The sequence below is a fragment of the Serinibacter salmoneus genome (genome assembly GCF_002563925.1).
Lineage (GTDB): Bacteria > Actinomycetota > Actinomycetes > Actinomycetales > Beutenbergiaceae > Serinibacter > Serinibacter salmoneus.
In genome coordinates this window covers 1-461,373 of sequence record NZ_PDJD01000001.1, presented here as the reverse complement: position 1 = coordinate 461,373, position 461,373 = coordinate 1, and the positions used below count along the sequence as shown (strand labels likewise).

Sequence of the window (461,373 nt, the reverse complement as noted above, 5' to 3'; positions counted from 1 at the left end):
GGCACACCGCGGCACGAGGCGATGGTGGAGCGGATGCTCACCGAGGTGGGCCTGGAGGTGGACGACCTGCAGTGCCCGCCCGCATGGCCCGGCGACGGCCGGTCCCGCTCGGCCTACGCCGCCGCCGGTGGCGTCCCGGCCCGGGTGCTCATGAACTGCTCGGGCAAGCACGCCGCGATGCTGCGCGCCTGCGTGGCGCAGGGCTGGCCGATCGGCACCTACCTCGATCCGCAGCACCCGCTGCAGGTCGCGATCGTCCAGGCCCTGCAGGCCGCTGCCCAGGAGCACGTGGCGGCCTCGGGTGTGGACGGCTGCGGCGCCCCCGTGCACGCGATCTCACTGCACGGCCTCGCGCGGGCCACGCGGTGGGCGGCGACGGCGTCGCTCACCTCCGACGACCCGCTGCTGGCGGGCGCGGCGCGCGGCATGGACGCGGTGCGCCGCTTCCCGTGGACCATCGACGGCTCCGGCCGGGAGAACACGATCGTGATCGAGTCGCTCGGCACCGTGGCCAAGAAGGGTGCCGAGGGAGTCACCGTGATGGCAGCCCCGAGCGGGCACGTGGTGGCCGTGAAGGTGCTGGACGGCTCGATGCGGCCGGCCTCCCTGGTGGCGCTGGAGCTGCTGGTGCAGGCCGGTGCCCTGGAGCGCGCCGCCGTGGACGAGGTGGAGGCCCACCTCGGGCTCGACCTCGCGGGCGGGGACGCCGTGGTGGGACGGGTCCGCGCCGTCGTCTAGCGCCGTCGCCTCACTCGCCGTCGGGTAGCGCCGTCGCGTCACTCGCCGCGGCGCGCGCTACCGGGTGAGGATCGAGACCAGGAAGTCCGACTCGGGCCCGAACGGCCGCAGGTCCCAGGTCCCCAGGCGCAGGTCCTCGCGCAGCCCTGCCTCGCGCACGTGCGCTGCGTAGTCATCCAGGGCGTAGCCGCGACCGGCGCCGAAGCCGACCACGAGGCGGCCGCTCGCGGCAAGGTGCTCACGCAACCGGGCGAGGGTCTGCGCCTCGCTGCCCTCGGCGAGGAAGGTCATGACATTCCCGGCCATGACGATCGCATCGAACGGTTCGGAGATGCCGCGGTCCGGCAGGTCCAGTTCGCTGATGTCGCCCACGAGCCAGGTCACCTCGGGGTGGTCGGCCTCGGCCGCCGCGATGAGGGTGGGATCCACGTCCACGCCCACCACCGTGTGACCGCGGCGGGCGAGGGAGCCGCCCACGCGGCCGGGTCCGCACCCGGCGTCCAGGATGCGCGAGCCGCGCGGCAGCATCGCATCGATCATCCGGGCCTCGCCGTCCAGGTCCTTGCCCTGCTGGGCCATCTGCCGGAACCGCTCGATGTACCAGGTGGAGTGGTCGGGGTTCGCCTGGACGATCTGCTCCCACCTGCTGGGGTTCGTGCTGCTCACGTCTCGACCCTACGCCGTCGCCCCCCGCGCCTCAGAGCCCCACCCCGACCCCCCGACACCCCCGACCGGGTTCCCTTCGCCCACGGCGGATCGGCTTCGCGCGCGGCGGTTCTGTGAGGCCCGGCCACCCGCGTCATCGCCGTGACCTGCACAGATGCCCACGCGGCAGCCCGGAGCGCGCACGCACCCGCCGCGCGCGAAGGCGGTCCGCCCTCCGCGAGCGCAGCGCGCACCGGGCCGATGCTCGCGACTCCCGTCGTCATCGCTGCGTCGCGGGGCCGCGCGCACAGCGCCGGTTCTCGGCGCGCAGTGCGCTGGCCCGGATCGCAGCAACCTGCACCCGCACGTCCGCTGGAACGCGCGGCGCGAACGGGAGGGGCTCGGGGTTGGCCGCCAGAACGCCCTGCACGGACCCGAGCACGCGCGGGACCGTGCTGTCCTCGTAGGCGAAGCGCAGGGTCGGGTGACCCAGGTGGATGGCGGAGCGATCGCGCCGCCGATCACGCACGTACTCCGCCCGCTCGGAGTGGTAGGCGAATCCGTCGATCTCGGCGACGACCACACCCTCGACGAGGAGATCCACCTCGCCCACGCCCGGGAGCACCAGGCCGGTGGCCGCTCGCAGGCCCGCACGGCGCAGGCCGAGGCGGACCTCGGTCTCGCGAAAGCTCCTGCTGGCGGTGTCGACATCGATGGCCAGCGCCCGCGCGCGTGCGGGTTCGCGAGCGGCGACCAGGGCAAGAACCCGCGCCAGCGCGATGCGCGGGCGTCCACGCCGTGGTCGGCACACGTGGTCGAGGAGCGCCACCGCGTCGTCGTAGTGCAGACAGGTCGCGGCACGGGCCGCGGCGTGGACGCCGCCGACCACGCGGGTCCCGGCGAGAGCGGTCACGTCCTCGTGATGGAGCCGGTGCACGTGGGCCCGGGCTCGCGAGCCCCGACCAGGTGGCACGGAGCAGTGCAGGCCCGTGTCCCTCCCGGGGACGTCAAAGCCCATCAGTCGCAGGGCCGAGACACACGAGACCACACCACCCGCCCGTATCGCCGCGACCACCTCAGGCCTGGCACCCGGGAGCGCGTAGCACCCCCGCGCGGGGCGATCCAGGCGGCCCTCCTCCACGAGGACCCGGAGGTGGTGGCGCGAGGCACCGATGTCGGAGAACCTCGCGGCACCGCCGAGTGCTCGAACCCGTTCGCATGGCTCCATCCGCCCAGGGTGGCCGAGATCGTCGCCGGTCGTTCGCCGTCGGGCAGCGCCTGTGGATGAATCGGCGTGGACCGCCGCTTCGCGGACGGCGGATCACCTTCGCGGACGGCGGATCTGCGACGGGTGTGAACTCACGGCGACGCGCTGACCTGCGACAACGCGCGGCCCCGCGCGCTTCGCACTCGCGTATCCGCCGCAGGCGAAGGCGATCCGCCGTCCGCGAGGTGGGGCGCCGTGGGACGGTGCCTGCGCGGCGGCCGCCAGGGCGCGCGCGCTACACCTGCGACCAGGCGCTGCGGCGGGCGTAGGCCGCCGCGTCGATGCCGCGCAGCTCGGCGAACTCCCGCACCGGGCCGCTGAGCAGCACGTCGGTGCGGCGCAGCGCGCGGATGTCGGGAGCCCCGAGCAGGGCCATGAGGTCGCGGATCTCCTCCAGCCACTCCTGCACCGTGTCCACGAGGGCGCTGGGGCCCTCGGTCACGAGGACCTGCAGGAACTGCCCGGCCACGCCCACCGCATCGGCCCCGAGTGCCAGCGCCCGCACCACGTCGAGCGGGTGCCGCACGCCGCCGGAGGCCAGCAGGGCCACCCGCTCGTCCACCGGGGCAGGCGCCGAGGAGCCGAGCACGCCGGCCGCACCCGCGCCGCGGGTCCCGATCCCGGCGGCGTCCCGACCCCACGGACCCACGCCCTCCAGGCCGGCGGCGTCCACCAGCGCGCTGACGGCCGACTGCCCCCACGAGGCGAGGTAGGACCGCGCCCCACCCGCCCGGCGTGCCGATTCGATGGCGCCGAAGTCCGTGCCCCCGCGCCCGGCAACGTCCACGCCGCCGACCCCGAGGTCCCGCAGCACGGCGATGCTCCCGCGGGAGAGCCCGGCACCGACCTCCTTGACGATCACCGGCACCTCCACGGCGTCGACGATCTCGGCGATGTTGTCCCGCCACGCGGTGAAGTCGCGGTCGCCCTCGGGCATCGCGATCTCCTGCGGGGCGTTGATGTGGACCTGGAGCGCATCGGCGCCCATGATCCCCACGATCCGCGCCGCCTGCGCCCCGGTCACGTTGGCGTTCGTGTTCGCCATCACGAACCCGTCCGGGTTCTCCTCCCGCAGCACCGTGAAGGAGGCCGCGGTCTCCGGCTCGCGCAGCACGATCCCCATCGAGCCGCACGCCACCGCGATTCCGGTCTCCCGACCCAGGATCCCGATGCCGCGGTTGATCTCGTGCGCGCGGGCCGTGCCGCCGGTCATGCCCGTCACGTACAGCGGTGCGCTCCAGGAGAAGGCCGGTGAGGCCAGGGAGACGGCGGCGCTGCTGCCGCCGGCGAGGGCGTGGTGAACGAACCGCACGTGGTCGTAGTCGCGGGGCCGCTCGGGTGCGTGCTGGGCGAGCGCCAGTCGGATGTGGTCGTCCTTGCGCTGCGAGGTGGGGCTCTCGGCCTGGGCCTCGTTCTCGCTCATCTCGCGTCCTCCTCGATCCTCGCGCCTGGCGCGACCCGGACGGGCAGCGGCCGGATCCCGGCGCGGCGCCACTCCTGCAGCATCTCAGTGTCTCGTGCGCCGCTCTCCCCCAGCGCGATCCCGCAGTCCCCGCCGCCCGCACCGGAGGACTTGCCAGCCCAGCCGTGAGCCGCGGCGATGTCCGTGAGCGCCGTCAGCGCCGGGGTCTCGATCGGCACGCCGACCTCGCGACTCATCCCGGTCAGCACCTCCCGGGATCGCCGCACCGCGGCGAGCGCGGCGGCGGTGTCCCTCGCGCTCAGCGCGCTGGCCAGATCACCGGTGGCCGCGGCCGAATCGACCAGGAACGACGGCGGGGTCCCCACCCGGCGCACCGCCGCCACCAGGGAGACGGTGGAGGCGGGCGCCCCCGTCCACCCCACCCGCAGCTCGGGCAGGGTGGGAGGACCGGCCGCCGATTCCCCGTCGTCCGCGCAGTGCAGGTGGTCCGGAGAATCGGGTGCGGGCGCCAGTCGCCGCGCCGAGAGCCCGGGCCAGGGACCGGTCACCAGGTCGATCACGGCATCCGGGTCGAGAGCCCCGGCCCCGAGGCGTCGCGCGACCCAGTCGCGGTCCGGCGAGGTGTACTCCACCCATCCGCCCAGCACCGCCGCCGCCACGTCACCGCCCGAGGCAGCGGGGTTGACCCGCAGCGTGGCGAGCAGGGCCGCGCGCATCCAGGCCTGCTCATCCAGACCCGCCGTGCTGGAGGCGCCGGCCCACCGCGCGAACGCGAGCGTGGCGGCGGCCGTCGCCGCGGCGGAGGACCCGAGTCCGTACTTGCGGGCGGGCCCCGAGTCCGTCGGCGGGTCGTCCAACCCGCTGACGGTGGAGACCTCGCACGGCGGGAGGGTGCGCCCGTGCGCCGCGGCGACGGCGCGGACCACATCGCGGGCGGCGGCGACGTAGGCCCACCGGGCGCCCACCAGATCGGCCTCGCGTGTGGCCTCGCGCACCGTGAGGGTCAGCCGGCGGTCCACGGCCACCAGCACGGCGGGCTGCCCGGCCTCGACCACCGCGTACTCGCCCGCGAGGAAGAGCTTCCCGGGTGCGCTCGCCACCACGCCCGGGTGCCCGGCGGGGGTGGTCACTCGCGCTCCACGCGCAGCCCCGGGCCGGGACGCGCGCGCAGCACGGTGCGCCGGCCACCGTCGGCGAGCGCGGCGACCACGGCCTCCAGGTCGCTCGCGGCGCACAGCACCTTGACGTTGGGGCCCGCGTCCATGGTGGCCCACGCCCCGGTGCCCGCCGCGCGCAGGGCGGCGACGGCGTCGAGCACCTCCAGGGAGGCGGGTGCGAGGTAGCGCACGGGCGGCGCGGCGGCGAGCATCGTGGCGTGCATGCGCATCGCGGAGGTCTCGGTGATCTCCCCGAGCCGCTCCAGGTCACCGGCCGCGATCGCCTCACAGGCCGCGGCGGCATCACGCTCGGTGTGCTCGGCCCACGCGGGGAAGTAGGGGGAGGTCGCCACGGTGTGCGCCATCGCCTCTCGGGAGCCGATCGCCTTGGGACCGGCGGCGAGCACCACCACGGCCATCGCGACGTCCAGATCGGGCGAGGAGGGCAGCGGCTCGGCCACCGAGGCGAGATCGGCCTCGGCGGGAGGCAGTTCGGCCGCGGCGCGCCACTGCACGAAGCCGCCGTAGACGGACCGGGAGGCGGACCCCGAGCCACGCCGGGCCAGGCGGGAGAGCCCCGCGCGGTCCAGCGCCACGCCGTAGGCACCCGCCGCGGCTCCCGCGAGGGCGGCGAACGCGGAGGCGGAACTGGCCAGCCCGGCGGCGGTGGGGACGTCGTTGCGGGAGGCCACGCGGGCGCGGCGCCCCGCCACCCCCGGGGCAGCCTGCGAGCGCACGAGGTCGAGGAACCGCTCCACCTTGACCAGGGCGCCACCCGTCAGGGGCGCGCCGTCCAGGCTCACCTCGTCGGCATCACCCTCGTGCAAGCCCACCGACGTCGTCGTATAGAACGCGTCCAGCGTGAGGGAGACCGAGGAGGCGGAGGGCAACATGAGGGCGGCGTCCCGCTTCCCCCAGTACTTCACCAGGGCGATGTTGGCGTGGGCGACGGCGCGGACCGCGCTCATGAGGTCTCCGCTCGATCGTTGTCCGGGGTCACGGGTCCGAGCCGGTGCCACCAGGTCGCGACGGCGCCCGCCTCCCGCACGGCCGCGTCGATCCGCACGGCGGCCAGCTCGTCCTCGGCGAGAGCGATGATGCAGCCGCCCTGTCCGCCGCCGGTGAGTTTCGCGCCGAGCGCCCCGGACGCCACAGCCGCATCCACTAGCGCGTCCAATTCCTGCGAGGAGACGCCCAACTCGCGCAGCATCCCCTGTGCGGTGGACATCTTCTCCCCCAGCGCACGCGGCCGGTTCGCCGTGAGATCCCGTGCGCCGCCGTGCGCCAGCGCCCCCAGGCCCGCCACGAGGGTGGCCCCCCGCACGGGGTGTCGCTCCAGGAACGAGGCGACGCTCGCGACCGCCTGCCGGGTGCGGCCGTGCACCCCGGAGTCGGCCACGACCAGCACACCGGTGAGGGTGCTGGCCAGCACGCGGGCGGCGCCGGCCTCGAACAGCAGCGGTCCGCTCGCCGCGGTGGCCCGGGCGTCCAGGCCGGAGGGTCGCCCGTGTGCCACGCGCTCCCCGACGGCCACGAGCTCGAGGTACTCCTCCTCCGAGAGTTCCCGCCCGGCGAGGTCCGCGAGCGCCGTCACCAGGGCCCCGGCCACCGCGGCCGAGGAACCCAGCCCGCGCTCGGCGGGGATCTCCCCGCTCACCTCGATCGCGATGCCCTCGCTGGGTAGGTCGAACGCGGTCAGGCAGGCGTGCACGACGGCGATCGGCGCCTCCAGCAGGGCGGGCGCCTGGGCCAGGGGCCCGGTGAACAGGGTGCTGGCCAGCGTGAGCGGGCCGTCCCGCCAGGTGGCGGTGGCGCGGATCGGCAGATCACCCAGCGGCAGTGCCACGGCGGCGGCGCCGTGCACCACGGCGTGTTCGCCGAACAGGATCACCTTGGCGTGGGCCTGACCCCGCCCCGTCGTCCGACCCGTCCGCAGCACGAGGTCACGCTACCCCTCGCGGGGGTTGAGGGCCGAACCGGCAGAACCCTCCCGGCTTCCGGTGGCCGCGGCCATCGCCGCGGTGAGTCGAGCGACGGCGGAGCCCACACCCCAACGCTCGGCCAGTGCGGCCAGGCGATCGGGGTCGGCGGGGACGGCGGGGAGTGCGTCCTCGTGCGCGGGCAGGTCGGCGTCCCGCAGCACCCCGACCACCCGGGGCGCCGCCGCGAGGTACTCCTGCGCTCCGAGGAGCTTGGCCCGCACCGACGGCGACATCGCCGCATCCTCGCCGCGGGCGGCCTCCATGACCGCCTCGAGCGTTCCGTACCTGGCAAGCAGACCGGCGGCGGTCTTCTCCCCCACCCCGGGCACACCGGGCAACCCGTCGGAGGGGTCGCCCCGCAGCGTGGCCATGGCGGCGTAGGCGGCGCCGTCGGCCACTCCGTACTTATCGGCGAGCCGCGCCGTGGTGACCGTCTCGAGGTTGCGCATCCCCCGGCCGGTGTACAGCACGCGCACGGGGGTCACCGGCGCGGGGTCCGCCACGAGCTGGAACAGGTCGCGATCCCCGGTCACGATCTCCACCTCGCGCGAGCCGGCCGCGACCGCGCGGGTGGCCAGGGTGCCGATCACGTCGTCCGCCTCACAGCCCGCAGCCCCGACCCGGGCGATCCCGACGGCGGCCAGCAGGTCCACGATCACCGGCACCTGCGCGGACAGGGCGTCCGGGACCTCCTCGGCCGCGCCGGGCTCGGTGCCCTCCCCCTCGGCCACGCGGTGCGCCTTGTAGGTGGAAATGGCCTCCACCCGGAAGGCCGGGCGCCAGTCCTCGTCCCAGCAGGCCACCACTCGATCAGGTCTGCGGGAGGAGATCAGGGTGGCGACGGCGTCCAGGAAGCCCCGGATCGCGCCGACCGGTTCGCCGCGCGGCGAGGTCACCTCGCCCTTCACGCCGTAGAACGCGCGGAAGTACATCGAGGCGGAATCCAGCAACAGGAGCGATCCGGGTGTGCTCACGCCGCGCAGTCTGCCATGAACCACCGACAGCGATGTGATCCGCGCCACCGAGAATCACCGCGTTAGTTGCCACATCCAGCCTCGCGCGGTTGGGTAGGAGTGGTGGCGCGTGCCGTCGCCGATGCACAACGCTGCACACTGCCGGTCCTGGAGGAGAAGATGACGAGCAACTCACCGCTGCAACCGACGCTCGGGGAGCTGTTTGCGACCCTCACGCAGCAGATCCAGTCCCTGCTGCGCGGCGAGGTCGCCCTCCTGAAGGCCCAGGTGAAGGAGAAGGGCCAGAAGATGGGCCTGGGCATCGGGCTGTTCGTGGGAGCCGCGGTACTGGCCGGCGTCGCGGGCCTGGTGCTGGTGGCCACCGCGATCCTCGCGCTCGCCCTGGTCCTGCCCGCATGGCTCGCTGCGCTGATCGTGGCCGTGGTCTTCCTTCTGATCGCCGCGGTGCTCGCGCTGGTCGGCAAGAAGCAACTGGACGCCGCGAACCAGGTCAAGCCCGCGATCAAGGACAACATCCAGCAGGACATCACCATCGTCAAGGAGGGCCTGAAGTGAGCGAGAACGACCGCGCGAACATGAGCGCCGACGAGATCGCCGCGGACCTCGAGCGCACCCGCGAGGAGATGGCGCGCACCATCGACGAACTCGCCGCTCGCGTGGACCCCCGCACCAAGGTCAAGGAGGTCACCGCGCAGGCCAAGGAGGGTGCGCAGCGCGCGCAACAGGCCGGTCTCGGCTTCGTGGAGGACCTCAAGGCGAAGGACACGCGGGCGATCGCGATCGCCTCCGGAGCGGTGCTCGCGATCGGCTTGCTCATCACCCTGGCGATCCGCCGCCGCTGACCACTCCGGAGCGCGTGGTGCGCGACGCCACAGCGCGCGCTTTGGTGACGGCAGGCCCGGCCATGTAATCTGGTGCGGACACAGATTCCAGCAACCGGTGCGACTACGTTTCGGCGGTGTCGCCCCGGCATCCAACGTGGAGGGGGTCGAGTCCATGGGACGCGGCCGTCAGAAGGCAAAGCAGACGAAAGTCGCCCGCCGGCTGAAGTACTACAGCCCCGAGACCGACTACGCCGCGCTCGAGCGCGAGTTGACGACGGGAACGGGAGGCGTCGACCTCGACGACGACGCCGATGAGGGTGAGGACGACTGGTCCTCACCCAGCCAGCGCTAACCCTCCGGGGAGCCTCGAAGGACCCGCGTACGCACCATGGGTGCGTGCGCGGGTTCTCGCGCGTTCGCGCACGAGCGCACGTCCACGCCGCCACCGACCACCCTGCTCGCCGAGCCCGTGCCACCCGCGACGAGGACGTTGCCCCCGGGCACGCTCTCGGCGCACGCGGCACGGTCTCGCGGGGTGGTGGGGCGAGCGCGCGCGGTGTTGAGGCGAGCGCGCGGGGTGGTGGGGCGAGCGCGCGGGTGCCCCTCAGGTCGTGCGGTAGCTCCCGCCCATCGCCACGGCGCCGCCGCGCACGCCCTTCGTGCCGGTCACGAGCGTGTGGTGGGTGACGTCGTCGGGCGTCTCCACGCCCACCCGGCCCAGCTCCCAGGTCGGGATGCCGGCCCGGGTGAGCTGCGCCGTCGCGCCCGCCACGCTCTCCGGCGGCACGATCGCGATCATCCCCACGCCGAGGTTGAGGGTGCCCTCCAGCGCCACCAGGTCGCTGTCCGCGCCGCGCGCGAGCAGCGAGTAGATCGGCGGGACCTGCCAGGAGGAGCGGTCCACGTGCGCCACGAGCCCGGCGGGCAGGACCCGCGCGAGGTTGGAGGCCAGGCCGCCGCCGGTGACGTGGGTGTAGGCGTGCACTTCGTGTGACGCGGCGAGGTCCAGGCACGCCGCGGTGTACAGGCGGGTGGGCTCCAGGAGCTCCTCCCCCAGGGTGCGACCGAGGTCGGCGACATGGGCTTCGAGCTCCCATCCGGTGCCGGCGAGCACATGGCGCACCAAGGAGTAGCCGTTGGAGTGCAGACCGGAGGAGGCCATGGCCAGCAGCACGTCCCCCTCGCGCACCCGGTCGGGGCCGAGCACGTCAGCGGCCTCCACCACGCCGGTGGCGGCACCCGCCACGTCGTACTCCTCGGGGCCGAGCAGCCCCGGGTGCTCGGCGGTCTCGCCGCCCACCAGGGCGGTGCGGGTGAGCTCGCAGCCGCGCGCGATCCCGGAGACGATCGCGGCGATCCGCTCCGGCACGAGCCGGCCGCAGGCGATGTAGTCGGTCATGAACAGGGGCTTGGCGCCGGAGACCACGATGTCGTCCACCACCATCCCCACGAGGTCGATGCCGATGGTGTCGTGGATGTCCAGGCGCTGCGCGAGCGCCACCTTGGTGCCAACGCCGTCGGTGGAGGTCGCCAGCAGCGGCCGGGTGTAGTCCCGCAGCGCGGAGGCGTCCCAGAGTCCGGCGAACCCGCCGACCCCGCCGAGCACCTCGGCGCCCTGGGTGCGGCCCACGGCCGCCTTCATCAGCTCGACGGCGCGGTCTCCCGCCTCGACGTCGACTCCGGCCTGGCTGTAGAGATCGCTCACGGCCACAACCTATCGCGCTGCGTGCCCACGCACCCGTTGCCGGTCAGGGTGCGGACCGCCCACTCGCCCGGCGCCACGACGTGACAGAATCACTCTCGGCATCCCTTTTCCTCCCCTTGGAGCGCCTCAACTCATGTGCGGCATCGTCGGTGCGGTCTCACCCGGACCGGTCTCCCAGCTCATCTACGACAGCCTCTCCCTGCTGCAGCACCGCGGTCAGGACTCCACCGGCATCGCCACGGCCGAGGGCAGCGTGTTCCACATGGTCAAGGCCAAGGGCCAGGTCCGTGAGGCCTACCGCACCCGCGACATGCGCAAGCTGCTGGGCACGATGGGCCTGGGGCACGTGCGCTACGCCACCCAGGGCAAGGCGAGCGCCGAGGAGGAGTCGCAGCCGTTCTACGTGAACGCGCCGTACGGGATCATGCTGGTCCACAACGGCAACCTCACCAACACCCGCCAGCTCCGGGAGGACCTGTTCGGGGTGGACCGGCGCCACATGAACACCCAGTCCGACACCGAACTGCTGCTGAACGTGCTCGCCACCGAGCTGCAGGGCGTCATCTCCGGCAACCAGCTCGACGCCGATCAGGTCTTCACCGCGGTCCAGCGGGTGCACGAGCGCGTGGAGGGCTCCTACGCGGTGATCGCGATGATCGCCGGGTACGGCCTGCTCGCCTTCCGCGACCCGTACGGCATCCGGCCCCTCAGCCTGGGACGCCGGGAGGCGGACAATGGCACCACCGAGTGGGTCGTGGCCTCGGAGTCCCTGGTTCCGGAGGCGAACGAGTACGAGCTGCTCGGGGACGTCGCCCCCGGCGAGGCCGTGTTCATCGCCATGGACGGGGAGATGCACCGGCGGCAGTGCCACCCCACACCGCGGCTGATCCCGTGCGCCTTCGAGTACGTCTACCTCGCCCGGCCGGACTCCACGATGAACGGCATCTCGGTGTACGAGGCGCGGCTGCGCCTGGGCGAGCGGCTGGCCACCACCGTGGCGCAGTACGCCCCGAGCGGCTCGATCGACGTGGTCATGCCGATCCCGGACTCCGCGCGCCCGGCGGCGATGCAGGTCGCCCGCCAGCTGGGCCTGGAGTATCGCGAGGGCTTCTACAAGAACCGGTACGTGGGTCGCACCTTCATCATGCCCGGGCAGAAGTCCCGCAAGAAGTCCGTGCGGCAGAAGCTCAACGCCATGGCCTCGGAGTTCGCGGGCAAGAGCGTGCTGATCGTGGACGACTCGATCGTGCGTGGCACCACCTCCCAGCAGATCGTGCAGATGGCGCGGCAGGCGGGTGCGGCGAAGGTGACCTTCGCCTCCGCGGCGCCCCCGATCCGCTACCCGCACGTGTACGGCATCAACATGCCCTCTCGCGCCGAACTGGTGGCGCACGGCCGCACCATCCCGCAGGCGAACGAGGTGCTCGGCTCGGACTACCTGGTCTACCAGGAGGTCGAGGACATGAAGGAGGCCATCCTGGACGGGCAGGACGCCGTGACGGACCTGGAGATGAGCTGCTTCGACGGCCGCTACATCGCCGGACGGGTGGACGAGGAGTACCTGCGGTTCGTCGAGGAGACGATCACGAGCTGAGCGCGAGCTCCACCTGCCGCTGCGGCACGTCGACGGCGCGGATCACCACGTCCACGTGGGTGCCCGGGCGCAGCGCGCCCTCGGGCCCGACCACGCGCGTGCGCACCACGGGGTCGCTCAGTAGGACGTCGGCGCGCACGCCGTCCTCCTTCGGCCTACCGGCGTTCAGCACGAGGGCCCGCAGCCGCTGACCGACCCGGTCGCGCAGCACGAGGGCCTCCAGGAGGTCCACCGCCTGGCGGTCGTAGGTGTTGGCGCGGGAGGCGCTGGCCGCCATGATCCCCGGCATCGTCTCCAGCGCGCCGCTCACCCATGCCGGGACGGGTGTGCCGGCGCAGTGCGCCAAGGCGATCTCGGTGCCGTAGCGGTCCACGAGGCGCCGCAGCGGCGCGGTGACGTGGGCGTACTCCGCGGCGATCGCGCTGTGGGTGGCGCCCTCGGGCACCTGGGGGGCCGACGGCGTGCCGAACGCCACGTACCCGGCGCCCCGGAAGAGCCGCACCGCCTCGGTGGCGAACGCGGCAGCGGCCGGGTCGCCGACCTGCAGGCCGGCGGCGAAGGCGCCGTAGCCCTGCTCGGCCGGCCAGTCCAGGCCGAGTGACCGCGCCACGCCGCGCAGCCGGTCCACGTCGCGCTCGTCGGCCGGGTCCAGGGTGCGCCACAGCCCCACGCCGGCCTCACGCTGCAGCCGCGCGGCCGCGATGCCGGTGGCCAGCGACAGGTGCGCATTGTGGTCCTCGATCGGGAGCGGCACCCGGCTGACCAGGTGGTAGCGGCGCTGCTCCCCCTCGCCGTCGGTGTGCACCTCCTGCTCGGGCACGTCGATACTGGCACCGCCGCGGGCGATCTGCGCGGCCGCGCGCAACGCCCCGAGGCGCGCCAGGAGCACGAAGGGCTCGGAGGCGGAGCCGTCGTCGAGTTCCGCCTGCACCTCGGCGTAGGCGAGCTGGGCACGTGAGCGCACGACGGCGCGGCGCACCGTGGCATCCGCGAGGGTCCCGGCAGCATCGAACCTCAGCCGCCACACCGCGGCACGGCGGTCCTGGCCCTCGAGCAGGCTCGCGGCGTCCTCCGACAGCACCGGCGGGTGCAGCCCGTTGCGCCCGTCCGGGCCGTAGACGGTGAGGCCGCGGCGGTGGGTCTCGGCGTCCAGCGGGCCGCCGGGGGTGACGTAGGAGGCGACGTCCGCGATGGCGTACTCGAGCAGAAAGCCATCACCGTCCGCGGCGAGGTGGAAGGCCTGGTCGAGATCCCTGGCCCCCGGCGGGTCGAGCGTGACGAACGGCACCTCGCGCAGGTCCACGCGGTCGTGGTCGTCCCAGACGTCCTGTGCTGCGGCCTCCTCGGCCTCGGCCAGGGCGGCCGGGTCGTAGTCCTCGGGGATGTCGAGGTCGGCTCGCAGCGCCGCGAGCAGCGGCGCCGCCTCCTCGGCGGCCGCCCCGGCCCGCACTGCCCGCAGTGCCATCGCGCTGCCCCCTACTGCCCGCCGCGCGTGGTGGTGGGGCGCGATGCCTGCCGGCTGCGCTCCATGCGCCGCACGCTGCGACGATCCAGCGCGACGGCGATCGCGTACGCGGCGAGGACGAAGAACGCGGACAACCCCAGCCACAACAGCAGGAACATGCCGCCCGCCCCCAGGGCTCGTCCCACGAGTTCCTCGGGGGGCAGGAACGCGTCGCGTACGAAGGTCGCCAGGCCCGCCAGCAGCGCCGCGAGGATGACCGCGGTGAAGACGAAGGAACCGAACCGCGGCGCGCGGCGCACCCGGGTGGGATCGGCCACGGCGGCAACGTTGACCGGATCGGTGCCGACCGGTTCGGGTTGCGGCACGGCCGGCGTGCTCGACTCAGCGGCGCTCTGCGGCGCCTGGGGGTCTGGTGACTCTTCCGTGCTCACTCCAGCAACCTACCCGCCGCGTGCCGCAGATAGCCCATCGCCTCGGAGAGGTCGGCGCGGGTGCCGGACGCGCTGACGCCGCCTGCGTCGATCGGGCGTCCGGCCACCTGGGACCAGGCGACCTCGCCCGTGGCGAGCGCCAGGAAGGTGTGCGGCCGGCACTCCACCACGTTCGGCGGGGTGCCACGGGTGTGTCGCGGACCCCCGAAGGCCTGCACCGCACCGGCCGGCGGCACCCTCACCTCGACGCTGTGCCCGGGGTGCAGCGCCTCGAGCTCCTCCAGGGCGTAGCGCACCGCGGTGAGCAGCTCGGGGCGGGGCGTGTCCTCGCGCTGCTCCCACCACGTCAGCAGGGCGCGCTGTCCGCGCTCGGGGTCGATGCGTCGTCGGGCCACCCCTCGATCCTATGAGCGGACGCGCGGTGCCTGGGCGGCGGCCGGGGCACTGTCCCGAACGGCCGCCACCCGCACGCACGACTCGCGCGCTCAGAGCGCGAGGACCTCCGCGACCTGCGGGTCGCACAGCGCGAGCACCGCGGCACGGCCCTTCGCGGCCGTCGGCGCTGCCAGTGCGGCGGCGGCCATCTTCTGGCAGCGCTCCAGGCTGTGGCGGGCGAGCGAGAACCGCACGGCCGGGACGGCGGCCGGTGACATGGACAGCGACGTCACCCCGAGCCCGGTCAGCACGAGCGCCATGAGCGGGTCCGAGGCGGACTCGCCGCAGACGCCGGCGCTCTTCTCGGCCTCGCGGCCCCCGCGGGCCACCGCCGCGACCAGATCGAGCACGGCCGGCTGCCACGGGTCCAGCAGGTCCACCAGCGACCCCAGGAGCCGGTCGGAGGCCATCGTGTACTGAGCCAGGTCGTTGGTCCCCATGGACACGAAGTCGACCTCGGCGAGGATGTCGCGGGCACGCAGCGCGGCGCTCGGCACCTCCACCATCACCCCGGCCTTGGCGATCCCCGCCTCGCGCGCCATGGCGGCGAACTCGGCGGCCTCGTCGACCGTGGCGATCATCGGCGCCATCACCCACGGCTGCACGCCGGTGGCCTCCTGCGCCGCCGCGAGCGCGGCGAGCTGGTCGGCCATGAGTTCCTTGGCGGTGCGCACCAGGCGGTAGCCGCGCACACCCAGCGCCGGGTTCTCCTCGTCGGTGCGGGTGACGAAGGCCAGTGGCTTGTCCGCCCCGGCGTCCAGAGTCCGCACCACGACCTTGCGGCCGCCGAGCGCAGTGAGCACGCGTGCGTAGACCTCGGCCTGCTCCTGCCGCGTGGGTGCCGTGGTGCGCCCGAGGAAGAGCACCTCGGTGCGGAACAGACCCACGCCCTCCACGGCGGCCTCGGTGAGACGCTCGGCGTCCTCCGCGGTGCCGATGTTGGCCAAGAGCTGTACCGGGTGACCGTCCGAGGTGGCGCCGTCGGAACGGTCCTTCTCCAGGTCGTGCAGGGCCTGCATGCGCTGCTCGGCCTTGGCGGTCAACTCCGGGGCTGGGTTGCGGGTGATGACGCCGGTGGCGGCGTCCACGGCCACGATCTCACCGTCCACGAGCTCGTCCGCGCCGTCCACCCGCACCACGCACGGGATCCCCAACTGGCCGGCAATGATTGCCGTGTGACCGGTGGGGCCACCCTGCGCAATGACGATGGCCTTGACCTTCGCGAGGTCCAGGGTGGCGGTGTCGGCCGGGGAGAGGTCGGTGGCGACCACGACACTCGGCTCCGCGAGTTCGGGGACACCTGGCTCGGGGCGTCCGGCGAGGCGGGCGAGCACGCGGTCGCGCACGCTGCGCAGGTCGGTGACCCGCTCGGCGAGGTAGCCGCCCGCGGCCGTGAACAGGTCCACGTACTCCTCCGTGGCGCGGTCCACCGCGAACAGCGGAGCCTGACCGGTGAGCACCCGCTCCTTGACCGAGCCGATCAGCTCGGGGTCGGAGGCCATTGCGGCGGTGGCGGTGAGCACGTCACCCATGGTGGTCCCGGCGGCGTTCTGTGCGCGGGTCATCAGCGTGGCGGCCACCGCCTTGTAGGCCTCGGCGACCTCCTGCACGGCCGCCTGACGGCCGGCGTCGTTGTCCGGGCCCTCGGCATCCAGCGGTGTCGGAGGCGGCGGGTAGGCCCGGGCGACCGGGCCCACCACGGCGCCCCGCCCGACACCGGAGCCGTGCAGTTCCTGGGAGGTGGGGCCGGGGACCTCGGTCACTGCTCGGCGTCCAGATCGGTCGCGAGCAACGCCACGAGGCGGTCCAGTGCGGCCTCGTCCTCGCCCTCGAGGGTGACGGTCTCGCCGTTCTTCACCCCGAGCGCCATCACGCGCAGGATGCTGGCGGCGTCCACCGGCGTGCCCCCGTCCTTGGCGATGGTCACGCCGGTGCCGGCGGCCGCCTGGGTGAACAGTGTGGCGGGGCGGGCGTGCAGGCCCTGGGCGGATGCAACCTCGACGGTGCGCTGTGCCATGGTGACTCCTTCGTCCGGGTTCCGCCGCCTTGTGGCGGAACATGTCCTGGTTATCACGTCCGAGCGCTGGAGGCCCGAACTTGTGACGCTGTTCTCAGTCTGTCGGTCCCGCGAGCGCGACGGGGAGATCGAGTGGGGAGTGCAGGTGGGCGGCGTCGAGGTCCACCTGCTGCGGTCCGGGGACCCCGGAGCCGGGCAGGGCGACCGCTGCGGCGCCGTAGGCGAGCGCACGGGTGAGCGCGGCGTCGCGACCCTCGGGAAGCCCCGCCAGATACCCGGCAAGGAAGCAGTCGCCCGCCCCCACGGAGGATCGCACGATGCGCGCGGTACTGGTGCCTGCCAGGACTCCTGCGCCGTCGACCATGACGGCGCCCGCGGCACCGAGGGAGATCACGACGCTGCCCACACCCCAGCCGCGCAACTCGCGTGCGGCCTCGACGGCGTCGGCCACGGTGGGCAGGGGCCGCCCGACCGCCTCGCTGAGTTCCTCGGCGTTCGGCTTGATCAGGTCCGGACCGGAGGCGAGCGCGGCAGTCAGTGCGGGCCCGGAGGTGTCCACCGCCACCCGCATCCCGGCGCGGCGTAGCCGGCGAGTGGCGGAGGCGTACACGCCGGAGTCCACCCCGGGTGGCAGCGAGCCGCACAGCACCACCCAGTCCCCGGGGGTGGCGTTCTGCTCGACCGCCTCCCAGACCGCGTCGAGCTCGGCAGCGCTCAGCGCCTCACCCGGGGCGTTGATCTTCGTGGTGGTGCCGTCCGCCTCGGCGATCGTGATGTTGGAGCGGGTGTGGCCCACCACGGGGACCTCCCGGTGCAGCACGCCGTCGCGCGCCAGCATGCCCGTCAGGCGCATCCCGTCGGCTCCACCCACCGGGACCACCGCCAGGGAGTCCACGCCGTTGGCGAGCAGGGCACGGGTCACGTTCACACCCTTGCCCCCGGGATGGACGTGGGTGCCGCTGGCGCGCATGACCTCCCCGCGTTGCAGCGTGGCGATCTCGACGGTGCGGTCGACGGAGGGGTTGAGGGTCACGGTGATGATCATCGTGACGCCTCCCCTGCTTCAGACCGATGGTTCCGCTTCGTTGCGTTCACACCTAACCCCTGTCCGTGAATCTGTGTATACGACTGTATATCGCCAGATACGGGCAGGCGTCAAGTCCGAACGTGTGGGGCCGTGTGGTTTTGTGTGGGATTCAGGCGTCGAGCTGCTCCGGGTGCTCGAGGGCGGCCCGCTGCACCGCGGCCGCGACCGTCTCGTGGACCTCGGGGTGGAACACACTCGGGATCACGTAGGTCGCGTTGAGTTCCTCCGGCGTGACGACGGCGGCCAACGCCCGTGCCGCGGCCAGCAGCATGTCGTCGGTCACCACGTGCGATCGCGCGTCCAACAGTCCGCGGAAGACACCGGGGAACGCCAGCACGTTGTTGATCTGGTTGGCGTAGTCGCTGCGTCCGGAGGCGACCACCGCGGCGTGTCTGGCCGCGATCACGGGATCGATCTCCGGCACCGGGTTGGCCAGGGCGAACACGATCGCGTCCCCGGCCATGGCCTGCACATCGGCCTCGGTGAGGATGTTCGGTGCCGAGACACCCACGAACACATCCGCACCCACGATCGCATCGGACAACGACCCCGTCAGCCCCCGGCGGTTGGTCCGCTCCGCGATCCACTCCTGGGAGGGGTGCAGCCCGGGCCGGCCCTCGTGGATGATCCCCTCCACATCGACCACGGTGACGTGCTCCACGCCCGCGGCGAGCATCATCCGCAGCACCGCGCTGCCGGCCGCGCCGGCGCCGGAGAGCACCACGCGCACCTCACCGATGTCCTTGCCGACCACCTTCAGCGCATTCATCAGCGCCGCGGTCGCCACGATGCCCGTGCCGTGTTGGTCGTCGTGGAACACCGGGATGTCCAGTTCGGCGCGCAGCCGCTTCTCCACCTCGAAGCAGCGGGGGGCGGAGATGTCCTCCAGGTTGATCCCGGCGAACACGGGCGCCACGTTCTTGACGGTCTCAATGATCGCCTCGACGTCCTGGGTGTCCAGCACCAGGGGGAAGGCATCGATGTCGGCGAAGCGCTTGAACAGCGCCGCCTTGCCCTCCATCACCGGAAGCGCGCCGAGCGGCCCGATGTTCCCCAGCCCCAACACGGCCGACCCGTCGGAGACCACGGCGATCGTGTTCCGCTTGATCGTCAGGCGGCGGGCATCCTCGGGGTGCTCGGCCACCTGCTTGCTGACCCGCGCGACCCCGGGGGTGTAGACCAGGGACAGGTCGTCACGGTGTCGGATGGGCACCTTGGAGTTGATGGTGAGCTTGCCTCCGAGGTGCGCCAGGAACACGCGGTCGGAGACACGGCCGATGCTCACGCCGTCGATCCGGCGCAGCGCCTTGACGATGCGGTCGGCGTCGTTCTCCCCGCCGGTGGCGATGGTGAGGTCCACCTGGAGCCGGTCGGCGCCCGATGCGGAGACGTCGACCGCGGTGACCACGCCACCCTCCTCCTCCACCACCGTGGTCAGGGTGGAGACCACACTGGGCCGCGAGGGCAGGTCGAGTCGGACGGTGATGGAGTAACTGACGCTGGGCGCACTCACTTCGGGCTCCTTGGTTCTCGCCGGGACGTGCAGCGAGGGTAGCGCCCTCTCACGCCTCCGAGGGCAACGCCTCGCGAAGCGCGATCCGAGTCCAGCCGCCGACGTACAACCTGGTACCCGGTTCGACCACACGCCGCTCCCCCGGACGCACCGGCGTGACCGGCAGCGGATCTCCCACGGGGCCCAGGAACGTGCCGTTGGCGGACTGCAGGTCCTCCACCGACCACCGCACGCCGTCGAAGGTCAACTGGCAATGCCGGCGGGACACGCCCGGGTCGCCGGAGCAGTCCACGTCCGGGGTGATACCCCGCGAGCGGGACGGCCGCCCGACCAGCACGCTGCGAGCGCGCAGCGGGATCACCTGCGGATGCCCGACCGACGGCAACGGGTCGGGCGGATCCTGCTCGGAGAACCAGTCCGGGTCCACCCAGACCTCCGCGACCCAGCCGGTGGGGCCGGTCGTGACCGCGGACGTGGGGCGCGTGAGCCCCTCGACATCCGCCCCGGCATGCGGCCGCCCGCCGGAGTCGGGCTGCACCTGTGGCGCCGCACCGCGGGGCCGCACGACGGCGGAGACGTCCTCGTCCTCCTCCCCGCCACCGGGTGTGCCCGCCGGGGCCGACCCGCCTGAGTCCAGGGATGCGCGGGAGCCCACGCCGCCGGGCCGCGGCAGCGAGCCGGGCGCGGTACCCGTGGTGAAGTCGTACCCGCAGTTCTCGCAGAACAGGGCGCGCGCGGCCGCAGGCGCGCCGCAGTGGGGGCACTCCCGTGGCTCGAGCGCGGTGGGAGCGACACCCGATTCGGCGGGCGTGGGCGCCGGTGCAGCGGAGGAACTCGCGCCGATGGGCAGTCCGCAGGTATCGCAGTAGTCCTGCGCCTGGGAGAGGTGGCCGTCGGGGCACCGCGCGCTCATCGCTTCACCCGCGTGGTCTTGGTGGAGCCGGCGTCCAGTGCCATCTCGTCGAGTCGGGAGGCATCGCGCCGCAGCCTCACCGTGCCCTGGTCGGCGTCCTCGATCTCCACCACGCGGCGCAGCCGCGTGGTCGCCTCGGTGTTGCCGGTCTCGGCCGCGAGCCTCACCGCCCGGCCGAGTTTCGTCGTCGCGGTGGCCTCGTCCCCGGCCGCCTTGGCGGCCAGCCCCTCCTGGATGGCGGAGGCGAGCTCCGCCTGGCCGGTGTAGTGGGCCACCTGCGGGCTGATGCGCGCAGTCAGGGCGGGGTCATCCGACCAGGTGGCGGTCACCAGCCCGTTGGCCTGGACCTCCCCGGCCACCGCCACCTGCACCCGGGCGACCAACTGTTCGGCGCCCAGTGGTCGCGGTGGTACCCGCACCGCCACGTGGTACTCGCGCTCCTCGTCGCTCCACGCCCCGGTGGGGAAGGCAGCGGTCAGCGGGTTCACGGCGGTGCGTCGGTGCGTGAGGTCCTCCAGGTTCGGTGCCACCTGACGCAGGAACAGCAACTGCGATCCCTGCGGCGTCCATACCCGCAGCTCCGCGTCCGCGACCCCGCGGGACATCGAGGTGCGGATCATGTCGCGGAAGTCCGCCTCGATGCCGGAGGGGTCCGCGATGAGACCGACCTGCCCGAGCAGCGCGGTCGTGATCTGGCGGACCTCATCCACGATCCAACGATCGCCCACGCCGCGGGCGTCGCACTGGAACTCCCCCTGGACGGCGCGGATCGCGCGCTCCAGGTTCCCGGCGGGCTCGGACTCGTTCTTCCCGTCCGTCAGCAGGATGGCGTGCTTGCGGGCATCCGGCGGGACCGAGCGGAAGATCTCCCGAGCGGTCATGAGCCAGGAACTCATCGCGGTGCCACCGGTCGCGGCCACCCGTTGGATCGCGCGCTTGGCCTCGGCCCGCGCCGCCGGCTCCATCGGGACCGCCTTGACCGGCGCGTTGGGGTAGGGGAAGACCCGGGTGGCGATGTGGCTCCCGGCCACGATCGCGAAGTAGGTGCCGTCGGTGATCTGGTCCAGCGCCACGCTCGCGGCGTGCTTGGCCGCTGCCAGGTTGGCGCCCGTCATCGAACCGGAGGAATCGAAGATGATGACCTCGGCGGCCGGCCCGCCGCCGGAGTGCGACTGCGCACCGGCGGCCGTGACGGACACGATGGCGTGCACGTCGGTGGCGCCCTGCGGGAGGTAGGCGTTGGAGAAGACCCGTGCCTCGAACGTTGCCATGTGTGTCCCTTCTGTTCCTCGGCCCAGGCTACCGAGCACTGATGCGGATCAGTGCCGCGGTGATGTTGTCCCGGCCGCCCTGGGCGTTCGCCCAGGCGACCATGCCGCTCGCGATCTCCTGCGCCGCCGCGGGCCCCGCGGACGCGGGCTGCGCGATCGACGACACCTCGAGGAGCACCCGAGCGATCGCCTGGGGTTCCGCCGCGTAGTTCCACAACCCGTCGGAGCACGCCAGCACCCATCCGGGGCCCGGCGGGTCGAAGCGGGCGGTGGAGGCCACGTCATCCGGTGCGTCGATCCCGATCCACCGGGTGATCGCGTGCGCCTGGGGTGCCCGGGCCGCCTCCTCGGGGCTCATACCGCTCGCCATCAGCTCGGCCGCCCAGGAGTGATCGCGCGTGATCAGTCGCGCCTCGCCCTCGTCGGGCAGCCAGTAGCAGCGGCAGTCCCCGAGCCACCCCACGGCGACGAGTGGGGCGGCCACCCGTTCCCCGCCATCGAGTTGCCCGCCACCTAGTTGCCCGTCGTCGGGGCAGCCCGCCGGCTGTTCGACGATCACCGCGAGGTAGGTCGCCGAGGGCGGTTGCGCGGGATCGCCGAGGTCGGCAGTGACCCGGGTGACCGCGCGGGACGCCGCTCGGGCGCCCGCTGCGGTGAGCGCACACAGGACCTCGCCGCGGTCCACCGCAGCCAGGCGCGGCAACTCGGCCGTGTCTGCGGGATCGAGGGCCTGCGAGGGTTCGACGGCGTGAGCCGGACCCCCTGCGCCGGCGAGGTCCCCGCCGCCGGCGCCCAACCCGTGGCCGATGCGGGCCGTGGCTGCCTGCACCGCCGCGAGGCTCGCGACCTCGGAGCGCGGAGCCGCCGCCACGCCGTCGCACACCACCACGGCGGCCAGACCGGGCGGGGCCTCAGACGCTGCCGGGAACGCCGCACTGGGCGGCGGCGTTCCCCAGGCGGGCGCCGGCGCGAGACCGGGCACCAGGACGTCCAGGGCGTCCTCGTTGCGCTCACGTTCCCGACCACGATCGCTCACCCCCGCCACCCCGGGCGATGGGCACAACTCCACGTGATCGCGCTCGCTGGGCGCCGGGGTGCCGCAGCGCAGGCAGTAACCGTCGGATGCGAACACGTCCCCGCACTCGGGGCAGCGGGCGGCCATCAGACCAGAGTCCTCGGACGCACCTGGTTCGCCCGGTCCACCAGCGCAATGCGCTCGGCGTCCGTGACGGCGAGCCGGGCTCGCGCTCGGTAGGCCTCCTCCAGCGCCAGCCGCATCGGTTTCTCCCGCGCCGGCACGCCGTGCACGTCCCGCGGCGCGCCCCCGAGGTCCGCGCCGGGATCCTTGGCCAGTACACGCCGAAGGCACGCGGTGCGCACCGCGATGGTGAGGTCCAGCCGCAGGGAGTCGGCGACCGAGACGCCGTCGATGCTGGTCAGTGCCTCGGCGAGGTCGTCGAAACTGCGTGCGGTGTCCACCAGGACACCGGCGCGACGCACCCGCGCGAGGGAGTAGGAGGACCGGGTGGGGGCCACGAGATCGAGCGCGCGCAGCGTGCCCGCCGCATCCTGGCGTCCGGCGCGGATGCGCGCCATGCCGAAGGCCGCCGCACCCGCATAGTTCGCGTCCGAGGCGGCACACACCCGGTAGAGCCCCTCGGCGATCTGCAGTTCCTCGCTGCGCTCACACACCGCGGCCAGAGCGAGTTTCGGGGCCAACTCCCCGGGCACCTGGCTGTAGACCGCGTTGAAGGAGCTGCGGGCCTCCACGTCATCGCCCGTGGCCAGTTGACGCAGGCCGGCGAGCCACAGCGCACGCCACTCCCACGGGTCGTCGCTGAGCACCTGGGCGATCTCGGCGTCCGCCATCGCGTACTGCTCGGCGCGGATCGCCGCGTGGATCCGCGCGAGTCGCACCTCCAGGGTCACGGTGGGCGCCTCCCGCAGTTGCATCACCCGGGTGCTGGTGTCGGGGATCCCCGCGAGCCAGGAGGCCATGGGATCCTCCTGGTCGACCCTCAGCCGCGGCAACTCCCGCCAGCTGATCGGGGCGTGCGGGGCGTCCGAGGCCGGTGCCTCGAAGTTCGCCGAGGCGTGGGAGTGCCGGGCGGCGTACTCCTCGGTGCGGTTCACGGCCACCACGTCACGCAGCACGCCCAGCACCTGGTGACGCAGCTCGGCGACGCTGGCGAATCGGTCGTTGGGATCCAGCGCACACGCCTTGGCCACCAGGCGGTAGAAGGAGTCGTAGCGCGCGAAGACGGGCGTCTCGGCCACCGGCGGCAGCGAAGCCACGTAGGTGGAGGTGTTGCCCCGGAAGTCCAGCACGAGGGTCACCAGTGTGCGCCCGATCGTGTAGATGTCGGAGGCCACGCTGGGGCCCTCGGTGGGCACCTCGGGAGCCTGGTAGCCGACGGTCCCGTAGATGGCGGAGACGTCGTCGTCGATCCGGCGCACCCCGCCCATGTCGATGAGCTTCACGCTCTCGCCCTGCTGGATGAGGTTGTCCGGCTTGAAGTCGCAGTACAGCAGGTTCTTCTCGTGCAGGTAGCTGAACGCCGGGAGGATCTCCAGGATGTAGGCCAGCGCCTGGTCCACCGGGAGCGGGTCGATCCGCCCTCCGGCGGCCGCCCGCCGCTGCATCAGGATCTCCTTGAGGGACCGCCCGCCCACGTACTCCATGACGGTGTACCCGGCGCCCTGATGCCGCGCGAAGTTGTAGATCTCCACGATGAGCGGGTGCTCGACCTCCGCGAGGAACTCCCGCTCGGCCACCGCGGCCTCGTAGGCGTCCCGATCGCCGGAGTTCAGCAGGCCCTTGAGGACCACGAAGCGGCCCGAGACGTTGATGTCGCGGGCGAGGTAGATCCACCCCAGTCCCCCGTGCGCCATGGGCCCGACCACCTCGTACTGCCCGCCGACGAGGTCACCGGCAGCGAGAGTGGGATCGAAGTCGAACGCCGACCCACAGCTCGGGCAGAATCCCGCGGTCCGGGCGGGCACGCCGTCACGCGAGCGCCCGACCTTGGCGCCGCAGACGGGACAGAACCTCTTGTGCTCGGCCACCTGCGGGTCGGCGAGTACCGCCTCGAGGGGATCGGTGATCGGCACCGGCGGGATGGTGGTGATCCCCGCCCCGAGTTGCTTTCCGCGGAAGCGTGTGGAGGCTGCGGCGGTGCGCCGGGTGGCTCGGCTCCCAGCGGTACGCGCGGACCCGAAGGCCGCACTGGCCAACCGGGAGGAGGTGCGCGCCGACATCGGCTGCGAGGCCGGGAACCGGGCGGATGCGCCCGGGTCGCTCCCTGCGCCTGCCCGGCGCCCAGCGGCCGTCGGCACGGACCCGGCCTCGAGCGCCATGGGCCCGCTCGCCGGCGCCATCCCGCACACGGTGCAGTAGCCGTCCTGGACCTGCCCGGTGCACCCGGGCTGGCTGCACGAGGTCATGACGTCCCCCTTCGTTCTCGCGCGTGCGGTAGAGGCTGTACGAGGTACTCGTACTGCTCCACCAGATCCGTGGCGAGGGTGACGTCGCACGGCGTGTGCTCGACGGCGTCACTCGCCTCTCCCCGAGCCGCGACCACGGTGGGGCTGCCCTCCCGCCCCGCCGCCCGGGCCCGCTGCTGCGCCGTACCGAGGCGGTAACGCAGGGCGGCGCGCTCCCGAAGCGGCCGCGCGTACTGCGTCTCCACCACGTCCATGGCGCGCTCCACACTGGCCAGTCGTTGCAGGTAGTCGACCACGGCCGTGCCCTGCGGCACGGGCCCCAGGCGTTGCGGATCGGGCACCGCGAGCAGTGGCGGGTCCAGGATCTCCCGGCGGCAGCGCTCCACCAGGTCCCGCAGCGGCGCCACACGCTCACCCAGCTCCGCCAGCAGTCGCTCCGCGCGGTCGGCGTCACGACGGTGCTCGCGCCGGGTGGCGGCGGAGACGATCGCGTCCCGTTCGAGCCGGGCGACCGCGTCCTCCAACTCCCGCAGTCGGCCGGCGATATCGGCGCCACGCATCGAGTCCTCGCGCAGCCGATGATGCGCGGCGCGCAGTTGCCCACACCGTTGCTGCAGGTCGGAGCCGACGTCCGCGTGATCCTCGCTGCGCACGATCGAGGCGAGCGCTCGGCGTAGCCGCGCGATGATGTCGGCGTGCTCGACGTCGAACGCGAGTCTCCCCCGCAGTTGCGTGAGCAGGGCGTCGGTCAGGCGCGTGCCCTCGGGGAGGGTGGTCTGCCCGCTCTGCCCTGCCTCGGAGCGCAGCCGTCCCCAGATCGTGCGGGACATGGCCTCACGAGCGGTGGCGTCGGCGCGGCCGGAGTCCCACAGCCTCAGGAGCTCGGTCACGCGGTCGTTGACCGACTGCCACATCGACATCGCCAGCACGAGGTCGCCGGTGAGTGTGGCCAGCGTCGTGGGCGCCCGGTTCCCACCGGCGTCGGGGTGGGCGTCGGCGCCCTGCGCCCCGAGTCGCCTCAGCTCCCCGTCAAGTCCGTCCAGCGTGGCCCGCCGGTCACGAAGCCAGGCGTCCAACCCCGCGAGGTAGTCCAGGAGGTCGACGGCGGGGATCGGCTCACCGAGGCGCCCGGGTGCGTGCGGCGCCGCCACCTGCGTGGCGGCCATCAGGTGCGTCCGTACACGGGTTGCGGCGGCTCGCCCTCGGTGCCCAGGGGGTCGGCGAGCCAGCGGTCGTAGCTCTCGTCCCACCGCCCGTCCGCCACGCGCTGGGCGAGTACCGCGTTGACCACGGCGACGAGTTCCCGCGCCCCGGCCTGGACGCCGACGCCGTAGGGCTCCACGGAGATCGCCTCGCCCACCACCTTGGCGTAGGGGTCCTGGGCCGAGAGCCCGGCCAGGATCGTGTCGTCACCGGCGATCGCGTCGACCAGGCCCTGCTGGAACAGCACCAGGCAGGCGGAATGGGTTGCTCCCCCCACCGCCGTGACGTCGAACTCCTCGACCCGGCTCATGGTGGTGGTACCGGCGGGGGCGCACACGCGGGCATCGCCCATGGCCGCCAGGTCCTCCAGGGAGGTCGCCTCGGAGTCGGTGGAGACGAGGAGCTTCTGGCCGGAACGGTAGTACTCGGTGGAGAAGGCGATCTCATCCCAACGGTCGCAGGTGATGCTGAAGGCACGCACCACCAGGTCCACGTCGCCCGACTGCAGCGCGGGGATCCTGTCGGCCGAGGTGATCACCTGGAGTTCCAGGGCGTCCGGATCCCCGAGGATCGCCTCGGCCAGATCCCGTGCGATGTCGATGTCGAAGCCCTCGATCTGCCCGGTGAAGGAGTTGCGCGCACCCATCAGGTAGGTGTCCGAGGAGACGCCCACCACGAGCCGACCGCGCTCGCGGATGGCGGAGAGCGCGGGTGAGGACGCAGCCGCGATGTCCTCGGCGGCGTCATAGCTGGCGGTGACGTTCTCGCACTCCGGCGCAGCCGCCGGCGTGCTCACCGCCTCCTCGTGCGTCTCATCCTGTGCATCGGCGGGTCTGACGATCCCGAGGTCCGCGGCGCCGTCGCCCGCGGTGCACGCGGTCAGGGCGAGCACACCGGACAACGCCAGCACGGGCAACGTGCGCAGCCACGGGGGGCGGGGGCGTCTCATCGGTACTCCTGGAGTCGGGGCACGAATCCTCGCCAGGCCAGTCCGGCCCCGAGAATGCCCGCGCCGAGCGTGATCCAGCCCAGGGTCGCGACCCCGCGGGCCGCACTCGCCAACTCCTGCGTGGTCTCGGCCCCCCGCTCCTCCAGGAGGGTGCCGAGGGTGGCGCTGAGGTCGACGTAGGAGGTGACGGCACCGCCCTCGGGGTCGGTGAGGATCGTGACCGCACCGTCCCAGTCGCCGGCCTCCAGCGCATCGAAGGCCCCCGTCTGCGCCTGAGCGAGGGCGTCCCGTTGGCCCTGTGCGAAGCCGGCACCCGCGATCCGCTCGATCTGCGACGCCGCCGCGGCGTGGTGCTCGTCCACCTGCGCCCGATAGAGGTCGCCGGACCCGCGCTCGATGAGCACGAACGCGGCAGCGGTGCGGGCCTGCCCCGTCTCCGTGAGCGCCTGCGATGCGGCGAGCGCATCGGTGTAGGAGGCCCGGCGGGTCTCGGCCGCCTGGGAGCCGGCGCCGGCCGCATACCCCATCGCCACGAGTAGTGCGAGGGAGGCCAGGAGGAACCCGGACATCAGGGGCAGGTTCACCGTGCGCCGCGTGGTGCGAGCGAGCCAGATCTGTACGGCGACCAGGATGCCGATGCCGAGCAGGCCGATCGCGATGATCCACACACCGCCCGAGATCCGGCCGAAGTCCCCGGCCGCACGGTCCGCGCTGTCCAGCACGGCGCCGTCCACGGCCGGGAGGATGTCCTCGACCATGAGACCGGCAGCCGTCGCGAGGTAACCGGAGCCCACCGGGTAGCCCTGACGGTTGTTGGCACGGGCCCGCTCCACGTCACCCGCGTACTCCGCCAGGTCGGCCAGCACCGCATCCTGCTCCTGGCCGCCCACGAGCAGGTCGCCGTGCGCCGAGAGGAGCCACCCGGCCTCGCGCAGCGCGGAGCTGTACTCCTCGCTGAGTTCCCGCGGTTCCTGCCCGCCGAGCAGGAACGTGGTCGCGACCGTCGAGTTCGCGTCGGACAGGGCGGTCTTGGCCTGCTGCAGGTCGAGGATCTCCTCCACCCGCTGGGAGGCACTGTCGAAGGCGGCCACCTGCATCCGGGCGCCGAGCAGTCCCACGGCGGCGATACCCAGACACGCGACCACCGCGACCAGGCGTGCCAGTCCGAGGCGTCCGGGCGTGGTGGTCAGACGCTGTCGCCAGGTGCCCCGCGCCGTCATGTCCCCCGCTCCTCGGGCACCCGCTCCACTGCGTCCGGCTGCGGCACTGCGTCCGGCTGCGGCACTGCGTCCGGCTGCCGCACTGCGTCCGGCACTGTGTCCGGCTCCGGCTCCGCCTGCGGGTCCACGTCCTGCGCGAGAAGCTCCTGCAACTGGGCGAGCGTGGGGGCCTGCGTCTCACGCAACCGCCAGGCGTGCCGGGCGATCGCCGCGTCCAGCGTGTTGCGCACGAAGCGTGCGTTGCCGAAGCCGGCGTGCCGCGGCTGCCGTGCGGTCAGGTCCTCCACGGCGCGCAGCGCCGCCGGTGTGGGCACGAAGTCCGCGCCTGCCGCCATGAGCGCGAAGATCTCCCGCAGCTCGGAGTCGGAATAGTCCTCGAAGGCGATGGTCGTGGCGAACCTGGACTCCAGGCCCGGGTTCGCGGCCAGGAACTGCCGCATCGGCTCGGGGTAGCCCGCCACGATGACCACGAGGTCCTCGCGCAGGTCCTCCATGTCCTTCACCAGTGTGGTGACGGCCTCGACCCCGTACGCGTCGGGGGTGTCGCCGCTGCCCTGGGTGAGCGCGTAGGCCTCGTCGATGAACAGCACCCCACCTCTCGCCGAGGCGACGACCTCGCTGGTGCGTGTCGCGGTCTGCCCGAGGTAGCCCGCCACGAGTTCGGAGCGGTCCACCTCCACGAGGTGCCCGGATGAGAGCAGCCCGAGCGATCGGTACAGGCCGGCGATCAGTCGCGCCACGGTGGTCTTCCCCGTGCCGGGGTTGCCGACGAACACGAGGTGGCGCGTGAGCGTGGGTGTGGTGAGTCCCGCCTCGGTGCGCAGCTTCTCCACCCGCAGGAGTTCGACCTGGCGCTTCACCTGGTCCTTCGCGAGATCGAGGCCCACGAGCTCATCCAGGCGCGCCATCAGGTCCTCGAAGGTGGGTGCAGCCTGCTCATGCGGCGCGGCGTCGGCTGCCACCTCGGCTCCCGTCTCGGCGGCCGCCTCGGGGACGGGCACAGTGACGGGCGCGCTGCCTGCCACCGGGTGGGGCGCCTCCGGCACGAGCGCGGGCGCTGACCACGGCGCTGGTGCCAGCGCAGCCTGCTGGGCCACGAGCACCTCCTGCGCAGCCAGCGCAGAGAGGCGCCCGGGTTCCCCGAGCGTGGCGGCAGCGCTGGCCAACGCCGTGAGCGCCGCGAGCGCATGCGGCATGTGCGGCGAGGAGGATCGTCGCAGGGCCTCGAGAGTCGGAGTCGGCGAGGTGCGCCAGCGGCGCCCGGCCGCGGCGGCGGCGAAGAAGTCCGTGGTGGTGGCGTCTCCACCTGCTGCCACCACCCAGTCGCTCGCCGCGCCTCGCGAGGCCTCGGCCACCGCCGCCGCCACGCGCAGCCCTTCCGTGCGCGCGGCGCACGCGTCGGTTCCCGCGGCGGCGCAGACCTCCACGTACTGGTCCAGAGCCCGCCGCAGCGCCCCGGCACCCTCGCTCACGTCAGCGCTCACCCGCGGCCTTCTTCGGCCGTGTCAGCACTCCCCGTGGCGCCCGTATCGCCGGCCTGGTGACCCTGCTCCTGACCCTGGGCGGGCGTGGGAAGGTCCGGTGCGATCGCCAACGAGGAACCGCCGAACTTCTCCTCCAGGAACATCCCGTGCGCGATGAGGGCGTTGGCATCCTGCCGGGCCACGGCGTCGGAGATCTTCCCGACGGTGGCGGCCAACAGGTCCAACTGATCCACCAACAGCATCAACGCGGTCTTCCCGTCGGTGACGGCCCGCCGGTCCGCGAATCCTCGCGGCAGCCGCAGGTAGGCGTTCACCGCCTCCGGCAGGTAGCTCGTCGCGGTCGCCACCACGGTGTGCGCCTCGAGGCTGGCGGTCCCCATCCGGTCCAGGTTCGGCGCCATGTGTTCCAGGGTCACCCCGATGTGCTGCACCCGTGCGGAGACGACACCGGGCGCCTCGCGGTCCACACGCTCCTGCACCGCGGCCACGGCCTGCAGGATCTCCGCGGAGGTCGGCACCTCCCGCGGTGCCCCCGGCGCCGGTGTGCGTGCGCTGTCCCGATCTCCTCGACGTCCCAGGACGTCATCCAGCCACCCCATCGCGATCTCACCGCTGCGGCAGGTTCAGCGAACCGCTGCGCGCCTCGAGAACCTCCGGGCTCTCGGTGCGGCGCGCGCGGTCCACGTACTCCGCCGCCTTGCTGGTCTCCGTCTGCAGCACCCCGATGGTCTTGGCCATCGAGTCCAGGGCCTGCACCTTGAATGTGGCGATGGAGTCCAGGGTCGAGTAGATGTTCTCGAATGCGTTCTGCAGTTCCGGCAGACCCACCGAGGCGCTCGCAGCCTGCTGCTGGATCTGCGCGGAGTTGTCCGCGAGCATCTTGGAGGTCGACTGGATCAGACCCGAGGTCGTGGTGTTGAGCGCGGTGATCTGATCGAGCACGAGTTTCTGGTTGGCCAGGGCCTGCGCCACGATCACCGCGGTCCGCAGGGCCGAGACCGTGGTGGTGGTGGCCCGGTCCACCCCCTTGATCAACTCGAGGTTGTTCTTCAGGATGATGTCCATCGCCAGGTAGCCCTGGATGGAGACGGCGAGCTGGGTCAGCAGGTCCTGGTGCTTCTGGCGCACGTAGAACAGCACGTCCTCACGCAGTGCGGTGGCGCGCTCGGGATCGGTGGCCTCGACCTCAGCGATCGTGGCCGCGATGCCGATGTCCAGTTGTTCGGCCACGTAGATGTACTGGTTCAGCCTCGCCATCGTCTCCCAGAGTTGACGCTTCTCCAGATTCAGCGCGGCATTGTCCTTGCGCAGTTCGTCCTGACCGGCGTACAGCGACCGGATGATCGCGTCGATCTGCTTCTGGGCGCTCTCGTACTGCCGGAAGTAGTCCTCGACCTTCTCACCGAAGGGAAGAATGCCGAGCAGTTTCCGACCGAAACTCTTCTCGCTCGGGTCGAGTTCCTCCACCACGCGCCGCAGGTCCAGCAGCGACTTGCTCACGCTCGAGCCCTCGGAGATCCCGCCCTGGCGGATCTCCTTCACCGGTTCGTCGAGCAGGCGATTGGAGATGGCCGCGGCATTGCGGATCTCCTCATCCCCCATCGTGCGCACGTCATCGGCCTTGGCCGCGAACTCGGGCGAGCGCGTGGTCGCCTCACGCAACTGCGCCAGATAGGCGCCGACCTTCTCATCCAGTTCGGGCACGAGGTCCGCCTCGATGCGCGGCGCCATGGCCGGCGCCTGCGTGGCGGCGACCGCCTGCAGCGGGCCCGGAGCATTGAGCGTCAACGCGTTCTCGGCGGGTGGCTGGAGCGGTGCTGGCTGCGACGTCATCTCTACCCCTCATAGGTGCATCACTGGACGGGAAACCAATCTACGCCCACCGGCCGACATCGCACCCGCCGCGATCGGGGTCAGGAGAAGAAACCCGGGTCGATCCGGGGGATCACCCTGAGATGTTCGTCATGGGCGCCGCGCCACGAGCACGTCGCGGTGGATGCCCGCGTCCACGTGGTGCGCCAGGCCCAGGTGAGCGGCGTCGTCGAGCACCTCCAACCCCACCTCGCCGCAGATCGCGGTGAGGTCCTCGCGGGACAGGGTGTGGGTGTTCCACGCGATCCCCAGGGCTCCCCCCGGCCGCAGGGCCGGCACCCAGGCGGGGACTGCCGCCGCCAGGAGCTGCGCCGGAGCCACGGGGCGCGAGGCGCCCCTGGCGGGCTTGGTCCCCGCGGCATGGTCGACGCCGTAGGGCGCGTCGGTCACGATGGCATCGACCTGGGTGCGACCCAGCAGGTCCGCGCTCTGCGTGGTGTCCGCCGCCCACAGGCGCAGGGACTGCCGCTCTCCCGCCTTCCACGCCTCACGCGTGGGACTGAGCTCGGCGGCCACCTCATGGGCCACCACGGTGCCGTGGCGACGCAGCGGATGCCGGTCGATCGTGTGCTTGAGCCGGGAGCGGCGCAGCCAGGTGGTCAGGAATGCGGCGTAGGCGTCCACCTCCTTGCGGCGCAGCTCCACGCCGTAGGCGTCGTGCCCCAGGGCGAGCGCCCAGCTCAGGGTGGTGCCGCGCCCCGCCAGGGGATCGAGCACCCTGAAACGACGCCGCCCCACCTCCCCGGCCCAGGCGGTCGCGGCCAGCGTGACGTTCAGGGCCACCCGGGTGAGTTGCTCGTTCGTCTTGCCCTGGTACTTCGGGATCGTCAAGAGGTCGTCACTGAGCACCTCGGTGCGCGGCAGCGCAACCGGGCGCAGCAACGGCGAGGCGGGCGGCGCCGTCGTCCCCGACCCGCTCTCCGCCACCTCCTCCAGGAGGGCGTAGCCGGCCGCGAGTTGACCCAGAGCGGTGAGGTCCTCGCCCTCCAGGTCCACCCGCAGGTACGGCACGCCGGCCACCGAGACCGGCTCCACCGCGCGCAGGGCCGACCCGATCCCGGCCTCGGCGAGCACCGTGAGCTCCGCGGTCGTGATCGCGGGAGAGTTCCCGGCGTAGACACGATTGCTGGAAGGGGACAGCAGCATCAGGTATCTCCTCACCGCAGCAACCTAGCGCGCAACCTCACCCGCAACGCCCCGGTGACCGCGGGCGTGGTGTAGACACGAAGGCGTGTCCGACTCCCCCACCCCGCGTACCGGCGCGCCCGAGAGCGACCGCGCGCAGACCGCCCGCTGGCAGGCCTTCGCGATCTGCCTCGGCGCCGGGTTCATGACCCTCCTCGACGTCACGATCGTCAACGTCGCCCTTCCCTCCATCGAGACCTCCCTGCACGCCACCCCGAGCCAACTCCAACTGGTGCTCGCGGGCTACACCCTGGCATTCGGCCTGGCGCTGGTGCCCGCGGGCCGCCTCGGCGACGTCTACGGCCGGCGCACCCTGTTCCTCGTGGGACTCACCTCGTTCGTGGTGGCCTCGGCGCTGTGCGGTCTGGTGACCTCCGCGGACTGGCTGGCGATCGCCCGGTTTGCCCAGGGCCTCGCGGCCGGGATCCTCAACCCCCAGGTCATCGGGTTCATCCAGGACCTCTTCCGGGGGCCCGAACGCGGCCGCGCGTTCGGCTACTTCGGGGCGACGATCGGGATCGCGACGGCGACCGGCCCCCTGGTCGGCGGCCTGCTGTTGGCGGCGTTCGGCACCGAGGAGGGCTGGCGCGCGGTGTTCCTCGTGAACGTGCCGATCGGGCTCGTGCTGCTCCCGCTCGCCTGGAAGCTGCTGCCGCGGCGGGAACGGACCGGTGCGCGGGTGCGGCTGGACGTGCTCGGTTCGGTGCTGCTCGCGCTGGCGGTGGTGGCGATCATGTGGCCGTTCGTCTCCTCCACGTCCGAAGGCGGCGCGAGCGACGGGGCCGGCGGTGAGGCTGCGGGCAGTGGTTCGGGTGCGGCGGTGCCGTGGTGGACGATCGCGGTGGGCCTCGCGCTGGTCGGCGTGCTGGTGTGGTGGGAGCGACGGGTCTCCGCACGCGGCGGGCTACCGCTCATCCCCGGCTCGCTGCTGCGGCTGCCGTCCTTCACCTTCGGCACGGCCGTCTCGACGATGTACTTCCTGTCCTTCACCGGGATCTGGCTCTCCTCCACCCTCTACCTGCAGCAGGGCCTCGGGCTCTCGCCGCTTCAGGCTGGGCTGGTGCTGACGCCGTTCTCCATCGCCGGGGCGTACTCCGCCTCCCTCGGTGGCCGCCTGATCTCGCGGTTCGGCCGACCGCTGGTGGTGGTGGGCATCGCGATCGGCGTGGTGGCCATGGTCGCGCTGGACATCCTCACCGGGCTGGTGGGCTTCCCCGCGATCGTCTTCGTCTCCTCGGGGGTGCTCGTGATCGCGGGATTCGGGAACGGGTTCGTCATCTCCCCCAACCAGACCCTCACGCTCGCGGAGGTGCCGCCTCGCGACGCCGGCTCCGCGGCCGGTGCGCTGCAGACCATGCAGCGCCTGGGTGCCGCGATCGGGGTCAGCGCGAACGCCGCGGTGTTCTTCGTCTCTCTGGAGGAGTCCGGCGGCGACTACACGCATGCCTTCGACATGTCGCTGCGCCTGGTGGCGGGGATCATGGCGCTCGCGCTCGTGGTGGCGCTGGCGGACTGGTGGCGGCTGCGCCACCGGGCTCACGAGGACGCCACCGAGTCAGCCTGACCGCCTCGCCTGACGAGAGAGTCTCGTTCCCGCGAGAGAGCCTCGAATAGCGACTCTTTCGCAGGAACGAGGCTCTCTCACGATGCGGGCTGCGCGGCGCGGGCGTGACTGCCGGCCCGGGAATGCGAGGGGGCCCCGCGACCGTGGTCGCGGGGCCCTCTCGATGCGCGGTAGCGGTGGGATTTGAACCCACGGTGGACTTGCACCCACACACGCTTTCGAGGCGTGCTCCTTAGGCCGCTCGGACACGCTACCTGGCCGAAGGAGCCTACCAACCCCGGCCCGGTTCCCCCAAACCGGTGCTCTCGCGCGCCGCGCGGGCTGGAATGCCGCGGGCGGCGGGAGCGTTGACCGGGCTGACATGACCACACCGCAGACTCCCACCACGCAGCCACCCACGGCACAGACCCGGCAGCCGACCCAGGCCCCGCAGCCCCGCCTGCTGTACTCCACCTGGTCCCCCGGGTACGTGCCACAGCGCCCGGAGGCCACCGAGGCGGACCTGGACGCCGCCGCCGAGTTGCTCCGCGGCCGCGCGGTGGTGGTCCTCACCGGCGCCGGGGTCTCCACCGAGTCCGGGCTGCCGGACTACCGCGGCCCGGACGCCGCGCCCCGCCGCCCGATGACCTATCAGCAGTTCGTGGCCGATCCGGGCTTCCGGCGCCACTACTGGGCGCGCAATCTCGTGGGGTGGCACCACCTCACGGCGGCGGACCCGAACGAGAGCCACCGCGCCCTGGCCGATATGGAGCGTGACGGCGTGGTGACCGGCCTGATCACCCAGAACGTGGACGAGCTGCACACCCGGGCCGGCTCCCGCAACGTCATCGACCTGCACGGCACTGGTTCGCGGGTGGTGTGCCTGCGTTGCGGCCGCCTGGAGGACCGCGCCCACCTGGGCGCTCGTCTGCGCGAGGTGAACGCCGCCTTCCTCGCCCGCGTGGAGGAGCTCGGCGACATCGAGGTGGCCCCGGATGCGGACGCCGTGATCGAGCAGACCGCGGACTTCCGGGTGCTCGGCTGCCAGCACTGCGGCGGCATCCTCAAGCCCCACATCGTCTACTTCGGGGAGAACGTGCCCAAGGAGCGAGTCGCGGCGAGCTACGAGATGGTCGACGGCGCTGGCGCCCTGATCGCGGCCGGCACCACCCTGGCGGTGCAGTCGGGCCTGCGTCTGGTCAAGCGGGCGCACCGCGCCGGCAAACCGGTGGTGATCCTCAACCGCGGTGTGACCCGCGGGGACGAGTTCGCGACCGCCCTGCTGCACGCCGGGACCTCCCGGGCCCTGCGCCACCTGCAGCGCGCCCTCGCGCCGGCGGCGTGACACGCTAGGGGCGTGGTTGTCGCCGAACGCCCCCATCCGCTGATCGCCCTCGCCCTGGTGGGCGCGGGCGGCGCCGCCGGGGCGAGCGCGCGTTACCTCATCACCGCGCTGGTGCCGGCCGGCGGCCTGCAGATCCTGCCGACCCTGGCGATCAACCTGGTCGGCTCCTACCTGTTGGGCTTCCTCAACGGCCACCTGAACCTGCGTCCCGGCCGCCGCGCCGCGCACCTTCGCCTGCTGCTCGGGACCGGGATGCTCGGCGGCTTCACCACCTACTCGGCGTTCGCGCTGCAGGTGGTTACCGCGGGGGCGGAGGGCTCCTGGCGACGGGCGATCATGTACGCGGGGGCCAGCGTGCTGCTCGGGGTCGGGGCCGCGGCCCTCGGCCTGGTGCAGGGTGGCAGGTTCGCGACCGCTCGCGACGCCCGCCGCGCCGGCTCCACCGGGCCCGGCGGACCGGAGCGCGGGACGGCCTCGTGATCGGCTGGATAGCCCTGGCCGGGGCGATCGGCGCCATGTCCCGTTACCTGCTGGACCTCGGACTCGGCCGGCTCCTGCCCCCGCGGCTGCGCCAGGGCTGGGCCCTGGTGGTCGTGAACGTGCTGGGTTCGTTCGCGATCGGTATCGCGGCCGGCGCCACCACGCTGGGCCTGATCGACCCCCGCACCGACACCGTCCTGGCCACGGGTTTCCTCGGCGGGTTCACCACGTTCTCGGCGGCGAGCCTGGACATCGTGCAGGCCGACCGCCGCATCGGACGCGACCACGCGATCGCGATGGCGGTGACCGTGGCGCTCGGCGCCATCGGGGCGTGTGCGCTCGGGGTCTGGCTCGGTTCGCGCCTCTAACGGGCGCGCCGCTGCCGGAAGAAGGCGCGCAGTTCGTCCCCGCACTCCTGTTCACGCACCCCGCCCCGCACCTGGACGCGGTGGTTCAACCTCGGATCGCGGACGACGTCCGTGACGGACCCTGCTGCGCCGGCCTTCGGATCGAACGCCCCGAACACCAGCACCGGCAACCGCGCAAGCACCATGGCCCCGGCGCACATCGTGCACGGTTCGAGTGTGACGGCCAGCGTGCACCCCTCCAGTCGCCACTGGCCCAGTGCCTGGGCCGCGCGGCGGATGGCGACGATCTCGGCGTGACCGGTGGGATCGCCGTCGGCCTCCCTGATGTTGCGGCCGGTGGCGATGACCCGGCCGGCGCCATCGAGCACGACGGCCCCGACCGGGACGTCCTGCGTCCTCAGGGCCGCGCGGGCCTCCTCCAGCGCCAGGGCCATGAGCTCGGAGTCGTCCACGGGCCCAGTGTGCCTCAGGCCCGCCGGGCGACCACCTCGGCCTGCGCTGCGGCGGGCACGCGCGGGGCGCTGCCCATCGGCACGGCCCGGGGCGTCACCGCCCAGTGCCGCTCGCCCGCGAGTTCCTTGAGCTGGGAGACCCGCATCATGAGGTTCTTCAACTCCTGGTAGAAGACGAGGGAGACGACGGCGTAGGCGAACCACCACCTGCCGCGCTCCCGGATCTCGGGGACCGCCCGGGAACGCGCCACGGCCACCTGCACCGGGAAGGCCCCGAGGGTCACGGCAGTGACGAGCAGGCCCCAGCCCCACCAGGTCAGCGCCCCGTCGCGCCACCACGCGAACGCCAGTGTGGGGAGCATCAGCGCCGAGAGCCACGGGAACATCTCGCGCCAGACGAGTAACTGGAACACGCCGAGCTTCTGCCGCAGCGTCAGCCAGTCCGAGCGTGCCGCGTCGATGCCGTGGGTGCGGGTGACCTGCACCCAGCCCTGAGCCCACCGCATCCGCTGCTTCCACAGGTGCTTCCACGTGGTGGGCGCGAGTTCGCGGCTGATGATCTCCGGGTCGTTGACGACCACGTGCCCGGAGCTGACGGCGCGCAACGAGGAGTCGATGTCCTCGGTCAGGTACGCGCCGCGCAGCCGCAGCGTGCGCAGGAGCGAGGTGCGCCAGTACCCGTTGGAACCCCCGAAGATCCCGAACCCGTGCACCACGGCACGCCCTGGGTGGGACAGCGCGTAGATCTGCTCGAACTCGCACGCCACGAGGCGAGCCACGAAGGACTCCTCCCCGTTGCGCACCACGCAGTGCCCCTGTACGACGTCGGCGCCGTCCGCCAGGTGCGCGGCTGCCCGCTCGAAGGCGTCAGGGTCCGGCAGGTGGTCGGCGTCGAAGATCCCGACGAACTCACCCTCGATGTGCGCGAGCGCGGTGTTGACGTTCTGCGCCTTGGAGGTGCTGCCCTCCACCCGCAACAGGGTGAGGTTCGCATCGTTGGCCGCCATCGCCTCCAGGGTGACCTCCACGGGGAGGTCCCGCGGGGTGTTGTAGGCCAGGATCACCTGGAGGCCACCGGAATAGGGGTTGGCGAGAACCGCGTCAAGGGTCTCCACGATCGTCTCGGCCTCGTTCGGCAGGTAGGCCACCACGATCGCAGTGGCGCGCGGCCGCGGCCCGGGTCGCACCGTGGTCTCCCGTGGCCGGCGCACCGCACCCACCACCTCCGCCCACTGCATGGCCGCCGTCCCGAGCATCGCGACCACCACCAGCGCGACGAACAGCCCCACACCGTCCAGCCCCATCCGGTGCAGCGCCAGCAGCACCAGGAAGGGGAACCCGAAGGAGAGGGTCAGCGCTGCGATCACCTGCAGGGGGGTGCCGAGGGGTCCCGGCGAGGTGCGGCGACCTGGACGCAGCACATCGGGCCGGATCATCTGGTCGGCCGCGCGCAGGGACTCCATGGCGTGGTCCCCGGCCTCCTGCACGGCCGCCACCCGGCGTCGGCGCAGCGAGAATCCCGAGCCGAGCACGATCGGCTGATCCCCGTCCCCCGCGGCGAGCGCCGCACGCTGGAGCGCGAGCATCCGATCACGGGCGTCACCGGCCGCCACCGCCTCGATGACCAACCGATCGGTGTGAACCGACAGGCGCTCTCCTGGTCCCAGCGCCCCGCGCAGCCGTGCGGCGCACGCCTCGAGGGCGTCCTTGCCGTGCAGTTGGGGCGGCGAGACCCGCGAGCGGGGACGGTCGTCTCCCACGAGGATCACGCCGGTGGCCCCGACCTCGCGTCGGCCTCTCCCGTGCCGTGCCACGGCGCTCACAAGGACTCCGGGAGCTCGTCGCCGAGCACCGTGGCCAGCGTCTTGGAGTAGGTGGCGGACATGTGACTGTTGTCGGAGTAGACGATCACGTTCCCGCTGATGGCCGGGCACAGGTCCTCGGTGCAGAACCAGGCGCTGGGGTCGATGATCTCGGCCCCCGCCGCGGAGGCCGCCTCGGCGGTCCGCTCCCGACGCTCCGGGTCGGAGTAGGCCTCCACCGGAGGCAGCGCGCACTCGGAGACGTCCTGGACGTGCTGCGCGAGGCAGGTGGGGATGTCCACGCGGGGGTAGGGGGTGTCCTCGATCACGTACACCGGTGCGCCGGTCTCCACCAGAGCCGTGGTGGTCGTGGTCACGCCCTGCGCCCAGCGGTCGGTGAAGGTGTCGTCGGCCTTCTCCGAGAACACGGCAGCCGTGGTGAGGATGAGGCTCGGGTCGAGCTCGTCGATCCGCTGCATCACGTCCTCGCGCCAGGCGTAGCACTCCCAGTAGTCGCGTTCGAGCTGGGTGTTGACGAGCTCGACGTCGTTGAGCGTGCAGCCGGACTTCGTCATGGACACCAGCTCCCAGTCGCGCTGGATGGCGATCTCGCGCAGCGCCGGAACCCAGTGGTAGGCGTGGGAGTCCCCCACCACCACGACCGTCTCGCTGCCGCCCTCGGTCCCCCCGGCCACGCAACTTCCGCCGTCCTCCTCGGAGATCGTCTCGGTCTCCAGTCCGACCATGCAGGAGATCCCGTCTGCGGCCTCCAGGTCGGGCTTGTCCTTGGACGCCTCGTCCAGTCCCGGGTCCACGTTGCCCGGAATGATGTCCATCGCCGCTCCGGCGGCCACGGCCTCGGTGATCGCGTTCGGCTCCACCTCGGCCACGAAGTCCCCGGTGCGGTAGGCCATCGGGCCGAGCGCGATCGCGCCGGCCGCGGTGGCAGCGACCGTGCCGATGGCGAGACCTCCCACGGCGAAGGAGCGCCGGGAGTGCCGCAGGCTCTCGGCCCGGCGTACCGGGTCCTCGTAGGTGATGTAGGTCCACATCGCGAACAGCAGCGCCGCGCCGATCACCATGAGGTTCTCGGTCAGGGTGAGCGTCTCGTCCAGCACGAGCGGGGTCAGGACGAGCATCGGCCAGTGCCACAGGTACCAGCCGTAGGAGACACGACCGATCGCCTGCATCGGCCGCACGTCGAGCACCGCGCGCTCCACCACACTGGCGCGGCTCGTGCCGCCGATGATCACCAGGGCGACCCCGAGGGTGGGGAAGAGTGCCGCGGTGCCGGGGAAGCTGGTGGCATCGGTCATCACGACGGCGCTGCCGATGATCAGCACCAGACCGGCGCTCACCCAGGCCGAGCCGTGCAGCCAGCGCTGCTGGGCCAGCCACGGGGTCGCGACCGCGATCAGGGCACCGAGCCCGAGTTCCCAGGCCCGGGAGGGTGCCAGGAAGTAGGCCATGGTCGGCAGCGTGGCCAGCAGGTGCTCGCTGTAGAGGAAGGAGGCCACCATGATCGCGGCGATCACCGCGGCGATCGGCCCGCGCACGCCCGGCGCACTCTGCTCCCGGCCGGTGCGCGCGGCCCGGCGCCGGGCGACCCGGCGAGCGCTGAGGGCCACCAGCACCATGAGCAGTGGCCACACCAGGTAGAACTGCTCCTCCACCGACAGGGACCAGTAGTGCTGCAACGGGGAGGGGTCCTGGTTGGCGCCGTAGTCCACACCGCTGACGGCGAGGTAGATGTTCATCGCGAACAGTGCCGACCACAGGGCGTCCCAGCCGACCTCTGCGGCGAGGAGTCCGGAGACCCCCGCCCAGGTGACCACCACCGTCACGACGGCCACGAGCGCCGCGGCGGGCAGGAGGCGCCGCGCCCGGCGAGCGTAGAAGCGCCCGAGCTTGACGGTGCCGGTTCGGTTGAGCTCACCGATGAGGTGGGTGGTGATGAGGAACCCGGAGATCACGAAGAAGACGTCCACGCCGACGTATCCGCCGGGCAGGTAGGGCACGCCCGCGTGGTAGAGCACCACGACGAGCACGGCGATCGCGCGCAATGCCTCGATGTCGGGCCGGAACGAGCGCACCGTGGCGGAGCGCTGCGAGGCGGGAGTGGCGCGCCGGGCGGTCCGGCTTCCCAGTGCGGTGCTCATGCGGCCTCCTGACCGGCGCCGACGAGGGCGGGGGTGTGCTGCGTGAGGGCGGGGGCGTGCAGGCCGACCTCGACCTGCTTGCGGGTGCCCCAGGTCTGCTGCGGGCGCGGGCGAGCCATGGCCACCCAGTAGAGCGGGAGGAACAACCCGACGTAGAGCAGGGTGCCGATCGGGCTGCACAGCCAGGTGAGCAGGCGCTGCCAGAAGGGGTCGCCCGTGTGCACCGTGACGAGATAGCGCAGGTGCACGACGGCGCCGATCGCCGTGGCCGTCAGGCCCAGGTTGACGAGCATCATCGGGGAGATCGCGCCGAGCAGGGATCCTGAGATCCCGAGGGCGAGCACCACGCCGAAGGCCAGGATCCCGAGCAGTTGGGTGAAGGTGAAGTAGAAGTCCGCGCTGTACACCGGGCGGCGCAGCAGCCAGAAGGAACCCCACACCCAGGAGCGGGCCCAGCGCATCCGTTGCCGCACAAGATGGCTGAACTTCTCGGGGAGCGCGGAGTAGGCGATCGCCTCGGGCTGGAACTCGGTGCGTCCGTGCTCCTTGGCGAAGAAGGTGAGAGCACGGTCGTCGCCGGCCTTCACCGGCAGCCCGAGGAAGCGCTGGTTGAGGTAGCGGTGCAGGTTGTCGCGCACGACGTGGCCACGGTAGGCGGCGATGATGCCGCAGTTCACCCGCACCTGACCGAAGTAGCCCTCCGCCATGCGGCCCTGGATGAAGGACATCGTGAAGGAGATGTCGATGGCGCGGGTGAGCAGGCTCTTGCGGTAGTTCTGACCGCAGGCCAGGCCCGCGACGCTCGCGACGGTCTCGCGGGAGAACGGCACCAGGAGCTTCTCCACCGCGCGGGGATCGAGATAGGTGTCCGAATCGATCGTGACGAAGATGTCGGCGTCGGACTTCGCGAATGCGGCACTCTGCGCCCACCGCTTGCCCCGGTTGACCTGGCGGTGTGCCTCGATGCGGATCCCGGCGGCCTCGGCCTCCGCGATCGCGTCACGGACGGCCGGCTCGGTCAGGATGGTGACCGGCTCGCCGTTGCGCTGGGAACCGTCGTCGACCAGCCAGACGGCGCGGGGCTTGCGGGTCTGTGCGGCCAGCCCGCGGATCCCCGCGGCGAGCAGGGCCGGGTCCTCGTTGTAGATCGGGACCACGACGTCGACCGAGAGCGAATCGAGGTCGGCACCCGCGGCGACCGTGTGGGGCTTGGCGGCGACGGAGGCCGTCACCTTCAGCGCGAGGTGGAGGAAGAGGAAGGCGTGCAACAGGGCGAAGGAGGTGAGCAGGGGTGCCCAACGCATGTGGCTGAGCAGCAGCACAGCGAGGAGCGCCACCGACAGCAGTGAGGTCAGGACAAAGGCAGGTGTCTTGCGCAACGTGTCTCCAGGTGAATGGCAGGCACGTCGTTGTGCGTTCCGATGGGATGCGGGGAGGACGGAGATCCCCAGGGTGCGCCGGAGCAACCGGCGCACGGGTTCGGCCGATCGCCGAGGTCAGAGCCGTCCGGGCCGGAATACCCGCGCCACGACAGTCGCGACGCCGGCGGCGGCCACGACCGCCACCGCGATCCAGCCGTTCCCGAACACGGTGTCGAGATACAGCTCTCGCAATGCATCAACCACTGGTGCCCCCTAGCTCTACCCGCGACGTCCCAGCGACGTCGACGCGAGCCAGGCTGCCACAGCGCTCATGACAAAGACGTGACAACAGCGTGACTTGACGTGCTTTGTGGAGCATTGCACGCCGACACGCCGCGGACACGCCGCCGAGCGCGAGATATACCACGATGCCGCGGCGATATGGCATGGCGCGATTGGTTCATACTTTTGACTACTTTGTGCACCGGTAGCCGCATGGCGCAGCCCGCGTCGGCACCCGCGAGCGACGCCCGCTAGCCTGGCTCCATGCGCGTCCACGTCGCCGACCACCCACTCGTCGCCCACAAGCTCACCGTGCTGCGGGAGGCGGATACCCCCTCCCCCACCTTCCGGCAGCTCACCGAGGAACTGGTGACGCTCCTGGCCTACGAGGCCACCCGCGAGATCGCGGTGGAGAGCGTCTCCATCACCACCCCGGTGGCACCGACCGTCGGGGTACACCTCCAGGAGCCACGGCCCCTGGTCGTGCCCATCCTGCGCGCCGGTCTCGGGATGCTGGAGGGGATGACGCGCCTTCTGCCCACAGCAGAGGTCGGATTCCTCGGCCTGCAGCGCAACGAGGAGACCTTCGAGGCCATCACCTACGCCAACCGACTCCCTGATGACCTCTCGGGCCGCCAGTGCTACGTACTCGACCCGATGCTCGCCACCGGCGGCACCCTGGTCGCCGCGATCGACTACCTCCTGGAACGCGGGGCGAGCCATGTCACGTGCGTGACGCTGCTGTGCGCCCCGGAGGGCCTGAAGGTCGTGGAGCAGGCGATCGGCGAACGCGCCGACGTCACGATCGTGACCGCCTCGATCGACGAGCGGCTGAACTCCAAGGGGTACATCGTGCCCGGCCTCGGCGACGCCGGCGACCGGCTCTACGGGGTGGTGTGAGCCGTGGGCTTCCTGCGGTTCGTCCTCAACATCATCTGGCTCGTGCTCGCGGGCATCCCGTTGGCCCTCGCCTACGCCGTGGCGGGGCTGATCTGCTTCGTGTTGATCATCACGATCCCGTGGGGCATCGCATCCTGGCGCATCGCCGGCTACGTGCTGTGGCCCTTCGGACGCACCGTGGTGCGGCGCGGCGACGCGGGAGTGGCCTCCACGCTGGGAAACATCATCTGGTTCCTCGTGGCCGGGATCTGGCTGGCCATCGGCCACGTGGTCAGCGCCGCGGCGCTGGCCGTGACCATCATCGGGATCCCCCTCGCGTACGCGGAACTGAAGATCATCCCGATCACGCTCGCGCCGCTCGGGCGTGAGGTGGTGCGCAGCGACCGCGCCTTCGCGGTCTACGGCTCCACGGTGCGGGTGTGAGCCCCGCACCACCCCGCTGCCGGTAAGCGATCTCCACCACGCACTACGCTGAGCACATGGCCCACCGCGTCACGCTCAGCGACGTCGCCCGCGAGGCGGGAGTCTCCCTCGCGACCGCCTCGCGCGCCATCAACGGGTCGGCCGATCGCTCGGTGCGTCCCGAACTTGCGCGGCGCGTGGAGGCCGCGGCGGCGCGCCTGCGCTACGTACCCGACGCCACGGCGCAGGCGATGGCGCGCGGCCGCACCACCAGCCTCGGCCTGATCGTGCACGACATCTCCGATCCGTACTTCTCGGCGATCGCCGACGCCGTGGTGCGCCGCGCCGAGGCGGAGGGATTGCAGGTGACCCTCGCCACGACGCAAAACGACGCCGCGCGCGAGGCCGACCTGGTGGACCTCATGCGACGCCAACGCGTGCGCGCCATCGTGGTGGCCGGCGGCCGGATGAGCGAGCAGCACGCCACCGCGCTGGAGGAGGCCGTGCGAGGCCTGGAGGCGGACGGCGGCCGCGTGGCCCTCATCGGCCAGCCGGTGCGCGGCACACATGCGGTCGCCCTGGACAACGTGGGGGGCGCGCGCGATCTGGGCGAGGCCCTGCTGGCGCGCGGCTACCGGCGATTCGCCCTGCTCGGCGGGCCCGAGGAACGCGTGACCGCCGCGGACCGACGGCGAGGCTTCACCGAGGCGATCCACGGCCATTCCGGCGCCACCCTCGCCGATGCGGACGTGCTCACCTGCGACTTCACCTGGGAGGGCGGGTACGACGCGATGACGCAGCTGCTCGCCCGCGGGACCGAGGCCCAGGTGGTCCTGGCGGCGAACGACGTGATGGCCCTGGGCGCACTGGCCGCGATCCGCGAGAGCGGGCGCACCGTGCCGCGCGACCTGGCGTTGACGGGCTTCGGCGGCGTCTCCACGTTGCGTGACGTCACGCCTCGGCTCACCACCGTGCAGATCCCGATGGCCGAGCTCGGCGAGCGTGCGACCGCCCTCGCCCTGGGCCCGGCCTCGGGCCCGCAGATCGTGACGATCCCCTGCACCGTGGCCATGGGCGAGTCCACCCCCGACCTCACGGACTGAGCGGTCCCGCGCCGGCAGCGCGCGGCAGGATTCCTGGAGATGCCCGGAGCGTCACCCCTTGACAGTCGGAAAGCGCATTCCATACTGTCTCCCCCATGACACGCACCCTCCGTATCGCCATGAACGGCATCACCGGCCGCATGGGCTACCGCCAGCACCTGCTCCGCTCGATCCTGCCCATCCGCGACCAGGGCGGACTCACCCTCCCGGACGGCTCCACCCTCCAGGTCGAGCCGGTCCTCATCGGCCGCAATGCCGAGAAGGTCCAGGCCCTCGCGAAGAAGCACGACGTCGAGCACTGGTCCACCGATCTCGACGCCGAGATCGCGAACCCGGCCACGGACATCGTCTTCGATGCCTCGATGACCTCGCTGCGCTACGCCACGCTCGCCAAGGCGATGCGCGCCGGCAAGCACATCTACACCGAGAAGCCCACCGCGGAGACCCTCGCGGAGGCCATCGACCTGGCCAGGATCCGCCAGGAGACCGGCGTGACCGCCGGCGTCGTCCACGACAAGCTCTACCTCCCAGGCCTGGTCAAGCTCCGCCGTCTGGTGGACGAGGGCTTCTTCGGCCGCATCATCTCGCTGCGCGGCGAGTTCGGGTACTGGGTCTGGGAGGGCGACGTGCAGAGCGCGCAGCGACCCTCCTGGAACTACCGCAAGGAGGACGGCGGCGGCATGACCACGGACATGTTCTGCCACTGGAACTACGTGCTCGAGGGCATCATCGGGCGCGTCGACACCGTCTCGAGTCAGACCATCACGCACATCCCCACCCGCTGGGACGAGCAGGGCAAGGCCTACGAGGCCACGGCCGACGACGCCGCCTACGGCATCTTCCAGATGACCACCCCGGGCGGGGACCCGGTGATCGCGCAGATCAACTCCTCCTGGGCGGTGCGCGTGCACCGTGACGAGCTCGTGGAGTTCCAGGTTGACGGCACCGAGGGCTCCGCCGTTGCGGGCCTGTTCGGCTGCGTGGCCCAGCCGCGCAGCGCCACCCCGAAGCCGGTGTGGAACCCGGACCTGCCCACCACCGAGCCCTTCCGCGACCAGTGGATCGACATCCCCGCGAACGCCGAGCTCGCCAACGGGTTCAAGGCGCAGTGGGAGGAGTTCCTGCTGGACGTGGTGGCGGGCAAGGAGCACCGCTTCGACCTGCTCTCCGCGGCTCGTGGTGTGCAGCTCGCCGAGCTCGGCCTGGCCTCCTCCGAGCAGGGCCGTCGCCTCGACGTCCCGGAGATCACGCTCTGATGTCCGCCGGCCTCGCCACCGACCCGGCGCCGATCGCGCAGGCCGCCGCCGGGAGGAACACGGACCTGGCCCGGTTGTCCCTGAACACGGCGACCACCAAGCACCTCACCCTGGCCGAGGCGGCGAAGGCCGCCGCCGAGGCGGGCCTGTCCGCCATCGGCCCATGGCGCGACCGGGTGCAGGAGGTGGGCGCCGAGCAGGCCGCCACGATCCTGAAGGACTACGGCCTGCGCGCCAGTTCGCTGTGCCGTGGCGGGTTCCTGACCGCAGCCACCCGGGAGGGCCGCGACGCCGCCCTGGAGGACAACAAGCGGGCCATCGAGGAGGCCGCCACGCTCGGCACGAAGGAACTGATCATGGTGGTCGGTGGCCTGTCCGCCGCCACCACCCCGGGCGGACCGGCCGCCCCCTACCAGGTGGTCGACGGCGTGGACCCGGGTCGCGACGTCGTCGCCGCCCGGCAGCGGGTCGCTGACCGGATCGGCGAGCTGGTGCCGTTCGCCTCCTCCCACGGGGTGCGGCTGGTGATCGAGCCGCTGCACCCGATGTTCGCCGCCGATCGCGCCGTGGTCTCCACCATCGGGCAGGCCCTCACGCTGTGCGAGCCGTTCGAGAGCTACGTGGTCGGCCTCGTGGTGGACACCTATCACGTGTGGTGGGACCCGCGGTTGAAGTCACAGATCGCCCGCGCGGGGCAGGAGCGCCGCATCGCCTCCTACCAGGTGTGCGACTTCTCGCTGCCGTTCGCGGCGGAACCCCTGAACTCCCGCGGTCACGTGGGCGATGGCTACGTGGACTTCGCCACCATCACCCGGTGGGTGACGCAGGCGGGGTACACCGGCGACATCGAGGTGGAGATCTTCAACGAGGAGATCTGGGCGGCGCCGGCGGCGCAGACGCTGGCCACGATGAGCGAGCGGTACCTGCGCCACGTGGCGCCGTTCCTGCGGGACTGAGCACTCCAGCCCGGCACGCTCAGGCGAGCACCCCCCGCAGGGCCTCGGCTGCTCTGCCCCCGATCATCTCGTGCGCGAGCGGGTCGGGGTGCAGGGCGTCCGCCATCGGCATCCGCGCCCAGTCCCGCGGCCCGTACCAGTCGAGACCATCCACGTAGTGCAGGGCCGCATCGCCCGCGTCCCGGCGACGGCGCACGACCTCGGCGGTGATCTCGCGCATCGCCTCCAGCGTGAGCGCACCGGCCGAGAGGTCCTCCACCCGGCCCGTGCTGCGGAACAGCCTGACGGGTGCCTGCGGGTCCAGGCTGGTGGGCCCGGGCCGTTGCTCCCCGATCGGGGCGAAGAGAGGGGAGGCCACGAGCAGGGGCGTGGTGGGATGCCCGTCCCGGATCGTGTCGAGGAACCCGTGCAGCAGCGGCCCGAACATGCGGCGCCCGTACGCGTTCCCGTTCAGCACATTGATGCCGACCTTGAGCGAGATCACGTCCGCCCGCTGGTCGCGGATCGCCCGGGCCACGAAGGGGTCCAGCACCGCCTGCCCGGACATGCCGAGGTTCACCAGGTCGAAATCCGCCAGCCGCGCGGCCACCACCGGCCAGGCGCCGGTGGGGGTGGCGGCGTTCGCGCCCTGGGAGATCGAGGAGCCGTAGTGCACCCACCGCGTGGGCGGCGGCGGCGCGGGGTCGTCGATCCCGGCGTCGGACTCCAGGCCCCGGATCCAGACGGTCTCGGCGTAGGGGAACCAGATCTCCACCTGCCGCGGCGCCCCGGAGGGGTTGGGCGGGAGGCCGACCTCCAGCGTGGTCCCCTCCCCCACCCGGGTCTCGACCGTCCCGGCGATCCGATCGATCTCGGCCACACCGCCCTCGCCGGCGGGCCCGGAGAAGACGAGCTCGCCATCCACCAGCACATCGAAATCCGCCCGGTCCGGTGGCGGGCCGGGCCGCACCCGGTTCCGGGCGACGGCGAGGTGCAGGACGAACCGCTCCCCCGCCCCGGAGAAACACAGTCGCACCCCCGCGCCCTGCGTATCGGTGTGCGCCACGAGGTCGTCGGGGAACTGGGCGCGGGCCCAGGCCGGGAGCCGGTGCGGGAGCAGCCCCTCGGGGGTCTCCTCCAGCCACGCGGCGCCGTGCAGCTGCACGGGCGAGCCCGGGAGGGTGATCACGCGTGGACCGCGGTCAACTCGCGCGCGTCGTCCGGGATCACGATGTCGAGTTCCTCGGGGTCGGGCGGGGGATCGGGGACCTCGGGATCGTCGTCGCCGCCTCCGCCGCCTCCGCCGCCGCCACCGGCCTGGGGCGGCGGGATCAACGAGGTGACCAAGGCGAGCGCGCCCATCACCAGGCCCGTCCGGGTGTGAGCGAGCGGCTCACCCGCCAGGCGCCGGGCCTCACCGGTGCGGAACGCCCACTTCTCGAAGCGCACCGATCCGAGCACGGCGAGCGCGGAGAAGCCGGCGCCCGTCGCCACCAGACCGAGGCGTGCAGGCAGCGGGAGCTCGCGCAGCGCCTCACGGGCCTGCCGCAACTCGCCGGACGCCTCGCGCAACTCCGCGGCGCCGTCGCGCAGGTCAGGGATCACGGCGATTGCTGCGGCAGCGGTGGCCGCGGCGCGCACGAGCGTGCGGCCACGGCGGGTGTGCACCACATCGGGGCAGCCGTAGTACACGACCATGCTCAGTCCGTTCACCACGGCCTGCGTGGACCGGACCACGAGGGGGGTAGCCATACCTCGATTCTCACCCACCGGCACCCGCCTTGCCACGCCGAGATCCACAGGGCGGCGCCGTCGGCCCGATCAGTAGACGTTCCCGTGCTCGCGGAAGTCCCGCCAGACGTTCTCGAAGAAGTCGTCGTCCTGCGGGATCTCCCGGCGTGGACGCCACCGGAAGGCCGGTTCCCCCGCGGGGTCGTCCTGGGCGCGCGCCACGATCGGCTCCCAGCCCTCTCCCAGGGCCGCCTCGCCGGGGGAACGCAGCGCGGACTCCTGGATGTCGGCGTCCAGGGCCCCGTCGTCCAGCGCGAACCGGAACAGTTCCGGGAGTCCGGGCACGGGCTCGCTCGCCCGCTCGCCGTACCCGTTGACGGGTAGGTCCCCGCTCGGGTCGGTGTACAGGACCGAGCCACGGGAGCGGCCGCCGTGGGCCACGTAGTCCTTCATCGCGGAGAGGTAGACGTAGGCGCTGGTGAGGATGTCGCGCACCAGATAGGTGCGGTTCACCGAGCGGCGGCTGCCGGCGTCCGCCGCGATCTCCTCGCGGTAGCGGGCCAGCAGGTCGTGCACCTCAGCGAGCGCCTCGTCGATCGACTCCCGGGAGCGCACCGGACCTGCCTTCTCGCTCATCAGCGCCTGCACCCGGGCGAGGAGTTCGCCGGTGTTGTCCGCCTCGCCGTCGGCCACCCGCTGCGCGGCCCCGAGCATGAGGTCGACGGCGTCGCTCACCACGGGCCCGGCGAGCGCGGCGAACTCCTCCGCCTCGGCCGGGTCTGCGGTGCGCTGGGCGGCGATGAACTGGGCGGCGCGGGTGGCACCCGTCTGCCCGGAGTTCAGGGCGGACCCACCAGGGCGGTAGACGCCGTGGGAGCCTCCGGCCTCGCCCACCGGGAAGAAGCCGGCCACGTTGGACTGCCACCAGGAGTCCACTACGAGGCCGCCGTTGTTGTGTTGAGCGCACACGTCCACCTCGAGCATGTCCGTCTCGAGGTCCACGTAGGGGTTCTTGTCGAGGTAGAACTGGTACGCGGGCTCATTCATCGTGCGCAGGCGCTGGATCGGGGTGCCGAACAGCACGCCGGCCTTCTCGAGGTAGTCGTGTGCCTCCGGGGAGAGTTGGGAGGGGTCGAGTTCGGGCTGCAGCGGGTTGCTGCGGAAGTCCAGGAACACTCGGCGCCCGCGCAGCACCGTCTCGCGGTAGACCAGCAGGTCGATGAGGCTGGAGCCGTCGTAGGCCTTGCGGATGTCGAACGGCCACTGGTAGCCCTTGAGGAACACCATGCTGAGCAGCCGCCCGTAGTCGGGAATGCCCTCGGTGAGGAACTCCCGCTCGTCGCCACCGTCGGCGTCGGTGGAGACGAACCGGGGCAGCACCTGCATGTACGTGCCCGAGACGTTCCATCGCGGCTTGATCGACGCGAGCCCGAACTGCCATTCCGTCAGCCCCTTGCCGTGCACCCCGGCGCGGTAGGCGGCGCCGCTGGCGCCCCACTGGCCGTTGGGGAAGACCCGGGTGGCGTACATCCCCGCGGGCCCGCCGGTGGCGTAGACGACGTTGGTGCAGCGGATCAGCAGGAACGGCGACTGCGCGCTCTCGTGAGCAGCGCCGTCGGCCCATTCGCGGCTCCAGGGGGTGTCCGTGCGGTAGACGAGCACACCCGCCACCTCCCGCCCCTGCTCGCCCTCGCGGGTGATGAGGTCCACCACGCGGCACTCCCCGAGGATCCGGGTGCCGTCGCGGGCGACCTTCTTCTCCAGTTGCGCCACCATGGAGCGGCTCGTGTAGGGCCCCACCGAGGTGGCCCGGCGGCGCGGGTCGTGGTCGGTCTTGTAGCCGATGTACTCCCCGAACCGGTTCTGCGGGAACGGCACGCCGAGGTCCACCAGGTGCAGGAAGGCGCGGGCGGAGAGGGCGGCTTCCGCCAGGGCGTTGTCGCCGTCCATCCCGCCGCCGGAGAAAAGGGTATCGGCCATCTCTCGCACGGAGTCGTCGTCGCCGCCGGAGAGGGTGAGCTTGTAGTAGGTCTGCTTGTCGCTGCCCGCGTTGCGGCTGGCCCCGGCGCCGATCTTGTCGGCGATGACCAGCACGTCCTCCTGCCCGAAGTCGTGCAGACGGTCGGCGGCGCAGTACCCGGCCGATCCGGTGCCGACCACCAGGGTGTTCACGGTGAGCACGGGCACGGCCCGACCGCCGATGGTCATGGTCTCGGGTGCCGCGGCGGCGAGGGTCTCGCCGGCGGGGGCGTGGTCGATGGGCTCGAGGTACTCGGCGCTGGTGGTGGCCACGGTGACTCCTGCGGTTCGGGGCCTGCGGCGGGCGGCACTGCCCGCCGCAGGCGTCTGGATGGGGGCCTAGAGGGTGGGGATGTGCATCCCGCCGTCGATGTTGATGATGTCCCCGGTGGAGTACGGCATCTGCCCCGAGGCGAGGACCGCGACGGCGCCGCCCACGTCCGAGGGCACCCCCCACCGGGCGATGGGCGCGTTCCCGTCGGCGAAGAACTTGTCGTACTTCTCCGTCACGCCCGCGGTCATGTCGGTGACGACGATTCCGGGGCGCACCTCGTAGACCACGATGCCCTCGGGTGCCAGGCGCACCGCGAAGAGCTTGGTGGCCATGGCCACGCCCGCCTTGGACAGGCAGTACTCGCCGCGGTTGATGCTCGCGGTCACGGCCGAGGTGGAGGAGACGTTGATGATCGTGGCGACGGGCCGGGTCGGGGGCTCCGGCAGCGCCTCGAGGTCACCGCGCAACGCGATCACCCGGTTGGCGAATGCCTGGGTGAGGAAGTACGGGCCGCGCAGGTTGATCCCGATCACGCGGTCGAAGCTCTCCGGTTCGGCGTCGAGGATGTCCGCGCGCACGCTGGGCGCGACACCCGCATTGTTCACCAGGAGGTCCAGCCGACCCCAGGCCGCCACCGCGTCCGCCACGTACCGCTGGTGGTCCTCCTGCTCGGCCACGCTCCCGCGCACGTAGCGCACCGCGGTGGGGTCACCGGCAAGATCACACAGCCCCTCGAGCACGTCGGTGGGCTCCTCGCGGGTGGCGAGGATCGAGACGTTGTAGCCCTCCGCCACCAGGCGGCGCGAGACGCCGAGACCGATGCCGCGGTTGCCGCCGGTGACCAGGGCAACCGGACGTTGGCTGGGTGCGGTGCCCCGCGAGGTGGCGGTGGTCTCGGCTGTCATCGGTGACTCCAGGTGCTCGAGGCGGTACGGTAAGCGCTATCCAAGCACGGGCGACGGGACAATGTCCATGCCCCACCGCCCGGGCGCCCGCCCACTCGCCGCTCACGACCCACCGCTCGCCATCCACGACCCACGGAGCCACCGCTCCGCTCACCCCGCCACCACGGCCCCTCGCCTCGCCCCACCGGGCAAGTCGCCGCCGTGGCCCCTCGCGAACCGGAGGCCCCTCGATGACCCAGCCCCACGCCGTGGTCCTGTCCGGAACCGGCCGCTACAGCGACCCCTGGCACCCATTCCCCGAGACCTCCGCGCGGATCGCCGCGATCCTGCGCGAGATGGGCCTGAGCGCCGAGGTGGTGCCGACCACGCCGACCGCCGTGGCGGGCCTGGGCGAGCTGCACCTCCTGGTGGTGGACGCGGGAGGGGGCAACGCCGTCGACGGCCCCGATCCCGCGTGGGCGGACGCCTACGCGAGGCTGGAGGCGCTCCTGGCCGGCGGCGTTCCGCTGCTCGGCGTGCACGCCGGCGCGAACACCTTCACCGACCTGCCCGCCTACCGCGCGGCACTGGGCGGCCGCTGGGTGCCCGGGCTCTCCTTCCACCCCGAGCGGGGGGAGGCCACCTGGCACGCGATCGGGCACCACCCGATCGTCGCGGGACTGGAGACGATCACGAGCCACGACGACGAGCGCTACAGCGCCCTGGAGGTCGCCCCGGGCGGGACCGCCCTGCTCACCCACGTCGAGGAGGGCATCACCCACCTGTCAGGTTGGGCGCGCGAGGACCGACGCGGCCGGGCGGTCTACGACAGCCTCGGCCACTACGGGCCGAGCTACGACGCCCCGGACCGCGCCGAGCTGCTGCGGCGCGAAGTGGCCTGGCTGCTGGCCCCGTAACGGCCACCCCTTGCGGCGCGCCGCTGGGCGCCTAGACTGGCCGCATCACCACCAATGATGACGTCACCATAACTCCCCCCGCCTGGCCCCTCGGGCTCGATGCCCTCGGCTACGGCGGCGACTACAACCCCGAACAGTGGGACGAGGCCACGCGCGCGCAGGACATCGCCCTCATGCAGGAGGCGGGGGTCACGATGGTCTCCATCGCGATCTTCTCCTGGGCGCAGATCGAGCCGCGTGAGGGCGAGTTCGACTGGGCGTGGCTGGACGCCACCATGGACCGCCTGCACCAGGCCGGGATCCGCGCCGACCTGGCCACCGCCACCGCCAGCCCGCCGCCGTGGCTGACCCGCAAGCACCCCGAGATCCTCCCGCAGAAGGCCGACGGCACCGTCCTGTGGCCTGGCGGTCGCCAGCACTACCGGATCTCCTCCCCCAGCTACCGGCGCTATGCCGTGGCCATGACCCGGCGGATCGCCGAACGCTACGCGAACCACCCGGCCCTGGCGATGTGGCACATCGACAACGAGATCGGCTGCCACGTGCCGCACGAGTACTCAGACGACGCCGCGGTGGCCTTCCGGCGCTGGCTGCAGGGGCGTTACGGCACGATCGAGGCGCTGAACGACGCCTGGGGCACGGCCTTCTGGTCCCAGCGCTATGACTCCTTCGAGGAGATCCTCCCGCCGCGCAGCGCGCCCACGTTCCCCAACCCGGGTCAGCAGCTGGACTTCGCGCGCTACTCCTCCGACGAACTCTTCGACTACTACACCGCGCTGCGCGCCGTGCTCGCGGAGGTGACCCCGCACGTGCCATGCACCACCAACTTCATGGTGATGATGGACGCCGGCCCGATGGACTACGCGCGCTGGATGGACCGGGCGGGCCGCGAGCACGGGGCGAGCATCGACCTGGTCTCCAACGACCACTACATCTTCGCCCAGGACCCGCACCCGGAGCGCGAGCTGGCCTTCTCCGCCTCCCACGTGCGCTCGCTCGCTGGCGGGGCGCCGTGGCTGCTCATGGAGCACTCCACCTCCGCGGTGAACTGGCAGGGGCACAACCGCACGCGCACCACGGCGCAGTCCCACCGCCACTCCCTGGCCCACCTCGCGCACGGCGCCGACGGGCTGCTGTTCTTCCAGTGGCGCCAGTCCCGCGCCGGCGCCGAGAAGTACCACCCCGCGATGGTGCCGCACGCCGGCACGGACTCCGACGTCTGGCGTGGCACCGTGCGGCTGGGCGCGCTGCTGCGGGACATCGACGAGGTGCGCGGCTCGCGCGTGGCCGCGCGCGCCGCGGTGGTCTACGACTTCGACTCCACCTGGGCCGCGCGCCTGGACTCCCACCCCAGCGACTCGGTGCACCCGCGCCGCCAGGCCGTGCGGTTCCACCATGCGCTCGCGCGACACGGGGTGACGGCGGATGTGGTGCGCGCGAGCGACGACCTGTCCGGCTACGACCTCATCGTGCTGCCGGAGGTGTACCTGACCAGCGACGAGGCGGCGGCGAACGTGGCGGCCGCGGCCGAGCGCGGGGCGACGGTGCTGATCACGTACTTCTCCGGGATCGCGGACGAGCACGACCACGTGTTCCTGGGCGGCTACCCCGGCGCGTTCCGGGACCTGCTGGGCGTGCGCACCCAGGAGTGGTGGGCCCTGCAGCCGCAGGAGACCGTCACCCTCTCGGACGGCAGCACCGGGTCGGTGTGGTCGGAGAAGGTGGCCGCGGCCGAGGGCACCGAGGTGCTGCGGACCTTCGCCGGTGGCGATCTGGACGGGGTGCCGGCGCTGACCCGGCGGGCGGCCGGAGCGGGCTCCGCCTGGTACCTGGCGACACGCCTGGACGACGACGCGCTGCTGGCCCTGGCCGGTGAGCTGGTCGCCGACTCGGGCGTGGCACCGGTGGTCGGCGAGCTCCCGCCCTCGGTCGAGGTGACCCGCCGGGTCGGGGAGGCCGGGTCGTGGCTGTTCGTGCTGAACCACGGCGCCGAGGAGGCGGTCGTGGCGGCGAGCGGGACGGACCTGGTCTCGGGCATCGAGGCGACCGGATCGCTCACGGTGGCCGGCGGCGAGATCGCGGTGGTGCGCGAGGCCTGACCGGCACCGCCTCGCGCACGGCGGACCGGCTTCGCGCACGGCGGATACGCGAGGCCGGGCCGCCGCGGCGCCGGCATCACCGCAGGTCACGGACCTGCGCACTGGGCCTGCCCGCCACGCAGCCGCCATGCGCGAAGCCGATCCGCCGTGCGCGAAGCCGGATCGGGGCTACTCCCATCCCAACGGCAGCGCCTGCGCGAGGTCGTCGATGAGGTCGCGGGGGTCCTCCAGCCCCACCGAGAGCCGGATCGTGGTCTCGGCGATCCCCATCCGCTGCCGACCCTCGAACCCGGACTTCCAGTGCGTGGTCGTGGCCGGGTGGGTCACCAGCGACTTCGCGTCCCCCAGGTTGTTGGAGATGTCGATCAGCCGCAGCGCGTCCAGGAAGGCGAACGAGCGCGCCTTGCCGCCGGCGGGATCGCCCGGCCCGGCCAGGGTGAAGGTGACCACGGTGCCGCCAGCCGACTGCTGCGCCGTCGCGAGCGCATGCTGCGGGTGCGAGGGCAGGTAGGGGTAGCGCACCTGCGTCACCTCGCCCTGCTCCTCCAGCCAACGCGCGACCTGCAGGGCGCTCTCGCACTGCCGGGCCACGCGCAGGTCCATCGTCTCCAGGCCCTTGAGCAGGGTCCAGGCGTTGAACGGGCTCATGGTCGGGCCGGTGTTGCGCAGGAAGGTCTGCAGCGGGCCGTTGATGTAGTCCTCCCGGCCGAGCACCGCACCGCCCATCACGCGCCCCTGGCCGTCGATGTGCTTGGTGGCGGAGTAGACGACCACGTCCGCCCCCAGCGCGAGCGGGCGCTGCAGCGCCGGGGTCGCGAACACGTTGTCCACGATCACCGTGGCCCCTGCCGCGTGGGCGAGGGCGCTGACCGCGGGCAGGTCCACGATGTCCATCATCGGGTTGGACGGCGTCTCCACGAACACCACATCGGCGGGGCGGGCGAGCGCCGCGCGCCACTGTTCCACGTCGTGCGCGTCCACGTACTGGGTCTCGATGCCCCAGCCGGTGAACAGTTCGTCCAGCACCAGGAGGGTGGAGCCGAACATCGCCCGGCCCGCCACGATCCGCGAACCGGCCCTGGCCAGGCACGCCATCGAGGCGAACACCGCCGCCATCCCGGTCGCGGTCGCGAAGCACGCCTCCGCCCCCTCGATCAGGCGCAGCCGCTCCTCGAAGGCCGACGTGGTGGGGTTGGCGTAGCGGGTGTAGGTGAACCGGTCGAGCTCCCCGAGGAAGGCCGCCTCCGCATCCGCCGCCCGGGGGTAGACGTACCCCTGGGTGAGGAACAGCGGCTCGGCGGTCTCCTCGAAACCCGTGCGCTGCTGCCCGCCCCGGACCGCGAGCGTGGCGGGACGCAGCCCCTCCGGCAGGTCGACTCGGGGCCGCGGATCGGTCACGCCTGCCCCTCCCACGCGGTGGTGGGCAGGCCACTGCCGTGCCAGCCGGCGGCCGCACTGCTGTGCCCCTCGTAGCCCTCGGTCACGTTGTACGACGGCGTGAGGCCGGCCTGGGTGGCGACCTGCGCCGCCGCGGCACTGCGCCCGCCGGACCGGCACACGAACAGCACGGGGCGGTCGCCCTCCGGCGAGATCCCGGCCTGCTGCAGCAGGCCGAGGAAGTCCGAGTTCCACCCCATCGCGGTCTGGATCGGGGCGAGCACCACGCGGCGCCCGAGTGCGCTCAGATCGGGGATGCCGACCTCGCTCCACTCCCCCGGGGTGCGCACATCCACCAGCACGGCGTCCTCGTGGTTCTCCAGCAGCTCCCACGCCTCCGCGGGTGTGAGGTCGGCCTCGTACGCGCTCATCGCTCCTCCATCGGTCCCGGCGTGAGCACCCACACCCGCATCGTGGGGGGTTGCTGCGGCGTCGTCGAGCCAGGTCTCTCGGCCGCTCTGGATGGTGTCACCGGATCGTATCGCGCGCCGGGGAGGCCGCCCGAGCGGGAACTTCCCGATCTCGCAGGGCGTTCCCCCTTCGACCCGCGGGCCCCGTGCCGGCGATCCGGGCGCGAACTCGGGGAGGAATCAGGGGCGTCCCTGATGGCCAACCACCAGGAATGGCGAGCATCCTGGAGACATCGCCGGCGACGCCGTCGCCCGCTCACGAGCCACCACAGCAGGAGGAGACCATGACCGAGAACCCCACCCCCGAGACCGACACCCAGAACGCCTCCGAGAAGACGACCACCGAGGAGTTCACGGTCTCCGGGAAGAATGCCCTGAACAAGATCAAGGAGATCGTCGCGGCGGGGAACGTGCGCCGGATCATCCTGCACACCTCCTCCGGCAAGACCCTGCTGGAGATCCCGCTGAACGCGGGCGTTGCGGTGGTCGGCGTGGGTGCGTTGCTCGCGCCGTGGGTCGTTGCGATCGGCGTCGTCACGGCGCTGGTCACCTCCGTGTCCATCACGGTGGTGCGCGGCGAACCCCGCGTGGAGAGCGAGACGGAGGAGCCCGCGCCCGTCGCTGACGCGCACGACGCCTCCATCTGAGACACGCCCTGCGGGCCCGCGTGAGACGAACCACTCTCACCGGGCCCGCACTGCTGCCCCGACGGGCCTAGGCTGGAGCCATGGCTTCCCACTTTGATGTCGTCGTCCTCGGTGCTGGCCCTGGTGGCTACGTCGCCGCCATCCGCGCCGCCCAGCTCGGCAAGTCCGTGGCAGTGGTCGAGAAGAAGTACTGGGGTGGTGTCTGCCTCAACGTGGGCTGCATCCCCTCCAAGGCCCTGCTGAAGAATGCCGAGCTCGCCCACACGCTCACTCACGACAAGGCCAAGTACGGCATCGAGGGTGATGCCACCATGTCCTACGGCCCCACGCACAAGCGCAGCCGTCAGGTCTCGGCCGGCATCGTCAAGGGCGTCCACTTCCTGATGAAGAAGAACAAGATCAAGGAAGTCGACGGTTGGGGCACCCTGACCTCGGCGACCTCGATGGACGTGGCCCTCAACGACGGGGCCACCGAGCAACTCACTTTCGACAACCTCATCATCGCGACCGGATCGGTCACGCGGATGCTGCCGGGCGTCGAGGTCAGCAAGAACGTGGTCACCTATGAGGAGCAGATCCTCGACGACGAACTGCCGAACTCGATCATCATCGCCGGCTCCGGCGCGATCGGCGTGGAGTTCGCCTACGTCATGAAGAACTTCGGCGTGGACGTCACGATCGTGGAGTTCCTGGACCGCATGGTCCCCACGGAGGACGCGGACGTCTCCAAGGAACTGCTGAAGCACTACAAGAAGCTGGGCGTGAACGTGCTGCTGTCCACCAAGGTGGAGTCGGTGGAGGACACCGGGTCGGGCGTGAAGGTCACCGTCTCCTCCAAGGGTGAGAGCCGCGTGCTGGAGGCCGACAAGCTGCTCTCCGCGATTGGGTTCGCCCCGCGCACGCAGGGCTACGGCCTGGAGAAGACCGGCGTGGCCCTCACCGAGCGCGGCGCCATCGAGATCGACGACTTCATGCGCACCAACGTCCCGAACGTGTACGCGATCGGTGACGTGACCGCCAAGATGATGCTCGCCCATGTCGCCGAGGCGCAGGGCATCGTCGCCGCAGAGACCCTCGCAGGCGCCGAGACCATGTCGATCGACTACCGCTTCATCCCGCGCGCCACCTACTGCCACCCGCAGATCGGCTCGATGGGCCTCTCGGAGCAGCAGGCCAAGGACGCCGGCCACGAGATCAAGACCGCCACGTTCCCGTTCTCCGCGAACGGCAAGGCGATGGGCCTGGGCGACAGCGTCGGGTTCGTGAAGATCGTCGCGGACGCCGAGCACCACGAGATCCTCGGCGCCCACATGATCGGCCCGGACGTCACCGAGCTGCTCCCGGCGATCAACACCGCGCAGACCTGGGACCTCACCGCCGACGAGGTCTCCCGCGTCGTCTTCGCCCACCCGACCCTGGGCGAGGCCGTCAAGGAGGCCATGCACGGCATCGCGGGGCACATGATCAACTTCTGAGGCCAGTGCTCCCTCGCTGAGGGCGGTACACCCGCGCCGAGGTCCGCAAAGACCCGGCGTGTCCCGTGGGACACGCCGGGTCTTCGTGCATCCGACGCCCGGTGGACCGCCCTCAGCGAGAGCCGTCCGGGCGGCATGACGGGACATCGTGTGGCGCACTACGATCAGCAAGATGGCGGCACAACCACGGGTCTGCGCACGGCGTCGCATGCCTCGCGGAGCGCCATGACTCTCTCGGAGTACCTCGAGATCACCACCGCATCCGCCGAACGTCAGTGGCGCGAGATCACCGCCCGGGCGCCACGAACCGATGGCAAGCGAGGGGCGCCCTTCGTGCCGGTCGAGACTCTCCTGTGTGCCGCTGCCATGCACGTGGTGGAGTATTCGCGCCTCGGGAGTTCCACCATGCATCGCGCGGGCTCGCCAGCTCCCGAACTGGCTGCGCTCTTCCGCCGGCCTGTGAGCAGCATCATCGCCAAGATGAACAATCTCGACGGGAGTCGACCGCGTGGAGCAAAGTTCGACCTCTCCGTCGGCCTCGTCCTGACCGGCGACGCTCAGTTGATGACGGTGCTGTATCGACGACTTCTCCTCGCCGCACGCCGCGTCGGCATCGGCTATGACGCCCTACCGGACTTCCTCGGCCTTGAAGGTGGCGGCGAACTCAGCCTCCTGGGCCAAGACGAGTTGGACGACGGCGCGCTCGGTGACGTGCTCACACGCGAGCTTCCCCTGTGGCTCGAGCGCAGCCCCGACCAGTCGGAGAGCGTGACGGAGCGATACCTCTTGCAGTACCTGCGAGTGGGCCAGCACAGATTCGCGACCGGCGTACTGCAGAACTGCGGGAATGAGTGCGTGTTCTGCGGATTCGGCCTCGGGGACAGCGCCAAGCCCACGCTCTTGCGCGCTGGACACATCAAGCCATGGCGCGACTCCGATGGCCACGAACGCCTCGACATCACGAACGGCCTGGCCGCCTGTCCGACCCATGACGCAGCGTTCGATTCCGGGCTCATGACGGTGCGCTCCGACCCGCCGCACCTAGCGGTCACGCTGTCGGCGCGGATGAGGCACGCCGTCGAGACGAACGCTGCAGTCGCAACGACCTTCGGCCCTGCCGGGCTGCGGACTGACCTGCAAACGTCGGCGATGGCCGTGGTTCCCGCCGTCGAGTACCTCGACTGGCACGCAGCGCACGTCTTCGCCTGACGACGGCGCAGCCCGCCTCAGCGGTTACGCCGCCACAACTCGCCGCTGAGCGCCGCCGCGAAGGTGCACCACGCCGCGTAGCCGGCGAAGGCGCCGGCCCGCAGCCGACCGAGGTGAGCCGAGCGCCGCGCGAGGTCGGCCGCGCTGACGCCCAGCGCCAGTGACCCGATCGCCGAGGCACCCAGGCGGTGCCCGCGGAAGAACAGTCCGCACCACGCCGCATTGCCCACCAGGTTCACCGCGAGCGCCCACCGGAACGCGCGCCGGCGCGTGCGGGCGCGCTCCCCCACCGCGCCGTCCCGCTCGGCCTCCTCCCCCAGTTCCGCGAGGGTCGCCGTCGCCGCCACGGTGGTGGCGGTGTAGATCCCGTTCCACACCACGGGGATCACCCATCCGGGCGGCTGCCACGGCGGGGTGCGCAGGGAGGTGTACCACCGCGATCTCGGGTCCGTCAGCAGCGACCCGGCCACCGCCGTCGCCGCCACGGCCGCCCCCACCGCGGCCAGGGTGCGCCGCCAGCGGCCGGCGTCCACGGTGCGCAGCGCCCGGCGCACGGCCGCCTCGTATCCCAGCCGACCGCCGTCGGGCGCACCGAGCAGCTCGTCGGCGTCGTCGCGCCGGACCACCGCCTCGTGCACGAGGCTGCCCACCAGGGGCCGTGCCACCCCGGAGGCCACCGGGGTCACGAAGCCCACCCAGCCGCTGGCCAGGCGCGGTGTGAGCACCGGCACGGTGCGGATCCACCGGGGAACCAGCCCCGCGATCCGGGCGTACTCGCGCAACATGTCGCGGTAGGTCAGCACGTCCGAGCCGCCCACGTCGATCTCCCGGTTCACCTCGCTCGGCAGCGAGGCGGCGGCCACGAGGTAGTGCAGCACGTCGTCCACCGCGATGGGTTGGATCCGGTTGCGCAGCCACCGGGGCGCGACCATGGCGGGCAGACGCTCGGCGAGGTGGCGCAGCATGTCGAAGGACGCGCTGCCGTCCCCGATGACCACGCCCGCCTGGATCACCGCGGTGGGCACGCCGGAGTCCAGCAGGATCTCCCCCACCTGCACGCGCGAGCCCAGGTGCGCCGAGAGTTCCCCCTCGGGGTGCAGCCCGGAGAGGTAGACCACCCGGGAGATCCCCACCTCGGCCGCGGCCGCGGCGAAGGTCTTCGCGAGGGCGGCGTCGCGCGCCACGAAGTCCCCCTGGCCGTCCATGGAGTGCAGCAGGTAGTAGGCCACGTCCACGCCCGCCAGTGCCGCGCGCAGGTCCTCGGCCCGGGTGGCGTCACCCTGGGCCACCTCCACCTGTTCCCGCCATTCCCGACGGCGCAGCTTGCCCGGGTCCCGGACCAGCACCCTGACCTGGGCGCTGGCCTCGAGCAGCCGGGGCACGAGCAGGCCGCCGATGTAGCCGGTGGCGCCGGTGACGAGCACACGCTGACCGGTAAGGGTCGGTGTCATGGGCAGACTCCTTCGGGTCTCGGGTCTCACGGGACGAGCAGTCTCACAGCACGAGCGGGAGCAGCAGCAGCATCCCGCCGCTCCAGATGACGTGGGTGATGATCGGGCCGAGCACGCCGCCGGTCACCCGGCGCTGCAAGGCCGTGACGGCCCCGAGCACGAGCGCGGCGAAGGTGAGCAGCGGCACCCCCGCACCCACCGTGCTCAGGGCGTACAGCACCGCGCTGCCCGGCACGGCGATCCGTGCGGGCAGGGCGGCGTAGGCCGCGCCGCGGAAGAAGATCTCCTCGGCGACCCCGTTCACCGCGGTGACCAGCAGCACGATCCACCACCGGCCCTCACCCGCGTGGTCCAGCAGGTCCAGCACGTTCTGCCGCAGCCAGGGCATCTGGGCCACAGCCACGGCCCCCACGAGGAAGATGCCGAGCAGGCCGGTCCCGAGCACGAGCGACTGCACCACCGCCCGGCCGGGCTCCCCTCCCGAGCGTGTGGTGGAGTGCCCCAGGTGCAGCGGCCCCGAGGCGAACGCCCCCAGCACCCACAGCGCGGCGAGCGCGAGTGTGGCGGCGTAGAACGCGGGATCACCGGGCTCGATGCGCAGTGCCCACCACAGCAGCACGGCGCCGAGCACCAGGGTGATCGTCACCACGAGGCGGCGCCGCACACCGCGGCCACCGCTCGGCACCGCGCCGGGTGCCCGGGTGATGAGGGCGGCATCGAGGAAGCGACCGATCTCGCTGATCGCTGCGCGCACGGCACCACCTCCAGGTCGGGCCACTCCACGCTCGGCCACCTCCACACTAGGCACGCGCGACTACCGTGGGGAGGGTGCGCGTCACATCCCTGCACCGGTATCCCCTCAAGAGCGGTGCCCCGGAGGACCTCGAGGTCGCCGAGATCGAACCGGCCGGCATCGTGGGGGACCGCCGGTGGATGGTGATCGACTCGGCCGGCGAGAAGGTCTCGGCGCGCACCGACCGTGCGCTGCTGCGGGTGCGCTGCGCCCTGGACGCGGGCGGTGCGGTCTTCGCCGCTCCCGGGTGCCCCACACTGCGCGTCAGCGAGCCCGTCGGCCCCACGCGCGGCGTGACGGTCTGGGGCGAGGCGGCCAGCGCCCGCGACGCCGGCGACCAGGCCGCACACTGGTTCGCCGATCTCCTGCGGCGCGAGGACGTGCGTCTGGTGCACTGCCACGAGCCCCGCGATCGCGTCCTGGACCCGGAGTACACGCGCCCCGGGGACCATACCGGCTACGCCGACGGCTTCCCGGTGCTCATCACCACGCAGGCCTCGCTCGCGCAGGTCAACGCGTGGATCGAGGCCGAGACGCCGGGTTGCGCCGTGCCGATGCGTCGCTTCCGCCCGAATATCGTGCTCGACGGCGATGCCCCCTTCGCCGAGGAGCGCTGGCGCACGCTACGCATCGGTGAGGTGGAGGTCGACTTGGTCAAGCCGTGCGGACGGTGCGTGCTGACCACCATCGACCCTGCCACCCTGGCCGTGGGCAAACAGCCGCTGCGGGCGCTGGCGCGGCATCACCGCACCGGATCGCGCACCAACTTCGGGATGAACGCGGTGCCGCGAGTGCCGGGCGACCTGGTGCGCCTCGCGCTCGGGGACGTCGCGGTACCGGGCGGGTGAACCCGATGCAGACTTTCGTCCTGTCATCGGAATGGATGACTGCCGCACCGTGAGGGAATGCGGTTGAGTAGTTGGTGGGCGGGGCGGTGGTGCTGCACCACCACTGCCCCGCCCGACGGCTCCGGTGCCACAGGGGCGTGGCATCGGAGCATATTTCGAGCCGCGGTGGCCACCTGCGCGCCGCTTCGATAACCTGGCTGAGGACCGACCCGTCGCCGACGCGTTCGTTTCTCCAGGCCGGAGACACATGACCTCGCCCAACCCGCCCACACCCCCACTGCGGGTAGTCGCCATCGACGACCACCCCGTGATGCTCCGGGGCATCGTGGCCACGCTCATGCCGATGGCCGACATCGAGGTCGTCCACGCGGCCACGACCGTCGCGAGCGCGCTCGCCGCGCGAGGAGCCCCCGACGCCTACGACGTCGCGCTCCTGGATGTCGAACTCGGAGACGGGTCGCAGGTGGGTGACAACGTCGCGTCGCTCGTGGCTGCCGGTATCGGCGTGGTCCTGTTCACCAATGAACACCGTCCCGCGATGATCGGTGAGGCACTGCGATCCGGTGCCCTGGCGCTCGCGCTCAAGGGCGACCCCGAGACGCAACTGGCGGAGGCGATCCGATCGGCCGCGCGCGGCGTGCACTTCGTCTCCTCGCGCCTCGCCCTGCAGATCACCCAGGACCCGGCGGCTCACGTGCACATGAGCGTCCGCGAGCGCGAGGTGCTGGAGCGCGTGGCCCTGGGCATGACCTGGGCCGCGGTGGCCGCTGATCTGGACATCTCCGTGGCGACCGCGCGCACGCACATGAACCGCGCGATGATCGCGTTCTCCGAGGCCGGGCTCGAGCCTCCTCAGGGCCCACGGGACGCGGTGGCGCGCAGCATCCAGGCCGGTCACATCGACCCGTTCCGGCGACCGTGACGCGGACACGTGCGGCCGATCACGATTCCCCGGGTTCGATCTGAGGGACCCTTCCCCTGATGCCGATCGAGGGTTTGCGCGTCGAGGTCGCAGCGCGAAAGACCGTCTCCGTGTTCCTCGGGGCGGTGAGTGGTGCGTGGCTGATCGTGGCGATCTCCTTGCCGGTCTCCGGTCTCGCGACGATCGCTGCTGTCACCTACACCGCGGTTGCCCAGGTGTTCGTGCCCGTCGCCTTCCGGCGGCGACCGCCGCTCTGGCTGACGATGACGACCATCGCCGTCGGCACGGCCAGCTTCCTGCTCGCCGTATCCGGGCCCGGGAACATGCCACGCGACGTGGCGGCACTCCTGATGGTCTCCCTCATGTTCCTCACCGTGGTCATGTTGCGACGTTCCCCCGGCTTGTCGGTGATGACACTGCTCGTCCTCGTGGCGGCGTCGGTCATCGCTGCGATACCGCACGGGCCCACCGCCGAGGCCGTCCAGCTCATCCTGCCGCCGATGGCCGCGACCGCCGGATTGGCGATCGCGTTGCCTGGTATGGAGGCAGCCGATCTGCGGGTGGAGCGCGCGCGCCGGGAGGTCGCCCAGGCCTCGCTCGAGACGGCAGCGCAACGCGCGAAGCTCACGGCCCATCGCGCGGTCCAGCGCACGCTGCACGATGCGGTGCTCCCGGCGCTGCGGCATGTTGCCTCGCTCGCCGTCTCACGCACCGATGCGCGCGACGAGGCCCGCCGCGCCCTGCTGCGACTGCAGGATGTCGAGCACCAGGCCGCCGAACTCGACCAGGAGGACCCCACCTGCAGCGGTGATGTCCCGACGTCCTCCCTCACCCGGGCCTTGGACGCCGTGCAGCGAGGGATCCCCGGGATCACCGTGCACGGACCTGAGGTGGCACTCGGCCCCGAGCTCCCCGCGGAGGTCACGCACGCTCTCGCCGGTGCCGTGGCCGAGGCCATCCGCAACGTCGAGCGGCATGCGGGCGTCACGCAGGCCACCGTGACGGTGACGAAGGAACCCGAGCGCGTCGTCGTGCGCGTCGTCGATCACGGGTGCGGTTTCGACCCGTCACGCACTCGAGAGTCCTTCGGCATGCGGCACTCGGTCCGTGAACGCCTGGCCGAGGTCGGTGGCGAGGTGTCGGTGACCTCGACCCCTGGTCAGGGCACCGCCGTGGTGCTCTCGTGGCAGTTCTCCGACTGGCGGAAGGCACGTGAGGGGAGCGCGGCCACGCGCGCGCACTGCCTCACCTCCTCGTTGACCGACCCGCGCTGGGGAGCAGCCGGTGTGCTCCTCCCCCTCGCGCTCCTCGCAATCGGTCACGGCATCGTCGCCGTCCTCTTGCTGGGACAGAGCTGGTACTGGCTGGTGTGGGCGGCGGGTCTCCTGGCATTCGGGGGGATCACCATCTGGCGCGGCGAGCAACGGGCCGACCTCGGTGTTCACGTGGCCCTGCAGGCCGTCGCCGCGCTGGGCCTGCTCGCATTCGTCACCACCTCGGGACCCGATGACATCATCGGCCCGCTGGCCTGGCCCATCTCGCTCGCAGCCTTGGCTCCCGGGATCTCCGCCGCCCTGCGGTCAGGGGTGCTCGCACCGGTTGCGGCGGGCGCGATGTGTCTGGGGGTCATGATCCCGATGATCATCGGTGCCGGGCACGAGGGAGATCCCGCGTTGCTCATCCGATCGCTTCCCTCGATCCTCAGCACGCTGTGGCCCGCCGCCCTCGGCACCATCCTTCGGCACATCCTGCTGTCGATGGGGGCGGAGCGAGACCGGGAACAGGCCCAACTCGCGGCCGAGCAGGCACGCGAGTCGGCTGCGGCGCGCCATACCGCCGATGTGCGCGCCCGCACGCGCCACATCCACCGACTTCTCGACCCCACGCTCGGCGCGATCGCGCGCGGCGACCTGGACCTCAGCGACCCCAGCGTGCTGGAGGAAGCCGATGTCCTGGAACGAACCATCCGGTACGAGTTGCACCTGCCGTTCGGCCTGACACCGAAACTCGCACAGGCGATCCGCGATGCCAGACTCGCGGGATCGGAGGTGGTGCTCGCCACGACCAGCGACCTCCTACGGGCCCCGCCGGCCGCCACTGAACTCCTGCAGGCGGCGCTCACCGGCGACACGCTCCCGCAGCGCGTGACCCTGTCGGTGAGCGCCGCAGGGGACACCGTCACGCTCGTGGCACAGGCAGGCCGGGAGCGCGACCTGGAACGGATGGTCGCGGCGCTCTCGGCGCACAGTGGGGACGTGCGGGCCGTGGCCGACACCGTGATTGCGCGCGCCTGACGCCGACGAGCGGCGGTCCACAGGCGGACGATCTGGCGGACGGGAGGGCGCACCTCCCGTCCGCCAGCCCGGCTCGGGCCTGTGGGGGAGGACCCGAGCCGCCGGGTCGGCACGCGTGTGAGGGCACGACTCGCGACCCGGGGACTCTCGGCCGGCTGCGACATCGCCGCAATCGACCGTGAAACCAGCCTGCCACCCTCACGCGTCGCGCTGGGGATCCGGTTTGCGACCCGGGCGGATTCCTTATCACGAATCAAGTTCTTCACACCTCAAGTACCGGGTGGGTGGTGGCCCTGGCCCGCACGTCACGCGCTGCGTAGGCTCCGCCCATGGCCACCTCAGCGATCGAGATCGACGCCGCCGGCCGCCCCGTGCGCCTGAGTTCACCCGACCGGGTGCTCTTCGCGGGACCCGGAGTCACCAAGGAGGACCTCGCCCGGTACACCGTGAGTGTGGGTGAGGGCCTCCTCGCGGCACTGCGGGACCGGCCCACGGCCCTGGAACGGTGGCCGAAGGGGTACGCCGAGGGCATGACGCTGACCACCCGCACCGGAGCCAAGGGCGATGGGTTCTACTCCAAGCGGGTCCCCTCGGGCGCACCGGACTGGCTCGAGAGCGTGGAGGTCACCTTCCCCTCGGGGCGCACCGCACGGGAGATCTGCCCCACCGAGCTCGCGGTCATCGTGTGGGCGGTGCAGATGGGCACGATCACGTTCCATCCCTGGCCGGTCCGGCGCGCCGCGCAGGACGGCGAGGAGGGCGGCGGGGAGGGCGGCGGGGAGGGCGGCGGGGTGGACCACCCCGACCAGTTGCGCATCGACCTCGATCCGCAGCCGGGCACGGACTTCGCCGACGCCGCCGCCGTCGCCGGACTGGTGCGGGAGGTGGCGCACGAGGCGGGACTCACCCTCGTGCCCAAGACCTCCGGCGGTCGCGGGCTGCACCTGTTCGCCCCGATCCGCCCGGAGTGGGACTTCGTGGCGGCGCGCCGCGCCCTGTTGGCCCTGGGCCGGGAGGTCGAGCGGCGAGACCCGAACCGCGTCACGACCGCGTGGTGGAAGGAGGAGCGCGGCGAGCGGATCTTTGTGGACTACAACCAGATGGCCCGCGACCGCACGATGGCCTCGGCGTACTCGGTGCGCGCCAACCCGCGGGCGACCGTCTCCGCGCCGCTGCGATGGGAGGAGGTCACCGACGTGGAGCCGGACGACTTCACCGTGCACACGATGCCCGCGCGATTCGCGGAGGTCGGCGACCTGTTCGCGGACGCGAACGGCACCGATGCCGTGCCGGCCGCCGGCCTGGAGACCCTCCTGGAGTGGGTGGAGCGCGACGAGCGCGATCACGGACTCGGCGAGGCGGTCTATCCGCCGGACTACCCCAAAATGCCCGGCGAACCGCCCCGGGTGCAGCCCTCCCGGGCCCGCCACACCGACTGAGGGCAACCGCGGGCGGGCTCGCGGGGCGAGGGACGAGCGCCGGGCAGAGCGCGACCGCGGGCGACTCACGGGGCGAGGCGGGGGCCCGCTCCGGAGCGGCTGGGCATGGGGCGCGAGGGACGAGCGCCCGGGCAGAGCGGGCCCCGCCTCGCCCTACGGGCACGCCGCTCAGCCGCGCTCGATGAGCCGGGAGAGCACCACGGTGGACTCGGTGCGCTCGATGGCGGCGGCCTCCCGGATGCGTTCCAGGGTCTCCTCCAGGTGCGGCACGCTGCGCGCGCGCACCCGCAGCACGGCGTCCGCGGATCCCGCCACGGTCGAGGCCTGCACCACCTCGGGGATCGGCAGCCACGCCGCACGCAACTCGGCCGGCGAGATCCGGCCCTGGCAGTACACGTCGATCATCGCCTCGATGTTCCACCCGAGGACCTCCGGGTCCACCACGGCGGTGAACCCGCGGATCACCCCGGAGTCCTGCAACTTGTCCACCCGCCGCTTCACCGCCGGCGCGGACAGACCCACGTCGGCGCCGATCTCCGCGTAGGTGGCGCGGGCGTCGGCGACGAGCGCGGCGAGGATCCGGTGGTCGATCTCATCCATGCCCGCCATGGTAACGGGGCCAGCGCAATGAATCGCCACAACAGCCAGAAACTGTGGCGATCCATTGTCCCGATGCGCAACCGAACGGCATTGCCGTGCGCCGTCGCGCCGTGTCACCGTGGTCGCAGCCTCGACTGGCGCCCCGAACGAGACTGGGAGAGAGATGACCGCCGAGCTCACCGCACGCTCCACCGTGCCCACCAGCGACCCCACTACCGCGACCACCGCAGAACCCACGCGGGTGGCCTCCTCGCGCCACTACCTCATGTGCCGCCCCACGCACTTCGACGTCACCTACGCCATCAACCCCTGGATGCACCCGGACGTGCCGGTGGATCACGACCTCGTGATGACGCAGTGGGAGAACCTGCGGCGCACCTACACGGCGTTGGGGCATCGGGTCGAGGTCATCGAGGGAGCCCCGGGCCTGCCGGACATGGTGTTCGCCGCCAACGGCGCCACCGTGGTGGACGACGTGGCGCTCGCCGTCCGCTTCCACTACCCGCAGCGGGCCGGTGAGGCCCGGCACTACGCCGACTGGCTGCGCCGTTCCGGCTACCGGGTGGTGGAGGCCATGGCGGTCAACGAGGGTGAGGGCGACTTCCTCGCGATCGGTGACCGCGTGCTGGCCGCGACGGGGTTCCGCTCCGACCCCGCCTCACACGCCGAGTTGGCGGCGGCCCTGGGCCGCGAGGTCGTGTCGCTGGAGCTGGTGGACCCGCGGTTCTACCACATCGACACCGCTCTGACGGTGCTCGACGACGCCACCATCGCCTACTTCCCCGCCGCCTTCTCCCCCGCCTCGCGGGCGCGCCTGGCCGCCCTGTACCCGGGCGCGATCGAGGTCGACGAGGCGGATGCCTGCGTGCTGGGACTGAACGCGGTCTCCGACGGCCGCCACGTCGTCGTCGCCGCGCAGGCCACGCGATTCGCCGCGCAGTTGCATGCCGCCGGCTTCACCCCCGTGCCGGTGGACCTGTCCGAGCTGCTCAAGGGCGGAGGCGGCATCAAGTGCTGCACGCTGGAGCTGCGTCACGCACCGACAGCCACGTCCCCCGGGGCGTGAGAGCCTGTGATGAGCCACCCGACCCCGATCGCCACGAGGAGCACCCGATGAGCGTGACCAGCACCCCGACCGTTACGGCCGCCGAGCAGATCGCCGCGATCGAGGCGCACGCCGCCCACAACTACCATCCGCTGGAGGTGGTCATCGAGCGGGGCGAGGGCGTGTGGGTGACGGATGTCGACGGCGAACGGTACCTGGACTGCCTGGCCGCGTATTCCGCGGTGAACCTCGGGCACGGCCACCCCGAGCTGCTGCGCGTGGCGCATGAGCAGCTGGACCGGCTCACCCTCACCAGCCGCGCGTTCCATCACGACAAGATGGCGGCCTTCGTCACCGAACTCGCCGCGCTGACGCGCAAGGACATGGTGGTGCCGATGAACACCGGCGCCGAGGCCGTGGAGACGGCCATCAAGGTGGCCCGCAAGCACGCCCACGACGTCCGCGGCATCGCTGTGCCCGAGATCATCGTGGCGGCGGGCAACTTCCACGGCCGCACCACCACGATCGTCAGCTTCTCCGACGACCCGGTGGCCCGGGACGGGTTCGGCCCCTTCACCCCCGGCTTCGTCACGGTGCCGTTCGGGGACGCCGAGGCGATCGCCGCCGCCATCACCGAGAACACCGCGGCCGTGATGATCGAGCCGATCCAGGGCGAGGCGGGCGTGAACGTGCCGCCCGAGGGCTACCTGACCCGCGTGCGGGAGATCACGGCGGACTCCGGCGTGCTGTTCATCGCGGACGAGGTGCAGTCCGGCTTCGCCCGCACCGGTGACACCTTCGCGGTGGACCACGAGGGGGTGCGGCCCGACCTCATCGTCATGGGCAAGGCCCTGGGCGGCGGGATCGTGCCGGTCTCCGCCGTCGCGGGAGACGTGGACGTGCTCGGCGTCCTCACCCCCGGCACCCACGGCTCCACGTTCGGCGGGAATCCGCTGGCGGCCGCGGTGGCCACCGCCGTCGTGCGCCTCATGGCGACCGGGGAGTTCCAGGAGCGTTCCCGCACCCTCGGCGAGCGCCTGCACGCGGGCCTGGCCGCTCTGCTGGGCGACGGCGTCACCGCCATCCGCGGCCGTGGCCTGTGGGCGGGGATCGACATCGACCCGGCGCTCGGCACGGCGCGGGACGTGGCAATGAAGCTCAAGGACCGCGGCATCCTCGCGAAGGACACCCACGTGCACACGCTGCGGCTGGCTCCCCCGCTGGTGATCACCGCGGAGCAGGTGGACTGGCTGGTGGAGCAGCTCACCCTCGCGCTGGCGGACCTGCGCGGCTGAGGACAACCGCGCGAGACGACGACGCCCCCGCACCACTCGGTGCGGGGGCGTCGGCGTCCTGCCCGATCAGCCCATCGTGATGGTGACCGGGTTGGGTCCGTAGGTATCGCCGTCGGCCCCCATGTAGCTGTCGCCCACATAGGCGAGGTGGTCGATGGGCGCCCCCTGCTCGGTCACCACGATCTGGCAGCCGGAGACCTCCCCGGTGCGCGTCAGTTCCCCGGGGTCGGGGGCCCGGCAGGCGTCGAAGGTCGACAGCGGGAGGAGCAGCGTGCCGCCCTCGAGGCCGGTGGTGTCATAGGCCTCGAACTGCGGCACCGTGTAGATGCCGACCCACTCGTCGGTCTCCTGCACCACGGGACCCTCGTCCAGCACGACGGTGAAGTCGAGGTAGTGGACGTCGTAGCCCCCGAGCGTCTCCAGGTCGCTCGCGGAGAGGTGGTCGGCGAGATCCTGGGCCGCACCCGGGCGCACCTCACCCAGCGTGTAGGTCGAGGCGTACTCGGTGAAGACCGGGTCGTATCCCTCGGAGTCCGGGTCCACGTAGTTGGTGTAGGTCGGGACCCGCAGGGGCTCCTCGGCGGAGATCGTCTCCCCCGGCTGGTGGTAGTCGCCGGAGAGCGCCCCGGATCCCTCCTGCGGGGCATCGGCGGACTCCGCCTCGGTGGCCGCCTCAGTCGCCTCCTCAGTCGCCCCCTCGGCCGCCTCCTCGGTGGCCGCCTCAGTCGCCTCCTCGGTGGCCGCCTCAGCCGTCTCCGCGGTGGTCGCCTCGGTGGCCGAATCGGCCTCCTGCGCTCCCGAACTGCACGCTCCCAGGACCAGGGCGAGCGAGGCCGCGGCGAGCGCGGGCATGCGAATGACAGTGTTCAAGAATTTCCCCCATGACGTGCGATGTCTGCTGCTTCAGCCTAGACGCGGCGGTGTGACCGGTGGGGATCGGGGTTTCCCGAGCCGCCGGTCGGGCCTGGCGTGTCCGCATCGGCGCCGTCCCACAGGTCACCGCACGGGATCTCCCGTGCTGCGTGCCGGCGCAGGTAGGCGCCGGCACCGGCGTCGCCCGTGAGCTCCGCGGCGATGGCGGCCCAGTGGTTGCGGCCGAGCAGCACGGGGTGCCCGGGGCGCCCGTCGTAGGTGGCGCGCGCGAGCGCAGCCGCATGGTCGGCGACCTCGCCTGCGGCGATGAGGCGGCGCACCGCTTCTGCGGGCAGCCCGGGGGTGTCCACGGGGATCACGACGGCGCCGCTCGCCCCGGTGTGTGCCGCCGCCTCGGCCAGGTGAGGGGAGGTGAGGGCGGTGCGCAGGCTCGAGGCGAGGCCCTCGGACCAGTCGGGCACCGTGACCTCACGGACTCCGGCCGGCAGGAGCGTGCGGGCCCGGTCCGCACCGGCGCCGAGCGCGACGAGCACCCGGGTGCAGCCACCCGCGCGCAGGGCGCGGACGGCGAGGTGCAGCCACGGGGTGCCGTCCGCGCTGCGGGCGAGGGCCTTCGGTCCGCCGAACCGGCGCCCGCCGCCCGCCGCCAGCACCAGCCCGACCGGTCCGCGCGCCGCGTCGGTCCGATCGGTGGGTGTCACTCGCCCGCGGGGACAAGGCCGGTGGCCGGCACCTCGGCACGCGTGCACGCCGCGTCGCCCGCCACGTCAGGGGTCGCCACACTGTCGCGGTGCAGGGCGCCGCTGGTCTCGCTCAGGCGTCGGCCGCTCCCGCGGTGCCGGTCCGCGGTGATCTCCGCGAGGATCGCCAGCGCCGTCGCCTCGGGGCCCCGGCCGCCCAGGTCCAACCCGATCGGGGAACGCAGCCGCGCGATCTGCTGATCGCTCGCGCCGGCCTCGCGCAGCCGGTCCAGCCGCTCGGCGTGGGTGCGGCGCGAGCCCATCGCGCCCACGTAGCCCGCGGCCGAGCCCAGCGCCACTGCGAGCGCCGGGGCGTCGATGCGCGCGTCGTGGCTGAGCACCGCGACCGCGGTCTGCGGCCCGAGCGCCGCTGCCCCGTCCGCACCGAGATAGCGATGCGGCCAGTCGCAGACCACCTCGGCGCCGCCGAACCGCTCCGGCACCGCGAACGCGGCGCGGGGATCGACCACCGTGACCCGGTAGCCGCTGGCCAGGGCGAGCCGGGTCAGGGCCGCGGCGACCTCCACCGCGCCGATCACGATCAGGTGCGGCGCGCAGGTGAGCGTCAGGGAGAGGGTGCGCTCGCCGTCGAGCACCAGCTCCAGGGCGGCCTCCACCCCGGCGGCCACCGCCGCCTGCAGCAGCAGGATCTCGCGGGCCGCCGCGCTGCCGGGCAGCACGGGGCGGATCAGCACCTGCACGCTGCCGCCGCAGGACAGGCCGACCGCGAAGGAGTCCGCATCCTCGATCCCGTAGGTCTCCAGCACGGACTCACCGGTGGCCACCACCTCCGCGGCGCGCTGCACCACGGCGCCCTCCACGCAGCCACCGGAGACCCCGCCGAAGGCGTGAGAATCCCGGATCGCCATGGACGCGCCGACCTCCCGGGGCGCACTGCCGGTGCGCGCCACCACGGTGGCCACCGCGAACGGCGCGCCCTCGCGCACCCACTGGGCCGCGACGTCGAGGATCTCCCGCATGACGGTGAGGCTACGCCCGCGGTATTGCCACGACATTGCGGGATCGCGCCGCTGTTGCCCGGACGGTAACGCCCGTGAAACGCCGCCCTGCTGTACTGCCAGCCACCACGGACAAGGACCTCAGCCATGGACATCACGAGCGTGACCTCCTACCGCACGGCGCGCAGCCGCGCGGACCTCGTGCTCGCGCCCGGGGAGCGACTGCTGGCGGGCGGCACCTGGCTGATGAGCGAGCCGCAGCCCGGCGTCACCGGCCTCGTGGACCTCACCGGCCTGGGCTGGGAGCCGATCGAGGTGAGCGGGGAGGGGGTGCGGATCGCCGCGACCTGCACGATCGCCGACCTCGTCGCCTGGGCGCCGACGGCCCCGGCGGACTGGCGGGCCGCCACCCTGATCCCGCAGGCCGCGAACGCGCTCCTGGCCTCCTTCAAGATCTGGAACACCGCCACCGTGGGCGGGAACATCGCCCGCGCCTACGCGGCCGCCGCCATGGTGGCAATGTGCGCCACCCTGGAGGGGGTGGCGGAGATCTGGCGGCCCGACGGCGCCGATCGCCACGCCCCGGTGGCCGACCTGGTCACGGGCAACGGGCGCAACGCCCTCGCGAGCGGCGAGGTGCTGCGCGCCGTCACGCTCCCGGCCGCGGCGCTGCGCGCTCGGGCGACGCTGCGCAAGATCGCCCTGGCCGAGCACGGCCGGTCCGGCGCCGTGGTCACCGGGCGCCTGGACTCGCCCGCGGACGGCGGCGGCGCCGTCGTGACGATCACCGCGGCCACCGCCGCGCCCACGGTGCTGCGCTTCCCCGCGCTGCCCGCGACCGACGAGCTCGCGGCCGCGGTGGCGGGCGCCCCGGGGTACTACACCGACCCGCTGGGGTCGGCCGACTGGCGACGCGGGGTCAGCGTGGTGCTCGCGCGGCGGGTCCGGGAGGAGCTGGCGCGGGAAGAACTGACCAGCGCAGCCGCGGCGGCGGAGGACGCATGAGGTTCGAGGTCAACGGGCAGGAGCGGGAGGCCGGCCCCCGCGCCGGGCAGTGCCTGCGCACCCTGCTGCGCGAGCAGGGCCACACCGAGGTGAAGAAGGGGTGCGACGCCGGGGACTGCGGCGCGTGCACCGTGCTCCTGGACGGCAAGCCGGTGCACTCCTGCCTCATCCCCGCACAGCGTCTCGCGGACCGTCGGGTGACCACGGCCGCGGGCCTCGCCCCCGGGGAGGACCTGAACGCGGTGCAGGAGGAGATCGCGACCGGCTTCGCCTTCCAGTGCGGGTTCTGCACCCCCGGGCTGGCGGTCACCGCCTCCACCCTGACCCCGCAGGACCTGCCCGACCTGGACCGCCGGCTCAAGGGGAACCTGTGCCGCTGCACCGGGTACCGGCCCATCCGCGAGGCCGTCACGCGGGGCGTCACCCGCGCAGAAGCCGAGGACGGGTGCGGGGCGGGCGGCGCGTGCGGCACCGGCGCCTGCGGCACGGCGAGTGCCGAGCCGGGTGAGGAGCCGGGCGAGACGCCGGTCGAGGATCCGGGCGAGACCGCGAACCCGGCGAGGGACGTGGCGGGCGCCGCCGTCGGGCGCAGCGTGGTCCCTCCCGCGGCGCGGCGGATCGTGCAGGGGACGGAGCCCTACACCTTCGATCTGCCGCCGGGGCACGAGGCGACCGGCGCGCTCATCCTGCGGGTGGTGCCCAGCCCGCACGCACACGCCCGGATCACCGCGATCCGCACCGACGCCGCGCTCGCGGTGCCGGGCGTGGTGGCGGTCTTCACCCACCACGACTCCCCCGACGTGCGCTACTCCACCGGCCGCCACCAGCACCGCACCGACGACCCGGACGACACCCGGCTGCTGGACGACGTGGTGCGGCATGTGGGGCAGCGGGTCGCGGCCGTGGTGGCCGAGACCGCCGAGGCCGCGGACGCGGCATGCGCCCTGGTCGAGGTGGACTACGAGGTGCTGCCCGCCGTCACCGACCCCGAGGCGGCCCGCTCCCCGGGCGCGCCGCTGCTGCACCCCGACCGTACCCCGGCCGAACGGGTGGACCAGGCGCACCGCAACGTGATCGCCGCCGTCCACACCGGGGACGCGACTGCGGCCCTGGCCGCGAGCCACACCGTGGTCAGCGGCACCTGGCGCACCAGCCGGGTCACCCACGCCCAGCTCGAGACCCACGGCAGCATCGGGTGGCTGGATGAGGACGGACGCCTGGTGATCCGCTCCTCCACCCAGGTGCCGTTCCTCACCCGCAACGAACTGTGCCACGTGTTCGGACTGGAGCCCGGCCGGGTGCGGGTGCTCACCGCGCGCCTGGGCGGCGGGTTCGGCGGGAAGCAGGAGATGTTCACCGAGGACCTCGTGGCCCTCGCGGTGCTGCGCACCGGGCGGCCCGTGGCGTTCGAGTTCACCCGCGCCGACGAGTTCGCGCGGGCCGCGGTGCGCCACCCGATGCGGGTCTCGGTCACCCTCGGCGCGGACGCCACCGGCCGGCTGACGGCGATGAAACTCGACGTGCTCTCCGACACCGGCGCCTACGGCAACCACTCCCGCGGGGTGCTCTTCCACTCCCTCGCGGAGTCCACCACCCTGTACCGCTGCCCCACCGTGCAGCTGGATGCCGAGGCGGTCTACACCAACACCGTGCCCTCCGGCGCCTTCCGCGGGTACGGGCTCGGGCAGGTGATCCTCGGGGTGGAGTCCGCGATGGACATGCTCGCCCAGGATCTCGGCATCGACCCGTTCGACCTGCGCCGGCTCAACGCCGTCGGACCGGCCGACCCGCCCGGTCACGACGACCTCGTGTGGGGCAGCTACGGGTTGGACCAGTGCCTCGACCTCGCGCAGGGCGCGCTGGAGCGGGGCCGGGCCGAGGCCGGCCTCGGCCCGGCGGCCGCCCCCGCGGGCTGGCTGGTGGGCGAGGGGATGGCGACGGCGATGATCGCCACGATGGCACCGTTCGGCCACATCTCCCACACCACCGCCACCCTGCGACCCGGTGGCACCTACCTGCTGCGGGCCGGCACCGCGGAGTTCGGCAACGGCACCACGACCGTGCTGCGGCAGATCGCCGTCACCGACCTCGCCGCCCGTGCCGACCAGGTGGACCTGTGGCACGGGGACACCGACGCCGTCTCCCACGACACCGGCGCGTTCGCCTCCGCGGGGATCACCGTGACCGGGAAGGCCCTGCACGCCGCGTGCCTCGCGCTGCGGCGCCGGATCGAGGAGATCGCCGCGGGGATCGCCCACTGTGCCGCCGACCAGGTGACGCTGACCGACCGGGGGGTGGCTGCGCCGTCGGGCCTGATCGACCTGGATCAGGTGCTCGCGGCCGCGGACCCGGACGAGGTGCGCGAGGGTGGCCTCGTGGCCGACGGCAGCGAGCTCGGCGAACAGCGCTCCCTGGCCTTCAACGTGCACGCGGTGCGGGTGGCCGTGGACCCCGAGACCGGCACGGTGCGGATCCTGCAGTCCGTGCAGGCCGCCGACGCCGGTGTGGTGCTCAACCCCGCGCAATGCCGCGGGCAGATCGAGGGCGGCGTGGCGCAGGGCATCGGCTCGGCCCTGTACGAAGAGGTGATGGTGGGCGACGACGGGCGGCTGCTCACCCCCGTGCTGCGCACCTACCGGGTGCCGCAGATCGCGGACGTGCCGGCCACCGAGGTGCTGTTCGCCAGCACGAGCGATGAGCTGGGCCCGTTCGGGGCGAAGTCGATGAGCGAGTCCCCCTACAACCCCGTGGCACCCGCGATCGGGAACGCGATCGCGCGGGCGATCGGGGTGCGGGGGTTCACCCAGCCGTTCAGCCGGGACCGGGTGTGGCGACTGCTGCAGCACGAGTCCGGTTCGTCACGCAACGTCACATAGCCGAAACCGTTCCGCGCCGGAACCGGAAACGTGCGCGGCCTAGCGTCGGCGGGCAACAGATCCCGCTCCCATCACCGCTCACGAGGAGACCCCATGACTGCCCTCCGACGCACCCGCGCGGGCGCCATCGCCCTGACCGCGGCTGCCGCCCTCACCCTGGCGGCCTGCTCCACCGACTCCGCCGGCCCGGGCGAGAGCGCCGAGTCGGACGACGCCGGTGAGTCCAGCGAGTCCAGCGAGGAGGCCGGCTCCGGGGAGTTCGGTGAGATCTCCGTGCAGTACTCCTGGATCAAGAACGAGGAGTTCGCCGGGGAGTTCTACGCCTACGAGAACGGCTACTACGACGAAGCCGGGTTCTCCGAGGTCATCGGCATCTCCGGCCCCGACACCGGGGTGGCCAAGCTGCTCTCGGGCACCGTGGAGGTCGCCCTGTCCGACGCCGCCTCCGTGGGCGCCGCGATCGCCGAACAGGACGCGCCGCTGACGATCATCGGCGCCACGTTCCAGAAGAACCCGTTCACGATCCTGTCCCTCGCGGATGGCGGCAACATCGCCACCCCGCAGGACCTCATCGGCAAGACCATCGGCGTGCAGGACTCCAACGCGAGCGTGTTCTCCGCGATGCTGAACGCGAACGGGATCTCCGAGGACGAGGTCACCGTGGTGCCGGTCGACTTCGACCCCACGCCCCTCATGGACGGCCAGGTCGACGGCTTCATGGCCTACCTCACCAACGAGGCGCTGACCGTGGAGCTCGCCGGGTACGAGGTCACCAACCTCGCCTACGCCGACAACGGCGTGCCCTACGTGGCCGAGACCTTCACCGTGACCGACGACTACCTCGCCGAGAACCCGGACCTCCTCAAGGAGTTCCTGATCGCCGAGATCAAGGGCTGGAGCGACGTGTTCACCGAGCCCGAGGAGGACACCGTCAGCCTCGTGGAGACCTACTACTCCGCGGCCGCCTCCTCCTCCGAGGACGCCATCGAGTCCGCCTTCGGCGCCCTGGACCCGGAGAAGACGCTGCTCGGCCTGCAGGCCGAGAAGGAACTCATCTCCACCCCCGACACCGAGGCGAACGGCCTGTTCACCATCACCGAGGACCTCAAGAACGAGACCGTCGCCTCGCTCGCCGCGGCCGGCTGGGAGGTCAGCGTGGAGGACCTGTTCGACACCACGCTGATCGAGGAGATCTACGCCGAGAACCCCGACCTCATCGACTACCAGGGCTGATGAGCGAGGCCACCCCCGGCACCCCGGACGGCGCATCCACGGGTGCGCCGTCCGGCGCCGCGCCGTCATCGGACGCGCCGTCGTCCCTCGAATCCGCGCCGCCCGCCTCGGCCGGTACCGGGATCCGCATCGAGGGCCTGACCAAGGTGTTCCCGGGGCGCCGGGGCCGCGAGGTCACCGCTCTGCAGGACGCCCACCTGCACACCGACCAGGGCTCCTTCCTCTCCCTGCTCGGCCCCTCGGGCTGCGGGAAGTCCACGATCCTGCGGATCCTCGCCGACCTGGAGGAGCCGACCTCCGGGTCGGCGCTCGTGGACGGGCAGACGCCCAGCGAACTGCGCCGCTTCCACGAGCTCGGGATCGCGTTCCAGGACCACGCGCTGCTGCCCTGGCGCAGCGTGCTGACCAACATCCGGCTGCCGTTCGAGGTGGCCGGGCGCAAGCCGGACGAGGACTACATCGCCGAACTCATCGAGCTCGTGGGCCTGACGGGGTTCGAGAAGTCCAAGCCGGCGCAGCTCTCCGGCGGGATGCGCCAGCGCGTCTCGATCGCCCGGGCCCTCACCCTGAAGCCCTCGGTGCTGCTGCTGGACGAGCCGTTCGGCGCCCTGGACGACATGACGCGGCAGAACCTCAACCTGGAACTGCTGCGGATCTGGACCGAGAAGCCCGCCACCACACTGCTGGTGACGCACGGCATCACCGAGGCGATCTTCCTGTCCGACCAGGTTGCGGTGATGTCCCCGCGGCCCGGGCGGATCAAGGAGATCATGGAGATCGACCTGCCGCGGCCGCGCACCCCGGAGATGCAGCGCACCCCGGAGTTCCACGCCCTGGTGGACCAGGCCTCGGCGCTGCTGTTCGGCACCGACGGGCAGAGCGAGGCGGAGAGCTGATGGCGGCCCGCGTGCGCCGCCCGATGCCGCGCTGGGCCGCCTCGATCATCGGCGCGGTGGCGATCATCGCCGTCTGGTGGCTGTTCTCCGCCACCGCGTTCACGCCCGCCGAGGGCACCGACTTCACCCCGGTGCCCTCCCCGTGGGTGGTCTTCTCCACCATCGCGCAAGACGGCCTCGCCCCGTACTGGAGCGTGTTCTCCGTGACGATCACCGAGGCCCTCATCGGGTACGCGTGGGGCAACGTCCTCGCGCTGCTGCTAGCCTCCACGGTGCTGCTGCTGCCGCAGCTGGAGACCGTCATCACCCAGATCGCCGTGGTCAGCTACTGCCTGCCGGTGGTGGCCGTGGGTGGCCTCTCGATCGTGATCCTGGGTGGCGCGCCCCGGCCGGGCGAACCGAGCGCCACGGCGATCTTCCTCGCGGCCCTCGCGGTGTTCTTCACCACCGTGGTCGGTGCCCTGCTGGGCTTCAAGGCCGCGGACAAGGCGAGCCTGGACGTGGTGCGGGTCTACGGCGGCACCCGGCTGACGCAGCTGCGCAAGGTGCGGCTCATCGCCGCGACGCCCGCCATCCTCAACGCCCTGCAGATCGCGGTGCCCAGCGCATTCCTCGGCGCGATCCTCGGGGAGTACATGGGCGGCATCGACCGCGGGGTCGGCATCACCCTCATCCGACTGCAGGGCGACCTCGACTCCGCGCGGGTGTGGGCCGTGTTCCTCATCAGCGCCGTGGTGGCCCTCGCGGGCTACGCGATCCTCGGATTCATCTCCCGGCTGGTCACGCCGTGGGTGTCAGGGAAGGCGACCGCGTGAGACACCCGATCTGGCGCGCCGTGGGCCGCGCCTCCTTCAACGCCCTGCTGACCCTCGTGATCGTGCTCGCCCTGTGGTGGGCCGTGGTCAACCTGACCGGTGTCTCCCCGTACGTGGCCAAGGGCCCCGCCGAGGTGTGGGCCTTCCTCGTCACCGACCCGGAGGCCGCGGAGAACCGCGCCGAGATCGGCTCCCTGCTCAGGCAGACGATGCAGGACTCCGCGATCGGGTTCGTGGCCGGGATGCTCATCGCGCTCGTGCTCGCGGTGGCGTTCTCGCTCTCGAGCACCATCGAGGCCGGCGTGATGCCGCTCGCGCTGCTGCTGCGCTCGATCCCGCTGGTGTCCATCGCCCCGGTGATCATCCTCATCACCGGGCGAGGCACCACGGCCTCGGTCGCGGTGATCGGGAGCATCGTGGTGCTCTTCCCCGCGCTCGCCTCGATCCTGTTCGGGCTCTCCCGCGCCTCGCAGCAGAGCCTGGACCTCGTGCACGTGTACGGGGGCGGGCGGATGACGCAGATGCGCAAGGTGAACATCCCCGGCGCGCTGCCCTCGCTGTTCGCGGCGGCGCGGGTGTCCGTGCCGGGCGCCGTGACCGGTGCGCTGCTCGCGGAGTGGCTCTCCACCGGTCAGGGCATCGGCGGGATGATCGTGCGGTTCTCCGCCTCCGCCCGGTTCGAGGACCTGTGGGCCTCGGTCGCGGTCATCACCCTGCTCACGCTGCTGCTGTACAACCTGGTGCAGGTGCTGGAGAACGCCGTCCTGGCCCGGATGGGGATGGTGACGACGGTCTCCTGACCGTTCTCCCGCCTCTCGCCGAGCGGGTGCTTACGCAGACCCGCGGCGCGCAAACCCTGCGTAGGCACCCGCTCGGCGTCCCGTTCTCGCGCCGAGCGGGTGTTTATGCAGCCGCACGCTCGGCGAAGGCGTGGCCCGAGGAACATGCGCCCGGGGCAGGACGTCGACCATCGCCGCCCGGGGCTCTGCGCAACGCAGGGGTACGTGTTGCCCGCCAGGAGCCCGTCCGGGCAGTCCTGGATTCCCTCCTGGACTACCTCAGGTCAGGCATCTTTGCACTCTCGGACTAAGCGCCATTTGCGAAGATGCACACCTCAACCATCATAAACCGCGACTCCATCTACGGACACAGTGAACTACAACGCGGACAACACCGATCAAAAACACCAGCAGCGAGACAAGCGCCATCACGTACAACACCAGTGCGGGCCACACCTCTTCCGTCGGGAGGCCGTACGCGGAGAACACCATGACGACGAAGGTCAACAACATGCCGCAACTACCAAACAAGAGGAATCGAAACGGCACTCCAGACCGTTGCGGTGACCCATGTGGGATACTCATGGCTACATCACTCCTCAGCTCTCAGCGCTACACGTTCTGGAGCTCTTGAGCTCGGGTCGCAAGCACAGGGATTCGAGTGCCTCAGCCGCCGACTCAGGGACTGCCAATGTGATGCTTTCGCTGTACCGAGGATATTGCTCCTCCCACTCTTCCCGCGAATCACACACCGTAATGGTCTCCCTTAGGAGAACTTCCTGAGCCCCCGCATCCTCGCCGCCGAAAGATGAGAACACGCCCTCGCAGAGAGTGATGTCAAGTGGCTCCATGTAGTCCGCCGGCTCAGCGCACGAGGCAGCCACCGTGATGAGGAACACGGAGGCCATCGCGCCGCCCACGCTCGTACGCAGCGGGACGCCCTGAGAGTAGTTCGCAGCTCGAAGGCGGGGAACTCTCTTCACCGCGGCTGATAGGTCTTGGTGAAGCATCGCGTTACCTCCAATGGTGTACCAGCTCCTCGAGGGGACTCGATCAGGGCCGTGTCAAGCACACCACATCACGGAGGAAGCGCCTTCCCACTGTAGAAGTGGAGCGGTGCCGGTGCGGCGCGAGGTACGACTCACATCCGCTTGGCGGGAAGCGGGATGATCACAAGCGGTCCTCCCACGCGAACTCTGCGCAAGCGCACGCTCGACGAACCGCCTCCACGCCGAACGGGTGCCTACGCAGACCACCCGCGCGATCACCCTGCGTAACAGCCCGCTCGGCGGCGGTGGCCCGGCGCAAGCACACGCTCGGCGATGGTGGGGCGGCGGCGCGCGCCGCTAGTGCGGCAGGCCCCGCGCGGCCAGCAGCGCCGGGTACGCCTCGTGCACCTTCGCGGACGCCTCGGCGGCGAGCGGGTTCGTGGAGACCCCGCGGTCGCTGACCAGCTCCCCGCCCACGTACACGCCCACGAGGTTGCGCAGGCTCATCGCGAGCACGTAGCTGCGCACCGGGTGCCACAGCGGCCCCACGTCGGGCGCGGTGGGGTCCACCACCACGAAGTCCGCGTACTTCCCGACCTCCAGGCTCCCCACCCGGTCCGCGACGCCCATGATCTCCGCGCCGCCCAGGGTGTGCAGCCGCAGCACCTGCTCGGGCATCATCACCAGCGGGTCCTTCAGCCGGGCACGCTGCATCGCCATACCCATGCGCATGTTCTGCCACGGGTCGGCCACGTCCGTGCACGCCTGGTCGTCCAGACCCATCCCGACGGCCATGCCCATCTCGAGCATCTCCGGCACCAGCGCCACGCCCGAGGCCAGCCGACCGTTGGAGGCGGGCTGCCAGGACATGGCGGCCCCGCCGTCGACCGCCTCCTCGATGATCTGCGGCGTGGTCTGGATGAAGTGTCCGAACATCATCCCCTCCCCCAGCGCGCCCGCGTCGCGGTACATCGCGAACTTGGACTGCTGGTGCTCCACCGCCTCGGGGGACTCCAGGAAGTGCGCCTGGTTGGTGACGCCGAGGCGGCGCATCGCCTCCACCTCCACCCACGCGGCGTCCTCGCGCGGGGACCACTGCACCTGCCCCATGATCGAGGCGCCGAGCGCGAGGCCCGGGTCCATCGCGCGGGTGTGCGCCACGGACGCGTCGAACCGCTCGTGGATCTCCGCATCCGAGCCGACCGTGGCGTCCATCCCGATCGAGTCGACGAACCGCAGCCCCGCATCGCGGCAGCCGTCCGCCTGCCGCGTGTGGTACTCCAGCGGTCGCATCCCGGCGGTCCCGCTGCGTTTGCCGTCCACCATCGACTCCCACGCCTGCAGCGGGTCGGTGAAGTTGTACGCGGTGGTCACGCCGCAGGCCAGGAAGTCCAGGGCACCGTGCAGGGTGGCCCAGTACATCTGCTCCGGGCTCATGTGCGCGGTGGTGCCGAGCATCGCATCGCACCAGCCGTACAGGGTCTCCCCCGCGCCCAGCCCCCGCAGCCCGGAGGTGAACAGGTGGGAGTGGGAGGAGACGAACCCGGGCGCCACGAAGGCGCCGGCCACGTCCAGGGTGCGATCCGCCGTCGTGCCCGACGGCGCAGCCCCCCTGCCGATCTCGGCGATCCTGCCGCTGTCGTCGACCAGGAGGTAGCCACCGTCGAGGTAGCCGGGGTCGTCGGTGCCGGCGGGCACGGTGATGAGGCGGGCATTGATCACGAGCAGGGACATGGCGAACTCCTCGGGGCCGGAAAGCTCGGGGCCGGAAGGCTCGCACGCTAGTCGCGAGACGTTTCCGGACTGTCACGGTCTGGAAACACACCGCCACTAGCGTCACCACATCGCCTCGAGAGGAGTCGCCATGACCGCCACCTCACCCCGCTTCACCGTGACCGTGTTCTGCGGGTCCGCGTCCGGGCACGACCCGGTCTACGTCGAGACCGCGGCGGCGCTCGGTCGCGCCATCGCGGTCCGCGGGATGGACCTCGTGTTCGGCGGCGGGCACGTGGGCCTCATGGGCACCGTGGCCGACGCCGCCATGACGGCCGGCGCACACGTCACCGGTGTCATCCCCCGCGCGCTGCAGGCACGCGAGGCCGTGCACGAGCACCTCAGCGAACTGGTGCTGGTGGACTCCATGCACGAGCGCAAGACGATCATGTCCGAGCGAGCCGATGCCTTCCTGGCGCTGCCGGGTGGCCCCGGCACGCTGGAGGAGCTCACCGAGCAGTGGACGTGGGCGCAGCTCGGGATTCACGAGAAGCCGTGCGGGATCCTCAACGTGGCCGGGTACTTCGACCCGTTCCTGGAGTTCGTGGCCGGGATGAGCGGCCGCGGCTTCACCCACCCGCGCTACACCGAGATGCTGCTCGTGGGCACCACCCCCGAGGAGTCGCTCACGCAGCTGCGCGACTACGTGCCGCCCGCGCGGGTGGCGGCCTCCCCGGGCGCGGAGATGGCGACCCTGCGGCCCTGAACCCATCCTGAGTCGGCCCCGCGGCGGCCCTTGCGAGAGGTGCCGGCTCAGGGCCGGGCGCGGTAGTCGTTGGCCAGCTGCAGCACCGACTCGGTGATCGCCCGTAGACCGAGGGCCACGTCCGGGGCGCTGACCGCCTCCTCGGGGTGGTGGGAGATGCCGTCGGGGTTGCGCAGGAAGAGCATGCCCACGTCCGTGATCGCCCCGATGGACATGCCGTCGTGCCCGGCGCGGCTGAAGATCTCCGGCGGCGCCTCACTGCGCTCGGGCAGGGTGGCGACGATCCCCTCGCGCACCACGTCCTGCAGCAGCGGCGCGCACATCACGGCGGGCGCGTTGTGGATCTCCCGGGAGCGCCAGCGCAGGCCTCGGCGCCCCATGATCCGGTCGAGTTCGTGGGTGATGGCGTCCCAGACGCGGTCGCGGTCGCCGTCGAACTCCCCGCGCAGGTCCAGGGAGAGTCGCGCCTCCCCGGGCACCACGTTCACCGACCCGGGGAAGGCCTCGAGCTGCCCGACCGTGCCGATGATGTGGTGCTCGGCGGAGCAGATCGACTCCACCGCCAGGGCCGCCTCGCTCGCCCCGAGCAGGGCGTCGCGGCGCACGTCGTAGGGGGTGCCGCCAGCGTGGCGGGCCTCGCCCTGCACGGTGAGTTGGAAGCGGCGAGCGCTGGCGATCGAGCTGACGACGGCGAGCGGCTCACCGATGCGGTGCAGTTGCGGTCCCTGCTCGATGTGGACCTCGAGGTAGCCGATCAGGTCCTCCCGGCGCCGGGCCGCCTCCCCGATCCGACCGGGGTCGAGGCCGAACTCCCGGAAGGCGTGGCGCAGGGTGTCGCCGTCGCCGTCGGTCAGGTCCCACCAGGACTCCTCCCACGTGCCGGCGACGGCGGAGGACCCCAGCAGCGCCTTGCCGAACCGGGTGCCCTCCTCGTCGCTGAACGCGGCCACCTCGATCGCGAACGGCAGGTCGACGGTGGCGGCGGGCGTACCGCGCCCGCGGGCATCTCCCCCGGGCACGGGCCGGCGCAGCAGCCGCACCACCTCCAGGGCGGTGAGCACCCCGACGATCCCGTCGAAGCGGCCGGCGTCCAGCACGGTGTCCAGGTGGGAGCCGAGCATGAGCGCGGGCGTCTCCCCCGGGGCGGGCGGTGCGGCGCCGGGCGTGGGTGTGGGTTCGATCCGGCCCATCTGGTTGCCCGCGGCGTCCTGCCAGGTGACCATGCCGAGCTCGCGCATCCATTCCGCCGCGAGCCGGTTCACGCGGGCGTGCTCGGGTGAGAGATAGACCCGTTCGATGGTGCCGGGGGTGGCGGTGACCCGGGCGAGTTCCTCGCACCGCGCCATCACGCGCCGCGCCGCGGCGGCGATCACGTCGGGGGTGACGGCGAGCAGCGGCACTCAGGCCTGCCCGAGGATCTCGGATGCGGCGGCGACTCCCGCGCCGGGCGCCACGGCGAAGCCGAACCGGCCCAGGGTGGACTCCAGGGCTGCCAGGGTGGTCAGGACGGCGTCGCGGCGGGCGTTGTAGCCCATGGTGCCGATCCGCCAGACCCGGCCGTGCAGCGGGCCGAAGGAGGTGCCGATCTCGATGCCGTAGTCGGTCAGCATCGCGGCGCGGGCGGCGTCCCCGGGCACGCCCTCGGGGATCTCGACGGCCACCACGTTGCTCATCTTGTGCGCCACGTCCCCGAACACCTCCAGGCCCATGGCCACGACGCCGGCGAGCATGGCGCGGCCTGCGAGCTGGTGCCGGGCGATGACGGCCTCGCGGCCCTCGGCGAGGATCAGGCGGGCGCACTCCCGGGCCGCGTAGAGCATGGAGGTGGCCTCGGTGTGGTGGTTCAGGCGGCGAGGCCCCCAGTAGTCCAGGATCATGCCGAGATCGAAGTAGTTGGAGCGCACGAAGTCCGCCGCGTCCGGGTCGTCCTCGTCCCGGATCCCGGCCTCGATGCGCTTGCGGGAGGTGATCACCTCCACGGCGCGCTCGCTCAGGGTGATCGGGGAGGACCCGCTGGGGCCGCCGAGGCACTTCTGCAGGCCCGCGGTCGCGGCGTCCAGTCCCCACGCGTCGGCCTCGAACGGGTTGCCGCCCAGGGACGCGGTGGCGTCGGTGTAGAACAGCACGCCGTGCTTGGCGCAGATCTCCCCCAGTTCGGCCAGCGGCTGGTTCATCGTGGTGGAGGTGTCGCCCTGCACGATCGCGAGCATGGCGGGCTTCACCCGGCGGATCGCCTCCTCGATCACCGAGGGCGCGAACACCTGACCCCACGCGGTCTCGATGGTGTGGACCTCGGCCATGGCCCGCTCGGCGACCTCCGCGAGCAGGTGCCCGAACCGGCCGAAGACCGGCACGAGCACCCGCTCACCGGGCCGGATCAGGGAGACCATGGCGGCCTCGATCCCGGCCCGGGAGGTGCCGTCCACGAGCAGGGTGGCCTCGTTCGCCGTCGACCACACCTGCCGGTAGAGCTCCTGGGTCTCGGCCATCGTGGCGGTCATGAACGGGTCGTACTGCCCCACCAGGGGCGCGCCCATGGCGCGCAGCACGCTCGGGTAGGCGGAGATCGGGCCGGGGCCCATGAGCAGCCGGGCGGGCGGCGCGATCTCGCCGGGGATCAGCGCGGTCATCTCTCTCCTCCTGCGGTGTGGGTGCGCCCATCCTGACGCATCACCGTTTCGGGGAGGTGACGGCCCCGGCCCGCCGCGCGGCGGGCCGGGGCCGGTCGGGGTGCCGGGCCGGTGGCCTCAGGCGACGGGTTGCTGCAGGTCGACGACCCACCCCGTGGCCTCGGGCCCATCGAACGGGGTCTCGACGTAGACCTCACGGCCGGGACCCGCGAGGGTGAGGCCACGTCGTTCCGCCTCCTGGACCAGCGACTGCCACGCGGACTGGATCCCGGTGAGGTCCGCGCCCTCCAGGCGAGTGATCAGTGCCCGCTCGACGCCCGGGACCTCGATGCGCTCGAGCCCGGGGACCTCGGCGCTGCCGACCTGCTCCCCGACCGTCACGACCATCCCGGCCTCGCTGGAGGCGTCGTAGGTCGCGACGCCCGGCCCGGTGAGAGTGACGCCGGCCTCACGGATGGCGCCGTTGACACGGTCGAACAGGGGCCCGATCTCCTGCTCGACGGCGCTCATCGCCGCGGTGGTCAGTTGCCGTCCCGTCAGCGTGAGCGCCGGCAGGGATGCCTCGGTGTACTCGGTCATGGTGGTGCCCTTCTCGATCAGTCGGAGCCTCGCCTCCACGTGGGAGAGCCGGCGGGTGTCCGCGTCGACCTGCGCACGCAACTCCTGCCGCCGGCGAATCAGCAGCGCCCGCACGGTGCCCGAGGGCGCGTCCAGGAGCGTGCCGACCTCCTCGAGCCCGAACCCGAGCTCGCGCAGCGCGACGAGTCGGTTGGCGCGAGTGACCTGACTGGCGGCGTAGTAGCGGTAGCCGGTCCACTCGTCCACCCGCGCGGGGGTGAGGATCCCGAGGCTGTCGTAGTGCCTCAGCATCCGCACCGATACCCCGACGAGGCGGGCGAAGTCTCCGATACTCAACATGGTGGGACCACTTCACGGCCTGACACAGTGTCAGAGTCAACCCCTGCAGGGTCTGCCGATCAAGACCCACTGACCAACGGCTACGCCCTGAGCGCGGCCTCCAGGCGGCGGGCCAGGCGCACCAGCGCGATGTCGGTGTCGGCGCGAGAGATCAGGCAGAGCCCCACCGGCGCGGGACCGAGACTCGAGGGCACCGTGAGCAGCGGCACCGAGAGCGCCGGGAGCCCGGCGACCGCGGCCGGCGTCGTCATCCGCAGCGTGGCGGTGCGCACGGCGTCCACACGCTCCCCGGTCGCGGTGCGCATGGGCGCGGGTCCGGGCACCGTCGGCAGCAGCAACACCGACTCGGCCACCAGGGACTCCACGTGGCGCCGCACAGGCTCCAGGGCGCCGCGCGCCGCGGACTCCTGCGCCGCCGTGACCTGGGAGGCCTCGCGGAACCGCTGCGCCACCGCCGGGCCGAGCGCGCCGGGGTGCTCGCGCAGCCAGTCGCCGTTGTTGCGCCACGCCTCCGCGCCCTGCACGGTGCGGAACTCGGCGTGGATCGCGGCGAGGTCCCCGAGGTCCACCTCGGTGATCTCCGGCGCACCGGCCGTGTCCGCTACCTGCGCCAACCGGCCCAGCGCCGCCTCGAAGGCCTCGCGCGTGGCGGGTTCGAGCATCGCGAGCACCTCACGCGGCACCGCGAAGCGCCACGGCAGGTCGCTGCCGGAGGCGCCGAGCACGCTCTCGGTGGACTCCGAGCCGTCGTAGCTGAGGCACCAGTCCACCACCCGCTGCATGGTGGCGCCGTCGCGGGTGAGCCAGCCGACGGTGTCGAAGCTCTGCGCCAGCGGCAGCAGGCCCTGCCGGGGCACGAGGTTGTGTGTGGTCCGCAGCCCCCACAGCCCCTGGTAGGAGGCGGGCACCCGTACGGAGCCGGCGGTGTCGGTCGCCAGGCCGATCTCCGCCTGGCCCGTCGCGACGGCGCTGGCGGCCCCATTGGAGGACCCACCCGGCAGGGCGCCGGGCAGGGCGGCGTTCGGTGGTGTGCCGTAGTGCGCGTTGTCCCCGGCCACGGAGTAGGCGAACTCGTCGGTGCGGGCGATCCCCCGCAGCGAGGCCCCGCCGGCCAGCAGGTCCGCGACGGCGGGTGCGCTCACCTTCTCCGGGCGCGCCGCCTCCAGGTAGGTGGGGTTGCCCGCCCCGATCCGGTACCCCTTGACCGCGAACAGGTCCTTCACCGCGACGGTCAGACCCGCGAGCGGCCCCTCCCACGCCCCCTGGAACAGCGGGTCGCCCACGGTGCGCCAGATCGTGCGGTTCAGGGCGGTGGCCCGCGGGGTGACGTGCGCGGCGGTGATGAGCCAGCGGCCCTCGATCTCCTGCCACACCTGGGTCTGCAACCCGGTGCCGCCCACGCAGTAGCGGGAGACCGACAGCAGCAGCACCACACCCGGAGCCAGCTCGCGGTACTCCACCCGCTCGATGGTGCGGGCCGGGACCCCGCCGCGGGTGCCGCGGAAGTCGTGGATCGCGGCGTGCCCCACGAGCAGGCCGCCGGCGTCGCCGCGCATGGTCCGTTCACCGGGCGCGAAGTAGTCGTCCAGGGCGTCGAGGTCGTTCTCCCCGATCGCGCGTTCGTAGTCCACGAACGCGTCGAGGAGCGCCTCGGGCGCCTCGGGTGGGAACAGCGAACGTGCGTCCGTGGCGGTCATGCCGGCTCCCCGTTGGTGTCTGTGCTCGCGGTGTCGCCTGTGCTGGCGGTGGCGCCTGTGCTCGCGGTGTCGCTTGTCCTCGTGACTCCCGCGAAGTCCGCCTCCCGGATCCGGGCGTGCACCCCGCAGGTGATGTCGACCACCTGGGAGATGTCGAAGTCCGTGGCTGCGGAGAGGTAGGCGTAGGCGAGGTGCTCCTCCATCCCCCACCGGGCAGTGATCAACTCCAGCGCGGCGCGCACGCACCGGCGCATCGCCACGTTCAGGTCCGGGTCCATCCCGGTGGGCACGAGGTACTCCTCCGTGCGCACCATGGGCCCGGCCACCTCCCCGAACTCCGCGAGCGCCCGCTCGCGCGGCACCACCTCGAACCGGACCGTGGCCCGCAGCGGCGCTTCCAGCGCGGTCAGCGCCACCTCGCCGTCGCCCTGCGCGAAGTGTGGGTCCCCCACGTAGGCCAGCGCCCCGGCCACCTGCACGGGGAGGTAGAGCCGGGCGCCCTCGGTGAGCAGGTTGATGTCGATGTTCCCGCCGTGCGCCCCGGGCGGCACCGAGTGTGGGTGCTCCTCACCCGCGACGGCCACGCCCATGGTTCCCAGGAACTCGGCGAGGCCGAACCGCACGAGGCGATCCTCGCCGTCGTGCACCGGCAGCGCCCCGGCCCCGTCCTTCACGGGGGTGAACACGCTCACGTTCCCCGCGCCGCGCGGGAGTTCGCCGACCAGGGCGCCCTTGCCGTGCCGGTTGGAGATGACGCCGTAGGGCACCCGGCGTTCCAGCCGCTCGACGGTCAGGCACAGCAGGTCGCCGGCCGCGGCTCCGGCCACGTGGATCGGGCCGGTGACCACGTGGGGGCCGTCGCGCTCGGGATCGCGGGCCATGGTGGCGGCGATCTCGACGGCGTCGCCCAGCACGGCCTCGGGCGCGACCCCCTGGGCGGTGAAGTACGCGAGCGGGTCCTTGCCCTGGTCCTCCAGGATGCCCTCGTGGCTGACCGTGTCGATGGTGACGCTCTCGCCGTCGGCGATGTGCAGCACGGGCCGGTCGACGGCGCAGGGCAGTCTCCCCCACCGCACCGTGGCGGGGGTGGCGGGCAGGTAGTGGTCACCGGGGACCTGGGCGAGTGCGGCCGGGTCGTCCGGGATGGGGCTCAGGCGCTGCAGGACGCTCATGCCGGCTCCTTCGCTGGGGCGGGTGCGGGCAGGATCTCACGGCCACCGCGGCGCAGGATCGCGTGACCCGCGGTGAAGGTCAGGTCGCCGTGCACGTAGGTGGCGGCCACGGCCCCGGTCAGGGTGCGGTGCAGCCACGGGCTGATCGTGTTGCGGTACTGCAGGGTCTCCGGGCGGATCTGGGTGTGGGAGTCCGGGGCGAAGACCACCAGGTGGGCGGGCTCCTGCGGCGCGATGGTGCCGCGGGAGCCGAGCCCGGCCACCCGTGCCGGGCCGGTGGTCATCAGCGGCAGGATCCTCTCGAGGCCGATGCCGCGGCGCCTTGCCTCGGTCCAGACCGCGATCAGGCCGGTCTGCACGCCCGCGATGCCGCCCCAGGCCAGGCCGAAGTCGCCGTCGCCGGTCTCCTTCAGCTCGGGTGTGGAGGGTGAGTGGTCCGAGACGATCGCGTCGATGGTGCCGTCCAGCACGCCGGCCCAGAGCAGCTCCTGGTTGGCGGCACCGCGGATGGGTGGGCAGCACTTGTGGGAGGCGGCGCCGTCGGGCACGGTCTCGGCGGTCAGAGTCAGGTAGTGCGGGCAGGTCTCCACGCTCAGGCGCACGCCGTCGGCCTTGGCCTGGCGGACCAGCGGGAGGCTCGCACCGTCGGAGACGTGCACGATGTGCGCGCGGGCGCCGGTGGCGCGCGCCGCCTCGATGACGCGAGCGATCGCGACGGCCTCGCTCGCGGGTGGCCGGGAGTCCAGGAACGCCGCGTAGTGGGTGCCGAGCGGGCCGGGGGGCGCGAGGTGCGCGGGGTCCTCGGCGTGGACGATCAGCAGCCCGTCCACCACCGCGAGTTCGGCGAGCGCGGCGTGGAGCTGGGCGTCATCCAGGTGGCCGAACTCCTCGATCCCGCTGGGCGCGAGGAAGCACTTCACGCCGACCGTTCCGGCCGCCAGGAGTTCGGCGAGGTGGCCGAGGTTCTCCGGTACGGCGCCGCCCCAGTAGGCGATGTCGACCGCCAGCTTGCCGGCGGTGACCTTCCGCTTGGCGGCGAGCGCCTGCGGGGTGGTGGTCACCGGGAGGGAGTTCAGCGGCATCTCCACCACGGTGGTCACGCCGCCTGCCGCGGCGGCGGCCGTCCCGGTGGCGAACCCCTCCCAGGCGGTGCGGCCGGGTTCGTTCAGGTGCACGTGGGAGTCCACGAGGCCCGGCAGCAGGGTGGCCTCGGCGGGGACGACCACGTCGGCGCGCTCATCGAACGGCTCGACGGCGGTGATCAGCCCATCCTGGATCCGCACCGTGGCGGGGCGGAAGGCACCGTCGAGGAACGTGCGTCGCGCGGCGACGCTGCTCGGGCGCGGGTCCAGGTGCATGGGGTGACGCTACCCAGCGGGGGTTTCGGCCGTGTTGCCGATCTACCCCGCCGAGCGTGCGGTTACGCACCCCACCCCCCGCCGAGCGTGCGGTTGCGCAGGGCTCGAGCGCGTTGGGCCTGCACAGGGACCCGCTCGGCGGGGACGGGGCGGAGGTGAACGGCGCAACCCATCGTTCGGCGCACCGGTTCGGCGCACCAGATCGGCGAACCGGATCGGCGCCCGCTAGCGTGGCGTCATGGACCTCGCCTCCTTCAATGCGCTGCCCGAGTCCGATGCAGACGTGCTGGTGGCCACCTGGGCCGCCATCCCCAGCTGGGTGGAACAGGTCGTGGCCGGCCGGCCCTACGTCAGCGAACGCGCGCTGGAGCACGCGGCCCTCACGGCCTCGCGGCAGTGGTCGGTGTGGGACCTGGACGCCGCCCTGGCGCACCACCCCCGGATCGGCGCACGGGTGAGCGGCAAGGGAGCGGAGGCTGCGGCGTCGCGCCGGGAGCAGTCCTCGATGGCCGGCGCGGACGCCGAGACCGCTGAGCTGATCGCGGCGGGGAACCGCGACTACGAGGAGCAGTTCGGCCGGGTGTTCCTCGTCCGGGCCGCGGGGCGGTCCCCGCAGGAGATGCTCGCGGAGTTGCAGCGCCGCCTCGGGAACGATCCGGAGACCGAGACCGAGGAATCCCTCGAGCAGTTGCGGCAGATCGCGCTGCTACGCCTGCGCGGCGCCCTGGGGGTGGAGTCGGCCGAGGGGTCACCCGCACCGCAGGTCACCTCCGAGCACCCCCACCTGACCACCCACATCCTCGACGCCACCACCGGGCGCCCGGCGAGCGACGTCGCCGTCACGCTGACCGGGCCGGTCGGGGAGATCGCCACCGGCACCACGGACGACGACGGCCGGCTGGGTCTGGGCCCCGACCTCCTCCCCCCGGGCGACTACACCCTGACCTTTGCCACCGCCGAGTACTTCGCCGCGCTGGGCACCGAGGCGTTCTACCCGAGTGTGTCGGTCACGTTCCGTGTGGTCGACCGGCCGCACTACCACGTGCCGCTGCTGCTCAGCCCATTCGCCTACTCCACCTACCGCGGGAGCTGAGCGCTACCGCCCGGCCGGGATACGCCGTCGGCCACGGCATGCCACACAACTCTTTCCCGCCCGAAACACCGGCGTGACGCGCCGCCCCTAGCGTGGTGGTGCATGAAGGTCATCATCATCGGGGCGGGAATCGGCGGCACGAGCGCGGGGATCGCGCTGGCCAGGCTCGGGCACGAGGTGGTCGTGTACGACCAGATGCGCGAGAACAAGCCGGTCGGGGCGGCGCTGTCGCTGTGGTCCAACGGCGTCAAGGTGCTGAACTGGCTGGGCCTCGGGGAGCAGGTGGCGGCGCTCGGCGGCGACATGGCCTCGATGGCCTACCGGGACGGGCACAGCGGCGAGACCCTGTGCGAGTTCCCCCTGGATCCGGTCACGACGGCGAGCGGTCAGAAGCCCTACCCTGTCGCCCGGGCGGACCTGCAGATGCTGCTCATGGAGACCCTGGGGATGGAGCGCATCCACCTCGGCATGAGGATGGTGGGCCTCACCGACGACGGCTCCCAGGTGACCGCGACATTCGCCGACGGTTCCACGGACACCGCCGACCTGCTGCTGGGTGCCGATGGGGCCCGCTCCCTGACCCGCGCGTACGTGACGGAAGGCATGCCGCCGATCGAGCGGACCTACTCCGGGTACACCAACGTGAACGGCCTGATCGAGGTGGACGAGGAGATCGGACCGGCCACGCAGTGGACCACCTACGTGGCCGAGGGCAAGCGTGCCGCGGTGATGCCGGTGGCCGGCGGACGGTTCTACTTCTGGTTCGACATCCCGCAGCCCGCGGGGCTGCCCTACGACCGCGCCGACGGCAAGGGCTTCCTCTCCGAGGCCTTCGCGGGCTGGGCGCCGGGGGTGGCGCGGCTGATCGACACGATCGACCCGGCCGTCTCGATGAACCGGGTGGAGATCTGGGACATCGACCCGTTCCACACCTGGGTGCGTGGGCGGGTGGCGATCCTCGGGGACGCCGCCCACAACACAGCGCCGGACATCGGGCAGGGGGCGTGCTCGGCGCTGGAGGACGCGTTCGTGCTCGGCATCGCGTTCGCGACGAACACCGTCTCGGTGGCCGACACGCTCGAGCGGTACCAGGCCGCGCGCACGGAGCGCGCCGGGGACCTCGTGCTGCGGGCCCGCAAGCGCGGTGAGGAGACGCATGCCTACGACCCCGAGGCCACGGCCGCCTGGTATGCGAGCCTGCGCGGCGCGGACGGCAGCGGCATCATCCGCGGCATCCTCGGGAACATCGAGGACTCCCCGGTGAACGTGGGGTCCGGGCTGCTCTGACCCACCGCGAGGCGATTCTGCAGGCACCGCGAGGCAGTTCGGCAGGCACCGCGAGGCAGTTCTGCAGGCACCGCGAGGCAGTTCTGCAGGCACCGCGAGGCAGTTCTGCAGGCACCGCGAGGCAGTTCGGCAGGCACCGCGAGGCAGTTCGGCAGGCACCGCGAGGCAGTTCGGCAGGCACCTGCACGATCGCACCTCTCCCGCGCCGAGCGGGTGCCTACGCAGGCCCACGCACACAGAACCCTGCGCAAGAACACGCTCGGCGAACCAGGTGTGCACAACCACACGCTCGACGACGACCGCACCGCACCGCACTGCACCACGCCGAGCGGGTGCCTACGCAGGCCCACGCACACAGAACCCTGCACAAGCACACGCTCGGCGAACCACCCCGTGCACAAGCACACGCTCGGCGGACGCAGGTGGCGGCACACGTGCGCCGAGCGATGGGTTCGGCAGGGCCCACGTGCTGAGGCCTGCCGAACCCATCGCTCGGCGTGGGGGGCGTGGGGGGCGTGGGGGGCGTGCGTGAGAGGCGTGCGTGAGTGCGGGTGGGGCACTCAGGCGTGGGAGGACTGGATGTCCTCCTCGGGGGTGGCCGCCGGACTGCGCACCGAGTCGTGCGCGGAGTAGCGGGCATCGCGTTCGGGATCGTCCGCGGTGGGGTTCTTGTTCAACAACAGGTTCAGCAGGATCGCGGCGATCGCACCGGAGGAGATGCCGGAGTCGAAGATCAGCTGGAACCAGCTCGGAAAGTTCGCGTAGATCTCCGGTTCCACCGTCGGCAACAGCGCGATCCCGATGGACAGCGCCACGATCAGCACGTTCTTGTTGTCCAGGTGCACCCGGGCCAGGGTGCGGATCCCGGAGGCCGCGACCATCCCGAACAGCGCGATCCCGGCGCCGCCGAGCACGGCGCGCGGCACGCCCTCGACCACCGCGGAGATCTTCGGGATCAGGCCGAGCACCAGGAGGATCACCCCGGCCATGGTCGCGACATACCGCGAGCGCACCCCGGTGAGGGAGACCAGTCCCACGTTCTGCGCGAACGCGGTGTAGGGGAAGGTGTTGAACGCGCCGCCCAGCACGGTGCCCAGCCCATCAGCGCGCAGTCCGTCGGCGAGCTGGCGGCGGGTGACGGGCTTGTCCACGATCTCCCCGACCGCGATCATGTCGCCGGTCGTCTCGGTCATGATCACGATCGCCACCACGATCATCGAGAGGATCGAGGCGATCTCGAAGGTCGGCAGGCCGAAGTGGAACGGGGTGACGACGGCGAACCAGCCCGCCTCCCCCACGGCCTCCCAGTTGGTCATCCCGGGCACGAACAACGCGGCGATGGTGCCGAGCACCAGACCGAGCAGCACCGAGACGCGAGCCAGTGCCGGAGGTGCGAAGCGCTCGATGAGCACGATCAGCAGCAGGGTGCCGGCGGCGAAGCCCACGTTGATCGGCAGCGCCCCCGGGGACTCCTCGGTGGCGCCATCGGCGATCCACCCGGCTGCCACACTCATGAGGGAGAGCCCGATGATGAGGATCACGGTGCCGGTGACGATCGGCGGGAAGAACCGCAGGAGTTGGGAGAAGAACGGCGCCACGAGGATCATGAACAGCCCGCAGGCGATCACCGACCCGAAGATCGCGGTGATGCCGTGTTGGTTGCCGATCGCGATCATCGGTCCGACGGCCGCGAAGGTGACGCCCTGCATCAGGGGGAGCCGCACCCCGAAGCGCCAGAACCCGACCGATTGCACGATCGTGGCCACCCCGGCGATGAAGAGATCGGCGCTGATGAGGAACGCCATGTCCTGCGCCGAGTAGCCGAGCGCGCCACCGACGATCAGCGGCACCGCCACGGCACCGGCGTACAGCGCGAGCACGTGCTGCAGACCCAGCGGGAACAGCCGCGCCATCGGGGGTATCGAGTCGACCCCGTTCTCCGCGGCGCGCGCCTTGCGCTTCGCCGCCTTCTCTTCCGCCGTCAGGGTCATGGGCGCTCCCTCGTCGTCGGCTGAACAGCCGAAATGAAACGGGACGCGCGAGGGGCTCTCGCACCGCCCCGTCGTGGTGCCGTTGACGCTAGAGGCCCGATCCGGTCGTCTGGAAGAGACGAAACAGGACTGTTCGCAGGTGTTTACACAGCGTGTGAGGGCGGTCACAAACCGCGCACAACACCCTCAGAGCGACCCACGGAAGTCATCGGCGGCAGCCGGCGCACCGGGGAGGATCTCCGCGAGGTCGTACCCGACGACCTCCTCCAACTGCGCATACGTGCACGAGCGCGGTTCGCGGTCCGGGCGCCACCGCTTGAACTGGGTGGTGTGGCGGAACCGGGTGCCCTCCATGTGGTCATACCCCACCTCCAGCACCCGCTCCGGGCGCAGCGGGGTGAAGGACAGGTCCTTGCCGCCGCTCCAGCGCGACACGGCGCCGGGTTTGCGCCCGCTCTCGTGCGCGGCGGGGTCCGCCCACGCTCCCCACGGGTGGGCGGCCATGGCGTCGGAGTCCTCGACGTCGACCGCCAGCGGGGCGAGCTCAGCGATGAGTTCCGCGCGGCGCGCCTTGGGGAACGAGGCGCTCACGCCCACGAACTGCAGCTCCTCGCCCTCCCACAGCCCGAGCAGCAGGGACCCGAGCAGTGGCGCCTCGGGGGTGGACTCCTTGTGCTCCCGGTACCCGGCGAGCACCACGTCCGCGGTGCGGGCGTGCTTGATCTTCAGCATCGTGCGTTTGCCCGGCGCGTAGGGGGCGTCCAGGGGTTTGGCGATCACGCCGTCCAGCCCCGCGCCCTCGAACTCCGCCAGCCAGCCCTCCGCCTCCCCCGCATCCAACGAGCGAGGCGTGACCTGGACCCGGGGACCGGTGATCGCGAGGTCGTCCAGCGCCGCGAGCCGCTCCCGCAGCGGCTCGCCCGCCAGGTCTCGACCGCCGGCGGCGAGCAGGTCGAACACCACGAGGGTGGCGGGAGCGTGCTCGGCGAGCATCGCCACCCGCGAGGCCGCGGGGTGGATCCGCTGCCCGAGCAGTTCGAAGTCCAGCCGCGAACCCCGCGCGAGCACGATCTCGCCGTCCAGCAGCAGCCCGTCAGCCAGATCCGAGCCCGAGAACTCCTGGGCGACCGCGACCACGACATCGGGGAAGTACCGCGTCATCGGCTTGCCGCTGCGGGAGAAGATCTCCACGCCATCGGCTCCCGCCTGCACGATGGCACGGAACCCGTCCCATTTCGGCTCGTAGGAGAAGGGTCCACCGGCGGCATCCGGCCCGGGCACGCGCGCCACGGGCTTGGCGAGCATGGGCAGCACCGGACTCGCCGGCGTGGGGCTAGAGGCCGGCATGCTCATCCTCCACGAGTGCCACGCCGAGTTGATCTGCCGCGGACTGCAACACGCCCATGACCGCGAGGGAGTCCCGCAGCGGCATGACCTCGGACTCGGTGCGCCCGGCGCGGAGGAGCCGGTTGACCTCATCGAACTCCAGGGCGTAGCCGGCGCCAGTGGGCGGGAGGGACTCCTCGATGCTCTCCTTGCCGGCGCGGTGCAGGATCACGCGGTGCGGGTGGTGGAACCGGGGCGGCAGTTCGATCCACCCGGTGGAGCCGTAGATGCGGGCGTTGCCCGGCATCGGGGAGCGGAAGGAGGTCTGCAGCGTGGCGGTGGCGCCGGATCCGAAGTCGACCAGCAGCCCGGCCTCCGCATCCACGCCGGTGGACAGCAGCGATCCCTTGGCCGTGACACCGACCGGCTCACCGAGCACCATCTGGGCGAAGGAGACCACGTACACCCCGAGGTCGAGCAGGGTGCCGCCGCCGAGTTCGAGGGAGAACAGTCGGTCGTTCGGGTCGAACTCGCGCGAGACACCCAGGTCCGCGGCGACGGCCCGCACCTCGCCGATCGCGCCGTCGGCGATCAGCTCCCGGGCGCGCACCACCGCGGGCTGGAACCTCGTCCACATCGCCTCCATCACCACCGCGTCACGCGAGCGCGCCTCCCCCACCACCCGGCGGGCGCCGGGCAGCGTGGCGGTGAACGCCTTCTCGACCAGCACCGCCTTGTGCTCACGAATCGCGGCGATGGCCTGCGCGGCGTGCTGGGAGTGCGGGGTGGCCACGTACACGGCGTCGATCGCGGGGTCGGCGAGCAGGTCGCGGTAGCTGCCGTGTGCCCGGGCGCCGGGGGCGTGCTCGGCCGCGAAGGCGGCGGCGCGCTGCGCGGAGCGGGAGCCGACTGCGGCGATCACCCCATCGGACACGTGGCCGAAGTCCTTCGCGACGTTGGCGGCAATGCGGCCGGGGCCGAGGATGCCCCATCGGATCGGTTCGCTCATGCCCCCATCCTGCCGCGGGGGCCCGACATCGCGACAGGCCACCGCGACAGGCACCGGGGCGACCGCCCTCAGGCGGCGCGGGTTCCCTCAGGCGGCGCGCTGCACCAGGTCGGCGCTCAGCGGCACGGGGACCTCGCGGCCGTGCGCGAACAGGTCGCCGCCGAAGTGCCCCACCCCCACCCGCGGGGCGCGGGCGAGGGCGGCCCGCACTCGGTGCTGCACCGCGGCGTCGCTCACCTCGAGCGAGACCCGGCCGGGGGCGATGAGCGCGAGGGCAGCGAGGTCCGCGGCCAATGCCTCGGCCTGCCGGGTCGGATCGGCAGGGGCGACGACGATCCGCACCCGGGAGGTCAGCCGCGCCAGACGGGCGGCGCTCGCCGCGGCCCGGGGGCCGGTCAGGCGAAGGGACGCCGCGCCGTCGGGCACTCCTCCGGAGAGCGCCTGCGCCTCCAGTACCTGGGCATGGGCGAGCAGGGCGTGGAGCGGGAGGTCGGCGTCGAGGGAGACGGTGCTGGGGGTGGCGAGCAGAACGGTCATGCGGGCGTCCTCAGTTAGGCGGGAGTTCGGCGGGGCGGGTGCTGGGCGCCCGGTCCGCCTCCGCCGCTAGCGCACGGGGTCGGAACCGGGCCGGGTCATCCGGCTCCGTCGACAACAGCGCATCCGGTGCGCGGCGCTCTCCATGTCCAGGAGACTAGGGCCGCCGCGGCCCGAGCGCCAGCAACCCTGCGCCGTCTCGCATCCCGGACAGACCCCACGGCAACCGCGGCAGACCGCGTGAGAGCGCCCGCCGAATAACGACATGCGCGCATTCCGAAATGCACACATAAGGCATTCCTTACCCGCGAAAAGGAAGGGCTTGCTTTCTATACGCCGCGCAATTCGTGGCGTACATTCCTGGACACGAGGCGCCGCACGGCGCCCCGCCCGACCGAGGAGAAGACCATGAGCACGCTTGCGGAGATGCCGACGGTCGAGTGCGCCGTCGCCGGCTGTTCCTACAACCACGACGGCTGCACGGCTTTCGCCGTCACCATCGACGACGACGCCGACTGCGCCACCTTCATCGAGATCGGCACGCGAGGCGGCCTGGACCGCGTCGTCGCGCAGGTCGGCGCCTGCCAGCGCAGCGAGTGCGCGTTCAACAAGGACCTGGAGTGCACCGCGAGCGCCGTACGCATCGGCCCCGGCGGTGGCACCGCGAACTGCCTGACGTACCAGGCCTGACCCACTAGGCCTGACCCACCAGGCCTGACCCCCCTGGCCACCGACGAACCAGGAACCGCCCGTCTGCCCGCGCGGCCGACTACGGCAACGCGGGCAGACGCGTCTGGAACAGCCACGCCTGGAACAGCGGCCGCAGCGACCGCCCCGCGATCCGCTCGGCGTGCGCGATGAACTCCTCGGTGTCCGCCACCCCGTGGCGCATCTCGTGCGTCCAGCTGCGCACCAGCGCGCGGAAGGTCTTCTCCCCCACGGTGCGGCGCAGCGCGTGCACGGTCAGGGCGCCGCGCTTGTAGATCCGGTCGTCGAACATGTCCACCGCGCCCGGGTCGCCCACGAGGATGTCCTGCGGCAGTCCGGCGAGACGCTTGTGATAATGCTCCGCGAGCGCGTCGGTGCTCTCCGCGCCGCTCGCCTGCGACCACATCCACTCCGAGTAGCAGGCGAATCCCTCGTTCAGCCAGATGTGCCGCCACTGCTTGGGCGTGACGGAGTTGCCGAACCACTGGTGCGCCAGTTCGTGCGCGATCAGCCGGTCCGAGCCGTGGTGCCCGTCGGCGTGGTTGGCGCCGAACGTGGCCATGCCCTGCGCCTCGATCGGGATCTCGAGGTCGTCGTCGGTGATGACCGCCACGTACTTCGCCAGCGGGTAGGGCCCGAAGGCATCCTCGAACAGCGCCATCATCTCCCCGAGCCGGCCGAAGTCGTGCTTGACCCGACGGCGCAGGTGCGGCGGGTAGATCAGCGCGCCCGGGATCCCGCCCAGGTCCACCTGCTCCTCCCGGTAGCGCCCGATCTGCACCGTGGCGAGGTAGGTCGCCGCCGGGATGTCCTGGTAGAAGCGCCAGGTGCGGCGGCCGCCGTGGTCGGTGTGCCCGGCCGGGATCCCGTTGGCCACGACGTGGTAGGCCTTCTCGGTGGTGATGGCCATCCGGTAGCGGGACTTGCGCGCCGGGTGGTCGTTGCAGGGGAACCAGGTGGGGGCGCCGGTGGGCTGGGAGGCCACGAGCGCGCCGTCGGTGAGCTCCTCGAACCCGATCCGACCCCAGCGGCTCTTGCGCGGCGCGGGCTTGCCGGCGTAGTCCACCTCGACCACCAGGTGCGTGCCCGCCACCATGGCCCGGGCGAGCTTCACCCGCAGCCGGGCGTGCTTGTGGCTGTAGGACGCCTTGTGCCCGTTCACCCGGACGGCGCTGACCGCCAGGCCCGCGAGGTCGAGCTCGATGTGGCTCTCCTCGCGCAGCATGATGATCGCGAGCATCGCCTCACCGGCGAGCCGGTTGGTCGCCACCTTGTAGTCCAGCGTGAGGTCGTACATCTCGACCTCGAACACGTCGCTTCCCGCGTCGGGGGTGTAGGGGTCACCGTTGCCGTGGGACTTGGCCATGCGTCGGGGTGCTTCTTTCGGTGTCGTGGATCGTGCTCGTGCGGTTCTGCGGGCGATCGGCCGGGCGGCGATCAGGCGCGCTGGTAGGTGCGCACCCGCACCGCCTGCCAGGGCCCGATCGGGTTCCCACTCCACCGGCTCCCGATCGGCACGTCCTCCCCGCGCATCACGAGGGAGGCCGGACCGACGGTGGCGTGTGCTCCGATGCTAGCCGCCGGGAGGATCACCGAGTGCGGTCCGAGGGTCGCGCCCTCGCCGAGCACCACCGTGTCCACGCTCATCACCCGGTCGTGGAACAGGTGGGTCTGCACCACACAGCCACGGTTCACGGTGGCGCCGTCGCCGAGCGTGACGGCATCCGGCTCCGGCAGCCAGTAGGAGTCGCACCAGGCACCGCGCCCGATGCTGGCCCCGAGGCTGCGCAGCCACACCGCGAGCGCGGGGGTGCCGGCGGCGGCCCGGGCGAACCACGGGGCGGCGAGCATCTCCACGAAGGTGTCGGAGACCTCGGTGCGCCACACGAAGGACGACCACAGCGGATGCTCCCCGGGGCGGATCGGACCCACGATCGCCCACTTCGCGGCCGTGGCGACACCGGCGGCCACGGCCCCGGCCAGCGCCGCGACCAGGCCGGAGAGCAGCACCGTCCACCCCAGCCCGATGTGCTGGGTCAGCCACGCGAGTAGCAGCAGCACGGCCACCCCGAGGGCGCAGGTGAGGATCACCGGGATGATCCGCAGCACCTCCCACGCGGCGCGCAGCACCCGCAGCCGCCCGTCGGGCCGGTAGGTCAGCCGCTCGTCGCCCTGGGTGGGCACGCGGCGCAGCCGCACCGGCGGGGAGCCGAGCCAGGAGGAGCCGGCCTTGGCCTTGGAGGGGGTGACGGACAGCACCGCCACCAGCCCGTCCTTGGGCACCTTGTGGCCGGCGGCCGCCATCCCGGAGTTGCCGAGGAAGGCCCGCTTGCCCACCCGGGCGCGCGCGATCCGCATCCAGCCGCGGCGCAGCTCGTAGGAGGCGACCATCGTGTCGTCGGCGAGGAAGGCGCCGTCGGCGATCCGGCTCATGGAGGGCAGCAGCAGCACGGTGGAGGCCTCCACGTCGCGCCCCACCCTCGCGCCGAGCATGCGCAGCCACACCGGGGTGAACAGGCTGGAGTAGATCGGGAACAGGATCGTGCGGGCGGAGTCCAGCAGCCGCTCGGTGGACCACGCCTGCCAGGCGATGCGGGAGTGCACGGGGTGGTCCCCCTCCGCCAGGCCCAGCGCCAGCAGGCGCACCAGCACGAGCACGAGGCCCCCGAAGGTGAGCCCGACGGCGAGGGTCGCCGGGATCAGCCACGGCGCCATCGCGCCGATCGCCTCGCCGTAGGTGGCGGCGCCGGCCGCCGGGGCCAGGAGGATCAGGGCGCCGACGGCGAAGGCGAGGATCGGCAGCAGCGCGATGCCGACGCTGGCGGCGGCGTAGGCGGCCCACCAGCCCCGGTGCCGCGGCGGCTGGCTGCGGGGCCAGTCGTCCTTCCCGGCACCGATGCGCACCGCGGGCGAACCGCCCCAGGTCTCCTGCGCCGGCACCTTGCCGAACACCGCGGAGGCGGGGGCGAGGGTGACGCCCTTGCCGATCCGCGCGCCCGGCGCGAGGGTGCTGCGCGCCCCGATGCTGGCGTTGGCACCGATCCGGATCCCGCCGACTCGTAGCGTGTCCCCGTCGATCCAGTACCCGGCGAGGTCCACCTCGGGTTCGATGGACGCGCCGTCGTCGATCCGCAGCATCCCGGTGACCGGGGGCAGGGAGTGCAGCACCACGTCCTTGCCGATCGTGGCACCCAGCGCCCGGGCGTAGGGCACCACCCAGGGCGCCCCGGCGAGGCCCACGGCGTCGACCTGCTCGGCGACCTGTTGCGCGATCCACAGCCGCATGTGCACGCTGCCGCCGCGCCGGTAGTCCCCCGGTTGCAGGCCCGCGAGCAGCACCCGCGCGGCGATGACCGCGATCGCCATGCGCCCCCACGGGGTGGCCAGCACCAGGGTGCCGATCAGCAGCGTGGGCCAGGGAAGGGCGGGCAGGAAGGTGAACGACTCCGGGGCCACCGCGCGCAGGATCGCGCTCGCGAGCAGCACCCACAGCAGCCAGCGCACCCCGGACAGGGCCAGCAGCGGCACGGAGGCGAGCGTCTGTCCCACCTGGGTGAGCCGGGGGGTGGGGACGGGCCGGGAGAAGGAGGCCTCGCCGTCGGGAGCGGAGCCCTTCTCGGCGATCATGGCGGCCATCGCGGAGAACCGCGGCCGGTCGTAGATGTCCCCCACCTTCGCCTCGGGCAGGCGGGTGCGGATCCGGGAGACGAGCTGGGCGGCCGTCAGCGAGCCGCCACCGAGGTCGAAGAAATCGGCGTCCAGGTCGGTGACCGGCATGCCGAGCACGTCCTGCCACTGCTGGGCGAGCCAGGCGTGTTCGGGCGGGAGGTTCGACGGCGCATCCTCCTGCGCCCCCGGCAGGGGCCAGGGCAGGGCGTCCTTGTCGACCTTGCCGCTGGTGCGGGTGGGTAGATCGGGCACGACGGCGAGCAGCGGCACCAGCGCGGCGGGCAGCTCCTCGGCGAGGATCGCCCGGGCGGCCTGGCGCTGGAAGTCCTGGTTCACGGTGAGGTAGCCGACCAGCACGGGCGTGCCGGCGGCGCTGCGGCGCACTGCGGCGGCGGCGCCGGAGACCCCGGGGAGGTTCTGCAGGGCGGCCTCCACCTCACCGAGTTCGATGCGCCGTCCGCCGACCTTGACCTGGTCATCGGCCCGGCCCAGGAACACCAGGCCCTCGGCCTCGTTGCGCACCAGGTCCCCGGACCGGTAGGCCCGCTCCCACCCCAGGGTCGGCATCGGCGCGTACTTCTCGGCGTCCTTGGCGGGGTCGAGGTAGCGGGCCAGGCCCACGCCGCCGATGACGAGTTCACCGCTGCCGCCCTCGGGCACCCGGTGACCCTCGGCGTCCACCACCGCGAGCGACCAGCCGGCCAGCGGCAACCCGATGCGTACGGGGGTGGAGCCGTCCAGCGGGGCGGCGCAGGCCACCACCGTGGCCTCGGTGGGGCCGTAGGTGTTCCACACCTCCCGGGTGGGTGAGGCCAGCCGGGCGCCGAGCTCGGGCGGGCACGCCTCGCCGCCGAAGATCAGCAGCCGCACATTCTCCACCGACTCCGCCGGCCACAGCGCGGCCAGGGTCGGGACGGTGGAGACGACGGTGATGGCGCGACGCTGCAGCCACGGCCCGAGGTCCTCACCGCTGCGCACCAGGGCGCGCGGGGCAGGGACCAGGCAGGCGCCGTGGCGCCAGGCGAGCCACATCTCCTCACAGCTCGCGTCGAAGGCGACCGAGAGACCGGCGAGCACCCGGTCGCCCGGGCCGAGCGGGGCGTCCTCCAGGAACAGGCCCGCCTCCGCATCCACGAACGCGGCGGCGTTGCGGTGCGTGACGGCCACGCCCTTGGGAACCCCCGTGGAGCCGGAGGTGAAGATGATCCAGGCGTCCTCCTGCGGTGTGGGCTCCTGCGGGAAGGGCGCCCCGAGGCCGGCGAGGTCCTCGTCGGGGTCCTCGTCCTCGCGCGCGGCCACCAGGGCCTCGGCGGAATCCACGAGGCTGCCCTCGCCGCGCAGCACGGTGCGCACCCCGGCCTCGGAGAAGACCAGGCGTGCCCGCTCGGGCGGGTCGTCGGCGTCCACCGGAACGTAGGCGGCGCCCGCCGCGATCACGGCCAGGATGGAGAGGTAGAGCTCACGGCCACCGGAGGCGATCTGGATGCCGACCCGGTCCCCGCGGCGCACGCCGTCACGGGCCAGCAGGTCGGCGCGGATCCGCAACTGCGCCAGGAGCTCGGCGTAGCTGATGAAGCCGTCCTCGTCCTCGATCGCGGGGGCGTCGGGGTGGCGGCGTGCGCTCTCGCGCAGCACGTCCACCAGGGTGCGCGGCGGCGGGGCGTCGGCGAGGCGGTCCATCGGGTCGCTGGGCACCGGGGTGCTGTCCATCGGGGTCGAACCCGGCACGGGCATCTCCTGGGATCGGCGGTGGGACACGGGGCCGCCGCGCGGGCCCGGCGGCGCGGGGGCGCCCCCGGCATTGTGCCCGAGCCAGGTGAACGGGAGGCGACCACCGGGTTGCCCGGGGGCGCGTGGACGCCGCTCCCGGGCGTAATCTCGAGGCATGACGCAATGGCACGAGGACGTGTTGGGCGCGCCGTACCAGGCACGCACCCTGGCGGTGACGCCGGATGACCCGGGCGCGGCCGAGTCGGACCCTCCCGTGGCCACGCTGGTGCGGCACGGGGCACCCCGTCATCGCGCGGCGGTGCTGTATGTGCACGGGTTCTCGGACTACTTCCTGCAGGCGCACCTCGGCCGGGCGTTCGACTCCGCGGGCCTGGACCTGTACGCCGTGGACCTGCGCCGCTATGGCCGCTCGCGCCGCGGCGACCAGATGTACGGGATGGTGCGTGATCTCGCGGTCTACGACGAGGAGATCAGCGCGGCCATCCAGGTGGCACGTGCCGAGGGGCACGAGCGGGTGGTGCTGCTCGGGCACTCCACGGGGGGCCTGATCAGCACGTTGTTCGCCGCGGACCACCCGGACCTGGTCGACCTGCTCGTGCTGAACAGCCCGTGGTACGACATCAACGATCGCGCGGCTCTGCGCCTGCTCAGCGGTCCCGTGGTCGCGGCGGTCAACAGCCGTGACGCCACGCGTGTGGTCTCCCGGCTCGGCTCGGACTACACCCGGTCGATCCACTCCGACTTCGGCGGGCCGTGGGACTTCTCCCTGGAGTGGAAGCCGCCGGCCGGCTACCCGGTGCGCGCCGGGTTCGTGCACGCCGTGCGCCGCGGGCAACGCCGGGTGCACCGGGGCCTGGACCTGCCGATGCCGGTGCTGATGTGCACCTCCAGCCGCAGCTCCGCCCCCGGACGCCGTCCCACGCCGGAGGACCTGCGCGGCAGCGACACGGTGCTGAACGTGCGCCACATGTGGCGGGAGGTGCCCGGACTGGGACGGGACGTCACGCTGCGCACCGTGCCGGGTGGGATCCACGACCTCGCGCTGTCCGCGGCCGGCCCGCGCACGGACTACCTCGACGCCGTGACGACCTGGACCTCGCAGCGACTGGCTGCGTTCGAGGCGGACGCAGCCTCCCGGTCAACGAGCGCGGACCCGGCGCTCGACTGACGCGCACGCCTTCAGGCAGGCGCCTGGTGACCAGTCGTCTCACACCATGGGACGACACCGCGCCGCACCGCGGGCAAATTCTGCGTAAAGAGATCACCTGGAACAGGATTGCGACGCAGGTGAGGGAGCGGTTCCACACCGGAGTGGTGTTTGGCTACGCCGCCCGCTCCGGCCGAGCCCTGCCACCACCCGAGCCCGGCGCCACAACCCGGCCCCGCGGGTGCTATCGTTCCTATCGCTGGCCCGTCGACCGCCCCCTGCCGACGGGCCAGCCTTATTTTTGCCCGGGCTCCGTTCCTGACCCGGAGCCCCGCCCCCCGGACCGGTCGCCGGCCGTGGCCGTCGGCGGTTGCGAGGCATCGACAGATCGGACATTGGGGTCCGGGTGTCGCGAATAGCCCCCCAACCGCTCATCGCGCACGAACAGCAACGGGACCACCACCGAGGTGCGGTTGCGTACCGCGGACCCGATGCCGTATGCCGCCACGCCCACCAGCACGCCGAGCGAGATGGACACCATCGTCACAGCGGCGCTGATGAGCGAACTGCTCCCTGCGCTCGGATCGGAATCGAGCGCCTGGGTGACCCCGATCAGGCCGAGGGCACCGGGCACCAGTACCCAGAAGGCCGGCAGGAACGAGACGAGAGTCGGGGGTCCGCCGCGCAATGTGGAGGCGTACATCGCCAACGGTGTCATCACCGCGGCCCCCACCAGCGCCGAGACGATGCCGCCGAAGAACACCCCGCCGAGCACCTGACCCGCGTAGGCACTCACGGTCACCACACTCACCCAGGGCATCATGCGCTTGGGCACGCACTGGTACATCTGGACCCCGAGGAGGAAGATCGCCAGGCCCAGCCAGGGGGCCAGGGCGCTCGCCGCGCTGGAGTCGGTGTCGGCGATGCCCTCCGACCGCACCCCCACCAGGTGGCCGGCCGCCGTGATCCCCAACGCGAGCAGGACCAGTTGCATCCCACCAGCGGCGAGTCGTGCCGACCCAGCGATCATCTGCCGGGTGGAGAGGTCGATGAATGCGGTCGTGAGCAGGGCCCCGGGCAGGAACATCACCAGTGGCGGCACGAGCGAGGGCAGGATCGAGATATCGGCGCCCAACCGGATCAGGCCGAACACCGCCGCGGAGACCACGAAGGTGCCCACGAGCACCACCAGCGCCTGCAGTGAGGAGGAGGTGCGCGCGGTGGCGAGCTGCAGGATACCCAGCAGGGCGCCGAGACCAGCGGTGATCACCACCTCCAGCAGGGAACCGCCGAGAATGAGCGAGAGGCCCACGGAATAGACGATGTAGCCCAGCGTCAGGAACCAGGTCGGGTGCGGCGGCGGCTGGTGCGCCACGGCGCGCAGACGCGCCACGGCTTCGGCCGGCGCCAGGGTGCCGCTGCGCGCGCGGTCGGCGACCGTCAACACCTCCCCCACCTGGTCCAACCGGTAGGAGCGCGCACCCGCAGAAGCTGCCACGGTGTAGGTGCGCCGGGCGCCTGGGATCGTCACGAGGATCACGGTGGGTAACGCGATCACCTCCGCCTTCCCGATCCCGTTCACGGCCGCGACCGCCTCGAGGGTTCGCCGCACCTCGGCGACCGGGCTGGCGCAGTCCAGTAGCGCCTCCCCGAGCACGACGAGCAGCGTGGAGACGTCCTGGGCGTGGCCCTCCTCCTCGTCCGTGCCACCCGCATCGCCCGCACCTCTCCCCGTCGCGGCACTCGGGGCAGGGTTGGTGATCGCGCCCGCTGCGAGGGCGGCAGCGCTCACCGTCTCGCTGACCGGTACGGCCTGGGTGTCCGCCACGCTCGGCTGTGGGGCGGTATCCCCGAGCGAGTCGAGAATCTCGGTCGCGTCCTCGGTCACCGCCGCCGCAGCGGCGCCGACCCAGGCGGCCTCCCCGGCCACCTGGGCACCGCCGCCCTCGGCGCGGACGGGCGCCGACCCCCCGTGCGACGCGGGGTCCTCGCCGTCGCGGCTGCGGCGGAAGACCGCGACCCCGATCGCGAGCGCCACGAGCACCGCGGCGGCCAGGACGATCGCCAGGACGGAGACCTCGCTGCGTGAGACCGCCGGCGGGGTGTTCCACACGAACGGCGTGGAGGTCCCCTGGGTCGTGATGCCCTCGCCGGGCGTCACGGTGGCCGTGGGCACCTCGACCTCCTCGCCGGTCTCCTCCTGCGTGGGGTCACCGGTGTCCTCCCCCGTGCCCTGCTCGCCGGGATCCGTGACGGCCGGATCGGTGGCCTCGGTCGGGGACGGCGACGGCGTCTGAGTCGTCTCCCCGGTGGAGGGTGAGGCGGTGGGGTCGGTGGTCTGCGTGGTGGGCGAGTCGGTCGTCGTCGGGGTCGCCGTCTCAGTCGGATCCGGCGTCCCCGAGGTCGGGGTCGGGGACGGGGTCGGGGTCGCCGGGCTCGCGGTGGCGGTTCCGCCCACCGAGGGGGAGGTGAACTCCGAGGCGGATTCGACGAGGTCCGGCGTAGCGGCGAGCAGCCCCACCTCACCGACCTCATCCGGCTTCGTGGCAGCGGCGAACACCGGTATCGGGTCGTTCTGCCCGATCTGTCCACTCTGCCCGGAGGCCAGGACCGGGCCGACGACCTCGGCGTGGAGCGTGACCATGAACGGGACGCTACCCCGTGCACCTTGTGACGGCGCAGAGCGCGTGACGCTCGCCACGCGCTTTGACCGCACCTTTCATCCCCCCCGTACGGCGTGTCTCACCCCTCACAGGTCACAGTTTGATAACATCGTGGGGAGTCGGGCAGCAAGGATGCCGCCGCAGAACGTGCGAACACCGCGAGGGGAGGAGTCATCGTGGTCTCACCACCGCATCCGCATCAGAACGTGCTCACCTGGCGCTGGCTCTGGGCGGCCTGTGCACTCGCCGTCGGCCTGTTCATCGCGCCCTCGGGCTGGGTCGCCTGGTTGGCGGGCCCGGCCGTGATCTTCCTCGGGCTCCTGGGCATCGGCTCGCGTCAGCGATGGGCGCAGCTCGCGATCTGGATCGGCCTCGGGCTCACGATCGGCGCCTTCGCCGGACTCGCCCTGCACGTGGCGCAGGCCGACAGCCTCGCGGTGGAGCGGGGCTGGTCCGTGCACGACTGATCCGGCCACGTTCGCCTGCCGTTCGCCTGCGCCACACCGGCCGTCCGCACGCCGTTGTCCCCCCGGATGCGCGGCGCGCCTAGGCTCGCCGCGTGGCCGAGCCCTCACAGCGTCGCCTGCAGCGCGCGATCGACGCGCTCAGCGCCGTCGAGGACCCCCTGGAGCGTCTGACCCGGGTGCGACTGGCCCGCCAGCGGATGGAGGAACTCGAGCTCGAGCAGATCCGGAGTCTGCGGGAGGCAGGCACACCCTGGCGCACGATCGGCGCGCAGTACGGGCTGACCAAACAAGGTGCGCAGCAGCGGTTCAAGTCCGCACTGAAGGACGACGCCTGACTCTCCGGCCGCCCGCGCTGCGCGGCACACTGGTGACATGACGGACTTCCGCAACTCCTACCGGCACGGGTTCGCCCGCGTGGCCACGGTGACCCATCCGGTGCGGATCGCCGACCCGGCCGCCAATGCCCAGGCGATCCTCGCCCAGGTGCACGACCTGTCGCAGGAGGGGGTCGCCGTCGCCCTGTTCGGGGAGCTCGGCCTGGTCGGGTACGCGATCGAGGACCTCGTTCTGGCCGATGCCGTGCTGGAGGCGACCGAGTCCGCGATCGCCGCCATCGCCGTCGAGAGCGCGGACCTGCTGCCGATGATCGTGGTCGGGGCCCCGCTGCGACACGGCGGCCGGCTGTACAACTGCGCGGTGGTGATCCACCGGGGCGAGGTGCTCGGGGTGGCGCCGAAGTCCCTGCTGCCGACGTATCGGGAGTTCTACGAGCGGCGCTGGTACGCACCCGGGGACGACCAGCGGGGCGGCACGATCACGGTTGCCGGCCGGGAGGTGCCGTTCGGTCCGGATCTGCTCTTCGACGTCGTGGACGTGCCGGGCCTGGTGGTGCACGCGGAGGTGTGCGAGGACTTCTGGGTGCCGATCCCGCCCTCCGCGGAGGCCGCGTTGGCGGGGGCGACCCTCCTGCTGAACCTCTCCGGGAGCCCGATCACGATCGCGCGCGCCGAGGACCGTCACCTCCTCGCCCGCTCCGCCTCGGCGCGGTACCTCGCCGCCTACGCCTACGCCGCCGCGGGCGCCGGGGAGTCCACGAACGAGGTCGCGTGGGACGGGCAGACGATGGTCTACGAGCGCGGCCGATTGCTCGGACAGACCGAGCGTTTCCCGGACGGGCCACGCGCCTGCGTGGTGGACATCGACGCCGCCGGTCTGCGGCGGGAGCGACTGCAGCAGGGCACGTTCGACGACAACCGCCGCACCCACGCCGACCGGGTCTCGGCCTTCCGCCGGATCGAGGTGCGCCTGGACCCGCCCACGGGTGACATCGGGTTGCGCCGCGCGGTGGACCGCTACCCCTTCGTGCCCGACGACGCCGCTCGCCTCGCGCAGGACTGCTACGAGGCGTACTCGATCCAGGTGGCCGGCCTGGAGCAGCGGATGCGCGCCATCGGCAACCCGCGCCTGGTGATCGGGGTCTCTGGCGGGCTCGACTCCACCCACGCGATGCTGGTGGCCGCGCGGGCCGTGGACCGGCTCGGGCTGCCGCGTGAGCACATCCTCGCGGTCACGATGCCGGGCTTCGCCACGAGCGACCACACGAAGTCCAATGCGTGGGCGCTGGGCCGGGCACTCGGGGCGGAGATGCTGGAGATCGACATCACCCCGGCCGCGCGGGAGATGCTCACCAGGATCGGGCACCCGTTCGCGGGCGGTGAGCCGGTGTACGACGTGACGTTCGAGAACGTGCAGGCCGGATTGCGCACCGACTACCTGTTCCGCCTGGCCAACCAGCGCGGTGGGATCGTGGTCGGGACCGGGGACCTCTCGGAGATGGCGCTCGGCTGGTGCACCTACGGGGTGGGCGATCAGATGTCGCACTACGCCGTGAACACCGGGGTGCCCAAGACCCTCATCCAGCACCTGATCCGGTGGGTGATCTCCACCGAGCAGTTCGATGCGAGCACCGATGCCGTGTTGCAGTCCGTGCTGGACACCGAGATCTCCCCCGAGCTGGTGCCGGCGGGGGCCGACGGCGCGGTGCAGTCCACGGAGGCGACAATCGGCCCCTACGCGCTGCACGACTTCGCGCTGCACCACACGGTGCGACTGGGGCGGGCGCCGTCCACGATCGCGTTCCTCGCCGAGCACGCCTGGCGCTCGGCGGAGCACGGCGCGTGGCCGCCGGGATACCCGGAATCGGCGCGGGTGGCCTACCAGTTGCCGGAGATCCGGTACTGGCTGGAGGTGTTCCTGAAGCGGTTCTTCGGGTTCTCCCAGTTCAAGCGCACCGCGATCCCGAACGGGCCGAAGGTCTCTCCCGCGGGCGCGCTCTCGCCGCGCGGGGACTGGCGGGCACCCTCGGACGGGAACGCCACTGTGTGGCTCGCTGAGCTCGCGGCGGCGCTGGACGGCGTGGCGCAGGCCGAGCGGCCCTCCGCCTCCCCCTGATCCGCGAGGCAGTTCTGCAGGCACCGCGAGGTGGTTCTGCAGGTGGGCGGCCTGCAGAACCACCTCGCGGTGCCTGCAGAACCGCCTCGCGAAGGAGGGTCAGTCGGTGCGCGCGGGCAGGGCGCCGTGCGCGAGGTGGGCGCGCTCACCGTCGCGGTCGAAGATCGTGAGGATCTCCGCCGTCCCGCCGTGCGCCTCGATGCGGTGCGGCTCCATGCAGGAGAACTCGGCGGCCTGCCCGACCTCGACGTCGATGAGCCGTTCCCCCAGGCTGAGCCGGATCGTGCCGCTGAGCACGGTGAACCACTCCCGCCCGGGGTGCACCCGCGGCATAGGGTCCCGCTCGAGCTGCTCAGGGGTGGGGGGCTCGATCCGCATCTTCGCCACGGTGACGCCGCGCGCATCGCTCTCCCGCGACAGCAGCCAGGCGGTGCGACCCTCCATCACCTCCGGCTCGGGGCGGATGACCACGTCCTCGTCGCCGGCGGGCTCCACCAAAGCGTCCAGGCTCGTGCCGAGCGCCCGGGCGATCGTCACGAGTTGGTCCAGCCCGACCCGCCGCTGCCCCGTCTCGATCCGGCTGAGGCTGGAGGCACTCATGAAGCACCGGGAGGCGAGGGCGTCCAGGGTCCAGCCGCGAGCAAGCCGCAGCCCACGGATGCGGTGGCGGACCAGGGAGTCGAGCGGATCGTCTTGCGCCATACGCAGGAGTCTATGCCCCAGGCGCAGGAGCCTGCGCCCCGGGTGCGGGCGGCAGGGCGAGGTGGACGACGGCGCCCGGCACCGGAACGCGCACCAGTCGCCACCCCTCGGCCTCGGCTCGGGCGACCATCGCGGCGGCCTCGCCCGGACCGGCGAGGTGGGCGACGCCATCGCCGGTCGCCTTCGCGATCGCCTCGGCCTTCGTCCACGCCACCAGGTCCGCGCCGTCCGGACCGGGCGGGAACTCGCCGTCCACGCCCAGGCGGCACACGACGGCGAGGGGTGCCACCGCGGCGATCGTCACCGGGCCGAGGTGGCTGAGGCCGGCGACCAGCGGGAGATCGGGGAAGGTCGGGCGCCCGTGCTCGCGGCCGCACCGGGGGCAGCCGGCGTCGATGCGCACGGGTGCATCGGGGGCTAGTGCGCCCACCCGACGTGCGAGCGTGCGCACCAGGTGCCGGCCGAGCAGCAGGCGGTCGGCGCGCGCATCGTTCAGTTCCTCCAGGCGCTCCCGCTCCTCCGCGCCCAGGTCGGCCACGGCGCTGGCACGCACCCCGTCCACCGCGGCGAGGGGCGCCCAGGCAAGGTGGACGCCGTCGACCACGGTCTCCCCGGCACGGATCACGCTGTGAGGGTACGTGCCTACAGGCGGGCGTAGCGGGCGCGCGCGAAGGCGTAGAGCCCGTAGGCCGCGAACCCCACGCCCACGGCGGCCACGATGATCGGGCCACCGGGCAGGTCGCGCAGTGAGGAGATGGCGCCGTCCAGGCCCTGCGCCTCGTCCGGGTCGGCCTGCCAGGCCGCGACGGCGAACAGCACCCCGATGACGGCGAGCGCCAGGCCCTTCGCGACGTAGCCGACCGTCCCCAGGATCCTCACGCCGCGCCCGAGTTCGCCGCCGGGGGCGGCGCGCAGGTCCTCGAGGAACGTCTGCCGCGCGCCCTTGATCACGTGCCAGACGCCCGCAGCGAGCACGCCGACGCCGATCCCGCCCACGAGCACGCGGCCCGCGGGTGCCTGCATGAGGGTGCCGGCGAAGCCCTGGGCGGAGCTGTCCCCGGAGCCGCCACCCGCGCCGAGCACGATCGAGGCGGCGAGGAAGGCGAGCGCGAGGTACACCACGCCGTTGCCGAGGGACTTCACGGTCTCCTTGGCGTCGGCGCCCGAGCCGAACGCGGCCGCGATCTTCCACGCCGCGAGCGCGAGGAAGGCGACGGCGATCACCCACAGCAGGATCGCCCCGAGTGGCGCCTGGGCGAGCTGGCGCAGCGCGCCCTGCTGGTCGGCGTCCTGACCGGAGGAGGAGCCGACGGCGATCCGCACGATGGCGAAGCCGATCAGCAGGTGCAGCACACCGAGGGCGACGAACCCGGCGCGAGCGAGGCGCTCCCAGACAGTTCCGGCGGCATCGGCGGCGTCGGAGGCGTCGGGCCGGGAGGTCGCGGAGTCGGACATGCCTCCAGCGTGACACCGCACCCCTCGTGGGCGGCAGGGGTGGGCGAGAACTGCCTCGCGGTGCCTGCAGAACTGCCTCGCGGTGCCTGCAGAACTGCCTCGCGTCAGTTCTTGCCTGATCCGCAAGAGGTGCTGACCCTGCCGCACGGCGGTCCTATCGTGGGCAGCATGACGCGGCCCTCGAGCCCCACCACCAACCATTCCGCCACCGCCCCGGCCACCGACCCCGCCACCTCTGTGGACGTCGCGATCGTCGGCGGCGGCCCTGCCGGGATCGCCGCCGCCGTCGCGCTCGGGCGCAGCCTGCGCACGGTGACCGTGATCGATGCCGGGCAGGCGCGCAACGCACCCTCCGCGCACGCGCACAACGTATTGGGCCACGAGGGCCGCAGCCCGATGGAGATCCGCGCCGCCGGCCGCGCGGAGGCCGAGGGCTACGGCGCCACCTTCCGCGCCACCTCCGTCACCGACGTGGAGGGCACCGGCAGCGACGCCGACCCCGCCTTCACCCTCACGCTCGCCGACGGCGCCACGCTGACCGCCCGCCGCCTGCTGCTGGCCAGCGGCCTGGTCGATGAGTTGCCCGCCATCCCCGGCGTCCGCGAGGGCTGGGGACGCACCGTGCTGCACTGCCCGTACTGCCACGGGTACGAGGTGCGCGGGCAGCGCGTCGGCGTGCTGGGCACCTCGCCCAACAGCCTCCACCAGGCCCTGCTCTTCCGGCGGCTCACGCCGCACGTCACGCTCTTCCGCCACGGCCTGGAGCTGACCGAGGAGCAGTGGGAGCAACTCGCCGCCCTCGGCGTGGAGGTGGTGGACGGCGAGATCGCGACCCTGCACCACCCCACCGAGGACACCTGCGCGGTGGAGCTCGCGACCGGGCAGCGCTTCACCCTGGACGCCGCGGTGGTGGGCGGGCGCATGCTGGCCCGCGGCGAGCTGTTCACCCGGCTCGGCGGCACCATGACCGAGCACCCCTTCGGGGAGTTCATCGCCACGCAGGACGCCCGGGGCGCCACCGCCGTGCCCGGGGTGTATGCGGCGGGGAACGCCACCGACCTGGCGGCGATGGTCATCGCCTCGGCCGCGGCCGGGATGATGGCCGGCGCCGGCATCAACGCCGAGCTCGTGATGACGGACGCCGCCGGGGCCGTGGCCGCGCGCCGCTGAGGCTCAGGGCTTCTCGCCGCGCGCGAGCTTGGCCACCATGCGCTGCGCCGCACGCTCCCGGCCACCCGGGGTGGTCTGCGTGCGCGTGCGGAAGAGCACCGCAAATCGCTCGCTCGCGGTGAGTGCCTCCAGGAAGGCGGCCGCGGCCGGGTCTGCGGCGAGCGCCGCGGCCATCTCCGCGGAGGGTTCGATGGTGGCGGAGCCGCCGTAGGCGGCGTCCCACCGGCCGTCGGCCCGGGCGCGCTCGACCTCCGCGCGGCCACGATCGCGCATCCGGCCCTGCTCCTCGAGCCGGGCGATGTGCCCCACGTTGCGCGCCGACCAGATGCTGCGCGCACGGCGCGGGGTGAAGCGCTGGTGGTAGGTGCCCTCGTCGCGCTTGAGGGTCTGCCCGTCGATCCACCCCGAGCACAGCGCCTCCTCCAGGGCCTCGGCGTAGCGCAGCGAGGTGGGGCTGGTGGTGCCCTTCTTGGCCAGAACGAGCCACACGCCGTCGTGCACCGACTCGTGGGTGTCCAACCAGGTGCGCCAGGCTGCGGCGTCGGGCAGGATCAGGATCTCCATCTCGCTCACGCGCCCACTATGGCAGCCGTCTCGGCAGCGGATGCGCGCGGGAGCGCTTCCGCCTATGCTTCGCCTGGTAGATCCCCCATGTTCGTTAGGACCCCCCTCATGACCGAGTTCTGGCACTTCCTGCTGCTCACTCTCCAGATCTTCATCCTCATCGCGTTCCTGATGGTGCTGTTCCAGATCATCGTCGACCTCTTCTCCGACAAGAAGATGGGCGGCTGGGGCAAGGCGCTGTGGATCGTCCTGCTGATCGTCTTCCCGATCCTCGGCGCGCTGATCTACCTGATCGCGCGTGGCCGTGGCATGAACGAGCGCCGCCTCGCCGCCGCGCAGGAGGCCCAGGCCGCGACCCAGGAGTACATCCGCAACAGCGCCCGCCAGGGCAGCGCCACCGAGCTCGCCGCCGCCAAGCAGCTGCTGGACTCCGGGACCATCACCCAGGAGGAGTTCGACCGCATCAAGGCGCAGGTGGTCGGCGCCTGACGCCACCCCGCTCCGCGCGACGCGCCCCCGCCACCTCGGCGGGGGCGCGTTCTGCTTTCTCGGCAGGGATCGGATCCGACCTGTAATCCTGGCCGCCCTGACGCAAGAGACGGGGTGAGGAGGTCGAGGATGACGACAGAGACAACGCGCGACCGGGAGTGGCTGCGGGACCTGTGGCGCACACACGCCGACGCCGTGCAGCGTTACGTCCAGCGGCGGACGCCGTGGTTGCCGGCCGAGGACCTCACCAGCGAGACCTTCCTCGTGGCCTGGAGACGGCGCGAGGACGTCCCTCAGGACGCCTTGCCGTGGCTGCTCGCCACCGTCCGCAACCACATCGGGACCGCGCTGCGTGCCGGGGACAGGCAACGCGAGATGCTCGCCACCCTGGGCCACGAGGCCCGGTCCGAGGCGGTGCACGACGGCGATCCCGCCCGGCGTCTGGCACTCTCCGACGCCTGGGGCACGCTCCCAGAGGACGCCCGGGAGGTGCTCACTCTCATCGCCTGGGACGGTCTGACCAACGACCAGGCCGGTGCGGTGCTCGGCATCTCCGGCGGAACCTTCGCGGTGCGGCTGCACCGGGCTCGCGCTCGACTCGAGAAGTCCATGCAGGAGGCACCCGATGAGGTGCCCGACTCACGGGAGGTGCACCATGACTGACGCGATGGAGTTGCTACGCGACCTGGATCCAGCGCCAGAAGGAGAGTCGACGGCGCGGGCGATCGGCGCCGATGACGCCGCGTTCGCCGCGCTCTGGTCCCGGATCGAGCACGAGCAGCAGTCCGCCGGCGATCGGGGCACATCGGGAGACCTTTGCCGGACCCGCCGCCGCAGGTGGTCCCTCGCCGGGCTCGGCCTGGCCGCCGCGGTGACCGGTGCCGTCGTCCTGTGGCCCTCCGGGCCGACCGCACCGGTGGCGCATGCCGGATGGGTTCCCGACCCTGCCCCTGTAGCGGCATCCGACCTCTCCGCGTGGGCCGAGTACGCCTGCGCGGCCGACCGTTCACAGGACGGGATCGACCGAGGCGGCGCCACACACCCCGACCCACCGCGAGTGGACGACCTGCAGCCTGTGGCCGCCGAGCAGCGCGGCGAGGCGGTGCTCGTGCTCTCCGCCGGGAGTGAGGCGTGGAGCACCTGCCTCACGGCGGAGTCCGGCTGGGGCGGCATGCGTGCGACCACTCGCCTCACCGACCTCGACACGGGCGAGACCATCGGGAACTGGCATCTCAGTCAGGCGACGCACCACGCCGCTGCGGGACAACCGGGATTCGCATGGGACGCCGTGGTCTTCGGGGCACAGGTCGCCGACGACGTCGAGCGGGTGGTTCTCACCCTCGGCTCCGGGTTCGAGGTCGATGCCACGGTGGCCGAGGGGTTCGCCCTGGCGTGGTGGCCCCAGGAGGGCTCCGGCGCCGAGTCTGTCGACGCGGTCGCCATCACCCTCATCGACGAGTCCGGGGCGGTTGTCGAGGAGATCAAGATCCCGGCAGTCCCGTCGCAGTAGGGTGCGCGTCAGCACCGACCGAGCGACCAGAGGACCGAGGAGACGACGATGACCCGGCACCGCATCTACGACACGAGCTTCGCCAGCATCTATCCGCACTACGTGACCAAGGTGGAGAAGAAGGACCACACGGTCGCCGAGTTGCATCAGGTGCTGACGTGGCTGACGGGGTACGACGACGAGGGGCTGGCCGAGGCCAATGCCGACGAGCGCACCATGGAGGAGTTCTTCGCGCAGGCCCCGGCGATGAACCCGCACGCCGACCTCATCACCGGCGTGATCTGCGGGGTGCGGGTGGAGGAGATCTCCGACCCGCTGATGCAGCAGATCCGTTGGATGGACAAGCTCGTGGACGAGGTGGCCCGCGGCAAGAAGATGACCTCGATCCTGCGCGAGCCGAAGGGCTGAGTCAGCCCCAGGCGTCGGGCTTGCGTCAGGAGGTCGGGCGACGGCGTCCACCCGCGCGCTCGGCGAGCGTGACCACGGCGAGGATCAGTGCGACCCCGCCGGCGAGTTGCACGGCCCACCACGGGAAACCGGGGCCACCGGTCCCGTCGGAGAGTTGCGTGGTGCTCGGCTCAGCGGACTCCTGCGGCACCGCCACGCGCTCGGCGTGAACCAGCAGGCGGTGGGAGTTGACGCCGATCGGGGTGCAGGTCACCAGTGTCAGCAGGTCCTCCCCTGGCTCCAGCCGCAGCGAGGAGACCTCGGTGGGCAGCACGGTCTCGGAGCCGGTCACCCGGTAGGTCAGCTGCTCCCCCATCACGTCGATGAGAATCTCGTCGCCCTCGGCGACGTCGACGAGGTGATCGAACATCGTCGCCTCCACGAGGCCCGCATGGGCGGTGATCACCGAGTGCGTGCCCTCGCCACCCACCGGCAGCGACGAGCCGAACAGGTGCCCGGCGCCGCGTTCCAGCACCATGTCCTCGGTGCCGTGGTAGACGGGCAGGTTCACGTCGATCGTGGGAATCCGGATGCGTGCCATGGGCGGGGACTCGCGGGTGTCGGACGCGAGCCGGAGTTGCTCCTCATAGGTCTCGTACGCTCCGCCGCGCCCGGACATCGCATCATCGAGGGTGTAGGGGTCGGTCAGCAGGATCTCGGGGATCGCGGCGTTGTACTCCTGGGCCTGCGCGAGCGTGTCCGTGAGCACCTCGCTCGGAGTCGAGGCGATCTCATTCGCGTACGCCGCCACGGTGCTGGACTGCGCGCGGGCGGAGAACCAGCTCGCGATCGCGGGGTACATCACCACCACCAGGCCGGCGATCGCCATAAGAGCGATCAGCACGGCACCCGGCGAGGGTCGCGGGCGCGCGCCGCGGGTGAACCGCAGCAGCGGGGTCGATGCGCTCACGTCGCCTCCAGGTCGGTGCGGGGGTGGTGGATGGTCTGGGCTGTGGGTGGGGGCCGCGGTGCGCCGGAGGTCGTGGGACCCCCGGCGCACCCGGCTACCTCACGTCACCGGCTGCTGCCGGCGACGAGTGCGTGGCGGCCGCTCAGTGCTGCACCTTGCGGCGGTTGCGCGCCACGAGCACCAGACCGGCACCGGCGAGCAGCAGAGCACCCGCGGCGGGGTACATCCACTGACCGGTGGCACCGGTGAAGGGCAGCTCGAAACCGCCGTTCGCCGGTGCGTTCTCGATCTCGAGTTCGCCGTCGACCGGGACACCGTCCACGGTGATCGGGCCGTACGGCTCGGCAAGCAGTTCGTGTTCGTCTGGGGCCGTGATCTCACGCAGCCAGTACGTCTGGGGCTCACCCGGCGCCACGATCGCCTCGCCGTCAGCGAACTCGCTGTACCGCAGACCCGAGATGGTGAGGAGTCCGTCTGTGCCGGTAGTGAAGGTGGTCACCGGCGGCGTCGCCGGGTCGCCGTCGTCATCCGCTGCCACCGCCTCGTTCGGGTCCCCCTCGATGGCCGCCTCCCGGGACGTGTAGACCTGGAATGAGGCTCCCGGCAATCCGTCATCGGTACCGGCCGAGACCTTCGTCAGGGAGATGTTCCCCCACCGGGTCTCCACGGGGGTGCCCGGGACGCCCGGGGACGCCGGATCGGGCGCCGGCGTGGTGATGTCCGGACCCCAGGACGGGCCGTTGGGGTAGAGCGCCGGCGCGTTGGCGATGATCCCCGTGGCGGAGACCTCGTTGACAAAGGTGGTGATCGTCGTCGCCACCTGGAGGTCCTGGTTCGCCGTGAGCTTCCCGAGGCCGGACGCTGTGAACTTCACGATCACGTCCGCCCCCGCGGCAGGCGGCGTCGGTGTCACCACGTAGTCCGCAGTGTCCAGCGGGGCACCGGTCTGCGTGCCGACGAAGGCCACCGTCACTCCCGTGAGCGTCAACTGTGGCGCCAGGGTGTCACGCACAGCGTACAAGTCGATGGACTGACCAGTGTTCAGGTCCGGGATCTCCGAGGTGATCGTGTAGACCACGGGGTCGCCCAGACCTGCGGCCGACGCGTCCGAGACGGTCTTCTCCGGCGCCTCGGTGACGGCATTCTTCGGGTAGACGTAGACGTCGTAGAGCCACTCGTCGGTGCTATCGGGGTTCGTGATCGGCACGGTGACGATGAACGGGGCCGCTGCGGTGACACCAGGAGGCGTGTCGGTCTCCTTCACGAGGTAGGCACCGACCGGGATGTTCTCGAACAGCGCCTCACCCGCGGTGCCGGCCGCTCCGGTCTCCACCGAACTGGTGTACCCACCGCCGAGGACAAGGGCGGCATCCACGTCGCCCTCGAGCGCCGCGAGATCGGTCCATCCGGCGTTCGTGTTCAGGTCGTAGTCGAGTTGGGTGATCGTGAACACGACACCGTCGATGGTCGGTGTGCCCGGGGCGGGTGTCAGCGCCGTCCCGTCGCCCGCGGCTCCGCCGGGGGTCTCGTGCTTCAGGACGTGCAGGGTGCCGGTCGTCTGATCGATGATCGGCGCGGCGGTGGCGGCCACGCCTGCTCCGAGGGTGAGGCCGGCCGCGGCGAGCAGGGCCACGGCCCCACCCCACAGCCTGCGGTGGATGGACGTTCTCATGGGCTTCTCCTTGGTACGGGGGGCGTCGTTGCCCGGGTCGAAGGGATCAGGTCAAAGGAATGAGACGGGTGCTCACGGTGGCCCTGTACACCTCGCAGGGTCGCGGTGGCACGTGGTGCCGCAGGTCATGGCGTGGGCCTCACCTCCCCGTGTCCCGGGCGCCGCAGGCGCACCAGGAGAGCGAGGGCGGCCCCGGCGAGCAATGCCAGGCCGGTCAGGGTGACGCGGTGGGTCCCCGGACCGCCGGCCAGCGGTAGATCGAAGGGGGTGGTGTCGGTGACCTGGATCGTCCACGTGCCCTCGGCGTCCACCGACGCCGTCACCTGGGGCGTGCCGGGAGCGATCGTCACCGTGGTCGTGACGGGGTCGGCGTCGTAGTCGATGGCCACGGTGAACTGCACGTCCTGCGCGAGCAGGTTGTGTCCCGCCGGGGCCTGGGTCTCGCGCAGCCAGTACGTGCCGGCCGACAGGCTCGCGATCGTGAATAGGCCGCTCGCCTCACCGGACTCCCCACCGGGCTCCACGCCCGGATCGGTGATCTCCTGACCCGGGGCTCCGCCGTCGTCCTCGAAGACCGCGAAGGCGGCGCCATCCATCGGGGTCTCCCCGTTGATCCCCTGCCCCAACTTCTGCAGCAGCAGGTAGGCGGGCGTGTGCAGGGTGACGAAGCATCCGGTGGGTGTGGGGCCGAACACGACCGGTCCGCCCGCCGCGCACTGCACCGGCGGTGTCTCGTTGGCGCTGCCCGTGGCCACATTGCCGACGACGGCGGTCCACGCGTCCGCGTCGATCGTCACCTGGTAGGTGAGCACCGCCGAGTCGGGGGCGGTCAGGGTGGCGACCTCGGCCAGGAGCTGCTGGTCCGGCGCGGTGCCGGTCACCTCGGGCGCTGTCTGCGAGACCCCGCCCACCGTCAGCGCGATGGATTCGGGTACCAGGGTGGCGTCGTCGAGCACGTCCCCGAGTTCGTCCACGAGGTCGATCTCGGTGACGGTGCCCCGCAGCGCGGTGGCCGTGACAGTGTAGGTGATCACATCGCCCGGACGCACGGTGTCGAGGTCGGTCAGCGGTGACCCGGCGAGGCTCGCCACCTTCGTCAGGGTCCACGCGGGCGACAGCGGGGTGGTCACGGTGCAGCCGTCCTCGGCGCAGACCTCCTGCCCGTCGTACGTCGCGGTCACCGTGTTCACGATCTCGTTGACGGCCGGGTCCAGCGGATCGTCCACGGTGACGCGGAACTCCACCGTCTCACCTGGTGCCACGGGCGGGGGGACGTCATAGGTGCACACGTTGCCTGCTGACCCGTCCGGCGTGCATGTCCAGCCGGTGCCCGAGTAGGTGGTACCCACCGGGACGGTCTCGGTCAGGGTGACGGGCGCCGTCGTCGGATTGCCCGCATTCGTCACGGAGATCTCGTAGATCAACTCGACGCCGGGATCCGCGGTGAAGCCTGGCTCGACGTCGAACTCCCCGACGGTCGTGCCGAAGCGGACGAGGTCCTTCGTCACGACCGGGGTGGCGACGGTGGGGGTGGTCACGGTGCAACCGTCCTCGGCGCAGACGTCCTGCCCGTCGTAGGTCGCGGTCACCGTGTTCACGATGCTCAACGTGCCGGAGGGCAGGGGGTCGACGAGGGTCACCTCGAAGTCCGCGGACGCCGATCCCAGCGCGGCCACCGTGACGGCGGTCGTGCAGGTACTCCCCGCCTGGGCATTGGGGAGGCAGGTCCAGCCGGCACCGGTGTAGGCGCTGTTCACGGGCACGGTCTCGGTCAGCGTGACGGTGCCCGGCGTGCTGCCCGCGTTGGTGACGCCGATCCGGTAGGTCAGCTCGTCGCCCGCGGCGACCTCCTGATCCACGGTGGCGGCCTCATCGTTGACCTCCAGGAGCGACTTCGTGGTGGTCAGCTCCGGCGGTGGCGGCTCGTTGGTGAACGTGCAGACCACGGCCAGGCCCGCCGTCTGCGCACGGGAGAAGGTGAAGGACGTGCCCGCGCCGGAGTCGAGCGGGTTGCCGGTGGTGGCGTCCACGCACGCGTAACTGCTCGCGTAGGTATCCAGAGTCGTGGTGCCGGCGGCCGCCTCGGCAAGCGTGTAGGTGCGTCCCGGCACGAGGATCGTGTTGACGGTGGCTGCCTGCACACCGTTCACGGAGTCGGTCGTCGTCGCACTCTGCGTGGTCGTCCAGGCGCTCGCGATGCTGAGCTGGAACTGATCGCTCGGGTCGATGCGCTGCGTGACGTCCTTGCGCAGGGTGAGTGTCGGCGGGAAGCCACAGCCCGACATGTCGTAGCTCCCTCCGCTGATGACGCGGGGGCCGGCCAGGACCTGCGCCGAGAGCGGGTCGATCCGGCGCAGCCCATCGCCCGAGGAGAGGGTGTACAGGTAGCCGTGCTCATCGAAGGCGATACCGACGCCGACATGCGTGAGACTCGTGGGGATCGTGGTCGAGGGGAGCACCTGGGTGCTCACGCCCTGCGCAAGATCGGCGGCCGTCACCATACGAAGCGCGCTGACGGTGCCGAGCCCCGCGACGACGAGGAGGTCACCGGTGGAGGTGAAGGCGATGTCGCCGTTGAGCCCGGGGGTACCACTTCCTGGCATCAGCCCGACCACGCTGACCGCGCCGGTGCTGTGATCGACCATGTACAGCGGCGCCCCCCGGTCCACCGTCCCGTAGTAGTAGTTGCCGTTCACCGGGTTCACTGCCCCGGCCAGCGCTGTCGAGGCGCCCGTCGCGGCCTGGTGGCCCCACTGGCCGGTGGTGGAGTCGAACCAGATCACGCTGCCGCCCTCGGTTCCGCTCCACGTGCCGGTCATGTAGAAACGGGTCCCGTTCGGTGCCACGCCCAGCGCGTTCGACGTCGCCTCGGCCTGGGTCGGGTAGGTGATGTATCGGGTCGGCGTGTAGGTACCCGAGCCCGTCACCTCCGCCGTCGGGATGATCTGGATGGCACCCAAGGTCTGCTTGTAGACGGTGTCGACGCACTGCATCGGCGCTGTGACGATCGTGACCGACAGCGTGGAGGTCGTGGTGTTACCGGCCTCGTCCGTGACACGGTACGTGAGTGGGGTTACGGGCCCGATCACGCCGTTGGCGGTCACCGTGACGCGGCCGTCGGCAGCGATCTGGTAGGTGGTGCCGGTGAGGTCGTGCACCGCCGTGGTGTACCCCTGGGTGGCGGTGCCATTGCTCAGCGTGAAGCCTCCGGTGCCCAGGAACCGCACACTCGAGGGCACGAACGGGATGCCGCTGAGCGGGGTGTCGTTCGCGACGAGATCCAGCGGCAGGGACTGCTGCCCCAGGCCCACGGTCACCTCGTCGGGATGCGCGACCGGCACCTGCGCGTCCTGCAGTGCGACGTAGTAGCGGATGGTGTCGTAGGCATTCGCACTGGAGGAGATCGTGCCGGCGCTGGCGGAGTTGAGTTTCACCGAGACGTCGAAGGTGATCTGCGTCATGGTGCCCGTCAGTGTCACCATCCCGCATCCCGCACGCCCGTTCAGGTCGTCGCCGCCGCTGTTGCTGTTGCACTCCGTGCCCGGGCGGGTCGCACTGGTCTGCAGTCGCGTAGGTGTGATCTGCAGGGTGGAGGACCCATTGCTGTTGTTGTTGCTGAACAGGCTCCCAAAGGAGACGGTCGTGGGGGTCCCGCCGTTCGTCGCCGAGGCGATGTCCAGCACACCTGAGGTCTGGACGCTGCCGTAGTCCCCGCCGAAGCCCGCGACGTACAGCACAGGGTCGGTCACCGCGCTGGAGAAGGTCAGGGTGATGGTGCCACGGCCGCCGCAGTAGCTGGTGCCGCTCGGGTAGGCGCAACCTCGTGAGTAGACCTCGAGTTCACGTGCCGTGGGGCTGGACGGCAGGGTGTTGTTGTACATGGCGTACGTGGAACCGGACCACGGCCAGGAGTCCGTTCCTTCATCCTGGAAGTAACCTCCGAGGCTCTGCTGGGTCCAGGTGGCGGTCACCGGGGCCGCGGTCGAGGAGCCCGAGACCACCTGCGGGAACGACTGCGTCGCGGTCGTGCCGCCCGAGACGTTCGCGAAGCGCAGCGCGAGTGCGGGCCCGCTCACCAGCATCAGGGCAGTGGTCAGCGCCGCGACGACCCAGCGCCGACCTACGCGACCGAGGCCTCGGCGGCGGCATCTCCCGCCGCGCTCGGCCCCACTCGACGTCCTTGCTCCCACGCGCAGTCTCCCCACGCATCGGCCCCGGCCCCATTACCGACGACCCCCGAGCGAACCCGGTCAAGAAAACTTACGACGCATCGTGGCACCCTGCCACCGGTCCGACGCAATACAGCGTCACAATTGCGTCACGACCGCGTCAGCGCTGAGGCGGCGTAGATCTCCCCTCGCCACCCGACGGCAGCCGCAGCTGCGCGCACAGCCCCGATTCGCCGTCGGGCCGCCCCCGCAGCACCACATCGCCGCCCATCTCCCGCGCGAGTTCCCGCGCGATCGCCAGCCCGAGACCCGAGCCGCCGGCGTCACGCTCGCGGGCCTCCTCCAGCCGCACGAACCGCTCGAACACCCGCTCCCGCTCGCCCGGGGGGATGCCGATGCCGTCGTCGATCACGTTCACCAGGCCGTCGGCCACCACCACCTCGACCCCGCTGGCCCCGCCGGCGCCGCCGGTTGCGTGCCGCAGCGCATTCGCCACGAGATTGCGCAGCACCCGGTCACTCGCGTCGCGATCCCCCCGCGCCGATCCCGCGCCGACGACCGGCACCGCCACCTCGCCGGCCACCCCGCGCACCGCCCCGCGGGCCACCTCCGCGAGATCCAACTCCCGCGAGGCCAGGGGTCGCACGCCCACCCGCGCCAGCAGCAGCAGGTCCTCCACAAGCACCCGCATCCGCGCCACGTCCGCCGCCAGATCCGCCACCAGTTCCTCGCGCGGGTAGGCCTGCGGGTGCTGCTGGGCGACCTCCAGCTCCGCGCTGAGCGAGGCGATCGGGGAGCGCAGCTCGTGCGCGGCATCGGCCACGAAGTCCCGCTGCCGCTGCGCCGCCCGCCGCGCCCCGTCGGCCGCCACCCGCTCGCGCTCGGCCGCCGCGCGGGAGGCCGCCGCCGCCTCGTCCAACCGCGTCAGCATCGCGTTCAGCGTGGTGGCCAGGGCGGCCAGCTCCCCCGACTCCGGCACCGGGAGCACACCCGCACCGCCGGAGGAGGCGACGGCGTCCGCCGCCACCCGCAGGTCCTCCACCGGGCGCAGGGCGCGCCCGAGCACGTGCCACACCCCGGCCGCGAGCCCCGCCACCAGCACCGGGACCACCAGCAGGAACGCAACCACGAGGGTGCGCACCGTCTCGGCCACGTCCCGCAGCGGGGTCGCGGCCACCACCAGCCGGGCGCCGTCGGGCGAGGGCACCGCGACCCCTGCCACGCGGGAGGCGCCGCCGTAGGGACTGTCCGCGCGCACCACCGTCACGGCGTCCTCGATGCCGGCTGCGCCGTCCACGCCAGCGCCCGACGGCCCACCCGCCTCGTCCACCGAGGCCGCGACCAGGTGCAACGCCACCTCGGGCGTCACCGCCGGCAACGTGAGGGAGGCGTTCGAGGTGGTCGCCACCACCGAGCCCTGCGCGTCCAGGACCTGCACCACCTCGCCGAACTGGGAGTCCAGGGTCTGCGGCATCCGGTCGGTCGCCACCAGGGTGGCCACCACCGCCGCACGCTGGGTCACCACCCCGTCCAGCGCAGAGATCCTCGCGGCCTGCAGCAGGGCGACCAGCACGGCCGCCCCGACCGCGAGCGCCACCGCGAGCGCCCCGGCCGTCACCAGGGTCAGTTTGCCGCGCAGGGTGGGGGTCCGGCCCACCTACCCCACCGCCCGGTAGCCGGCGCCGCGCACCGTGGCGATCCGCTCCCGCCCGATCTTGCGCCGCACGTACCCCACGTACTGCTCCACGAGGTTGACGTCCTCGGAGTCCCACACGTGCTCGAGGAGTTCCGTCTTGCTCACCACGCGCTCGCGGTGGCGCATCAGGTACTCCAGTAGCGCGAACTCCCGTGAGGTGAGCTCCACCTTCTCCCCCGCCACCCGCACCTCGTGCAGCGCCGGGTCCAGCGTCACCGCGCCCACCTCCAGGGTGGCGGGGCGCGCCGTCGCCGGCCTGCGGGCGATCGCCCGGATGCGCGCCACCAGCACCACGAAGGCGAACGGCTTGGTGAGGTAGTCGTCCGCGCCCACGTCCAGCCCGTCGGCCACGTCGTACTCCCCGTCCTTGGCCGAGAGCAGCAGCACGGGGGTCCAGTTGCCCTCCTCGCGCAGGGTGGTCACCACGTCGTAGCCGTTGCGGCCGGGCAGCATGATGTCCAGCACCACCGCGTCGTAGTCCCCGAGGCGGATCGCGGCCAGGCCCCGCACGCCGTCGTGCTCCAGGTCGACCGTGAACCCCTCCGCCTCCAGCCCGCGCTTGATGGCGCGCGCGAGGGAGCGTTCGTCGTCGACCACGAGGATGCGCATGGCGCCCAGCATCCCACCCGGCGCGCCCCGCCGTCCGTGCTGGGGCCCGCGGCTCTCAGCGTGGCCACAGTGACCCGGGAGCACACTGGGTGACATGAACGCCACTGCCAGGACTCGAGCCCGCTGGGCCGTGCCGGGCGCCGTCGCCCTCGCGGTCGCCGCCGCCGTCGCCGTCCCCACCCTCGCCAGCGCCGACGCCGGCGACCTCCCGGAGACCACCCCGACCGACCTGCTCGCCGACGTGGCCGCCGCCGAACCGTTCGCGCTGTCCGGCACCGCCGTGTACACCGCGCGCCTCGGCCTGCCCGAGCTCACCGCGGAGATGACCGGGGGCGCCGACCCCCTCAACCTGCTGTCCGGGTCCTCCACGATCCGGGTGTGGACCGATGGTGCCGAGCGCTCCCGCGTGGCGCTGCTCGGCTCCGCCTCGGAGTACTCCGTGGTGATGGACGGGCCGCAGATGTGGACCTACTCCTCCGCCGACAATGCGGTGACGCATCTGTCGCTGGACACGGAGTCCCTCGCCATGTCCGAGGAGTTCGCCGCCCAGGAGGCCATGCCGACCGGGGAGGTGCCCACCCCGACCGAGTTCGCCGAGCACCTTCTGGCCGTCGCCGAGGAGAACGCGCAGGTCACCCTCGGTGAGGACGTGCGCGTGGCCGGCCGCGACGCCTACCAGCTCCTGCTCACGCCCACCACACCGGGCACGCTGCTGCAGGAGGTGAGCATCGCCGTCGACGGCGAGACCTACCTCCCGCTGTCGGTGCAGGTGTGGAGCACGCAGGAGCCGGGGGCCCCGGCCCTCGAGCTCGCGTTCACCGACCTGACGTACGAGACCCCGAGCGATGCCGCGCTGGCGTTCTCGGCGCCGGCGGGCGCGGCGGTCACCGAGCACGCGCTCTCCGCCGATGACCTGCGCGAGCAGTCGATGCACCAGGGCGAGGCGCCCACGCTGCCCGGCGACCTCACAAATGAGGCTACCGAGGGCGCCACGCTGCCCGAGGGCGTGAGCGTGTCCGGTGAGGGCTGGGCCGAGATCGTGCGGGTGGAGGACGTGGACCTGACCGCGCTGCTGTCCGGTGACCCCGAGCAGGTGCAGGCCGAGCTCGCCGACTCCCCGTTCGCCGACGGACGCAACGGTGACCTCATGGAGGAGTTCAAGGGTGAGGGCGACGGCTTCGGCGTCGACGGGAACGCCCTGTTCGACCAGCTCACCACGCCCGTGGAGGGCGGCCGCCTGTTCAGCTCGACCCTCCTGAGCGCGCTGATCACGGACGACGGCGTGCTCTACGTCGGCTCCGTGCCCACCCAGGCGCTGCTCGCCGAGGCCGGGCTCGCCTGAGGTGACCGCCTCCTCAGCCACGGCCTCTTCGGCCACGGCATCAGGCGCGACGGCGTCACTCACCCCGGGCGACGCCGTCGTGCGTACCCGGGGGCTCACCAAGCGCTTCCGCAGCGGCCAGGTGGCCGTGGACGGGATCGACCTGGAGGTGCCCGCCGGGGCCGTGTACGGGTTCCTCGGGCCGAACGGGTCCGGCAAGACGACCACGATCCGGATGCTGCTCGGGCTGATCTCCGCGACCGCCGGATCCGTGGAGATGCTCGGGCGGGCCATGCCCGAGGACGCCGCCCGGGTGCTGCCCCGCGTGGGCGCCCTGGTGGAGGGCCCGGCGTTCCAGCCCTACCTCAGCGGTCTGGCGAACCTGCGGCGGCTGGACGCGATGGACGCCTCCGCGGCGCCCGCCACCTCCGCCCGTCGGATCGATGCGGCGCTGGAGCGGGTGGGGCTCGGCGCCGCCGCGGGTAAGAAGTACCGGCAGTACAGCCTCGGGATGAAGCAGCGCCTGGGCCTGGCGGCCGCGCTGCTGCGTCCGCGGGACCTGCTGGTGCTGGACGAGCCCACCAACGGGCTGGACCCGCAGGGCACCCGCGAGGTGCGCACCCTGGTGCGCGAGCTCGCGGCCGAGGGCACCACGGTGCTGGTCTCCTCCCACCTGCTGGCCGAGATGGAGCAGGTGTGCAGCCACATCGGGGTGATGAGCCGCGGTCGGTTGCTCGCACAGGGGCCGCGCGCCTCGATCGCCCCGGAGCGGGAGGTGGTGGTGGTGACCACCCGCGCCGAGGAGGCCGACGCGGCGCGGGAGGTGCTGGCCTCGCTCGGGATGGTGGTGTCCGACGGGGCCCACGGGTCCGGTGGCGGGGCTCGCGGGAAGGCCGACGGCGTCGCTGACCTGCGCCTGGAGCTCGGCGCACAACCCGTGGCCGCGATCGCGCCGGCGCTGGTGGCCGCGCGCCTCGCGGTGCTGGGGGTGCGCACCGAGCGGCCGAGCCTGGAGGAGACGTTCGTGGAACTGACCGGGGAGGGATTCGATGTCGCCCGATGAGTCGGGGGCCACTGGGCGAGCCGAGACCACCGGGACTGCGCCGACCAGTGGGAGTGCGCCGTCGAGCACCCGTCCCGTGATCGACCCGTTCGCCTCGCGTTCCGAACCCGGCGCCTTCGGGCGGATGCTCGCCAGCGAGTTGCTGCTCGTGCTCGGGCGGCGCCGCAACCAACTGCTGGTGGCCCTGGTGGCGGCGGTGCCGATCCTGCTCGGCGTGGTGCTGTGGGTCGTGAACGACTCCGCCTACGCCGGCCAGGGGCCGGGGTTCATCTCCCGGGTGAGCGAGAACGGACTCTTCCTCGTCATCACCTCGCTGTTCATGTGCCTGCCGTTCCTGCTGCCGCTGGTGGTCTCGGTCGCCTCCGGGGACGCGGTGGCGGGCGAGGCGGGCGCCGGGACGCTGCGCTACCTGCTGCTCGTGCCGGTGCGCCGCGGCCAGCTGCTGCTGGTCAAGGCCCTGGGCGCGCTGGTGCAGGTGATGCTGGCGGTGCTGATCCTCGCGGCGGTGGCCTTCCTCACCGGCGGGATCCTGTTCGGCTTCGGCGACCTCACGCTGCTGTCGGGGCAGAGCGTGGGCGTCGGCGCCGGGATCGGGCGGATGCTCGGGGTCACGGCCTACGTGGCGATGTCGCTCACGGGTTTGATCGCGCTCGGCCTGTTCTTCTCCACGCTCACCGAGGTGCCCATCGGCGCGATGGCCGCCACGCTGGTGGCGACCATCGTCTCCACCGTGCTGGACTCCATCCCGCAGCTCTCCACGATCCACCCCGGCCTGCTGACCCACCACTGGTTCGACTTCGCGGAGTTCCTGCGGTTCTCGGTCAGCTCGGACGTGATCTGGCAGGGCGTGTGGGTGCAGGCCGCCTGGGTGGCGATCTTCGGCTCCCTGGCCTGGGCCCGGTTCACCACCGCGGACATCACCTCCTAGCCGACCTGCAGAACTACCTCGCCGTACCTGCAGAACCACCTCGCGGTGGGGGCACAACCACCTCGCGGTGGGGGCACAACCACCTCGCGGGGTGCACCAAACTTCGCGAGGTGGTTCTGCAGGCACCTCGAGGTGGTTCTGCAGGCACCTCGAGGTGGTTCTGCAGGCACCTCGAGGTGGTTCTGCAGGTCCCGTGGCTACACCACGGGCGCCGGGGTCGGCTTGACCGACGCCCCCGCCCTGGCGTCCGCGCCGGTCAGCGCCTCGGCGTAGGACTCCGCGAGCACCCCGGCCAGCGTCGGCACGTCCACGCGGGCCGTCAGCGGCAGCCGGATCCGGTCCCGCGCCCCGCCCTCCGCGCTGAACTGCGGCCCGACGGCGACGGCGACCCCCCGCCTCCGGGCGGCGGCCGCCATCTCGGGCGCCACCCGCTCCCCCAGGCCGACCCACAGCGCCAGCCCACCCGGCGGTGACGCCACGCGCCACCCCGACAGCGTCTCGTGCGCCGCCATCGCGCCCAGCCACGCCTCCCGCATCCCCCGCAGCTCCGCCAGGCGCCCCGCGAGCACAACCCCCGGGTCGCGCAGGAACCGGGCGGCGACCAGTTGATCCAGCGCCGAGGCCCCCAGGTCCAGCGTGAGGCGCGCGGCGCGCACCGCCGAGACCCCCGAGCGCGGGGCGCGCACCCACCCCACCCGCACCCCGCCCCACAGCGGCTTGGACACGCTGCCCACACTGAAGGCCTCCGGGTGGTGCGCCGCGAACGGCAGCGGCATCGCCACGGGGTCCAGGCGCAGGTCCACCAGGGCCTCGTCCGCGAGCACGACCCCACCGTGTGCGGCGGAGAGCCGGCCGAGGCGGGCGCGATCGTCCTCGGGCATCAGGGCCCCGGTGGGATTGTGGAAGTCCGGGATCAGGTACGTCAGGCGCGGCTCGGCGCCGCGCATCACGGCGGCCGCCGCGGCCGGGTCCCACACCCGTTCCTCGCCGGCCGGCAGCGCCACCAGGCGCGCCCCGGCCCCCCGCAGCGCACCCAGGGAGGTGGGGTGCGTCGTCGCCTCCACCGCGGCCCGGTCGCCGCGGCGCAGCGTGGCGCGCAGCACGACGGCGATCGCCGCCATGGCCCCGGAGGTCACCACGATCTGGTCGGGCGAGGTGGGCAGTCCCCGCGCGGCGTAGTGCGCCGCGATCGCCTCCCGCAGCGGCGGGTACCCGATCGGCTCGTACCCGCGGCCCTGCAGGACGGCCGGCAGGTCGCCGAGCGCCTCGGTGATCAGGGCATTCGTGCCCGGCACGCAGGTGCCGGCGGCCGCGGTGAGGTCGATCTCCACGCCCTCCAGCGGCACGAGCGGGGCGCGGGCGTGCGTGGCGCCGCCTGGGATGTGCAGGAAGGTGCCGGAGCCCTGCGCGCTGGTAGCCCACCCCTCCGCCACGAGCGAGGCGTAGGCGCGGGTGGTCGTGGTGCGCGAGAGTCCCAGCGCGGCGGCGAGCTCCCGCTCACTGGGCAGCCGGGAGTCCTGCGCGAGTCGACCGTCCACCGCCAGGGCGCGGATCGCCGCGGCGAGGGAGCGGTAGGCGGGACGGGCGAGCCCCTCACCCCCGAGGTGGGTGGTGAGCAGGCGGGCCAGGCGCTGGGCCGAGGGATCGGGCATGAGTCCAGTACACCAGAATTGGCTATCGATTTGAATGCCACTGAGGCGCAGAGTGGACGCCATGACCACCGCAGCCACCCTCCGCAGCCTCGTGCGGCACCCGCTGGACCAGTTCCGCGAACCCGGGATGGGACGCCGCCTGCCCCAACTCGTCGGCGGCCTCGCCCTGTACGGCCTGTCCATGGCGGTGCTCGTGCAGGCCGGCCTCGGACTGGACCCGTGGGACGTGCTGCACGAGGGCCTCGCGATGCGCACCGGACTGACCTTCGGCACCGTGGTGATCCTCGTGGGCGCCCTGGTGCTGCTGGCGTGGATCCCGCTGCGGCAGCGGGTGGGGGTCGGCACCATCGCGAACGTGCTGCTCATCGGCCTGTTCGCGGACCTCGGCCTCTGGCTCTTCCCCGCGCCCGAGCATCTCGCATGGCAGATCACGTTCCTCCTCGCCGGGGTGGTGCTGAACGGGCTCGCGGGCGCGCTGTACGTGGGCGCGCGCCTCGGCGCCGGACCGCGCGACGGGCTGTGGGTCGCCCTCGCCGAGCGCACCCGGTTCTCCATCCGCACGATCCGCACCGTCATCGAGGTCACCGTCCTGGCGCTGGGCTGGCTGCTGGGCGGCAGCGTGGGCCTGGGCACCGCGCTGTACGCGCTCGCGATCGGGCCGGTGGTGCAGTTCTTCCTGCCGTGGGTGAGCGTGCCAGCGCTTGCGGCGGCCCCCAACGCGGCGGCGGCCCCCAGCAGTCCCAGCGCCCCTCAGGACAGCCGGCCGCCGCTCTCGCGCAGGTAGCACGTGGGGCACAGCGACTCGTACGTGACGTGACCCGCATCGATGGCGACCTGATCGCCGTCGAACACGAACGCCCCGTCCACGAGCCGGCCGTTGAACATCGCCTTGCGGCCGCACCGGCAGATCGTCTTGAGCTCCTCCAGGCTGTGCGCGACCTCCAGCAGACGCGCCGAACCGGGGAAGGCGCGGGTGCGGAAGTCGGTGCGGATCCCGTAGGCCAGGACCGGGGTGCCCTCCAGCACGGCGATCCGCAGCAGGCCCTCCACCTGGTCGGGGGAGAGGAACTGCGCCTCGTCCACGAGCAGGCATGCCACCCGCTCCCTCGTCCGTTCGGTCACGGCGGCGGCGTTGGCGTGGAAGGCGGCGACCACGTCCTGCTCCGGCGAGATGGTGAAGTCGACCTCCCGCTCCACCCCGAGGCGGGAGACGATCGAGCGATCACCCTTGGTATCCACCGAGGGCTTGGCGAGCAGCACGCGCTGACCCCGCTCCTCGTAGTTGAAGGCGGCCTGCAGCAGCGCCGTGCTCTTGCCGGAGTTCATGGCCCCGTAGCGGAAGTACAGCTTGGCCATGGCGCTCCTTACACGCGGGATTCACGACGACGCAGGTCACCACGCGCCGCTGGCGATCCTATGCGGCGGGCCGCCCGGGCACGACCCGGTCGGCACCTGCATGTCAACGCATGACGACATGCAGGCCATGTCGCCGTACATAGACACCACAATCATGTCGCCGTACAGTGACTCCATGGCGGACGCCGCTCCGATGCCCAGCAGGCTGCTGAACGCACGGTCCCTCACCCGGCTGGGCCGTGCGGTCGGAGGCCTGCGCCGCGAACGCGGCTGGACCCAGGCTGCGCTCGCCGAACGCGCCGGGGTCTCACGCCAGTGGCTCAACGGGCTGGAGAACGGCCGGATCGAGGGCCTCGAGGTCGGCCGACTGCTGCGGGTGTTGGACACCCTCGGAGCCAGCCTGATGATCCGCGACGACGCACGCACCAGCGAGGAACCCGAATGACCGCCCACCTCGCCATCCTGTTGCTCGGCGAGCACGTGGCCGACGTCGAGCGCACCCGCGCCGGGTCACTCCGGCTCACCTACACGCGTCGTGCACTGCGCGACGGCGGCACCCCCCTCTCCCTCTCCCTCCCCCGGGAAGGGGGATCCTTCGTGGGGGAACGGGTCGCCACCTACCTGTGGGGCCTCCTGCCCGAGAGCCCTGAGGCCCTCGCCGCGATCCGCCGCACCCACGGCGCCGATCCACGCGACCCCCTCAGCCTGCTCGATGCCATCGGCCTCGACTGCGCCGGCGCCGTCCAGTTCTGCGACCCCGAACGCCTGGAGAGTGACGACCTCCGACCGCCCTGGCAGCTGGACGTGGCGACGCCCGGGGAGGTCGAGGAGCGCCTCTCACAGATGCGCCTGGACGAGGAGGCATCCTGGACCATGCGTGAGCAGCATTGGTCGCTCGGCGGCACCCAGGCGAAGCTGACCCTCCATCGCCGGGAGGACGCCTGGTTCTGGCCGCTCGGCGGAGCACCGAGCACACACGTGGTGAAGCCGGGGGTGCGTACGGTGCGATCCCAGGCACTCATCGAGCACGTCACCACACGCGCCGCCGAGCTTCTCGGGCTCGCGGTGGCGCACGCGGAGTACCTGGACTTCGCCTCCGAACGCGCGGTGGTCTCCACGCGTTTCGACCGACCCCTCGTGGACGGCGCCGTCGCCCGGGCTCACCAGGAGGACCTGTGTCAGGCGCTCGGGGTCCGGGAGAAGTACGAGGAGGACGGGGGGCCCACCGCTGGCGACATCGCGCGACTCCTGCGCGAGTCCGCGGCCACCGCCCTCGCTGCCGACCGCAACGTCCGCGCGTTCGCCGACGGTCTGCTCTACAACGCGCTTGTCGCCGCGCCCGACGCCCACGCCCGCAACTACGCGGTTCTCCTGGATGGCGACGCAGTGACATTGGCACCGATGTACGACGTGGCAACGGGCCTCGCCTACGACCCGCCACCCGGGCGAGATCGCGAGCTCGCGATGAGCGTCGGCGGCAGCACGAGGGCCGATGCCCTGACACGCAGCCGGATCCGGGAGCTCGCCGAGGACCTCCGCCTCGAGGTCGACCATCTCGAGGACCGGGTCCGTAGCCTCGCGTCCGGTCTGCCCGAGGCATTCCGCACGGCACTGGCAGAGGTCGAGGACTGGGACGGCAGCGTCACCGAGCTGCGATCGCGACTCCTGCCCCGCGTGGACGAGGCAGCGGACGCCACCGCACGTCTGGCATGAGCCTGGTCACGTGAACGCGCGCCCGGGCACCCATCCGGGGTAGGGTTCCCGCGGCGCGCGCCCATCCGAGGCCTGCGCGCCTGCCCTCCAGCCCACGCCGACGTGCACACCCGTAGCGGCGTGCCCCGAGCCGGAACGGACCCGCGTGACCGCACCCGAGAACCCGAACACCACGTCCCCGATCAGCGACCCCGCCGCCACCCCCACGCCGGTGCACGGCGCCCCGGAGGCGGACCAGTCCTACTCCGTGATGGCCGCCCTGCGCAGCCCGCGGCTGCTGAAGACGGAGGTGCTGGCGGGCCTCGTCGTCGCCCTCGCGCTGATCCCCGAGGCGATCGCCTTCTCGATCATCGCCGGGGTGGACCCCCGCGTCGGGCTGTTCGCCTCCTTCACGATGGCCGTCTCGATCGCCTTCCTCGGCGGCCGGCCGGCGATGATCTCCGCGGCGACCGGCGCCGTCGCCCTCGTGGTGGCGCCCGTGGTGCGCGAGTACGGGCTGGACTACCTGATCGCCACCGTGATCCTCGGGGGGATCATCCAGGTGGCCCTCGGTCTGTTCGGTGTGGCCAAGATGATGCGGTTCATCCCGCGCTCGGTGATGGTCGGCTTCGTCAACGCGCTGGCGATCCTCATCTTCACCTCCCAACTGCCGCACCTGCAGGACGTGCCGTTCGCCGTCTACCCGCTGGTGCTGGTCGGCATCGCGATCATGGTGTTCTTCCCCAAGCTCACCTCCGTGGTGCCCGCGCCGCTGGTGGCGATCGTGCTGCTCACCCTCGTGGTGATCGTGGCCGGGATCGCGGTGCCCACGGTGGGCGATGAGGGGGCGCTGCCGGAGTCGCTGCCCACCCTCTTCTTCCCCGATGTGCCCCTGACGCTGGAGACGCTGCAGATCATCCTGCCGTTCGCCGTCGCGATGGCGCTGGTGGGGCTGCTGGAGTCGTTGATGACCGCCAAGCTGGTCGACGACGTGACCGACTCCCACTCCAACAAGACCCGCGAGGCCTGGGGTCAGGGCGCCGCGAACATCATCACCGGCTTCTTCGGCGGCATGGGCGGCTGCGCGATGATCGGCCAGACGATGATCAACGTGAAGGCCTCCGGGGCCCGCACCCGCATCTCCACGTTCCTGGCCGGAGTGTTCCTGCTGATCCTCGTGGTGGGCCTGGGTGACGTGGTCGCGATCATGCCGATGGCGGCGCTGGTGGCCGTGATGGTGATGGTCAGCGTGGGCACCTTCGACTGGCACTCCATCCGCCCCTCCACGCTGCGCGCCATGCCCGTGCCCGAGACCGCCGTGATGCTGCTGACCGTGGTGGTCACCGTGATCACCCACAACCTGGCCTACGGCGTGGTCGCCGGGGTGCTGCTGGCCTCCGTGCTGTTCGCCCGGCGGGTGGCACACATGGTCGAGGTGGTGCGCCTGGACGCCTCCGACGAGGACGGGCAGCGGGTCTACGCGGTGCGCGGGGAACTGTTCTTCGCCTCCTCCAACGACCTGGTGTACTCCTTCGACTACGCCAGCGACCCGGCCGAGGTGGTCATCGACTTCTCCGGCGCCCACATCTGGGACGCCTCCACCGTCGCGACCCTGGACGCGATCGAGACGAAGTACGCAGCGAAGGGCACCCGGGTGCGCTTCACAGGCCTCAACCCCGACAGCGCGGCGCGCATGGAGCGCCTGGGCGGGAAGCTCGGCGTCGGGCACTGAGTCCGCAACCCGGGTGCGTCGGTAGCGTCACGCGTCCACCCGCCCGCCACACCGATCGAGCGCCCACCGCGATGTCCGATCACCGCTAGTTCCAGCCGCCGACTCGGGGCACACTGGCTGGCATGCACCTCCCGCTGGATCCCGTGGCCGCCCACCGCGCCGTCTCCGGACGTGACGCGCGCTGGGACGGCCGCCTCTACCTCGGGGTGGTGACGACCGGCATCTACTGCCGCCCCTCCTGCCCGGCGCGCACCCCACGCCCGGAGAACTGCCAGTACTTCCCGGCCGCCGCGGCTGCCGTCGCCGCCGGGTTCCGGGCGTGCAAGCGCTGCCGCCCCGATGCCCTGCCGGGCTCGCGGCACTGGGACGCCCGCGGCGACCTGGTCTCCCGCGCGGTGCGGCTCATCGCGGACGGCGCGGTGGACGAGGCCGGGGTGGCGGGCCTGGCGCGCAGCCTCGCGGTGAGCGAGCGTCACCTGCACCGCATGCTCGTCGCGGAGGTCGGCGCCACCCCGCAGCAGCTCGCGCGCACCCGGCGTGCCCATGCGGCCCGACTGCTCATCGAGCAGACGGCGCTGCCGCTGACCGACGTCGCCTTCGCCGCCGGCTTCGGCTCGCTGCGGCAGTTCAACGACGTGATGCGCCAGGAGTTCGGGATGCCGCCGCGGTCCTTCCGGCGCGCGGCCGCCATCCGTGATGGCGCGGCCACCCGCACCGCCCCGCCCGAGGCGGAGGGCCGCAGCGGCCTGGGCCCCGCGACGATCGCCCTGCGCCTGACCTTCCGCGGACCGCTCGCCCTCGAGCCGCTGCGTCGCACCCTGCGGGCGCACGCTCTGGAGCGCGTGGAGCACCACAGCGACACCGGGGAGGCGATGCGGACGCTGGCTGCGCCGTCGGGGCCCGCCGTGGCGCGGATCCACCTGGGCGGGGTGGACGACGGCGCCGCGCACCCCGCGCTGCGGGCCTCCTTCACCTTGACCTCGCTGAGCGACCTGATGCCCGCCGTGGGCACGGTGCGCCGGTGGCTGGACCTGGACGCCGACCCGGCGCTCATCGGCGCCCACCTCGGTGAGGACGAGGTGCTCGCACCGCTCGTGGCCGCGCACCCCGGGCTGCGGGTGCCCGGCGCGGTGGACGGCGCCGAGCTCGCGATCTGCGCGGTGCTCGGCCAGCAGGTCTCCCTCGCCGTGGCCCGCACGTTCCAGTCGCGGATCGCCGCCGCCTTCGGCGCGCCGGTGCCGGCCTCGTTCACCGAGGCGACCACCGGGATGCCCGACGGCGAAGCGGTCACCTTCCCCACGCCGTCGCGCCTGGCGGAGGTGGGGGCGCAGGCGATCCGGGATGCCGCGAACCTCACCCAGGCGCGGGCGCGCGCCGTGCACACGCTGGCCTCGGTGCTGGCCGAGGGGGTGCGCTTGGACACCGGGCTTCGCCTGGCGCCCGGGGTCGACCCGGAGGCCACGCGCGCGTCCCTGCTGGCCCTGCCGGGAATCGGACCGTGGACCGCGGACTACATCGCGCTGCGGGCCCTGCGCGATCCGGACGCGTTCATGCCGAGCGACCTGGTGCTGCGCAAGGCCCTGGCGGCCGCGCAGGGCGTGAGCCTGAAGGAGATGACGCCCCGGCGCGCGGAGGCCGCTTCGCAGCCGTGGCGCCCATGGCGCTCCTACGCGCTGCAACACCTGTGGACGGCCACCGCCTATGCCTAGCGAGGCATTTCTGCAGCCACTGCGAGGCGATTCTGCAGCCACCGCGAGGCGATTCTGCAGCCGCTGCGAGAGAGTTCAGCACGACGAGGGAAGGGAACACCATGACCACGACCGCCTCACCCACAACCGACCCGGGTGCCGCGCCGCTCGTGCTGGCGCACTACGACACCCCGGCCGGCACCGCGCACGCCGTCCTCACCCCGGAGGACGGTGCGGTGCGGCTGTTCGGGTGGTTGGAGGAGGAACCCAACCTCGCCCGCCTGCCCGCCGCCCTGCGCGAGCGGGGCATCACCGAGGGTGACGGACCCGCCGGGGTGCGTGACGCCGTCGCCCGCTACGGCCAGGGTGACCTCGACGCCCTGGCGAGCATCGCCGTCGCGCAGGAGGGCGGGGAGTTCTTCCAGGCCACCTGGGCCGCGATGCGCCGGGTCAGCGCGGGGCACCCCGTGACCTACACAGAACTCGCGACGGCGGCCGGGCGACCGAGCGCGGTGCGCGCCGCAGCCAGCGCGTGCGCCCGCAACCACGTGGCGCTCATCGTGCCGTGCCACCGGATCGTGCGCCGCGACGGTGGCCTGGGCGGGTTCTTCTACGGCCTGGAGATCAAGCGGGCCCTGCAGGCACACGAGGCGCGGTTCGCGAGCTGAGTCGCTGAGTCGGGCCTGCATAACCACCTCGTGGTGGCTGCAGAACCACCTCGTGGAGGGTGAGGGCGGGCAGCCTGGACGACGACGCCCCCTGGGCCGCGAGAGCGGGCCAGGGGGCGTCGGGTCGTCAGGCGCGGGTCGTCAGGCGCGGGTTGTCAGGCGCGGGTGGCGCGACGCCTGATCAGTAGGGTGCCGAAGCCCACCAGGGCCAGTGCGGCCAGCACGAGACCGGCCACGCTCGCGCCGGTGCTCGGCAGCCCATCGGAGCCGTCCGAACCCGAGCCGCCCGAACCCGTCGTGCCCGACGGCGAGGGGCCGGGTGAGGTGGGCGCCCCGGTCGGCGTCTCGGTCGGGTCACCGGTCGGCGGCGGCTGCACCTCGGCCTCCTCCACCAGCACCACGTAGGAGCGGGCCGGCACCTCCACCGATCCCTCCGCGGTGAGGGACACGGAGGTCACGACGTCGTCGGACCCCTCGGCCTGCACCTGGTTGAGCACGAACTCGCGCCCCGCCAGCTCGGGGAAGGACCGGGTCACGGCATCCGGGGAGGCGTTGATCAGCACCAGCGCCCCGTCCAGCGACTCCGAGGCCGGGGAGCCGACCGTGTCGTCGATGAGCATCGCGATGGTGCCGGGCGCCTCGTCCGGGCCGGAGCCGGGGAAGGTGACCTTCTCCTGCACCGCCTGCGTGGAGCCGAGCCGCAGCAGGTCCACCGAGGAGCGCACCCGCAGCAGGTCCAGCGCCTGGGCGTAGGAGGACGCCATGGCGGCGGCATCCGGCTTGAGCGAGGCGTCGGCGAGCAGCGGGGCCATCAGGTCCCACTTCTCCTCGTTCGACCACGCCCCCGGCAGGCCGGAACCGAAGGTGTTCTCCTGCCCCGTCCAGTCGATCCGGTTGAACCAGTCACCGGAGTCGTAGGAGTCCCGGTCCAGCGACTTCGAGCGCAGCAGTTCGGTGCCGGCGTGCCAGAACGAGGGCGACTGGCCGAGCGCCACGGTCGCCAGCTGCACCGTGTTGGCCCGCACCCTCTCGTCCATCGGAGTGTCCGTCGGGAGCTTGAAGACCGCGAGATCGAACAGGGTCTCGTTGTCGTGGGCGTCCACGTAGTTGATGGTCTCCGAGGGCTGCCCGGCATACCCGGCCGGCGAGCCGTTGTAGTCCACCTCGGCGCCCGTGACGGTCTCGCCGGTCGAGGCGGTGAAGGAGTACTCCGCGAGGTTCCCGGCCATGCCGAGCTTGACCAGGTCGGTCAGGTGCCCGAGGTCCTCGGCACCGGTGCGGGAGCGCCCGTTCGGGTCGGTACCCAGGCCCGTGCCGAAGCCCTGGTCGAACGTGGAGGAGCCGTCCACCGGCGAACCGCCGTGCACGCCGTCGCGCAGCCTGTCGTTGAAGGACCCGATGCCTGTCCCGGCGAGGTTCGCCTGCCGGGCCTGCTCGAACAGGGCGTCCCCGGCGACCTCGCCGAAGTCCCATCCCTCCCCGTAGAGGTAGACGGCCGAGCCGTCCACGCCGTCCTCCTCCAGGGTCAGGGCATCCAGCGCCTCACGCACCGCCTGCATGTTCGCGAGGCTGTGGTGACCCATGAGGTCGAACCGGAATCCGTCCACCTTGTAGTCCCGCGCCCACAGCACCACCGAGTCGACCATGAGCCGCTCGGCCACCTCGTGCTCGGTGGCGATGTTCTGGCAGCAGGTGGAGGTCTCCACGCCACCAGCCGCGTTCAGCCGGTGGTAGTAGCCCGGCACCACCCGGTCCAGCACCGACGTGGGTGCCTGACCCGAGGCAGCGGTGTGGTTGTACACCTGGTCCAGCACCACCTGCAGGTCCGCGGCGTGCAGTGCGCCGACCATCTCGCGGAACTCGCTCACCCGCTCGGTACCCTCCGGGCTGGTGGCGTAGGAGCCCTCGGGCGCCATGAAGTGGTACGGGTCGTATCCCCAGTTGTAGCCGTCCTCGCCGCGGATGGCCCCCACGCACTCCTGCTGATCGGCGCTGTCGGGCGCCATGCCCGCCAGATCGCACTCCGGGGCGGCCTGCGCCTCGGGGTCCTCCTCGATGGAGGCGATGTCGAAGGTGGGCAGCAGGTGCACCGTGGTGATCCCCGCCTCGGCGAGCTCCCGCAGGTGGGTCATCCCCGCCGAATCGGTGTGCGTGAAGGCCCGGTAGGTGCCGCGGTCGGCCTCCGGCACCGTCTCGTCCCCGATGGAGAAGTCGCGCACGTGCAGTTCCCAGATCGTCTGGTCCACGTCCCGCGCCACCACCGGGGAGGCGGTCTCGGCCCACTCGCTCGGCGCGAGCGCCGGGTCGGAGAGGTCGACGGCGACGCTCGCCACCGAGTTCGTCGTCAGCGCCACGGAGTAGGGATCGGTGACCTCGTTGGTCTCGATCGCCCCGGTCGCCGGCGCGTAGACGGTGATCCGCCACCGGTAGGCGTCGCCCGCCGCGAGCGGTCCGGCGCTCCAGGAGCCCGCGGCGTCGTCCCGGTCCGCGGTGAGCACGGTCTCCGAGCCGGTCGCGCCGTCCCAGCGCACGAGCTCCACGCTCTGCGCGGTCGGGGCCCACACCGTCGCGGTGGCCTGAGCATCACCCGCAGCCGCCTCGGTCGCGTCGGCCGCCTCGGCCGCGTCGGCCGCCGCGGCCGGGCCCGCCATGGTGGCGAGCGCCGCCACCAGCGGGTTGGTCCCGCCCCAGTCCAGGCCGAGGGTCACCTCGGCCAGGTCCGCGGCGTACAGGTCGTCCAGCACCCCGGGGATCTGCACCCCGGTGAACGCCGTCAGCGTCTCGCCGTCGCTGCGGGAGACCATCACCTGCCCGCGCAGCGCCTGCGCTGCCTGGGCGGCATCGGCGTCCACGAGTCGCAGCGCGGTGAAGTCCGCGAGCGCCGGGAACCGGTCCGCGATGTCCTGCGGCAGGCCCTCCTCGACCACCTCCAGGGCGAGCGCCTCGCCCCCGGTGACCGCGCCGTCGACCACCTCCAGGGTGGCGTCCGGTGAGTGGTGCAGCGCGTAAGACCCTCCCGAGCCGAGGGCGGCCGGGTAGGCGAGCAGGTCGGCGCTCACCCAGTGCGCACGCTCCTCGCCGGTGCCCGCCAGCGGCGGATCGGCGACCTCGATGGTGAGCAGGTGGGTCGCGACGTCGTAGGTGAAGACCACCTGGGTTCCCTCCGAGACGCTGAACGGGATGTTGGCGCCGTCACTCACGCCGTCGGCCCCGTAGTTCTCGGCCCACGAGAGCCCATGGGTCACCTTGGTCTCATACGCTCCGGCCGGCAACTCGGTGGTGGCGAAGGTGAAGATGCCGTCCTCGCCGCTGGGCTGCATCCAGGCGCACAACTGGTCCGGGGACCAGTCGTCGCAGCCCAGTTCGGACTGGAAGCTGCCGGCGAGGGTGATGATCGGGCCCTGCGCGGTGTTCCACACGATCCCCGTGTCGGGGTCGAAGTAGAAGGTGATATCGCCGCCCTCGTGGGTGTAGACGATGTTGGCACCGTTCGGCTCACCGCCGGCGCCGTAGTTGATGTCCCAGGTGCCGCCCACGGCCGCCTTGTACTCGTACGTGCCGGCGGGGATGTCGAAGGTGCCGGTGTAGATGCCGCCGGTGGCCTCGCTCAGCGCGGCCGCCTCGCAGCCGGGCTGCCAGTCGCCGGTGCAGCCCATGGCCGCGTTGTGGCTGCCGGGCACGGTGACGAAGAGGTCACCCTCTCCCCCGCCGTCCTCGACCACGCCGTCCACCGCGTGGCCGATGCCGGCGAAGGTGGAGGTCCCGGTGGTGGTCCCGGCGGCGTCGGTGCGCACGGCGCGGTACTCGATCAGGGTGCCGGCGGCCAGGTCGGTCACGTCGTGGAACACCCGCGGGCTGGTGGTCTCCGCGACCCCGAGCGGGGTCCACTCGCTCGCGCCGACCACGCGGTAGGCGAAGGAGGTCTGTGCCCAGGTGTCGGCGTCGATGGCGGCGGCCACGGGCGCGACGCCCTCCATCGCGGCGCCCGGGGTGGGGGCCTCGACGGTGATGCTCGTATCGTCACCGGCGGCCACCTCGGTGTCCGCCACGAGCACCACGGCGCCGCGCGCCGGGATGGTCAGGGTGATCTCGCCGTCGGCCGTGGCGGTCACCGGGGCTCCCGCCGGGAGGGTCTCCTCACCGGAGAGGGTCAGCAGCGGGGTGTAGGTGGCGCCCGGCGTGAGGGTGGTGACGGTGACGGTCTGCTCGGCGCCGTTGGTCACGGCCACGAGGTGCTCGATCCGCTCGTCCGGGTGCACCCGGGAGGCGACGAAGGTGCCGCCGTCGGCCAGGCGGGTGATCTGCGCGCCCTCGGTCAGGGCCGGGGTGGACTGGCGCAGGTCGGCCAGGGTGGCGATGTGCTCGTACAGCGCGGCGTCGGTGTCGTAGCGGTCCACGCTCCCGGCCTGGGTGCCGTCCAGCAGGTTCTGCTCGGCGAACTCGGTGACCTGGGTGGCGAACAGCGACTGCCGGGCGTCCTTGTCGGTGCCGCCGAGGTCGCCGTCCCCCACGAATCCCTGCTCGTCGCCGTAGTAGACCACCGGCTGGCCACGGGTGAGGTACATGAGGGAGTGGGCGACGGCGGAGGCCGCCACGGGGTCATCGGCTCCCCGCACGTCGTACCCGATCCGGCCCATGTCGTGGTTGCCGAGGAAGGTCGGCTGCGCCTGGGCGTTGGTGGTGGCGGTGGTGTAGAGGTCGTCCGCGGCGAACAGGTTCGCCAGGCCCGCGCTGTTGCCGCCGGTGGCCCAGGAGGAGGCGACGGACTGGAACGCGAAGTCCAGGGTGGCGTCCATCGCGGTGTCCCGCACGTACGGGGAGAGCAGGGCGGCGTCGGCGTCGTACACCTCACCGAAGGCGAAGAAGTCCGGGTTGCCCACGGCGTCGGCGTGCTCGGCGATCGCGGCGGAGAACAGCTCCCAGAACTCGAAGTTCACGTGCTTGACCGTGTCGATGCGGAACCCGTCGATACCCAGGTCCACCCAGGCCTCGTAGATCTCGATGAAGCCGTCCACCACGTCTGGGTGCTCGGTCATGAGGTCGTCCAGGCCCACGAAGTCGCCGTAGGTGACCGACTCCCCGCTCCAGGTCGAGTCGCCACGGTTGTGGTAGAGCGTCGGGTCGTTCAGCCAGGCGGGGACCTTCAGGTCGGCGTCCTCGGCGGCGATCACCGGGGTGTAGGGGAAGGAGGTGGCGGGGTCCATCGCCGGGAAGGTGTCGCCGCCGGCGTAGTCGGCGGGGTCGAACGGGGTCCCCTCAGCGTCCAGGTAGGGGCTGGTCGCCTGGTCGATGTAGGAGTACTCGCCCTCGGCGTAGTCGATCACGTCCGCCGTGTGATTGGTGATGATGTCGAAGTACACCTTGATGTCACGGGCGTGGGCCTCCGCGATGAGGGCCTCGAGCTCGGCGTTGGTGCCCAGGTGCGGGTCGATCTGGGTGAAGTCGGTGATCCAGTAACCGTGGTAGCCGGCCGACGCGTCCGCGCCGGTGCCCTGCACGGGGGCGTTCTTGAAGGAAGGCGTGAGCCAGATCGCGGTGGTGCCCAGACCCTCGATGTAGTCGAGCTGGTCGCGCAGGCCCTGCACATCGCCGCCGTGGAAGAAGCCCTTGTCGGTGGGGTCGAAGCCGTGCTCGAGGCGGTCTCCGGCGATGCCGGCGGTGTCGTTTCCGGGGTCACCGTTGGCGAACCGGTCGGTCATGACGAAGTAGAAGGACTCCCCGGCGCCCTCGTTGCGCACCGGGTCGGCGAGCACCGCCGCGTCGGCGGCGGCGTCCTCGTCCGCAGCGAGGGTCAGCGGGGTGAGCGCGGTGCGGTGGGTGGTGTCGTCGTAGCTGAAGCGAAGGGTGGCGTCCCCGCCGATGGTCAGCGGGATGTTGTCCCCGCCGCCGTCCAGGCCGTAGGCCTCGTCCCACGCGCCGTCGATCGCGATCTTGTACTCATAGGACCCGGCAGGCAGCTCCCCCTCAAGGGTGTAGACCCCCTCGGTGCCGGTGGGCGTGAGCAGGGTGGCCTCACAGTCCGGCGCCCAGTCGCTCTCGCAGCCGAGTTCCGTCTGCAGGTCACCCACGAGGGTGGCGGTGCGCTCGGGCTCGAGCGGCTCGGCGAGGCTCGGGACAGCGGTTGCGGCGCCGGCCGTCACGAGGCCGAGGGTGGCGAGCAGCGCGGCTGCCCGACGGCGGGGGCCGGTTCGGCCCCTCGGGCGTCGGACGGCTCCGGGGGTGGCGGAGGCGGCGGGATCTCCCGGGGTGTGGGAGGCGCGAGGTGCATGAGGCACGGGCGGTCCTGTTCGTCGTCGTCAGGGTCACGTCGGGGCGCCTGCGCGGCGCGTCCTCGCGCCGCTTCTGGCCCCTCGATTGTGACGAGTGATCCTCGTTACAGCAAGCAAGTCGGTGGCTTTACAACTCGCTGCACGAGGTTCAGCACCGCATGAGTGTCTTTGCCCCCGTCGATGACGGTCGCGTCACGGCTCGCTTGCATGGCCCGCCGCCGCTCCTTGCAATGCGGCGCGATCCGCCGCCGAGCGGGTCCTTGCGCAGCCCGCAGCGCACGCAGCCCTGCCCAACCGCACGCTCGGCGAGGGGGTGCCAGTCGGTGGCGCGCGGGTCAGTCGGCGTCGGACTCGCTGCGCGTGTAGGGCCGCGAGGCGAGCATGTCCAACCCGAGGGTGCGCCCGATCATCGTGGCCACGCGTCCGCCGCGCACGGAGTTGCCGGCATGGTCCAGCAGCGGGGAGAAGGTGGAGAACGCCCCCTTCCCGGGCGCGACGGTCACCATGCCACCGCCGATCCCGGACTTCCCCGGCATCCCGACGTCCACCAGCCAGTCCCCGGAGGTCTCATACATCCCGGCGACCAGCATCACGGCGAGCGTGAGCCGCGCGACCTCCGCGCTGACCACGCGCTGCCCGGTCACGGGGTGCACACCGCCGTCGGCGAGCACCGCGCCCATCGCGGCGAGGTCCGCGGCTGTGACCTCCAGACTGCAGGCGCGGGTGTAGATCTCCACCGCGTCCAGCGGGCTACCGGTCAGTGCCCCGAAGGAACGCATGAGGTTGCCCAGCGCACGGTTGCGGTAGTTGGTGGCGCGTTCGCTCTCCAGCACGTCGTGGTTCAGCGTCAGGTCACGCCCCGCGAACCGGGACAGACCGTTGCGCAGCCAGGACCAGCGCTCCTCCACGCCCTCCCCGACGGCGTAGCTCGCCGTGGCGATCGCACCCGCGTTGACCAGGGGGTTGGTCGGGCCCGGGACCCCCTGCTCGACCGCCTGGGCGGAGTTGAAGGGCAGGCCCGTCGCGTTCACGCCGATCCTCTCGCGGATGAACTCGATCCCGTGGGCCTGCGCCACCAGCGCGTAGGTGAAGGGCTTGGAGACGCTCTGGATCGTGAACGGGACCCGGGAGTCGCCGCGCTCGTGCAGTCGCCCGTTGACCCCCATGACCGCGAGCCCGAAGTGGTCGGGGTTCGCGAGCTGGAGGGAAGGCACGGCGCTGGAGAGAGCCCCTTCCGTGACGTCACGGAAGGAGTCGTAGGCCTCCTCCAGCAGTGCGTGGACGGCATCGGCGCTGGGGATCGGGACGTCGGCAACGAATCTGGGGGCGTCGCTGACCTGGTCGGCGGGGATCTTCACATCGCTCATTCTGCCCGCCACATCCCCGCCCCGCCACGGCACCCCGCTGATACCCATAGGGGTATTCTGAGGTCATGCGACCTTCCCGACTCAGCCTCTCCTTCGCCGCGCTCGCGCTCGGCGCCGCAACCCTCGCCGGATGTGCGGGATCGACCGACGAGACCGACCCGAGCGCCGCGGCCGTGGTCGAGGACTCCACGGTCGTGCTCGACGTGCGCACCCCGGCGGAGTTCGCCGACGGCCACCTCGAGGGGGCGCTCAACATCGACGTCTCCGGGCTGGACTTCGACGCCCAACTGGCCGCGCTGGACCCCGCGGAGACCTACGCCGTCTACTGCCGCTCCGGGAACCGATCCGCGCAGGCCGCCCAGTTGATGGCCGAGGCGGGCTTCGGCGAGGTGATCGACCTCGGGAGCGTGAGCGAGGCGGCGGAGGCGACCGACCTGCCGATCGTGACGGACTGACGCCCGACCTCGGACCCGCCAGGCACGAGAGACCCGCCAGGCACGAGAGACGCCCCGGAGCCGCGATCGGCTCCGGGGCGTCAGGCCACCCGGCCCGGGTGAGTCTCAGCGGGTGAAGAGCTTGGAGAAGAAGCCCGGCTCGGCCGCGTGACCCTCGCACTGCTGCGACTTCGGAACGCCGCGCATGACCTGGTCCACGTGCTGACCGCAACCGGACCACGTCACCTTGCCGCACTTACGACACGTCACTGCCTGACACATGATGAATACCTCCTGGGGTATCGGGATTCGATGGTTCCGCCCGGGACCGGACGGAACCCCTGACAAAGGGAGTGGGTGGGGAGCGCTCGCCGGTCAGGCGAGCATCATGAAGATCTTCTCGAGTTCCTCGGGCGTGAGGTTCTCGCGCTTACCTCGCCGGGGAGACCCGGCAGCGGACCCGGCGCCCTCGCCTGGCTGCTCTGCGTCGTCCACCAGGCAGTCCCGCATCGCCGAGGAGACGATCGCGAAGCCCGCCCGGTCCAGCGCGCTGGAGACGGCGGAGAGCTGGGTGACCACGTCACGGCACGGGGCGCCGGACTCCACCGCCGCGATGACGCCGTTCAGTTGGCCGGCGGCTCGCCGCAGCCGGTTGAGGATCTTGCGCTGCGTGGCGAGTTGCTCGCTCGTCAGCTCGAAGCCTGCCTGGTCAGTCATGACGTGACTCCTTGTGCGAGCCGATGGTGATCGGCGTGGGTGCGGTGGGGAAGCCGAGGTCCCCGGCATCGGACGCCGCCCGCTCGGCCCGGCCGCCGCGACCGGAGCGGCCCTGCAGCAACTGGGTGGGGCACCATCCGGTGATGGCCCCGATCAGCAGGAAGGTGGCGCAGATCGCCGCGGGCACGGCGCACAGCAGGTTACTCGACCACATCGAGCCGGAGAACGCCGCGAGCACCACGGCCGCCAGCACCCGCATCGCGCGGACGCCGGGCGTGACGTGGCAGGTGATCATCGCACAGCCTCGGGAACCGCAGCCTCGGGAGTCACGAGTACCTCGGCGGCCTCCCGCCCCAGCCACGCCTCCAGCGTGAGGATCCCGCCGGAGAGGTTGGCCGAGTCGAAGCCCTCCGCCACCAGGAGCCGGTGCGCGAGGTAGGAGCGCATCCCGCTCGCGCAGTGCACGCGGACCGGGCGGCCGGCAGCGGCCGCGCGCACCTCGCTCATCCGCTCGCGCAACTGCGTGTGCGGCACGTTGAGCGCACCCGGGATATGGCCGGAGGCGAACTCGCCGGGGCTGCGCACGTCCAGGATCAGCGAGGCCCCCCGCACGGCGTCGAGATCGCGCGCCTGCCACACGGCGAGCGAGCCCTCCGCGAGGTTGTCGGCCATCATCCCAGCGAGGTTCACCGGGTCCTTCGCACTGCCGTAGGGCGGGGCGTAGGCGAGGTCGAGGTCCATCAGGTCGGCGGCCATCGCCTCGTGCCGGATGGCGGTGGCGAGCACGTCGATCCGCTTGTCCACGCCGTCGGCCCCCACGGCCTGGGCGCCCAGCAGGCGCCCCTCGTGCTCACCGCCGGTGCCCAGGTGCACGAGCAGGTGGATCTGCTCGGCGCCGGGGAAGTAGCCGGCGTGACTGCCGGGGTGCAGGTGGAGGGTCTCGAACGCGATCCCGGCGCTCTCGAGGGCGGCGCGATTGGCGCCGGTCATGGCCGCGGTCAGTTCGCCGACCCGCACGATCGCGGTGCCCACCGGGCGCGGCATCGGGCGGGCACGCTCCGGCGCGAGGATGTCGTCGGCCACGAGCCGACCACCGCGGTTGGCGGGACCGGCCAGCGCCACCGGGCGGCGCGCCCCGGTCACGGCATCCTCGCTGACCGTGGCGTCACCCACGGCCCAGATGCCCGGCACGTTGGTGCGCCCGCGGGAATCGACCACGATCGCCCCGCGTTCGCACTCCACGCCGGCCGCCTCGAACGGCGCCGTGTCGGGGCGCACGCCCACCGAGAGGACCACGAGGTCCGCGGGGAGTCGAGCGCCGTCGTCGAGCACCACCTCCACGGCCGCCTCACCCGCGGCGTCCTCGAGCGCCGTGGCGGCCACGCCGTCGTGCACGGAGATCCCCAGGCGGACCAGTTCGTCGGTGACCAGGGAGGCCATCTCGCGCTCCAGCGGCGGCAGCACGTGCTCGGCCAGCTCGACCACGTCGACCTCCAGGCCCTGCAGCCGCAGCGCCTCGGCGGCCTCCAGACCGATGAAGCCGGCACCGAGCACCACGGCGCGGCGAGCCTGGGGCAGTGCCGCCCGCATCGCGATGGCGTCGCCCACCGTGCGCAGCGTCTTGACCACACCGGAGGCCAGGGAGTCGGCCAGGCCCGGGATCGGCGGCACCACGGCGGCGGCGCCCGGCGCGAGCACGAGGGCGTCGTAGCCGAGGGTGATCTCGCCGTCGGGCGTAGTGGCGGTGAGGGTACGGGCGTGCGGGTCGACGGCGGTCACGTCGTGGCGGACGCGCACGTCGAGGTCCAGCGCGGCGCGCAGCGACTCGGGGGTCTGGACCAGGAGCTTGGACTCCTGACGGATCTCCCCGCCCACGTAGTAGGGCAGGCCACAGTTGGCGAAGGAGGGGTGCTCGCCCCGCTCCAGCACGATGATCTCGGCGTGCTCGTCCAACCGGCGGGCGCGCGCGGCCGCGCTCATCCCCCCGGCCACGCCGCCGACGACCACGAGCCTCATGCGCGAGCCTCCTGCTGCTGACCCTGCTGGGCCTGCTGGGCCGCGGCGATCTTCGCGCGGACCTCGTCCATGTCCAGCGCCGCGACCTGCTGGTAGAGGGCCTCGAGCTGGGGGCCGGCGAGCGCACCGGGCTGGTTGAAGACCATGATCCCGTCGCGGAAGACCGCGAGGGTGGGGATGGAGGTGATGCCGAAGGAGGCGGCGAGCTGCTGCTGCGCCTCGGTGTCGATCTTGCCGAAGACGGCCTCGGGGTGCGCCTGCGAGGACTTCTCGAAGACGGGACCGAAGGCGCGGCACGGGGGGCACCAGTCCGCCCAGAAGTCCAGCAGCACGATGCCGCCGGCGGTAATGGTGTCCTCGATGTTCTCGAGGGTGATCTCACGGGTTGCCATGCGCAGGACTATACCCCCAGGGGTATCACGGGGCAACTCGGGGGCGGCGAAGCACCGCCAGCACGGCCACGATCGCCAGGGCGGCCACCGCTCCCCCGGCGGCGTTCAGCCCGCCGTAGCCCACGACGGCGAGGCCCACCCCCGCGAGCGCCCCACCCGCCGCCCCGGCCAGGGACATCAGGGAGTCCGCCAGGCCCTGCACCGCGACCCGCTCCGGGCCGGTCACCGAGGCGGCGATCATCGCGGCACCCGCAACCGTGGCGGCCGACCAGCCCAGGCCGAGCAGGATCAGGCCGGCGGTGGTCAGCGCGGCGTTCGCCCCGGAGGCCCCGGAGAGGGCGACGGCGAGGATCAGCACGGCCAGGCCGCCCACCAGCACGGCGGGTGGCCCCAGGCGGTCCGCGAGCAGGCCCATCACCGGCGCGAGGGCGTACATCCCGGCGATGTGCAGGCTCACGGTGAGCCCGACGAGTTGGAGGGTGGCGCCGTGGTGCTCCATGTGCACCGGGGTCATCGACATCACGGCGACCATCACGGCGTGTGCGGCGAGGATCGCGATGAGCGCCGCCAACGCGCGCGGGTGGCCCCGCAGGGCGGCGAAGGAGCGGCTCAGGCCGGTGAACCGGCCTCGGGAGGAGGCTGCGCCGTCGGGCACGGGCTGGGGCGTTGACGCAGCTGACCAGGCGGGATCCAGGGCGCCCTCGTGCTCGCGCGAGAGCAGCAGCGGATCGGGGCGAAGGCCGATGCCGAGCACGGCGACGGCAGCCAGCAGCCCCGCGATCGGCGGCGCGAAGGCGGCGGCGAGCAGCGGCAGGCCGGTGACCTGCGAGATCGCCTCGGCGAAGGCGATGAGGTTGGGGCCGGTGACGGCCCCGACGGTGCTCATCCACACCACGATCGACAGGTCCCGCGAGCGTGTGCGCGGCGCGGCGAGGTCGGTCGCGGCGAACCTGGCCTGCAGGTTGACGGCGCTGCCGAAGCCCATGAGTGCCCCGCCGAGCAGGAGCAACAGCAACTGGCCGGTGACGGCTGCGGCGATCACGCTGGTGGCGCCCAGGGCCGCGATCGCGAGCCCGCCGGCCAGCGCGGGGCGGCGGCCGCGGGCGGCGGCGAGCTGGGCGAGGATCAGCGAGGCGAGCGCGGCGCCCAGGGTGTTGGCGGTGGTGACGGAGCCGGCCCAGGCGTCGCTGCCCGTGAGGTCGACGGCGATCAGGGACCCGACCGAGACGATGGAGCCGGCGGCGATGCCGCTGAGGATCTGCGCGACCGAGAGCAGGATCAGGGTGCGGCGCTGCAGGCGGGTGCGAGTGTCGGCGGGGGCGTGCGTCACGCCGCCATCCTAGGTTCCTGCCCGCCGATACCCCCACCCCTATCTCGGGCGGAGCGGACGGTGCCTGCAGAACCACCTCGCGGTACCTGCAGAACCACCTCGCGGTACCTGCAGAACCACCTCGCGGTGCCTGCAGAACCACCTCGCGGTGCCTGCAGAACCGCCTCGCGTCAGTAGCCGAGGAAGACGTCGGTGCGCACGCGGCGGGCGCCGGCGGCACGCAGCGCGCGGCGCAGGGGCTCGAGCCGCACCGGCGCGCCGGAGGCGAGCACCTGCCGCGCCGCGACGTCCGGCACCAGGGCCAGCAGGCCATCGGCCGAGTACACCGAGCCGACCACGGTCTCCCAGCCGGTCGCCGAGGCCGCGGCCAACTCCGGTGGGACCACGAGCAGGCACCGCACCCCCGCCGGCGGCGGTGCGGCCAGCGCGAGTGCGTCCTCGGCGCGGGTGACGGCGTGCAGCACCACCCAGTCCCGCGCGCCACCCGCCGCACCACCCCAGGGCGCCGACCCCGCCGCCGCATCGAGCATCGCCAGGAACGGGGTCACGCCGATCCCGGCGGCCACCAGCAGGGCAGGCCGCCCGGGCCTCGGCGCCAGGAACTCCCCCGCCACCCCGAGCACCGCGATCTCCCCCGCCGGCGGGAGGTTCACCAGGGCCTGCTTCACCGGGCTCGGCCGCGCGTCCGGCGCCGCGCGCAGCCGCGTCACGAGCCGCACCTCGGGACCGGCGGGGTCGCCGGCCAGGCTGAGCGGGCGCCGTCGCCCCCGCCGATCCGCCACCAGCCCGGCCTGCGGCACGTCCACGTCGAGGTACTGCCCCGCAAGCGCGCGCAGCGGCCGGGAGGGCGCGAAGTACAGGTCGACCAGGTCGCCGCGCACCTGCCGCCGCACGAGCCGCAACCGCACCCGGGCGCGCGTCCCGAAGGCGAACGCCACGAGGTTCCCGACGGCGAGCGCCAGCTCCGGGGTGATGGTCAGTGTGCCGAGGACCACCCCGCCGCCGGGCAGGTAGAGCGGCAGCACCTGCACGAGCGCCACCAGCGCGCCGACCACCGCACGTTGCCACGCCCGCGGCGGGCTGGTCACGGGCTCGCTGAGCATGAACGCGGCGAGGAAGAGGGTGGGCGCGGAGACCACCGCGAACCGCAGCGCAGCCCCGGGCTCCGCACCCCCGAGCACATACCCGAACCAGGTGAGCCCGATCGCAACCGACGCGTAGACGGCGGCGAACCCGAGCCGCCGCGCCCGCCACAGCACCAGCAGGCCGCCGAGCAGCACCGGGAGGATCATCGGCTCGGTCCCCACCCACCAGGTGCTCACTCCCGCCCCGGTCACGCCGATCACGAGCAGGCCCACGACGGCGGGATTCAGCAGGTGCCGCCCGTGCCAGGCGATGAGGTACTTGGAGGCGCCGGCCGCGGCCCCGGCGAGCAGGAACACCTGCCAGCCGAGCGTGGCGGGCATCACGAGGGTGAGGATCAGGCCCGTGACCGCACTGGAGGGCAGGTAGGGCCGGGACCGGGTGACCAGGGCACCCGCGATCGTGCCGAGCAGGCTGCCCACGACGGCGCTGCCTGCAGCGGGCAGCAGCACGGCCCAGTCATAGGGCAGGCTCCCGAGCCCCGCCTGGACCCCCGCAACCGCGAGGAGCAGCGCGAGGACGACCGCGGTGAACAGCACCATGGAGATCCGCCCGAGCAGGCGGTCCAGTGAGCTGAGGATGGTCACGCCAACAGGGTGCCACTGTGTGCGCGGCCCTCGGGCAGCGCATCGAAACCGGCGGCGCGCAGGGGCCCGCGGGTGGGCATCACGATCACGGCGTGCACGCCGTCCAGTGCCTGCATCACCGCGGCCGGGGGCAGGAAGAAGGCGGCCGTGGAGGCGGCGTCGGCGAGCATGGCCGTCCGGGCAATGGCCCAGGTGGCCAGCACCCCGCGGGCGGGGGCGCCGGTGCGTGCGTCCAGCACATGGTGCAGCCCGGCGGACCAGGAGCGTCGATTGGTGGCGGAGGCGGCGATGGCCGCGTCCTGCAGGGTCACCACACCCACGGCGCGCTCGGAGTCGAGCGGGTGCTCGAGGGCGACCCGCAACCCGTCGCCGCCGTGGAAGGCGCCCCGGTGGCGCATGTCGCCCCCGGCGTCCACGGTGAACTCCGAGATCCCGACGTACTGCAGGATGCCGACCACGATGTCCACCAGTCGACCCTTGCCGATCGCACCCACGTCCAGCACGGTTCCGCGCGGCAGGGTGAGCAGCGCCGTCGTGCCCTGGAAGCGGTTGCTCCACGAGGGCACCTCCGGCGGCGCCCCGGGCGCCGGCTCCAACCGGTAGGTCGCGTCGTAGCCGAGGTGGCTCAGGCGGGCCCCGACCAGGGGGTTGACGGCGCCCTCGGTCGCCTCCGCGAGGCGGGTGTACAGCCGGAGCATCGCCTCACCGTCGAGCCCGACCGGGGCCGTGCCGCCCTCGCGCCCGAGCGCCGCGACCAGGGAGTCCTCCCGGAACCGGGACCACTCGTGGTCGAACTCGCTGATCGCGGCCAGGATCCGCGCCTCCACCCCCATGGGGAGGGGCTCGGGCGTGAGGATCGTCCACTGGGTGCCGATGGCCTCGAAGCGCATGGCGTCGTCGGCGGCGCGGGCCGCGAGCGGTGAGCGATGCGGCGTGCGGAAATCCGCCTCGGCGTCAGGCACTCGCCTCGCCCTTGATGATCTCCACGGCCTCGTTGAAGCCGCCGGAGGTGAGGGAGGAGCCGGCCACGCGGTCCACCTCGAGCTCGTCGATCGGGACGCCGACCACGACGTCTGCGATCCCCCCGATGAACTCACCCTGGTAGAACTCGGAGTTCGGGTTGGTGGCCAGGGAGGCCACGTCCACCTCGGCGACCACACCGGAGGAGAGCGTGAGGGTGACCTCGACCTCCTCGGGGCCGTTCGGGGAGATGTACCCGCCGGTGGCGGTGTAGGTGCCATCGGCGTAGGTGGCCTCGTCGCCTGCGGCGCCGGGGTCCTGCGCGGCAGCATCGGCCGACTCGGTGGCCGACGGCGCAGACCCACCCTGGTCGGTCCCGCCGGCACCCGTCTCACCGGAGGAGCAGCCGGCGAGGGCGCCGACCATCACGATCGACGCCGCGGCCGCGGAGCGGTGCAGCGGGCTGGTGACCGTGGACTTGGCCATCGGGTGTACCTCCTGGTGGGGACCTGACGTTTCCTAGTGTTCCCCACAACTGCTGGGAGCACGCTGGGAGGCACCTCGATGCGGCACACAGGAAGGCCACGTGTGAGGAGCGCCACATGGCGACCAGGAGCGCCCCCGCGCACCCGCCGCCATGCCGAGGCGACCACGAAGCGCTCTCGGCGCGCTTGTGCGCGCATAATGATATCAAACGGATCACTTCTGCATCGAAGGGATACCAATCGCGACTCACTGGGTCTAGGGTCGCAGGTGACGGGGGCGCAGGGGGAACGAAGGATGTAGGGGCCGTCGGCATCGACGGCCGGGGGTGGGCCCGAGCAGGGGGCCGGCCCACCCCGCCCCCTACCGGCCGTCGATGTCAGGACTGGCGTGTCACCGCGCGATGGCCACCTTCAGCGCCCGCGTCTGCGCGGCGCGCGAGAAGGTCTCGTAGGCCTCCATCATCTGATCGAATCCGAACCTATGGGTGACCAGAGCAGCCGGCTGCAACTTCCCCTGCGCCACGAGCCGCAACAGCATCGGGGTGGTGGAGGTGCTCACCAATCCCATGGTGATCGCGATGTCCTTGATCCACAGCTCGTGCAGCGGGAGCTCCACCGACTCCCCGTGCACGCCGACGTTCGCGATGGTCCCGCCCGGCCGCACGATACGGGCACAGGAGGTGAACGTGGTGGGCACCCCGACCGCCTCGATCGCGACGTCGACGCCGAGTCCGTCGGTCATCGCCATGACCCGGTCCTCCCAGCCCTCGACCCCGCTGTTGACCCCGTCGCTGGCGCCGAACTCCTGCGCCGCCGCGATGCGGTTGTCGTCGAGGTCGATCGCGATGACCCGCGACGCCCCGTACAGCCCCGCCGTCATGATGGCGGCCAGCCCGACCGGCCCGGTCCCGATCACCGCGACGACGTCGCCCGGCTTGACGCGGCCGTACCGGACGCCGATCTCGAATCCCGTGGGCAGGATGTCGGAGAGCATCATCGCCGCCTCGTCACTCACGCCGTCCGGCACCTTGTGCAGGGAGTTGTCCGCGAACGGCACCCTCACGTACTCGGCCTGCGTGCCGTCGATGAGGTGGCCGAAGATCCAGCCCGTGCCACTGGCACCCTCCTCGGCCAGGCAGTGGGAGTACAGGCCCTGGTGGCAGTAGGAACACGATCCGCACGCGCTCACGCAGGAGAGGATCACCCGATCCCCCGCCTCGAGGGTGGCCACCGAGGACCCGACCTCCACCACCGTGCCGACTCCCTCGTGCCCGAGGATCCGCCCCTCGGTCACCGCCGGGACATCACCCTTGAGGATGTGCAGATCGGTCCCGCAGATCGTGGTCGTCTCCATCCTCACGATCACGTCGGTCGGTTCCTTGATCACCGGGTCCGAGACCTCGTCCCAGGACTTCGCCCCAGGACCGTGGTAGACAAGCGCCTTCATTGCCGCATCTCCTTCGTCTCGCAATCCACGAGGGCCGCGAGCGCGTCCCTCACTCCTCTCGGTCCACCGGTTCGCGGACCGAGTCCCTCGCCCGTGCCACCAGCACGGGAGCAGCCGAGCGCGCGATGACCGACCTGCTGACCGAACCCAGCAGGAGCCCCGGGAACCCGCCACGGCCCCGGCTTCCCACCACCACGAGGGCGGCGCGTGCGGACAGCGCCACGAGCGCGTCCTCCGGCCTCTCGTGTCGCACCTCGCTGGTCACCCGGACCCCGGAGGCCTCGGCCGGCGCCATGAGCCGGGCGAGGTTCTCCTCGTCGTATCGGTCGATCTCGGTGATCGCGGCCGCCGCCACGTCGCTGCTGAGCAGCGCCGCCGATATCGACCACGCGTGGATCGCGTGCACGGGCAGCGAGGCCGCGCGCGCCTCCTCGATGGCGGCGTGCGCAACGACGTCCGCGTCCGCGGAGTCATCGAGGCCCACCACGATGGAGTCTCCCCCGCTCTCCTGCGCAGACTCCGGGACGACCGCCACGGGGCCCCGGGCGTGGTGGATCACCGCGGCCACCGTTCCTCCCAGCAGCAGGCGGTTGACCGCTGAGGCCCCCGTGGCACCGAGGACCAGGAGCCGCGCACTCGCCGCGATCTGCGAGAGCACCTCGGGAGCATCTCCCACGTGCAGGTGGCCGGTGACCTGCACGGCAGGGAAGGCCTGCCTCACCCGTGCCACCTCTTGCTGGAGTGCGTCCTCGTCCCGCTCACGAACGCGCTCCACGAATCCGGCTCCGTGCGCCATCGCACGGAACACGCCGCTGCGAGTCGGCAACGGCATGCTCGGACTCACCCGCACCAGGTGGAGGGGGTCGCCATCGCGCAGGGCTCGTTGAGCGGCCCACTCGATCGCATGGCGGGAGTTCGCGGACCCGTCCGTACCGACGACCACGCGGTCGACCACTTCGACGCTCATCGCTCAGCCTCCTTCGGCCTCGACGCCTCGGATCACTCCCATCCTCCCCCGCCACGACCGTGCAAACTCGGGACCAAGTCCCCACCCGCGGCACCCCAAGCCGGCCCTAGCGTCGTGAACGTCCCCGATGTGGAGGAAGTCCCCCATGACCACCACGCCCACCGCTGTGAACCTGCTGGCCGACGTCGCGCTGCCCCCTGAGGTGCGCGACGCCCTCGAGCGCGCCCCGAGTCTCATCGTCCCGGCGTCCCGCGCCGAGCTGCTCGATCTCGCCCTCGGCGGGGACGGCAGCGGCCTGGCGACCCCGGAGACGTTCGAGGTGGCCTACGACGTCGCCTCCGCCGCCACCCGCACCCGGATCGTGGAGGCCACGAGCGCGCGCTGCAAGAACGGCATCGCGGTCAACTACCCCGAGGACTACATCCGCCGCCGCGACCCCGACTGCATGCGGATCGCGGACGAGCGCCCCACCGACAAGCCGCGCTACGCCGACCGGGAGGGCGGTCCCTTCGATCCGGTGCGCAACGAGACGCTGGCGTGGCTGGCCACCCAGCCCCTCGCCGTCGTGCCCTTCAAGGCCGGGGGCCTCACCTACGGCTACCCCTCGCTGGCCGTGGTCCCCGCGAACGCCGCGTTCTTCGCCCTCGCCCTGGTGGACCTGCAGGGCTGGGTGAGCCTGGAGGAGCTGGGCCCCTACACCCCGCGCAGCCTGATGTTCGTGGCCCCGCCGTTCCGGCACACCCACTTCGAGGGCCGGCAGGTGGTGGTGCACAACCGCAGCGAGGACCTGCACGAGGTCTGGGCCTACAACCTCTATCCCGGGCCGAGCGCGAAGAAGGGCGTGTTCTCGGTGCTGCTGGACATCGGCGAGCACGAGGCCACACCGTGGCTGACCGCGCACGCCTCCGCGGTACGCGTCACCACCCCGTACGACAACCAGACCGTGATCATGCACGAGGGCGCCTCCGGCGGCGGCAAGTCGGAGATGACCCAGGAGATGCGCCGACTGCCGGACGGGCGCATCCAGCTCGGTGAGAACGTGGTCACCCAGGAGCCGTACATCATCACGCTCTCGGAGTCCTCGCGGCTGCAGGCGGTCACCGACGACATGACGCTGTGCCACCCGGCGCTACCCGCCGGTGACGGGAAGATGGGCATCGCGGACGCGGAGGACGGCTGGTTCATCCGCATCGACGGCCTCAAGGCCTACGGCGACGACCCGCACCTGGAGCGGATCTGCATCCAGCCGCCCGAGCCCCTCGTCTACTTCAACGTGCAGGGCGTGCCGGGCGCCACCATCCTGCCCTGGGAGCACACCCTGGACTCCACGGGTAAGCCCTGCCCCAACCCGCGCGTGGTGGTGCCGCGTGCCTTCGTGCCGAACATCGTCGAGACCCCCGAGGAGGTGGACATCCGCACCTTCGGGGTGCGCATGCCGGCCTGCACCCGGGAGAAGCCGACCTACGGGATCATGGGGATCGCGCACATCGTGCCGCCCGCCCTGGCGTGGGTGTGGCGGCTGATCGCCCCGCGCGGTGACAAGAACCCCTCGATCGGGGAGTCCGCGGCGCAGCGCAAGACGCTCGAGCACGGCGGACTGGTCGCGGAGGGAGTCGGCTCCTACTGGCCGTTCTCCACCACCACCAAGGTGGGCTCGGCGAACCTGCTCCTGCACCAGATCCTCGCCGCGCCTCGCACCCGGTACGTGCTCACCCCCAACCAGCACATCGGCGCCTACCGGGTGGGGTTCGCCGCGGAGTGGCTCACCCGGGAGTACCTGGCCCGCCGCGGCGTGGCCCGGTTGCGCCGGGACCGCCTGCAGCCCGCCCGCTGCTCGCTGTTCGGGTACACCTTCACCGAGATCAACATCGACGGGCAGACGATCCGCCCCACCCTGCTGCGCCCGGAGTTCCAGTCGCAGGTGGGCGAGGAGTCCTACGACGCCGGGGCCTCGGTGCTGCAGAAATTCTTCGCCTCCGAGTTGGAGCAGTTCCTGACCGACGACCTGGATCCGCTGGGCCGGGCGATCATCGAGACCGTGATCGCCGGGGGCAACGTGAGCGACTACGAGGAGCTGACGCCGCTGTTCGTGTGAGGCCTGCCCCGGGTCGCGACCGACATGAGGAAGAATGGGGGCCAGTCCACCGAGGGAGGGACGCCCATGCCGACGTCGCGATCCGGGCTCGGCGCGCTCACGCTGCCCGCGATCCTGGCTGCGATCCTGGCTGCGGCGGCGGGCTGCACCGCCGCCCCGCCCGCGGAGACGGGCAGCACCGCTCCCGCTGCCGCCACGGCCTCCCCGCACGCCACGGACTCACGTGCGCAAGCAGCGACACCGAGCGCAGCGAGCACCGCTGACGCGCCCACGCCCACACCCGCACCCGCACCCACCACGGCAGAACCCCGCACCGCGACCGAGACCATCGTGCAGGCGCTGAACGACGCCCGGGCGCAGGCCGGGGCGCAGGCCCTGGTCACAGACCCCGACCTCGAGGCCATCGCCTCCGAGCAGGCCGAACTCATCGCCGACGGCGCAGCAGGCTTCTCCGATCAGCTCGCCACCGGCGTAGCCGACGCGGGCTACCCCAGCCACGCGGCGCAGGCGGTGGGTGCGCTGCGCGTCACGACCGCGACCCAGGAATGGCTCACCGACCCGGAGACCCGTGAGATCTTCATCGATGACGCCTTCAGCGCAGTCGGCGTCGCCGAGGCCGGCTACGAGGCGGGCGGTTCCGTCTACGTGGCCGTACTCGCGTACACGGCAGGCGACGGCTCACTCCCGCTGGGATCCGAGGGCGCCGAGCGCATCCTGGACCTCACCAACGGCGAACGTGCCGCGGTGGGCCTCGCGCCGCTGACGCTGAGCGAGGAGCTCAACGCCGCCGCGCAGCTGCAGGCCGATCACCAGGCCGAGATCCTCGAGATGACCCACGACGGACTCGGTGGCCTCGGCGCCCGGTTCGATGCCGCGGGGTACGACTACCGCCTCGCGCTGGAGAACGTGGCCGTGGGTCAACGCACGCTGGACCAGGTGGCGCAGGGTTGGGTGGACTCCCCGGATCACTACGAGAACATGGTCAACCCCGAGGTCACCGAGATGGGATTCGCGGTCACGGTCGGCGTGGACGGGCGCGCGTACTACGCGCAGGAATTCGGCGTGCAGCACGGCGACTCGGCGCCGGCGCCCGCCCCCGAGCCGAGCAGGTCCCCCTCGAGCTGAACACGTCCTCCCGGGGCTGAGCAGGCGAGCCGGAGCCGGGACGTGAACGGGCGCTGCTCCCGAGGCCCTGCCAGCGCCGCGGCGGCCCTCACGCGGAGGGTTCCTCCTCCAGCCGCGCCGGAAGGCCGAGCGCCGCGAAGACGTCCGCGCCGAGGAACACGGTCTCCTCAGCGACAACGCCGTCGCGCACCACCAGCACGTGCACGCCCCACGGGAAGTGGCCGCCAGCCGGGTCCCGGCGGTACTGGGCGAAGCCTGCACCACCGTTGACGTCCACCGGCAGCACACGCGAACCCTCGCATTCCGCTCCCGGGCCGGTCAGCCAGGCCAGCACGTCCTGGCGGCCCTGCAGATACAGGCGGTACGGCGGCATCGACATCACGGCATCCTGTGCGAGCATCGCGGCGAGCGCGTCCATGTCGTAGCGCTCGAACGCCGCGGTGTAGCGGGCGACCACCCGCGCCTGTTCCTCCTCGCTCCCGCGCGGCCGCGCGGCACGGGTGCCCTCGCGCACCGCGACCATCGTCTCCCTGGCCCGCTGCAACTGGCTGTTCGCCGCGGCCACCGACAGGTCGAGCAGGTCCGCCACCTCCGCGGCCCGCCAGGCCAGGACGTCTCGCAGGATCAGCACCGCACGCTGCGTGGCGGGCAGGTGCTGCAGCGCCGCGAGGAAGGCGAGTCGCACCGAGTCCCGGCTGACCGCCACCTCGGCGGGGTCGCTCACCGAGGCGGTCAGGGCCGGCTGAACGAAGGTGGCCGCCGGTAGCGGCTCCCCGAGGGAGGCCACCACCGGTGGCGAGGCCGCGGCCTCGAGGTCGACCGGCAGCGCGCGCCGGCCCCGTGCCGCGATCTCGTCCAGGCACACGTTCGTGAGGATCCGATACATCCAGGTGCGGGCGCTGGAGCGCCCGTCGAAGTTCTCCGCGGCTCGCCATGCACGCAGCATCGCGTTCTGCACGGCATCCTCCGCGTCACTGGAGGAGGCGAGCATGCGGTAGGCGTACCCGCGCAGTTCCCCGCGCATGGCAGCCAGGTCCTCCAGGAGCCCGTCACCCCGGGCGGGTTGCGTCGTCGTCATGCCCGTAGACAATCACTCCCCACCGACAAGGGGAAGACCGGGGCACTCCCGGGCGTCTCACACTGTGAGATTCCGGGGGTCGGCTACGCGAACCGGGCCGGCGGGCGCACAGTGGGCGTCGCCCTCACCCCCGATCCGGAAGGCCGCGCTGTGCCCTCGCCCTCGTCCACCACTGCTGCACCCACCCGCCGTCGGTGGCGGATGCCCTCGTTCGGGACCCAGATCGTGCTGGGTCTCGCCCTCGGACTCCTCCTCGGATTCCTCGCCCGCGCCATGGGTCCGACCGCCGACGGTGACCCGAACTGGCTCACCGAGACGCTCTCCACCATCGGCGGCTCCTTCGTCGACCTGCTGCGCGCGATCGTGCCGCCGCTGGTGCTGCTGGCGATCGTCTCCTCCATCGCGAACCTGCGGAACGTGACGAACGCGGCGCGACTGGCCGGGCAGACGCTGCTGTGGTTCGCGATCACCGCACTGATCTCCGTGGCCATCGGCATCACGCTCGGGCTCGTGCTGCGCCCGGGCGAGAACACCTCGGTGGACCCCGAGTTCGCCGCCGATCCCTCTCGCAGTGGCTCCTGGGTGGACTTCCTCCTCGGGCTCATCCCCACGAACTTCCTCGGCCTGGGCGGCAGCGCACCCGAGGGCGGTGGCGAGATCGGTGTCAGCTTCAACGTGCTGCAGCTCGTGGTGATCGCCATCGTGGTCGGACTGGCCGCGCTCAAGGTCGGCAAGCAGGCCGAACCGTTCCTCACCTTCGCCTCCTCCGCGCTCAGCGTGGTACAGAAGGTGCTGTGGTGGATCATCCGGCTCGCGCCGCTGGGCACCCTCGGCCTGATCGGCCGCGCCGTGGCGACCTACGGGTGGGACCTCATCCCCTCCCTGGGCATGTTCTCCCTCGCCGTCTACGTGGGCCTCGCCCTGGTGCTGTTCGTGGTCTACCCCGTGATCCTGCGCACCAACGGGCTACGCCCCATGCAGTACTTCCGCGGCGCATGGCCCGCGATCCAACTCGCCTTCGTCTCCCGCTCCTCGATCGGCACACTGCCCGTGACGCAGCGGGTGACCGAGCGCAACCTCGGCGTCCCCCGCAGTTACGCCTCCTTCGCCGTGCCGCTGGCCTCGACCACCAAGATGGACGGGTGCGCGGCGATCTACCCGGCGATCGCCGCGATCTTCGTGGCCCAGTTCTACGGGATCGACCTGACGATCACGGACTACCTCCTCATCGCATTCGTCTCGGTGGTCGGCAGCGCTGCCACCGCGGGCCTGACCGGGGCGGTGGTGATGCTCACCCTGACCCTGTCGACCCTCGGCCTGCCACTGGCGGGGGTCGGGCTGCTCATCGCCGTCGACTCCATCCTGGACATGGGCCGCACCGCCGTGAACGTGGCGGGGCAGGCCCTGGTGCCCACCGTCGTGGCCAAGCGGGAGGGAATCCTGGACCTGGAGACCTACAACGCAGCCTCCTCCAAGAACCTCTTCCTGGAGGACGACCGGGATCAGAATCACGACGCCGAGGTGGCGCAGGAGATCGCGGCGCACGACGCGCAGCGACACCGGGGCGAGGACGCCGAGCGTCCGCGTGAGGACGTCACCTCGCGCTGAGGCCAGCGGCGACGGCACCGCCCCGATCCTCGGGGCGGTGCCGTCCGCCGTTCGGGGGGCACCGTCTCAGCGTCGGCCGCGCAGCCGGTCGATCTCCCGGCGCTCCCGCTTGGTCGGCCGCCCCGCACCGCGCTCCCGGGTACCGGCCGGCGCCACGAACTCCCGCGGCGGGGGCGGTGGGGTGTGGTCGATGTAGCACTGCTGCGCGATCGGGGCGCCCGCGCGCTTGAGCAGGATGCCGGTGACCTCCAGATCCCGCTGGCGGTCCCCCACCAGGGCGGTGACCCGCGACCCGACACCGACGCTGGTCGCGGGCTTGGCGGGCACACCGTCCACCCGCACCTTCCCGCCGCGGCAGGCGGCCTGTGCAGCGGATCTGGTCTTGAACATCCGCACGGCCCACAGCCACACATCCACCCGCGCCGCATTCGCCATGTCCGGCAGCCTACGACGCCGCGGGAGGGCTTCCTCTTACACGGCACGGCGCCGCGCTGCACCGCCAGTGCCACGATCCCGGCGCTGATGCGCAGAGGGGATCACTGCGGATCATCGGGGCGAGATCGTGCGTCGGAGACGCACCGCAGTGGTGCACACCTACCCGGGACCGTGGCGAGCCCCATCCTCACCGCGCCCTGGCGCCAGACGCAGCAGTGGCAAGGTCCGACCGGGGAACTCACCACAGAGTTCACCTCGGCAGTCACCTGGGACGACCTCGCCCCGGCGCCCGCCGGAGTCACTGCGCCGGCGCGTCGCGCTCCAACGCCCGGGAGACCACCCGCACCTCGGAGAAGCCCCGCACGCCGAGCGCCCGATAGACCTGTCGCATCTGTGTCTTGATGGTGTTGGGGGAGACGAAGAGCAACTCCGCGAGTGCGTGCGCATCCGCGGCCTGCGCGGCCGCCGTGAGAACCGCCTGCTCGCGGGCGGAGAGCCTCCCCAACAGGTGGGTTCTTGCCTGACTGGCCACCGCACGCTCCAGCTCGCCGACGATCATGGCGCTGGCGGGATCGAGGTGGGTCTGCTGAGCCTGTCTGACCAGCCCCACCAGCACCGCCCAGCCGTGACGCGCGAACGGCATCAGATTGCCGTTACGGGCGGCGAGTGCGAGTGCCCGGCGCAGCGAGTCGTTCGACTCTTCCATCCGATCGCAGTCCCGGGCGGCCAGAGCGTGTAGCACATAGGCCCAGACCGTCTGCCGGGACTCCAGCACGTGATCATCGGTGATCACCGGCTCCAGGAGTTCCAGCGCCACCTCCGGGCGTCCGGCGCGCCATTGGACCCGGGCGTAGACCCGGTCGGTCGAGGTGAACTGCCCGAGTCCATCACGCAGCAGGTCCTCGGCCTCGGGAACCCGGTCGAGTTCGCTGAGCAGCTCCGCCCGGCTCGCCCGCAGGATCGAGGTCTCGAAGGCGGTGAGGCTCCGCCCCTCCAGCGCCCGCTCGAGCACGTCGAGGTTCCACAGCGCACTCTCCTGGGTGCCGGTCGCCAGCGCGGCCACGCTCTCCAGTTGCTGCGCCAGCACCTCCAGGACCAGCGGGTCACGCGCGGGCTCCGCGCCCGCGGGTCCGAACTCGCTGCGCAGCAGTCGTGCGCCCTCGTCCATCTGGAGCCGTGAGAAGGCCCGGAACGCGCGGCCGTAGGCCCCGAGTCGGCGCGCGGCCGCAGGCTGCGCCCCATCGTCCAGATCCCTCCAGCGGGGCGTCTCGATCGTGGCCGTCACCATCGGCGCGCCCGCGCGCGCGATCGCTGCCGGCACCCCGGAATCGTCGAGCGTCTCCGCACCCGCCAACGCTGTTGCCGCCTCGCGGTACTGCCCGAGCGAGAGGTGCGTAACCGCACTCTGCGCGAGCAGGCTCGCGTGGAGCGGGGCCTCGACCGCGCCTGACCCTGCCTCCACCTCGGCCAGGGCCGCGCGCAGCGTCTCACTCGAGGCAGCCGCATCCCCGTTGCCGCGCTCCACCGGACCCTGCACCAGTGCGCTCATCACGTTCAGCCGTGCCGGGATCGTCCCGGGGAGGGTGACCAGGAGCCCGGCCGCACGCTCGAGTCGTCCCGGCGTCAATCGGGCGTCGTGCCCTGGCATCGTGAGATCCACCAGGGCGCGCGCCACCAGGACCGCGAGTTCCGGTTCCACCGCGATCGACCAGCGTCGCTCGAGATCGAGGATCCGCGTGACACCCAGATCAGGCAGGCTCGAGCCGTTGGCGAGGAGCACCGTGATCAGGTCGGCACGCTCCCCGCGTTGTTCCAGGACGTGCAGTGCCCACGCCACCTCCCCCATTGCCCAGAGTTCCTGTGCGGCGCGCACGGCCGTGCGGGAGTCGCACCGCACCACCTCGGGAGCTGATGCGCTCACAGCGCGGCCGAGCACCTCCACGATCTGGAAGGAGTCCTGGGGGCCGATGCTCACCAGGCCACATGCGACCAGGTCCTGCAAGTCCTCGGCCCACCCCTGCCGAGCTGCCAGGGCGTTGGTCACCCGGGTGGGAACGCCGCCCAGCAGCGCGACGCGCCGCAGGTGCGCCCGCAGGTCCGTCGGCAGCAGAGTGTTCGGGCCCTGCGCGGTCAGATTCTCACGGACCACACCGACCGCTACCTCCAGCCACGACTGGTCGCGGGCGTCGCGCTCGTCATCGCGCCGAAGGCACGACACCACGAGTTCCGGATGACCGGACGTGGCGTCGAGGATCTCCCCGGCCTCGATCTCGTCGATCTCGCGAGCGTGCAGTCGACCCAACTCCATGATCTCGGACCGCGTGAACAGCAACAGGCGCGGATCCACGGAGGCCACCTCGACGCCGCTATGGCGCGTCAACGCCGCGGAATCCACGCCCAGAGCGACGCCACCGCGCACCACCACGTGCAGGTAGGCATCGAGCCCACCCAGCGAACGCGCGTGCTCGAGTGCCTCTCCCAGTCCGGGATCCCGCGCGCTCAGGACCAGGAGCGTGCGCTGCCCGGTCGCGACAGCCGCGACGACCTGAGCGGCGGCCTGCGCATCCCATGCTCCCGGCTGCACCAGCACTGCACCGTGCACCTGTGCCCACTGCGTCAGGGCGGTGACCCGACCCATCCCGTTGAGCCCGCCGAGCAACACCACAGGGTGCCGTAACCCTCGATCGAGGTGCTCCAGCACGCGGGGACGCTCCAGCAGCGCGCGGCCATCGCGCGACGTGCCAACCTGCAACATGCGACTCCTGCACCTTGTCCGATGCCCCGCGCTCAGCCATCCCCACGGCCGACTCTGCACCTCCCAGTATGCCGACGCGCGCCGTGGATACGCATCCGGTGCGCAACCGGTGAGATTCGCCCTCGGCCACGGTCATACCGACACCAGCGCACCTGCGCCACCCTCACCAAGGAGGACACCATGCCCACGCTCACCCCGTGCCTCTGGTTCGACGGCGTCGCCGAGGAGGCCGCGGAGTACTACGTCACGGTCTTCCCCCGATCGCACATCGACGCGATCTCTCACTATCCGCAGGGAGCGCCCTACCCCGCCGGCACCGTCCTCACAGTCGACTTCACGCTGGACGGTCAGCGTTTCGTGGCCCTGAACGCCGGGAAGGAGTTCACCTTCAGCGAGGCCATCTCGTTCCAGATCGCGTGCCAGGACCAGGCCGAGGTCGACTACTACTGGGACACCCTGACGGCGGAGGGTGGCCAGGAGGGAGTGTGCGGCTGGTTGAAGGACCGGTACGGCGTCTCCTGGCAGATCGAGCCGGCCGCACCCGTGTTCACCGGTGACGCCGAGGCCGATGCCCGGGTGAATGCCGCGCTGATGGGTATGCGCAAACTCGACCTCGCCGCCCTGGAGGCAGCACGCCAGGGGTAGTCGCTACCCTCGCCGCATGCGGATCCGGGCACAGTTGGGCGACATCACCACCTTCAGCGGCGACGCGCTCGTCAATGCGGCGAACTCGACCCTGCTCGGTGGCGGCGGGGTGGACGGCGCGATCCATGCCGCCGCCGGCCCCGAGTTGCTCGCGCAGTGCCGCGCGCTGCGAGAGCGGGAGTACCCCGACGGGCTCGGTGTCGGGCAGGCGGTGGCCACGCAGGCGGGCAATCTGCGCGCGCGGTGGGTGATCCACACGGTCGGGCCCAACCGGCACGCGGGTGAGACCGATCCCGCGCTGCTCGCCTCCTGCTTCACCAGTTCCCTGCGGGTGGCCGACGACCTCGGGGCACGCACCGTGGCGTTCCCCGCGGTGGGTGCCGGGGTGTACGGGTGGGACGCACACGAGGCGGGGCGGATCGCCGTCGCCGCCGTGCGGGCGGCACGGACCCAGGTCGCGGAGGTGACCTTCGTGCTCTTCAGCCCACGGGTGCTGGCGGCGTTCGAGGAGGCCCTGGCGGGTCGCTGAGGCACGAACGAGGGCGTGGGACCGGCCGGTCCCACGCCCTCGCTGCTCGGTATGGACTACGTGCGGACTACACGTGGACTACACGCGGTGCGACCACGCGGGGTCGCGCCCTACTCGGCCGACTCCCCCGCGTTCTTGCGGCGCACGGCCATCACCGTTCCGCCGACCACGATCAGCAGCGCCGCACCGGCCAGGCCGGCGACGCCGACGCCGGTGCTCGCCAGGCCACCGCCCGAACCACCCGAGCTCGACCCATCGGTCGGGTCGGTCGTCGCGTCACCCGTCGGGTCCGTGGTGGGGTCCGTGGTGGGGTCGGTCGTCGGGTCCGTGGTCGGGTCAGTGGTCGGGCTACCGGTGGGGTCGGGCGTCGGCTCGACCACGGGCACCGGGCCCACGGCCTCGGAGACCACCGTCACGTCGGTGTACAGCGGCTTGGACCCGGTGACCTGCACCGCGAGCATCGCCCCGCCGTCCTGCGGCGTCACCACGTAGGTCGCCCCGGTCGCACCCTCGATCGCCTCGCCGTCGCGCAGCCACTGGTAGGCCGTGATCTCCCAGTCCTGCGCCACCACGGCGGTGAGGGTCTCGCCCTCGGAGGCCTCGCCGTCGACCATCGCGGTCAGCGGGTTCTCATCCACGATGTCAGCGGGGTCGATGACACCCTCACCCTCGGCATCGGCCGCCCAGTACAGCGCGCGGCCGATCTGGCTGAGGGCACCCACCGGGTGGGCCCGGAAGGTCGGGGTCGTGCCGAACAGCACCGCGCGGCTACCCGCCTCGGTCTCGGTCGAGACGATCGAGGCCTGCCCGGCGGCATCCGCCGGCGAGGTGCCTTCCGCGGCCCGCCAGTGCCCGGCCACGAAGGTGTCCTCCACGGCGTAGGTCTGCTCCACCTCGACGCCCTCGGGCAGGTCGGAGAACCAGCTGAAGGAGTACCCGAAGGCGTGCTCCTGCGGGTAGGTGGCCAGCAGCCCGCCATCGGCGTCGCTCACCCGGGCGATCCCGTTGGAACTGCGGGTGCCGCTGGTCGCGGTGACCTCGGCGATGCCGTACTCGGCCACGAAGTCCGCGGCGGCGGTGCCGTCACCGACCACGTCGCCCCCGGCCGCGATCCACTCGGCCATCGCCGCGACGGCGGCCTCGTCGGAGATCCGCGGGTTCGAGCCGATCCAGAGGACATCGACCTCGTCGAGGTCGAGCTCACCGGAGACCAGGGCGTCGTTGCTCAGCGCCAGCGGCTCGGTGATCCCGAGCCGCGCCAGCGACGTCACATCCCCCGCGTCCCCGGTGTAGGCGACCACGGCCTCATCCAGCCCGACGGACTCCTCCGCGGTCAGACGCGAACCGTCGGAGGCCAGGAAGCTCACCCCGTACGCCTCGGCCACGGCCACCGCGGCGGCGTGCGACTCCGCGTCGGGGCCGAGGATCACATCACCGTCCTCGAAGAGCGAGACCGGGATCCCGGCCTGCAGCAGCGCGGTCAGTGCCTGGTACTCCGCGGTGCCGCGCATCTCCAGCTCCAGGTACCAGCCCTGCTCCGGCACCGACCCCGTGGGCGCGGTCTCGGTGATCTGCTCGAGACCCGCGGGCAGCGGACCGTCCGTGGTGTCACCCACACTGTCCACCGTGGCACCCCACAGCAGCGCGAGGCTCCAGGCCGAGATGTCGTACATCGAGGGCACGACATCGGAGATGTCGCTGCCCTCGTCGAGCAGCACATTCGCCATGCCGCGCAGCGGCTGGTGCATGTCCACCACGAAACTCCCGGCCGGGTAGGTGGTGCCACCGATGGTGATCTCGGTGGTGGCGCGGTCCACCTCCACGCCGTTGGCCAGGAGCTGATCGACCAGGGTCACCGCATCGGTCTCGGAGCGCTGCGTGCCGCCCATCGGGATCACGTACGCCCGGGGGAACTCGGCGCCCGAGACATCGGAGGCGTCCCAGATATCGGCCCACTCGTCCGGTCCGGGGATCGTGGTCGGGTCCACGTCCGCGGGCATCTCCACCAGCGGCTCGCCGGCGGCGCCGCGGCGGAAGATCTCGATCTGGTTCTCCAGCAGCAGGTCGCCGGTGGTGTTCACCTGCTCCACCGCGGTCTCGATCACGATCCGCGCCACCTGCTTGTTCACGTCCAGGCGGCGCTCGCTCTCCTCCTGGTCGCCGGTGCGGCCCAGCGGCAGTTCCACCGTGTTGGTGATCGCGCCCTGGTAGGCCACGTACTGCGGGGTGAAGATCGGCGGCCAGTCGTCCCACCCGGAGCGGATGTCGCGGTAGGGGATCTTGATGTACCCGGTGTTCTCGGTGGTGACGCGGCCGGTCTCGCGGTCGAGGTAGGTGTTGCCCTCGATGTCCGCGGCGACCACGTTCTGCTCGATCTCCAACGCCATGTCGTAGGCGGTGGGCAGGAACAGGTCGTACTCGTAGTTCTCCCCGTGCGGGGGGCCGCAGGGCTCGACCTGCAGCACGTTGGTGTAGCCGTGGATGTCCAGGTAGTTGGTCGGTTGGATCACCGCGGTCAGGTCGCGGATCAGCACGGCCTCCTTCGTGGCGCCGGTGATCATGTCGCGGTTCGCGTCGAAGTCCGTGGCGGTGGCGCGCTGTCCCAGGGCGCGGCCGTCCGGGTTGTTCGTGACCGTGAAGTACAGCCGATTATTGGCTCTTCGGACATCCGGTGGGGAGTAAGGGTGTCGGCGCGGTAGTCCGGGGGTAGGGGTCGAGGTCCCCGATGATCAGTAGCGACCAAGCAACTGTTCGTTCCGGAGACCTCGACGTTGACCAACGCTACGGGGTGCCCTGCGGCACCCGCGACCACGGATCCATGCTCGCGCTGTGACGTGCTGCTCGGCTTGCCGGGCGTGCAGGTCGAGGCGGTGGAGCGCGAGGCGGACCTGCTCGCGGTGACGGTCTCGACGCCGTGGCGTCTGATGGGCTGTCCCGACTGCGGTGTCGTGGCTGCGAGCCGCGGCCGTCGGATGCGGCGCCTCCACGATGTTCCCCACGCCGGGGCACGTGTGGAACTGCTCTGGCGGCAACGATTGTGGCGCTGCCCTGATCCGGGGTGCCCGCGCGGAATGTTCAGCGAGCAGGTCCCGGGCCTGGTCGCGGCGCGGGGATCGGTCACGACTCGCGCGATCGGGTGGGCGATCGATCAGCTACGGCGTGAGCACGCCACGATCAGCGGGCTGGGACGCCAGCTCGGGATCGCGTGGAAGACGGCCTGGCGCGCGATCAGACCCGAACTGGAGCGGCTGGACGCTGATGAGTCCCGGTTCGCCGGGGTCACCTCGCTCGGGGTCGATGAACACATCTGGCACCACGGCGACCCCCGTAGGAAGGGACCCAAGGAGCTGACCGGGATGGTCGACCTGACCCGCGACGAGAAGGGCCGCCTCCACGCCCGACTGCTGGACCTGGTGCCAGGACGGTCGAAGAAGGCCTACGCCGACTGGCTCACCGGGCGCGGAGAGGTCTTCCGGTCCGGGATCCAGATCGCGGCACTGGATCCGTTCGGGGGCTACAAGAGCGCGATCGATGACGAGCTCGCCGACGCCGTCGCGGTCCTGGACGCCTTCCACGTCGTGAAGCTCGGCACCCAGGCCGTGGACGAAGTCCGACGAAGGGTCCAGCAAGACACCACCGGGCATCGAGGCCGCAAGGGCGACCCGCTCTACGGCATCCAGCGCCTGCTGCGAGCCGGGGCAGAGAACCTCACCGACAAGCAGCTGAACCGCCTCGCGGCCGCGATCGAGGCCGACCCCGCCCACGAAGCCGTCTACATCGCCTGGCGCTGCGCCCAGGACCTCCGAGCCGCCTACCAGGCCAGGGACACCACCCACGGCCGGGCACTGGCCGAGAAGATCCTGGCCACGTTCCACACCTGCCCGATCCCGGAGATCGCGCGCCTGGGCCGCACGCTACGCAAATGGCGCGAGGCGTTCCTGGCCTACTTCACCACCGGCCGCGCGAACAACGGCGGCACCGAAGCCGTGAACGGGATCGTCGAGCTCGCACGCCGCCTCGCCCGCGGCTACCGCAACCGCGACAACTACCGCCTACGCATGCTCCTCGCCGCCGGCGGACTCACCCCCTGACCCCCACCGGATGTCCGAAGAGCCCGATTATTGGCAAGGACGTCCGCGACCTCGTCCTCGGGCGCGGTGGCGAGGTACTCCAGGTACTCCAGGACCGCGTCGGTGCCGTCCCACTCGTTGCCGTGGATGTTCGCGTTGAACCACAACGGCACCTTGTAGCCGGCCTTGAGCTCCTCATCCACGGCCGCGGCCGCGGCGTCGTGCTTGATCTTCTCGCGCCAGGCGGCCTGCTGCGCGGTCTCGGCCTCGGTCTCGGGTGCGGTGACGGTGACGAGGTAGATGTCCTTGCCCAGTTCGGACTGCCCCACCACCTGGGTGGAGATCCGGTCGGTCAGCGTCATCAGCTCGGTGAGCTTCGGGGCGATCGCGTCGTAGGGCACGGCGCCGCGGTCGAGCGAGGCGTCGGTGGGATCCTCCTCGAAGACCCGCAGTTCGGGCTGGTAGGGGTAGCTTGCGGGCGGCGTGACCTGGTCCGAGACCGGGGTGACGACGGCGTAGGCGTCGGTGGTCTCCAGGGCGACGGCGGCCGGGGCCACGAGCAGGGGGGAGACGACGAGTGCGCCGACTGCTGCACTCGCGGCAATGACACGTCGATGGGGGGTCATGGGACTCCATTTCCAAGGGGCGGCGCCTCCGGGGTCCGCGGAGCCGGAGGCACCCGCGGACCGGCCAGTCGGTCCGCGGGCCGTCCCAGGCTAGGGAGCGCCCATTACCCCCAGATTACGCATAGGTTTCTCCAAGGACACCTGAAGGAAAGCAAAGTCGTTGCCCGTTCCTCTCGGCCACGAGTCCCGCCGTCCACGCCTCATTCCCCCAGACTGATCGTCTCGTCGATGAACCGGTTGTCATACAGCGCCTCCGGGTCCACATCAACCTCCGGTGGCAACGACCCGGCGGCCTGCAGCGCCGGAACGAACCGCTCCACCACCTCGGCAACCCGCTCGCCGTCGATCGCCCCGAACACCCCCGTCGCGGGGTCATCGAACACCAGGCCGTCGGCCACCTGCGAGGTGGCGGAGTAGTCCGCAACCTCCGCGGTGTAGGTCCAGGAGGTCTGGTACGCCTCCACGAGTTCCACCAGCAGGGAGTTGGTACGTTCGGGGGCGGCGAGGTAGTCGATCTGGGACTGCTGCAGGATCGGCACGAGCCGCTCCAGGCACGCCGCCTGCGCCTCCACGTCCGCCTCACGCACCGTGATCGGCTCGGGGTAGATCGCGTACCCCAGCTCGTGCAGGTACTGGTAGGCGACGGGCTCGCCCCACTGCGCCACCTCGAACTCGTACTGGTAGGGCTCCATGGTCCCGAAGCCCTGCTGCATGATCGTGGGGTCGGTGACGAACCGCTGCGGGGTGCCCTCGTAGGAGGTGTCCACCTGATCCATGTCCACGATCCCCTGGGCGGCCAGCAGGCTCGGGATCAGCGGCCCGCCGGTGACCAGGGTGGCACCGGCGGCGGCGACGTCGGCGATGGTCTCCGCCTCGGGGTAGGTGGCCGGGTCCCACATGTAGATCTGCGGGGACAGCGTGAGTTGACTCGCCAGCGTCACCACCGGGCGCCCGGCCACCGCGGCGCTGATCGCCTGGTCGGTGTTCACCGCGCCGATGAGGATGTCGCTGTCGAGGTACATCAGGTCGGAGACGTTCTGGTAGCCGACGTTCGGCCCGCCGGCGCGGACCTCGATCTCCACGCCGGTGTCCGTGCCCTGCGCCACCAGGGGCCCGCGCACCGCCTTGATGTCGGTGTCGATCTCATACCCCTCGCCCACCAACTCATACATCCCGCCGTGCTCGGCCTCGGGCTGCCAGTCCTGCTGCATCACCACCGTGGCCGGGCACACCTCGGCGAGGTCGAGGGCACTGCCCGCCTCGGCCACGGGAGAGGTGCCCGACGACGCAGCCTCCCCTGCGCCGTCGCCCCCCTCGCTCGTGCCCGAGCAGGCGGCCAGGGTGAGGGTCAGCGCGAGCGCTGCGGTGATAGGCGCCTTGGTGATCGGGGCTGTGGTGCTGGGGGCCGTGGTGGGCAGGAAGGTGCGGTGGGGTGCGCGAGGCATCGTGGATCCGTTTCGGGCTCTGGGGGACCAGCCGGCGGTCCCTGGCAATTTCAGCGGCGAGCACAGCGTACGCCCTGCGACCCGGCCCCAGCGGCGCCGCTGCCGTGCCGCTGCCGTGTCGCTGCGGCCACGGCGGCGGCATAGGGTGATCCGAATGAAGGTGCTCTCGATCCAGTCGTCCGTCGCCTACGGCCACGTGGGCAACTCCGCCGCCGTCTTCCCGATGCAGCGCATCGGCGTGGAGGTGCTGCCGGTGTTCACCGTGCACTTCTCCAACCACACCGGGTACGGCGCGTGGCGCGGACCGCTGCTGGCGCCCGAGGACGTGCGCGAGGTCGTCACGGGGATCCAGGAGCGCGGGGCGCTCGCGGACATCGACGTGGTGCTCTCCGGCTACCAGGGCGGTGAGGGCATCGGCGAGGTGATCCTCGACGCGGTGGCGCGGGTGAAGGCCGCGAACCCGAGCGCGATCTACGCCTGCGACCCCGTGATGGGGAATGCGAAGTCCGGCTGCTTCGTGGCACCCGCGATCCCGGTGCTGCTGCGCGAGCGGGTGGTGCCGCACGCCGATCTGATCACCCCGAACCAGTTCGAGCTCGGCTTCCTCACCGGCACCGAGCCGGACACGCTGGAGTCCACCCTCGCCGCGGCGGACGCCGCGCGGGCGATGGGCCCCGCCACGGTGCTGGTCACCTCGGTGGAGCGGCCGGACCGGCCCGAGGGCACCATCGAGATGCTCGCCGTGACGCCCGAGGGCGCATGGATCGTGCAGACGCCGCTGCTGCCGATGAAGGCCAACGGCTCCGGGGACGTGACGGCGGCGCTGTTCACCTCCCACTACCGGGCCACCGGGGATGCGGCGCTGGCCCTTGCGCGCACCACGTCCTCGGTGTTCGACCTGCTGACCCTGACCCACGAGAGCGGGCAGCGCGAGCTCCAGCTCGTGGAGGCGCAGGAGTCCTACGCGCACCCGCGGATGCAGTTCGAGGTGCGCCGGGTCCGCTGACCCCGAGAGGGTTCTGCCGCTACCGCGAGGCGGTCCCGTACCAGCGGCCCACCACCCAGCGGTCCAGCGCGGCGAACAGGCTGAACACCAGCACGCCGAACAGTGCGGTGAGCGCCACGGCGACCATGAGGGCGTTCATGTTGAGTTGCTGGGTGTACTGCCGCAGCAGTCCGCCGATGCCGACGTCACCCTGCTGGAAGAAGAAGTCCCCGACGATCGCGCCGATCACGCTGAGCCCGGCCGCGGTGCGCAGGCCGGTGAAGAAACTCGGGACCGCCGCGGGCACCTGGAGCTTCGCCAGGCGCTGGGCGCGGCTGGCGCGCTGCAGGGTGAACAGGTCATGCGCCTGCGCGCTCGGCGCCGAGGTCAGCCCGAAGAAGGCGTTGGAGATCATCGGGAAGATCGCGATGATGACCGCCACGACGACGCGGGCCGGGAACCCGTAGCCGAACCAGATCCCGATCAGCGGGGTGAGCGCGAGGATCGGGATGGTCTGCAGGATCACCGCGTAGGGGTATAGGATCCGCTCCAGTACGCGGGACTGCGCCATGAGCACCGCCCATCCGGTGCCGAGGAGCACGGCGAGCAGCAGGCCGAGGGCAGCGACCGCCGTCGTGCGCCCCAGGGCCGCCAGCATCGGCGCCATGATCGTGGGCTGCCCGAGCACGCTCGCCACCTCCCAGGGGGGCGGCAGCAGGAAGCGGCGCGCGGGGTCGAGCAGCACCATGCTCACCACGGTCCAGATCAGCAGGATGCCGAGCACGGCGGCGAGGATCGGGAGAGCACCGGCGGCGGCGCGGTGGGCGCGGGAGGGCACCCGTGACTGTCCGTGTGGCGCGCTCATGCGACATCACGCATGCCCTGGCGCAGCAGCGCGGAGACGTGCCCAGAGAGTTCCGCGAACTCGGCCGTGTAGCGCAGTTCCGCGGGCCTGGGGTGCGCCCACGGGATCTCGACGGCGGCGACCACGTGGCCGGGGCGGGGCGCCATGACCAGCACCCGGTGGGAGAGGTAGACCGCCTCGGAGACGCTGTGGGTGATGAACAGCCCGGCGAGGCCGCGCTCGGTGACCAGGTGCTGCAACTGGGTCTGCAGGTCCAGGCGGGTGATCTCGTCCAGCGCACCGAAGGGCTCGTCGAACAGGGCGAGGGCGGGGTCGGCCACGAGGCTGCGGGCCAGGGAGACGCGCATCCGCATGCCCCCGGAGAGCTGGCGCGGGTGGCGGTCGTGGAAGCCCGCCAGCCCGACCGCGTCCAGCGCCTCCCGCGCCCGCTCGCGCCGCTGCGCCTTGGGTCGGCCGCGCAGCTCGCCCACGAGTTCCACGTTGCGTAGCGCGGTGCGCCATTCCAGCAGGGTGGGGTCCTGGAACACGTAGGAGACGACGGCGTCATTGCCCGGGCGGATCACTCGCCCCGCGCTGGGCTGCTCCAGGCCCGCGGCCAGGCGCAGCGCGGTGGTCTTGCCGCAGCCCGAGGGGCCCACCAGCGTGACCAGTTCCCCGGGCGTGAGGGTCAGGTCGAGCGCGTCCAGGGCCTGGGTGCCGTCGGGGAACGTCATGCTGACGGCGTCGAAGGTGAGGGCGGGCATCACGGTTTCAACCCTAGAGCCAGCTCATGGGCACCGCGCCGAGTGTGCCCCTGTGCCGGGTCCGCGCGCCGCCGCACTGCCGAACCCACCCGCTCGGTGCCGCCCACACTCGGCGGCGGCGCGCCACTCAGCGCTGGTGCGGCTCCCGCGCGGCGCCCTCCGCGAGCGCCGCGCTGTGGGCCTCCACGACGATGGCGCGGATCTCGCGTTCGGCGGCTGCGCCGTCGCCCTCGATGAGCGCGCGCGCCGCTTCCTCGTGCGCATCGAGCGCCTCGACCACAGGGTTGGAGGGCGAGAGGCCCAGCCGGGTGCGCCCGGCCAGCACCTCCCCGATCACGTCACCGAGCACACCCGCGAACATCTCGTTCCCGCTCGCCTGCAGGATCAGGTGATGGAAGGCGATGTCCGTGGTGAGGTACTCCTCGCTCTCCCCCAGACCCTGACTCCCCAGGTCCCGTAGCCGGGCCGCGAGCTCGGTGAAGCGTTGCCGCTGCTGCGGGCTCGCCCGAACTGCCGCCAGTCGCGCGGCGACGGGCTCGATCGCCACGCGCAACTCCATGAGCGCGCCCAATTCCGCGGTGCGCCCGGGGCCGGCGAGATTCCATCCGATGAGTCGGGTGTCGAGGGCGTTCCACTCCGTGCGGGGACGCACCGTGATCCCCACGTGCCGCCGGGCGCTGACCATCCGCATCGCCTCCAGCACGCGGATCGCCTCGCGGACCACGGACCGCGAGACCCCGTAGTGCTCCTCGAGCCCCGCGATCGTCAGCACCGTGCCCGGGGTGATGGCGCCGCCTGCGATGCGCTGACCGAGGTCGTCGAGCACTCCTGCCTGCAGCACTGCGGGACCTCCTGGCGGTTCGGGCGGGACCACCATCGTAGGTGTCGGCCCGCCCGGACGCCTGCCCGCGCCGGAGGACCCCGCAGCCGCCCGACCCATTAAGTCTCACTATTGATTAAGTCAGACTTATCTGTCACGATCGTCCGCACGACCACACCCACCGGCGACACCGACGTCACGGCGCACGCACCTCTCGCCCAGCGCCCGGCTCGGATGCTCGTCGGGCGACACCCGATCGATGGAGATCCACATGGACGACTGGACGCAGACCCTCACCGCGGGGCCGCTCCTCCTGATCGCCGCCGGCGCGATCGCCCTGATCCTCACCCTGGTGATCAAGTTCAAGGTCCACGCCTTCCTGACCCTGATCATCGCCTCCCTGCTCACCGCCATCGCCACCGGCCTGCCGCTGAGTGAACTGGTGGGCGTGCTCACCGGCGGATTCGGCGGCACGCTGGGCAGCGTCGCGCTCCTGGTCGGCCTCGGCGCCATGCTCGGCAAACTCGTGGAGCACTCCGGCGGCGCGAAGGTCCTGGCCGACGCCCTCATCGGCCTCTTCGGCGAGAAGCGCGCCGTCTTCGCCCTCGGCCTGGCAAGCCTCATCATGGGCTTCCCCATCTTCTTCGATGCGGGACTGGTGGTGATGCTCCCGGTGATCTTCGCCGTCGCCCGCCGGATGGGCGGCAACGTGCTGCTCTACGGCATCCCGGCCGCCGCGGCCTTCTCGGTGATGCACGTGTTCGTGCCGCCCCACCCCGGCCCCGTCTCCGCCTCGGAGTTCTACGGCGCCAACCTCGGCCTGGTGCTGCTGATCGGCCTCGTGGTGGCGATCCCCACCTGGTACGTGACCGGTTACCTGTGGGGTCGCTTCATCGGCCAGCGCATCCCACTCCCGGTCCCTGACCTGTTCGGCGCGGTGGACGAGGACCAGCCCGCCAACCCGCCGAGCGTCGGCGCCGTGATCGGTGTGATGCTCCTGCCCCTGCTGCTGATCTTCCTCAACACGGGCCTGACCACGCTGGCCAGCACCGGGGCGGTCGACGGCGATGCCACCTGGGTGCAGGCGCTCATCATGATCGGCAACTCGCCGGTGGCGCTGCTGATCTCGGTGCTGGTCGCCAGCGTCGTGCTCGGCACCCGGCGGGGCGAGCACGGCACCGCCCTGGAGAAGGTGCTGGACTCCTCCCTCGGGCCGGTCGCCTCGGTCATCCTCATCACCGGCGCCGGCGGCATGTTCGGTGGCGTGCTGCGGGCCTCCGGCATCGGCGACGCGCTGTCTGAGGCCCTGTCCGACCTCGGCCTGCCGATCATCGTGGCGGCCTACCTCATCGCCGTGGTGCTGCGCCTGGCGCAGGGCTCGGCGACCGTGGCCCTGGTGACCGCCGCCGGCCTGATGGCCCCGGCCGTGGCCGCCTCGGACTTCTCCGCGATGCAGATCGCCTGCATCACCCTGGCCACCGCCGCCGGGTCGGTGTTCGCCGGACACGTCAACGACTCCGGGTTCTGGCTCGTGGGCCGCCTCATGGGGATGGACGTCAAGACCACCCTGAAGACCTGGACCGTGCAGCAGGCGCTGGAGTCCGTGGTCGCGTTCGCGATCGTGGGCGTGCTGTTCGCGATCTTCTAGTCCCACCCCGATTCCCACCCGCAGCCGCCAGAGCACCCACCGCCCGAGAAGGAGCAGCATGACCTCCCTGTTCGACATCACCGACCGCCTCGCGCTGGTCACCGGCTCCTCCCGGGGCCTGGGCCGCGCGATGGCCACGGGCCTGGCGGAGGCCGGCGCCCGCGTGATCCTGCACGGCCGCAACGCCGAGGCACTGGCCGCCACCGCGGACGACATCGCCGCCCGCACCGGTCGCGCCCCGGCCACCGTCACCTTCGACGTCACCGACAACGCCGCGGTCTGCGACGGCGTGGCCGCCCTGCTCGCGCAGCACGGCGTGCCCGACATCCTGGTGAACAACGCCGGCATCCAGCGCCGCGCCCCGTTCACCGAGTTCGAGCCGGAGAACTGGGACGCCCTGATGCAGGCGAACCTGTCCTCGGCGTTCTACGTCTCCCGGCAGATCACCCCCGCGATGGCCGAGCGCGGCTCGGGGAAGGTCATCAACATCGGCTCGGTGCAGTCCAAGCTCGCCCGCCAGACCATCGCGCCCTACTCCGCCTCCAAGGGCGGGCTGGTGATGCTCACCCAGGGCATGGCGGCCGACCTGGCGCGGTTCAACATCCAGGTCAACGCCCTGTCCCCCGGCTACTTCGCCACCGACATGAACACGGCGCTCGTTCAGGACGAGGACTTCAGCGCGTGGCTGGCACAGCGCACCCCCGCGCAGCGGTGGGGACGGGTCGAGGAACTGGTCGGCACCCTGATCTACCTCGCGAGCGATGCCACCAGCTTCGTCTCCGGCCAGAACATCCTGGTCGACGGCGGCATGACGGCGGTGGTCTGAGTGACCAGCATGCGCACCGTCGTCATCCCCGGCGCCCAGCAGATCGAGGTCGTCGACCGCGAGATCCCCACCCCCGGCAGCGGCGAGGTCCTGCTGCGCGTGGCCCACGTGGGCGTCTGCGGCTCGGACCTGAACTACTACGCCCGCGGCGCCACCGGGGAGTACACGATCCGCGAGCCCCTCACCCCCGGCCACGAGTTGTCCGGCTGGGTGGAGAGCGACCCGTCCGGCGAGCTTGCGCCCGGCACCCCGGTCACCGTGCACCCCGCCCGATTCGGTCAGGAGCTCGCCGGTCTCGCCGATGCCCCGCACCTGTGGCCGGGCGGCTCCTACCTGGGCAGCGCCGCCACCTGGCCGCACACCCAGGGCGCCATGGCCGAGTACCTCGTGGTGGAGCGGCCCATGGTCCGCGTGCTCCCGGGCGACCTCCCGATCCGCCGTGCAGCGCTCGCCGAACCCCTCGCGGTGGCGCTGCACGGCCTGACCCTGGCCGCCCGGCACGGCGCCGGCACCGCCGGCTCCGACAACGGCTCCGACAACACCGACGGCGACCTGGCCGGCGTGCGGGTGCTGGTCTCCGGCGCCGGCCCGATCGGCCTGCTGGCCCTGGCGGCCGCCGTCGCCCGGGGTGCGGAGGTCTCCGCCTCGGACGTGCTCGCCGGTCCGCTGGCCCGCGCCGGCGAGCTGGGGGCCGGGGCCACCTACCGGGCGGGTGAGGAGGAGATCCCCGCCGGCGCGTTCGACCTGGTGCTGGAGTGTTCCGGGGCGGCGCCCGCCGTCACCACCGCGGTGGCCGCCGCGGCCCGCCGCGGCGTGGTGGTGCAGCTCGGGATGCTCGCGAACGAACCGCGCCCGGTCAACCTCGCCCCGATGCTCGCCAAGGAGCTGGTGATGCTCGGCACGTTCCGCTTCGCCGGGGAGATCGACGAGGCCGTGACCATGCTGGCCGCGCACCCCGAACTCGAGGCGGTCATCACGCACGAGTTCGGCGTGGACGAGGTCGCCGAGGCCTTCGCCGTGGCGCGCGACGGGGACCGGTCTGGCAAGGTGCTGGTGACCCTGGCGAGCGAGAGGGACTGACATGACGCAGGTGGTGCTGGGCGTGGACATCGGGACCACCGCCACCAAGGTGGTGGCCTTCACCCCGCAGGGTGACCTGGTGGCCTCCGCGGAGGCGGGCTACCCGCTGCACACCCCGCACCCCGGCTACGCCGAACAGGACCCCGAGCAGATCCTGGCGGCCGTGATCGAGGCGAGCAGCGCCGTCGTGCAGCAGGTGGGTGCCGAGCGGGTGGCCGCGCTGTCCTTCAGCTCGGCGATGCACACCCTGATCGGCCTGTCCCCCGCGATGGAGCCGCTCACGCCCTCCTCCTCCTGGGCCGACACCCGCGCGGACGCGCAGGCGGAGCGGATCCGCGCCTCCACGGGCGGCCTCGGGCTGCACCGCCGCACCGGCACCCCGGTGCACCCGATGTCCCCGATGGTGCGCCTGGCGTGGTTCCACGAGCAGGAACCGAAACTGTGCGAGCGGGTCGGCTTCTGGTGCGGCATCAAGGAGTACGTGCTGCTGCGGCTGACCGGGGCGCTGGTGATGGACCGCTCGATCGCCTCCTGCTCCGGCCTGCTGAACCTGGAGAGCCTCACCTGGGACTCCGAGGCCCTCGCGGTGGCCGGGGTGCTGCCCGAACAGCTCCCCGAGCTGGTCGCCACCACCCATGCGCTGCCCTTGGCGGACGACGGCGCAGCCCACCTCGGCCTGCCCGCCGGCACCCCGGTGGTGGTCGGGGCGGGCGACGGTCCGCTCGCCAACCTGGGGGTGGGGGCGGTGCGCCCCGGCATGGCCGCCTGTTCGCTCGGGACCTCCGGGGCGCTGCGCGTGATGGTGGACCGGCCCGTGGTCGACCCCCTGGGACGGGTGTTCTGCTACGCCCTGACCGATGACCTGTGGGTGGTCGGCGGGGCGATCAACAACGGCGGCATCGTGATGCGGTGGGCGCTGGAGGCCCTCGCGCCGGACCTGGCCGGCGAGGAGGACCTGCTGGAGCTGGCCGCCTCGGCGCCCGCGGGCTCGGGTGGGCTGCTGATGATGCCGTATCTCCTCTCCGAGCGCGCCCCGCGCTGGAGTTCGCTGCCGCAGGGCGCCTACGTGGGCCTGACCCGCGCGCACGGCCGCGAGCACCTGGTGCGGGCCGCGCTGGAGGGGGTGTGCCTGCAACTCTCCCTCGTGCTGGAGTCGATGCGGGCGGCCGGCCTGGAGGTCGGCGAGGTGCGGGCGACCGGCGGGGTGATGCGCTCGGACCTGTGGCGGCAGATGCTCGCCGACGCCCTGGGCACCCCGATCGACCTCACCGAGGGCGAGCAGGGCTCCGGGTACGGCGCAGCCGTGCTGGGCATGGTGGCGCTCGGGCTGATGGACTCCGTGGCGGATGCGGCGGCGAGCGCCACCGTCACCGAGACGGTGCGCCCGGATGCCGCGGCCGCGGGGGTCTACGGCGAGCTGCGGCCGGTGTACTCCGGCCTGTACGACGCGCTCGCGCCCGCCTTCGGGTCGCTCAAGCGGCTGGCGCCCGCGCTGCCGCTGCGCTGAGTCTCCACGACCTGCAGAACCACCTCGCGGTGCCTGCAGAACCACCTCGCGAATGGTTGCGACCACCGCGAGGTGGTTCTGCCACCACCGCGAGGTGGTTCTGCAGGTCCGCGCTCAGCGGGTGGCGCGGCGGATGCCGGAGACCCCCGCCCACAGGCCCACCACCAGGGTGGCCAGCGCCGCCACGAACCCCCACGCCACGTCGGCGTTCAGCTCACCCGCGAACAGCGCCCGCTCCCCGTTGACCAGGTAGGTGATCGGGTTGAAGCGGGAGGCGACCTGCATCCACTGCGGCCCGGATTCCAGCGGCAGCATCATCCCGGCCAGCAGCAGCAGCGGGAAGGTGACGCTCTGCTGCACGGTCCAGAACAGCCACTCCCGGTCCTTGGAGGCCAGGCCGAGCGCGTAGGACAGCGCCCCGAGCCCCACCCCGAAGATCCCGAGCATGAGCAGCCCCACCAGCACGCCCCCGATGTGCAGCGTGAACCCGAACGGGATCGCCACCACGGTGAGCAGGATCGCCTGCAGCACCAGCGGCACGAACTCCTTCAGCGAGCGCCCCACGATGATGGACGAACGCGTGAGCGGCGAGGCGAGGATCCGCTCGTAGGAGCCCATCTGCATCTCGAACAGCAGGTTGGAGCCGGTCATCCCGGTGCCGAACAGAGCGATCATCACCAGCAACCCGGGCAGGAACCACTGGATCACGCTCTCCGCCCCAGCGGCCTCGGCCCCGGCGGGTGCCATCGCCCCGCCCACCGCGCCGGACAGCAGCGGCGCGAACAGCAGCAGGAACACCAGCGGCTGCCCGAGCGCGAAGATCTGCGAGAACGGGTCGCGCAGCGTCACGCGCAGCTCCCGCCACGCGACCGCCACGATGTCGTGCACCTGACGCGCCACCGGATTCTCCGGCAGCCCGCTGCCGGCGCGGTACTCGATCACGCTGGTGGCGCTCATGCCCCACCCCCCATTCCCGCCGGACCGGCGGCGGCCGCGGCCATCGCGGCGGCCGCGGCGTCGTCGTCGGACTCGGACTCGGACTCCTCACGCAGGCTGCGCCCGGTGAGGTTGAGGAACACATCGTCCAGCGTCGCCTCGGCGGTGGAGGTCGCATCCGGGCGCAACCCGGCCGCCTCCAGTCCCGCCAGCAGGGCGGGGACGTGGGCGGCGCCGTCGTCCAGCTCGATCCGGATCCGGCCACCCTGCGGGGTGACGCTGTGCAGCCGGGCATCCCCCGCCAGGTGCCCGACGGCGGAGCTCGCCCTGGATTCCTCCCGGTAGGACAGGGTGATGGTGTCCCGGGCATGGTGGCGCCGCAGCGCGGCGGGGGTGTCGTCGGCGATGATGCTGCCGTGGTCGATGATGACCACGCGTTCGGCCATCCGGTCGGCCTCCTCCAGGTAGTGGGTGGTGAGCACGAGGGTCATCCCGAACTGCTCGCGCATGCGCTGCACGTGCTCCCACAGGTTGGCGCGGCTGGCGGGGTCCATCCCGGTGCTGGGTTCGTCCAGGAACAGCAGGGGCGGGCGGTTGAGCAGGCCCATCGCCACGTCGAGGCGGCGCCGCTGACCGCCGGAGAGGGTGTTGACCGTGCGCTTCTCCAGCCCGGTGAGGTCGAGGGCGGCGAGCAGGTCGCTCGCGCGACGGCGGCCCTCGGCTCCGGGGATGCCGTAGAACTGCGCCTGGCTGGCCAGCTCGTCCCCCACCCGGAAGTAGTGCCCGGCGCTGTTGCCCTGGCCCACGTAGCCGATGGTGGCGCGGACCTTGTCCGGCTGGGTGGCGACGTCGTACCCGGCGACGGTGGCGGAGCCCGCGGTGGGCGCGAGCAGCCCGGTGAGCATCCGCAGGGTGGTGGACTTCCCGGCGCCGTTGGGGCCGAGGATCGCGACGAGCTCGCCGTCGGTGACGGATAGGTCGATGCCCTTGACGGCCTCGACCCGCGTCTTCTTGCGGGTGAAGGTCTTGGTGAGACCCGAGGTGGTGATCATGCTTCTCCGTACGTCGTACCGGAAGGGTGGGTGCGAGGTTAGCATACGGTGTACGGATAAAGTGTGCACTCTTCTTCTCGCGAGAGGATGGGGCCATGACCACGCGGCCACCGGAGGGTTCCCTCGAGCAGCAGATCGCGCAGTACAGCGCCGAGAGCGGCTTCGAGGCGGTCGAGGCGACCCCCGAGGAACGCCGCCGGCTGGACCTGCTGTGGGGCACCACCCCGCCGGCGCAGCGCGGGCGGCCGCCGAAGTTCACCCTGCGGGACGTGGTCGCCGCGGGCCTCGCGGTCGCGGACGCTGAGGGGCTCGCGGGGGTCTCGATGCGGCGGGTGGCCAAGCAGCTCGGCGCCGGGGCGATGAGCCTGTACACCTACGTGCCCGGCCGCGAGGAGCTCGTGGACCTCATGATCGACGCCGCATTCGCGCAGCTGGACCTGCCGGAGGTCGGGGTCGGCTGGCGCGAGGGCCTGGTGCGGTACGCGGACACCGTGCTGGCGATGTACCGCGCGCACCCGTGGCTGCTGGACCTCAACCAGTGGCGGCTACCGCTGGCCCCGCACGTGCTGGACGCGGAGGAGGCTGCCCTGCGGATCCTCGCCTCCACCCCCCTGGAGCCGGCGCAGGTGGTGGGCATCCGGGACATCCTCGACACCTACGTGGCCGGACTCGCGCGGCAGCTCGCCACCGAACAGCGCGACGCCGCCGCCGGCACCTCCCAGGAGGCGTACTGGACCGGGCAGAGCCACTTCTGGACCTCCCACTTCGACCCCGAGCGCTACCCCACGATGACGCGGATGTGGACCGCGGGTGCGTTCGACGTGGACCGCGGCAGCACCGAGCTCGCGCTCGCGCCGCTGCTGGACTCCATCGAGCGGGCCATCCAGGACACGGAGTAGGCGCCCCGGGACGGCGGGAGGCACCCGGAGCGCACGTGCCCTTGCCGCGGCCCGCCTGCAGAACCACCTCGCGGTGCCTGCAGAACCACCTCGCGGTGCCTGCAGAACCACCTCGCGGTGCCTGCAGAACCACCTCGCGGTGCCTGCAGAACCACCTCGCGTAGCCGGGTCAAGCGGGCGGGACGCCCAGGAACGCGGCGACCTGCGGTGAGGCCGGGGCGGTGCGGATCTCCGCGGCCGGGGCGACCTGCACGATCCGGCCCTGCAGCATCACGGCGATGCGGCCGGCCACGGTGATCGCCTCGTCGTGGTCGTGCGTCACGTACAGCGCGGTGGTGCCCGCCTCCCGCAGCACCCGCCCGATCACGCCCACCAGCTCCTCGCGCAGGTTCCGGTCCAGGGCCGAGAGCGGCTCGTCCAGCAGCAGCAGCCGCGGTGAGGGCGCGAGCGATCGGGCCAGCGCCACCCGCTGCGCCTGCCCACCCGAGAGCGTGGTGACCGGCCGGTCCTCGTAGCCCGCGAGGCCCACCAGGTCGAGCATCTCCGCGACCCGCGCGCCGCGCGCGTCCCCCCTGCCCCACCACGTTCCCCGCAGCCCGTAGGCCACATTCCCCGCCACGGTGCGGTGCGGGAAGAGCTGCCCGTCCTGGAACATCAGCCCGAACCCGCGGCGGTGCACCGGCACGGGCGTGAGGTCCGCGCCGTCCCAGGTCAGGGCGCCCGCCTCCAGTGGTTCGAGCCCGGCGACGGCGCGCAGCAGGCTGGACTTCCCGCAGCCCGAGGGGCCGAGGAGCGCCAGCACCTCCCCCGGCCGCACGGCCAGGTCCACGTGGTCGACGGCGATCGTCGCCTCCCCGCCCCGGCGCACCGCCGGGTAGCGCACGACGGCGCCGCGCACCTGAAGCCCACTGCTCATTGCTGTCCCACTCACAGTTGTCCCGCTCCCACCGGCCGCAGCCGTTCCGCGATCATCATCACGCCGCCGACCATGACGGCCAGGACCACCGAGGCGGCAAGCGCCATCCCGTAGTTGCCCTCACCGGGGCGCCCCAGCAGCCGGTAGATGACCACCGGCAGGGTGGGCCGATCCGGGCGGGCGAGGAACGACGTCGCCCCGAACTCCCCCAGCGACACCGCGAACGCGAACCCGATCGCCAGGCCCAGCGACCGGGTGACCAGCGGCCCGTCCACGCTCCACAGCACCCGGCCCGGGCCGGCGCCGAGCACGGCGGCGGCCTGCCGCAGCCGCGGGTCGATGGCACGCAGCACCGGCAGCATGGTGCGGATCACCAGCGGGATCGCGACCATCGCCTGCGCGATCGGGATCAGCACGAGGGAGCTGCGCACGTCCAGCGGCGGCTTGTCCAGGGCGATGAGGAACCCGAAGCCGACCGTCACCGCGGAGACCCCGAGCGGCAGCATCACCAGGGCGTCCAGGCCGCGCAGCGCGTGCCTGGCGGAGCGGCGGCGCGGGGTGCGGGAGAGCACGAGGGACAGCATCACCCCGATGACCACGGCCATCACCATCGCGGCGAGGGCAATCGTGAGGGAGTTGCGCGTGGCCTGCCACACCGAGACCGTCAGGGCGTTGGTACCGGTGGTGGTGAGGTTGGCGTAGTGCTGCAGGGTCCAGGCGCCGTCCTGCCGCAGCGAGCGCACCAGCAGGGTCGTCAGCGGCAGGCCCACGAAGATCACCGCGAGCGCCGTGACCGCGGCGGCGGCGCGGTCCAGGCCGCTCGCACCTCGCCCCAGGCGCAGGCGCGGCGCGGGGGTGCTCGCGGGCAGCAGCCGCAGGGCGCGCTCGGCATGGTCCCGGGTGCGGGCGGAGACCCACAGCGCCAGGGCGACCACCACGAGCTGCACCACGCTCAGTACGGAGGCGGCGCGCAGGTCCAGGAACTGGGTGGTCTGCAGCCAGATCTCCACCTCGATGGTGGCGAACTGCTGGCCGCCGAGCACGAGGACCACGGCGAAGGCGGTGGAGCAGAACAGGAAGATGAGGGAGGCGGCGGAGGCGATCGCGGGCAGCAGCGCCGGCAGGGTGACGGTCGCGAAGGCGCGGGCGGGTGAGGCGCCCAGGGCGCGGGCGGCCTCCTCGGTGCGCGGGTCCAGCCGTTCCCAGACGCTGCCGATCATCCGCACGGCGAGGCCGATGTTGAAGAACGCCAGGGCGGCCACGATCGCGGGGAAGCTGCGGTCCAGGCCGAGGAAGCCGAGCGGGCCGCCCTCGGCGAGCAGCGCGCGGAAGGCGACGCCGACCACCACGCTGGGCAGCACGAACGGCACCGACAGCAGCCCCCGCACCGCCCCGCGCCCGGGGAAGCGCCGCCGGTACAGGGCGTGCGCGGCGGGCAGCGCGAGCAGCAGCGCCAGGGCGGTGCCGACCAGCGCCTGGGTGAGGGTGTGACGCAGCACGCGCCAGGTGCGGGCATCGCCCAGCACCTCGGAGAACCCGCCGAGGTCCAGGGCGCCGTCGGTGACGAACCCGCGGGCCACGAGGGTGAGCACGGGGTAGGCGAAGAAGGCGGTGAGGAACGCCAGCGGCACGAGCACGGCGAGGCTCCACGCCGCCCCCCGCACCACGCGCCACCCCCGTTCGCGAGGCAGTCCCGCCCCCACCGCGAGGTTCTCCCGTCCCGTCCGCGAGGCAGTCCCGCCCCCACCGCGAGGCGGTTGTGCCCCACCGGGTTCGTCACCCGCGCCTGCAGAAACCTCTCGCGGTGGCTGCACAAAGGCCTCGCGAATGTGGGGAGACCCCGACGGCGCGCGAGAGCCCGCAGCCACCGAGGACCCCGCGGGCGCGGGATCACGCGGGCCCGCCGGGGCCCCCGCCGAAGCGGGGGCCTGCGACGCGGTGCGCGTGCTCAGCCCAGGACGGTCGCGGTCCACTGCTCGATCCACTCCGAGCGGTTCGCGGCGATGTCCTGCGCCGGCACCGTGTGCGGCGAGTCGGCCAAGGGAGCCCACGCGGCCCAGTCCTCGGGAAGTTCGACCGTGTCGTCCACCGGGTAGACGTACATCTGCCCGGGCACGTCCGCCTGCACCTCGGAGCTGAGGAGGAAGTCGATGAACTCCCTCGCGCCCTCGGGGTTGGCGGCCCCGGTGATCACGCCGGCGTACTCCACCTGCCGGAAGCAGGTGTCCAGCAGCGCGGAGGTGGTGGGCTCGCCGTCCTCCCCCACGGTGTAGGGCGGGGAGGAGGCGTAGGACAGCACGATCGGCCGCGATCCCTCACCGTCGGCTCCGGAGAAGTCCACGAAGTAGGCGTCACTCCAGCCGTCCACCACGAGCAGGTCGTTGGCGGCGAGCGCCTCCCAGTACTCCAGCCAGCCGTCCTCCCCGAACGCCCCGACTGTCGCGGCCAGCATCGCCAGCCCCGGGGAGGAGGTGGCCGGGTTGGTCACCACGGTCAGCCCCGCGTACTCCGGCTCGGTGAGGTCCTCGAACGTGGTCGGCGGAGTCAGGCCCTCCGCTTCGAACCAGTCGTCGTCGATGTTGAGGCACACGTCGGAGACGTCGATCGGGGTGAGTTCCTCCCCGATCATGTAGTCCTCGGCGCTGACGGGGAGCATCGGGGAGGTGTAGGTCTCCAGGACCCCCTCCTCGATCGCGCGGGAGGCGAAGGTGTTGTCGACGCCGTACACCACGTCCCCGAGCGGGGAGTCCTTGGTGAGCACGAGCTGGTTCACCAGGGCGCCGCCGTCGCCGGGGGCCACGAGGGTGACCTCGATCCCGGTCTCCTCGGTGAAGGACTCCAGCAGCCCCTCGGAGAGGTTGAAGGAGTCGTGGCTGACCACCGTGATGCTCGACGGCGCTGCCTCCTGGCCCTCCCCCTCGCCCGAGCTCGCCGAGGCGGAGGCTGCGTCCTCCTCGGTGTCGGACTCGGAGTCGGCGCATGCGGCGAGCGTGAGGGTCAGCGCGGCGGCCAGGCCGAGCGCGGCGGCACGGGCGGGGGTGCGCCGCTGCGACGAGGCGGCGCGGTGGATCGTGCGGGTCATGCGTGGTCCTCCCGGAGGTGCTGGGAGGGCCCGGCACGCGGGTGCGCACCGGGGAGAGAATCCCGACTTCCTTCGCCGGTCCTAACCGGATCAGGTTCGAGGGTCTGCGGCGAACCGCACTCTCAGCGCCTGGTGCCCCGGTTGCCCGGGATCGGCGCTCCCCTGTCGTTCGGGTCCACCCTACCCGCGGCGAGCGTGCACCTCGCTCTCGACGGGAAATCCGGGGACCGCCCGCGCGCGTCCAGGCATCACGCCTGGTCAGTACGGTGCGTGCCGGATCCGCCGGAGCGGTGCCCGCGGATTCTCCGTCCTGAGCGAGGTCGCCACCGACAGCGCCCCGTCCGCACCAGTCGCTACTGCGCCGGCACCCCGAGCTGCGCCGCCACCGCGTCCACGATCGGCCGGTCGGCGGGCAGCCAGGGCACGGAGTGCCACTCCCCCGCGGGCAGCCAGCGCAATTCGTCGTGGTCCTCGAGCATCTGCGGCTGCGAGCCCGGCTCCATCACGGCGGTCCACACGATCATGGTGTGGTCGCGGTGCACGGGCCACACGGCACCATCCCCGGGCCCGGGCACGAGGGACCCGAGCGTGACCTCCACGCCGAGTTCCTCCCGGATCTCCCGCACGATCCCCTCCACGGGTGACTCCCCGGGCTCCACCTTCCCGCCGGGGAACTCCCACATCCCCGCGAGGGACGAGGGCGCGCTGCGACGCGCCGCGAGCAGGCGGGTGGGCGCGGCGAGATCGTCCAGGATCGCGGCGCCGACGACGAGCAGAGGCATGGCTGCATCGTAGGCGGCGGGCCCCGTGGCCCCGCGGGCCAGTCGGGGCCGTCTCAGCGCAGCCGGGCGAGCAGCCCGGCGCGCACCCGGGGCCACTCCTCCCGCAGCACCGAGTACACGGCCGTGTCCCGCCAGGAACCGTCAGCGCGCGGTTGGGTGCGGCGCAGCACCCCTTCGAACTCGGCGCCGAGGCGCACGATCGCGGCGCGTGAACGGTCGTTGCGGGCGTCCGCCTGGAGCTGGACCCGCCCGTACCCACACCCGAAGGCGTGCCCGAGCACGAGCAGCTTGCACGCCGCGTTCACCCCGGTGCCCCACACCCGCGGCGCGTACGCGGTCCACCCCACATGCAGGGATTCGGTGGCCGGGTCGAGGTGGCCGAGCGTGGTGGTGCCGACCACCTCATCCCCGTGCACGACGGCGTAACTCACCGCCCGCTCGGCCGGCAGGTAGCGCAGGAGCCACCTCCCGAACGCCTCGGGGTCACCGGCCAGATCGGGGGTGAGTGCCGCGGCGCCGCCGCCCCATCCGCCGGCGAAGACGGCGGGGTCGGCGAGGGCGGTGTGCAGCGCGGGCAGGTGGCGGGTTGCGAGCGGTTCGAGCCTGACGCCGTGGCCCTGCAGTACCACGGCCGGCAACGGTTCGGCGGTCACAAGAGGCAGCGTAGATGCGCGCACCCGCAGCGCTATCGAGAACCGTTCCCCGTGCTCGCGTACCCTGAGGGCGTGATCGAACTCAAGTCGCCCAACGAGATCCAGCAGATGCGCCCCGCCGGGAAGTTCGTCGGGGATGTGCTGACCGCCCTGAAGGAGAAGGCCGCGGTCGGCGTGAACCTGCTGGAGTTGGACGAGCTCGCCCACCAGATGATCCGCGAGGCGGGTGCGACCTCCTGCTACATCGACTACCACCCCAGTTTTGGCGCCTCCCCGTTCGGGAAGGTGCTGTGCACGAGCGTGAACGACGCCGTGCTGCACGGCCTTCCGCACGATTACACCCTGCAGGACGGCGACCTGGTCAGCGTGGACTTCGCAGTGGCCCTGAACGGCTGGGTGGCGGACTCCGCGCGCAGTTTCGTGGTCGGCACCCCGCGCCCACAGGACCTGCGCCTCATCGAGGCCACCGAGGTCGCGCTGACCGCCGGGATCGAGGCGGCGAAGGTGGGCGGCAAGCTCGGGGACATCTCCTGGGCGATCGGCGAGGTGGCGCACGAGTACGGCTACAGCGTGAACCTGGACTTCGGGGGCCACGGCGTGGGCCGCACGATGCACGGCGACCCGCACGTGCCGAACGATGGCCGCAAGGGCCGCGGGCTGAAGCTCAAGGCGGGCCTGGTGATCGCGATCGAGCCGTGGTTCCTGGAGACCACGGATGAGATCTACACCGACCCGGATGGTTGGACCCTGCGCTCGCAGGACGGTTCCCGCGGCGCACATTCCGAGCACACGGTGGCTATCACCCCGGACGGCCCTCTTATTCTCACCGCGCGTGACTGACACGCTCTGACGCGGCCTTGGCGCGCCGGACACCTCCTGCGCAGCACCAGCCCCGCGTTCTTGCCCCTCCGATCGCTCCCGTGAGCGCTATCCGTGGCGCGCCCGGGGACTGCTCGCTATATTGACGCCGAACTGCGCGGCTCGTGTCCCGCGCCGCCATCGGCGCGGACGCCCTTTCGGGGTCCTCTCAATTGCCTGCATCGTGTTCGGAGTGGAACATGTCTCGTTCGTCCCGAGGTGCTGCCGTTGCGGCGGTCGCCCTGCTTCTTGGTCTCCTGTCCCCACCGGCCCTCGCCGACGGCGTCGAGCCGACCGCCCCGGCGGCCAGCAGCGAGGCCTCCCCCGGCGCGACGGCGGAACCGGCCCCGCCAGGTCCCGAACCGTCGGAGGCGGAGCCCACCGAAACGGGCGAGCCTGCTGAGCCTGCTGAGCCTGCTGAGCCTGCTGAGCCTGCTGAGCCTGCTGAGCCTGCTGAGCCTGCTGAGCCCACCGAATCCGAGGCGCCGGAGGCCACCGAGCCGCCGGAGCCCGAGACGGTCGAACCCACCGCCGCGGAGCCCACCGGGGAAGCCACCTCCCCGGAGCCCACCGGGGAAGCCACCTCCCCGGAGCCCACCGAGGAAGCCACCTCCCCGGAGCCCACCGAGGAAGCCACAGAGGAACCCGCCACCGAGGAAGCCACCGAGGAGGAGGCCCCCGCGCCGGCCGGGATGATCACCGACATCACACGCGATGGCTGCGAGGTGACCATCACCATCGAGACCGACGGCGATGACACCTTCACCCTGCAGGTGTGGGACGACGGCGTGATCATCGACTCCTTCGAGGTCACCGCCTCCGGCCCCACCACCAGCGAGATCGTGTGGCTCATCACCGCCCCCGCCGGCACCAGCGCCCCGGGCGTCGGATTCGTCCTGGTCACCTCCGACGGCTCCAACCTGGACGCCGTGGACCCGTGGGAGTACCCCGCCGAAGTCGCCGACAACTGCTCCGCCGAGGTCCCCGTCACCGTCAGCCTCCCCGGCTACGACGGCACCTCGATGCCCGGGGACGTCGTCGACATCACCGGCACCGGATTCCTGCCCGGCGAGACCGTCACCTTCACCTGGGGCGATGGCACCGAGGTCGGCTCCGCCATCGCAGCCGAGGACGGCTCCTTCACCGGCACCCTGACCGTGCCCGCAGACGCCGAACCCGGCGAGGCCGCCGTCACCGCCACCGGAACCGACAGCTTCCGCAGCGGCACCGTCGCCCTCACGGTGGTGGGACCGGCGGTGCCGAGCCCCACCGCCTCCAGCCACGCGCCCACGGTGGACGCACTCGCCGCCACGGGTGTGGGCAGCACGCCGCTGCTGCTCGGGGCCGCCGGCTTGCTGATGCTCGGCACGCTCGCCCTGCTGGCGGCACGACGCCGCAGCGCGCCAGGCCGCTGACGTCGAACCCGGGGGTGGGCCGAGCGCCATCGGCCCACCCCCGGCCCGCCCCGACCCCGTTCTCGCGCCCACGCGCGCCCGTGAAAAACTGTGCGCATGTCCCGCACCCCCCGCGTCATGGTCGTCGCCGGAACCCGCCCCGAGGCCATCAAGGTGGCCCCCCTGATCACTGCCGCACGGGCACACGAGAACCTCGAGGTGGAACTGGTCACCACGGGTCAGCACCGCGAGATGCTCGCGCAGGTGCTGGAGGTCTTCGGAATCCGGGCGGGGCGTTCCCTGGAGGTGATGGAGGGCAAGCGGGGCCTCTCGCCCCTTGCCTCCCGGGTGCTTGCGGGGATGGACGATCTCCTGGATGCCGGCACCCCCGACGCGGTGGTGGTGCAGGGCGATACGAGCACCGCGTTCGCGGCGGGCCTTGCCGCCTTCCACCGCGGAATCCCTGTGGTGCACCTCGAGGCGGGGCTGCGCTCGGGCGACCTGTCCTCCCCCTTCCCGGAGGAGGGCAACCGACAGTTGCTCTCCCGCGTGGCCTCCCTGCACCTCGCGCCCACCGCCACCAGCCGCGCGAACCTGCTCGCCGAGGGCATCGAACCGGCCCGGATCGCCGTCACCGGCAACACGGTCATCGATGCGCTGCTGGCAGCCCGCGCCGAGGCCGCTGATCGGGAGCCCGGCGATCTGGCCTCCGCGCTGGCCGCACAGCGAGCGGGCCGTCCCGTGCTGCTGGTCACCACGCATCGTCGGGAGAACTGGGGCGAGCCGATGCACAGGATCGCCGCCGCGGTGCGCCGGCTGACCGACGAGGTCGGTGACCTGGAGGTTGTCCTCCCGATGCATGCGAACCCGGACGTGCGCGCCACCCTGCTCCCGATCCTCGCAGACCTGGATCGCGTGACCCTGACCGAGCCGTTGGACTACCTGAGCTTCGTGCGGGCGCAGGATGCCGCCACGGTGGTGCTCACCGACTCCGGCGGGGTGCAGGAGGAGGCGCCGAGCCTGGGCAAACCGGTGCTGGTGGCGCGGGAGAACACCGAACGGCCCGAGGCCGTCGCGGCCGGCACCGCCCGCCTGGTGGGCACGGATGAGGACCTCATCGTGCGCGAGGTCATGACCCTGCTGAGCGATGCGGGCGCCTATCAGGCGATGGCCCGCGCAGTGAACCCGTACGGGGACGGGCACGCGGCGCGGCGCGGCCTCGCGGCGATCGGTGAGCTGCTGGAGGTGGATGCGCGCGAGGCCGATTTCTCCCCCGTGGGCGGCACCGCCGCGGATTCGGATCAGCGCGCCGATCGCCCCGCAGGCCGCTCTGCGGAACTGCCCCTTACCACGCCGTAGCGCAAGACGTGAGGAACGCCACACCGCTCGACATGACTCGCTCACATGAATCGTCTAGCCTGGCGTGGTAGTGAACCGGGATTGAGTCGCTTGCGGCGCAGTCCATTCAGCAGTGCAGGCTGAGGTTCCCAGAACATCGGGAGATCTAGGGGCGGAAGGTCCAGTCCTTGCACATTGCACTGCTGACACATCATTATGCGCCGGAAGTGGGCGCACCGCAGCGCCGTTGGCGCGCCTTCTCCCGCCGTTTTCACGCGGCCGGGCACCGGGTCTCCGTCCTCACGCCGCCGCCGCACTATCCGCGCGGCCTGCTGGACCCCGACACTGCTCCCGCGCACCTTCCGGGCAACTCCCACGACGGCGAATGGGGCGAGCGGGTGCACCGGGTGCGCTTCCGCCCGCACGAGGCCGGCCTGAAGAGCCGCAGTATCGACCAGGCGATCGCCTCGGCGGACTCCGTCGCCACCGGGATCCGGGTCTTCGGGCCGCGCGCCAACCGCCCGGACGTCATCATCGGCACGGCCCCCGGCCTGCCCACGATCCCTGCTGCTCTCACCCTGGGCGCTGCGCTGCGGCGACCCGTGGTGGTCGAGATGCGCGATGCCTGGCCGGACCTGATCGGCCCCAGCGGCATGCTCGGCCCCGACGACAAGCGCAGCCCGGCATTCCGCCGCACGGTCGAGTTCGCGCACGAGGCGATCACCCGCTGGCAGCGCAACACCGCCGCGGTGGTCACCACCACGCAGGGCTTCGCCGAGGTGCTGCGGGACCGCGGGGTGAAGCGGGTACACGTGGTCCGCAACGGCTCCACGCTGGAGAACCTCCCGGTGCTGCCCCCACCCACCCCGCACCCGGGTCTCAAGGTGCTGTATCTCGGCACGATGGGGCGCAGTCAGGGCCTGGAGACCACGATCCGCGCCGCGGCGATGGTCAAGGAGCGCGGTGGCGACATCACCCTGCGGGTCGGCGGCTCCGGCGCCGACGAACCGGCCCTGCGGGTGTTGGCCCGCGAGTTGCACGCCCCGGTGGAGTTCCTCGGCAGGGTGCCGCACGAGAAGGTCGCCGACCAGTACGCCTGGTGCGACACCGCCGTGGTGAGCCTGCGCGGGTGGCAGCCCTTCGAGTGGACGATCCCGTCGAAGTTGTACGAGATCATGGGTCTGCGCCGCCACGTCTCCGGCTCGGTGGCCGGCGAGGCCGCGGAGATCATCAAGGAAGCGGAGGCGGGCTTCGCTGTCACCCCGGAGGCCCCGGAACTCCTCGCGCAGGGTTGGTTCTCCCTGCTGGCGGACCGCTCCCAGCTCGACGTGGGCGACACCGGCCGCCGCTGGGTGCAGGACAACGCGCACCACGACCGCCTGGCCAGCAACTACCTGGGCATGCTCGCGGAGATCGTCGCTCGATGACGCCACGCCCGCGAGAGCTGGCGCGCAACCTGGTTCTGGGAGTCAGCACGGCGGCCGGGATGGCCGCCGAGGATCCGAGCCTGCTCCTGGTGCAGGCGGCCCGCCGCCTGCCCACCCGGGTGCGCCACGGCGTCGTACGCCTGCTCCTGGCCGGTGCCCCCTCCCCGCAGCGGCGGGCGGTGGGCGCGTGGCTCGGGGGGCACGACGGCGAGGCCCGGGAACTCCTGAGCGCCGTCCTGACCGGGGCTCGCCCGGGCAGCCACCCGGTGCTGGCCGAGATCGGGGTGCTGCTGGACGTGCCCGGGGCGCATCTCGCCGGTTCCCGCGCCACGGCGGCGCGAGCGGCACTGCGACGCGGGGAGGTCAGCCGCGCGGTCGAGCTCGCGCGCGGCACCCCCCTGGCGGCGCGGTTCGCCTCGGAGCGCTGCGCGATGACGCCCGGCCACGACCTGCGCACCCTGCCCGCCGCTGCCTTGAGCGCAGCCAGCACCGCGGGCACTGCCGGCACTGCGGCATCCCCACCCCGGGCGCTGCACGTGCTGACGAACTCCTTCCCGCACACCCCCTCCGGGTACGCGGTGCGCAGCCACCAGGTGCTGCTCGCGCAGCGGGAGGCGGGAGTGGCGGTGGAGGCGGTCACCCGGGTGGGGTACCCGATCACCGTGGGGAAGGCGTTCGCACGTCACCGCGACGTGGTCGACGGCGTGGGTTACTCCCGCCTGGTGCCGTGGCGCTCGGCGCGCACCCCCGGGGCCCGGTTGCAGCAGCAGCTGGAGGAGTTGCGCCCGCTCGCCCGGCGGTACCGGCCCACCGTGCTGCACACCACCACGAACTACACCAACGCCCTGGTGACCCGCGCGCTGGCGCGAGAGCTGGGGGTGCCGTGGGTGTACGAGGCGCGAGGGGTGCTGGAGGACACCTGGGTGGCCTCCTTCCCGCCGCACCTGCGCGAGGCCGCGGCCGCGAGCGAGAAGCACGCACTGCTGCGCGCCCGCGAGCTGGAGGTGGCGTGCTCGGCGGATCGGGTGGTCACCCTCAGTGAGGTGTTGCGCGAGGACCTGGTGGCGCGGGGCGTGCCGCGCGATCGCACCCGGGTGGTGCCCAACGGCGTGGACGGGCGCCTGCTGGAGGTGCGCGAGGCCCCCGCTGCGGCCCGGTGGGCCCTAGGTCTTCCCGGGGAGGGGTTCTGGGTCGGTACCGTGAGCAGTCTGGTGGCGTACGAGGGTCTGGACACGCTGCTGCGCGCGGTGGCGCTGGCTCGCGCCGAGGGTGTGGATGTGCGGGCGGCGCTGGTGGGCGACGGCGTGAGCGCACCGGGGCTAGGGCGGTTGAGCGAGGATCTGGGTCTGGGGGAGTCGGTGATCATGCCGGGACGGGTGACGACAGCGCAGGCCGAACGGTGGTACCTGGCACTGGACGCGTTCGCGGTGCCGCGCGTGGACTCAGCGGTGACGCGGTCGGTGACGCCGCTGAAGCCGGTGACCGCGATGGCGCTGGGTCGCCCGGTGATCGCATCGGACCTGCCCGCACTGCGCGAGGTGACCGGCGGCGCCGCGCTGTTCAGCCAGGCGGAGTCTCCCGAGTCGGTGGCGCAGGCGATTCTGCGCCTCGCGCGCAACCAGGACGCCCGCGATGAGCTCGCTGCCGCGGGCCGAGCCGAGGCCGCGCAGCGCACCTGGAACTCCCTCGGTCGCCGCTATCGCGCGATGTATGAGGAGGTCGTGTCCGCGTGACCACTCAGGACGCCCCCGCGGTCCCCACACCCGCCACCCCCGACGCCGTCGGGTTCGGCACCGTCTACGCGCGCCGCGGCTCGCTCCGCCCGCAGCAGTACGTCCAGGTGGATGCGAGCCACCTGAGCCCCGTGCTCTCCCGGCCCCCGCTCGGGGAGTACCTGGGCCGGCTGTGGCAGCGCCGGCACTTCATCATGGCCGACTCCCGCGCGCGGGTGGAGGCCGGGAGCCGCGCGAACGTGCTGGGGAAGGTGTGGCTGGTGCTGCGTCCCCTGTTGGACGGCGCGGTGTACTTCATGGTGTTCGGCATGCTCCTGGGCGCGAGCCGCGGGATCGACAACTTCGTGGGCTACCTGCTCATCGGGGTGTTCCTGTTCCAGTTCACGGTGCGTGCGCTCAACACCGCAGCCAGGTCGATCAGCGCCAGCCGGACCCTGATCCGCTCGTTCGCCTTTCCTCGGGCGTCCCTGCCGATCGCGAGCATCGTGCGGGAGGTCCTCTCCTTCATTCCGGTCCTGGTCACCCTGATCGTGATCATCCTCGTGCTTCCGTACCTGATGCCGGTGATCAATCCTGACGGTGCCCCGATCACGCCACACCTCACCTGGCGTTGGCTCCTGGTCCCCGGGGTTCTTGCTCTCCAGCTGGCCATGGCCACGGGACTCGCGCTGATCGCCGCGCGGATCGTCGCACGAGTACCGGACTTCACCCAGCTGATCGGCATCGGCACCCGGTTCTGGCTGTACGGCTCGGCCGTGTTCTTCTCTCTCGACCGCTTCTCGAACCTGCCGACCGTGCAGGCGATCATGCAGGTCAACCCCATGTACATCGTGTTGGACATGACACGGGACTGCCTGCTGTACGGGATCACACCGCAGTGGACGTCCTGGGCGCTGCTCGGAGCGTGGTCGGGTGTGCTGCTCGTGGGCGGCATGGTGTTCTTCTGGCTCGGGGAGGAGTCCTATGGCTCGGCGTAGCGACCGCACTCCAGCGATCCCCGACCTCGGCATCGAGCAAGACGAGGCGCCCCAGGTGCAGGTCGCGGTCTCCGATGTGCACGTGCGGTACCAGACCCCCTCGAGCGACAGCGCCGATCGCGCCGCGCAGACCCGCGGTCAGCGGATCCGCAATCGACTGCTGGGCCAACAGCCGATGGCCACTGTACGGGCGCTGAAGGGCGTCTCCCTCGTGGCACGCGCGGGTGATGCGATCGGGATCGTGGGTCTCAACGGTTCCGGGAAGTCCACCCTGCTACGCATCGTCGCCGGCCTGGAACGCCCTGCCCGCGGCTTCGTGATGGCGAAGTCCATGCCGGTGCTGCTGGGCGTGAATGCGGCCATGGTGCCCGATCTCTCGGGCCGGGAGAACATCCGCCTGGGATGCCTCGCCATGGGAATGACCCCGGAGCAGGTGGCCGACGCGATCGAGGACGTGGTGGAGGTATCCGGCATCGGCAAGGCCGTGCACCACCCGATGAAGACGTACTCCTCCGGGATGGCGGCCCGCCTGAAGTTCGCCATCGCGGCGGCCTCCAAGCCCGAGGTCCTGCTCATCGACGAGGCGCTGGCAACGGGTGACGCCGCGTTCAAGGAACGCAGCGAGGAGCGCATGCAGCAACTCCGGGAGAATGCCGGCTGCGTCTTCCTGGTCTCCCACGCCGCCAAGACCGTGGAGGAGACCTGCAGCCGCGCGATCTGGCTGCACCAGGGCCGCGTCGTCATGGATGGCCCCGCCTACGACGTGGCGCAGAAGTACCGCTGGTGGGCATGGAACCTCGCGAAGGACGAGACGACGCGGGCGGCCTCGCTACTCGAGGACGCCATACGCGAGGGCGTGGACACAGTGGTCGATATTCAGCAGCCCGGCACCACGAACGCTCCAAGGCATGCAATCGGCACCCGTCGGATGAGAAGGAAGTAAGGCGAACAGTATTGTGAGCACAGTGAACGAGTGTCCAACTGTTGCCGTACTCGGGCTCGGCTACATCGGTCTACCGACCGCCGCCGTCCTCGCCACCAATGGAATCGACGTCGTCGGAGTCGACACGAACCACGACACAGTCGAGGCCGTCAGCAGCGGAACCGTTCCTTTCGTTGAACCCGACCTCGAGATCGCCGTCGCGGGCGCCGTGTCCCAAGGTCGGCTCACGGCACAACGAGAAGTACCCGACGTCACCATCTACGTTCTTGCCGTGCCGACCCCCTTCGGCGAGAACCACCAGCCGGACCTGAGCTTTGTGGACGCCGCGACGGACTCGATCACTCCACATCTCAAGGACGGGAACCTGGTCATCCTCGAGTCCACCTCCCCGCCAGGGACCACTGAGCGACTCGCCAATCGGATCCTCGCCGCCCGGCCCGACCTCTCCCTCACACCGAGTGCGGGGACTGGTCTCATTCATATCGCGCACTGCCCAGAACGGGTGCTCCCTGGGCGAGTGATGGTTGAGTTGGTGACCAATGACCGCGTCGTCGGCGGCCTGACACCCGAGGCCGCCGGCCACGCCAAGGACCTCTACCAGCGGTTCTGCAAGGGACGGGTCGTCGTCACCGACGCCTTGACCGCAGAACTCTCAAAACTCACCGAGAATGCCTACCGCGACGTCAACCTCGCGTTCGCCAACGAGATTGCCAACGTAGCCGAGCACCTCGGTGTCGATCCCTGGGAACTGATCTCCATCGCCAACCTCCACCCCAGGGTGAGCATCCTCAACCCCGGACCCGGAGTCGGCGGCCATTGCATCGCCGTTGATCCCTGGTTCATCGCCTCTGCCGCCCCGGCGCAATCCCCGCTCATTCAGACGGCTCGCCGGGTCAATGACAGCCGCCCAGAGGCCATCGTTCGCACCGTGCTCGACACACTGGGCGACCGGGCCGCTCCCCGGATCGCCGCGCTCGGACTGTCCTTCAAAGCCGACATCGACGACCTCCGAGAATCTCCCGCCCGCGAGATCGTCAAGAGGCTCTCACACCTCGTTCCAACCGCACACATCCGAGTCGTAGAACCACACATCAGCACCCTTCCGAGCGACCTGGCATCGACCGCCAACGTCGAGCTCAGCCAGCTGCTCGAGGCGACCGAGGACGCCGATCTCATCCTGCTCCTGGTCGACCACGCTCAGTTTCGGGACCTCGACGTCACGGACCTCAGGCTCAACGGCGCAGCGCTCATCGATACCCGAGGCATATGGCGATGACGCGCGCGCGTCGGCACATCGTGCCGCTCCTGCTTCTCGCTCTCTCCGGCCTCTTCCTCATCGCCGGCCTTGCCCTCGCGTCCACCACGAACGAGGGGGCTGAGGTGGCGACGATTCTCCTGGTCGCCACTGGTATCGCCGTCATACTCGCGGCCCTCGCGCTCGCCATCGTGAGCGCACAGCGATCGGTTGCGAGGATGCTGCAGCAGCACACTCGGCTCCTCAACGAGCAGATCCACACCATGCGTGCCAGGCAGTCCCGCCACGAGTACGCACACACCACGAGGCTCGCACACATCGAGTCCATGACAGAGACCATTCGCGGGGACGTCGAGATCCTCCACCCGCCGGCCGCGGCCCCTGCATCACCGGATCTCGACTCAGCACTCCACCACGAGGCAGCACCCCGAGCACTCTTCGTCACCTCGAACGGCCACGGAATGGGGCACCTCTCTCGTTGCATTGCGATCTCTCGCGCCGGGGCCGGCATCATCGACCCCGCTATCCTTACTCTCTCCACGGCATATTCCGCCGCTCGTGGACTCGGCGTACCGATCGAGCACTTTCCGAGTCATGGCAGCTCACCGTTGTCACGTGAGGCGTGGAACCGTGCTTTCGCGACCCACCTCGATCGAACGCTGACGAGTCAGTTCCCTGACGTCGTGGTATTCGACGGACCCGTGGTCTACAGGGGCGTCACACAGGCATGCCGCCGCAGGGGCATCCCGCTCGTCTGGCTTCGCCGGGGCACCTGGAAAGCAGACACGGACCGAACACAGTACGACTCGCCCCACCTTGCGGCAGACCACGTCCTCGTGCCACTCGAGTTCTTCGAGACGGACAAGGATCAGGCTCAGGCGCCCACGATCACCCATGTCTCACCGATCACCATCATGGAGTCGTTCGCGCAGGACGAGAGAGGCCGCGCTCTCGCAGAGCTCGGCTTGCCTCCCGCTGGCCAGTACGCCCTCGTCCAGTGCGGACGTTCGGAGGTGGACGGACGATCTGCGGCCGAGCTTGCCGTCGACATGATCCTGCGAGAGACCGAGTACACACCCGTCGTGCTCGAATCATCCGTCTCCCTGAGCGCACCGAATGCAGGCCCGAACGTCAGGGTCCTGCGGAATCGGTATCCCATCTCGCACCTGGCAGCCGCGTTCGACTTCGCCGTCTTGGCGGCCGGATACAATTCCGTCCATGAGGCGTTGGCCACGCGCCTGCCGTCGGCATTCGTCCCGAACACCGCGAGCCAGACAGACGACCAGGCAATGAGGGCCCGCAAGGCGCGTGAGACGAATCTAGGTTTCTGTGTGGAAAGCGTCACGGATCTTCACCGCGCGATCTTGACACTCTCCTCCCCCACGAACCGGCAGACCCTCGGGGAAAGGCTCGCGAGGCTGGAGGCCTGGGACGGAGCCCAGGCAGCCGCACACACCATTCTGCGCATCGCGAGTGCACAGCGTCGGGTCGGACCACCACGGGGCCCCACGGAGTCTCTTTGGGCCTCACACACCACCAGCGCGAGCAAGGATCGACCCGATGAGACGGCAGCACATGGACACCTCAGCACCTCGGGCTGATCTGTGCGTGAACGAACCCACCACTGGAGACGAAGAGTGAACATTCGCCTACTGTTCCAAAGCAAGGTCAGAGTACGTGCAATTATTGCACTGGTTGCGATAGCCTCGCTCACAGTCGCACTCCTCCTGGGCCTAGGGCACATCGTCCTGGCGGGCTACACTGGATTCATCTGTCTTCTGCTCCTCACCGGATTCCTCGCCATCACCTCGGTACGCGCAAATGAGCGTGCGACGCGCCGGCACCAACACGCAGTCGCGCGCCTGGCGCGGCTGCCGCAGAGCCAGCCAGTTCCTGCGAAGGTCTCCGCCCCACCCACGCGGGCACCGAAGCCCCCGCCCACACCGATCACGGCGAAGCGCAGTCTCGCCCAAGCGATCGTCCGCGACGCCCGAGCACGCAAGGACTTCGTCACCGAAGCCCGGCGAACCCACTCCCGGGACATGCGCGACGTCCTGGCTCTGGCAACGACGCGGGGAGGCATGGCATTCGACGAACTGAGCGACGTCCTCGAGTCCGTGGGCACCAGCACCACGGTCGAGGAGACGCTCGGCATGCTCCACCTGCACGCGGGCTCCGCGTGTGGGCTTGCCCAAACGCTGTACGCACAACGCCTCGACCCCGAGGACATCGACCGCGCCACCACGCTCTACTCCCTCGTCGAGGCTCAGTGGAGCACTCAGAAGTTGACCGGCCACGACCGATCCCTGTACGGGGACGGCCTGGTCCGACGCGGTGAGTACGAACGCGGAGTCGCCATGCTCAGAACCCGGTATCCCGATCGTCGCCGCGAAGTGAGCCAGCTCTTCCTACGTGAGAACGGACGCAATCCGTACTTGACTGACGGGCACCCCGTGACGGACCAGGCGTGGCTCAGCGAGGTGAATCGCCTCCTCGCCACCGAGGGCCTTGTGCCGATCGGCCTTCGCCCAGGCCCCGAGCACCCGTTCCTTCGCCTGACCGCGACGTCGACCCCGACTCCGGTCGTGGACGGCCCACTCGTCAGCATCCTCATGCCGGTCTACGAGCCGGATGACGCCACTGACCTCGCTATCGCCTCGATCCTCGCCCAGTCCTGGCGCAACATCGAGCTCATCATCGTCGACGACGGGTCGCCGGAGGTGGATGAGGACGGCGCGCCGACGAGCTACCGCGCGCAACTGCAGAGGTGGGCTGATCGCGATGCGCGCATTCGCCTGACTTTCAACACGCCGAACAGGGGCGCCTACACGGTGCGCAACATGGCCTACGCTCAGGCGGCTGGTGAGTTCGTCACCGTGGCCGACAAGGATGACTGGCACCACCCACAACACATTGAAACGCAAGCTCGCCATCTCATGAGTTCGGGAGATGTCGCCAATATCTCGATGTGGGTTCGGTGTGACAACGATATGCGCTTCCTCGTGAAGACCGCCCCGGACCAAGTCGTTCACGTCAGCTTCCCCTCGATGATGTTCCGCCGGGAGACGGTCATGTCCAGGCTCGGCTACTGGGACGCGGTCCGAAAGGGAGCAGACACGGAGTACAAGCGGCGACTGGAACTCCTGTTCAACGACGACGAGCGGCTCAAGCCCGTGACGCGCTCACCACTGCAGGTCTCCTTGATGGGCGACAACAATCTGACGAGCCAGGACAACTCGCTGGGCTACTTCAGCGAGGCTCGCCTCCAGTACCGCGCAACCTACCGGGCATGGCATCGCGCAGTGGCCGATGGGAGCGCCGATTCCTACATGCCGATGAACCCCGATCGGAGTCGAATCATTGCGCCGGCAGGATTCCTGCCCAGTCGGACGCAAGAGCCCTATCGATGTGACGTCGTCGTCATAGCCGACTTCAGCAGGGGGAGTCGCGATATCGACCGGTTCGCGCGCGCCCTGGTGGGAGAACTCGTTGACCGCGGCCTCCGGATCGGGATCATTCCGATGCGCAGCTTCCTGCGGCGCCCCGAGGAGGACTCAACACCCGATATCGATGCACTCGTCGAGTCCGGGAAGGTGCGTCGCCTCTCACTCTCCAGCGGGATCCCGGCCGACGTCGTCTTCGTGGCTGAGGCGAGCCTGATGCAACTTCGGCGAGACGACGGGGTCCCGTTCGAGGCCGATCACGTCGTCGTGCATGCCGATCGGTTTGCAGTTCGCCGCGACGAGGGCCGCGCGAACTACGAGGTCGCGACTGTTGCGCGCAACGTCAAGGCAATCTTCGGCCACCATCCCCAATGGCTTGCTCGAACGCCGCGCATTCAGTCCTGGCTCACGAGTTCGAAGGTAGGCGCCGCGACCCCGACCTGCGTCGAGGAGATGGGGGTCATCGCTCTCGTGGACTATCTCGACTCGTGTCGCGATCACTCGGGGACCCGGGAGAACGCCGAGATCCTTGCATGAGCGTGCCCGCAGAGCGGCCATGGAGCAAGCGCGCACACGCCCCGATCCGCGCCATGTCGGATGTCGAGGACCTCGGCCACACAGCTCGTGTCCACCTCAAGTTGGCGTCAGACGATCGGATGCCGTTGGACGCGCTGCTCGTGCGCGGACTGGTCGAGGACACTCTCATCGTGTCGCTTCACGGCTATACGGATCGCAAGAAGTACATACCGCCACGGTTCGAGAGGCTGGCGAGCCTCTCAACGCTCGAGCGCCACGGCCTGTACCTCGCCGACCCGACCATTCGCCTCTCCCCGAAGCTCAGCCTCGGCTGGTACGTAGGCGATGAGACCTACGACCCCACACCGGACCTTGCGGACCTGATCAACAGCATCGCCCGCCACCTCGAGGTGGAGCGCGTCCTGTTGACCGGTTCATCGGGTGGGGGATTCGCGTCGATGGCGTTGGCTCCGCGCGTGGAGAACGCGACCGCGCTCGTCTTCTCACCCCAGACGCGTATCAGGCGGTACCGTCCGTATCTCGTCAAGCGGTTTCACGCGACCGCCTTCCCCTCGTACTCCTCGTGGCAAGAGATCGAGGAACAGCATCGCGCCCGCGTCGATCTGTGCTGGGCCTATGCGCACGGTCCCGGCGCCGACGTCGTGTACGTTCAGAACACGGGCGACGAGTTCCACATGAGTGAGCATTGCGAGCCGTTCCTCGAAGTTGCGGGCGACCGCGTGCGCGTCCATTACGAGCACCACGTCGACGGTCATGGGCCACCCAGAGTGGCTCGTGTTCTGGAGTGGGTCGAATCAGTCGTGAAGGGAACTCCGGTCCCGCCACCCTAGTGCGCCAGGACGGGGCGCGCGGCAGATCTCGAGGCCTCGTCCGCCTACGCGGCCGACCGGTGGGCCGTTCGCCGGGAAACGGCAGTCCCGCACAACGACCTCACGGCCTCACGCATGTACGTGCTCCTCGCTCATTCCCGCCATCACCACGTCCGACTGCGCGAGCATCTCCATGTCGCTCGCATTCCAGGTGTGAGGCGATCCCCCGCGCACCTGCGCGAATCCGAACCGGTCCGCTGAGTAGATCCTGCCGCCGCCGTTCGTCACGCGTTCCAGGAAGCCGGTGTCCTCCCCCAGCGTGCGGTCCGGGAATCGCACCTCGGAGACCGTGCCCCGAGTGGCGACGATCGTGGGACCCATCACGAAGTGCGTGAACCGGTGCTCACGCTCCTTGAACCGCAGGGCCAGCACGTCCTCTCCCAGGAAGTGCACGTAGTGCGCCTGTTTGCCCACGACCTGGGCTCGGGAGTAGGTCAACGCGTGCACCGCATCGGCGAGATACCGCGGCCCGTACAGATCGTCGTCGTCCATCTTCGCCACGTAGTCACCATCGGCCGCGGTGACCAACCGGTTGAGGCACACGCCCAAGGGCGTGTCGACGTCACCGCGCAGCACCGAGACCGCGCCGATGCCCGCCTCCCGCGCCCGGGCGCGCAGGTCACCTTCATCGACGTCCCACCCGTGGGCGAGGAAGGCCAGCTGGACATCCACGTCCTGCTGGCGGCTGACCATCTCGACGACGTGGTCGAGTTGATGGGGGCGGATCGAGGAGACCAGGGCCGTGACACGGGGCCGGGCACGAGTGACGGCATGCGCATCGAGGCCGACCGATTCCAGCACGTCATCGACCCGGTGGGCGTAGGTGTGCGCGTCCCAGATCCGGCGCTGGGCGCGGTGCACCATCCGGTCGCGCAGTTCCGGATTGCGCACCAGCGCGCGCAGGGTGTTGCCGGCCTCGTCCCGGTCCTCGACCTGGGCCACCTCGTCCTGCGGGAACACCCGCCCGATCGCCGCGCTGGGCGTGGAGACCACGGGGGTCCCGCTCGCGGAGATCTCGAAGATCCGCCTGGCGCACATCGTGGGTGAGGAGGTCACGGTGTTCACGTTGAGGAACACCTTGTAGTCCCGGTAGACGGCCAGCATCTTGGCGTAGGGCAACGACCCGATGACTCGCGAGTCCAGCGGAGGCGGGAACTGGTAGCGCTCGTCTCCCCCGAGCTGCCGGGAATAGATCTCCAGCCCGTGCTCCATCTGTGGGGAGACGTCGAGCGCTGCACCCAGCAGCAGGTCCATCTGCTCGCGACGCTCGGCGTGGGTGTGACTGAAGTACATGCCCGCGAAGGCGATGTCCCGCTCCTGGTGCACCCGCGCTCGGCGGATCGGGTTGTGCACCGCCGGTTGCGCCGCGAACGGGAGCACCCCCACGCGATCGTGTCCCAGCGCCTGGCGGTACTCCGGCACCCGGTCGCCGTCCGTGGTGAAGACCTGGTCGAAGAGTCGCGCCGTCTCGAGGAAGTCCGCGAAGTGCGTCGGGTCCTCCTTGTTCCAGAAGACGGTTGGCACGCCGGCGTCGCGACAGTGCGCCACCAGCTCGCGCAGCGCGGCCGAGGGCGCCTTCGAGCCGGTGAGCTGGTACTGCCATGCGTCCTGGTTCCCGTGCCACGCGGACTCGACGAAGAGAAGGTCGATGCCGCTCGCCGTCACCTCTCGCCAGGTCTCCGGAGTGACGGGAACCTGAGTCCACTCGAATCCGAACGCCAGGCGAGAGAAGTCATCCAGGATCACGCCGACCCGCAGGTCGCTGCGACGCTGAGGGGACGGAGGGAGATCCCAGGGCTCGACTTCGACCGTGGCGACACCGCGTCGATTTCGCCGCACCCGTACCGCGGCACCCCTACGGCCCGCGGCATCCCGGCGCCGGAGGAACTCCTTTACCTGGGGGACGCCCCCGGCACGCAGGTGCCACAGGGCGCGACGCGCGTCGCGCACATTCGCCGCCCTCACCCCGCTCTTCACCTCTGACTCTCGTGGGAACAGATCCTGGAAACAAACCTAGCGGTAGGTCTCCTGTCGCCATCACCAACGACCGTCCTCAATTCCGACGACAATCAGTTCAGCCCCGTGCATCAATCGCTCCAGCCTGGCGCGAACGCGACGACCCGTCGTCCCAGGTGAGCCATCTCACTCGCGCCGGAGCCTGATTCGACAAGACCCACCCGAGCACACTCGCGGAGTTCGCCCTAGGCTGGGAGCGTGAAGATCGCAGTCGCCGGTACCGGCTACGTGGGCCTGTCCAACTCCGTCATCCTCGCGCAGCACCATGAGGTGCACGCGGTGGACATCGACCCGGAGAAGGTCGCCCTCATCAATCGCCGGGAGTCGCCGATCGAGGACGCGGAGCTCGAGCAGTACCTCCGCGAGGTGCCGCTGAACCTCACCGCGACCACGGATGGTGCGCTTGCCTACGCCGGCGCGGATGTGGTGGTGGTGGCCACCCCCACGGACTACGACCCGGACACGAACTACTTCAACACCTCCACCGTCGAGGCGGTCATCGCTCAGGTGCTCGAGGTGAACCCCGAGGCCACGATCGTGATCAAGTCCACCGTCCCGGTGGGGTTCACCGCGGCTCTGCGTGCCTCGAACCCGGGAGCACGGATCATCTTCTCCCCGGAGTTCCTCCGAGAGGGTCGTGCCTTGTACGACAACCTGCACCCCTCCCGGATCGTGGTGGGTGACCGCTCCGAGGCCGGTCAGGCGTTCGCGGACCTCCTGCTGGAGGGTGCCGAGGATGAGGACGTGCCGGTCCTGCTCACCGACCCCACGGAGGCCGAGGCGATCAAGCTGTTCGCCAACACCTACCTCGCGCTGCGGGTGGCCTACTTCAACGAACTGGACACCTACGCGGCCACGCACGGCCTGAACACCGCCCAGATCATCGAGGGCGTCGGCCTGGACCCGCGCATCGGGTCCCACTACAACAACCCCTCCTTCGGCTACGGCGGCTACTGCCTCCCGAAGGACACCCGCCAGTTGCTGGCGAACTACTCCGACGTGCCGCAGAACCTCATCTCCGCGATCGTGGACGCGAACACCACCCGGAAGGACTTCGTGGCGAACGACATCCTCGCGCGCCAGCCGCGCGTGGTGGGCATGTACCGCCTCATCATGAAGTCCGGATCGGACAACTTCCGCGCCTCCTCCATCCAGGGCGTGATGAAGCGCATCAAGGCCAAGGGTGTGGAGGTCATCGTCTACGAGCCGAACCTCGAGGAGACGGAGTTCTACCACTCCGAGGTGGTCAACGACTTCGAGGCGTTCAAGGCCCGTGCGGACGTGATCGTGGCGAACCGCAAGGCCGACGACCTCGAGGACGTGGCGCACAAGGTCTACACCCGCGACATCTACGGGCGGGACTGACCACGCGCACCATTCGCGATAGCGTCGCAATCCCGCCCCATGGCGGAATGCGGAGGTGACGGTGTCCACTCGGATCCTGGTGTACGGGAGTTGCGTCTCCCGGGACACCGTGAGTGCCATGCCGCAGGATCGCATCAGGATCGTGGACTACATTGCCCGGCAATCCTTGGTCTCGGCGTACTCACCCCCGGTGACCCTGATTCCCGCACCTGAACTCGAGTCGCGCTTCCAGGCACGCCAAGCGGCAGGAGACTTCGCGTCATCACTCCCTTCGGCGCTGCGCCGTACCGGCGGAAGGGTGGACCTGATCCTGTGGGATCTCACGGATGAGCGACTGGGCTTCTATGTGCTCCCGGACGACACCGCCGTGACTCGGAGTGTTGATCTCATCGCCGCCGGAATCGACGGCTCGATCGCCCAGATCGCCTCCCTCATCTCCTTCGGCACGGATCTCCACTTCAACCTGTGGAGCTCCCAGTTGCCTCGGCTGATCACCACAGTCGGCAAGGAACACCCCGCTGCCCGGTTCGTGCTGATCGCCCCGCCGTGGGCGGCGCACTCGGCCGATGGCTCCCCCACGCCGTCGAGCTTCGGCATGAGCGCTGAGGACGGGAACGCCAAGTACGAGCGCTACCTGGACGAGGCGGAGCGGCGCGGCATCGAGATCATCGGGCGCGACATCACCGACCCCCGCTCCAGCGCCGAACACGTCTGGGGGGAGGCGCCGTTCCACTACGCCCCCGAGGTGTACCAGGAACTGGTGCGCCACCTGCTCCCCTGAGTTCGTCTGGGTGAGGAGCGACGTCGGCGCCCGCCGAACGCGTCACCCTCACCCGGGTCACAGCGAGAGATCGCCCAACCACGCCCGGGGTCCACGCGTCGCCACCCGGATACCCGCCACGCGGATACCCTCCTCGATCGCCCCACGCGCGGATTGACCGCGGGCAATGGCGTGGGCGAACGCGCCGTGGAACGCATCGCCCGCGCCCAGGGTGTCCACCGCCTCCACGGGAGGGACGGAAATGAGGTGGGCGGCGGCGTCGGGCATGTCCTCGGCCAGCCACAGCCGGACGTTCCCGGCCCCAGCCGTCATCGAGACCGACCGCGCGCCGCCGGTGAGCAGCTCCCGTGCGGTGGCGTCGGCCCCGAATGCCTGGTCCTGCGTGCCCGGCACGCGCGCCCCGGCGGAACACACCAGGTGCGTGGCCAGCGGTGCGAGCTCGGCGAAGACCGGCTTCCAGCGGCCCACGTCCACCACCACCGGGATGCCCATCTCCCAGGCACGGCGCGCGAACGCGACCGCCGTTGCCCGATGGTGACCGTCCAGGAGAAGGACTGCTGCGCCGTCCAGCACCCGCGTGATCCACGCACTATCGGGCGGCGGCACGTCCTCGCCCCGGGCATCCGAGCCGACCACCGATCGGGTGCCGGCCACCGTGGCCACGGTGATCGCCGAGACCGGGGTGGTGCGGGTGTTGGCGACCTCCACCAGCGCCACGCCACCGCGGCGCAGATCGGCTCGCACCAGGTCGCCCGCACCGTCACGCGCCAGGGCGGTGACCAGGCGGGCATTGCCTCCGAGCGCACGATAGGTGACCGCCGCGTTCGTGGCGGGTCCGCCCGCGCTGAGCACACTGGCCTGCGCGGTCACCTTCTCATCCGGGCCGGGCGGATGCGGCACGTACTGCGCGACGTCGAGCGTCGCGAGGCCGACGAAGACCCCGAGCGGGCCGGCAGCGGATCCCATGGACCGAATCTACCGATGCCGGCCGCCCAGTGCGGTGGAAGCCGGGCCCGCAGCCAGGCGGATCGTTGCGGACACCTGCGCGCCCCGTGCACCCTCCGTGCCCCACCCGCACGCTCGCGCGCGGCCTACGGCGCGTAGTCGGTGCCGTAGGTCGCCACGTAGCCGGCCAGGTCGTCCTCGCGGATCGCCTCGCCCAGCGCCGCCGTCTGCGCCTGGTCCACCAGGTTCACCGAGGCGCCGTCGATCGTGCCGAAACCGGTGATGGGCACCATGAGGCCCACCACGTCCTCGCGGGTCAGTTCGCCGGCGAGCGGGACGAGCGCGGTGACGTCGGTGAGGTCCAGATCGCCGGTGATCTTCACGTTCCCCACCACGTAGGCCAGCACCTCCGCGAGCTTCGCCGGGTCGTCGGCGAAGGAGGCGATCTTGTCCAGCATGCCCACGATCACCGCGCGCTGGCGCTCCGTACGGTCCAGGTCCCCCAGCGGCAAACGCTTGCGTTCGCGCACGTAGATCAGTCCATCCGTGTTCTCCAGCACGATCTCCCCCTCGGGGAAGTCCACCACCCGGCCGGTGGAGAGAACGGTCACGGTGGAATGGTGCTTGTTCTGCACCGGAATACCCTCCAGGGCGCGGGTGAGCGCGATGAAGCCGTCGAAGTTCGATTGCGCCACATAGTCCACCTCCACCCCGCCGAGCATCTGCGAGACCGTGTCCACCAGCGTCTGGGTGCCGCCCCGCGCGAATGCCGCATTGATCTTCCCCTCGCCGAGGCCAGGGATCTCCACCCACATGTCCCGCGTGAAGGAGATGAGGTAGAGCGCCTCCCGATCCGCCGGCAGGTGCGCGAGCATGATCGTGTCGGCGTTGCCCGTCAGGTCACCCTTGGTGCGTGAATCCGTGCCGATCAGCAGGGCGTTGACTGCGCCCTCGCCGAGCGGGGAACTCGGGGTGGGCGACGGCGTGGGGCTGGGTGAGGAGCTCGGCGTGGTGGTGGTCTCGGTGGCGCTCGGCACGGCGCTCGGAATGGTGCTCGGCGCCCGCGTCACCTCCGCCTGCGGCGCCGCCGTGCAGGCGGCCAGGGCCAGGATCGAGGTCAGCACTGCGGCGGCGAGCGTGCGCACCCGCCCTGTGAATCGCCTTTCCCGTGTCATGGGTTAATCGTGACCCGAATCCGCTGGCCAGGCATATCGGGGGCACCCGGCTTCGGCAGGTGCCATGCCTCACGTCACACATTCCTCACACGTGACCCTCACACCTGAGGCGGGACGTCGGCCCGATTCCCCGTACAATTCCACCCGTGAGTTCACAGGGGCAGCCGGAGCGTCGAGATCATGCCGTGCCCGGGATGGGCGATGCGCAGTCCTCCGCTCCGAGCCCCGTCGCCTGGCATCCCGTGGACCCGGCCTCCGCCGAGGCCGCGACGGGCCCCTCCTTCGCTCCCGGGGAGCTCGCCGCCGCATTCGAATCCGAGGACTCCGAACGCGCCGCGGAGGCGGAGGCAGCCGAACGCGAGTTCGCCAAGCGCCGTCGGCGCCGCGACCGGCGACCGGTGGTGGTGGCATTCAGCCTGCTCGGCGTGCTCGTGGCGGGCGGCGCAGTCGCCGCCACCACCGCCGCGAACGACCGCTACGTCGAGAGCGCGATCGCCGAGTTCGGCACGCTCTCCTACGCCCGGGACTCCGCGATCCGGCAGACCGACGGCGTGCTCGAGGACGCCGTGGAGGTACTGGAGAGCCGCAGCGACTGGGACGATACCGAGGCGATCACCGCCCTGGAGAGCGCCGTGGAGGAGGCCGAGGACACCAGCATCCGGCTCGCCGGGATCGATGAGGGTTCATTCGGCAACCTGCTCTCCGCCCGCCAGTCGCTGGCCGCCACCCGCAACGCCCCCGACACCCTGGAGGGTGAGCGCACCGAGGTGCGGCAGGCCATCGCGCTGGTGCTGGCCCTGCGCACCGCGGGCGCCGAGGCGGACCTCGCGAAGGCGCAGGCCGAGCTCGCCCAGGCCGAGGAGGCTCTCACCGCCGCGCTCGAGGCAGCCGAGCCCGAGCTCGGTGAGGAGGCGGACCTGATCGAGGCCGCCGAACCCGTCACGCAGCAGGCGGAGTTCAACGAGGCCCTCACCGCCAGCCGGGACCTGCTCGACGAGCCCGCAGCGCAGGAGATGGCCGACGCGGTGACCGTGGGTCAGGTGCGCACGAGCGCGCAGGTGAACGTGCTCGCGGAGAAGATCGCCCACCTGCGCGAGCGCGCCAGCGCGCTCCTGGAGGAGACGGACAGGCTCACCGAGCGCACGACGGCGTTGATCACCTGGCGCGAGGAGGAGGCGGCCCGGATCGCGGCCGAGGAGGAGGCGCGACGCCTGGCTGCCGAGGAGGCCGCCCGGCTGCAGGAGGGGACATCGGCTCCCGCGCCCACCACACCGAACCCGGCTCCCGCGCCCACCACACCGAACCCGGCCCCCGCACCGACCACGCCCAGCCCCTCGCCAGCCAGCCCCAGCCCCTCGCCGACCACGCCCAGCCCCAGCCCCAGCCCCTCGCCGACCACGCCCAGCCCCGCGCCCACCACGCCCAGCCCCGCGCCCACCACACCCAGACCCTCCCCGACCACGCCCAGCCCCACACCCAGCCCCACCGTGACGACGTCACCGCCCCAACCCTGACGGCCGACCTTCCGCGGCTATCGCCGGGAGCGTTGCCCGGCGCGCTGCGCGCTCGCGCCCCGGTGGGACGCGCGGACCTCCTCGACCTCTTCCGCGGTGAGTTCCAGCAGGTCCACCCCCACCTTCAGGGAGGACCCGGCGCCCTCCGTGAACACGACGCCGCGGAGCGGTGAGACGTCCATGTAGTCACGGCCCCAGCCCAGCACCACGTACCGGTTGTCGATGAACTGGTCGTTCGTGGGATCGATGTGCACCCAGCCACCGCCCGGGATCCACACCGAGGCCCAGGCGTGGGAGGCGTCCACGCCGCGCAGCTTCGGCCGCCCCGGGGGCGGGTTGGTCTCGATGTAGCCCGAGACGTACCGGGCCGCCAGGCCCATCGACCGCATGCACGCGATGAGCAGGTGCGCGAAGTCCTGACACACTCCCTGGCGCCGTTCGAGCACCTCCGCGAGCCGGGTATCGATCGTGGTGGAACCGGACGCGTACTCCAACTCGGTGTGGATGCGTCGCGAGAGGTCGGCAACCACCTCCGCCAGCGGGGTCCCGGGACCGAACGAGGGTGCGGCGAAGTCCCGCACCTGCTCGCTCACCTCCACCATCGGGGAGCCGAGGGTGGCCTCGGCCACCGCGATCACGGCCCGCCCACCGATGCCGTGCGCGGCGGCCTCCCCGCGGTGCGGGGAGCCGAGCGTGTGCGTCACCTCGGAGGCCTGCGACCAGGAGATCATCGGCATCCGCTCCACGCTGGCGCGGCGCCGGGTCACGGTCACCACCGACTCGGCGAGCACCTCCAGTTCGGTGTGCTCGGTGTCCACCATGAAGTAGGAGGAGCGGTTGCCGTGGTAGTCCTTGAACTCCGAGGAGTGCCGCACGTGCGGGGAGATGTGCAGGGCGGAGGTGTGCACCTGCTGCCCCCCTCCCTCCCGGGGCAGCATGACGGCCCGACCGTAGGACGCCGTCACGGGCTCGGGGTAGGTGTAGGTGGTGCGGTGCGCCAATCGGTAGTGGCGCACGTCCTCCTCGCGGTACTTGCTCATGACTCCCCCTTCCCCAGACCCGGTTCGCTCCAGACGGCCTCGTCCCCCACCTGGTGCGTGGGCCCGAACGGTGCGGGCGCGGCCGGCCCGGCCGCGCCGGCATAGGTTCCGGAGGCGTCCAGGAACGCGGTGGGCACCGGGTGGGTGAAGTGGATCCGCGCGATCTCGTCACCCAGAGCACGCAGCCGCCACGCCATCGCGGTGAGCACGTCCGCGAGCTGATCGCGCGACCCGTCCGCGCCGCGCGCGCCGAGCACATGGGTGTCCGCCTCGGCGAGCAGCCCGACGACGTCGGCCAACAGCGCATCCCGATCCCCCACCCCGCGGGCCGGGGCGGGCACCTGGGCGAGCGCCACCTGCAACTTGCTGAGTTGGAAGCGCAGGGAGCGCGGGTTGCGCTCGTCCATCAGCATCAGGTCCAGGAGGGTCTCGATGCTGGCGCGCGACTGGTAGCGGCGCCGATAGGTGATGCCGCTCTCGTGGGCGTTCAGCACACTCTCCAGTACCAGGGCATCCACCCCGGGGTCGCGGTCCGCGGTCAGCGTGGCCGCGAAGGTCTCCACGATGTACTGCGCGCGCTCCAGGCGACGGCCCGCATCCAGCAGGCACCAGCCGACGTCCCGCACCATCGCCTCGCCCAGGATTCCGGCGATGGACAGCAGCGGCTCCAGCAGCCGGGTGGTGATCGGGCCGACGTCCACCGCGCCCCGCTGCCGCTCCTGCCGCCGCCGCTGCACCTCCAGGGAGCGCTCGAGGGAGCTCAGCGCCGCCCACATGTCGCCCGAGAGTTGGTCACGCACGCCGGTGGCGCACTGGCGCAGCCCACCGACCGACTGCGCCACGCTGCCGAGCAGGTCGGGGTCGGTGACCAGATCGGGCAGGGCACCCGGACCCACCACCTCGGCCAGGGCGGCCTCCAGCACGCCCAGGGCGGCTGCGCCGTCGTACTGGATCCTGCTGGTGCCCGACGGCGCAGACCCGCCCTGGTCCGCGGGCCCGCCCGAGGCGGGGATCCCGTTGCCGCGGGCCGCGTCGGAGAAGTCGTTCCAGCGGTCGCCGATGGCGCGCACCAGGCGCGCGTTGTTCTCCGCCCGCTCCGCGTACCGCCCGAACCAGAACAACCCCTCGGCGGCGCCGGGGGAGATCGAGGAGGGCACCCGGCCGCGCGCCGGGACGGCCTCCTCGGTGAGCCACGGGTCGGAGACGGTGAAGGGGCGGGAGGAGAGCACCCACACGTCCTTCGCCGTGCCCACGGTGCCGGGTTCGACCAGGTCGGAGGCGCCGTCGGCCACCCGGGCCACCCCGCCGGACATGATCTCGTAGCCGTCCCCGGAGGCCGCCGCGAAGGTGCGCAGTTGCGTGGCTCGCGCCTCCAGCCGGGTGCCGTTCACGGTGGGCGTGGTGGAGGCCTCCACCCGCTCCTGCGCCACCCACAGGTGCGGTTCGGCGGCGATGCGCGCCGAGAGGTCCGCGCGCTGGCCGATCGTGAGTTCCCAGCCGCGCAGGCTCGGCGACCCGGGTGCGGTGTGGCGCACCACGAGGCGGTCCAGGTTGGCGATCACGTGCGAGCCCATCGAGCGCTCCCCGCACCAGTAGGTGACGGTGGAGGGGATGAGGAGTTCCTCCCCGAGCACCTCCCGGCACAACCGCGGCAGGTAGGTGAGCAGGCCCGGGTTGTCCAACACCCCGGCGCCGAGCGGGTTCGCGATCGAGACCGAGCCCTCGCGGGCGGCCTGCGCGAGGCCCGGCACGCCCAGCCCGTTGGAGCCGCGCAGTTCCAGCGGGTCACAGAACGCGGCCTCCACGTGGCGCAGCACCACGTCCACCGGCTCCAACCGGCCCAGGGCGCGCATCCACAGCCGGCCGTCCTCCACCACGAGGTCGGAGCCCTCCACCAGGGGGTATCCGAGCATCGTGGCGACATAGGCCTGGTCGAAGGCGGCCGCGGAGAACGGCCCCGGGCTGAGCAGCACGGCGCGCGGGGAACCCTCGGCGTGCTGGGGGGCGGCGCCGTGGACGGCGGCGCGCATGGCCTGGAAGAACGGGCCGACGCGGCGGATCCGGGAGTGGCGGTACAGGCCGGAGAGGACCTCGGCCACGATCCGGCGGTCCTGCATCGCGTACCCCATCCCCATCGGGACCTGGGCGCGGTCGGCGAGCACCTGCCAGGAGCCGTCGGCGTTGCGGGCGATGTCCGTGCCGAGCATCACCAGTTGATGCGGGCCGGGGTTGCGGATGTCGGCGACCTCGCGCAGCAGCCCGGGGTGGGCCAGCACCAGGGAGGGCGGGATGAGTCCGCTAGTCAGCAGTCTCGAGTCGCCGGAGATGTCGGTGAGGATGTGGTCCAGCAGCAGCGCCCGCTGCTGCAGGCCGGCCTCCACGCGGGCCCACTCGAGTTCGTCGAACAGCACCGGCAGCGGGTCCAGCCGCCAGGGCGCGGCGGCACGGCCGGCGCCGAACCGCACGCCGTTGTCCTCCAGCAGGTCCACGACCTCGCGGGCGCGGGCGGCGAGTTGACTGCCGTCGGCGAGCCCGGCGAGGTCCGCCATCTGGGCCCAGGCCTCGCGGGCCGCGCCGGTGGACTGCAGCATCTCGTCGTGCCCCGGGCCAGCGGCGCTGTACCCGGCCAGCACATCAGTCATCAACGCCCCAAAGAATCGTCAAATCGGGTAGGACGCCGCGCGCCGACCCATTCAGTTCTTTGTCATCCTATGACCCCTCGGTGTCGAGGGCCACGATCGCCCCGCCGCGCAGCACCGGGACCAGCGTGGTGGCATCCACGCGGGCCGCATCAGTGGGCGGGAGCGGGGGCGCCGCATCCGGCGTGTGGTCGAAGGCGCGGGCGGTCCCGCTCGCGGTGACCAGGTGCCCGACGGCGCGGCGCAGCCCGTGGAACGCCTCGCACGCCGCCGCGGCCTCCGGTGAGGTGTGGTCGGTGCCGAGCGCGCTCAGCGCCCCGACGATCGCGCCGGCGGCGAGGAGGTTCTCCACCGCGAACCGCGTCGACGTCTGCGAGGCCTCTGCGCTCGCCCCGACACCGAGGGCGGGGATCACCGCGATGCTCGTGCGCCCGCCCCGGGCGTGCTGCTCGGCCAGGCAGGCCCGCGCCACGGCCGTGGCGTTGCGTAGGTTCCCCCACAGCACGGTGACCTCGCCGCCCGGGTGAGCTGCGCCGTCGGGCACGCCGCCCGGGAGCGCCGCGGCGGAGACGGTGGCGGTGGGCTCCGCCTCCAGTGCGGCCAGGGGCGCGGCGCCCGGGCCCAGCACGTCCACGAGGACGAGGATGTCTGCCGGGGCGAGCCGTGCCAGTCCGGCGGCGCCCCACTCGAGGCGGACCTGGTAGCCGCCCTGATCGAAGGGGTTGGTCATCGGTGTACTCCTGTCAGATCACTGCCGTGCGTGGGGGTTCGGGTCGAAGCGCCGCCAGCAGGCCGGCGACGGTCATGACCGCCACGAAGGCCCCCACGGCGAGGAAGAGGACGTCCCAGCCGGGCACCCGCTCGTGCACCCAGCCGATGAGGATCGGGGCGAGCGCCGCCGCGGTGTAGCCGAAGGACTGCACGATCGCCGCCATCCGGCGGTTCTCGTCGCTCGTGGCGGTGCGGCGCACCACCAGCAGGAAGATCGTCGTGAAGAACGCCCCCTGCGCCACCCCGGTCACCAGCACCCACACCACCCACGCCTGCGGGGCGAGGATCATGCCGAGCGGCAGGGCCGCCCACATCGCGCAGATCGTGGCCACGAGCGCGACCTCGCGGGCACGGCCCCGCAGCGGCACCAGCGCGAGGAAGGCGGGAACCAGCATCGGGCCCACGATCCCGGCGACCTGGAAGCCCGCGGCACCCACCCCGGCGGCCTGGATGCTCAGCCCCGCGACGTCGCCCAGTGCTTCCGGCAGCCACGCGGTGACGCCGTACCAGCTCATCGCCTGACCGGCGAAGGCGAAGGCGAGCAGCCAGGTGGTGGGGTTCCGGCTCGCCCGGACCGGCGCGGGCGGCCGGCCGGCCGTGGGGCCGTGGGAGGTGTCCGGTGCGGTCGCGGAGGGGGTCCGGTCGGGGGCCTGGTCGGGGGTCCGGTCGGGGGCCTGGTCGGGGGTCGGCTCCGCTTCCTCGGATCCGGCGCGCGTCGTGGGGCGGTGCCGGTCGTGATCGGCCGAGCGCGGCAGCAGCAACAGCCACAGCAGCAGGCCGACCCCGCCGAGCACCACGCCCCACACCCCGGTGGCGAGCGGCCAGCCCAGGGAGACGGCGAGCACCGCCGTGGCGGCGGTCGCGGCGGTGGAACCCACGTTCATCGTGGCGGTGTAGGCGCCCATCAGGACCCCGGCGCGCATCGGGTAGCAGCGCCCGATCAGCACCGGGACCACGAGGTTGCCCAGCGAGATCGCCACACCCACCAGCACGGTGCCGAGAATCGCCATCGCCAGCGTGCCACCGCTGCGCAGCGCGGCGCCGAGCACCACCCCGATCAGGCAGATCGCGCCGGAGACCCGCAACCCCAGGCGGCCCAGCACCCAGGAGGAGCCCGGCGTGATGAGGCCGAAGCACAGCACCGGGATCGAGGTCAGCAGCGCCATCTGGGACGGGCTCGCCCCGAGCGCCTCGCCCATCTCGGCCACCACCGGCGGCACGGAGACGTACGGCGCGCGCAGCGCGAGGGAGAGGGCGAGCATCGCGACGATGCCGCCGGCCCCGGCGCCGCGCAACACGGCGGGGGCGGAGGTGGGCACGTCACCAGTGTGCGGGAGTCCGGCGTCCCGCGGCGCGGGTGTCCGCGATGCGTCCACCGGGCGGGCGAGAATGCCTCGCGAACGGGGCGGGGGAAGCGCGCGACCGGGAGCACCTCGCGGGGCGGGTCTCAGCCCGTGCTGCCAGGATGTGGCGGGTGACGCGAATCCTGCTGGACTCCCTGCCCTGGAGCGATGCGCCGTGGTGGCAGGAGGTCGTGATCCGCACCGGCCGGACCCCGCACATCGAGGGCTGGGCGGTGGACGCCGCCGGTCGTTGGTCGGTGTGGGCACCGCTGCTGATCGGCGTGGCGCTGGTTCTGGTGCCGGCGACCTGGCGGGTGGTGCGCATCCTGGTGACCCTCGTGCACGAGCTCGGCCATGCCGCGGTCGGGATCCTCACCGGGCGCCGGTTCACGGGGTTCGTGGTGCGCGGGGACATGTCGGGGCACGCGGTCACGGTGGGCAAGCCGCACGGACTCGGCCTCGCGCTCACCACCTGGGCCGGGTACCCGGCTCCCGCGCTGGTGGGCACGGGCCTGATCTGGCTCACCCTGCGTGGGTGGGCGCCGGCGGTGATGCTGGCTACCGCCGTCGTGAGCGTGCTGTGCCTGGCGTTCGTGCGCTCCTGGGCCACCGCCGGGGTCACCCTGCTGGTGGCGGCGAGCGCCGGCGCGCTGTGGTGGTGGCGGTCGGACTACCGCTCCGGCGCGGTCCTGCTGGTGATCGCGGCGCTCCTCCTGCTCGGGGCATGGCGGCACTGGGCCGCGGTCGCCCCCTCGCCGCGCGGCAGCGACCCCGCCGACCTCGCGCGGCAGACCGGGTGGCCGGGCTGGTTCTGGGTCGGCACCCAGCTGCTCGCGATCGCTGCGGCCACCGCCGGCGCCGTCTGGTGGCTCTGGAACGCCACCCTCGCCTGAGTCACACCCCGCACCGCACCGCCCCACCCCACCCCACACACGTGCGCGAATCCGTGCCTCCCGCGCCGCCCCGCCCCACACACGTGCGCGAATCCGTGCCTCCCGCGCCGGGGACGTGCCCGCAGGCCACGTCCCCGCCGCACGCGCCACGGTTTCGCGGTGTGGGCGGCGCGGCGGCGCGGCGGCGCGGCGGTGTGGGGGTGCAGCGGCGCGGCGGTGTGGGCAGTGCGGCGGTGCGGCGGTGTGGGCGGCGCGGCGGTGCGGCGGTGTGGGCAGTGCGGCGGTGCGGCGTCACGGGATGTCGGTGCGGGCCGGCATGGTCTGCGCGTAGGCCATCGCGAGCGGCACGGCGCCGACGAACGCCCAGGTGATCGACATGACGGCGAGCACGGCGGTGTCGGTCTCGGTGTCGAACAGCACCACCGTGAGCGTGGCCACCAGGATCGCGATCATCGCGCCGGGCGCCCAGTGCAGCCACCGAGGGTTCGGCGCGCGGTGCCGGAAGGTTCCCCACGCCGTCATGAGCGTCAGCGGCAGCATGATGGCCTCCCCCGCGGTGAGGGCGACCAATGCGACCGTGGCGTGCACCCCGCCGAACTGCGCGAAGACCGCCAGCGCGGCGAACCACACGATCGCCACATGCGCCCCGGCGGCCAGCAGAGTCGTCAAGGCACGGCGGCGCCTGCTGTCACCCCAGGCGGCGCGGCCGGTGCGCACCAGGTCGTCCGCGGCGGCGTCCGCGGCGGGATCGGCATCGGCCTCGGTATCCGTGTCCGTATCCGTCTCAGTGTCGGTGTCGGTGTCGGTGTCGGCCTGGGTGTCGGTCTCAGTGGCGGCGTCCTCGGCGTCGGCCTCCGTGCCGATACCAGTGCCCATGCCGCCACCCGCGTCGCCGGCGGCCTCCACCCCGCTGACTCGGGATCCCTCGGCCGGCGACGGCGCGCTCGCCCCGGCGGCCTGGCCCGACGGTGCGGACTCGCCGGAGACCTTGGAGACCACGTAGGAGGCGAGCGTGCCCGTCACGGTCCCGAACAGCACCAGGCCCACCATCATCAGCGCCGCGGCGATCACGCGGCCCTGCGTCGTCACCGGGTACATGTCGCCGTACCCCACCGTGGTGAGCGTGGCGATGGAGAACCACATGCCGTCGCCGAAGTTCTCGATCGTCGCACCGGTCGCACCCCGCTCGGTGCTCGTGAGCGCCAAGGAGGCGATGAGGAAACTGAGCGCGCTCGCCGCCACCGCGTAGGTCAGCACCCGGCCGCGGAACGTGCGCACCCCCACCCGGTCCAGGATCGAGAACAGTGCCACCAGGCGCAGGAGTTGGAGCTGGCGCACCATCGGCAACGCGAGCACCACCAGGTCCAGCAGGTGATGGAACACGAACCGACGCTTGGCGCGAGCGAGCACGAAACGCACCACGTAGTCCACCAGCAGCGAGAGCCACACCACCTGGACCACCACTGTGCACACCCGCTGCAAGGTGTGGTCCACACCCGGCCAGACGATCGGGACCGCGTAGGCCACGAGGAACGCGATCGCGGCGAGCGCCAGCGGCACCGCGGCGAGGCGCTCCCAGTGTTCGCGCCGTACCTCGGCCGGACTGGCCAGCGCGAGGCGCAGCCTGCCACGGCCTCGGGCCGTCTCGGTGGTCTCGCTCGCCTCGCTCATGCCCGTCATCGTAGGAAACCAGGCGGTGCCTCACCTCACGGCGCCTTGAGGAACGTCTCCTCCCCGAGCACCTGCATCCACACCGTCCACACCCACGCGACCTGCGCCACCGCGAGTCCGAGCAGCAGCGTCCCCACCCAGACCCGCGTCACCCACGCCCGCGGCTCACCCGCCCGCGTCAGGGCCATCGGCGTCGCGAGCAGCAGCGGCACGGCGAGGGGGAACGCGAGCAGCAGGAACCGCAACTGGCTGGAGATCACGTCCGTGACGGCCGCCAGGTAGAGCAGGTACGCGGCGCACCAGACCCAGGGCTCCGGGCGCAGCAGCGCCGCAGAAGCCGCAGACCGCCACGGTCGCGCGAGCCACAGCAGGGCGAGCACGAGCGCCACCGCACCGAGCGCGAGCGCCACCCCAACGCCGGAGAACGTCGCGAGCCGCTCCCACCCCTGGAACGGGGAGACCCCGGACTCCGGCCGCCAGGCCGCCTGCGTGGCCAGGTACGCATCGCCGCGGCCGGTCACCCACCCGGCGACCAGCGGCCACAGCCCGCCCGAGATGCCGCACACCGCCAGCAACCCCAGCCCCGAGGCGACCTCCGCCCGCCCGGGGCGAGCGGCGCCGTCGGGCACCTCGCGCCAGCGCAGCACCAGGTGCACCGCCACCACCACGGCCATCGGCAGCGCCACTGCCCGCGTCAGCCCGAGCAGCGCGACGGCGAGCATCGCCCAGCCGTAGCGCCGCCGCATGATGAGCAGCAGGCTGGTGGCCACCAGCAGCAGCGCGAGCGCCTCGGTGTACCCGGTCTGCAGCACGACGGCGGAGGGCCACAACGCGAGGGTCGCCACCGTGGCCAGGGGGAGCCACGGGTGACGGGCGGTGGCCTCGGGGGCGCCCACCACCACCGTGCGATGGATCACGAGCATGGCCGCGGCGCCCGCCATCAGGGACACGATCGGAGCCGTGACCAGCCACGTCGCCTCGATGCCGAGCAGCGCGAGGGCGTCCGTCAGCAGCCGCACCAGCATCGGGTAGAGGGGGAAGAACGCCCAGGCGTTGAGGTCGACGGCGCCGGCCGGCAGGGCGCCGGAGCCATCGGCGAGGGGCAGTTCCCCCGGGTAGCCCTCGGTCCAGATCCGCTCGTACCACCAGCCGTCCCACCACCGGGCCGCGAAGACGCCGTAGGGCGGGCGCGGGTCACCGTGCCAGCCGGGGAAGGACTCGGCCTGGTGATGGCGCGCGATGAGCAGCGCGGTGGTCGCGAGCACGCGGCTCGCGGCGTAGACGGCGAGCACCTGCCACGCCCAGGCGGGCGGGCGGAATCGGTCGGGTCTGCGGCCGGACGAGCGGTGGGGGGTGGGGCGACCAGCCGTGGTCGCGGCGCGCGTCACCCGATCAGCGTAGTGCGGGTACGGGCGCGGCCGGCACTCGTGCGATCCCGATCGATGAATCCCCCGTTCCGCGCGCAGCCCTGCGATCATTGAACGGTGAACGATCAGGACTCCCGCACGCCGACGTACACCACCCAGGGCGCCGCCTACGAGCGCGATGCCCGCTACCTCACCACCCGGATCACCGCCGATGGCAGCTCGCCCTACGCCGTCGAACCGGGGCGGTACCGCCTGGTGGCGGCCCGTGCGTGCCCGTGGGCGAACCGCGCGCTCATCGTGCGGCGCCTGCTCGGCCTGGAGGACGCCCTCGGCGTGGGCCTGCCCGGCCCCACCCACGATGCCCGCTCCTGGACCTTCGACCTCGACCCCGACGGGCTGGATCCCGTGCTCGGGATCCACTTCCTGCGGGACGCCTACCTGGCCCGGGACCCCGAGTACCCGCTCGGGATCACGGTGCCGGCGGTCGTGGAGGTCGCCACGGGACAGGTCGTGACCAACGACTTCGACCAGATCACCCGGGATCTCTCCTCGCAGTGGCGCGCACACCACCGCGACGGCGCGCCGGACCTCTTCCCCGCCGAGCAGGCGCAGGAGATGGAGCAGGTGATGCGCCGCGTGTACACCGAGGTCAACAACGGGGTGTACCGGTGCGGGTTCGCCGGGTCCCAGGAGGCCTACGACGAGGCCTACGACCGGCTGTGGACGGCGCTGGACTGGCTCGAGGAGCGACTGAGCACCCGGCGCTTCCTCATGGGCCCGCGGATCACCGAGGCGGATGTGCGGCTGTTCACCACCCTGGTGCGCTTCGATGCGGTGTACCACGGGCACTTCAAGTGCAACCGGAACCGGCTCACCGAGATGCCCGCGCTGTGGGGCTACGCGCGTGACCTGTTCCAGACCCCCGGGTTCGGCGACACCGTGGACTTCGAGCAGATCAAGCGGCACTACTACGGGGTGCACACCGACGTGAACCCCACCGGCATCGTGCCGAAGGGACCATCCCTGGAGGGCTGGCTCACGGCGCACGGCCGGGAGTCGCTGGGGGCGGGGTCGCCGTTCGGCGATGGCACGCCGCCCGGGCCGGTGCGCGACGGCGAAGCGGTCTCTCCCGGGCACTCGCCGCTGCCCTGAGTCGAGCTGGCGCCGACTCGCCGAGCGTGCGTCTACGCAGCGTTTACGCGCCCCACCTCGGCGCAACAGGCCGCTCGGCGGGCGAGAGCGGAGGTGCCTCAGCCCACCGGCACGGAGGACTCAGACGGCACCGCGCCGGGGGGACCGGCCACCTCGCGGCGGATCCGCGAGCGCCGGTCGACGGCGCGGCTGGTGAGCGCCAGGGCGAAGCCCGCGAGCGCCAGCACCACGCCGACCCAGCTGGGCGCCGCGTACCCCAGCCCGGCGGCGATCACCGCACCGCCCAGCGCGGCCCCGAGGGAGTTGCCGATGTTCAGCGCCGAGTGGTTCAGCGCCGCGGCCAGCGTCTGGGAGTCCCCCGCCACGTCCATGAGTCGGGTCTGGATCGCGGGCGAGATCGCCGAGGAGAACGCCCCGACGGCGAACAGCAGCAGGTACAGCGCCACCGGCTGCGCGGCCAGCAGCGCCAGCGCGAGCAGTGAGGCGATCAGCGGCGGGAAGAGCAGCAGTACCGCGCGCATCGACCCGGTGTCCGCCATGCGTCCACCGAGGAAGTTGCCGACCGTCATCCCCAGGCCCACGCAGACCAGCGACCACGGCACCGCCCCCTCGGGCAGGCCCGCGAGGTCGGTGGTCATCGGCGCCACGTAGGTGTAGACGGCGAAGAACCCGCCGAAGCCGATCGCGCCGAATCCGAGGGCGAACCACACCTGGCCACGTCGCAGGGCGCTGAGCTCCCGGCGGATCGTGGCACCGGCGTCGCCCGGCTGCGCGGGGACGGCCAGGGCGATCGCGGCCGTGGCGAGCGCGAAGATCGTGGTGACGGCGAGGTAGGCGATGCGCCAGCCGGAGCTCTGCCCGAGGGCGGTGATCAGGGGCACCCCGATCACATTCGCCACCGTCAGACCGGACAGCACCAGGGCGATGCCCTGGCCGCGCTTGCCGGGGCCCATCAGGCTCGCCGCCACGAGGGCCGCGATGCCGAAGTAGGCGCCGTGCGGGAGCGCGGCGATGAAGCGGGCCGCCACCGCGAGCTCGAACGTGGGCGCCAGCGCGGACATCGCGGTTCCCAGCGTGAACGCCGCGGTCAGCGCCAGCAGCACCCGGCGGCGCGGATAACGCGCGACGAGGGCCGCGATCGTCGGGGCGCCGACCACCACCCCGGCGGCGTAGGCGGAGATGAGCAGGCCGGCGCGGGCGATGGCGTCGGCCTCGTTCGCGTCCCACATCGAGGGCAGCAGGTCGGCGGCGATCTGGGGCAGCACGCCCATCGCCACGAACTCCGTGGCGCCGATGCCGAAGCCGCCGAGGGCGAGGGCGAGCAGCGCCCAACGGACGCGGGCCGGGCTGAGATCGGTCAAGGTGAGGCCTCTCGTGGGGTGGTGTGCACTCGCCGTCGAGTCATGCCGTGCGCCCATCGTAACGATTCGACAGGCCTGCACATTCCCCACGCATCGGCAGATCACTCCTCGCGCAGCACGCCATCCCGGATGAGTCGGAGGATCTCGCGAGTGATTCCACGCAGGTCCGCGTCGGGGTCGCGCTGGACGTGGGTGATGCTCGCGTCCAACAAGTGCTCGATCACCGACGCAACATCGCGGGCGGACTCACCTCTGACCGCGCCAGAAGCCAATCCGGTGCGAACCAGCCGGAGAAGCAGCCCTTCGGACTCCTCAGGCACCAGGTACAGCGGTGTCCCGTCCGCGTCGCGATGTGCGACCGCGATCGTCACAGCCGCCACGACCCGGCGACGCTGCTCGTCCACCATCTGGAGATACGTGCTGGCGTAGGCCATCAACCGCGCCGCAGCGTCGGATTGAGCGGCCACGGCAGCCTCTACCCGCTTCTCGATCTCCGCGAAGACCTCCTCGAGCACCTGCCGCAACAATGCGTCCTTGCTGTCAAAGTAGTACAGGAGCGCGCTCTTCGCCACGCCCGCTCTCGCCGCGATCGATGCGAGCGAAGCAGCGTGGTAGCCGCGCTCGGCGATGACGTCGATCGCGCCGTCGATGATCTGGGCACGCCGAGCCGCCTCGATGAAGGTGCCATTCATCGCGCATCGCCGCGGTAGGCGTCCAGGAGACCCGCCGAGGCGTCCGAAGCGAACTCAACCGCGTCGCGCGCACTGAGATCCGGCGCGGGATAGGCCCACCACCCAGCAGCCGTCATGAGGGTGACCGTACTCAAACCGAGTCGGCGCTGCAGGATGGACTGCCTCACCGCCACCGTGCTCACGGCATCGCGACGCAACGCCGAGGTGGTACGACTCATCGTCCCGGACCTCACGATCGCGTACTCCCTGTCCACGCCGTGCCCGAGCGCCCGGAAGGAGGCCCACGCCAGGAGCAACGCGAGGATCAGGAGCGGCGGAGCGAACCACAGCACGGTGAGCGGCACCAGCCCCACCACGAGGGACGGCGCGAAGAAGAGCACAACCGCCGCCACACACCAGGTCGCCCACCATGCCCGACGGCGCAGCGCAGCCCCGGGATGCCGGACCAACGGCGCGGCGAAGGGGTCCGCCGGCGCGAGGACCTCGCGAGCCACCTCGCGAGCCACACCGAGCGGGCCCCGCGGGACGATCGCGCTGGGTTGCTGCACACTCCACACACTCAGACCCGTGGTGATCACGTTCGTATCGGCCATGCGCATCCACCTCCACAGCAGCGGTTGACCGATCGAGATCCCACGCACGCGGGCCTCGTCGCGGTTGACCTCCCGTCTCGAGAGGAGTCCGCGGCGGGTCCGCAGATACGTCCCGGCGCCGGATCGGGTGCGCGCGAGTTCGAAGCCCCAGTACCCGACGATGAAGTTGACGGCCATGCCGAGCCCACCGACGACGGCACCCAGTCCGACGACGATCAGGACTCGATGCCACGCCCTGAGGTCGTCCCAGCCAGAGACGCTGTGCCCCACCTGCACGAGGTCCACGCCAACGGTGCCGAGCGCCCAGTACGCGCCCCACAGGACTCCCGCCGCCGTGACGTACCCCCACACACCCACCACGTTGTAGGCCACCCAGCCTGCCCGAAACCGCGCAAGCACCTGCACCTGCTCCCGATCGCCGTCGGGCCTCCCCTCTGGAACGGCAGCGGACGCGGGGTCGACCGGCTCCGCAGACGAGACCGGGACTCCCGGCGGCTTCCCGCTGCCGATCAGGAGTCGCTCCTGCAGGTTGAGCGCGTCGGCAACGCTCAAGGCGTCCAGATGCAGAGCGGACTCGCCCGCACCGGCCTGCTGCCCGGCACCGACCGTGACCACCCGCAGGCCGGAGAGCCGGTGGCGAAGATGAGCGGTGAGGTCCACGCTGCGGATCCGGTCCCGATAGATCATCCTCTCGCGGCGAACCAACACGCCGGTGCGGCGCTCCACGGCGTCGGGCGTCACGCGGTAGCGAGTCGCCGCCCAACGCACCAGATCTGCCCCCGCGGAGATGATCCCCCACATCGCGATCGCGACGAACGGCCACAACGAGGAATCGGTCGGCTCCACGTCGAACAGCGCGATGGCGACCACGCCCGGAAGTACCGACATCACGCTCTTGGCGAGGTCGACCCAGACCACACGCCCGCTGAGCCTCAGCCAGGGTCCCTCGTGCTGGCTGGGGCGGTCCGCTCCGTCATTCACGTGGCGTCACCTTCGTCGACGTCGGCGATGCGCGCGAGCCGCGTGGCGGCCTCCTGCGCCACCGTATGCTCCAGGCCGACGATGCGGACGGCGCCGGAGGAGGAGGCCGTCGTCACACGGAGCGTCGCCAGGCCCATGAGCTGCTCCAATGGTCCCCGGACTGCATCCACGGTCTGAATGCGCGAGGTGGGAGAGACGCGCCACTCCACCACCAGCCATCCCGTGCGGGCGTACGTGGCCTCGCGCGAGACCTCCCATCGGTGCACGCGGTAGCGCCACCACGGCTGCAGCCCAACGGTGGCGATCACGACCACCCCGACGACACCGATCGGCACCCACAACCACACGCGCGCCGAGGGCCACACGACCGCGACAACGATCAGCGCTGTGAGGATCGATCCCCACGCCAGCAGTGAGCGCAGCGCCCACCACGCAATCGCCCGCCGAGAGACGGGGAACTCGGGTTCCCGCAGATCAACGTCGCCCTGCGAATCCCGTGAATCCAGCATGTTCCCTCCTAGTTGACCGAACGGACTAATTCTAGACCGATCGGTCAAGCCCTCCGATGTCCCACACCGGCTACCATCGAATCTCCGCTACCAGGAGGACACACCACACCGTGCCCAGCGCCAGACCCGAGGGGTCGACGCCCGACCCCCAGCGCCCCAGTTCCACCGTGCCGCGCGCGCACTCCGGCCAGTCGCCCGCGAGAGACGACGACACCCGTGAGCGTCGACGTCCGGCGCACCATCTCGCGCACATCGACGTCACTCGCGCGCGCCGCCGCGCACCCGCGGCGCCGCCTCGCACGAGAACGCACCGCCGAGCCGCCGTGCACCCGGTCAGCGAGGCCCCCCGATGATCGCCACCTGGCTCACGCTGCTCGGCGGGATCGTCGCGATCGCCGTCATCATCGCCGCCAACGGGTACTTCGTGGCGCAGGAGTTCGCCTACATGTCCGTGGACCGGCAGGCGCTGCGCGCCCGCGTCGCCGCTGGGGACAAGCAGGCCGAACGCGCCCTGAAGGTGACTGGCCGCACCTCCTTCATGCTCTCGGGCGCCCAGCTCGGCATCACCGTGACGGGCCTGCTCGTGGGCTACGTGGCCGAACCTCTCGTGGGTTCCTCGATCGGCGAGCTGCTGGGACTGGCCGGGAGCGCGGCCTGGATCACCGCCGTCGTGCTGGCCGCCTCCACCGTGGTGCAGATGGTCTTCGGTGAGCTCTTCCCCAAGAACCTCGCCATCGCCAACCCCACGCCGCTGTCGCGGACCCTGGCCGCCTCCACACTGGCGTACCTGAAGGTCTTCGGTTGGCTCATCACCTTCTTCGACAAGTCCGCGAACGCGTTCCTGCGGCTGCTGCGCGTGGAGCCGGTGCACGACATCGACTCCTCCGCCACCGCCGAGGACCTCGAGCAGATCATCGACGACTCCACCGAGTCCGGTGACCTGCCCAAGGAGCTCTCGCTGCTGCTGGACCGGATCCTGGACTTCCCGGATCAGGACGTGGAGCACGCGATGATCCCGCGCTCCCTGACCGACACCGTGGAGCCGGAGACCAGCCTGCGCGAGATGCGCGTGCTGATGTCCGCCGGCCACACCCGCTACCCGGTGATCGCGGAGCGGGAGGAGCCGATCGGCGTGGTCCACATGGCCGATGTGCTGCCCTGCGCGAGCGACGACGACCGGCCCGTGACCGAGGTGATGCGCGATCCGCTCGTGGTGCCCACCACCATGCCGCTGCAGAGTGTGCTCGAGCAGTTGTTCGCCACCAAGAACGAGCTGGCCTGCGTGATCGACGAGTGGGGCGGGTTCGTGGGGGTGCTGACCGTGGAGGACCTCGCCGAGGAACTCATCGGGGAGATCACCGACGAGCACGACCCGCCCGAGGAGGACGACCTCACGCCCGACGGCGAGGACGCCTGGGTCATCGAGGGCGACGTGCACCTGGACGAGGTCGAGCGCGAGCTCGGCCGCGACCTGCCGCGCGGCGACTACGAGACCGTCTCCGGGCTGCTCATCGACGTGCTGGAGCGGCTGCCCGAGGAGGGCGAGCAGGTCCGCATCGACCTGCCCGTGGAGGGCTCGGACCTCGTGGAGGACGACCCGGTGCGCTACTACCTCCAGGTCGACATCCTCGAGATCGACCGCCACGTGCCGGCCAAGGTGCGGGTGGAGATGTTCGAGGAGCCGCTGGAGGAGGAGCCGGAGGACGACGAGGTGCACGACGGCGCCGCGCACCCGGGTGAGGAGTCCTCGCCCGGGAGCGGCGGGGGTTCCCCCTCGCGGGCACACGCGGACGCGGATCCCGCCTCCGAGCAGGAGGAGGAGCGATGAGCATCTGGACGACCCTGGCGATCACCGCCGCGCTGATCCTGGCGAGCGCCTTCTTCGTGGTCATCGAGTTCGCCCTGCTCGGCGCGCGCCGCCACCGGTTGGAGGCGATGGCCCCCACGGACCGCGCGGCGCGTTCGGCGCTGCGGGCGATGAACGAACTGACGATCATGCTCGCCGTCGCCCAGCTCGGGATCACGGCCTGCACGTTCGCGCTCGGTGCGATCACCGAGCCCGCGGTGCACCACCTGCTCTCCCCCGTGCTGGACGAGTGGGGCCTGCCGTACTGGCTGGCCGATGGGATCGCGTTCGCGCTGGCCCTGGGTGTGGTGACGTTCCTGCACCTCGTGGTCGGCGAGATGACGCCGAAGTCCTGGGCGATCGCGCACCCCGAGCTGGCCGCGCGGCTGGTGGGTCCGCCCGCCCGGGCGCTGGCCTGGCTGTTCCGCCCCATCCTGGTGATGGTCAACGCGATGGCGAACTGGCTGGTGGCCAGGGCCGGGGTGGAGCCCGTGGAGCGCGCCGCCGTGGGCGGCCGTGACGCGGAGACCATCCGCCAACTCGTGGAGTACTCCGGTCAGGTCGGCTCCCTGGAGCCGCGGCTGCAGAGCCAGATCTCCCAGGTGATGGACCTGCAGAAGCAGACCGTGGGCGACCTCACCAGGCCGGGATACCCCACCTCGGTGGCGCACGGCGCCACGGTCGCGGACGTGCGCCGGGAGGCCACCCGTACCGGGCACCTGCGGATCCTGGTGCGCGACGACGCCGACCGCGCCACCGGCGTGGTCCACGTGCGCGACATCCTCGTGGCCAACGACGCCGACCTCGCACGGGACTTCGTGCGAGCGCCGCTCGTGCTGCCCGCCGACCTCACGGTCTACGAGGGGCTGTCGCAGATGCAGGCCGCGAGCGTGCAACTGGCCGTGGTGGACCACCCCGAGGGCACCCGCGTGGTCACCCTCGCGGACGTGATCCGCCGCGTGCTGCCGATCGGCGCCCAGGGGCGATCGGGGAACTGATCTCCCCGGATGTCGGTGGGCTGCGGCACGCTGGGGTCATGAGCACACCGGAGAGCTCCACCCCGTCCAGCTCGCAGTACACCGGGCGCACCATCGTGGTGCTCGACGGCGCACGCGAGGCCTGCGAGAGCACGGTGGGCAGGCTGGGGTTGCGCACGGTACGCCCCAGCGGGATGCGGGGCACCGGGATCGGGGGGCTCACCCCGGCCTCCCCCGGGGACGCGGTGCTGCTGGACTCCCTCGGCATCGCGATCCTGCCCGAGGCCCCCGCCTTCATGGCGGAGGCCGTGGAGGACCCGGAGATGGCGGTCCGTGCCGCGGAACCGGAGGTGTGGGTCCACACGCTCAGCACCCCGCCGGATCCGTCCGACCCGTCCGATCCCGCGGACCCGCCCGGGCCGGACGACCCGCCCGGCCCGCCGTTCTCCGACACGGCCGCACTCACCTGGGGCCTGCAGGCCTCAGGGATCCTCACGCGCGGCGGGGCCTATTCCGGGGCCGGTATCCGCGTGGCCGTGCTGGACACCGGGATCGACACCGGCCACCCGGACTTCACGGGGCGCGCGATGGTGACGGAGTCCTTCATCGACGGCGAGGGCGTGCAGGACGGCAACGGCCACGGCACGCACTGCGCCGGCACGGTCGCGGGCCCGGACGTGCCCGCCGGGGGCGGTCGGCGGTACGGCGTGGCCCCCGACGCCGCCCTCATCATCGGCAAGGTGCTGGGCGACAACGGCTCCGGCACCTCGGGCGGGGTGCTGGAGGGGATGAACTGGGCGATCGAGCAGGGCGCCCATGTGATCTCCATGTCGCTCGGCAGCGACGTCGCGATCGGGCAGAGTTACCTGCGGTACTACGAGGCGGCGGCGAGCGCCGCCCTGGCGGCCGGGTCGATGGTGGTGGCCGCCGCCGGGAACGCCGGGTGGGCGCCGGTGAACTCACCCGCGAACTGTCCCTCCGCACTGGCCGTGGCCGCGGTCGGCCACAGCCTGCTGCGGGCGGAGTTCTCCTGCGTGGGCCTGAACGGGGACGGCGGCGAGGTGAACCTCGCTGGTCCCGGCGTGGCGGTGTACTCCAGCGTGCCCGTCTCGCTCGGTTCCTACGCCGTACTCAGCGGCACGTCGATGGCAACTCCGCACGTCGCGGGCCTCGCTGCGCTCCTCGCTCAGGCCACAGGACTTCGGGGGCAGGAACTCTGGGATGCGCTACTGGCCGGTGTGCTTCCGCTGACCGAGGAGGCCCAACTCGTGGGCCGGGGTCTCGCGCAGGTGCCGACCTCCGCCTGAGGGGACCGCAGCCCGCCTGCTGGGCCGCGCTCCCCGTGGGGAACTGCCCTGGCGCGGTATCCGCCCGCGGCATACCCCCGCGGCACCGGAGCCGTCGCGCACCCTGCTGACGCCGTTCTGGCCAGTATCGCCCGGCCCCTCCCGGCGCGTTCGTGCCGGGAGTACCCTTCCGGCATGAGCGAGGGGTCGAAGGAGCAGAGCGGCTCCGGGCACGGGGCCACGGGGCGTGCCGTGGGAAGGAACGCCCGTCGCGTCATCGTCACCGTGACCGAGGACGTCGAGAAGGCACTGCCCACCCTGGAGGGTGCCGGCCTGCACGTGGAGCGGACCCTCACGGCGATCCACATGGTGGTGGGTGTGGTTGACGAGGACCACCGCGAGGCGCTGATGAGCCTGCCGGGGGTCGCGGTCGAGGACGACACCGAGGTGTCCATCCCGCCGGGAGAGGTGCCCGAGCCCCCGCGGTGAGCGCGATCCACGCACTGGCGCAATGGGTGATGCGGCCGGCTGGGCACTCGGGCCCGGACGATGCGATGGCCCGGGCGGCGAAACGGCGAACGCCGAGGCCACGGGCCTCGGCGTCCTGCGGAGCGGGTGACGGGAATCGAACCCGCGCTGTCAGCTTGGGAAGCTGAAGTTCTACCATTGAACTACACCCGCGACGTGCCGGGACGGGGACCACCCTTCACGGCAACGACGACCATCCTAGCGCGTGATGTGGGGTGCCCGCGCGCACGCCTCGCCGCGTGGAGCGGGCGCCTCCGCAGACCGCCCACCACCCACCCCCGCCGAGCGGGTTCCTGCGCAGCGTGCGGGCACGAGAACCCCGCCCAACCACACACTGGGCGAGTCCCACCCCCGCACAACCACACACTGGGCGAGTCCCACCCCCGCCCAACCACACACTGGGCGAGTCCCACCGCCCGCTCGGCATCTGCAGCCACGCGCATGTATCAGGCATGCCCCTGGCGCCTCCTGAGTCGTATGGCAACAATGTCGAAGGTGGAGACACCACGCTCGCAGGCGAGTGAGTCGGCCGATCCGTGGCAACGTGCGGCCGACGCGTTCGTGGCGTGGCGTGATGAGGAGACATCGGCCTCGGCGCTGGTCGAGGTGATGACCCCGGTGCTGTGGCAGGTGGCTCGCGCGTACGACCTCGACGAGGAGCAGGCGCGCGATGGCCTGCAGAACGTCTGGCTCGCGCTGGTCCGCTCCCGCGAGGCCATCGCCGACCCCCAGGCGATCGGCGCGTGGCTGATCACCGCCACCCGCCGCGAGGCCTGGCGCCTGCGCACCGCCGCCCGCAGGCTGGAGCAGCGGCGCGCGCCGGTGAACCCGGAGGTCGAGCTCGATCACTACCTTCCCCACCACCGCGCCGCGGAGGAGGAGGCGCTCGAGCGTTCGGAGTCCCGGCGGCTCTGGCGCGCACTCGCCGCCCTCCCCGAACGCTGCCGCAGGCTGCTGCGAGTGATCGCGTTCAGCGACCGCCCGAACTATGCCGAGCTCGCCGCCGACCTCAAGATGCCGGTCGGCTCGATCGGCCCCACGCGTGGACGCTGCCTCGGCAAGCTCCGCACCGCGATGACCTCGCGCCCCACGACCCTCCCGCCCACCACGCCGCCTTCGGCCCCGTCCCGCTAGGAGCCCCGATGACCGTCAACGACCCGCTGCTCCACGAGATCGCCGCGTTGTGGCAGCGACTGGACCCGCCGCCCGCCGGCCTGGCCCGGGATCTCACCGAGGCAGTGGACGCGGCGCGCGCGGCTGAGGCCGACGACGCAGCGGAGCCCGCCGACGGCGTGGCCGAGGTCGCCGACGTGGACGAGCTGGACATCGAACTCCTCGAGCTGGTCGCCCGCCACGACGCGCTCGCGCTGGGCGTGCGGGCCGGCACCCACGCCGGGGCGGTGGAGCCGCTCGTGCTGGAGTTCGCCGGACGCGAGCGCCAGATCCTCCTTCGCCTGTCCCCCGGGCGGATAGACGGCTGGGTCGCCCCGCCCACGCCCGGATCCGTCGAGTTGCACGGCACCGGCGCCGGCACGGCACAGGTGGACGACGGCGGACGCTTCGTTCTCGACAACGTCCCCGCGGGCATGGCCTCGCTCCTGTTCGACCTGGTCCTCGGGCCATCCCTGCACACCCGTCACCGCACCCCGGGCTTCCAAGTCACGCCCGATCCCGTACCCCCTGGGCGGTAGGCGCTCAGGTAGACACCGACCGCACGCCAGACCGACCGACCGCACGCCAGTCCACTCACCCGGCAGGAGTCGAGGATGTCCCACCCCGATCGCACACCCGCAGCCACCCGCCCCTGGCGCGCGGCCGACCCGAAGGGCACCGGCGCGGGCACGATCCATCTCGCCGATCACCTGCTGGTCACCGGCAAGGACACCGCGCGCTCGATCGCGCTGCTGCGTGAGGTCGCGGCGGAGCGCGGGTGGATCGTGGCCCCCGAGACCGACACCGCCGAGGACGCCGTGCGGGTGCTGCGCAGCGCGGGCGCCGACACCGTGACGCGACTGCGTATCACCCGGCAGCCGGGCGCGGCCGAGCCCGACGCCAGCGGACTGCTCGAGGCCGCCCGCGCCCGGGAACCGCACCTGGCCGCCGGGCTGGACCATGCGGTGTTCCTCGCCGCCTTCCACCCGCAGGGGCCCGGGATGTACGGCACCAACGGCATCGGGATGTACGGGACCAACGGGATCGGGATGTACGGAACCAACGGCAAGGGGATGTACGGCACCAACGGTGTCTCCCCGGCGAGCAGCTACCAGCTGCCGGGTGCAGGTGGACGCAGCCCCGTCGCCGTCGTGCTGCGAGCGCCGGACCGGGGCGAGGAACCCGCCGACCCCGAGACCCGACGCCCCGCGATCGGCTTCCTGGACTCCGGCTGCGGGCAGCACCCGTGGCTGGCCGATGTGGTGCGCCGTCGGGTTCCCGGGAGCGCGGCGCAGTCATCCGCGGAGGAGGACGGCGATCAGCTCGGACCGCTGGACGGCGTACTGGATGCGGTGGCGGGCCACGGCACGTTCATCGCGGGCATGCTGCGGCAGCGCGCCCCGCACGCCGACCTGTACTCCTGGCGGATCTGCGACGGCGCCGGCGTGGTCCCCGAGTCCGATCTGCTCAGCGCGCTGGAGAACGTGGCGGACCTTGTCGCCGCCAACCGCGAGGACCCCGGCACCGGCGTCGGCCTGGACGTGCTGTGCCTCTCGCTCGGGTTCTACCCCGAGGACCCCGACGAGGCGGACGACGACCACATCCTGCGGCCGAGCCTGGAGCGCCTGACCCGGCTCGGGGTCACGGTGGTGCTCTCGGCCGGCAACGAGGCGACCAACCGGCCGTTCTACCCCGCCGCCTACGCGGGTGCGGGCCTCAGCGGCGCCCCGGTGCTCTCGGTCGGCGCTCGCAACCCGAACGGCACCATCGCCCTGTTCTCCAACACCGGGGACTGGGTCACCACCTACGCCACCGGGGCCGCGCTGGTGAGCACGTCGCCGCCGCTGCGGGGCGGACTGCAGCCCCTGGCCGCGCGCGAGAGCCTCCCCGGCGGCCCCTCGCAGCGCCGGGAGAGCCTGGACCCGGACGACTACAGCGCACCCGACCCCGGCAACCCCGACGAGCCGCAGGGAGGATTCGCGATCTGGAGCGGAACCTCCTTCGCCGCCCCCGTGGTCGCCGCCGAGGTGGCCGTAGCACTCGGCCGCACCCTGCCGAGGAAGCAGAGCGGGGACGACGCCGTTGCCCGGGCGCGTGACGCCGTCGCCCGGGCGGGGCTGACGCTGCCCGAGACCACGTGACGCTCAGCCGGCGCCGTGGCAGGCTAGGGACCCAGGCGGGGGCCACGGGAGGCAGCCATGGGCGGGGCCACGACCCCGCCGGGTTCCGGTGAGCGGGGCGAGGCGGGACCGGCGGGAGCCACACGAGGTCGCGTCGCGCCCGAGGAGTGGTACGACCGGGCCGTCGCTCACGCCAACGCCGGTCGTCTCCTACGGGCCCTGACGCTCCTGGACCGCGCGGCCAGGGACGCGGGGGCCGACCTCGCCGCACTGATAGCGGGCACGCGCGCCTACATCCTGGCCGAACGGGGCGATCCAGCCTCCGCCGTCACGCTGTGCGAGGGCATCCTGGCAGGGGACCTCGCGCCACGCACTCGCGCCATCGTGGAGGGTCAACTCGGACTCGTCCTGATCCACTACGGCGACCCGGCCCGCGCCGCCGCCGTCCTGGACCGCGCGGCGGCAGGACTCGACGACGCACCTCGGGAACTGGGCAACGTGCTGCTGAACCGGGGCGCGATCGAGCTCGAGGGCGGTGACCTCGCCCTGGCGGGGAGTTGCTTCGCGGACGCCGAGGCGGCCTTCCGGCGCGGTGACCACGCCGTCGGCGCGGCCAAGGCGCAGCACAACGCGGGGATCGTCGCCTACCAGCAGGGCGACCTCGTGCGGGCCGGATCCCTGCTGGAGGCCTCGCGGGTGGTGCTCGCGCCGCTCGGCCCCGTGATGGCCGCCTGGTGCGACCTCGCACGCGCGGACCTCCTGCTGCTCTCCGGGATGCCGGGCGCCGCGCTCCCGCTGCTGGAGTCCGCCGCCGGCGCATTCGGCCACGTGCGGATGCGCCGCCAGCAGGCCGAGACGCTGCTCACCGCCTCCCAGGCCCGCAGCATCGTGCAGCCGTGGGTCGCCTCGACCGCGCCCCAGGCCCGGCGCCTGGCGGCCCGCGCCGCCCGGATCTACGACTCGGCCCACGATCAGCGCGGCGCGTTACGGGCCCGCGCCCGCGCCCTGGCCCTCGACCTGGAGCACCGTCCGGGCCCCGCGCGACTGCGGGAGGTGATCACCCTGGGGGAGCAACTGCGCGCCAGACACATGTGGGACGTCTCCCGCGAACTGCGTCGCCGCGCCGTCGCGGCGCTCGCCAGTCGCGGGGACCTGACCACCGCGCGCGCGGAACTACGCCGCCTGACCCCCCGTGCGGACGAGGGACTCCTGGCCCGCGTGCTGCACCAGGAGGCGGGCGCCGCCGTGGCCTCGGCGGGTGGGCAGAGCAGGATCGCGATCCGCCGCGCCCGGCTCGGCGTGGACCTCGTGCAACGGTGGCAGGAGGAGTACCGCGACCTGGAACTGCGCACGTCCCTGGCCGCCCACACCCGGCGGCTGGTCATCATCGGGCTGCGCGAGTCCCTGCGCATCGGCGACGCCCGGGAGGTGCTCTCCTGGGCGGAGATCACCCGTGGCGTCGCCGCTCGCACCGCCGCGCTGAGGCCCCCGTTGCGCCCCACCACCCCCACGCCTGCCGACCTGCTGGCGCGAGTGTGGCCCGCGCTGCAGACCACCCGCAGCGTGGCGATCTCCTACGTCCAGACCGGGTCGGAGGTGGCGTCCGTGGTCCTCGACCCCGCCGTGGGCCGCCCACGCCTGGTGCGGCTGGGTGACTGGCCCTCCATCATCCAGGACGTGCGCGCCCTCCTGGCCGACCTCGACATGGCCGCGGGCCTGCTGCCCGAGGCGATCGGCGCCGTCGTCCACGCCTCCCTGCGCACCCGGCTGCGCGTGTTGAGCGATCGACTCCTGCGGCCCCTCGCCCTGCCGCCCACCACCCGACTGGTCGTGGTGGGACCGCCCGCCCTCAGCGCACTCCCGTGGAACCGGATGCCCGGCCTGGCCGGGGTGGCGGTGAGCGTGGCCGAGACGCTCCGCGACTTCTGCCGACGCGCCGGGGAACGCCCCGGTGCCGGCCGCCGGATCGGGTTCGTGGCGGGCCCCGGGCTGCGCAACGGTGAGGCGGAGGTGACCACCGCGGCCGCCGCCTGGGGAAGCGCCCGGATCCTGCGCGGACCAGATGCGCGGATCGACGCCGTCGCCCACCTGGCGCGCAGCGTGGACGTGTTGCACGTGGCGGCCCACGGGCAGCACTCGGCGGAGAACCCGATGTTCTCCGGCTTCGAGTTGGTGGACGGCACCTGGTACGGATTCGACATCGACCAGCTCGACCGGGTCCCGCAGGTGGTGGTCCTCTCCGCGTGCGAACTGGGCCGATCCAGCGCCGCCTGGGGGCAGGAGATGCTCGGGATGGCCCGCACCTGGCTGCACGCGGGGGCCCGGTGCGTGATCGCGGCACCCGCGCGGGTCTCCGACCAGGCGGCATTGCTGACCGAACTGCACGCCGGGCTGGCGCAGGGGCACGACCCGGCGAGTCTGCTCGCGCACCGCCAGCCCCACCAGACGCCGGCGACGGTCTCCGCGTTCACCTGCTTCGGGAACGGGTGGTAGGCGCAGGTGACGGGGAGCGGATGTATCAGCACGCCGTCGGACCGCCTCTTGTGTGAGTGACCGGCCACCGGGGTCGGCCACGACCAGGAGGCAGATCATGAGCAGCACCACAGACGCCGCGCTCCCGGCGCAGACCGGTCGCACGATCGTCGTGATGGACCGGCGCGCGAGGCCTGAGCAGGCGGGCGAGGCCCTGGAGAGCCTCGGCATCCACACCACCACCGCCGAGAGCATGTCCGCCGAGGCGGCCGGCTCCGGCACCGAGGGGTCGGTGTACCTCGAGCATCTCGGGGTCGCCATCCTCCAGGAGGAGCCGGAGGCGGTCTCCGGCGCCCTCACCTCCGCGATCGAGGACCCGCGCTCCCCGATCCTGGCCACCGAGCCCGAGGTCGTGGTCACGGTGGCGGACGGCGAACTCGGCGAGGACGGCTTCCTCGTCGCGGAGGACGACGACGTCCCCGACGTCCTCGCCTTCACCGACACCGACCACTCCACCTGGGGTGTGCGCGCCGTGCACGCCGTCCCGCCGCTGCTGCACCGGGCACCGTGGAGCGGCACCGGCGTGTGCGTGGCGGTGCTGGACACCGGCATCGACCTGGGGCACCCGGACCTCGCCGGCCAGGTGGTCGGCTCCGCGAGCTTCATCTCCGGGCAGGCCGTCCAGGATGGGCACGGGCACGGCACACACGTCGCCGGGACCGTCGCGGCGCACCGCTCCCCCGCCGGGGGGCAGCGTCGCTACAGCGTGGCGCCGGGAGCCAGACTCCTGATCGGGAAGGTGCTCGGCGACAACGGCTCCGGCTCATCCGGTGGCGTGCTCGCCGGCATCAACTGGGCGATCGCCTCCAACGCGGACGTGATCTCCATGTCGCTGGGCTCCAACGTGGCACTCGGCGCGGGCTACTCACCCGCCTACGAGACCGCCGCGCGGGCAGCACTGGACTCCGGTTGCCTCGTGATCGCCGCGGCCGGGAACGCCGGGTACCAGCCGGTGGGGTCACCGGCCAACTGCCCCTCGATCCTCGCGGTGGCCGCACTGGACCACAACCTGCAGCGGGCGAGCTTCTCGTGCGTGGGCCTGAACGGCGACGGCGGCGAGGTCAACATCGCCGCACCCGGCGTGGGGACCTTCTCCGCATGGCCGGTCACGAAGGGCTCCTACGCGAACCTGAACGGCACCAGCATGGCCACGCCGCACGTCTCCGGCGTCGCCGCGATCCTGGCGCAGGCCACCGGGCTGCGGGGGCGCGCCCTGGCCAGTCGGCTGCTCGCCACGGTCACCCCGCTGCCGCAGCGGGAGCTGCTGGTGGGCAAGGGCCTGGCGAAGGCGCCGACCCGTCCGTGGCTGATCATCCGGCCGCCGTTCCCGATCCTGCGGCCGATCCCGCTGCCGTGACCCGTCGCCGAGGCCGTGCCGCCGGTGCCGAGACCGTGGCCGCCGCGCACGTGTTGGGCGCGGGAGCCACGGCCTCGGCGGCGAGTCAGAGGGTCGCGGTCACCTGCACGGTGGCCCCGGCCGGGGCGTAGGGCACGGTGTTGCCCTCGATCGCCACGCCGTCGACCACCAGGGACGCCCGGGCGCCGCGGCGGCCGGAGTTCGTCACCGTGATCTCGTAGGTCGCACCGCGGGCCACTCGGGTCACGGTGTAGGAGGGGACGTCCGGGCCGATCTGCGGGTCCACCACGAGCCCGTCGAACTCCGGACGCACCCCCAGCAGGTACTGCGAGACCGCCACGAAGTTCCACGCCGCGGTCCCGGTCAGCCAGGAGTTCTTCGCCTCACCCGCGCGCACCGCCTCCTTGCCGGCGATCATCTGCGCGTACACGTACGGCTCGAGCCGGTGGGTGTCGCTGATCGCCTCGCGGTAGGCCGGGGTGATGCGCTTGTAGTAGTCGAAGGCGATGTCCCCGCGGCCCGCGACGGTCTCCGCGATGATCACCCACGGGTTGTTGTGGCAGAAGATCCCGCCGTTCTCCTTGTACCCCGGCGGGTAGGTGGAGACCTCACCGAGCTCGATCTGGTAGGTGGTGTACGCCGGGTACTGCAGCACCAGGCCGTGCGGCGTGCCGAGCATCTCCCCCACCGAGTCCAGCGCCCGGATCGCCGGGGAGCCGGGGGTGGAGACGCCGTCCTCCCCACGCTCCACACCCACGCCCGCCATGACGGCGAAGCCCTGCGGCTCGATCCAGATCTTCCCCTCGGGCTTGGCGTCGGTGCCCACCGGGTTGCCGTCGTAGTCGTAGGCCCGCAGGAACCACTGCCCGTCCCAGCCCGCGGTCAGCAGCGCCTCGCGCACCTGGGCGACCTCGCTGCGGGCGGAGGCTGCGTCGTCGTGCCGCCCCACCAGTTCCAGCAGCCGGGCGTAGGACTCCCCGTACAGCACGAACTGCGCGGCGATGAAGGTGGACTCCGCCTGCCCGTCGGTGCGGTTCTCCGTGGTCTGGAAGGACTCCCCCGGCTGGGTGGAGAACGCGTTCAGGTTCAGGCAGTCGTTCCAGTCCGCCCGGCCGATCAGCGGCAGCCCGTGCGGGCCGCGATGCGTGGCGGTGAAGGTAAAGGAGCGCGTGAGGTGCTCCAGCAGCGGCACCTCGCTGCCCACCTCGTTGTCGAAGGGGACCATCTCCTCGAGGATCGAGACGTCACCGGTCTCCTTGATGTACCCCGCCACCCCGGCGATCAGCCACAGCGGGTCGTCGTTGAAGCCGGAGCCGACGTCGTTGTTCCCGCGCTTGGTCAGCGGCTGGTACTGGTGATAGGCGCTGCCGTCGGGGAACTGCGTGGAGGCGATGTCGATGATCCGCTCCCGCGCACGCTCCGGCACCAGGTGCACGAATCCGAGCAGGTCCTGGTTGGAGTCGCGGAAGCCCATCCCGCGCCCGATCCCGGTCTCGAAGTAGGACGCCGAGCGGGACATGTTGAACGTCACCATGCACTGGTACTGGTTCCAGATGTTGACCATCCGGTCCAGCTTCTCGTCGGTGGAGCGCACCGAGTAGGTGGAGAGCAGGTTCGTCCAGTAGTCCTTCAGTTCCGCCAGGGCGGCGTCGGCGGCGGCCGGGGTGGCGAACCGCTCCAGCAGCGCGTGCGCGCCCTGCTTGTTCACCACCTGGTGGGCCCCATCGGCCCACTTGGCGTCGTCGTCGTTCTCCTCATAGCCCAGCACGTACACCAGCTCGCGGGTCTCACCCGGCGCGAGCTGCAGCGCGTTGGCGTGGGATCCGATCGGGTACCAACCCGAGGCCAGGGAGTTGCTCGCCTCCCCGCGGCGCGGCACGGCGGCCTCCGCCAGCGAGGCGTACGGGCCGCCGAGGAAGGTCTCCCGGTCGGTGTCGAAGCCGGCGGCCTGCTCGTTCACGGCGAACACGGCGTAGTGGTCACGGCGCTCGCGGTACTCGGTGCGGTGGTAGATCGCACTGCCGCCCGACGGCGTGGCGACCTCCACCTCGACCTCACCGATGGAGAGGTTGCGCTGGTAGTTGGTCTGGTCGTCCTGCGCGTTCCACAGCGCGAACTCCAGGTAGGAGAACAGCGTGACGGACTTGGGGGCGTCGGTGGTGTTGGTGACCGTGACCTTCTGGACCTCGGCGTTCTCCCCGAGCGGCACCAGCACGGTCTGGGTGACCCGCAGTCCGCCGCGCTCGCCGGTGATGGTGGTGTAGCCCATGCCGTGGCGGGTCTCGAAGTGATCGAGGTCGGCCTTCATGGGCATCCAGGACGGGGTCCACACGTCGCCGCCGTCGTTGACGAAGAGGTAGCGGCCACCCTCGTCGGTGGGGATGTTGTTGTAGCGGTAGCGCGTGAGGCGGCGCATCTTCGCGTCGCGGTAGAAGCTGTAGCCGCCCGCCATGTGGGAGATCAGCGAGAAGAACTGCTCCGAGCCCAGGTAGTTGATCCAGGGGTAGGGGGTGTGAGGCGTGGTGATGACGTACTCGCGGGCCTCGTCATCGAAGTGGCCGTACTGCATGTCAGTCCCTCTCGCGTTGCTCCATCGTTGGGGCATGGGCGCGTTCGGTGCACCGCAACGGGTGGGAGCGCTTCCAAAGCCACGGTCAGTGTAGGGCGAAGCGGCGGAGATGGCCAGCGCGCGCCGCATCGCGCGGCGCGCGGTGGGGGTGGGGCGGGCTGTGCGCGGCGGGCTGTGCGCGGCGGGCTGTGCGCGGCGGGGGGTGCGCGGCGGGCTGTGCGGGGCGGGCTGTGCGGGGCGGGCTGTGCGGGGCACGCTGTGCGGGGCGGGCTGTGCGGGGCGGGCTGTGCGCGGCGCGGCGGGGCGCGGTCTATCCCTCGCTGAGGGAGGACGACCCCTCGCCCAGGGAGGTCCACATCGCCACCTGGTTCCGGTGCGCGGGCGTTACCGCAGGTCACGGACCTGCGACTCCAGTCGGGCAGCAAAGGGAGAGCAGTGCTTCCTCCCTGCACGAGGGGTCGTCCTCCCTCAGCGAGGTTGGCGCCCCTCACCGGGGGCGCCCAGGCCGTGCATCCCTCGCTGAGGGCGGTCCAATGGGGCCGACGGAGAGCGCTCCCATGCATCACCGCTGGTCAAGTACGTACACCCGCGGTCGGCAGTGAGCCCCGAAGCGCGGTCCACCGCCCTCAGCGAGGCGCGACCCGTCTACAGCGAGGCCGCCCGATGCCGCCTAGGCTGGGAGCGAAGGAGTTGCATGCCCCCCGAATCTCGACCGCGGCCCACCACGCCGCCGCCCAGCCCGTCGCCGCCCAGCCCGTCGCCGGCCACGCCCCGCGCCACGGCCACGACCACGCCCCCGGCCACCTCCTCCACGACCAGCACCTCGACCACACTCCGCACCTCGACCGCGGGCGCACAGCCGGCCTCCTGGGTGCGCGAGCTCGCCAAGCAGAACCGTGCCACCTGGCCGGTCTCGCGTTCACTCCGCGCCGCGCTCGCGGTGGGCGGCCCGCTCGTGGTGGGCGCGCTCGCCGGCCACGCCGCCCTCGGTGTGATGGCCGCGCTCGGTGGGCTGTTCCCGTCGGTCTCGGAGAAGCCGGTCCCCTACCCCCTGCGACTGCGGCAACTCGCGGTCGGCTCGGTCATGGCATGCCTGGGGTACCTCGCGATCGCGTTGCTGCCGCAGCACCCGGTGCCGATCGTGCTGGGCATCACCGCCCTCGCCCTGGTCGCCGGCGTCGTCTCGGGATACTCGGCCCGCTTGTCCGGCGGGGCGCTGCAGATGCTCATTCTCGCGACCCTCGCACCGCACATGCTCCCGCTCGCCGGGCTGTGGGGTGTACCCGCCGGGATCCTCACCGGCGGCGCCTGGGCCGCGACCCTCCTGGCGATCGAGTTCGCGGTGGTCCGCCGGGGACCGGAGCACCGACTGCTCGCCACCTACCTCGACGCGGTCGGCACCCTCGCTGAGACGCCGCCTCTCGCGCCGGCCGGCTCCGACGACGGGCTGCGCACCGCCGCGCAGATCAATCCCGCCACCGTGGGCGACGGCGAAGCCACCAGCCGGACCGGACCAGGCACCGCGGCCGATGCGCAACCCAGCGCCGCCGAGACGCTCCCCGCCGCACCCCCGCCGCTCGCCGAGTCCGAGGCCTACCTCTCCGCACGGCGCGCCGTCACCGACGCACGCGCCGCTGCCTACGCCCAGGTGCTCGGCGCCCGCGCCGTGACCCAGGGCCGCTCGGATCACCAGGAGCACCGAGCACTGCAACTCGCCGCCATCGGTGACCTCGCCGCTGCCCTCGCCACCCATCAGCTGGCACCGCTCACCGGCGCCGAATCCAGCCGGCAAGTCGTGCCGTCGGCCGCCAGCGAGGCGGCCGCCCCCACAGACCCCACAGACCCCACAGCCATCGACGCCGCTGCCCTCGCCGCGTGGCTGCACGAGAGCGCGAGCGCCGAACGTCGCGGCGACGTGCCATCGCCGGCCCCCGAGGGCCTCCCCGCGCCCATCGGCGCGGCAGCCGCACGCCTGCGCGCGGTCATGATCCCGCCGTCGCAGGCACGCACTCTGCACCCGCGATCCTCGCGGCACACACCGGCTCCCTCGCCCGACACCGCTCCCGCGGCCGCCACCATCACAACCACCACCGCCACCACCGCCACCACCCCCAGCACCAGCACCAGCACCGAACCCACACCGACCAGGCCCGGGCGCCCCACCCGACCCCTGCCCACCCGGCTGCGCAAGGCCGAGGCGCGCCTCGCCGTCGGGCACGAGACCAGGGTCTGGGCGCTGCGCCTGACCCTGTGCATGGCCGTGGCCGCCACTGTGATGGAGCTGCTCCCCGGCCGTTCCTACTGGGTGCCGCTGACGGTGGCGGTGGTGATGAAGCCCGACTTCGGCTCCGTGTTCGTGCGGGGCGTCCACCGCGGCGTGGGCACGATCCTCGGCGCGGGGCTCGGCACCCTGCTGATCCTCGTGGTCCCCAAGGGTCCGCTGCTGATCGCGGTGATCGTCGCGCTGGTGGCGTGCATGCCATGGGCCGCGCAGCGTTCCTACGCGATGATGGCGGTCTTCGTGACCCCGATGGTGGTGGTCCTGGTGGACTACGCCACCCCGGGCGGCACCGTGAACTACGCCGGCGAGCGGGTGCTGGACACCACGATCGGTTCCGCGATCGCGCTCCTCCTGGGCTACCTGCTGTGGCCGGGCGCCCGCGGCGCACACGTGCCGCAGGCCTTCGCGCGCGCCGTCGCCGGCCTGGCGGACTACCTGGACCGGCTCGCGGACCCCGGGCAGGATGCGGCCTCCACCCGGGCCTTGCGCCGCGGCGCCCTGCGCTCGCTCTCGGACCTGCGCACCCAGTTGCAGCGTTCCCTCGCGGAGCCGCCGCCCGCGAACCGCATCGCACTGGCGTGGTTCCCCATGATCACCGCGGCGGAGCGCCTGAGCGATGCGATCACCGCGGAACTGGGCGTGGACCGAGCCGGCCTGGCGGCCCCGATCGCCGCGCGTGCGGCGTGGCTACGGCATGCGCTGGACCCCGCGCGCCCCGCCCTGCCGCCCGCCGAGCCCCGGCTGGCGGCGATCGACGTCGAACTCGCCCGGCTCCAGCGCCTCACGACCGACCAGACCTCACCCGCCGAGCACCCAGCCCCCTGACGGCTCGAGCGCCCTCTGACACCCCCGGCGCGCTACCGTTGCCGCGTGCTGCTCTCCGACCGCGACATCCGCGCCGAACTCGACTCCGGCCGCGTGCGCCTGGACCCGTTCGACCCGGCGATGGTCCAGCCCAGTTCCGTGGACGTGCGCCTGGACCGGTTCTTCCGGCTCTTCGACAACCACAAGTACCCGGTGATCGACCCGGCGCAGGACCAACCCGAACTCACCCGCCTGGTCGAGGTGGAGCCGGAGGAGCCCCTCGTGCTGCACCCGGGGGAGTGAGCCATCTGAACTTCCATCGCACCCGCGTGGAGTTCCCTCGTGCTGGACGCGCAGTGGGATCCGGCGCCCGCACCCGGCGCCCCGGGCACCATGGACCTGCTGCCGCTGCCCGCCGTCGACCCCGCGCACGAGCTGCCCGCCCCGGGCGAGCGGGAGCAGGCCGCCGTCGTCGGACCCTGGTCCCTGAACGGCGAGGCCCGCCGGCGCCTGGCCCTTCCCGACTGGGCGAACACCGCCTACCTGGTCGAGGTGGCGCCCGATCGCTCCCCGCTGCCAGCGCCGCCCCTGCCACTGGGGTAAGGCGCCCTGCTGGATAGTGTCTCCCAGCAAGGATCCGCCAACGCGCACAGACCCGCTTTCAGAGGCAGCGAAGATCAGACCGACTCCATCACCCCGCCGCGAGCCACGCGCCCGAGCCACCAGAGGCTGGCCTTCGGCGTACGCTTGAAGGTCTCCGCATCGAATGCGATGAGACCGAACGTGGGGCCGTAGGAGCCCCACTCGTAGTTGTCCAAGAGTGACCAGTGCAGGTATCCGATCACCGGGAGCCCCCGAGCCATCTCAGCGTGCAGGGCACTTAACGCGGCTCGCGTGTAGTCGATCCGCCGCTCGTCGTCTGCGGTCGCGATGCCGTTCTCGGAGACCAGGACTGGCAGCCCGGTGAGGTCATATGCTTGACGCGCAGCCTCGGCGATAGCCGGTGGATAGTACTCCCATCCGGTGAGGGTCACCTCGGCATCACTCGGCGCCGGCTGAGGGCCCTCCAGGCTGATCCGTGTTCGGGTGTAGGCCTGCACTGCCACGAAGTCGTCGCCCCTGGAGGATTCGAGGAAGAGCCCTTCGCGGGGGTACGCATAGTCCGCCAGCACCTCCTCAGCGCCCGGGTCAGCGAAGAACTGCTGCGGAGCAACAGACCAACCGGCTCGGAGACCAGCGCTCCTCAACACACGGACTGCACGCTTGTGGGCTCCGATGAGGGCGTTGGAGACGACCTCATCCGGGCTTGGCAACGCGCCGGCCTGGAGCTCGGCGTCACCCTTCTCTCCGCCGGCCATCATCGCGAGGATGTTCGGCTCATTGATCGTGATGACGTACGGGCAGGGCGCTAGCAGATGCACCACGCGCGCGGCGAAGCGCTCGAAGAGCTCCGGCGCCTGCGCGTGACGCCAGCCTCCCTGGGCCGCAAACCATTGCGGGACCGTGAAGTGGTGCAGGGTGACGATCGGCACAACACCCGCGTCCAGGCAGGCCTCCACGACACGGCCGTAGTGGGCAATGGCGGCGCGCGAGAACATCCCTGGGGCCGGCTCGATACGCGACCATTCCAGGGAGAAGCGGTAGTGCGTCAGCCCACTCCGCGCCAGCAGGGATATGTCCTCGCGATAACGGTGGTAGGAATCAGCCGCATCGCCTGAGCGCTCGGCGACGGCACTCTCGGGCGCGGTCTCTCGCGCCCACCAATCGCTACCGACGTTGTTCCCCTCGATCTGGTGTGCCGCCGTCGCGGCGCCCCAGAGGAAGCTATGCGGGAAGGTGAGTGTGGACATGACGGACTCCGAGACGGGGTGAGAGTGAGGAAGCGGGGGAGGAACGAACGTGGCGTGAGCAACTACTTGATGCCGCTCATCGCGATGCCCTGCACGAAGAACCTCTGAAGGAAGAGGAACAGAACCAGGATCGGGGTGACGACGAGCACCGAGCCCGCCATCAGCAGGCCGTAGTAGGTGCCGTTCGATCCCACCGAGTACAGCGACAGCGCCACCGGTAGCGTGTACATGCTCTCGGTCTGGGCAACCACCAATGGCCACAGGAAGTTGTTCCAGGATCCCAGGAAAGTGAGGATCGCCAGTGTGGCCAGCGGCGGACCGCACTGCGGAAGCACGATACGGAAGAACACGCGGAACTCGCCGGCGCCGTCAATGCGAGCGGCCTCGATGAGCGCATCGGGGATACCGAGGATGAACTGCCGCATCAGGAACACCCCGATCGGCCCAGCGAGGAACGGCAGGATGAGCGCGGGATAGGTGTTGACGAGTCCGAGGTTGGAGACAAGCACGAACATCGGGATCAGGGTGACCACCCCCGGCACCATCAGGGTCATCAACACGAGTAGGAACAGCGCACGCTTACCGGGGAAGTCCATCTTCGCGAGCGCGTAGCCGACCATGGAGCAGAACACCAGGTTGCCCAGCACCACCACGACGGCCACGACCACGGAGTTGGTGAGGAACTGCCCGAAGTCGAGCTGCGTAAGCCAGCGGGTGTAGTTGTCCAGCGTGGGCTCCTGCGGCCACCAGGTGATGGGCCGCTGCATCAACTCCCCCTGAGTCTTGAAGCTGCCGAGCGCCATCCACGCGAACGGCAGCAGGGTCGCGGCGAGTCCGAGGACGAGAGCCGTGTAGGTCACGCCGCGCGAGAGTCGAGGGCGGCGCCGCGCCGATCGCCGTGCATCGGTCGCGCTGTCCCTCCCGGGACCGGAGACGGTGGGCGTGGGGATGTTGCTCATCTCAGACATCCTTCGAACGCAGGAGTCGGAACTGCACCGCAGAGAGGGCGGCGATCAGGGCGAACAGCACATAGGCGCCGGCAGAGGCGAACGAATAGGCGCCATAGCCGAACTGGTTGTACACGAAGTAGCTGATGGAGAGGGTCGAGTTCAGTGGACCACCGCTTGTCATCACGAACGGCTCCTCGAACACTTGGAGGAATCCGACCGAGAGCAGCACGGCGCCCAGCAACAGGGTCGGACGCATCAGCGGCACGGTCATCATGGTGAATCGCCGCCACGGCCCTGCACCGTCCATCTCTGCCGCCTCGTAGACCTCGGACGGAATGGCCTGGAGTCCAGCGAGGAAAATGATCATCAGGGTGCCCATGTTCCGCCAGGCCGCCATCGCGATGATCGAGGGCATCGCCCAGGTCGGATCGTTCAGCCAGTCGGGGCCCGATATCCCGAACCAGCCGAGCACCGTGTTCAGCAGCCCGGAATCCTGGAGGATGAACCGCCAGACCACCGCGACTGCCACGATCGAGGTCACGACGGGGGTGTAGTAGCCGACCCGGAAGACAGCACGGAAGCGTTCGATGCCCGAGTTGAGAGCGACCGCAAGCGCAAGCCCCAGCACCATCGTGAGTGGGATCCCGACGAGCACGAAGTAGAAGGTATTGAGCAAGGACTTCCGGAAGAGCTCATCGCTGAACACGCCGATGAAGTTGTCGAGTCCCACGATGTTGACCGCGAAGGGGTCGCGGATGTCACGGATCGTGAAGTCCGTGAACGACATTGCGAACGAGGCGAGCAGCGGGCCGAGCATGAAGACCGCAAACACCGCCACGAACGGCAGCGCGAACAACCAGGCGACTATCGCCTGCTTTCGCCGGTGGGCGGCGCCGACGCTTTGTCGGCGCCGCCCACGGGGAGAGAGAACAGCCATCTGGCTGACTACCAGCCGAGCCCGAGGGCCTCGCCCTTGGCCTGAATGGTGGCCGCGGCCTCTTGCGGTGTCACCACGCCGTTGGCGACCTTTTCTGCCTCCGTCTCGAGTGTGGCGGAGAGCTCGTCCCAACTCGGCACCGTCGGCGGCGCGATCGTGTTGGCCAACTGCTCCTCCAGCACCGCGATGCGCCGGTTTGACTGCAGCGGCTCGTAGTCCCACGCGGTGGTCAGCGCCGGAAGACCATTGGTGGTGTCGAACCAAGCCTGCTGGGTCTCCGGCTGCGAGAGCCAGCGGACCAACTTCCACGCCCCATCGGCGTTCGGCGCGTCCGCGAACACACCCAGGTGGGCACCACCGATGTAGGAGTCGTTGTTGGCGGAGCCGGCCGGGACCACTGCGGTCTCGACGTTCTCCTCCACCCACTCGGGATCGGCGAGATCGCCCAGCACGTTGATCATCCATGGCCCCGAGATGAAGGTCGGGATCGTGCCATCGATGAACGCGTTCGACTGGGTGTCGCCGTAGCCGGACAGGGGGGAGAGTCCGTCAGCGAAGAAGGAGCCGTAGAACTCCAGAGCCGAAACCATTGCGTCAGTGTCCAAGGTCCACTCCTCCCCCTCGACGGCGACACCTCCTGCCTGGGAGAAGAACGGGAGGATCACCTGCGATGAGTCCTCGGCGTCGCCCATGGGCAACTGCAGACCGTAGTCCGCACCGTTGCCCACGAGACCCTGGGCGAAGGCGGTGAGTTCGTCCCAGGTCTTCGGCGCCTCGAGCCCCGCCTGCTGCGCGAGGTCCGCGCGGTAGTACAGGACGCGCGTCTCGACGTACCAGGGCACGCCGTACGCGACGCCGTCGGCGACCGTCGAATCTGCCGCACCCTCGACGAAGTCGCCCATGTCGACCAAGCCCTCGGGCACCGGCGCGAGGCCACCGGTTGCCACCATCGTCGGCATGAACGAGCTGCCGATCATGATCACGTCGGGAACGGTCCCGGCCGCAACCGCTGTCTGGAACTTCGTCATCACATCGCCCCACGGAATCGTGGTCACGGTGACCTCGGCCTCCGGGTTCGCCTGAGTGAAGCCGTCCACGAAGTCGGGTAGGCGTTCACCTTCCTCACCCATGGCCCAGACGGTGATGTCCCCGGCGGCCGGATCATCGTTCACCGAGGCACCAGCGGCGGGACGTGCAGTGGATGCCTCGTTCCCTTCGCCACCCCCGTCACCACGACCACACGCGGTGAGCGCGAGGAGGCCGACCACACCGACAGCCACTGCCTTGCGTCCAAGAATCACGAGAATCTCCTCATCTTCGAGCGGCTCACCCCACCATCGGGGTGGCTCCACTGCAGACTACCTTAGCGTGCGCTCGGTTAGTTTGTTGCTAGGGTCGGCCTCAGGGAGCTTCGCCGCACCAGCGCGGCGCCGACGACGGCAGGAGAGGACGGGGCGGATGACCAGTGACAGCGAGGGCACGGGGGCGCCGCGCAAGACGAGCCGAGGATCCACTGGCGGCTCGATCGAGCGCGGGGACGGCCTTCCGGATGGTCGACGGGTGCGAGGAGAGGCGCGACGCCGCCTCATCCTGAACACCGCGGTCGACGTCTTCGGCGAACAAGGATTTCGCGGGAGCTCACTGCGGGAAATTGCTCGCAGAGTCGGGATCTCCGAGGCCGGGCTCTTGCATCACTTCGGCAGCAAGGCCGCCCTCCTCTCCGCGACCATCGAGGAACGCGACCGCCGGGACCGGGAGCGGCGCGCCGAGAACGAGGCCGCTGGCGCCACGTTCACCGAGACGATGCGCGCGCAGGTGGCGCGCAACGCCGCGGCACCGGGACTGGTCGGTCTGCATGTCGTGGTGTCGGCAGAGGCCACTGACCCCTCACACCCGGCCCATGAGGTCTTCCGCGAGCGCTACCGCTCATTGCGCCACCAGGACGACGAACTCTTCCGCGCCTGCATCGACTCCGGAGCACTCCGCGAGGATGTTGACCCGACGGCGATGGGGCAGATTGCTTCCGCGGTGATGGACGGCCTGCAGCTGCAGTGGCTGCTCGATCCCGACAACGTCGACATGGTCGCCCTCTTCGACCAGTTCCTCGCGCTGCTCACCGTTCCGCAGCCCGCCGACCCAACACCACTCGCACCACCGGAGACCTCGTGACCCAAGTTCTGCCCGCGGCAGGTGCCGCACCCACCACGCGCCGCACTCTCACGGCAGGCGCACTCACCGTCGAGCTGACCGCCGCCGGCGACCTTAGACGGATCGAGTTCGACGGGCTACTCGTCAATCAGTACCTTCCTTCCAGCGACGACACTGCCCCTCTCGGCCTCTGGCTGCGCCTCACCGACGAACGGGGTGTGCGCCTCGCGCGGATCGACGACTCGCGTTCGCGGGTCGAGATCTCGCGCGACCGGATCGCCTGGAGCGGGCACTCTTTGGGAATCGAGCATCGCGTGGAACTCGGCATCCACGAGGCCGAGGACGCCACGGGGATGCTCGTGCGACGAATCGAGCTGCGCGGAGGCACACAGGGGACGACGCTGGAGGTGGTGGCCGCGCAGGACCTCGCTCTCGCCCCACCGGCGGCAGCCCTCTCCAGTGAGGCCTACGTCTGCCAGTACCTCCTGCACAGGTCGCTCGCCATGCCACCCCAGCCCGGCCACGGGACACCAGGCTCCGCTCTCGTCAGCCGACAGACGATGTCGTCCCTTCCACGGCTACCGCTGCACCTCATGTTCATCGCCGAGGGAAGTGCGAGCCACCTCACCGACTCGCTCCAGGTAGCGACCCCGCGAACCCGTGCGGACGGCCAACTGCACGGCCTCCTCGAAGCCGCCGTCAGCGGGGTTCGCCAGGACGAGTACGGGTCCCCCACTCTCATCTCCCATCCCCTGGATCCCTCACAGGGAGCCGCGAGCCTGCACGTGGTGCAGGTCATCCGTGCGGACGATCGCTCGCCGCTGGACTCCCACGCCGCGCACATCGAGACATGGCGATGCCACGCGCTCTCGCTGGCAACGATGCCCGCCCACGGCACCTGGGAGCAGATCGAGCCATTCGACTCACCCCTACGACACGTCCCTCCCTTCGCCGGCGACGACGTGCCGGACGACGCGCTGCTCGCCGCTCTGGACCTAACGGCCAACGACGTCGTCCTACCGGAGAGAGACGAGAACGGGAGACTCCTGTCCTTCTTCACCTCAGACGGCGCCCACGTTCTGAGGGGCGTGAAGGACACCCTGACCGAGCGTTCGCACGGTCATGTCCTTCGCGCGGGCGGCGCCACGATGCCCACCGACGATGTGCTCTCCGCGACAGTGTTTGCGCCGGGAGTCTTCGCCTCGCACGTGGTGCTCGGAAACACGACTGAGAACCGACTCACCTCGGTACACCGCCACCACCTCAACCTCATCCGTGGCAGTGGTCTGCGTGTCGTGGTCGGGGATGACAACGGTCCGCAGCTGCTCGGGCTTCCGACCGCACTGGTGCTGGACATCGGCGAGGCGCACTGGATCTACCTCAGCCGCTGGGGACGTATCGATGTGCGCACCACGGTCGACGCTGCACGCAATCGCCTCGAGACCACGGTTGCTGCCCCCCACGACCTGCGTGTGACCGCCACACTGGAACTGGACGACATCGGCGGCGGCTGGTGCCTGAGCGCGTCGGACGACGACCCCACGACTCTGATGCTTGCACCCGCCTCGGAGGGCGAGGTCGCCTCGCACATCCCCACGCTGCGGTATGCCATGCGCACCTCTGGAGCGACGTCCCTCACGTCGACGTCCGGCCCGGATCAGGCGGTCGAACGGCTGACGATGCAGGCGCGCGGCGCGCTCTCACTGACGATCTCGGCGAGCCTACACAGCGAGGACGAGGCCATGCGACGCCTCGGCGAGCGCACGTCCATGGCATCAAACCTGCAGGCCCACAGAGACCAGATGCGCGGGGTCATGCGTGGCCTGCGCTTCGCGGACCACCCCGCACTGCCGACCAACGAACTCGACGTCCTGATTCCCTGGTATGTCCACAACGCTCTCGTCCATCTCCTCGTCCCCCATGGCCTGGAGCAGTACTCCGGTGCCGCCTGGGGCACCCGAGACGTCTGCCAAGGTCCGCTCGAGTTGGCGTTGACCGGAGGACGCTTCGATCTCGCCCGAGAGCTCCTGCTACGAGTATTCGCTCGGCAGTTCCCGGGCGGGAACTTCCCGCAATGGTTCATGTTCGACGCCTACCGGGAGCGATACAACGACGGCGCGCACGGTGACGTGGTGGTGTGGCCGCTCATGGCGCTCGGGCAGTACCTGCGGTACACCGGAGACCGTGCGGTGCTGGAGGTACCGGTGCCCTTCTGGGACGCCGAGCGACGTGCACCCGGCCTCGGGACAGCCGAGGTCCTGCGTGATCACGTCACTCGCGCGCTGGACTACGTGAGCACCCATCGCCTACCCGGGACCTCCCTTCCGGCGTACGAGGAAGGCGACTGGGACGACACGCTCCAGCCCGCCGACGACACGCTTCGCACCCGGATGGCCTCCACCTGGACCTCTGCCTTGCTGGTACAAGCCACGGAGCTCCTTGCCGAGGCACTCTCTGGCGATCCACGTTCCGCGACACTGCGAGACCGCACGGCTCAACTCGGAAAACGGGTGCGCGAGAGTCTGCGCGCGCGAGGACTCGCCAACGGGGTCATGGCGGGGTATGTGCTCCACGAGGGCGAAGCGGGCGACGAGCTGCTCATGCATCCACGGGATACCCGAACCGGGATGACGTACCGGCTCATCCCCATGACTCGGTCCATCCTGGCCGGCGTTCTCTCGCCACGGGAGGCCGCCGCGCACGAACGGCTCGTTGCCGATCACCTGACCTTCCCCGACGGGGTGCGCCTCATGGATCGACCGGCGGACTTCGACGAGGGCATCCCCCGGACGTTCCTGCGGGCCGAGCAGGCAGCCAGTGTCGGCCGCGAAGTCGGACTGATGTACACCCACGCGCACATCCGCTGGGTAGAGGCACTGTGCGCCCTCGGGCGGGCGAGCGCGCTCGATGAACTCATGCGGGTGAGCCCTGTCGCACTCCATGACCGGCTCCCTCACGCAGCGCCGCGACAACGCAACGCCTACTACTCCTCCAGTGACGCGGCCTTCCCGGATCGCTACGCGTTCTCCCAGGGGTTCGAGGCGCTACGCCGCGGCGAGGTGCCCGTCCGCGGTGGCTGGCGCATCTACTCCAGTGGGCCTGGGATCTTCCTGCGTCAGTTGGTGACCGGGGTGCTCGGGCTGACCGAACGAGCGCACGAGCTCCTCGTGGATCCCGTCCTCTCGCCGAGTGCCGACGGGTTGACCGTTCACTTGAACCTGGGCGGACACGAACGCGAGGTGCGATTCAGGGTCGGCGAACAAGGCACCGAACGTCGCGTTCTCGCGGGCCCCGATGCGGCCCATGCTGAGGCCCTGCCGACACACGCGACCCGATCGGCGCCCTACCGCACCGGCGGCGTCACTGTGGCACTCGACGACCTGGAGACGCACCCCTACCTGGAGGTACACGTCCCCGCCGGAACATGACCCGGTCACGCGCGCGCACCACCCGGGCGCTCCCACCGCAATCAGCCGGGACGCAAGAAGCGACAGACACCAGAACGCCCACCGTTCGCCTTGCGGAGGTGGCGGCGCTTGCTGCCACCTCCGTGCCCACCGTCTCCAAGGTGCTCAACGGCCGTCCTGGGGTCTCGGAGTCGACGCGGCGTCGAGTGCTAACGGCGCTAGCTGAGCTCGGCGCCCCGGCACGGCCCCGACGTCCACGCCGCTCGCACCTGCTCTCCCTGCGGGTGGACAACCTCGACGGTCCGTGGTTCCAGGAACTGGTCCGCGGTGTCGTCCACGCCGCCTCCGAGGAGGACTTAGAAGTGGTGGTCTCGACGGGCACCCCTCACGAGTTCGACACGTGGGTCGCCCACTCACTCCAACGCGGCGCCCTGGCACTCTTGTGCGCCGTCGGCCTTCCCTCGACACGAGCAATCGACCTGGCCAGCGGGGCCGGTGTCCCGGTGATCGCGATTGACCCATGGCGCCCCACACCGGAACTGGCGACCGTGACCTGCGACCATCGCGCGGGGGCGCAGGTGGCCACCGAGCACCTGCTTGCACTGGGACACCGGCGCATCGCCTTCCTCGGCGGCCCGCCCGCGTTGGCGAATGCCCAGCTGCGCCTCGAGGGGTTCCTCCGATCCATGCACGAGGCGGGTGTCGCAGTGGAACCAGACCTGCTGCGCGCGGGACGGTACACCGTGGCGTGCGGGTATCGGGCCGGACAGTACTTCCTCGCTCTGCCGGAGGCACCCACCGCTGTCTTCGCGGCGAGCGACGACAGCGCAGTCGGGCTCCTGCGGGCGCTCCGCGAGGCGCAGGTGGCCGTTCCGGGTGGGATGTCCGTCGTGGGGTTCGACAATCTTCCCACGGCACGGTGGTCGGAACCCGCCCTCACGACAGTGCATCAGCCCATCGAAGAACTAGGCGTACGCGCGGTCGCAGACGCCCTCGACCTTGCCCAACGCGCTCCTGCGAGTCAGGAACAGCTACCCAGAGTGGTGCTGCCCACCCGACTCATCACCCGCGAGACGACGGCGCCCCCGACCTGACGGGGCGCCGCCTTCTCAGTGACGGGTTGTGGCGCTACACACGTGCCTGATGACGACGGCGCAGCATGACCGCACCGGACACCATCGCTATGACGGCTGCACCGATCACCGCAGCGACGCTAGCGCCGGTGTTTGCCAGTGAACCGCCCGCGCCGCCTCCGGGCGCCGCCTCCGCACCAGAGGAGTCCGATTCCTCCTGGGTCGGGATGGAGGCGGAGCCGCCCGTGGATTCGGAGCTCGGATCTGCGGTCGGCTCGACGGTGGGACGGCTGGTCGGCTCGGTCGTCGCGTCAGTCGGGTCGGTGGTGGGCTCGGGTGCCGAGTCAAAGACGCTCACGGGGACGGACTCCCCGAGGGTGATGATCCCGGCGAGGTTGGTGGACTGAACCTCCACGTCGTAGTCCCCTTGAGCGAGGACGATCTCACATCTCCATGCCCCATCGGCATCGACCGCGGAGACGCACTCCTCGCGATTCGAATCGCCGACTCGGGCCGTGACCTGCGCGCCCGGCTCCGCTGTCCCCTGCAACGCCTGTGCCCCGGGCTTGAGATGCCCGCCCTTCTGCGGGCTGTCGAGAACGGGCACGACGTCCGCGGCCGACGAGGAGAAGACTTCGGCAGCCATCACGGGGCGCAGCGCCGTCTCCAGGCGATCATCGACGAAGTGCGTGCGCAGTACACCGTCGAAGAGAAAGTTCCCGATTGCGGCAACGATCATCGACTGGTCCAGCGAGAGATAGCGCTCCGCCACAGTGCCGGACTTCACGGCCACCGCATCGTAGAAGCCCCCGGGGCCGTACGCGCCGAGATCGCGCTCCATCGCCGCGGCGTTATCGAGCACTCCGATGGGGTCGTATGCCAGACCGAGGAAGGAGGCGTGCGGGGTGACCACGCCGTCGCCATACTCAGGATCCGGGTTCTCACCCTCGCGGCAGCCGAAGAAGCCGGCGTCGACCTGCGTGGTCCCGTCCGACGTATAGCCCTCTGAACCCAGCCCGAGCTGATCCACTCCGTACTCCAGGTAGCCCCCATGGGGATTGGACGCAGGTGAGAACCCCCAGTACCCGTACTGGGCCTCCAGCAGCCCGTGCTCCTTCTGCGCGCGAACGACCAACGGATGGTTCACCCCCCAGGACTGCTCGCCCCATTGCGCCTCCGGGACCAGCATGTCGGGCATCAACGCCTCGAACATCGACCCACCCCAGCCCGGAACGATGGACATCCCGCGATAGTGGTACACGCCCTCGAAAACCTCCACGTCTCCATACGAACGCGCGATACCGGAGGGCCGCTGCTCCTGCCAGGACCAGTCACAGGTGGAGGGGAAGGTACGCCACGTCGCGTAGTAGGTCTCGGGCGGGATCTGACCGTTGGCAATCCCCAGGTAGGTCGCGATGCGCGTCTCCGAGACCGCAGTGTCGTAGTGGTGGCCGGTGTAGTAAAGGTCGTCCCCCTCGCCCAGGTAGTTGTCCAACACCCAGCCGCCCTGGTTCTCGGGCTCGGCGTCCCAGAAGCCGCCGCGAATCAACCCGAGGTCGACATCCGGGCGTGCGTGGGCGTCGAAGAAGGCGCCGAAGTTCATGGAGTCGTACAAGGCTCTCGCTTGATCGGCTAACGACGGTTCAGCCGACGCGACGATCCGCAGCCCGGCGGCGAGCCACCCGTTGTCCACAGACGAGAGGAACTGGTTGACGTGCTCGCCGGATCCCGGCCACGCAAGCACCTGATCTCCGGTGGCGGGGTCGTACCAGTTGTAGAACATCCCGCTGGGTTCGTGACGGGCCAGTCCGTCCACGGTGTCCAGCGTGGTCGCCATCCTCTCGCGCGCTTCATCGACCGAGACGAGTCCCGCCTCTCGCGCGACCACGGTCGACCAGAGGTAGCCACCGATGTTAGTGGGCGAGGTGTATGGCGAGCGATCCCCCGCCTCGAGACCACCGGTAATGTTGTCTGCTGGCAGTCCAGTGGTCTCATCTGTCATCGCGGCAAGGGAGGCGTAGGTGTCGGCGAGGTAGCGGTGGAGTTCCTCGCGCTGTGCCCGCGATAGGTCTGCGGCCGCTGGGGCAGTCTCCGGCTGGATGTACGGTGGATGAGCAGCCATCACCGTGCTGCCGTTTGCCGGAAGCGTCAGAAGAGGGCTGACCACCACCGCTGCTGCGGCAGCCACGGCAGCAGCGGTGCGGCACGACCGCCGTGCAGTGCGATGCCGCGATGGGGGAGTCTCGGTTCTCGGTTGGGGAAACACGTCACGTCCTCGTGGTGAGAGAAATTTCGCCACGCCCTCGGCTGAGCGCGGCGAATGATAGGCCCGCCTGACCAGTTCATCAACAGGGACCGGTGTCCTCGAGCCTTCAGTGCCAGGGGTCGGGCGCGTAGGGCCGTTCAACTTCCGCCGGACTGCCACGCGCATGCCACACCACCTAGTTGTGATGTCCTGGTAGACGTCGGCGCCTGGGCCCCGACCCTCTTCGCCCTCGCGGAGCCGCCGCCCGCGAACCGCATCGCACTGGCGTGGTTCCCCATGATCACCGCGGCGGAGCGCCTGAGCGATGCGATCACCGCGGAACTGGGCGTGGACCGAGCCGGCCTGGCGGCCCCGATCGCCGCGCGTGCGGCGTGGCTACGGCGTGTGCTGGACCCCGCGCGCCCCGCCCTGCCGCCCGCCGAGCCCCGGCTGGCGGCGATCGACGTCGAACTCGCCCGGCTCCAGCGCCTCACGACCGACCAGACCTCACCCGCCGAGCACCCAGCCCCCTGACGGCTCGAGCGCCCTCTGACCCCCCGGGCGCGCTACCGTTGCCGCGTGCTGCTCTCCGACCGCGACATCCGCGCCGAACTCGACTCCGGCCGCGTGCGCCTGGCCCCGTTCGACCCGGCGATGGTCCAGCCCAGTTCCGTGGACGTGCGCCTGGACCGATTCTTCCGGCTCTTCGACAACCACAAGTACCCGGTGATCGACCCGGCGCAGGACCAACCCGAACTCACCCGCCTGGTCGAGGTGGAGCCGGAGGAGCCCTTCGTGCTGCACCCGGGGGAGTTCGTGCTCGGTGCCACCCACGAGCAGGTCACGCTCCCGGACGACGTCGCAGCCCGCCTGGAGGGCAAGTCCTCCCTGGGCCGCCTCGGCCTGCTGACGCACTCCACCGCCGGCTTCATCGACCCCGGCTTCACCGGGCACGTCACGCTGGAGCTCTCCAACGTCGCCACGCTGCCGATCACCCTGTGGCCGGGCATGAAGATCGGCCAGCTGTGCTTCTTCCGCCTCTCCTCCCCCGCGGAGAACCCCTACGGGGCCGGCGCTGCGGGATCGCGCTACCAGGGCCAGCGGGGGCCGACGGCGTCGCGCAGCCACCTGAACTTCCACCGCACCCGGGTGCAGTGAGGGTGAGCGCCCCCACCCCGCTGCCCGCGCCGCTCCCGATCGAGCGAGCGCTGGCACACCACGTGCTCGCGGTGGACCACGAGGTCGCGGACGACGAGCTGGAGACCCTGCTGCTCTCCCTCGTGCTGGACGCGCAGTGGGATCCGGCGCCCGCACCCGGCGCCCCGGGCACCATGGACCTGCTGCCGCTGCCCGCCGTCGACGCCACCCACGAGCTGCCCGCCCCGGGCGAGCGGGAGCGGGCCGCCGTCGTCGGACCCTGGTCCCTGAACGGCGAGGCCCGACGGCGCCTGGCCCTTCCCGACTGGGCGAACACCGCCTACCTGGTCGAGGTGGCGACCGATCGCTCCCCGCTGCCGGCCCCGCCCCTGCCACTGGGGTACGGCGCCCTGCTGGACGCCTTCGGCCCGCATCACCCGCGGGGCGTGGAGAAGCAGGTGCTGGATGTGGCGCACGCCTGCGCGAGGCGACTCGGGGGCGCCCTGCGGACCACCACCGGGGTCGTGATCGTGCCCGACCCGGGCTCCGCCGTCGACCATGCCGTGCATGCCCCCGTCTGGCTCGAGCCGGTCGCCCTTCGGCACGTGCTCGCCCCGGCGCTCCCGGGCCTGCAGGTGCACGTGGACGATCCGCAGGGCCCGGTGCGGAGCGAGGACGGCACCTACCAGGCGGGTGCCGACCTCGGCGGTGGCGACCGGGTGCTGGTCGAGGTGTTCGCGGCCGAGCGGTTGCGGCCCGCCCTGCGGTTCGCGCCGTGGGCGGCCGACGGCGTGATCACCTATGCGATGCACTACCTACCCGCGCAGCAGCACCGGGAGGCGCGCACCCGCGCCGAGACCCGCCGGCGGGATGCCGCGCGGCAGGCCATCGAGGGCGCGGTGCTCGTGCTGCACGAGGCCGTGGGCGGGGAAATCCTCGACGAGGACGGTTTCTTCGTGGAGCCGCAGCAACTGCGCGGCGATATCTTGTAGGGCAGTACTGGCCATTTCGGGCGGATTGGAATGAGATGCCGACGCCCCCGTTGGACACCGCTGAACGCGCCCTTTAGCATCGACGCGAAGCGCCACCCCGGACTCCACCCCCGACCTTGGGAGCACTCATGACGCACACGCCCGATAATGCGCCCAGCACCAGCCGCCGCACCGTTTTGAAGGGTGCCGCGTGGAGTGTCCCCGTGGTCGCTGCGAGCGCCGCGATCCCCGCCGCCGCGACCACCTCAGGTACCGCGACCGCCTTCACCGCCACCCTGGCCGTGGCGAACGACACTTCGGATCCCTCGACTTACGGAACCGGCACCCTGACCATCACCCCCGTAGCGGGAACGTTCGCAGTCGACCAGGTGTTCACGTTGGTCGCCAGCTGGGACCCCGCCAGTGCCAACCAGGGGCAGAAGCCCTGGCAGGTCAGGGAAGGACGTGAATATCCCGACGTGACCGGCGCGAGCATCGCCTGGGATAGCCCGATCACGACCCTCACGACAACGGGGACGACCGGGATCACCGTTCACTTCGCAACTGACGAAGAAGCAGATACAACGACAGCCTTGCTCTACGCCGTCTCCGGGTTCACCGTCACCGCCGTCGACGGTGACTTCGACCCAGACTCGAAGTACGCACCCCGTTTCGCTTGATCTGCTGCGGCGGGGGGCTGCGGCGGGGTGCCGCACCTCGCCGCAGCCCCCGCCGACCCGCCGTGGTGGCCTACCCCAGCGTGCGCGCGATGTGCCGGGCCACCACCGGGTCGGCAAGGTAGTACTCGATGGCGTGACGCCCGTCGTCCGGGTTGACCACCCCGGGTTCCTCGGTGACGGCCCCGGCGGCCAGCAGGCCCCCGATGATCGGCCCGAGCGCCACCGCGTCGGAGGTGTCGCGCGCGTTCACCCACTCGCGCACCTGCGCCGGCATCCGGGGCGTGGCGAGGCGGCCGAGGTGGGTAATCACGGGCCGCCAGGCCAGCGGTGCCCCCACCGTGAGGAACAGGCGCACGTCCAGGTCCCGCATCCGCTCGCTCGAGCGCAGCACCTGGTAGGCGATGACCGCGCCCAGGGAGTGGGCGAGCACCACCGTGGGCTCGCCGGGCCGGGCGACGTTGGCCACGCCGTCGTCGATCGTCTGGCGCAGCCGGGCGTCGGTGAGGTACCCGAAGCACTCCCGGGCCACGAACGCGACCGTCGCACCGCTCATACCCGGGACGTAGCGGTCCACGGCCGCCAGGACCGTGCGGACGTGACCCCACTGCCCCGGCGCCGCCTCGGCGTCCCCGGGGTCGGCGACCTCGGCGAGCTGGGCCGGGGTGAAGGCGAACGTCTCGGCGACCTGGGCCACCACGGCGCGCACGAACTCGCGTTCGTCCACCGGCATGTCACCGCGCAGGGAGACCCGCTCGGCCTCGCTGCGCGCATCGCCGCCCACCAGGTGGGTGAGGCTGTCGCCGTACCAGGGCAGGTGCACGTCGGAGTCGGCGAACGGGACCTGCAGGCCCGCGGCCTCGAATCCGCTGCGCAGCGCAACGATCCACTGCTCCTTCATCTGGGCCGGGCCGAACAGGGGGCGGCTGCGGCCGTGCACAAGCAGGATGCTGACCATCGGCAAGTCCCTTCACGTCGTCGTGCTGAGGACTCCCATCGTGCCACGCTTGAAGAGAAACTGCCTGAATCTTGGTGGCGTCTTGGGGCGCGTGGGTACCGGTCAGGTCTCGCGTCGTGAGCGTCGAAGCCTCGCGGATCGCAGGAACAGCACATTCGGCGAGCGTGCCGGTGCACTCGGTGACAGTGAAGCCTCTCGGATCAATACGCAGTCCGCTGACATACTCTCCGAAGAGGAGCATACTTGCGGCGTGACATGAGTCACGCCGCAGGCAGCGACGCCTGCGGATCACCGCGGGCCAAGGGCCCGGATCCCGAGAGGAGCAGGAGACGTGGGTCGCCACCAAGGCGCGAGAGGGCAGCACGAGGACCGAGGGCGCGGACGAGGGCGTGCGCGCAGGCGGGGACGTGGAGGATCAGGAGGCGAGGCAGCGCGGCCGCCCAGGAGGGCGAGGCGCGAGGTCCCGGCGATCCTGCAGGTGGGCCTCAGGACGGGAGCCTGGACTCCCCCCGAGGGCCGCGGCGAAGCACCGGTGAGTTACTCACCGCTGATGCGATAGATGTGCTGAAGCGACTCCAGGGCGCCATCGAGATCACGCTCCACGATGGCGCCGTGGAGGTCCTCGAAGTGGCCGTGGATCTCCGGCACCGAGCGCCCGTGCGGGTCCTCACGAAGCGTCCGGATCATGTGGGCGCTCATCTTGCGGACGGTCTCGGCGAGCACCGGGTTGCCGGTCGCCCGGTCGAAGGTCTCTAAGTAGGCGAACGCCGCGAGGGCGACGGCGGCGTGGTCACCGCTCTGGGCGGCGGTGCGTAGCGCGGCCATCGGTTCGGACAGGAGTTCCAGTTGCTCGCGCGGCACCGACTGCAGGGTGCTACGCAGCGCGTGCCGGCGCAGCGCTCCCGCAACCTCGATGGCGTCATCGAGACCGTCCGGCCGAACCTCGGCAACCTTCGTCGAGTTGTTCGGACTCGCGACGACGAGGCCCTCCTCCTGCAGGCGAAGGAGCGCCTCCCTGATCGGAGTCCGGGACACACCGAGCCACGCGATGAGCTCCTCGTCGCGAAGCGTCTCTCCGGGCGCGAGGGTGCCGTCCACGATCGCGGCGTGCATGCGGTCATAGACGTCATCGCGCAACAACCGTCGCGACACCGGCGCCTGCCGCTCACCCGAGGTCGGAATCGGCATCGCTACCCCCTTGAGTCTCCCTGCACGCACCGGCCGGGGCGTGCCTGCATTATCGCGTGGTCAGCCCGCGGCGTCACGGCAGGGCGTCCACGCCGTCGTCGATCCGGCGGAACGCCTCGGAGACGGCGGCCACCGCCGCTGCGGGATCGCCTGCGGCCGCGGCATCGGCGGCTGCCACCAGGCTGGCCGCACTCTCCGGCGTGGCCATCTCGGGGTGGTTGACCAGGTGCACCACGACGAGAAGGCTGAGATCCTCCACGACCTCCCGCAGGTGGGCGTTGCCGTAGCGGGCGATCCAGAGCGACAGGAGTTCGCGCACCGCCCCCACCCGCTCACGCCCCGGCTGCGCTCCGGCGATCCGCTCACTCAACCTCGCCGCCTGGGCGCGCTCCTGCGGCGTGAGGGCGGCCGTCGCCTTCTCCACCGCAAGGAGAATCAGCGGTTCGAGCACCTCCAGGTGGTGGCGCACCTGAGCCGCGTCGATCAGCGCGATGCGCGAGTAGCGCTGCGGAACGATCTCGACGAGCCCTTTGCGTTCCAACCGCGCGATGGCATCGCGCACAGGTGTTCGCGATGCGCCGAGCCAGGCCTCGATATCACTGTCCACGATGCGCTCGCCCGGCTGCAGGGTGCCATCGAGTATCACCTCGAGCAGACGGTCGTACACATCGTCACGCACCAGCCGGCGCGCCGTCCGGCCGGTGGACTTCGGTACTGGCATACCGCAATTATCACATGCCAGCATCTGAGGGCCCTCGGGCACCACCGAGCGGACGATCACCATATCTCACACTATGAGACCCGCCGGGACTCGCGGTTTGCTTTCTTTGTGCCCCGCAAGCGCACCGCAGGGCTGCTCCGCGGCGCTTGTGGTTCACCGGGTTTTGTTTGGTCCCGCTTGGCCCCGGATGGGCGTTGCTGACCACACGGGGTGGCCCTAGAATTCCAACTGCGGAGGCTCATTGAAGCAACCCCAGAAAAGGACACCCTCTTGACCAATCCCCCCGACCACACGCCACCCCCCACCGACCGAGAAGGCACCGCGCTCTCGCGCCGCCGACTCCTCTCCACCACGGCATGGGCAACACCCGTGATCGCAGTCGCGGCAGTCGCAGCGCCCTCGGCCGCGAGCTCGGAAGCGGTTGCTGATGACTGGGTCGGCAGTTGGGATGAGGCCACATCCGTCCTCACCCTCTCGGGCCTGTCTTCGACACCGCCGTACGGCGATGTACCATTCGCATCCACGCAGACTTTCCTCATAACGGCCGTCTTCGTCGATGGAACCGAGAACACCTCGATCGGGTGGCTCAACGTCATCCCGGCCCCTGGTTACGGCGGCTTCAACATCACCTTCACGCCCGGGTACGGGCAGGTTCAGATCAGCGTCGCCCTGACCACACCCCAGACTCATGTGGGGCTGCAGTTCGTCGGGCTCCAGCCTGGCGTCGGCGACTGGATCGTCGCGGCGGGACCGCCGATCAACCTCTCGAACACCGTCGAACGCGATCGCACCTGGTAGGACGCGAGACCCGCTCGACGACCTGCACCGGCGCCCCGAGGGCGGGAGCTCGTCGGCCCACGGCATCGTGCGGCCGACATGCTCCGCCCTCTGGTAGGAGGCGGTTTGGGGGAAAGGGTACCGCGAGAGTCCGCTGGAGCAGCCGGCCGTGCCTCACGGAGTCGGGCAACAGGGAGTCGACCCTGGTTTGCCTTGATGGAAGCCCCGGCCAGGTGACGTCGCCGAGGTAGCCGTGGGGCCGCCGGCGGTCGTGTCGGCGGACACAACTGGATCGCGATCTCGATGTCCTCGATCACCTTCCCTGTCGCGGAACTGACACGACGAACGTTGCCGGCTCCGCCGGCACTTGTAGGCGCTTGGGGCCACCTGCAGCCCCCCGGCTGATGCGCTCGATCCCCACGTCCTTCGATGACGTCCTCGCGGTTGGCGTCGATGAACGTGGCCCCTTGCATCGGTGTTCGGGACGCCTGCGGCAAGGAAGTGCGCCGCTCTCGCGCGCCCGGCGCAGTCCCCAAGCCTGCTGCTCCAGGGCCTTCACACGGGCCTCCTCATCAGTGCTCACACCCGGCACCACACCCTCATCGAGATCGGCCTGCGTCACTCACACCTGCACCGACTCTGGCCCCGAACTCCAACCACGTGGCATCCCGGTGCACCGCGCCGTGCTCAGTCCCCCAATTGCGCTCGCAGCGAACGAACCGTTCGGACCGCGGTCGCCCTCTGCTGATCGCAGTACCGCCTCGGGGTCGGCTTCCCTGCCCTCTGCCCCTTCGGCATGACTCCATCCTCGTTCCCAAGCTCAGCCGACTCATCCCACCCAGGGCGACGCATCAGCGCCAACGCTCAGATGCGTACAACCGCCGCACCGCAGCCGCCGCCGCGTCCGCGTCCCCATCGCAGCATGCGACATGGAGATCCCGGAAGTCCATCAACAGGTCGGCGCGAGGCGGCTTGCTCGCGACACCCACGGACTCCCGACGGATCTTCTCGTTCAAGTGAGCGGCTGTCCGATGAACCACGGGGTTCATCCCGCGGTCATCGAGCACGCGCACGTACTCCAGCCCAGCGAGCATGAACTCCTCGAAAGAACCGGTGGCACACGCCAGTTCCACCTGCGCCCATCGGTCGCGCAGGCAGGCAATGTCCTGGGGGAGCAACGTGGGCAGTGCGCGTCGCACCGCGTGGCTGCGCAACGCGCCAAGAGCCTCCAAGGCATCAGCGACGCTCCCCCCCTCGTAGTCCGCGGCACCGTGGCTCATCGCACACCGCCGAGGGACCCGCTACCCGCGAGCAATCGATCGGTCATCAAGTCCCCGGCCGGCTCCTCTCCTGCCGCCAGCGCCCGTGCCGCGTCGGCGATCAGCGACGCCGCACGACCGAACTCATCCGTAGACCTCGCCCCCTCGAGGGCAGGGAACGCCCGCCGCTTCAGGCATTCAGCGAGTTCCCCGACAAGATCAACCTCTCGTGTTGCCAAGCGGGCGAACCCCGCCGCGATGAACTCGGGGTGCTCGGAGGCCTCGGAGATCACGAGCACAGGCTTGCCCAGGACAGCGGCCTCCTCCTGGACCTCGCTGGAATCCGAGACCACCAGTGCGCAGCGGCGCGCCAACTCGAGGTAGTCCGAATGGCACACAGCCGCGCGTAGCCGGACCGCACCGGTGGGGGGATCGAGTCGTCCGATCGCTGTGAGGGTGCGTGGCCGCACCATCATCAACACCGGGATCGGCGACGTGCCCAGCGCATGGAGAATTCGCTGCAGGAAGACCGGGGAGTTCGTGGTCTCTGGACGGAGGATAGGCGCAAGGACGTACCCCCCTACCCGGACTCCCGCGCCCGCAATTTCCGACCACCGCCGGTACTGCAGTGCCGAGGCCGACGTCGTCACGTCCGCCAACGCGTTGCCCGTCAATCGAACACGGCGCGGAGCGACACCCTCGGCAAGCAGATTGGCTACAGCCCCGGGAGTGGCCGCGCAGTGCAGGTCCACGAGAGGAGCGACCCGCAACCGATCCAAACCTGTCGACTTCACGCTCGCCTGGCTGGACAGGCCGGCGTCGACATGGATCACAGGGACGCCGAGCCGGCTGCCCACCTGGGCGCCGATCCGAGTGGAGTCGGTATCCCCTTGGACCACGATCACTTGCGCAGGATGCGCTTCCAGGTGCTCGGTGAGTGCAATGATCCCCCGCCCGATCCGCTGCGCACGATCTGCGCCATGCACACCATCCAGTGTGACATCGGGTTCGCCGAGCCCGAGCTTTCGCAGGAACTGCCCCGCAGAGCCCTGGTCCCGGTGCTGGCAAGCCTGCACGACACGGGCCCGCTCCCCGAGCACTTTGATCACGCTGGCGAGCTTGATGAACTGCGGCCGTACATCCAGAACCACGGCGACGTCGCCGAATGCGCGGCGAGGTTCCTGCACGAGCGATTGCAGCGAGAGCCGCGCGCCCGAGCCGAGTGCCGGGACAACAGTGAGTCCACGTCGGGGTGGAGAGATGCGGTACATGACGTCGCCCCCTTGGCTATTGGCTCTCCCCGCTCAGGGGGCTCAAATATATCAGTTGCTCACATGTAGCACGTGTGACGATCCCCACATGGTGACGGGGCACGGCGCGCGGTCACAACTGATATTCTGCATTCCTAACTCCAGCAGTTCAAGCTGGCCCGGCTCCTCGCCCCAGGGGAGACCGGGTCCACCAACGCCAAGCCCGCACCACATGGACACCAACGAAGACATCAGGAGAGCCATGGCTACGTCACCGATCATCGACCCGCGCATTGCCGGTGGCGCTCTCGTCCTGGCCGCCGCCGGCGCCGTCGCGCTGCGCTCGCGCAGGACCCAGGCCACCCGCGCCTGACCCAGACTCCCGCGTCACCGACGCGGGTCACCCGTGGGGTCGGCATCTTGACAAGCCCCCGCCAGTCGGCCCCACACCTGGCCCCCGCAGCTCTCACGGCCCCTCGAGAGCTGCGGGGGCCTCCTGCATCTCCCACGGCGCCGACAGCGCCGCACCCCTCTCGTAGACTGAGGGTCAACCGCCACGACAACTGACGGGACCCCTGCCTTGCCCTTGCTGCTGACCGTGCACCTCGTCGCGGCCATCCTCGGGCCCTTCCTCGTGCGTGCCCTGGGCCGCAAGGCGTTCGGCCTGCTCGCGCTCGCCCCGGCGAGCGCCGCCGTGTGGGCCCTCGCGTTGACCTCCCGGGCGCACTCGCAGGACCCTCCGGTCCAGACCATCCGCTGGGTGCCGGCGATCGACCTGGAGATCACCTTCCGACTGGACTCCCTGAGTTGGTTCCTCGTGCTCATCGTGGGCGCCGTGGGCGCCCTGGTGCTGCTCTACTGCGCCTGGTACTTCGCACCCAAGGCCTCCGCGACGCCGCGGTTCGCCGGGGTGTTCGTGGCATTCGCCGGGGCGATGCTCGGCCTGGTCAGCACCGACAACACCCTGATGCTGTACCTGTTCTGGGAGCTGACCACGGTCTTCTCCTACCTGCTGATCGGCCACTACTACGAGCGCAAGGTCTCCCGCCGCGCGGCCATGCAGGCGATCATCGTCACCACCGCCGGTGGCCTGGTGATGCTCGGCGGCCTGATCCTGCTCGGTCAGGCACCCGGCGGCTCCTACTCGCTGCACGAACTCGCCACGAACCCGCCCGCGGCGACCACCCTGACGAACGTGGCGATCATCTGTGTGCTGATCGGCGCAATGAGCAAGTCCGCGCTGATCCCGCTGCACTTCTGGCTACCCGCCGCGATGGCCGCCCCCACCCCCGTCTCGGCCTACCTGCACGCCGCCGCGATGGTGAAGGCCGGCGTCTACCTGGTGGCACGCCTGGCCCCCGGGTACGCCGACCGCGCCGCCTGGGAGTGGCCGCTGCTGGTGCTCGCGAGCGCCACCATGCTGCTCGGCGGTTACCGGGCGCTGCGGCAGTGGGACCTCAAGCTCGTCCTCGCCTACGGCACGGTGAGCCAGCTGGGCCTGTTGATGATGCTGGTGGGCCAGGCCGACCGCGCGGTGGCCCTGGCGGGCCTGGCGATGATCGGCGGGCACGCCATGTTCAAGGCCGCGATGTTCCTCACCGTCGGGATCGTGGACGCCGCCGCCGGCACCCGCGACATCCACCAGCTCTCCGGGCTGCGCCGCTCGATGCCGTTCCTCGCGGTGGTCGCGGCCCTGGCAACGGCCTCGATGATCGGGTTGCCGCCCACCGCCGGGTACGTGGCCAAGGAGGCCGCCCTGGAGGGGCTGTGGCACTCCGTGGAGACCGGCGACGGCGCCGCCTCCTCCCTGCCGTTGCTCGCCGTCGTGGTGCTCGGCTCGGTGCTCACGGTGGCCTACGGGCTGCGGTTCTGGTGGGGCGCGTTCGGGGTGAAGAAGGACCTCGCGGACACCGAGGTGGACCGCGAGGCCCGGCCGATCTTCATCGCCCCCACCGCGCTCGCGCTCGCCGGCCTCGCCGCGGGCCTGGTGCCCACCCTGGGGGAGGAACTGCTCGCGCCCTACGCCGACACCTACCCCGAGGGCGAGGCCGGGCACCTGGTGCTGTGGGGCGGGTTCGGGGTGCCGCTCCTGCTGACCGTGGTGATCCTCGGCGCCGGGTGGCTGGTCTTCCAGTTCCTGGGCCGCGACTCCGCCCTGCAGGCCCACCGCCCGCTGGGCATCGACGCGGAGCAGACCTACCGCACCTCGATGCGCCGCCTGGACCTGCTTGCCGGCTGGGTGACCGCCCTGACCCAGCGTGGCTCGATCCCGGTCTACCTCACGATCATCTTCCTGGTCACGGTGCTGGCGGGGACGACGGCGATGGCCACCTCGGGCGCCTCCCTCGGCCCGGTCCGGGCCTGGGACATGCCCGCGCAGTTGGCGGTCGCGGTCGTCATCGCGGTCTCCGCCTTCCTCGCGGCCCGCTCCCGCCGCCGCCTCAAGGCGGTGCTGCTACTGGGCATCTCCGGGTACGGCATGGCGCTGCTGTACGAACTGCACGGCGCCCCCGACCTGGCCCTGACCCAGCTGCTCGTGGAGACCGTCACCCTCGTGGTCTTCGTGTTGGTCCTGCGCCGGTTGCCCGCCTACTTCTCCGACCGCCCGCTGGCGGGGTCGCGGTGGCTGCGCGCCGCCGTCGGGATCGCGGTGGGGGCCACGGTGAGCCTCCTGGCGCTGATGATGACCAACGCCCGGGTGGCCGAGCCGGTCTCGGTGAACTTCCCCAGCGAGGCGTACGAGTTCGGCTACGGCAAGAACATCGTCAACGTCACCCTGGTCGACATCCGCGCCTGGGACACCATGGGCGAGATCAGCGTGCTGCTGGTGGCCGCCACGGGCATCGCCTCGCTGGTCTTCCTGCGGGTGCGCACCGGGAGGGTGGAGCGGGCAGCGGACGTCTCCGACTCCCGCCTCGGCGGTGTGTGGGGCGGTCAGGAGCAGAGCCTGGCGCTGCTGCGGCTGCAGTCCAGCGGGGCGGCGCGCGCCACCGGCTCGGCCGGCCCCGGCCCGCAGGAGGGCACCGAGGAGCAGCGCTCCCGGGCGATGCGCAACCAGCGCTGGCTACCCGCCGGCGCCACCCTCGCGCCGCAGCGGCGCAGCGTGATCCTGGAGATCGCCACCCGGCTGCTGTTCCACACCATGGTGCTGTTCTCCCTCTTCCTGCTCTTCTCCGGGCACAACGCCCCCGGCGGCGGGTTCGCCGGCGGCCTGGTCGCGGGGATCGCCCTGGTGCTGCGCTACCTCGCCGGCGGGCGGTACGAACTCGGCGAGGCCGCGCCCGTGAACGCGGGTGTGCTGCTGGGCTCCGGCCTGTTCCTGTCCGTGGGCGCCGGGATGGTGCCGCTGCTGTTCGGCGGCACCATGCTGCAGTCCTTCGTGGTGGAGTTCGACGCCGGACCCTTCGGGGAGATCAAGTTCGTCTCCACCCTGTTCTTCGACATCGGCGTGTACGTGCTGGTGATCGGCCTGGTGCTGGACGTGCTGCGCACTCTGGGCGCGGAACTGGACCGGCAGGGCGAGGTCGAGGGCACCAGCCCGCCGGACGTGGCGCACGACGACCCCGATGCGCAGGGCGATGATCATCACCCGCTCGTCGCCTACACCCTGCCCGGCACCCCGACCGCCGGCACCCCGACCGCCGACGCCCACGCCGCCACCGACAGCCCGGGCGGCACCCGAGGGGAGGAGCACCGATGATCGTCTCGGAGATGACGCCCAACCTGGTGCTGGTGATCCTCATCGGCATCCTCGTGGCGACCGGGGTCTACCTGCTGCTGGAGCGCTCGTTGACCCGGATCCTCATCGGGGTCGCGCTCATCGGCAACGGCGTGAACCTGCTGCTGCTCGTGGCGGGCGGAGCCGCCGGTGCCCCACCGCTGGTCGGGGAGAGCGAGGAGCCGATGGCCGATCCTGTGCCCCAGGCCCTCATCCTCACCGCGATCGTCATCACGCTCGGGTTCACCGCCTTCATCCTCGCGATGGCCTACCGCTCCTGGCAGTTGCACGGGCACGACGAGGTGCAGGACGACGTGGAGGACCGTCGGGTGGCCAAGCGCACCGAGGAGGGTGCCCTGGACGCCCGCGCGGACGACGCCAGCGTGAACGCCGCCATGGAGGCGCTCACGGTGCGCGACGAGACCGAGGACGAGGACAACGAGCAGAGCGAGGGAGGGGCGCGATGAACTGGTTGGTACCGCTCGTCGTCGCCCTCCCGCTGTTCAGCGCGGGCCTCGCACTCACCCAGGCGAGCCGGCCGCGGGTGCAGGCGATCATCTCCATCACCACCATCTCCCTGGTGCTGATCGACGCGATCTGGATGCTCGCCCTCGTGGACGCCGGGCCGCTGGTGCTCAACGTCGGGGAGTGGAACGCGCCGGTCGGGATCGCCCTGGTGGTGGACCGGCTCTCCGCGCTCATGCTCGTGGTCTCCAGCGTGGTGCTGCTCGGGGTGCTGCTGTACTCCGTCTCGCAGGGCACCAGCATGGAGCGGCGGGACTCCCGCACCCCCGTCTCGGTGTTCCACCCCACCTACCTGGTGCTGGCCGCCGGGGTCGGCAACGCCTTCATCTCCGGGGACCTGTTCAACATCTACGTGGCCTTCGAGATCCTGCTCGGCGCCTCGTTCGTGCTCATCACCCTCGGCGCCACCGGGGAGCGGATCCGCGCCGGGACGATCTACGTCGTCGTCTCCCTGGCCTCCTCGATCCTGTTCCTCACCGCCCTCGCGCTGATCTACGCCGCCACCGGCACCCTGACCCTGGCCACCCTCGCCGAGCGCCTCCCGGAACTGCCGGTGGGCACCCAGACGGTGCTGCAGGTGATGCTGCTGCTCGGGTTCGGGATCAAGGCGGCGATCTTCCCGCTCTCGGCGTGGCTCCCGGACTCCTACCCCACCGCGCCGGCCCCCGTCACCGCCGTGTTCGCGGGGCTGCTGACCAAGGTGGGCATCTACGCGATCATCCGCACCCAGGTGCTGCTCTTCCCCGCCAACGACGCGCTCGACGACGTGCTGATCGTGCTCTCCATCCTCACGATGGTCATCGGGATCCTGGGCGCCGTGGCGCAGAACGACCTGAAACGTCTGCTGTCCTTCACCCTGGTCAGCCACATCGGGTACATGCTGTTCGGGATCGCGATCGCCAACCAGGTGGGGCTGGCCGCCACGATCTTCTACGTGGCCCACCACATCACCGTGCAGACCGCCCTGTTCCTCGTGGCGGGCTGGATCGAGCAGCGCGGCGGCACCACCTCCCTGGACGAACTCGGGGGCCTGGCGAAGCTCGCGCCGATGCTGGCGGTGGTGTTCTTCGTGCCCGCGATGAACCTCGCCGGGATCCCCCCGCTGTCCGGCTTCATGGGCAAGGTCGGGTTGCTGCAGGCCGCCGCGGACGCCGCCACACCGCTGGCCTACGCCGCGATCGCGGCGGGCCTGCTCACCTCCCTGCTCACGCTGTACGCCATCGTCAAGGCGTGGAACAAGGCGTTCTGGCAGTCCTCCCCCAAGCCGCTGCCCACGGTGAGGATCCGGCGCGGCATGATCGGCGCGGCCACCGCGATCGTGGGCGCGAGCACCGCGATCACGCTGGTGGCCGGGCCGCTGTACGCCTACGCCACCTCCGCGGCCCGCGACCTCACGCTGCGCACCCCGTACATCAACGCGGTCCTGGTGGACGGGGAGCGCGGCGAGGGCGAGTCCGCGGAGGTCGCCGGCACCGAGGGATCCGATGGGTCGGAGGGGTCTGGGTCGGAGGGGTCAGGGTCGGAGTCCGAGACAGGGTCCGGGTCTCAGGGGCAGGAGGACGACGATGAGTGACCTGCCACCCCCCGCGATGACCACCGGCGCCGACGTGCGTGCGTCCAAGCGCCTGAAGCAGCGGGTCTCCTGGACCGCGACGGCGTGGCTCGCCCTGGTCTGGGTGCTGCTGTGGGGGGACTTCTCCCTGGCGAACGTGGTGGTCGGGATCGTGCTCGGTCTCCTGGTGCAGTGGGCACTGCCCCTGCCGCTGGTGCCCTTCGGCGGACGACCCTCGCTGCTCGGCGTGCTGCGCCTGCTGGGCAGGCTCACCCGGGACATCGTCGTGGCCAGCGCCCAGGTGGTGGGCGTGGCCCTGCGGTTCGGCCGCGAGCCCACCTCCGCGGTGCTGCGGGTGCCGCTGCGCTCCCGCTCCGACCTGTACCTCACCCTCACCGCGGACCTGTGCTCGGTGGTGCCCGGGTCGCTGATCGTGGAGGCGCACCGCGCCACCAGCACCCTGTACGTGCACGCCCTGGACGTGCCCACCGCGGCCGATGTGGAGCGGGCGCGGCGCACCGTGCTGGAGCAGGAGGCGCGCGTGCTGTACGCATTGGCCTCCCCCCAGGAGATCCGCGAGGCCGGGCTGCCACCCCGGCACCTCGGCGGGCCCGGGCGAGGCGGGTTCCGGCGGGCCGACGTGACCGGGGCGGCCGCGCCGTCGGGCACCGGGACCGGGCCGGACGCGAACGAGGGAGGCACCCGATGAACCCGGTGATCGTGACGATCTGCGGTGTGATGCTCGCGATCGGCGCCGCCTGCGTGGTGGCCCGCACCGAACGCGGGCAGAGCATGCTGGACCGGGTGGTGGCGGTCGATGTGATCGTGGCGATCGTGCTCGCCTCCGTGGCCCTGCTCTCCGCCTACACGATGCGCATCGACGTGCTGCCGGTGCTGGTGGTGCTGGCCCTGCTGGGGTTCGTCGGCTCGGTGACGGTCTCACGGTTCGCCGCCGCGGAGAGCGATGAGGAGCGCCGCATCCTCACCCCGGAGGAGGCGGCCGCCCAGCGCGCGGAGCGTCAGCGCCTGGCGGAGTTGGACATCGCCGAGGAGCGCGAGGGCGCGCTGACCGGGGAGATGCCGCTGATCGTCTCGGAGGGGGAGTCCTCCGGTCCGCTCGAGGGGTCCCTCGAGGGTGCCGTGGACGAGGGCCGCAGCCACGGGGCGGGTGAGGACCGATGATCGAGCCCGGAAGTCTCCTGGACACCGCGATGGACGTCGCCTCCGCGGCCTTCTTCCTCGCGGGGTCGTTCCTCGCGATGGTCGCGGGCATCGGGATCCTGCGCTTCCCCGACCTGCTCTCCCGCATGCACGCCGCCACCAAGCCGCAGGTCCTCGGGCTGGCGTTCCTCATGATCGGGCTCGCGCTCGAACTGCGCACCGGCGTGGCGATCTGGACCCTCGTGCTCGTGCTCCTCCTGCAACTGATCACCGCCCCCGTCTCGGCGCACATGGTCGGGCGCTCCGGGTACCGCACCGGCCGGGTGCGTCGCGACCTGCTGATCGTCGACGAACTCACCGACGACCTCGAAGCGGCCCGCGAGAGCGTGCAACGCGAGGCCGAGTAGCCGCGCCGACACCCCACCCCCCGCCGACACCCCACCCCCGCCGACACCCCACCCCCGCCGAACCCGTGGCGTCCGCGGCGAGGCCGTGGCGCCAGACCACGGCCTCGCCGCACACGCCACGGGTTCGCGCAGCGTCGGGTGAGGTTCCAGGTGAAGGCGGCGTTCGCCGTCGGGCCTGATCGGGTGGGCGCCGGTAGCCTTTCCCCGTGACTCCCCCCGAACAGTCCCCGGCGCCCCAGCCGCAGACCACCCTTGCCCCCGTGTTCTCCCCGGGCGCGCGCATGCTGCTCACGCTCGCTGCCTCCGTCGTGGTCCTCGGCGGGGTGATGTTCGCCCAGGAACTCATCGGCCCGCTGCTGCTCGGCGCCGTCATCGTCATCATCTGCCTGCCCGTGCGGGCGCCGCTGGTGCGCCGCGGCTGGCCGAGCTGGGCCGCCACCACCATGGTCATCCTCCTCGGATACCTCATCCTCGCGGCGCTGGCGGCCATGCTCTGGTTCGCCGGGGCGCGGTTCATCGACATGGTGATGGACCTCGGCCCCGAACTGCAGGCCACCGCGCAAGGCCTCTTCGACCAACTGGACTCCTGGGGGTTGGAGCAGTCCGCCGCGGACACCGTGGCCGGCCTACTCAGCCCCTCCACCCTGCTCGGGTACGGCGCCTCGATCGGCAGCAGCGCCCTGAACGTTCTGATGGCGCTGTTCTTCGTGCTCGCCTACGTGATCTTCATGGCGGCTGACGCCGGCCGGTACACCACCGCAGAGTCCGCCTTCGGGGAGCGCATCCGGCCGACGGTCGCGCGTTTCCAGGTCTACAACACCGGCGTGCGCCGCTACTACGTGGTCAACGCCACCTTCGGCGCGATCGTGGCGGTGGTCGACGGCCTGGCGCTGTGGGTACTCAGCGTGCCCGCGCCGATGGTGTGGGCCATCCTCGCGTTCGTCACCAACTTCATCCCCAACATCGGGTTCGTGCTGGGGGTCATCCCCCCGGCGCTGCTGGCCCTCGTGGTCGGCGGTTGGCCGCTGATGCTTGCCGTCATCGCGGTGTACTGCGTGGTGAACGTGACCCTGCAGGTGCTCATCCAGCCGAAGTTCGTCTCCGACGCGGTGAACCTGAGCCTCACGCTCAGCTTCTTCTCGGTGATCTTCTGGACCTTCATCATCGGCCCGCTCGGCGCGATTCTCTCGATCCCGCTGACGCTGCTGGTGCGGGCCCTGATCCTGGACGGCGACCCCGGCGCGGCGTGGCTGCGGTGGCTGTCCGGGGACGACAACGGCGCCACGGAGGGCCGAACGACGGCGACGGAGGGCCGCTCGGAGACCACGACTGGCGGCGCGTCAGCGCCCGAGACGGAACTGACCGCCGAGGAACCCTCGCGCTGAACGAGGGAACGACCCGGCGGAACCTGCCACGCTCCGGCAGCCGTGAACGTGACAGGGCCGCCCGCAGTGTGCGGGCGGCCCTGTCGCGTTGCCGACTGCGCGCGGCGATCAGCCGAGCAGCTTGGCCTTCGCGGCGGCGAACTCGGCGTCACTGAGCACGCCCGCCTGCTGCAGGCTCGCCAGCTTCTGCAGTTCGGCGACCAAGTCCACGCCGCCGCCGGCGGGCTCGGCCGCGATCGCGGGCTGCGCCTGCTGCGCGGCCTGCTGCTGGGCGGCCTGCTGCTGGGCCACCGCCTGCTGCGCGGCGGCCTGCATCTGCGCCTGCTGCTGCGCGGCGGCGTACTGCTGCTGCTCGTACTGGTCCTGGGCGCGGCGATCGGCGCGGTTGTTCATCCCGCGGCCCACGGCATTGGCCGTGCCGGCGACGACGGCGGTGCGGGCGGCGAGGCCGATGAGGCCGGGGCGACCGACTCGACGGATGGGCATGGTGTTCTCCTCAGGTCAGATGGGTGCGGGCCACGCCCGTGGCCCGCGGGTGGGGTGGGACGTGGCCGTCAGGACCGGGCGGCCTCGTCGGCGGCCTCCTCCAGCGCCTCCTCGAGGACCTCCTCCACGGCGTCCTCGAGGTCCATCACGGCGTTCACCACCGGGGCGGGGATGCGCTCGGCGCTCAGCACGACCGCGCCGGAGGCGGCCACGCCCTCGGCGAGCTTGCGGGCGTAGACCATCTCCAGCGCCACGAGCACGGCGGAGCCGCCCTCGGGGACCTGCTCGGCGAGTTCGGCGATGTCCTCCTCGCCGGTGAATCCGACCTCGTGCAGGGTCAGTGCGAAGTCGTCGGTATCGATCTCGACGACGTCCACGTCGCCGGTCTCGGACCTGGAGACGATCACGAAGTCGAGCACGCGTACGAGGCCCGACTCGACCAACTCGACGAGGGGCGCAATGGTCGCCGGGTCGGGGCTCTCACCCTCGAACCCGACGAGATAGAGCTCAACGGGCCCGTAGCGGAACGTTGCCATCGGGGGATGTCCTTCCAGGAGGTGACACGTGGGGGCGTACGGCACCAGTCTGGACCCGCCTGCTGGGAGACGCAGCCGGAAGGCGCTCCGCTCTCCGATCGGGATGGCCGACGACGCAGCACGGCCTGGTCACGCCACAGCCACTCCGAAGAGCGCACCCACCCCGAACGTGATGCCGAGTGCCAGCGCGCCACCGATCACCACCCTGACCACCGGCCGGCGCACGGGGGCATGACCGAGCCGCGCGCCCAGCGCCCCGGTCAGGGCGAGAGCGAGGAGTGCCGCCAGGATCGTGAGTGGCACGTTCCACTGGATCGGTGAGGCGAGCATGACGACGAACGGCAGGATCGCACCGGCGAGGAACGCCGCCGCGGAGGCGATGCCCGCATGCCACGGGTTCGCGATGTCTTCCTCGGCGACCTCTCCTGCGGCCGCCAGCTGGGAGTCCTTGGCGGAGGAGACGGACACGTACTCGCCCAGGGCCATGGACAGCCCACCGCCGACAAGTCCGGCGATGCCCGCGGCAGCGATGTCGGCGCGGTCGGAAGAGGCGCCCGCGACGCCCACGAGGATGGAGGCCACCGACACCACGCCGTCGTTGGCACCGAGGACGGCGGCACGCAGCCAGTTCAGACGCTCGGCGCTCGGCGCGTTGCCCGCCGCGTCCCGGCCCGCCGCCGCCCGCAGGAACTGCCCGCCAGTCGGTTCACTCACGCGACCCAGTCAAGCCGGGCCGGCCGAGTTCAGCACGCCGGGACGGTGCCCCGGAATCGACGGGACGGTGAATGTTCGGGACCACGGCGAACTGCGCCGTCGTGGACCGCGAATCCGTGCGGTACGCCTCGACGACGTGCCCGGCCGGCACGGACTCGGCACCCCGGGCACGGCCTCGCCGAGGGTTACTCGGCGGTCTGCTCCTGGCCACTCGTCAGCGGCTTGGGGGCCACCTTGGCGGCGACGTTCGTCGCCCCGCGCCGGGCCAGCGCCGCGATCACGCCGGAGGCCGCCGCGAACAGGACCACCTCACGCAGCGAGGAATCCTGGTCGTCACTCATCGGCGGCTTGTGGCCGAAGGCCTTCCGCCAGACCAGGTCGAGAATCTTGGAGGCGACGAAGCCCGAGGCCATGATGGCCACGGTGGTGACGATCTTCTGCACGATGACATCCTCTCCGAAAGTGGTCTACCCCGAGCCTAGCCCGACCGGCGCACTCCCGGGACCTGTGAGCAATCTGACAGCCTCGCAGCACTCGTCAGAAACGTGATTAACTAGCGAACATGCCCAAGATCATCGGAGCCTCGCTCGCGGAGCATCGACAGCAGGTGCGCATCCGCCTGTTCACGGCACTGTCCACCCTGATGGAGCGCGAGGGCTTCGACGCGATCACGCTGGCGGACATTGCCGCCGAGGCCGGGGTCGGCCGCACGGCCGTCTACAACCACTTCCCCGACAAGGAGTCGCTCCTGCTCGGGTTCATCGAGAACGAGACGTCGTCCTACATCGCGGAACTCGAACTCTCGCTGGCCGGCGTGGAGGACCCCGTGGCGCAGTTGCAGACGTACGTGCAGCAGCAGATCCGCCTCAAGCGGGAGTACCACCTCGCGCCGGGGCCGGACCTGCGCACCGTGGTCTCACGGCAGACGATGATGAAACTGCGCGACCACATCGTGGAGATCGAGGCGCCGCTGCGGCGGATCCTCACCCTCGGGATCGCCACCGGGCGCTTCCCGCGGCAGGACCTGGACGCCGTCGTGCCGCTGGTGAACTCGTGCCTCGCGGGGCGACACGTGCCCGAGGAGGGACCGGCGCGCACCCGCGCGATCGAGGAGACGGTCGCCTTCGTCATGCGTGCCGTGGGCGTGGACCCGCTGATCGCGCAGCAGGCGGCGCGCACCGCCTGAGCCACCCCGCGGGCAGGAGCGGACCAGGCCGCGCGGGCCTCAGGCAGCCGGCGCCGCGGTGTGGCGCACCCCGAGGTCGTCGAACAGGGCGGCGTTGAGGTCGAACGCCACGCGCGCCTCCGCCACCACCGCGTCCGACTCCGTGGCCGAGAACGGCGCGGCGTCCATGAGTGCGCGGTAGCGGTCCTTGAACGGCTTCGGCTTGGGGATCTCGGTGAACGTGTAGAAAGTGAGCTGCTCCGGCGTCATGCCGTAGTGCCGCTGCAGCATCCGCGCGATCACCTGCCCGCCCGAGAGGTCCCCGAGGTAGCGGGTGTAGGCGTGCGCGAGGTACTCCCCGGCGGTCGCGATCGCGTCCAGTCGGGCCACGTAGTCCGCCGTCGCCGGCACGAGGGAAGCGCCCTCGCGCCAGTCCGTGCCGCGCAGCGTGACCAGGTCCGCCTCCAGGCTCGGCAGCCGCATCAGCTCCGGCAGCAGGAACGGGGCCGCCACGGCGTCCCCCCGCAGCCGCTCCCCCGCCGCCTCCAGCGCGGCATAGATGGCCCGGTGCTGCACCGCGAGGTCCACGTAGGCCTCCACCCCGAGGTCGCCACCCATGAGCTCGACGACGAAGCCCCGGTTCTCTGCCCGTTCGTGCTGCGGCCGGGTCGCCTCGCGCAGGCGCTCGGACAGGGGCGGGGCCTGCGGCGATACGGCCGTCGCGCTCGTGGAGTCGGCAGGGGCCTCACGGGGGGTGTCGGGCACTGGGCTCATCGGCATTTCCTCGGTCTCGGTGCGGCGCCGGCCTTTCTGACGCCTTGTCGTGACAGATTGCCATATTCCCGCGAATTTGGGAAGGGTAGCCTCACCAAATCCCTGCGGAACCACCCCGCGGTACCTGCAGAACCACCTCGCGGTACCTGCGGAACCACCTCGCGGAGGGTCAGCCGAGGGTGTCGGGGAGCTCCTGCGGCACACCCATGACGTGCTCGGACAGGAACGCCAGCACCACCTGGTACCAGAGCACCGCGTGCTGGGGGCTGAGGATCCAGTGGTTCTCATCCGGGTAGTACAGGAACCGGTGCACGGTGGAACCGTCGGCATCGGCGGGCAGGCCCGAGGCCGAGAGGAGCTCGTACCAGAGCCGCAGCCCCTCGCCGATCGGCACCCGGTAGTCCTTGTCCCCGTGGATCACGAGCATCGGCGTGGTGATCTCCTGCACGAAGCGGTGGGGGGAGTTCGCCTCGGCCTGCTCCGGGGTCATCTCCCGCGCCCAGTAGAAGGAGGCGTCGGTGGTGGGCCCGAACTGGTCCAGCGCCCACAGGCTCGCGTGCGTGACGATGGCACGGAACCGGTCGGTGTGGCCCGCGATCCAGTTCGCCATGTAGCCCCCGAAGGACCCGCCCATCGCCGCGGTGCGGCTCGCGTCGATGTCGGCGCGTACCTCGACGGCGTCGGTGATCGCCATCAGGTCGGTGTAGGGCGCCTCACCCCAGCGGCCCCACCCGCGGGCGAGGAACTCCTCGCCGTACCCGGTGGACAGCGCCGGGTCCGGCAGCAGCACCGCGTACCCCTGCGCCACCATCAGCCACGGATTCCACCGCCACGACCACGCGTTCCAGGAGCCGATCGGGCCACCGTGGACCCACAGCAGCAGGGGCGCGGGCACCTGGTCGCTCGCGTGCTCGGGCAGGGCGAGGAAGCCGCGCACGGTCACCTCGGTGCCGTCGGGATCGGTGACCTGCACGGCCACGTCCTCCAGCCGTCCGGGCAGCTGCGGCCGCTCGGCGGGGGCGCGCAGCACCGTGACGAGGGAGTCGTCGGCGGGGTCGGTGATCCCTGAGCCGCCCCGACCACCCGCCCCGATGAGCGCGATGCGCACCACCTCCCCCGGGGAGGTGTAGGAGCTGCGCACGGCGTAGGCGCTGAGCCCGTCCGGCGCCACCTGCAGGCTGCCATAGGCGCCGGTCCCGGTCAGTCGCACGGGTTCGGCATCCCCGAGCGAGGCGCGGAACACCGGCGCATGGCCGTGGTCGTCGGCCACCAGGAGCAGGTCGTCGCTGCCGGGGACCCAGGCCAGGGCGCTCGGCCACCGGTCCCACGCGGGGACGACGGCGCTGGGCAGCCCCCCGGCGAGGTCCACCACCCACGTGGTGATCACGGGCGGCGTGGTCTCATCCGTGACCTGGTGCCGCAGGTAGGCCACGCGCCGCCCATCGGGGCTGATGACGGGGTCGCTGAGTGCGGCGTCCTCCTCGCGCACCAGCACCGTGCGTCGGCCCGTGGCCACGTCGATCCGCACGAGATGCGCGGAGAGCCCGACCCCCTCGGCGTGCTTCCATGTGGCGACGACGGTGGTGCCGTCTGGGGACAGCGCCACGCCTGCCTCCTCCAGCGCGCGGCCCGCATCCGGTGTCAGGTCCCGCGTGCCGCGCCGACGGTCGGCCTCGGCCTCGAGGCCCTGCGCGATCGACCGGGGCGTACCCGTCTCGCCCGTGCTGTGATGCGCCGGGGTGCCGGCCCCCTCACCTGCCCCGTCCTCGCCGTCGGGCTCCCCCTCCAACACGAACAGCCGCGGGTGGGCGGGCCCCAGGTCGTGATCCCAGAGCCGCACCGGGTAGCCGCTGTGCAGGATCGCGGAGACGGCGTTGTCCTTCCGGGCGGCGCGCAGGGAACGCTCGGATGCCTCGTCGGTGGCGCCGGGCAGGGTGGCGGCGGTGACGAGGATCGACTCGCCCCCGCTCGCGGCGCACACGCCGGAGATGCCGGCCGGCCTGCTCGCGAGCACATGCGCCTCGCCGCCGCCGGCCGGCAGGCGGTGCAGCGCGGAGACGGCCTCCTCACCGGACTCCCCCGCGCGGCGCGCGAGGAACAGCAGGTCGCCGTCGCGGGTGAACGCGGCACCGCCCTCCCCCTCGCTGCCCCGGGTCAGGCGCCGCGCCGGATCGACCCCGGCGGGGTCGATCCCCCACCAGGCGGTCGTGTACCCGGTGCGTTTGCCGTCCAACACGCTCACCGCGGCCGCAAGTCGCGTCCCGTCCGGGCTCAGCACCACCGATCCGACACGTGGCATCGAGATGTAGTCCTGGAGGTCATGGAACGGCGTCGTCATGCCCCAGGTCTACCACCGTCGGCAGGGCCCGGGGAGCACGATCGCGCAGCGGCACCTGAGAACGTCCACAGCCGGGGGCACTGGCCGGGAACACGGCGCGACCCGAGTCCGTTATGTCATCAGAAGCAGTCGTCGGGTCTGGCGCACAGGCCCCGAACCCCCGAGACGAGGAGGAGTCCCATGGCACGCCGTCGAGGACGCGTGGAGTTCGAGAACGACCTGGGCGAGGTGGTGCAGTACCTGCCGCACACCAACGGCGGTGGCCTGGTCTCGCCCAAGGCCCGGGTGGCCGAGGAGACGATGCTGGAGAGCGGCGCCTACGTGGAAGCCGGGGCGCAGATCGGACCCGGCTCCAAGATCGGCCGGGGCTCCTGGATCGACTCCTCCGCCGTGGTCGGTCGCAACGTGCGCATCGGCAGCAACGTGCACATCGGGGCCGGTTCCCGGGTGGAGGACGGCGCCCGCATCGAGGCGAACGTGAAGCTCGGCGAGAACTCCACGGTGCACGCCCGGGCGCGGGTGCTGGAGGACGTTCGCCTGCCCGGCGGTTCGACCATCGCGCCGGCGAGCATCATCCGCAACACCCCCCGCGAGGCACGCACCGCCGGCACCGCGGCCTGAGCCCACCCGGCGGGCCCCTGCCAATGCAGCGAGGTCGACACAGCAAGGCCGACACAGCAAGGCCGACACAGCGAGAGCGGCACCCCCGGCCGGGGGTGCCGCTCTCGCGTGGTTCCTGCGCTCGTGGTTCCTGCGCTGGGGAGGAGGTCAGGCCTTGACTGCGCGCCCGATGGAGAACGCGCGCACGATCTGCACCACGCCGAGCACCATGAGGCCGATCGCCAGCAGCCACCACAGCGCCACGGCGGACATCAGGGGCGTGATGATCAGCACCAGGCCGGCGATGATCGAGACGACCGCGAAGAAGATCGTCCAGCCCTTGCTGGACTTGTCTCCGAGGGTCACCAGGGAGACCACACCCTCCACGAGCCAGGCCACACCGATCATGACCGCGACGACGACCGCCACCACGGCAGTGGCCGCCGCGAGGTTCGCCAGCGCGACCACACCGGCGACCGCGAACACGATGCCCAGCAGGAGGTGTCCGATCCGCGGCCAGGTGGTCATCCCCTTGGTGAAGATGCCGATGCCCAGGTAGATGACGGCAAGCACGAGCGCGTACACGGCGATCAGGGCCGTGGCGACCATCGCGGTGCGGCCCGGCCAGACGAGGATCAGCAGGCCGATGACGAACGCCACCAGGCCGGTGATGCCGAGAGCGGTGCGGAACGTCTTGGTCGCACCCTCGCTGAGCGAGATGGTGAACGAGGTGGGGGTAGTCATGCGGGGGTCCTTCGCACTGGGGGGAGGCACGGGGCACCGGGGCATCCGCCACGGGTACCGACTCCGCAGTGTAGTAATAGGACGGGCCTCGTGCGCGGCGGGCCCACGTCCGCCAAGCCGGCCGCGCCCGGTTCACCCTCACGTTCACCCGTCGCCTTGCTCGCCGTCGCCTTGCTCGCCGTCGCCGCCCCGCCAGGAGCCCCACTGTGTCGATCCCCACTGTGTCGATCCCCGAGGTGCCGATCCCCGAGCTGCCCGTCCTCGGCTGGGTGGTGCTCGCCCTCGCCGCCCTCCTGGTCGGGATCGCCAAGACCTCCATCGGCGGCATGGGCGCGCTCGCCGTCGCCGGCTTCGCGCTGTTCCTGCCCACCCGGGAGTCCACCGCCGCGGTGCTGCTGGTGCTGCTCATCGGCGACGTAGTCGCCGTGGCCACCTACCGCCGCAGCGTGGACTGGCGGCTGCTGCGCCGCCTGCTGCCCTCGGTGCTGCCGGGCATCGCGCTCGGCGCGCTGCTGATCGGGGTGGTCGACGACGACGCGATGGCCCTGGCGATCGCCCTCACCCTGGCCGTGGCGGTGGCCGTGCAGGTGGTGATGCGGCTACGGCCCCCCGCCGCGCCGCGGGGTGACCCGCACCTGAGCGCGACGATCGCCACCGGGGTGGCGGGTGGGTTCACCACGATGGTCGCCAACGCCGCCGGCCCGGTGATGACGCTGTACCTGCTGGCGGCGCGGGTGGACAAGCTCGCGTTCGTGGGGACCAACGCGTGGTTCTTCTTCCTGGTCAACCTCGCCAAGGTGCCGTTCGCCGCGGGACTGGGGCTGTTCCCCGCCACCACGCTGACCCTGACGCTGCTGCTGGCCCCCGCGGTGCTGCTCGGGACCTGGCTGGGGCGTCGCCTGGTGCGGCGCCTGAGCCAGGTGTGGTTCGAGCGGCTCGCCCTGCTGGCCACCGCGGTCGCGGTGGTGGTGCTGCTCGTGGAGGCGCTGCGCTGAGGACCACCGTCCCCGCGCAGCGCCCCACGCGCGCTCAGCGCGCTCAGCGCGCTCAGTACCAGAGGCTCAGCAGGGGCGGCACGAGCGGCGCGAACGTCGCGTCCAGCCATCGCACGCTCGCCGGGTCGGCCAGGATCCGCCCCGCCGCGTGCAGGGTGCCGGCGCGCACCCCGCCCAGGAACATCGAGGACAGCGTGGCCACGTCCAGGGAGACGGTCGCCACGCCGTCGGCCCCTTCACCGGCCTCGCCCGGATCTCCCCCGCCCTCGGGGGAGCCGACCGGTTCGAGGTGGGCTGCGCCGTCGGCCAGCACCCGGAAGACCCACTCCCCCGCCGCCAGGCCCAGCGGGTCGCTCACCCGCAGCCGGACAGCGCCGGGTACGCGATAGGTGCGGGCGGCGAGCACCGCGGGCACGTCGAGGATGCGCAGCCAGTGGTGGTCCATCTCCTCGCGCTGGATGCCGCGCTGGTCTCCCACCATCCACAGGAGCGGCTCGTCGGGCGCCGTGTTCCACGTCGTCACGGTCGTGGTGAGGTCGTGCTCCAGAGCGAAGCGCCACATCGCCGCGTGGCCCTCGGCGCCGTCGGTCAGCAGGTGCTGCACCCGCAGGGTGTGCTGGGCGTAGTCCCGCTCGTGCGACTTCAGGGTGTAGACGAGCAGGCCCCGCACCCCGCCGGCGGCGTCGGTGTAGCGCACCACGCGGACCTTCTCGGTGTCCTTCGACCCCGGGAGCAGCCCCAGGAGGCTCTCCCAGCTCATCGGCCAGGCGCCGACCTCGCCGGGGCGGGCGCGGCGCGCACGGTCGTGCAGGTGCTGGGCGTCGGCGAGCGCCTGCTCCCGGCTGATCGCGTCGTACCGGCCCGTGGGGCGTGGGCCGGTGAGCTGCACGCGGCGGGTGTCGATCGTCCAGTGCGCCAGCGTGGTCGCGGGCGAGAAGCCGTAGCGGCCATAGATCGTGGCCTCGGAGACGGTCAGCCCGGCGATCGGGGTGCCCGCGGCCTTCGCGGCGCGCAGCTCGCCGGTCAGCATCGCCCGGGCGATCCCCCGGCGGCGGTGGGTGCCCGCGACCGTGACCTCGCTGATCGCGTGCATCGGGAGGGTCCGATCGGGTTCGACGGTCAGATCCAGCACCTGGACCCCGATCGTGCCGACCGGGCTGAGCGGGTTGGCGCTCGCGGGGTCGAACACCCCGGCGGAACGCCAGGCAGTCATCGCGCGACGGAAGCCCTCCACGCGTTCCTCGCTGATGCTCTCCTCCAGGAACCCATGGCCGACGGCGCGGATGTACGCCTCACCCGCCTCACCCTCCAGGGAGGCGGGGCGGAACTCGAGGCCGCGCTCGGCGAGCGTGGCGACGGAGGCGGGGTCCAGGGGAAGGCCCTGCGGGTCGGTTCGGTCGGTCATAGCAGCGACCGTAGGGGGTGAGGGCCGGGGTGGTCCACGGGATTTTGCCGGGCATCGGCGGAAGGGTCGGCGTACCGTAGGGGGATGACCGAGGCCAGCGCTGACTCCTCCTACCCGACCTCCCCGATCGTGGCCGCCGGGCTGATCGGGGGCTACGCCGTGGCGCGCGCGACGGGCGTGCGTCCCCTGGGCGGTGCCGTGCTCGCGGCCTGCGGCATCCTCGCCGGCCGGGAGTGGGCCAAGCGCGGCATCCCGGAGACGGTGGGCCTCTCGGTGCTGTACGTGGCCTCGTTCGGCCTGTCCCACCCGCTGGCGAAGAAGATCGGGGCGTGGCCCGCCGTGCTCACGGTCACTGCGGCCGCCGCCGGCGCCGCCTACGCCATGCACGACCACCCCACCCCGGTGCCCTTCCCGGGCAGCCGCCCGGACTGACGCGCGTGGCCCGGGCCGGGTCGGCGCGGGCCCTACGGTGGAAGGCATGTTCGCCATGTCCGACGGGCGCCCCGCGCCCGCCCGCCCCGATGCCGTCGTCACCGTCGGTCAGGCCCGCTTCACGGTCCTGACCAGCCGCCTCATCCGCATGGAGTGGCACCCGCAGGCCACGTTCGTGGACGAACGCACCCAGCGGGTGGTGGCGCGCGACTTCGGCGCGACGCCCGAGTTCACCGTGACCCGCGAGGGCAACGGGAGCGACGCCGTCACGATCCGCACCGAGCACCTGCTGCTGCGCTACGCGGGCGGGGAGTTCTCCGCCTCCACCCTCCAGGTCACGCTGATCAAGGGCGCGAGCGACGACCACTACGCCTCCTGGAGCCACGGCACCACCTACCCCCAGGACCTCCCCTTCCGCGGGAACCTGCGCGGCACCGCCCGCACCCTGGATGAGGTGGACGGCGCCACCGAACTCGAGCCGGGGATCCTGGCGACCTTCGGCTTCGCGGTGCTGGAGGACTCCGGCACGGTGCTGCTCACCGCGGACGGGTGGGTGGGTGCGCGCCCCGCCGTGCCCGCCGGGTCCGCCCCCGCCGAGGACCTGTACCTGTTCGGGCACGGCCGAGACTTCCGCGGCGCCCTGAGGGACTACCACCTGCTCACCGGGGCGCAGCCGCTGGTGCCGCGGTACGTGCTCGGGAACTGGTGGAGCCGCTACAAGGCCTACCACCAGGAGGAGTACCTGGAGTTGATGGACACCTTCGAGGGCAAGGGCATCCCGCTCTCGGTCGCCGTGATCGACATGGACTGGCACCTGGTGGACATCGACCCGGAGATCGGCACCGGCTGGACCGGGTACACCTGGAACCGCGACCTCTTCCCCGACCACCGCGCCTTCCTGGCCGAACTGCACCGCCGGGGCCTCGCCGTCACCCTCAACGTGCACCCCGCCGACGGCATCCGCCGCCACGAGGAGCGCTACCCGCAGATGGCGCGCGCGGTGGGCGTGGACCCTGAATCGGGCGACCAGATCCCGTTCGACGTGACCTCGCGGGAGTTCGTGGACGCCTACCTGCGCGAGATCCACCACCCCCTGGAGGCCGAGGGCGTGGACTTCTGGTGGCTGGACTGGCAGTCCGGCGGCGTCACCTCGATCCCGGGCCTGGACCCGCTGTGGATGCTCAACCACATCCACTACCTCGACTCCGGCCGGGAGCGCCGCGCAGGATCCGGCAGCGGCGCCGCCCGTCGCCCCCTGACCTTCTCCCGCTACGCCGGGATCGGCAGCCACCGCTACCCCATCGGGTTCTCCGGGGACACGATCATCACGTGGGAGTCCCTGGACTTCCAGCCGGAGTTCACCGCGACCGCAGCGAACGTCGGCTACGGCTGGTGGAGCCACGACGTGGGCGGGCACATGTTCGGCGGCCGCGACGTGCAGATGGCGGTGCGCTGGTTCCAGCTCGGGGTGTTCTCCCCGATCAACCGGCTGCACTCCTCCGTCAGCCCCTTCACGGGGAAGGAGCCGTGGACGTTCGGCCCGCGCGCCGAGTCCGCCATGACGGACATCCTGCGGCTGCGCCACGCCCTCGTGCCCGCCCTGTACACCGCCGCGTGGGCCGCGCACCGCGAGGGGGTCTCGGTGATCCGCCCGATGTACCACGACCACCCGCGCACCCCCGGCGCGTTCTCCGTGCCGAACCAGGCCATGGTCGGTGAGCACCTGCTGCTCGCCCCCATCACCACGCCGGAGCACCCCACCGCGCACATCGCCTCGGTGACCGCCTGGCTGCCTCCGGGCGACTGGGTCGACGTGTTCACCGGGCACCGCCACCGGGGCGGTGCCCAGGGCCGGCACGTGGTGCTGCACCGCGGCCTGGAGGGCTACCCGGTGCTGGCCCGCGCGGGGTCGGTCCTGCCGCTGCAGCCGGACGTGATGGCCCCGGTGGCCGAGCGACCCGAGACCCTCGTGCTGCGCGCCGTGCCCGGCACCGCCACCTCCCGCCTCGTGGAGGACGACGGCGGCGCCGCCCCCTCCCGCCTCGTGGAGGACGACGGCGGCGCCGCCCCCTCCCCCGAGGTCACCGTGTTCTCGCAGACCTTCACCACCCGCGACGGCGTCGGCGACCTGGTCCTGTCCTGCGCCCCCGGTCAGGGCGAGGGTGAGCTGCCCTCGGCCGGCGGACGGCGCCGGATCCTGCTGGACGTGGTCGGCGCCGTCTCGCTCGATGGGGCCCGGGTGCACGCCGGCGGCCAGGTGCGGCAGATCGCCGTCGTGCCGAGCGCCGATCAGGAGGACGAGGTCGCGCGGCAGCTCGCGCCCGCGCTGCGCCTGGACCTCGGCGAGATCGACCTCGCCGCCGGGTTCGAGGTGCGCCTGAGCGGGCTGCGCGCCCGGGAGCGGGACGCGGTCGGCGAGGCGTTCGATGTGCTGCACCACGCGGAGATCGCCTTCACCGCCAAGGAGGAGGCGTGGGCCGCCGTGCGCGAGCGCACCGGCCTGGAGGTGGTGCAGGAACTCGCGCGGGTGGACGTCCCGGAGGTCCTGCGCGGGGCGCTGGTCGAACGGGTCGCGGCGCTCCCGGCCTGGTAGGCGCCCCGACCTCGCCACGGACGGAGAATCCGGAGGGCGCGGGCGGCGGCGCCGCACGCCCAAGGCCCTGACCTGCGCCGATGCGACACCTGGTGCGGGCGGCCCGCGGGTTCTCCGTCCGTAGCGAGGTCGGTTGTCCACAGGCGGCGGCAGTTCATGCTGGCGGCGCCTGGACCACGGCTAGTTTCACTTGCCATGGAGCCCATGGAGGAACTGCGCAGGTGTGGGGGTGCCGCACGATTCAGTGAGTTGCGGTCCTCTCGCTGGCGGCTGTCGCAACACATCGCGCGCGGCGACATCGTCCAGCCCTCGCGCGGCTGCTACGCGCTCCCGGGCGCGCACCCCGGGCTGACGGCCGCGACGCGGACCAACACCGTGCTCTCCTGCGTCTCCGCGCTCGCCGTGCTCGATCCGGACATCCCCGTACACGCATACCGGCCTCACCTCTCGGCGCCGCCCAACCGTGCGCGGTTGCGCCAGTCAGGGGTGAACGCTCGGTGGCACTACGAACACGTCACCCCGTCGCACCGCCCGCGAGTCGCCTGTCTGGAGGACGCCGCATCCCGCATGGCCCTCTGCCAGGAGTACGACAACGTGGTCGTGGTGCTCGACTACCTCGCGAGGCGCCACGGGCCGGACTTCCTCGAGCGGGTTCTGCGGGCCGTGGAGAGCATCAAGCCGAGCCGGGCGCGTGCCCTCCGTGTCGATGTCACCGGTCGCTCGCGCTCACCGATGGAGACGACCGTGCGCCTCGCTCTTCGCCGGGCCGGGTTCTGCGTGGCACAGAACGTCTTCGTGCCGGGAGTCGGCGAGGTCGACTTCGTCATCGAGGGCGTCCTCGTGGTCGAGTTGGACGGGTACACCTACCACTCCGGCCGGAAGCCATTCCGCGACGACCGCCGGCGGGACCGTCAGGCGTTGCGTCTGGGCATGCCGGTCGTCCGATTCGCGTTCGAGGATGCCGACCCCGCCCGCATCCAGCGCGAGATCACCCCGACCTGTCGCGGGCTGCGTTCCTCCGAGATGCCGACGGATCCCGACCTCCCGGTGGAGTGCCTGCGCGAGCTCAAGCGGTTGCGCCAGACCTGGACTGCGCCGGAGACCCGGGCGAGCGGGTGGCGTCATCTTCGAGACGCGGATGCCGCAGCGGTGCGTCGCGTGTTGCCGCCGACGGTGCCGTGGTGCCGGTGAGCGCAACCCTCGCTGCGGACGGAGATTCCGGAGGGCGCGGGCTGCGGCGCCGCACGCCCAACACCCTGACCTGCGGCGATGCCGCACCTGGCTCAGACGGCGCCCGGATTCTCCGTCCGCAGCGAGGTACCGGTGGTTAGCATGACGACATCGCAGATCAAGGGGACGTGATGGGTGCACAGCAGGAGGCGCAGCGACGGCTGCCCGCGACACTGATCGCCGCGACGCTGCTGTCGCAGTGGGGCAGCCTCCTGGCGGCCGTGGTGCTGGTGATCTCGATCGTGGGTTCCATCCAGTTGCCGACGATCAGTTACCTCATCGTGATGGTGCTGATCGCGGTCCTGATCGGCGCGCTGGCCTTCGCGACCTACCAGGTGCTGAGCCTGCGCTGGTCCGCCGATGCGTCGGGCCTCGCGGTGCGGCTGGGCCGCGCCCAGATGGACCGGCCCTGGAGTGCCACGCCCTCGCTGCGGATCACCCGCCCGTGGGCCTACCGGGTGCTGGGCCTCGCGCGGATCCACCTCGGCCGCCCCGACGGCAAGGTGGGGCGCGTGCTGATTCCCGGCATCCCGCAGTCCGAGGCCGAACAGGTCATGCGGCTGTGGGAGGCGGGCGTCAGCCGCCGGCGGTGATAGCGCTCGAACCGGGTGGTGCACCACTCGAGCCGGCCACGCCAGGCGCGTAACCCCACCCCCTATACGCGCGAGACGCGCCACTGCGCCCAGGCGCACGCTCGCTGGGCGGAGTCAGTCGTCGGCGGTGAGGTCGCTGCGCCGGGCGACCTTGATCACGCGGTTCAGCGCCATGCCACCGATACCGGTGCGCCCAGCGCGCAGCCGCACGAACTCCTTGGGCTCCGGGCCGATCGACATGCGCCGCTTCGCGAGCCCGTTGACCGCGACCAACCAGGTGGGCCAGTCCAACAGCCGCGCGAGTCTCACCAGGCGCTCGGACTCGCTCTCGCTCTCGCCGTACTCCTCGCTGAGGATCGCGGCGGCCTCACCGCCCGCCTCTGGGAGCCCCGAGAGCCGCGCGAGCGCCTCTCCGCCATGGGCACCCTCCGGGCCGTAGGCGAACTCGTCCCCGGGGCGGGCCAGCTGCGCATCGGAGACGTAGTCGACCAGGGCCGCCTCGCCGTCGTGCGCCGTCAGGTACATCAGTTCCTCGCGCCGGATCGCCACGGCGATCGCGGGCGCCCCGAGCGCCGCGCCGGTGGCGGCGCCGGTTGCCAGCAGGTCACGGCGCTTCGCGGCCACGTGGCCCAGCGGGTGCTCGGGGACCGCCACGCACCACCGCCCAACGCGAGGCGAGACCCAGCCGGTGAAGCCGAACGAACCCAGGGTCTCGACGACCGCCGAGGGTTCGGCCTCGCACAGCAGGACACCGAGCGAGGGTGCAGCGCCCGCGCTACCGGTCGGCATGATCGGGAGAGTCATGCTCCCATCATCCCAAGCGCCGGTGTGCGCGCCGCCGCAGTCCGGTGGTAGCCGGTGGTGGGGTGCCTCTACCGCACGGGCTGCGCCAGCGCCCCGGAACGGTAGGCGGTCGCGGCCTTGCGCCGCTGCGAGCGCCACTGCACCACCAGGCCGGCCACGCCCAGCACCGCCGCGCCGAGGGCCCACCAGAACGAGGTCGAGGCCACCACGACCTCACCCGCGATGCTCTGCCACTCGAACACCCGCGCTGCGCCGGTCAGCACCATCACGCCGGAGACGACAGCCTGAGCGCCTGAGAACGCGGTCGCGATCATCAGCAGGATCGCGGGGAGGTTCGCGGCGAGCGCCACGATGAGCAGCAGCACGGCGAGCACCACGCCCATCGTCACCCGCAGCCAGCCGTCCGCCTCCAGGGCGGTGCCGATACCGGCGCCGAGCGTGTACCCCATGACCACCAGTGCGAGGTAGACCGCCACCTGGTAGAAGGCGTAGGCGAGCCACGCCACCAGCAGCGCCCCGAGGATCGCGCCGATCCAGACCGCGACCGTGGCGCCGGCTCCCGATCCGGCCACCGATCCGACGAGTGCGGCGCCGAGGGAGAAGCCCGCGAAGCCGCCGACGATCGCGATGACCACCCGCAGCACCGTGTAGCCGGCGAAGGTGACGACCAGGCCGAGAGCGATCGTGATGAGTCCGAGCAGGGGGGCGTCCATAGCAGCACGGTACGAGGTCCGCCTGGGACTTTCCTGGGCACGGGCCGCGCACGCCACGCCCGTGGCCCGCGCTCGGTGGCGCCGGACAGCGCAACCTGATTGGCTCGGGGGGTGACCTCCCAGATAGGCGACTACGCGCTCCTGGCCGACCTGCGCACCGGTCCGCTCGTCTCCACCGACGGTTCGATCGACTGGCTGTGCCTGCCGCGCTTCGACTCCCCCGCGGTCTTCTCCGCGATCCTCGGCACCCCGGAGGACGGCCGCTGGCGGATGACCCCCGCGCAGGGCACCCTGGAGCACCGCGCCTACGAGCAGGACACGTTCGTGCTGCGCTCCACCTGGTCCACACCGACCGGGCGGGTGGTCATCACCGAGTTCATGCCGATCGACGGGCAGCGTGCGGACATCGTGCGGATCGCCGAGTGCGTCGAGGGCACGGTCACCATCGAGCACGACCTCGCGCTGCGCCCGGAGTATGCCGGTTCCCGCCCCTGGGTGCGGCGCATCGAGCCGCCGCCCAACGGCGAGCAGGGCGACGGCGAGCAGGGCGAGGGCTACCTGTTGGCGATCGCCGGCCCGGACGCCTACGTGCTGCGCGGCCCCGCCCTGGAGCCGGAGGGTCACCGCCACAGTGGCGCCCACCCGCTGGCCGCGGGCGAGCGGGCCGTCTGGAGCCTGACCTGGTCGCACTCCTACAAACCGGTGCCCGCCCCGATCCACGTGGAGCAGGCCCTCGCGCACACCCGCGCCTACTGGGAGTCCTGGAGCGCCCGGGTGGAGGTGCGCGGCCGGTGGGCGGACGCCGTGGGGCGTTCACTGCTGGTGCTGCGCGCCCTCACCCACGCCGAGACCGGCGGGATCGTGGCCGCACCGACCACCTCCCTGCCGGAGGACCCCGGTGGGGAGCGCAACTGGGACTACCGCTACTGCTGGCTGCGCGACTCCGCCCTGACCCTGGAGGCACTGCTCGCGCACGGTCGCACCGAGGTGGCCCACCACTGGCGGGACTGGCTGCTGCGCGCCGTGGCCGGGGACCCCGAGGACCTGCAGATCATGTACGGCATCGCCGGGGAGCGGCAACTGCCGGAGCGGGAACTGCCGCACCTGAGCGGGCACCTGGACTCCCGCCCGGTGCGGATCGGGAACGGCGCCGTCACCCAGTTCCAGGCCGATGTGGTGGGCGAGGTGATGATCGCCCTGGAGCTGCTGCGCGAGGCGGGTGTGGCGGAGGACGACTTCTCCTGGCCGCTGCAGCGCAACATGGTCGACTTCCTCGTCTCCGCGAAGGACGTCAAGGACCAGGGCCTGTGGGAGATGCGCGGCGAACCGCACTTCTTCACCCACTCCCGCGTGATGATGTGGGCCGCCCTGGACCGCGCGATCCACGCCTGCACCACCTACGACCTGCCCGGTCCGGTGGCGCACTGGACCGAGTTGCGCGAGGAGTTGCGCACGGAGATCCTGCGCCGCGGCGTGAACCCGCAGACCGGCGGCTTCACCCAGACCTACGACACCACCGAGGTGGACGCCTCCCTGCTGCAGATCCCCCAGACCGGGTTCGTGGCCTACGACGACCCGCTCATGCTGGCGACCGTGGCGCAGATCGAGCAGGACCTGATGTCCGACGGGCTCCTCCTGCGCTACCGCACCAGCGCCGGCAAGGACGGTCTGGCCGGGGACGAGCACCCGTTCCTGGCGTGCTCGTTCTGGCTGGTGGAGCAGTACGCGCACTCGGGCCGGCTGCCCGAAGCGGTGGCCCTCATGGACCGCCTGGTAGGCCTGCGCACCGACCTGGGGCTGTTGGCGGAGGAGTACGACGTGGCCGGGCAACGCCAGATGGGCAACTTCCCGCAGGCCTTCTCCCACCTCGCGCTGGTGCGCGCCGCCGATGCCGTGGCCACGGCGGAGGCGAATGCGCACGACGGCGCAGCCGACCCCACCTAGAACACCGACCTCACCTCCCGACGATCCCCGACCCGCCCCCGAAAGGACCCTCATGTCTCAGCCCAGCACCCTGGTGATCCTCGGCGCCTCCGGCGACCTGACCCGGCGCCTGCTGCTGCCCGGCGTGGGGTCGCTCCTGGAGCTGGAGCCGGAGCGGGAGCTGCGGATCCTGGCCGCCGACCGCGCCGACCTGGATGCCCAGGCGTGGCAGGACCGGCTGCAGCCCGCCCTCACCGAGGGCGGCGCCCCACCCGAGGTGGTGCAGGCGGTGGCCGCGACGTCGACCTACACCTCGATGGATGCCACCGACCCGGTGGCCCTGAACGCCCTGCTGACGCAGGCCGCCGGCGAGGGCGGCGCCCGGCGCGTGGTGCTGTACTTCGCGCTGCCGCCCGCCGTCACCGAGCGGGTGTGCCACGCGATGCTCGGGCTGACCCTGCCGCGTGACCTGCACCTGACGATGGAGAAGCCGTTCGGGCACGACGAGCACTCCGCGCGCGCCCTGAACACCCTCGTGGCGCACCTGGTGCCGGACGATCAGGTGCACCGCGTGGACCACTTCCTGGGCAAGTCCACGCTGCTGGACATCATGGCGGTGCGGTTCGCCAACCGGCTGTTCTCCGCGGTGTGGAGCGCCGAGCACATCGAGAGCATCGAGATCGCCTACGACGAGTCCCTCGCGCTGGAGAACCGCGCCGGGTACTACGACCACGCCGGCGCCCTGCGGGACATGATCCAGTCCCACCTGCTGCAGGCGATGGCCCTGGTGACCATGGAGCCGCCCGCGAGCATCACCGCGCGGGACCTGCGCGACGCCACCGCCGCGGCACTGCGCGCCACCACCCTGTGGGGTGGGGACGCGATCAGCGGCAGCCGCCGCGCCCGCTACACCGCCGGCACCTCGATCGGGCGCGCCGTCCCCTCCTACGTGGACGAGGACGGCGTGGACCCCGCGCGCATGACCGAGACCCTGGCGCAGATCACCGTGGAGGTCGCCAACGACCGCTGGGCTGGTGTGCCCATCACGATCCGCTCCGGGAAGGCGCTGGGCGCCACCCAGAAGCACATCGTCATCACCTTCCGGGACGTGCGGCACCTGCCCCGGGGGCTGAAGGGCGCCGACCCGAAGGACCGCCTCATCATCGGGCTCAGCCCGGACACCATGGAGTTGCGGATCACCACCAACGGCACCGACGACCCGCTGGAGCTGGAGCAGAGCGTGCTGGCCACCACCCTGCGGGAGTCGGAGCTGGAGGCCTACGGCGAGGTCATCGCCGGGGTGCTGGACGGGAACCCGATGCTCACGGTGCGCGGCGACGCCGCCGAGGAGTGCTGGCGGATCTGCGATGCGGTGCTGGGGGCGTGGGAGCGCAACGAGGTGCCGATGGAGGAGTACCCGGCGGGCTCCCCGGTCCCCGCGGCGTGGGGTGCGGCGCTCGCCGACTGACCCGCACCGCGCAACCGGCCCGCTCTCCCGCGCCTCGCGGGGGGCACGCGTTGATCCGCGGGGCGGGGATGTGGCGACCTCACCGATGAGAACCCGCGCGCGCTACGGTCACACCAGGTGACCGCCGACACCACCCGGTGACCGGCACCCGACGCCACACGCCATCAGCCAAAGGAGTCGCCATGACCATCGAGCGCGCCCTGCGCACCGAGACCCTCGACCACGAGGGCGCCGCCCTCACCGTGGACGTGCACGGCGGCCCCGCGGGCCCGCACCGCCCGCTGATGGTGATCGGCTCCCCCATGGGCGCCGACGGGTTCACCGACCTCGTCGGCCATATCACCGACCGCATGGTCATCACCTACGACCCGCGCGGCACCGGCCGCTCCCCGCGCGAGGAGACCGGGGAGATCACGCCCTCACGGCACGCCGCCGATCTCGCGGCGATCATCCGGGCCCTGGACCTCGGCCAGGTGGACATGTTCGCCTCCAGCGGCGGCGCCGTGAACGCCCTCGCCCTGGTGGTGGAGCACCCCGGGCTGGTGCACACCCTTGTGGCACACGAGCCGCCTGTGCTCTCGCTGCTGCCGGATGCCAAGGCCGCGCACGCCGCGGTGGAGGAGATCGGGCGCGCCTACCAGGAGCGCGGGTTCGGTGCCGGGATGGCCCAGTTCATCGCGTTCGTCAGCCACAAGGGCGAGATCGGCCGCGGCGGTATCGGCACGGCCGACCCCGCCGACTTCGGCCTTCCCGCGAGCGACGACGGCACCCGGGGCGACCCGCTGCTCGAGGTGAACCTGCGGCCGAACACCCGCTACGTGCCCGACGACGTGGCCCTCCTGGGTGGTTCGACCCGCCTGGTCATCGCCGTGGGCGCCGAATCCGACCACGAGCCCGCGCACCGCAGCGCGGAGGCGCTGGCCGAGATCCTGCACCTGCCCGCGATCCGCTTCCCCGGCGACCACGGCGGTTTCGCCGGGCCGAGCGCCGGCATGGCGGGCAAGCCGGAGGAGTTCGCCGGGCGGCTGCTGGAGGTGCTCGGGGACGGGTCGCTGCGCTGGTCGCTCGAGGTCGTGATCGTGCCGGTGACGAACCTGGATGTCTCGATCGCGTTCTACCGGGACCAGGCCGGCTTCACGCTGGACCACCGCACCACGGACGACCACATGGATGTCGCCCAGTTGACGCCCCGCGGCTCGGGGTGCTCGATCGTCATGGGCACGCTGCCCAGCCACAACGAGATGGCGCCCGGGTCCCTCAAGGGCCTGCACCTGGTCGTGCCCGATGCCCGGGCCGCCCATGCGGAGCTGCGCTCCCGGGGAGTCGAGGTCAGTGACGTCCAGGCCTTCGACGACCGGGACGGCGGCACCTTCTTCGGCTTTGCCGACCCGGACGGGAACACCTGGGCGGTGCAGCAGATCCAGGCGCGCCGCGAGGCCCCTCTCCTCAGCCCTGGGTGAAGGTGAGGTCCACGCCGTCGAGGGTGGTCAGGGTCAGTCCATCGGCATCGGTCTGCCCGGCGATCACCGCGTCCAGCGCGGCGAGGAACTCCGCCTCCGCGGCCATGACGTCGCTCTCGCAGCCGATCTCGGTGTAGGACAGGTCCCCGACCACGAGCTGCCCGTCGGGGGAGGTGGGGTCGCGGGTGATGACCGCCCCGAGGGTGTTGCACCCGGTGAACCCGGTGGTCGCACCGTCCGGTGCGATCTCGAGGGTGATGTCGGGGTTGTCGGTGAGCACCCAGGCGCCTGCGATGTCCAGGTCGTCCGGGCGGATCATCTGCGAGTCACCGTCGGTATCGTTCGCGTCGCCGGTGTCGTCGCTGGAGACCGAGGTGTCCTCGCCGTCGTCATCCGCGCCGGAGTCCGCCGTGTCACCGGAGGGACTGGTGCAGGCGGCCAGCAGCAGCGCCGCCGCACCGGCGGTGGCCAGGATCGTGCGCCGGGCAGCCGTGCCCGGAATCGTGCGTGAGTCGCTCATGGCGAATCCTTCGTCTCGACGGTGACGGGCGTCCGCTGGGTGTGCGGGCCCGCTGCCCGGTACATGTGGTCATCCGAGCCGATCTTGCACACCAGGTTCTCCCCGGCCTCTCCTCCACTGTGCGTCGCCGCCGCCCCTGGCGCGAGTCGACCGAGGGTGCCATGGTGGAAGGGCACTCAACGGGGAGGACATCATGCGGATCGCCGTGGCAGGAGCAACGGGTACGGCAGGGGCAGCCGTCGTGGCACAGGCCCGAGAACGCGGACACCAGGTCGTCGAACTCACCCGGGCCGCCGGCGTGGACCTGGTGAGTGGAGCGGGACTGGACGCCCTGCTCCCGGGGGCGGACGCCGTCGTCGACCTCGCCAACACGACCACCACCTCGGCGGCGAAGTCTCACGCCTTCTTCACCGCCGTCACCACCGGACTGCTGGCCGCGGAGGCCCGCCACGGCGTCGGACATCACGTGGCGCTCTCCATCGTCGGGATCGACGAGGTGGCCGCCGGGTACTACGCCGGTAAGCATGCGCAGGAGTCGGCGATCGCCTCCGGGCCGGTGCCGTGGTCCCTGCTGCGCGCTACCCAGTTCCACGAGTTCGCCGAGCAGTCCCTCGGTTTCGCGAAGGCGGGAAGGGTCTCCATGGTGCCGTTCGGGCACCTGCAGCCGGTGGCGGTGAGTGAAGTGGCGACGGCGCTGGTCGACCTGGTCGAGGCCGGCCCCTCCGGGCGGGTGCAGGACCTGCGCGGACCGCGCCGGGAGCTGCTGGTGGAGATGGCGAAGAAGGTCGCCGCCCGGCGCGGCACCGGTCAGCGGGTGATCGGGGTGCCGATGCCCGGCGGCTACGGCCACGCGATGCGCTCGGGCGTGCTGTGCGGGAACAACAAGGCGCGCACCGGCACCATCACCTTCGAGGAGTGGCTCGGGTAGGGCGCAGACCCTCGACGGCGCTCCCCGCGGTGCGCTTGACTGAGCCGCATGACGACGACGACCCCGCGGGTGCTGGTGCTCGGCGGGACCGGGTGGCTCGGCGGTGAGATCGCGCGCGCGGCGCTGGCGGCGGGCGCCGCGGTGACGTGCGCCTCCCGCGGGTCCGCGCCCGCGCCGTCCGGGGCCCGGCACGTGCGGGTGGACCGGGATGCGCCGGACGCCTTCCGCGAGCAGGCGGTCGCCGAGGCCCTGGCCGGGGAGTGGGACGAGGTGGTCGACGTCTCCTCCACGCCCGCCCATGTCTCGGCCGCGGTGACGGCCCTCGGGCCGCGGGCCCGGCACTGGACTTATGTCTCCACGGTCTCGGTGTACGCCGCGAACGCCCAGGCCGGCGCGGACGAGAGCGCGGACCTGGTGGAACCCAGCGACCACAGCGACTACTCCCACGCCAAGGTGGCCGCCGAGCGGGCGTGCCAGGAGGGCCTCGGCGACCGTCTCCTGATCGCGCGGCCGGGGCTGATCGTGGGCCCCGGGGACCGCGGCGACCGCTTCGGGTACTGGCCCGCGCGGATGGCCCGGGCCGCCGGGCGCGACGGCGCACGCCGGGTCCTGACCCCCACGATCGCGGGGCGCGCGGCCCAGGCGATCGACGTGGCCGACCTCGCCGCCTGGATCACCTCCGCGGGGGCGGGCGGGCTGACCGGGGCGATCAACGCCGTCGGGCCGGAGACGACCTACGGCCACGTGCTCGAGCTGGCGGCCGCCGCCGCCGGGGCGAACCCGGAGTACGTGGAGGTCGAGGACGCGTGGCTGCTGGCCCGCTCGGTGAACTACTGGGCGGGTCCGCGCTCGCTGCCGCTGTGGCTGCCGGAGGAGTTCAGCGCGATGATGCGCCGCAGCGATGCGGCCTTCCGCGCCGCGGGCGGGCGGACCCGGCCGCTGGCGGAGACCATCGAGCGCGTGCTGGCCGATGAGCGCGCCCGCGGGCTGGACCGGGAGCGCCGCTCGGGGCTGACGGCCGTCGAGGAGGCCTCGCTGCTCGCGCAGGTGTGAGGCCCCCGCCCGTGGGAGTCTCAGGTCAGGCGGGCGAGCATCCCCAGCACCACGGCGCGGGCGTAGGGGGCCGCGACGTCCCCCACGAACCGCGTGTACTCCACGGAGGCGGCGTCGTCGGCCCGGTCGGAGACGGTGCGCGCCACCGCGAACGGCACCGACGCACTGCGGCACACCTGCGCCAGCGCCGCGCCCTCCATCTCCACGGCGAGCGCGTGCGGCAGCGCGTCGCGCAGCTCCTGGGAGGCGAGCGCGGAGCCGACGAACACATCACCGCTCACGATGAGCCCGGTGTGTCGGCGCGGCTCGGCGATCCCCAGGTCGGCGAGGTCGGTGCGGTGGCGCGCCACGACGTCGTCCGCGGAGTCCGCCAGGGCCGCGGTCAGCCGTGCATCCGGCTCGATGTCCACCACGCCGTCCACCTGCCAGCGCGGCAGGAGCGGGCGGGCATCGACGTCGTGCTGCAGCAACCGGTCGGCCACCACCACGTCCCCAGGGTGCACGCTCTCCCCCAGCCCGCCGGCGGTGCCGACCATGACCATGGCGTCCGCGCGCTCGCACAGCAGCGTCGCGGTCATCGCGGCCGCCACCTTCCCGACCCCGGATCGCGCCAGCACCACGGGTGCGCCGCCGAGGGTCCCGGTCCAGAACGAGCGTCCGATCACCCGCTCCTCGTGCACCTCCCCCTCGGACTGGGCGGTCTCGACGAGGGCGGCGAGCTCCTCCGGCATGGCGGCGACAACAGCAATCACGCGGATGAGCCTACGTGGGAGACTCGGGGACCATGTCGCAGCGCAGCCTCACCTGGATCGGCACCCTCGCGGTGCTGCTCGGCGTCGGGCTCGGGTTCCTGATCGAGATGGTCGACGGCGCAGGGGCCCCCCCGATCGACGTCGCCGCCGCGCAACTCGCCTCGGGCGTGCGCGACGCGGCGGGGTGGGCAACTCCCCCGGCGCGCGCCCTGAACGTGGTGGGCGGCGGGATCGTCGGCGTCGCGGTGGTGCCGCTGGCGGTGACACTCGCGCTGGCGGCTCGGCGCCGATGGTGGGCAGCGGCCACCTTCCTTCTGGCCAGTGCCGCCAGCGCCCTGGTGGTGCAGGCGCTGAAGTGGCTGTTCGACCGGGACCGCCCGCTGGACATGCTCGTGACCAGCGACGCGGGCTCCTTCCCCTCGGGGCACACCGCGAACGCCGCCACGCTGGCGATGCTCGCGTGGCTGGCGTGGCGGCGGTGGTGGGTCGCGACGATCGGGGTGGCCTGGGTGCTCGCGATGGCCGCGAGCCGCCTCGTGCTCAGCGTGCACTGGTTCACCGACGTGGTGGCCGGGGCGCTGATCGGCGCGGGTGTCGCGGCGCTCGTGGTGGCCGCGATGACGGCGCTGCGGCGGCGTTCCCCAGCCAAGCGCGGGACCTAGTCGGGTTCCTGCGCGATCAGAGCGAACCGCCAGGCGTATCGGGCGTCGAGCTGCAGCAGGTACAGGCCCTGCGCGATCACGGCGACGCCGTCCCCGTGGGCATCGGACAGGCGCGGATGCGCGCTTCGGGTGAGCCAGATGCCGGTGGCGAGGTAGCCGACGTCGAGTCCCGCGTTGATCAGCAGGGTGCGGCGCATCGAACGCGCCCGTCCCTTCTCGTCGGCCCCATCGGCCCGGTCGGCCCCGTCGGCCCCGTCGGCCACAGCCGCGCGGCGGGCGCGCCATGCGCCCACCCCGGCGATTGTGGCGTTCACTGCCGCCCACGCGACGGTCTGCCTCCCGAACCCGACGGCACCCGGCCGGGAGCGACGAGCGCCGATCAGCCAGGTCACGGCGCCGATTCCACCGGAGACCGCGGCGCCGGTCGCCAGTTCGCGCAGCAGGCACTGCTCGGTGGCGTGCGCATCGCCCATGACGTCCCCATCGATGCTCATGGCACGGAGCGTACGCCCGCGACCTCGCTGGGGACGGAGAATCCGCCCATCTCGGCGTGAGAGCGCGAGTACCGACCGCCTCTGACCTGGGCGAATCCTGGTCGCGTGGGCCGACGACACGGAATCCTCCGTCCGTAGCGAGGTCGTGCCAGGATCGGGGCATGGGGATCCTCGATCACGACGTCCTCGTCGTCGACCAGGTGACGGGCTTCATGAGCAACAACTTCGCCGTCTCGGACATGTCCGGCCGGCAGGTGGGTCACATCCACACCGAGGGCTCTGCGCTCGGACGGATGTTCGCGGGCAGCCGCGACTTCACGGTGGTGGACGAGACCGGGTGGGTGCTGCACCTGCACGACACCATGAACTGGTGGCGCGACCGGATGGAGATCCGCGACGGCGAGGGCATCGCGCTGGCCGAGGTGGTCAAGCGCCTGGCGTTCTTCCGCACCTCGTGCACTGTCACCCTGGACGGTTCCGCGCTCGACCTCACGGGCAGCCTGCGTGGGATGGACTTCACCCTCACCGGGCCGCGGGGGACCCTCGCCACCATCTCCCGGCAGTGGGCCGGGATCAGCCGGGCCTTCCTGGGCCGCAGCCGCTACGTGGTCAGCATGAGCCCCGATCTGAGCCACCGGGAGCGGCGCGCCCTCCTGGGGTCGGTGATCGCCCTGGACCTGATCCGCGCGAAAGAGAACATCAACGTGGGCTGACTGACCCAGCACCCGCCATCCGATCGGGTCCTCGTTCGGCACCCTCCTGGTGACCGTCCAGGCACGATTCGATGAACATCAATACAGCGCTTGCGCACCCGATCGATGACTGTCAATATAGACGCGGATCGATACTCACCGGATCGCACAAGGAGCCAGATGTCCACCCCATTCAACCCGTTCGCCGGGGCCTCGGCCCTGGGTGCCGTCTCCACACCGACCGACGATGCCGCTCCGGTGGACTCGGCCACCGTGGCCGCCACCCAGCGCAACCAGGACCCTGATGTGGTTCATGATGTGGTGATTGTGGGGTCGGGTCCGGCGGGGTATACCGCGGCGGTGTACGCGGCGCGGGCGCGGTTGGCGCCGATCGTGTTCGCCGGGAGTGTGAGCGCGGGTGGCGCGTTGATGAACACCACCGAGGTGGAGAACTTCCCCGGGTTCCCCGAGGGCATCCAGGGCCCGGACCTGATGGAGAACATGGCCGCCCAGGCCGAGAAGTTCGGCGCCGACATCCGCTTCGAGGACGTGGAGTCCCTCGACCTCACCAGCGATATCAAGACCCTCACCACCAGTGAGTCCGGCACCATCAAAGCCCGCGCGGTCATCCTGACCACCGGCTCGGCCTACCGCGAACTGGGCCTACCCGAGGAGAAGACCCTCTCCGGGCGTGGGGTCTCCTGGTGCGCCACCTGCGACGGGTTCTTCTTCCGCGACCAGGAGATCGCCGTGGTCGGCGGAGGCGACTCCGCCGTGGAGGAGGCCACCTTCCTGACCCGCTTCGCCTCCAAGGTCACCCTCATCCACCGCCGCGACGAACTGCGCGCCTCCCAGATCATGACCGAACGCGCCCTGGCCGACCCCAAGATCGAGATGGCCTGGAACAGCGAGATCATCGCCATCCACGGCACCGAGAAACTCACCGGCCTCACCCTGCGCGACACCACCACCGGCGCCACCCGCCACCTCGCGGTCACCGGCCTGTTCGAAGCCATCGGGCACCTACCGCGCACCGAACTCCTGCACGGCCAGGTCGACCTGGACGAGGAGGGCTACATCACCGTGGCCCACCCCACCACCCAGACCAACCTGCCCGGCGTCTTCGCCGCCGGCGACGTCGTGGACCACACCTACCGCCAAGCCATCACCGCCGCCGGCACCGGCTGCTCCGCCGCCCTGGACGCCGAACGCTACCTCGCCACCCTGCAGGCCGCCCCCGCCTCACCCGCCAACACCCAAGCCGCCCTCAACGCCACCACGGGAGCCTCTGCATGAACACCCCCCAGCCCGTCGGCATCTCCACGCCCAGCACCGCGAGCGATCCCGGAACGGCTGCGACCACCGCGCGGCTGTCCACCCTGGACCGCTGGCTGCCGGCCTGGATCGGCCTGGCAATGATCGGCGGCCTGCTGCTCGGCCGGTTCATTCCCGGAGTGTCGGACCTCCTGGCCAGCATGGAGGTGGGCGGGATCTCCATCCCGATCGCGCTGGGCCTGCTGGTGATGATGTACCCCGTCCTGGCCAAGGTGCGCTACGACCGGGTGGCCTCCGTGACCGGCGACAAGCGCCTCCTGATCAGTTCGCTGATGCTGAACTGGCTCGTCGGCCCCGCCCTGATGTTCACCCTGGCGTGGATCTTCCTGGCGGACCTGCCGGAGTACCGCACCGGCCTGATCATCGTGGGCCTGGCCCGCTGCATCGCGATGGTGGTGATCTGGAACGATCTGGCGTGCGGCGACCGGGAGGCCGCGGCCGTGCTGGTCGCGATCAACTCCGTGTTCCAGGTGCTCGCGTTCTCCCTGCTCGGCTACTTCTACCTCACGGTGCTGCCCGGCTGGCTGGGCCTGGACTCCCAGGGCCTGGACGTGTCGATGGGCGAGATCGCCCTGAACGTGCTGGTCTTCCTCGGCATCCCGCTGGTGGCCGGGTTCCTCTCCCGCATCATCGGCGAGCGGACCAAGGGTCGCGACTGGTACGAGGAGAAGTTCATCCCGACCGTCGGGCCCTGGGCGCTGTACGGCCTGCTGTTCACCATCGTGCTGTTGTTCGCCCTGCAGGGCGAGGCCGTCACCTCCAACCCGCTGGACGTGGCCCGCATCGCGCTGCCCCTGCTGGTCTACTTCGCGGTCATGTGGGCCATCGGGATGGTCACCGGGAAGGCCCTGGGCATGGGGTATGCCCGCTCCACCACGCTCGCGTTCACCGCAGCGGGCAACAACTTCGAGCTCGCCATCGCGGTGGCGATCGGCACCTTCGGTGCGGCCTCCGGCCAGGCCCTGGCGGGCGTCGTCGGCCCCCTCATCGAGGTGCCGGTCCTGGTGGGTCTCGTGTACGTCGCCCTGTGGGCCGGTCGGCGCTGGTTCGCGGGCGACCCGACGGCGCCCCGCGCCGTGATCCCCGAGGCCCGCTGAGCCCTGCCTGAGGAGGTGAGCATGACCACCATCGACGTCCCGATCGCGTCCGACGGCGTAGCCTCCCCGGCCACCGGGTTCGCCTTGGGCGAGGAGACGGCGGCTGTGTTGGCGCCGGTGTTGAAGGCGATGGCCGATCCGCTGCGGCTGCGGATGCTGTCCCACATCAGCGCCTCGCCCAGCGCGGAGGCGTGCGTCTGCGACCTGGCCGAGCTCACGGAGTTGTCCCAGCCGACCGTCTCCCACCACCTGAAGGTGATGCGGGAGGCGGGACTCCTGGCCACGCAGCGGCGTGGCACCTGGGTCTGGTACTCCCTCGCCCCGACGTATCGCGACGCCGTCACCCACCTGCTCAGTTCCTTCGCGCCCACCGTGGTGACCTCGAGGTGCGGCCCGGAGCACCCGCACGAGGTGCCCGAGGCGGACGAGGAGCTCGCGACCCTGGCCAAGGACCTCGCACGCGAGTTCCCGGCGTTGCCGGACGAGCTCGTGCTCGCCACCTGCCGGGAGTCCTTCGCGGGACTGGCTCGCTCCGCCGGTATCGGGGATGGCCTGTTCGCGGCGACCGCGCAGTTTGCCCGGCAGCGGCTGGAGGACCTCACCCGCGACCGCACCGGCTCCAGGCCACAGGTGTTGTTCGTGTGCGTGCAGAACGCGGGCCGCTCCCAACTCGCCGCGGCGATCGCGCGCAGCTACGCCGGCGATGCCGTGGTGGTCCGCTCCGCGGGCTCCACGCCCGCGGCACAGGTCCACCCCGGGGTGCAGGCGGTGCTCGACGACCTCGGCACCGCGCCGGAGGCCTTCCCCAAGCCACTGACCGACGACGCCGTGCGCGCCGCCGACGTCGTCATCACGATGGGCTGCGGCGACGTGTGCCCCATCGTCCCGGGCGTGCGGTACGAGGACTGGCAGGTCGGCGACCCGGCCCTGGCCTCCGAGGCCGGCGTGGCCGCCATCGCCGAGGACCTCGACAACCGGGTCCGCGCCCTGCTCGAAGATCTCACCCCGGACCTCGCGCTCCCCACCACGCAGTAGCGGCCCGACCACCCGCACCCGATCGACGTTCCCGACACCGCCACACCCGAGACCGCCGCACCCGAGACCCTTGGAGAACACCTCATGACCGAGAGCATCACTCCCGCCGAGACCGCCGAGACCGGCAAGCCCAGCGCCCTGTTCGTCTGCGTCCACAACGCGGGCCGCTCCCAGATGGCCGCGGGGTTCCTGCGGGCGCTGTCCGGCGGCGCTGTGGAGGTCCGCTCGGCCGGGTCCATGCCCGCCGAGCAGATCAACCCGGTGGCCGTGGAGGCGATGCTGGAGGTCGGCATCGACATCCGTGAGGAGAAGCCGAAGGTGCTGACCACCGAGGCCGTGCAGGCCTCCGACGTGGTCATCACCATGGGCTGCGGGGACGCCTGCCCCTACTTCCCCGGCAAGCGCTACCTGGACTGGAAGCTCGACGACCCGGCCGGTCAGGGCATCGACTCCGTCCGCCCGATCCGCGACGAGATCCGCACCCGCATCGAGGGACTGCTCGGGGAGATGGGCGTGGCGCCCGTCGCTCTCTGAGCCCTCCCACTCTGAGCCCTCCCACTAGCGCCGAGACCGTGCACGCCGCGGCGAGTCCGTGGCGGAATAGCACGGTCTCGGCGCGGCGGGCACGGTTTCGGCGCGGGTGTGATCGGACGCCGCCGCCCGCACATCGGTCCCCCCACCGGGAGCGGCGCGCTGGTAGTTTCGCATCGGATCGGACCGTTCGACGCCGTAGGGGGACCTTGCCGTGGCACCGTCACCCCACGTGCGTGTGCGCCGCCCCACTCGGGTAGCCGCGGGGGTGGGCATCGTGACGATCTCCGCGACCGCTGCCCTCGTGCTCGCCTCCGCCCTCGACGGGGCAGTGAGCAGCGAGAGCCGAGCAGGCCTGAGCGCCGCGGCCGCGGAGCGCGCACTCCAGGACCACCTGACCGCGCAGGCCCCACGCCCCCTCTCGCCGTCCCACGAGCCTGCCGCACCGGACCCGGAGCCACGCTCCACCACCCCGGGGGCGATCGAGGCCAGCCTTCTCCCCTCGCCCACCGCACACGCGCAACCCACCGCGCATGCGCAACCCACGGCGAGCAGTGACGGCGCGGAGACCGGCGAGCCCGCCGATGATCCATCGCCCGTCTCCCGCGCCGGGGCACCGCGTGAGGATGCCGCGCCCAGCACCCCGACGCCCAGCACCCCGACGCTCTCACCCGCGCCGCCCTCACCCGCGCCGCTGCCCGCACGACCGACGCCGCCACCCGTCGTGACGCCGTCACCCACCCCCAGCCCGTCACAAGAACCGACCCCAGACCCAGACCCAGACCCAGACCCAGACCCAGACCCGGGCCCCGACCCAGACCCCGATGCGCTGAGCATCACCGCCATGCCGATAGGCGACGTCGGGGACTGGGAGCAGATCTACGCCCAGGACTTCACCGAGTCCGTGGCGCGCGGCTCCTTCCTCACCTCGCGGTACACCGACCAGCTCCTCGCCTACGACGGGCCCGACACCTCGGGGAAGGGCCGCTACGACGCCGAGTCAGTGCTGTCGGTGCAGGACGGCCGGCTGACGTGGGACATCGGGACGCGCGACGGCGTGCCGCGGGTCGCGGGTGTGGCCGTGCGCCATCCCGGCACCGGGTGGGGCGAGCAGTACGGGCGCTACAGCTTCCGACTGCGCGCGGACGTGGCACCGGGGTACAAGGTCGTCGGGATCCTGTGGCCGGACAGCGACGACTGGGGCGAAGGAGAGATCGACTTCCCCGAGGTCAACGAGCTGACCGGGGAGGAGACGATCTACGCCAACCGGTTCCGACCAGGCTCAGGCGCGGGCGCCCCGGGGGCCGCCGAGCGTTTCACCACCGACGTGCCGCTCGCCGGCACCGGCTGGCACACCGCCACGATCGAGTGGGCGCCCGATGCCCTCACCTTCCTGCTCGACGGCGAGGAGGTGGGCACCTTCACGGACGGCGTGCCGGACACCGCGTTCCACCTCGTGCTGCAGGTGGAGACGGAACTGTACGGCTCTGCGCCGGACCCGGGGACCAGCGGCCGCGTGGAGGTGGACTGGGTGACGATGTACGACTACGCGCCGTAGGACGAGACCCCACAAGAGCAGGCCCCACGCCGCGCGCGGCACATCCCGGCCGCAACGATCTGCGGCCGGGATGGCCCAGTGGCTTCTCAGGCGGGCAGTGCTTCGGTGCCCACGGTGAACCCCGCGCGCTGCAGGTCCTGGGTGCGCGAGGAGCGCCCGACCAGCAGTTCGAATGCGCCCGGTTCCACCACGCGCCGCCCCTGGGCATCCACGATCGTGCACTCGCGCACCGGCACCTCGATGCGCACCCGGGCGGCGGAGTGCGGCTCCACGACCACACGCCGGAACGCCTTGAGTTCCCGGTCCGTCCAACTCACGGAGGTCACGAGGTCGCAGACGTAGGCCTGCACCACCTCGTGGGCGGGACGATCGCCGTCGTTGTGGACCGTGATCTCCGCCACCAGGGTGTCCTCGAGGCCGACCTGCTCCCGCTCCAGCGTGAGATCGCTGTAGCGCACAGTCGTGTACCCGATGCCCTGCCCGAAGGCGTACGCCGGCGCCTGGGTGAGGTCCGCGTAGCGGTTACCGTGTTGGCCACGGATCTGGTTGTAGTAGGTGGGCTGCTGTCCGGCGTGCCGGGCGAAGGAGAGCGGGAGTCGCCCCGCGGGCTCGATGGCACCGAACACCAGTTCCGCCACGGCGCGGCCACCCTGCATCCCCGGGTTCGCCGCCCAGATCAGGGCCGCGGCCTGCTCCAGGCAGCGCGGCAACACGGGCGGCTTGGAGGCCACCAGCACCACGACCACCGGCGTCCCGGTCTCCACCAGGGCCTCGAGCATGGCAACCTGACCGCCCAGGAGTTCCAGCGTCGCGGTCGAGCGGCCCTCGCCGACCGTCTCGATGCGGTCCCCGACCACCGCGACGACCACATCGGCCTCGCGCGCGGAGGCGACCGCCTCGTCGATCAGTTGAGGGTCGGGCTCGGCCGGGACCACGATCGGGGGTCGAGGCTGACCATCCGGGAAGTGGGTGCCCTCCGGGTCCGCAGCGAGGGAGAGGATCTCCGCCCCCGGCGAGTAGGTCACGTCCGCATCGGCCGGCGCGATCGCCCGCAGCCCGTCCAGCACCGTGGTGATCATCTCGCGCGGCTGACCGTCCAGCCATCCGGCCTGCCCGCTGCCGCCGGCCCAGTCCCCGAGCTGGGTCTGTGCGTCATCGGCCAGCGGCCCCGCCACCGCGATCCGCAGGCCCGGCCGCGGGGTCAGGGGCAGGGTGCCGTCGTTCTCCAGCAGCACGAGGCTCTCGCGCGCCACCCGCAGGTTCAGTTCCGTGTGCTGCGCGGTCCCCACCACCGCGGCGACGTCCTCGCGGGGAAGCCGGGGGTTCTCGAAGAGCCCGAGCTCGAACTTCAGGGTGAGGATGCGCCGCACCGCCGGGTCCACCTCATCGGGCCGGAGCAAGCCGCGCTCCACCGCTTCCAGGGCGCCCTCGAAGAAGCCCGGGGTGGTCATCACGAGGTCGTTGCCCGCGCGGACCGCGGCCGCCGCGGCGTGGGCGTAGTCGGGCTGCACCTGCTGCTCCCAGACCATGCGGCCCACGTTGTCCCAGTCGGTGATGAGGGTGCCGGTGTAGTTCCACTCCCCGCGCAGCACCTCCGACAGGAGCCAGTCGTTGATCGTGATCGGCACCCCGTCCATGCTCTGGTAGCCGAGCATGAAGGTCCGGCAGCCCTCCCGGGCGACCCGCTCGAACGGCGGCAGGAACCACGACCTCAGCTTGCGCCGGGAGATGTCGGCCTCGGAGGCATCCCGTCCGCCCTGGGTCTCGGAGTACCCGGCGAAGTGCTTCGCGGTGGCCAGGATCGCCGTCGGGTCCTCCAGTCCCTCACCCTGGTAGCCGCGCACCATCGCCGAGGCCAACTCCCCGATCAGGTACGGGTCCTCCCCGAAGGTCTCGTTCACCCGGCCCCAGCGCAGGTCACGCGCGATGCACAGCACCGGGGAGAAGGTCCAGTGCACCCCGGTCGCGGCGACCTCCACGGCGGTGGCCCGGGCCACCTGCTCCACCAGGTCCGCGTTCCAGGTGCCGGCCATCCCCAGCTGCGTGGGGTAGATGGTGGCACCGGGCCAGAACGAGTGGCCGTGGATGCAGTCCTCACCCACCAGGAGCGGGATCTGCAGCCGGGTCTCCTGCGTGAGGCGGTGTGCCTGCAGCAGTCGCTCCTGCGAGGCGTGCAGGAGGGATCCGACGTGGCGTTCGTGCACGTGGTGGGTCAGGTCGTCGCGGGCGTCCAGTTGCAGCATCTGGCCGACCTTCTCGGGCAGTGTCATCCGCGCGAGCAGGTCCTCCACGCGCTCGGCGACGGACAGGTCGGTGTTGCGGTAGGCGGCGCTGCGGGTGTCGGGGCTGTGGACATCGGTCATGAGTCGCCCTCCGTTCGTGTGGTCGTGGGCTGGTCAGGGGGTGCGGCGATGCGCACGGTGGTGACGCTGCTGTTCGCGTCGATCCCGCGCTTGCGCAGGGCGCGGGATTGCTCACCGGCCGAGCGAAGTCGGGGGTTCACGTACTCGTCGATGCCGAAGTTGATCAGCGAGAGCGCGACCCCGAGGATCGCGATGCACAGACCCGCGGGGAGCCACCACCACCAGTAGGTGGGAAAGGCGCCGTTCTGCTGCGCCCAGAACAGGATGGTGCCCCAGTTCAGGTTCGAGATCGGGATGACGCCGATGAACGCCAGCGTGGTCAGGCCCAGCACCGCGGCCGTCACCGTGCCCACGAAGCTCGAGGCGATGATCGCCATGAGGTTCGGCAGCATCTCCACGAAGATGATGCGCCGCAGCGGTTCGCCGTTGGCGCGCGCCGCCTGGATGAAGTCACGGTTGCGCAGCGACATCGTCTGGGCTCGCAGCACACGGGCGCCCCACGCCCAGCCCGTGAAGGCGAGGACCGCGGCGATGACGATCAACGGGGGGTTCTGGTACTGGGAGGCGACGATGATGATGAGCGGCAGACCCGGGATCACGAGGAACACGTTCGTCACGGCCGAGAGCGACTCGCTGCGCCAGCCGCGGGTGTAGCCGGCGACCACACCGATGACCACGGCCACGAAGGTCGCGATGATGCCGGCGGTGAAGCCGACCACGAGCACCCCCCGGGTGCCGTACACGATCTGGCTGAAGACGTCCTCGCCCATGTGCGTGGTGCCGAGCCAGTGGGCCGAGGAGGGCCCCTGCCGCAGCGCCGTGTAGTCCTTCTCGAGCGGACCGTAGGGAGCGATGATGTTCCCGAAGACGGCGATGAGCACGAAGACGCCGAGGATCGCCAGGCCGGTGAGCGACTTGGGGTTGCGGAACATCGCGAAGGCCGAGCCGAGTTGCGACCAGAAGGTCCGCCGCGACGGGCCGGGGCGCGGCGCGAGCTGGGTGGCGGCCTCGGTGGCCGCGTCGGTGTCCTCGACAGGGGGCTGGGGTATCGACTGGGAAATGGACATCTCTCAGGCCTCCGCCTGCCGGGTACGGGGATCCAGGACGGCGTAGGCGACGTCGGCCAGGATGTTGGCAACGAGGACGGCCATGGTGATGATGAGGAACAGACCCTGCATGAGCGGGTAGTCCTTGGCCGTGGTGGCGTCCAGCAGGAGCTTGCCGACGCCGGGGTAGGAGAAGACCATCTCCATCACGATCGTCCCGCCCACGATGAAGCCGAGCGAGAGCGCGAAGCTCTGGATCTGGGGCAGCACCGCGTTGCGCGCGGCGTAGTGCCGCAGCACCCGCTTGTTCGGCATGCCCTTGGCCTGCGCCACGGTGATGTAGTCCTCGTCCAGGACGGTCAGCATCATGTTGCGCATGCCGAGGATCCAGCCGCCGAGGGAGGCGACGACGATCGTGATGGCCGGCAGCGCGCCGTGGTGGATGACCTGCCCGATGAAGTCGAGGCTGAACTCCGGCACGCTGCCCTTGTCGTAGGCGTGCGAGGCGGGGAACCAGTGCAGCGTGGAGGAGAACAGCGCGATCGCGATCAGACCGAGCCAGAAGTAGGGCACGGTCCCGAAGAAGGTGGTGACGGGGATCAGCGCGTCGAGCTTGCTGCCGCGGCGCCATCCGATGACGGCGCCCAGGGAGGTGCCCAGGACGAAGGAGATGATGGTGGCGATGCCGACCAGGCCCACCGTCCAGGGCAGCGCCGAGGAGATCACCTCGCCCACGGGTGCCAGGCCGTGGGAGAAGGACAGGCCGAGATCGCCGCTGAGCAGCAGGCGCCAGTACTCCACGTACTGCTGCCACAGGGACTTGTCCTCGTCGAGGCCGAAGAGGATCCGCAGGGCGTTCTCCGCCTCCGGGGTGATCTGTCCCGCCTGCTTCTGCATGTAGGCGGAGACGGGGTCGCCCTTCAACATCCGCGGCAGGAAGAAGTTGATGGTGATGGCCGCCCACGCCGTGAAGGCGTAGAAGAGGGCGCGACCAGCGATGAAGCGAACGGGGATTCTCATGCGGCACCTCCGCCGGTGGTGGCGGAACCGACGGCGAAGTGCGCCTCGGGGTCGGGCGAGGCAGCCCGCAGTTCCTGGGTGTAGGGGTCCTGCGGTCGCAGGATCACGTCGTCGGCGCTCCCGTGTTCCACGACCTTGCCGTGGTTGAGCACCATGATCTCGTCGCTGAAGTGCCGCGCGGTGGCGAGGTCGTGCGTGATGTAGAGGACTCCTAGACCCTCCTCGCGCTGCAGGTCGGCGAGCAGGTTCAGCACGCCGAGCCGGATCGAGACGTCCAGCATGGAGACCGGCTCGTCCGCCACGAGGAGCTTGGGCCGGGAGGCGAGCGCCCGCGCGATCGCGACACGCTGGCGCTGACCACCGGAGAGTTCGTGGGGGCGCCGGTCGATCGTCGCGTCCACATCGAGCCGGACCCGCTCCAGCAGTCGGCGCACCTCGGCATCGACCTGGTCCTTGGGCACGACCCGGTCCAGGCGCAGCGGGCGCTCGATGTGGTGGCGGATCGAGTGATACGGGTTGAGCGAGGCGAAGGGGTCCTGGAACACCATCCGCAGGGTCTGGCGATACCCGCGCAGGGCCCGCCCGCGGCGCGGGATCGGCGTGCCGTCCAGCAGGATCTCCCCGCTGGTGGGTCGCTCGAGCTGGGTGAGGATCTTCGCGATCGTGGACTTGCCGCTGCCGGACTGCCCCACCAGGGCGATGGTCTGGCGGTCCTGCAGCGTGAAGCTCACGTCGTCCAGGGCCCGCAGCGCCGAGGCGCCGCGCACGTGGTAGATCTTGCTGACATTGCGGAACTCGAGCGTGGTCATCGCTGGAGCACCCCCTTCTCGCCGGTCAGGCGGGGGAAGGACGCCAGGAGGGTCCTGGTGTAGTCGTGGCGCGGGTGCTCCCACAGCTCCCGCGCGCCGGAGAGCTCCACGATCTCGCCGGAACGCATCACCGCGATCCGGTCGCTGATCTCCAGGAGCAGGGGCAGATCGTGGGTGATGAACACGACGGAGAACCCGAACTCGTGGCGCAGTTCGGAGATCTGGCGCAGGATCTCGCGTTGCACGAGCACGTCGAGCGCGGTGGTGGGCTCGTCCATCACCATGAGTTGGGGCCGCAACGCGAGGGCCATCGCGATCATCACCCGCTGACGCATCCCGCCGGAGAGCTCGTGGGGGTAGGACCGCAACCGGTCCTTGCCCACCGCCACGATCTCCAGCAGATCCGCGCACTCCGCGCGGCGCTGCGCCTTGGTCATCCCGGGACGATGGATGCGGAACACGTCATCCAGCTGGGCGCCGATCGTGGCCACCGGGTTCAGGGCGTTCATCGCCCCCTGGAAGACCATCGAGATCTTGTCCCAGCGGAACACCCGCATCGCCTCGGCATCCAGGGCGTTGACGTCGATCACCTCGCCCCCGGCGTCGTGGAAGTGCACGGAGCCGCTCGTGATCACCGCCGGGGGCTTGAGCAGACGCTGGACCCCGTAGGCCAGGGTGGTCTTGCCGCAGCCGCTCTCGCCGGCGAGCCCGAGGATCTCCCCGCGCTTCAACTCCAGGCTCACGTGCTTGACGGCCTCCACGGGTGTCTCCACGTCGTAGAGGACCGAGAAGTCCTTGATGGACATCAATGTCTCAGGCATGCGCTGTCGCTCTCGTCTCGGCCCCGGGGGTGGGGGTCCGATGGCACTCGGACCCCCACCCCGCCGTGGCAGCGGATGGGGCCTAGTTGGCCGGCTCGAGTCGGGTCATGATCATCGCGGCCGTCACCTGCACGGGGTCGGCGGTCGCATACGGGTCCTCCTCGTTGGGCCACCCGACGTAGCTGCGGGTGTTGTACTCGCCCAGGAACGGGTGCGTGCCGACCGGGATCACCGGCACCTCCTCCACGAAGATCTGCTGGATCCGGTTCAGGGCCTCGGTGCGCTCCTCGTCACTGGACGTGGTCGCGTAGGTGTCCAGCAGCGCCGTCGCCTCCTCGTTCTCGAACCGCCCGAAGTTGTAGTCGACCAGGTCCCCGGCGAGCAGCCAGCGGCCGTCCATCGTGTCGGAGTAGAGGTCGTACGGCGTGGAGCCCGCGTCCGTCCAGTGCATGATCGCGTCGAAGTCGCCGCTGCGCTTGTTCTCCCACCACGTGTCGGCGTCGGGGGTGTCCACCAGCACCTCGGCGCCCAGGGTCTGCCCGACCTGGTCGGCGATCAGGCTGATCCCGGTGACGTAGTCGTTCCACCCCTGAGGCACGCTCAGTTCGAAGGAGACCGGCTCACCGTCCGGGTCGATCAGGCTCTCGCCCTCCCAGGTGTACCCGGCGTCTGCCAGGATCTCCCGCGCGCCGTCCACGTCGATGGCGAACTCCTCGCCCTGGAACTCCGGGGCGATGTACTGCTCACCGACCGGGGTGGGCAGTCCGGTGACCGAGGTGAGCTCCGGGCCCGCGTTCTCCCGGGCGATGGTGGTGTGCTGCTCGCGATCGATCACCATGTTCACGGCCTGCCGGAACGCGACGTCGTCGAACGGCTTCTCCTGCACGTTGAGGAACAGCACGTCGGGCGCCATCACGTTGGCCGCCCAGAACACGTTGTGCTCGGGGTCCTTGTCGACGAAGGCCTCCTGCACGTTCGGGATGAACGCCTGGGCCCAGTCCGCGTCGCCGTTGGCCAGAGCCGTGGTCAGCGCGGTGTTGTCGTTGTAGGAGACGTAATACAGGGTCGGGACCGCCAGGTCACCGCCCCAGTAGTCGGACCGCGCGGTGAGCTCGACGCTCTGGCTCGAGAAGTTCTCCAGCGTGTAGGGGCCGGTGCCGACCGGGTCCGGGTTGGTCTCCGTGGTCGGGTCGGCCACGTTCTCCCAGATGTGCTTGGGCACCATCGGCATGTGCAGCACCTGGGACTGCTTGACGAACTTGGACTCGGCGAAGGTGAGCACCACCTCCTCCCCCTCCTGCTCCACACTGGTCAACTGGAGGTTGCCGGTGTCCAGCGCGGGGGTGTTCTGGATGAGCTCGAAACTGAAGACGATGTCCTCGGCGGTGAAGTCGGTGCCGTCGTTCCACGTCACGCCGGCGCGGGGCGTGACCCGCAGTTCGGTGTAGTCGTCGTTCCAGGCGATGGACTCGGCGAGCCACGGCGTGGTCTCGTTCTCCCCCACCAGGTTCACCATGGCCAAGGGCTCGAAGATCACGTTCTTGTAGCCGAGCTTGACCGCCGAGGAGTCGCCGATCCAGGGGTTGTTCGACTCCGTGGCGATGGAACCGTCCGGCTTCGCAATCGTCAGGGCCGTCCCCGTCGCGGACGCACCCCCGGACTGGCCTGAGTTCTCCTGCGCGCTGTCATCGCTCGTCGAGCAACCCGCCAGCGCGAGCGAACTGACGAGCATGGCTGCACCGGTGACCAGTAGGGACCTTCTGAGCTTCATCGCTTCTCCTCGAGCACGTTTGCACCTCGTCGGTGAGGGGGCCACGACCCCGTGACCTCTCACTTACTTTCTGGCAAGTAAGTGCTCCGGAGGTTACTCGACAGTCAGTAAACTTGGCAAGTGGCAGGCTGAGGCATGAGACGCTCTCCGCCTTCGGAGCGGGCGCCACCCACACGGCACAGGAGGACCACATGGCTGATGAGGCCTCGACCACGGCGCGGGTGCGGCCGGCCACGGCGGCGAAGCGGGAGCAGATCCTGCGGGCTGCCGTGGAGACCTTCGGGAACAAGGGGTACGCCAACGGCACCCTGAACGACATCGCCGAACAGGTCGGCATCACCCACGCCGGGGTGCTGCATCACTTCGGCTCGAAGCAGAAGTTGCTCCTGGAGGTGATCAGTTACCGCGACCACACCGACGTGCAGGACTTCGAGGCGCAGCACATGCCCGGAGGCGCGGATCTCTTCCTGCACCTGGTGCGCACCGCCCTGCTGAACGAGTCCCGGCCGGGCATCGTCCAGGTCTATACGGTGCTCTCCAGTGAGGCCGTGACCGAGGACCACCCGGCCCGCGACTACTTCCAGCGCCGATACCAGAGCCTGCGCGCGGAGGTCGGCGAGGCCTTCGAGGTGATCTGCCGACAGGAGGGCGTGACGGACCGGTCAGTGATCGCGGCCGCATCCGCGAGCATCTTGGGGGTCATGGACGGACTGCAGTTGCAGTGGCTCCTGCACCCCGAGGAGGTGGGGCTGGCCGAGGCCACCGAGTTCGCGATCCGCTCCATCGTCAACGGCGTGCTCCACCCCGGTCCCCCGCTGAAGGACCTCAAGGCGGCGAACGACGCGGACGGCACGTAGTCGACCCGATCGTGCCACCCTGAGGACCCGCGCGGGCACACGACCCGCGAAGCCGTGGCTCCTGCGCCGAGGACGTGGCCCACGACCACGCCCTCGACGCACACGCAACGGACTCGCGGGGTAGAGGGAAGAGGGCTCCTCAGCCGGCGGCGGCCCAGGCGATGGCCTCGGCCTCGGCGGACTCCGCGAACACCTGCACCTCGCAACGGTAGAAGTGCAGGAAGAAGTGCACCGCCCCGGAGATCCAGTGGGTGTCCGTGACCACGGCGATGCGGCCGAACTCCTTGGCGGGGGTGGTGGCGCCGACCTTCGCGTCCTGCGCCATGGCCCCGAGGCTGAAGCGCTCCACGTCCTGTCCGATGACGTAGACGACGTTGACCTTCTCCTGTGAGGCGTGCGCGGCCTCCATCGCGGGTTCCAGCACGTCGCGGTAGTCCTCGGCGCTGATGACGCCGCTCGCGCGGAAACCGATGGTTCCGGCGGGGAGGTTCTCGATCGTGGTGAGCATGGCGCCGAGTGTGCCGCTGAGTGGCAGGGTCCGCCACCGGGACCAAGAGCGCCGCCTGCTCAGCGCCCGGGGCGTCGCAGCGGGATGCCGCCCACCGAGGGCGGCTCGGGGTCGATGGTCCCCGGCGGCACCTGCGCATCCACCGGGCGGGGCGAGGGACCCACCCAGACCTGCCAGGCGCCGTCGTGCACGAACGCCTCCCCGGGGTGGGTCAGCACGCCTCGCCGCGGCAGCTGCGCCCGGAGCTCGGCCTCGTGATCCACGGGCACGAACGCCACATTGCGGTTGCGCAGGAGGATGACCATGCGGGCGCCGGGGACGACGTCGATCCCCACCTCGATCGGCACGCTCGCGCCGACCCGGGGCCGGCCGAGCAGAGCCTCCAGCGCCGGCGCGTGCGCCGCCGCCTCCTGCGCCACGAATCCCGCGGTGAGGTGGGCGGGGTGGGGGCTGCGCCGTCGCCATCGCATGCCTCATTGTCGCCGTTCCCCACGGCAAAGTCAGACTTGTACAAAAGTACATTCCGGTTTAGCCGTTTCCGCGGTAACGTGACGCGAATATGTGCAGCGAGGGGTCGGGGGGCGGCATGGAACTGGTTTCGACCTGTTACACAGCGACGGCGCCGGCTGATTCGCGCCGAGGAACGGCGGCGACGCGCCGTGGTGCGGCAGGCGGGGCACCGGAGGCCGAGGCGCGACTCCTCCCTGAGGGCACTCACCTCCTCGCACTCACCCAGCCGCGCGCCAGGAGACTTCGCCTCACGCTCACGCTACCCACCGGGTGGCGCACGGTCAGCGCCGAGGACCGCGCGCTGCTGCGCCTGCTGCGCCTGTTGATCCGGCAGGACAGCCTCACCACGTGCCGCAGCGATCGAGACCGCGAGCTGACGCTGGGCGGGATGAGCCTGCACGTGCAGACCGAGGCCGATCGCACGCAGTTCCTCCTCACCGCGCCCGCCGCTCCCCTCCAGCCCGCGGCGGAACTGCTGCTGGACGTGGCGTTCCTGCCCGCGATGCGCCAGGAGCAGATCGATGCCCAGGTCCACGCCCTGCGTGCCGCGGCGCCGCACGCGGCGCTTCCGCCGTCGCTGGGTGCCGAGGACCTGCGCGCCGAGCACCGGCGCCTGTTCAGTGCGGAACACGGCCTCCTGGTGGCCTCGGGCCCGGGTTCGGCGAGCGCGATGATCCACGACCTCACCGCTGCGGTGCGTGCCGTCCTTGCGGCTCGGTGAGGTCGATCAGGCCGTGCCGCATCGCACTCACGAGGATCTGCACCCGGTCACGCACCTCGAGCTTGGTCATGATCCGCACCAGTCGGGCCTTCACTGTCGACTCCGCGATGAAGAGCACGTCGCTCATCTCGCGATTGCTCATCCCCTCGGCCAGCAGCTGGATGACCTGCAGTTCCTTGTCCGTCAGTGCCTCCAGGAGAGCGGGGTCCGGCTGGACGGCGCGCATCGACTCCTGCAGGCCGGCCACCACGTGGCGGGTGACGGCCGGGGAGAGGACCGACTCTCCGGCCACGGCAGCGGCGATCGCCGCCCGTAGGTCACGGGGCCGGGTGTCCTTGACCAGGTAGCCGCTCGCACCGGCGCGCAACAGATCCACCACGTAGCGGTCGGAGGTGAACGTGGACATCCCGAGGATGCAGACCTCGGGGTGCGCCCGGTGGATGGCCTCGGTGGCGGCCACGCCGTCCATACCGGGCATCTGCATGTCCATCAGGATGATGTCGGGGCCCAGCGCCTGGGCCTGCCGGACTGCAGTCTCACCGTCCGCGGCCTCACCGACCACCTCGATGGTCGGGTCGGCCTCCAGGTAGTCCCGCAGGATCTCTCGGGTCATGGCTTCGTCGTCCACCACCAGGACTGTGATCACGCGCGCTCGCTCTCCTCCCGCGCCTGCTCCGGGGGCGCCCCGGCGGCGCCGCTCGCTTCTACGGTGGCACGCCCGGGCAGTGGAATGGTCATCGAAGTTCGCCAGCGCACGCCGTGACCGGTGGAGCGCGGGGCGCGCGCCGAGGCGTTCTGGGCCCCCACGACTCCTGCGGACACCCGCCCCCCGAACACCTCGCACCGGGCACGCATCGCCGCGATCCCGGCGCGGGTGGACGGCGCCTGGCCGCCGCTGCCCGGATCGGCCACGGAGTTCTCGACGGCGAGCTCCAGGTGGGCCTCCCCGACCACCAGCCGCACGCCCACGATGGCAGCAGGGTCGGCGTACTTGAGCACATTGGTCCCCAGTTCCCGCATCGTGCGCGAGAGGACCTGCCACACACTGACCGGCACGAGGTCGAGGTCTCCCTCGATGTCGAGTTCCACCGGGAAGCCGGCACGTTCCAGATCCGCCGCGATGCTGCGCAGTTGCGCCGTGACGTGCTCCGCGGCCGTCGCTTCGCCGCCCGGTTCCCCGGCGCCCGGTTCACCGGCGCCCGGTTCACCGGCGCCCGGTTCCCCGATGTCCGATGCGCCGGCGCCCGGCGCCGATCTGCCGCCGGGGAGAGCGGACGGCTCCTGCGCGGCGTCACTGCTCAGCAGCGCCACGAGCCGGCGCAGGTCCTGCAGCGCGCTCGAGGCCGAGTCACCGATGCTCTCCAGGATCGCGGCGCTCTTGTCCGGATCACGCAGCATCTCGGCGCGGCGCGCCTGCATCGCGATCACGGTCACATCGTGCGCCACCACGTCGTGCAGCTCCAGAGCCAGTCGCGCCCGCTCCTCCACACGCACCTGCGCCTGCTCCTCGCGCAGTCGCGCCACCCGCGCGGTGGCCACCTCGGACCGGGTGCGGAAGAGGTCGGCCGCAAGGCCTGCCGACGCCGCGAGCGAACCGGTGACCGTCAGTCCGATGAACACGGGCAGCCGCCCGGGCGCCAGGAGCGCTGAGGCCAACAGGAGCGCGAAGAAGGCGCCGCCGAACGCGAGGGCCGCACGCCGCGGGAGCCCATAGGCGGCGAACCCGATGGCGATCAGCATCGGCGCCACCGCCGCCGACAGCATCAGGCTGTCCGGCGGGGCGCTCATTGTTACGACGAAGACCACCAGGGTCGTGACCGCGCCCACGATGATGCCGACGGGAAGCACCAGCAGCGGCAGGTAGGGGATGACCAGCGAGAACCACCCGGAGGGTGCGGAGAGGTCCACCGTGTCGGTCACCACGTCGCTGATCATGAAGGCCAGTCCCAGGCCGATCAGTGCCCCGCGAAGCGGCCATCCGCCCGGCACCGGGCGCACGAGGGTGCGGCGCTGTTCCTGGACGCCCCCCGTCATGTGAACGAGCGTAGTGCGATGCCGAGGGATGTGCCGTGCGATGCCACCCGTCGAGAATTGTCCTTTTGGCTATCCCCATCGCATCTCGGATCGCGCAACGATGGCAACACGCGCCGAAGAGACTCGGGCGATGGTTCCGGGGGGAAGCATGGTGGGGGTCCTGGCGAGCGCGCTCGCAACCACCGGCATGGTTCTCGGTTCCAGCGTGCTGACCGCCTCTGCGGGCGAAGTTGCTGTGCTGCCTGCCGCGGCCGTGTCCGTTGCGACGCCTTCAGAGGGCGGTGTCGCACCGAGACACGGCGCGGCGCGCGGTGCGGAGCGCCAGTGGCGCGGCCTCTTCTGCTTCGTCGCGCCCTGGACCTGCGACTGACGGTTCCCGTTCCGCGGGAACCGGCGCCGTACTCTCGAAGAATGCGCACCCTCTTCCGCTCCGAGCAGGTCGGCCGCGCGTCGCTGTCCGGGGCGAACGTGACGGCATCACTCCTGACCCTCGCCTGGCTCGCCGGCGCGATGCTCCTGCTGCAGGTGGTCAATTCCCTCACCGGCTCCTGGCTCACGCAGCACCTCGGCATCACACCACGCACCCTCGAGGGGCTGCTCGGGATCCTGTTCGCTCCACTCCTGCACGCCGGCTGGAGCCATCTGTGGTCCAACCTGGCCCTGGTGGTGGCCTTCGGGTTCCTCGTGCGGCTCGGTGGCCCCACGCAGTTCGTGGGGGTGACGGCGGTGATCTGGCTGGTCAGCGGCCTGGGGATCTGGTTGACGGCGCCGGCGGGGTCGGTGACGATCGGCGCCTCGGTGCTGGTGTTCGGGTGGCTGGCCTATCTCGTGGTGCGCGGGTTCCTGCGCCGCGCCGTGGGGCAGATCCTGCTCGGGATCGTGCTGCTGGCCATCTGGGGCAGCATCTTCTGGACCGGGATCGCCCTGGCCGCCTTCGGGCCGGGGTCGGTGTCCTGGCAGGGGCACCTGTTCGGAGCCGTCGGGGGTGTGCTGGCCGCGTGGCTGGTGGCGCGGGCGGACGGGACCGTGGGCGCGCGCCGCTAGTCCTACTGGGTGCCGCCCCGGTGGGCAAGGTCCCGCAGGACCTCCTCGAAGAACTCCTTCACCTTCGCCCAACTCACCGTGGCCTCCGCCAGGTGATGCTCCAGGCGCTCGATCTCCTCGTGCTGCGCCTGGTTGGCGCGCCGGTCCGCGAGTTCGGCCTGCAGCCTCGTGACGGCGGCCTCGGTCTCCGCGATCAGACGCACCAGAGCGGCGTCGATCTCCTCCTCGGAGCGCGGGAGATCCGCCTCGGAGAGCGGAGTGGGAATCTGCGTGCCCTCGCCGGTCATCGAGCCCCTCAGAAGAGCAGAGTGCCGGCGATGAGCAGGCCCGGGAGCGCCACGAACACGCCCAGCACCCACATCGCGGCGAAGGACTTGTTCTCCGCGGAACGGTTCGCGAGCCACTGCGCGGCACGCACCGGGACCGGCCGCAGGAACGGCAGGCCGAAGATGATGACAGTCGCGGACAGGTTGAACAGCAGGTGCACCAGGGCGACCTGGAGGCCGAAACTCGCGTTCGCGCCGGAGAGGCCGAGCGCGGCGAGGAATGCGGTCACGGTGGTGCCGATGTTCGCACCGATGGTGAAGGGGTAGACCTGGCGCAGCGTGAAGGTACCCGAGCCCGCGAGGGGGATCATCAGGGACGTGGCGGTGGAGGAGGACTGCACGAGTGCGGTCACCACGGTTCCCGAGGCGATGCCCGAGACCGGGCCTCGGCCGATCGCGGTGTGCAGCACGCGGCGGGCGCGGCCCACCATCAGCACCTTGAGGACCTTGCCCACGAAGCTGATGGAGAACAGGATCAGGGCGATCCCGACGGCGATCATCAGGATCCCGCCCCACGGTGCGGGGACGCCGGAGGTCGCAGCGGCCATGGCGTTCTCGATGGGTTCGGTGGCGGTGCCGATGAGGTCGGCGCGGCCGGTGTCCAACCCGGTCACGCTGGAGAAGGCATTCGCGAGCAGCCCGGAGAGCGTCTCCAGGTATCCCGTCATCAGTTCCAGCGGCAGCAGGATCGCCACGGCGATGAGGTTGAAGAAGTCGTGCACCGTGGCTGCGGCAAACGCCCGGCGGAAGTCCTCCTTGTTCCCGATCATGCCGATGCTGACCAGGGTGTTGGTCAGCGTGGTGCCGATGTTGGCACCCATGATGATCGGGATCGCGATCTCCAGCGGCAGGCCACCAGCCGCCAACCCCACCGTGATGGAACTGGTGGTGGAGGAGGACTGTGTGGCGGCAGTGGCGAGCACACCCACCATGAGCGCCACGATCGGGTTGCTCGCGAAGGCGAACAGTTGCTCGGCCTGATCTCCCGTGGCGGCCTTGAAGCCACCACCGATGAGGTTGACCGCGGAGATCAGCAGGTAGATCGAGACCGCCACCGAGAGCCAGTTCACCCAGGTGCGAGCGGGACCCTCCGGCACCCAGCGGTCCCAGGGGCCGCGCAGGGTGGCGTCCTGCGTGCCGGGATCGGCGGCATCGGCCGCGGCTGTCGCAGAGGCGGCGAACGCCTCGGTCTCGGACACGTGGTGCGTGGCGCCCCGCCGGGTCGCATCGTCGGCCACCACGGTCATCGTGTGCGCGGCGGAGGCAGCTGCCTCGGGATCGACCGCGGCACCCGCCTCCCGTGCGTTCAGCTGGTCGGTCATGCGCGAACCCCTGCCGTGGTCATGGCACTAGTCAACCGCCCTCGCGTGGCACTCCCGACCACCGCAGGTGAACACAAGGTGAACAGTCAGCGACGGCTTCCATGTCCGGCGTGTCGGCCCTCAGCGCGTCACCCGGGAAGGCGGCGGTATGGGCCGGACTGCGGCGTGGACCAGGTGACGGGCGTGATGCACGACCCGACGCGCCTACGATGGCGTCACCCGACTCGCCCGTCGCCTACTACGACCCCGGGAGTTCAGCATGGCGAGCCTTGAGTCCGCCGACACGCTCGATGACCTGGTGGCCGTGCTGCGCGAGGTCCGGGTGCAGGCGGGCCTGCCGAGCTACTCGCAGATCGCCACGGAGGTCGCCCGCGTGCGCGCGGCGCGGCGCGGCATCGAGACAGCCGCCAAGCCCGGGCGCGTGACCGTGTACGACGCCTTCCGCGACGGGCGCCGCCGCCTCGACCCGGATCTCGCCTCGGACATCCTCACGGTGCTCGGCCGCCCCGATCTCGCCCCCGCCCTGCACCAGGCGCACGCCCGGGTGCTGCGCCACCGGGCCGCGGCCACCGCGCGGCCCACGGTCACGGTCACGCCGCCCGGGCCCAGCGCCCTGACCGGTAGCCGCGCCGCCGAGGTGGCGGACCTGACCGCCCGCGTCGTGGCGGCACGCCCCGATGACCCACCCGGTGACCCGGTCGCCGAGGCGCGCACGCCCAGCGTGGTGGTGCTCACCGGGCTCCCCGGCGTGGGGAAGTCGACCATGGCGCGCGACCTGGCCCATCTCCTGGCGGCGCGCACGGGGGCGGATGCCGTGCTGGAGATCGGCCTTCGCACCGCTTCCGGCGAGGCCGGTCCCGACACGGTGAAGCCCCGCGAGGTGGCCGGCGAGATCAGGCGGGCACGGCGCGCTCGGGCGACCGGCGGATCGCAGGGCCGTGCGCGCGGGGTGAGCCACGCCGTCGTGCTCCTGGATGATGTGCCCTCAGGTGGCGACCTCGCCGAGATCGCCGGCCTGCTCGACCCGGCCGATGTGCTCGTGGCAACCTCCCGTATACGGCTGCAGTGGGACGGCGCCACCGCGCACCACGTGGTCGAGCCCATGAACGAGGCCGATTCGATCGCGCTGCTCAGCGTGCTGCTGGCGCAGCACACGAGGCGCCAGGACCCCGAGTCGGATTCCGAGGCACTGCGCGCGCTCGCGGCGCACTGCGGCGGGCTCCCGCTCGCGATGACCATTCTCGCCGGAAACGCGCACAGCACGCCCGGGTGGTACCTGAGTGACCACGTGCACCGACTCGACACCCTCGGGCTCGGCACCGTGCCCGCGCTCCAGGACGCGCTCCACCACCTCACCGCCGATCAACGCCGCGTGCTCGCGTTCCTCGCGCGGCACCGCGGCCGGCTCACAGCGCAGGAGATCGCCGTCGCGCTGGCACAGGGCCCGGCGCCGCTCTCGAGTGACGAGGCCGCCCGCGCCCTCACCGCGCTGCGCGGCGCGAACCTCGTGGTGCAGACTCATGGCCGATACGACCTGCATGACGTGGTGCGCTCCGGCGTGCGCGGGACACCCGAGTTCGAGGTGCGTTTCTCGCTGCTGCGTTCCCAGACCAATGCGCTGGTCTCGCACCTCCTCGCCGGGTACGCGGCGAGCCCCAGCCTGTCCTGGATCGAGGAGCACGCCGAGGCCGCGGTCACGACGGCGCAACTCGCCGCGGAACTCGACCTCGCCGACGCGGTCGGGTCACTGGCGCAAGCCCTGAGCCGTCAGCTGCTGGACGACGGCCGGGTCACCGACGCCTACCTGCTCACCTCGGCGCACCTCGCTGCCCTCGGGGACGGCGAGGTGGCCACCGAACACCTCATTCGCCACGCGACGGCCGCGAGATTGGCCGGGAACCTCGAGGACACGCGCGCCACGCTGGGACGCGCGGTGGCCGATGCGGAGCTGCTCGGTCCACTCAGGGTGGCACTCGCGGAGACGGAGGCCGTGACCGGCAGCCTCGAGCGTGCCTGCGACGAGCTCGAGGAACTCCTGACCGAGTCGATCCCGGCGGAGGTCCGGCTCTCTGCGCGCTACCGACTTCCTCAGTTCCTCCTGGTGGCCGGCCGTGCCGAGCGGGCCCGGCTGATCGCCGAGGAGGTCATTGCCGAGCGCGCGAACGAGCCACCCGACACGGCGCTGTCCATGGTGCGCAACAACTACGCGCGTGCCCTGTGCGAGCTCGACGAGGCTGCCGCGGCTGAGGTCGCCGCCCACGAGGCGATCGCCGAAAGTCGGCGCAGCCGCACGCAGCGATTCGAGGCGCAGGCGTTGAGCCTCGTGGCCGACGCGATCGCCTGGCAGGGCCGCCCGGACGAGGCGACGCCGTTCTCCGACGCCGCGTTCGAGCTGACGCAGTCGCTCGGCGATCCGGCCGGGGTCGTGATTCTCGGCGCGAACCTCGTGCACAGCGCGGTGGCCTTGGGGGACCTCCCCCGCGCGCGAGAGGTGCTTCGCGCCGTGAGGGACGCCCGACGGCGCCTGAACTACGCGGCCCTCGAACTGGATGAACTGTTGGCGCGCGCGGACGTCGCTCGGGCCGAGGGCGACGCCGCCCTGTCGATCGCGGTGCTCGAGCGCGCCGCTGCGATCGCCGACCACCAGGGACTGCGGCTGCACGAGGCGCGCACCCGGATCCTGCACGGGGACGCGCTCGCGACGCTCGGGGACCGCGAGGGAGCGGTGCGGCAGTGGCGCGCGGTGGTGCAGTCCCCGACGAGCGCGCCGCTGCGCGTGCGGCTGGCCCGGGAGCGGCTGGCGCAGGAGTAGTGGCCGGTGCCTGCGGGAGATTGTCCGCCGTGAGGTGGGCGAGCCGGAGGCCCATCGGGTCAGCGTAGGGGTGGTGGGTTCGGGGACGGTGTGCCGAGAACGGACACCGGTGGTAGTTTCACGTTCAGCAAATTCTGGTTCGCAAGGGGGCATTGCTGGCATGACAACGTCGACGAAGACCAGGGTGTCCGCCTGGATCGGGTGGATTCTGGTGGCCGGCCTTCTCGCGGTGCTCGCCCTCGTGGCCATCGGCCCCCTGAAGCCCCTGATGAACCTCGCCTCCATCGGCACCACCACCGAGACCCGGGACACCCAGGTGATCGAGTCCGTGACCACCGAGGAACAGGTGGTGCTGCTGAGCCTCGGAATCCAGGGACTGATGGAGGAGAACTCCAGCGGCGAGGTGTTCGGCGTGGCGATCCCGGGGAGTTCCCGCACGTCCTTCATCCAGTACGCGTTCACGGCCAAGCTTGGCATCGAGGGCGGCGAGGTCACGATCGAACCGACCGGCGAGGACTCCTACCTCATCACCATCCCTGCGTTCATCTTCGTGGGACATGACGACCAGACGTTCGAACTCGTGGCCGAGGACAACGGGGCACTCAGTTGGGTGACGCCGGAGATCGACTCCGTGGAGATGGTCAACAAGATCCTCGACGACACCGCACAAGCGGAGTACATCGCGTCGAACGCGGAGACACTCCAGGAGCAGGCTGCCTCCTTCTACCGGGGCATCGTCACCGGGATCGACCCCGAACTGACGGTCGAGTTCGCGTACGCGGGTTAGGGCGCGTCCGGACGTGATTCCGCCGGATGCTCGTCGCCGCAGCACAGCTGCCGGGCGTGCGCATTCACCGCGAGTCCTACCTCCGAAGCGCGTTCGCCAAGAGCTGCGCCCCGGACCAGGTCGAGGAGGCCGTGCGCACCTCACCGTCAGCGGCGGGGATAGATGCGTCCCTCATCGAGAAGGCGGCGAGCGACTCGATCCGTTTCGAGACGGCGAAGGTCTCGACGCTCTCCGCTGCGGCGGGCCTCCCCGGGGGCATTGGCATAGCCGCCGCCGTTCCGGCCGATCTGGCGCAGTACCTGGCTCACATGATGCGCATCGCGCAGAAACTCGCCTATCTCTATGGGTGGCCCGAACTCTTCGAGGGGAGTGGGGACGACCTGGACGACGGCACGCACAACATCCTGATGCTCTTCTTCGGCGTCATGTTCGGGACGCAGGTGGCCAATGCAGCCGTGGCGAGCGTCGCCAAGATGATCGCTGAGCAGGCCGTGCGTCAGCTCCCCAAGCAAGCGCTCACCAAGGGCGCCATCTATCCGCTGGTGAAGCAGGTGGCCAGCCTCCTGGGCACGCAGATGACCAAGCAGATCTTCGCGCGAGGGGTCGGCAAGGTGATCCCCGTCATCGGCGCAGCGGTCGAGGGCGGCATCACGTTGGCGACCTTCCCGCCCATGTGCAAACGACTCCGAGTGCACCTCCGTGGGCTGGATCTCGGAGCCGCACGGGTCGCCTAGTCGAGCGGCGGCGGTCGGGTCACGCCAGCAATCAGGCCAAACTCACCCGCGCTGAGCGTGCCTCGTAGCGCGACAGGCTGAAGAGCGTCACACTCCACACATGGAGAACGCCAAGGTTGACGTCGATGGCCCCCAGTACTACGTCTATGCATTGATCGATCCCTTGACTTATCGGGAGACCGGAAGTCAGGTGCAGAGCATCCTCTACGTGGGCAAGGGCAAGAAAGACCGCGTTCTCCAGCACGAGAAAGATGAGCGGAAGGCACTGGAGAAGGCAGCTGACTCGATCCCGATGGCCGGTTCAAAATCCGAACGGATCCGCACGATCTTGAGCTCCGGCGAGCGGTTGCTCTCGATCATGTTGGCCACCGGATTCGGTACGGAACACGATGCCTACAGCGCCGAGACGATGGCCATGGAGCTGGTGGAGCGCCTACTCAGGGCATACGGCCGAGAAACGCTCGGGAACCTCACGCCCGGACACATGCAGCGAGCCGGGATGGCGACCGGCCAAATACTCGACGACGGCACTTCCGGCCAGGTGTTCTCTGACCCCGCAACTCCCGCACCGTCTCCCGGTGAGGAGTCGGGAGACCCGTTCGGCTTCACCCCCGTCGCTCAGGCGCTGCTCGCCTCGACAGCTGTCCGGACGGAGTGGCGAGACGTCGTCCCCTCCAAGACGATCCTGGTGAAGGGCACCGCGGAGGAGATGGCCGGAGGCTCGCACGCGCAAATCGCCGACCGGGGCTCTCTGGGACCGTCTCGCAACATCGTCTGGAAGGACTCCGAGTTTCTTCCTGGGAGTGAGTTCACTCGGCCCGGCTTCGACCCGGACAACCCATGGGGCGACCCGGCCGCGCGAGAGCGCGGCGCACGCTACTGGCCGCTCGGAAGGAGCACCGTGACGGGGTGGCTCGATGACCCTGCCACGATGCCCGAGCACCTGCTCCTTGCCATTCCCGGTCGAGGTGGCACCACCGTGCGCTATGCCTGGCGCATCGACGCAGAGCAGCCTTTCGAGTACTACCCCGACATGGATAGGTGGGGGGTCCCCCTTGGAGCCCGGGAACTCACGCACCCCGCGTTGGGCAAGACACTCACCGAGATGAGACCGGGACGAGAGCGCGCGGTGCAGGTACTAGCGAATTACGTCTCCGGGTGCCGGGTCTTGGACCCCGCTGACTAGTTTCGGTCCGGGTTCGAGGTTGACCCGCGCCCAGTCCAGATCCGGCTGGCCCGAACCTTGCGCCCCCTCGCCCACGAGCCGCAGCAGGTCCTCCTGCCGCGGCTGGCCGAACGCGAGCCGGTAGGTGGCCACGGTCCGCACGAGCCGCCGGTAGCGCGCGGACTCCCGGGAGAGTGGGTGCTGCGGCACGATGCGCTGGATCGCACTGCCGCCGGGGAAGACCCAGGCCGGGTTGATCTCACTCATCTCCGGCGGCCTGGCCGAGGCCGCCTGATGGAACATCCCCGCCCACGCATCCATCGGCCCCTCCCGGAGCACCTGGGCGCCGTACGCGGCCGCGACGTTCTTGCGCACCGCGTGCCCCTGGTACCGGTGCACGCGCCCCTCACGCTGCTCCAGGTCCACGGGGTTTCCGGGCAGGTTCCAGTGCACCACCGCGTGGCAGTAGCTGTGGAAGTCCAGGCCCTCCTGCCCCACCGAGGTGGTGGCGAGCACGAACGGCCAGAACGGGGAGTTGAACGCGCGGCGCACCACGTCCTCACGGTCGAGGTTCTTCTCGTCGGCGGAGATCTGCCTGCCGAACCGCATCGCGAGGTGCGTGCGCAGGCGCAGGTCGTCCTCGCCGTCGTACAGGTTGGCGCGCGCCACGGAGGTGCGCAGCGCGAGCGCGGAGGCCATCGACTCCGCGAGTTCCGGCACGCTGACGCCGCCACCGCCGCGCATCACGTGAACCCACTCGTCGAGCACGGCCTGCAGCCCGCCGTCGACGGCGTAGCGCAGCGCCGCCCGCCAGTACGCCAACCCCGAGTCGGGGTGGGCCAGGCGGACCGCGCCCTGCGACTCCGGCCTCCCCAGCCGCGAGCGCAGCGCCTCCGCCACGGTGAACGCCGGCACCTGCAACTCCGCGGACTCCCTCGTCCCGTCAGGTTGGTCGACGGCGAGCGCCAGGGCCCGCATCGCGCTCACCCCGGGGCCGGCCACGGCAAGGCGCGCGAGCGTGCGGGCGAGGTCGGCGGGCCGGCGGCCGAGGTCTGCCGGGTGCAGGTGCCGCAACCGTTCCACGTGCGCGAGGAACCCGGACGCTGCCCCGCCCTCGCCGTCCTCCTCCTCACGGGTTCCGGCCGAGGCGACACCGCCGAGGAAGGACTCGAAGGCCTCGGGATCCGCGAGCCGGTCCAGCAGGAACGGCGCAGCCCAGAGCCATTCCTCGTCCTCACGCCCGCCCTCGGATTCCGGCAGCGAGGCGAGCAGGCCTTCGATGCGCCGCTCGACGGCGTCCAGCACCTCCTCGATCCCGGCCTGCGGTCCGAGGGTTCGGGCCAACTCGCGGGGGTCGCCGATGCGGGCGAGCACCCGGCACGGGTAGGTGAGTGCGAGGGCGGGCATCCCGGCCTCGCGTCCGGCGCTCACCCGGTACTGCAGCGGGCTGGCGGGCGTGCGGGCGCTGTAGGTCTCCCTCCGCCCCACCCAGTACTCCGGTCGCAGGCGCCGCTCCGCCTCATAACTGAGCACCGTGGAGATCGCGTGCGGCACCACGTTCCAGGCGGAGAACACCAGGCGCTTGGTGACGTTCTGGTCCGCAGCCTGAGCGAACGGTGCCCCGAGCGTGTAGTGCGGCGCCGCGGGCGGCAGCCACAGCAGGTGCTCCAGATCGGCGACCTCGTCGAGCAGGGCGCGGGTCTTGGCGTTGGTGACGTGCAGCGGCTAGTAGCCCTCGATCGCGCCGCGGTCGAGGTAGCCCAGGCCGCGCAACGGGAGGGGTGAGGCGGCCGCGGTGGTGGCTGCGCCGTCGACCCCTGCGCCGTCGACCGCTGCGCCGTCGACCCCTGCGCCGTCGACCGCTGCGCCGTCGACCTCAGCGACCTCGACCACCGCGTCCACGGCCCGCTTCAGCCGGTAGGAGCCGGTGTCCATGAGGTTGAGCGGGAAGGGAGCGGAGAGCCAGAACTCGATCGGGTCGTACTCCCCCAGCCGGTCGGCAAGGCGGGCCAGGTCGCGGTAGGTGCGGACATCGTCGGCCGTGGGCATCAGCGGTATCACCCGCTCGGTGAGCATGCCGTCGCGATCGGGGGTGGCGGCCAGTCGCTCGGTGCGGCACATCACCTGACGCAGGTGGTGCTCGACGGCGGTGCGCGCCTCGCGCGCCCCCTCCGCTCTCGCGCCGCCCGCGCGCTGAAGAGCCAGTTCATGCTGCTCGCGACCGGCACGCCTATCGAGAACTCCATGCGGGACTTCTGGACTCTCATGGACACCGCCCAGCCAGGACTGCTCGGCACCTGGGGTGAGTTCGCTGAGGACTGGGTGAAGCCCATTGCCGCGGCGGAGGGCGCCGAGAAGGAGAGTCTGGGGCGCGCCCTCCGGGAGACGGTTGGGCGATTCATGCTGCGACGCCTGAAGGAGGACCATCTTCCAGACCTGCCGAGCAAGACGATCTATGGGCCGACTGCGAGCGCGACCCGCCAGCATCGGCCTGACTTGGGCGTTGCCATGCCCCCTGTTCAGCAGTCCGCCTACGAGAAGGTGCTGGAGGCGTTTGCCCAGGCCAGCGAGCGAAGGGTCGCCCAGGCCAGCAAGGATGAGGGTCGTGATGCAGCCCTTCGTGCGGTGCATGGACTGCGTGCCGTGAGTCTGCACCCTGATGCGGTAGCAGACACCCGAATGGCCCCTGACGTTAGTGGTATGCGTGACTCCGGCCGTTTGGTCGCGACCGTCACGGTGCTGGATGAGGTCCGGGCGCGCGGCGAGAAGGCCATCGTGTTCGTGATCAACAAGAAGGTTCAGCGCGCGCTCGCCTCGTGGCTCGGGCAGCGCTACGAGCTACCGATCCGCATTGTGAACGGTGAGACTCCGGCGGCCTCGCGGGGCGCAGCGCAGACCAGGTCCTCGATCATCCGTAACTTCGAGACCACCCCGGGCTTCAACGTGATCATCATGTCGCCACTCGCCGTTGGAGTCGGTCTCACGGTCGTTGGCACTAATCACGCGATCCACCTGGAGCGGCACTGGAACCCCGCGAAGGAGGCCCAGGTCACCGACCGCATCTATCGCATCGGCCAGACCCGGGACGTCCACGTCTACCTCCCGATGTCTCTGCACCCGAACCGGACCTCGTTCGACGAGAATCTCGATCAACTGCTCCAGCAGAAGACCACACTGCGCGAGGCGATCGTGGTCCCGCAGCAGCTCGAGGACTCCGAGGTCGCCGCGACACTGGGGCTCCTCTGACAACAGCCGGACCCATCCCTCGGCCCAGTGCCGTTTGACGAGGGGCGGGAAGTGTCTTCCGCGAAGGCATGCTTTGCGTGGTGCTCTCAGAGGCGGGTGTGAACCCGTTGAACTCAAGCGACTCGAGGACGAACCCGACCGCGTCTCCGGCGCTCACCTCGCCTGGTTGTGGGGCATGGGGTTCGAGGCGCACCAGGGATGGGGAGACCACCAGGGCGGATTCGTGATGGCGCCCGCCCGCCGATTCCTCCGGAGAGGTCAACGACAAGGGCAACAGCCCGCACCGCTGATAGGCGAATCGCGCAGTCCGAGAGCGCACGCGGGCGATGGTTGGTACCGTGACGTGAGTACGGTTGAAGTCCCTGCCAGCCCAGGAAATGGAGTGGTCGACGGTGAGATCAGCGGCCCGGGCCGGGCACTCAGGCGCCCGCTGCGGGATACCTCGCCCTGGCACCGCACTGGGTTCACGGTCTCGAGTGCCCGAAGCAGAGCTACACGAGGCTGGCCACGACCTACTGGAAGACCATCGGGGCACAGTGGCTCCGCACACCACTGTCCAATAACACGAGAGGCAGAACATGGGCGATCGGGCAGCAGTACAGGCGAAGGTGCAAGAGTTTCTTGCGGCGTCATTTCGAGGCGTGACACTTGAGCGGAACGGGTACTCCATCGGCCACGGCTCCGCACGATGCTTCGTGAAGGTGCGCGAAAGCACCGAGGACGGGCCTATCATCATCAACATCACGGCACCCCTGTTGTTCGACGTACCTGCCACACCGGCACTGTACGAGTACATTGCATTGCACGCCGACGACTACGTGTTCGGCCACCTGAGTGCTCTCCGCGCAGAAGACGCCGACAAGGTCCACATCTACTTCACCCATCAACTCCTGGGCGACTACTTGGATCACGACGAGTTGGATTATGCGGTCGGAGCCGTCATGACCACAGCGGACGACCTTGACGACACGTTGCAAGTACAATTTGGTGGCGCACGATTCCACGAGTCGTGACTCGTGCTCACCAGAGACGAGATCGAAAGTCTCCTTGACGCGGCCCGGTCGGAAACAAAACGGTGGGGCGGCGCCGAGCCCGGACTCGCGCACCTAGCATTCGCCTTACGAAAGCGCTGGCCACAGGACTTCCAGGAGACATTTGGTCCGACAGGCCAAGCGGACGTCGAGGCGCTACTGCGTCGCGGCGCCTATCTTGGGGAGGAAAGCACGGTGCGCGGAGTGCTCGAGGCTCCCACCACGAGTCGCCGAGAACTCCTCGAGGAACTACGGGATGCGCTCAACGTCCAGGAGGCCATCGAGGCAGATCACAATACGGGGCCCCTCGCAGTTGCGACAGTCGATGAGCACCTCGACTCACTCGACCTCGACGACGCGGGTAAGTCCACTTCAGAACCAGGCTCGCCATCCGACATGCACAACGACTTTCCCGAGTGGGCACGGCCATTCGAGGACGTTCTTGAGCGCTGCCCTACGACGAGTTCGGCACAAGAACGCTCGAATGAACTCTCAGAGGCACTCGCCCAGGTGCACACCCGTACGCGACGCGCAATATTCATCGTCGGCGCGCACGGCACTGGCCGCTCTACATTCCTCCAGGCGCTGGCGCACCGACTGGCGGAAACCGAGCAGACTTGTGTTCTTGTACGCGCAGACCTCGAGCACAAGAATGCCGACCGCCTCGCCCGGGCGCTTGCTGTAGCGCCACCCTCAGCGTGCGTCGTGATCGACGATATGGACGATCTCACTTGGCTCGATACCGAGTCACCCGCGCGACTCGCCCTTTCTCTCGCACACTCGGTTCGGACGACGCGGGCCTCCATCGTGTGCACACTCCGCCCGCGCAGCATCGGAAGGCTCGCGATACTGGCTCCGCAGTTCGTGGACGACTCCGCTGTGATCACCCTTGAGTCGCTACCAATCGGGTCAGTCGAGCGCGTCGTGGCCGCTGAGCTACCCGCGCTCGCACGACACCACGGCGTGGAGGCTTCCCAGGAACTCATCGATGCGGCGATCAAACCCCGCCGGGGGCATGAGCCTACGCACCACCCGGGCCTTGCGCTTGAACGCCTGGACGCAGCACTCGCGCGGGCAAAGGTCGACGGGAGGGGTGAGGCCAGTGTCGCCGATCTGTCGCGTGCTGGCGACCACACCCCGGTGCACGTCGCACGGGCCGACCTCGAGACAGCCTTGGGTGAACGTATCAAGGGCCAGCCGCACGCGATCTCCGCCATTGCCAAGAGGTTGACATTGACCCGAACGGGGCTTGACCTACGCCCCGAGCGACCAAACGGCGTGTTCCTGTTCGTCGGACCAACCGGGGTCGGCAAGACTGAATTGGCACACCAACTAGCCCGCCACGAGTACGGCGACCTGGACCATCTCATACGCCTCGACATGTCCGAGTACTCCAAAGACTGGGCGGTGAGCCGCCTTGTCGGGCCGATGCCTGGGTACGTCGGATCGACGGAGCCCGAGTCATGGCTTACTACTCGCGTCGCCAAACTGCCGAGGTGCGTGATATTGCTCGACGAGATCGAAAAAGCCCACCCAGGCGTCTGGAACATCTTCCTGCAGGTCTTCGACGCGGGACGCCTGACCGACTCCCGCGGAACAACCGCTGATTTTCGCGACACGGTCATGATACTGACCAGCAACCTCGGAGCGCGGGAGGCATCAAGAAACGCGGTCGGGTTCGGTGAGGACACGGGCGATCCGCTGAGGAGAATGCGCAACGCCCTGGACACGCACATGCCACCAGAGTTCCTGAACCGCATCGATGAGATCGTTCTCTTCCAGCACCTCGGCATGGAAGAAATTGTCCGCATCGCACAGTCTGAACTGGATTCACTCCAAGAGAGACTGATCTCGAATGGGTGGTACATTCGCATTGCACCCGAGGTCAGCACATGGCTTGCCGAAACTGGGTACAACCCGGACTTCGGCGCGCGCCATCTGCAACGAAACATTGAACGCGAACTTCTTGCCCAGCTCGCCGAGGCGCAGAGTAAGACAGTTACGGTCACCGTCCGGGACGGTGGGCTGAGAATGGACCCGGCATGACGCTGCCCGATGATTATCATGGCCTGGATCACGGCCCGGGCCCCGTACTACCCGTCGCCACACCTTCGGCAGCCGCACCCGATGCCGCTCACACTCAAGGGGCTCCTACACCCTGGGATCGGTACCTTGCATGGAACCGCGACGTCGCCCTTGCGGTCTACCCAGCGGCCCCTGCCGAACGCCTCGTGTTCCTTGACCTCGAGGGCGATTCTCTCGACCGCATCGCCGAGCGCCGCGGATTACCCCGCGAGCAGGTGGTACCCGCCCTCGTAGAAACAGTCACGAGGCTCCTGGATCCAGCGACCATGAGTTCGGCCTTCCGTCGTTTCGCTCGAGCCACCGACGCGTGGCATAATGGCGAGCAGACAGATCCACCACCTGGAGTCGCGCTACTCGCGCTGTTCTCGCTCGCAGCGGAACGCATGAAGGCGGGCGACGGCATCAGAGCCACGAATTACTATGGCCAACTAGCGCGCCTGCTCGACCAGGACACCGAGCGCATGTCACTCTCCTACCGTGAGTCCTCGCCCATCCTTTGGGATTCTCTGACGCATTGGCTCACGGCGCTGCAGGGACGCCGCGGTCGCCCCGTAACCTTCTCCATTGGGCACTTTGAGTACATCGGCCGAGCCATGGCTCAAGCGCTCGTCCGCGACACAGACCGCCGGCGACTGGAGTCTTTTTTTGTCGACTTCGACCTCTCGCCACATTCGGACATGACGACGAGCCAATTGCTGCCGCTGCTCGACGCCTGGCTGACACCCGCCTATGCGCCCGCGCATCTCTCGTCGCTATGGGCGCAGGAAGAACTGCGGCATCCACTGACCCAATCCGTTGCGGAGATACTGCGTTCATGGGACGGCACCGTCTCCGCGTCGGATAGTCAAGGGGTGGGCGCAGCGCAGATACGACTCGCACTCGCGCGCCGCAGCGGCCTTCAGCGCGGATGGTCCATCTGGCTGACCATGCGTCTTCCACGCGCAAGCGAGCCTCGTACCGCCACAATTCAGGCCACAGACGGAGGCGTAGAGGTCTCACTTGTACCATCGCGGCCCGGCGAACTGCAGATTCAATCGCTTCGCGACATCCTCACGCCCGATCAATTGGTGACTGGACGCATCGACATCAATGATCCCATCGCTGGAAGAATTGTGTCACGCGTGCCGCGTTCGATTGTGGTATTGCGACGTGAGGAAGCCTCGGCCGATTGGATTGAGGTGTCCCAGGTTCGCCTTGGCGACGAGGTTGCAGTCCTTGCGCGAGAAGACCAATCATTCGAGCAGACCCTCCGGGAGGTGTCGGCTACGGCGTGGACCGAGGTCACTGGTGCTGACGCAGTCGGTATCCCTCAGGGGTGGAGGCTGGTCCACGGCGTGACGGTCGCCGGCAGGCCAACCGAGGAGTTCGGCCATTTCCACGATCTGTCGGCGCTCATCCCGATTACGCACAGCACGCTGTCTGCATCAGGCGGGCTGCGCCTTCCGGGCCACGGTAGGGAGTGGCGCTATCATGCAGATCGGCCACCCACAGTGACCGTCGCCCGCCCCGGCGGGCAGTTCGACGCCTATCTCTTCGATCTCGAGCACAAGAACCCGATCCCGATCGAGAGGTTCCGTTCAGTCTCGGGGGAACCACGGGCCATCGCACTTGACGAACTAGGCCTCGAGCCAGGCAGTTACGGCCTACGCGTTCCGGACTCCCAGGAGGCGATGGAACGTCGTCTCTGGCTTCACGACTCAGCCCACCCCACATCTAGTGAGGCGGCACCACAGGTTCCCCAGAATTGGGATGGTCCACTGTGGGCAATCAACGCGTATCCGCTTGATGCTTCCTCTGCAGACGCGAGTGCACCCCGAGTCGATACGACGTCAACCCAGGCGGCGTTCGAACTTCCACCGCCGGCGCCGTGGTGGCGGCGCAGCCGCGAAGCCCCTCGACGCAGACCGATACAGGTGGCCATTCCGGACAGCGGGTCGTGCGCCTACACCGGCCGCCACCATGAACAACTGGAGGATGCTCGCCCTGACTCTCGCGGCCGATACCCAGGAACGAGCCTCGGCGTGTGCATCACGTGTGGTCGCACGAAGCGCTATAGCAACTCCTACTGGAGCAACACCAGACGATGGAACCTGGCGCGTAATCCGTCCGAGGGATCATCCGCCTCGACTCAAACAGTGTCTGCACTGGGCACCGATCTCGACTGGAATCTCTTGCTCGACGCATTGCTCACGATGGGTTCGGGATCGGCCTCTCAACTCCGCGGCCTGACGCAACAGTTCGACCCGTCGGCGCGTTTCTACCATGAAGTTGCTGCGACTCTCTCCGACCTTGGTCAACTCGAGCTCGTTCGAGACCCGGCGACCTGCGAGGTGAGGTCCTGGGCTGCTGGACCGCCGAGCATCGCCGTGATCGACAGCGAAGTCCTCCTGCTGGGCGGTTGGCCGAGGTCACTCGTGCGCGAGTTCATCGCGTCTGGAGCGCAGATATGCCGCGAGCCGCAGGAGGGCGCACCCGACCGCCTCACGACCACGGCTGACGCTACCCGCATCACGGAGGCGCTGTCGGATCTCAGCGTGACTGCCGATCCAGCGCGCCACCTGGCACGACGCCTGCCTCCGCTCTCGGCGGTAGTCGCGGCGCTCCCAGCAATCACGATGCCGAGCATCGCCACTCTTGAACGCTACGAACCGTCAGTCGACCGATGGGAACACGTCACGTCGGGGGATGCACCGGGTGCATACCGCGCGGATGGCTACTCCCGTTTGTACCTCCTGCGCACGGAGGAAGACGTGCGGCTGGGTGCTGCACGGGTGGCGAACGTCGCTCTCGCAAAGCACGCGGCACCCGTTCTCCAGCAGTCGGCGCAGCCCTTGCTTGCCTACGACAGGCGTGCAAGAACGCTCTCTGTCCCCCTGGGCGCTTTGCTACCCGGAGAGTACTCACGCGCCGCCACGCTTGCCTCAGGGCGCACGCCACGTCGTCGAGACACGGCCGACCACAGCCTTGTCGACTACCTCGGCGTGCCTCCTGACATCGCGGCTCACATTTACCATCAGATCGGAGCATGACCGATGGGCATGGCAACACCCACAAGCATGACGGCGGCGATTCGTGAAGCGATGCTTCGGTATATCGACACTGCATTCTGGCTACGCGATCCGGGCCTACGCCACGAACGTGCAGCACTCCTTTCTGATCAACGGGCACTCGTTCCCGATCCCCTTGTCGAGCCGGTCATCAGGACTCCGCGTTCGGCACCAGGCATAGCGTCGGGCGAGGCGGTAGGTCTGACGACCCGGGAGTCGGAACTCCTCCTCGGGTCCGTCTTCGATACCGACCCCAGCGACGTGTACTTGGGAGAGCACCAGGCCGAATCCCTCCGCGTCGCGCTGAGCGAAGCAGAGGTGCACAACCCCGTCATCACCACCGGCACTGGGTCGGGAAAGACAGAGGCCTTCCTCCTTCCGCTTCTCGCGCGCCTTCTTCTTGAGTCACGCGGATGGGATGACGCAAGCCCCCGGACACTGTGGTGGGAGAGCAACCCGCCGCGATGGCAGCCTGTGAGGCAATCCTCGCGACCGGCTGCCATGCGAGCTCTCGTGCTGTACCCGACAAATGCGTTGGTGGAGGATCAGCTGGTACGACTCCGGCGAGCGATCAGGGGAATCGGCAAGGGCGGCGGACCAGATCTCTGGTTCGGGCGATACACGTCGGCCTCACCGGGCAGGACCACTATGCCTAACAGCCGCGGTGGCCACCCCGGCCTCCAAACGATCGCGGAAGATCTCACGCAATTGTCGCGCGAGTTCGACGATCACCGCAAGCAAGAGGAACTGCGCCATCAATTGCAGGACCCCCGCCGAGGCGAACTGATCACGCGTTGGGACATGATCGCCACCCCGCCAGACATTCTGATCACTAACTATTCGATGCTCAACGTGATGCTGATGCGGTCACTGGAGGACCCGATATTCGATCAGACGAAGGAATGGCTCGCCAGCGACCCAGGCAACGCCTTCACCCTTGTTGTCGACGAACTTCATCTCTACCGAGGCACCACCGGGACCGAGATCGCCATGATCCTGCGTAGCCTCTTCCTACGCCTGGGCCTCGAACCGACGTCGCCGCAGATCCGCATTATTGGCACCAGCGCCTCACTGGGAACGGAAGGCGGTAACTTCCTCCAGCAACTGTTCGGAGTGCCACGCGGAACCTTCAAACTGGTCACTGGTCCAAAGCCTCCGACGCTGCCAGGCGTTTCTCCCCGCCCCTTGGACGAAGTTCTCTCAAGCGCCACCCTGCTCGACGATATCACCGCCGCGTGCACCGATTCCAGTGGCATGGTTCGAGCGACGCCGAGCCGTGTCATTGCGGAGCGGTTGACGGGAAGCGCTGAAACGGATCTGGCACCACTGTGGGAGCGGCTTCTGGACAACTCAGCCGGCCCATCGGGTGCGCCCGGAACGAGCCTTCGAGCCCACACGTTCGTGCGGACAATGCGCGCCATGTACGCATGCAGCAATCCGCAATGCGACCAACTCCCGCTCGCGCGACAACGCGCAGGGAATACCACCGGAATCGGTCGCTTGTTTGTCTACCCGCGGCATTTCTGCGATTGCGGCGGCCGAGTTCTCGACCTCTTGTACTGCTTTGTCTGCGGTGATGCCTCCCTCGGAGGATGGGTGCAGGCGGGCGGGGTAGCCGACGGATACTTCCTCGGGCTCACACCCGCGAACGAGCGTGATCGGATACCGCCGATCTTTCGCCGTGACGCCGCGGAGTACCGCTGGTACTGGCCGCACACCACGCCGGCGTCGATGAGAGGCTCGGGCAAACACGCGGATTTCGTCCTTGCCAATCTGGCACCGGCGGTCGGCTTCCTGCAGCCGACCTCCCATGACGCCACTGGGCTCGTTCTCGAGGCTAAGAACGGCGGGCAAGGGACTCCAGCGTTGCCCATCCGGTGCCCTCGATGCAACCACCAGTACCGGCAACAGCGGTTGTCGCAAGGGGAGGTGCGTTCGCCGATTCGCGCCCATACACAAGCCCCCCCTCAGGCTGTGGAGCTTGTCACGGCGAATGCGCTCAATCAGTTGAGACATCAGCGAGCCGAGGATCCGACTCAACCAAGTGCACGCACGATCGTCTTCTCCGACAGCCGCGACCAGGCAGCCCGTACCGCGATCGCTTTGAACATTCATCACTACCGGGACACGTTGCGTCAGGTGGTCAGCAAGGTACTCGAGGAGCGTCCGCCGTCGGCTGCGGACCTGCTCCGCCGCAACGCCCGCAGGGATCTGCCCCTTGAATGGCGAGCGGCAGCGAGTGATCTGGAGTACGCCCACCCTGAGGTGGCGGATGCCTTTCGTGCCCTCGCCGCAGGTCGTGAGACGCCCGAGGATCTCGACCGCATCGCCGCCTTCGAGAGCGACTCCGGCGGCTCTGCCACCACCTGGCCGGATCTCGTGCAGCGCGTTTCGCTCGCGCTGGTTCGTCTGGGCATCCCTCCCGGGGGTCCGCGCTCGAGTTCACTCACCCTCGCTGACGACGTCACACCGTGGTATCGCGCGTTCGAGCCGCCAGTACCGGGTGCGTGGGAGCAGGTCGGGCACTCGATCCGCACCGAGGAGTTGAAACACTTCCGTGCCAGCCTCGCCGCTTCGATGGGCGACCTCTTCGGCGGCACGTCGAGCCACGATCTCGAGACCGCCGGCGTTGCGTGGCTCGAACCAGCGGGCGCGCCGGACGAGTATCGGGAGGCTACGGCCTCCGTTTTGCGTCTCCTCCTCATGGGCAGCCGCTGGTCCCCCCGCAATGGCTCTCTACCCAGCGATCCGCTCACGCAGGCCGCGAAGGACTACCTCGAAAGGTATGCGGCGCGGCACGGCCTCGTTCAGGACCAGGTGAGCCAGCGGGTTAGTGACGCGCTGCGACCCATCATTAGCGATGATCTCATCCCGCTCGACCGAACCGACTTGCCGCTCCAGGTGCATCCGCCTACGGAGCACTGGAGGTGCGACTTCTGCGGTCGCCGACACCTGCACCGGTCCGGAGGTGTGTGCACTCGCACCGCGTGCCCGGGAACGGTCGCCCCCGAAGATCGGGGCGACGTGGAGGCCGGTGCGTATTACGCATGGCTCTCCGCGCAGGAGCCGCAGCGCATGGCGGTGGCAGAGCTCACTGGCCAAACCAGTCCCCCGAGTGAAGCGCGCCGGCGCCAGAGGCTCTTCCGTGGCGTCCTGTATCCGCATCCTCGTGAGAACGACTCCACCTCCCCCATCGACGTGCTCAGCGCGACGACAACCCTGGAGTCTGGGGTTGACATCGGGAGCCTGCAGGCGATTGTGATGGGCAACATGCCGCCTCAACGCTTCAACTATCAGCAACGAGTTGGCCGAGCGGGCCGAGCTGGTCAGACTTTCTCGTTCGCCCTCACGGTCACTCGAGATCGTAGTCATGACGACTACTACTTCCAGCACGCAGAACGCATGACCGGAGACCTACCGCCCGCCCCGTTCCTTGATACCGACCGACTGGAGGTCGTCCGGCGCGGCCTTGCCGCCGAATTACTGCGGCGCGCATTCCGCACTCTTCGCCCCACCGGTGAAAGTTCTTCCGACAGCGTTCACGGCGAGTTCGGTCTCACGACGGCCTGGCCAGATCGCCGCGAGTCCATCGCAGCGTGGCTTGGCAAGCGCAGCAATGTCCATCCCGTGATCCAGGGGCTCACCGCGTACAACCTGACGAGCATCAGCAACGAGCAACGGTGGGCTCAGACGGAACTCGTTGAGGAGATCGATCAAGCAGTCAATGCCGGCACCCACGACCATCGGCACCTGTCTGCACTGCTCGCGGCCGCCGGGGTGCTCCCTATGTTCGGTTTCCCGACCACGTCACGAGACCTGGTGGAGGTTGACAGGCAAGGAGGCTACCGGTCCACGATCAGTTCCCGTCCGCTCGCGCAGGCCGTCTCGCTCTTCTCACCACAGTCACAAGTCGCCAAAGACGGTTGGATCCACACCGTAGACGGGTTCACCCGCCCGAGGCAGTCCACCGGTGACGCCATGGGACCCAAGGTCACCGTCTGGCGATGCGGCGACTGCTCCACGGCGATGGTCGCGCGCTCTGCCACACCCCAAGGCGAGGCCTGCCCGCTGTGTGGCACACCACTTTCCAGCATTACGATGTACCGGCCGCTGGGTTTTCGATCCGCAACGAAAGCGGATGGAGAGCTTGTCGATGTCGACGAGGGTGCTCGCGCGAACCCCCCATCACTGAACTGGGTCGACCTCCCCGCCGATCCGCGACGCGCCGGCCACTGCGACATCTGGCCTCTGCCAAGGCAGATCATCCTCACCCTGAATGACAACGCTGGAGATGGATTCAACCTGACGCGCTTGCCCCCTGGCTACGTCACGGCTAGTGACGACCAGCGGCCGGACCTCCACGGCGTCGCCATCGGAGACCTGAGGGTCACCGACGCTCTGCTGCTCCTGGCAAACCACCTCGAACTTCCTGGTGGGGTGATCGCCACGCACCGAGAGATCGGACCGCACGGGAAGGCGGCATTGGACTCTCTGGCAGAGGCTCTACGCCGCGGAGCGCAGACCGCGCTCGATATCGACCCAGCTGAACTGATCGCCGGCACACAGCCGCGGCAGGTCAACGGCCAACAGACACACCTGATCTATCTCGCCGACACCCTCGAAAACGGCGCTGGGTACGCCGTCGAGATTGGACACCGCCACGTTCCCGAACTGCTCAGCGAGATATCCTCAATTCTCGCAACCCGGTGGGCCGCGGCCTCACACGCCGAGTGTCAGTCGTCGTGCCCCGACTGCTTGCGCTCCTGGGACAACCAACGCCTGCACGGTCAACTCGATTGGCGACTGGCAATCGATGCGGCATCCCTCGCGCTTGGACAAGGCCTCCATCCTCACGGTTACGGATCGCAGGGCGTTGCGGCGGCCGAGGCCTTCCGCAAGAGTTTCGGCCCAGTCCTCTCGCACCTCACGCTCGGGACAATCGGCGACCTGCCATGCCTCACGGTCGATGGGACGATCGCCCTCATCGGGCACCCCCTTTGGCCGCGCAGCGGTCAGCTCCTTCCTCAACAGGCCCGCGCCGAGGAGGCTGCTCGGGAGAAGGCCGCACGGGTGGTGTGGACCGATCCGCGTGAGTTGCGAGCGCGTCCTGACCTCGTGTGGCGGGCACTCGCGCCATGATGGGACCGCACCGCGCCCGTGTGCGGTCACTACACCCAGCGTGGTCCACTCACCACACACCCAGGCTCGCCGCTCGCGCCACCAACTACTCGAGTGACAGTCAGAACACTCGGTGCTCGCGCATGGGACCGGGCACGTCGTGGCCGTTCTCGTCCGTCTGGTACGTCGGGGCGAATAGCCGCAGACGGCTGAGATCTTGCATGGCGAGACGGATCTCACGGTTTCCGTCCCGCCACTTTGGCCGTGCCATGAAGAGGGCGCCCGCTGCAAACGCCACGGCCCTTGGCACACGCGCCCGCACCTCCACGGCCGCAGTCGGCGAATCATGCAGTGCTTTGGTGATCGCGAATGCTACGGCCTTGGCTGCGCCAAGGGGGGACACCGCAGACTTGTCGTGATCCGCACCCGACCTCACCTGGATCGAAGATAGACGCCCGCCGCCGTCCAACGCGCCGAGAATGAACGTGACGGGCTCCTCACACAGCCATTGAGGAACATTGTCCTCGTTGGCGATTCCGATCCGCAGCGAGACCACCTCGCCCCCCGATTCCGAAGGAGACGGGGCAGCGCTGTAGGCGAGCGGCCCTTCGAGGCCTGCCGTGGCCTCGGTTCCGCAACTCAGTTCCGCCCCACCGATCGAGAACACCGCCTGGCGGACTCGATCCGATTTGCCGCCCGCGCCCGCACCGCCCAGCTTGTGCGCTTTCGCGTACTCGGTGATCTCGCTCTCCGGGAAAACGACCGCGCGGGCTCCGAGCGCAAACGCTGCCGGGAAATGCCCGCCCGGAACAATGGTGAGGGACGCCCCATGCGCACGCGCCTGCGCCTCCTCCAGCGCAGCAGAGGCGGACTCGAGTTGGCCGCGCAGGTCGACAATGGTCCCTTCCGACAACCTAGGCGAATATACTCGCCGAATCGACTCGAATCGCTTCATCTTCTGCCGAGGGAGATTGTCCAGGTACCACCCCGTCTCACCCAATTGCGCAATGGAGACATAGACCACCGAGTCAATGTTGGCAAGGACCGACCCTCGAAACGTCGCCCACCATGCAAGAAACAACGCAACCACAGTGACCACCGCTGCACCCACAAGGAACCAAACGCGCTGCGAGTCCGGTCGCCCTTCCAGCCAGATGTCCAAGACAATGGGGGCTGCGGTTGTCGCCACCACCAGCAAGACCGCAGCAATCACAGCGTACCTGCGTTGCCACCGCCAGGTCGTATCTTTCCACTCACCGGTGACCCACTCAGCACGCTGCCCTTTCGAACTCCGCTTGCTCATACCCACGCGGTGGCACCTTCTTCAAGATCGTGACCCGGCACTTGCGACCACTAGCCTAGACTAGGCGCGCAGCCGCGCTCTGGAGGACGTGATGACCGAGGACACGAACTGGACTGACGCTCAAGCCGCGCTCGACCACCAGGCCAAGCAGGACTTGATCGTGATGCTTGGCCTCCACCCCGACGACGTGAGTTTCGTCGAGCCAAGCGAGCAGCCCAGCGCGCGACAACCGCGCCGGGATCGCCACGCCCCGTCGTCCAAAGAGATCCCGTTGCCCCAGCTTGCCGCGACCCCTGCGCGAGCCCTGCGCCTCTGGCGATCAAGCGCCTTTGAACCTCGGGAGATGAGGTTCATCGCCGCGTACAGCAAGGCCCTCGGCGACCTGGCACAAACGCCCGAGACGTTCAGGGCCGTGGTGCTACGCTCCCTGACCTCCACTGCCATTGCGCGAGTCCTGTCGGACGAAGTGGGCGAAACGCCTCGGGATCGCGACGTTGATCGGCACGTGCCGGCCTTCACAACCATCCTCGACTTTCTTCGAGAGGTTGCGATCTCTACCTATGAGGGCCAGCCGATCCACACCAATGTCGTGATAGGCACGGATGGGAAGCCAGGCGACCACAGCATCCTCTTGGATCACTATCAGGATCGCGGTGCGTACCCGTGGTATCCCGCACTCGGGGCCTCCCGATCTACGGCGATCTGTGTCGACAAGTTTGCGCGCGTCACTGGCATTGAGGATCTCAATGAGCCGACCCTGCACCCGGACAACGCGGCTTGGTATCCGGCTGAGCTCGCTCGGCTAGCAGCATATTCACGCGTGCACCGAACACCGGCGTTCTCCATACAGCACAGCGGAGATATCGCGGTGCTCATCTCCGGCGAACTCACCTACGCGTTTCGACGAGGATCGTGGCGCGCATTTCCTCGCGCCTCACTAAGCACGCGACGACTCGCCTACCCCGGCGTGAACGATGCGATTCTCGAGGCGCTCGTTGATGCGAGTTTCAATCGGCACGGTGCAACCATTGCCATCGTTGAGCAAGCACGACTCCCCGACTTCGAGGAGGCATGCAGGCTTGAGCCGGCGCTTGTGCAACCTAAGAACCGGTGGGATCTCGAGCCAGCCGAGCACCGTGATGTCCGTGCGCGATTGATTGCCCGCGGATCGCGGTCCGTGAAGTTTCACGAGCTCTCTCGTGATCGCAGGCTTGAATTGCTCAATATGGACGGTGCCACAATTGTGCTGTCAGACGGAACCCTGATCGCAGCCGGAGCGATCGTGTCGGTTCCGGGCGGAGGCGGTGGCGGGAGACGCGCCGCGGCGCAGCGATTGTCACACTATGGTTCGGCGTTCAAGGTATCGCAGGACGGTGCGATCGAACTCTTTCGGGCGGGCGGCAACAACGCACCCTCGAAGCCCGTGGTGACACTCGGCTGAGGAGAGTTCTACACCGCCTGACATTCACCGAAGTCGGCGGGCTACCCTCGCTCAGTTCTGGCGGAACAGTCGCCCTCGTGAGTCACCCGCTCTGGCCACGGCGTGGTGTCGGCGCGCTTCACCTACCCGGCAGCGACGAGTTGACCGCGTGAGGAGGCCCCAGCGACACACCCATCTCGGCGGGGTGTTCCCAGTTTCGCACCGCGGGATCGTTTCACACGGAACTCTCGAGTTCTTCCGCGACCCCGGAAAGAACGTCAACAATGATCAAGAGTTCATCCCTGGCCTGAATACTCGTCACCGCGACCGCGATATCAGCACTCGGCGCGACCTTCACTCTCGCCGTAGACGCGCGCTTCGAGAACTCGGCCTCCAGGCGCAGTCGGGCCTTCTCGACAATCTCGGAACTGAGCGCGCGTCGGCGAGGGAAGAGGTCGAACCGGAGAAAGGACTTGTTGAATCGGAGTGTACCCAACTGCACGTCCCTCTCATGCTCGCCGTTCGGCGCGAAGATATTCCACTCCGTCGGGTAGCTCCGTGGGGCACGCAACGAGATCTTCCTCGGAGCCAGAGCCGCCTCGAACTCTTCGCCGAGCGCAATCAGGGCGTCACTGATGCCCTGGGCGCGCAGTGCGCCGATCCGCTCGCCGGGATCAGGGATCGAACGCCGCCCTGCAGCCTGCCCCTGGCCGATCGAGGTCCCCGTGATCGACGTGCTACTCATGAGTTCCGCAAACAGATTGCCGTCAAACTTGTCCCCACCAAAGATGTTGTATAGTTCGCCGAGAAACGCAATGAACCTCCCCTCGACTCCCTCAGGTATACCCCAGGAATCGGCAATATTGCTATCCTCATCACTCAGGATCGCTCGCCAGCGCGACACGCTCTCACCAGCACCCTCTTCCGCTATCGCGCGATAGGCGCCAGGGTACGCAGCCTGGAGCGCAAGGAGGGCGAACAAGTGGAGATCTGAAGCACCGGCGCCCACTTGATGGTGCACGCTCCGGAGCAACGTGTACGTATTCAGCAGGCGCTTGGTGGAGCGAGGGTTCGTCCCGACAGAGTTGCGCGCCACGTCGATATACTTGCCCACGTCACCTTCGCCCAGGCTGATGCCGACTTGCGGGAGCGCACCCGCAAAGAACTTCTCCACATCGAACGCGGCGACTGGCAACTGGAAGGGCACCTGGATGATCTTATCGAAGAATGCTTGCGCTTTTTCCTGCTTGAAGTCGGAGCCGTACTTCTCTTGCACGCCCGCGTAGACGACCTCAGTATCGATAGCCAGCACGAAGACACATTCTTCGACATCGAGGAAGAGCTTGATTGCCTCCATGACTTCGACGGCCCGCGCGGGCCGCAGCCTGTCCAGGTCATCAATGAAGATGAGGACCCGCCGCTCGGTCGCTTTGACATCGGCAGCGAATGCCTCCCGCATGCTCAAGAGCGAGGATGCGGTATCGAGCTCGGCCCCCACACCCTCGGCGCTCTCGAACGTCTCCCGGGCCGCCTGCACGGCACCCTTGACAGCACCGCTGACGGCCTCAGGAGCAACAGCGGCCGTGCCGGCAACGATTGCGCCCTCGACAACGCGGGGCGCCATCTGCCAGAACTTCCACTTGCGTATCTTCTGGAGAGCCGATTCGTCGCCACCCTGCGCCCTCGTCTGCCTGCGCTCCGCGTCCAGCGCTCGAGCAATGGCCTCCATGATGCTGAGCGACAAGTGCTCACCAGGATCGAACTGAGAGTACTGCCACGTGTTGAACCACAACACCAGCACGTCTTCATTGGCCGCGCCGTGTGATCCCGCAACCGATTCGCCGTTGATCTGCTCGCGGACCATCTGCATGATCGACGTCTTCCCGGATCCCCAGTCCCCCTGCACACCCACGGTCATCGGCGTGTGGCACCTGAGCAGAAACTCAGTCAGCCCCTTGACGTACTCCTCCATACCGAGCTCGTCCGTCGTCGCCGGCACATCCGACAACCCTTTGAACTGCATCCTGGCACCGCCCCCTTGCTCGCCTACTGCTACCAAACCGGCAACACACAACAAATATAGCGTTTGATCATCCGGACGCCGGCAGCAACTCGCTCGGCTGCCCCTTCCACATCACCACGAGCCGGTCGCGCGCCCGGGTCGCCGCCACGTACAGCAGCGAGCGCTCGCGGAGTTCCGCGTCGGCACGGTCTGCCTCGGGCACGTCCCGCAGGTGGGCGGCGCCGGCCCCGAATCCGGTGTCGATGCCGAAGAGCAGCACGTGGCTGAACTCCATGCCCTTGGCGCGGTGCATCGTCATGATGACGACCTTTCCGGGCGTCACCTCCTTGTCTGGCCCCACGAACTGCGCCTCGATTCCCCGCTCCGCGAGCGCGCGCTGCAGCGCCTCCGCCACGCCCTTGGCGTGCACGAGCACCCCGAGCGCCTCCGCGGCGCCGGCACCCACCTCCTCTACCCATCCCCCCAGCAGTTCGGCGGCGGCCTCGTACTCCTCGGCCAGCGAGGTGGCGGGCATCATCTCCGGCGTCGGGCCGCGGCGCGCCGCCCGGTACCCCGACGCCGACGCTCCCTCCGCCTCCAGATCCTCGTACGCCGCCTGGTCACCCAGCACTCGCAGTGCGTAGGCGAGGTTCTCGTGCGTGGTGCGGTAGTTCAGCGTGAGGCGGCGCGAGCGCCCCCGGATGTTGATCCCGTACTTCGACAGCACGATCCGCTGACCGTAGATCCGCTGGTGGGAGTCCTCCGCGAGGAACAGGTCGTTCTTCCCCTCCGCCACCAACGCCCGCAGCAGCATGAGGCGGGCCGGGGTGAGGTCCTGCGCCTCGTCCACCAGCACGTGATCGGCCAGCCGGGCACCAGCAGCATCCAGCTGCGTGGCCGCGATCATGGCCTTCTCCTCGAAGTCCGCGGTCCCGGCGGCGGCGGCGGCGGCGCGGTAGGCCTCGATCACGTCCCACACGCCACTGCGCTGCGCGCGCCCGAGCGGCACCTTGCGCCCGGGTCGCCGCGCCCGCAGGTACTCACCTCGCGCCGTCAGCCGCCCCGGCAGCACCACGGTGGCGTACTCGGCGATGAAGAACGACTCGCTGCGCAACTCCTCCGGCAGGGACGACCCGGCCACGGCGATCGCCTCTGCCCACGCCCCCGGCGCGGTGCCCTGCAGCACCTGCGCGGTGCGCGGCCCGAGCACCTGCGCCACCGCGCCGGTCGAGGACTGCGATCCGGCGAGCGCCGAGCCCGCCTCGCGCAGCACTTGGTAGGCCACCTGGTCCACTCCCCCCACGTACACCCCGGGCTGCCCGGGTGCCTTCGCGAGCGGTACCTCGGGGTCGAGGCTGAGCAGTTGCTCCCGCAGCGAGTCCGCGAGGGTGCGGTTGAAGGTGGTGAGCACGATCCGCGCCTGCGGGTTCGCGCGCGCCAGGAGCCGTGCACGGTGCACGAGCACCACGGTCTTTCCGGTGCCCGCGCCGCCGGAGAGGCGGAAGGCGCCGTTGCGGTCCCGTTCGGCGTAGGTGCGCTGCTCGGGGTGCAGGTAGATGCGCCACCGCGCGAAGTCGGCGTTCTCGATGACCTCCCGCAGTTCCTCCTGCCCCTCGATGAACGCGAACTCCGCGCGCGAGGCCGGGTGCTTCAGCGCCGCCAGCAGCGCCTCGTCGGTGTCATCGCGCGAGGTGTCGCGGGGCGCGCTCGGGATCGAGTACGCCTCCCGCACCGCCTCCACGCTCTTGCCATAGGCGAGGTCGATGAGTGCCACGCCCTGCCAGGTAGGCAGCCGCCCCGCGAACGATTCGAGACTGTCGTCGTCGCTGATCGTGACGGCCTGCTTCGCGGCCGCCTCGGTGAACCCGAGCCCGGTCAGGTCCGCCACGCTCACGCCCTGGGTCTCCAGGAACGGGTAGGCAGTGGTGTCCCGGTCCTCCGGAGCGGGCTTGGGGGGAACGGTGGTGCCCGACGGCGCAGCCCCACCCGGCCCCGCCGGCCCACCCTGGTCAGCAGCACCCTGGGCAACGGGGACGCTGCCACCCGCTGAAGCGGCGCCGTCGCCCACCTTGATGAACTCGGCGATCCCGTTGATGGGGTTGATCCGCACGCTGGCGGTCTTGGCGAGGGCGATCGCGTCGTCGTGCGCGTAGGTGCCGAGGTAGACGTAACTGGTGGCCCCGCCGTGGGTGAGTTTGACCAGCAGGGCGCGCCAGAAGTCGTTGACCCTCCCGGTGCGCACCCGCGGGTCGGCGCTGAGCGCGATGGGTTCGATGTGCAGCCCGGGCACCGTGTCGTCCTCCCGGAGCTTCTCCAGGAAGGAGTACGCGGCCTTCTTCACCGACCCGTCCAGGCCCGACTTCTCCGCGGGCCCCATGATGATCTGCGGCATTACTGCTCCCCGTCCTTGGTGCCGTCTGCCTGCGCCAACGCCTCGCGCACGCTCCCCACGTCAATACTCGCCGTGTCCGCTTCCACCACAATCCACCCGGCTCGCACCAGGTCCACCCGCAGGTCCTCGTCGGGCTCGCGCAGCACCGCAACCCGCTCCTCGGGCCAGCACAGGTCCACCGGCACCTGGTCCCCGGCGAGTTCCACGTCCTGCCCGAGTTCCGGTGCCGCGTAGCCCTCGGCGGCCAGGGGCGCCAGGGCGTGCAGCAGCGCGGAGTCCTCCGGCAGCGCCGTGGCGGCCAGGTCCGCCCACTCCTGGGGCACCGGCGCCGCCTCGGGTTCGGCCGTGGGCGCCGGGGCCGGGGCGCGGGCGCCATCCGCCTGCCCCGCCTCCACGGCGGAGCGGGTGGTGATCAGGGTCGGGGCCTCGCGGTGGTTGAGCAGGTTCGCCAGGTGCAGCCATTCGCGCCAGTCGTCGCGGGCGGCCTCGCTGAGCACCTCCTCGCGGTCATCCAGCACGACGGCGATCTCCGCGGAGCCCTCCTCGCCGTCCTTCACGCGAAGCGCCAGGGCGAGGGTGCCGCGGCTCCAGGCGAAGGTCGCCACGTCGCCGCCCTCCTCGGGTGGGGCCTCGCCGTCGAGCATCCCGAGGGCCACCCGGGCGAGCGGCTGCTCCGCGGCGGTGAACCCACCCACCGAGCGCCCCAGGGCCAGCATGGGCACCCACTGCGCCAGGGTGCGGCGCTGCTCCACCTCCGGCGCCTGCATCCAGGCCAGGAGGTGCTCCAGGCCGGAGCGGGAGACGAGGTCCACCATCGTGGTGGTCAGCGGCGCGCCCTCGGCCATGAGGTCGGAGACCACGGACGGCTCGAACCAGCCCGGCGAGACCGAGCCGGCCCCCGAGCCAGCAGAGCCACCAGAGCCGCCAGAGCCACCCGAGCCGCCCTCGGCGCCCTGCGCCCCCGCGACGTCCCGCCACGACAGTGAGAGCACCTGGTAGCCCGCGAGCCGCAGGTTCTCCCGCTTCGCCGCGTCGTCGGCCACCCGGTTGTGGGCCGGGGAGGCGTGGTAGAACCACCCGTCGGTGAAGATCGCGACGCGCGGGATTCCCGGGCGTCCGGCGGTGAGCACGAAGTCGGGCCGGGAGTCCTTGGCGAACTGCTGCGGCTCCAGGCGCCAGGTGACGCCGCCGAGGTGGATCGTCCAGGAACTGCCGAACTGGTTGGGGACCTCGCGCACGGTGGCGCCCATGGTCTGCAGCCGCTCGCGCAGCACCTGGCGGAAGCGCTGCTCGAGCTGGGATTCGCCGTCGGACCGCCCGGGTTCCTCCTGGGTGGTGTCCCAGGCGCAGGTCTCCGGCACCTCGGGCGCCTCGGGGCCCGCCGTCGCCACGGCGCCCTCCCCGGACAGCAGGATGGTGCGCAGGTGCCGCTCGGCGGCGGCGCGGGAGGTCACGCCGATCTCGTGGGTGAGGGCGAACGGCAGCAGGCACCGCTCGCACGCGAGTTTGTCCTCGCCCTGGCAGGGGCACTCGCGCAGCACGAGCCAGGCGCGGCGCAGCATCCCCCACACGGTCTCGGGGTCGGCGAGTTCGGCGAGGTAGCCGGTGCCGCCGGGCACGATGTCGTGCAGCAGCAGGGCCTCCCCCGCGGTGCCGTCGCCGTCGGTCTCGGTGACGGTGGCCACGTCCAGGTGGTCCGGTGCCCCGCCGAGGTGCTCACGCAGCGCGAGTTGCAGGGCGGCGCGCAGGCTGGGCAGGGCGAACTGGTCGCCCATCGTCACCGAGCTGGGCAGCCGCATGAGGATGCCCTCGGTGCGCAGGGTGCGGCGCAGCACCACCTCCCGGGTGTGCTCGGTGGGCTCCTTGCGGCGCGGGCACCAGGGCCGGTGCTCGCGGGCGGAGTTGCGCCCGGAGGAGGTGTCCCGCTTGCCGCAGGAGTCGCACAGCCGGAACCGGGGTGCGGTGACCTCCCGGCTGCCGATCGTCAGGGTGGCGCCGCGGGCGGCGCGCGGGCCGAGGTTCAGCCAGGTCAGCGGCATGTCACGCACGTACTTGGCGCCGAATCCGTACCCGTCCACGTACCAGCGGCTGCGCACCTGACCGGGGGTGTGCCCGGTGGTCAGGAGGATCTGGTAGCCGGTGCGGTCGCGTTCGTCGCGTGCATCGTTGATGGTGGCCTCATCGCGGCGGATCTCCGAGGAGACCTCCCGCAGGTCCACCACCTCCAGGTACTGGCGCACGTCCGCGATGCCGGTCTGGGCGCAGCGCGGGCAGGCGGAGACCTGGGTCTGCGCGTCGGGCAGGTCCACGCCGTAGCCGCAGTTGGGGCAGATGGCGCAGGTGCGCACCTCCTCCCCGTCCCGGCCGAGGTCCACGGCGTCGATCGCGATCGCATAGCCGCGGGCGTAGAAGGTGGAGCCGGGGGCGAAGTCGCGCAGCGCGTGCGCGGAGGCCCGTTCGATGGTGAGGGCGTCGCGGGAGAACTCCTGGGTGTCCGGGTTCACCCAGGAGACCGAGACGCCCAGGCGCACGGTGTCATCCAGCAGGGTGTAGTTGGGCAGCAGCCCGTACTCCTCCAGCGCGCTGACCCAGTACTCGCTGTGGAGGTCGGACAGTTGCTTGTCCGCCAGGCCCAGGGCGGCGCGCGCGGTGCGCAGTTCCCGCTTCGCCTCCTCGGTGGCGGCGGGTGACTCCGCGACCTGACGCAGCGCGGGCAGGGCCTCCTGGATGGCCTTCTTGCGCAACTCGAGGGTGTCCCTGCGGCGCAGCCACTGGGCGCTGGCCTCGTGGCAGCGGGCGGCGAGCGCGCTGCTGCCCGCCAGGTACCCATTGGCGCTGTCGGCGCCGGCAGTACTCACAGTGCCCTCAGCGATATCCGCGCTATCAGTGCTCTCAACCGGGGCGGCCGACGGCGTGGCCCACTCCCGCAGCAGGTCCGCCACCTCGGGGTCGAGGTGAGCACCGAAGCCGCCGAGGAACGCCGCCAGGTGGGCCTCGGCATGGGTCTCCGCCTCGGCGATGAGGGCGCCGAGGTAGCTGCCGGGCTCGCTGCTCCCCAGCGCGTCGGACACCTTGATCGGGTGGGGTGCACCCGGGGTGCGGGCGAGCACGTCGGCCACGCTGGCGAGGTACTGCCGGCGCAGGATCTCCTCGGCGCCCAGATAGGTGGCGGGCGGGCGCACCAGCCCGTTCACGGTGGCCAGCGGGTCGGTGAAGCGGGGCAGTTGGTCGCCGCGGGCGGTGACGAACGCGATCGCGAGGGAGTTCCCCGTCAGGCGCCCGGCGCGGCCGATGCGCTGGATGTAGTTCGCCACGCTGCGGGGCAGGGAGGCGAGCATCACGGTGGAGAGGTCGCCGATGTCGATCCCCATCTCCAGGGTGGGGGTGGCCACGAGCACGTTGGGCGCATCGGGTGCGGCGGCGGAGGCCTTGAACGCCTGCTCGTACGCGGTGCGCTCGGAATCGGGCAGCAGGCTGGTGTGCTCGCGGGCGATCACGCGGCGCATGTCCGCGGCGGCGTACATGCGGCGGTAGAAGTTGTCGCCGTCGCGGTGGGGTTCCAGGCGTCCGTCGCAGCGCTGCACGAGGCAGGGGGCGCCGTCGAGTTGCTCCACCACCTCCGGCAGCGCGGGGGTGACGTCGTGGCAGGTGGTGCAGGTCAGGGCGGCGCGGCCGGCGGCGAGGTCGTCGCGGCTGATGGCGCGCACGGTGATGCTCGCGGGGCTGAGGTGGTAGGTGGTGGCCTGGGAGTCGGAGACCTCGGCGCCGATCACGTCGCGCCGCTCCAGGGCGGTGAAGAGGGCCTTGGCCAGGGCGGCGCCCTCGGGGGCGGCCACGCCGAGCGCGGCCGCGGTCCAGGTGGCATACCAGCCGCGGGGGCTGCCGATCGGGTCCATGTCGGAGTCCTTGGCGGCGGCCTGCCCGCCGATGCGGGGGTAGCCGGGGGCGGAGGCGCCGCGCGGGAAGGCGGGCATGCCCTCGTGCCGGGGCCGCCCGCCCCAGATCCGGAAGCGGTTGCCGTCCTCCCGGCGGAACTTGGTGAACCACTCGTGCCCGATGGCGCCGCGGGTGCGCATCCGCTCCAGCACCCCACGCACCCAAACGCGCAGTTGCGGCACGGTGGGGCTGAAGGACTCCAGGGTGCCCGCCCCGCCGGCGGACTCCAGTGCCTGGATGGCCACACGGTCCAGCAGGGCGGCCTCGATGTCCACCCCCGCGGTGGCGGCGCCGGTGGTGGCCAGGGTGCGCCCGACCCCGGAGCGCAGCCCGAACTCCAACTGCACGTCCAGCGCGAGGCGCTTCTCCACCCGCTTGCGTGCGTTGTTGCGGGCGCGGGTGGTGGCCTCCGGCTGCCAGAACGGCGCGAAGACGTCCAGATCGGCGAGGTCGGGCGGGAGGATGCGGTAGCGGCGCTGCGGGTCGTCCCCGGCCACCTCCAGCACGGCCCGCACGAGCTCGTCCAGGCTCGCCTCCCCCGCCTCGGGTTCCTCGGCGCGACCGCGGGCGCTGAGCGCCTGGCGCAGCACGGCGCGCAGGGTGAGTGTGTGCGAGCGGGCCTGCACGAACCCGGCGCGGTGCGCGGCGTCCTGCACCGAGTCGGTGAAGACCAGGGCCTTCTTCTCCGCGTCGTCGAGGTTCTCGGTGCCGAACAGGGCCGAGAGGGTCACCGAGAGCATGGTGGCGATCGCGGAGCCGAGGAACCGGATCGCATCGGGTTGCAGGCAGGAGGGGCAGGTGTCGTTCACGGACAGTTCGCCGGCGTCCTGGCTGCGGTGGGTGAGCACGGGCAGGGCGTCGCCGGCGTCCATGGCGGCCGCATCGGGCCGGCTGGCCACCAGTTGCCGGTCGGCCACGCGGAACCACATGAGGTTGTCCACCGGGCGGTCGGACTCCCGGGAGCGGGCGTCCTCCTCGGGGGCGTGCAGCAGGGGGCGGAATCGGTCGTCGCGCGCGAGGTGGCGGCGGCGGATGTCCTCGTCCTCGCCGTCCAGGGTGGAGCCGGTGGGGGCGAGGGCCACCCCCCAGCCGGAGCGGTGGCAGTGGCGGCAGTACAGGGCGGGGAAGGCGGCGCCGCCGTGCTCGAGGGTGGCCACGCCGTCGTCCGACCAGGAGAAGGCGGGTGAGCCGGTGGCGGCGCGGTCCACCCGGGTAAGTTCCCGGATCCACAGGTGGGTGTCGACCGAGAGGGCGCCGCGCCCGCACACGGCGCGCACGTGGCTGAGGGCGGTGAGCAGCAGGGTGAGGGCGTCCGGGGCGGTGGCGCGGGCCTCCGCCCGGGTGGTGGCGGCGCCGCGGGGCACGACGGCGTGGGCCAACTCGGTCAGGTCCCTCGCCTCCTGCGCGGCCTCGATCAGGCGCGCGGTGGCCGGGTGGGCCTTCACGAGGTCCAGCAGGAGGGCCTCGGGCGCGCCGGTGAGGTCGGGGCGGTGGCCGTCGCCGTCCTGGTAGAGCGCCGCGAGGACCGCGCGGGCGGTGGCGGCGGGCTCCTCTCCCGCGGCGGGGTCCGCACCCGCGGGGTGGGACGCGTTGAGGTGGGTGAAGGTGAGGGTGTCCAGCGGCACCGGGGTGTAGCCGTGCTCGTGCGCGATGCGGTCGGCGGCGTCGGCGGCCCATTCGGCGGTGGTGAGGCGGTCCTCGGTGATCACGGAATCGGGGGCGAACTCCTCGCCGAACACGGTGGCGGCGAAGGTGCGCATCGCCGCTGCACTCGTATCCGCACCGGCGTCCGCGTGGATTCCTGCGCCGTCATGCGGGGTCTGCTCGCCGGGCCCACCGCCGAGGGTGGCGGAGGTGGCGACGGGGGTGACGTTCCCCAGCGGCCGCTCGGGGTGGGTGGGGGCGCCGTGCGCGGCGAGGGTGAGGCCGAGCCGGCGGATCAGCATGGCGACGTCGGTGCCCTGCGCGCCGTCGTAGGTGTGGAACTCATCCAGCACGAGGTACTGCAGGCTCCGCGCGCTCTGTTCCCACAGGGGGGCGTCGCCGTCGCGCAGCAGGAGCTGATCGAGCATCTTGTAGTTGGTGAGGATGATGTCCGGCGCGGTGTCGCGGATCACCGGCCGGGAGGTGACGAGGCTGTCCTCGCTGACGCGGCTGCGTTCGGGCCCGTCCAGCCCCACATACAGGGCGGCGGTGACCTCCCCGAGGGCGGGGTGGGTGGTGAGCAGGCGGGCGAGGCGATCGGCCTGGTCCTTGGCGAGGGCGTTCATCGGGTAGAGGATGATCGCCTTGGTGCCGGCGATACCGCGGCGCTTGGCGCGCAGCACGTGGTCGAGGATCGGGTAGAGGAACGCCTCGGTCTTTCCCGATCCGGTGCCGGTGGTCACGAGAGTGGGCTGGGGCCGCTGGCCCTCGGCGAGGCCGTGGCTGCTCAGTCGCGCGAAGGCGCGGGCCTGATGGCCGTAGGGGGTGAAGCCCTCGTACCACTCCAGGGTGTCGCGCCACCCGTCGGCAGCGGGGCGGAACGGGAGGCGCAGGCGCACGTAGGGGCCGCGGAACATGCCGCCGCCTGCGGTGGTGAGGAAGTCCTCCAGGGCGGCGCGGGTGGCGGGATCGGCCAGGGAGAACGTGGTGCCGAGGTACTCCGCGAGGGCCTCACGTAGCCGCGCCGCCTGCGCGACGGGGATCAGTTCAGCCACGCGCGCACCCACCTGCCGTCAGCACGAGTGGCGCGCATGCGGATTCAGCGGTGTTCGGCGACTTTGCCCCCATGAGGGGCAGTCTGCCCCACGCCGACCGATCCCGCATGCGCTACCGCCCCAAACGCTGCTCGAAGATCTCGTACGCCTGGCGCAGGTGCGCCTCGCGGTCGAGGGTCTCGAACGGCAACTCGTAGAGGTACTCCACGCCGCTGCCGGGGTGGACGGCGGAGAGGTCCTCCTCGCTGTAGCGGCCCTCGTTGCGGCCGCGCTTGCGCCACGTGGTGATGACGGAGTGCGGAACGATGCGGCCGTTGGCGTCGTAGTGGTCGCGGTTGCGGTCGTAGCCGTAGAGCACGGGGAACTGGGTGCGGTAGATCGTGCAGAGCTCGTCCGCGGTGAGGCCGAGGGAGAGCGCGACGAGCGCGTCGATCTCCAGCAGCGCCTGCCGCCGGTCCTCATCCCGGCGCAGCGGGGTGTCCGGGGTCCACTGCGGCCCGACGTCGCCCAGGTCCACCCAGCCGGTGCGTTCCGGCAGCCCGGTCCAGGAGTCCTCGCGGAAGGCGGGGTCGTAGCACTCGTCCCACAGGTCGGCGTAGGCCTCGGTGACGCCGTTGAGGCGCAGCACCCTTAGGTGCAGCGCATGACTGACCCTCGCAACCAGCGTGATCGGAAGACTCTCGATCGTCGCGGCACGGATGTTTGCTTTGGGCGCGGCGCGCAGGAAGGCATCGAGTACCAACGACGAGGTGAACCCGGCGACGTCCAAGAGAGACGAAGGCGCGCCAGCGATCGAGCCGAGAGTGAACACTCCATCGATATGAGTTGCTCCAGGCGGAAGGATCGCAGGGATGAGTGTCCTCTCGCCCGTGTTGGCGGCCATCTTGCGCCATGCGAGGCGGTAGAAGCCGCGCGCGGAGATGGACTCGGTGCGAACCGTGGTGCCGTCGCCGTGGGTGGCGGTCTCGACGGAGCGGATCCAGCGCGGATCGACGGCGGGCACCGGGTCGACCGGCTCGCCATCGGCACCCACCACCACCTCGCGGGTCCAGTGCGTGTACGCGGCGTCATAGCGGGCGCGGTCGCCGCGCGGCTTGTACGAGGTCGCCGGGATCGCGTCGGCCGCCAACTCCTCCAGGTCCACCGCCGACCAGTCGAGATTGCTCGACATGGTCGAGTTCGGCGTCTTGTACGCCGGGTTAGCGACGTGGAGGTGCGGCCCCTGAAGAATCGCTGTGTCCCACGAGCCTGGCTCACCCCATTCCGAGTCGAAGAACCCCTTCTTCCTGTCAATGGATTCATCCCAGCCGCGAGAGAACTCCAGGCCTAGAGCACCGACGCGCGGCGCCGAGGAGAGTTTGCCAAGCACCGTCTCGGTCGCCCGGTTCACCGCATACACCATGCGGGTTTCAGTCACAGGAACGGCTGGGGTCTCGAGCAGGTCACGCCACGTGTGGAGCACGGACTCGTCGACATAGAGCAGGCGGTGCTTGTGCGGGCGCAGATCCCACCTTCCCTCCGGGTCCTTGATGCCCGGCTCCTCGTAGCCCGGCTCATCGTGCGCAAGCGAACGCTCGGCGGTGTCCGGGTGATACAGCGTGGACGCCTGGATGAACCGTGGCGTCCGCTCGCCGCCGTATACATGTACGCCGTAGGACTGGTGATGATCGATCTCGAACAACTGGAGTTCGTTGATGAACTGCCAGTGACGCCGGAGGCGTCCGTAACTCGCAGCGCGAAGACTCCCGGCCTTCTCGTCCGTGAAGTGACTCTCAGGGTGGATGAGGCCCACTCGCCCGGTGAGCGACTGGTGCCGCCATGTCTGCCCCATGAAGCATCGGTAGAGATCCGGCTGTAGCCCCGCGAGGTGCGGATAGTTGACGACGTCGCCGATGTAGGCCGCGGTCACTGCGACGTCGGCCGTGCCGTTGACGACGAGCGGCCGCATGCCGGGCAGCGCGAGCGTGGCCTCGCGCTTGGCGCGCACCACCTCCTGGGTCGCCTTGGTCTTGAGTTGCCACCACGGGTCACCCTCGGCGAGCAGCGCCTCGACGTCGGATCGAGGCCGCACCCACGGGGGGTTCCCCACCTGGAGGTCGAATCCGCCGCGGCCGGCGAACACCGGCGCAAAATCCAGCTCCCAGTGGAAGAAGCCCTGCCCGCCCGCGATGCGCTGCACCTCCCCGAGCCAGGCGTGCTGGGCGACCGCGTCGTCGGTGGAGAGGGCCCCGGTGAAGGTGCGATCGTTGATCTCCTCGTGACCGAGCTCCTCCCACGTGGCGCTGGAGTACAGGAACTCCGTGCCGCCCTTGGCCTCCACGTGCACGCCGAGCAGCGCGGTGAGCCCCGCCAGCCACTCCTCCAGGGTGGGCGGCTGGACCGGGTGAGCGGCGTCGTCGCGCCCGTCATTGTCCGGTACGACCGGCCAGAACCAGAGCGCGCACCAGGCGTCCATCACCAGCCGCAGTCGCTGGAAGGCACCCGCGGGATCCGCGAGGGCCTCCTCGATCTGCTCGCGGGTCACCTCGCCGCCGACGGGCAGGTCCTGCGCGCCCCAGAGGCCGATGTCGCGCCGGACCTGCTGCTCGGCGATCTGCAGGCGCCGGTGCGCGATGTCCCACAGCGCCTCCACCCGATGCGCGAGCCCGACCAGCTTCGCCGTCTGCTGCTTGGTGGGCACCGCGGTGATCTGCCGGCGCCACGCCTTGAGCCGCTGGTGGGACTCGGGGGCGAGGGTCTTCGCTTCCTTGGCCTCCGTGGCGCTGCCCCAGCCAGCGGCGGGGAGCAGGAAGTGGTGGATGCGGCCGCCGGAACCGAAGCCGCCGGTGAGCGGTGCGTCGGTCGGCACGGCGCTCAGCCAGGCCTTCTTCGCCAACTGGTGCTTGCCGTAGAACGCGTGCCGGGCGCCGATGAGGCTGTTGCCGCGGCGCAGGTGCAGCCCGAACCAGGGCGCCGCCAGGCCCTCGCTCATGGTGTCCAACCACAGCGAGATCTCCGCGAACTCCACCGCGGTCTCGTTCAGGTCCACCCCGTAGGTCTGGTGCAGGGCGAGGTAGGCCTTCGCCTTCTGCAGTTCCCGGGGGTAGGCATCCGGGTCGATCTTCCGGCCGGTCTCGTGCTGGCGTCGGCGCAGGTACTCGGTGGCGAGCTGCCGCACCGCCTCGATGGCGAATGCCCCCGACCCCAGCGCCGGCTCGCAGACCGTGAGGTCGAGGATCTCCCGCGCCGTGGTGACGTGCTCGTTGCCGTGCTCGTCGGGCTGATCGAGCAGTTCGGCGAGCGCCTGCGACACCGTGAAGCGGGTCAGCACCTCGGGGGTGTAGTAGGAGGCGGACTGCTGCCGCTCCCGCCCCGAGAGCCGGAACACGAACGCGCCCCGCTCGTGCACCACCGGGGTCCGCTCCCCCGTGACCGGATCGGCGCGCCGCACGAAGTCGTTCGGGCTGATGCCCTCGGCACGGGTGACGGGCACCACCCAGGAGCCCTTCTCGCCGTCGCCCCCCTTGGCCACCTCGTACAACTCCTCGGTAGCGAAGAACCCCGTGTAACTCATCAACCCCTCGTACACCGCACCGAGTTGGTTGATGCCGAGTTCCGCGTAAGAGATGAACCCGCGTTCCTTACCGCGGGACTCCTTCGAGAGCAGCAGGCGGCCCAGCACCTGCTGCAGGGCGCCGTTGCCGAGGCCCACCGCATCGATGTGGGCGGTAGCGCGCGGGAGGAACAGGTCGGCCCGCAGGGAGCGGAAGATCAGCGCCGGGAGGTGGGGAGCGCCGTCGTCCTCAGCGGTGTCCGCTTCCGGAACGGCCTGGTCGGCTGTGCCTTGATGAGCAGTGCCCTGGTCGGCTGTGCCCTGATCAGCAGTGCCTTGATCAGCCGTGCCTTGATCCACGAGGCGGAAGAGCACGGCCAGCGAGTCGTACAGGTGCGTGCCGCTGAGGTCGGCCTGATCGGCGAGCTCCACCAGGGTGAGTTCCCGCAGCCGGTCCAGGCTGTAGCCGCGCTCGTAGGCATCCTCCCCCGTAGGCAGCACCCCCAGTTCCGGGGAGGCCTCCGCGTACAGCAGGAACAGGATCCGGTACAGGAACCGCAGCGACTGGCGGGCCAGGGGCTGCGCCTGATCGGCGGGCAGCGGCTCCAGGCCCTGGGCGCGGCGACGGGCGACCACCTCATTGGCGATGATCTCGATGGACTCCCGCACGCCGTCGCGCAGATCCTGCGAGACACCCACGGTGTGCTTGACGGACTCCTCCAGCACGCTCGACCACCAGATGCTGCCCTCGGCGTCCGGGGCGAGGGACTGCGCCGCCAGGCACGTCAGGGCGCGGTCGGTCTCACCGCCGCGGGCGTCCTCGGCGCGTTCGGTGACCACCTGCAGGTCGATCACCAGGTAGCGGCCCTCCGCCCATCGGGTGGCCTCCGTGATCAGCGCGAGCGGGCCCGCGAGCACGAGGGCGAAGGTGGGGCCGTCCTCCGCCACGAACAGGTGCGAGAGCAGCCGGGCGGCGGAGGTGATCTCCTCGCCGTCCTCGGTGACGTACGGCCTGCGCAGCGTGTAGCCCTTGCGGGAGAGCAGGTACTCGGGGTCCTTGGCGCCGGTGGGGTCCGTGGTCGCGGAGATGATCGCGAGCGGGGCGCCGGTGGTCAGGCCCGGGGAGTTGATGCGCAGCACGGGGCCCTCGCGGTGGGGCTCGTAGCCGAACGCCTCATACCCCAGGGCGCGCAGGAGGGTGGCGTCCAGGGCATCCAGGGCGATTCTGAGGGCCTCGCTGGGGGCCTCATGGGGTTGCGCGGTGGTGGTGGAGTGGGCGGTGGTGGCGGTGGCTGCGGTGGCGCCGTCGTCGGCGTCCGTCAACTCCGCGAGGCCCGCGAAGGTACGCAACAGGTCCTGCCGCACGCGCAGGAACCGGGTGCGCGGAGTCTCGCGGCCCTCCTTCGCGGTGGCGTCCCACTCCTTGCGGCGCTCCAGCACCTTCGCGCGGAAGGTGCCCTTGGCGTCCGAGGTCAGGTAGTGCTCGCTGATCCAGTCCTCACCAACGGTGATCGCATCGCTCGCGACCATCACAGGGCTCCGTTCTCACTCGCGGGGGTCTGATCGCCGGGGGTCAGATCGCCGGGGGGCAGGTCACCCGGGGTCAGGTCACTCAGGTCACCGGGCGGCACCACCACCAACAGCGGGCGGATGAGGGTGCGCTCCGGGTTCATCGACGCCGCGAGGTCCTCCTCCGCGGCCACCATCGCGGTGCGCTGCCTCACCGTGGAGCGCTGGGTCTCCCGGGCGGCCTGCTGCTGCCAGCGGGAGGAGCGGGCGCGCCACGCCTCGATGCGGTCCCGGGTGGCTGCCTCGATGGCCGCGACCTGGTTCCCGATCATGGCCTGTGCCTCGTCCACGGCCACGGGAATGAGCGCACCCCAGGCGGCGGCGCCCGGCACCCCGCCGGTGTTCACCTCCGCCAGACGCAGGGCCGCCACCGCCTCGGCGGCCGTGGCGAACGGCTGCGCGAACGCGGGGCGCACGCTCGGGGCGCCCGGGAACAGCACATGCGTGTAGGAGGTGGCGATGACCTGACCGCGGGCGTTCGTCAGGGTGCCCTGCAGCAGGACGGAGGGGTCGGCCACGTCGCCGCGCACCACGTACACGCGGCCGCGGCCCAGGGCCGCGAGGCTGCGGTCCGCCGCCCACTCCAGCAGCGGGTGCAACGGGGAGAGGTAGTGCGCCTCGGGCCACAGCGAGGTCGACTCGTTGCTGCGGGCCTGGGCGATCTCACGCTTGCCCGCCACCGCCGTGGTCGCGAGCTTGAAGGTGCGGGTGACCTTGCGGTCGGCGAGGTAGGACTGCGGCAGCACCTCCAGACGCTGGCGCAGATCCTTCGTCTGGGCGCCGGAGACGTCGAGCTGGGCGATGCCGTGGCCCGGGTGGGTCTGCCAGGCGACGCCGTTCGGCACGTCCTTCTCCGGGGTGACCAGCGCCTCGGCGAGAGCGTCACTCAGGAAGTCCAGTTCGCCGTCGTACAGCCCGCTTGCGGTGGCGGGACGGGACTGGTTGGGCTGCGCTGGTTCCTCGGAGGGCTTCGCGGGAGCGGCGCGCTTCGCCATGAGGCGCGCCAGCATGCCCGTGGGGCCACCCGCGGTCCGGACCTCCTCGACCGAGTGCACCACGTCGTCGAGTTGCTTGGTGCCCGACAACACCTGGCGGATCGAGTCCTCCTCCGCCTTCACGTCGTACTCGCCCATGAGGGAGGCGGAATCGCCGAGGGCGCGGTGGGCCTCGTCCTCGCGCTCCATCAGGCGGGTCAGCACGCGGATGTCGCCCGCGAACCGCTCCGTGCTCGGGTTCAGCAGGAGCGTGGTGATCACCGGGCGGTGCTTCTGCCCGTACCGGTCGATGCGGCCGTTGCGCTGCTCGATGCGGATCAGCGACCACGGGATGTCGAAGTGGATCAGGTGATGGCACTGGGTGTGCAGGTTCACGCCCTCGGAGGCGACGTCACCCGTGATGAGCACGCGGATCGGGGAGGACTCCAACTTGAAGCTCTCCACGATCTTCTGCTGATCCACATCGGTGAGCCCGCCGTGCATGACCGCGACCTGCTCGGTGGTCATTTTGAGGTCACGGGCCAGGCGCTCCCGCAGCCAGTGCAGGGTGGCGAGGCGTTCGGCGAACACGACGGCGCGGGTGGGGCTGGTCTTGGAGACGCCGATCGTCCGGAGGTGGGCCAGGAGGGCGTCGTACTTGGCGGAGGTGCCGGCCTCGGCGCGCTCGGCGAGGTGCTCGAGAGTGGTGAGCGCTTGTTGTTCTTTGGCCTGGTCGGTGACTTGCTCGTTCGTGGGCGGTTGGTTCGGTGCCGGTTGGTTCGGTGTCGGCTGGTTCGCGAGGCGCTTGCGGCGCTCCCTGACGGTCTCCGCCAGGGCCGCGGGACTGGAGAGGAACGCCTTCGCGAGGGTCCACGGGAACAGGCCCTTGGTGGAACCCGAGTAGGGGTTGGTGCCCGACGCGGGCCAGAGCCAGGTGTGCTCCAACTCCTCCGCGATTGCGTTCTCCTCCGGGGAGGCGTCGATGAGGAGGTTGTGCGGGGGCATCCGCTCCGCCCAGTCCGCGCCCACCACGCCCGCGACGTCCGGGTGGTGCCGGTGGCGGCGGATGATCAGGCGCTTCACCTGATCCTCGTCGAGCTCGCCGGTGGGGCTGACGGCGCTCGGTTCGAGCATGCGGACGAGTTCCGCAAAGGACTCGGCCTTGCCGTTGTGCGGGGTGGCGGAGGCTAGGATCAGCGCATCGGTGCGCTCCGCGAGGGTGGTGGCCAGCCGGTTGTTCTGGCTGGAGGCGTTCGTGACGTTGTGCGATTCGTCGATCACGACCGCGTCCCACTGCTGGCGGCGCAGGTGGTTCACGTACTTGTCCGACTTCAACGTGTCGATCGAGATGATCACGCGCTTGAAGTAGGTGAACGGGTTGCGGTTCGCCGGGAGCTTCTGCCGGATGCGCTGAATGCCCGTGGAATCCAGGCGCACGAACGGCAGCGCGAACCGGGTCCACAGTTCGAACTGCATCTGCTCCAGCACGTGCTTCGGGGTCACGATGAGGATCCGGTCACCCCGGCCCCGGCGGACGAGTTCCGCGAGGATCATGCCGATCTCGAGGGTCTTGCCCAGGCCCACGGCGTCTGCCAGGAGAATGCGCGGACGCAGATTGTCCGGGGCCAGCGCCTGACGGACCGCCTGATGCTGATACGGCAGCGGGTCGGCGAGGGCCTGGGTGGAGACGGTGAGTTCTTCGGCGCCCACCGGGACGGGGGTCTTGCGCAGCATGGACTCCAGCCACAAGCGGCTCTTGCGGTGACCCGGGCTGCCGTCCGCGACCACCCGGGTGTGGCGCGGATCGGACTGCGTGATCGTGTCGAGCTGAGTCCAGAACGTCGCCTCGGTGTCCTTCGTGATGCCCGTCAGGCCGATCGCGGAGACGAAGAAGGTGGGTTCTTGCGTCTGCGGATCCGGGGCGCCGGGCTCGACGGCGGTCACCAGCCACTCCTCATCGCGCACCTCGACCGTGGAGCCGGGGGCGGCGGTGAAGGTTGCCGTGACGTTGTGGGCGGGGTCCGCTTGCTGATGCGTGGGTGAGGCGTCGGCAGGCGTGCTGACCTGCGACGTTGCAGTGGTGCTCGGGTTCACGTGGCGCAGCCTTGGGTCGAGGGTGGTCCTGCGTTGAATCTACATCGGGTACGGCTCGCTGCCGAAACGAAACCCCGATAGGATCGCGGCGGTCGGCCGACCACACCCAGGAACCCGCCACTCAGGCGGGCCCAGCCAATCGGAGGTGGGTGAGTAACGCCCACTGGAATGACCGTGGCTGCGGTGCCGTTGTCGCGACGCTACATGCGAGAGGTGAGTGTGGTTGGCCGATCCACGCGACTTCCTACTCGGGCTGAAACTCGCCCGTCTTCTCGGGGACGCCGGCCTGGGCGCGGAACGCACGAGGGCAATCATCCGGCGCGAGGTGGATCCCTACCGTGTTCTGACGGTCCCCCGCATCAGAGCGGCAGCCCGAGAGATCCGCAAGCCCGACGCCGACCTCATGGCGTTCCAACGCGCCCTGCTCGCGGAGTGGACCCCCGGCCATGTGGCGCACCCTCGCGCATTCGCCTACGCCCGCGGCCGATCGATCGTTGACTGCGCCCGCCTCCACCTCGGAGCGGAGCTCGTCGTGCGGCTCGACATCAGCAACTTCTTCCACTCCATCACGGAGCGGCACGTATTCCGCGCGCTCCCCGGTCCGCACTCGCGCAACTCCTTCGATGCTGCGCAGATCACGCGCCTGGTGACAGCGCCGTCGACATCACCCTTATCCTGGAACCAGCGCAGGACCGGAGCAATCCAGCTCTGCAATCCTCGCCAGTGCCGCTGCTGGCCACTGCGCTGCGAGAAGGTGCGCGCCAACTACTTCGGCCATGCACCAGAAGGCTTCCTCCCCCAGGGCGCACCGACCAGTGGCTTGCTCTCCAACCTCGTGATGCGTGAGTTCGATCAACGTATGTACGAGTGGGCGGAGGCCAACCGGTGGGTCTACAGCCGGTACTCCGACGACATGCACTTCTCCAGCAGGCGGCCGCGAGCGCACACAGACACCGACCGCTTGGTCACCCATGTGCGCCGAGAACTCGGACGACTGGGGATGCACCTCAACGACAAGAAGACCACAGTCGCGCGCCGCGGGGCGCGCCGACAAGTGCTCGGCCTCTTGGTGGACGGACACCACCTCCGGCTGACGAGGGAGTACAAGCGAGAACTCGAACTCCACACGCGAGGGGTCAGTGAGTTCGGGCTGGAACCGCACGCCCATCACTGGGGCTTCGAGAACGCGGGCGCGCTCGTGACGCACGTGAACGGCCGACTCGCGCACGCGACGCACGCCGAACCCGACTGGGGAGTCCCTGCACGTGAGCGTTGGCTCGCGGCAACTACGCACTACTCGGTGTGAGACCCCCCGAAGCGAACCCGTGTCGGCGTCGAGCGGCTCACCGGAGGGACAACGATCGAGCACCCCGGCACAATCGGCACATGACTCACCAGTCCGAGCAGGACATCCGCTCCGACCACCGTGGCGACGACCGCGCCGGCGAAGGCCACCTGTTCATCGTGCACGGGAGGCTGGACGCGATAGCGAGTACGGCCGTCGTCATCCCGGCGGACGCGCCGTTCTCCGTAGGCGACCACTGGAAGTCAGCCGCGGGGGTTCCCGCGGACCAGGACTGGTCCACGCTGCGGCCTGTCGGTTGGGGCCGATTCTCCGTCGATCCACTGGACCTCGACATCGCGCCTGGTGATCCCCAGCCCTGGATCATCGACTCCATCGGGTGGACGCCGGACAAGGTGGGCGAAATAGCCGCGCGCACCGTGGCCGAGATCGTCTCCCGCACCGGCGACGACCTGTGGAAGGCCGCCGGGAGGGCGAAGCTCGGTGCGCCCGTGATTGCGATGCCACTGCTCGGCTCCGGTCGGGCCGGGCACGCACACGACCGCGGCCGACTCGCCGAATCGCTCGTTCAGTCCCTGTCTGCCGCAGTCAGAGAGACCGGCGTCGACGTGATGATCGTGGCGTCCTCGGCGTCTGATTACGCGGTGCTGCAACACGTGCGCCGCGCCCAGCTGGCGGAGCATCGTCTCTTCGCCGGACTCCGCCCGGGGCTGATCACGCAGGCCCAGTCCCTGGCCGCGAAGGTCGCCAATCACGAGGTCGCACTGTTCTTCGGCGCGGGCCTCAGCATGGGCGCCGGCCTGCCGAGCTGGAGTGGCCTCTTGCAGGAGCTCCTGAAGGGACTGGACTCGGATCTCACGTGGAAGGAAGTCGAGCGCCTGCCGACCCTCGACCAGGGCGAGGTCATCGAGGCCGAGGCTCGCCGCGCCGTCGACCGTGGCGGCCCCTCCCTCGGGGAGCGAGTCGCTGACATCATCTCCAGAGCGGAACGCCCCAGCCTCAGCCACCTCCTGCTCGCAGGGATGCAGATCCCCAGCGCCGTCACCACGAACTACGACGGGCTCTACGAGCGGGCGGTGGAGAACGCCGGGCGCACCGGCGATCGCCGAGAAATTGCGGTACTGCCCTGGCAGGACGTCTCCGCGACCGGACCCTGGCTCCTGAAGATGCACGGCGACGTGAATCACCCGAACTCCATCGTGCTGACGCGCAACTCCTTCGTCTCCTACGACAGCCGCTGGAAGCCCGTCGGCTCTGTGGTCCAATCGCTGATGATGACCAAGCACCTCCTGGTCGTCGGCGCCTCGCTCACCGATGACAACCTCATCCGGTTCGCCCACGAGGTGGCCACGCTCCGACGCCAGTTGACCGAGGAGGGCAGCACATTCGCCGAGGAGTCAGACATCGGCACCGTCATCACGCTGCGACCCGATCGGGCATTCGAGCGGCTGTGGCAACGACAGTTCGCCGTCGTCATGGCGGGGACCGACGACGAGGCCGGCGCTCCTGAGAGCGGAAGCGGGCCCTCGCCGGGACACGCTCGCCGCGCCGCGGCACGTTCCATGACCATCTTCCTCGACGCCGTCGCGATGTTCGCGGCGCGGGCACCGAGCCACCTGCTCGATGCCCGCTACCAGGTCGAGGACGACCACCTCGTGGAGTCCCTGCGCGATGCGTACCAGGAGGCGCTGGCACGGGGCGCCACGCACGACGGGTGGGCCGCCCTGGCCCGCGCGCTCAGGCAGTTCGGGGCGGGTGAGGAGTAGTCGCGCAGTTAGCGATCAGTCCTCCACGGCAGGACTCGCCGTCTCCTCGAGCGCACTTCTCGCGAAGGATCACCTACATACCCAAGTGCGGCACGAAGGTCGCGTTCAGCCTTGCCAAGATCGCGCTTCAACTGGCTCCTAATGCTGGCCCGAACGGCGTGGCGCATACCAAACCTGGGCGCCACCCATGAACCAAACCCCACCGCAGCGGCGACAACTAGTGCACCGATCCCCACGCACACCCCCAGACCAACGCTCATCTGCCATAAGGCAAACGCGAATGCCACCGCAGCGATAAAGTCAAAGACAATCCACTGGAGAGCATAAACGCCGCACTTTCTTGCATACATGACCCCAGCGCACACCAGCCAATACACCAGCGGACCTACGAGCAGTGACGCGAATACAAGCATCAGCGCGCCGTCGACCTCAGCTGCCTCAACACCAGTGGGCGAAACGATCGCAGCAAGGGCCGCACCGGCGGCGATTGCCACGAGAAACAAAGTGATTAGCCAGACGCCCCCCGCAATCAGCGACTGCGCGTAACCCATCCGCGCGAATACCAGCGCCGGCCGGGAGTGCGCAGGGAACGTGCGCCGAATACGCACCTTTATTTCCGTCCGCCAACGCCACGCCGCATTCGCAGGACTTACCTTCTGGCTCACGGTCCTTGCCATCGCCTCCGCGCACAGCGATCCTACAACAGTCGCAAGCAGCAGCACCACGAGAGATTCGGCGCCGCTCCAACCTTGCGCAATATTGACAAGCACCACGACCGAGACCGTCCCAGCACCCAGAACAAGGGCCACAATAAGCATCCGCTTACCCGCCAACACCTCGTCACTAGTGCGTGGGAGGGCCCCGATTACAGCCGCATAGAGACCAACCACGAGTGTCGCCACTACAGCAAGGAAGGAAAGCGAACCCAAGCCTTTCGCGCCGCCTCCAGACCATGCACGCACCCGCTCGGCGAGCCCGGCCATTGTCTGATCGCCGTCCACCCAAGCCACCCACAACACACCCAAGACGACGTAGGCGGCCGCGCCGAACACGAGTAGGTATGCCACGCGCGGCGTGATCGGAGTGTGCAGATCACGGAGGTCCAGCGCTTTCGAGTCGTGAGACTCAGGAGCAGATCGGCTCTGCAGCGACTTCTGGACTGGTTTAGGACGCATTTGACGATGCTACGGCATCGGGAGGCAGGGTTGGCGTCTCGGCATCGCTAGCGTCAACCTCTCATCGTCGCAGCGAGTGAGCGGCCCTGGCCCGCGCGCTCAGGCAGTTCGGGGCGGGTGAGGAGTAGCCGGGGCCGTGCCCGGCGCGGGTACCGCCTTCGCGATCACCGCGGGGTAGGCCCGCCGGAGGCGGGCCGCGGCGCTCGCCGAGCCCTCCGCGATCACGCTCATCCCGCCCGCGGTGTTGAGCCGCACGAGATCGCGGGCCAGAGTGTCGGCAACCCAGCCCACGGGCAGGTGATCCTGCAGGCGCCGGGGCAGCGCCGCGACGCCGTGGACTGCGCCGAGCAACGCGCCCGCCACGGCCGCGACCGAATCGCCGTCCGGTGCGGTGGCGGCGAATCTCAAGGCCCGAAGAACCTCGTCCGGCCCCGGGTAGGACAGCGCCGCGTACACACCGCCCTGCAACGCGGACCAGGAGCTCGCATCGGGCGCCATCTCAGCGAGACGCTCCGTGCTGCGCACCTGCCTGGCGGCCGCCTCCCGCACCTGCGCGAGGATCGCGAGGTTCCCGATCAGCTCGTGAGCTCGCGCCACGGCCCGCTCCACGGTGTCCGAGCGCAGCGCTACCCGCAACACCTCACATGCCACCTGCGCCGCGTACCCGGCTGCGGGGGCGTGGGAGAAAGCGCACGACGCCTTGAGCGCCTCGGGGCCCGGGCGGTTCCACGCCGCGAACGGCAGGGAACGCACCAGGGCCTGACATCCGGTCGACGTACTCGGCTTGCCTGCGCGGATCGCGTACACCGTGGACGGCGAAGAGCCTCGCCGCTCGCGCAGCGCCAGCACCTGGCCCGTCCACCCGGAGTTCGCCACCCCACGGCTGGGCGCCTCCTGGCGCCGCAGCGCCCACCGCCGGTAGGCGCGAATCACCTCTCGGGTCGCCACCTTCTGCACCTGATCGCGTGGGAGGGCTTGGTGCATGGAGGCCTCCGCGCGCACCAAGCCGTCGATGGTAGCCAACGCGAGTTGCCCGCCCGCGGCGATCCGCAGCGGGAACGCCGCGGCGCTCAGCCCGAGACCGGCGGTGCTGGCCGTGGCCTTGCGGCCCTGGGCACCTCCGCCCGCGGTGGACCCGCCCGCACCACCCCCTTCCGTGCTGCCGATCGCCTCCCCCACCAGGAGTCCGAGCACCAGTCCACGCACCCGATCCTCCGCCGGTCCCGCCCACCCGAAGGGCCGCCTGGGCGGGCGTGCCGGCCGGCCCCGCCCTGCGCCGTCGGGCACCGCGTATTCCCCAGTCTGCGCCGGGGAGGGCAGCATGCCGGTCTTCTCCAGGACGTCGTAGAACGCGACGAAGTCCTCGTGCACCACCTGCAGGGTGAGGCCGTAGAACATCGCGCTCGCGGCGGGCACCGGCTGCCAGAAGCCACCGAGCCGCCAGAACCGGCCCCGGTGAGTCCAGGCGACCAGGCCGACCGGCTCGTGATCGTCGTCGTGCATCATCATCAGTTCGCCCGGCTTCACGCGCAGGCCGGCCACGTCAGGCATTGGCGAGGCTCCCTTCCAAGCGGGTCAGTGCGGCCCGGAACCCCTCGTTGGGGTGGGCGTAGGGCAGGGCGCGGCAGACGTCGTCGAACGCCGTGGCCAGCGGCACGCCCCGGCGCATCGCGTAGGCGATCGCCACGGTGGGCGTGCGGGAGTAGGCCGCCACGCAGTGCACGAACACACGCTGACCGTGGGCCCGCAGGTCCGCGATCGTCTCGGCGGCATCGGTCAGCACCGCGTCCAGGTTCGGATTGCTCGCCGGGTCGCTCTCGTCCTGCAGCCGGAAGGTGATGTGCTCCACGCCTGGTGGCACCTGACGCCGACCCAGCCGGCACAGGGAGACGACAGCGTCGACCTGGGCCGGGAGCTCGTCCAGGATCGTGGCGGCGCCCAGGATCACCCCGTCGTCGTGCGGGTGGACGACGGCGCGGGCCGGCCGGTACTGCAGCGGCCGGTAGTCGAGGTGGTCCACGAGCGGCCAGCCGTACTTCTCCCCGCGACCACCGGTCACGATCCGCACCGCCAGGCGCTCCAACTCACGTTCGTCGATGCCGGGCCAGCCGTGCAGGATCCGTCGCCACCGGGCGGGCACGGCGCTCGCGCCCCAGCGCGCGCCGAGGAGGGCGCCGGCGATGGCGGCGACCGTGTCGGTGTCCCGCCCGATCCGGATCGCCGTGGTCAGCGCATCCTGCAGGTGGCGGGAGGGTTCGGCGGGGACGGGGGTGTGCGTGATCGCCGACCACGCCGCTTGCAGCGCGCCCACCGACCAGGTGTTCTGCGCGAACGCCGCGGGCGGGCGCTGCTGCGCCTCCTCGAGCCTCGCGCGCCACAGGTCGGCGCGCGGCAGCCAGGGCGCGACGTCCTCGAACACGGGGAAGGTGCCGTGCAGGACGGCGTGGCGCACCATGAGTGACCAGAGTGCGCACGCCTCGCGGGCGTCGTCCTCGTGGTGGGTCAGGCCGCTGACCGTCATGGCCGCCTGGGCGAGGGCCGCGGGGTCGTCGAGGTAGGCGAGGGCGACCGGGCCGGTGCGCATCAGGGAGCCGTTCCCGGCGCTACGGCCGCGGGCCTCGTGCACCTCCTGGGCCGCGCGGGTCATGGTGGCGGCGTCGGGGGTGGCGGGCCCAGCTGCGGCAGCGGCGCGGCCGAGCACGGCGGAGGTCTGGACCCCCACATCCGGGGGGCCCTGCGCGTACCAGCGTGCGAAACCGTGGGCGACGGCGTCCAGCACCGCGGTCTCGCGCAGGTCGCCCCCGGTGGCGGCCGCCTGGGCGATGGCGACGGCCTGCGCGGTGTCATCGGTCCACTCCCCCGGGGCGAACCCACCGAGGCCGCCGCCGATCATGGTGGGCTCGAGGTCCGGGGTCACGTGCGCGAACTCGTAACCCGCGCCGAGCGCGTCGCCCGCGGCCGAGGCGATGAGAACACCACAGGCTCGGTCCAATTGTGCCGGTGTCAGGGTCATCGGGTGCCTCCGTGAGTTTTTCTTGTAGTCTATGCGCTACGCATAGGGTGACTGATGCTGAACGTATACCGCTGCTGTGCGGAGCGCAACACCTTGCGACGCTGAGCGCATAGGGTGGTCCTCACATCGGACGTGACGGCGGCGGGAAGGAGGCGCGGATGGCGGGTTCACCCAAGACCGGAGACCTCGAGGTCGGTCGACGGATCGTGGCGCGCCGCGAGGAACTCGGACTCTCGCGTCGCGCCCTGGCGGAGGCGACCGACCTCTCCTACCCCTACGTGGCACAGATCGAGACGGGCTACCGCCTGCCCTCCTCCCGACACCAGGCCACCCTCGCCCGCGCTCTCGGGCTCACGCTGGACGAGCTATTCGGGTTCGACGAGCCAGGAGAGGCTGAGCCGCCTCGGAGGCAGGATGTGCGGCGGCGCCCGGAGCGGGAGCGTGACTACCGGCCGCTGGAGTCGGATCGCAACGGCGTGCGGCAGCGAGGGCCGACGACCGCTGAGGCCATCGACATCGCCGCCGAGGCCCTCGAGGCCCTACCAGCCTCCGTGCGCCTGGAGGCCCTCTCGCGCCTTCAGCTGCGCATCGTCACCGGGGTCGCGCAAGAGGAGGCGCGGCGGCGGGGTGGGCGGTAGGGAAGGACCTCGGGCACGATCGGACTTCCGCCATTTCACCCCGCTACCGCACAACAACTAACGGTCCCGGCTACCCCAGTCCTTCAGGACGGACTCGAAGATAAAGGAAATGATCGGCGAAAGGAAACGGTAGACGGATTCCACCTGGCTCGGGTCAATACGTTTGGTTGCAACCCCCACACATAGATAGATCCACGCCTCGCCGGCGGCATACGTCCACGCAGCCGCAACCGTAGCGTTTACAACAGACCCCACACCTGGCACAAGTTTGACGAGACTTTGCGCGGCGGCTCGTCCGGTGAGCTGCAGCGCCAACTGTGCCAGCGCTCCACTGCCACCTACGGCACCAACCAGACTCAGGCCCATCAGCCGCGCAATCTTGCCCATCATAGCCAATTGCACGGGCGCCAGAAACGCTGCAGTGGCCACGGGAACCGGAACCGCAGCTGCACTCGCCGCCGTCGCAGCCGCGGCTACGACGACAGTGCGCGCGGCCCGCTTCTTCGCATCCCAGTCCAAGACCTGCGCTGCGTCGATGGCATCTCGAAACGTCGCGCCACCCGCCAAGCGAGTCTCGTCGAGCAGTTTCTTTAGGCCAGCGGTGGGCTCTAGGGCACGCGTGAAGCAGACCGTCGGTTTACCATCAGAGTTCGACCACAGACCTTTGACCTCCTCTCGGATGTAGTGGCCAAACTCACGGATCTCGCGCTGCTCGTCATCCCGAACCTTGGTCACGACCCCAATGACCGTGATGCCACGTTTGCGCAATTCGTTGATCGCCTGGACGTGTGGCTCCTGGACGCGCCGAGCGCTTTGATCCCAACAGAACCAGGCGAGATGGATGCGACCCTCCTCCGGCCCCTTCTGGATCTTGCCCAGGTCAGACTTTATTACTTTCATCGGATCACGACCGGTGAATCCGAGCTCAAATCCTGGAAAGTCGTACACTCGGAGCGTGCCGGCCTTGTTGTCGTGCGCATTGACCGACTGGGTGACGGGGGCGCCGATGCCAGACTCTGCCCTGATCTCACCGAAGATGGCGTTCACGAGGCTGGACTTTCCCGAGCCCGTATCTCCCAAGACGGCGAGGTTGAAGCGAGGGATCTCCTCATCGAGACTCTCCCAGCCATCCGCGAAGTAGCGCTCTTCGCCATCCGTCGAGAATCCGTCGCCCGCCGCCCCTGCGGTGCGCCCTCCATGCGAACTCTTCGGACCGGATAGAGCCAATCTCCCGGAGCCATCGGCCTTCGCCTGGCGCCACTGCAGCAAGAAGTCTTCTGGAACGTCTTTGCTCGCCATGGGCAGCATGGTAGTGCGCGCCAGGGATCCGCGCAGTGCCACCTGGAAGCTGGCCGGAGTGTGGCACCATCCAAACGATCCATAATCGATCCAGTGAGCTCAAGCGCGATGTGATCTCCATGTACTTTGGCTACCCGGGGCTAGGCGCAGCCCGTTATAGCGCCGCACGAACGTCCGGGGGCCCATGTGCGGACGCAAGCGGCCATGAACGTCGTCAGCGCGATCCTGGCGGACGGGGTCGAGCCGGAGGAGGGCTTCAAGCTCGAGGCGTTGGGCGTGGAGCTAGGTGATGCGCTCTCGGTGATGCTCGCCGACGACGGGGTGCCGTGCCCGTGGCGCCTGGTCACCGACGAATGGGGCATCACAGCAGCCCTGCACCTCAGTGCACAAGCGGTGATGTACCCGATGTCGATGCTCGCCAAGCGCGTCGAGGACGGTGAGACAGTCGACGTGCGGGAACTCAAGATCGCGGCGCTACAGCACGCAGAGCAGGTGCGCGCCGAGACAGACCTCTGGCTACCGACCGCTGCCCCGCATATCGATCATCTCGATGAGTTCGTCTGTGCGAGCCCGACCCACACCGTAGAAGGTTCCTCGCGAGTCGAGGTTCTCCCTCACTGTCAGCCTCCGGTCCAGCAGCGACTGCTGGAACACCACGCCGATTGCGGCGCGTATGTCACGATCATTCACACCTACCTCCCGGCCTCCGACATGGATGCTCCCGGCATCAAAGTCCAGAAGGGTGGTCATACATGAGATCGTCGTCGACTTTCCGGCCCCATTGGTTCCTAGAAACGCAAAGAGGGCGCCCTCACCCACCGTGAAACTCAGGTCGTCGACCGCCACGGTCTGGCGGTATTTCTTCGTTAGTCGCTCAACTTGGATCACTCGCGGGCCTCCCCCGTTCATCCCGATACAGGTGGAGACTCTCGGCGCGTCGGTACTACGGAGCGCTTCGACTACAACAAGGCTCCCCACACCTGTTGCTTCAGTCGGACTTCTTCCCCCGAGAGATCGTCCCCACCTTCCGATCTCCGTGCCAGTCAGTTACTACACCATGACCTCCGGGGCTAGGTCAATATCCTCGTGCGCGTTGCCGGCGCACCACAATCAGCGGTGTAGTCGGGGCCTGAGGCGGCCTGCCTCGTCCACAGATCCAGCGAGGAGTTGGTGAGGTTGGGGAAGCCGGCGTGTCCTGTCTCAGTACATTGGTGGCCCCGGTTGTCTCGGGATTTCGGTGACCGTTTGTCGGCGTCTCAGGAGATGGGGCCCGGTTGGACATGAGGCCGGCCGTGGAGCGAGCGTGATCTCAGGCTCCCAGCGCCGCGCACCCGCCGTTCGCGCACGTACTCACGAAGTGCAAGAACGGTGACATCCCAGTGATGTGCACGCTCGTTCACCCGGGGCACGGCGCCGCGCCCTGCGCCCGCTCATGGCCGGGCGACGAGTACCTCCGAGATGTACAGATCGCCCGAGGCCTGTGATCGAGCAGTGCCTCCGCGCCCAGCTCGATTTCGCCGTCGCCCACCCGCATGCTCTGGACGCGCAGACGGTCCGCCACTCGGTCAACCACCCGCCCCTCGTCCTCCACGAGGGCCAGGTGCAGGTCCAGGGATGCCGGGGCGGGCACCTCAAGGCCGGCCAGCTCGCGCACCTCGTCCTGCCCGGCGGCCACAGTGAGCATCCGGCCCGCCGTCGTCAACCAGGTGTATTCGCTTGCCGCTTCGGAGGTGTCGACGGCGAGCAGCCCTGGTCCACTGCGGCTCCAACCGGTTAGCGCCGTCCGCTCGGGTGCTCCGTCCGCGCGCAGGCGCCACACACTGACGTCCGTCACGGGCGCCACCGCCGCCTCGGACGCAAGGTCGGACTCCACGTCCTCACCACGCCCGCGCCCTCCACGCACGGCACCACCGCGTCCTCGCTCCACCCGGTGCCAGCGGCACCGTGAAGGACTCGCCCGCGAGGAAGGTGCCGTCGAGCGTGATCTCCCCCACCACCACCGTCTGCTCCGCTGCGCCAGCCAAGTCCAGCGAGGTACCCGCGGCCGTGTACACGCCGTCGCACTTCCACACCGCCCGCGCGAACCCCTGGATCTCTCCGTGGCCCGCCACCTCGCCCTCCACGAACGTCGTGAGGTGGAACAGATAGCCCATGTTGTTCTCGGCGAAGCCCTCGTTCAGGAGCGCCACAACTGCAGCCGACGCGGTGAGGACACCACGGCCACGCCGGAGTGCAGGCGGAACCACTCGGCGCTCGGTGTGCTTCACTCCCACCTCAGCACCCTCGCAGGGTGAGCCGCAGGAGCATCTTGCCCCGCGCTGTCGGGCACCACACAGGCTCGTGTTCGCCCACCTCCAGGGCACCTATCCGGTAGAGCAGCGCGCGCAGGGGGGCCCAACCTCCCACCACACCTCGCGCTCGGAGACGGGCCGCGCACTCGTGCGCCACCCGAGATCGCTCGACCGGGCGGCGACCCGCGCGCACGCCACTCTTGGAAACATGGGGTCGTGGAGCGACGCAACCGGGACCGGCCGGCCGTCGAACTCCGACTGCGCGGCGAGGTCGAGCATCAGCATCAACCCGGCGAGCTGCGCGACCTCACCAGGCAGCGCGGAGAGGGAGCGGGCGCTCTGCCGCACCAGCGCGACCGGGTCGCAGGTTCCCTTCTCCCCTGGACGGCGATCGGGTACGTGGCGTCCTCGCGGTTGCAAGCCCCAGGCCACTCCCGCTCCAGATCGAACTGCACGGCAATCTCCCGCACCACGGCCGGGCGCAGGTACCAGTTCATCGCAGGTGAGGGTTTAGGAGTGGCTGGCTGATCTGGTTGGGGCCGCAGTCTCGGGGAAGGGTCGAGGTCCCCCAGGATGGACGTTCTCACAATGCCCACCCGGAAGACCTCGACGCGCCTGGCGCGACCATCGATCCTGCGAATCTGACGAGGTTCGCGCGGCTGGACGAGCTTGGTCTCTTCGTGGTCGGACAGCGTCTCGAACTGGGTCGGGCGGTGCTGAGTGCCGTGTGGTCGCCCACGATGAGGACGCGTCCTGCCGCCAGTGCGGCGCTGAAGGCGCGCCGCGAGGGACTGTGTTCCGGTGGCTGGCGCACGTACCGTTCGGCTGGCGGCCCACGACGCTGCTGGTGCGGGTGCGCCGCTATCGCTGCGAGGGCTGCGGGAGGCTGTGGCGGCAGGACACCACAGCGGCTGCGGAGCCTCGGGCGAAGCTGTCGCGGGCAGCGGTGCGCTGGACACTGGTCGGCCTCGTCGCTGGACATTTGACCGTGACGCGAGCGGCCGAGGCCCTCGCGGTGGCATGGCACACCGCGAACGACGCCGTCCTCACGGAAGGGCGACGGGCGTTGATCGATGATGCTCACCGATTCGACGGCGCCACGGTCATCGGAGTCGATGAACACGTGTGGCACAACACCCGCCGCGGCCAGAAGTACGTCACAGCGGTCATCGACCTCACCCCGATCCGCGACGACACATGCCCGGCACGACTGCTCGACATGGTCGAAGGCCGTTCGAAGCAGGCGTTCAAGGCCTGGCTCGCGGCACGGGCGAAACCGTGGCGTGAGTGCGTGGAGGTCGCGGCGATGGACGGCTACACCAAGACCGCCGCGGCTGTGGAGCTCCCTCCCGCGACTGTGTCATGGATCCCTTCCACGTCCTCCGGTTGGGTCGTGACGCCTTGGGCCGGTGCCGACTCCGGGTCCAGGAGGACCTCCATCGTTCACCGCGGCCGACGTGATGATCCGCTCTACCGCGCCCATCGGACCCTGCGCACCGGGGCCGACCTACTGAGCGAGAAGCAGCGCGCCCGTATCAGCGCCCTGTTCGCTGGGGACGAGCACGTTCAGGTAGAAGCAACCTGGGGCATCTACCAACGCATGATCGCCGCCTACCGCCACCCCGACCGCGCACAAGGAAGTGCCCTGATGACCGCCGTGAACGACTCTGTCAGCACCGGCGCCCCAGCCGTACTGAGCGAGGTCATCACAATCGGACGGACCTTGAAGAAGCGAGCCGCTGACGCCCTGGCCTACTTCGAACGGCCCGGCACCAGCAACAGCCCGACGGAGGCCATCAATGGACGGCTCGAACACCTGCCGCGGCTCCGCCCTTGGGTTCCGCAACCTCACCCACTACATCGCCCGCTCTCTCCTCGAGGCAGGCGGCTTCAGGCCACTCCCGCACCCTCAACTGCGATGAGCCCCGAATCGACTGCTGACGAGAGCAATCGAGCGCGACCCAATCCCAATAGCCTGGGGACTGGTCTCCCGACACCTCACGCCTCAGAACGCCAGCGCAAGACTACGGCAGCAATCCTGCCTGCCTGCGGCGCTCAATCTCCAACTGATCCGCCGCTTCCTTTTCCTCAATCGCACGGAGTTCTTCCGGCGTGGCGATCCAATCCTCGAAGGATCGGACTTTACGGCGCTTCGGCACACGCGAGCGCGTTGCCGCGACCAACTTCCGTTCGTGCTCATCGCACAGGATGAACGTGCCACCATGCGTTTCGACTAGAGCGGCCCCGAGGGCCCGGCCGCACCCGACGTGTACACAACTCTCGACTGGCAAAGTCGCCACCTCCTGGAGCCTCAGCCCGAGACCCGCCACAACTCGTTAGGATCGACCCTATGTTGATGGCGCGCCGAAGACAAGCGCCCAGCAAGACCTGGACACCTCAGGGATCGAGAGGACTGAAGAGTCATGGCACGAAGCAAGATCCAAGACCTCGATGAGGTGAAGGCGTGGTTCGACGCCGAGTTGCCTTACGCCGAGATGATTCGGCGATACAGGAACTCCTATGGCATCGAGACCACGGCAACCATGTGGAGTAACTGGCGTCGAAAGCTAGGTTATCCCACCCGACTGGATCGCCAGGCACTCCTGATCCCTTGGGCCGTCAGCGAGGAGCACCGTGCGCTCGCTCCGATCCAGGCGCTGCGGGGCATCGCGGCGCGCAGGGCAGGGCTAGATCGAGATAAGGCTCGCATTGCACTCGGCGCGCAGTGGGAGCATGCTCTCGACGAGGCTGGTCTAGTTATTCACTACGATCCCGACACTGAGCAGGGATTCTTCTTGGTCCCCGCCCGCGAAGACATAGATCTTGACGTCATACGCGAACCAAATGAACTGCGACGGACAAGTAGGCAATACGGAATCCCATGGGGTAGCAGGGCAAACGCGTCCGCACGATGATCGCGACCCGGCACAGAAACCACAAGAGACCTCGTGGCGAGCGCGCAGCGCTGCGGCGATTGCCGGGACTGACGGGAGAGAGCCAAAGCAAACCACCTGTCGATCGCGTCAGTGATAGGAACGCGGCTGGCCCTCGGTGGCACTGAATCGCGCTACGACGCGCTACTGCACGGTTTCGAGGTTGTGCACCGGCGCCCCGGCCGCCGCACAGAGCTGCACGGCCCCCGCGCAGTCGAGACCCATGCGCTGAAGGAGCGCGAACGGGTTGCGGGGCGAGACGCCGAAGGAACGGCCCATGGCCTCCCGGGTCGACTCCCGTTCGGGGAGAAGACCTTCGAGGTACGGGTCGACGACGCGGTGCCGGAACGGTCCGGCGCCCAGGGGCATCGACAGGGACAGCGGCGTCCGGGCGGCCCGGTTGTCATATGCGAGCTCGTGCTGACCACCACGCGTCTGCTCCAGAGTGGCCACCTGGTCGCCGTCGAGCAGCACGGCGAGTGTGTTCATGGTTCGCCCAACTCCGTGAGCAGCTCCGCCAGAGGGTCGCTCGGCACTGTGGACATCTCCAGCCTGGCGTCGAGTGCATCGAGTGTGTCGAGCACCTTGCCGAGTTCGGCCCTCTCACTCGCGCCGGACTCCACGGTGATGAGCCATCGCCGGCTGACGCCCGCCCGCTCAGCAAGCTCGCGCTGCGTCCAGCCCTGACGCATTCGAGCGCCCCTGATCGCCGCCCCGATCTGGGCAGGCGTGGAGAGCGGGATTCCCATGAAGTAATCGTACGTGCACTTTCTCACGAAGTGCAAGAGCGGTGACATGCCAGCGATGTGCACGCTCGCGCACTCGGGGCACGGCGCCGCTCCCTGCCCCCGCTCATGGCTGACCCCGCTGGCGCCTGGCCACTACCAGACCGACTCAGCCGCCTCCCAGGGCGAGCTGCAGGAGCACCCTGCCCTCAGTCGGCGGGCACCGAGGTGGCCCGTGCTCAACCATCTCGCGCGCACCGAGCCGCGTGGGCAAGCGAGGATGTCAGTCCCCCTCTCTACCGTCCATGGCATGAGCACCGTCGTGGAACGGCAGAGCCGACCGAGTAAGGGAGTGCCGAGCCGCATCCCCTACCAAGACAGCCTGGACCTGGGCGAGCTCGTGCGCCGGGAGCCCAGCCGGCGTCACGAGCACGGCGCCCGGCCGTCCACCTTTGCCCGGCACATCGACGCGTGCGCCGATGCGGCACGGATTCTCTCGTTCGACAGGATGTTCACGCAGGCCTTCCTCCTGGGGCCGAGGTACTCGTTCTGGAACGCCTTCCTCATCCTCGCCCAGGTGCCCGACGCCACCGATGTGCGCACGAGCCGGCGATGGGAGGAGGACCTCGGGTACGTCCCGAGGCCGAATGCGCAGCCCATCGTGATCAGCCACCGAAGTGGGGGCGTCTGCTTCGTGCTGGACGTCTCCCAGGTGGAGCCCGGGCCCAATGCCCGGCGGGGCCCGGTGATCTCCGACTACTTCACCCGCCCGCCATGGCCTCCCGCGAAGGAACTCCTCGCACGGCTCATCGAGGCCGGGAACGCGCGCGGGATCCGCGTCAATCAGCACGCGCTCGGGAACGCCCGGGCGGGCCACATTCACCGCACTGCGGCGAACGTCGCCCAACGGGCCGTGGTCGCGGGGAAGGGTCGGGCGACCACGGAGCTGGTAAAGGTGAGGTACGACTGCTCGCTCAACGCCAGCCACTCGCCGGAGAGCCAACTCGCGACCCTCACCCACGAACTCGGGCACCTGCTCTGCAACCATCTGGGGGAACGGCGCGAGAAGGAGAATCTGCCCCACGAGTTGCGGGAGGCGGAGGCGGACGCGGTCATGACGGCCGTGATGGCGGCGATCGCTCCGGAGGTCGGCTCGCACCCCTCACTGGGGACCGACGAGCTCGACTGGTGGAGTAGGGGCCACGTGGTGTGGGCGACGCAGGAGGTACTGGACATGCTCGAGGGTGTGCCCGCCGATGGCTCCGAGAGGGAGGAGGAGCCGGGCGAGGCGGAGCCGGGCGAGGACTCAAGCCAGGAGCCGACGGCGAAGCGTGAACCGGTCCCACCGCTGGAGCTGACGGGTCGGCAGCTCTACCGGATCGCCCGCGAGATCGAGGACGACCCCGCCGTCGACCTGGACCTCGCGTCCGCGCACATGCTCGTGCGCCTCGCCTCCGCCTTCGGCGATGGGCCCATCAACTTGCGCAGCCCGTCGGTCCGCGCGGTCACCAAGGGCAAGGACGGCAAGAAGGCCGTCGAGGCGCTCCTCGCGGGCGACTGGTTGGAGCGGTCGGGCGCGGGCGCTGACCAATTGGCCATCTCCTCCGTCGCCGACCACGTGAGCGGTGGGTGGACGGCGAGCAGCACCACTGACTCCAGTCGCCTGCACAACCACGTGGTCCGCATCAGCGACGAGGGCCTCAACTTGGTGCTGACGCGAACCTGACCCGACCGCCTGGCGGCGTGCGCGGGTGGTTGTCCACAGGGCGCAACTCGATTCCCCCACGCTCGCGGTGCTCGCCCTACGGTGGCCTCAACCGGAGGGGGAACCATGATCAGACGACGGCGCATGCACGGACAGCCGACGGCGGCACCGATCGTGGTGGCCGCCGCCGCGACGATGCTGACGCTCACGGGATGCTCCGGCGGCGACGCGGATACGAGAGCCACGGCTACCTCCGCCGAGGCCACCACGAGCATCGAACCGCGCGCGGACGAGACCACCGCAACACCCACTGCGAGCGAGACCTCGCAGTGGACGCCCGAGGAGGCCGCACTCATCGAAGAAGCGGAGGCCTTCTACCTCGAGGCCAACGACCTCTACATCGCCGTGGCCCAGGCCGGCTTCACAGGACCGGAAACCAACGAACTGTTCACACGATACTCAGGAGCCGCCAGGGAGGCGCTCCACGCGGAGATGTTGGAATCAGCGGGGAAATCAATCACGTTGGAGGGAGAACCAACAACAGTGAGCGTCACGGCACACTCCGTTTCTGCAGGTCAGGAACCTGAGGTTGTGCTCGACCACTGCCTCGACACCTCGGAGATCGAGTTCCTCATCGCAGGCGAGACCCAACCCGAAGCGCCTCCGGGCGGCCTACGCGTGCTGCGCGATCGCCTCGTCATGTCCGGTGGCGTGTGGACGATCAACGAGCGGATTGACTACCGGGTCGGCAGTTGTGAGTGGTAGGCGCACATTCGCACTCACAGCCGTGCTCGCCTGGGCATTCTCGATACCGGCTGCTGCGCCAGTTGCTGCCGCCGCTGGCTGCGGAGGCGGCTCCACGTTCCAGTACTGTGACGTGACCACACCGCCCGGCGTCGTTACCCCAGAACCCACGCCTCCTCCTGAGTCGGATAGCGGCGGGGAAGGAGGAGGTGTGCGCAAGGACCAGTGCGCTGGGACCCGCGGCACGCCGATCGACTGTGTTCTCGACGGGCTTCGATGGAGCGCGGAGCACATGTGTTACCTCGACCCTGAGCCACTGAGCACGGACCCGTCCGATGGGCTGGCCGCCTGGGACGGCCACACCGATGGAGCGATCCACGAGTGCCGCTCGGACGTGCCGGGCGTCCTCACCATCACCTGGCCGGTCTGGGTCGCGCCCGCGGCCGACGCGGGCCCGTCCCCTGCCGAGCTCGCGCAGCAGGCCGTGGACTCGATGGAGTTGCGCGCCGTCGAGATCGGCATGGCACCCGAGCCGAACAACGCCGACCCGAACATCCTCATCCGGATGCCGAACCAGGTCTACGCCACCAACGCCGGACCCAACGCCCTCGGCCCCAGGTCCGCCTCGGCGTCCGCCGGTGGGATCACCGTCACCGCGCACGGCAAGCTGGCCGGCATCGACATCGACCCCGGCGACGGATCAGCGCCCCTGACCTGCACGGCCACGGAGCTCGCCGCCACCCAGCGCGCACTCGAAGGCCCCGGCATCTGCTCCGTCACCTGGGAACGCACCAGCACCGACCAACCCCGCGGCACCTACCCCCTCACCGTCACCACCCACTGGGAGATCACCTGGAGCGGCGGCGGCGAAGCCGGGGTCATCACCTTCGACCTCACCAACACCCGGCCCGTGGCCGTCCGCGACCGCAAGGTCAACCTCGTCCCCTGATCACCCACCTGCCCAGCACGCGGTGCCCTCGGGTGTGGCCCACCCACGCGCGGCTCGCTTCGCGGAGGGCGGATCGCCTTCGCTGACGGCGGATACACGCACCCGCGCGCTTAGGGCCAGGGCGCTGACCTGCACAAACGCCGAGGATGCCCGACCGACGCGCCACGCAACCGCCGTCCGCGAAGACGATCCGCCGTGCGCGAAGCGCGCGCCGCGCTTGCGTGAGGGGTCTGTCGTGCGGTGATTCCGGCGTGGCCACGGCACGTCGGCGCCACAGCGTCACTCGGGCGCCGACGCCGAGCCCCGGCGCCACAGCGTCACTCCGGTGCCTGCGCCGCGCGTACCCCGGCGCCATGCCCACCCCGCGCGCGGCACTACGGCGTCATGTCGTCGTGCTTCACCACGCGGCTGAGCTCGATCACACCGTCCGGCCGCTCCCAGTAGTGCAGGCGTCGCGCCGAGGCAGTCTCGCGCTGCAACGCCGCCCGGTAGCAGACCGCGCCGTCCTCCCGCGTCACCGCCGCGGCCCCACCGGCCGCGGACTCGCGCAGCCGGTGCAGATCACGACCGGCCAGTTCCTTCGCCAGATCGGTCAGCACCTCCACCACCACGCCGAGCACCTTCGACCGCGAGACCCCTTGAAGGGCCTCGAGGGAGGTCAGGAAATCCGGGCCGATCTCATAGCGGCGAAGCGGGCGACGCGCCTTGTCCGACGCGGGGATCCGGCCGGCCCACGCCACGTGCACCTCGAACCGGAACTGCTCCACCGGGTCGAGGAACTCCCGCCCGGTCAGCACCGCCGAGCCGCCCCCGGCGCGACCCGCACGCAACCTCCGGCGAAGGTCAGCGCGCTCCGCCCGCAGCCGCGCCACTTCGCGGGATCGCTCCTCCACCGAGCGCCGAAGCTCCAGGATCTCGGCGCCCAGGGGAGAACTCGGGTCGATGCCGTCGTCCTCCCGGGAGGCATCGCCGTCCGCCTCCTCGCCCTCCGCCGCATCCGGATGAGTGTCCGCCTCGGTGAGCCACGGTGGCCCATCCGGCAGCAGCGCCGGGGCCGGCGCAATCGGGTCGTCCTCCTCCCACAGGTCGAGGCGCAGTTCGTGCCCCTCGCCCTCGGGCCACCAGGTCGCGGCCACCACGTCGCCCGCGGCGAACGCCTCGGCCGCATCCGGCCCCGCGAGCACCGCCGGCACCGCGACGGGCACCCCCGGGACCAGCGCCACGGTGACCTCCTGCGCCGTCACCGATTCGACGCGCACCAGCACATGCCGGTGCTCTCCCGGCGCGGGGCGCGAATCCGCGACCACCCGCTCGGGCACCACCTCACCGCGCATTGCCGAGATGTCCAGGCGGTTCGTCGTCTCGTCCAGCACGCCGCTGACCGCCTGCTGTGGCCGCAGGAGTCGCTCGATCGGCACACCCGTCACGGTCAGTTCGGCCCAGACACTCGCCATCCCGCCGTCCGACAGCGACACGAGGCCGCGCGTCGCCACCACGCCCTCGACCATTCCGCTCACTGTCCGGACGGGATGCGATGACCGATCGGCCACCGGAGCCACGGCGAAGACGTCCGAGACCAACAGGTCGCTCTTCCGCACGCCGTCCGGGTGCGAGAACGCCATCCGCAGCGGCGAGGCGTACGGGTCCTGGAGCCACCGACCATCTGGCGCATACACGCGGCTCGCCCCGCCGTACACCTGGGTGAACGGCGGCATCTCGTTGGAGAACGCCCACGACTGCGGGCCCGTCGGCATCACGTACACCTGCGCGAGGCCTTCGACCTGGTCCGCCACATCCTGCGCCGGGATGAAGGGCTCCTCCTGGCCGGAGGCCACGGTGATCAGCACCACGGGCCATGGGAAGGACCTGGCTCTCAGCCTCTGGGCGAGGTCCCGGGCCGCGGCGGCATCCTCCACCACGGTGATCGACGACGGCGGCACCTGGCCGGGCGGGGTCGCCGCCAGGCCGTCGAAGGCTGGGGTGGCCGGTGCCGATTCCGGGGGCAATGCGGGCGAGGTGGCACTTGACGCAGCCGCTGCGCCCCCAGCGTCAGCGTGGTTTCGGCGGGCTCGTGCGCGCTTCTGTGACCGCTTGCTCATGGCACTCCCATCGTCGTGACGGCATGGGAGGGAAAAGACGTCCGCGTCCCCACCCGGATCTGCCTCGAGGGTATGGCCGACCCCTGACAACCGCCCGCCAGGGCTTCGCGCGCGGCGGATCGCCTTCGCGCGCGGCGGATACACGAGACCTCAGGCTCGGTCGCACCTCGCTGACCAGCGCGGACGCCACACCGGCCGCGGGGCGGCGTCACACAGCCGCCGTGCGCGAAGCCGATCCGCCGTGCGCGAGGTGGCGGGGCGGGCGAGGCAGCGCGGCAGACCGGCAGCAGCGCGGGGCGGGGGCAGCCCGGCGGCAGCAGGTTGGGGCGCGGCAGCGCGGGGAGGCGCGGATTGGGGCGCGGCAGCGCGGCAGGCTACGCGCCGAGGAAGACCAGCTCGGTGCGGGCGCGCTCGCCGGTCGCGGCCTCCAGCGCCCGCACGTACGCCTCGAGCTGCGGGGCGTAGTACCGGGACCGCTCGGCGCGCTCGGCCTCGGTGCGCACCGTGTCGGTCTTGTAGTCCACGATCACCAGGCCGCCTCCGCGCTCCGGGGACTCGCGGAAGAGCAGGTCGATGAACCCCTCCAGCACCACGCCGTCGGCCTCCACCGCGCCCACGTACACCTCGCTCCAGTGCTCCCCCGCGAGCGCCCGGGAGACCACCGGGTGCGCCAGCGCGGAGCGCACGAAGCCGGCGACGACGTCCGCGAGGTCGCCGATGCCCTCCGCGAGCGCCTGCGCCTGCGCCACCTCCTCGATCCGGGAGGCATCGCCGTCGATGGCCTGCAGGGTGCCGTGCACGGCGCGACCGATGAGGTTGCCGTACCGGCCCTTCATCCACGGCGCGAGGTCCACGTCCCGCGCGCCCTTGGCGCGGCCCGCGATCACCTCGGCCGGCAGCCGCTCGTCGTCCACGCCGGGGTCGCCCACGGGTGCGTGCTCGTCGAAGGTGTCGTCCTCGGCCGTGTTCACCGCGCTGGTGGTCTGCCCCGCCTCGGCCTCGGCGATCGCCCAGACCACCTCCGGTTCCGTCCCCTCCAACCCGGACGCGGAGCGGGAGGCCGGCTGAGCGGCGCGGCGCAGCGCCGCCCGGGTCTCCGCGTGCCAGGTCTCCCACTCGGGCCCCGGCCCGGGTGACCCTGACAACCCGGCAGCGGCGCCCGGCCCTGCGCCGTCGGGCGCCTGCTCCGCCTCGAAGCACACCACGCCGGGCACCTCCAGCGCCCCGGCGTCGGTGAAGATCTGCGCGGCCGTGGCCGCGCGGGAGCCCTCGGCGCGGTGCAGGGAGACCACGAGGTGCTCGCGGGCGCGGGTGGCGGCCACGTACAGCAGGCGCTTGCGCTCCTCGGAGTCCATCTGCTCATCCAGCGGGGCGGCCTCGGCGAAGTCATTCGTCTCGATCGACTTGGTCAGCCGCACCGCGTAGTCCCGCTCGCGCCACAGCAGCCGCACACCGCTGGGGGTGCGGGGATGGCTCGTGGTGCCGGCGAGCACCACCATCCCGAACTCCAGACCCTTGGCGGCGTGCACGGTCATGATCCGCACCACATCCAGGTCGGTCTCCGGCAGCAGCGACTCGGCGACCCGGGCGGAGTCCTGCCCCTGGTGGGAGGCCCATGCGAGGTACTCCCGCAGCCCCCCGTGCTCCACGTCGGACCACGCCCGCGCCTGGTCGATGACGAACCGCACCCGCCCCCACGCATCGCGCGCCCGGGCGGAGGGTTGGGTGAGGGTCGCGGCCTCGAGCACGCGGCCGTCGGTGGCGAGTTCGGTGAGCAGGTCGGCGGGGGTGAGCCAGCGGCTGCGGCGGGCCAGGCGCCGCAGGTACTCCATCGCCACCCCGACTGGGTGCTGTTCCAGGCCCTCGGGCACGGGGGCTCCGACGGTGAAGGAGCCGCCGTCGCGCTTGTACGTGAACAGGTCGTCGTCCCCGCAGCCGAACAGGGCCGAGCGCAGCGCGGCCACGCAGCTGAGTTGGTCGGCGGGGTCGGCCACGGCGCGCGCCGCCCACAGCAGGCTGCGGATCTCCTCCGCCTGGTAGACCAGGGAGCTGGACTCGGTGCGGTAGGCGATCCCGGCGCGATCCAGCGCGGCCTCCAGGAACGGCAGCGAGGTCCGGGCGGGGATGAGCACGGCGATGTCCCGCGCGGTCAGCGCCCGCCAGGCGCCACTGTCGCGGTCCCGCACCCGCCAACCCTGCGCGAGGGCGTGGCGGATCACGGCGGCGACGTCGTCCGCCTCCGCCTCGCGCATGCCGGGCACCCGGGTGCCCTTGGGGTGCGGGGTGGCGCCGAGGAGGGTGACGGCGGGGCCGCCTGGATCGGGCTGCCCGGGCTGCCCGGGCTGCCCGACGGCGTCGCCTCCTGGGCGCGACCGGTCGCCCTGGGCGGGGGCGGGGAGGGCAGGCGTGCGATGTGCCACCAGCGGCTCGTAGGCGGGCTGCGCACCCGGGGAGGGCTGGATGATCTGCGCGAACACCGCGTTCACCCAGTCGATCACGCCCGGCAGGGAGCGGAAGTTCGTGGTGAGCGCGAGCCGCGCCCCGATGCGCTCCCCGGCCTCGAGGTAGGTGGCGATGGAGGCGCGGCGGAACCGGTAGATGGACTGCTTGGGGTCGCCCACCACGAACAGGGACCCCGGTGGGAGGGCGACGTCGCGCCAGTCGGGGGCGCCGCCGTCGGCCCCCGCGGCAATGCGCACCGCGATCTCGATCTGGATGGGATCGGTGTCCTGGAACTCATCCAGCAGCAGCCGCTGGTACTGCGCCTGGAGGGCGGCGCGGGCATCGGCGTCGCGGCGCAGCAGGTCGCGGGAGGCCACGAGCAGGTCGTGGAACTCCAGGGTGCCCGAGGCCACCCGCTCGGCGGCGGCCTCCCGCACCGCCGCGGCGATCCAGCGCGCGAGGGGGCGCAGGGCTGCGTCGGTGTAGGCGGTGGCGAGGGTGCGCGCCTGCTCGGCGAGGTCCTTGCACTGCTGCTTCAGGCCGTCCAGGTCGGGCCAGTTGGCCTTCTTCCCGCCGCGGCCGGTGGTCAAGCGGCCCAGGGTCACCGCCAGGCCCAGGCGCTCGGCATCGGAGCGGGCCGCGCGCCAGGAGGTCACCCAGTCCGCGGCCTTCGTGGTGACCTCGAGGAACTTGTCCGCCGGGTCCCGGCACTCGGCGGCCGCCTCGGCGAAGGCAACGGCAGCGCGCAACACCGGGTCGCCGTCGGGCAGGAGCATCTCGCGCGGCGGCGTGGCGAGCACGTGGGAGTCGATGAGGTCCCAGTCGTTGCCGAAGGCGCGCGCGAGGGAGCGCAACTGATCGGCGTTCACGCCGGCTGCGAGCGCCAGCTCGAGGGGTTCGGCGAGGGCGTCGTCGTCCAGCATCCCGCGCCAGAGCTGCTGCCAGCGGTTCTCGAACGCCACGGAGGAGCCGACCTCGTCCAGCACTTCCACGAGCGGCGGCATCCCGGCCTGGATCGGGAAGGAGGCGAGGATGCGCTGGGCGAAGGAGTGCAGGGTGCCGATCGCGGCCGAGTCGAGGTCTGCGAGCGCCGCCTCTGCCCGCTCACGATCGGCGCCGTCAGCGCCGTCAGTTTCCCGTGCCCGCTGCTCGAAGGCGGCGCGCAGCCGGTCGCGCAGTTCCGCGCCGGCCTTCTCGGTGAAGGTGACCACGGCGGTGCGGGCCAGCGGCACACCCTCGCCGAGGACCTGTTCCACCACGCGCGCCACCAGCGCGGAGGTCTTCCCGGTGCCGGCGCCCGCGTCCACGACGAGGTTCTCGCCCGTGCTGGTGCGGATGCGCCTGCGGGCGGGGTCGTCCGCGAGGTGGTCGGTCTCGCGTGCGGTGGCGTCCAGCAGGACGGTGCCCCCGACGACAGTGTCACCAGCGACCATGTCCCCAGCGAGCGCCACCTCTTCAGCCATGGCTCGACGCTACCCGGCACCGCCGACATCCACCGCCGACGCCGCTCGCGACGACTCGCCCACGCCCGCGGGGACGTGCCTCCGACGCCGAGACCGTGCCCCGCGCGCACGGTTTCGGCGGATACCCCACGGGTTCGCGGAATGGTTCGCGGGAGACGGAGGGTTCGCAGGAGACGGATGCCGCGCACCGCCACGCCCCTGCCCTACGGTGAACAGCATCCCGTCGAGTGGAGGACTCGTGCCCGCTGCAGCCCGCGCCCACCTGATCGCGCCGCCCTGGCCCGCGTGGGAGGCGGCGACGGCCGCGCAGGAGCCGCCGTTCGCCGTCCTGGACGCCGAGGCGCTGGAGGCCAACGCGGCAGACCTGGTGCGGCGCGCCGCCGGGAAGCCGATCCGGATCGCCAGCAAGTCGCTGCGGGTGCGCGGCGTGATCGAGGACCTGCTCACGCGCCCCGGGTTCACGGGGGTGCTGGCGTACACGCTGCCCGAGGCGCTGTGGCTCGCCGAGACCATCGAGGACGTGGTGGTCGGCTACCCCAGCGCCGACCGCGCCGCGATCGCCGCCCTGGCGCGGGAGGAGCGGGCCGCCGCCCGGGTGACCCTCATGGTCGACGACGTCGCCCAGCTCGACCTGATCGACGCCGTCGTGCCGCCAGCCTCCCGCCCCGTCTTGCGGATCTGCCTCGAGTTGGACGCCTCCTGGCACGCCCCCGCCCCTCTCGGACCACTGGGCCTGCACCACGTGGGAGTGCTGCGCTCCCCCGTCCACTCCCCGCAGGCGCTGCGCACCCTCGCCCGCCACGTCACAGCCCGCCAGGGATTCGCCCTCGTGGGCGTGATGGCGTATGAGGCGCAGATCGCCGGGGTGAGCGACGCCGTCCCCGGCCGCCACGCGATGAACGCCGTCATGCGCCGGATCAAGCGCCACTCCGAGGCCGAGCTCGCCGAGCGCCGCGGCGAGGCGATCGCCGCGGTGCGCGAGCTCGCGGACCTGGAGTTCGTCAACGGCGGCGGCACCGGATCGGTGGAGACCACCACCGCCGACCCGTCGGTGACGGAGATCGCCGCCGGGTCCGGCCTGTTCGCCGGGCACTACTTCGACGACTACGCCGCCTTCGCGCCCCGCCCCGCCACCGGATTCGCCCTCAGCGTGGTCCGCAAGCCGGCCCCGGGGACCGCGACCGTGCTCGGCGGCGGATGGATCGCCTCCGGCCCTCCCGGCCCTGACCGACTCCCCCGGGTGGTCCACCCGGAGGGGCTCGCGATGGCGCCCCGCGAGATGGCCGGGGAGGTCCAGACCCCGCTGACCGGCGCCGCCGCGAGACGCCTCGCCGTCGGGGACCGGGTGTGGCTGCGGCACGCGAAGTCCGGGGAACTCGCCGAGCACGTGAACGAGATGGTGGTGGTCGCCGGCGAGTCGATCACCGCCCGCGTCCCCACCTACCGCGGTGAGGGAAAGGCGTTCCTGTGAGTTCGCCGTCGGGCCTCTGGCGCAACTGGGGGCGGACCGTGTCCGCCAGCCCGCTCGGGGTCGCCGCACCGAGGAGCCTGGGCGAGGTGGTCGACGTCGTGACCCGGGCCCGCGCGACGCGTCGCCGCGTGAAGGCGGTCGGGGCGGGCCACAGCTTCACGGCGATCGCGCAGGCCGACGACGTGCAGGTCACCCTGGACGGGTTGCAGGGCCTGATCGCGGTGGACCGGCAGGCACGGACCGCGACCCTGGCGGCGGGCACGCGCCTGCACCAGATCCCCGCGCTGCTCGCGCCGCACGGCCTGGCGATGACGAACCTCGGCGACATCGACGCGCAGTCCATCGCGGGCGCGATCTCCACCGGCACCCACGGCACCGGCGCGCGCTTCGGCGGGATCGCCACGCAGGTGATCGGGGCGGTGCTGGTGACCGGGACCGGTGAGGTGCTGCGGGTGACCTCTGGGGAAGACGGCGAGAACGCGGAAGGCGGTGAGAACGCCGATCTGCTCCCCGCCGTCGCCCTCGGCCTCGGCGCCCTGGGGATCCTCACGGAGGTGACCCTGCAGTGCGTGGACGCGTTCGACCTGCACGCCACCGAACGCGTCGAGCCGCTGGAGGACGTGCTGGCGAGCGTGCACGAGCGGGCCGCGAGCGCCGACCACCTGGAGTTCTACTGGTTCCCGCACACCGACCTCGCGATGACCAAGACCAACCGACGGCTCCCGGCCGGGCAGCGGCGTGATCCGCTGCCCGCTCATCGGGCGTGGCTGGACGAGGTCGTCATGGCCAACGGCGTCTTCGGCGCCACCTGTGCGCTGGGGCGGGCCGCACCCGTCCTGGTGCCGCGGATCAACAGGATCGCCGCACGACTCTCCGGCGAGCGGACCTACACCGACGCCTCGCACCGCGTGTTCGCCACCCGCCGCACCGTGCGATTCAGCGAGATGGAGTACGCGATCCCCGCGGGCGAGGTGGTGGGGGCGCTGCGAGCGATCCGGTCCCTCATCGAGGAGCGCGGGTGGCGGATCTCCTTCCCGTTGGAGGTGCGGTTCGCCGCGGCGGACGACCTGTGGCTCTCCACGGCGCACGGCCGGGACTCGGCCTACATCGCGGTGCACCGTGCGCAGGGGGAAGACCCGCGTCCCTACTTCCACGCGGTGGAGGCGCTGCTGCGGGCCCGGGGCGGTCGCCCGCACTGGGGGAAGATGCACACCCGCCGCGCGGCGGACCTCGCGCCCGCCTATCCGCGCTTCGCGGACTTCCAGGCGCTGCGGGAGGAGCTGGACCCGGATCGAGTGTTCGCGAACGCGTACCTGCGGCGAGTGCTGGGGTCATGACGGGAGACGCACCCGCGGGCACGTCACGGATCGCACGGATCGCGCGGATTCGGCGCGAGATCGCCGCCGATCCCGAGAACGCCGCCTTCACCGAGGCCGGGTGGCAGCCGGTCTTCTCCGCCGACCCCGCCGCGCGGATCCTCATCATCGGGCAGGCACCCGGCCAGGTGGCGCAGGCCAGCGGGGTGGCCTTCAGCGATGCGAGCGGCCGCACCCTGCGGGAGTGGTTCGGGGTCGAGGAGGAGGTGTTCCGTGGGCCACGGATTGCCGTGCTGCCGATGGACTTCTACTACCCGGGGCGGGGACGCAGCGGCGACAAGCCTCCCCGCCGGGGTTTCGCCGCGCGCTGGCATCCCCCGCTGCTGGCCGAGATGCGTCAGGTGCGGCTGACCGTGCTGGTGGGCCGGTACGCGCAGCAGTACTACCTGGCGCCGACGGGCACGCTGACCGAGACGGTGCGCCGGTTCGCCGACTACCTGCCCGAGCGCTTCCCCCTCGTGCACCCCTCACCGCTCAACTTCCGCTGGCAGGCACGCAACCCCTGGTTCGCCACCGAGGCGGTCCCGGCGCTGCGCCGGGTGGTGGCGCGGGCCCTGGCCGAGTGAGCGGGTGCGGGTGCAGCGGTGGGAGGCACCGGCAAGAATGTCGGAGGGCCGTTGCAGGATCGGACCCGAGGAGAGGACACCGATGAGCGACGGGGCACACGACGGGGCGGACTGCGCGGCGGACGGCGCGGCGACGGCGGGCGAGCCACAGGCCGAGCAGGCGGGCGAGCACGGACGTGAACAGCGGCCCGCCCGGGTGACGGCGCGCGTGGCGCCGCGGTGGACCTGGCCGGCGAGCCTCGCGCGGATCCCGCAGGTCACCGACCTGGTCCTGGAGGTCCCCGAGGCGCTGCCGGGTGCCCGCCTCACGCTCCTGGTGCACGACGGCGATCTCCAGCTGGGGGAGCGGGAGGTCACCGACCTGCAGCTCGCCCCGGGCGCGAACAGGCTCGGGACCCTCCACGTGCCGCTGTCGGCCCGCGTGATGGCGCGGGTGACCGACCGGCTCGCGGCGGAGTGCACCGTGACCCTGCTGGACGGCGCGGGGAACCGGATCGCGGCCCTGCGCGCTCCGGTGGAGGTCCAGCCGAACAACCTGTGGGTGTGGACCAGCGACTCCGCCTCCGAACGGGTGGACGGCGGCTCCCTCGCGCGTGCGCTGCTCGCGAGCTACGTGCGCCCCAACCACCCGGAGATCGCCGCTCTGGCGCGGGAGGCCGCGCAGCAGCTGCGGGAGGCGACCGGCGAGTCGAGCTTCTCCGGGTTCCAGAACTCCGACGTCGCCGCCGCCGAGCGGCACGCGGACGAGACGGTGGATGCGATCCTTGCGGCCCTGCGCGGTCGGGACATCTCCTACTCCGAACCGCCGCCCGGGTGGGACTTCGCGCGTGAGGGGCAGCGGATCCGGGACCACGCCGAGGTCGCGCGCGCGGGCCTGGGCACCTGCATGGACACCGCGGTGCTGATGGCGGCGGTGATGGAGCACGTCGGCATGATGCCGGTGTTGCTGCTGACCAGGGGCCACATCACCACCGGCTACTGGCGCCGCGACCCTCAGCCGATCGGAGAGCGCGCCCAGTGGTACCCCGGCCAGGCCGTGATCACCGATCCCGCGCGGGTGCGCGCCCTCATCAGCGGCGGCTGGCTCGGCATCACCGAGACCACCGCCGCCACCTCGGGACACCACGACTCCCCCGCCCACGTGCGCTCGCGCGCCACCCGCCGCGCGCAGCACACCGACGACGGCGACCTCCTCGCCGCGATCGACGTGGTCGCCGCGCGCCTGGACGGCGTGGGGCCGCTGCCCGCCGTCGTCACCACGGACGGCATCGCGGAGATCCACGAGTACCGCGCCGGCGGTGGCAGCGTGGTCACGCCGATCGACGCCGCGGCGGTGGACGCCGTGGACGACGCCCTCGCCGACCGCCAGGGAGATCCGCACCCGCCCCGGTACCGCACCTGGAAGTCCTCGCTGTTCAGCCTCAACGCCACCAATGCGCTGCTGAACCTCGGCGCGAACCCGCGGGTGCAGCCGCTGCTGCTGCCACCCGACTCCCTGGGCCTCCTGGAGGACCGCCTCCACGAGGACGTCACCTTCACGCTGCGTTCGGGGGACGACATCCCGGAGGTGTGGCAGGCGCGCGGCACCCGCAACGCCCTGGAGATGCTGGAGCGCGGCGAGGAGGCGGATCTCGCGGACCTGCGCGAGCAGCTGGAACACCGCACCCTGTTCGTGCAGCGGGTGGGGAGGAAGGCCGGGCAACCCACCGCGCTCGCGGCCGGCACCTTCCTGCGGGAACTGCGCAGCATGGCCCACCGCGCAAAGACCTCCCGGGAGGAGAAGGGGATGAACCCCCTCTTCCTATGCCTGGGCACGCTGCACTGGCCGCACAAGCCGGGGGTCATGGCCACCGCGCCGCTCATCCTCGTGCCGGTGAACCTGACCCCGGTGCGCCGCGGCACCACCCTGACCCTCACGCTGGACGCCACCCAGCAGACCACCCCGAACGCCGCCCTGATCGAGTGGCTGCGCCGGGAGCACGACCTGGTGATCCCGGGCCTGGCGGAACCCTCCGCCGACCGTGCCGGGATCGACGTGGACGCGGTGCTCTCCGAGGTGCGCGAGGCCGTGGCACGCCGGGGTCTGCCCTTCGTGGTCCGCGCCGAGGCGACCCTGGCCACCCTGGACCTCTCCGCGTTCCGCAAGTGGCAGGACCTCACCGCTCACGCCGAGACGTTCCTGACCCGGCCGCTCGTGCACCACCTCGTGCACACCCCCACCGACCCGTTCCGGGATCCGGCACTGGATCCGGCACTGGATCCGGCACTGGAGTCGGGTGCCGCCGGCGCAGGTGCCGCCGCGCAGCGCCCCGATGAGGACGTCCTGGACGCCCTGGAGACCCCCGTGGCCGCGGATGCCACCCAGAAGCAGGCCGTGCTGTGGGCCACCCAGGGCCGCTCGTTCGTGCTGCAGGGGCCGCCCGGCACCGGGAAGTCCCAGACCATCACCAACATGATCGCCGCCTGCGTGATGGCTGGGATGAACGTGCTGTTCGTGGCGGAGAAGGGCACCGCGCTGGAGGTGGTGCAGCGTCGCCTGGACGAGATCGGCCTGGGGCCCTTCACGTTGAACCTGCACCACGAGGGCTCCAACGCCACTGTCGTGCGTGCCCAGCTCAAGCGGTCCCTCGCCGCTCGCGTCACCCCCGACCCGGCCGCGATGGACACCGCCCGGCGCCGGCTGCGCACCGCCAGGTTCGAACTCGGCGCCTACCCCCGCCACCTGCACGCCCGCAACGCCGCCGGGCACTCCGCCTACAGCGCCCGCGACGAACTGCTTGTGCTCGGCGAGGGCGAGTCGATCCCGATCGACGCCGAGGTGGTGCGCCGCGAGGAGGGCGTGGTGGCCACGCTGCGCGGCCTGATGGCGGACATCCAACCGTGGACGGCCGCCGCCCGGGTGGCCCCACCCCACCCCTGGCTGCTGGCCGGCCCCGGGGCCGGGGACCCGTTCGACCTGGCCGCCACCGGTGCGGCGATCCGCGGGGTGCTCGACGGCGCGGCCTGGGCCGGGCAGGTCGGGGGCGCCCTGAGCGAGGCCCTGGCGAGCGTGACGGAGGTCGCGCACCTGGAGACTCTCGTGGCCGGCGCCCACCCCGCGCTGCCCTCGGGCACCGACCTCGCGGCGGTCCTGGCGCCGCAGTGGCCCACCGCCACCGAGCAGACCCTGCGCACCTGCCAGGATGCGCTCACCGACGCCACCAGTCGGCTGCACGGCCTGCACCCCTCGATCCTGCAGGTGGACCTCACCCTCGTGGCGCAGGTGGTGCGGCAGGCGAACGAGTCGGGCTTCCTCGGGCGGCGGCGCCGGCAGCGCGAGGCGATCGCCCCGTTGCAGCAGTGCGCCCCGGCGGGTACGGAGATCGACCCAGACGACGCCCCGCGGATCGTGCAGGACCTGCAGCGCTCCCAGCAGCTGCTCGGCTGGGTCGCCGAGACCCTCGCGGCCACGCCCGGGCTGCGGGAGGTGAGCGACGCCGTCGTGCGCCGGCTGCTCGAACCGGACGCCCTGGCACCGGCCCGCGCGCGCCTGGCCGAGGTGATCGAGGCGACCGAGGCGCTGCGCGGCGAGGAGGCGTGGGCGGCCCGGGTGCGCGACCTGGCGATCGCGGGCGAGGTGCGCCGCGCCGGGCGGGAGTTGACCGCGTGGCGGGACGCATGGGTGGCACTCGATCGCGAACTCGCGATCGATCCCCGCGACCTGGCGGCGTGGCGCGACGGCGTCGGCCTGCTCGCCCGCGTGCAGCAGGTCACCGAGGCGTGGCGGCACGACCTGGACCACGAGCGGCTGCTCGGCCTGCAGCAGTGGTGCGCCCTGGTGCGGCGCCTGCAACCCCTGCGCGAGGCGGGGTTGGAGGAGGCTCGCAGCGGCATCCTGACCGGGCAGATCCGCGCCGATACCGCCGAGGAGTCGCTGCTGCGGGGCCTCGCGGAGGCCTCCCTGGCCGAGCGGATCGCCACCGAGGGCCTGGACCGCTTCAACCCGATCGCGCACAACGAGCGGGTGGAGTCCTACACCGCCGCGCAGCGCGAGACCCGGCGGGAGTGGGTCACGACCGGGCCCGCCGCCCTGCTGCAGCGGCGGGCGCAGCTGCGGGCGTCGGCGAACGTGGGGCGGCTCGCCCGAGAGTTGGAGAAGACCACCCGGCGCCTGGGGACCCGCGCGATCCTGCGCACCCACAGCGAGGCGGTCGCCGCCCTGACCCCGGTGGTGCTGGGCAGCCCCTCCTCGGTGGTGGATCTTCTCGAACCCGGCACGATGGAGTTCGACGTGGTGGTCTTCGACGAGGCCTCCCAGATCACGGTGCCGGAGGCCGTCGGGTCGCTGGGCCGGGCGCGGGCGGCGATCATCGTCGGCGACAGCAAGCAGATGCCCCCCACGGCGCGGGTCGGTGGACCCACCGGGCCGCGGGAAGCGGGCGATGACCTCGAGGAGGAGATCGTCGAGGACCAGGAGTCGATCCTGTCCGAGTGCGAACTGGCGAGCGTGCCGCCGCTGCGGCTGAGCTGGCACTACCGCAGCCAGGACGAGGCGCTCATCGACTTCTCCAACCGCACCTACTACACCGGGGCGCTGTCCTCCTTCCCCACCCCGACGCTGCTGTCCACCGACACCGGCCTGGAGTACCGGCTGGTGCCGGACGGGCGGTACCTGCGCTCCGGGGCCCGCGCGGGCAACGAGCCGGTCGAACTGCCCGGCGGGGTGGTGGCGGGGACCAACACCAACCCCATTGAGGCGCAGGCGGTGGTGGACTACGTGCACGAGCTCGTGCACGCGGGCCCCGCGTTGCCCTCGCTCGGGATCGTGACGTTCAACGAACCGCAGCGTCAGCTCATCGAGGACCTCCTGGTCGCCAGCCCCGATCACCGGGTGGCGGCCGTGATGGACGAGGCGCGGATGGGGCGCCGGGAGGCCCTGTTCGTCAAGGCCCTGGAACAGGTGCAGGGCGATGAACGCGACACGGTGATCTTCTCCGTGGCCTTCTCCAAGCAGGCCAATGGGCGCATCCCCACGAACTTCGGCCCGCTCTCCCGGGCCGGCGGTGAGCGCCGGCTGAATGTGGCGGTCACCCGGGCTCGCCGCAAGAACGTGGTGTTCGCGAGTTTCGACCCGGCCGAGTTGGACGTCTCGGGGTCCTCCTATCGCGGGCCGAAGGACCTCAAGGCCTACCTCACGTTCGTCAAGGCCTCCACCGCCGGGACCGCGGTGCCCCCGCCGGAGAGCCGCACGCCGATCCGTGACCGGCACCGCGATGAGGTCGCCGCCGTGCTGCGCGAGCTCGGCTTCCACGTGATGACGGATGTGGGAATGTCCACCTTCCGCCTCGACCTGGTCCTGGCACGGGCCGAGGAGCCCGACCGCCCGGTGCTGCCCGTGCTCCTGGACGGCGAGAGTTGGATGACCCGCCGCACCGTGTCCGACCGGGACGTGCTGCCCGTGGAGGTCCTCAGAAACCTCATGGGGTGGCCGGCGGTGGCGCGGGTGTGGTGGCCGATGTGGCTGCAGAACCGCGAGGATGTGCTGCAGCGCCTGGCCCGCGCGTTCGACGACGCGGTGGCGCTGCTCGACGCCCGCGACGCGGCGGCCCTCGCGGAGGCGGAGTCCGCGGCTGCCGCCGATGAGGTCGAGGCCGTGGCCCACGCCACCGACGGCGCAGCCGAGGACCCGGCCGAGGGCACGGTGGGGGCGCCGATGGAGTCCCAGGACCAGGCCGGCGAGGAGGCCGCGGACCGTGCGCCCGTGCCCGCGCTGATGCGCGCCGCGCCCGTGCTGGAGGCCCCCTCCGAGTCGAGCATCGCGACCCCCTCCCGCCGAGACTTGCGCGAGCCACCTGCGATCACCGACTTCGTCCCCGCCCACATCGAGGCGGTCGGCGGGGTGGACGTGCTGGACGCCCTCCCCGAGAAGGCCGCCGCCACGCGGGTGCGCGAGCAGGTGGTCGACATCATCGAGACCGAGGGGCCCGTGGAGTTGGCCCGCCTGCTGCGGCTGACCGCTCGACGCTTCGGCCTGTCCGCCGTGCGGTCCTCCCGCGCCGAGCAGTTGCGACGGCACGTGCCCCGGGACCTCATCCACCGCGGCAGCCTCGGCACATTCGTCTGGCCCCGCACACTGGATCCCGACACCTGGAGCGGCTTCCGCACCGACCACGCCGGGACCCGGACCCTGGAGGAGGTGGCCCCGCAGGAGATCGCGAACGCGATGCGGGCCTACCTCGCGGAGTACCCCGAGGCGAGCGCGGAGGAGGTGCTGCGCCGCGTGGGCCTGGTGTTCGGGATCACCCGAATGGGCGCCAAGGTGCGCACCCGCCTGGAAGCCGTGCACGCCACCCTCTGAACGCGCCGCACCCGGCACCGCGACACGTCCCGCGCCCGTGCACACCCGCACCCCGCCGAGACCGTGGCTTGTGCGCCGAGGACGTGCCCCCGGAGCTCGTCCTCGGCGCACGCGGCACGGGTTCGGCGCCGCTGGCGTGAGCCGTCAGCCGAGGTCGCTGCCCTCGGCGAGCGCGCCCGGGTCCAGCAGCGCGAACAGGTCCGCGAGCGCCGGGTCGGTGCGCTTGCGGTAGGCGCCGGTGCGCACGTGTCCGTACCCCACGCCGTCGGGGTTGCAGTACGGGCATTTCACCCAGGAGAAGTCGTCCTCCTGCGGCGGCCGGGGAATGAACTGCCCGTCCCGGATCCCCGCCACCAGGGCGCCCAGAGCCCGGGCGTACCGGGAGGCGAGGTCCTCATCGAGCCGCACCTCCACGCGCTCGTCGTGGTACTTGCGCCCCACGAACCAGTACGCGGCCTCGATCTCCTGCCCCTCGTGGCCGAACTCGCGCTGCGCGGCCATCGCGTAGGCCGGTAACTGGAGCTTCGTGCCGGCCACCACGGGGTCCTGGGCGATGTCCTTGAAGGTGCGGGAGCTCCCGGTCTTCAGGTCGGTGACGATCAGGCGGCCCTCGCTCGTCTCCTCCACCCGGTCGGCGGAGCCTCGCATCGCCAGGTGCGCTGCGCCGTCGGGCATCTCGATCGGCACCTGCACGGGAGCCAGACCCCGCTGCCCGAACGCGAGTTCGCTGGCAATCAGGCGGGAGCGCTGGGTGGCGTGGGCGGCGTCGTCCAGGTCGAGGACGGCGGTCAGGTCCCCGAGGATCAGTTCGCGTTCCCGTTCCCACAGCCGGGGATGCCCCGTCAGGCCACGGCGTTCGACGGCGTCCATCACCTCTCCCGCGATCTCCCCCATCCGCCGGCGGTGCGCCGCGCTCCACGGCTCACCGAAGCCAGGCAGGGTGCCGGCGGCCTTCGCCTCGCTGGTGAGGCGGTCCATCACCTCGTGGATGATCGTGCCGAGGTCGGCGGGGCTGAGGGTGAGGATCTCCTCGGGCTCCTCCAACGGCCGCACGTTCAGCAGCCGCTCCTGGAAGTAGGCGTGTGGGCAGCCCGCGTAGCGCTCCAGGGTGGTGGGGGCGATCGCGCGGTCGCCCGCCGTGAAGTCCGGCAGCCCGGCGACACCCGCCACGTTGCCATCGAACCGGGTGAAGGACTCCTCGGCGCGGGCGGCCAGCAGTTCCAGGGCCGCGGCCAGGCGGCCGTCGTGGAGGGGGTCACCGCCGGTGATGCGCCGCAGCCGCCACTCCTGCTCACTCCCGGGATCGGCGCCGCGAGCCACCCCCTCCCAGTGCGAGGCGACGGCGTGGAGGCGATCCGAGGACGCCTCGCTCCACCCGGTGGCCTGCAGGTCCGGGGTACGGGTCAGCGCGCGCAGCGTCGGCATCAGCCAGCGGCTCGGGAGCCGTTCCGCGCCGCGGCGCAGGTCACCGCGGGGGAAGGTGGCGGTCACCTCCGGTGCGCAGGCCAGGGCCGCGAGCAGCGCGCGGTGCCGCTCCCGCAGCCGGTCGGCGTCGGTGCGCAGGCCGGCGCTGCGACGCACCGCGTCGGGCAGCAGCGGGTCCACGCGGTGGCGGCCGGGGTAGAGGTCCTCCGCGAGGCCGAGCACGATCGTGTGGTCGGTCTCCAGGGAGGTGGCGGCGCCGATCGGGCCGACGAACACACCCTCCCCGAACCGGCCCACGCGGGGGCGGTGGCCGTCCAGGTCCACGGCGAGGATCTCCGCGAGGTCCGCCACGCTCGGGGGGCCGGCCGCAATGGCGTCCAACTCCCCCAGGCCACCCAGGGTGGTCTCGATGGCGGTGGCGGCGCGCTGCTCGTCCTGCGGCAGCCGGGTCATCCGGGCGCTGGCGGCGGCCCCGAGGTAGCGCGCGAAGGTCCGCGCGGCCCAGGCGCCGAGGTCGGCCCAGGTGGTCGCCTCGCGGCCGGCGCGGAGGGTCTCGGTGAGTTCGGTGATGAACGCCGCGAGGTCCTGCGCCGCCGCGAGGGCCCGCTCGTGGTGGGCGATGGTGGCCTCGCTCGCCTCGGGGTCCTCCCGGGTGGCGGCCAGGATGCCCGTCAGCCGTTCGGTGTGGTCGGCGAGGCGCGGCGCCCAGGTGCCGCGGGTGACCCCCGCCTCGCGCGCGATCCGGTCCCACGCGGTGCGCGGCACCACCCGCGCGGCCGCCCCGTGCAGGATCGGGGCGCGCCCGAACCAGTCGAACACCGCGATCCGGTCCAGGCGCTCGGGGTCGAGCGCGAGCAGGGCGAGGAACGCATCGGCGATGGCGCGGTCCCGCAGGGGCCGCACCCCGGGGCCGTTGGCGGCGATGCCCGCGGCGGCGAGGTGGTCGTGCAGGAGCCGGGCGTAGGGCGCGGCCACGGGGTAGAGCAGGGCGATGCGGTGCGCGGGGGTGCCGGCGGCGAGCAGGCGTCGGGTGCGGCGCAGCGCCTCGCGGACCTCCTCGTCGGAGTCGGAGGTGTGCACCACGGCGCCGGCGATCGGTTCGGTCGGGTGAGGGGTGGTTGCGCCGGGCGGGTCCGCCTCGACGCCGAGGATCGTGGTGAACGCGGCGGTCGCCGGCGCATCGACCGCGGGGTTGCCGGTGGTGCCGAGGATCGCGGTGAGGGGAGTCGCCGCGGCGAGCGCCCGCAGGAAGGTGGCCTCGGTCGCCTCGGGTTCGCCGGGCAGGTGGAGGATGACGGGTCCCAGGTGGGCGGCGCCGTCGGGCAGATGGGCCGCGGCGGCCTCGAGGATGGCGGCAGCATCCTGCCGACCGTCGCTCACCAGGGCGGCCAGCACCGCGCGGTGCAGCCGGACCAGGTCGGCGCCGAGGTGGCTGCCCTCCGCCACGGCCCGCAGGGCCACCGCGGGGGCATCGCGCAGCTCGTGATGGGCCCGCACCAGGGCGCGGACGGTGGCGGGCCGATCGATCACGGGCGCGAAGACCCCCGGGGCGCGCTCGAGTTCGCGGCGCCACAGCGCGGTGAGCAGGGCGGAGGTGACGGGTCGGGTGGTGGCACCGGTGGCCTGCACGAGGTGCTCCGCGAGGCGCCGGGTGGTCGTGACGTCGATCGCGGCCACGCCGGGGCGGCCGCCGATCCCGTGGGCGAGGGCACGGCGCGCAGCGACGGCCGCGATGTTATCGGGGCAGAGGATCGTCACGGGGGCGAGGGGGTCGCCGTGCTTGGCGTGCTCGACGGCGCGGCGCAGCGCCTGGAGTGCCGGCGCGCCGAATCCGGCGGTGATCAGGCGGTTCACCGCGCCTCACCTCCCGCGAACCCGAGCGTCGTGCGCCGAGCACGTGCGCACGGGCCACGGCCTCGGCGCGCGCGGCACGGTCTCGGCGTGCAGTGCTGGGGGCCCCGTCGCGTCACGCTCCCGAGGCTACCGCCGCCAGCGAGTCAGGCGAGATCCAGCAGATCGGCGCCGCTCGGCGCGGTCGACGCCGCGGCGCGCACGCCGTCGCCGTTGAGCAGTGACACCGACCCTCCCTGCGCGTCATCGAACGCACCGCCGAGCCAGGCGACCCAGATCAGGACGAGGAGGGACACCGCCACCACGGCGACGAAGACTCCGAGCATCCGGTGCGAGTTCTGATCGACCGGACTCGGACCCTGCTGGGACGGGCCACGCCGCTGCGCACCACCGCGGGCACCCGGCGCGGGACGGCCCGCCCGCGGTACCGGACGCGGCGGTGCATACGCCGGTTGTGGGGCGGGTCGAGCCGTCGCCTGCGGGGGTTGCTGCGGCGGGGCGTACGGCTGCGGCGCCGCGTACGGCTGCGGCGCCGCGTAGTGCTGGGGCTGGGCAACGTGCTGCGCCATGGCCATGGCGAACTGAACCGAACCCGCCGGAGCGAACTGCTGCTTCGGGGCGGGCCCGCCCGCCGAACCCGCAGGAGCGTGCTGCACCTGGGGCGTGGCGCCGGGGCGGCGCGCCGCCGCGGCCTCCCACGCGGCACGCGCGGAGTCATACCGCGCGGCGGGCACAAAGCGCGTGCCACCCACACCACGGGTCAGCCGCTCGTACGCAGTCTCCTTCGGCATTGCTCCCCCTCCACCGTGCTGCGAGATCCCGTGCCGAACCTACCCGCTTCGAAGCGCAAGGTGGTGCCCTGAGGCGCCATGCCCCGAGGCGCACCGTCGCCCGGGAGCCGCGCCCTCAGTCCATCTGCGAGAGCCGGTCGCCTTCCCCGACGTCCACGCGCAGCCCGGAGAAGTGGCGGGCTACCGCTTCGGCGTACTCCAGCACGGTCAGCGGGAAGTCCAATTCCACCCTGCGCGCCTCCCCGTCACACTCCGCTTCGAGGGCCAGGGCATCACCCAGGTCCTCCCCCGCCAGCATGCCGTGCGGGATCCGCACCAGGTCCTCCACCCACTCCCGCAGCGCCTGATCGGCCGGCTCCACCTCCACCACCTCGCACAGTTCCCGCGTACTCCACACCGGCTGTGACCAGGCGACCGGTGCGTTGCCGCAACGCGCGAGGCTGCCCTCGACTGCGAGCGACAGGGCCCGCTCCAGGGCACTCACCACACGTCCGGCGCCGCGGTGCACCCGACCGTCCAGCCGGTCCAGGTACAGGTCGGCACGGACCTCGATGCACAGGTCAGCGAGCGTGGCGCCGCACGCACACGTACACGACCCCGCGGCGCCTGCGCAGCAGTCCATGGCGGGCGGCACCCCCGCGTCCACCGCCTCGCCGTCCTGCACCACCTCGCCGTCCTCCACTGCCGAACGGTCCTCACCCGCGCCCGAGGCCCCTGGATCGACCCGCACGTCGAAGTAGCGCAACTCCCGGGACAACGCGTCCAGCACCGGGCGCATCGCGGGACGGCCGGAGGGCAGGCTGATCGTGATCTCGGGGACCAGGTCCTCCTGCGGGTCCGGAGTCCCCGAGCGCACCGCACGCACTTCCACGACAAGGGGGCGCGCGCCCTGCTGCGCCATCGCCTCCGTCTCCCGGCACGCTTCGTACGGGGTGGTGGCCAGCCGCCCGATCGCCTCCCTGGGCGGGTGGAAGTCCAGCGGGCCCCGACGCCGCGTGCGGCGCAGCGCCTCCCCCACCACGTACACCAGCGCGCCGACATCCAGCCGTTCACCGCGGCCAGCGTTCTCGCCCGCCTCCGCGACCCGCACCACCATCGGCAAGCTCGGAACCCGCCCGTTTGCCTGCAGGTCGACGCCGCAGCGGGGGCAATGGAACGGCATTACCGGCTCCATCACCACGCAGCCGCCGTATACCGGCGACCGGCCGGAAATCGCGTCGTCGAACACCCCAGGAACGGCTAATCCCATGATCAACGGCCGAACATCGCCGGACCGACACCACGCGCACCGAGGAAACTCGATCTCCATACCGTCACAGTGCCATGCCCCACCGACATCCTCCTAGCATTGCGAACCGCTCGAGCGGCGCAGCACACTCTCCTTCGCTAGCCTCGGGGCAGGGGGACCCACGGGCCGCACCCGGCGCCGTCGGGCCGGACGTGATGACACAGCACCTGGAGCCGCATGACACCCCCCGACCCCACGACCGACGCTCCAGCGCAGAGGTCCAGACAGGTACGAGTGCAGCGGCGCTCCCGCGGGGCGTTCGCGCTCTGGGTCACCCTCTACCTCACCCTCGTGATCCTCCCCCTGCCCTTGGCGCTCATCAGCCTCGATCCGGGCCGTGGCTTCTGGATCAATTTCTCGGTCGCGCTCGGATTCGTGGGACTCGCCATGTTCGGACTCCAATTCGTGATGGCAGCGCGCTCACGCATCGTGGTCCATCCAGTCGGAATGGACGTGGTCCTGCAGTTCCACAAGCAGGTCGCATACCTGGCCACCGTTCTCGTCTTCGCACACCCGATCATCCTGTTCCTGGTGAACAGCGAGTTCCTCGGCCTTCTCGACGTCCTCACCTCGCCGCTACGCGCGAAGTTCGCCGTCACCTCCTGCGTGGCGCTCCTCGTGCTGATCGTGCTCTCCGTCTACCGGCGCAGGCTGCGCCTGTCCTACCCCGCCTGGCAGTTCACCCACGCCGCGCTCGCGCTCGTGGTCGTGGTCACCGCGCTGGCGCACGCACTCCTGGTCGGCTACTACATCCGGGAACCGTGGGAGCAGGCACTGTGGATCGTGCTGACCATCGCGTTCGTGGCCCTGGGGATCTGGGTGCGCCTGATCAAGCCGCTCCTGCGCCACCGGCGCCGCTGGGTGGTGGAGTCCCTCGAACGGGCCACGGACGACACCACCACGATCACGCTGCGGCTGGCCGATCCCGCCGCGCACGGGGACGCCGGCTTCCGGTTCGAACCCGGGCAGTTCGCCTGGCTGATCGCCCGTCGCTCCCCCTTCGCCCTGACCTATCACCCCTTCTCCTTCGCCTCCAGCGCCGAGGACCACCAGCGGGTGCGCTTCACGATCCGAGAGTTCGACAACTTCAGCCACGACGTCGCCGACCTCCAGGTCGGCGAGACCGTGTACCTCGACGGCCCGTTCGGCGCGTTCGTCCTTCCCGATCGAGCCCCGCTCGTGCTCATCGGCGCGGGGGTCGGCGTCACTCCGCTGGTCAGCATGCTGGAGACCCTCGCCGACAGGGGCGATGACCGCCCGATCCAGCTCTGGCTCGGCAACCGCCGGGAGGACTCCATCCCCTGCCGCGAGGAGATCGACCGGGCCGCGCAGCGACTGGACCTCACGGTCACCCACGTGATCTCCCGCCCCTCACCCACCTGGGAGGGGGCCACGGGCCGCGTGGACGGCGCGTTCGTCTCCGCGCGCACCGAGGGCCTGCCCGCTGGGACGGTCTTCTGCCTGTGCGGACCCGACGCGATGATGGACGACGTCGAGGCCGCCTTGACCAGGGCCGGGATCCCGGCCGACGACGTGCGCTCCGAGCGCTTCGGGATGGTGTGAGATGTGGCGTGAGAAGGCGGCCTCCTGGGCCACGTGGATCAGCGCCGTGGTGATCGTGCTCGCCTGCGCCCTGTGGGCGTACGCGGCGCAGGAACTGGTCACCCCGGCGTGCGACCTGCCGACCCCACCGGCCAACGCCGGCCCTCTGGCGTGCCCCTGAGGCGCACGCCGTCGTCCTGACCTGCCAGCAGGTCACGCGTTTCCGCCCGGACGCGATCCACCAGGTCTAGACTGGACGGCACGCGGCCGCGCGCCGCGATGCACCTCGGGGGCGGTGCAGACGTCGGGGGGACGCGATGATCGTGCGTCGCACAGCAACTCGCGCCACGAGGCATCCCACGTACCCGCGCGGGGGTGCCGGCGATGGCTGACGACCTGCGCGCCGCACTGGTTCGGTCCCGGAGTCTGGACGACCTCGTCCACGTGCTCGTCATGGCACGCACCGCGGTGGGCAACCCCTCCTTCACCCGGTTGGCGCGCAGCGTCGCTGCGTTGCGCGCCACGCGAGAGGTGGCTCATCGCCTGCCGCCACCGGGCCGGGTCACCGTCTACGACGCCTTCCGACCTGGCCGGCGCCGCCTCGACGTGGACCTGGTCGCCGACCTCCTGAGTGCGCTCGGCCGGGAGGACCTCACCCAGGATGCTCGCGCGGCCCACCGCAGGATCCTGCGCGAGGGGTCCACCCCGAGCGATCGCGCGAGCATCGAGGTGGTCGACCTCCCCCCGATCGAATCGGACCTGCCCGACCGCTCCGCCGAACTCGAGCAGCTCACCACCCAGGTGCTCCACGCGGTGCGGGACGGCGAGGGCGCATCCCGACCCGGACACGCTGTTCTCGCCCTGTTCACGGGGATCCCGGGTGTGGGCAAGAGCCACCTGGCTGCCGCCCTCGCCGGCCGGGTCGCCGCTGAGATCAATGGCAGGGACCGGCCGCTGCGCATCCTGCACATCGGGCTGCGCACCGCCTCCGGTGACACCGGCTCCGCCTCGCTGCGGCCACGCGAGGTCGCCGCAGCCATCGCGCGCACCGCACCGGCCGGCGGCGCGCGCCTGATCGTGGTGCTCGACGACGTCCCGAGCGATGAGGACCTCGCCCAGCTTCTCGAGCACACCCCCGGCACCATCCTCATCGTCACCTCACGCCGTCGACTCTCCTGCCCCCACGCCGTGGTCAACCATCGGGTCGAGCCACTCACCACCCGGGATGCGCGCATCATGCTGGAACGCTCCCTCGTGGGACAGGTGCAGCCGGGATCCCCGACGGAGGACTCGACGGCGCTGGACCGCCTGGCCCAGATCTCCGGCGGGATCCCCCTCGCCATCACGATGCTGGCCGGCCAGGCACGCTCACGGCCGGGGTGGTTCCTCGGCGACCACGTGCGCCGCCTGACCGCACTCACCCACGCCCTGGCGCCCGCACTGCACGAGGCGTACGCGATCCTGCCCGCTGCGGAACAGCGGGTGCTGGGCCTCCTGGCGCTGCACCCTGGCCGGCTGGGCGAACACGACGTCGCGGTCGCGCTCGCGGGCGACGCCGGGATCACGAACCCGGTCGGCCACCTGCACAATCTCGTGCGAGAGAACGTGGTCACCCGCCTTGGCGACGGCCGGTTCGACCTGCACGATGTGGTGCGCTCGGCGGCCCGCAGCCGCGCCGCCGAGGACTTCCCCCGCTCCACGCAACGCATCTGGGTTCACGACCTCGCCGCGGACCTGGCAGCCCGCGCCGACCTCGTGTGGGCTCGTGCCGCAGCCCAGATGAGCCCCCCGTTCCCGCAGCGCCCCGAACGCGGGCCACTGGGGTTGCCCGACCTGAGCGACCTGGCACAGCAGCCGCACGCGATGGACGACGACGCCACCCTGCCCCGTGATCTCGGCGAGTGCCTGGCGTGGCTGCGCAGCGTGATCGAGGTGGCGGTGACGACGGTGCACCTGGCCGCCGAGCTGGCGCTCTCCCGAGAGGTGTCCGTGCTGGCGACCGTGCTGGGGCCGTTCACCGTGTACGACAACAGCCGTCAGGACGGACATGCGCTCGCCGCCGACGCCGCCACCCACGGCCTGGCCTCCCTGCGGATGTGGCACCACCTCGCACACGCGCGGGAGTCGATGGCCCTGTGCCGGTTCGAGGAGGCACGCGACGCCCTCACACGCTGCGTCGAGCTCGCGGACCGCGCCCGGGAGTCCGGCCATCTGCCGGTGCCGAGCCGGGCCGAGTTGGAGGCGGAACAGGCGGAGATCATCGGCCGGGGATTCCGCTACGACAGCGCGATCACACTCCTCGAGCACGCGCTGTCATCACCCGAGCACACGGACGGCGACCGCGTGATGCTCCACGCTCGCGGGATCCAGGCGTTCAATCTCGCGGGGCGCCCCGCTGATGCCCTCGCCTCCTGCGAGTACGTCCTGGCACGTGAGGAGGCCGCCGCCCACTGGGCCACCCTTGCGCGACTGGAGCTCCCACGAGCGTTGCGCGAACTGGACAGGTTGGCGCAGGCCGAGGCTGCGGGGCGGGAGTCGATGGCCTGGTTCGCGAGGCGCGGCGTGCTGCTGCATCGCATCATCGCGCCCTGGCAGCTGGCCGAGGTGCTCGTGGCGCAGGGACGCCGCGGCGAGGCGCACACGCTGTTTGAGTCAGCGTTCACCCTCGCCCTCGAGCAGAAGGACCCGCACGCCGTGGTGATCTCCGGTTCCAGCCACGTCCGCAACCTCATGGCGCTGGGGCGAGAGGACGAGGCCGAGGAGACCCTCACGGCCTGCACCCGCGCCTCCGCCGCGGCCTACGGACCGCCGCTGAGCGTCAACTACACGCTGGCCAAGGCGGTCGCCCTCGCCCCGCGCGAGGGCACACGAGCGCGTGCCCTGTTCGAGTCCTGCCTGCACGAGGCCGAGGCGGGCCACCTGCGGTTGCACCTGACCTCGGTGCGTCTCGCCCTGAGCGCCTTCGAGGCGCGGCGTGGGGCGATCGCGGCCGCCCGCGTGCCGTTGCTCGCACTCCTGCGGGATCCGACGGCCACACCGCTCGGGCGACGCCTCGCGACGCAGCGCCTGGCAACACTGGCGAGGTAGCGCCGCTGCCTGCAGCCGCGCCGTGGGGCGGCATGGCACGATGACCCTCCACCGGGGGAGGGATGGGGCATGGCAACACTGCTGATCTACGCACGGCGCATCACGCGCCGCATCTGGTTCCGCGCGGCCGCATTCGCTGCGGCCGGGGTCCTCCTGGCGCTCCTCGCACCGCTCGCCTCCGCCTGGGCTCCCCTGGGTGCGATCGATCTGGGCCAGGAGGCGCTCTCCCCGATCCTGCAGATCCTCGCGTCCTCGATGCTGGCCGTCACCACCTTCTCCGTTGCCACCATGGTCTCCTCGTTGGCCTCGGCGGCGGCCACGACCACCCCGCGTGCCACCGAACTGCTCGCTCAGGACCGCTCGAGCCAGACCGCTCTGTCCACGTTCATCGGCGCGTTCGCCTTTGCGATAGTGGGCATCGTGGCGCTGGCGACCCAGTACTACGACCCCGCGGCGAGGATCGTGCTGTTCCTGGGTGCACTGGCGGTCATCGTGGTCGTGATCGCCACCCTGCTGCGGTGGATCTCCCACCTGGTCACCTTCGGTCACCACGCCGATGTGCTGGACCGCGTGGAGCAGCGCACCACCGCGGTGCTGACCGCGTTCGCGAGGTCCCCCCGGTTCGGCGGGGCACCCGTGATCGGGGCCCCGCCCGGTGCACACACCATCACGGCCGGGCGTAGTGGCTTCGTCACGCACGTGGATGTGCCCTCGCTGCAACGATGGGCACAGCGCGGCGACTACCGGGTGCACCTGGAGGTCCTGCCCGGTGACCTGGTGGACGCCGGGTCACCGATCCTGCGTGTGGAGGCGCTCGGGGACGCGTCACAGGAGGTGTCCTGGCAGGAGATGGCGCGAGCGGCGGTGAGTGTGGAGCGGCACCGCACCCACGAACAGGATCCCCGCCTCGGCCTCGTCACGCTCAGCGAGATCTCCTCCCGCGCGCTCTCCCCCGGCGTCAACGACCCCGGCGGCGCGATCGAGACCCTCGCCACCCTGCACCGGGTGCTGCGGGCCTACCTCACCACCGAGGTCGATCCCACCATCACGGCCGATCGGGTGCACGTGCCGAGCCTCGACCTGGCCACCCTGCTGCGCGACGCCGTCGAGCCCACCGCCCGCGACGGCGCGGGAACCGTGGAGGTCGCCATCCGAGTGCAGCGCACCCTCGGCCTGCTGCTGCCGCACGCCGACCCCACCCAGGCGCGGGCGCTACGCGCGGCCTCCTCGGACGCCGAGGCGCGGGCACTGGACGCCCTCACGCACGAGAGCGACCGCGCTCGTGTGCGGGAGTCCGCCGCAGCACTCAGGTCAGCCACGACCCCTCGGTGACCAGCACCGCGAGCTGCACCCGATTCGCGGCGCCCGACTTGGTCAGCGCCGCGTTCAGGTGGGTCTTCACCGTGCTCTCACTGAGGAACAACTCCCGGGCGATCTCGGGGTTCGACAGTCCCCTGGTCACCCGCTCGGCCACATCACGCTCGCGTTCGCTGAGCGCGGCCAGGCGCGCGGAGGCACGGCGACGCGCCCCCTCGTCCTCGGACCGCGCCTGTTCCAGGACCACCCGCGCGGCGCGCGGCGAGAGCGCCCCCTCGCCGGCAGCCACCTGCCGCAGCGCGGACTCGAGCTCATCCGGTCCGACGTCCTTGGCGAGGAAGCCCTGCACCCCCGCCGCCACCGCGTCGCGGATCGTGGCAGGGGTGTCGAAGGAGGTCAGGGCCACCACGCCCGGCGCGCTCGGCAGGGCCCGCACCGCACGCGTGGCCTCGACCCCGCTCATCCGCGCCATCCTCAGGTCCATCAGCAGCACGTCCGGATGGTGACGCTGCACCAGGTCCACAGCGCCATCGCCGTCGTCAGCCTCGCCGACCACCTCCATCCCGCGGGCCGTGACGATGGTGCGCAGCAGGGAGCGCACCATCGTGTCGTCGTCCACGATGCCCACACGGACCACACGCGGCTCGTGGGCGCCGGGCTGCGCCGTCGCGGCATCCCCGCCCGAGCCGGTCACGCCCTCGCTCATCGTTCCTCCCGCCAGGGCAGCCACGCGCGCACCACCCAGATCTCGCCCTCGGCCCGTGAGGTGAGCACCCCACCGAGCGCCGTGGCACGTTCCGTCATCCCGATGATCCCGGCGCGCGAGCCCTCACCGCGCGCATCGGTCCGCGGCAACCAGTTGGAGACCACGAGCGTCACGCCCGCCCCGGGCACGCCGGTGACCCGCACCGCCACGCCGGACCCGGGGGCGTGCTTCATCGCGTTCGTCAGTGCCTCCTGCACGATCCGGTACGCCGCCCGCGTGAGGCCCTGGGGCGCCGGCGGGTCCGCGGGGACGTCCACGTGGGCATCGATGGTGACCCCGGCCCGGGACGCCTCCTCGACGAGGGCACCGAGCGTGGCCAGGGTCGGTGCGGACCCGACGTAGCCCCCATCGGCGGAATCCCGCAGCGAGGTGATCAGGGTGCGCATCTCCTCCAGCGCCTGGTGGGCCGAGGTCCGCAGCGCCCGGGCGTGCTCGGGCACGGTGGGATCGGAACTCGTGGCCTCCATCGACGCGGCGCGCAGGGACAGGACGGACAGGTGGTGAGCCACCGTGTCGTGCATCTCCCGCGCGATCAGTTCCCGTTCCTCCTGACGGGAGAGCTCGCCACGCAGGTGGTGGGAACGCTGTTCACTGGCCGCCGTGCGCGCCTGCGCGAGCCTGGTCTGGGCCTGCGAGCGCCGCACCAGACCGATGGCCACCGCCGGTAGCAGCACCACGAGCGCCCACAGCAGGTACCAGCCGGCACCCGGTGGCACGTTCTCGGCGGCGCCGGCGGCGCCCTCCGGGGCAACGGAGAGCACCGCATCGGCTCCGTACCCGGGATCGCGCCAGAACGGGACGACGATCCCGAGCAGGCCGAGCGGGACAGTCCAGATCAGGGTGTGGCGCGGCGCGCGCGCCACCACCCAGTTCAGCGCGATCGCGGGGCCGATCGGGTCCAGCGGCAACAGGATCGCGCCGAGTGACGTGAGCACGAGAACCAGGACGGGGCGAGCGATCCGCCAGATCATCGCGACGCCGAGCCCGAGCGCGCCGAGCAACCCGAGGGCGTGCCACACGATCCGGACGCCTTCCGTGGGGCTGGGCACCGCGGCGAACACCATCCCCATGAAGGCCACGATCACCGCGGCGGCCACCGTTCCCATGATCCGCAGCACCCGGCGGGTGGGTGTCGACGCAGGCGGTGCCGGCAGGAGACCGGGGCCACCGCTCCACCCCTGGCCCGCACCCGGGGTCCCGGCGCCTGCGGCCCGGTGCGGGTCGGGCCCTGACTCGGGTGTGCCCCAGGAGGGCGGACCGGATGTGGTGGACATGGCGTGAGCGTATGGCGCACCTGTGACATCCGCCATGAGCCGACCGGCCGGAGTGCCCTCGGCCTCCTCCACCGATCGGTCAGGCGAGTCGACCCGATCGGGCGAGGCGCCGCCGTCGGGCGCCCCGGCAGGCTCGAGGGAGCCCGCTATCCCCCGGGCATCTCGAGAGAAAGGTCGCCCATGTCCACTCCCACCACCCCGGCCCCGGTTCCCCCCGGGACCCCGCCCGCCCCGGATCCGAGCACCTCGCGCCCCAGGCGTACCCTCGGCATCATCGCCCTGGTCACGGCGATCCTCGGCTTCCTCTTCGCCGTCATCCCCGGGGCGATGCTGGTCGGCTGGATCCTGCTGCCGATCGCCTTCGTGCTCGCGATCGTCGCCATGTTCCAGCCCCCCAGCCGCATCCTCGGGATCTGGGCGCTGGTGGTCTCCGTGCTCGGCGGGGTGATCGGTGCGATCGTCTTCGTGGTGCTCGTGGCCGGCGCCGTGGACGAGGCCTTCAGTGAGGACGAGGTCACGGTCGAGACCGCCGCCGAGGCCGAGGACGCCGAGGAGGAGACCGAGGCCGAGGCGGCCGCACAGGACGAGTCGCAGAACGAGTCGGAGGGCGAGTCGGAGGGCGCCGCCGGCCAGGTCGGCACCCGGGACAACCCCGCCCCCCTCGGCTCGGTCATCACCGGTGAGGAGTGGGAGGTCGTCATCGACGCCGTCCAACTCGATGCCACCGACGCCGTCATGGCGGCCAACCAGTTCAACGACCCGCCGGCCGACGGCGAGGCCTACCTGATCGTGACCGTCACCACCACCTACCTCGGGCAGGACTCCTCCTACGACTCGATGGTCGACGTGGACTACGTGACCGCCGACGGCACGGTGATCACCTCCTCGGACAACTTCGCCGTGGCTCCCGAGCCGGAGTTCGGGATGACGGAACTGTTCACGGGGGCGAGCTCGACCGGGAACATCGTGCTCGCGGCTCCCCTCGGCGACACGGGCCTGCTGCGGGTCACTCCAGGGCTGTTCGCCGATGACGTGTTCGTGGCGTTGAACTGAGACCCGCCGCGCCAGGCGCACCCGGGTGAGTGCCATCGCCCGCGGGTCCGTGCCTCCCGCGGCGAGCCCGTGGCCAGCGGCCACGGGCTCGCTGCGGGAGGCACGGGTTCGCGGGCAGGAGGTGCGCTGGCAGGAGGCACGCGGATGCCGGCTGTCCCCAGGAGCCGTCCCGACCCCTCGGAGCACCACTGTCCACAGGTGAGCAACGCCGTGGCCCATCATCCTGGAGTCTCGGGCGATGACCTCGACACCGCGACTCACCGCGACATCCGGGCTCGGACAGTGCGACCTGTGGGACGGGCTGCGTGCTCCGACCCGTGGCTATCCCATCGCGCGCCCCGTCCTGCCCCGGATCATTCGTTCCACCGCGGACCTGCGCCACGACATCGAGGCGGGACTGCGCGCCGGAGCGCTGCATCGAGTCGGTCGCGGACTGGTCGCACGCGGTAGCACCGCCGAGGATCCCGAGCTCGAAGGCATTGCAGCCATGGCCCATCGACTGAGCGGACCGTTCGTGGTCTCCCATCGCAGCGCCGCGCGCCTCCTCGGGCTGTGGCTGCCACCGTGGGATGGATACCTCCACGTGACCCGCTCCATCCGGGCCGATCACCGCGCCTGTCTGGATCACCGGCTCGTGCGCCACAGTGGCCGCGTGCCACCGGAGGACATCCGCATCTCGGGCGACCTCCTGGTCACCTCGATCGAGCGGACCGTGGTGGACTGCGCACGCAGCATGCCTGTGTGGGCCTCGCTCCCACTCGTCGACAGCGCCCTGCTGCTCGGGGCCCGCCGCATCCTGCTCGACGCCGCGCTCGCGCGGGCGGCAGGTGCGCGCGGTGTCCGCCGCGCCCGCACGATGATCGCGGCGGGCACGGGACGCATCGGCTCGCCCTACGAGTCCCGGGTGCGAGGCGCCGTCCTCGCCGCCGGCATGCCTCCCCCGCAAACCCTGATCGAGGTCTCCACCGCACACGGGGACTTCGAGATCGACCTCGGGTGGGAACGGATCCGGCTGGGCATCGAGGCACACGGGCGAGGCAAGTACGGCAACGGCGCGGACCCGGTGGCCGAGGCGATCCGACGTGAGGCTCTCTTCGCCCACGGGTGGGCGATCATCGACGTGCGCACGGGGCGACCCGTGGAGGACTACCTGCCACGGATCGCCGGCGAGTTGCGCCGTCGTGGCCTGTGACCGCGCGGTAGTCCTGCGCCGAGACCGAGGCGCCCGCGCCGGGACCGTGCTCGCGGGCAACGGACTCGCCGCCCACGCCACGGGTTCGGCGATTGGGGGCGCGGGGGCGGCGGGCGGGGGCGCGGGGGCGGCGGGCGGGGGCGCGGGATGTCAGACTGTGCCGCGATGAGACTCCCCCGCACCCTCGCCGCGGCCCTGGGCCTGCTGGCCCTTGCCGCCTGCACCTCCCCGAACCCCGCCGGCCCCCTGAGCCCCACCGGTCCCGACCCGAGCGCCACCGGCTCGCCCACCGCGCAGCCGAGCGAGCAGCCGAGCGCGACGTCCTCGGCCGACCCGACGCCCTCGCCCACCCCCGACCCGCTGACGGGGATGAGCCTGGAGGAGATCGTGGGTCAGGTGATCATGACCGGCGCGCCGGTGGACGCGGGCGGGGTCGCCGAGGTCACCCGGACAGCGATCGTGGACCACCACGTGGGGAACCTCTTCCTGCACGGTCGCAGCGAGGCCGGGGTCCAGGCCACCGCGGAACTGGTGGAGCAGTACACCACCCTGCCCGACGGCGATGCTCCCGTCATGCTGGTGGCCACCGATCAGGAGGGGTACAACGTGCAGGTGCTGCGCGGCCCGGGGTTCTCCGACATCCCCTCCGCCATGGAGCAGGCCACCTGGCCCGCCACCGACCTCACGGCCGCGGCCACCACCTGGGGCACCGAGCTGGCGCAGGCGGGGATCACCCTCAACCTCGCCCCGGTGATGGACCTGGTGCCCGCCGAGAACCAGCAGGCCAACGCCCCGATCGGGTACTACTCCCGCAACTATGGCAACACGGCGCAGAGCGTGATCGACGGCGCCGGCGCGTTCGCGCGCGGGATGCAGCAGGCGGGGGTCCAGCCGGTGATCAAGCACTTCCCGGGCCTCGGACACGTCACGCAGAACACCGACACCGCACGAGATGTGGTGGACGAGGTCGTGACCGCGGACTCGCAGGACATCGCCGTCTTCGAGGCCGGGATCGAGGCGGGCGCGCGGTACGTGATGCTCGCGAACGCCACGTACGCCCTCATCGACCCGGACAACCCCGCAACCTTCTCCCCCGAGATGGTGCGGATCCTGCGGGAGGACCTCGCGTTCGACGGCGTGATCATGACCGATGACGTCTCGGCCGCGGCCGCCGTGACCGATGTGGCGCCGGGCGACCGCGCGGTGCGCGCGATCGAGGCGGGCGTGGACCTGGTGCTGGCCTCCGCGGACCCGAGCGTGGTGCCCGCGATGACCGAGGCCCTGGTGCAGCGCGCCGAGGAGGACCCGGCGTTCGAGGAGCGCGTGCGAGAGGCGGCACGCGCCGTCCTGACCGAGAAAGCCAACGATCCGCAAAGAAGGTAACCTCGACGCCAAGCCCCCGACCCCCCTAGGGACACGCGATGACATCCCCTCCCGAGCAGCCGGACCGACCGAACCCGCAGGGCACCGGCCCGGGCGGCTCCCCGGAGTGGCGGTCCACGACTGCGCCCACCCCGCTCACCCCCGCGAGTCCACCGGAACCCAAGCACACCCCGATCGGCGTGACGGGGTTCGTGGCGGCAATCGTGGGCACCGTGCTCGCCCTGATCCCCACCACCGTGGTGGTCGGCTGGGTGGTGCTCGGCGTGGCGCTCCTGCTCGGCGTCATCGCGCTCGGGCAGGCCCCCAGCCGCAAGACCCTGGTGGTGTGGGGCCTGGTGATCACCCTCGTGGGTGGGGCCGCCAGCGTCTACCTCTCCCTGTACCCTCCCGGCGGGACGGACGGGGACGCGGAGGCGACAGCCACCGAGTCGACCGGGGAGGCGAGTCAGGACGCCGACGCGACGGAGTCGGCGGAGGACGAGACCGCCTCGCCCACCGGCGACCCCACGGCCGATCCGACCACGAGCCCCACCCAGCAGCCGACTGTCGAACCCACCGCGCTGCCGACCGAGCCGGCGTTCGAGGCGAGAGACCTAGACGGGACGGGCGACGCCGTCCTGCCGCTGCCCGAGGGAGCCACCTACGGCATCATCACTGCCGAGTACACCGGCAACGAGGACTTCACCGTCGTCGTCCTCGACGGCGCCGGATCCCAGATCGGGGACGACCTCGTCGATGCCGACGGCGCCTATGAGGGCACCACAGCCTTCGGCCTGGACCTCATCGGCAGCGACGAGGCCGGCGACGACCCCGACGCGCCGAGCGACCTGCGCATCGAGGCCGAGGGCGAGTGGACGGTGAGGATCGCACCCGTGCAGGACGCGCCCGAACTCGCCCTGCCGGCGCGCTCGCAGGGCGATGTCGTCCTGCAGTGGCTCGGTGACGCGGCGACCCCCACGCTCACCTCCGTCCAGGACCTCACCCTGGCCCAGGTCACGGCCGAGGGTGAACGCGTGCTGATCGAGGACGAGATCGCCGAGATCGTGGCCATCGAGTTGCAGGCCGGACCCTCTCTCGTGGTGATCCGCACGGAGGGGGCGTGGACCCTGGAATGACACCCGTGCCCGGCGCGACGGGCACGGGGTCGCACGAGTCGCGCCCGGTGCGGGCGGCGGCGTCGTATCCTCGAACAATGGGGGATTTTGACGAGGCAACGTCCCTGGATGACCTGGCGCGAGGCTTGAGGGAGCTGCGCGCCGCGAACGGGTCGCCCAGTTTCGGACAGATCGCCACGCTCATCGGTCAGTTGCGAGAGGCGCGCGGCGACTCCAAGTGGATACCCCTGCCCGGTCGCGTCACCGTCTACGACGCGTTCCGGGACGGGCGGCGCCGCCTCGACCCGACCCTGGTCGCGGACATCGTGACCGTGCTCGGCCGACCCGACCTCGTGGAGCCGCTGCGCGCCGCGCACGCGCGCCTGGTGCGTGGCGACGCCGGTGTCGGCGCCAGCACGCGCCCCAGCCTGAACGTGGTCGCACTCGAGCCCACCACGACCCGCGTGATCGGCCGCGATGAGGAGCTGGCCGACCTCGCCGCCCGCACCCTGAACGAGATCGCCCCGCACTCCTCGCGCGCACGGGACGCCGTCGGGCCACCCGCCGTGGTGGTCCTCACCGGCATGCCGGGTGTGGGCAAGAGCGCACTCGCCCGCGCCCTGGCCCGGAAGGTAGCGCACCGGCTGGCGCGCCCCGTGGTCCTCGAGGTCGCGCTGCGTACCGCATCCGGGGACTCCGACCGCGAACCCCTCCCACCGCACGAGGTGGCCCAGGGCATCGGCGCCGCGCTGCGCCGACACGCCGGTGACGATGAGGTCCACGGGATCGTGGTGCTCGACGACGTGCCCTCCGACGAGTCACTGGCCGCCATAGCGGCCCGGCTCCCGGGCGACACCACCCTGATCGCGACCTCGCGACGACGCATCCGCTGGGAGGGAGCCATCGCCCACCACGTGGTCCCGCCGCTCTCCCTGCCCCGCGCGGTCTCCCTGATCGAGGACCTCGTCGGCCCCCACGTGGCCGAGGAGGGCGAGGAGGCCGACCGCGCCGCGCTCGATGCCCTCGCGCACCGCTGCGGCGGGCTCCCGCTGGCGATCACCGTGCTCGCGGGCCAGGCGGCACGGCGGCCCGGCTGGTTCCTCAGTGATCACGTGCGCCGCCTCGACACCATCGAGATCGGCCTGGTCCCCGCGATCGACGACTCCTACCTGACCCTGCCGGGCTCGCACCGCCAGGTGCTCTCCTTCCTCGCGCAGCACCCCGGTCGCCTCACCTCCTGCCAGGTGAAGGTCTCCTTCGCCGCCACGATGGAGCCCGACCAGACGGTGAGCGTGCTGGAGTCGCTGGAACGCGACAACCTGCTGAGCCAGGACGGCGACGGCCGCTACGACCTGCACGACGCGGTGCGGGTCGCGGCCGCCAACCGCGCCCTGGACGAGGTGCCGGTATCCGCCCACGCCGAGCGCGTGGCACGCCTGGCCCGATCCCTCATCACCCGCTACAGCCTCGCCTGGGAACGCGCCTCGCAGGGCCTGGCCTCACCGCCCGCGCGGGTACCGGAACGCGACGACGTCCCGCCGCCGGACACCACGCTCGACGTCTCCGACGTGCCCGAGGACGCGGCCGGCGCCCTGGAGTGGATGCGGTCGCACGTGGAGGTCGCCGTCACCACCAGTCAGATCGCGGCGGACATGGACCTGCCGGATGAGGTCTCGGGCAGCATGGTCGCGCTGATCCCGTTCCTGTACTCCGAGGAGCGCTTCTCCGACGCGTACCTGGTCGCGGCGACCGCGGCCACCCACGGACGCCCGGCCAACCGTCTCCAGCACCGCTACCAGCAGGCGAGGTTCGCGCGTCTGACCGGACGGTTCGACGAGGCACGTCGACTCCTCCAGGCGATCATGAACGAACCCGGGCCGACCCCGTCATGGCTCGCGATCGAGCGGGGCAACCTGGAGGCCCTGGCCGGATCCGTGGACGAGTCCATCCGAGTGTTCGAGGGCGTGCTCGCCGAGCACCCCGAACCGGGGGAGGCCCGCACCGCGGCGCTCGAGGGCGTGGTGCAGGTGTACGTCGCCGCAGCCCGGTGCGAGGACGCGGTCGCCGCGGCACAGGAGGTGGCCGAGCACCCGTTCCTGGACACGAGCCTCGCGGGCCGGCTGCTCTCGATCGACTTCCACGCCCTGGCGCTGAGCGAGTTGGAGCAACCCCGTGCGGCCGAGCGCAAGGCCCGCGACGCGATCGTGTTCGGGACCAAGCACGGCCTGGATCGACTCCGGGTGATGGCTACAGCGCACCTCGCCACCATCCTGAACGCCCAGTCCAAGCCCCGGCGTGCCCTCGAGATCGCCACGGGTGCCTTCCGCGAGGCCCTGGAGAAGGAGGACCCGGCGATCACCGTGTTCGCTGGATGCGCCCTGGCCGATTCGATCCTCGCCTCCCAGGGCGATCCGGCGCTCGCGGAGCGCGCCCTGGATGAGGTGCGCGAGGCCCTGGCGCTGGTGGGACACGACGCGTTCGAGCCCGACTACCGGTTCGCGCGGGCCGATCTGGCTCTCGCGCTGAAGGACACGGATGCGGCGCGCCGTCACCTGGACCGGGCCCGCGGCCTGCTCCACGGCCGCCAGGACCGGTTGAACGAGGTGCGACTGCGCCTGCACTCGGGACTGTTGGAACGCGCACTCGGCAACACCGACGCCGCGCAGCGGATCTGGCAGGGCCTGCTGGAGGACTCCGTGGGCACCCCCCTGCAGCGCACGGAGGCCCGGACCCTGCTGGACACCCTGGTCACCGCCCGGGGTGCCTGAACCGAGCCCGGCCCGGCCGGGCGCTCAGCGTTCGCGGGCCGCCCAGAGCATGCCGCGCTGGATCATCTCCCGCAGCCACGACTCCTGCAGTTCGCGAGCGGTGTGCCCGGGCGCGCACGCGAACACCTTGCCCTGGCCCCACCGGCGCGTCCACACCGCCGGGACGGTGACGTCCTCGTGCCACGGGAAGCCCGGACGGGCGCGGTGCGTGGTGCGCATCAGCACGTCGTTGAGCGGGTCGGTGTGCACCCAGTACTGCTCAGTGTGCACGGACACCCTCGCCGGCATCCCGGCCAGGATCGGGTGGTCGGCGCGTTCGGGGACGACCTCGAGTTCGTAGTCGATGAGGTCCCCCGGGTGGGCCACGAACTGTCCGCCGATGACCTGGTGGATCTCGGTGGCCTGCCGGAAGGAGTCCAGCAGCCCGCCGTGCCAGCCGGCCAGGCCGGTGCCGTTCTCCACGGCGGTCACCAGCCCGGCGGCCTCGTCGGGCAGGATCTCGCCCATGGTCCAGCACTGCACGATGAGATCGGTCGAGGCCATGACGGCCTCGTCGGCGTAGACCTCCAGGGCGTCTTCGATGGTGACGTCGAACCCCGCGTCACGCAGGAACGGGATGAACAGGTCGGAGGCGGCGACAGGCTGATGACCCTCCCACCCGCCTCGCACGACCATTGCGGAGCGCTGCTGCACTTAGTCCTCCTAGACGGTGATGAGCGCCTCGATCGCGGAAGGCGCGAGGAACTCGTCCGCGACCATTGTCGCAGCCCCCACGATGCCCGCGCTGCTGCCCGCCCGGGCGGTGGAGATGACCAGGTGCTCGGTGGCCAGCGGGAGCGATCGCTGGTAGACGACCTCCCTGATCCCGGCGATGAGTTGTTCGGAGGCGACCGCGAGCACGCCGCCGATGACGATCCTGGCCGGGTTGAGCAGGCTGACCGCATTGGCGAGGATGACGCCGATGTGCCGGCCGGACTGGCGCAGCTGCTGGCTCGTGGTCACGTCGCCTGATCTGACCAGCGCCAGGAGCGAGTCCACGGTGCCGTCCCCCACCCCGGCCTCCCGCAGCCGCTGGGCGATCACTCCCACTCCGGCCACGGCCTCCAGGCACCCCGTGTTCCCGCACCGGCAGGGCACACCCTCCTGCCCCGGGACCGTGAGGTGCCCGAGGTCGCCGGCCGCCCCCTGCGCGCCGTGACGCAGCCGCCCGTCCATGACGATGCCCGAGCCGATCCCGGTGGCCACCTTGACGAACAGCATCTCGCGCTCGCTCGGGTAGATCGCTCGGTGCTCCCCGAGCGCCATGACGTTGGCGTCGTTGTCCACCACCACGGGGGCGCGGAACTCCTCCCCCAGCCGGCCGGCGATGTCGAAACCGTCCCATCCGGGCATGATGGGCGGGCTGATGGGCCGCCCGGAGGCGTGGTCCACGGGTCCCGGTACGCCGACCCCGATCCCTGCCAGGTCCGCGGCCGGCCGCCCGAGGTCGTCGATCAGGCGATGACCCCGCTCCCGCACCCAGGCCATCACCGCATCCGGGCCATCGGCGATGTCCAGCGCCTGCTGGTGCTCGGTGAGCACGGTGCCGGCGAGGTCGGTGACCCCGATGCGGGCGTGGTGGGCACCGAGGTCGACCCCCAGCACGATCCGGGAGTGCGGCCTGAAGGCGAAGGTGGCGGGCGGTCGGCCCCCGGTGCTGTCGGCCTCCCCGCTCGGCCCCAGCAATCCGGTGCCCACCAGGGCATCGATGCGCGCCGCCACGGTGGAGCGCGACTGCCCAGTCGCCGCGACCAGTGAGGCGCGGGTACGCGGCTCACCGTCCCGGAACAACTGGAATGTCTCCCCCGCCCCTGTCGGCCGGGGGGCGAATTTGCTCAGCCCGTCCACGGGCACAGTCAACCACGGTGGCTTATCCTCGCGCTGGTCGAGATTCACCACCGGAGCGTCCTTGCTTGCGGCAGCGCTCACCATAGTTATGGGATCGTAACCCAGACTTGTGCTTGACGGTCAACAGAAGTCTGCCTATGGTCATCACATGGTCAGTGCAGACCCACCACAACCGCCCCTGCTGCAGATGCGCGGCATCGTCAAGACCTTCCCGGGAGCCCGTGCCCTGGACGGCGTGGACCTCGAGGTGCGCGCCGGCGAGGTGCATTGCCTCCTCGGGCAGAACGGTGCCGGCAAGTCCACCCTCATCAAGGTGCTCTCCGGCGCGTACCAGCCGAACGAGGGCGAGATCCTCGTCAACGGCGAACGCGTCGTCATCCACAACCCGGTGGCGGCCCTCGCCCACGGGGTCGCCACGATGTACCAGGAACTCGACGTGGTCGACGGCCTGAGCATCGCCGAGAACGTCTACCTCGGTCACGAGCTCGCCCGCGGCGGCTTCACCCAGCGCCGCGAACTCACCCGCCGCACCCGGGAGATCCTGCACCGACTCGGGCACGGTGAGCTCTCCCCGCACCGCGAGGTCGCCACTCTGCCCGCGGCCGGGAAGCAGATCGTCTCGATGGCCCGCGCCCTCTCCCACGAGGCCAAGGTCATCGTGATGGACGAGCCCTCGGCCGTGCTGGACTCCGGTGAGGTGGAGAACCTCTTCCGGGTGGTCCGCGAGCTCACCGCCCAGGGCGTGGCCGTGGTCTACATCTCCCACCGCATGGAGGAGATCCGGGAGATCGGCGATCGCATCACGGTCCTGAAGGACGGCGCCAGCGTCGGGGAGAACCTCGACGTCGCCTCCACACCCACCGCCGACCTCATCCGCCTGATGACCGGACGCAGCCTCACGGCCGGGTCCTTCCCCCAGCGCCCGGGCGTCCCCGAGAACGCCGAGACGGTCCTGCGGGTCACCGACGTCCAGGTGCCCGGGCTGCTGCACGACATCAACCTGAGCGTGCGCGCCGGGGAGGTCGTGGGCCTGGCAGGCCTGGTCGGATCCGGGCGCTCGGAGATCCTGGAGACCATCTACGGGGCGCGGCGAGCGTCGTCCGGCACCGTGGAGATCGCCGGGACCCGGCTGCGCCCCGGGTCCGTGCCGCAGGCCGTGGCCGCCGGCGTGGGCCTGTGCCCCGAGGAGCGCAAGTTCCAGGGCCTCCTGCTGGACGAGGCCGTGTTCCGCAACATCACGCTGGCCAGCTTCGCCCGCATGGGCAACAGCGGGTTCCTCAACGAACGCGCCGAGCGTGAGGTCTCCCAGGAGAAGGCGCAGGCCCTGGACCTGCGGCCGACCGGCATCGAGCGGGCCATCCGCACCCTCTCGGGCGGCAACCAGCAGAAGGCACTACTGGCCCGCTGGCTGGTACATGGCTGCCGGCTCCTGCTCCTGGACGAGCCCAGCCGCGGCGTCGATGTGGGCGCCCGCGCCGAGATCTACGCCCTGGTGAAGGAGCTCACCGATGCGGGCGTGGCCGTCCTGGTGGTCTCCAGCGAGATCGAGGAGGTCATCGGGCTGTCCGACCGGGTGCTCGTGGTCAACGAGGGCCGGATCGTGCACGAGGCCCCCGCCGATCAGATCACCGAGCACCGGGTCCTGGACCTGGTCATGGAGCAGTCCCACAACACGGAAGGAAGTGCCGCATGAGCGGGTCAACGAAGACCTCCGAGACCAAGGAGGTGACACACGGATCGGCCTCCGGCGGTGCCCGCCCGAGCTTCCTCTCGGGCGCGGCCGGGCGCAACGCGGGCCTGGTGCTCGCGCTGATCGCGCTGACCCTGGTCGGCTGGATCACCGCCGGGGACAGTTTCCTCAACGGCGACAACTTCATGACGATCCTTCGCCTGGCCGCCGTGATCGGCGTGCTGAGCATCGGCATGACGTTCGTCATCACCGGAGGCGGCATCGACCTGTCCGTGGGGTCGGTCATGGGCCTGGCCACCGTCTGGGCCTCCACCCTGGCCACCCAGACCATGGCCGAGAACACCCACTGGATCGTCATGGTCTTCACCGCGCTGGCGGTGGGCACGGTCTGCGGCCTGATCAACGGTCTGCTCATCGCCTACGGCAAGGTCGTCGCCTTCATCGCCACCCTGGCCATGATGGTCTCCGCCCGGGGCCTGGCCGAGATGATCTCCAACCGCCAGACCCAGATCGTGGACGTGGACTCCTTCCTGGACTTCTTCCGCGCCGAACCCCTGGGGGTGCCCGTCCTGGTCATCATGTTCGCCGTGGTCGCCGTGCTCGGGTGGATCCTGCTCAACCGCACCACCTTCGGCCGCCGCACCATCGCCGTCGGGGGGAACGCCGAGGCCGCCCGTCTCGCGGGCATCAAGGTGAACCGGCACACGATGATGCTCTACGGGCTGGCGGGTTTCACCGCCGGGATCGCCGCGATCATGATGCTCGCGCGCACCACGGCCGGCACCTCCACCCACGGCATGCTCTACGAGCTCGACGCAATCGCGGCCGTGGTCGTCGGCGGCACCCTGCTGGCGGGCGGGCGCGGCACGATCGTGGGCACCGTGTTCGGCGTCCTGATCTTCACGATGCTGAGCAACGTCTTCACCCAGAACAACATGTCGATCTCGGCGCAGGCCGTGGCCAAGGGCATCATCATCGTCGCCGCCGTCCTCCTACAGCAGCGCTTCGCCGAGCGCGGCCTAGCCAAGGGCGGTGGATGAATCCTCAACCACAGCGCCCACACTCGCCCTGCGCACGCTGACGTGCGCCGACCCTGACCACACAACCGACGCACCACCACCCACGGGTGGCCTCGCGCGCCCTGACGCGCCCGCGGCCGCTCCGACGCCCCGACACGAATCAAAGGAGATCTCATGTTCACCTCCCGCCTGAAGCCCGTCGCCTCCGTCGCCGCCATGGCCGCCGCCTCCGCGCTGGTGCTGGCGTCCTGCACCTCCAACGAGGCCGCACCCGCCGAGACCGAGTCGCAGGAGTCCTCCGAGTCCGGCGACGGCGGCTCCACCGAGGCCACCGGCTCCTCCAACGACGCCGAGGGTGACAAGGTCGTCATCGGCTTCTCCGCTCCCGCCGCCGACCACGGCTGGATGGGCGCCATCACGAAGAACGCCATCGCGATGGCCGACTCCTACCCGGACGTGGAGCTGCGGCAGGCCGAGGCCACCAACGACGTCAACCTGCAGATCAGCCAGATCGAGCAGTTCATCAACGAGGGCGTGGACGCCATCGTGCTGCTGCCCTTCGACGGGGCGGCGCTGACCGAGGTCGCGATCGACGCGATGGAGGCCGGCATCCCGGTGGTGAACGTGGACCGGGAGTTCTCCAGCCCGTTCGCCTCCCGCACCACGATCCTCGGCGACAACTACGGCATGGGGGTCTCGGCCGGGACCTACATCTGCGAGCAGCTCGGGGACAACCCGGATGCGGTGGTCGCCGAGATCGCCGGTATCGACTCCCTGCCCCTGACCCAGGACCGCAGCCAGGGCTTCGCCGACGCGCTGAGCGACTGCGGCCTGGACGTGGACGCCCGCGTGGCAGCCGACTTCACCGTCCAGGGCGGGGAGACCGCCACCTCCAACCTCCTGCAGTCCGAGTCGCAGATCGACGCCATCTGGAACCACGACGACGACCAGGGCATCGGCGTCATGGCCGCCATCGAGAACGCCGGCCGGGATGAGTTCTTCATGGTCGGCGGCGCCGGTTCGCGCAACGTGATGGAGGACATTCAGGCGGGCGACACGGTGCTGCAGGCCACGGTCGTCTACCCCTCCACTCAGGCCGCCGACGGCATCCAGCTGGCGCGCCTGATCGTGCAGGGCAAGTCCCTCAGCGACATCGAGACCTACGGCGTGCCGCGCGAGATCCAGCTGTTCGCCCCGGTCGTGACCGCGGAGAACGTCGAGGAGTACCTGCCCACCTCCTTCGACTCCTGATCACCCCGTGGGCCGCGGGTGCGAACCCCGCGGCCCACGAGGTCCCCACCCCGGGGCCGTGTCCGACGCTCCGGCCGCACCGTCGGACACGGCCCTCCTCTCACCAAAGGACTCCACGATGACTTACGCACGCCTCGGTGTCGGGATGGTCGGCTACTCCTTCATGGGCGCCGTCCACGCACACGCCTGGAACACCGCCCCCCGCTTCTTCACCCTCCCGCTGCACCCCGAGCTCACGCTCCTGGCCGGTCGCAACGCCGAGGCCGTCACCGCGGCGGCCGCGCGGTTCGGCTTCGCCGAGACCACCACCGACTGGCGCACCATGCTCACCCGCGACGACGTGGACCTGGTCGACGTCTGCACACCAGGGGACACCCACGCGGAGATCGCCATCGCGGCCCTGGAGGCCGGCAAGCACGTGCTGTGCGAGAAGCCGCTGGCCAACTCCGTGGCCGAGGCCGAGGCCATGGCCGCCGCCGCCGCGAGCGCCGCCGAGCACGGCGTGCGCGCGATGGTCGGCTTCACCTACCGCCGGGTGCCCGCCATCCAGCTCGCGCGCCAGCTCGTGGCCGAGGGCGCCCTCGGGCAGATCCGCCACGTGCGCGCCGACTACCTGCAGGACTGGCTGAGCGACCCGAGCGCCCCCCTGAGCTGGCGTCTGGACAAGTCCAAGGCCGGCTCCGGCGCGCTGGGGGACATCGGCGCGCACGTGATCGACCTGGCGCAGTTCATCACCGGGGAGCAGATCACCGCCGTCACCGGGATGCTGGACACCTTCGTGGCCGAGCGCCCCATCGCCGCCTCCGCCGCCGGCCTGTCCGCCACCGCCGGGGAGGGGATGGGGCCGGTCACCGTGGACGACTCCGCCGCCTTCCTCGCGCGATTGTCCGGCGGCGGGAACGGCGTGTTCACCGCCACCCGGTTCGCCCAGGGCCGCAAGAACGCGATCCGCATCGAGATCAACGGCTCGCGCGGCTCCCTCGCCTTCGACTTCGAGGACATGAACGTGCTGCACGTCTACGACGCCGAGGAGGTCGCCGAGCGCGCGGGCTTCCGGCGGATCGTCGTGACCGAACCGGGGCACCCGTTCGTGGCCGCCTGGTGGCCCCCCGGCCACGGGCTGGGCTACGAGCACGGCTTCACCCACCAGGCCGTCGACCTCGTCACGGCACTGGCCGAGGGGTCCCAGCCCACGCCGTCGTTCGCCGACGGCCTCGCTGTCCAGCGGGTGCTCGACGCCGTCGAGCGCAGCGCTGCGACCGGCACCTGGCTCGCCGTGTCCGGCACCGGCCAGGCCGCCACCGACCCGTCCACCCGGAAGGAGGTGCACAGCCCGGCCTGAGGGCCGCGGCCGTACGCCATCGCCGTCGGGTTCGGGCCAACGCGACGCGGTGCGGGAGCGACAGATCAGCACTCGCTATCAGATCAAAGGAGCCTCTGGTGCAGAACGTGCTCTTGAGCAGACCATCCGCCGTGCGGCGGACGGTCGCGGCTCTCGCCGCCACAACCATCGCGATACCGCTCGCGTTCGCCATGGCCGCGCCGGCCATGGCCGAACCCGAATCCGACGACAGCGCCCTCCCTGCCCCCGCCGCGGAGGCGGAGGAGGAGACCGCCGACTTCGACGTCCTCGTCTTCTCCAAGACCGCCGGCTTCCGGCACGGCTCGATCCCCGCCGGCATCGCCGCGATCGAGCAGCTCGGCGAGGAGAACAACTTCTCGGTCACCGCCACTGAGGACGCCACCCAGTTCACCGAGGAGAACCTCGCCCAGTACGAGGCAGTGGTGTTCCTGTCCACCACGGGTGACGTGCTGAACGGCGACCAGCAGGACGCGTTCGAGTCCTACATCCAGAACGGCGGCGGCTACGCGGGCATCCACGCCGCCTCCGACACCGAGTACGACTGGCCGTGGTACGGCGAGCTCGTGGGCGCCTACTTCGCCAACCACCCGGCGCAGCAGACCGCCACCGTGATCGTGGAGGACCACGCCCACGACTCCACCGACCACCTGGACGAGGAATGGGTCCGCTTCGACGAGTGGTACAACTTCCGCGAGTCGCCTCGCACGGACGTGCACGTCCTGGCGAGCCTGGATGAGACCACCTACAACGCCGGCGGCGGCGCCATGGGTCACGACCACCCGATCGCCTGGTGTCACCCGTTCGACGGGGGCCGTTCCTGGTACACCGGCGGCGGTCACACCGATGCCTCGTTCGAGGAGCCGGAGTTCCTGGAGCACCTGCTCGGCGGGATCCAGACCGCGGCGGGCGCCGTGGACAGTGACTGCTCCGCCACCCAGAGCGACAGCTTCGAGAAGGTCTCCCTGGACGACGCGACCTCCAACCCGATGGCGCTGGACGTGGCCGACGACGGCACCGTCTACTACATCGAGCGTGACGGTCGGGTGCGCGAGATCGACCCCGAGACCTCCATCACCTCCACGGTGCTGGACCTGGACGTCACCCAGGGCAACGAGGACGGGCTCCTGGGCATCGTCCTGGACCCGGCCTTCGAGTCCAACGGGTGGGTCTTCCTGTACTGGTCCCCGGAGGACGTCGGTGAGGTGGGACCGCACAACGTGCTGACCCGCTTCACCTACGACTTCGACCTCGGGTACATCCCCGAGGAGACCGGCGTGACGATCCTGGAGGTCCCCACGCAGCGTGAGACGTGCTGCCACGCCGGTGGCGACATGCTCTTCGACGAGGACGGGAACCTGATCCTGGCCACGGGTGACAACACCAACCCGTTCCAGTCCAACGGCTTCACCCCGATCGACGAGCAGGCCGGCCGGAAGAACTTCGACGCCCAGCGCACCTCCGGCAACACCAATGACCTGCGCGGCAAGGTGCTGCGCATCACCCCGCTGGAGGAGGGCGGCTACACGATCCCGGAGGGGAACCTGTTCGCTCCCGAGACCGCGTTGACCAAGCCCGAGATCTACGCGATGGGCTTCCGCAACCCGTTCCGCATCGACCTCGACCACGAGTCCGGCAACATCCTCGTGGCCGACTACGGACCCGACAACCGCAACGGCGCCGCCAACCGCGGGCCCGCTGGGACCGTGGAGTGGAACGTGGTGGCCGAACCCGGCAACTACGGGTGGCCGTACTGCACCGGACCGAACGATGCCTACAACGACTACGACTTCGCCACCGGCCAGTCCGGTGAGAAGTTCGACTGCGAGAACGGTCCGCTGAACGACTCCCCGAACAACACCGGCCTGGAGCAGCTCCCGCCGGCGATCGAGGCGGAGATCTACTACACCTCCAACAACTCCCCGGTGGCGCCCGCCATCGGTGGCGGCGGCGCACCGATGGCCGGCCCGACCTACTCCTACGACCCCGAGCTGGACTCGGACGTGAAGTGGCCGGAGTACTGGGACGGCAAGGCGCTCATGGCCGAGTGGAACCACGGCACCATGTTCTCGGTGCAGCTCGGCCAGGAGGACCGCGAGGAGGTCCTCCAGGTCAACCGGGTCCTCCCGGGGATCCTGGACCCGGAGCACGGCTTCAACCGGGCGATGGACTTCAGTTTCGGGCCCGACGGAGCGCTCTACGTGATCGACTGGGGCGCCGGATTCGGTGGGAACAACGCCACCTCCGAGGTCTTCAAGATCAACTACGTCAAGGGCAACCCCGCGCCGCTGGCACGGGCCGAGGCGGACGTCACCTCCGGGCCGGCGCCGCTGACCGTGCAGTTCTCCTCCGAGGGCACGCGGCACCCGGCGGGTGACCCGATCAGCCTGCAGTGGACCTTCGGCGACGGCTCCGAACCCACCGACGACCCGAACCCGACCCACACCTACACCGAGGAGGGCGTGTACACCGCGCAGCTCGTGGTGACCGACGACGACGGTGACACCGGCGTGGCCAACCTGACGATCGTCGTCGGGAACGAGGCACCGACGATCTCCATCACCTTCCCGGAGAACGGTGGATTCTTCGACTTCGGGGACCAGGTGGCCTACGAGATCGCCGTCGACGACCCCGACGGGGAGGTCGACTGCTCCGACGTGCAGCTGTTCACCTCGCTGGGTCACGACTCCCACGCCCACCCCTTCGAGGAGCTCTTCGGCTGCTCCGGCATGCTGCAGACCGCCCGCGACGAGGGTCACGGGATCTCCGAGAACATCTTCTGGGTGGTCGAGGCGACCTACACCGATGACGGCGGGAGCGTGGGATCGCCCCTGAGCGCCAACGACCTGCAGGTGCTGCAGCCCAAGACGCTGCAGGCGGAGTTCTTCACCTCCACCGGGCGCCTGGAGGGCTCGGAGTCGACCGGCACCCCCGGCGTGCAGACCGAACCCACCGAGGACGAGGCCGGTGGCGGTCTGAACATCGGGTGGACCGAAGCCGACGACTGGTGGGCCTTCGAGCCGATCAGCCTGACCAACGTCGACGGGATCGCGCTGCGCGTCTCGGCGCCGAAGGCCGGCACCGTCTCGGTGCGCTGGGACGACCCCGAGGGTCCGGAGCTCGCGAGCATCCCGGTTCCCAACACGGGCGGCTGGCAGAACTGGGTCACCACCGATGTGGTCCCGCTGAGTGAGAACCCCGGCGGCTCCGGCACGCTGTACTTCGTCAGCTCTGGCAGCACGAACGTCAACTGGGCGGAGTTCGACGGTCGAGGTGTCACCGAGAACGAGCGCCCGGAGGTCGACCTCACCGTCGCCCAGACCGAGCTCACCGCGCCGGGGACCGTGAATGCCTCGGTGTCCGCGACCGACCCGGACGGTGAGGTCTCCGACCTCACCTACGCGTGGGACGCGGGTCTCGGTGACGGCTTCCAGGAAGGTGGGGAGACGTTCTCCTTCACCTACGACGAGCCGGGCGAGTACCGGCTGCAGGTGCGGGTCACGGACGGCGGCGGTGCGTACACCGACGTCTACCAGACCATCACGGTGACCACCGAGACGGCCGTGCTGCCGATGTGCTTCGACGGGCGCAGCGACGACTTCCTCGGCGACGAGCTCGACGAGGATCGCTGGACCGACGTGGTGCGTCGCGACCAGAACCTGCGGGTGGAGGACAGCGCGCTGATCATCCCGACGAGCAAGGCCGACATCCACGCCGGGAACACGGGCGTGACCAACATCGTGCTGCAGGAGTTGCCGGAGGGTGACTTCACGGTCACCACGAAGGTGGACATCGACGCAGTCGAGCGCTGGCAGCAGGCAGGGATCGTGCTCTACGAGGACGATGACAACTACGCCAAGTTGATGGTCGCGGGTCGCACCGTGACCCCCGACTCCTCCCAGCGCGTGGTCCAGCTCCTCACCGAGAAGGACGGCTCGCCCTCCGAGACGAACACTCCGGCCCTCGGTCAGGGCGTGCCCACCACGCTGTACCTGCGCCTGACCAACGCCGGCGGCACCCTCACCGGCGCCTGGTCAACTGACGGCGCTGCGTTCACCACGCTGCCCGAGACGCGTTCGCTGGACGGCCTGGAGAACCTGCGGGTGGGCCTGGCGGCATGGGCGAACGACACCCTGCCGACCGAGCCCATCGATGCTCGCTTCGACTGGTTCCACATCACCCCGGACGACACAGCCGGAGCCGCTGGCCCCGACGACGAGTTCGATGGTGCGGAGATCAACACGTGCCAGTGGAGCATCGTGCGGCCCGACGCCGAGGGCCTTCGCCTGGCCGACGGCTGGCTGGAGATCGACACCTCGCCGTACGACATCGCTCAGGGGAACAACACCCCCGTGAGCAACATCGTGCTGCAGGACCAGCCGGGTGAGGACTGGACGATCGAGACCCTCGTGGACGGCTCGGAGTTCGACCAGGGCTACGAGCAGGGCGGCCTGATCGTCTACGTGGACGACGACACCTACCTCAAGCTCGACTACATCTCCGACAGCGCGACCTCGTCGCGCCTGGAGTTCCGAGGAGAGTCCGGTGGGTCGTTGCTCAACCCGCGTCCGCAGCTCGCGGGTGTCACCGAGGACGTGTGGCACCTGCGGATCGCCAAGGAGGGGACGGCCTACACGGCGTCCTACTCCACCGACGGTGAGACGTGGGAGTCTTTCGCGCCGATCACCCACACCGGGCTCGGTGAGGCCAAGGTGGGGCTCTTCGCCCTCGGTGCTCGCGACGGCGCCGACGCCACGGCACGCTTCGACTACTTCCGGGTGGTCGAGGACGGCGAGCCGCTGACGGTATCGGCCACCCTGAACCCGGCCGAGCCGAACGGCCCCGACGGCAGCTACATCGGTGCCGTGGAGGTCTCCGTGGAGACCGCGGGCGGCCCGGCAGGTGAGCTGGTGTACCGCGAGGTCAACGTGGACGGCGAAGGATGGCAGGAGTACACCTCGCCGATCAGCATCGACGAGGTGGGCGAGCACACGGTCGCCTTCCGTGCCTCGGCCGGGGCGGAGAACGTGGACGGCGAGACCGTCACGTTCACCATCGTGGAGGCCACGGTGGCCTCGGCACCCCAGGTGAGCGTCGTGCAGGCCCGGTGCACCTACCAGGGTCTGACCATCTCCCAGGTCCCCGGTTCCATCACCGGGGTCGAGGGCGAGGGCATCGCCGAGTACGTCGTCACCGCCGAGGGGATGAGCGACATCGACCCGATGGCGCTCGAGCCCGGCACCTACACGGTGACGGCGACCCCGGCGGCGGGCTACGTGCTCGAGGCCGCGGGTGCGTGGACCGCTGCGGCGGGCGGCGCCCTGGAACGGGAGGTCGTCATCGACGCCTACCCGTGTCAGATCGCGGCACCGGCGCTGACGGTCACCCACGCGTGCGGCGAGGTCGGCGGCAGCATCGTCGGCGACGACGTCGAGGGGGTGGACCGGTACGAGGTCCGCTCGGGCAGCAGGGTGGTGGACGGTGGCGACCTGGCCGTCGGCACCTACACCGTGCGCGCCTACCCCTCCGCGGGAACCGTGCTGACCATCCCCGAGGGCTGGTCGCCGATCTTCCGTGGCGGTATTCAGCGCAGCGTCACCATCGAGGAGGTGACCTGCGACTGACCTGAACCCCGTGGGGGCCGCAGCCGCGGCCCCCACGGGCCCCGCCGGCGCCCGACGCGTCGGCTCCGGCCCGGGAGCCCCGCGAGGACCCGGGCCCGGCGGGAAGTCCGGCCCACCCGGGCCGGCAACCCCGACGTGGAGCGCGACACGCTCCGGCTCCACGTCGGGGTCCACTCTCAACGATGAGGTGAGAACGTCCATGACGCACATCAAGGCGGCGACCAGTCGGATGCGGCTGGTCCTGGCCACGCTGCTCGCCGGGTTGCTGACCGCCGCGGTCCTGACGGGCCCGGCGGCATCCGCGCACGGCGGCGACCTGCGGGTCGACGTCGGCACGGACGGCGCCGGCGGGATCGACGCCCTGATCTTCTGGGCGAACGACGACCACCCAGTGGAGGAGAGCGTGGCCATCACGGTCACCGCCACCTCCGAGGCCGGTGAGGAGATCGGCCCGGTGACCCTACGGTCCTCCCCGCAGGGCGTCGGCTGGTACGTCTCCGAATCCGGTTTGCTCGGGGAGGGTCACTGGTCCCTCACCACCGTGATCACCGAGCCCGCCGAGTACGAGGGCACGGTGGAACTCGACATCGCGGCCCCCGTTGCGCCGCCCGCCGCTGAGGACACCGCCGGTGGCGAGGACGCCGAGGCCGCAGCCGAGGACGAGGCGGCCGGGAACGAGACGGCCGACGGTGAGGAGCCGGCAGCCGACGGGAACGGGGCAGCCGACGGTGAGCAGTCGGAGGCCTCCGCGGACGACGACGCGGTCTCCGCCACCGAGGCGGACGGCGGGATCTCCCCGGTCGTCTGGGTCCTCATCGTGGCCGCCCTGGTGGTGGCCGCCATCGCCGTCGTCATCGCCCGTCGGCGCGCCCGCCAGTCCTAGAGCCGCCACAGACCACAGACCACGTAAGGAAAGGAACACATCATGACCCGACCGATCTCCCTCTTCACCGGACAGTGGGCCGACCTGCCGCTGGAGGAGGTGGCATCGCTCGCCTCCGGGTGGGGGTACGACGGCCTGGAGCTGGCGTGCTGGGGTGACCACCTCGACGTCAGCCGCTGGGACGACGCCGAGTACGTGGCCGGACGCCAGGAGCTCATGGCCCGGCACGGGCTGAAGATCGTGGCGATCTCCAACCACCTCACCGGTCAGGCCGTCTGCGACGACCCGATCGACCGCCGTCACCAGGAGATCCTCTCCCCCGCGGTGTGGGGGGACGGCGACCCCGAGGGCGTGCGTCAGCGCGCCGCCGAGGCGATCAAGGACACCGCCCGGATGGCCGCGAAGCTCGGCGTCGAGACGGTGGTCGGTTTCACCGGCTCGAGCATCTGGAAGGTGCTGGCCATGTTCCCGCCCGTCCCGGCGGACATGATCGAGGACGGCTACGCCGACTTCGCGAACCGGTGGAACCCGATCATGGACGTCTTCGACGCCGAGGGTGTGCGGTTCGCGCTCGAGGTGCACCCCAGCGAGATCGCCTACGACTACTGGAGCGCCAAGCGGGTCATGGAGATCATGGCCGACCGGCCGAACTTCGGGCTCAACTGGGACCCGAGCCACATGGTCTGGCAGGACATCGACCCGGTCGGTTTCCTCTGGGACTTCGCCGACCGGATCTACCACGTGCACGCCAAGGACACCAAGCGTCGCCTCAACGGTCGCAACGGGCGGCTCGGCTCCCACCTGGCATGGGCCGACCCGCGCCGCGGCTGGGACTTCATCTCCACCGGTCACGGGGACGTGCCCTGGGAGGACGCCTTCCGGATGCTCAACGCGATCGGCTACTCCGGGCCGGTCTCGGTGGAGTGGGAGGACGCCGGCATGGACCGGCTCGTCGGGGCCCCCGAGGCACTGGCCTTCGTCCGCAAGAGCATGTTCGACGCCCCGGATGCCGCCTTCGATGCCGCGTTCTCCAGCAAGTAGCACCACGGCACCATCCATCCACCACGCAGTACCCATCACGTGAGGAATCAACCCATGGCAAAGACGCTACGTACCCTCGCCGCCGGGAGCGGCGCCGTCCTGCTCCTCGGAGTCGGCTCGATGGCCCTGGCCGATACCGAGCACGACACCTCCGGGGTCGATGTCACGGTCGGCATCACCCCGATCGAGGAGCCCGGCGTGCTCGCGATGAGCGTGGCCGCCGACTCGGTGGCCCTGACCGAGAACGGCTCCGACGCCACCGCGCGCGTGTTCACCGGCGAACTGCCGACCGTCACCGTGACCGACACCCGCAGCGCCGACGAGATCGACCCGACCGTCTCCTGGTTCGTGATGGGGTCCTCCTCGGACTTCACCACCGGCGGCGGCGACACCATCTCCGCGGACAACCTCGGCTGGACCCCGCGGATGGTGGACGCCGGTGACCTCGGCGCGGTGATCGAGGGTGACCCGGTGGACCCGGCCCTGGACGGCGGGCCGGGCCTGACCGACGAGGTGCTGCTCACCGGTGCCTGGCAGTCGGCCGCCGTCGCGGAGGAGGGTCAGTGGTCCGCCACCGCCGACCTGACGCTGAAGACCGAGACCACCGTCGCGCCCGGGGACTACTCCTCGGTCATGACGCTCTCGCTCTTCGAGTGACCGATCGCCGGGTGGGGGCACCGGTCGGCGCCCCCACCCGGCCTCCCCGCCCCTGACCACGGAGTACCCATGCCACGCGTCACCGCGATCACCGCGGGCCTCGCCCCCCTCACCCTGATCACTGCCCTGGCGGCCGCCCTGGTCGCGGCGCCGGCCGCAGCCTCCGGGCAGGAGGCCCCCACGATCACCTGGGCGGTGGATCCCGCCACCGCCGAGGGGCCCGACGACCGCAGTTGGATCGAGCAGGAAATGGACCCGGGCGAGAGCGTCCAGGAGTACCTCGCGGTGCGCAATCTCTCCGCGGTGGACGCCACGTTCGCCCTGGAGGGCGCGGACGCCTACTTCACCGACGCCGGCTATTTCACGATGCTGCCCGCGGACCACGACTCCACCGGCGCGGGCACCTGGATCGACATCCCCGAGTCGGTGGACGTGGCCAGCGGCGAGACCGCGATCGTCCCGTTCACCGTCACCGTGCCGGAGAACGCCACCCCGGGGGACCACGCCGCGGGGGTCGCGGCCTCCCTCGCCTACCTCGGCGCCGACGCCGAGGGGCAGTCCGTGCGCGTGGACTCCCGGGTCGGGTTCCGCGTCCTCACCCGCGTGACCGGCGAGATCGTCCCGGCCCTCACCGCGCCGGGCCTGAGTGCCACCTACGACACCGAGTGGAACCCGCTGCGACCCGGCGCGCTCGACGTGACCGTCACCCTGGCCAACGCGGGGAATGTGGCCCTCGACGTCGCCGGTGAGGCGAGCGCGGGTGGCGCGAGCGCCCCGCTGGGGTTCACCGACGGCGCCGAGCGGATCGAGCTGCTGCCGGGCGACAGTCAGGTCGTCACCGCCCGCCTCCAGGGGGTGTGGCCGCTCGGCCCGCTCACCACCGAGGTCACCCTGGAGGGCTCCGCCGACGAGGTGACTCCGGTCATCGTCTCCTCCGCCACGACCACCTGGGCGCTGCCCCTGCCGCAACTGTTCACGCTCGCCGGCATCGCCCTGATCGTGCTGGCCCTGGTCGACTCGGGCCGTCGGCGACGGCGGCGGCTACGCGCGATGCTGGCGGAGGCGCGTGCACAGGGACGCGCCGAGGGTGGGGCACCCGATCCGGCCGAGGCGGCTGCCCGATGAGGCGCCCCCGCCCGCTGATGGCGTCGCTCACGCTGCTTGCCCTGCTCACCGCCGGACCGGCGAGCATCGCCGCATCGCAGCCCGTCGAGGACGGGCAGGTGGCGGTCGATGTGGCGATCGTGCCGACTCCCACGCCGTTGCCGACCGATCCGCCGACCGATCCGCCGGCCGAGCATCCGCCGACACCGACCGGGAGCGCGTCCCCGACGCCCGCTCCCACCCCACCCGGGCAACTGCCCGGGACCGGGGTGAGCGACGCCGTCGTGGCCCTCGCCGTGGCCGGAGGGCTGCTCGGGACCGGAGCGGTCCTGATGCGGCGACGCCGGCTGGAGCGCGAGTAGGAGTGGCTCAGGTGGGGCTCAGGGGGTGCGGCGCCGCAGGGTGACCGCGCCGCCGATCATCGCGATCGCCAGCCAGAGCAGCATCACCACCACGGCCCCGGCGATGTCCGACCACGGCAGCCCCTGGGCGATGTCCTGCATCGCCTCGACCGCGTAGGTCAGGGGCAGCACCCGCGAGATCCACTCCAGCACCTGCGGCATCTGGTCTCGCGGCATCAGCAGTCCGCAGACGATGAGCTGGGGGAAGATGAAGACCGGCATGAGTTGCACGGCCTGGAACTCGGTGCGCGCCAGGGAGGATCCCGCCAGGCCCAGGCAGCAGCCGAGCAGGGCGTTGAGCACGGCCACGAGGATCAGCAGGCCGATCGATCCCTTGACGTCCATCCCGACCAGCAGCGTGAATCCGACCACCACGGCGGCCTGCAGGATCGCGAGCGCCCCGAACGCCAACGCGTAGCCGACCACGAAGTCGCCGCGCCCGAGCGGGGTGGTCATCAGCCGCTCGAGGGTGCCCGAGGAGCGCTCGCGCAGCGTGGCCACGCTGGTGACCAGGAACATGACGATGAGCGGGAAGATCCCCACGAGGACGGGACCGAACTGGTCCAGCACCGGGGTGCCGTCGAACATCCAGGCGATGAGGCCCAGGATCACGCACGGCAGCACCACCACGATGGCGATCGTGCGCTTGTCGGCGAGGAGTTGGCGCCCCACCCGCGCGGTGGTGGCCAGCAGCAGTCCGGCGTTCATGCGTCCGTCCCCTTCCCCGTGGTGGGCGATTCCGCCCGGTCGATGAGCGCGAGGAACGCCGACTCGGCGTCGGCGGCGCCGGTGCTCGCGAGGAGCTCGGCGGGGGTGGTGTGGGTGAGGACCGCGCCGCGGCGCAGCAACACGAGGCGGTCGCACTGGGTGGCCTCGTCCATCACGTGGGAGGAGACCAGCAGCGTGGTCCCGGCGTCGCGCAGATCGCGGAACATGCTCCACAGGTCCCGGCGCAGCACGGGATCCAGGCCCACGGTGGGCTCGTCGAGCACGAGGAGCGCGGGCCGGCTGATCAGGGCGGCGGCGAGGGAGACCCGGTTGGCCTGACCACCGGAGAGGGCACCGACGGCGTTGCTCGCGTGATCGGTGAGCCCGACGGCGTCGATCACCTCGGTCACGCGGCTCGCCGGGGCCCCGTACAGGGCGGCGAAGTACTGCAGGTTGGCGCGGACGGACAGGTCGGCGTAGGTGGAGGCGGACTGCGTGGCATAGCCGACCTCGCGGCGCAGCGCGGGGGTACCGGCGGGCCTGCCGAGCACCTCCAGGGTGCCGGTGACATGGTCCTGCACCCCCACGATCGCGCGCATCAGGGTGGACTTGCCGGAGCCGGAGGGGCCGAGCAGCCCGGTGATGCGGCCGGACTCCATGGTCAGGGTCAGGCCGGCGATCACCTGGCGCTTCCCGCGGCGCACCACGAGATCCGCGATGCGGACCGCGGGGGTCTCGGAGGTGGGCGGTGCGGCGTGCCGCCCGGCCTGGTTTTTCACCATGCGAGGAATTATGCGCCTCGCGCGGCGCCGACGGCAAGGGGGGCGCCTACAGCGGGTCCTCCAGGGCGCGCTGGATCGCGTCCCCCACGGTGGCCACCAGCACCTCCAGCGGGAGGGATGCGGTGGGCTCGATCCGGAACACGTGGCGCATCAGGAGGGTGCCGCCGAGGAGGTTCAGCACGAGGACGAAGCGCCGCGGATCGGGATCCGGAACGAGGTCGGAGACGGTGGGGATCACCGAGCGCTCCAGGATCGGGGCGAGCACGTCGTGCATGTCCGTGGAGCTCAGGCCGGCCACGAGGATCCGGAACCGGGCGGGGCCTCCCTCCTCGTCCCAGGCCCCGAGCACGGTCTCCGCGATGCGTCGACCCAGACCGGTGAGCCCGGGCGCGGACAGGATCCGGATCTGCTCGGCGGGGTTGAGTTCGCGGGGGATCACGCTGGCGGCCACGAGTTCCTCGCGATTGGCGAACCAGTGCCGCACCGTTCCGGGATCCACGCCCGCGCGGCGCGCGATCGAACGCATCGAGGCACCGTCCACGCCCTTCTCGGCGAACTCCTCCCGGGCGGCCCGCAGCACGGCGCCGCGGGTGTCCTGGCCCGCCGGGCGTCGTCCGGGCCCGCGGGGTTCGCTGGCGTCCCTACTCACCCCCCGAGCCTAGATCCCCCAGCGCGAGAGGACTCCGAAGGTGCCGCGGGGTCCTCTCGCGCGAAGAAAGGACCTGCAGAACCTGCTCGCGGTACCTGCAGAACCACCTCGCGGCGCCCGCAGAACCACCTCGTGGTACCTGCAGAACCACCTCGCGAAGGCTGGGGGCGCCGTCAGAGGGGACGCAGGGCGCGGGCCGCCGCAGCACGCAGCGCCTGCGCGGCCTCCTCCAGAGCCGCGGGCGCGGTGCGCCACTGCTGCCAGTGCAGCACCACGTCCACCCCGTCCAGCCCGCGCACGGGTTCCACCGCACCCGGCGGCCAATCGGCCAGCTGGACCTGCGGCACCATCCCCCACCCGAGGCCCATCCGCACGGCCTCGGCGTACTGGGTGGAGGCCGGCACGTAGTGCCGCGGTGGCGTCAGCGAGGCGACCCCCGCGGCCGCGAGGGCCTCGTCCTGGAGGCGATCATCGCCGTCGTACACCACCACGGGGAGCGACCCGAGATCGGCGAACCCACGCGCCAGCAACGAGGGCGCGGCGACCGGCAGGTACCGCATCGCCCCGAGCACCTCGGCGCGGCAGCCCTGCACCGCCCGCGCCTCACTGGTGATCGCGGCCATCACCGCCCCCTCGCGCAGCAGCGCCGCCGTGGTGTCCTGGTCACCCCGCACGAGTTCCAGCCGCATCCGCGGCGCGAGGGGCGCCAACGCCGGCAGCACCCAGGTGGCGAGCGAGTCCGCGTTGACGCCGATCCGCACCACCGGCAGTTCGGCGCCCGGGCCGGAGAGGTCCGCATCGGCCTCGCGCGCCAGCGCGGTCATCTGGCGCGCCAGCAGCAGCACCCGCTCCCCCGCGGGCGTGGCCCGCACCGGCCGCCTGCGCTGCAGCAGCACGGCGCCGACGGCGTGCTCCAGGGCACGGATGCGCTGGCTGACGGCGCTGGGGGTCAGATGCAGCGACGCCGCCGCGGCCTCGAGGCTCCCGCGCTCGACGACCTCGGCGAACGTGCGCAACTGGGCGAGGTCCCACTCCATGCCGCCACCCTAGATGAAGCGTTCCTTCAGATCCCGCAGAATCCTTCGCTGGACTGCACTGGGCGGTGCCCGTAGCGTCGAGGCCATGGTCACCACCGCCCTCGCCGGGCTCGGCTTCGGACTCGGCCTCATCGTCGCCATCGGCGCGCAGAACGCCTTCGTCCTGCGCCAGGGGCTGCGCCGGGAGCACGTGGGCGTGGTCATCGCGATCTGCGCGCTCAGCGACCTGGTGCTCATCGGCGTCGGGACCGCGGGGGTCGGCGGTTTCATCTCCTCCCACCCCGTGCTGCTGCGGCTCGTGACGCTCGCCGGGGCGGCCGTGCTGCTGGGGTACGCCGTGCTCGCGGCCCGCCGCGCGTGGCGGCCGGAGGCCCTGGAGGTGACCGAGTCGGGTGCCTGCGACGTCCCGGCGGACGGTGGACCCCGCGCGGGTGTCGCCGTGGCGACCAAGCCCGTGACCGCCGTGGCGCTGACCGCCCTCGCCCTGACCTGGCTCAACCCGCACGTCTACCTCGACACGGTGGTGCTGCTCGGCTCGGTCTCCGCGAGCTACGCCCAGCCGTGGGTGTTCGCCGGCGGCGCCATGGCCGGGAGCATCCTGTGGTTCAGCGCCCTCGGCCTGGGCGCCCGGGCGCTGGCACCGGTGTTCCAGCGCCCGACGGCGTGGCGCGTCTTCGACTCGATCATCGCCCTGGTCATGGCGACCCTGGCGATCCGGCTCCTGCTGGACCTGGCCGGCTGACGCAGGCCGACAGGCCCCGCGTGGTGTGCACGTCCGCGCGGGCACCTGCCGCGATGTCGGACCGCCGTGCCACAGTGAGCAGATGGCCATCAAGACGCAAGCCAACGACGGCGACATCGAGGAGTTCCTCGCGGGGGTGAAGAACCAGCGGCGCGTGGCCGATGCCCGCACCGTGATGGCGATCTTCGAGGAGATCACCGGCACCGCACCGCGAATGTGGGGTCCCAGCATCATCGGGTACGGCAGCCAGCCCTACACCAATACCACCGGCACCCACGAGTGGTTCGTCATGGGCCTGTCGCCGCGGGCCGCGGCACTGACGATCTACGGGCTGTGGGACGACTACCACCCCGACCCGCGGTTCGAGGACCTCGGCCCGCACACCGTGGGCAAGGGGTGCCTCTACATCAAACGGGTCGAGGAGATCGACCTGGAGCTGCTGCGGACTCTCGCGACGGAGGCGTGGCAACGCTCCGGCGCGGGGGATTGACGAGCCGCGGGTCCCGGCACGTCCCGCACGTGCGTGCGGCGCCAGGGCCGCGACCCTGCACGTCGGTGCAGATCGGTGCCAGAGGCCGTTGCGCGGGACCTTCGGCCCCCCGTCAGCAGCAGCGCGAGGGGCACGGTGGGAGGAAAGGAGCCCCCCGACGAAGGAGTCACGATGTCCTCCCACCTGATGTCCCTGATCGCTCCGGCCCGCTACGTGCAGGGGCGCGATGCGATCGCCAGCCTCGGCGACTACGTGAAGCAGATCGGCGAGCGCCCGCTCGTGCTGGTCGACGACGTGGTGTGGGGTTTCGTCGGTGACGCACTGACCTCCTCCTTCCAGGCCGCGGGGCTGCCCACCGAGAGGATGACGTTCGCGGGCTACTGCACCGCCGAGCAGATCGACCGGATCGCCGAGCGGGTCCGCGCCACCGGGAGCGACGTGCTCGTGGGAGTCGGCGGCGGCTCGGCGATCGACGCCGCGAAGGCCGCCGGGCACATCGCTGGGATCCGCTGGGCCTCGGTGCCCACGGTCGCCTCCACCGATGCCCCGTGCTCCGCGCTGTCCGTGGTCTACACGGCCGAGGGCGCCTTCGAGGAGTACCGCTTCTTCCCCCACAACCCCGACCTCGTGCTGGTGGACTCCCAGATCGTGGCCAACGCCCCGGTGCGGATGCTCGTGGGTGGCCTCGGTGACGCGCTCGCGACCTGGCAGGAGGCCCGCCTGGTGGCCGAGGCGCGGGCGGCCACGATGGCCGGCGCGCTGCCGACGACCTCGGGCACGGCGCTGGCGAAGCTCTCCTGGGACATGCTGCACGAGAACGCGCTCGCGGCGATCGACGCCGTGCGACACAACATCGTCACCCCCGCCCTGGAGCGGGTGATCGAGGCGAACACGCTGCTCTCGGGCGTCGGTTTCGAGTCCGGCGGTCTCGCGGCGGCGCATGCCATCCACAACGGGCTCACCGCCGCACCCTCCACCCACGGCCTGACCCACGGGGAGAAGGTCAACATCGGCACGCTGACCCAGTTCGTGCTCGAGGGCGCCCCGAGCAGCGAGATCGAGGACTTCATCGTGTTCACCACCAAGGTGGGCCTGCCGAACACGCTGACCGAGATCGGGATCGCCGGCGACGACGTCGCGGGCCTGCGTCAGGTGGCCGAGCTCGCCACCGCGGAGGGCGAGACCATCCACGCGATGCCCTTCGAGGTGCGGGTGCCGGACCTGGTGGACGCGCTGCGTTCCATCGAGCCCCTGGCCACCCGCGTGCGTGCCGAGGCGGGGCTGGCCGCGCCCGCCCCGTTCGGGCACTGACCGCCCGCGACCCCCATCGGCACCGCACCCGCCGGGAGGCTCCCCAGTCGGGGCCTCCCGGCGGTGTCACGTGGCCGTGCGAGCGGCGGGATCCTCGCGGCAGCGCTGCTCAGGTGAGCACAAGCCTCCCGTCGCGCCAGGCGACCGGCATCGGGTCGCTGACGCCACCGACGAACGTGCCGTCGGACCCGTCGTGGCGGAACGCCAGCAGACACCATTGCCCGTCCCGTTGCTGCACGAGCTTGCCGCTGTAGAACTCCATCCCCGTCAGGCGATAGGCCTCGGCGACGCGGAAGGGGCCGAGGGCCGACTCCGCGGGCGCCGCCCACACGCCCCCTTCCTCGCCCTCGCGCGCGCCGGCGAGTTCGGGTGAGGCACAGGAGAAGATCAGCACCGGGCGGCCCTCGATCTCCTCGACCTGGGTGACCTCGAGTTGCCCGAATCCGGAGCCGATCGAGGTCAGTGGCGAGCGCAGCGTCCACGAGCTCAGGTCCGGCGAGGTGGCGTGACCCACGACTCCCCGGTCGCGCGCATCAACTGCCGCTCCTGTCGATGCCGAGCCCGCGGGCACCCCACGCGCCGTGATGAGCATGTGCCAGCCGTCGCCGCCCGGATCGCGCATCACCCACGGGTCACGGAAGGCCTCGTCGTGCCACGCAGCGTCCGTGAGTGTCTCGTACCGTAGGCCACCCTTCTGCGCCACGGGGCTGTGGGCATCCAGCAGTGCGCCGTCGTCCTTGTGCCAGATGACCAGGTCCCGCGAGCGCGCCCGAGCCACACGTTGCACGTTGCGCAGCCTGCCCGCGGGATCCGGCTCGAGTCGCGCCCCGGTGTAGAACAGGTGCCACCCGCCGTCATCGGCCCGCACCACCGATCCCGTCCAGGTCGCGAGTTCGTCCACAGCCGGCGCGTCCGATCGCACGAGCGCGTCCTGCACGCGCTGCCAGGACCGCAAGTCGTCGGAGACGGCGTGCCCGATCGAGGCGCGGTGATGGCGTGCGTCGGGATCGTGCAACGCGCGAGATGCGTAGAGGAAGAACATGTGGTGCTGCTCGCCGTCATCGGCGAACCAGAAGTCCCACACCCAGGAGTCGGCGAGGTCGAAGCTCATCCCTTCACCCCGCTCGCCGCCACGCTCGAGACGAAGGCCCGTTGGAAGGACAGGAAGACGATGAGCACCGGCAGCGTGATCAGTGAGGTGTAGGCCATGACCTCTCCCCAGGCAGTGTTGAGTTGGAAGAAGTACTGCATCCCGACCATCACGGGGCGCAGTTCCTCCTGCTGGACCACCATCAGCGGCCACAGGTACTGGTTCCATGCCGGTAGGAAGGTGAGGATCGCGACCGTGGCGAAGGCGGGACCCGCGAGGGGCGCCACGATCCGTCGGTAGATCGTGAACCAGCCGGCGCCGTCGATCCGCGCCGCCTCGTCCAGCGACTTGGGAATGGTGGAGAAGTACTGGGCGAACAAGAAGATCGAGAACGCGTTGGCGATGAAGGGGATGATCTGCACGTGGTAGGAGTTCAGCCAGCCGAAGTCGTACTTCAAGACCCCGCCCTCCATGACCAAGGTGGGCAACTTCGAGACCCAGAACACCATCGGCACGGCGATGGTCTCGAAGGGCACGATCAGGGTCGCGATGACAACACTGAAGACGAGGTTCCGTCCGCGCCAGCGCATCCGGGAGAGCGCGAAGCCTGCCATGGAGTTCACGATGAGTCCCAGCCCGACGATGGCTACCGTCACGAACACCGAGTTCAGCAGGAACCTCACCACCGGTACCCGCTCGAAGACCCCCGAGTAGTTCTCGAGGCTGATGTCGCCCACCGGCAGGAACGCTGCGACGGAGGAGACGTCCCTGAGGATCTGGGAGTCGGGCTTGAAGCTGGAGACGAACATGAAGACCAGCGGGAAGAGGAAGAAGATCGCGATGCCGCCGAGCGCGACGTAGAGGAACACGGCACGCCGCCGCCGCACGGCCCGTTCACTCCTGGTGGGGCCTGCGGGTGCCCGCGTGGCGGGGGTGGATGCGCTGGTCATGACTAGTCCTTGTCTCGGGTCAGGTACCGCTGCAGGAGCGCGATCAGCAGCACAGCGACGAAGAAGATGAGGGAGAGGGCGGCGCCGTAGCCGGTCTCCTGCTCGCGATAGCCCTTGCGTACCGCGTGGTACACGAGTGAGGTGGTGGAGTTGACCGGACCGCCCTGTGTCATCACGTCGATCTGCACGAAGAGGCCGAGGGCTGCGATCGTGATCGTCACGAGGATGAACACCATGGTGGAACGCAGGCCCGGCCAGGTGACGTTGACGAACTGTTGCCAGGTGCCCGCACCGTCCATCCGGGCGGCCTCGTAGAGCTCCTCGGGGATGGTCTGCAACCCCGAGAGCCAGATCAGCATGTGGAAGCCGACGGCCTGCCAGATCGACAGCACGATGATCGCGCCGAGCGCGGTGGACGGATTCTGCAACCACGCCGTCCCGCTCCACGCGCCGAACGTCAGGGTGTCGATCGCGTTGTTGATGAGGCCGTCGTCCTGGTACATGAACTTCCACAGGATCGAGACCACCACGATGGAGGTCACGACCGGGATGAAGAAGATCACGCGGAAGGCCACGACTCCACGGATCTTCTGGTTGACCAGGATCGCCAGGAACAGCGCGAACCCTGCCTGCACGGGCACGACCACGGCCGCGAAGATCGCGGTGTTGAGTGCAGATCGGGTGAACACCGGGTCCTGGGTGAAGGCTCGGATGAAGTTGTCCAGTCCCACGAACCGCGGCGGGTTCGGGGAGACCAGCCGCGCGTTCGTGAACGAGAGCACGAACGCCAACACCACCGGAACGATCAGGAACAGCACCAGGAGCACCACCGCCGGGGTGGCCATCCCCGCGCCCCATCGCGCTTCGTACCTGCGCCCGCTGGCCCGACCCTTGATTCGTCTACCCCTGGCCCGGCCATCGACCACCGGTGTCTTCTGAGTTGTCATACATACCTCCCGGGCATGCCTCACGAGGTGGGCGGGCCGATCGGCCCGCCCACCTGCGCAAGGTCTTCTAGAAGCCGTACCCGTCGTTGGAGGAGATGTTGGCGTCAATCTCCGTGACGGCGCCGTCGAGCGCGTCGTTGACGTCGGCACCGTTCATGATGTCCTTCGCGGCCTTCTCGAAGGAGGAGGAGATCACGGGATAGGCCGGTGTCTCCGGACGAACGATCGCGAAGTTCTCGGACAGTTCCACGAACGGCCGCAGGTCACCGTCGGGGCCGAACAGCTGCGAGGCCTCGGCCGCCGTGGCCGTTGCGGGGATGACCACCTGGTTGTCGGCGAACTCGGTGATGTACTCGTCGGCGAAGGAGAACTCCAGGTAGGCCCGCGCGCCGTCTGCAGCGGGGCAGTCGGCGCTGATACCCCACTGCCAGGAGCCGCCACCGATCGCCGGCCCGTTCCCGAAGTCGGGCGGGGGAAGGATCAGCAGATCCTCACCCACGGCCTCGAGGGAGTCCATGGCGTTCCATACGCCGGTGTAGCTCAGCGCGACGGCGTCGTCGTTGAATTCCTGGTTTCCGATCGTGCCGTTGGCCGAGGTGAGTCCGTTCTCGAACGCCTCCTGGAACCAGGTCATGGCGGCTACCGAGCCCTCGGAGTTCAGTGCTCCGTCCGCCGTGAGCATGGAGTCCCGGTCGATGAGGTCGCCCCCGGCGCTCTGCAGGAAGGGTGAGTAGGCGTAGGGCCACCACTCGCCCGTGTCCTCGGCCCCGATGTCCAGCGGGGTCTCATAGCCAGCGGCCTTCAGCGTCTCCAGCGCCGAGGTGAACTCCTCGATCGTCCAAGGATCCTGCACGGTGGGGATCCGGATGTCGTTGGCCTCCAGCACGGACTGGCGGGCAAAGACGGACAGTGCGGCGTCCCAGTACCCGGCGCTGTAGATCTCGCCCTGGTACTCCCCGACCGCGGAGGGCAGCAGGGCGTCGGTGATCTCCGTCGGCAGGTCCAGGGGCTGGAGGTAGCCCGCCCACGCCCAGTTCGGGACGATCGGGCCGTCCATGTCGATGAGGCACGGCAGGTCCCCGGCTGCGGCAGCGGCCACCACCGCGTCGTTGTAGGCGCCCTGCGGGAACGCCTCCTGCACCACCTCGTACTGGTCCTGCGAGGCGTTGAACTCAGAGATGATGCGCTCGTAGACCTCGAGTTCGGCCGGGTTGCCCGCCGAGTGGGTCCACATGGTGACCGTGGTGGCTCCACCGTCACCTCCGGCCGCCTCGTCGCCCTCGGATCCGCCTTGACCGGCTTGACCGCATGCGGTCAGGCCCAGGGTCGTGGCGAGTGCGCCGGATACGATCAGGGTGAGGGAGTTTCTCCTCATGGTGTTCCTTCCTCGCTCCCGGGCTGCCACCCGGGAACTGCCTCGGTGGTCGCTCCTGTGCGACCGCTGGGTGTGGCGGTGGGTCCATCGCTGGCTGGCGTGATGGAGGTCAGCGGTGGACCCACAGATGAGCGAAGCACCACCGGACACTCCATCCGGTGGATCTCGCCGTCCTTCTCGATCTCCCTGATCCCCAGCGCCACCTCGGTGGCCCATCGCCCCATCGCCTCGTGAGGCAGGGCAACGGTGGTCAGGGGTGGATCGAGTTCGGCCGCGATGAGCTGTTGGTCGTCGTATCCGACGACGGACAGGTCTCGCGGAATCTCCAGTCCCGCACGGTGCGCCGCGGAGTAGACACCGCTCGCGATGCGGTCGTTGAAGCAGAAGATGCCGGTGGGGCGCTGCCGCGGCGGGAGCGCTATCAGACGTCCCAGAGCGGATCGGCCACCGGCCGCGTTCACCTCCGCCCGCACGTGCAGCGCCGGGTCGGGGGTGATGCCGGCCTCCAGCAGCGCCGCGCGGTAGCCCGCCAACCGCAGCCCCGACGCGATCGGAAGGTCCTCCTCGTCGGCGTCGATATAGGCGATGCGTCGGTGACCGGAGGCGAGCAGCACCTCGGTGGCGGCGCGACCCCCGCGCTCATCGTCCGGGACCACGGCGGGAAAGCCACCGCCCTCGGGTCGGCAGTCGAGGAACACCGTGCCCGGCGGCAAGCCTTCGGGAACAGGGACGAGCCGGTGCCACATCGCGGCATAGATCATGGCGTCGACCTGGTGGCTGGCCAGGGTGGCGACGGCGTCGACCTCGATCTCCCGATCGCCGTCCGTGTTGACCAGGACCACCAGGTGGTCGTTGCTCAGCGCGACATCCTGGGCGCCAGAGAGCAGCCGACCTGCGTACGGCGTGGTAGCGATCCGGTCGGAGAGGAGGCCGACGGTCCGGGTGCGCCGCGTGCGCAGGCTGCGGGCCAGGGCGTTCGGGGAGTATCCGACCTCGGCCGCGGCCCGGCGCACCTTCTCCCGGGTGGCCGCGGGAATTCGGCGAGCGCGGTCGTTCAGGACAAGGGAGACGGTCGAGGTGGAGACCCCCGCCGCCGCGGCGACGTCAGACAACTTGGCGCGCATGTCCACTCCCACCTCACTTCGTCGTGATGGTCCGAGGCGGTCAAGTCCGCCGGGTCAATCGATTGACCTGATGTTCGCGCAGTCCAGAGCGGTGTGTCAAGACCTGAGCCCGAATCGTGATCGCGCATGGCCGTGACGGCCGGGGCCTCCCGGCGGTTTCGCGCCGTCTCGCGCCCGTGACGCCGCTTTGCCACCCCTCCAGGTGCGGCCTCGGCCACCATCCCCCACCCTGTTGGCCATGGACACCGACGACCCCACCGGGCGTAGTTCCATCGCCCACCCGCATCGCGCCTCGCGCGCCCGCCTCGGCCTCGCCGGCGCGGGCCTCGCCGCAGCCCTCACGCTCAGCGCGTGCAGCGGCATCTCCCTGCCCACCGGTGACGGCGGCCAGGTCAACCTCGACCTCGACGGTGACGGCGGTTCACTCACCGTCACCGACGAGGACGGCAACGAGCAGAACATCGATATCGAGACCGACGACGACTCCTTCGCCATCACCGATGGGGACGGCAACAACATCATGTCCGGGGGTGGTGGCACCGAGGTGCCCGAGGACTTCCCCAGCGACATCCCGCTGCCCGACGGCGAGTTGCAGTTCTCCTCGAGCGTCACCGTGGACAGTGGCGACAACTGGTCGCTGACCTACCTGGTGCCGGGTGACCCGGTCACGGTCACCGAGGCGCTGCGCGGCGAGATGGACTCCGCCGGGTTCGAGGAGATCTCCAGTTGGCAGGCCGAGGACGCCTCCGCGACCGTCATGGAGGGCAACGGCTACACCGTGTCGCTCATGACGGCCGACGCGCCCGATTCCGAGGGAACCAGCGTCACCTACACCGTGACGCAGCAGAGCTGAGCATCCGGCCGCTCACCGCCAGGCGAGCGGCCGGATCGAGCGCGGGAACCACCGGTCGGCGGGCCGGATCGGGGCGTGCACGACCAGGCCCTCCCGCAGCCGCTCCACGAGCTCGGCGTTCTCGCTGCCTGCGGGGCCGTCATGGGCGTGCTGGTGCAGGACGGCGAACCGCTCGGGTGCCGCCGGAGCGCCTCCCTCCCGCTCCCGGGCTGCTCCCGGGCCCGCCGCTCGCACGTCCTGCCCGTGCGCCCCACCGGCGGGGGCCGGGGCGTACCAGGCGCGTTCCAGCCTCTCCACGAGGGCGTCCAGGCTCGCCCGGGTCCACCGGTCCGCCAGGGCCGCCGTCGCGACCTCGTGGGCGATCTGCGGCACGGAACCGTTCACCGGCAGGTCGAGCCCGTGGTCCAGGGCGAGCGCCTCGATCTCCGCCCACGCCTGCGCATCGGCGGCGGCCGGCCCAGCCTCCCGCATGCGCACCAGCCGGCGGCGACGCACCATCTCGCGCGCGGCATTGGGCGCGAGCGCCAGGATTGCCGCGCCCAGCATGGCGGCGACCAACGGCAGCAGGCTCGCCCGACCCTGCTGCTCATCCTGCGCTGCGGACCCCGCCTGCTCGTCCGGCGCCGCAGAACTCGCATCCGTGGTCGGTTCCGGTGCGCCGGTCTCCGGCGCCGAGGTCTCGACGTCGGGTACCTCCTGGCCCTCTTCCCCCGGGTTGCTCCCGGGGCCGAGGTCCGGCCCCTGGCCCAGCACGGTCTCCCGGGGCCCGAAGCCCTGTTGCCGCAGGTTCGAGCCGTCAGCGGGCGTCGGGTCGAAGCGGACCCACCCCGCGTCATCGAACTCGACCTCGACCCACGCGTGCGCGTTCGTGGAGTAGATCTCGGTGACGCCGTCGGCGTTCGTGGTCCCGGCGGAGTAGCCCACCACCACGCGGGCGGGGATCCCGAGGCTGCGGAGCATCACCGCCATCGCGCTGGCGTACTGCTCGCAGTACCCCACCTTGCGCTCCAGGAAGTCCAACAGGCGGTTGCCGGTGGAGCCATCGGCCACGGACAGGCTGTAGGTGAATCCGCCGGTATCGGTGAACCACTGCTGCAGGGCCAGGGCGCGAGCGAAGTCGGTCTCCGCGCCCGCGGTGACCTGTTCGGCGAGCGCCACCACCTGCGGGTGCACCGCATCCAGGCGGGTGTTCTCCTCGTCGGGGCTCGTGGTGTCCGCGGCGAGCGCCGCGGCCGAGGGGCGCTCGCCGGTGACCACCAGCCGGTAGGCCCCGGGATCGAGGGGGTCGCTCGCGTGCCACATCCGCAGGCTCTCGTCGTGGGCCCAGCCCTCGACCTCGGTCGCCAGGGCCTGCGTGCTGTCCGGGACCGGCAGGTGCGGGGTGAGGTGGTCGGTCGCGGTCAACCGCAGCAGGGTCACCTCTCCGTTGGAGTCGCCGGGCGTGACGGTACGGGGCACGTCCATGACCGGGGCCGGATCCTCGGCCAGGTCGCCCAGGCGCCAGCCGACATCGTCCACCCACTCCTCCAGCACGGCCACCCGCACGTAGTCGGGGGTCTCCTGCCCCTCGATCTGCAGGAGCAACTGGGAGTCGCCGCTGCGCAGGTTGCCCGCGAGTTGCGTGAAGGGTGAGACGCCGATGGTGTCGGCGCCGAAGGCGTCGTAGCGGCCCTGCGTGCCGACGGGGGTGAGCGGGACCGTGAGCACCGCCGCGCCGATGGCCAGCGCCCCCACCCCCGCCACGGCGGCCACCGCCCCGCGTCTGGCGGAGCCGTTCCGCGAGGCGCTGAGCCCGAGCAGTGCGATGTACGCGGCGGCAGCCACCGCGAACCGGCTGAGCACCACCGGCTCGACCAGGAGCACGGCGGCCACGATGAACAGGACCAGCAGCGGCAGTGCGATCAGGGCGGGCGCCCGGTCGGCGAGCCGGTCCGCGAGCACGGCGAGGCTCCCGATCGCGAGCACGAGCAGCCAGGTCAGCTCGCGGGAGGGCTCCACGGGGATACGGCCGGTGACGATCTGGTTCCACGCCACCACGAACGCCTCGCGCGCCCCGGCCAGGTCCCAGATACCCGAGGTGAGGCCGGCGACGACGAGGAGCGCTGCCACCTGCACCAGGCCGAGACCCAGCCACGCGCCCGGGGAGACCAGTGATCGACCGCCCGAGGGTCGTGACCCGCCGCGCAGCGACGCGGCGATCACGCCCGTCAGCCCCAGGGTGAGGATGATCGCGACGGCGGTGACCAGGGGCGGCAGCCAGGAGGTGTTCGCCAGGCCCGGTTCCAGGAGGGTCGCGGCGGCGAGCAACGCGAGGGCGGCGAGCAGGTGGATCGCCACGGCGATCGCGAGACGGGCGCCGCGCCGCTCCCCCCAGCCGCCGGGGCCGCCGGCGCTGCCGCGCGGCCCCCGATCAGCGCTCCGGGGTCCCCCGGGCGCACCGCCGCGCATGGCCTCGCGGGCCGCGGCGCTCAGCGCCGAGTCCGTGGCCTCGCTCATCTCGGTCCGGGACATGCCGACTGCCTACAGGGCCGGCACGCGGCGGCGCGCCGCGTTCCAATCGAGGGCGGGGTCGGCGCCGAGGTCGGTCACGTGCCAGCCGTGGGAGGCGAGCACGGCGCGTGCGCGCTCAGCACTCGCGGCGGCGGCCGCCTCCGCGCCCAGGAAGGCGAGGCAGGTGGCGCCCTGCCGGCGGGCGTTCGCCAGTCCCATGGCGTCGGCGTCCGTGTGGACGGCGGCCACGGCGATGATCAGGTCCGGCCGTCCCGGCACCTCGGGCGAGAGGGGCGCGGCGGCTGAACCGGTGAGGTCCACCAGCGCTGCCAGGGCCTCGGCGGGGGTCTCGGGGGTGGCCAGCACGGTGCCGGCCTGGTCCACCAGCGCGGTGAGCACTCCGCGATCCAGGAGTTGGACGAGCACCGAGGCGGCCATGGTGACGCACCGCTCCAGGCCCTCCTCGGCCACGCCGCTGCGGGCCGCCCTCTCACCCTCGCCACCGCTGCGGCAGTCCAGGATCACCGCGGCGGAGTCCGCCTGCACCGCCTCCGGTGTGCGCACCAACAGCCCCTCCTCCTGCCGGGCGGAGGCACGCCAGTTGATCAGCCGGGGGTCGTCGCCGCTGACGTAGGGCCGCAGGGTGGCCTGCGGCGCGCCGCTGGCGCCACCCGGCTGCGCACCGCGGGCCTCCGCGGAACCGGACAGGCTGCGGGGCAGGCCGGTGAGGGCCACGGGTCGGGGCGCGACGGCGAGGGTGGCGGTGACGCCGAGGGCCGCGTTCGCCTGGCACAGCCCGAGCGGGTCCAGCACCCGAAGCCGCGGTGAGGCGATCGGATACCGTCCGCGCCGCACGCCCTGAAGGGGGATGGTGATCACCTCGGCACGCCCGGGGACCAGGGATCCGCGCGCGTGGCGGCTCGCCCGCGTGATCCCGGGAACCGCGGGCAGCACCACGTCCAGGGTGCCGCTGCGCCGTCGGGCCGTGTTGCGCAGGTCGAGGTGCAGCAGCCCACGCTCCCCCGCCTGGAGCACCTCGGGTTCGAGGCGGTAGGCGGCGGCGAAGGAGGGGCGGGAGGTGAAGGTGGCGAGCCACGCCAGCGGTGGCAGCAGCAGGGCGACCACCGCGGGCAGCAGCAGGTCACGTTCGTCGAAGAGGAGGCCGAGGGCCGCCAGGCCGCACCCGACGGCGAGCATCACCCAGCCACGCGCCGTGAACGTGCGCCGCACCCGTCGCCGGGCCGCCTGACTCGAGGGCGCGGTGGCGGCTGCGCGCACCGGGTCGCGCACCGGGGCCGGCGCCGTGGTCACCGCGGCGCACCCCGCGGGATGGCAACGTGCGCGAGGATCTCCGAGATCACGTCCTGGCTGGTGGCGCCGGCACCGAGCGACCCGGTGTGACCGGCGGGGGTCAGCACCAGTCGGTGGGCCAGCACGGGAGCCGCCAGGGCGACCACGTCGCTCGGGGTGACGTGATCGCGGCCGTGCAGCGCCGCGCGGGCACGCGCGGCGCGGGAGAGGTGCAGGGCGGCGCGCGGTGAGGCCCCGAGCCGCACACCGGGGGCGGTCCGGGTGGAGCGCACCACCGCGACCAGGTAGTCGCGCACCAGGGGGGCGAGGTGGACGCGGCGGACGGCGGCGATGACCTCGCGCACCGTGGCGGCATCGGTCACGGGGCGCAGGTCGCGCAGCGGGTCGCTGGCCTCGCGGTCCAGCAGCATCGCCGACTCGGCGGCCGCATCGGGGTAGCCGATGGCGGTGCGCGCGAGGAAACGGTCACGCTGCGCCTCCGGAAGCGGGTAGGTGCCCTCCATCTCGACCGGGTTCTGGGTCGCCAGCACCAGGAAGGGCTCGGCCAGCGGGTGGGTGGCACCGTCCACGGAGACCTGCTGCTCCTCCATCGCCTCCAGGAGAGCCGACTGGGTCTTCGGTGAGGCCCGGTTGATCTCGTCCGCCACCACGATGGAGGCGAACACGGGCCCGGGGCGGAACTCGAACGCGCCGGTGGCGCGGTTGTAGATGCTCACCCCGGTCACATCGCTCGGCATGAGGTCCGGGGTGAACTGGATCCGGGAGGTCGCCACCCCGAGCGCACGCGCAAGGGCCTTCGCGAGGCTGGTCTTCCCGGTGCCGGGGAGGTCCTCGATGAGCAGGTGCCCCTCGCTGAGCAGGCAGACCAGCGCGAGGTCGATCACCTCGTCCTTGCCCACCAACACCGTGCCCACGGCCTGCGCGATCGCGTCACCGACCTCGCGCACGGCCTGCGGCGGGTATCCGGTGGCTCCCTCGACGCCGGAGGTGTTCCTCATGCCACGAGTCTGTCACAGCGCGGGCCCGCCACTCGGTGGAATCGAGAGGTGGCGGGCTCGCGTGCGCAGGGTGTGCGTGGGCGTTGCCGGCGTGGGCGTTGCCGGCGTGGCGCCGTTCAGACCGCGGTCGGGGCCGGGCAGACGCCGCTGGTGGTGGTCGGTAGCAGTCCCGGCCAGTAGTACCGCTCGAATCCGCCACTGGTCGGGGTGACGAGCCGGGTGGCCAGGGACTGCGTACCGTAGCCCGACGCGGTGGCCATGAGCGTCAGCCACTCCGGCTTCACCTCGTCCCCGATGCGCAGGTAGCCCCAGGTGCCGTGGTAGCCCATGAGCTGCCCACCACACGTGGTGTTCGCGCCGTTCGCGCCCCCGTCCAGGGCGATCGTCCCGTTGACGTCCGTCACCAGAGTGATCGAGTAGTCGCTCCCGGAGCCTTGCATCGCCGACCACGCCGCCGCGGCCGAGAGGCAGGGGTTACGCACGAAGCTCATGTTCTTCTTGCCACGGTCGCTCCCGGTGATCGAGAACGTCACGGCGACGCCCGCCTGCGGCACGCCCGAGGGATCAGCAACCGTGACGCGGAACCCGTCCGCGATCCATCCGAGGTACTGCTTCTGGTCGCCCTGCTGGGCCCCGGGGGTCGCACAGCTCCCCGAGAGGGTCGGCGCGGTGGAAGCCATGGCCGCGGGTGCCACCGCGCTCGTGACGGCGACCACAGGCACCGACCATACCGCACCTCGAAGCAGGCCACGGCGCACTATCGCACTGCTGTTCGACTTGTTGGCGGGCGTGCTTGAACCCTGGACGTTGCTCATGATGAGCCCCCACTCGCTCGATACGGAGCCGGACCGCGTGCCCGGCCGATGAAGCGTGAACCAACGCTTCACAGCCCGTCAAAGGGCGCGGCAAAATCAGTTCGCTCGGATGCGGGTGAATCGTGCCACACCACGCACACCCCGCCCCTCGGCGGTGCGGCGCTCGCCGTTCGCGAGGCGGAACAGACCACAGATCCCTAACCTGGTGAGAGACCTACTCATGCCCACCCGGGCCGGCGCCCCTGCGCAGGCCCGTCGAGACCAGCAAGGACGACCATGCCGCGACGCACCTGGAGCAAGGTCCTCCCGCCGGAGGCCGCCGAGCGGGAGGCCGCCGGGCTGCGCTGGCTGGCCGCCGCCCAGGGCAGCGGCGGAGCCGCGGTGGTCACCGTGGTTGCGCTGGAGGGTCCGCGTCTGGTGCTCGAGCGCCTCACCCGCGCCCACCCGCAGCCCCTTCATGCCCGCGAGTTCGGACGCGCTCTGGCCCGCACCCATGCGGCGGGTGCCCTCACCTGGGGGATGGCACCCCCGGGCACCCGTGGGGACGGCGTGATCGGTGCCGCGCGCCTGGCCACGCCGACCCATCCGGAGGCGCCTGACGCGCCCCGACACTGGGGCGAGTTCTACGCCACCTACCGTCTGCTGCCGCATCTGCGCAACGCCGTCGGCCGCGACAGCGTCAGCCCGCAGGGGGCGCGAGCGGTGGAGGAAGTCTGCGCCCTGCTCGTGGACGGGGCGATGAACCATCCGCAGCCACAACTCCTCGAGCCCGACACCCCGGCACGAGTGCACGGCGACCTGTGGTCGGGGAACGTGATGTGGACCGAGACCGGGTGCGTGCTCATCGACCCGGCCGCGCACGGTGGCCACGCCGAGACGGACCTGGCGATGCTCGCACTGTTCGGCCTGCCCTACCTGCAGGACGTGCTCGCCGGGTACCAGGAGGTCTCCCCCCTGGCCCCGGGGTGGCAGGACCGGGTGCACCTGCATCAACTGCATCCCCTGCTCGTGCACGCTGAGCTCTTCGGCGGTTGGTACGGGGACCAGGCAGTCGCTGCCGCACGAGCCTGCACCTGAGCACGCCCCCCGAGACGCGAGGATCGGATGGTGGCCGTATCGTGGCCAGCGTGGGAGAACCGAGCCGGTCCGCACCGTTCGACGCGATCGCGGCCGAACTGCGCGGGATGCGACTTGCGGCCGGGGACCCCTCGTTCGGAGAGATCACGGCGCGCATCGCTCGGCTGCGGGGCGAGCGCGGCTCCTCGGCCTGGGGTGCCCGGCCCGGCCGTGTCACGGTGTACGACGCCTTCCGCGACGGCAGGCGGCGCGTGGACCCCGAACTGGTGGCCGACATCACGCTCGCGCTGGGGTTTCCCGAGCGCGAGCAGGACCTGCGGTCGATGTGTGTGGCGGCAGCGGGCGGGCGTGCACGCAGCACCGCTCGGCCCGACATCACCCTCCTGGAGCCTGCCGAGGTCCCCGAACCGCTGATCGGACGCGCCGCCGACCTCGACCACGCCCGCGACCTGCTCACCCGCACGGCAGGGCCGCGCCGACTCCTGATCACCGGGATGCCCGGCGTGGGCAAGTCGGCCTTCGCGCTCCGCCTCGCCGAGGAGACGGCGCGCGAGGCAGGCGCCCAGGTGGTCCGGGTGTCGCTGCGCACCGCCTCCGGAGACGAGGGCACGGAGGCGACCGATCCCGCTGTCCTGCTGCGCCAACTGCGCGACCACGTGGCGGACATGCCACGTGACCGTGGCCTGGTGGTGGTGCTGGACGACGCGACCGACCGCGCGGGACTCGCCCGATTCGCGATGGGCCTGAAGCCGACCACCACCCTCATCGCCACTTCCCGGCGCCGTCTGGCCGATGCGATGACCACGATGGACCTCCCACCGCTGACCACGCAGGCCGCGTGCGAGCTCCTGGCACGACAGATCGACGCCGCCGGCTCCCCCGTGCAGCGCGACCCGGGGATCGTGGAGGCGATCGCGGCGCACTGCGGAGGGCTCCCGCTGGCTGTGGCTGTGGTGGCCGGGCAGATCGCCGCGCGGCCCGGGTGGCTCCTGTCGGATCACCTGCGGCGGCTGGAGGCGATCGACGGGGGCCTGGCACCCGCCCTGGAGGAGGTCCTCGACTCACTCGAGCATGCCCCCGAGCACGTCCTGAGCCTGCTCGCGATCCACCCGGGACCGCTGACAGCCGGGGAGGTGGCGGTCTCGCTGCGCCGAGACCTCACGCCGGAGCAGGTCGATGCCGCGCTCGGCGTCCTGCGCCTGGAGAACCTCGTGCACCAGGAGGACTCCGGCACGCTGGTGCTGCACGACGTCGTGCGCGCCGTGGCCGCCGACCGTGCGGTTGATCGCTTCCCCGCCTCCCAGCGCACCCGGGAGGCCCAGGCCCTCGCCAGCAGCCTCGCGCAGCGCCTGATCACAGCCATCGGGCGGGCGGAGTTGACCAGCCCGCCGGATCCGGTCCTGGAGGCGCTGTTCCCGCCCACGGCGCCGGAGGGCTCCTGGGAGGCGCAGGCCGTACCCCCCGACCCTCAGGGGTGCCGCACCTGGCTGGCGGAGCACATCGCCCTGGCGGTCACCACCGCACAGGTCGCCGCCGACGAGGGCCTGGAACAGGAGGTCACGGCGCTGGCGGCGAGCGGGATGCGGTACCTGCTGTGGCGGCGTGAACCCGTGGACGCCTACCGCATCGCGCGCACCGCCATGCACCATGGCGCGCCGCAGTCGCGGATGTACTTCACCCTCGAGACCAGCGGGATCGCCGCAGCCCTGAACCTGCTGGACGAGGCGGACGCGATGCTGGCCACCGTGGCCGCGGAGGGTGACCTCGCGATGCGGATCGAGGCCACGGCCCAGCGCGCCCTCAACGAGATGTGGAAGCGCCACCTGCCCACCGGCATCGAGTTCGCGCGGACCGCACTGGCCGAGGCGCAGACGGCGGGCCTGACGGTGATCAGGCAGTCGATCGCCAGCCACCTCATGCGCGCCCTGGTGCTGTCGGGGGATCCACGTGCGGCGCTCGCGGTGCACGAGGAGGTGTTCGGGTCCATCGACGCGCCCGGCGGCTACCACGGGGTGGTGTCCACCATCGCGCTCGCCGAGGCGCACGTCGAGTTGGCCGAGACCGAGCTCGCTCTGGCTGCGCTCGACGCCGCACAGGCCATGGGGGACGGCGGGGCCTTCCCGGCCGAGAGCGCCGCGACGCTGCGGCACCGCCTGCGTGCGTTGCAGGGTCAGGACAGCTCGCGTGAGCTGGAGGCATTCGGGCAGGGCGCGGCGAACGAGTCACTCGGGGTGATGGCGCAGGTCGCGCAGGCGACCACCGATCGGATCGCGGCACGCTCCGGCGCGGCGGTGGACCTCGCCCGCCGGGCGTTGGCCGCGGATCCACCCGAGAACATGAACCCGTTCCGGGTGAGTGCCAACGCGCTGGCGTTCGCCCTGGTGCTCGCCGAGGGCGGCGACCCGGCCGGCGCCCGCGCGGTGGCGCAGCAGGCCACCAGGGACGCCCGTGAGCACGGTGTGCACCTCGTGGCCGCCTACGGCGACGCCGTGCTCGGCCTGTGCGCGGCACTCGAGGGCGATCCTTGCGCACACGAGTTGCTGCGCGCCGTGCTGGACGAGGACGCCGCGAGCCCCCTGCTGCGCGGATGGGTCGCTCATCACCTCGATCCCACCTCCCCGCCCGCGGTGATGAGGGCCCTCGTCGTGCCGTGACGGGCTGACCCGCGAGCGGGTCACGTTCCCGCGCGGCGCGCGCGGCCTACGCTGGCACCATGGTCATGGCGACGCCGCCGCAGAGCCTGGACGACATCGCCCTCGCGCTGCGCACCATGCGCGCTGAGGCGGGGGACCCGTCGTTCGGGGAGATCGCCGCGCGCATCGCGCGGCTGCGCTCGGCGCGTCCCGGTGCGCGCTTCATCCGCCGACCGGGCAAGGTGACCGTCTACGACGCCTTCCGCGACGGCAGACGACGGATCGACCCCGACCTCGTCGCCGACATCGCCATCGTGCTGGGATTCCCGGAGCGTGAGCGAGACCTGCGGGAGTTGCACCGTGCGGTGCTCGGCGGCCTGGCCACCGCCACGGCGCGGCCGGAGTTCACGGCGCTGAACCCCGAGTCCCTCACGGTCATCGGACGCCGCCGGGAGCGTGACAGCGCGCGCGACCTGTTGATGCCCGAGGAAGGTGGGCCGCGGCATCTCCTCATCACCGGGATGCCCGGGGTCGGCAAGTCGGCCCTGGCCCGCGCGGTCGCAGCCGACGCGGCGCTGGCCCGCCCCCGCGCGCGGGTCCTCTCGATCGGGCTGCGCACGGCCTCCGGTGATGCCTGCATCACCGCGGCCTCCCCGAGTGCGGTGCTCACCGAGCTCACGCGCGTGATCGCCACGCGCCCGGGCCCCGGGCTGCGCGCCGAGGCCACCGACCTCGTCCTGATCGTGGAGGATGTGACCAGCCCCGAGAACATCACCGCATTCGTCTCCGGGCTCCCCCCGGGCGCCACAGTGATCACGACCTCCCGCCGGCGGATCGAGCCACCTCACGGATTCGCTCTGCTGGAGCTCGGCCCGATGATCCTCCAGGATGCCTGCGACATGCTCGCCACGCTCACGGACGGGAACTACGCCCCCACCGACCCCGCCCGTGCCCGCGCGGACCTGGCCCTGCTGGCCGAGGCCTGCGGTCGCCTCCCGCTCGCGATCACGGTGCTCGCCGGTCAGATCGCGGCACGCCCCACCTGGTACCTCAGCGACCACCTGCGCCGCCTCGAGGCCACCGAGGCCGGGCTCGTCCCTGCCCTCGAGGACGTCTACGACGCCTTGGGACCTCCAGCGCGCAGCGTCCTCAGCTTCCTCGCGCTCCATCCCGGTCCGCTCACCCCCGCGGAACTGCACATCGCCCTGACCGACACGATCGGAGCGCTGGAGGTCGACCGGTCGGTGGCCGTCCTGGTGCGTGAGAACCTCCTCACCCCGCGTCCCGACGACGTCCTCGAACTCCATGACATCGTGCGCGCCACCGTCGCCGACCGAGCCGCCGACGACATTCCCTCCTCCCGACGCCGACGTGAGATCGAGACCCTGGCGACCGTCCTCACCCAGCGGTTCGCCACCGCCACCGAACGCGCCCGCGTCCGGGTCACCGTGAACCCCACCATCGATTCCTGGGTCCCCGCACCCGACCCGGCCGAGGACGCGGTCCCACGCGGGCGGCGGGCGAGCCAGGACTGGCTCGATGCCCAGGTCCCCGTGGCCATCACGACGCTGCAGGCCGCGGCCGACGTGAACGCCCCGGATGCGGTCTCTCGGCTGGCGCTGTCGATGCTGCACTACCTGCGATGGAGTTCCCGGCGGCTGGATGCCTACCTCGCGTGTTCCACGGCGATGACCCACGGCCGCCGTGAGCTGTGGGGATACTTCGCGATGCAGACGGCGCAACTGCTCGAGGCGACCGACCGATCGGTGCAGGCCGAGGAGCTCTACGCCGAGGTGGCGGCTCGGGGCGGACCGCGGGAACGGATCGAGGCGCAGACCAATCTCGCCGTCACACACCTGTGGGAACGGGACATGAGCGAGGGACTCGACCTCACGCGCGCGGCCATCCGGGCCATCGAGTCGCTCGGCCCCGACCACGGCGACGCCAGTCGTACCGAGTACCAGAGCCTCACCATCTCCGTGATGCGGGCGCTGCTCGTGACCGGTCGTCTACCCGAAGCACTCCAGGCCCATCAGAGGATTCCCGTCTCCGAGGACCCCTGCGATCGCAGGATGACCGTGATCGCCAGGACCCGACTCGCGGAGATCCACCTCGAACTGGCCGACGCGGACCTCACGAACGCCACCCTCGACTCCGCCGCCACCCTCGGCGACGCGGGGTATGAGACCTCGGACGCGATCACGCAGAACCGGCACCGCCTGCGCGCGATCCAAGGCCTGGACGGCAGCGACCTGGTCGCCACCCTCGTGCAGGCCGATCGTGGTGATGCGCGATCGGTCCTCGGTGTCGTCACGCGTGCGACCGCGGCACGTATGGCCGGGGATCACGCCCGGGCGGTGGACCTCGCCGAGCGCGCGCTCGGAGCCCGGACGGCGACCCCGATCGGGATCTGGCGCTGGAGTGCGGCCCAGCTCAACTGCGCGCTGGTCTCGCGGAGGCGGGCGAGGTGAGCCGCGCAGACGACCTGGCCCGGAAGGCGACCGAGGAGGTGCGGCGTTTCGGCGCCGATCTCATCGTCGCCTACGGTCGGGCCGTGCTCGGCTACCTCGGTTCGCTCGCGGGGGATGCGGACGCACCCGCGGCGATG

General features: G+C 71.3%; 361 protein-coding genes, 2 tRNA genes, 4 pseudogenes and 2 riboswitches (1 of these 369 only partly in view). Of the genes and pseudogenes, 181 read left to right on the top strand and 186 right to left on the bottom strand.

What is annotated here, in order from left to right; genetic code table 11:
• Nucleotides 1-738, top strand: partial view of an asparaginase gene (locus tag ATL40_RS01835; protein ID WP_098468058.1) — the 3' portion only. 288 nt of this gene lie to the left of the window's left edge; the window shows 738 of its 1,026 coding nt (coding positions 289-1,026); its start codon lies beyond the left edge, outside the window; the stop codon is at nucleotides 736-738.
• Between the two features lie 57 nt (nucleotides 739-795).
• On the opposite strand, the gene ATL40_RS01830 is transcribed toward ATL40_RS01835, so the two are convergent.
• The 7 genes from ATL40_RS01830 to ATL40_RS01800 all read right to left on the bottom strand — a co-directional run bounded on the left by ATL40_RS01830 (nucleotide 796) and on the right by ATL40_RS01800 (nucleotide 8,186).
• Nucleotides 796-1,404 carry a class I SAM-dependent methyltransferase gene (locus tag ATL40_RS01830; protein WP_245866589.1) on the bottom strand — a complete coding sequence of 203 codons (609 nt, stop codon included), beginning with the start codon at nucleotides 1,402-1,404 and terminating at the stop codon, nucleotides 796-798.
• A 259-nt stretch (nucleotides 1,405-1,663) separates the two neighbouring features.
• Complete coding sequence (locus ATL40_RS01825) at nucleotides 1,664-2,296, bottom strand: hypothetical protein (protein ID WP_143556837.1); 633 nt, start codon at nucleotides 2,294-2,296, stop codon at nucleotides 1,664-1,666.
• A gap of 589 nt (nucleotides 2,297-2,885) precedes the next feature.
• On the bottom strand, nucleotides 2,886-4,073 hold the full coding sequence (locus ATL40_RS01820; RefSeq protein ID WP_098468056.1) for an alpha-hydroxy-acid oxidizing protein: 1,188 nt from the start codon (nucleotides 4,071-4,073) through the stop codon (nucleotides 2,886-2,888).
• Nucleotides 4,070-5,203 (bottom strand): phosphomevalonate kinase, encoded by a 1,134-nt coding sequence (locus tag ATL40_RS01815; RefSeq protein WP_169925853.1) that lies wholly within the window; start codon nucleotides 5,201-5,203, stop codon nucleotides 4,070-4,072. Before ATL40_RS01815 ends, ATL40_RS01820 begins: the two co-directional genes overlap by 4 nt.
• The gene (gene mvaD / locus ATL40_RS01810; protein ID WP_098468054.1) at nucleotides 5,200-6,198 is read right to left on the bottom strand and encodes a diphosphomevalonate decarboxylase; all 999 of its coding nucleotides are present in this window, start codon (nucleotides 6,196-6,198) and stop codon (nucleotides 5,200-5,202) included. Before mvaD ends, ATL40_RS01815 begins: the two co-directional genes overlap by 4 nt.
• Complete coding sequence (gene mvk, locus ATL40_RS01805) at nucleotides 6,195-7,169, bottom strand: mevalonate kinase (protein WP_098468053.1); 975 nt, start codon at nucleotides 7,167-7,169, stop codon at nucleotides 6,195-6,197. The genes mvaD and mvk overlap by 4 nt, the downstream gene beginning before the upstream one ends.
• A gap of 9 nt (nucleotides 7,170-7,178) precedes the next feature.
• The gene (locus tag ATL40_RS01800) at nucleotides 7,179-8,186 is read right to left on the bottom strand and encodes a 5'-3' exonuclease (RefSeq protein ID WP_098470205.1); all 1,008 of its coding nucleotides are present in this window, start codon (nucleotides 8,184-8,186) and stop codon (nucleotides 7,179-7,181) included.
• 159 nt (nucleotides 8,187-8,345) lie between these two features.
• Between ATL40_RS01800 and ATL40_RS01795 the strand changes: the two genes are divergently transcribed.
• The 3 genes from ATL40_RS01795 to ATL40_RS01785 all read left to right on the top strand — a co-directional run bounded on the left by ATL40_RS01795 (nucleotide 8,346) and on the right by ATL40_RS01785 (nucleotide 9,362).
• The gene (locus tag ATL40_RS01795) at nucleotides 8,346-8,741 is read left to right on the top strand and encodes a phage holin family protein (RefSeq protein WP_143556836.1); all 396 of its coding nucleotides are present in this window, start codon (nucleotides 8,346-8,348) and stop codon (nucleotides 8,739-8,741) included.
• Nucleotides 8,738-9,028 (top strand): DUF3618 domain-containing protein, encoded by a 291-nt coding sequence (locus tag ATL40_RS01790; RefSeq protein WP_098468051.1) that lies wholly within the window; start codon nucleotides 8,738-8,740, stop codon nucleotides 9,026-9,028. The genes ATL40_RS01795 and ATL40_RS01790 overlap by 4 nt, the downstream gene beginning before the upstream one ends.
• Before the next feature lie 154 nt (nucleotides 9,029-9,182).
• Complete coding sequence (locus ATL40_RS01785; protein WP_098470204.1) at nucleotides 9,183-9,362, top strand: DUF3073 domain-containing protein; 180 nt, start codon at nucleotides 9,183-9,185, stop codon at nucleotides 9,360-9,362.
• Nucleotides 9,363-9,614: 252 nt separating this feature from the next.
• On the opposite strand, the gene purM is transcribed toward ATL40_RS01785, so the two are convergent.
• Nucleotides 9,615-10,721 (bottom strand): phosphoribosylformylglycinamidine cyclo-ligase, encoded by a 1,107-nt coding sequence (gene purM, locus ATL40_RS01780; protein WP_098468050.1) that lies wholly within the window; start codon nucleotides 10,719-10,721, stop codon nucleotides 9,615-9,617.
• A gap of 127 nt (nucleotides 10,722-10,848) precedes the next feature.
• Here purM and purF point away from each other — a divergent pair, with 127 nt between their 5' ends.
• A complete protein-coding gene (purF, locus tag ATL40_RS01775) occupies nucleotides 10,849-12,309 on the top strand; it encodes an amidophosphoribosyltransferase (RefSeq protein WP_098468049.1) in 1,461 nt (486 codons plus the stop codon).
• Here purF and ATL40_RS01770 read toward each other — a convergent pair.
• From ATL40_RS01770 to ATL40_RS01685, 18 genes are all read right to left on the bottom strand, one after another.
• Nucleotides 12,299-13,774 carry an RNB domain-containing ribonuclease gene (locus ATL40_RS01770; RefSeq protein ID WP_098468048.1) on the bottom strand — a complete coding sequence of 492 codons (1,476 nt, stop codon included), beginning with the start codon at nucleotides 13,772-13,774 and terminating at the stop codon, nucleotides 12,299-12,301. The genes purF and ATL40_RS01770 overlap by 11 nt on opposite strands.
• 11 nt (nucleotides 13,775-13,785) lie before the next feature.
• Complete coding sequence (locus ATL40_RS01765) at nucleotides 13,786-14,205, bottom strand: hypothetical protein (protein ID WP_143556835.1); 420 nt, start codon at nucleotides 14,203-14,205, stop codon at nucleotides 13,786-13,788.
• Nucleotides 14,202-14,600, bottom strand: coding sequence for a sterol carrier family protein (locus tag ATL40_RS01760; RefSeq protein ID WP_098468046.1), 399 nt, complete (start codon nucleotides 14,598-14,600; stop codon nucleotides 14,202-14,204). The genes ATL40_RS01765 and ATL40_RS01760 overlap by 4 nt, the downstream gene beginning before the upstream one ends.
• Nucleotides 14,601-14,690: 90 nt before the next feature.
• Nucleotides 14,691-16,403 carry a phosphoenolpyruvate--protein phosphotransferase gene (gene ptsP / locus ATL40_RS01755; RefSeq protein WP_098468045.1) on the bottom strand — a complete coding sequence of 571 codons (1,713 nt, stop codon included), beginning with the start codon at nucleotides 16,401-16,403 and terminating at the stop codon, nucleotides 14,691-14,693.
• Nucleotides 16,400-16,657, bottom strand: a complete 258-nt coding sequence (locus ATL40_RS01750) for an HPr family phosphocarrier protein (protein ID WP_098468044.1) — start codon at nucleotides 16,655-16,657, stop codon at nucleotides 16,400-16,402. The genes ptsP and ATL40_RS01750 overlap by 4 nt, the downstream gene beginning before the upstream one ends.
• 94 nt (nucleotides 16,658-16,751) lie before the next feature.
• The gene (gene pfkB / locus ATL40_RS01745; protein ID WP_098468043.1) at nucleotides 16,752-17,702 is read right to left on the bottom strand and encodes a 1-phosphofructokinase; all 951 of its coding nucleotides are present in this window, start codon (nucleotides 17,700-17,702) and stop codon (nucleotides 16,752-16,754) included.
• Nucleotides 17,703-17,853: 151 nt separating this feature from the next.
• Nucleotides 17,854-19,257, bottom strand: coding sequence for an NAD-dependent malic enzyme (locus tag ATL40_RS01740; RefSeq protein ID WP_098468042.1), 1,404 nt, complete (start codon nucleotides 19,255-19,257; stop codon nucleotides 17,854-17,856).
• A gap of 49 nt (nucleotides 19,258-19,306) precedes the next feature.
• Nucleotides 19,307-20,170 (bottom strand): FHA domain-containing protein, encoded by an 864-nt coding sequence (locus ATL40_RS01735; protein WP_098468041.1) that lies wholly within the window; start codon nucleotides 20,168-20,170, stop codon nucleotides 19,307-19,309.
• A complete protein-coding gene (locus ATL40_RS01730) occupies nucleotides 20,167-21,441 on the bottom strand; it encodes a VWA domain-containing protein (protein ID WP_098468040.1) in 1,275 nt (424 codons plus the stop codon). The genes ATL40_RS01735 and ATL40_RS01730 overlap by 4 nt, the downstream gene beginning before the upstream one ends.
• 28 nt (nucleotides 21,442-21,469) lie before the next feature.
• Nucleotides 21,470-22,603: a PP2C family protein-serine/threonine phosphatase gene (locus ATL40_RS01725; RefSeq protein ID WP_098468039.1), complete on the bottom strand. Its 1,134-nt coding sequence runs from the start codon at nucleotides 22,601-22,603 to the stop codon at nucleotides 21,470-21,472.
• Nucleotides 22,603-24,885, bottom strand: a complete 2,283-nt coding sequence (locus ATL40_RS01720) for a serine/threonine-protein kinase (protein WP_098468038.1) — start codon at nucleotides 24,883-24,885, stop codon at nucleotides 22,603-22,605. Before ATL40_RS01720 ends, ATL40_RS01725 begins: the two co-directional genes overlap by 1 nt.
• Nucleotides 24,882-26,051 (bottom strand): hypothetical protein, encoded by a 1,170-nt coding sequence (locus tag ATL40_RS01715; RefSeq protein ID WP_098468037.1) that lies wholly within the window; start codon nucleotides 26,049-26,051, stop codon nucleotides 24,882-24,884. Before ATL40_RS01715 ends, ATL40_RS01720 begins: the two co-directional genes overlap by 4 nt.
• A complete protein-coding gene (locus ATL40_RS01710; RefSeq protein WP_098468036.1) occupies nucleotides 26,051-27,037 on the bottom strand; it encodes a glutamate ABC transporter substrate-binding protein in 987 nt (328 codons plus the stop codon). The genes ATL40_RS01715 and ATL40_RS01710 overlap by 1 nt, the downstream gene beginning before the upstream one ends.
• Nucleotides 27,034-28,257 carry a hypothetical protein gene (locus ATL40_RS01705; protein WP_098468035.1) on the bottom strand — a complete coding sequence of 408 codons (1,224 nt, stop codon included), beginning with the start codon at nucleotides 28,255-28,257 and terminating at the stop codon, nucleotides 27,034-27,036. Before ATL40_RS01705 ends, ATL40_RS01710 begins: the two co-directional genes overlap by 4 nt.
• Complete coding sequence (locus tag ATL40_RS01700) at nucleotides 28,254-29,741, bottom strand: AAA family ATPase (protein WP_245866583.1); 1,488 nt, start codon at nucleotides 29,739-29,741, stop codon at nucleotides 28,254-28,256. Before ATL40_RS01700 ends, ATL40_RS01705 begins: the two co-directional genes overlap by 4 nt.
• Nucleotides 29,738-30,340 (bottom strand): hypothetical protein, encoded by a 603-nt coding sequence (locus ATL40_RS01695; RefSeq protein ID WP_211283044.1) that lies wholly within the window; start codon nucleotides 30,338-30,340, stop codon nucleotides 29,738-29,740. The genes ATL40_RS01700 and ATL40_RS01695 overlap by 4 nt, the downstream gene beginning before the upstream one ends.
• 7 nt (nucleotides 30,341-30,347) lie before the next feature.
• Complete coding sequence (locus ATL40_RS01690) at nucleotides 30,348-31,574, bottom strand: toxic anion resistance protein (protein WP_098468034.1); 1,227 nt, start codon at nucleotides 31,572-31,574, stop codon at nucleotides 30,348-30,350.
• Nucleotides 31,575-31,703: 129 nt separating this feature from the next.
• A complete protein-coding gene (locus ATL40_RS01685; protein ID WP_211283043.1) occupies nucleotides 31,704-32,759 on the bottom strand; it encodes a TRM11 family methyltransferase in 1,056 nt (351 codons plus the stop codon).
• Between the two features lie 85 nt (nucleotides 32,760-32,844).
• Here ATL40_RS01685 and ATL40_RS01680 point away from each other — a divergent pair, with 85 nt between their 5' ends.
• Nucleotides 32,845-34,362, top strand: a complete 1,518-nt coding sequence (locus tag ATL40_RS01680; RefSeq protein ID WP_245866581.1) for an MFS transporter — start codon at nucleotides 32,845-32,847, stop codon at nucleotides 34,360-34,362.
• A gap of 168 nt (nucleotides 34,363-34,530) precedes the next feature.
• Here ATL40_RS01680 and ATL40_RS01675 read toward each other — a convergent pair.
• A tRNA-Ser gene (locus tag ATL40_RS01675) sits at nucleotides 34,531-34,617 on the bottom strand.
• Between the two features lie 106 nt (nucleotides 34,618-34,723).
• On the opposite strand from ATL40_RS01675, the gene ATL40_RS01670 reads away from it, so the two are divergent.
• Genes ATL40_RS01670 through ATL40_RS01660 form a run of 3 tightly spaced genes read left to right on the top strand, consistent with a single transcriptional unit; the run spans nucleotide 34,724 to nucleotide 36,534 of the window.
• On the top strand, nucleotides 34,724-35,686 hold the full coding sequence (locus ATL40_RS01670) for a Sir2 family NAD-dependent protein deacetylase (RefSeq protein WP_098468032.1): 963 nt from the start codon (nucleotides 34,724-34,726) through the stop codon (nucleotides 35,684-35,686).
• Between the two features lie 12 nt (nucleotides 35,687-35,698).
• Nucleotides 35,699-36,166: a fluoride efflux transporter FluC gene (locus ATL40_RS01665; protein WP_098468031.1), complete on the top strand. Its 468-nt coding sequence runs from the start codon at nucleotides 35,699-35,701 to the stop codon at nucleotides 36,164-36,166.
• Nucleotides 36,163-36,534, top strand: a complete 372-nt coding sequence (locus ATL40_RS01660; RefSeq protein ID WP_098468030.1) for a fluoride efflux transporter FluC — start codon at nucleotides 36,163-36,165, stop codon at nucleotides 36,532-36,534. The genes ATL40_RS01665 and ATL40_RS01660 overlap by 4 nt, the downstream gene beginning before the upstream one ends.
• On the opposite strand, the gene tadA is transcribed toward ATL40_RS01660, so the two are convergent.
• From tadA to ATL40_RS15550, 5 genes are all read right to left on the bottom strand, one after another.
• Nucleotides 36,531-36,986 (bottom strand): tRNA adenosine(34) deaminase TadA, encoded by a 456-nt coding sequence (gene tadA / locus ATL40_RS01655; protein WP_281254877.1) that lies wholly within the window; start codon nucleotides 36,984-36,986, stop codon nucleotides 36,531-36,533. The genes ATL40_RS01660 and tadA overlap by 4 nt on opposite strands.
• 14 nt (nucleotides 36,987-37,000) lie before the next feature.
• Nucleotides 37,001-38,809, bottom strand: a complete 1,809-nt coding sequence (locus tag ATL40_RS01650) for a glycosyltransferase family 2 protein (protein ID WP_098468029.1) — start codon at nucleotides 38,807-38,809, stop codon at nucleotides 37,001-37,003.
• Complete coding sequence (locus tag ATL40_RS01645; RefSeq protein ID WP_098468028.1) at nucleotides 38,806-40,947, bottom strand: acyltransferase family protein; 2,142 nt, start codon at nucleotides 40,945-40,947, stop codon at nucleotides 38,806-38,808. Before ATL40_RS01645 ends, ATL40_RS01650 begins: the two co-directional genes overlap by 4 nt.
• A complete protein-coding gene (locus ATL40_RS01640) occupies nucleotides 40,944-42,326 on the bottom strand; it encodes a glycosyltransferase (RefSeq protein WP_098468027.1) in 1,383 nt (460 codons plus the stop codon). The genes ATL40_RS01645 and ATL40_RS01640 overlap by 4 nt, the downstream gene beginning before the upstream one ends.
• A 117-nt stretch (nucleotides 42,327-42,443) precedes the next feature.
• Entirely contained in the window at nucleotides 42,444-42,572 is a 129-nt protein-coding gene (locus tag ATL40_RS15550) for a hypothetical protein (RefSeq protein WP_281254876.1), read from the bottom strand.
• A gap of 282 nt (nucleotides 42,573-42,854) precedes the next feature.
• On the opposite strand from ATL40_RS15550, the gene upp reads away from it, so the two are divergent.
• The 5 genes from upp to ATL40_RS01615 all read left to right on the top strand — a co-directional run bounded on the left by upp (nucleotide 42,855) and on the right by ATL40_RS01615 (nucleotide 47,207).
• Complete coding sequence (gene upp, locus ATL40_RS01635) at nucleotides 42,855-43,490, top strand: uracil phosphoribosyltransferase (protein ID WP_098468026.1); 636 nt, start codon at nucleotides 42,855-42,857, stop codon at nucleotides 43,488-43,490.
• A 12-nt stretch (nucleotides 43,491-43,502) separates the two neighbouring features.
• Entirely contained in the window at nucleotides 43,503-43,913 is a 411-nt protein-coding gene (locus tag ATL40_RS01630; RefSeq protein WP_211283139.1) for a YccF domain-containing protein, read from the top strand.
• A gap of 56 nt (nucleotides 43,914-43,969) precedes the next feature.
• Nucleotides 43,970-44,995: a LacI family DNA-binding transcriptional regulator gene (locus ATL40_RS01625; RefSeq protein ID WP_098468024.1), complete on the top strand. Its 1,026-nt coding sequence runs from the start codon at nucleotides 43,970-43,972 to the stop codon at nucleotides 44,993-44,995.
• A gap of 95 nt (nucleotides 44,996-45,090) precedes the next feature.
• Complete coding sequence (locus tag ATL40_RS01620) at nucleotides 45,091-46,251, top strand: Gfo/Idh/MocA family protein (RefSeq protein WP_098468023.1); 1,161 nt, start codon at nucleotides 45,091-45,093, stop codon at nucleotides 46,249-46,251.
• Complete coding sequence (locus ATL40_RS01615) at nucleotides 46,251-47,207, top strand: sugar phosphate isomerase/epimerase family protein (RefSeq protein WP_098468022.1); 957 nt, start codon at nucleotides 46,251-46,253, stop codon at nucleotides 47,205-47,207. Before ATL40_RS01620 ends, ATL40_RS01615 begins: the two co-directional genes overlap by 1 nt.
• Before the next feature lie 19 nt (nucleotides 47,208-47,226).
• Here ATL40_RS01615 and ATL40_RS01610 read toward each other — a convergent pair whose 3' ends face one another.
• From ATL40_RS01610 to ATL40_RS01595, 4 genes are all read right to left on the bottom strand, one after another.
• Complete coding sequence (locus ATL40_RS01610) at nucleotides 47,227-48,375, bottom strand: SGNH/GDSL hydrolase family protein (RefSeq protein ID WP_098468021.1); 1,149 nt, start codon at nucleotides 48,373-48,375, stop codon at nucleotides 47,227-47,229.
• Nucleotides 48,372-48,938 (bottom strand): hypothetical protein, encoded by a 567-nt coding sequence (locus ATL40_RS01605; RefSeq protein ID WP_098468020.1) that lies wholly within the window; start codon nucleotides 48,936-48,938, stop codon nucleotides 48,372-48,374. Before ATL40_RS01605 ends, ATL40_RS01610 begins: the two co-directional genes overlap by 4 nt.
• A 69-nt stretch (nucleotides 48,939-49,007) precedes the next feature.
• Nucleotides 49,008-51,209, bottom strand: coding sequence for an FAD-binding protein (locus ATL40_RS01600; protein ID WP_245866579.1), 2,202 nt, complete (start codon nucleotides 51,207-51,209; stop codon nucleotides 49,008-49,010).
• A gap of 66 nt (nucleotides 51,210-51,275) precedes the next feature.
• Nucleotides 51,276-52,115: a 3-ketoacyl-ACP reductase gene (locus ATL40_RS01595; protein WP_098468019.1), complete on the bottom strand. Its 840-nt coding sequence runs from the start codon at nucleotides 52,113-52,115 to the stop codon at nucleotides 51,276-51,278.
• Nucleotides 52,116-52,345: 230 nt separating this feature from the next.
• Here ATL40_RS01595 and ATL40_RS01590 point away from each other — a divergent pair, with 230 nt between their 5' ends.
• The gene (locus ATL40_RS01590) at nucleotides 52,346-53,011 is read left to right on the top strand and encodes a ThuA domain-containing protein (RefSeq protein WP_098468018.1); all 666 of its coding nucleotides are present in this window, start codon (nucleotides 52,346-52,348) and stop codon (nucleotides 53,009-53,011) included.
• 44 nt (nucleotides 53,012-53,055) lie between these two features.
• Complete coding sequence (locus tag ATL40_RS01585) at nucleotides 53,056-55,110, top strand: beta-galactosidase (protein WP_342747629.1); 2,055 nt, start codon at nucleotides 53,056-53,058, stop codon at nucleotides 55,108-55,110.
• A 168-nt stretch (nucleotides 55,111-55,278) separates the two neighbouring features.
• On the opposite strand, the gene ATL40_RS01580 is transcribed toward ATL40_RS01585, so the two are convergent.
• Nucleotides 55,279-56,508: an O-succinylhomoserine sulfhydrylase gene (locus ATL40_RS01580; RefSeq protein ID WP_098468016.1), complete on the bottom strand. Its 1,230-nt coding sequence runs from the start codon at nucleotides 56,506-56,508 to the stop codon at nucleotides 55,279-55,281.
• Nucleotides 56,505-56,918: a rhodanese-like domain-containing protein gene (locus ATL40_RS01575; protein ID WP_098468015.1), complete on the bottom strand. Its 414-nt coding sequence runs from the start codon at nucleotides 56,916-56,918 to the stop codon at nucleotides 56,505-56,507. Before ATL40_RS01575 ends, ATL40_RS01580 begins: the two co-directional genes overlap by 4 nt.
• 4 nt (nucleotides 56,919-56,922) lie before the next feature.
• Nucleotides 56,923-57,016, bottom strand: a riboswitch (SAM riboswitch).
• Nucleotides 57,017-57,241: 225 nt separating this feature from the next.
• Between ATL40_RS01575 and ATL40_RS01570 the strand changes: the two genes are divergently transcribed.
• The 3 genes from ATL40_RS01570 to ATL40_RS01560 all read left to right on the top strand — a co-directional run bounded on the left by ATL40_RS01570 (nucleotide 57,242) and on the right by ATL40_RS01560 (nucleotide 60,288).
• Nucleotides 57,242-57,604 carry a DUF4342 domain-containing protein gene (locus tag ATL40_RS01570; RefSeq protein WP_169925852.1) on the top strand — a complete coding sequence of 121 codons (363 nt, stop codon included), beginning with the start codon at nucleotides 57,242-57,244 and terminating at the stop codon, nucleotides 57,602-57,604.
• Nucleotides 57,605-57,684: 80 nt separating this feature from the next.
• A complete protein-coding gene (gene lpdA / locus ATL40_RS01565; RefSeq protein ID WP_098468013.1) occupies nucleotides 57,685-59,079 on the top strand; it encodes a dihydrolipoyl dehydrogenase in 1,395 nt (464 codons plus the stop codon).
• A 150-nt stretch (nucleotides 59,080-59,229) separates the two neighbouring features.
• Nucleotides 59,230-60,288 (top strand): HNH endonuclease, encoded by a 1,059-nt coding sequence (locus ATL40_RS01560; RefSeq protein ID WP_169925851.1) that lies wholly within the window; start codon nucleotides 59,230-59,232, stop codon nucleotides 60,286-60,288.
• Nucleotides 60,289-60,305: 17 nt separating this feature from the next.
• On the opposite strand, the gene ATL40_RS01555 is transcribed toward ATL40_RS01560, so the two are convergent.
• Together ATL40_RS01555 and ATL40_RS01550 are read right to left on the bottom strand one after the other, a co-directional pair.
• Nucleotides 60,306-61,739 (bottom strand): tryptophan-rich sensory protein, encoded by a 1,434-nt coding sequence (locus tag ATL40_RS01555; protein ID WP_098468011.1) that lies wholly within the window; start codon nucleotides 61,737-61,739, stop codon nucleotides 60,306-60,308.
• 43 nt (nucleotides 61,740-61,782) lie between these two features.
• Nucleotides 61,783-62,493 (bottom strand): CPBP family intramembrane glutamic endopeptidase, encoded by a 711-nt coding sequence (locus ATL40_RS01550; RefSeq protein WP_098468010.1) that lies wholly within the window; start codon nucleotides 62,491-62,493, stop codon nucleotides 61,783-61,785.
• A 74-nt stretch (nucleotides 62,494-62,567) separates the two neighbouring features.
• Between ATL40_RS01550 and ATL40_RS01545 the strand changes: the two genes are divergently transcribed.
• From ATL40_RS01545 to ATL40_RS01530, 4 genes are all read left to right on the top strand, one after another.
• Nucleotides 62,568-63,380, top strand: coding sequence for an MOSC domain-containing protein (locus ATL40_RS01545; RefSeq protein WP_169925850.1), 813 nt, complete (start codon nucleotides 62,568-62,570; stop codon nucleotides 63,378-63,380).
• Between the two features lie 247 nt (nucleotides 63,381-63,627).
• On the top strand, nucleotides 63,628-64,302 hold the full coding sequence (locus tag ATL40_RS01540; RefSeq protein ID WP_098468008.1) for a response regulator transcription factor: 675 nt from the start codon (nucleotides 63,628-63,630) through the stop codon (nucleotides 64,300-64,302).
• Nucleotides 64,303-64,361: 59 nt separating this feature from the next.
• A complete protein-coding gene (locus ATL40_RS01535) occupies nucleotides 64,362-66,596 on the top strand; it encodes a sensor histidine kinase (RefSeq protein ID WP_098468007.1) in 2,235 nt (744 codons plus the stop codon).
• A gap of 329 nt (nucleotides 66,597-66,925) precedes the next feature.
• Nucleotides 66,926-68,035 carry a DNA polymerase domain-containing protein gene (locus tag ATL40_RS01530; protein ID WP_098468006.1) on the top strand — a complete coding sequence of 370 codons (1,110 nt, stop codon included), beginning with the start codon at nucleotides 66,926-66,928 and terminating at the stop codon, nucleotides 68,033-68,035.
• Between the two features lie 168 nt (nucleotides 68,036-68,203).
• Here ATL40_RS01530 and ATL40_RS01525 read toward each other — a convergent pair whose 3' ends face one another.
• Complete coding sequence (locus tag ATL40_RS01525; protein ID WP_211283042.1) at nucleotides 68,204-68,635, bottom strand: Lrp/AsnC family transcriptional regulator; 432 nt, start codon at nucleotides 68,633-68,635, stop codon at nucleotides 68,204-68,206.
• A gap of 163 nt (nucleotides 68,636-68,798) precedes the next feature.
• On the opposite strand from ATL40_RS01525, the gene ddaH reads away from it, so the two are divergent.
• Together ddaH and rocD are read left to right on the top strand one after the other, a co-directional pair.
• Nucleotides 68,799-69,701 carry a dimethylargininase gene (ddaH, locus tag ATL40_RS01520; protein ID WP_098468004.1) on the top strand — a complete coding sequence of 301 codons (903 nt, stop codon included), beginning with the start codon at nucleotides 68,799-68,801 and terminating at the stop codon, nucleotides 69,699-69,701.
• 47 nt (nucleotides 69,702-69,748) lie between these two features.
• Complete coding sequence (rocD, locus tag ATL40_RS01515) at nucleotides 69,749-70,975, top strand: ornithine--oxo-acid transaminase (RefSeq protein ID WP_098468003.1); 1,227 nt, start codon at nucleotides 69,749-69,751, stop codon at nucleotides 70,973-70,975.
• 66 nt (nucleotides 70,976-71,041) lie between these two features.
• Here the strand turns inward: rocD and ATL40_RS01510 are convergent, their stop codons facing one another.
• From ATL40_RS01510 to ATL40_RS01500, 3 genes are read right to left on the bottom strand one after another with little or no spacing between them, the layout of a single operon-like run.
• Nucleotides 71,042-71,827, bottom strand: coding sequence for a hypothetical protein (locus tag ATL40_RS01510; RefSeq protein ID WP_098468002.1), 786 nt, complete (start codon nucleotides 71,825-71,827; stop codon nucleotides 71,042-71,044).
• Nucleotides 71,828-71,883: 56 nt separating this feature from the next.
• Complete coding sequence (locus ATL40_RS01505; RefSeq protein ID WP_098468001.1) at nucleotides 71,884-72,549, bottom strand: nucleotidyltransferase family protein; 666 nt, start codon at nucleotides 72,547-72,549, stop codon at nucleotides 71,884-71,886.
• The gene (locus ATL40_RS01500; RefSeq protein WP_098468000.1) at nucleotides 72,546-73,568 is read right to left on the bottom strand and encodes an XdhC family protein; all 1,023 of its coding nucleotides are present in this window, start codon (nucleotides 73,566-73,568) and stop codon (nucleotides 72,546-72,548) included. The genes ATL40_RS01505 and ATL40_RS01500 overlap by 4 nt, the downstream gene beginning before the upstream one ends.
• A 126-nt stretch (nucleotides 73,569-73,694) precedes the next feature.
• Between ATL40_RS01500 and ATL40_RS01495 the strand changes: the two genes are divergently transcribed.
• From ATL40_RS01495 to ATL40_RS01470, 6 genes are all read left to right on the top strand, one after another.
• Nucleotides 73,695-74,552 carry an FAD binding domain-containing protein gene (locus ATL40_RS01495; RefSeq protein WP_098467999.1) on the top strand — a complete coding sequence of 286 codons (858 nt, stop codon included), beginning with the start codon at nucleotides 73,695-73,697 and terminating at the stop codon, nucleotides 74,550-74,552.
• Complete coding sequence (locus ATL40_RS01490; RefSeq protein WP_098467998.1) at nucleotides 74,549-77,428, top strand: molybdopterin-dependent oxidoreductase; 2,880 nt, start codon at nucleotides 74,549-74,551, stop codon at nucleotides 77,426-77,428. Before ATL40_RS01495 ends, ATL40_RS01490 begins: the two co-directional genes overlap by 4 nt.
• A 93-nt stretch (nucleotides 77,429-77,521) precedes the next feature.
• The gene (locus tag ATL40_RS01485) at nucleotides 77,522-78,661 is read left to right on the top strand and encodes an ABC transporter substrate-binding protein (RefSeq protein WP_098467997.1); all 1,140 of its coding nucleotides are present in this window, start codon (nucleotides 77,522-77,524) and stop codon (nucleotides 78,659-78,661) included.
• Nucleotides 78,661-79,557, top strand: coding sequence for an ABC transporter ATP-binding protein (locus ATL40_RS01480; protein ID WP_098467996.1), 897 nt, complete (start codon nucleotides 78,661-78,663; stop codon nucleotides 79,555-79,557). The genes ATL40_RS01485 and ATL40_RS01480 overlap by 1 nt, the downstream gene beginning before the upstream one ends.
• Entirely contained in the window at nucleotides 79,557-80,372 is an 816-nt protein-coding gene (locus ATL40_RS01475) for an ABC transporter permease (protein ID WP_098467995.1), read from the top strand. Before ATL40_RS01480 ends, ATL40_RS01475 begins: the two co-directional genes overlap by 1 nt.
• Nucleotides 80,369-81,172, top strand: coding sequence for an ABC transporter permease (locus ATL40_RS01470; RefSeq protein WP_245866573.1), 804 nt, complete (start codon nucleotides 80,369-80,371; stop codon nucleotides 81,170-81,172). Before ATL40_RS01475 ends, ATL40_RS01470 begins: the two co-directional genes overlap by 4 nt.
• Nucleotides 81,173-82,497: 1,325 nt before the next feature.
• Here the strand turns inward: ATL40_RS01470 and ATL40_RS01460 are convergent.
• Nucleotides 82,498-83,874, bottom strand: a complete 1,377-nt coding sequence (locus tag ATL40_RS01460; RefSeq protein WP_098467993.1) for an amidohydrolase family protein — start codon at nucleotides 83,872-83,874, stop codon at nucleotides 82,498-82,500.
• Nucleotides 83,875-84,004: 130 nt separating this feature from the next.
• Between ATL40_RS01460 and ATL40_RS01455 the strand changes: the two genes are divergently transcribed.
• Entirely contained in the window at nucleotides 84,005-84,619 is a 615-nt protein-coding gene (locus tag ATL40_RS01455; RefSeq protein WP_098467992.1) for an LOG family protein, read from the top strand.
• A 47-nt stretch (nucleotides 84,620-84,666) separates the two neighbouring features.
• On the opposite strand, the gene ATL40_RS01450 is transcribed toward ATL40_RS01455, so the two are convergent.
• From ATL40_RS01450 to allB, 6 genes are all read right to left on the bottom strand, one after another.
• The gene (locus ATL40_RS01450) at nucleotides 84,667-86,019 is read right to left on the bottom strand and encodes a Zn-dependent hydrolase (protein ID WP_245866571.1); all 1,353 of its coding nucleotides are present in this window, start codon (nucleotides 86,017-86,019) and stop codon (nucleotides 84,667-84,669) included.
• Complete coding sequence (locus tag ATL40_RS01445; protein ID WP_098467991.1) at nucleotides 86,020-87,249, bottom strand: pyridoxal-phosphate-dependent aminotransferase family protein; 1,230 nt, start codon at nucleotides 87,247-87,249, stop codon at nucleotides 86,020-86,022. It abuts the gene before it with no gap.
• Between the two features lie 117 nt (nucleotides 87,250-87,366).
• Nucleotides 87,367-88,167 (bottom strand): MerR family transcriptional regulator, encoded by an 801-nt coding sequence (locus ATL40_RS01440; protein WP_098467990.1) that lies wholly within the window; start codon nucleotides 88,165-88,167, stop codon nucleotides 87,367-87,369.
• Nucleotides 88,168-88,247: 80 nt separating this feature from the next.
• Entirely contained in the window at nucleotides 88,248-89,864 is a 1,617-nt protein-coding gene (locus tag ATL40_RS01435) for an AtzH-like domain-containing protein (RefSeq protein WP_098467989.1), read from the bottom strand.
• A complete protein-coding gene (locus ATL40_RS01430) occupies nucleotides 89,861-91,036 on the bottom strand; it encodes an acetamidase/formamidase family protein (RefSeq protein WP_098467988.1) in 1,176 nt (391 codons plus the stop codon). The genes ATL40_RS01435 and ATL40_RS01430 overlap by 4 nt, the downstream gene beginning before the upstream one ends.
• Nucleotides 91,033-92,394, bottom strand: coding sequence for an allantoinase AllB (gene allB / locus ATL40_RS01425; protein WP_098467987.1), 1,362 nt, complete (start codon nucleotides 92,392-92,394; stop codon nucleotides 91,033-91,035). The genes ATL40_RS01430 and allB overlap by 4 nt, the downstream gene beginning before the upstream one ends.
• A 238-nt stretch (nucleotides 92,395-92,632) precedes the next feature.
• Between allB and uraD the strand changes: the two are divergent.
• From uraD to hpxO, 3 genes and pseudogenes are all read left to right on the top strand, one after another.
• Nucleotides 92,633-93,118 (top strand): annotated as a pseudogene (uraD, locus tag ATL40_RS14925) (2-oxo-4-hydroxy-4-carboxy-5-ureidoimidazoline decarboxylase); the annotation flags it as partial.
• Between the two features lie 6 nt (nucleotides 93,119-93,124).
• Nucleotides 93,125-93,487, top strand: coding sequence for a hydroxyisourate hydrolase (gene uraH, locus ATL40_RS15310; protein ID WP_425443388.1), 363 nt, complete (start codon nucleotides 93,125-93,127; stop codon nucleotides 93,485-93,487).
• Between the two features lie 102 nt (nucleotides 93,488-93,589).
• Nucleotides 93,590-94,774 (top strand): FAD-dependent urate hydroxylase HpxO, encoded by a 1,185-nt coding sequence (gene hpxO, locus ATL40_RS01415; protein WP_098467985.1) that lies wholly within the window; start codon nucleotides 93,590-93,592, stop codon nucleotides 94,772-94,774.
• A 560-nt stretch (nucleotides 94,775-95,334) separates the two neighbouring features.
• Here hpxO and ATL40_RS01410 read toward each other — a convergent pair.
• The 4 genes from ATL40_RS01410 to ATL40_RS01395 all read right to left on the bottom strand — a co-directional run bounded on the left by ATL40_RS01410 (nucleotide 95,335) and on the right by ATL40_RS01395 (nucleotide 99,637).
• A complete protein-coding gene (locus tag ATL40_RS01410) occupies nucleotides 95,335-96,765 on the bottom strand; it encodes a nucleobase:cation symporter-2 family protein (protein ID WP_098467984.1) in 1,431 nt (476 codons plus the stop codon).
• A 186-nt stretch (nucleotides 96,766-96,951) separates the two neighbouring features.
• Nucleotides 96,952-98,118, bottom strand: a complete 1,167-nt coding sequence (locus ATL40_RS01405; protein WP_098467983.1) for an ATP-dependent DNA ligase — start codon at nucleotides 98,116-98,118, stop codon at nucleotides 96,952-96,954.
• Entirely contained in the window at nucleotides 98,099-99,100 is a 1,002-nt protein-coding gene (locus ATL40_RS01400) for a Gfo/Idh/MocA family protein (RefSeq protein ID WP_098467982.1), read from the bottom strand. Before ATL40_RS01400 ends, ATL40_RS01405 begins: the two co-directional genes overlap by 20 nt.
• Before the next feature lie 87 nt (nucleotides 99,101-99,187).
• Nucleotides 99,188-99,637 (bottom strand): hypothetical protein, encoded by a 450-nt coding sequence (locus tag ATL40_RS01395; protein ID WP_098467981.1) that lies wholly within the window; start codon nucleotides 99,635-99,637, stop codon nucleotides 99,188-99,190.
• 405 nt (nucleotides 99,638-100,042) lie between these two features.
• On the opposite strand from ATL40_RS01395, the gene ATL40_RS01390 reads away from it, so the two are divergent.
• A complete protein-coding gene (locus ATL40_RS01390; RefSeq protein ID WP_098467980.1) occupies nucleotides 100,043-100,324 on the top strand; it encodes a DUF1540 domain-containing protein in 282 nt (93 codons plus the stop codon).
• Between the two features lie 79 nt (nucleotides 100,325-100,403).
• On the opposite strand, the gene ATL40_RS01385 is transcribed toward ATL40_RS01390, so the two are convergent.
• The gene (locus ATL40_RS01385) at nucleotides 100,404-101,708 is read right to left on the bottom strand and encodes a M1 family metallopeptidase (RefSeq protein ID WP_098467979.1); all 1,305 of its coding nucleotides are present in this window, start codon (nucleotides 101,706-101,708) and stop codon (nucleotides 100,404-100,406) included.
• Nucleotides 101,709-101,779: 71 nt separating this feature from the next.
• Nucleotides 101,780-105,721 carry a Pls/PosA family non-ribosomal peptide synthetase gene (locus ATL40_RS01380; RefSeq protein ID WP_245867184.1) on the bottom strand — a complete coding sequence of 1,314 codons (3,942 nt, stop codon included), beginning with the start codon at nucleotides 105,719-105,721 and terminating at the stop codon, nucleotides 101,780-101,782.
• Nucleotides 105,722-105,896: 175 nt separating this feature from the next.
• On the opposite strand from ATL40_RS01380, the gene ATL40_RS01375 reads away from it, so the two are divergent.
• Entirely contained in the window at nucleotides 105,897-106,910 is a 1,014-nt protein-coding gene (locus tag ATL40_RS01375; protein ID WP_098467977.1) for an alpha/beta hydrolase, read from the top strand.
• A 274-nt stretch (nucleotides 106,911-107,184) separates the two neighbouring features.
• Here the strand turns inward: ATL40_RS01375 and ATL40_RS01370 are convergent, their stop codons facing one another.
• Nucleotides 107,185-109,533, bottom strand: a complete 2,349-nt coding sequence (locus ATL40_RS01370; RefSeq protein WP_098467976.1) for a threonine/serine exporter family protein — start codon at nucleotides 109,531-109,533, stop codon at nucleotides 107,185-107,187.
• Nucleotides 109,534-109,728: 195 nt separating this feature from the next.
• Between ATL40_RS01370 and ATL40_RS01365 the strand changes: the two genes are divergently transcribed.
• From ATL40_RS01365 to ATL40_RS01355, 3 genes are all read left to right on the top strand, one after another.
• Nucleotides 109,729-110,019 (top strand): hypothetical protein, encoded by a 291-nt coding sequence (locus ATL40_RS01365; RefSeq protein ID WP_098467975.1) that lies wholly within the window; start codon nucleotides 109,729-109,731, stop codon nucleotides 110,017-110,019.
• A 92-nt stretch (nucleotides 110,020-110,111) separates the two neighbouring features.
• Entirely contained in the window at nucleotides 110,112-110,354 is a 243-nt protein-coding gene (locus ATL40_RS01360) for a hypothetical protein (protein ID WP_098467974.1), read from the top strand.
• Between the two features lie 37 nt (nucleotides 110,355-110,391).
• Nucleotides 110,392-112,470, top strand: coding sequence for an NAD(+) synthase (locus ATL40_RS01355; protein ID WP_098467973.1), 2,079 nt, complete (start codon nucleotides 110,392-110,394; stop codon nucleotides 112,468-112,470).
• A 99-nt stretch (nucleotides 112,471-112,569) separates the two neighbouring features.
• Here the strand turns inward: ATL40_RS01355 and ATL40_RS01350 are convergent, their stop codons facing one another.
• The 3 genes from ATL40_RS01350 to ATL40_RS01340 are packed head-to-tail and all read right to left on the bottom strand — an operon-like array spanning nucleotide 112,570 to nucleotide 114,627.
• Nucleotides 112,570-113,172, bottom strand: a complete 603-nt coding sequence (locus ATL40_RS01350) for a helix-turn-helix domain-containing protein (RefSeq protein ID WP_098467972.1) — start codon at nucleotides 113,170-113,172, stop codon at nucleotides 112,570-112,572.
• Nucleotides 113,173-113,182: 10 nt separating this feature from the next.
• Nucleotides 113,183-113,797, bottom strand: coding sequence for a 4'-phosphopantetheinyl transferase family protein (locus tag ATL40_RS01345; protein ID WP_098467971.1), 615 nt, complete (start codon nucleotides 113,795-113,797; stop codon nucleotides 113,183-113,185).
• Between the two features lie 17 nt (nucleotides 113,798-113,814).
• The gene (locus ATL40_RS01340) at nucleotides 113,815-114,627 is read right to left on the bottom strand and encodes a DUF1206 domain-containing protein (protein ID WP_098467970.1); all 813 of its coding nucleotides are present in this window, start codon (nucleotides 114,625-114,627) and stop codon (nucleotides 113,815-113,817) included.
• Nucleotides 114,628-114,795: 168 nt separating this feature from the next.
• On the opposite strand from ATL40_RS01340, the gene ATL40_RS01335 reads away from it, so the two are divergent.
• Nucleotides 114,796-115,797: an NAD(P)/FAD-dependent oxidoreductase gene (locus ATL40_RS01335; RefSeq protein ID WP_098467969.1), complete on the top strand. Its 1,002-nt coding sequence runs from the start codon at nucleotides 114,796-114,798 to the stop codon at nucleotides 115,795-115,797.
• A 3-nt stretch (nucleotides 115,798-115,800) separates the two neighbouring features.
• Here ATL40_RS01335 and ATL40_RS01330 read toward each other — a convergent pair whose 3' ends face one another.
• Nucleotides 115,801-116,361, bottom strand: a complete 561-nt coding sequence (locus ATL40_RS01330; RefSeq protein WP_098467968.1) for a YdeI/OmpD-associated family protein — start codon at nucleotides 116,359-116,361, stop codon at nucleotides 115,801-115,803.
• 108 nt (nucleotides 116,362-116,469) lie between these two features.
• On the opposite strand from ATL40_RS01330, the gene ATL40_RS01325 reads away from it, so the two are divergent.
• From ATL40_RS01325 to ATL40_RS01310, 4 genes are all read left to right on the top strand, one after another.
• Nucleotides 116,470-116,850: an SHOCT domain-containing protein gene (locus tag ATL40_RS01325; protein WP_098467967.1), complete on the top strand. Its 381-nt coding sequence runs from the start codon at nucleotides 116,470-116,472 to the stop codon at nucleotides 116,848-116,850.
• 129 nt (nucleotides 116,851-116,979) lie between these two features.
• On the top strand, nucleotides 116,980-117,513 hold the full coding sequence (locus tag ATL40_RS01320) for an RNA polymerase sigma factor (RefSeq protein WP_098467966.1): 534 nt from the start codon (nucleotides 116,980-116,982) through the stop codon (nucleotides 117,511-117,513).
• On the top strand, nucleotides 117,506-118,360 hold the full coding sequence (locus ATL40_RS01315; protein WP_098467965.1) for a serine/threonine-protein kinase: 855 nt from the start codon (nucleotides 117,506-117,508) through the stop codon (nucleotides 118,358-118,360). Before ATL40_RS01320 ends, ATL40_RS01315 begins: the two co-directional genes overlap by 8 nt.
• Nucleotides 118,361-118,408: 48 nt before the next feature.
• Entirely contained in the window at nucleotides 118,409-118,768 is a 360-nt protein-coding gene (locus tag ATL40_RS01310; RefSeq protein WP_098467964.1) for a DUF2200 domain-containing protein, read from the top strand.
• A gap of 25 nt (nucleotides 118,769-118,793) precedes the next feature.
• Here ATL40_RS01310 and ATL40_RS01305 read toward each other — a convergent pair whose 3' ends face one another.
• From ATL40_RS01305 to ATL40_RS01285, 5 genes are all read right to left on the bottom strand, one after another.
• The gene (locus tag ATL40_RS01305) at nucleotides 118,794-119,717 is read right to left on the bottom strand and encodes a class C sortase (RefSeq protein ID WP_098467963.1); all 924 of its coding nucleotides are present in this window, start codon (nucleotides 119,715-119,717) and stop codon (nucleotides 118,794-118,796) included.
• A 142-nt stretch (nucleotides 119,718-119,859) separates the two neighbouring features.
• Entirely contained in the window at nucleotides 119,860-121,389 is a 1,530-nt protein-coding gene (locus ATL40_RS01300) for a SpaH/EbpB family LPXTG-anchored major pilin (protein ID WP_098467962.1), read from the bottom strand.
• A 125-nt stretch (nucleotides 121,390-121,514) separates the two neighbouring features.
• Complete coding sequence (locus ATL40_RS01295) at nucleotides 121,515-125,465, bottom strand: DUF7927 domain-containing protein (RefSeq protein WP_169925849.1); 3,951 nt, start codon at nucleotides 125,463-125,465, stop codon at nucleotides 121,515-121,517.
• Between the two features lie 253 nt (nucleotides 125,466-125,718).
• Nucleotides 125,719-127,215, bottom strand: coding sequence for a sensor histidine kinase (locus tag ATL40_RS01290; RefSeq protein ID WP_098467960.1), 1,497 nt, complete (start codon nucleotides 127,213-127,215; stop codon nucleotides 125,719-125,721).
• Entirely contained in the window at nucleotides 127,216-127,863 is a 648-nt protein-coding gene (locus ATL40_RS01285; protein ID WP_098470197.1) for a response regulator transcription factor, read from the bottom strand.
• A 94-nt stretch (nucleotides 127,864-127,957) separates the two neighbouring features.
• Here ATL40_RS01285 and ATL40_RS01280 point away from each other — a divergent pair, with 94 nt between their 5' ends.
• From ATL40_RS01280 to ATL40_RS01270, 3 genes are all read left to right on the top strand, one after another.
• Complete coding sequence (locus ATL40_RS01280) at nucleotides 127,958-129,205, top strand: LolA family protein (protein WP_098467959.1); 1,248 nt, start codon at nucleotides 127,958-127,960, stop codon at nucleotides 129,203-129,205.
• Nucleotide 129,206: 1 nt separating this feature from the next.
• A complete protein-coding gene (locus ATL40_RS01275) occupies nucleotides 129,207-130,247 on the top strand; it encodes an ABC transporter ATP-binding protein (RefSeq protein WP_098467958.1) in 1,041 nt (346 codons plus the stop codon).
• 76 nt (nucleotides 130,248-130,323) lie between these two features.
• A complete protein-coding gene (locus ATL40_RS01270) occupies nucleotides 130,324-131,175 on the top strand; it encodes an ABC transporter permease (RefSeq protein ID WP_245866569.1) in 852 nt (283 codons plus the stop codon).
• A gap of 197 nt (nucleotides 131,176-131,372) precedes the next feature.
• Here the strand turns inward: ATL40_RS01270 and ATL40_RS01265 are convergent, their stop codons facing one another.
• Nucleotides 131,373-132,827 carry an aminotransferase-like domain-containing protein gene (locus ATL40_RS01265; protein WP_169925848.1) on the bottom strand — a complete coding sequence of 485 codons (1,455 nt, stop codon included), beginning with the start codon at nucleotides 132,825-132,827 and terminating at the stop codon, nucleotides 131,373-131,375.
• Between the two features lie 61 nt (nucleotides 132,828-132,888).
• Here ATL40_RS01265 and yczE point away from each other — a divergent pair, with 61 nt between their 5' ends.
• Nucleotides 132,889-133,611, top strand: coding sequence for a membrane protein YczE (gene yczE / locus ATL40_RS01260; RefSeq protein WP_342747588.1), 723 nt, complete (start codon nucleotides 132,889-132,891; stop codon nucleotides 133,609-133,611).
• On the opposite strand, the gene ATL40_RS01255 is transcribed toward yczE, so the two are convergent.
• Nucleotides 133,578-134,183, bottom strand: coding sequence for a thymidine kinase (locus ATL40_RS01255; protein ID WP_098467955.1), 606 nt, complete (start codon nucleotides 134,181-134,183; stop codon nucleotides 133,578-133,580). The genes yczE and ATL40_RS01255 overlap by 34 nt on opposite strands.
• 175 nt (nucleotides 134,184-134,358) lie before the next feature.
• Here ATL40_RS01255 and ATL40_RS01250 point away from each other — a divergent pair, with 175 nt between their 5' ends.
• The 5 genes from ATL40_RS01250 (at nucleotide 134,359) to ATL40_RS01230 (ending at nucleotide 139,963) form a co-directional block, all read left to right on the top strand.
• Nucleotides 134,359-134,628 (top strand): helix-turn-helix domain-containing protein, encoded by a 270-nt coding sequence (locus ATL40_RS01250; RefSeq protein WP_245866568.1) that lies wholly within the window; start codon nucleotides 134,359-134,361, stop codon nucleotides 134,626-134,628.
• Nucleotides 134,625-135,896 carry a HipA domain-containing protein gene (locus ATL40_RS01245; protein ID WP_098467954.1) on the top strand — a complete coding sequence of 424 codons (1,272 nt, stop codon included), beginning with the start codon at nucleotides 134,625-134,627 and terminating at the stop codon, nucleotides 135,894-135,896. Before ATL40_RS01250 ends, ATL40_RS01245 begins: the two co-directional genes overlap by 4 nt.
• Before the next feature lie 250 nt (nucleotides 135,897-136,146).
• A complete protein-coding gene (locus ATL40_RS01240; protein ID WP_098470194.1) occupies nucleotides 136,147-137,607 on the top strand; it encodes a SulP family inorganic anion transporter in 1,461 nt (486 codons plus the stop codon).
• Between the two features lie 122 nt (nucleotides 137,608-137,729).
• Nucleotides 137,730-139,316 (top strand): DNA-3-methyladenine glycosylase 2 family protein, encoded by a 1,587-nt coding sequence (locus tag ATL40_RS01235; RefSeq protein WP_098467953.1) that lies wholly within the window; start codon nucleotides 137,730-137,732, stop codon nucleotides 139,314-139,316.
• Nucleotides 139,317-139,417: 101 nt separating this feature from the next.
• Complete coding sequence (locus ATL40_RS01230; protein ID WP_098467952.1) at nucleotides 139,418-139,963, top strand: methylated-DNA--[protein]-cysteine S-methyltransferase; 546 nt, start codon at nucleotides 139,418-139,420, stop codon at nucleotides 139,961-139,963.
• Between the two features lie 155 nt (nucleotides 139,964-140,118).
• On the opposite strand, the gene pulA is transcribed toward ATL40_RS01230, so the two are convergent.
• Together pulA and glsA are read right to left on the bottom strand one after the other, a co-directional pair.
• Nucleotides 140,119-146,103, bottom strand: a complete 5,985-nt coding sequence (pulA, locus tag ATL40_RS01225; RefSeq protein WP_245866566.1) for a pullulanase-type alpha-1,6-glucosidase — start codon at nucleotides 146,101-146,103, stop codon at nucleotides 140,119-140,121.
• Between the two features lie 464 nt (nucleotides 146,104-146,567).
• Complete coding sequence (glsA, locus tag ATL40_RS01220; protein ID WP_211283041.1) at nucleotides 146,568-147,647, bottom strand: glutaminase A; 1,080 nt, start codon at nucleotides 147,645-147,647, stop codon at nucleotides 146,568-146,570.
• Nucleotides 147,648-147,664: 17 nt separating this feature from the next.
• On the opposite strand from glsA, the gene ATL40_RS01215 reads away from it, so the two are divergent.
• Nucleotides 147,665-148,054, top strand: a complete 390-nt coding sequence (locus ATL40_RS01215) for a rhodanese-like domain-containing protein (protein WP_098467950.1) — start codon at nucleotides 147,665-147,667, stop codon at nucleotides 148,052-148,054.
• Nucleotides 148,055-148,408: 354 nt separating this feature from the next.
• Here ATL40_RS01215 and ATL40_RS01205 read toward each other — a convergent pair whose 3' ends face one another.
• The 10 genes from ATL40_RS01205 to ATL40_RS01160 all read right to left on the bottom strand — a co-directional run bounded on the left by ATL40_RS01205 (nucleotide 148,409) and on the right by ATL40_RS01160 (nucleotide 158,077).
• Nucleotides 148,409-148,750: a metal-sensitive transcriptional regulator gene (locus ATL40_RS01205; RefSeq protein WP_098467948.1), complete on the bottom strand. Its 342-nt coding sequence runs from the start codon at nucleotides 148,748-148,750 to the stop codon at nucleotides 148,409-148,411.
• Complete coding sequence (locus ATL40_RS01200; RefSeq protein ID WP_098467947.1) at nucleotides 148,743-149,045, bottom strand: hypothetical protein; 303 nt, start codon at nucleotides 149,043-149,045, stop codon at nucleotides 148,743-148,745. Before ATL40_RS01200 ends, ATL40_RS01205 begins: the two co-directional genes overlap by 8 nt.
• Nucleotides 149,042-150,766 (bottom strand): FAD-dependent oxidoreductase, encoded by a 1,725-nt coding sequence (locus ATL40_RS01195; protein WP_098467946.1) that lies wholly within the window; start codon nucleotides 150,764-150,766, stop codon nucleotides 149,042-149,044. The genes ATL40_RS01200 and ATL40_RS01195 overlap by 4 nt, the downstream gene beginning before the upstream one ends.
• On the bottom strand, nucleotides 150,763-151,158 hold the full coding sequence (locus tag ATL40_RS01190; protein WP_098467945.1) for a thioredoxin family protein: 396 nt from the start codon (nucleotides 151,156-151,158) through the stop codon (nucleotides 150,763-150,765). The genes ATL40_RS01195 and ATL40_RS01190 overlap by 4 nt, the downstream gene beginning before the upstream one ends.
• Nucleotides 151,159-151,183: 25 nt before the next feature.
• The gene (locus tag ATL40_RS01185; protein WP_098467944.1) at nucleotides 151,184-152,488 is read right to left on the bottom strand and encodes an MFS transporter; all 1,305 of its coding nucleotides are present in this window, start codon (nucleotides 152,486-152,488) and stop codon (nucleotides 151,184-151,186) included.
• Nucleotides 152,489-152,658: 170 nt separating this feature from the next.
• The gene (locus tag ATL40_RS01180; RefSeq protein WP_098467943.1) at nucleotides 152,659-154,218 is read right to left on the bottom strand and encodes an FAD-dependent oxidoreductase; all 1,560 of its coding nucleotides are present in this window, start codon (nucleotides 154,216-154,218) and stop codon (nucleotides 152,659-152,661) included.
• Nucleotides 154,215-155,180: an FAD:protein FMN transferase gene (locus tag ATL40_RS01175; protein WP_098467942.1), complete on the bottom strand. Its 966-nt coding sequence runs from the start codon at nucleotides 155,178-155,180 to the stop codon at nucleotides 154,215-154,217. The genes ATL40_RS01180 and ATL40_RS01175 overlap by 4 nt, the downstream gene beginning before the upstream one ends.
• Nucleotides 155,173-155,664 carry an FMN-binding protein gene (locus ATL40_RS01170; RefSeq protein ID WP_098467941.1) on the bottom strand — a complete coding sequence of 164 codons (492 nt, stop codon included), beginning with the start codon at nucleotides 155,662-155,664 and terminating at the stop codon, nucleotides 155,173-155,175. The genes ATL40_RS01175 and ATL40_RS01170 overlap by 8 nt, the downstream gene beginning before the upstream one ends.
• Nucleotides 155,665-156,054: 390 nt before the next feature.
• Complete coding sequence (locus tag ATL40_RS01165; protein ID WP_098467940.1) at nucleotides 156,055-157,110, bottom strand: zinc-dependent alcohol dehydrogenase family protein; 1,056 nt, start codon at nucleotides 157,108-157,110, stop codon at nucleotides 156,055-156,057.
• 49 nt (nucleotides 157,111-157,159) lie between these two features.
• Nucleotides 157,160-158,077: a universal stress protein gene (locus ATL40_RS01160; RefSeq protein ID WP_098467939.1), complete on the bottom strand. Its 918-nt coding sequence runs from the start codon at nucleotides 158,075-158,077 to the stop codon at nucleotides 157,160-157,162.
• Between the two features lie 145 nt (nucleotides 158,078-158,222).
• Between ATL40_RS01160 and ATL40_RS01155 the strand changes: the two genes are divergently transcribed.
• Together ATL40_RS01155 and ATL40_RS01150 are read left to right on the top strand one after the other, a co-directional pair.
• Nucleotides 158,223-160,172 carry a DUF4914 family protein gene (locus ATL40_RS01155; protein ID WP_098467938.1) on the top strand — a complete coding sequence of 650 codons (1,950 nt, stop codon included), beginning with the start codon at nucleotides 158,223-158,225 and terminating at the stop codon, nucleotides 160,170-160,172.
• A gap of 66 nt (nucleotides 160,173-160,238) precedes the next feature.
• Nucleotides 160,239-161,297 (top strand): CAP domain-containing protein, encoded by a 1,059-nt coding sequence (locus ATL40_RS01150; protein WP_169925847.1) that lies wholly within the window; start codon nucleotides 160,239-160,241, stop codon nucleotides 161,295-161,297.
• 88 nt (nucleotides 161,298-161,385) lie between these two features.
• Here ATL40_RS01150 and ATL40_RS01145 read toward each other — a convergent pair whose 3' ends face one another.
• On the bottom strand, nucleotides 161,386-162,375 hold the full coding sequence (locus tag ATL40_RS01145; RefSeq protein WP_098467936.1) for an RNA polymerase subunit sigma-70: 990 nt from the start codon (nucleotides 162,373-162,375) through the stop codon (nucleotides 161,386-161,388).
• A 201-nt stretch (nucleotides 162,376-162,576) separates the two neighbouring features.
• On the opposite strand from ATL40_RS01145, the gene ATL40_RS01140 reads away from it, so the two are divergent.
• Nucleotides 162,577-163,983 (top strand): dicarboxylate/amino acid:cation symporter, encoded by a 1,407-nt coding sequence (locus ATL40_RS01140; protein WP_098467935.1) that lies wholly within the window; start codon nucleotides 162,577-162,579, stop codon nucleotides 163,981-163,983.
• Nucleotides 163,984-164,049: 66 nt separating this feature from the next.
• Here the strand turns inward: ATL40_RS01140 and ATL40_RS01135 are convergent, their stop codons facing one another.
• Nucleotides 164,050-164,418: an RNA-binding S4 domain-containing protein gene (locus ATL40_RS01135; RefSeq protein WP_098467934.1), complete on the bottom strand. Its 369-nt coding sequence runs from the start codon at nucleotides 164,416-164,418 to the stop codon at nucleotides 164,050-164,052.
• A 298-nt stretch (nucleotides 164,419-164,716) separates the two neighbouring features.
• A complete protein-coding gene (locus ATL40_RS01130; RefSeq protein ID WP_098467933.1) occupies nucleotides 164,717-167,173 on the bottom strand; it encodes a LuxR C-terminal-related transcriptional regulator in 2,457 nt (818 codons plus the stop codon).
• Nucleotides 167,174-167,353: 180 nt separating this feature from the next.
• On the opposite strand from ATL40_RS01130, the gene ATL40_RS01125 reads away from it, so the two are divergent.
• On the top strand, nucleotides 167,354-167,818 hold the full coding sequence (locus ATL40_RS01125; RefSeq protein WP_098467932.1) for a VOC family protein: 465 nt from the start codon (nucleotides 167,354-167,356) through the stop codon (nucleotides 167,816-167,818).
• A 16-nt stretch (nucleotides 167,819-167,834) separates the two neighbouring features.
• Nucleotides 167,835-168,347 (top strand): O-acetyl-ADP-ribose deacetylase, encoded by a 513-nt coding sequence (locus ATL40_RS01120; RefSeq protein WP_098467931.1) that lies wholly within the window; start codon nucleotides 167,835-167,837, stop codon nucleotides 168,345-168,347.
• A gap of 110 nt (nucleotides 168,348-168,457) precedes the next feature.
• Here ATL40_RS01120 and ATL40_RS14920 read toward each other — a convergent pair whose 3' ends face one another.
• Nucleotides 168,458-170,908 (bottom strand): peptidase M14, encoded by a 2,451-nt coding sequence (locus tag ATL40_RS14920; protein WP_098467930.1) that lies wholly within the window; start codon nucleotides 170,906-170,908, stop codon nucleotides 168,458-168,460.
• Between the two features lie 210 nt (nucleotides 170,909-171,118).
• Between ATL40_RS14920 and ATL40_RS01110 the strand changes: the two genes are divergently transcribed.
• Nucleotides 171,119-172,438 (top strand): ISL3 family transposase, encoded by a 1,320-nt coding sequence (locus ATL40_RS01110; protein WP_425443336.1) that lies wholly within the window; start codon nucleotides 171,119-171,121, stop codon nucleotides 172,436-172,438.
• Here ATL40_RS01110 and ATL40_RS01105 read toward each other — a convergent pair.
• Both ATL40_RS01105 and ATL40_RS01100 read right to left on the bottom strand, forming a co-directional pair.
• Nucleotides 172,393-173,043 carry a M14 family zinc carboxypeptidase gene (locus ATL40_RS01105; protein ID WP_098467928.1) on the bottom strand — a complete coding sequence of 217 codons (651 nt, stop codon included), beginning with the start codon at nucleotides 173,041-173,043 and terminating at the stop codon, nucleotides 172,393-172,395. The two genes, ATL40_RS01110 and ATL40_RS01105, sit on opposite strands and share 46 nt — an antisense overlap.
• A 200-nt stretch (nucleotides 173,044-173,243) precedes the next feature.
• A complete protein-coding gene (locus tag ATL40_RS01100) occupies nucleotides 173,244-174,488 on the bottom strand; it encodes a substrate-binding domain-containing protein (protein WP_245866564.1) in 1,245 nt (414 codons plus the stop codon).
• Nucleotides 174,489-174,642: 154 nt separating this feature from the next.
• On the opposite strand from ATL40_RS01100, the gene pdxY reads away from it, so the two are divergent.
• Complete coding sequence (gene pdxY / locus ATL40_RS01095) at nucleotides 174,643-175,494, top strand: pyridoxal kinase PdxY (protein ID WP_098467927.1); 852 nt, start codon at nucleotides 174,643-174,645, stop codon at nucleotides 175,492-175,494.
• A 19-nt stretch (nucleotides 175,495-175,513) separates the two neighbouring features.
• On the opposite strand, the gene ATL40_RS01090 is transcribed toward pdxY, so the two are convergent.
• The 3 genes from ATL40_RS01090 to ATL40_RS01080 all read right to left on the bottom strand — a co-directional run bounded on the left by ATL40_RS01090 (nucleotide 175,514) and on the right by ATL40_RS01080 (nucleotide 177,922).
• A complete protein-coding gene (locus ATL40_RS01090; protein WP_098467926.1) occupies nucleotides 175,514-176,338 on the bottom strand; it encodes an ABC transporter permease in 825 nt (274 codons plus the stop codon).
• Complete coding sequence (locus ATL40_RS01085; protein ID WP_098467925.1) at nucleotides 176,335-177,081, bottom strand: ABC transporter ATP-binding protein; 747 nt, start codon at nucleotides 177,079-177,081, stop codon at nucleotides 176,335-176,337. Before ATL40_RS01085 ends, ATL40_RS01090 begins: the two co-directional genes overlap by 4 nt.
• A 127-nt stretch (nucleotides 177,082-177,208) precedes the next feature.
• A complete protein-coding gene (locus ATL40_RS01080) occupies nucleotides 177,209-177,922 on the bottom strand; it encodes a FadR/GntR family transcriptional regulator (protein WP_245866561.1) in 714 nt (237 codons plus the stop codon).
• A 250-nt stretch (nucleotides 177,923-178,172) separates the two neighbouring features.
• Here ATL40_RS01080 and ATL40_RS01075 point away from each other — a divergent pair, with 250 nt between their 5' ends.
• Genes ATL40_RS01075 through ATL40_RS01060 form a run of 4 tightly spaced genes read left to right on the top strand, consistent with a single transcriptional unit; the run spans nucleotide 178,173 to nucleotide 182,962 of the window.
• On the top strand, nucleotides 178,173-179,549 hold the full coding sequence (locus ATL40_RS01075) for a GntP family permease (RefSeq protein WP_098467923.1): 1,377 nt from the start codon (nucleotides 178,173-178,175) through the stop codon (nucleotides 179,547-179,549).
• A 58-nt stretch (nucleotides 179,550-179,607) separates the two neighbouring features.
• Nucleotides 179,608-180,375, top strand: coding sequence for an SDR family oxidoreductase (locus ATL40_RS01070; RefSeq protein WP_098467922.1), 768 nt, complete (start codon nucleotides 179,608-179,610; stop codon nucleotides 180,373-180,375).
• A 9-nt stretch (nucleotides 180,376-180,384) separates the two neighbouring features.
• Nucleotides 180,385-181,455, top strand: coding sequence for a zinc-binding dehydrogenase (locus ATL40_RS01065; protein ID WP_098470191.1), 1,071 nt, complete (start codon nucleotides 180,385-180,387; stop codon nucleotides 181,453-181,455).
• A gap of 1 nt (nucleotide 181,456) precedes the next feature.
• Nucleotides 181,457-182,962, top strand: coding sequence for a gluconokinase (locus ATL40_RS01060; protein WP_098467921.1), 1,506 nt, complete (start codon nucleotides 181,457-181,459; stop codon nucleotides 182,960-182,962).
• A gap of 114 nt (nucleotides 182,963-183,076) precedes the next feature.
• Here the strand turns inward: ATL40_RS01060 and ATL40_RS01055 are convergent, their stop codons facing one another.
• Together ATL40_RS01055 and ATL40_RS01050 are read right to left on the bottom strand one after the other, a co-directional pair.
• Nucleotides 183,077-183,919 carry an ABC transporter permease gene (locus ATL40_RS01055; protein WP_098467920.1) on the bottom strand — a complete coding sequence of 281 codons (843 nt, stop codon included), beginning with the start codon at nucleotides 183,917-183,919 and terminating at the stop codon, nucleotides 183,077-183,079.
• Nucleotides 183,916-184,950 carry an ABC transporter ATP-binding protein gene (locus ATL40_RS01050; protein ID WP_098467919.1) on the bottom strand — a complete coding sequence of 345 codons (1,035 nt, stop codon included), beginning with the start codon at nucleotides 184,948-184,950 and terminating at the stop codon, nucleotides 183,916-183,918. The genes ATL40_RS01055 and ATL40_RS01050 overlap by 4 nt, the downstream gene beginning before the upstream one ends.
• Before the next feature lie 95 nt (nucleotides 184,951-185,045).
• Between ATL40_RS01050 and ATL40_RS01045 the strand changes: the two genes are divergently transcribed.
• Nucleotides 185,046-185,849 carry a TetR/AcrR family transcriptional regulator gene (locus tag ATL40_RS01045; protein WP_098467918.1) on the top strand — a complete coding sequence of 268 codons (804 nt, stop codon included), beginning with the start codon at nucleotides 185,046-185,048 and terminating at the stop codon, nucleotides 185,847-185,849.
• A 169-nt stretch (nucleotides 185,850-186,018) separates the two neighbouring features.
• Here ATL40_RS01045 and ATL40_RS01040 read toward each other — a convergent pair whose 3' ends face one another.
• From ATL40_RS01040 to ATL40_RS01020, 5 genes are all read right to left on the bottom strand, one after another.
• Nucleotides 186,019-186,765, bottom strand: a complete 747-nt coding sequence (locus tag ATL40_RS01040; RefSeq protein WP_098467917.1) for an ABC transporter ATP-binding protein — start codon at nucleotides 186,763-186,765, stop codon at nucleotides 186,019-186,021.
• An 11-nt stretch (nucleotides 186,766-186,776) separates the two neighbouring features.
• Complete coding sequence (locus ATL40_RS01035; protein WP_245866558.1) at nucleotides 186,777-188,432, bottom strand: ABC transporter permease; 1,656 nt, start codon at nucleotides 188,430-188,432, stop codon at nucleotides 186,777-186,779.
• A gap of 281 nt (nucleotides 188,433-188,713) precedes the next feature.
• Nucleotides 188,714-189,847 (bottom strand): thiamine ABC transporter substrate-binding protein, encoded by a 1,134-nt coding sequence (locus ATL40_RS01030; RefSeq protein WP_098467916.1) that lies wholly within the window; start codon nucleotides 189,845-189,847, stop codon nucleotides 188,714-188,716.
• Between the two features lie 50 nt (nucleotides 189,848-189,897).
• A riboswitch (TPP riboswitch) is annotated at nucleotides 189,898-190,021 on the bottom strand.
• 179 nt (nucleotides 190,022-190,200) lie between these two features.
• Nucleotides 190,201-190,629 (bottom strand): (deoxy)nucleoside triphosphate pyrophosphohydrolase, encoded by a 429-nt coding sequence (locus ATL40_RS01025; RefSeq protein ID WP_098467915.1) that lies wholly within the window; start codon nucleotides 190,627-190,629, stop codon nucleotides 190,201-190,203.
• A gap of 53 nt (nucleotides 190,630-190,682) precedes the next feature.
• Nucleotides 190,683-191,282, bottom strand: a complete 600-nt coding sequence (locus tag ATL40_RS01020; RefSeq protein WP_098467914.1) for a GNAT family N-acetyltransferase — start codon at nucleotides 191,280-191,282, stop codon at nucleotides 190,683-190,685.
• A 72-nt stretch (nucleotides 191,283-191,354) separates the two neighbouring features.
• Here ATL40_RS01020 and map point away from each other — a divergent pair, with 72 nt between their 5' ends.
• From map to ATL40_RS00965, 11 genes are all read left to right on the top strand, one after another.
• Entirely contained in the window at nucleotides 191,355-192,122 is a 768-nt protein-coding gene (gene map / locus ATL40_RS01015) for a type I methionyl aminopeptidase (protein ID WP_098470189.1), read from the top strand.
• Between the two features lie 218 nt (nucleotides 192,123-192,340).
• On the top strand, nucleotides 192,341-193,555 hold the full coding sequence (locus tag ATL40_RS01010; protein ID WP_098467913.1) for a hypothetical protein: 1,215 nt from the start codon (nucleotides 192,341-192,343) through the stop codon (nucleotides 193,553-193,555).
• A gap of 96 nt (nucleotides 193,556-193,651) precedes the next feature.
• Nucleotides 193,652-194,893: a non-hydrolyzing UDP-N-acetylglucosamine 2-epimerase gene (gene wecB / locus ATL40_RS01005; RefSeq protein ID WP_098467912.1), complete on the top strand. Its 1,242-nt coding sequence runs from the start codon at nucleotides 193,652-193,654 to the stop codon at nucleotides 194,891-194,893.
• A gap of 206 nt (nucleotides 194,894-195,099) precedes the next feature.
• A complete protein-coding gene (locus ATL40_RS01000; protein ID WP_211283040.1) occupies nucleotides 195,100-196,299 on the top strand; it encodes a glycosyltransferase family 4 protein in 1,200 nt (399 codons plus the stop codon).
• Nucleotides 196,296-198,032 carry a glycosyltransferase family 4 protein gene (locus ATL40_RS00995; RefSeq protein ID WP_098467910.1) on the top strand — a complete coding sequence of 579 codons (1,737 nt, stop codon included), beginning with the start codon at nucleotides 196,296-196,298 and terminating at the stop codon, nucleotides 198,030-198,032. Before ATL40_RS01000 ends, ATL40_RS00995 begins: the two co-directional genes overlap by 4 nt.
• The gene (locus ATL40_RS00990; RefSeq protein WP_098467909.1) at nucleotides 198,029-199,009 is read left to right on the top strand and encodes an ABC transporter permease; all 981 of its coding nucleotides are present in this window, start codon (nucleotides 198,029-198,031) and stop codon (nucleotides 199,007-199,009) included. The genes ATL40_RS00995 and ATL40_RS00990 overlap by 4 nt, the downstream gene beginning before the upstream one ends.
• On the top strand, nucleotides 198,996-199,952 hold the full coding sequence (locus ATL40_RS00985; protein ID WP_098467908.1) for an ABC transporter ATP-binding protein: 957 nt from the start codon (nucleotides 198,996-198,998) through the stop codon (nucleotides 199,950-199,952). The genes ATL40_RS00990 and ATL40_RS00985 overlap by 14 nt, the downstream gene beginning before the upstream one ends.
• Nucleotides 199,953-199,965: 13 nt before the next feature.
• Nucleotides 199,966-201,228: a UDP-N-acetyl-D-mannosamine dehydrogenase gene (wecC, locus tag ATL40_RS00980; protein WP_281254874.1), complete on the top strand. Its 1,263-nt coding sequence runs from the start codon at nucleotides 199,966-199,968 to the stop codon at nucleotides 201,226-201,228.
• Nucleotides 201,225-202,808, top strand: a complete 1,584-nt coding sequence (locus ATL40_RS00975; protein ID WP_143556833.1) for a glycosyltransferase family protein — start codon at nucleotides 201,225-201,227, stop codon at nucleotides 202,806-202,808. Before wecC ends, ATL40_RS00975 begins: the two co-directional genes overlap by 4 nt.
• Before the next feature lie 441 nt (nucleotides 202,809-203,249).
• Nucleotides 203,250-205,187 (top strand): glycosyltransferase family 2 protein, encoded by a 1,938-nt coding sequence (locus tag ATL40_RS00970; protein ID WP_098467905.1) that lies wholly within the window; start codon nucleotides 203,250-203,252, stop codon nucleotides 205,185-205,187.
• 53 nt (nucleotides 205,188-205,240) lie between these two features.
• Entirely contained in the window at nucleotides 205,241-206,017 is a 777-nt protein-coding gene (locus ATL40_RS00965) for an alpha/beta hydrolase family protein (RefSeq protein ID WP_098467904.1), read from the top strand.
• Nucleotides 206,018-206,125: 108 nt separating this feature from the next.
• Here ATL40_RS00965 and ATL40_RS00960 read toward each other — a convergent pair whose 3' ends face one another.
• Complete coding sequence (locus ATL40_RS00960; protein WP_342747587.1) at nucleotides 206,126-207,802, bottom strand: glycosyltransferase family protein; 1,677 nt, start codon at nucleotides 207,800-207,802, stop codon at nucleotides 206,126-206,128.
• 468 nt (nucleotides 207,803-208,270) lie between these two features.
• On the opposite strand from ATL40_RS00960, the gene ATL40_RS00955 reads away from it, so the two are divergent.
• Both ATL40_RS00955 and ATL40_RS00950 read left to right on the top strand, forming a co-directional pair.
• Entirely contained in the window at nucleotides 208,271-209,437 is a 1,167-nt protein-coding gene (locus ATL40_RS00955) for a nucleotide sugar dehydrogenase (RefSeq protein WP_098467903.1), read from the top strand.
• 61 nt (nucleotides 209,438-209,498) lie between these two features.
• Complete coding sequence (locus tag ATL40_RS00950) at nucleotides 209,499-210,218, top strand: DUF6270 domain-containing protein (protein WP_143556832.1); 720 nt, start codon at nucleotides 209,499-209,501, stop codon at nucleotides 210,216-210,218.
• Nucleotides 210,219-210,275: 57 nt separating this feature from the next.
• Here ATL40_RS00950 and ATL40_RS00945 read toward each other — a convergent pair whose 3' ends face one another.
• Both ATL40_RS00945 and ATL40_RS00940 read right to left on the bottom strand, forming a co-directional pair.
• Complete coding sequence (locus ATL40_RS00945; protein WP_098467901.1) at nucleotides 210,276-211,184, bottom strand: PfkB family carbohydrate kinase; 909 nt, start codon at nucleotides 211,182-211,184, stop codon at nucleotides 210,276-210,278.
• Nucleotides 211,185-211,309: 125 nt separating this feature from the next.
• Nucleotides 211,310-212,338 carry an LCP family protein gene (locus tag ATL40_RS00940; RefSeq protein WP_098467900.1) on the bottom strand — a complete coding sequence of 343 codons (1,029 nt, stop codon included), beginning with the start codon at nucleotides 212,336-212,338 and terminating at the stop codon, nucleotides 211,310-211,312.
• A 146-nt stretch (nucleotides 212,339-212,484) separates the two neighbouring features.
• Here ATL40_RS00940 and ATL40_RS14915 point away from each other — a divergent pair, with 146 nt between their 5' ends.
• On the top strand, nucleotides 212,485-213,852 hold the full coding sequence (locus ATL40_RS14915; RefSeq protein ID WP_169925846.1) for a hypothetical protein: 1,368 nt from the start codon (nucleotides 212,485-212,487) through the stop codon (nucleotides 213,850-213,852).
• Nucleotides 213,853-213,869: 17 nt separating this feature from the next.
• Here the strand turns inward: ATL40_RS14915 and ATL40_RS00930 are convergent, their stop codons facing one another.
• The 4 genes from ATL40_RS00930 to ATL40_RS00915 all read right to left on the bottom strand — a co-directional run bounded on the left by ATL40_RS00930 (nucleotide 213,870) and on the right by ATL40_RS00915 (nucleotide 219,621).
• Complete coding sequence (locus ATL40_RS00930) at nucleotides 213,870-214,892, bottom strand: transglutaminase family protein (protein ID WP_098467898.1); 1,023 nt, start codon at nucleotides 214,890-214,892, stop codon at nucleotides 213,870-213,872.
• Nucleotides 214,889-217,534 carry a circularly permuted type 2 ATP-grasp protein gene (locus ATL40_RS00925; RefSeq protein WP_098467897.1) on the bottom strand — a complete coding sequence of 882 codons (2,646 nt, stop codon included), beginning with the start codon at nucleotides 217,532-217,534 and terminating at the stop codon, nucleotides 214,889-214,891. The genes ATL40_RS00930 and ATL40_RS00925 overlap by 4 nt, the downstream gene beginning before the upstream one ends.
• A gap of 67 nt (nucleotides 217,535-217,601) precedes the next feature.
• Entirely contained in the window at nucleotides 217,602-218,261 is a 660-nt protein-coding gene (locus ATL40_RS00920) for a phosphosulfolactate phosphohydrolase (RefSeq protein ID WP_098467896.1), read from the bottom strand.
• Nucleotides 218,262-218,274: 13 nt separating this feature from the next.
• The gene (locus ATL40_RS00915) at nucleotides 218,275-219,621 is read right to left on the bottom strand and encodes an MFS transporter (protein ID WP_098467895.1); all 1,347 of its coding nucleotides are present in this window, start codon (nucleotides 219,619-219,621) and stop codon (nucleotides 218,275-218,277) included.
• A 155-nt stretch (nucleotides 219,622-219,776) separates the two neighbouring features.
• Between ATL40_RS00915 and ATL40_RS00910 the strand changes: the two genes are divergently transcribed.
• Nucleotides 219,777-220,538 carry a M50 family metallopeptidase gene (locus tag ATL40_RS00910; protein ID WP_245866556.1) on the top strand — a complete coding sequence of 254 codons (762 nt, stop codon included), beginning with the start codon at nucleotides 219,777-219,779 and terminating at the stop codon, nucleotides 220,536-220,538.
• Nucleotides 220,539-220,829: 291 nt separating this feature from the next.
• Here ATL40_RS00910 and ATL40_RS00905 read toward each other — a convergent pair whose 3' ends face one another.
• Entirely contained in the window at nucleotides 220,830-222,209 is a 1,380-nt protein-coding gene (locus ATL40_RS00905; protein WP_143556831.1) for a potassium channel family protein, read from the bottom strand.
• Nucleotides 222,210-222,244: 35 nt separating this feature from the next.
• Nucleotides 222,245-223,597, bottom strand: coding sequence for a hypothetical protein (locus ATL40_RS00900; RefSeq protein WP_143556830.1), 1,353 nt, complete (start codon nucleotides 223,595-223,597; stop codon nucleotides 222,245-222,247).
• Between the two features lie 96 nt (nucleotides 223,598-223,693).
• Between ATL40_RS00900 and ATL40_RS00895 the strand changes: the two genes are divergently transcribed.
• On the top strand, nucleotides 223,694-224,728 hold the full coding sequence (locus tag ATL40_RS00895) for a glutathione S-transferase family protein (protein ID WP_098467891.1): 1,035 nt from the start codon (nucleotides 223,694-223,696) through the stop codon (nucleotides 224,726-224,728).
• Between the two features lie 98 nt (nucleotides 224,729-224,826).
• Here the strand turns inward: ATL40_RS00895 and ATL40_RS00890 are convergent, their stop codons facing one another.
• The 4 genes from ATL40_RS00890 to ATL40_RS00875 form a co-directional block, all read right to left on the bottom strand.
• Nucleotides 224,827-226,089 carry an MFS transporter gene (locus ATL40_RS00890; RefSeq protein WP_245866553.1) on the bottom strand — a complete coding sequence of 421 codons (1,263 nt, stop codon included), beginning with the start codon at nucleotides 226,087-226,089 and terminating at the stop codon, nucleotides 224,827-224,829.
• Nucleotides 226,090-226,190: 101 nt separating this feature from the next.
• Nucleotides 226,191-226,781: a TetR/AcrR family transcriptional regulator gene (locus ATL40_RS00885; protein WP_098467889.1), complete on the bottom strand. Its 591-nt coding sequence runs from the start codon at nucleotides 226,779-226,781 to the stop codon at nucleotides 226,191-226,193.
• Nucleotides 226,778-228,355: a PH domain-containing protein gene (locus tag ATL40_RS00880; protein WP_098467888.1), complete on the bottom strand. Its 1,578-nt coding sequence runs from the start codon at nucleotides 228,353-228,355 to the stop codon at nucleotides 226,778-226,780. Before ATL40_RS00880 ends, ATL40_RS00885 begins: the two co-directional genes overlap by 4 nt.
• Nucleotides 228,352-228,864, bottom strand: coding sequence for a PH domain-containing protein (locus ATL40_RS00875; RefSeq protein ID WP_098467887.1), 513 nt, complete (start codon nucleotides 228,862-228,864; stop codon nucleotides 228,352-228,354). The genes ATL40_RS00880 and ATL40_RS00875 overlap by 4 nt, the downstream gene beginning before the upstream one ends.
• A 349-nt stretch (nucleotides 228,865-229,213) precedes the next feature.
• Between ATL40_RS00875 and ATL40_RS00870 the strand changes: the two genes are divergently transcribed.
• From ATL40_RS00870 to ATL40_RS00855, 4 genes are all read left to right on the top strand, one after another.
• Nucleotides 229,214-230,692, top strand: coding sequence for a hemolysin family protein (locus tag ATL40_RS00870; protein ID WP_098467886.1), 1,479 nt, complete (start codon nucleotides 229,214-229,216; stop codon nucleotides 230,690-230,692).
• Nucleotides 230,689-231,708 (top strand): hemolysin family protein, encoded by a 1,020-nt coding sequence (locus ATL40_RS00865; protein ID WP_098467885.1) that lies wholly within the window; start codon nucleotides 230,689-230,691, stop codon nucleotides 231,706-231,708. Before ATL40_RS00870 ends, ATL40_RS00865 begins: the two co-directional genes overlap by 4 nt.
• A 38-nt stretch (nucleotides 231,709-231,746) precedes the next feature.
• Nucleotides 231,747-232,994: a S8 family serine peptidase gene (locus ATL40_RS00860; protein WP_098467884.1), complete on the top strand. Its 1,248-nt coding sequence runs from the start codon at nucleotides 231,747-231,749 to the stop codon at nucleotides 232,992-232,994.
• Nucleotides 232,995-233,168: 174 nt separating this feature from the next.
• Nucleotides 233,169-233,462 carry a hypothetical protein gene (locus ATL40_RS00855; RefSeq protein WP_098467883.1) on the top strand — a complete coding sequence of 98 codons (294 nt, stop codon included), beginning with the start codon at nucleotides 233,169-233,171 and terminating at the stop codon, nucleotides 233,460-233,462.
• A gap of 121 nt (nucleotides 233,463-233,583) precedes the next feature.
• On the opposite strand, the gene ATL40_RS00850 is transcribed toward ATL40_RS00855, so the two are convergent.
• Nucleotides 233,584-233,654 (bottom strand) — tRNA-Gly (locus ATL40_RS00850).
• 342 nt (nucleotides 233,655-233,996) lie between these two features.
• Between ATL40_RS00850 and ATL40_RS00845 the strand changes: the two genes are divergently transcribed.
• The 5 genes from ATL40_RS00845 to ATL40_RS00825 all read left to right on the top strand — a co-directional run bounded on the left by ATL40_RS00845 (nucleotide 233,997) and on the right by ATL40_RS00825 (nucleotide 240,662).
• A complete protein-coding gene (locus ATL40_RS00845) occupies nucleotides 233,997-234,635 on the top strand; it encodes an RNA polymerase sigma factor (RefSeq protein WP_169925845.1) in 639 nt (212 codons plus the stop codon).
• Nucleotides 234,636-234,643: 8 nt separating this feature from the next.
• A complete protein-coding gene (locus tag ATL40_RS00840) occupies nucleotides 234,644-235,192 on the top strand; it encodes a hypothetical protein (protein ID WP_098467881.1) in 549 nt (182 codons plus the stop codon).
• Nucleotides 235,193-235,267: 75 nt separating this feature from the next.
• Nucleotides 235,268-236,794 carry a S8/S53 family peptidase gene (locus tag ATL40_RS00835; protein WP_098467880.1) on the top strand — a complete coding sequence of 509 codons (1,527 nt, stop codon included), beginning with the start codon at nucleotides 235,268-235,270 and terminating at the stop codon, nucleotides 236,792-236,794.
• A 57-nt stretch (nucleotides 236,795-236,851) separates the two neighbouring features.
• Nucleotides 236,852-239,266: a CHAT domain-containing protein gene (locus tag ATL40_RS00830; protein WP_098467879.1), complete on the top strand. Its 2,415-nt coding sequence runs from the start codon at nucleotides 236,852-236,854 to the stop codon at nucleotides 239,264-239,266.
• Nucleotides 239,267-239,363: 97 nt separating this feature from the next.
• Nucleotides 239,364-240,662, top strand: a complete 1,299-nt coding sequence (locus ATL40_RS00825; protein ID WP_098467878.1) for a S8 family serine peptidase — start codon at nucleotides 239,364-239,366, stop codon at nucleotides 240,660-240,662.
• A gap of 85 nt (nucleotides 240,663-240,747) precedes the next feature.
• On the opposite strand, the gene ATL40_RS00820 is transcribed toward ATL40_RS00825, so the two are convergent.
• A complete protein-coding gene (locus ATL40_RS00820) occupies nucleotides 240,748-243,231 on the bottom strand; it encodes a glycoside hydrolase family 94 protein (RefSeq protein ID WP_098467877.1) in 2,484 nt (827 codons plus the stop codon).
• Nucleotides 243,232-243,925: 694 nt separating this feature from the next.
• Here ATL40_RS00820 and ATL40_RS15545 point away from each other — a divergent pair.
• The 3 genes and pseudogenes from ATL40_RS15545 (at nucleotide 243,926) to ATL40_RS00800 (ending at nucleotide 246,919) form a co-directional block, all read left to right on the top strand.
• Nucleotides 243,926-246,337, top strand: a complete 2,412-nt coding sequence (locus ATL40_RS15545) for an FUSC family protein (RefSeq protein WP_169925844.1) — start codon at nucleotides 243,926-243,928, stop codon at nucleotides 246,335-246,337.
• A 45-nt stretch (nucleotides 246,338-246,382) separates the two neighbouring features.
• Nucleotides 246,383-246,616 (top strand): annotated as a pseudogene (locus ATL40_RS00805) (dCTP deaminase); the annotation flags it as partial.
• 42 nt (nucleotides 246,617-246,658) lie between these two features.
• On the top strand, nucleotides 246,659-246,919 hold the full coding sequence (locus ATL40_RS00800) for a hypothetical protein (protein ID WP_098467875.1): 261 nt from the start codon (nucleotides 246,659-246,661) through the stop codon (nucleotides 246,917-246,919).
• A gap of 74 nt (nucleotides 246,920-246,993) precedes the next feature.
• On the opposite strand, the gene ATL40_RS00795 is transcribed toward ATL40_RS00800, so the two are convergent.
• From ATL40_RS00795 to ATL40_RS00780, 4 genes are all read right to left on the bottom strand, one after another.
• On the bottom strand, nucleotides 246,994-248,166 hold the full coding sequence (locus ATL40_RS00795; protein WP_098467874.1) for a glycoside hydrolase family 1 protein: 1,173 nt from the start codon (nucleotides 248,164-248,166) through the stop codon (nucleotides 246,994-246,996).
• A gap of 62 nt (nucleotides 248,167-248,228) precedes the next feature.
• Nucleotides 248,229-249,125 carry a carbohydrate ABC transporter permease gene (locus ATL40_RS00790; protein WP_098467873.1) on the bottom strand — a complete coding sequence of 299 codons (897 nt, stop codon included), beginning with the start codon at nucleotides 249,123-249,125 and terminating at the stop codon, nucleotides 248,229-248,231.
• Nucleotide 249,126: 1 nt separating this feature from the next.
• Entirely contained in the window at nucleotides 249,127-250,053 is a 927-nt protein-coding gene (locus tag ATL40_RS00785) for a carbohydrate ABC transporter permease (protein WP_098467872.1), read from the bottom strand.
• An 8-nt stretch (nucleotides 250,054-250,061) separates the two neighbouring features.
• The gene (locus ATL40_RS00780) at nucleotides 250,062-251,225 is read right to left on the bottom strand and encodes an extracellular solute-binding protein (protein ID WP_098467871.1); all 1,164 of its coding nucleotides are present in this window, start codon (nucleotides 251,223-251,225) and stop codon (nucleotides 250,062-250,064) included.
• Between the two features lie 286 nt (nucleotides 251,226-251,511).
• Here ATL40_RS00780 and ATL40_RS00775 point away from each other — a divergent pair, with 286 nt between their 5' ends.
• The 3 genes from ATL40_RS00775 (at nucleotide 251,512) to ATL40_RS00765 (ending at nucleotide 256,702) form a co-directional block, all read left to right on the top strand.
• Entirely contained in the window at nucleotides 251,512-252,222 is a 711-nt protein-coding gene (locus ATL40_RS00775; protein WP_169925843.1) for a TetR/AcrR family transcriptional regulator, read from the top strand.
• Complete coding sequence (locus ATL40_RS00770; protein WP_098467869.1) at nucleotides 252,219-255,629, top strand: hypothetical protein; 3,411 nt, start codon at nucleotides 252,219-252,221, stop codon at nucleotides 255,627-255,629. The genes ATL40_RS00775 and ATL40_RS00770 overlap by 4 nt, the downstream gene beginning before the upstream one ends.
• Nucleotides 255,630-255,727: 98 nt before the next feature.
• A complete protein-coding gene (locus ATL40_RS00765) occupies nucleotides 255,728-256,702 on the top strand; it encodes a LacI family DNA-binding transcriptional regulator (protein ID WP_169926004.1) in 975 nt (324 codons plus the stop codon).
• Nucleotides 256,703-256,736: 34 nt separating this feature from the next.
• Here ATL40_RS00765 and ATL40_RS15540 read toward each other — a convergent pair whose 3' ends face one another.
• Nucleotides 256,737-258,869, bottom strand: coding sequence for a glucoamylase family protein (locus ATL40_RS15540; protein ID WP_281254873.1), 2,133 nt, complete (start codon nucleotides 258,867-258,869; stop codon nucleotides 256,737-256,739).
• Between the two features lie 354 nt (nucleotides 258,870-259,223).
• Between ATL40_RS15540 and ATL40_RS00755 the strand changes: the two genes are divergently transcribed.
• The 4 genes from ATL40_RS00755 to ATL40_RS00740 all read left to right on the top strand — a co-directional run bounded on the left by ATL40_RS00755 (nucleotide 259,224) and on the right by ATL40_RS00740 (nucleotide 261,714).
• Nucleotides 259,224-259,460 carry a hypothetical protein gene (locus ATL40_RS00755; RefSeq protein ID WP_098467867.1) on the top strand — a complete coding sequence of 79 codons (237 nt, stop codon included), beginning with the start codon at nucleotides 259,224-259,226 and terminating at the stop codon, nucleotides 259,458-259,460.
• Nucleotides 259,461-259,505: 45 nt separating this feature from the next.
• Complete coding sequence (gene dcd, locus ATL40_RS00750; protein WP_098467866.1) at nucleotides 259,506-260,084, top strand: dCTP deaminase; 579 nt, start codon at nucleotides 259,506-259,508, stop codon at nucleotides 260,082-260,084.
• A gap of 2 nt (nucleotides 260,085-260,086) precedes the next feature.
• Nucleotides 260,087-261,055 carry a hypothetical protein gene (locus ATL40_RS00745; RefSeq protein WP_098467865.1) on the top strand — a complete coding sequence of 323 codons (969 nt, stop codon included), beginning with the start codon at nucleotides 260,087-260,089 and terminating at the stop codon, nucleotides 261,053-261,055.
• Nucleotides 261,056-261,183: 128 nt separating this feature from the next.
• Nucleotides 261,184-261,714, top strand: a complete 531-nt coding sequence (locus ATL40_RS00740) for a hypothetical protein (protein WP_143556827.1) — start codon at nucleotides 261,184-261,186, stop codon at nucleotides 261,712-261,714.
• Between the two features lie 70 nt (nucleotides 261,715-261,784).
• Here the strand turns inward: ATL40_RS00740 and ATL40_RS00735 are convergent, their stop codons facing one another.
• From ATL40_RS00735 to ATL40_RS00725, 3 genes are all read right to left on the bottom strand, one after another.
• Nucleotides 261,785-262,669, bottom strand: coding sequence for a hypothetical protein (locus ATL40_RS00735; protein ID WP_098467863.1), 885 nt, complete (start codon nucleotides 262,667-262,669; stop codon nucleotides 261,785-261,787).
• 537 nt (nucleotides 262,670-263,206) lie between these two features.
• Complete coding sequence (locus tag ATL40_RS00730; RefSeq protein ID WP_098467862.1) at nucleotides 263,207-263,857, bottom strand: GntR family transcriptional regulator; 651 nt, start codon at nucleotides 263,855-263,857, stop codon at nucleotides 263,207-263,209.
• Nucleotides 263,858-263,930: 73 nt separating this feature from the next.
• On the bottom strand, nucleotides 263,931-264,578 hold the full coding sequence (locus ATL40_RS00725; protein ID WP_169925842.1) for a GntR family transcriptional regulator: 648 nt from the start codon (nucleotides 264,576-264,578) through the stop codon (nucleotides 263,931-263,933).
• 369 nt (nucleotides 264,579-264,947) lie between these two features.
• Here ATL40_RS00725 and ATL40_RS00720 point away from each other — a divergent pair, with 369 nt between their 5' ends.
• The gene (locus tag ATL40_RS00720) at nucleotides 264,948-265,376 is read left to right on the top strand and encodes a hypothetical protein (RefSeq protein ID WP_143556826.1); all 429 of its coding nucleotides are present in this window, start codon (nucleotides 264,948-264,950) and stop codon (nucleotides 265,374-265,376) included.
• A gap of 830 nt (nucleotides 265,377-266,206) precedes the next feature.
• On the opposite strand, the gene ATL40_RS00715 is transcribed toward ATL40_RS00720, so the two are convergent.
• Nucleotides 266,207-266,635, bottom strand: a complete 429-nt coding sequence (locus ATL40_RS00715) for an FCD domain-containing protein (RefSeq protein ID WP_098467859.1) — start codon at nucleotides 266,633-266,635, stop codon at nucleotides 266,207-266,209.
• A complete protein-coding gene (locus ATL40_RS00710; RefSeq protein WP_098467858.1) occupies nucleotides 266,632-267,885 on the bottom strand; it encodes a UDP-N-acetylglucosamine 2-epimerase in 1,254 nt (417 codons plus the stop codon). Before ATL40_RS00710 ends, ATL40_RS00715 begins: the two co-directional genes overlap by 4 nt.
• A 559-nt stretch (nucleotides 267,886-268,444) precedes the next feature.
• Here ATL40_RS00710 and ATL40_RS00705 point away from each other — a divergent pair.
• From ATL40_RS00705 to ATL40_RS00675, 7 genes are all read left to right on the top strand, one after another.
• A complete protein-coding gene (locus ATL40_RS00705; protein ID WP_098467857.1) occupies nucleotides 268,445-271,564 on the top strand; it encodes a Na+/H+ antiporter subunit A in 3,120 nt (1,039 codons plus the stop codon).
• Nucleotides 271,561-272,049: a Na(+)/H(+) antiporter subunit C gene (locus ATL40_RS00700; protein WP_169925841.1), complete on the top strand. Its 489-nt coding sequence runs from the start codon at nucleotides 271,561-271,563 to the stop codon at nucleotides 272,047-272,049. The genes ATL40_RS00705 and ATL40_RS00700 overlap by 4 nt, the downstream gene beginning before the upstream one ends.
• The gene (locus ATL40_RS00695; RefSeq protein ID WP_098467856.1) at nucleotides 272,046-273,680 is read left to right on the top strand and encodes a Na+/H+ antiporter subunit D; all 1,635 of its coding nucleotides are present in this window, start codon (nucleotides 272,046-272,048) and stop codon (nucleotides 273,678-273,680) included. Before ATL40_RS00700 ends, ATL40_RS00695 begins: the two co-directional genes overlap by 4 nt.
• Nucleotides 273,673-274,368, top strand: coding sequence for a Na+/H+ antiporter subunit E (locus ATL40_RS00690; RefSeq protein ID WP_245866549.1), 696 nt, complete (start codon nucleotides 273,673-273,675; stop codon nucleotides 274,366-274,368). The genes ATL40_RS00695 and ATL40_RS00690 overlap by 8 nt, the downstream gene beginning before the upstream one ends.
• Complete coding sequence (locus tag ATL40_RS00685; protein ID WP_098467855.1) at nucleotides 274,365-274,841, top strand: monovalent cation/H+ antiporter complex subunit F; 477 nt, start codon at nucleotides 274,365-274,367, stop codon at nucleotides 274,839-274,841. Before ATL40_RS00690 ends, ATL40_RS00685 begins: the two co-directional genes overlap by 4 nt.
• The gene (gene mnhG, locus ATL40_RS00680; RefSeq protein ID WP_245866546.1) at nucleotides 274,838-275,227 is read left to right on the top strand and encodes a monovalent cation/H(+) antiporter subunit G; all 390 of its coding nucleotides are present in this window, start codon (nucleotides 274,838-274,840) and stop codon (nucleotides 275,225-275,227) included. The genes ATL40_RS00685 and mnhG overlap by 4 nt, the downstream gene beginning before the upstream one ends.
• A 206-nt stretch (nucleotides 275,228-275,433) precedes the next feature.
• Nucleotides 275,434-276,612 (top strand): AI-2E family transporter, encoded by a 1,179-nt coding sequence (locus ATL40_RS00675; RefSeq protein ID WP_245866543.1) that lies wholly within the window; start codon nucleotides 275,434-275,436, stop codon nucleotides 276,610-276,612.
• 108 nt (nucleotides 276,613-276,720) lie between these two features.
• Here ATL40_RS00675 and ATL40_RS00670 read toward each other — a convergent pair whose 3' ends face one another.
• The 4 genes from ATL40_RS00670 to ATL40_RS00655 form a co-directional block, all read right to left on the bottom strand.
• Nucleotides 276,721-277,098 carry an SHOCT domain-containing protein gene (locus ATL40_RS00670; protein WP_098467853.1) on the bottom strand — a complete coding sequence of 126 codons (378 nt, stop codon included), beginning with the start codon at nucleotides 277,096-277,098 and terminating at the stop codon, nucleotides 276,721-276,723.
• A gap of 68 nt (nucleotides 277,099-277,166) precedes the next feature.
• The gene (locus ATL40_RS00665; RefSeq protein WP_098467852.1) at nucleotides 277,167-277,634 is read right to left on the bottom strand and encodes a DUF6325 family protein; all 468 of its coding nucleotides are present in this window, start codon (nucleotides 277,632-277,634) and stop codon (nucleotides 277,167-277,169) included.
• Between the two features lie 129 nt (nucleotides 277,635-277,763).
• Nucleotides 277,764-278,321 (bottom strand): VIT1/CCC1 transporter family protein, encoded by a 558-nt coding sequence (locus ATL40_RS00660; RefSeq protein ID WP_169926003.1) that lies wholly within the window; start codon nucleotides 278,319-278,321, stop codon nucleotides 277,764-277,766.
• Between the two features lie 212 nt (nucleotides 278,322-278,533).
• The gene (locus ATL40_RS00655; protein WP_098467850.1) at nucleotides 278,534-278,791 is read right to left on the bottom strand and encodes a DUF4235 domain-containing protein; all 258 of its coding nucleotides are present in this window, start codon (nucleotides 278,789-278,791) and stop codon (nucleotides 278,534-278,536) included.
• Between the two features lie 119 nt (nucleotides 278,792-278,910).
• Between ATL40_RS00655 and ATL40_RS00650 the strand changes: the two genes are divergently transcribed.
• The gene (locus ATL40_RS00650; protein ID WP_098467849.1) at nucleotides 278,911-279,534 is read left to right on the top strand and encodes a TetR/AcrR family transcriptional regulator; all 624 of its coding nucleotides are present in this window, start codon (nucleotides 278,911-278,913) and stop codon (nucleotides 279,532-279,534) included.
• A gap of 39 nt (nucleotides 279,535-279,573) precedes the next feature.
• Here the strand turns inward: ATL40_RS00650 and ATL40_RS00645 are convergent, their stop codons facing one another.
• Both ATL40_RS00645 and ATL40_RS00640 read right to left on the bottom strand, forming a co-directional pair.
• Nucleotides 279,574-280,287, bottom strand: a complete 714-nt coding sequence (locus ATL40_RS00645; protein ID WP_098467848.1) for a biliverdin-producing heme oxygenase — start codon at nucleotides 280,285-280,287, stop codon at nucleotides 279,574-279,576.
• 169 nt (nucleotides 280,288-280,456) lie between these two features.
• A complete protein-coding gene (locus tag ATL40_RS00640) occupies nucleotides 280,457-282,625 on the bottom strand; it encodes a prolyl oligopeptidase family serine peptidase (RefSeq protein WP_098467847.1) in 2,169 nt (722 codons plus the stop codon).
• Nucleotides 282,626-282,805: 180 nt separating this feature from the next.
• On the opposite strand from ATL40_RS00640, the gene ATL40_RS00635 reads away from it, so the two are divergent.
• Complete coding sequence (locus ATL40_RS00635) at nucleotides 282,806-283,246, top strand: LbetaH domain-containing protein (RefSeq protein WP_169925840.1); 441 nt, start codon at nucleotides 282,806-282,808, stop codon at nucleotides 283,244-283,246.
• A 147-nt stretch (nucleotides 283,247-283,393) separates the two neighbouring features.
• On the opposite strand, the gene ATL40_RS00630 is transcribed toward ATL40_RS00635, so the two are convergent.
• Nucleotides 283,394-283,969, bottom strand: coding sequence for an HdeD family acid-resistance protein (locus ATL40_RS00630; RefSeq protein ID WP_098467845.1), 576 nt, complete (start codon nucleotides 283,967-283,969; stop codon nucleotides 283,394-283,396).
• A 206-nt stretch (nucleotides 283,970-284,175) separates the two neighbouring features.
• Here ATL40_RS00630 and ATL40_RS00625 point away from each other — a divergent pair, with 206 nt between their 5' ends.
• On the top strand, nucleotides 284,176-284,964 hold the full coding sequence (locus tag ATL40_RS00625) for a sulfite exporter TauE/SafE family protein (RefSeq protein ID WP_245866541.1): 789 nt from the start codon (nucleotides 284,176-284,178) through the stop codon (nucleotides 284,962-284,964).
• A 52-nt stretch (nucleotides 284,965-285,016) separates the two neighbouring features.
• Here the strand turns inward: ATL40_RS00625 and ATL40_RS00620 are convergent, their stop codons facing one another.
• Nucleotides 285,017-286,369, bottom strand: coding sequence for a GNAT family N-acetyltransferase (locus ATL40_RS00620; RefSeq protein ID WP_098467844.1), 1,353 nt, complete (start codon nucleotides 286,367-286,369; stop codon nucleotides 285,017-285,019).
• Between the two features lie 84 nt (nucleotides 286,370-286,453).
• Between ATL40_RS00620 and ATL40_RS00615 the strand changes: the two genes are divergently transcribed.
• The 4 genes from ATL40_RS00615 to ATL40_RS00600 all read left to right on the top strand — a co-directional run bounded on the left by ATL40_RS00615 (nucleotide 286,454) and on the right by ATL40_RS00600 (nucleotide 291,217).
• Entirely contained in the window at nucleotides 286,454-286,801 is a 348-nt protein-coding gene (locus tag ATL40_RS00615) for a hypothetical protein (RefSeq protein WP_098467843.1), read from the top strand.
• 46 nt (nucleotides 286,802-286,847) lie between these two features.
• Nucleotides 286,848-289,394: a TIM-barrel domain-containing protein gene (locus ATL40_RS00610; protein ID WP_098467842.1), complete on the top strand. Its 2,547-nt coding sequence runs from the start codon at nucleotides 286,848-286,850 to the stop codon at nucleotides 289,392-289,394.
• A gap of 195 nt (nucleotides 289,395-289,589) precedes the next feature.
• Complete coding sequence (locus ATL40_RS00605) at nucleotides 289,590-290,585, top strand: hypothetical protein (RefSeq protein ID WP_143556824.1); 996 nt, start codon at nucleotides 289,590-289,592, stop codon at nucleotides 290,583-290,585.
• A 170-nt stretch (nucleotides 290,586-290,755) separates the two neighbouring features.
• Complete coding sequence (locus tag ATL40_RS00600) at nucleotides 290,756-291,217, top strand: YdbT family protein (protein WP_098467840.1); 462 nt, start codon at nucleotides 290,756-290,758, stop codon at nucleotides 291,215-291,217.
• 114 nt (nucleotides 291,218-291,331) lie between these two features.
• Here the strand turns inward: ATL40_RS00600 and ATL40_RS00595 are convergent, their stop codons facing one another.
• A complete protein-coding gene (locus ATL40_RS00595; protein WP_098467839.1) occupies nucleotides 291,332-292,021 on the bottom strand; it encodes a hypothetical protein in 690 nt (229 codons plus the stop codon).
• Nucleotides 292,022-292,089: 68 nt separating this feature from the next.
• On the bottom strand, nucleotides 292,090-292,734 hold the full coding sequence (locus tag ATL40_RS00590) for a TM7S3/TM198-like domain-containing protein (protein ID WP_098467838.1): 645 nt from the start codon (nucleotides 292,732-292,734) through the stop codon (nucleotides 292,090-292,092).
• 111 nt (nucleotides 292,735-292,845) lie between these two features.
• On the opposite strand from ATL40_RS00590, the gene ATL40_RS00585 reads away from it, so the two are divergent.
• The 3 genes from ATL40_RS00585 (at nucleotide 292,846) to ATL40_RS00575 (ending at nucleotide 297,585) form a co-directional block, all read left to right on the top strand.
• The gene (locus ATL40_RS00585; RefSeq protein ID WP_098467837.1) at nucleotides 292,846-294,678 is read left to right on the top strand and encodes a glycoside hydrolase family 15 protein; all 1,833 of its coding nucleotides are present in this window, start codon (nucleotides 292,846-292,848) and stop codon (nucleotides 294,676-294,678) included.
• A gap of 52 nt (nucleotides 294,679-294,730) precedes the next feature.
• Nucleotides 294,731-296,125 carry a glucose-6-phosphate dehydrogenase gene (locus ATL40_RS00580; protein ID WP_098467836.1) on the top strand — a complete coding sequence of 465 codons (1,395 nt, stop codon included), beginning with the start codon at nucleotides 294,731-294,733 and terminating at the stop codon, nucleotides 296,123-296,125.
• Nucleotides 296,126-296,307: 182 nt separating this feature from the next.
• On the top strand, nucleotides 296,308-297,585 hold the full coding sequence (locus ATL40_RS00575) for an alpha/beta fold hydrolase (RefSeq protein WP_098467835.1): 1,278 nt from the start codon (nucleotides 296,308-296,310) through the stop codon (nucleotides 297,583-297,585).
• Here ATL40_RS00575 and ATL40_RS00570 read toward each other — a convergent pair.
• Nucleotides 297,572-298,105 carry an META domain-containing protein gene (locus ATL40_RS00570; RefSeq protein ID WP_098467834.1) on the bottom strand — a complete coding sequence of 178 codons (534 nt, stop codon included), beginning with the start codon at nucleotides 298,103-298,105 and terminating at the stop codon, nucleotides 297,572-297,574. The genes ATL40_RS00575 and ATL40_RS00570 overlap by 14 nt on opposite strands.
• 193 nt (nucleotides 298,106-298,298) lie before the next feature.
• On the opposite strand from ATL40_RS00570, the gene ATL40_RS00565 reads away from it, so the two are divergent.
• Together ATL40_RS00565 and ATL40_RS00560 are read left to right on the top strand one after the other, a co-directional pair.
• Nucleotides 298,299-299,033, top strand: coding sequence for an SDR family oxidoreductase (locus ATL40_RS00565; protein WP_098467833.1), 735 nt, complete (start codon nucleotides 298,299-298,301; stop codon nucleotides 299,031-299,033).
• A gap of 48 nt (nucleotides 299,034-299,081) precedes the next feature.
• Entirely contained in the window at nucleotides 299,082-300,086 is a 1,005-nt protein-coding gene (locus ATL40_RS00560) for an NAD-dependent epimerase/dehydratase family protein (protein ID WP_098467832.1), read from the top strand.
• Nucleotides 300,087-300,106: 20 nt separating this feature from the next.
• Here ATL40_RS00560 and ATL40_RS00555 read toward each other — a convergent pair whose 3' ends face one another.
• Nucleotides 300,107-300,838 carry a 5'-methylthioadenosine/adenosylhomocysteine nucleosidase gene (locus ATL40_RS00555; protein WP_211283038.1) on the bottom strand — a complete coding sequence of 244 codons (732 nt, stop codon included), beginning with the start codon at nucleotides 300,836-300,838 and terminating at the stop codon, nucleotides 300,107-300,109.
• Between the two features lie 32 nt (nucleotides 300,839-300,870).
• On the opposite strand from ATL40_RS00555, the gene ATL40_RS00550 reads away from it, so the two are divergent.
• Nucleotides 300,871-301,500 carry a phosphatase PAP2 family protein gene (locus ATL40_RS00550; protein ID WP_098467830.1) on the top strand — a complete coding sequence of 210 codons (630 nt, stop codon included), beginning with the start codon at nucleotides 300,871-300,873 and terminating at the stop codon, nucleotides 301,498-301,500.
• Here the strand turns inward: ATL40_RS00550 and ATL40_RS00545 are convergent.
• Nucleotides 301,497-301,994 carry a DUF6992 family protein gene (locus ATL40_RS00545; protein WP_098467829.1) on the bottom strand — a complete coding sequence of 166 codons (498 nt, stop codon included), beginning with the start codon at nucleotides 301,992-301,994 and terminating at the stop codon, nucleotides 301,497-301,499. The two genes, ATL40_RS00550 and ATL40_RS00545, sit on opposite strands and share 4 nt — an antisense overlap.
• A 161-nt stretch (nucleotides 301,995-302,155) precedes the next feature.
• Here ATL40_RS00545 and ATL40_RS00540 point away from each other — a divergent pair, with 161 nt between their 5' ends.
• The 6 genes from ATL40_RS00540 to ATL40_RS14615 all read left to right on the top strand — a co-directional run bounded on the left by ATL40_RS00540 (nucleotide 302,156) and on the right by ATL40_RS14615 (nucleotide 308,242).
• Nucleotides 302,156-302,707 (top strand): LURP-one-related/scramblase family protein, encoded by a 552-nt coding sequence (locus tag ATL40_RS00540; protein ID WP_098467828.1) that lies wholly within the window; start codon nucleotides 302,156-302,158, stop codon nucleotides 302,705-302,707.
• A 159-nt stretch (nucleotides 302,708-302,866) separates the two neighbouring features.
• Nucleotides 302,867-303,982 carry a thioredoxin-disulfide reductase gene (trxB, locus tag ATL40_RS00535; protein ID WP_098467827.1) on the top strand — a complete coding sequence of 372 codons (1,116 nt, stop codon included), beginning with the start codon at nucleotides 302,867-302,869 and terminating at the stop codon, nucleotides 303,980-303,982.
• Nucleotides 303,979-305,118 (top strand): ACR3 family arsenite efflux transporter, encoded by a 1,140-nt coding sequence (arsB, locus tag ATL40_RS00530; protein WP_098467826.1) that lies wholly within the window; start codon nucleotides 303,979-303,981, stop codon nucleotides 305,116-305,118. The genes trxB and arsB overlap by 4 nt, the downstream gene beginning before the upstream one ends.
• A 21-nt stretch (nucleotides 305,119-305,139) precedes the next feature.
• A complete protein-coding gene (locus tag ATL40_RS00525; RefSeq protein ID WP_098467825.1) occupies nucleotides 305,140-306,153 on the top strand; it encodes a metalloregulator ArsR/SmtB family transcription factor in 1,014 nt (337 codons plus the stop codon).
• Nucleotides 306,154-306,237: 84 nt separating this feature from the next.
• Nucleotides 306,238-306,687, top strand: coding sequence for an arsenate reductase ArsC (locus tag ATL40_RS00520; RefSeq protein ID WP_098467824.1), 450 nt, complete (start codon nucleotides 306,238-306,240; stop codon nucleotides 306,685-306,687).
• 841 nt (nucleotides 306,688-307,528) lie between these two features.
• The gene (locus ATL40_RS14615; protein ID WP_143556822.1) at nucleotides 307,529-308,242 is read left to right on the top strand and encodes a glycoside hydrolase family 16 protein; all 714 of its coding nucleotides are present in this window, start codon (nucleotides 307,529-307,531) and stop codon (nucleotides 308,240-308,242) included.
• A gap of 86 nt (nucleotides 308,243-308,328) precedes the next feature.
• On the opposite strand, the gene ATL40_RS00510 is transcribed toward ATL40_RS14615, so the two are convergent.
• From ATL40_RS00510 to ATL40_RS00485, 6 genes are all read right to left on the bottom strand, one after another.
• Nucleotides 308,329-310,605: an exo-beta-d-1,3/1,6-glucosidase gene (locus ATL40_RS00510; protein WP_098467822.1), complete on the bottom strand. Its 2,277-nt coding sequence runs from the start codon at nucleotides 310,603-310,605 to the stop codon at nucleotides 308,329-308,331.
• Nucleotides 310,602-311,672 (bottom strand): ABC transporter permease, encoded by a 1,071-nt coding sequence (locus ATL40_RS00505; RefSeq protein ID WP_098467821.1) that lies wholly within the window; start codon nucleotides 311,670-311,672, stop codon nucleotides 310,602-310,604. Before ATL40_RS00505 ends, ATL40_RS00510 begins: the two co-directional genes overlap by 4 nt.
• Nucleotides 311,673-311,675: 3 nt before the next feature.
• Complete coding sequence (locus ATL40_RS00500) at nucleotides 311,676-312,671, bottom strand: ABC transporter permease (protein ID WP_098467820.1); 996 nt, start codon at nucleotides 312,669-312,671, stop codon at nucleotides 311,676-311,678.
• Entirely contained in the window at nucleotides 312,668-313,480 is an 813-nt protein-coding gene (locus ATL40_RS00495) for an ABC transporter ATP-binding protein (protein WP_098467819.1), read from the bottom strand. Before ATL40_RS00495 ends, ATL40_RS00500 begins: the two co-directional genes overlap by 4 nt.
• Nucleotides 313,477-314,301, bottom strand: coding sequence for an ABC transporter ATP-binding protein (locus tag ATL40_RS00490; protein ID WP_098467818.1), 825 nt, complete (start codon nucleotides 314,299-314,301; stop codon nucleotides 313,477-313,479). The genes ATL40_RS00495 and ATL40_RS00490 overlap by 4 nt, the downstream gene beginning before the upstream one ends.
• Before the next feature lie 82 nt (nucleotides 314,302-314,383).
• A complete protein-coding gene (locus tag ATL40_RS00485) occupies nucleotides 314,384-316,072 on the bottom strand; it encodes an ABC transporter substrate-binding protein (protein WP_098467817.1) in 1,689 nt (562 codons plus the stop codon).
• A gap of 191 nt (nucleotides 316,073-316,263) precedes the next feature.
• On the opposite strand from ATL40_RS00485, the gene ATL40_RS00480 reads away from it, so the two are divergent.
• Nucleotides 316,264-316,929, top strand: coding sequence for a TetR/AcrR family transcriptional regulator (locus tag ATL40_RS00480; RefSeq protein WP_098467816.1), 666 nt, complete (start codon nucleotides 316,264-316,266; stop codon nucleotides 316,927-316,929).
• A gap of 139 nt (nucleotides 316,930-317,068) precedes the next feature.
• Here ATL40_RS00480 and ATL40_RS00475 read toward each other — a convergent pair whose 3' ends face one another.
• Nucleotides 317,069-317,437, bottom strand: coding sequence for a SpoIIAA family protein (locus tag ATL40_RS00475; protein ID WP_098467815.1), 369 nt, complete (start codon nucleotides 317,435-317,437; stop codon nucleotides 317,069-317,071).
• Nucleotides 317,438-317,496: 59 nt separating this feature from the next.
• Nucleotides 317,497-317,907: a hypothetical protein gene (locus tag ATL40_RS00470; protein ID WP_098467814.1), complete on the bottom strand. Its 411-nt coding sequence runs from the start codon at nucleotides 317,905-317,907 to the stop codon at nucleotides 317,497-317,499.
• Between the two features lie 116 nt (nucleotides 317,908-318,023).
• On the opposite strand from ATL40_RS00470, the gene ATL40_RS00465 reads away from it, so the two are divergent.
• On the top strand, nucleotides 318,024-318,668 hold the full coding sequence (locus tag ATL40_RS00465) for a hypothetical protein (protein WP_098467813.1): 645 nt from the start codon (nucleotides 318,024-318,026) through the stop codon (nucleotides 318,666-318,668).
• Here the strand turns inward: ATL40_RS00465 and ATL40_RS00460 are convergent.
• Nucleotides 318,631-319,314: a response regulator gene (locus ATL40_RS00460; RefSeq protein ID WP_098467812.1), complete on the bottom strand. Its 684-nt coding sequence runs from the start codon at nucleotides 319,312-319,314 to the stop codon at nucleotides 318,631-318,633. The genes ATL40_RS00465 and ATL40_RS00460 overlap by 38 nt on opposite strands.
• The gene (locus ATL40_RS00455; protein ID WP_098467811.1) at nucleotides 319,311-320,702 is read right to left on the bottom strand and encodes a sensor histidine kinase; all 1,392 of its coding nucleotides are present in this window, start codon (nucleotides 320,700-320,702) and stop codon (nucleotides 319,311-319,313) included. The genes ATL40_RS00460 and ATL40_RS00455 overlap by 4 nt, the downstream gene beginning before the upstream one ends.
• A 411-nt stretch (nucleotides 320,703-321,113) precedes the next feature.
• On the opposite strand from ATL40_RS00455, the gene ATL40_RS00445 reads away from it, so the two are divergent.
• Entirely contained in the window at nucleotides 321,114-321,746 is a 633-nt protein-coding gene (locus ATL40_RS00445; protein WP_098467809.1) for a rhomboid family intramembrane serine protease, read from the top strand.
• Between the two features lie 2 nt (nucleotides 321,747-321,748).
• On the opposite strand, the gene ATL40_RS00440 is transcribed toward ATL40_RS00445, so the two are convergent.
• Both ATL40_RS00440 and ATL40_RS00435 read right to left on the bottom strand, forming a co-directional pair.
• Nucleotides 321,749-322,033, bottom strand: coding sequence for a hypothetical protein (locus tag ATL40_RS00440; protein ID WP_098467808.1), 285 nt, complete (start codon nucleotides 322,031-322,033; stop codon nucleotides 321,749-321,751).
• 8 nt (nucleotides 322,034-322,041) lie between these two features.
• Nucleotides 322,042-323,394 carry a Na/Pi symporter gene (locus ATL40_RS00435; RefSeq protein ID WP_245866537.1) on the bottom strand — a complete coding sequence of 451 codons (1,353 nt, stop codon included), beginning with the start codon at nucleotides 323,392-323,394 and terminating at the stop codon, nucleotides 322,042-322,044.
• Nucleotides 323,395-323,653: 259 nt separating this feature from the next.
• Here ATL40_RS00435 and ATL40_RS00430 point away from each other — a divergent pair, with 259 nt between their 5' ends.
• From ATL40_RS00430 to ATL40_RS00415, 4 genes are all read left to right on the top strand, one after another.
• The gene (locus ATL40_RS00430; protein ID WP_098467807.1) at nucleotides 323,654-326,206 is read left to right on the top strand and encodes an ATP-binding protein; all 2,553 of its coding nucleotides are present in this window, start codon (nucleotides 323,654-323,656) and stop codon (nucleotides 326,204-326,206) included.
• Nucleotides 326,207-326,366: 160 nt separating this feature from the next.
• Nucleotides 326,367-326,993: a hypothetical protein gene (locus tag ATL40_RS00425; protein ID WP_211283037.1), complete on the top strand. Its 627-nt coding sequence runs from the start codon at nucleotides 326,367-326,369 to the stop codon at nucleotides 326,991-326,993.
• Between the two features lie 26 nt (nucleotides 326,994-327,019).
• On the top strand, nucleotides 327,020-327,727 hold the full coding sequence (locus ATL40_RS00420) for a hypothetical protein (protein WP_098467806.1): 708 nt from the start codon (nucleotides 327,020-327,022) through the stop codon (nucleotides 327,725-327,727).
• Between the two features lie 100 nt (nucleotides 327,728-327,827).
• Nucleotides 327,828-328,913, top strand: a complete 1,086-nt coding sequence (locus tag ATL40_RS00415; RefSeq protein WP_098467805.1) for a GIY-YIG nuclease family protein — start codon at nucleotides 327,828-327,830, stop codon at nucleotides 328,911-328,913.
• Here ATL40_RS00415 and ATL40_RS00410 read toward each other — a convergent pair.
• Nucleotides 328,866-330,467: a helicase-related protein gene (locus ATL40_RS00410; RefSeq protein WP_098467804.1), complete on the bottom strand. Its 1,602-nt coding sequence runs from the start codon at nucleotides 330,465-330,467 to the stop codon at nucleotides 328,866-328,868. The genes ATL40_RS00415 and ATL40_RS00410 overlap by 48 nt on opposite strands.
• A gap of 150 nt (nucleotides 330,468-330,617) precedes the next feature.
• On the bottom strand, nucleotides 330,618-331,013 hold the full coding sequence (locus ATL40_RS14905; protein WP_098467803.1) for a hypothetical protein: 396 nt from the start codon (nucleotides 331,011-331,013) through the stop codon (nucleotides 330,618-330,620).
• A gap of 12 nt (nucleotides 331,014-331,025) precedes the next feature.
• Here ATL40_RS14905 and ATL40_RS00400 point away from each other — a divergent pair, with 12 nt between their 5' ends.
• The 5 genes from ATL40_RS00400 to ATL40_RS00380 all read left to right on the top strand — a co-directional run bounded on the left by ATL40_RS00400 (nucleotide 331,026) and on the right by ATL40_RS00380 (nucleotide 343,440).
• Nucleotides 331,026-332,138, top strand: a complete 1,113-nt coding sequence (locus ATL40_RS00400; RefSeq protein WP_098467802.1) for a DEAD/DEAH box helicase — start codon at nucleotides 331,026-331,028, stop codon at nucleotides 332,136-332,138.
• Nucleotides 332,139-332,716: 578 nt separating this feature from the next.
• Nucleotides 332,717-333,151 (top strand): YbjN domain-containing protein, encoded by a 435-nt coding sequence (locus ATL40_RS00395; RefSeq protein ID WP_143556821.1) that lies wholly within the window; start codon nucleotides 332,717-332,719, stop codon nucleotides 333,149-333,151.
• A gap of 213 nt (nucleotides 333,152-333,364) precedes the next feature.
• The gene (locus ATL40_RS00390) at nucleotides 333,365-335,215 is read left to right on the top strand and encodes an AAA family ATPase (RefSeq protein WP_098467800.1); all 1,851 of its coding nucleotides are present in this window, start codon (nucleotides 333,365-333,367) and stop codon (nucleotides 335,213-335,215) included.
• Nucleotides 335,212-338,283, top strand: a complete 3,072-nt coding sequence (locus tag ATL40_RS14605) for a hypothetical protein (protein WP_143556820.1) — start codon at nucleotides 335,212-335,214, stop codon at nucleotides 338,281-338,283. Before ATL40_RS00390 ends, ATL40_RS14605 begins: the two co-directional genes overlap by 4 nt.
• A 9-nt stretch (nucleotides 338,284-338,292) precedes the next feature.
• The gene (locus ATL40_RS00380; protein WP_169925839.1) at nucleotides 338,293-343,440 is read left to right on the top strand and encodes a DEAD/DEAH box helicase; all 5,148 of its coding nucleotides are present in this window, start codon (nucleotides 338,293-338,295) and stop codon (nucleotides 343,438-343,440) included.
• Between the two features lie 100 nt (nucleotides 343,441-343,540).
• Here ATL40_RS00380 and ATL40_RS00375 read toward each other — a convergent pair whose 3' ends face one another.
• Nucleotides 343,541-344,728 (bottom strand): hypothetical protein, encoded by a 1,188-nt coding sequence (locus ATL40_RS00375; protein ID WP_143556819.1) that lies wholly within the window; start codon nucleotides 344,726-344,728, stop codon nucleotides 343,541-343,543.
• A gap of 85 nt (nucleotides 344,729-344,813) precedes the next feature.
• Between ATL40_RS00375 and ATL40_RS14600 the strand changes: the two genes are divergently transcribed.
• Nucleotides 344,814-346,163, top strand: coding sequence for a hypothetical protein (locus ATL40_RS14600; protein WP_143556818.1), 1,350 nt, complete (start codon nucleotides 344,814-344,816; stop codon nucleotides 346,161-346,163).
• A 214-nt stretch (nucleotides 346,164-346,377) separates the two neighbouring features.
• Here the strand turns inward: ATL40_RS14600 and ATL40_RS00365 are convergent, their stop codons facing one another.
• From ATL40_RS00365 to ATL40_RS00345, 5 genes are all read right to left on the bottom strand, one after another.
• A complete protein-coding gene (locus tag ATL40_RS00365; RefSeq protein ID WP_169925838.1) occupies nucleotides 346,378-348,141 on the bottom strand; it encodes a KAP family P-loop NTPase fold protein in 1,764 nt (587 codons plus the stop codon).
• A gap of 91 nt (nucleotides 348,142-348,232) precedes the next feature.
• Nucleotides 348,233-350,536 carry a UvrD-helicase domain-containing protein gene (locus ATL40_RS00360; RefSeq protein ID WP_098467794.1) on the bottom strand — a complete coding sequence of 768 codons (2,304 nt, stop codon included), beginning with the start codon at nucleotides 350,534-350,536 and terminating at the stop codon, nucleotides 348,233-348,235.
• Nucleotides 350,536-357,171, bottom strand: coding sequence for a DEAD/DEAH box helicase (locus tag ATL40_RS15535; RefSeq protein WP_098467793.1), 6,636 nt, complete (start codon nucleotides 357,169-357,171; stop codon nucleotides 350,536-350,538). The genes ATL40_RS00360 and ATL40_RS15535 overlap by 1 nt, the downstream gene beginning before the upstream one ends.
• A 112-nt stretch (nucleotides 357,172-357,283) precedes the next feature.
• Nucleotides 357,284-362,233, bottom strand: a complete 4,950-nt coding sequence (locus ATL40_RS00350; RefSeq protein ID WP_098467792.1) for an Eco57I restriction-modification methylase domain-containing protein — start codon at nucleotides 362,231-362,233, stop codon at nucleotides 357,284-357,286.
• Nucleotides 362,233-365,340 (bottom strand): SNF2-related protein, encoded by a 3,108-nt coding sequence (locus tag ATL40_RS00345; protein ID WP_098467791.1) that lies wholly within the window; start codon nucleotides 365,338-365,340, stop codon nucleotides 362,233-362,235. Before ATL40_RS00345 ends, ATL40_RS00350 begins: the two co-directional genes overlap by 1 nt.
• 223 nt (nucleotides 365,341-365,563) lie before the next feature.
• Between ATL40_RS00345 and ATL40_RS00340 the strand changes: the two genes are divergently transcribed.
• Together ATL40_RS00340 and ATL40_RS00335 are read left to right on the top strand one after the other, a co-directional pair.
• A complete protein-coding gene (locus ATL40_RS00340) occupies nucleotides 365,564-366,646 on the top strand; it encodes a reverse transcriptase family protein (RefSeq protein ID WP_143556817.1) in 1,083 nt (360 codons plus the stop codon).
• Nucleotides 366,647-366,726: 80 nt separating this feature from the next.
• Nucleotides 366,727-368,409, top strand: a complete 1,683-nt coding sequence (locus ATL40_RS00335) for an SIR2 family protein (RefSeq protein ID WP_098467789.1) — start codon at nucleotides 366,727-366,729, stop codon at nucleotides 368,407-368,409.
• Nucleotides 368,410-368,417: 8 nt separating this feature from the next.
• Here ATL40_RS00335 and ATL40_RS14595 read toward each other — a convergent pair whose 3' ends face one another.
• From ATL40_RS14595 to ATL40_RS00325, 3 genes are all read right to left on the bottom strand, one after another.
• The gene (locus ATL40_RS14595) at nucleotides 368,418-369,476 is read right to left on the bottom strand and encodes a hypothetical protein (protein ID WP_143556816.1); all 1,059 of its coding nucleotides are present in this window, start codon (nucleotides 369,474-369,476) and stop codon (nucleotides 368,418-368,420) included.
• Between the two features lie 207 nt (nucleotides 369,477-369,683).
• Nucleotides 369,684-371,135, bottom strand: a complete 1,452-nt coding sequence (locus tag ATL40_RS00330) for an ADP-ribosylglycohydrolase family protein (RefSeq protein ID WP_098467788.1) — start codon at nucleotides 371,133-371,135, stop codon at nucleotides 369,684-369,686.
• Entirely contained in the window at nucleotides 371,128-372,597 is a 1,470-nt protein-coding gene (locus tag ATL40_RS00325) for an ADP-ribosylglycohydrolase family protein (protein ID WP_098467787.1), read from the bottom strand. Before ATL40_RS00325 ends, ATL40_RS00330 begins: the two co-directional genes overlap by 8 nt.
• A gap of 158 nt (nucleotides 372,598-372,755) precedes the next feature.
• On the opposite strand from ATL40_RS00325, the gene ATL40_RS00320 reads away from it, so the two are divergent.
• A complete protein-coding gene (locus ATL40_RS00320; RefSeq protein WP_098467786.1) occupies nucleotides 372,756-373,235 on the top strand; it encodes a helix-turn-helix domain-containing protein in 480 nt (159 codons plus the stop codon).
• A gap of 57 nt (nucleotides 373,236-373,292) precedes the next feature.
• Here the strand turns inward: ATL40_RS00320 and ATL40_RS00315 are convergent, their stop codons facing one another.
• Nucleotides 373,293-374,534, bottom strand: coding sequence for a GTPase (locus tag ATL40_RS00315; protein ID WP_169925837.1), 1,242 nt, complete (start codon nucleotides 374,532-374,534; stop codon nucleotides 373,293-373,295).
• A 204-nt stretch (nucleotides 374,535-374,738) separates the two neighbouring features.
• Between ATL40_RS00315 and ATL40_RS15655 the strand changes: the two are divergent.
• A pseudogene (locus ATL40_RS15655) lies at nucleotides 374,739-374,981 on the top strand (DUF3806 domain-containing protein); the annotation flags it as partial.
• A gap of 69 nt (nucleotides 374,982-375,050) precedes the next feature.
• Here ATL40_RS15655 and ATL40_RS15650 read toward each other — a convergent pair.
• The 3 genes from ATL40_RS15650 to ATL40_RS00295 all read right to left on the bottom strand — a co-directional run bounded on the left by ATL40_RS15650 (nucleotide 375,051) and on the right by ATL40_RS00295 (nucleotide 376,723).
• Complete coding sequence (locus ATL40_RS15650; protein ID WP_098470180.1) at nucleotides 375,051-375,443, bottom strand: ATP-binding cassette domain-containing protein; 393 nt, start codon at nucleotides 375,441-375,443, stop codon at nucleotides 375,051-375,053.
• 487 nt (nucleotides 375,444-375,930) lie between these two features.
• Nucleotides 375,931-376,407: an Ntn hydrolase family protein gene (locus tag ATL40_RS00300; RefSeq protein WP_098467783.1), complete on the bottom strand. Its 477-nt coding sequence runs from the start codon at nucleotides 376,405-376,407 to the stop codon at nucleotides 375,931-375,933.
• A 4-nt stretch (nucleotides 376,408-376,411) separates the two neighbouring features.
• On the bottom strand, nucleotides 376,412-376,723 hold the full coding sequence (locus ATL40_RS00295) for a hypothetical protein (RefSeq protein ID WP_098467782.1): 312 nt from the start codon (nucleotides 376,721-376,723) through the stop codon (nucleotides 376,412-376,414).
• 829 nt (nucleotides 376,724-377,552) lie between these two features.
• Between ATL40_RS00295 and ATL40_RS00285 the strand changes: the two are divergent.
• Together ATL40_RS00285 and ATL40_RS14590 are read left to right on the top strand one after the other, a co-directional pair.
• Nucleotides 377,553-378,747 (top strand): annotated as a pseudogene (locus ATL40_RS00285) (transposase).
• Nucleotides 378,748-379,248: 501 nt separating this feature from the next.
• The gene (locus tag ATL40_RS14590) at nucleotides 379,249-379,740 is read left to right on the top strand and encodes a hypothetical protein (RefSeq protein WP_143556814.1); all 492 of its coding nucleotides are present in this window, start codon (nucleotides 379,249-379,251) and stop codon (nucleotides 379,738-379,740) included.
• A gap of 162 nt (nucleotides 379,741-379,902) precedes the next feature.
• Here ATL40_RS14590 and ATL40_RS00280 read toward each other — a convergent pair whose 3' ends face one another.
• Nucleotides 379,903-380,247 (bottom strand): HipA N-terminal domain-containing protein, encoded by a 345-nt coding sequence (locus tag ATL40_RS00280; RefSeq protein WP_098467779.1) that lies wholly within the window; start codon nucleotides 380,245-380,247, stop codon nucleotides 379,903-379,905.
• Complete coding sequence (locus tag ATL40_RS00275; protein ID WP_098467778.1) at nucleotides 380,244-380,507, bottom strand: helix-turn-helix domain-containing protein; 264 nt, start codon at nucleotides 380,505-380,507, stop codon at nucleotides 380,244-380,246. The genes ATL40_RS00280 and ATL40_RS00275 overlap by 4 nt, the downstream gene beginning before the upstream one ends.
• 286 nt (nucleotides 380,508-380,793) lie before the next feature.
• On the opposite strand from ATL40_RS00275, the gene ATL40_RS00270 reads away from it, so the two are divergent.
• The 3 genes from ATL40_RS00270 to ATL40_RS15530 all read left to right on the top strand — a co-directional run bounded on the left by ATL40_RS00270 (nucleotide 380,794) and on the right by ATL40_RS15530 (nucleotide 383,881).
• Complete coding sequence (locus ATL40_RS00270; protein ID WP_169925836.1) at nucleotides 380,794-382,209, top strand: ImmA/IrrE family metallo-endopeptidase; 1,416 nt, start codon at nucleotides 380,794-380,796, stop codon at nucleotides 382,207-382,209.
• Nucleotides 382,210-382,365: 156 nt separating this feature from the next.
• On the top strand, nucleotides 382,366-382,953 hold the full coding sequence (locus ATL40_RS00265) for a hypothetical protein (RefSeq protein ID WP_143556812.1): 588 nt from the start codon (nucleotides 382,366-382,368) through the stop codon (nucleotides 382,951-382,953).
• A 190-nt stretch (nucleotides 382,954-383,143) separates the two neighbouring features.
• Nucleotides 383,144-383,881, top strand: coding sequence for a hypothetical protein (locus ATL40_RS15530; RefSeq protein ID WP_098467775.1), 738 nt, complete (start codon nucleotides 383,144-383,146; stop codon nucleotides 383,879-383,881).
• A gap of 374 nt (nucleotides 383,882-384,255) precedes the next feature.
• Here ATL40_RS15530 and ATL40_RS00255 read toward each other — a convergent pair whose 3' ends face one another.
• The gene (locus ATL40_RS00255; protein WP_143556811.1) at nucleotides 384,256-385,887 is read right to left on the bottom strand and encodes a hypothetical protein; all 1,632 of its coding nucleotides are present in this window, start codon (nucleotides 385,885-385,887) and stop codon (nucleotides 384,256-384,258) included.
• A gap of 467 nt (nucleotides 385,888-386,354) precedes the next feature.
• Nucleotides 386,355-389,885 (bottom strand): UvrD-helicase domain-containing protein, encoded by a 3,531-nt coding sequence (locus ATL40_RS00250; RefSeq protein ID WP_098467773.1) that lies wholly within the window; start codon nucleotides 389,883-389,885, stop codon nucleotides 386,355-386,357.
• Between the two features lie 238 nt (nucleotides 389,886-390,123).
• Between ATL40_RS00250 and ATL40_RS00245 the strand changes: the two genes are divergently transcribed.
• The 4 genes from ATL40_RS00245 (at nucleotide 390,124) to ATL40_RS00230 (ending at nucleotide 399,635) form a co-directional block, all read left to right on the top strand.
• A complete protein-coding gene (locus ATL40_RS00245) occupies nucleotides 390,124-391,356 on the top strand; it encodes a type III PLP-dependent enzyme domain-containing protein (protein WP_245866531.1) in 1,233 nt (410 codons plus the stop codon).
• Entirely contained in the window at nucleotides 391,353-392,693 is a 1,341-nt protein-coding gene (locus tag ATL40_RS00240) for a D-arabinono-1,4-lactone oxidase (protein ID WP_098467771.1), read from the top strand. The genes ATL40_RS00245 and ATL40_RS00240 overlap by 4 nt, the downstream gene beginning before the upstream one ends.
• Nucleotides 392,690-393,298, top strand: coding sequence for a uracil-DNA glycosylase family protein (locus ATL40_RS00235; RefSeq protein WP_098467770.1), 609 nt, complete (start codon nucleotides 392,690-392,692; stop codon nucleotides 393,296-393,298). The genes ATL40_RS00240 and ATL40_RS00235 overlap by 4 nt, the downstream gene beginning before the upstream one ends.
• An 82-nt stretch (nucleotides 393,299-393,380) precedes the next feature.
• Nucleotides 393,381-399,635, top strand: coding sequence for a DUF4011 domain-containing protein (locus ATL40_RS00230; RefSeq protein ID WP_098467769.1), 6,255 nt, complete (start codon nucleotides 393,381-393,383; stop codon nucleotides 399,633-399,635).
• Nucleotides 399,636-399,779: 144 nt separating this feature from the next.
• On the opposite strand, the gene ATL40_RS00225 is transcribed toward ATL40_RS00230, so the two are convergent.
• From ATL40_RS00225 to ATL40_RS00215, 3 genes are all read right to left on the bottom strand, one after another.
• The gene (locus ATL40_RS00225; RefSeq protein ID WP_098467768.1) at nucleotides 399,780-402,914 is read right to left on the bottom strand and encodes a PD-(D/E)XK nuclease family protein; all 3,135 of its coding nucleotides are present in this window, start codon (nucleotides 402,912-402,914) and stop codon (nucleotides 399,780-399,782) included.
• A 143-nt stretch (nucleotides 402,915-403,057) separates the two neighbouring features.
• Complete coding sequence (locus ATL40_RS00220) at nucleotides 403,058-403,702, bottom strand: hypothetical protein (protein WP_098467767.1); 645 nt, start codon at nucleotides 403,700-403,702, stop codon at nucleotides 403,058-403,060.
• 115 nt (nucleotides 403,703-403,817) lie between these two features.
• Nucleotides 403,818-404,804, bottom strand: coding sequence for a hypothetical protein (locus ATL40_RS00215; protein WP_143556810.1), 987 nt, complete (start codon nucleotides 404,802-404,804; stop codon nucleotides 403,818-403,820).
• Nucleotides 404,805-405,224: 420 nt separating this feature from the next.
• Between ATL40_RS00215 and ATL40_RS00210 the strand changes: the two genes are divergently transcribed.
• From ATL40_RS00210 to ATL40_RS00200, 4 genes are all read left to right on the top strand, one after another.
• On the top strand, nucleotides 405,225-406,553 hold the full coding sequence (locus ATL40_RS00210) for a ferredoxin reductase family protein (RefSeq protein ID WP_169925835.1): 1,329 nt from the start codon (nucleotides 405,225-405,227) through the stop codon (nucleotides 406,551-406,553).
• A gap of 1 nt (nucleotide 406,554) precedes the next feature.
• On the top strand, nucleotides 406,555-406,713 hold the full coding sequence (locus tag ATL40_RS14900) for a hypothetical protein (protein WP_169925834.1): 159 nt from the start codon (nucleotides 406,555-406,557) through the stop codon (nucleotides 406,711-406,713).
• Nucleotides 406,714-406,916: 203 nt separating this feature from the next.
• Nucleotides 406,917-409,619 carry a tetratricopeptide repeat protein gene (locus ATL40_RS00205; RefSeq protein ID WP_098467764.1) on the top strand — a complete coding sequence of 901 codons (2,703 nt, stop codon included), beginning with the start codon at nucleotides 406,917-406,919 and terminating at the stop codon, nucleotides 409,617-409,619.
• Between the two features lie 69 nt (nucleotides 409,620-409,688).
• Nucleotides 409,689-410,951 (top strand): DUF2254 domain-containing protein, encoded by a 1,263-nt coding sequence (locus ATL40_RS00200; RefSeq protein ID WP_098467763.1) that lies wholly within the window; start codon nucleotides 409,689-409,691, stop codon nucleotides 410,949-410,951.
• Here ATL40_RS00200 and ATL40_RS00195 read toward each other — a convergent pair.
• Nucleotides 410,926-411,642, bottom strand: a complete 717-nt coding sequence (locus ATL40_RS00195) for a response regulator (RefSeq protein ID WP_098467762.1) — start codon at nucleotides 411,640-411,642, stop codon at nucleotides 410,926-410,928. The two genes, ATL40_RS00200 and ATL40_RS00195, sit on opposite strands and share 26 nt — an antisense overlap.
• On the bottom strand, nucleotides 411,639-412,976 hold the full coding sequence (locus ATL40_RS00190; protein ID WP_169925833.1) for a sensor histidine kinase: 1,338 nt from the start codon (nucleotides 412,974-412,976) through the stop codon (nucleotides 411,639-411,641). Before ATL40_RS00190 ends, ATL40_RS00195 begins: the two co-directional genes overlap by 4 nt.
• Nucleotides 412,977-413,156: 180 nt before the next feature.
• Between ATL40_RS00190 and ATL40_RS00185 the strand changes: the two genes are divergently transcribed.
• The 5 genes from ATL40_RS00185 (at nucleotide 413,157) to ATL40_RS00165 (ending at nucleotide 420,466) form a co-directional block, all read left to right on the top strand.
• Nucleotides 413,157-414,029: a hypothetical protein gene (locus ATL40_RS00185; protein ID WP_245866527.1), complete on the top strand. Its 873-nt coding sequence runs from the start codon at nucleotides 413,157-413,159 to the stop codon at nucleotides 414,027-414,029.
• Between the two features lie 238 nt (nucleotides 414,030-414,267).
• Nucleotides 414,268-415,221 carry a hypothetical protein gene (locus ATL40_RS00180; protein WP_098467760.1) on the top strand — a complete coding sequence of 318 codons (954 nt, stop codon included), beginning with the start codon at nucleotides 414,268-414,270 and terminating at the stop codon, nucleotides 415,219-415,221.
• Nucleotides 415,222-415,386: 165 nt separating this feature from the next.
• Nucleotides 415,387-416,604, top strand: coding sequence for a glycoside hydrolase family 3 N-terminal domain-containing protein (locus ATL40_RS00175; RefSeq protein WP_098467759.1), 1,218 nt, complete (start codon nucleotides 415,387-415,389; stop codon nucleotides 416,602-416,604).
• Nucleotides 416,605-416,642: 38 nt separating this feature from the next.
• Nucleotides 416,643-417,719 (top strand): hypothetical protein, encoded by a 1,077-nt coding sequence (locus tag ATL40_RS00170; protein WP_098467758.1) that lies wholly within the window; start codon nucleotides 416,643-416,645, stop codon nucleotides 417,717-417,719.
• A gap of 77 nt (nucleotides 417,720-417,796) precedes the next feature.
• On the top strand, nucleotides 417,797-420,466 hold the full coding sequence (locus ATL40_RS00165) for a tetratricopeptide repeat protein (RefSeq protein ID WP_143556808.1): 2,670 nt from the start codon (nucleotides 417,797-417,799) through the stop codon (nucleotides 420,464-420,466).
• A gap of 24 nt (nucleotides 420,467-420,490) precedes the next feature.
• Here the strand turns inward: ATL40_RS00165 and ATL40_RS00160 are convergent, their stop codons facing one another.
• Entirely contained in the window at nucleotides 420,491-421,159 is a 669-nt protein-coding gene (locus ATL40_RS00160; protein WP_245866524.1) for a ThuA domain-containing protein, read from the bottom strand.
• Nucleotides 421,160-421,168: 9 nt separating this feature from the next.
• A complete protein-coding gene (locus tag ATL40_RS00155; RefSeq protein ID WP_245867177.1) occupies nucleotides 421,169-422,359 on the bottom strand; it encodes an ROK family protein in 1,191 nt (396 codons plus the stop codon).
• 142 nt (nucleotides 422,360-422,501) lie between these two features.
• Here ATL40_RS00155 and ATL40_RS00150 point away from each other — a divergent pair, with 142 nt between their 5' ends.
• From ATL40_RS00150 to ATL40_RS00105, 10 genes are all read left to right on the top strand, one after another.
• Nucleotides 422,502-424,046 (top strand): sugar ABC transporter ATP-binding protein, encoded by a 1,545-nt coding sequence (locus ATL40_RS00150; protein ID WP_211283036.1) that lies wholly within the window; start codon nucleotides 422,502-422,504, stop codon nucleotides 424,044-424,046.
• Complete coding sequence (locus ATL40_RS00145; RefSeq protein ID WP_098467754.1) at nucleotides 424,043-425,083, top strand: ABC transporter permease; 1,041 nt, start codon at nucleotides 424,043-424,045, stop codon at nucleotides 425,081-425,083. Before ATL40_RS00150 ends, ATL40_RS00145 begins: the two co-directional genes overlap by 4 nt.
• A gap of 153 nt (nucleotides 425,084-425,236) precedes the next feature.
• Nucleotides 425,237-426,313 (top strand): substrate-binding domain-containing protein, encoded by a 1,077-nt coding sequence (locus tag ATL40_RS00140; RefSeq protein ID WP_098467753.1) that lies wholly within the window; start codon nucleotides 425,237-425,239, stop codon nucleotides 426,311-426,313.
• Nucleotides 426,314-426,431: 118 nt separating this feature from the next.
• Nucleotides 426,432-427,655, top strand: coding sequence for a Gfo/Idh/MocA family protein (locus ATL40_RS00135; protein ID WP_098467752.1), 1,224 nt, complete (start codon nucleotides 426,432-426,434; stop codon nucleotides 427,653-427,655).
• Between the two features lie 98 nt (nucleotides 427,656-427,753).
• Entirely contained in the window at nucleotides 427,754-433,297 is a 5,544-nt protein-coding gene (locus tag ATL40_RS00130; protein WP_245866522.1) for a ThuA domain-containing protein, read from the top strand.
• A 199-nt stretch (nucleotides 433,298-433,496) separates the two neighbouring features.
• Entirely contained in the window at nucleotides 433,497-434,180 is a 684-nt protein-coding gene (locus tag ATL40_RS00125; protein ID WP_098467751.1) for a hypothetical protein, read from the top strand.
• A 42-nt stretch (nucleotides 434,181-434,222) separates the two neighbouring features.
• Nucleotides 434,223-435,221: a sugar phosphate isomerase/epimerase family protein gene (locus tag ATL40_RS00120; RefSeq protein ID WP_098467750.1), complete on the top strand. Its 999-nt coding sequence runs from the start codon at nucleotides 434,223-434,225 to the stop codon at nucleotides 435,219-435,221.
• A 54-nt stretch (nucleotides 435,222-435,275) separates the two neighbouring features.
• The gene (locus ATL40_RS00115) at nucleotides 435,276-435,878 is read left to right on the top strand and encodes a hypothetical protein (RefSeq protein ID WP_098467749.1); all 603 of its coding nucleotides are present in this window, start codon (nucleotides 435,276-435,278) and stop codon (nucleotides 435,876-435,878) included.
• A gap of 69 nt (nucleotides 435,879-435,947) precedes the next feature.
• Complete coding sequence (locus tag ATL40_RS00110) at nucleotides 435,948-437,003, top strand: hypothetical protein (protein WP_098467748.1); 1,056 nt, start codon at nucleotides 435,948-435,950, stop codon at nucleotides 437,001-437,003.
• On the top strand, nucleotides 437,000-437,344 hold the full coding sequence (locus ATL40_RS00105) for an LPXTG cell wall anchor domain-containing protein (RefSeq protein ID WP_143556807.1): 345 nt from the start codon (nucleotides 437,000-437,002) through the stop codon (nucleotides 437,342-437,344). The genes ATL40_RS00110 and ATL40_RS00105 overlap by 4 nt, the downstream gene beginning before the upstream one ends.
• Before the next feature lie 18 nt (nucleotides 437,345-437,362).
• Here the strand turns inward: ATL40_RS00105 and ATL40_RS00100 are convergent, their stop codons facing one another.
• The 4 genes from ATL40_RS00100 to ATL40_RS00085 form a co-directional block, all read right to left on the bottom strand.
• Nucleotides 437,363-438,091, bottom strand: a complete 729-nt coding sequence (locus ATL40_RS00100) for an ABC transporter permease (RefSeq protein WP_098467746.1) — start codon at nucleotides 438,089-438,091, stop codon at nucleotides 437,363-437,365.
• Complete coding sequence (locus tag ATL40_RS00095; protein ID WP_098467745.1) at nucleotides 438,088-438,873, bottom strand: ABC transporter ATP-binding protein; 786 nt, start codon at nucleotides 438,871-438,873, stop codon at nucleotides 438,088-438,090. The genes ATL40_RS00100 and ATL40_RS00095 overlap by 4 nt, the downstream gene beginning before the upstream one ends.
• A gap of 46 nt (nucleotides 438,874-438,919) precedes the next feature.
• Nucleotides 438,920-439,522, bottom strand: coding sequence for a TetR/AcrR family transcriptional regulator (locus ATL40_RS00090; protein WP_098467744.1), 603 nt, complete (start codon nucleotides 439,520-439,522; stop codon nucleotides 438,920-438,922).
• Between the two features lie 173 nt (nucleotides 439,523-439,695).
• On the bottom strand, nucleotides 439,696-440,559 hold the full coding sequence (locus ATL40_RS00085) for an ArgP/LysG family DNA-binding transcriptional regulator (RefSeq protein WP_098467743.1): 864 nt from the start codon (nucleotides 440,557-440,559) through the stop codon (nucleotides 439,696-439,698).
• Nucleotides 440,560-440,644: 85 nt separating this feature from the next.
• On the opposite strand from ATL40_RS00085, the gene ATL40_RS00080 reads away from it, so the two are divergent.
• The 3 genes from ATL40_RS00080 to ATL40_RS00070 all read left to right on the top strand — a co-directional run bounded on the left by ATL40_RS00080 (nucleotide 440,645) and on the right by ATL40_RS00070 (nucleotide 443,102).
• Nucleotides 440,645-441,301 carry a LysE/ArgO family amino acid transporter gene (locus ATL40_RS00080; RefSeq protein ID WP_098467742.1) on the top strand — a complete coding sequence of 219 codons (657 nt, stop codon included), beginning with the start codon at nucleotides 440,645-440,647 and terminating at the stop codon, nucleotides 441,299-441,301.
• 82 nt (nucleotides 441,302-441,383) lie between these two features.
• Complete coding sequence (locus ATL40_RS00075) at nucleotides 441,384-441,791, top strand: DUF1801 domain-containing protein (RefSeq protein ID WP_098467741.1); 408 nt, start codon at nucleotides 441,384-441,386, stop codon at nucleotides 441,789-441,791.
• A gap of 171 nt (nucleotides 441,792-441,962) precedes the next feature.
• Nucleotides 441,963-443,102, top strand: a complete 1,140-nt coding sequence (locus ATL40_RS00070) for a glycerol dehydrogenase (RefSeq protein WP_098467740.1) — start codon at nucleotides 441,963-441,965, stop codon at nucleotides 443,100-443,102.
• A 109-nt stretch (nucleotides 443,103-443,211) separates the two neighbouring features.
• On the opposite strand, the gene ATL40_RS00065 is transcribed toward ATL40_RS00070, so the two are convergent.
• From ATL40_RS00065 to ATL40_RS00045, 5 genes are all read right to left on the bottom strand, one after another.
• On the bottom strand, nucleotides 443,212-444,213 hold the full coding sequence (locus ATL40_RS00065) for a glycoside hydrolase family 68 protein (RefSeq protein ID WP_098467739.1): 1,002 nt from the start codon (nucleotides 444,211-444,213) through the stop codon (nucleotides 443,212-443,214).
• On the bottom strand, nucleotides 444,210-445,142 hold the full coding sequence (locus ATL40_RS00060) for a carbohydrate ABC transporter permease (protein WP_098467738.1): 933 nt from the start codon (nucleotides 445,140-445,142) through the stop codon (nucleotides 444,210-444,212). The genes ATL40_RS00065 and ATL40_RS00060 overlap by 4 nt, the downstream gene beginning before the upstream one ends.
• Nucleotides 445,143-445,144: 2 nt before the next feature.
• Nucleotides 445,145-445,987, bottom strand: a complete 843-nt coding sequence (locus tag ATL40_RS00055; protein ID WP_211283035.1) for a carbohydrate ABC transporter permease — start codon at nucleotides 445,985-445,987, stop codon at nucleotides 445,145-445,147.
• Between the two features lie 169 nt (nucleotides 445,988-446,156).
• Nucleotides 446,157-447,464, bottom strand: a complete 1,308-nt coding sequence (locus ATL40_RS00050) for a sugar ABC transporter substrate-binding protein (RefSeq protein WP_098467736.1) — start codon at nucleotides 447,462-447,464, stop codon at nucleotides 446,157-446,159.
• Nucleotides 447,461-448,588, bottom strand: a complete 1,128-nt coding sequence (locus tag ATL40_RS00045) for a LacI family DNA-binding transcriptional regulator (protein WP_098470176.1) — start codon at nucleotides 448,586-448,588, stop codon at nucleotides 447,461-447,463. Before ATL40_RS00045 ends, ATL40_RS00050 begins: the two co-directional genes overlap by 4 nt.
• Before the next feature lie 238 nt (nucleotides 448,589-448,826).
• Between ATL40_RS00045 and ATL40_RS00040 the strand changes: the two genes are divergently transcribed.
• Nucleotides 448,827-449,441 (top strand): hypothetical protein, encoded by a 615-nt coding sequence (locus tag ATL40_RS00040; protein ID WP_098467735.1) that lies wholly within the window; start codon nucleotides 448,827-448,829, stop codon nucleotides 449,439-449,441.
• Nucleotides 449,442-449,453: 12 nt separating this feature from the next.
• Here ATL40_RS00040 and ATL40_RS00035 read toward each other — a convergent pair whose 3' ends face one another.
• The 4 genes from ATL40_RS00035 to ATL40_RS00020 all read right to left on the bottom strand — a co-directional run bounded on the left by ATL40_RS00035 (nucleotide 449,454) and on the right by ATL40_RS00020 (nucleotide 454,956).
• Nucleotides 449,454-451,952, bottom strand: coding sequence for a transglutaminase TgpA family protein (locus ATL40_RS00035; protein ID WP_098467734.1), 2,499 nt, complete (start codon nucleotides 451,950-451,952; stop codon nucleotides 449,454-449,456).
• Between the two features lie 9 nt (nucleotides 451,953-451,961).
• Entirely contained in the window at nucleotides 451,962-453,242 is a 1,281-nt protein-coding gene (locus ATL40_RS00030) for a DUF58 domain-containing protein (protein WP_098467733.1), read from the bottom strand.
• On the bottom strand, nucleotides 453,239-454,240 hold the full coding sequence (locus tag ATL40_RS00025) for an AAA family ATPase (protein ID WP_098467732.1): 1,002 nt from the start codon (nucleotides 454,238-454,240) through the stop codon (nucleotides 453,239-453,241). Before ATL40_RS00025 ends, ATL40_RS00030 begins: the two co-directional genes overlap by 4 nt.
• 116 nt (nucleotides 454,241-454,356) lie before the next feature.
• Nucleotides 454,357-454,956 carry a hypothetical protein gene (locus ATL40_RS00020; RefSeq protein ID WP_098467731.1) on the bottom strand — a complete coding sequence of 200 codons (600 nt, stop codon included), beginning with the start codon at nucleotides 454,954-454,956 and terminating at the stop codon, nucleotides 454,357-454,359.
• A gap of 375 nt (nucleotides 454,957-455,331) precedes the next feature.
• On the opposite strand from ATL40_RS00020, the gene ATL40_RS00015 reads away from it, so the two are divergent.
• Genes ATL40_RS00015 through ATL40_RS00005 form a run of 3 tightly spaced genes read left to right on the top strand, consistent with a single transcriptional unit; the run spans nucleotide 455,332 to nucleotide 461,236 of the window.
• Nucleotides 455,332-456,132 carry a fructosamine kinase family protein gene (locus ATL40_RS00015; RefSeq protein WP_098467730.1) on the top strand — a complete coding sequence of 267 codons (801 nt, stop codon included), beginning with the start codon at nucleotides 455,332-455,334 and terminating at the stop codon, nucleotides 456,130-456,132.
• A gap of 50 nt (nucleotides 456,133-456,182) precedes the next feature.
• Nucleotides 456,183-458,786 carry a hypothetical protein gene (locus ATL40_RS00010; RefSeq protein ID WP_143556806.1) on the top strand — a complete coding sequence of 868 codons (2,604 nt, stop codon included), beginning with the start codon at nucleotides 456,183-456,185 and terminating at the stop codon, nucleotides 458,784-458,786.
• A 59-nt stretch (nucleotides 458,787-458,845) separates the two neighbouring features.
• Nucleotides 458,846-461,236 carry an AAA family ATPase gene (locus ATL40_RS00005; protein WP_098467728.1) on the top strand — a complete coding sequence of 797 codons (2,391 nt, stop codon included), beginning with the start codon at nucleotides 458,846-458,848 and terminating at the stop codon, nucleotides 461,234-461,236.
• The last annotated feature ends 137 nt before the right edge of the window (nucleotides 461,237-461,373 follow it).

What these genes read in the sequence shown, in the direction of transcription:
- ATL40_RS01820 (WP_098468056.1), bottom strand. Translation starts at nt 4,073, where the DNA reads ATGAGCGAGAACGAGGCCCAGGCCGAGAGCCCCACCTCGCAGCGCAAG.
- mvaD (WP_098468054.1), bottom strand. Translation starts at nt 6,198, where the DNA reads ATGAGCGCGGTCCGCGCCGTCGCCCACGCCAACATCGCCCTGGTGAAG.
- ATL40_RS01795 (WP_143556836.1), top strand. Translation starts at nt 8,346, where the DNA reads ATGACGAGCAACTCACCGCTGCAACCGACGCTCGGGGAGCTGTTTGCG.
- ATL40_RS01785 (WP_098470204.1), top strand. Translation starts at nt 9,183, where the DNA reads ATGGGACGCGGCCGTCAGAAGGCAAAGCAGACGAAAGTCGCCCGCCGG.
- purF (WP_098468049.1), top strand. Translation starts at nt 10,849, where the DNA reads ATGTGCGGCATCGTCGGTGCGGTCTCACCCGGACCGGTCTCCCAGCTC.
- ATL40_RS01770 (WP_098468048.1), bottom strand. Translation starts at nt 13,774, where the DNA reads ATGGCACTGCGGGCAGTGCGGGCCGGGGCGGCCGCCGAGGAGGCGGCG.
- ATL40_RS01750 (WP_098468044.1), bottom strand. Translation starts at nt 16,657, where the DNA reads ATGGCACAGCGCACCGTCGAGGTTGCATCCGCCCAGGGCCTGCACGCC.
- pfkB (WP_098468043.1), bottom strand. Translation starts at nt 17,702, where the DNA reads ATGATCATCACCGTGACCCTCAACCCCTCCGTCGACCGCACCGTCGAG.
- ATL40_RS01735 (WP_098468041.1), bottom strand. Translation starts at nt 20,170, where the DNA reads ATGAGCGCGCGGTGCCCCGACGGCCACCTCTCCCAGGCGCAGGACTAC.
- ATL40_RS01730 (WP_098468040.1), bottom strand. Translation starts at nt 21,441, where the DNA reads ATGGCAACGTTCGAGGCACGGGTCTTCTCCAACGCCTACCTCCCGCAG.
- ATL40_RS01725 (WP_098468039.1), bottom strand. Translation starts at nt 22,603, where the DNA reads ATGGCCGCCCGCTGCCCCGAGTGCGGGGACGTGTTCGCATCCGACGGT.
- ATL40_RS01720 (WP_098468038.1), bottom strand. Translation starts at nt 24,885, where the DNA reads ATGACCTCGTGCAGCCAGCCCGGGTGCACCGGGCAGGTCCAGGACGGC.
- ATL40_RS01715 (WP_098468037.1), bottom strand. Translation starts at nt 26,051, where the DNA reads ATGGCCGCCACGCAGGTGGCGGCGCCGCACGCACCCGGGCGCCTCGGT.
- ATL40_RS01710 (WP_098468036.1), bottom strand. Translation starts at nt 27,037, where the DNA reads ATGAGACGCCCCCGCCCCCCGTGGCTGCGCACGTTGCCCGTGCTGGCG.
- ATL40_RS01705 (WP_098468035.1), bottom strand. Translation starts at nt 28,257, where the DNA reads ATGACGGCGCGGGGCACCTGGCGACAGCGTCTGACCACCACGCCCGGA.
- ATL40_RS01695 (WP_211283044.1), bottom strand. Translation starts at nt 30,340, where the DNA reads ATGGGGTGGCTGGATGACGTCCTGGGACGTCGAGGAGATCGGGACAGC.
- ATL40_RS01690 (WP_098468034.1), bottom strand. Translation starts at nt 31,574, where the DNA reads ATGACGTCGCAGCCAGCACCGCTCCAGCCACCCGCCGAGAACGCGTTG.
- ATL40_RS01685 (WP_211283043.1), bottom strand. Translation starts at nt 32,759, where the DNA reads ATGCTGCTGTCCCCTTCCAGCAATCGTGTCTACGCCGGGAACTCTCCC.
- ATL40_RS01670 (WP_098468032.1), top strand. Translation starts at nt 34,724, where the DNA reads ATGACCACACCGCAGACTCCCACCACGCAGCCACCCACGGCACAGACC.
- ATL40_RS01645 (WP_098468028.1), bottom strand. Translation starts at nt 40,947, where the DNA reads ATGAGCACCGCACTGGGAAGCCGGACCGCCCGGCGCGCCACTCCCGCC.
- upp (WP_098468026.1), top strand. Translation starts at nt 42,855, where the DNA reads ATGCGCGTCCACGTCGCCGACCACCCACTCGTCGCCCACAAGCTCACC.
- ATL40_RS01625 (WP_098468024.1), top strand. Translation starts at nt 43,970, where the DNA reads ATGGCCCACCGCGTCACGCTCAGCGACGTCGCCCGCGAGGCGGGAGTC.
- ATL40_RS01620 (WP_098468023.1), top strand. Translation starts at nt 45,091, where the DNA reads ATGACACGCACCCTCCGTATCGCCATGAACGGCATCACCGGCCGCATG.
- ATL40_RS01615 (WP_098468022.1), top strand. Translation starts at nt 46,251, where the DNA reads ATGTCCGCCGGCCTCGCCACCGACCCGGCGCCGATCGCGCAGGCCGCC.
- ATL40_RS01605 (WP_098468020.1), bottom strand. Translation starts at nt 48,938, where the DNA reads ATGGCTACCCCCCTCGTGGTCCGGTCCACGCAGGCCGTGGTGAACGGA.
- ATL40_RS01595 (WP_098468019.1), bottom strand. Translation starts at nt 52,115, where the DNA reads ATGACAGCCGAGACCACCGCCACCTCGCGGGGCACCGCACCCAGCCAA.
- ATL40_RS01590 (WP_098468018.1), top strand. Translation starts at nt 52,346, where the DNA reads ATGACCCAGCCCCACGCCGTGGTCCTGTCCGGAACCGGCCGCTACAGC.
- ATL40_RS01575 (WP_098468015.1), bottom strand. Translation starts at nt 56,918, where the DNA reads ATGAGCGCGTACGAGGCCGACCTCACACCCGCGGAGGCGTGGGAGCTG.
- ATL40_RS01570 (WP_169925852.1), top strand. Translation starts at nt 57,242, where the DNA reads ATGACCGAGAACCCCACCCCCGAGACCGACACCCAGAACGCCTCCGAG.
- lpdA (WP_098468013.1), top strand. Translation starts at nt 57,685, where the DNA reads ATGGCTTCCCACTTTGATGTCGTCGTCCTCGGTGCTGGCCCTGGTGGC.
- ATL40_RS01555 (WP_098468011.1), bottom strand. Translation starts at nt 61,739, where the DNA reads ATGACACCGACCCTTACCGGTCAGCGTGTGCTCGTCACCGGCGCCACC.
- ATL40_RS01540 (WP_098468008.1), top strand. Translation starts at nt 63,628, where the DNA reads ATGACCTCGCCCAACCCGCCCACACCCCCACTGCGGGTAGTCGCCATC.
- ATL40_RS01535 (WP_098468007.1), top strand. Translation starts at nt 64,362, where the DNA reads ATGCCGATCGAGGGTTTGCGCGTCGAGGTCGCAGCGCGAAAGACCGTC.
- ATL40_RS01530 (WP_098468006.1), top strand. Translation starts at nt 66,926, where the DNA reads ATGGCCACCTCAGCGATCGAGATCGACGCCGCCGGCCGCCCCGTGCGC.
- ATL40_RS01525 (WP_211283042.1), bottom strand. Translation starts at nt 68,635, where the DNA reads ATGGATGAGATCGACCACCGGATCCTCGCCGCGCTCGTCGCCGACGCC.
- ddaH (WP_098468004.1), top strand. Translation starts at nt 68,799, where the DNA reads ATGACCGCCGAGCTCACCGCACGCTCCACCGTGCCCACCAGCGACCCC.
- rocD (WP_098468003.1), top strand. Translation starts at nt 69,749, where the DNA reads ATGAGCGTGACCAGCACCCCGACCGTTACGGCCGCCGAGCAGATCGCC.
- ATL40_RS01510 (WP_098468002.1), bottom strand. Translation starts at nt 71,827, where the DNA reads ATGCCCGCGCTCGCCGCGGCCTCGCTCGCCCTGGTCCTGGGAGCGTGC.
- ATL40_RS01500 (WP_098468000.1), bottom strand. Translation starts at nt 73,568, where the DNA reads ATGCGGGAGATCCTCGACGTCGCGGCCCAGTGGGTGCGCGAGGGCGCG.
- ATL40_RS01495 (WP_098467999.1), top strand. Translation starts at nt 73,695, where the DNA reads ATGGACATCACGAGCGTGACCTCCTACCGCACGGCGCGCAGCCGCGCG.
- ATL40_RS01490 (WP_098467998.1), top strand. Translation starts at nt 74,549, where the DNA reads ATGAGGTTCGAGGTCAACGGGCAGGAGCGGGAGGCCGGCCCCCGCGCC.
- ATL40_RS01485 (WP_098467997.1), top strand. Translation starts at nt 77,522, where the DNA reads ATGACTGCCCTCCGACGCACCCGCGCGGGCGCCATCGCCCTGACCGCG.
- ATL40_RS01480 (WP_098467996.1), top strand. Translation starts at nt 78,661, where the DNA reads ATGAGCGAGGCCACCCCCGGCACCCCGGACGGCGCATCCACGGGTGCG.
- ATL40_RS01475 (WP_098467995.1), top strand. Translation starts at nt 79,557, where the DNA reads ATGGCGGCCCGCGTGCGCCGCCCGATGCCGCGCTGGGCCGCCTCGATC.
- ATL40_RS01460 (WP_098467993.1), bottom strand. Translation starts at nt 83,874, where the DNA reads ATGTCCCTGCTCGTGATCAATGCCCGCCTCATCACCGTGCCCGCCGGC.
- ATL40_RS01455 (WP_098467992.1), top strand. Translation starts at nt 84,005, where the DNA reads ATGACCGCCACCTCACCCCGCTTCACCGTGACCGTGTTCTGCGGGTCC.
- ATL40_RS01445 (WP_098467991.1), bottom strand. Translation starts at nt 87,249, where the DNA reads ATGACCGCGCTGATCCCCGGCGAGATCGCGCCGCCCGCCCGGCTGCTC.
- ATL40_RS01440 (WP_098467990.1), bottom strand. Translation starts at nt 88,167, where the DNA reads ATGTTGAGTATCGGAGACTTCGCCCGCCTCGTCGGGGTATCGGTGCGG.
- ATL40_RS01435 (WP_098467989.1), bottom strand. Translation starts at nt 89,864, where the DNA reads ATGACCGCCACGGACGCACGTTCGCTGTTCCCACCCGAGGCGCCCGAG.
- ATL40_RS01430 (WP_098467988.1), bottom strand. Translation starts at nt 91,036, where the DNA reads ATGAGCGTCCTGCAGCGCCTGAGCCCCATCCCGGACGACCCGGCCGCA.
- allB (WP_098467987.1), bottom strand. Translation starts at nt 92,394, where the DNA reads ATGCACCTGGACCCGCGCCCGAGCAGCGTCGCCGCGCGACGCACGTTC.
- hpxO (WP_098467985.1), top strand. Translation starts at nt 93,590, where the DNA reads ATGAAGGTCATCATCATCGGGGCGGGAATCGGCGGCACGAGCGCGGGG.
- ATL40_RS01410 (WP_098467984.1), bottom strand. Translation starts at nt 96,765, where the DNA reads ATGACCCTGACGGCGGAAGAGAAGGCGGCGAAGCGCAAGGCGCGCGCC.
- ATL40_RS01405 (WP_098467983.1), bottom strand. Translation starts at nt 98,118, where the DNA reads ATGAGCATGCCGGCCTCTAGCCCCACGCCGGCGAGTCCGGTGCTGCCC.
- ATL40_RS01400 (WP_098467982.1), bottom strand. Translation starts at nt 99,100, where the DNA reads ATGAGCGAACCGATCCGATGGGGCATCCTCGGCCCCGGCCGCATTGCC.
- ATL40_RS01395 (WP_098467981.1), bottom strand. Translation starts at nt 99,637, where the DNA reads ATGACCGTTCTGCTCGCCACCCCCAGCACCGTCTCCCTCGACGCCGAC.
- ATL40_RS01390 (WP_098467980.1), top strand. Translation starts at nt 100,043, where the DNA reads ATGAGCACGCTTGCGGAGATGCCGACGGTCGAGTGCGCCGTCGCCGGC.
- ATL40_RS01385 (WP_098467979.1), bottom strand. Translation starts at nt 101,708, where the DNA reads ATGGCCAAGTCCCACGGCAACGGTGACCCCTACACCCCCGACGCGGGA.
- ATL40_RS01380 (WP_245867184.1), bottom strand. Translation starts at nt 105,721, where the DNA reads ATGGACAGCACCCCGGTGCCCAGCGACCCGATGGACCGCCTCGCCGAC.
- ATL40_RS01375 (WP_098467977.1), top strand. Translation starts at nt 105,897, where the DNA reads ATGACGCAATGGCACGAGGACGTGTTGGGCGCGCCGTACCAGGCACGC.
- ATL40_RS01370 (WP_098467976.1), bottom strand. Translation starts at nt 109,533, where the DNA reads ATGGTCACGCTCCACGCCGAGGTCGTCGGCCCGGTCCTGGCCTCCGGG.
- ATL40_RS01355 (WP_098467973.1), top strand. Translation starts at nt 110,392, where the DNA reads ATGACGGACTTCCGCAACTCCTACCGGCACGGGTTCGCCCGCGTGGCC.
- ATL40_RS01350 (WP_098467972.1), bottom strand. Translation starts at nt 113,172, where the DNA reads ATGGCGCAAGACGATCCGCTCGACTCCCTGGTCCGCCACCGCATCCGT.
- ATL40_RS01340 (WP_098467970.1), bottom strand. Translation starts at nt 114,627, where the DNA reads ATGTCCGACTCCGCGACCTCCCGGCCCGACGCCTCCGACGCCGCCGAT.
- ATL40_RS01335 (WP_098467969.1), top strand. Translation starts at nt 114,796, where the DNA reads ATGACGCGGCCCTCGAGCCCCACCACCAACCATTCCGCCACCGCCCCG.
- ATL40_RS01330 (WP_098467968.1), bottom strand. Translation starts at nt 116,361, where the DNA reads ATGGAGATCCTGATCCTGCCCGACGCCGCAGCCTGGCGCACCTGGTTG.
- ATL40_RS01325 (WP_098467967.1), top strand. Translation starts at nt 116,470, where the DNA reads ATGACCGAGTTCTGGCACTTCCTGCTGCTCACTCTCCAGATCTTCATC.
- ATL40_RS01320 (WP_098467966.1), top strand. Translation starts at nt 116,980, where the DNA reads ATGACGACAGAGACAACGCGCGACCGGGAGTGGCTGCGGGACCTGTGG.
- ATL40_RS01315 (WP_098467965.1), top strand. Translation starts at nt 117,506, where the DNA reads ATGACTGACGCGATGGAGTTGCTACGCGACCTGGATCCAGCGCCAGAA.
- ATL40_RS01310 (WP_098467964.1), top strand. Translation starts at nt 118,409, where the DNA reads ATGACCCGGCACCGCATCTACGACACGAGCTTCGCCAGCATCTATCCG.
- ATL40_RS01300 (WP_098467962.1), bottom strand. Translation starts at nt 121,389, where the DNA reads ATGAGAACGTCCATCCACCGCAGGCTGTGGGGTGGGGCCGTGGCCCTG.
- ATL40_RS01285 (WP_098470197.1), bottom strand. Translation starts at nt 127,863, where the DNA reads ATGCGCATCCTCGTGGTCGACGACGAACGCTCCCTCGCGCGCGCCATC.
- ATL40_RS01280 (WP_098467959.1), top strand. Translation starts at nt 127,958, where the DNA reads ATGAACGCCACTGCCAGGACTCGAGCCCGCTGGGCCGTGCCGGGCGCC.
- ATL40_RS01265 (WP_169925848.1), bottom strand. Translation starts at nt 132,827, where the DNA reads ATGCCCGATCCCTCGGCCCAGCGCCTGGCCCGCCTGCTCACCACCCAC.
- yczE (WP_342747588.1), top strand. Translation starts at nt 132,889, where the DNA reads ATGACCACCGCAGCCACCCTCCGCAGCCTCGTGCGGCACCCGCTGGAC.
- ATL40_RS01255 (WP_098467955.1), bottom strand. Translation starts at nt 134,183, where the DNA reads ATGGCCAAGCTGTACTTCCGCTACGGGGCCATGAACTCCGGCAAGAGC.
- ATL40_RS01250 (WP_245866568.1), top strand. Translation starts at nt 134,359, where the DNA reads ATGGCGGACGCCGCTCCGATGCCCAGCAGGCTGCTGAACGCACGGTCC.
- ATL40_RS01245 (WP_098467954.1), top strand. Translation starts at nt 134,625, where the DNA reads ATGACCGCCCACCTCGCCATCCTGTTGCTCGGCGAGCACGTGGCCGAC.
- ATL40_RS01240 (WP_098470194.1), top strand. Translation starts at nt 136,147, where the DNA reads ATGGCCGCCCTGCGCAGCCCGCGGCTGCTGAAGACGGAGGTGCTGGCG.
- ATL40_RS01235 (WP_098467953.1), top strand. Translation starts at nt 137,730, where the DNA reads ATGCACCTCCCGCTGGATCCCGTGGCCGCCCACCGCGCCGTCTCCGGA.
- ATL40_RS01230 (WP_098467952.1), top strand. Translation starts at nt 139,418, where the DNA reads ATGACCACGACCGCCTCACCCACAACCGACCCGGGTGCCGCGCCGCTC.
- glsA (WP_211283041.1), bottom strand. Translation starts at nt 147,647, where the DNA reads ATGGGTATCAGCGGGGTGCCGTGGCGGGGCGGGGATGTGGCGGGCAGA.
- ATL40_RS01215 (WP_098467950.1), top strand. Translation starts at nt 147,665, where the DNA reads ATGCGACCTTCCCGACTCAGCCTCTCCTTCGCCGCGCTCGCGCTCGGC.
- ATL40_RS01205 (WP_098467948.1), bottom strand. Translation starts at nt 148,750, where the DNA reads ATGACTGACCAGGCAGGCTTCGAGCTGACGAGCGAGCAACTCGCCACG.
- ATL40_RS01200 (WP_098467947.1), bottom strand. Translation starts at nt 149,045, where the DNA reads ATGATCACCTGCCACGTCACGCCCGGCGTCCGCGCGATGCGGGTGCTG.
- ATL40_RS01195 (WP_098467946.1), bottom strand. Translation starts at nt 150,766, where the DNA reads ATGAGGCTCGTGGTCGTCGGCGGCGTGGCCGGGGGGATGAGCGCGGCC.
- ATL40_RS01190 (WP_098467945.1), bottom strand. Translation starts at nt 151,158, where the DNA reads ATGGCAACCCGTGAGATCACCCTCGAGAACATCGAGGACACCATTACC.
- ATL40_RS01170 (WP_098467941.1), bottom strand. Translation starts at nt 155,664, where the DNA reads ATGGCCAAGTCCACGGTCACCAGCCCGCTGCACCGCTCCGCGGCCGCG.
- ATL40_RS01165 (WP_098467940.1), bottom strand. Translation starts at nt 157,110, where the DNA reads ATGAAGGCGCTTGTCTACCACGGTCCTGGGGCGAAGTCCTGGGACGAG.
- ATL40_RS01160 (WP_098467939.1), bottom strand. Translation starts at nt 158,077, where the DNA reads ATGAGCGTCGAAGTGGTCGACCGCGTGGTCGTCGGTACGGACGGGTCC.
- ATL40_RS01155 (WP_098467938.1), top strand. Translation starts at nt 158,223, where the DNA reads ATGACCACCACGCCCACCGCTGTGAACCTGCTGGCCGACGTCGCGCTG.
- ATL40_RS01150 (WP_169925847.1), top strand. Translation starts at nt 160,239, where the DNA reads ATGCCGACGTCGCGATCCGGGCTCGGCGCGCTCACGCTGCCCGCGATC.
- ATL40_RS01145 (WP_098467936.1), bottom strand. Translation starts at nt 162,375, where the DNA reads ATGACGACGACGCAACCCGCCCGGGGTGACGGGCTCCTGGAGGACCTG.
- ATL40_RS01140 (WP_098467935.1), top strand. Translation starts at nt 162,577, where the DNA reads ATGCCCTCGTTCGGGACCCAGATCGTGCTGGGTCTCGCCCTCGGACTC.
- ATL40_RS01135 (WP_098467934.1), bottom strand. Translation starts at nt 164,418, where the DNA reads ATGGCGAATGCGGCGCGGGTGGATGTGTGGCTGTGGGCCGTGCGGATG.
- ATL40_RS01130 (WP_098467933.1), bottom strand. Translation starts at nt 167,173, where the DNA reads ATGTTGCAGGTTGGCACGTCGCGCGATGGCCGCGCGCTGCTGGAGCGT.
- ATL40_RS01125 (WP_098467932.1), top strand. Translation starts at nt 167,354, where the DNA reads ATGCCCACGCTCACCCCGTGCCTCTGGTTCGACGGCGTCGCCGAGGAG.
- ATL40_RS01120 (WP_098467931.1), top strand. Translation starts at nt 167,835, where the DNA reads ATGCGGATCCGGGCACAGTTGGGCGACATCACCACCTTCAGCGGCGAC.
- ATL40_RS14920 (WP_098467930.1), bottom strand. Translation starts at nt 170,908, where the DNA reads ATGATCACCGGCGCCACGAAGGAGGCCGTGCTGATCCGCGACCTGACC.
- ATL40_RS01105 (WP_098467928.1), bottom strand. Translation starts at nt 173,043, where the DNA reads ATGACCCCCCATCGACGTGTCATTGCCGCGAGTGCAGCAGTCGGCGCA.
- ATL40_RS01100 (WP_245866564.1), bottom strand. Translation starts at nt 174,488, where the DNA reads ATGCCTCGCGCACCCCACCGCACCTTCCTGCCCACCACGGCCCCCAGC.
- pdxY (WP_098467927.1), top strand. Translation starts at nt 174,643, where the DNA reads ATGAAGGTGCTCTCGATCCAGTCGTCCGTCGCCTACGGCCACGTGGGC.
- ATL40_RS01090 (WP_098467926.1), bottom strand. Translation starts at nt 176,338, where the DNA reads ATGAGCGCGCCACACGGACAGTCACGGGTGCCCTCCCGCGCCCACCGC.
- ATL40_RS01085 (WP_098467925.1), bottom strand. Translation starts at nt 177,081, where the DNA reads ATGCCCGCCCTCACCTTCGACGCCGTCAGCATGACGTTCCCCGACGGC.
- ATL40_RS01075 (WP_098467923.1), top strand. Translation starts at nt 178,173, where the DNA reads ATGGACGACTGGACGCAGACCCTCACCGCGGGGCCGCTCCTCCTGATC.
- ATL40_RS01070 (WP_098467922.1), top strand. Translation starts at nt 179,608, where the DNA reads ATGACCTCCCTGTTCGACATCACCGACCGCCTCGCGCTGGTCACCGGC.
- ATL40_RS01065 (WP_098470191.1), top strand. Translation starts at nt 180,385, where the DNA reads ATGCGCACCGTCGTCATCCCCGGCGCCCAGCAGATCGAGGTCGTCGAC.
- ATL40_RS01060 (WP_098467921.1), top strand. Translation starts at nt 181,457, where the DNA reads ATGACGCAGGTGGTGCTGGGCGTGGACATCGGGACCACCGCCACCAAG.
- ATL40_RS01055 (WP_098467920.1), bottom strand. Translation starts at nt 183,919, where the DNA reads ATGAGCGCCACCAGCGTGATCGAGTACCGCGCCGGCAGCGGGCTGCCG.
- ATL40_RS01050 (WP_098467919.1), bottom strand. Translation starts at nt 184,950, where the DNA reads ATGATCACCACCTCGGGTCTCACCAAGACCTTCACCCGCAAGAAGACG.
- ATL40_RS01045 (WP_098467918.1), top strand. Translation starts at nt 185,046, where the DNA reads ATGACCACGCGGCCACCGGAGGGTTCCCTCGAGCAGCAGATCGCGCAG.
- ATL40_RS01040 (WP_098467917.1), bottom strand. Translation starts at nt 186,765, where the DNA reads ATGAGCAGTGGGCTTCAGGTGCGCGGCGCCGTCGTGCGCTACCCGGCG.
- ATL40_RS01030 (WP_098467916.1), bottom strand. Translation starts at nt 189,847, where the DNA reads ATGACCCGCACGATCCACCGCGCCGCCTCGTCGCAGCGGCGCACCCCC.
- ATL40_RS01025 (WP_098467915.1), bottom strand. Translation starts at nt 190,629, where the DNA reads ATGCCTCTGCTCGTCGTCGGCGCCGCGATCCTGGACGATCTCGCCGCG.
- ATL40_RS01010 (WP_098467913.1), top strand. Translation starts at nt 192,341, where the DNA reads ATGTCTCGTTCGTCCCGAGGTGCTGCCGTTGCGGCGGTCGCCCTGCTT.
- wecB (WP_098467912.1), top strand. Translation starts at nt 193,652, where the DNA reads ATGTCCCGCACCCCCCGCGTCATGGTCGTCGCCGGAACCCGCCCCGAG.
- ATL40_RS00995 (WP_098467910.1), top strand. Translation starts at nt 196,296, where the DNA reads ATGACGCCACGCCCGCGAGAGCTGGCGCGCAACCTGGTTCTGGGAGTC.
- ATL40_RS00985 (WP_098467908.1), top strand. Translation starts at nt 198,996, where the DNA reads ATGGCTCGGCGTAGCGACCGCACTCCAGCGATCCCCGACCTCGGCATC.
- ATL40_RS00975 (WP_143556833.1), top strand. Translation starts at nt 201,225, where the DNA reads ATGACGCGCGCGCGTCGGCACATCGTGCCGCTCCTGCTTCTCGCTCTC.
- ATL40_RS00970 (WP_098467905.1), top strand. Translation starts at nt 203,250, where the DNA reads ATGCGCGACGTCCTGGCTCTGGCAACGACGCGGGGAGGCATGGCATTC.
- ATL40_RS00965 (WP_098467904.1), top strand. Translation starts at nt 205,241, where the DNA reads ATGTCGGATGTCGAGGACCTCGGCCACACAGCTCGTGTCCACCTCAAG.
- ATL40_RS00945 (WP_098467901.1), bottom strand. Translation starts at nt 211,184, where the DNA reads ATGGGATCCGCTGCCGGCCCGCTCGGGGTCTTCGTCGGCCTCGCGACG.
- ATL40_RS00940 (WP_098467900.1), bottom strand. Translation starts at nt 212,338, where the DNA reads ATGACACGGGAAAGGCGATTCACAGGGCGGGTGCGCACGCTCGCCGCC.
- ATL40_RS00930 (WP_098467898.1), bottom strand. Translation starts at nt 214,892, where the DNA reads ATGAGCAAGTACCGCGAGGAGGACGTGCGCCACTACCGATTGGCGCAC.
- ATL40_RS00925 (WP_098467897.1), bottom strand. Translation starts at nt 217,534, where the DNA reads ATGACTGATGTGCTGGCCGGGTACAGCGCCGCTGGCCCGGGGCACGAC.
- ATL40_RS00920 (WP_098467896.1), bottom strand. Translation starts at nt 218,261, where the DNA reads ATGACCAACCCCTTCGATCAGGGCGGCTACCAGGTCCGCCTCGAGTGG.
- ATL40_RS00905 (WP_143556831.1), bottom strand. Translation starts at nt 222,209, where the DNA reads ATGAGCGAGGCGAGCGAGACCACCGAGACGGCCCGAGGCCGTGGCAGG.
- ATL40_RS00885 (WP_098467889.1), bottom strand. Translation starts at nt 226,781, where the DNA reads ATGAATGGCACCTTCATCGAGGCGGCTCGGCGTGCCCAGATCATCGAC.
- ATL40_RS00875 (WP_098467887.1), bottom strand. Translation starts at nt 228,864, where the DNA reads ATGCTGGATTCACGGGATTCGCAGGGCGACGTTGATCTGCGGGAACCC.
- ATL40_RS00870 (WP_098467886.1), top strand. Translation starts at nt 229,214, where the DNA reads ATGATCGCCACCTGGCTCACGCTGCTCGGCGGGATCGTCGCGATCGCC.
- ATL40_RS00865 (WP_098467885.1), top strand. Translation starts at nt 230,689, where the DNA reads ATGAGCATCTGGACGACCCTGGCGATCACCGCCGCGCTGATCCTGGCG.
- ATL40_RS00860 (WP_098467884.1), top strand. Translation starts at nt 231,747, where the DNA reads ATGAGCACACCGGAGAGCTCCACCCCGTCCAGCTCGCAGTACACCGGG.
- ATL40_RS00855 (WP_098467883.1), top strand. Translation starts at nt 233,169, where the DNA reads ATGAGCGAGGGGTCGAAGGAGCAGAGCGGCTCCGGGCACGGGGCCACG.
- ATL40_RS00840 (WP_098467881.1), top strand. Translation starts at nt 234,644, where the DNA reads ATGACCGTCAACGACCCGCTGCTCCACGAGATCGCCGCGTTGTGGCAG.
- ATL40_RS00835 (WP_098467880.1), top strand. Translation starts at nt 235,268, where the DNA reads ATGTCCCACCCCGATCGCACACCCGCAGCCACCCGCCCCTGGCGCGCG.
- ATL40_RS00830 (WP_098467879.1), top strand. Translation starts at nt 236,852, where the DNA reads ATGGGCGGGGCCACGACCCCGCCGGGTTCCGGTGAGCGGGGCGAGGCG.
- ATL40_RS00825 (WP_098467878.1), top strand. Translation starts at nt 239,364, where the DNA reads ATGAGCAGCACCACAGACGCCGCGCTCCCGGCGCAGACCGGTCGCACG.
- ATL40_RS00820 (WP_098467877.1), bottom strand. Translation starts at nt 243,231, where the DNA reads ATGCAGTACGGCCACTTCGATGACGAGGCCCGCGAGTACGTCATCACC.
- ATL40_RS15545 (WP_169925844.1), top strand. Translation starts at nt 243,926, where the DNA reads ATGCCCCCCGAATCTCGACCGCGGCCCACCACGCCGCCGCCCAGCCCG.
- ATL40_RS00795 (WP_098467874.1), bottom strand. Translation starts at nt 248,166, where the DNA reads ATGTCCACACTCACCTTCCCGCATAGCTTCCTCTGGGGCGCCGCGACG.
- ATL40_RS00790 (WP_098467873.1), bottom strand. Translation starts at nt 249,125, where the DNA reads ATGAGCAACATCCCCACGCCCACCGTCTCCGGTCCCGGGAGGGACAGC.
- ATL40_RS00785 (WP_098467872.1), bottom strand. Translation starts at nt 250,053, where the DNA reads ATGGCTGTTCTCTCTCCCCGTGGGCGGCGCCGACAAAGCGTCGGCGCC.
- ATL40_RS00775 (WP_169925843.1), top strand. Translation starts at nt 251,512, where the DNA reads ATGACCAGTGACAGCGAGGGCACGGGGGCGCCGCGCAAGACGAGCCGA.
- ATL40_RS00755 (WP_098467867.1), top strand. Translation starts at nt 259,224, where the DNA reads ATGATCACCGCGGCGGAGCGCCTGAGCGATGCGATCACCGCGGAACTG.
- ATL40_RS00740 (WP_143556827.1), top strand. Translation starts at nt 261,184, where the DNA reads ATGACGCACACGCCCGATAATGCGCCCAGCACCAGCCGCCGCACCGTT.
- ATL40_RS00735 (WP_098467863.1), bottom strand. Translation starts at nt 262,669, where the DNA reads ATGGTCAGCATCCTGCTTGTGCACGGCCGCAGCCGCCCCCTGTTCGGC.
- ATL40_RS00730 (WP_098467862.1), bottom strand. Translation starts at nt 263,857, where the DNA reads ATGCCGATTCCGACCTCGGGTGAGCGGCAGGCGCCGGTGTCGCGACGG.
- ATL40_RS00725 (WP_169925842.1), bottom strand. Translation starts at nt 264,578, where the DNA reads ATGCCAGTACCGAAGTCCACCGGCCGGACGGCGCGCCGGCTGGTGCGT.
- ATL40_RS00715 (WP_098467859.1), bottom strand. Translation starts at nt 266,635, where the DNA reads ATGAGCCACGGTGCCGCGGACTACGAGGGGGGGAGCGTCGCTGATGCC.
- ATL40_RS00710 (WP_098467858.1), bottom strand. Translation starts at nt 267,885, where the DNA reads ATGTACCGCATCTCTCCACCCCGACGTGGACTCACTGTTGTCCCGGCA.
- ATL40_RS00700 (WP_169925841.1), top strand. Translation starts at nt 271,561, where the DNA reads ATGATCGTCTCGGAGATGACGCCCAACCTGGTGCTGGTGATCCTCATC.
- ATL40_RS00695 (WP_098467856.1), top strand. Translation starts at nt 272,046, where the DNA reads ATGAACTGGTTGGTACCGCTCGTCGTCGCCCTCCCGCTGTTCAGCGCG.
- ATL40_RS00690 (WP_245866549.1), top strand. Translation starts at nt 273,673, where the DNA reads ATGAGTGACCTGCCACCCCCCGCGATGACCACCGGCGCCGACGTGCGT.
- ATL40_RS00685 (WP_098467855.1), top strand. Translation starts at nt 274,365, where the DNA reads ATGAACCCGGTGATCGTGACGATCTGCGGTGTGATGCTCGCGATCGGC.
- mnhG (WP_245866546.1), top strand. Translation starts at nt 274,838, where the DNA reads ATGATCGAGCCCGGAAGTCTCCTGGACACCGCGATGGACGTCGCCTCC.
- ATL40_RS00670 (WP_098467853.1), bottom strand. Translation starts at nt 277,098, where the DNA reads ATGCCCATCCGTCGAGTCGGTCGCCCCGGCCTCATCGGCCTCGCCGCC.
- ATL40_RS00665 (WP_098467852.1), bottom strand. Translation starts at nt 277,634, where the DNA reads ATGGCAACGTTCCGCTACGGGCCCGTTGAGCTCTATCTCGTCGGGTTC.
- ATL40_RS00650 (WP_098467849.1), top strand. Translation starts at nt 278,911, where the DNA reads ATGCCCAAGATCATCGGAGCCTCGCTCGCGGAGCATCGACAGCAGGTG.
- ATL40_RS00645 (WP_098467848.1), bottom strand. Translation starts at nt 280,287, where the DNA reads ATGAGCCCAGTGCCCGACACCCCCCGTGAGGCCCCTGCCGACTCCACG.
- ATL40_RS00640 (WP_098467847.1), bottom strand. Translation starts at nt 282,625, where the DNA reads ATGACGACGCCGTTCCATGACCTCCAGGACTACATCTCGATGCCACGT.
- ATL40_RS00635 (WP_169925840.1), top strand. Translation starts at nt 282,806, where the DNA reads ATGGCACGCCGTCGAGGACGCGTGGAGTTCGAGAACGACCTGGGCGAG.
- ATL40_RS00630 (WP_098467845.1), bottom strand. Translation starts at nt 283,969, where the DNA reads ATGACTACCCCCACCTCGTTCACCATCTCGCTCAGCGAGGGTGCGACC.
- ATL40_RS00620 (WP_098467844.1), bottom strand. Translation starts at nt 286,369, where the DNA reads ATGACCGACCGAACCGACCCGCAGGGCCTTCCCCTGGACCCCGCCTCC.
- ATL40_RS00615 (WP_098467843.1), top strand. Translation starts at nt 286,454, where the DNA reads ATGACCGAGGCCAGCGCTGACTCCTCCTACCCGACCTCCCCGATCGTG.
- ATL40_RS00610 (WP_098467842.1), top strand. Translation starts at nt 286,848, where the DNA reads ATGTTCGCCATGTCCGACGGGCGCCCCGCGCCCGCCCGCCCCGATGCC.
- ATL40_RS00605 (WP_143556824.1), top strand. Translation starts at nt 289,590, where the DNA reads ATGGAGCCCATGGAGGAACTGCGCAGGTGTGGGGGTGCCGCACGATTC.
- ATL40_RS00600 (WP_098467840.1), top strand. Translation starts at nt 290,756, where the DNA reads ATGGGTGCACAGCAGGAGGCGCAGCGACGGCTGCCCGCGACACTGATC.
- ATL40_RS00595 (WP_098467839.1), bottom strand. Translation starts at nt 292,021, where the DNA reads ATGACTCTCCCGATCATGCCGACCGGTAGCGCGGGCGCTGCACCCTCG.
- ATL40_RS00590 (WP_098467838.1), bottom strand. Translation starts at nt 292,734, where the DNA reads ATGGACGCCCCCCTGCTCGGACTCATCACGATCGCTCTCGGCCTGGTC.
- ATL40_RS00580 (WP_098467836.1), top strand. Translation starts at nt 294,731, where the DNA reads ATGTCTCAGCCCAGCACCCTGGTGATCCTCGGCGCCTCCGGCGACCTG.
- ATL40_RS00575 (WP_098467835.1), top strand. Translation starts at nt 296,308, where the DNA reads ATGACCATCGAGCGCGCCCTGCGCACCGAGACCCTCGACCACGAGGGC.
- ATL40_RS00570 (WP_098467834.1), bottom strand. Translation starts at nt 298,105, where the DNA reads ATGAGCGACTCACGCACGATTCCGGGCACGGCTGCCCGGCGCACGATC.
- ATL40_RS00565 (WP_098467833.1), top strand. Translation starts at nt 298,299, where the DNA reads ATGCGGATCGCCGTGGCAGGAGCAACGGGTACGGCAGGGGCAGCCGTC.
- ATL40_RS00560 (WP_098467832.1), top strand. Translation starts at nt 299,082, where the DNA reads ATGACGACGACGACCCCGCGGGTGCTGGTGCTCGGCGGGACCGGGTGG.
- ATL40_RS00550 (WP_098467830.1), top strand. Translation starts at nt 300,871, where the DNA reads ATGTCGCAGCGCAGCCTCACCTGGATCGGCACCCTCGCGGTGCTGCTC.
- ATL40_RS00545 (WP_098467829.1), bottom strand. Translation starts at nt 301,994, where the DNA reads ATGAGCATCGATGGGGACGTCATGGGCGATGCGCACGCCACCGAGCAG.
- ATL40_RS00540 (WP_098467828.1), top strand. Translation starts at nt 302,156, where the DNA reads ATGGGGATCCTCGATCACGACGTCCTCGTCGTCGACCAGGTGACGGGC.
- trxB (WP_098467827.1), top strand. Translation starts at nt 302,867, where the DNA reads ATGTCCACCCCATTCAACCCGTTCGCCGGGGCCTCGGCCCTGGGTGCC.
- arsB (WP_098467826.1), top strand. Translation starts at nt 303,979, where the DNA reads ATGAACACCCCCCAGCCCGTCGGCATCTCCACGCCCAGCACCGCGAGC.
- ATL40_RS00525 (WP_098467825.1), top strand. Translation starts at nt 305,140, where the DNA reads ATGACCACCATCGACGTCCCGATCGCGTCCGACGGCGTAGCCTCCCCG.
- ATL40_RS00520 (WP_098467824.1), top strand. Translation starts at nt 306,238, where the DNA reads ATGACCGAGAGCATCACTCCCGCCGAGACCGCCGAGACCGGCAAGCCC.
- ATL40_RS14615 (WP_143556822.1), top strand. Translation starts at nt 307,529, where the DNA reads ATGCCGATAGGCGACGTCGGGGACTGGGAGCAGATCTACGCCCAGGAC.
- ATL40_RS00510 (WP_098467822.1), bottom strand. Translation starts at nt 310,605, where the DNA reads ATGACCGATGTCCACAGCCCCGACACCCGCAGCGCCGCCTACCGCAAC.
- ATL40_RS00505 (WP_098467821.1), bottom strand. Translation starts at nt 311,672, where the DNA reads ATGTCCATTTCCCAGTCGATACCCCAGCCCCCTGTCGAGGACACCGAC.
- ATL40_RS00500 (WP_098467820.1), bottom strand. Translation starts at nt 312,671, where the DNA reads ATGAGAATCCCCGTTCGCTTCATCGCTGGTCGCGCCCTCTTCTACGCC.
- ATL40_RS00495 (WP_098467819.1), bottom strand. Translation starts at nt 313,480, where the DNA reads ATGACCACGCTCGAGTTCCGCAATGTCAGCAAGATCTACCACGTGCGC.
- ATL40_RS00490 (WP_098467818.1), bottom strand. Translation starts at nt 314,301, where the DNA reads ATGCCTGAGACATTGATGTCCATCAAGGACTTCTCGGTCCTCTACGAC.
- ATL40_RS00485 (WP_098467817.1), bottom strand. Translation starts at nt 316,072, where the DNA reads ATGAAGCTCAGAAGGTCCCTACTGGTCACCGGTGCAGCCATGCTCGTC.
- ATL40_RS00480 (WP_098467816.1), top strand. Translation starts at nt 316,264, where the DNA reads ATGGCTGATGAGGCCTCGACCACGGCGCGGGTGCGGCCGGCCACGGCG.
- ATL40_RS00475 (WP_098467815.1), bottom strand. Translation starts at nt 317,437, where the DNA reads ATGCTCACCACGATCGAGAACCTCCCCGCCGGAACCATCGGTTTCCGC.
- ATL40_RS00470 (WP_098467814.1), bottom strand. Translation starts at nt 317,907, where the DNA reads ATGCGATGGCGACGGCGCAGCCCCCACCCCGCCCACCTCACCGCGGGA.
- ATL40_RS00465 (WP_098467813.1), top strand. Translation starts at nt 318,024, where the DNA reads ATGGAACTGGTTTCGACCTGTTACACAGCGACGGCGCCGGCTGATTCG.
- ATL40_RS00455 (WP_098467811.1), bottom strand. Translation starts at nt 320,702, where the DNA reads ATGACGGGGGGCGTCCAGGAACAGCGCCGCACCCTCGTGCGCCCGGTG.
- ATL40_RS00445 (WP_098467809.1), top strand. Translation starts at nt 321,114, where the DNA reads ATGCGCACCCTCTTCCGCTCCGAGCAGGTCGGCCGCGCGTCGCTGTCC.
- ATL40_RS00440 (WP_098467808.1), bottom strand. Translation starts at nt 322,033, where the DNA reads ATGACCGGCGAGGGCACGCAGATTCCCACTCCGCTCTCCGAGGCGGAT.
- ATL40_RS00435 (WP_245866537.1), bottom strand. Translation starts at nt 323,394, where the DNA reads ATGACCGACCAGCTGAACGCACGGGAGGCGGGTGCCGCGGTCGATCCC.
- ATL40_RS00430 (WP_098467807.1), top strand. Translation starts at nt 323,654, where the DNA reads ATGGCGAGCCTTGAGTCCGCCGACACGCTCGATGACCTGGTGGCCGTG.
- ATL40_RS00425 (WP_211283037.1), top strand. Translation starts at nt 326,367, where the DNA reads ATGACAACGTCGACGAAGACCAGGGTGTCCGCCTGGATCGGGTGGATT.
- ATL40_RS00420 (WP_098467806.1), top strand. Translation starts at nt 327,020, where the DNA reads ATGCTCGTCGCCGCAGCACAGCTGCCGGGCGTGCGCATTCACCGCGAG.
- ATL40_RS00415 (WP_098467805.1), top strand. Translation starts at nt 327,828, where the DNA reads ATGGAGAACGCCAAGGTTGACGTCGATGGCCCCCAGTACTACGTCTAT.
- ATL40_RS14905 (WP_098467803.1), bottom strand. Translation starts at nt 331,013, where the DNA reads ATGTGCCGCACCGAGCGACTGGCCGCCACCCCCGATCGCGACGGCATG.
- ATL40_RS00395 (WP_143556821.1), top strand. Translation starts at nt 332,717, where the DNA reads ATGGGCGATCGGGCAGCAGTACAGGCGAAGGTGCAAGAGTTTCTTGCG.
- ATL40_RS14605 (WP_143556820.1), top strand. Translation starts at nt 335,212, where the DNA reads ATGACGCTGCCCGATGATTATCATGGCCTGGATCACGGCCCGGGCCCC.
- ATL40_RS00380 (WP_169925839.1), top strand. Translation starts at nt 338,293, where the DNA reads ATGGCAACACCCACAAGCATGACGGCGGCGATTCGTGAAGCGATGCTT.
- ATL40_RS14600 (WP_143556818.1), top strand. Translation starts at nt 344,814, where the DNA reads ATGACCGAGGACACGAACTGGACTGACGCTCAAGCCGCGCTCGACCAC.
- ATL40_RS00360 (WP_098467794.1), bottom strand. Translation starts at nt 350,536, where the DNA reads ATGCCGCAGATCATCATGGGGCCCGCGGAGAAGTCGGGCCTGGACGGG.
- ATL40_RS00350 (WP_098467792.1), bottom strand. Translation starts at nt 362,233, where the DNA reads ATGGTCGCGAGCGATGCGATCACCGTTGGTGAGGACTGGATCAGCGAG.
- ATL40_RS00335 (WP_098467789.1), top strand. Translation starts at nt 366,727, where the DNA reads ATGACTCACCAGTCCGAGCAGGACATCCGCTCCGACCACCGTGGCGAC.
- ATL40_RS00330 (WP_098467788.1), bottom strand. Translation starts at nt 371,135, where the DNA reads ATGCCTGACGTGGCCGGCCTGCGCGTGAAGCCGGGCGAACTGATGATG.
- ATL40_RS00325 (WP_098467787.1), bottom strand. Translation starts at nt 372,597, where the DNA reads ATGACCCTGACACCGGCACAATTGGACCGAGCCTGTGGTGTTCTCATC.
- ATL40_RS00320 (WP_098467786.1), top strand. Translation starts at nt 372,756, where the DNA reads ATGGCGGGTTCACCCAAGACCGGAGACCTCGAGGTCGGTCGACGGATC.
- ATL40_RS00315 (WP_169925837.1), bottom strand. Translation starts at nt 374,534, where the DNA reads ATGGCGAGCAAAGACGTTCCAGAAGACTTCTTGCTGCAGTGGCGCCAG.
- ATL40_RS15650 (WP_098470180.1), bottom strand. Translation starts at nt 375,443, where the DNA reads ATGAACGGGGGAGGCCCGCGAGTGATCCAAGTTGAGCGACTAACGAAG.
- ATL40_RS14590 (WP_143556814.1), top strand. Translation starts at nt 379,249, where the DNA reads ATGGCACGAAGCAAGATCCAAGACCTCGATGAGGTGAAGGCGTGGTTC.
- ATL40_RS00280 (WP_098467779.1), bottom strand. Translation starts at nt 380,247, where the DNA reads ATGAACACACTCGCCGTGCTGCTCGACGGCGACCAGGTGGCCACTCTG.
- ATL40_RS00275 (WP_098467778.1), bottom strand. Translation starts at nt 380,507, where the DNA reads ATGGGAATCCCGCTCTCCACGCCTGCCCAGATCGGGGCGGCGATCAGG.
- ATL40_RS00270 (WP_169925836.1), top strand. Translation starts at nt 380,794, where the DNA reads ATGAGCACCGTCGTGGAACGGCAGAGCCGACCGAGTAAGGGAGTGCCG.
- ATL40_RS00250 (WP_098467773.1), bottom strand. Translation starts at nt 389,885, where the DNA reads ATGGCTGAAGAGGTGGCGCTCGCTGGGGACATGGTCGCTGGTGACACT.
- ATL40_RS00235 (WP_098467770.1), top strand. Translation starts at nt 392,690, where the DNA reads ATGACGGGAGACGCACCCGCGGGCACGTCACGGATCGCACGGATCGCG.
- ATL40_RS00230 (WP_098467769.1), top strand. Translation starts at nt 393,381, where the DNA reads ATGAGCGACGGGGCACACGACGGGGCGGACTGCGCGGCGGACGGCGCG.
- ATL40_RS00220 (WP_098467767.1), bottom strand. Translation starts at nt 403,702, where the DNA reads ATGCCGAAGGAGACTGCGTACGAGCGGCTGACCCGTGGTGTGGGTGGC.
- ATL40_RS14900 (WP_169925834.1), top strand. Translation starts at nt 406,555, where the DNA reads ATGTGGCGTGAGAAGGCGGCCTCCTGGGCCACGTGGATCAGCGCCGTG.
- ATL40_RS00205 (WP_098467764.1), top strand. Translation starts at nt 406,917, where the DNA reads ATGGCTGACGACCTGCGCGCCGCACTGGTTCGGTCCCGGAGTCTGGAC.
- ATL40_RS00200 (WP_098467763.1), top strand. Translation starts at nt 409,689, where the DNA reads ATGGCAACACTGCTGATCTACGCACGGCGCATCACGCGCCGCATCTGG.
- ATL40_RS00195 (WP_098467762.1), bottom strand. Translation starts at nt 411,642, where the DNA reads ATGAGCGAGGGCGTGACCGGCTCGGGCGGGGATGCCGCGACGGCGCAG.
- ATL40_RS00190 (WP_169925833.1), bottom strand. Translation starts at nt 412,976, where the DNA reads ATGTCCACCACATCCGGTCCGCCCTCCTGGGGCACACCCGAGTCAGGG.
- ATL40_RS00185 (WP_245866527.1), top strand. Translation starts at nt 413,157, where the DNA reads ATGTCCACTCCCACCACCCCGGCCCCGGTTCCCCCCGGGACCCCGCCC.
- ATL40_RS00180 (WP_098467760.1), top strand. Translation starts at nt 414,268, where the DNA reads ATGACCTCGACACCGCGACTCACCGCGACATCCGGGCTCGGACAGTGC.
- ATL40_RS00175 (WP_098467759.1), top strand. Translation starts at nt 415,387, where the DNA reads ATGAGACTCCCCCGCACCCTCGCCGCGGCCCTGGGCCTGCTGGCCCTT.
- ATL40_RS00170 (WP_098467758.1), top strand. Translation starts at nt 416,643, where the DNA reads ATGACATCCCCTCCCGAGCAGCCGGACCGACCGAACCCGCAGGGCACC.
- ATL40_RS00165 (WP_143556808.1), top strand. Translation starts at nt 417,797, where the DNA reads ATGGGGGATTTTGACGAGGCAACGTCCCTGGATGACCTGGCGCGAGGC.
- ATL40_RS00150 (WP_211283036.1), top strand. Translation starts at nt 422,502, where the DNA reads ATGGTCAGTGCAGACCCACCACAACCGCCCCTGCTGCAGATGCGCGGC.
- ATL40_RS00145 (WP_098467754.1), top strand. Translation starts at nt 424,043, where the DNA reads ATGAGCGGGTCAACGAAGACCTCCGAGACCAAGGAGGTGACACACGGA.
- ATL40_RS00140 (WP_098467753.1), top strand. Translation starts at nt 425,237, where the DNA reads ATGTTCACCTCCCGCCTGAAGCCCGTCGCCTCCGTCGCCGCCATGGCC.
- ATL40_RS00135 (WP_098467752.1), top strand. Translation starts at nt 426,432, where the DNA reads ATGACTTACGCACGCCTCGGTGTCGGGATGGTCGGCTACTCCTTCATG.
- ATL40_RS00125 (WP_098467751.1), top strand. Translation starts at nt 433,497, where the DNA reads ATGACGCACATCAAGGCGGCGACCAGTCGGATGCGGCTGGTCCTGGCC.
- ATL40_RS00120 (WP_098467750.1), top strand. Translation starts at nt 434,223, where the DNA reads ATGACCCGACCGATCTCCCTCTTCACCGGACAGTGGGCCGACCTGCCG.
- ATL40_RS00115 (WP_098467749.1), top strand. Translation starts at nt 435,276, where the DNA reads ATGGCAAAGACGCTACGTACCCTCGCCGCCGGGAGCGGCGCCGTCCTG.
- ATL40_RS00110 (WP_098467748.1), top strand. Translation starts at nt 435,948, where the DNA reads ATGCCACGCGTCACCGCGATCACCGCGGGCCTCGCCCCCCTCACCCTG.
- ATL40_RS00105 (WP_143556807.1), top strand. Translation starts at nt 437,000, where the DNA reads ATGAGGCGCCCCCGCCCGCTGATGGCGTCGCTCACGCTGCTTGCCCTG.
- ATL40_RS00100 (WP_098467746.1), bottom strand. Translation starts at nt 438,091, where the DNA reads ATGAACGCCGGACTGCTGCTGGCCACCACCGCGCGGGTGGGGCGCCAA.
- ATL40_RS00095 (WP_098467745.1), bottom strand. Translation starts at nt 438,873, where the DNA reads ATGGTGAAAAACCAGGCCGGGCGGCACGCCGCACCGCCCACCTCCGAG.
- ATL40_RS00085 (WP_098467743.1), bottom strand. Translation starts at nt 440,559, where the DNA reads ATGGAGTGGGACCTCGCCCAGTTGCGCACGTTCGCCGAGGTCGTCGAG.
- ATL40_RS00080 (WP_098467742.1), top strand. Translation starts at nt 440,645, where the DNA reads ATGGTCACCACCGCCCTCGCCGGGCTCGGCTTCGGACTCGGCCTCATC.
- ATL40_RS00075 (WP_098467741.1), top strand. Translation starts at nt 441,384, where the DNA reads ATGGCCATCAAGACGCAAGCCAACGACGGCGACATCGAGGAGTTCCTC.
- ATL40_RS00070 (WP_098467740.1), top strand. Translation starts at nt 441,963, where the DNA reads ATGTCCTCCCACCTGATGTCCCTGATCGCTCCGGCCCGCTACGTGCAG.
- ATL40_RS00065 (WP_098467739.1), bottom strand. Translation starts at nt 444,213, where the DNA reads ATGAGCTTCGACCTCGCCGACTCCTGGGTGTGGGACTTCTGGTTCGCC.
- ATL40_RS00060 (WP_098467738.1), bottom strand. Translation starts at nt 445,142, where the DNA reads ATGACCAGCGCATCCACCCCCGCCACGCGGGCACCCGCAGGCCCCACC.
- ATL40_RS00055 (WP_211283035.1), bottom strand. Translation starts at nt 445,987, where the DNA reads ATGGCCACCCCGGCGGTGGTGCTCCTGGTGCTGTTCCTGATCGTTCCG.
- ATL40_RS00050 (WP_098467736.1), bottom strand. Translation starts at nt 447,464, where the DNA reads ATGAGGAGAAACTCCCTCACCCTGATCGTATCCGGCGCACTCGCCACG.
- ATL40_RS00045 (WP_098470176.1), bottom strand. Translation starts at nt 448,588, where the DNA reads ATGCGCGCCAAGTTGTCTGACGTCGCCGCGGCGGCGGGGGTCTCCACC.
- ATL40_RS00040 (WP_098467735.1), top strand. Translation starts at nt 448,827, where the DNA reads ATGGACACCGACGACCCCACCGGGCGTAGTTCCATCGCCCACCCGCAT.
- ATL40_RS00035 (WP_098467734.1), bottom strand. Translation starts at nt 451,952, where the DNA reads ATGTCCCGGACCGAGATGAGCGAGGCCACGGACTCGGCGCTGAGCGCC.
- ATL40_RS00025 (WP_098467732.1), bottom strand. Translation starts at nt 454,240, where the DNA reads ATGAGGAACACCTCCGGCGTCGAGGGAGCCACCGGATACCCGCCGCAG.
- ATL40_RS00015 (WP_098467730.1), top strand. Translation starts at nt 455,332, where the DNA reads ATGCCGCGACGCACCTGGAGCAAGGTCCTCCCGCCGGAGGCCGCCGAG.
- ATL40_RS00005 (WP_098467728.1), top strand. Translation starts at nt 458,846, where the DNA reads ATGGTCATGGCGACGCCGCCGCAGAGCCTGGACGACATCGCCCTCGCG.